Here is a 373,967-nt window from a genome sequence, read left to right as displayed (position 1 = left end):
AAACTTGTTCGTCGTCTTGCTCATGATGCTCCATCCTACTCAGGAGTTGGAGCCTCCGGCAAACATGGGGCGGTTCAGTGTGACCGACACCAGCTCTCCTTGCACAGCATGGTTTCCAGCGCTTAGGGCCGCGCGAACCGGGGCGATCTGCGTTTCAGAGGGCGACAACCGCCGCGACGGTTGCAAGCCCCGCAATTTCAATGAGTTGCTGAGTCGCGCCGAGAACGTCACCCGTCTGACCTCCCAGCCGCGTTTTGGCGAGGCTGGCCACCAGCCAGAGAACAGCGCCAGTCGCGATGACCATCGCGGGCAGGACCAATGGACCCGCCCAGGCGGCGAGACCGAGGAATGGCGGCACGGCCATTAAGGCGGCAGTGATCACCGCTCCCTTTCCGGCGTCGCGCGCACTGTGTCCAAGCCCGTCAGATCGTGCGGCCGGGAGCGCTGCGAGGAGGATCGAGGCACCGGCGCGGCTCGCCATCGCGCTCGCCACGAGAGCCAGGCACATGATCGCGGGATGAGCGGCGAGGGTTGCGAGGGCCTGCCAGCGCAGCCCCAGACCCAGAATGAGTGCAATCGTGCCGTAGCTCCCGATCCGGCTGTCGCGCATGATTTCGAGGCGTCGCTCGGGGGTGGTGCCCCCCCAGAACCCGTCCGCGAAATCCGCCAGCCCGTCTTCGTGCAGCGCGCCGGTGGTAAGCACCTGTGCGGCGAGACAAAACCCCGCGACGAGCGGAAGCGGCAGGTTCAGCGCGAGGCCGAGACAGAAGATCGCGGCGGCGATCAGAGCAACCGCAAGACCGGCCAGCGGAAACGCCCAGGCCGCTGCGCCGATACTCGGCACCGGGTCACGCAGGCGCGGCAGCGGAAGCCGCGTGAGCAGCACGAGCGCGAGATGCGCCTCTGTCACGCGGCGCGCGATCATGCCTCGCTGACCCCGGCCTCGCCAAAGGTCGCCATCCCGTTATGGCATTCGAGGGCCGAACGAAGGATGCCCAGTGCAAGCGCCGCGCCCGAGCCTTCGCCCAGGCGCATGTCGAACTCGAGCACGGCTTTCTTGCCCATCGCGTCAAGCAGGCGACGGTGGCCCGGCTCGGGCGAGACATGCCCGACGAGGCAATGATCGAGCAGGCGCGGATCGGCGGCGTACAGGGTGGCTGCCGCCGCGGTGCAGATGAAACCGTCGAGGATGACCGGGATCCGATGGGCGCGTGCGGCGAGGACCGCACCGCAAATCGCGGCCTGTTCGCGCCCGCCGAGGGCTGCGAGCGTCGCCATCGCGGAGGCGCCGCCATGGCGCTTCAGCCCCGCCTCGATCGCGGCGATCTTGCGCTGGATCCCCTCTGCGTTCGAGCCGGTTCCGGGGCCGACCCAATCTGCGGGCGTCGCGCCGAACAGCGCCGAGGCCAGCGCCGCGGCGATCGTCGAGTTGCCGATTCCCATCTCGCCGAGGATCAGGACATCGGCCTCGGGATCGACGGCCGCGATCCCGCGATTGATCGCATCAAGCGTTTCAGCCTCGCTCATGGCAGGGCCTTGGGTGAAATCTGCGGTCGGGCGATCGAGATCGAGCGCGACGACCGACAGATCCGCCCCGTTCGCGCGACAAAGCTGGTTGATCGAGGCCCCGCCATGCTCGAAATTCATCACCATCTGGGCGGTGACTTCCTGCGGGTAGGGGTTCACGCCCTGCGCGCAGATGCCATGATTTCCTGCAAAGATCACCGCCTGTGCCTTGACGATGTCTGGTCGCGCCGTGCCGCGCCAGCCCGCCATGAAGATCGCAAGCTCCTCAAGCCGTCCCAGCGACCCGGGCGGCTTGGTCAGGCTGTCCTGGCGGGCGCGCGCGGCATCCGCCATCTCGGTGTCGAAGGCGGGCAGGCGCTCGGCAAGCGATGCGATCTCGGAGAGGGAGAGAATTTCCATATGTCATTTCACCTTTAGTGGCAGGCCAGCGACCGCCAGGGTCACCTCGTCGGCTGCTGCTGCGATCCGTTGATTCAAAAGGCCCGCTGCGTCGCGAAACCCCCGCGCGAGCGCGTTTTCCGGCACGATGCCCATCCCGACCTCGTTGCTCACGAACACCACCGGATGCGCGAGAGCGGGCAGCAGCGCGAGCAGGTCCCGCGTCTCGGCTTCGCAGTCGCGATCGGCCAGAATGAGGTTGCTCAGCCAGAGCGTCAGGCAGTCCACCAGGCGCGGCGCGTCGTCCGTCGCTTGCAGTGTTCCGGCCAGATCGAAGGGGGCCTCATGTGTGGTCCAGACCTCTGTGCGACGGGCGCGATGGGTGGAAATGCGGGCCTTCATCTCATCGTCGAACGCCTGGGCAGTGGCGATATAATGCGCGTAATTTCCAAGGCTTAGCGTGACCGCTTCGGCCAAGGCGCTTTTGCCGGATCGCGCGCCGCCAGTGATCAGATGAATGCGTGCCATGGCTGGTTCGCGCTGTTGTCTCTTGTTACCGGCGTGCAGACAAAGCAGAAAAGGCGCGGTTACGAAAGGAGAAAAACCGCCATGCCGGAGAGGGCGCCGACAGAACTGATCTTGCTGCGCCACGCACCGGCAGATCATGGCGGCGCATTGGCCGGACGGCGCGATGTGGGGGCGCTTCTGCCCGATCAGGGCACGCTCAGGGCGCTGCGCGACAGGCTCGGCACGTCGCGAGTCGTCGCAAGCCCGGCGCTCCGCTGCGTCCAGACCGCGCGCGTGCTCTGGCCCGATCTCGCTTTCGCCACCGACGCTCGCCTGTGGGAGCAGGATTTCGGGGACTGGGAGGGGGTCTCCTTTGGCCGATTGCCCGATCTCGGCGCGATGTCCGGTGCGGATCTGGCACGCCACAGGCCACCGGGGGGCGAGAGCTTTGCCGATCTTTGCGCCCGGGTGGCGCCCGCCCTGCAGGAGATCGCGGGGCAGGGGGGACGGGTCGCCGTCATGGCCCATGCGGGCGTGGTGCGCGCGGCCCTGGCCCTGGCCCTCGGGCAGGAGGCTCTGGGGCTGACCTTCCGCGTCGATCCGCTCTCGGTCACGCGGATCACCGCTCTCGCCGGTGAGGCCTGGTCGATCGGCTGCGTCAACGAGGGCGGGATCGGATGACCGGCCGCGTGACGCATCTTTCGGTGCCGGGGCATTTCGGGGAATGGATGCAGGGACGGATTGGCGCGCAAGGCCCCGTGGCCCTGATCACGCTGCCCGTCGCGGATCACGTCCGTCTCTGGCACGTCCCGCAGCGCCGGGGCCTGCACCTTCACGGCGTCGGGCTGGGGCCGGTGGAGGTGCGCCGGTTCCTGCGGTCGCTGGGGCTCGACCTGCGGGGGATCGTGAGGATGCGCGCGCAAACGCCTCTCGGTCTCGGCACGGGTGTATCGACCGCGCGGCTTGTCGGATTGGCGCGGGTTGCCGGCTGGCAGGGACCGCCCGAGGCATTGTCCTCCGCCTGCATCGCGAGTGAGGGGGCCGCCGATCCGCTGGCCTTCCCAGCGCCCGAGCGCATGCTTTGGGCGTCGCGCATCGGGCGGCCATTGGATCATCTGCCGCCGCTGCCACGATACGAGATCCTTGGCGGTCTCTGCGGTGGTCCGAGCTTCACCAATCCGCAGGATACGAATTTCGCCGACATTTCGGATCTTGTCGCGCAGTGGCGCCAAGCGCGCGGGCTTGAGGAATTCGCAGCCCTCGCCACGCAAAGCGCCCTGCGTTGCACCGATCTTCGCGGACCAAAGGCAGACCCGACACCGCGGCTCGTGCGTGATCTTGGCGCGCTCGGCTGGCTGCGTGCCCATACCGGAGCGGCACGCGGTCTGATCTTTGCTCCCGGCACCGTTCCCGATGGCGCCGCAGCGTTGTTGCGCGCGGCGGGCTTGCGCCAATTGCGCCAGTTTCGCGGAGGCGAGCGATGAATTTTGCCGCGATGATGCTGGTCGCCATGGCGTTCGATCTCGCATTTGGCTGGCCGAAAGCCCTGTTCGAGCGGATCGGTCATCCGGTGACTTGGCTTGGCGCATTGATCGGCGTGCTCGAGGCCCGGCTGAACCGGGAGGGAACGAACCGGCGCGTGCGCGGCGTTCTGACGGCGCTGCTCGTGACGGGGATCGCGGCGGGGATCGGGGCGGCTGTGCAAGCGCTCCTGCCCGAGGGCTGGCTGGGTCTGGTGCTCGGCGGTGCACTGGCTTGGCCGCTGGTTGCGCTGCGCTCGATGCATGATCATGTGGCGCGCGTCGCGAAGCCGCTGCTCTCGGGCGATCTGACCGGCGCGCGCCAAGCAGTCGCTATGATCGTCGGGCGTGATCCGGCGCGGCTTGACGAAGCCGGTGTCGCGCGCGCCGCCCTCGAGAGCCTGGCCGAGAACAGCTCGGACGGGATCGTCGCTCCGCTTTTCTGGGGCGCCCTTTTCGGGCTTCCCGGCATCGCGGGTTACAAGGCGATCAACACGCTCGATTCGATGATCGGCCACCGCAATGCGCGCTACGAAGCCTTCGGCTGGGCTTCTGCGCGGATCGACGATTGGGTGAACCTGCTGCCCGCGCGGCTGACGGGGGCGCTTTTCGCGCTGGCCTCCGGTGTCCGGGCGAAGGACGCATTTGGCGTGATGCGCCGCGATGCCAGTGCGCATCGCTCGCCCAATGCGGGCTGGCCGGAATCGGCGCTTGCCGGGGCGCTGGGGATCCGGCTGTCCGGTCCGCGCATCTATGGGGATCGGATCGCGCAGGAACCCTGGCTCAACGGCGCGGCACCCGATCCGGAGCCGCTCGATCTAGCGCGAGGGCTTGCGCTCTACGCCCGGGCCATGGGACTTGGGGCGGTGCTGCTTGGCCTTGTCGCCTGGGCGATCTGGAGGGGATGAATGCGCGATCACGGTGGAAATATCGACCGGGCGAAGGCGCTCTGGGGCGGCGAGGATTGGATAGACCTCTCGACCGGGATCAACCGCCAGCCCTGGCCCGTGCCCGATCTGCCGCCGAACGTCTGGACCGATCTGCCGACGCAGGCCGCGAAATCGGCCCTCGTCGCCGCCGCGCAGGAGGCCTTCGCGACCCGCGCGCCCGTCGTGGCGCTCGCCGGCGCGCAGCAGGCGATTCAGTTGATCCCGCGTCTCGTCCCGCCGGGCCGCGCCCGCATTCTCGCCCCGACCTATAACGAACATGCCGCCGCGCTGCGCAGCGCCGGGTGGCAGGTCGACGAGGTTTCTCGCCTCGCCGATCTAGCCGGGGCCGAACTGGCCATCGTGGTCAACCCCAACAACCCCGACGGCACCCACCATCCCGCACAGGCCTTGCGCGCGCTCGCGCCCGATGTCGGACGGCTGGTGGTCGATGAGAGCTTTGCCGATCCGGTGCCGGAGCTGTCAGTGGCCGGGGCTGCCGGAGAGCGCTTGATCGTGCTCCGCTCCTTCGGGAAATTCTGGGGGCTTGCGGGGCTGCGGCTCGGCTTCGCCTTCGCCGATGCCGCGACCGTCGCGCAGCTCTCCGAAATGGCGGGGCCCTGGCCCGTGGCCGGTCCCGCGCTCGAGATCGGCCGCCGGGCTTTGGCCGATCGCGACTGGCACGCGGCAACCGTCGCCCGCCTGAGTGCCGAGACCGAGCGACTCGACGCGCTCGCCACCCGCGCCGGATGGGAGGTGATCGGCGGCACCCATCTTTTCCGCAGCTACGAGACACCCGACGCGATCGCCGTGCGTGACCGCCTTGCCCGTGCCCGGATCTGGAGCCGGATCTTCCCGTGGTCGCCGACCTGGCTGCGCCTCGGCCTGCCCGGCTCGGAAGGGGAATGGGCGCGTCTCGAGGCCGCCCTCGCCTGATCAGCGCGCGAGCGCCAGCAACCCGTCGACGTCCAGATGCGCCTCCATGTGATCGGCCAGCGCGTCGAGCGTCGCCTCGATGCGCCCCGCATGGCTCTGCCCGCTCGCTTTGACCCCAAGCCCGCCCAGCCAGGCGGCGCGGAACTCGTCGGCCCCGAACAGCCCGTGCAGGTAACTGCCGGTGACCCGGCCACAGCCCGAGATCGCGCCCTCGTCAATCCCGTCGATCCGTGCGAAAGGCCGCGCGCGGTCGGGGCCTTCGGTGCGTCCGATATGGATTTCGTACCCCTCGACCGAAAGCCCGGTGCCCGCGTGCTCAGCTGTCACCCGCGTCAGTCGCTTGTCGGAGGACATCACCGTTTCCACATCCAGCAGCCCCAGCCCCTCGGTCACGCCGGGCGCACCTTCGATCCCTTCCGGATCTGCGACCGAGCGGCCGAGCATCTGGTAGCCGCCGCAAATCCCCAGCACATGCCCGCCGCGCCGGTAATGCGCCACCAGGTCGATGTCCCAGCCCTGTTCGCGCAGGAAGGCCAGATCGCCGCGCGTCGATTTCGTGCCGGGCAGGATCACAAGATGCGCATCGCCCGGGATCGGCTGGCCGGGGCCGACCATCACCAGATCGATCCCGGGTTCGGCCGCGAGAGGGTCGAGATCGTCGAAATTCGCGATCCGCGACAGCGCGAGGCACGCCACCTTGAGCCCGCTGCCTCGCGGGGCGCGCGTGAGGTCGAGCGCATCTTCGGCAGGCAGCAGATGTGCCTGCGCGAACCAGGGCAGCACGCCGAAGCCGCGCCAGCCGGTCCGCGCCTCGATCATCGCGTAGCCATCTTCGAACAGGCTCACATCGCCCCGAAACTTGTTGATCAGGAAACCTTCGATCATCGTCGCATCCTCGGGATCGATCACTGTCTGGGTGCCCACGATCTGCGCGATCACCCCGCCGCGATCGATGTCACCCGCCAGCACGACCGGCACGCCCGCCGCGCGTGCGAAACCCATATTCGCGATGTCACCCGCGCGCAGATTGACCTCGGCCGGAGAGCCCGCGCCCTCGACGATGACCAGATCATGCGCCGCGCGCAGACGACTGAAGCTTTCCAGCACCGCGCCCATCAGCTGCGGCTTGATCGCCGCGTAATCGCGCGCCTTCGTCGTGGTCAGCCGACGGCCCTGCACGATCACCTGCGCACCGACATCGCTTTCGGGTTTGAGCAGGATCGGATTCATGTCGACCATCGGCTCAAGCCCGCAGGCCAGCGCCTGCAAGGCCTGCGCCCGTCCGATCTCGCCACCATCGGTGGTGACGGCGGCATTGTTCGACATGTTCTGCGGCTTGAAAGGCGCGACACTCAGGCCGCGCCGCCGCGCCGCCCGGCACAGCCCCGCCACCAGCATCGACTTGCCGACATTCGACCCGGCGCCCTGAATCATCAGTGCCGTCATCGCGAAGCCCCGACCGTGCATTTGCGAGGCGTTCGGGAGCCTCCGGCGGAGGTATTTCCGGGCAAGATGAAAGGGGAGGAGGGGCGCCGCGCCACGGCCCGATCATCCGGGGGCGGCGCGACGCTTTCACCTTGCGCGGTCATCGGGACCTCTCCCTGTACCGCATGGCCAGATTTGCAGAGCGAGGTTAACAATCCCTTACCTTTCATCTTGCTTCAAATACCTGAAACCGACCGTAGCATCGGGAAGGCCGCGCGGATGGCTCAGAACTCCACCCCGGCTTGCCCCTTGATACCCGAGCGAAACGGGTGCTTGATCAGGGTCATCTCGGTGACCAGATCGGCGGCTTCAATCAAGCCTTCGGCGGCGTTGCGCCCGGTTAGGACGACATGGGTCATCTCGGGTTTTTCCTCGCGCAGAAAATCGAGCACCTCGTCGAGCGGCAGGTAATCGTAGCGCAGCGCGATGTTGATTTCATCGAGCAGGACCATCCGGATCTCGGGGTCGCGGATCAGTTCCTTGGCCTTTTCCCATCCCGCACGGGCCGCTGCGATGTCACGCTCGCGGTCCTGCGTCTCCCAGGTGAAGCCTTCGCCCATTGCGTGAAATTGACACAGGTCGCCGAAATTTTCCGTTAGAAGGCGACGCTCGCCGGTGTCCCAAGCGCCCTTGATGAACTGCACCACGGCGCAGGGCATCTCATGGGCGATACAGCGCAGAATCATCCCGAAACCCGAGGAAGATTTGCCCTTGCCGGGCCCCGTATGGACGATGATCAGCCCTTTTTCGCCCGATTTTCCCGCCATGATCTTGTCGCGCGCGGCTTTTTTCTTGGCCATTTTCGCGCTGTGGCGGGCCAGCGTTTCCGGGCTGTCGGTTTCGATGCTCATGCTGCGCTCCTTCGCTTGACAAAAGGGGGGCGCTCGCCCAATCAGGGGGCGCGCTGGTTCCTGTCATTACGGCAGGCGAAGAGGGAATGCGACAGGTTTGCGATCCGAAACGGATCGGTCCTGAGCGCAGCCGCCCCCGCGACCGTGACCGGAGAGGTCGCCTCAAGCCACTGGCTCTCGGGCCGGGAAGGAGAGGAGACCGCAGGGCCCTGACAAAGGGTCCGGGATCCGCAAGCCGGGAGACCTGCCAGCGTTGATGATTACGGGCGAACGGGGTGTTTCGCGACCGGGTGGACAATGCCGGTCGCTTTGCATGACCCCATGTCCCTCTGGCTCGATCCCCTGCCGCCGACAGCGAAAGGGATGGGCGCGATGCCAACGATCTTGACGGTTTGCACGACCTGCAAGCGCACGGATGCCGATCCGGCTGACGAGACGCGGCCGGGCACGCATCTGCTGCGCGCATTGCGCGATCAGGGCGTGCCCGATGGCGTTGAGATCCACGAGGTCGAATGTCTCTCGGCATGTTCCAATGGCTGCGCGGTTGCGCTCTCCGAACCCGGAAAATGGTCCTATGTCTATGGCCGGATGAGTTCCGAGGATGCCGCCGACATCCTCGCGGGCGCTGCCGCCTATGCCGCGACCGATGACGGGTTGGTGCCTTGGCGCGAACGCCCGGTGATCTTCCGCAAGCAGAGCCTTGCGCGCATTCCCCCCTTTCCCGAACCCGAGCAGGAGTAACTCATGTCCGATCTGACCAAGATCCCCGTCACCGTGATCACCGGCTTTCTCGGCGCGGGCAAAACCACGCTGATCCGTCACCTGATGGCCAATTCGGGCGGGCGCAAACTGGCCGTTCTGGTCAACGAGTTCGGGACCGTGGGCGTCGATGGCGAGATCCTGCGCCAATGCGCGGACGAGAACTGCCCCGACGAGAACATCGTCGAACTTGCCAATGGCTGCATCTGCTGCACCGTCGCCGACGAGTTCATCCCGACGATCGAGGCGCTGATGGCGCGTGCGCAAAAGCCCGATCACATCCTGATCGAGACTTCGGGCCTTGCGCTGCCGAAGCCGCTTCTCAAGGCGTTCGACTGGCCCGCGATCCGCTCGAAGATCACGGTCGACGGCGTGATCGCTCTGGCCGATGCCGAGGCCGTCGCTGCGGGTCGTTTCGCCCCCGACGTGGCCGCTGTGGATGCGCAGCGTCAGGCCGATGACAGCCTCGATCACGAGACGCCGCTTTCGGAAGTGTTCGAGGACCAGATCGCCTGCGCCGATCTCGTGCTTCTGTCCAAGGCCGATCTGGCGGGCGAGGAAGGTCTTGCCGCGGCGCGTGCGGTGATCGAGGCCGAAGCGCCGCGCAAGCTGCCGATCCTGCCGCTGACCGAAGGGGTGATCGACGCGAAGGTGGTTCTCGGGCTCGAGGCCGCCGCCGAGGACGATCTGGCCGCACGCCCGAGCCACCATGACGGGGCCGACGATCACGAGCATGACGATTTCGACACGGTGGTGATCGAGCTGCCCGAGATCGAGGACCCGGCGTCGCTGGTCTCTGCGATCGAGCGTCTTGCGCGCGAGCAGCGGATCTTGCGCGTCAAGGGCCATATCGCGGTGACGGGCAAGCCGATGCGTCTGCTGGTGCAGGCCGTAGGCGAACGTGTGCGCCATCAGTTCGACCGTCCCTGGGGCGCCGATCCGCGTCGCTCGGCGCTGGTGGTGATCGCCGAGCATGACGATGTGGACGAGGCCGCGATCCGCGCCGTTCTTTTGGGCGCCTGCGAAGGTGCCTCCGCCTGATGCACGTCACCTTCCGCGAAAGTCACGGCCTCGAGGAAACCGAGGTGCCGACGGATCTGGGGCAGAGGCCCGCGGATCTGGTGGTGCTGTCGTTTTCCGATAGCGACCTCGGGGCTTTCGCGGCGGGCTGGCGACGCGCTCAGGGCGGGCTGCCCTCGCTGCGGCTGGCCAATCTGGTCAATCTTCGCCACCCGGTCTCGGTCGATACCTATGCCGAGACCACGCTTTGCGGGGCGAAGGGCATTCTGGTGCGGCTGATCGGGGGCGAGGCCTATTGGCCCTATGGGCTGGCAAGCCTCCAGGATCTGGCGCGGCGGCGGGGCATCGCGCTTGCGGTGCTGCCCGCCGATGGGCGCGAGGATGCGCGGCTCGATCAGCTGTCGTCGCTTCCGGTCTCGACCCTGCGGCGGTTGAAGGAACTTTGCGATGCCGGGGGTGCGGTCGCGTCTCAGGCGGCGCTGGCTCAGTTGGCGCTGGCCTCGGGGCTTTATGCGGGGCCGGTTCCGGGCGACAAGCGGCTGCCGGAGGAGGGGTTTTACTGTCCCGATCTCGGGCCGGTCGCGGCACCGGTTCTGGCGGCGGAATGCGATAAGCCGCTCGCCCTTGTCAGCTTTTACCGCTCCTACGTGACCGCCGCTGACACTGCCCCGGTGGATGCGCTGATCGCGGGGCTCCGGGCGCGTGGCTTTGCAGCCTACGGGATCTATGCGTCCTCGCTCAAGGCGCCGGGATTTGCGGATTGGCTGGCCGGGTCGCTTGGCACACGCGCCCCGTCGCTGGTCGTCAATGCGACGGCCTTTTCGGCGCAATCGCCCGATGGCACCACGCCGTTCGACCGCTATGGCTGCCCGGTGTTTCAGGTCGCGCTCTCGACGGCGCGTCGCAAGGAATGGGCGCAGGCCGAGCGCGGTCTGTCGCCTGCCGATCTGGCGATGCATGTCGTGCTGCCCGAGGTGGACGGGCGGCTTCATGCGGGAGTGATCTCGTTCAAGGCCCCCGAGACGCGCGATCCGGATCTTGAATATTCCCGCTTTTCGCACCGCGCCGACCCCGAGAGGATCGAGGCCGCGCTCAACCGGATCTGCGGCTGGCATCGGCTGGCCCGAACCCCGGCCGCAGAGCGCCGGCTGGCGGTTGTGCTTTCGACCTATCCGGGCCGGGCTTGGCAGATGGCGCATGCGGTGGGCCTCGATGCGCTGGCCTCGACCGAGGCGCTGGTCGAGGCGTTGCGAGGCGAGGGCTATGACATCGCCGAGGGCGCGGGACCGCAGGCCCTCGAGACCGCGCGCGTCGCCTGGCCGCTGTCCGATTACCGCGTGGCACTCGCCGCCTTGCCGCAGGCCTTGCAAGACGATCTGACCGCCGTCTGGGGCGCGCCCGAGGACGATACCGCCGTGACGGACGGGGCGTTTCATTTCGCAGCACTTCGGCGTGGCCCCCTGACGCTCGCGCTCCAGCCAGAACGCGGCGATCCCGCGATGCGCGACGACGAATACCATGATCTGGGGCGCACCCCGCGCCATGCCTATGTCGCCTTCTATCTTTGGCTGCGCGGGCAGGGGATCGATGCGCTGGTGCATATGGGCGCGCATGGAACGCTCGAATGGCTTCCCGGCAAGGCCGTGGCGCTCTCGGAGAATTGCTGGCCCGAGGCACTGCTGGGCGCCACCCCGGTCATTTACCCCTTCATCGTGAACGATCCCGGCGAGGCCGCGCAGGCCAAGCGCCGGATCGGGGCGCTCACGCTTGGCCATATGCCGCCGCCGATGCGCGCGGCAAGCGTGCCTGCGGGGATGCTGCATCTCGAGCGGCTTCTGGACGAATATTCGACCGCCGACGGGCTCGATCCGGCGCGGCGCGACCGGCTGATCGCGGATATTCAGGACGAGGCCTGGGCGAGTGGCGTGTCGGAGGATCTGGGCATCCCGCGCGATGCCAGCGCAGCCGAGGCGATCACCCGGATCGACCGCTTCGTCTGCGACATCAAGGAAAGCCAGTTCGGCGACGGGCTGCATGTGCTGGGGCAGGGCGCGTGCGGAGCGCAGGAACGCGCGGGATTGATCGCAGCGCTTGCGGGCCGCCGCGTTGCCCCCGGTCCGTCGGGAAGCCCGGCGCGCGGGCGCTCGGACGTGCTGCCCACAGGGCGCAACCTGTTCTCGGTCGATCCACGTGCAGTGCCGTCCCGCGCGGCTCATGCGCAGGGCGTGAAACTGGCCGAGGAGTTGCTGCGCAAGCACCTTCAGGATCATGGCGACTGGCCGAAGGGGCTGGTGGTCGATCTCTGGGGGTCGGCCACGATGCGCACGGCGGGCGAGGAATTCGCGATGGCGCTGCATCTCGCGGGGCTCAAGCCGGTCTGGGATGAAAACGCCGCGCGGGTGTCCGGGGTCGAGGTGATCCCGCTCGCGCTTTTGAACCGTCCGCGCATCGACGTGACGCTGCGGGTCTCGGGCCTCTTTCGCGACATCTTCCCCGGCCTCGCGCAGCTGTTCGAGACCGGGGCCGAGGCGCTGGCCTTGCGCGAAGAGGACCCCGCCGACAATCCTTACCTGACCCGGATCGCGCGGGTCTTCGCGCCGCGCCCCGGCCGATACGGGCTCGGAATGGGAGAGGCGCTCGACCAGTTCACGCCGGAGGCCCGCGCCGCCGCCGGGGAGGCGTGGCTCGCGGCATCGGCCTACAGCATCTCGCGCAGTGGTGAGGTTCAGGCGAACCGGGGCGCGCTCGAGGCGCGGCTGCGCTCTGCGGACAGTTTCGTTCATGCGCAGGACCTGCCCGAAAGCGACGTGTTGCTCGCATCCGATTACGCCGCGCATGAGGCGGGCTTTGCCGCGGCGCTTGCGCGGCTCGGCACACCGCAAGCCGCACTTTATCATCTGGATGCGACGCAGCCCGATCGCCCGCGTGCCCGCACCCTGATCGAAGAGATCGCCCGCACCGTGCGTGCGCGTGCCACCGATCCGGCCTGGGCGGAGGGGATGATGCGTCACGGCTTCCGGGGCGGGGCGGAGATCGCCGCGACCCTCGATCACCTCGCGGCCTTCGCGCATCTGGCGCAGGTCGTGCCGGCCCATCTTTTCGACCTTTACCACGAGGCCACCCTTGGTCGCCCCGATCTCGTGGCCTTCCTGCAAGAGGCCAACCCGCAGGCGCTCGAGGCGATGCGCGACCTCTACGCGCGGCTGGCCGAGGCGGGGCTGTGGCAGACACGGCGCAACTCCATCGCGGCCGGGTTGGAGGGCGACGCATGAGCTTCTCCGTGAAAGGCTGGTGCCCCGGCGCGCTGCGTCCGATGCAATCAGGCGACGGTCTGGTTGTGCGCGTGCGCCCGGTCGCGGGACGGCTAACCCAGGTGCAAGCGGCAGGGATCGCGCAGGCCGCGCGCGCGCATGGAAACGGGCTGATCGACCTGTCGGGCAGGGCCAATGTGCAACTGCGCGGGGTCACGCCCGAGAGCCATCCCGCGCTTATCGCGGATCTGGCGCAGCTCGGGTTGATCGACCCGGACATCGCGACCGAAGCGCGGCGCAACATCATCGTGACGCCCTTCGCCAATGCCGCGACCTATGCGCTGGCGGAGAGCTTGCAGGCGGCGCTCGCGGCAGGGCCGGAGCTTCCGGGCAAGTTCGGCTTCCTCCTCGATTGCGGATCGGCGCCGGTGATGGCCGATACGCAGGCCGATATTCGCTTTGAGCGCGCGCCGGACGGGCAGCTTTTGCTGCGTTGCGCGGGCTGCGATCTCGGCGCGCCCGTGACCGAAGGCCGTGCGGCAGAAGCCGCGCTGGATCTGGCGGAATGGTTCGTGCGCGCGGGTGGGGTCGTCGATGGTCGTGGCCGCATGTCGCGGCTGATTGGGTCGGGGGTGAGCCCCGAGGGGACATTGCGCCCGCTGATCGCGCCTGCGACGGCCCTTTCAAGGCCCGAGCCGGGGCTGACCGTGCAAGGCGCATTGGTCGGGTTGGCGTTCGGCCAGATGCACGCCGAGACGCTTGCGGCACTGGCCTCTCTCGGCCCGATCCGGGTCACGCCCTGGCGGATGCTGCTCATCGAGGGGCTCTCGACGCTGCCGGGCCTGCCCGACCTGATCACCGAAGCGGGCGACCCGCGCCTCCGCGTCTTCGCCTGCACCGGCGCGCCCGGTTGCCCGCAGGCCGCGCGTCCCACGCGCGAGATCGCACGCGTCCTCGCGCCCCGGGTCGCCGCCGGTCAGACGCTGCATGTCTCGGGCTGCGCCAAGGGCTGTGCCTGGCCCGCGCCTGCCGATCTGACCTTGATCGCCACGCTCGAAGGCTTCGATCTCGTCCGTGACGGGCGTACCTCTGACCACCCGGCGTACACCCGAATTTCGCCCGCCGCCCTTCCCGATCTGCCGGAGTTTTCCTGATGCCCTACATCTACGAGATGGACGGCGCGAAGATCTACGAACAGTCCTTCGCGACGATCCGCAGCGAGGCCGATCTCGCCCGCTTCACCCCCGAGGAAGAGGTCGTCGCGGTGCGGATGATCCATGCGGCGGGGCTGGTGGGTCTGGAGCGTGACATCCGCTTCACCCCCGGAATGGCCATTGCCGCGCGGGACGCGCTGGAGGCGGGCGCGCCCGTCCTGTGCGATGCACGGATGGTCTCCGAAGGGATCACGCGCGCACGACTGCCTGCGGACAACGCGGTGATCTGCACCTTGCACGACCCTTCGGTGCCGGGTCTGGCTCGCGAGATGGGCAACACGCGCTCGGCGGCGGCGCTCGAACTGTGGCGCCCGCATCTCGAGGGCGCGGTGGTGGCGATCGGCAATGCGCCGACCGCGCTCTTTCACCTGCTCAACATGCTCGAAGATCCGGCCTGTCCGCGCCCGGCCGCGATCATCGGCTGTCCGGTGGGTTTCATCGGCGCAGCGGAGTCGAAAGACGCGCTGATGCAGGCGGCCCCGGTGCCCTCGATGATCGTGCAGGGGCGGCTGGGCGGATCGGCAATCACCGTGGCGGCGGTCAACGCGCTCGCCTCGCGCAAGGAGTAAGCGATGGGACGGATCATCTGTGCGGGCCTCGGCCCCGGCGACCCCGATCTGATGTCGCGCCGGGCCGAGCGGGCGGTGCGCGGCGCCAGCCATGTCGCCTATTTCCGCAAGAAGGGCCGCAAGGGCCAGGCGCGCCAGATCGTTGAGGGGATGATCGACGAGGGCGCGATCGAGCTTGCGATGGAATACCCCGTCACGACCGAGATCCCCTTCGACAGCCCCGAATACATCACGCAGCTTGCGCGTTTTTACGACGACTGGGCGGCGCGGCTGACAGAGCTTGCGCGCAGCCATGACATCGTCGTGCTGTGCGAGGGCGACCCCTTCTTCTACGGCTCGTTCATGCATCTCTACACGCGCCTGCGCGGCACGGTCGAGATCGACGTGATCCCCGGTATCACCGGGATGACCGGTTGCTGGACCGCGACCGGCACGCCGATCACCTGGGGCGACGATGTGCTGACCGTGCTGATGGGCACGATGCCCGAAGACGAGATGGTGACGCGCATGGCGGCCTCCGATGCGCTGGTCGTGATGAAGACCGGGCGCAATCTGCCCAAGGTCAAACGCGCGCTTGCTCGTGCGGGGCGGCTCGATGAGGCCTGGCTGGTCGAGCGCGGCACGATGAAGGGCGAGCGGATCGTGCGGCTTTGCGCGACCGACGAGGCCGACTGCCCCTATTTCGCGATCGTGCTGGTTCATGGGCGGGGGCGTCGACCCGAATTGCCCGCGCGTCCGCTCGTCGAGGTCTCGCTGTGAGCGGCTGGGTCGCGGTTGCCGGGCTTGGCCCCGGAGCGGAGGATCTTGTGACGCCGGAGGTCCGCGCCGCGCTGGCCGAGGCGACCGATGTGGTGGGCTACATTCCCTACGTCGCGCGCGTCGCCCCGCGCGCGGGGCTGCGCCTTCATGCGAGCGACAACCGGGTCGAGCTGGACCGCGCGCTTCACGCGCTGGAGATGGCGCGGGAGGGGCGGCGGGTCGTGATCGTCTCCTCCGGCGATCCCGGGGTTTTCGCGATGGCCTCGGCCTTGTTCGAACGGCTCGAGACCGCGCCCGATTTCGCTGGCACCGAGATCCGCATCCTGCCCGGTATCACCGCGATGCTGGCCGCGGCCGCCCGCGCGGGTGCGCCTTTGGGACATGATTTCTGCGCGATCAACCTGAGCGACAATCTCAAGCCGTTCGATCTGGTCGAACACCGCCTGCGCCATGCCGCGCGGGGCGATTTCGCGATGGCCTTCTACAATCCGCGCTCGAAGTCACGCCCGCATCAGTTCGCCCGCGTGCTCGAGGTCTTGCGCGAGGAATGTGAACCCGAACGGCTGATCATCTTCGCCCGCGCGGTCTCGACCCCGGACGAGGCGCTGCGGGTGGTGACGCTGGCCGAGGCCGCGCCCGAGATGGCAGATATGCGCACCGTCGTTCTGGTCGGAAACTCGCAGACCCGCCGCGTCGGGCCTTGGGTCTACACGCCGCGCGGCACTTCCGTTGCCGGAGCCGCCGGATGAGCCGCGAGCCATTCCATAACGCCTTCAAGCGTGTCGCGGCTCTCGCGCGGCGGCAGGGCTGGCCGGTCAACGAGGATCACCGGCAGGTGGAGTGCGCGGGCGGCGATCAGCTTGGCTTCCGCGCCGCGCCCGCCTGCGTTCTTGGCGACGATATGGGTGATGCGATGGTCCTGCATCAACGCGGTATCGCCCGCCACGTCGAACGGTCCGCGCGCGATCACGGCATGCGCATCGGGCAGCGGCAGCGGACCCTCTGGCGGGTCGACCAAGCGCAGCAGGTAGTGATTTGCGGGCTTGGTCGCGAACTCGGCCAGTTGCTGCTTGCCGATGGCGAGAAACACGCGCGCGCCGCTCTCGGGCAGGGCGGCGCAGGCCGCCGTCATGTCGCGCACGCGCGTCCAGCGATCTTCCGGGCTCGCCTGCCACGGCATGCGTTCGTGGGACAGAAGGGGGAGGCCGCTCTGACCGCAGGCCTCGATTGCATTGCGGCTCATCTGCGCGGCGAAGGGGTGGGTCGCGTCGATGACATGGGTGATGCGCTCGCGCAGGAAGTAATCGCGCAGCCCTTTCACGCCGCCGAACCCGCCGATCCGCGTCGGCAGCGGCTGCGGCAACGGATGATCCGTGCGCCCCGCATAGGAAAAGACCGCGTCGATCCCGTGCTCCGCCAGATGGCGGGCGAGGCGGCTGGCTTCGGTGGTGCCGCCGAGCAGCAGGAGGCGCGTCATGGCTGATCCGTGGTTGAGCATCGTGGGTCTGGGCGAAGATGGCCTGAGCGGGCTTTCGGATGCAAGCCGAAGCGCGCTGGCGCAGGCCGAGGTGATCTTCGGCGGGCCGCGCCACCTCGATCTGGTCGCGGCGGGCGAACGTGGCAGGGCTTGGCCCGTACCCTTCGATATCGCCCCGGTTCTGGCCCTGCGCGGGCGTCGGGTCGCGGTTCTCGCCTCGGGCGATCCGTTCTGGTTCGGCGCTGGCGGCTCGCTTGCCGCACATCTCGCGCAGGGGGAATGGCGCGCCTATCCGGTGGCGGGCACCGTGTCTCTGGCCTGTGCGCGGCTTGGATGGAAAATCGAGGAGGTCTCGGCGCTCGCCCTTCACGCGGCGGGGTTCGGGGGGCTGCATCGGGCGCTTCATCGCGGTGCGCGGTTGGTCGTGACGCTGCGCGATGGAGAGGCCCCGGAGGCCTTGGCCGCATGGCTGGTTGCGCAGGGCTTCGGGGCGGTCGGGATGCATGTGCTTGAACGTCTGGGGGGGCCGCATGAACGCGTCCGATTTGCCCGCGCCGATCGGTTCTCTTTCGAGGATATCGCGGCTCCGGTTGCGGTAGCGCTCGACGCGGTCGATCTTCCGCAGGGTAGCGGTCTGCCGAAGACGCCGGGACTGTCCGAGGATCGCTTCGCCCATGACGGGCAGATCACGAAGTCTCCGGTACGGGCGTTGACGCTGGCAGCACTTGCACCACGACCGGGGGAGTTGCTCTGGGATATTGGGGGCGGATCGGGCTCGGTCTCGGTCGAGTGGTGCCTTGCCGGAGGACGCGCGATCACCATCGAACCCCGCGCCGACCGGATCGCCAATATTCGCGCCAATATCGAGACATTCGGTCTGTCGCGGCAGATGAAAACCGTCGAGGGGCGCGCGCCCGACGTGCTGGCCGATCTGGCGTCGCCCGATGCGGTCTTCATCGGCGGCGGCGGCTCGACGGCACTCTACGACTGGCTTTGGTCGCATCTGCCCGAGGGGACACGGATCGTCGCCAATGGCGTGACGCTCGAGACCGAGGCGCTGCTTGCGGGGCTTCAATCCCGCCACGGCGGCAGCCTTCTGCGAATTGAACTGTCGCGCGCCGAGCCGCTCGGCTCAATGCGCGGCTGGTCGGCCGCGCGGCCCGTGGTGCAATGGAGCGTCACGCGATGAGGGTGGGTGGGATCGGTTTTCAGCGCGGCGCGTCTGCGGCGTCGCTGCGTGCAGCGCTGGCATCTGTCGGGCCGGTGGACCGGGTCGCGACGGCAGCGCCGAAGGCCGCGGAACTGGCGGCGGCGATTGGACGCGAGGTCGAGGGCGTCGATGTGACAGGGGTCGCCACACCGACGCGATCGCAGGCGTCGTTTGCGGCGCACGCCACAGGATCCGTGGCCGAGGCGGCGGCCCTGGTGGCCGCAGGGCAAGGTGCGCGACTGATACAGGCACGCAAGATCATCGGCGGCGTGACCATCGCCGTCGCAGAAGGAGACGAGGGATGACGGTTCACTTCATCGGAGCAGGGCCGGGAGCGCCCGATCTGATCACGCTGCGCGGGCGCGACCTGATCGCCTCGTGTCCGGTCTGCCTTTATGCGGGCAGTCTGGTGCCGCAGGCCTTGCTTGCGCATTGCCCGGCGGGGGCGAAGATCGTGAACACGGCGCCGCTGAGCCTCGACGAGATCATCGAAGAGATCGCGGCGGCCCATGCGGCGGGGCAGGGCGTGGCGCGGCTGCACTCGGGCGATTTGTCGGTCTGGTCGGCTATGGGAGAACAGCTGCGCCGCCTGCGCGAACTGGGCATTCCCTATGACGTGACGCCGGGCGTGCCGAGTTTTGCCGCCGCAGCGGCGACGCTCAGCGCGGAACTGACCCTTCCCGGGGTGGTGCAGTCTGTGGTGCTCACGCGGACCTCGGGCCGTGCGACGGCGATGCCGCCCGGCGAAACGCTGGAGAATTTCGCGCGCACGGGGGCGGTGCTGGCGATCCACCTTTCGGTCCACGTGCTCGAGAAGGTCATCGCGGATCTTAGCCCGCATTACGGCGCCGATTGCCCTGTCGCCGTCGTCTGGCGCGCAAGCTGGCCCGATGAGCGTGTGGTTCGCGCAACGCTCGGTACGTTGCGCGCCGCCATCGGCGCCGAGATGGAGCGCACCGCGCTGATCCTTGTCGGACGCTCCATCGGGGCCGAGGATTTCGATGAAAGCCGCCTTTACGCGGGCGATTACGACCGCCGTTACCGCCCCGTCGGCACCGATCCGCGCTTTCCCGAAACCGCGCCGGAGCGGGGAGAATGACACCGGGACTGGTGATCTCCGCCCCGGCCTCGGGGACCGGAAAGACGACGCTGACACTGGGGCTTCTTGCGGCGATGCGCGCGCTGCGACTGGATGTCCAGCCCTTCAAATGCGGGCCCGATTACATCGACCCGACCTTTCACCGCGCGGCGGCGGGACGGGCCTCGTTCAATCTCGATGCCTGGGCGATGACGCCCGCGCAGATCGCAGGCCTTGCGGATCGCGCGGCGGATATCGTCGTGGCCGAGGGCTCGATGGGGCTGTTCGACGGGGTGGCCTCGAAGGGCGAGACCGGCACCGGGGCCAGCGCCGATATCGCGGCGCTGATGGGCTGGCCGGTGGTGTTGGTGATCGACGCCTCGGGGCAGGCGCAGACGGCGGCGGCGGTGGCGCAGGGCCTCGCGCGGTTTCGCAAGGGCGTCACGGTCGCGGGGGTCGTGCTCAACAAGGTCGCTTCGCCCCGTCACGAGGCGCTGGTGCGACAGGGTTTCGAGGGGATCGGGGTGCCGGTGCTGGGCGTGCTGCCACGTTCGGCAGGGATCGAATTGCCCTCGCGCCACTTGGGTCTCGTGCAAGCCGAGGAGACGGGGGATCTTGCGCGGCTCCTGAGCGAGGCCGGTCGCATCGTGGCCGAGCACTGTGACCTCGCCGCGATCCTGGCTTGCGCGAAGGCCTCGCCACCCGACGCCTCGCCATGCCGCCCGGTGCCGCCTCCCGGCAGCCGGATCGCGCTTGCTCGCGACGCCGCGTTTTCCTTCGTCTATCCGCACCTGATGGAGGGCTGGCGCGCGGCGGGCGCCACGATCCTTCCCTTCTCGCCGCTGGCCGATGAGGCCCCCGATCCGAGTGCCGATTGCTGCTGGCTGCCCGGAGGCTATCCCGAGCTTCACGCAGGGCGGCTTGCGGGCAATGGAACCTTCCTCGACGGGATCCGCCGCTTCGCGCAGACCCGTCCGGTTCACGGGGAATGCGGCGGTTACATGACGCTTGGGGCGGGGATCGTCGACGCCGAGGGAAAGCGCCACGAGATGCTGGGGCTTCTGGGGCTCGCGACCAGCTTTGCCAAACGCAAGATGCATCTGGGCTATCGCCGCGCCGAGCTGATCGCGCCGCTGCCGGGCCATCGCGCGGCGTCGGCATTGCGTGGCCACGAGTTTCACTATGCCTCGATCCTGTCGCAGCCCGATGCGCCGCTCGCCCGTGTCTTCGATCCCAATGGCGACGCGGTGCCCGAAACCGGATCGCTGTGCGAGATGCCGGGCGGCGGGCGCGTCACCGGCACTTTCTTTCACCTCATTGCGGAGGCCAGCGCATGAGCGGTTTCGTTTCCTTCGTCTCGGCGGGGCCGGGCGATCCCGAGCTTCTGACCCTCAAAGCGGTCGATCGGCTCCAGCGCGCCGATGTGATCCTGTTCGACGATCTCGCCTCGGGCCCGATCCTCGCACATGCGAGCGCTCGGGCCGAGCTGATCGCGGTCGGCAAACGGGCGGGGCGGCCCTCGCCAAAACAGGATCATGTCAGCCGGCTTCTGGTCGATCACGCGCGCGCCGCGCCCCGCATCGTGCGGCTCAAATCGGGCGATAGCGGGATTTTCGGTCGCCTCGAGGAAGAGCTTCGCGCGCTTGATGCGGCGGGGATCGAATACGAGATCATTCCCGGCGTGCCCTCGGCCTGCGCGGCGGCGGCGGCGGCGGGTCTGCCGCTCACGCGGCGGCTGACGGCGCGCAGGGTGCAGTTCGTGACCGGGGCCGATATCACCGGGGATCTGCCCGAGGCGTTGAACTGGTCCGCGCTGGCCGATCCGGGGGCGACGACGGTCGTCTTCATGGGCAAGCGCACCTTCCCGCGCCTCGCCGCGAGCCTGCGCGATCACGGCCTGCCGGGCGAGACGCCCGCGCTTCTGGCCGAGGCCGTGGGGCACCCGCAGCAGCACCTCATCCGCACCACCGTGTCTGAACTGGCGGAGCGATTGGCACAAAGCCGATCCGACCAGCCCGCGCTGATCCTTTACGGCCCGCTTGCCCCTGATGGAGGCGCGAAAAGCGCGCATGAAGAGTGATCGAAACTTGACGCGGCCCGGCGGGTCGCGTTTACCTGAAACCCTGTTTGGTGCCCGCAGATGCGCAAAGCGCAGGGCTCAATCGGGAACGGGGAAGGGTGGACCAAATTGCGGCACCCGAAGCCCCGGCCGCCCCCGCGACTGTATGCGGTGAGCGCGCTCCGACAAGACCACTGGGGATTGCCCCCGGGAAGGTGGAGTGGCGCTTCGACCCGCGAGCCAGGAAACCGGCCAGCAGCCACATCAACCGCCGTCGGGTGTGACGGCAAGGAGAACGCGATATGCATATCGAACCCGGCATCGTCACCGGTGCCAAGATCGTCCTGAGCTATGCCACGGCGGCCACCGCCGGTCTTTATACCCTCAAGATCGCCGCGCAGGCCGTACGCGAACAGGGCCCCGTTTCACTGATCGCCCGCGCCGCCATCGCCACCGGCGCGGTCTTCACCTTCTTCCAGATATTGCCGCATCATGCGGTTGGCGTTTCCGAGGTGCATTTGATCCTCGGTTCGACGCTGTTTCTACTGCTTGGTGCCGCGCCTGCGGCGATCGGGCTGGCGCTGGGGCTTCTCATTCAGGGCCTGTTCTTCGCGCCCTTCGACCTGCCGCAATACGGGATGAACGTGACGACGCTTCTCGTGCCGCTCTTCGGGCTGCAACTTCTTGCCAAGCGTCTGATCGCGCCGGGCACGGCTTACGTCGACCTGAAATACGGTCAGGCTCTGGCGCTTTCGACGGCCTATCAGGGCGGGATCGTGGCATGGGTCGCGTTCTGGGCGCTCTACGGTCAGGGGTTTGCCGAGGTGGGGCAGGTGCTGACCTTCGGGGCGGCCTATATGTCGGTGATCCTTCTCGAGCCGCTTGTCGATCTGGCGGTGCTGGCGCTTGCGAAGCGTGCGTCCGCCCTGCGCGGCAGCGGCTTCGTCACGCCGCGCCTCTACGCCTGAGCGACGTCCGCTGAACGACGACGAAAGGGGGCCGCCAATGGCCCCCTTTCCCCTGGAGAGACGCATGATCGAACTTGCCCTGATCGGTATCGGCACCGGAAACCCTGATCACGTCACCTTGCAGGCGATCGAGGCGATGAACGCTGCGGACCTCATCATGATCCCGGTCAAAGGCCCCGAGAAAACCGAACTGGCCGAACTGCGCCGGACATTGCTCGCGACGCATCTGAAAAATCCCGAAACGCGCGTGGTCGAGTTCGACCTGCCGGTGCGCGACGTGGTTACGACCAGCTATGGCGCGACCGTCGCGGATTGGCATGGCGCGATTGCCGAGGCCTGGGAGACGGTGATCGTCGACACGCTCGACCCCGGAACCCCCGGCAGGGTCGCCCTGCTGGTCTGGGGCGATCCGATGCTCTACGACAGCAGCCTGCGTATCGCCGGGATATTGGGGCGTCGCATTCCGCTGAGACCGCGCGTCATTCCCGGCATCACCGCGATACAGGCGCTTTGCGCAGCCCATGCCATTCCGCTCAACGAGGTGGGTGCGCCGGTCATGATCACGACGGGGCGGCAGCTGCGCGACCACGGTTGGCCGGGTGATGCGGAAACCATCGTCGTGATGCTCGATGGAGAGTGCTCGTTCCGGTCGCTCGATCCCGAGGGATTCCGGATTTGGTGGGGTGGGTGCGTGGCGATGCCGCAAGAGCGCCTTGTCGCCGGAGTTCTGTCCGATGTCGCTGCGGAGATCGTAAAGGTCCGGGAGACCCTGCGGGCGGAAAACGGCTGGGTGATGGATATCTATCTGCTGCGCCGGATCGGTTGAACCTGCGAGACCTCGCCTGTGCGACTGCGAACGGGGGATCGGCTGGCCCGCAAGTTTTCGGGAGGCGGAAGCGCCTTTCATGACCATTCCAGCCACTTTTTCGGCGCCGCGCGACGCCTGACCCGGCACACCCGCTTGACGGGCGCGCGCGAGAATGTCACCTCTGAGCGCGAAGCGACAGGGGCGCTCGGGCAACCGGGCTGAGACGAACCCTTAGAACCTGAACCGGATAATGCCGGCGGAGGGAGGCGCACGAGACGGTCCGGCGCGTTCCCGCCTTCCCTCTCGCACCCTTCCTGACGCCAAATGCTCAAGGAGAGTGCGATGGAAGATCCCGGCCAATATCTCGCGATGATGCGACAGACCGCGCCGCTCGTTCACAACATCACCAATTACGTCGCGATGAACGTGATGGCGAATGTTCTGCTCGCGGCGGGGGCTTCGCCCGCGATGATCCATGCCCGCGAGGAGGCGGCCGAGTTCGCGGGCATCGCGCAGGCGCTGAGTGTCAATATCGGGACGGTCTCGCCGCCCTGGGCCGAGGCGATGGAGGCGGCGGCAACGGTCGCGGGCGAAAAGGATGTGCCTTGGGTGCTTGACCCGGTCGCGGTCGGCGCGACGGGGTATCGGCGCGCGCTAGGCGCGCGGCTCCTGGCGCTCCGCCCCACGGTGATCCGTGGGAATGCGTCAGAGATCCTCGCGCTCGCGGGGGCGGTCTCGGCAGGCAAAGGGGTGGATGCGGGCGAAAGCGTCGAGACCGCAGAGAACGCCGCGCGCGCGCTCGCCCGGCATGGCGGCGCGGTGGTCGCGGTGACGGGTGCGGTCGATTTCGTGACCGATGGCACGCGTGCGGTGCGGATCGCGAATGGCGATGCGATGATGCCGCGCGTGACGGCCCTGGGGTGTTCGCTGACCGGGGTGGTGGCCGCGTTTGCCGCAGGTCAGTCGCCCTTCGAGGCGACGGTCGCGGCGCTGGCCTATTACGGCCTTGCGGGGGAACGCGCGGGGGCCGCGAGCGAGGGCCCCGGAACCTTCCAGCCGGCTTTCCTGGATGCGCTCCATGCAATTGATCCGGCAGCTCTGAACGCCGGTGCGAGGATCGAACTCGCATGATCCCGCCGCTTTGTTTCGTCACCGATCCGGTCGCGCCGCAGCCGGTGATCGCTCAGGCCCTCGCCGCGGCCCAGGGCGGTGCGGGCTGGGTGCAGCTGCGCGACAAGACCCTGCCGGATACGGAGTTCGCGGCGCTCGCCCGGGCGCTGATCGCAGCGCTTGCGCCTCATGAGGTGCCGCTCATCGTCAATGATCGGGTGGAGATTGCGATCTCCGTCGGTGCGCCGGGGCTCCATATCGGCCAGAGCGACGGCGATCCGGCGGCGATCCGCAGCCGGATCGGGCCGGAGATGATCCTTGGTCTCTCGATCGAGGCCGAGGCGCAAATCTCCGCCGTGCCTGCGGGCGTGGACTATCTCGGCGTCGGACCGGTCCATGCCACGGGATCGAAGCCCGATCACGCCCCGCCGATCGGGCATGAGGGCTTCGCGGCGATCGTCGCGCGTACGGAGCTCCCTTGCCTCGCGATCGGCGGCATCACCAAAGCCGACGCCGCCGCGATCCGCGCGGCTGGCGGTGCCGGGATGGCGGTGATCTCGGCGATCTCGCGTGCTCCCGACATGGCGCTTGCCGCCAGAACCCTGTGCAACGCATGGAGCGACACATGATCCCCAACATTCTTTCCATCGCCGGTTCCGATCCCTCCGGCGGCGCCGGTATCCAGGCCGATATCAAGGCGATCTCGGCCAATGGCGGCTATGCGATGAGCGTGCTCACCGCTCTGACCGCACAGAACACGCGCGGAGTGCGGGCGGTCAGCCTTTGCGACACGGATCTGATTGCGGCGCAGATCGCAGCTCTGCGCGACGACATCCGGATCGACGCGATCAAGATCGGGATGCTGGGAGACGCCGCGATCATCGAGTGCGTGGCCGCGGGGATCGACGGGCTCGACTGCCCGGTGGTGCTCGACCCGGTGATGGTGGCCAAGGGTGGCGACCGTCTTCTGGAGGAGGCAGCCGTGAGCGCGTTGCGAACCCTTCTGCCGCGCGCCGATCTGATCACCCCGAACCTGCCCGAGGCCGCCGACCTGCTGGGCTGCGACGAGGCGGAAACCCTCGAACAGATGCGCGAGCAGGCCCATGCGCTGCTGGCGCTCGGCCCGCGTGCGGTTCTGATGAAGGGGGGACATCTGAAAGGCGAACAGAGCCCCGACATGCTTGTCACCAGGCACGATGAACTCCGCTTCGATGCGCCCCGGATCGCCACGTGCAATACCCATGGCACAGGCTGCACCCTGTCCTCCGCGCTCGCGACGGGGCTTGGCATGGGGTTGCCGCTGCCCGAGGCGACGCGGCGCGCCAAAGCCTATCTGAGCGGAGCACTCGCCGCCGCCGACCGTCTCTCGGTCGGGTCGGGGCATGGGCCGGTGCATCATTTCCACGCATATCACGAGGACGACCAATGAGCTTCACCCGAGACCTCGCACGCGAGACGGCCTCGCTGCGCCGCCAGATCCACGCGATGCCCTTCAATCGGGAGCTGGCCGAGGGGCGGCTCGATCCGGCGATCTTCCAGGGGTACATCATTCAGGACGCGCATTACCTCGAAGGTTTTGCCCGCGCCCTCGCTTTGGCCGCATCCAAGGCCTCCGATGCGCCGAGCGTGGCGCAGCTTGCGGGATCGGCGGCGGGCGCGATCGCGGTCGAGCGAGAATTGCACAACCATTACATGGGGTTATTCGGCGTGTCCGCGGACGATTTCGCCGCCATCGCGCCCTCGGCCGCCTGCGATCACTATGTCTCTTTCCTGCTGCGCTCTGCCACCATCGGGGATTTTCCCGAAGCGGTAGCGGCCCTTTTGCCGTGCTTCTGGATCTATCGCGATATCGGTCACGAGATCGCGCAGCACAGCGGCTCGGAAAACCCCTATGCGGCCTGGATCGCGACCTATTCGGGCGATGCCTTCGACCAGAGCGTAGCCCGAATGCTGGACCTCACCGACCGGCTGGGCGCGGCGGCCGATGACGCGGTCCGCGCCCGGATGCATCGGGCCTTCGCACGCAGTTGCTGGCACGAATGGCGGTTCTGGGACAGCGCCTATCACCGCGAGACCTGGCGCCAGCCCGAACCGTTCGAAGAGCGGGTCTAGAGGAACACCGCTCGTCAGGCGGGGCCGCAAAAGCCTGCAATCCGGCGGTGCGTCGCCCGGGATTTTGCGGGTGCGCGCGCAAGCGTGTGATCTTTGTCCCACACATGAGAAGTTCACAGCTTCGTCACAAAGCTGCCCAACTGAAATCACCATTGCATTTCAGTGAGCAGGAGCGTTAACCGTTGAAAAAAACGTGTAGACGAGCAGCTGAGTTTCTTGGCGACAACTTCAGAGCTCCGGGTGTGTGTGATGCCCGTATCGTCCCTATCGCGATGGGGGCGAGCCGCTTGTTTGTCGCCGGGGCGTGTTGTGTGCAAGGACGAGTAACGAATGGCGACGACGTTTAATTGGATCTACCTCGGATATTCGAGCACGATGCTCGACCCGAACGAGGGAAATTCCGATATGGAGAATGCGAGCCGCTTTGTCGGCGCGACCGCAGGCTCCACCACGAATCCGCTGTTCCAGAATATCGTTTCGGCCACCACGATCGACAACGGCGGCACGGTTGGCGCGCTCGACACCAATAACAACGTCTCGAACGACCAGATCGTCACCGATATCGGCTCGGGTCCGACGACGCTCACCTATGATGGTCTGGCCGTCTACAACGCCACGATCACCTATGTCGATGGCACCACCGCGAATGTGACCGCGGTGATCGTGCAGACCACCGATGGCAGCGTCTTCCTCGCGCCGGAGATCACGGCAAATGCCGACACCACGGCCTATGAGGCCAAGCCGATCCAGTCGATCCGGCTCAACAGCGTCAGCAACGCGACCAATACCAACATGGCCGCCGACCGCTGGGTGACCGGGTTCGATGACGGCTATGTCGACGGCACCGCAGGCGACGACCTGATCGACAACAATTATGTCGAGCCGATCGCGAATGGCTCGGACAAGGTCGACAACAATGATGCCGGTCTTGCCGGAACCAGCGGCAATGACGACTACATCCGCGCGGGCGACGGCAACGACACCGTGTTCGCGGGGCTCGGCAACGACACGGTCACCGCCGGCACCGGCAACGATTACGTCGATGGGGGCTCGGGCAACGACTCGCTTCTGGGCGAGGACGGCAACGACACGCTGATCGGCAATACCGGCAACGACACGCTCAATGGCGGCGCGGGCAACGATCTGCTCGTCGGCGGCGCGGGCTTCGACAGCCTGCTCGGCGGTGCGGGGGACGACACGCTGCTCGGCGGGACCGAGAACGACACGCTCGATGGCGGGCTTGGCAATGACAGTCTCGACGGCGGCTCCGGCAATGACTCGCTCATCGGCAACGGCGGCAACGACACGCTGCATGGCGGGGCCGGGGCGGATACGCTTTCGGGCGGAACGGGGATGGATTACGTCTCCTATAGCGACAGCGGGTCGGGCGTCTCGATCAACCTGAGCAACGGCACTGCCTCGGGCGGGGATGCGGCGGGCGACGTGCTCAGCGGCGTTGACGGGATCATCGGCTCGGAGTTCAACGACACGCTGATCGGTTTCGATGGTTTCTCCTCCGATCCGGTCGACGGGTATACCAACGTCATCTATGGCAACGGCGGCGATGATTACATCGACGGTCTGGGCGCGGATGACAGCCTCTATGGCGGCACCGGCAATGACACGGTGCTCGGCGGGGCGGGCAATGATTATGTCGCGGGCGACGAGGGGAATGACAGCCTCGACGGTGGCGCGGGCAACGACCTCGTCGAGGGCGGCACCGGCAATGACACGCTCACCGGCGGTGGCGGGGCCGATACCCTGATCGGTGGCGACGATCAGGATACGTTCGTCAATCTCACCGATGGCGCGGTCATCGACGGCGGCGAGGGCGGGGCGGATTACGACGTGCTCGACCTCAGCGACTGGGGCTGGAGCAATGTCGTCGTCAATCGCGACACGGCCAACCCCGAGAACGGCACGATCAACTTCCTCGACGGCACCGGCGCTGTCGTGGGCACGATGACCTACACCAATATCGAAAAGGTCATCCCCTGTTTCACCCCGGGAACCCGGGTCGCGACACTGCACGGCGAGATCGCGGTGGAGGATCTGTGTCTGGGCGACCGGGTTCTTACCCGCGACAATGGCTATCAGCCGATCCGCTGGATCGGGCGGCGCAGCCTCACCCGCGCTGAACTGGACGAGCGCCCCGAGTTCTGTCCCGTTCGCATCGCGCCCGGCGCGCTCGGCTCGAACCAGCCCGAGCGCGAGATGCGCGTCTCGCCGCAGCACAGGGTGCTGTTGAGCGGGGTGCGTGCCGAGCTGATCTCGGGCGAGCCCGAGGCGTTGGCAGCGGCACGCCATCTTGAGGGCCTCCCGGGCATCGAGGTCGATCGCGCCGCCGAAGAGGTCACCTATATCCACATCATGTTCGACATGCATGAGATCGTCTTCTCGGACGGGCTCTGGACCGAGAGCTTCCAGCCCGGTCGCGCCACGCTCTCCGAGATGGGCCGCGCGCAGCGCGACGAGATCCTCGCGCTCTTCCCCGAGCTTGCCGATGCCGAAGGCAGTTACCCTGCGGCACGGCCCAGCCTGAAGCGCCATGAGGCGCGTATCATCGCTGCGGCGTGATACGTACGCTGCGGGGCCGGGGTTGCTTCCCTGCTCCGCTCCTCGCTACACCGGGACCCCAGCCCCCGTGACGTGAAGGAGCCCCGCGATGCGCCGACCCAATATCCTCGTCCTGATGGTCGATCAGCTCAACGGGACGCTTTTTCCCGATGGCCCGGCCGAATGGCTGCATGTACCAAATCTGAAGAAACTCGCCGCGAAATCGGTGCGGTTCCAGAACGCCTATACCGGCTCGCCGCTCTGCGCGCCGGGGCGTGCCGCCTTCATGTCGGGTCAGCTCCCCTCGCGCAACGGCGTCTATGACAACGCGGCCGAGTTTCGCTCGGACATTCCGACCTATGCTCATCACCTGCGCCGCGCGGGTTATCAGACCTGCCTGTCGGGAAAGATGCATTTCGTGGGCCCCGACCAGCTCCACGGGTTCGAGGAGCGCCTGACCACCGATATCTATCCCGCCGATTTCGGCTGGACGCCGGACTATCGCAAGCCCGGCGAGCGGATCGACTGGTGGTATCACAACATGGGCTCGGTGACCGGGGCGGGGGTGGCCGAGGTCTCGAACCAGATGGAGTATGACGACAACGTCGCCCATGAGGCGAAGATGAAGCTCTACGATCTGGCGCGCGGCAATGATGCGCGCCCGTGGATGCTGACGGTGAGCTTCACCCATCCGCATGATCCCTACGTCGCGCGCAAGAAATACTGGGATCTCTACGAGGATTGCGCGCATCTGGACCCCGAGATCGACGCGATCCCCTATGACGAGCAAGATGCGCATTCCAAACGTATTTTCGACGCCAATGACTGGCGTGAATACGACATCACCACGGAAGATATCCGCCGCTCGCGCCGCGCCTATTTCGCGAACCTGTCCTATCTCGATGACAAGGTCGGCGCGCTGTTGCAGGTGCTCGAGGACACCCGGCAGGAGGCCACGATCCTGTTCGTATCCGATCACGGCGACATGCTGGGCGAGCGCGGGCTTTGGTTCAAGATGAGCTTCTACGAGGGCTCGTCGCGCGTGCCGATGATGATCGCGGGCCCCGGTCTTGAACCGGGTGTCGTGACCGATCCGGTCTCGACCATCGACGTGACGCCGACGCTGTGCGATCTGGCCGGGATCTCGCTCGACGAGATCGCGCCCTGGATTGACGGGCAAAGCCTTCTGCCGACGGCACAAGGCATTCCGCGCGCCGAGCCCGTGGCGATGGAATATGCCGCCGAGGCCTCCTACGCGCCGCTCGTCTCGCTGCGCAAGGGTCGCTGGAAGCTGAACCTCTGCGCGCTCGATCCCGATCAGCTTTTCGATCTCGAGGCCGACCCCCATGAGCTGACGAACCTCGCGGGCGATCCGGCCCATGCCGAGACACTGGCTGCATTGAAGGCCGAGGCGCGCGGGCGCTGGGATCTGGACCGGTTCGACGCCGATGTGCGCGCCTCTCAGGCACGGCGCTGGGTGGTCTATGAGGCCCTGCGGCAGGGCGGCTATTACCCGTGGGACTACCAGCCGCTCAAGCGCGCCTCCGAGCAATATATGCGCAACCACATGGACCTGAACGACCTCGAAGAGCGCAAACGTTTCCCGCGCACAGAGTGAGGCCGAAACTCATTTGGCGATGGGTGCGCGATCTTCGGTCTGGCGAGATGAAGTTCGCACTGACCGCCCGGTCGCGGGCCATTGCTTTCAAGAGTTTTTGAACGCCTTTCCTCCGGTCCGCCGCGCCCTAGTCTGATGCACAGCCCTCAGGCAAAAGGAGACGACCATGAGCACTCCCATCCTCACCCTCAACGACGGCACGAAGATTCCGCAACTTGGCCTTGGCGTCTGGAAGATGCCCGATGATGAGGCCCCCGGCATCATCCTCAGCGCGCTTAACGCGGGCTATCGTCATATCGACACCGCCGCCGCCTATGGCAACGAGGCGGGCGTCGGGCGGGGTATCGCGGAAAGCGACGTGCCACGCGAAGAGATTTTCGTGACCTCGAAGCTCTGGAACGACCGGCAGGGATATGACGCGGCGCTGCGAGCTTTTGACGAGACGATGAGCAAGCTCGGCTTCGACACTCTCGATCTTTACCTGATCCACTGGCCGATGCCGGCGCAGGATCAGTATGTCGACAGCTGGAAGGCGTTGATCCGGTTGCGGGAGGAGGGCCGTATCCGCGCGATCGGCGTGTCGAACTTCCTGCCCGATCATCTGGAGCGGCTTATCGAGGAGACCGGCGAGGCGCCCGCGATCAACCAGATCGAACTGCATCCCTATTTCCAGCAGGCAAAGCAGCGTGAGGTGCATGAAAAGCTGGGGATCGCCACCGAATGCTGGTCGCCGCTGGGGCAGGGTGAGGCGCTCTCGGATGCGATCCTGACCGAGATCGCCAGCCGCTACGGCAAGTCGGCCGCGCAGGTGATCCTTCGCTGGCAGATCCAGCTCGGCCTCGTGACGATCCCGAAATCCTCCAACCATGACCGGATGCGCGAGAATATCTCAATCTTCGATTTCGAATTGACCGAGGCGGAGATGGCGCAGATCAAGGATCTCGACAGCGCCGAGGGCCGGATCGGGCCGGACCCGGCCACCGCCAAGTTCTGAGAGGAGCCGATGGGCCATGCCACCCCGGCGACACAGGCGCTCAGCCGCGCCAAGCTCGCCTTCGATCTGCACGAATATGCCTATGAGGCCGGTCTGGCGCAGATCGGCCTTCATGCGGCGGAGGCGATCGGGGCCGAGCCCGCGCGGGTTCTCAAGACCCTGATGGTCGAGGTGGATGGCAAGCCCGCCTGCGCGGTGATCCCGTCGGATGCGTCGCTCTCGATGAAGAAGGTGGCGGCGGCCTTCGGGGGTAAATCCGCGAAGATGATGGAGCCCGCGAAGGCCGAGAAACTGACCGGGTTCCACACCGGGGGCATCAGCCCTTTCGGGCAGAAACGCGCAAGCCCGGTGGCGTTTGAACAGAGTGCGCTCGGGGTTGAGCGGATCATCGTCAATGGCGGCAAGCGCGGGTTGATGATCGAGCTTGCGCCCGCCGACGCGCTCAGCGCTGCCAAGGCCGAGGCCAAGCCGCTGATCGCCGATCAGTGACCGCCCACGCCCTTGCGGATGCGCCGGATCATCAGCCAGACCGCGAGGATCACGATCGGGGTCAGCCCCGCCATCATGATCTCTTTCGTCAGCCCGATCTTTTTCGAGACCGGATAGGCGAGATAGCCCGCGACCGAGATCGCGTAATAGCTGATCGCGACGACCGAGAGCCCTTCGACCGTGTGTTGCAGGCGTAGTTGCAGGTCGGACCGGCGGTCCATGCTTTCGAGCAGTTTCTGGTTCTGCGCCGAGCGTTCGACATCGACCCGCGTGCGCAAGAGCTCGCCCGCGCGCGCCGCCCGCGTCACCATCTGCCGTAGCCGCGTCTCGGCCGATTTCACCGTGCGCACCGCCGGATCGTAACGTCGCGCCATGAACTCGCTGAGCTTCTGGCGGCCCTCGAACCGGCTTTCGCGCAAGCTCTCGACCCGCTCGCGCACGATCGCCTCATAGGCGCCTGTGGCGGAGAAGCGGAAGGAATGCTGCACCGCGAGGCTTTCCAGCTCGGCCGAGATTTCCAGCAGCTCGTGCAGGGTCTCTTCGGCGGAATTGGCATCGTCGCCCATCCCCTCGACGATCTCGGTCAGGCGCGGGTCGAGCGCGTTGAGCCGCTTCGACAGATCACGCGCGCGCGCAAGCCCCAGCATCGACATGGCGCGGTAAGTTTCCAGCTCGCACAGCCGCTGCACCGTGCGCCCGATCCGCCCCGGCCCGGTGCCGGGCCGCGCGAAGATCGCAAAGCGCATCTGCCCGTTCGGGTCGATCCGGAAATCGCCCGCGACCACCGCCGCGCCATCGAGAACCCAGGTGCAGACGAGGCTTTCCGCGACGAACCATTCTTCCAGCATCGGCGCGATATCGTCGGGGTTTTCGGGCAGGTCCACGATGCGGATCTGTACCGCGGCGATGCGTCCGCCGGGGCCTTTCTCGATCCAGGCGTCGGGGAAGATCTCTGTCTCGGCCGGGTCGAAGGCGCGCGAGGACACGCCCTTGCCGAAGGCGAGATAGGTGGTGAACTCGGTATGGCTCTCCCATTTCAGCTCGTGCCGCCCGATCTTGCCGGTGTAATGGGTAATCCCGGCTTCGGGCTGGGCCGCGCCGTTGAGCGTGAGCAGCTCGGCCAGATGCGCCTGGTCCTTCGAACGATCCCGGTTCGCCGCGTCGCGGGGTTCCTTGAAAGCGAGATAGACTGCATGGCCCGGCACGCCCAGCTTCGGGTAGGGCCGGGCATGAAGTTCGTTGACGAGCGCATAGCGCTGGGGATGGTCTGGTCTTTGGCTCATCTGCGGCGGTTCCCGATCACGCGGCTGTTACACCTTTGCCTGCTGCGAAAACCCGCCGCGATCAAGGCTTTGGGGACATGCATCGGCATACCTTGCAATTCTGCCACAGCGCGCAGGAGCGGGGAAGCGGGCGGGGGGCGTTGCCCCCGTCGCCGGAGGGCGACAAATTGTGACCGGGCAGGGGGCGCCGCCCCCGCTGCCTGGCGGCAGCCCCCCGAGATATTTAATTCAAGAAGAAGCAAGGGGTTTTCCTCAGGAAGATCGGTCCCATCTTTGAAGGGACAGGAGGTGTGCCGATGACCCGTTTCTCGAGTTTGTTACTGAGCCTTGCGCTGGCCGCACCCGCTTTCGCGCAAAACGTGGGTGAGAAGCCGGCTACGCGCGACTGGCCCTTTACGCTCAAAGCCGTGGCCGAATTGCAGAACCCCTGGGCGATCGCGGCGCTGCCCGATGCTTCGGTGCTGGTCACGGGCAAGGCGGGGAGGATGTGGCATGTCGGCCCTTCGGGTGCGCGGGAGTTGTCGGACCTGCCGAAGGTCCAGTATCGCGGCCAGAACGGCTTGCTCGACGTGGCGGTGCCGCCTGATTTCGATGCGACGCGCGAAGTCTATCTGACCTATGTCTCGCGCGGGAACGCGCTTGTTCTGGCGCGCGGGACGCTCGACGGTGACCGGATCGCGGGCCTGAAGACGCTCTGGCAGCAGACGCCCGGAGGGCGCGGTCAGCCCGGCGGGATCATCGCTTTCGGGCCGGACGGGATGCTCTATCTCAGCGTGGGCGACCGGATGCAGCCCGACACCGCGCAAGATCCCGACAATCCGCGCGGCAAGATCCTGAGGCTCACCCGCGACGGCAAAGCCGCGCCGGGCAATCCGAACTACGACAAAGGCGGCGTTCGCGCCGAAACCTGGACCGAGGGGCATCGCAATCCCTACGGCCTTGCCTTCACCCCCGATGGCAAGCTTTGGGAGCATGAGATGGGCCCGCGCGGCGGCGATGAACTGAACCTGATCGAGCCGGGGAAGAATTACGGATGGAACGAAGTCTCCAACGGGACGCACTATTCGGGTCTGCCGATCCCCGATCACGATACCCGGCCCGAGTTCGAGCCGCCGAAGCTGTGGTGGACGCCGGTGATCGCACCCTCTGGGATGGCGGTCTACGAGGGCGGCGACTTCCCGCAATGGCGAGGCGATATGCTGATCGGTGGATTGGCGGGGAGCGGCGTGGCGCTGATCGCTGGAGATGGCTCGGACCAGCTTGCGCGCTGGGATCTGGAGATGCGCGTGCGCGATATTGCGGTCGGTCCGCAGGGGCAGGTCTGGATCATCGAAGACGCCGATGACGGCGCGCTCTACCGGCTGGTTCCAAACTGAGGGGAGCTTGGAGCGGGTAGCGGGAATCGAACCCGCGCGTTCAGCTTGGGAAGCTGACAGGCTACCATTACATCATACCCGCATGGTGCGAGCGCAGAGGTAAGTCAGGCGCCGCGCCCGGTCAAGAGGGATCGCGCAGCAAAACGCCCGGAAGGCCAGAGGCCGACCGGGCGTTTCTCGCAAACCCTAAGGGAGCGGGCTTACATCTTCGGCAGCATCACGGTCGAGATCACGTGGACCATGCCGTTCGACTGGCGCACATCGGCCGTCTCGACGGTCGCGACATCGCCCTTGGGATCGGTGAGCATCACCATGCCATCCTTCATCGTGGCCGTCAGCTCGCACCCGCCAAGCGTCTCGATCTTGGCCATGCCTTTGCCCTTTTCGATCGTCGCCACGATGTTCTCGGCGGTGATCACGCCCGATGCCACATGGCAGGTCAGGATCTTCGTCAACGTCTCCTTGTTCTCGGGCTTGACCAGCGTCTCGACGGTGCCCGCGGGCAGCTTGTCGAACGCGTCATTGGTCGGCGCGAAGACGGTGAAGGGGCCGGGGCCGGACAGGGTCTCGACGAGGCCCGCAGCTTTCACCGCCGCGACGAGCGTGGTCAGGTTCGGCGCCGCCGAGGCATTGGCCGCGATCGGCTTGCTCTCGTACATCTTGGCGCCGCCGACCATCGGGTTCATGTGATCGTCCGCAAGGGCGGGGCCCGCGACAGCAAGCGTTGCGGCAGCCGAAATCGACGCGACAAATGCGCGGAAGTTCAAAGACATAGTGGTTCTCCCTGTGATGTGACGGAGTGTTTCCGTCTGGTGCAAGGGCTACGCAGGAGAGGCGGGATAGCGATCACTCGGGCGCGATCACGAAGGCGTGAGCGCAGATCCAATGCCAGTGTCAGACCTCTCGGGGGCCTCGTCGCAGAGGGGGCGGGGCTCCCTTTCGGCGCGCACGGAGCGCGGCCATCGCGCGGCCGTGACGGGGCGTCAGACGCGACGCAGGTGCACCGCGAAAAAAGGTGGCGGAAGAAGACGCTCCGGCCGACAGCCGTCATTTGGGGGGATGCTGCGGGCGTCCGAAAATCGGACACTCGGATTTCATCGTCTTTGCTATGAAAGTGTCCAGCATCCACGGCCGCATGATTCGTGTATTCTGAATCAGTGCGGAGGCTTTCCGGAGCGAGAAGGTCCGTTGGCTTGCTCTGATGACCTGTCTTTTCGGGGAGGAGAAGATGGAGCAGACAGTACAGAAGGGAGATTGGGAAGACTTCATGGCCGTAGGGCGGGTTCCACGCCAGATCCGCCTTGAGGTTCTCGAGAGCTGGAAGCGTTCCGCGCGCCATTCCTTTTCCCATCTCAGATTTGCGCCGACCCTGACGGAAGATGAATTGGCGGCGCAGCGAACATCTGCGCGCCGGTTGCGCCGCGGCGCGCACACGGCGCTGCAGCGCGCCGGGCGACTGCTGAACAAAAGCGGCGAGATCCTGTTGCTCTGCGATGATGCGGGGGTGGTGCTCGACGCCGTCGGCGACAGCCGGACACTCGCGCGCGGCAGCGAAAACCATCTGAACCTTGGCGGGCAATGGACCGAGGAGGCCATCGGGACCAACGCGATCGGAACGTCGATCAAGCTGGGGCTTCCGGTCATGATCCGCGAGGCGGAACATTTCTGCGAAGCGATCCAGAGATGGAACTGTGTCGCGACGCCGATCGCCGAGCCGGGGACCGGCCGGCTCCTCGGGGTGGTCGATATCTCCTGGCCGGAAGCTCTTCATCAGACCAGCGCGGCCGCCTTGTCCGCCGCGCTGGCCTTGCAGGTGGAGACGGAACTGACCCGCATGGTTTCGCGTGAACGCGAAACTCTGGCCGAACGCATCCACTTGCGGCGTCTGCGTCGGGGGAATGATCCGTTGCTGATCATGGATCGCAGCGGCGCGGATGTCTTCGCGACCGAGGATTTCGCGCGGTTCTGCGAGGATGATGAAGCGCTCACATGGCTGCGCGGTCAGGTGCCCCAAATCATCGACCAGACCCCGGACACGATCGCCGAAACTCTTTCCGATTGCCTGCATGGCGCGGATCTGGAGGTGATCGAGGATCAGGGCGAGGCAATCGGTGTCATGCTCTGCATGCGGCAACGCCGCGCGAAGGCCCTCGATATGTCGGCGCAGCTGGATCAGGCAAGCAAGCTCGGAGAGGCGAGCGCGCGGCTTTGCGCTCAGGCCCGAAAGCTCGCGCAGACCACGATCCCGATCCTCATCGAAGGCGAGACGGGAACCGGGAAGACCTATCTGGCGGAAGCCATTCATCACGCGAGCACCGAAGCCGAGGGTCCCTTCACCCTCATCGACTGCCCGCAACTGACGGAAGCGGGGCTTCGCGAGGATCTCGCCGAGGCTCGCTACGGATTGGAAGTCGGGGTGCTGTGCCTCAACAGCCCGGGCGCCGCGATCGCGCCCGTTCAGAAGCTCTTGCTGGCGGCGGTCGAGCAGGCCTCCTTGCGTGGAATGCGTATCATCTCCCTGTCGCAGCGTTCGCTCTATGACGAAATGCGCAAAGGGGCTTTCCGAAGCGATCTCTACTATCGGATCGCCGGGGTGCGGCTCCACATTCCGCCTCTGCGTGAGCGCCCCGAAGAGATCGCGCCGCTTCTCCAGCAGCTCGTCCGTTGTCACAGCGCAAGGCAATGCGGTCGCGAAATTCGCTTCACGTCCGGTGCGATGGATGCTCTGAAAGCCTATGCCTGGCCCGGCAATATCCGCGAGATGCGCAACCTTGTCGCAACACTCGACGCCTTGTCTCCGACCGGGCTCATTGATGACCGGACGCTCCCGCCGGAGTTCCGTCAGCGCGACACGCGAAACGGGGCGGAGACGACTTTGCGTGATCTGGAACGGGCCGAAATCATCAGCGCGATCGCTGCCGAGAACGGCAATCTCTCTCAGGTCGCGCGCCGCCTCGGGATCGCGCGCTCGACGCTCTATCTCAAGCTCGACAGTTTCGGGATCGCGCGATCGCAAAAGGCCTGAAGGCCTATGGGGCGGCAATCCCCCTGCGACCCGTGAGTGACGATCACTCACGGGATTTTCCTATCTTTGAAGACATTCCGAGCTGAACGTTTCGACAGCTCTTCCCGGGTGGCCCTCGATATGGCCGTATCGGGCCGACCTTCGCCGCGATTTCGCGTCCGCAGCGTGTCCGTCAGACCCGTCGAAAATCGGACACCGCGACCTGAAATCACGCCGCCATCCTGTGACTCAGCCGCGCCCAGGTCGGGCCGGCTTTGGCTAAGGGAGGAGTTTTTCGTGCCACTGGACAAGAAAAACAGCCGTTCCGTGCAGGTGCTGGGCATCGACGCGGGCGGGACGATGACTGACACGTTTTTTGTCGATGCGGATGGGGAATTCGTCGTCGGCAAGGCGCAATCGACGCCGGATAACGAAGCGCGCGGCCTCATCGAGTCGAGCCGCGAAGGGCTGGAGCACTGGGGCTTGTCGCTGGAGGAGGCGCTGGGCTCGATCCAGACCGGGGTTTATTCCGGCACCGCGATGCTCAATCGCGTGGTGCAGCGCAAGGGGCTCAAGACCGGGCTGATCGTCAATGCGGGGATGGAGGATTTCCACCGCATGGGTCGCGCCTGTCAGGCCTATCTGGGGATGGCCTACGAGGACCGCATCCACCTCAACACCCATTACTATGACGATCCGCTCGTGCCGCGTCACCTGACGCGCGGCGTGATGGAGCGCGTGGACATGTTCGGCGACGTGGTCATTCCGCTGCGCGAGGACACGGCGCGCAGCGCGGCGCAGGAGCTGATCGCGCAGGATGTCGAGGGCATCGTGATCTCGCTTCTGCACAGCTACAAGAACCCCGCGCATGAGCGCCGGGTGCGCGATATCGTGGCCGAGGAGGTCGAGAAATCGGGCAAGCAGATCCCGGTCTTCGCCTCGACCGATTACTACCCGGTGCGCAAGGAGACCCACCGCACCAATACCACCGTGCTCGAGGCCTTCGCCGCCGAGCCCTCGCGCCAGACGCTCAAGAAGATCTCGGCCGCGTTCAAGGACAATGGCTCGAAATTCGATTTCCGGGTGATGGCCACGCATGGCGGCACGATCAGCTGGAAGGCGAAGGAGCTGGCGCGCACCATCGTTTCGGGGCCGATCGGCGGCGTGATCGGCGCGAAATATCTCGGCGAGGTTCTGGGCTACAAGAACATCGCCTGCTCGGATATCGGCGGGACCTCCTTCGACGTGGCGCTGATCACGCAAGGCGAACTGACGATCCAGAACGACCCCGACATGGCGCGGCTGGTGCTGTCGCTGCCGCTCGTGGGGCTTGATTCCGTGGGTGCAGGTGCGGGCAGCTTCATCCGCCTCGATCCCTATACCAAGGCGATCAAGCTTGGTCCCGACAGCGCGGGCTACCGGGTCGGCGTGTGCTGGGCTGATAGCGGCATCGACACGGTGACGATCTCGGATTGCCACGTCATTCTGGGTTACCTGAACCCCGACAACTTCCTCGGCGGTCAGGTCAAGCTCGACCGGCAGCGCGCCTATGACGCCATGAAGGAACAGATCGCCGATCCGCTCGGGTTGACGGTCGAGGAAGCGGCGGCGGGCGTCATCGAGCTTCTGGACAGCGACCTGCGCGATTATCTGCGCTCGATGATCTCGGGCAAGGGCTATTCGCCGTCCTCCTTCACCTGCTTCAGCTATGGCGGGGCCGGTCCGGTCCATACCTATGGCTATACCGAAGGTCTGGGCTTCGAGGACGTGATCGTGCCGGCCTGGGCTGCGGGCTTCTCGGCCTTCGGCTGCGCCGCGGCGGATTTCGAATATCGCTACGACAAGTCGCTCGACGTGAACATCGCCGAAGAGGCGTCGGACGATGCCAAGGAGATCGAGGCGAAGACCCTGAACGACGCCTGGCACGAACTGGCTGAGCGCGTGCTCGAGGAGTTCGAACTCAACGGCTATTCGCGCGATCAGGTCACGCTGCAACCCGGCTACCGGATGCAGTATCGCGGCCAGCTCAACGATCTCGAGATCGAAAGCCCGATCGAGTCGGCAAAGACGGCGGCGGACTGGGACAAGCTCGTCGATGCGTTCAACGACACTTACGGGCGGGTCTATGCCGCCTCGGCGCGTTCGCCCGAGCTGGGCTATTCGATCACCGGCGCGATCATGCGCGGCACCGTGCCGATCCCGAAACCCAACATCCCCAAGGAGGAAGAAGGTAGCCCGACCCCGCCGGACGAGGCCAAGCTCGGCACCCGCAAATTCTATCGCAAGGGCAAATGGGTCGATGCGCAGCTCTACCAGATGGAAAGGCTCGTGCCCGGCAACCGGGTCACCGGTCCCGCGATCATCGAATCCGACGCCACGACCTTCGTCGTGCCGGGAGGGTTCGAGACATGGCTCGACGGTCACCGCCTGTTCCATCTGAAAGAAGTGTGACGGCCAAGGGAGGAAGAACCAATGAATATGCAAACTGACATCAAGGGCATCGTCCGTGGCGGTCAAACGCTCAAGCAGCACCGCGACGAGATCATGGCCAAGACCAAGGGCACCGGGCATTATGCCGGGCTCACGGAACGGGCGCTGCACAAGGAAAGCCCGATCCTCTACAACAAGCTGTTCTCGCGCTTGCGGGCCGGCGTTGTCGATGCGCGCGAAACCGCGAAGAAGATCGCCGCGTCCCCGATCGTGGAGCAGGAGGGCGAGCTGTGCTTCACCCTCTATAACGCGGCCGGGGATTCCATCCTGACCTCGACCGGGATCATCATCCATGTCGGCACCATGGGCGCCGCGATCAAATACATGATCGAGAACGACTGGGAGAGTAATCCGGGGATCAAGGACAAGGATATCTTCTGCAACAATGACAGCCTGATCGGCAATGTCCATCCGTGCGACATCCACACCATCGTGCCGATCTTCCACGAGGGCGAGCTGATCGGCTGGGTCGGCGGCGTGACCCATGTGATCGACACCGGCGCGGTCGGCCCGGGCTCGATGACGACGGGTCAGGTGCAGCGCTTCGGCGACGGCTATTCGGTGACCTGCCGCAAGATCGGCGAGAATGACGAGCTGAAACGCGACTGGCTGCATGAGAGCCAGCGCGCGGTGCGCACCACGCGCTACTGGATGCTAGACGAACGCACCCGCGTCGCCGGCTGCCACATGATCCGCAAGCTGGTCGAGGAGGTGATCGCCGAGGAGGGGATCGAGGCCTATTGGAAATTCGCCTATGAGGCGGTCGAGCATGGCCGGATCGGTCTGCAGAACCGGATCAAGGCGATGACCATCCCGGGCACCTATCGTCAGGTCGGCTTCGTCGACGTGCCCTACAACCATGAAGACGTGCGCGTGCCTTCGGATTTCGCCAAGGTCGACACGATCATGCACACTCCCTCCGAGATGACGATCCGCAAGGACGGGACTTGGCGGCTCGATTTCGAGGGCTCGTCACGCTGGGGCTGGCACACCTACAACGCCCATTCGGTCTCGTTCACCTCGGGTATCTGGGTGATGATGACCCAGACCCTGATCCCGACCGAGATGATCAATGACGGGGCCGCCTACGGGACCGAGTTTCGCCTGCCCAAGGGCACCTGGATGAACCCCGACGACCGGCGCGTGGCCTTCGCCTATAGCTGGCACTTCCTGGTCTCAAGCTGGACGGCGCTCTGGCGCGGGCTCTCGCGCAGCTATTTCGGGCGCGGTTATCTCGAAGAGGTGAACGCGGGCAACGCCAATACCTCGAACTGGCTGCAGGGCGGCGGGTTCAACCAGTATGACGAGATCCATGCGGTGAACTCCTTCGAATGCGCGGCCAACGGGGTCGGCGCCAGCGCCATCGCCGACGGCATCAGCCACGCGGCGGCGATCTGGAACCCCGAAGGCGACATGGGCGATATGGAGATCTGGGAGCTGGCCGAACCGCTGGTCTATCTGGGTCGCCAGATCAAGGCCAGTTCGGGCGGCGCGGGCAAGTATCGCGGCGGCTGCGGCTTTGAATCCCTGCGCATGGTCTGGAACGCGAAGGACTGGACGATGTTCTTCATGGGCAACGGCCATATCAGCTCCGACTGGGGGCTGATGGGCGGCTATCCGGCGGCTTCGGGCTATCGCTTCGCGGCCCATGACACGGGGCTGAAGGAAAAGATCGCCAACGGTGATCCCATTCCCTTCGGCGGCGATACCGATCCCGAACACCCGACCTATGACGCGATGGTGAACCCCGAGGGCATCAAGCGCGACAAGCAGGCGATCACCACCGAGGAGATGTTCAAGGATTACGACCTCTACCTCAACTACATGCGTGGTGGTCCGGGCTTCGGCGATCCGCTTGATCGCGAGGCGCAGTCGGTGGCCGAGGATGTGAATGGCGGCTACCTGCTCGAACGCTTCGCCGAGACGGTCTACGGCGTCGTGCTCGCGAAAGGGGCCGATGGTCTGTTTGCGGCGGATGAGGCGGGCACCGAGGCGTTGCGCGCGCAAATCCGCAAGGACCGTCTGGCCAAGGCCCAGCCGACCCGCGAGTGGATGGCCAGGGAACGCGAGCGCATCCTCGCGAAGGACGCAGGCACCCATGTCCAGCAGATGTTCGCGGCGAGCTTCAAGCTCGGCCCGAAATGGGAGGAAGGGTTCCGCAAGTTCTGGGATCTGCCCGAGGAGTGGCAACTGAAGGAAGAGGATCTGCCGATCCCCTCCTATGGTCGCGAATATTCCATGGACCTCTCCGATCTGCCGGACGTGAAGACCGTCAAGTTCGTCGAGGAATGATCCCGCGGGGCGCCGTATCCGCCTCCCCGCACGGCGCCCCGAGAAACTCAGGAGAAAAGCAATGGCTTACACGAAAGCGAAGATCAAAGATCTGGTCGATGGCAAGATCGACCGCGACACCCTGCAGACGATGCTCTCCACGCCCAAGGATGCGGATCGCTTCGTCAAATATCTCGAGATCCTGCAAGAGCAGGTCCCGTGGGATGACAGGATCATTCTGCCGCTCGGGCCCAAGCTCTATATCGTGCAGCGGGCCTCGGACAAGAAATGGGTGGTCAAATCGCAGGCCGGTCACGAATTCTGCGACTGGCGCGAGAACTGGAAGCTGCACGCGGTGATGCGCGTCCGAGAAACCCCCGAGGAAATGGAAGAGCTCTATCCCAAGCTGATGGCGCCTTCTTCGGACTGGCAGGTGATCCGGGAATATTACTGTCCGAAATCGGGCGATCTGCTCGATGTCGAGGCGCCGACGCCCTGGTATCCGGTGATCCATGATTTCGAGCCCGATATCGACGCCTTCTACACCGACTGGCTGGGCCTCAAGATCCCCGAGCGGGCCGCCTGATCGGGCGCCCCGAGACTGGCGCCGCGCATCTTCAGGATGCGCGGCGCTTTTTGGTGTCCGACGGCTCTCGCACGGGCTGTCCGAAAACCGGACAGGCGCGCTGCCGCTGGTGCCGCTAGGGTCGCATCCGGGGCCGGTGAACCGGCCCGCGAACACAGGCTGGGAGGCGTGTCATGAAGGCGCTTGTTTACAACGGACCGGGGCAGAAAAGCTGGGTCGAAAAGGAAAAACCCGAAATCGAGAAACCGACCGACGTGATCGTGCGGATCACCAAGACGACGATCTGCGGCACGGATCTTCACATTCTCAAGGGCGATGTGCCCGCGGTCACGCCCGGGCGCACCCTGGGCCACGAAGGCGTCGGTATCGTCGAGGCGGTCGGCGATGCCGTGGCGAATTTCAAGCCCGGCGATCCGGTGCTGATCTCCTGCGTGACCTCTTGCGGGAAATGCGCGAATTGCAAGCGTCAGCTCTATGCCCATTGCTCCGATGGCGGCTGGATCCTCGGGCACCTGATCGACGGCACGCAGGCGGAATATGTCCGCATCCCGCATGGCGACAACTCGCTTTATCCGATCCCGGAAGGTGCCGATGAAGAGGCGCTGGTGATGCTTTCCGACATCATGCCGACCGGGCTTGAGATCGGTGTGCAATACGGCCGCGTCAAACCGGGTGATACGATTGCCATCATCGGCGCGGGGCCGGTGGGGATGTCGGTTCTCCTGACCGCGCAGTTCTATTCCCCGGGCCGGATCGTGATGATCGACATGGACCCGGCGCGTCTTGAACTCGCGAAGCAATTCGGCGCGACCGACACGCTTCAGGTGGGGGCGGATGATGTCGTCGCACGGATCATGGAGATGACCGGAGGGCTTGGCGTGGATGTCGCCATCGAGGCGGTGGGCGTGCCCGCGACCTTCGATACCTGTCAGAAGATCGTCTCCGCCGGTGGCTCGATCGCCAATGTCGGCGTGCATGGCAAGCCGGTCGAGCTGCATATCGAAGAGCTCTGGATCAAGAACATCAACATCTCGATGGGGCTGGTCAGCACCAACACGACGCCCATGCTTCTCAAGACGCTGGGTTCGGGCAAGGTCGACCCGGCCAAGCTCGTGACGCACCGCTTCAAGCTCGATGAGATCCTCGAGGCCTATGAGGTGTTCTCGAATGCCGCGCGCGAGAAGGCGATGAAAGTCATTCTCAACGCCTGAGGGCGCAAGCAGGACCGGCAAAGCGATAGGGCCTTGGCCTGCCCGAAACCAGACCAGCCTCCCGCTTTTCGCGGGGGGGGGGGGGCTGGAACGCTGTCGGCGCACGTAGCTACCTCGCCCCGTTCGATCGAGGGCAACGGGCGCGTCCGCCGTCTCTCGGGGGGCGCAAATCCGTGATGCCTCTTCGCCCGCCCCGGTCCCTGTCGCGATCCTCAGGGCGGACAGAAAGGCCCGTCCCCTTCGCCCTCCTTCAGCACGCCCCCGCGATAGAGGCGGCGCAGCGCCGCAACCATGGCCTCGAAGGTTTCATCGAGCGCCCCGCAGGTTTCGTCGGTCGGCACGAGGTAAACGGACTTTCCCCGCGGCTCCCGGCGCAGATGCCCGCCTTCGACAAGATCCGCGACCTTGCGATGGAGCGTGGCGATCGGAAGCCCGAGCGCGGCCGAGAGCGCGCTGAGATCATAAAGCCGCCCCTGAAGCCGCCCCTGCACCACCATCCGCACGATCAACGCATCGACCGGTTTGCCCCACATCTCGGTCTCGAGCATGTAGAACCGGTTGAGGCATTCGATGATCTGCGCCTGCGTCTGCGCGCGCACCGCAAGGCGCAACTCCTCGGGGAGAGGGGTGTCGTAGATCGTCTCGGCTCGGTTCCGGGTCATCTGTCACTTCCTGACGTTTCCGCTCTGGAAAGGTTGTCGCTTGGCCTCCGGGGGAGGGGCGGTCCAATAGTGACGCGACCCGCGCCCGAGGCCAAGTCGCGGACGACACTGGCTCGGGTTTTCGCGCACAGGAAAGGACGAAGATGACAATCCCCCTTCTGGCACTCCTTGGCTTCGCGCTCTGGACTCTTCTCATTCTCTTTGCCTTCGTCGGCCCCTATCGCTGGGTGCGCATTCTCAGCGGTCGCACGCGCGCGAGCCACTGGACGGCCGATCCGAACGCTGGCGCCGGTCTCTACCCGAGGGCGATGCGCGCGCATATGAATTGTATCGAGAACCTTCCCGTCTTCGGCACGATCGTCTACGTGATCGACCGGGTTGGCCTGGAGAGCCCCGCCCTCGATGCGCTGGCGCTGATCGTTCTGGGTGCGCGTATCCTGCAAAGCACCGTCCATATCGTGCTGGAGCAGAGCGATACCGTGATTTTCGTGCGCTTCGCTTTCTACTTCGCGCAGATCCTCGCGATGCTCGCGATGGTGGGGATGCTGCTGGCGGCTCTCTGAGCCTGCCTCCGGCTGCGCATTGCCGCAATTGCCGCCCGGCCCTGAAAATGGTCGTGCAGGTGGGCGCGGGCAGGTGGTAGTGCACCAACGCGCGATAGCGCCCGTGCCGATCCCTGACCTTGCCCGCCCGTCGCTTCAGCCCCGACGCCGCCGCCTGCGCCCGCCGCCATCCTCGCCCGATCCGCCGGTGTTGAAGCTGACATCGGGAAGCGTCGCCACCTTGCGCAGCTCGGGGAAGGGGGCGGTTGCGTGGGGCAGGGCGTTGGCAGCCACGAAATGCTCCTGAAAGCGCGGCTCGATCGCGGTCTCGACCTTGGTGATCTTCTTCACCTGATCCTCGATCTCGCGCCGCGCCTTCACCGAACACAGCGCCATATGCGCGCCCGTGCCCGCCGCGTTGCCCGCAGAGGTGACATGGTCCAGAGGCGCATCGGGGATCATCCCGAGCACCATCGCGTGCTTGGGCGAGATATGCGCCCCGAACGCGCCCGCGAGCACCACCCGGTCCACCGTGTCCACGCCCATCTCGTCCATCAGCAGACGTGCGCCCGCATAAAGCGCGGATTTCGCCAGCTGGATCGCGCGGATATCGCCTTGGGTGACGGTGACGCGCGGGCCCTCGCTGCCGCCATCGAAGATCACGTATTCATGGGTGCGCCCATTGGGTACGCAGCGCGGCGTGCCGACCTGTTCGGCCGAACCGATCAGCCCCGAGGCATCGACGATCCCGGCCATGCGCATCTCGGCCACGGCTTCGATGATGCCCGAGCCGCAGATGCCGGTGATACGCGGCGTGCCGAACTCGGGATCGGTCGACCAGTGCTCGTTGCCGATGATCTTGAAGCGCGGCTCCTTGGTCGCGGGGTCGATCTCGATGCGCTCGATCGCGCCGGGAGCGGCACGCTGGCCGCTCGAGATTTGCGCGCCCTCGAAAGCCGGACCGGTGGGCGAGGAGCAGGCGAGCACGCGGCTCTCGTTGCCCAGAAGGATCTCGGCATTGGTGCCGACATCGACGATCAGCGAGAGATCCTTGCGGCGCTGCGGGGCTTCCGACAGCGCCACCGCGGCCGCATCTGCGCCCACATGGCCCGCGATCAGCGGCAGGATATAGACGCGCGCTCCGGCGCTGGCTTCGATTCCGATCTCGCGGGCGGGGAAGTCGAGGCTGTCCGATGTCGCAAGCGCGAAGGGCGCCTGACCCAATTCGACCGGGTCGATGCCGAGCAGCAGGTGGTGCATCACCGGATTGCAGACCACGACCGCCTCGACGATCTCGGACGTTTCGACCTGCGCCTCGCCTGCAAGCTCGCGTGCCAGATCACCCACCGCGTCGCGCACCGCCTGCGTCATTTCCTGATCGCCGCCGGGGTTCATCATCGCATAGCTCACCCGGCTCATCAGATCCTCACCGAAGCGGATCTGCGGGTTCATCACGCCCGCGCTCGCCAGCACCCGCCCGTCATCGAGCGCGACCAGATGCCCCGCGATGGTGGTCGAGCCGAGGTCGATCGCCAGCCCGTAAAGCGGCGCCTCGCGCAGCCCCGGGAAGACGCCCGTGACGCGCGGTCCGTCGCCCGCGTCATGCAGCGCGACGGTCACCTTCCAGTCGCCCTTGCGCAGCACCGGCTGCAACACGCGCAGCACCTCAAGATCGGCGCGCACGCCCTTGACCTGCCACTGTTTTTCGAGCGCCTGCGCCAGCCGCTGGAAATCGCCCTCGGGCCGGTGCATGTCGGGCTCCTTGACCTCGACATAGACGGGCCGGGTTGCCGGATCCATTTCCATCACGCGCTCGGAGGCGGCCTTGCGCACGACCTGCTTGTGGACCTGGCTTTCAGGCGGCACGTCGATCACCACATCGTCCAGGATTTCGGTCTGGCAGCCCAGACGCCGCCCGGGCTTGAGCCCGCGCACCCGGTCATAGCGCTCCTCGACCGCGTTGAGCGGGCTCACCGCGTCGGGGTCCACATGCAACCCGAGCTTGGGGAAATCGCCGAACGACGGCGTGCACTGGCATTTCGAGCAGACACCGCGCCCGCCGCAGACCGAGTCCAGATCGACGCCCAGCTTGCGCGCCGCAGCCAGCACCTTCGTGCCGCGCGCCACACGGCCGCGCTTGCCCGAGGGGGTAAAGATCACCTGAACGTCGTCACTCATGTCCTGCTCCCGCATTCGCTTGCCCCCGTTCTAGGGCGCGCGCGCGCCGGAGCAAAGCCCGCAACCGACGCGCGCGCATGAGAAATCGTCATGATGATCTTGCACCCGAAGCAGCCCGCCATCGCCCGCGCCTGCATCAATGCCGTTGCCTTGCGCGCGCTCAGGCCCTAAACCCATGCGCCATGAAGATACTTTTCCTTGGCGATGTGATGGGCCGCGCGGGCCGCGCCGCGATCACCGATCGCCTTCCGAAACTGCGCGATGACTGGGGCCTCGATTTCGTCGTGGTCAATGGCGAGAACGCCTCGGGCGGCATGGGGCTGACCGGCGATCATGCGAAGACCCTGTTGCAGGCGGGCGCCGATGTGGTGACCCTTGGCGATCATGCGTTCGACCAGAAGGACATGATGCGTTTCATCGAGGGCGAGCCGCGCATCATCCGCCCGCTGAACTACGCCAAGGAAGCACCGGGCAAGGGGGCGCGGGTGTTCTCCGACCGCCGTGGCCGCAAGGTGCTGGTGGCGCAGGTGCTGGGCAATGTGTTCATGAAACGCGCCTTCGACGATCCCTTCTCCGCCATCGAGGCCGAGCTGAAGCGCTTTCCGCTGGGCGGCGCGGTGCAGGCGGCGCTGGTCGACATGCATTGCGAGGCGACCTCGGAGAAGATGGCGATGGGCCATTGGTGCGACGGGCGCGCCTCGGTGGTCGTGGGCACCCATACCCACGTGCCCACCGGCGATGCGCAGATCCTCGAAGGCGGCACCGCCTTCCTGTCGGATGCGGGCATGTGCGGCGATTACAACTCGGTCATCGGCATGGAGAAGGCCGAACCGATGCGCCGTTTCGTGACCGGCATGGCAAAGGAGCGCTTCAGCCCCGCACGCGGCGATGTCACGATCTGCGGCTTCTATATCGAGACCGACGACCGCTCGGGCCGCGCCAAGCGCTGCGAGGCGGTCCGCATCGGCGGGCGTCTCGCGCAGGCAAGCCCGTTCTGATCCCAGCTCCCATCTCCAGCGCGACAAATCGCCCGAAAACCATGCATTTGCCTCCAAAAGCGTATCCCGCCTGTCACGCCACGCTTGCCCGGGCGCGCTGCACTTGTAGTATCGGCGCGATGCGTCTGCGCGAGCCTCACAAATGATCCAACTGCCCTTCAGTGAAACCGGCATGGCCATTCTGGCGCTGTTGGTCGTGGCCTGGATGTTCGTGATGTTCATCCGCGAGACCTGGCCGCCCGAGGTTACCGCGATCGCGGGCGCGGCCCTGATGCTGGTCTTCGGGCTGACCCCTTACGAGAGCGCCTCGGCGGTGCTGGCGAACCCCGCGCCCTGGACCATCGCCTTCATGTTCCTGATCATGGGGGCGCTGGTGCGCACCGGCGCGCTCGACGCGATGACCCGCTATGCCGAGGCGCGCATTGACGACAGCCCCAAGCTCACGATCCTGCTGATGTTCGTCATCACCATGCTGGCCAGCGCGGTGATGAACAACACGCCCGTCGTCGCGGTGATGATCCCGGTCTTCATCCAGGTCGCGCGCAAGCTCAATATCTCGCCCTCGCGCTTCCTGATGCCGCTGAGCTACGTGACCGTGATGGGCGGCATGATCACCCTGATCGGCACCTCGACGAACATTCTCGTCGACGGTGTGGTACGCGCCCGCGGGATCGAGCCCTTCTCGATCTTCGAGATCGCGCCGCTCGGCTTCGCCATCTGCCTTGTCGGCGGGGCGTTCATGATGCTCTTCGCGCGCCGCCTCATCCCCGAGCGTCAGTCGCTCTCCTTCCTGCTCGGCGATCGCCCGAAGATGAAATATTTCACCGAGGTCGCGATCCCCGAGGAAAGCGGCCTGATCGGTGAGAAGGTTCTCGAAACCGACACGTTCAAACGCGAGGGCGTGCGTGTGATCGACGTGCTGCGCGGCGATGCCTCGCTCCGGCGCGATCTGCCCTCGGTCGAACTCGAGGCGGGCGACCGCGTCGTGCTGCGCTCCGAAATGGAAGAGCTGCTCGGGATGCAGAAGAACCGCGACCTGCGCATGGTCGACAAGCTGTCCTCGGTACGCACCGAGACGGTCGAAGTGCTGATCTCGCCCGGCTGCCGGATGATCGGGCAGCGTCTGGGCGACATGCGCCTGCGCCGCCGCTACGGCGTCTATGTGCTCGCAGCCCATCGCCGGAACCAGAATATCGGCCGCCAGCTCGACGATCTCGTGGTCGTGGTGGGCGACACGCTGCTCCTCGAGGGCGCGCCCGAGGATATCGCGCGCCTTGCCGCGGATATGGATCTCGTCGATGTATCCAAACCGCAGGCCCGCGCCTATCGCCGCTCGCATATGCCCGCCGCCATCGGCGCGCTCGCGGCGGTGGTGATCCTCTCGGCGCTTGGCGTGGCGCCCATCCTCGCGCTCGCCATGGTCGCGGTCGCGGGCATCCTCATCCTGCGCTGCATCGACACCGACGAGGCCTTCACCTTCATCGAGGGCCGCCTGCTTGCGCTGATCTTCGCGATGCTCGTGGTGGGCGTGGGGCTGGAACATTCGGGCGCGGTACAACTCATCGTGAGCGGCGTCGCGCCCTGGCTCCAGACCTTGCCCCCGCAGGCCGCGCTGATCGTGGTCTATTTCCTCGGCCTTTTCATGACGGAATTGCTGTCGAACAACGCGGTTGCGGTGATCTACACGCCGATTGCGATCTCGCTCGCGGCGGCGCTCGGGCTCGATCCGCGGCCCTTCGCGGTGGCGGTGATGTTCTCGGCCTCGGTGGCTTTCGCCACCCCGATCGGCTATCAGACTCACATGATGGTCTACGGGCCCGGCGGCTACAAATTCTCCGATTTCCTGCGCTTCGGCATCCCGATGGATATCGTGACCGGCCTCACCGCCTGCCTGCTGATCCCGCTGATCTGGCCCTTCTGAGGAGAAAGCCGATGCGTTTCATGCTGATCCTGCCGCTTGCACTGGCCGCATGTGCGACCGGAACGCGCGCGCCGTCCTGGCCCGACAAGGTGCATCTCACGGGGACGCGGATGGAGGTCTCGTTCAATGACGGAACGCTCTGCCACGCCGAGATCGAGGGCACTTTTGCCGGCACGCTGAACGACTGTCCCTATCCGATGAGCTATGAGGTGACGGGCTATAAACCGAGCTATCTCGCCACCGCCCCGGGCGGGCTGGGTGATCTGTTCGAGCCCTATGCCAAGGTGCGCCTCACCACGCCCACGGGGATGAGCTGGCGCTTCGAGACGCCCCAGCCGATCCCCACCAAGGATCAGGGCGCGGGCCAGCTCAAACTGCCCGGCTGACCCATCGCGCTTGCAGCGCCCCCCCAAACCGCACTATATCGGGCGCGATTTCGCGATTATCCGACGGAGATACCCATGGCAGGCCATTCCAAATGGGCCAATATCCAGCACCGCAAAGGCAAGCAGGATGCGGCGCGCTCGAAGATGTTTTCCAAGCTCTCGAAGGAGATCACGGTTGCCGCGAAGATGGGTGACCCCGATCCCGAGAAGAACCCGCGTCTGCGCCTTGCCGTGAAGGCGGCCAAGTCGCAGTCGATGCCCAAGGACGTGATCGACCGCGCGATCAAGAAATCGCAGGCGGGCGAGGGCGACGACTATACCGAGATCCGTTACGAAGGCTACGGCCCGAACGGCATCGCGGTGATCGTCGAGGCGATGACCGACAACCTCAACCGCACCGCCTCCAACGTGCGCTCGACCTTCACCAAGAACGGCGGCAACCTCGGCACCACCGGCTCGGTGAGCTTCATGTTCGACCGCGTGGGCGAGATCACCTATCCGGCCTCGGTGGGCGACGCCGAAACCGTTCTGATGGCCGCGATCGAAGCCGGTGCCGAGGACGTGGAAAGCGACGAGGAAGGCCACTGGATCTACTGCCCGATGGAGAGCCTGTCGGAAGTGTCCGAAGCGCTCGAGGCCGAACTCGGCGAAGCCGAAGAAGCCAAGCTGATCTGGAAGCCCCAGAACCGCACCGAGGTCGATCTGGAAACCGCGCAGAAGCTGATGAAACTGATCGACACGCTCGAAGACGATGACGACGTGCAGTCGGTCACCGCCAATTTCGACGTGCCCGAGGACGTCGCGGCGCAGCTGTAAGGTTTTGTGACAGATGGAATGGAGAAAGCGCCCCACGGGGCGCTTTTTGCTTACTTCACAATCCAAATATCTTCGTCACTTTTCGGAAACGTATCAACTGAAAAGCTTATCTCTGATGAAATAAAGCCACGTTGAACCCAAGCAAGTCGAGCCCATAGCTTTCTCTTGTCAAGAATCCGCGCTTGGTGCGAGTAATCTAGGAAGGTTTTCTCTTTGTTTCCGTTTTTCTCTTTTTTCTCTAGGACGGGATAGTCGCAGGCTTTTCCGATGAAAGCTGCTAGATCTTCGTTGGAATCCTTGATGACATTAAGAAATTTCAATAATTCGTCTTCAGTAGATTTTCGGAACGTCTGATGGATTTTGTAAATTTCTTGCACAAAGCCTCGGGTGAAGAATTTGAGATCAAGGTGTTTCACCTTTAAAAGCTCAATTTCTCCACGGACTTTTTTGTTGATTTTTTTAGAACTCAGTAGATCGTCGGTATTAAGCTTTGGGTTGATGGATATTCTAGAGCGCGCAGGAGATTGGCTCCTCGGGCAACTCTCCCATTGGTTGGAGTGCGAGAAAGAAAGGCGGCCCAGCGGAGGGCGATGGTGCTGGGCATAATTACGCAAGTGGTACATTACACGATACTCGAAGCTCTCCTCGTACGCCTTCGAGAATTCTTTTCTTAAATCAACTTCTAAGTCATTGGAGGTTTTTATCAAAGCATCAGCTCGCTGATGAATTTGCTCATCATAGGATCGAGAGGCGGTAAGAAGCCCTACCAGCTTCAAATTTAGCTTCGGACGGATATCTTCAAAAAGTCTATCAAGGTCCTCGCTGCGATCGGTGGAATAATAATATCTAATTGCCGCACTCATCTGATATTCCTCAAGCTCGATGAAGGCGCTCGCAAATAGATCGAAGTTGTTTTCGACTTCCTGAATCAAGTCAATAGCGGTGGCCGCATTTTTTAATTTCAGGTATTTTTTTTTCCGATATTTCAAGCGCCGCTCCTGTGAGCTCATCGCGTATAGAGTATTCTAGAGACATTTTTCCCTCAAAAAAAGACAAGTTCCAAACGGTCCACTTCGAACAGCCTTCTGTCAAGCGAACTGGCTTGTACGAATTTCCCCCCTTCTCCCCGCCCCCCGGTTTACATTCCCGCCCGGAATTGCCAGCTTGGGGGGTGAAACAACGAGCCACCCGCGCTGAACGCGGCCTCGGTAAATTCACCCTCTCCCCCCGAAAGGATCTCACCATGACCCAGGCAAAGCCGGGCGATACCCTGCATCTTCACTATACCGGCAAGCTCGATGACGGCTCCGTTTTCGATAGCTCCCAAGGCCGCGAGCCGCTCGCCTTCACGCTTGGCTCGGGGCAGATCATCCCCGGTCTCGACAAGGGCGTGACCGGCATGGAAGTCGGCGAGAAGCGCACCGTGCGCTGCGAGCCCGACGAGGCTTACGGCCCCCATCACCCCGAGCGCGTGCAGGCTGTCGACCGTGCCGCCGTGCCCGATCACATCCCGACCGAACCGGGCACCCAGCTTCAGGTGCAGACCCAGGACGGTCAGACGATCAATGTCGTGATCGCGGATGCGAACGAGACAGAGCTGTTCCTCGACGCCAACCACCCGCTCGCGGGCAAGGCGCTGACCTTCGACGTGGAACTGGTGAAGATCGACTGATCCGCGGCCTGACTTGGCGGCCATCTAGCGGCGGCGGCGCCTTGGAGGCTCCGCCGCCCTTCGCGTTCCGGGCCGCATGTCGTGCCCCGCTTGCCTGAGGGGTGCGAGGCTTGCCGCGTTCCGCTGCCTTCAGGGGAACCGAACCACGTTCGCACGCCTTCCTTCGGCACAGCGCCTTTGCTCGGGCGTTCGCGTCCGGGCCCCCTCCCAGTCGCGAAAGGAGCCGACATGCGCATTTCTGTCGACGTGCAGATGACCTATCAATTCGCCCAGCCCAATACGGTTGCGCTGGTGCTCGAGGCAGCGCATGCGCCGGGCCAGCAAATTGTGCGCGAAAGCCTCGATCTCGGTGATGCCCGCGTGACGCGGATTGCAGGCGATAGCGGGGTGGGCCAGCGAATCTGGGCGCAGGTCGGCACCGAGATGCAGCTGCATTATCAGGCTCAGATCGACATCGCGCGCCCCGGGCCTGACCTGAGCGGGATGCAGGCCGCGCCGCTCCATGCGCTGCCCACCGAGGCCGCGCCCTATATCCGCCCCTCGCGCTACGTCCAGTCCGACAAATTCGTCTCTTTTGTCGGCAAGCGCTTCTCCGATCTGCAGGGCGGGGCGAAGGTGGCCGCGATCCGCGACTGGATCGAGATGAACCTCTCTTATGTGCCGGGAGCCTCCGACAGCGACACCAATGTCCTCGAAACCTTCGCGGGCCGTCAGGGCGTGTGCCGCGACTACGCCCATCTGTTCTGCGCGATGGTGCGTGCGGCGCAAATCCCGGCGCGCATGGCCTCGGTCTACGGGCCCGACGTGACCCCGCAGGATTTTCACGCGGTGGGAGAGGTCTGGCTCGATGGCGGCTGGCATCTGGTCGATGCGACGGGGATGTGCGGGCCCGAGACGATGGCGCTGATCGCGGTGGGGCGCGATGCCTATGACATCGCCTTCATGGAATCGCAGGCGCCTGCCACGCTGATCAATCAAGGCGTCTCGGTCATCCGCGCCTGAGCGCGGCGGCTCAGCTTTTCAACGGATAGCGATCGGCCTCCTCGAAGACGTCGATCGCCTTCGTGCCCGCCTTGAGCCGCGCCGAATGCACCGCGCCTGCGGGAATGTCATAGCTCTCGCCGGGGCGGTAAAGCCGGGTTTCGCCGTCGATCGTCAGCTCTACCTCGCCCTCGATCACGGTCCCCCATTGCCCCTTATGGGCATGGGGCGGCAGCTCGAAATCGGTCAGGAAGTGCAAGAACACCACCAGCCCCGCATCAGACCGGATCGCGTGGCTGCGGACCTGATCCTCCGGAAAGGGCAGATCGAGGGCGGGGAAGGCCTGGATGAATTCGGGTAGCTCCATGGGCGTCTCTCCTGCTTGCGGGGGCGTTGCGGGGCGACTATGCGCCGCGCGCCCGGTGCACGCAATGCGTCCGCTCAGGCCTCGAGTTCGCGCATATCCCCGGAGATCTGCCCGCGCGCCTCTCCCAGTTTGCGGGCCTGCACCACCAATCCCTCGATCGGCGCGCCCCGGTCGCGGCGCAGCACGGCACGGCGGATGCGCGTCTCGAACCCGGCCTCGGACATAAGCGCGTTCAGATGTGTCTCCGCATGGGCATAGCGGCGGCTTTCGCGCAGCACATAAGCCTCGGCGCCGTCATGCGCCTCGACGGTAAAGGCGAACCGTCCGCCGGGCGCCAGCGCCGCGGCGACCCAACCCACGATCTGTTCGAGCGCACCGAGATAGGCGAAGACATCGGCCGCCGTGATCAGGTCCCATGCCTCGAAAGCGGGCTCCAGCGCCGAAAGGTCGCGCTTTTCCAGCCGGTCATAGATCCCCTTCGCCTCGGCCTCGCGCAGCATCTCGGCCGAGATGTCCCAGCCTTCCAGCCACGCGGCGCCCTCGCGCAGCTCCAACCCCATCAGCCCCGTCCCGCAGCCCAGATCGAGCACCCGCCCGAAGGGCTGCGCCAGTTCTGCCGCCAGCAATTGCGGCGCGCGGTAATCGAGCTTCTCGACCAGAGCTTCCTCGAAGCCCGGCGCATATTGGTCGAACAGGGTCTCGACAAAGGCCGAGGGCATCGCATCGGCCAGTGAACGCTCACGCAGGAGATCGCGCCGCAGGCTCGCGCCCAGCCGGTCCGCCGGATCGGCCGCAATCGCGGCCTCGAACGCCTCCGCCGCGCCCGCCAGCCCCGCCTCGGCCCGGATCTCGCCCAGCCGGAACCAGCCCGCAGCCCAGCCCGGCGCCAGTTCCAGCGCCTGCGCATAAAGCTCGCTCGCAGCCCCCGGATCATCGGGCAACAGCGCTTCGGCATAATCGGCACGACGGTCGGCGATCAGATCGCCGGAAGACATCAGAACGGGGAGCATCGCGATTTCGGAAAAGAAACACGGGACCAACCTGCCCGCGAGCGCGATCTACGCGCTTTTTGCGCCCGGTCAAGGGGTGTCGAGCAACACACCCTTCGCCGCCCGGCGCACCGCCCGCCCAAGGGAGCCAAGCGGGGCCTTCATGCGCCGCTGGCTCTGCCAATGCAGCGGCACGTCGATCGGTGCGGGTCCAAGCGCCTCGAGCGCGCCCGAGGCCAGATGCGCGCGCACCAGCACCTCCGGGTTCAGTCCCCAACCCATGCCCCGCAACGTGGCCTCGACGAAGCCTTCGGTCGAGGCGATGCGATGCGCACGTAGGCTGATCGGACCGCCCGCGATCTGGGCGGCCCAGGCATCCTGCAGCCGGTCCTTGGCATTGAATTGCAGGGCAGGGGCGGCGCGCAGGCTCTCGCGGTTGATCCCTTTGCGGAAATGGCGCGCGATGAAATCGGGGCTCGCCGTCGCGATGTAGCGCAGCCGCCCCAGCGCCACCGTATCGCAGCCCGCGACCGGCCCCGGATCGGAGGTGATCGCCGCGACCACATCGCCGCGCCGAAGCCAGTCGGCGGAATGGTCCTGATCGTCGATCACCAGATCGAAGAGCGCGCCCTCGATCTCCGCCAGCGCCGGGAGCACCCAGGTCGCGAGACTGTCCGCGTTCACCGCGATGCGAAGAACGGGCGGAGCATTGGTCGGGGTTAGCGCCGCCTCCATCAGCGCCACCTCGCGCAGATGCCGGATCAGTCGCGCGCCTTCCTCGGTTACCCGGCAGGGCGCGCCGCGGATCACCAGCACTGCGCCCATCCGCTCTTCCAGCGAGCGGATGCGTTGCGAGATCGCCGGTTGCGAAACCCCGATCCGCGCGGCGGCGGTTTCGAAGGATCCGGTATCGGCGACGGCGGCGAGGGCCTCTAAGGCGGGATAGTCCAGCATAAGTTCAGCTTATACAGAATAAGATTAAATAAGTTGAGCTTATCCGGGCGCTGCGCCACAGAGAAGCCCACCCTTAACCGCCCGAAGGTGAGACATGCTGCCATTCTGGTCCGGACTGAAACTTGGCCTCGGGCTGATCGTCGCGATCGGCGCGCAGAACGCGTTCGTGCTGCGTCAGGGGCTGCGGCGCGAGCATGTCTTCGCGGTCGCGCTGTTCTGTGCGCTCTCCGATGCGGTGCTGATCGCGCTGGGCGTCTCGGGCTTCGCCGCTGCCACGACCGCGTTGCCGTGGCTACCCGAGCTGTTGCGCTGGGGCGGGGTCGCGTTTCTGGGCTGGTATGCGATCCGCTCGCTGATCGCGGCGATCCGGGGCGGCGAGCATCTCGAGGCAAGCTCCGGCAGCGCGCCGTCCTTGCGCGCGGTACTTCTTACGGTCGCGGCCTTCACCTGGGCCAATCCGCATGTCTGGCTCGATACAGTGGTGCTTCTGGGAGCTGTCTCGGCGCAGTTCCCGGGACAGGGGGTCGGTTTCGCGTCAGGCGCGATCCTCGCCTCGTTTGTGTTTTTCTTTTCCTTGGCTTACGGCGCGCGCCTGCTCGCGCCCCTGTTCGCGAAACCTGTCGCCTGGCGCGTGCTCGATGCGCTGATCGCGGTGCTGATGGGGTCGATCGCGTGGAAGCTTGCTGCGGGCGCATTATAACCGATACAAGACGCCGCTTGCACAAACCCGCGACAGCGCGTCCAAGAGGGGCCATGAGCGCGCAAGAAAAACCCAACAAACCTCTGGTCGGCATTCTGTGGATGCTTGCCACCACGGCCTGTTTCGTGGCGGTGAACATCATCGTGCACTGGCTGGGCGATCAGGTGCCCGCCGCGCAATCGGCCTTCGTGCGCTTCCTTTGGGGGATCGTGTTTTTCGCGCCCGCGCTGATGCGCATCCTGCGCCAGAGCTTCCCCCGCGAGGTTTGGGCTCTGTTCGGGCTGCGCGGGTTGCTCCATGCAGTGGCGGTGGGGCTTTGGTTCTTCGCCATGAGCAATATCCCGATCGCCGATGTCACCGCGATCAACTATCTCAACCCGATCGTGGTCACTGTGGGCGGGGCGCTCTTGCTGGGCGAAGGGCTTGCGTGGCGGCGCATCACGGCCGTCATCGTGGCGCTGATCGGGGCGCTGATCATCCTGCGGCCCGGGATGCGCGAGATCGAGCCCGGCCATGTCGCCCAGCTCGGCGCGGCGCTGTTTTTCGGCGGCGCCTATCTCGCGGCGAAGAAGCTTACCGATTACGTGCCCGCGGGCACGGTGGTGGCGATGATGACGCTGGTGGTGACGGTGGCGCTTGCGCCGGTCGCGATCTGGCAATGGCAGCCGATCTCGCTGTCGGAAACCCTCTGGCTCGGTGCGGTGGCGGTCTTTGCGACGGGCGGGCATTACTGCATGACCCGCGCTTTCGCCGCCGCCCCGGTGACGGTGACGCAGCCGGTGATCTTTTTGCAGCTGGTCTGGGCCGCGATCGCGGGTTGGACGATTTTCGACGAGAAACCGGACCCCTACGTCATTCTCGGCGGCGCGATCATCATTGCGTCCGTGAGCTACATGACCTGGCGCGAGGCGCAGCTCAAGCGCCGCGTCACGCCGCCGGCCCCGGCCTCCAAGATCTGAGACGGGCGCTCTTCTGGCAAAGCGAGGATGCCTCCGGCGGGGATATTTGATCCAAGTCGAAGGGGGGCGCGTGCCTTGTCTTCGACTTGGTCAAAATATCCTCCGCGAAGCGTCCCTCAGTTCACGCTCGCGCTGCCCTGCGGGTCGATGAGTCGCGTGATCACGCCTTCGCGGGTCACGACGCGGCCATCGCTGAGCGGAACGGCCGCCTCGTGACGCAGCCGCTCCATCACCTCGCGCACCGGGGCGTCGGCGGGCATCGGCGCACCGGTGGCGGCGCCTATGGGCGTGCCGGGCGGGTCGGCGAGGTCTTCGGCGGTGAGCACGCCGAGCGGGTTCATATGGGCCACGAAATCGGCCACATAGCCGTTTGCGGGCTTGGCGATGATGTCGCGCGCGGTGCCGCATTGGACGATGCGGCCGCCCTCCATCAACGCGATCCGGTTGCCGATCTTGAAGGCCTCGTCGAGGTCGTGGCTGACGAAGATGATCGTGCGCTTGAGCTTGGCCTGCAGCTCCAGCAGCTCGTCTTGCAGCTTCGTGCGGATCAGCGGATCGAGGGCCGAGAAGGGCTCGTCCATCAAGAGGATCGGGGCGTCGGTGGCAAACGCCCGGGCGAGGCCCACGCGCTGCTGCATGCCGCCCGAAAGCTCGGCCACCTGCCGTTCGGCCCAGTCCGACAGGCCCACGAGTTCCAGTTGCGCATCGACCTTTTCGCGGCGTTCGGCCTTGCTCATGCCCGCGAGTTCGAGGCCGAGGCCCACGTTCTCGCGCACCGTGCGCCAGGGCAGCAGGCCGAATTGCTGGAAGACCATCGCGATCTTGGTCAGGCGCATCCGGCGCAGGGTGGCCGGGTCGGCATGGGTGACATCGACGAGGCCCTGCCCGTCATGCACCTCGACCTTGCCGCGGCAGACCGGGTTGAGGCCGTTGACCGCGCGCAGCAGCGTGGATTTGCCCGAGCCCGAGAGACCCATGAGCACGAGGATCTCGCCCTCGGGCACCTCGACCGAGCAGTCATGCACGCCGAGCACCTGGCCCGTGCGCTCCTGGATCTCGGGGCGCGACAGGCCCTGATCCATCAGCGGCAGGGCTTCTTGCGGCTCGTCGCCGAAGACGATGGAGACATTGTCGAAGCGGACGGCGGTTTTCTGGGCGGTCTGGGTCATTTCGAGCCTCCCCGGCGCAGAATGCGGTCGAGGATGATCGCGACGACGACGATGACGAAGCCGGATTCGAACCCGAGCGCGGTGTTGACGGTATTGAGGGCGCGCACGACCGGAACGCCGAGCCCATCGGCGCCCACCAGCGCGGCCACGACCACCATCGAGAGCGAGAGCATGATGGTCTGGTTCAGGCCGGCCATGATCTGCGGGGTGGCATAGGGCAGCTCGACCTTCCACAGCAGCTGGCTTTTGGTGGCCCCGAAGGATTGGGCGGCCTCGGTCAGCGTGTCCGGCGTCGAGGAGACGCCCAGATGGGTCAGGCGGATCGGCGCGGGCAGCACGAAGATCACCGTGGCGATCAGGCCGGGCACCATGCCGATGCCGAAGAAGACGATCGCGGGGATCAGGTAGACGAAGGCCGGCAGCGTCTGCATCAGGTCGAGGACCGGCTGCAGCACCGCATAGAGGCGCGGGCGGTGCGCGGCGGCGATCCCGATCGGCACGCCGAGCCCCATGCACACGACGCAGGCGGCAATGACGAGGGTGAGGCTTTCGGTGGTTTCCTCCCAATAGCCCTGATTGAGGATGAACAGGAAGCCGAGCACCACCAGAAGCGCGATCTTCCAGCTGCGTTGCAGCAGGTAGGCCAGCGCCGCGAAGGCTGCGATCACGATCAGCGCGGGCGGGGATTGCAGCACCCAGAGTGTCGCGTCGATCAGCGCCTGAAGGGCCACGGAGAGCGCGTCAAACAGGGGGGCGGCGTGGTCTTGCAGCCAGTCGATCACGAGTTTGGCCGTCTTGCCCACGGGGATCTTGGTGTCGGTCAACCAGTCCATCACTGTCCTTCTTGTTTTTGTTTCGGCGCGCGCGCCACGATCTCGTCAAAGGAGACCTGGCCGATGGGTTTGCCGGTCTCGGGGTCGATCTTGGTGGTGCGGATGACGAGGCCGAGTTCGGGCGCGTATTCCTTCAGGATATGCGAGGTGAGCTTGCCCATCTGGATGTCTTCGGAGACCTGCGTGACCGAATAGGTGCACGCGCCGATGGAGAGTTTGCCCTCGCCGATGACCTTGTAGCTGGCGTCTCCAGTGGCCTTCACCTCGTCGTCGATCACGAGGGCGACCGAACCGGTCCAGCCCTTGGCGCCGAGCAGTTTCTCGATGCCGGGCGTCTCGGCATAGCGCAGCTCGAAGCTCGCGCCGCCGCCTTCCTGCCGGGTTACGATCAGCGGGTTGGCATAGGTTTCGCGCTGCGGCGGGCGACTCAGGGCCGGGTCGTCTGCGCGGTAGGAGACGAGCGTGCCGTCCTCGTAGCGATAGGCGATCGCCATGTGCGGGGAGCTGCGCGTCATCTGCACACCATGGGCCATCAGATCGGCGCGGGTCGGGCAGGCGGGCTGGGCCGTGTCTTGCGCACGGGCCGCGAGCGGAACGAGAAACGCGCAGGCCAAAGAGGCCCACGCGCAGGTTTTCAGGGGCGTCACGCTCACGAGTCCAGCGCTTTTTCGACCGCTTCACGCGCGTCGCCGCCGTCTTTCGTGGTCACGCCTTCGAGCCAGGCTTCCCAAGTCGCGGGATGGGCCTTGAGCCATTCTTTCGCGGCGTCCATCGGATCCTCGCCATCGTCGAGGATCTTGCCCATGATCTCGTTTTCCATCTGCAGGGTGAAGGTCAGGTTAGACACCAGCTTGCCGGGGTTCGGGCAGTCGGCGACATAGCCCTTGCGCACGTTGGTCATGACCTCGGCGCCGCCGTAGTCCGGGCCGAAGAAATCATCGCCGCCCGACAGGTAGGTGATCTCGAAATTCGAGTTCATCGGGTGGGGTTCCCAGGCGAGGAAGATGATCGGCTCGTCCGACTTGTCGGCGCGCGCGACCTGCGCAAGCATGCCCTGTTCGGAGCTTTCCTTCAGATTGAAGTCCTTCAGGCCGAACGCGTCCTTTTCGATCATGTCGAGGATCAGCGCGTTGCCGTCATTGCCCGGCTCGATGCCGTAGATCTGGCCGTCAAGCTCGTCCTTGTGCTTGGCGATGTCCGCGAAGTCCTTGATGCCGAGCTTGGCGCCGGCGGGGTTGGTGGCGAGCGTGTATTTCGCGCCGGTGAGGTTCACGCCGAGCGTCTCGACGGTGCCGTCCTTGGTGTAGGGCTCGATATTGGCGGCCATCGAGGGCATCCAGTTGCCCAGGAACACATCCACATCGCCTTTCGACAGCGCCTCATAGGTCACCGGAACCGAGAGAACCTTGGTGTCGGTCTCGTAGCCGAGCGCTTCGAGGATCGTGGTCGCGACCGCAGTGGTCGAGGTGATGTCGGTCCAGCCGACATCCGAGAAAGTCACTTTCGAGCAATCGGCAGCCTGCGCCGGTGCGCTGGCCGCGAAGCCGAGCGAGAGCGCGGCCCCCAGTGCGAGGAGGGTGGAACGAAACTGCATATTTTTCTCCCTGTCACAGCGTCATTGAACCGCATCATGCGGTTGTTGATTGACGAGTCAATAAACATGTTCTAGCTCGACATTCAAGCAAGCCACCCGGAGGAGGCCGTTCAGATGCCCAAGCTTGGAGCAGAGCCTATACGCCGCGCTGCCCTGGTGAAAGCCACCATTGAGACAGTGGGGGCAGCCGGGTCGCTCGACGTGACGGTCGCGCAGATCGCGCGGCGCGCGGGCATGTCCTCGGCGTTGGCGCATCATTATTTCGGCTCGAAAGAGCAGATTTTCCTCGCCGCGATGCGCTCGATCCTGTCGATCTACGGCGCGGAGGTGCGGGGCGCTCTGTCCACGGCGCGCAATCCGCGCGACCGGGTTCGCGCAGTTGTGATGGGCTCTTTCGCCGTCGGGTCGTTCCGGCACGAAGCCATCGCGGCCTGGCTGAATTTCTACGTGCTGGCGCAGTCGAGCGCCGAGGCGCGGCGCCTGCTGCATGTCTATCAGCGCCGGATGCGCTCGAACCTGCTCTACGGGCTCCGCCCGCTGGTGGGCGAGCGCGCCGGGCCCGTGGCCGAAGGTTTGGGCGCGCTGATCGACGGGGTCTATATCCGCGCCGCTCTTGTCGAGGGCGAGCCCGACCGGCAGGCGGCCTGCGATCTGGTGCTGGCGCATCTGGAAAAGGAATTGGAGTGCAAGCCATGAGAGCACAACCGAAAGCGAGCCATTTCGTCAATGGCGACTGGCTGGAAGACACGGCGGGCGACGAACTGATCGTCACCTATCCCGGCACGGGCGAGGTGATCGCCAAGCTGCATGCGGCGACACCTGCGGTGATCGACGCGGCGATTGCAGGGGCGGTCGAGGCGCAGAAGGGATGGGCGGCGCTGCGCCCGGTCGAGCGCGCCCGCATCCTGATGCGGGCCGTCGCGATCATCCGCGAACGGGGCGAGGAACTGGCACTGCTCGAAACCCTCGATACCGGCAAGCCCATTCAGGAAACCCGCGCGGCCGACTGGCCCTCGGGGGCGGATGCGCTGGAATATTTCGCGGGGCTTGCGCCGACGCTGACCGGCGAGACGATCCCTCTGGGGGGCGATTTCGCCTATACGCTGCGCGAGCCGCTGGGCGTCTGCGCGGGGATCGGCGCGTGGAACTATCCCAGCCAGATCGCCTGCTGGAAATCGGCGCCGGCGCTGTCGACCGGCAATGCGATGGTGTTCAAACCCTCCGAAATGACGCCGCTGGGTGCGCTGGAGCTTGCCGCGATCTTCATCGAGGCGGGCATGCCTGCGGGCGTGTTCAACGTGGTGCAGGGGTTCGGGCCGGTGGGGGCGGCGCTCTCGACCGATCCGCGGATTGCAAAAGTGTCGCTGACGGGCTCGGTGCCGACGGGGGCGCGGGTCTATCAGGCGGCGGCCGCGGGAATGAAGCATGTGACGATGGAGCTGGGGGGCAAATCCCCGCTGATCGTCTTCGACGACGCCGATCTGGAAAGCGCGATCGGCGCGGCGATGCTGGGGAATTTCTATTCCTCGGGTCAGATCTGTTCGAACGGGACGCGGGTTTTCGTGCAGAAGGGCATCAAGGAGGCCTTCCTCGCGCGGCTGAAAGAGCGCACCGAGGCCATCGTCGCGGGCGATCCGCTGAAGGATGAGACGCAGTTCGGCCCGCTCATTTCGGCGGCGCAGTTCGACAAGGTGATGTCCTATATCGACAGCGCCAAGGATGAGGGCGCGCGGCTGATCTGCGGCGGGTCTGCGGGCAATGAGGGGCCCTTGTTCGTGCAGCCCACGGTGTTCGCGGATGTGACCGACGCGATGACCATCGCGCGCGAGGAGATCTTCGGGCCGGTGATGTCGGTGCTGGAGTTCGAGAGCGAAGAGGAAGTGATCGCGCGGGCCAATGACACGCAGTTCGGCCTCGCGGCGGGCGTGTTCACAGGCGATCTGGCGCGCGGGCACCGCGTTGTCGGTCAGCTTCAGGCGGGCACGACCTGGATCAACGCCTATAACCTCACCCCGGTCGAGATGCCCTTCGGCGCGGTGAAGCAATCGGGCTTCGGGCGCGAGAATTCCCGCGCGGCGGTCGAGCATTATACGCAGCTCAAGTCGGTCTATGTGGGCATGGGCCCGGTCGAGAGCCCTTACTGAATGTGACCTTGGAGAGGCTGGGGGCGCTGCCCCCAGACCCCCGGGATATTTTCGCCAAGAGGAAGAGCATGGCGCAGAGTGCAGAGTTTGTGATCGTGGGTGCGGGCTCGGGCGGCTCGGCGCTGGCCTATCGGCTCGCCGAGGCGGGGCGCGAGGTTCTGGTGATCGAGCATGGCGGCTCGGATGCGGGGCCGTTCATCCAGATGCCGGGCGCGCTGAGCTATCCGATGAACATGGGGATCTACGACTGGGGGTTTCAGTCGGAACCGGAGGAGCATCTGGGCGGCCGCCGTCTGGCGACGCCGCGCGGCAAGGTGCTGGGCGGCTCGTCGAGCATCAACGGCATGGTCTATGTGCGCGGCCATGCGCGCGATTTCGACCATTGGGAAGAGAGCGGCGCGCGGGGCTGGGGCTATGCGGATGTGCTGCCCTATTTCAAGCGGATGGAGCATTGGCATGGCGGGCAGAGCGAGTGGCGCGGGGAGTCCGGGCCGCTGCATGTGACGCGAGGCCCGCGGGCCAATCCGCTTTTCGATGCCTTCGTCGCGGCGGGCAAGGCGGCGGGCTATCCGGTGACCGAGGATTACAACGGCGCGCAGCAGGAAGGCTTCGGGCCGATGGAGGCCACGATCTGGAAGGGGCGGCGCTGGTCGGCGGCCAACGCCTATCTGCGGCCCGCACAAAAGACTGGAAAGCTGCGGATCGTGCGGGCGCTCGCGCGGCGCGTCGTGTTCGAAGGCAAGCGCGCGGTCGGCGTCGAGGTCGAGCGTAAGGGCCGGATCGAGGTGATCGCGGCGGAGCGCGAAGTGGTTCTGGCGGCCAGCTCGATCAATACGCCGAAGCTCCTGATGCTCTCGGGCGTGGGCCCGGCCGGGCATCTGCGCGAAATGGGGGTCGAGGTGCTGGCGGATCGCTCCGGTGTGGGCGCGAACCTTCAAGATCATCTCGAGATCTACATGCAATTCGCCGCGAAAGAACCGGTGACGCTGTTCAAGTACTGGAACCTTGCGGGTAAGGCCTGGGTGGGCGCGCAATGGCTGTTGTCGAAGGGCGGGGTCGGAGCGTCGAACCAGTTCGAAAGCTGCGCCTTCATCCGATCGGAGGCCGGGATCGATTATCCGGACATCCAGTATCACTTCCTGCCGATCGCGGTGCGCTATGACGGCAAGGCGGTGGCCGAGGGGCACGGGTTCCAGGCGCATGTGGGGCCGATGCGGTCGAAGTCGCGCGGGACGGTGCGGCTGCGCTCGGGCGATCCCGCCGACACCCCGGTGATCAAATTCAACTACATGAGCCATCCCGACGACTGGGCCGAGTTCCGCAAATGCGTGCGGCTGACGCGGGAGATCTTTGCGCAAGCCCCGATGGCGGCGCATGTGAAGCACGAGATCCAGCCGGGCGCGGGCGTGGAGAGCGACGCGCAGATCGACGCCTTCATCCGCGAGCATGCCGAGAGCGCCTACCATCCCTGCGGCACGGCGCGTATGGGGGCGGCGGATGATCCGGGCGCGGTGGTCGATCCGGAAGGCCGGGTGATCGGGGTCGAAGGGCTGCGGGTGGCCGACAGTTCGGTCTTTCCGCGTATCACCAATGGCAATCTCAATGCGCCTTCGATCATGGTCGGCGAGAAGATGGCCGATCACCTGCTGGGCAAGGCGCCGCTGGCGCGGGAGAATCTCGAGCCCTGGATGGCGCCGAACTGGCAGGTGGCGCAGCGGTAAGCGCTTCGCGCTTTGGATCGAGCGAAGAGGGCGGCGCGCGACCTGGGGTGGGCGCCGGTGCCTCGCTGGTGGTCTGCGATTTACCGTATCATGTTCGTTTGACGATGACGCGCGCGGCATTGGTGCAGTGGCGCCCTCCCGCGAGGAGGCCCGGCGCTGCCTTGGGTTCGTCGCATCGGGTGGGTTAGAGTTTCGTGACCGTCGGGCGCAGCCCTTTGGCCGCTAACCTTGCCCCACAAAATCTCTTGCCCGTTCCGGCTCTGTGCCCCATATCTGGGGCATGTTAAGAATTTGTTCACTTCTTGTTCTGATGGCGCTGCCCGCAGCGGCCTCGACCGTCACCGGCGTTCCGCGCATTGTCGATGGGGATACGCTGGTGGTCCAGAACACGCGGGTTAGGCTGTTCGGGATCGATGCGCCCGAGGCGAAGCAGCGCTGCGAGACGGCGACCGGCGCGGCCTGGGCTTGCGGCATGGCGGCGACGGCCACATTGCGCGCGCTGGTCGGGCAGGGGGTGCGCTGCTCGGGAAGCGAAGAGGATCGCTACGGGCGCCTCATCGCGGTCTGCCGAGCGGGCGGGCGCGATGTGAATGCGGAGATGGTCGCGCGCGGGGCGGCCTTCGCCTATCGGAAATATTCGCGCGATTACGTGGTTCAGGAGGAGCGTGCGCGGCGCGCGGGCCTCGGGATCTGGCAGGGCGCGGCGGAGCGGCCCGCGCAGGTCCGGGCCGAATCGAACGGGCAGGCGGCGCCGGGAACATGCACGATCAAGGGCAACATTTCGGGCCGGGGGAAGCTCTTTCATCTGCCCGGAATGCGCTCTTATGCGGCCACACGGATCAGCACGCGCAAGGGCGAGCGCTGGTTTTGTACCGAAGCGGAGGCAAAAGCGGCCGGATGGCGGCGTGCGGGGGGCTGATTTGACCCGTATCAATGCGATCTGCTCCGGCGCGGGGTAAGTTACCCTCGACAGCAAAGAAAGGGAGCAAGATGGCCAACACGCCGCACACGCTGCAAGAAGAATTCCCCACGCAACTGGAGCAGATTCACGAGCTGAAAATCGCGAATGCCCATTTTGCAAAACTGCTTGATGAGTATGACGCGCTCAATACCCGCGTTCATCGGGCAGAGACCAATGTCGAACCGATGGAGGCGCTTGCCGAGACCGAGCTGCGCAAGCAGCGGGCTGCGATCAAGGATGAGATCGCGCGGATGTTGAGTGCCGCCCCCGCCTGAGTGACGTGCGAGTGAGGGACACGAGTGGAGCGCCCCGGGGCTGAGGTCCCGGGGCGTTTTCTCATGCGATATCGTAGGGCAGCAGCCCGCGATGGTCTGGATCGACCCGCAAGCGGCGTTCGAGCGGCGGAACGGAGCGCTGATGGCAGTCCTTGCGCTCGCAGATCCGGCAGGAAATACCGATCGGCTGGTAGGCCTTCGGGTTTCCAAGCTCCATGTCATCGGCATAGACGAGCCCTTTCGCGTGGCTCACCTCGCAGCCCAGACAGATTGCATACCGCCGCACGGGCGCGGTGAAGCTGCCGCCCGATTTCGACACGTCCCGAGCGAGGCAGAGATAGCGCACGCCATCGGGGGTCTCGGCCAGTTGGCGGAGGAATTTCGTTGGTGTCTCAAAGGCCTGATGGACATTCCAGAGCGGGCAGGCGCCGCCGAACCGGGCGAATTGCAAGCGCGTCGCGGAGTGGCGCTTGGTGATCGTGCCGGCCTGATCGACGCGCACGAAGAAGAAGGGAATGCCCTTCGCGCCCGGGCGTTGGAGGGTCGAGAGCCGGTGGGCGACCTGCTCGGTCGAGGCGGTGAAGATGTCGCAAAGCCGTTCGAGATCGTGACGGGTATCCTGCGCGGCCTCGAGGAAGGGGCGGTAGGGCAGGAGCGCCGCGCCCGCGAAATAATTGGCGAGCCCGATCTTGGCGATGGCGCGTGCGGTATCGGACTGGAAGCGTGCGAGGTCGAGCGTGGCCTCCAGCAAGTCGTTTTGCGTCAGGAGCGCGACTTGATGGAGAAGCTGGAAGGCCTGTGTCGGGCGGCCCGCATGGGCGTTAATCAAGAGCCGGTTGCCCTCGCGTTCGCGCAGCTGGGAAATGTCGGAAAACTGAACGTCGATGCCCCGTTTCGCGAGGGTGTCGATTGCATGAGGAATCGGGTCCAACCGTTTTCCATCGCGACAGGAATAGTGCTCGGCGGCGCGATCCACCGCGTCTATGTAATTGTCGCAATAGTGAAAGAAGTCGCGCACCTCTTCCCAAGGCGAAACCACCGTTTGCGCGCCTTCGCGGCCCAAGGCTTCGTCAAGCGAGGCAAGGCGCTCATGGGTCTGGCGATAGGCGCGGTGCAATTCAAGGAAAGAGCGCGCGAGGGCCGGCGCGTTCGAGGCGGCAAGGCGGAGATCGGCGAGCGGCGGCGCGCCATCTGAAAAGATCGGATCGGCCAGCGCCTCGCGCATGTCCGAGACCAGGCGTTCCGCATCGCCCGCCGAGAGTTCTGTCACGTCGAGGCCGAACTCTCCCGCCAGTGCCAGAACCACCTGAGCCGAAACGGGCCGGTGATTGTTCTCCATCTGGTTGAGATAGGGCAGGGAGACCCCCAGACGCTCGGCGAAGGCTTTCTGTGTGAGCCCGATTCGCGTGCGGGTCTCGCGCAGCTTCACCCCGGCATAGAGTTTCTGTGTCGCCATGTGTACCGCCTTCCCTTTGCAAAGGCATTGATAGCTTTGCAAAGATTTCCGGTCAATCCGGCGTCACAGCCCGAGCCTGGCCTGACGGGCGCGGACCCCGAGGATGGCCGCCACCGAGGCGGCTGAGGAGGCGAGCATCACGAGGATCAGCGGCAGCGCACCGGACCCGGGATGGAGGAGCGCACCGGACAGGGCCGAAAGCGCAGCACCTCCTCCGATCATCAGGGTGGCGCCCAGCCCCGAGGCGGTTCCTGCGAGTTCCGGGCGCACGGACATCAATCCGGCGGTGGCCGAGGGAAGCGAAAGCCCGTTGCCGAGGCCGGTGACGCCGACCGCGCCGAAGAAGATCAAAGGGTGCGAGGCTCCTGTCAGTTCGGCCAGAAGCGCCGCGACCAATGCCGAGGTCGAGACCGACGTTCCGATCAAAACCATCCGGTCCATCCCCAGATGCGCCGCGAAGCGCCCGGAGAGGAAGTTGCCCAGCCCATAGCCCACCGCGGGCAGCGCGAAATAGAGCCCGACCTGCGCCGAACTCAGGCCGAAGACCCGCGTGCCGACGAAGGGCGCGCCGCCCAGATAGGCGAAGAACAGCCCCGAGGCGAAGGCCGCCGAGAGGCAATAACCCCAGAAGCGTTGCGAGCGCAGCAGGGTCGGATAGGCACGCAGCTGGTCGGCGAAGCCCAGTCCGCTGCCGGTTGCGGTCTCGCCCATATCGGCCCAGACCAGCGCGAGCACCGCCAGCCCGCAGACCAGCAGCATCAGGAAATTCGCCTGCCAGCCGAACCATTGATCGAAAATCCCGCCGATTACCGGGCCGATCATCGGCACCAGCGACATGCCCATCGTGACATAGCCGATCATCGAGGCGGCCTGCGGCCCCGGCACCATGTCCCGCACGGCGGCGCGCGACAGGACGAAGGCAGTCGTCACGCAGGCCTGAAGCAATCGGAAGGCAAGGAATACATGTGCGTTCGGCGCCAGAAGCGTCCCGATGGTCGCGGCCACGAACAGCGCCAGCATCGAGATCAGGACCGGGCGGCGACCGAACCGGTCCGAGACCGGGCCGATCACGAACTGGAAACCTGCCGAAACCGCGAGGTAGGCGGAGACCGACAGTTGCATCAGCGCGTAATCGACGCCGAAATGACGTGCCATGCCGGGCAGGGAGGGCAGGAAGATATTGAGCGACAACGCCGCCATCCCCGAGACGAGCACGAGGGTCGACAGATGCGGAGGAGAGCGGCGGTCGAGATAGGCCATGGAAAATCGCTAGGGCCGCGCGTAGGACCTGTCCATCGCGGAAATTGTGTCTGGCACAAAGAGGGGCCATATTCGCAGTTATGCAATTCGCGATCGTGCTTCTGCCAATAATTTGCAAATTTTCTCGAATCCCCTTTGTAAGATTGTTGCGTCTGGCATAGGGTGCCCGAAAATATTCGGAGGACCCTCATGAGAGACATCCTGAACGAGCTGGAGCACCGTCGCGCCGAAGCCCGCCTTGGTGGCGGCGAGAAACGCATCGAAGCGCAGCATAAGAAGGGCAAGCTGACCGCGCGCGAGCGCATCGAGTTGCTGTTGGACGAGGGCTCTTTCGAAGAGTTCGACATGTTCAAGACCCATCGCTGCACCGATTTCGGGATGGAAGAGAGCAAGCCCTATGGCGACGGCGTCGTCACCGGCTGGGGAACCGTGAACGGCCGTATGGTCTACGTGTTCTCGCAGGACTTCACCGTGTTCGGCGGTTCGCTGTCGGAAACCCATGCCGAGAAGATCTGCAAGATCATGGATATGGCGGTGCAGAACGGCGCGCCGGTGATCGGGATCAACGATTCGGGCGGAGCGCGCATTCAGGAAGGCGTGGCGTCGCTCGCGGGTTATGCCGACGTGTTCCAGCGCAACATCATGGCCTCGGGCGTGGTGCCGCAGATCTCGCTGATCATGGGCCCCTGTGCGGGCGGCGCGGTCTACTCGCCCGCGATGACCGACTTCATCTTCATGGTGAAGGATTCGTCCTACATGTTCGTGACCGGCCCCGACGTGGTGAAGACGGTGACCAACGAGGTCGTCACCGCCGAGGAGCTGGGTGGCGCCTCCACCCATACCAAGAAAAGCTCGGTCGCCGACGGCGCCTATGAAAACGATGTCGAGGCGCTGTTCGAAACCCGTCGCCTGATCGACTTCCTGCCGCTGTCGAACCGTGAAAAGGCGCCGGTGCGTCCGTTCTTCGACGAGGTGGACCGGATCGAGGCGTCGCTCGACACGCTGATCCCGTCGAACCCGAACACGCCCTACGATATGAAGGAACTCATCCTGAAGATCGCCGACGAGGGTGATTTCTTCGAGATCCAGAAGGATTACGCGGGCAATATCATCACCGGCTTCATCCGTCTCGAAGGTCAGACCGTGGGTGTCGTGGCGAACCAGCCGATGGTGCTGGCGGGCTGTCTGGACATCGATTCGAGCCGCAAGGCCGCACGCTTCGTGCGCTTCTGCGACGCGTTCGAAATTCCGATCCTGACGCTCGTGGACGTGCCGGGCTTCCTGCCGGGCACCAGCCAGGAATATAACGGCGTCATCAAGCACGGCGCGAAACTGCTGTTCGCCTATGGCGAGGCCACGGTGCCGAAGGTGACCGTGATCACCCGCAAGGCCTATGGCGGCGCTTACGACGTTATGTCCTCCAAGCACCTGCGGGGCGATTTCAACTACGCCTGGCCCACTGCCGAGATCGCGGTGATGGGCGCGAAAGGTGCGGTCGAGATCCTCTACCGGTCTGAACTGGGCGATGCCGAGAAGATCGCGGCGCGGACGCAGAACTACGAGGACCGTTTCGCGAACCCGTTCGTGGCGGCCGAGAAGGGCTTCATCGACGAGGTGATCCAGCCGCGCTCGACGCGCCGCCGGGTGGCACGTGCCTTCGCCTCGCTGCGTTCGAAGAAGCTCACCAACCCGTGGAAGAAGCACGACAACATCCCGCTCTGAGGAGGCGAATGGAGGCGAGGCGCGCGACTTTGAACGGCATTGCCGGTCTTCTGGCCGGGCTGATTCTGGCGTGCCCCGCCATGGCGCAGGAGCTGCGCGAGGTCTCTCCGGTTCCCGATTACGGGCTGTTGATGCACCCGGACGATCTGGGACCCGGCGACGGGCCCGACGGCACGCAGGGCAAGGCGATCCCGGTGCCTTCGGGGCAGAAGGTCTGGTGGGTCGACGTGATCCACACGGCTGCCGGGACGAATGGTCTGACCTATCGGTTCCGCTTTCTCGCGCCGCAGATCGGAGGGCCGAGCCCGCTCGCGCCCGAGATCGCGCTGGGGGATATCGAGGCGCTGTGCAACGGATGGGTCGCGCCGCGACTGGCCAGCCCCGCGCCCGAGCCCGAACAGGTGATCGTGAGCCTCTCGGACAGGGTGGTCGCGTTCGGAGAAGCCGCTCCCGAGGCGGTGCAATATTTCGACAGTTTCTCGGTCGAGGACGGGAAATGCGTATGGGAGTTCTACTGATGGCGCAAAGCCGGACAGATCACGCAGCGGGCGCAGACGCGTCGGCCGTGGCGTCGCGCGCCATCGGGAGGGCCGGGTCGCTCACGATGAAATCGCGCTTCCGTGATTTCGCTTTGCGGGCTAACCTGTCGTTCGGGAACGGGAATCCTCCCTTCCCGGAACTTGAGGGCGCACAGGTGGCCGGTTTTGGTCCCATGGCGTCCACGGACAGGAGAACGACATGTCGAAAGCTCTCATCGCGCTGGCTCTCGTTGCCTTCGTCGCAGCTTGTGCGCCCAAGCCCGAGCCCGCGGCCCCGGTTACCGCTGAGCCGGTCTACACCGGCAAGTACAAGTAATCCCAGCACGGGGCGAGGACGCCTGTACCTCGCCCCGGCTGACCCGATCCATGCCCGGGCAACGCGCCGTGGGCGGATCAAATCTCATGAAAATTCATTGGCTTATGCGTTGACGCGCGATGCGTGCTGCATCGTCGCTCGCTGCGGTTTGCGCAGGGCCGCAGGGGAGGGTGCATCGTGCTGAAGCATCGCGGGTTCCCGGGGCGTCTGCCCTCGACCGATTTCCAGTTCACCATTCGCCGCGCCAACAAGAAGGGCGCGACGAAGATCATCCGCCGTGAGCGTTACGCCGACCGGGCGAGCGCGGATCGCAAGGCCGATGCGGGCTTCATGGCCGCGCTGTGGACCCATTTCGGCGAAGAGCCTTTCGAGCGCGGCAATCTCGACGCGGGCCGGATCAGCTGGCTGTTCGGCCGAGAGGTCGTCCCGGCCGAAGACCCGTTCGATCCCGAAAGCTACGAGGCGCTGCTGCGCATCGACGTGAAGCGGGCGGAAGCCTCTTTCCCGGAAGTTTTCGCCGATCCGGGCGCATTCGAGTTCGATGAAGACGAGGATGAGGGCTGGGCATGAATCCGCTCGTGGAAAACGCGCATTGGCAGCAAAGCGCCGACCCTCAGGGTTGTGGCGATTTCGCCTTTGCAATCCGCGAGCCGAGCGCCCAAGTTCAAGGGGCGGGCCACATTGTCCCCTTTATTCGTGGACCGCGTAAAATCCCTACCCCTTCCCTTTATCTGCGGCCTGATCTGATGGTCGGGCCGCAGACTTTTTCCTCTGTTCGGTCGGGGAATGAGCGGTGTGCTGCCGATGCGCGCGATGCGACGCTTTCGCGCGTCACTTTTGCGTTGGCTTTTCACGCGATCGCGATAAAAATCGGCGCAACGATAATCGCTCACGGAGGCAGTCTCTCATGCGCAAAACCCCGATCCTTCTTCTCGTTGCCGGTCTCGCTCTCGCGGGCTGCATGCAAACCGATGGCCAGCGCGCCCTCGCCGGTGCGGCCGGCGGCGCGGTCATCGCGGATGCGACCGACAACAACATCGTCGCCGGTGCGGCCCTCGGCGCGCTCGCGGGCACCTATTGCGACGACGCCGGCGTCTGCTCGCCGAGCTACTGAGTTCGACCGCGCGGCTCTGACCGCGTCGATCACGAATGCGACCGTCATCGGGGCTGACTGCCCCGGTGGCGGTTTTTCTTTTGTCTCTCATCAAGAACACGACAAGCGGGGCGGGGGGATGCCCCTCCCGCGCCGGAAGGGAAGGACCTGACATGTTCAAGAAAATCCTGATCGCCAACCGTGGCGAGATCGCCTGCCGCGTCATCAAGTCGGCGCAGAAGATGGGCATCAAGACGGTCGCCGTCTATTCCGATGCCGATGCGCAGGCGCTGCATGTCCAGATGGCCGACGAGGCCGTCCATATCGGTCCGCCCCCCGCGAACCAGTCTTATATCGTGATCGACAAGATCATGGACGCGATCCGTCAGACCGGCGCCGAAGCGGTGCACCCGGGCTACGGCTTCCTGTCGGAAAACATGAAATTCGCCGAAGCGCTCGAGAAAGAGGGCGTTGCCTTCATCGGGCCGCCCTCGGGCGCGATCGAGGCGATGGGCGACAAGATCACCTCGAAGAAGCTCGCGCAGGAAGCGGGCGTCTCGACCGTTCCCGGTTACATGGGGCTGATCGAGGATGCGGACGAGGCGGTGAAGATCTCGGATCAGATCGGCTACCCGGTGATGATCAAGGCCTCCGCCGGTGGTGGCGGCAAGGGGATGCGGATCGCGTGGAACGCCGAGGAAGCGCGCGAGGGCTTCCAGTCCTCGAAGAACGAAGCCGCGAACAGCTTCGGTGACGACCGTATCTTCATCGAGAAATTCGTCACGCAACCGCGCCATATCGAGATCCAGGTGCTGGCTGACAAGCACGGCAACTGCGTCTACCTGAACGAGCGTGAATGCTCGATCCAGCGCCGCAACCAGAAGGTCATCGAAGAGGCGCCCTCGCCCTTCCTCGACCCCGAGACCCGCAAGGCGATGGGCGAGCAGGCCGTGGCGCTGGCCAAGGCTGTGGATTACACCAGCGCGGGCACCGTGGAATTCATCGTCGATGGCGAGAAGAACTTCTACTTCCTCGAGATGAACACCCGTCTTCAGGTGGAACACCCCGTTACCGAGCTGATCACCGGCATCGACCTTGTCGAGCAGATGATCCGCGTGGCCGATGGCGAGAAGCTGCCCTTCGAGCAGAAGGATATCGGCATCCACGGCTGGGCGATCGAGAGCCGTCTCTACGCCGAGGACCCTTACCGCAACTTCCTGCCCTCGATCGGTCGTCTGACCCGCTACCGCCCGCCGGTGGAAGGCCAGTCGTCCACGGGTGGCATCGTGCGCAACGATACCGGCGTCTATGAGGGCGGCGAGATCTCGATGTTCTACGACCCGATGATCGCCAAGCTCTGCACCTGGGCTCCGACCCGCGAAGAGGCGATCGAGGAGATGCGTCTCGCGCTCGATACGTTCGAGGTGGAGGGGATCGGTCACAACCTGCCGTTCTGCGCCGCGGTGATGGATCACGACCGCTTCGTGACCGGCAATATCACCACCGCCTTCATCGCCGAGGAATATCCCGAGGGCTTCGAGGGCGTGACGCTGTCGCAGCACATGCTGCGCCGTGTCGCCGCCGCCACCGCCGCGATGGAGCGTGTGGCCGAGATCCGCCGCACGAAGATTTCCGGAACGCTGGGCAATCACGAGCGCATGGTGGGCAAGAACTGGGTCGTTTCGCTTCAGGGCGAGAGCTTCCCGCTCACCGTCAATGCCGACAAGCAGGGCTCTACCGTCATCTTCGAGGATGGTGACGAGATGCGCGTCGAGAGCGACTGGACCCCGGGCCAACCGCTGGCGAAACTGAGCGTCGATGGCGCGCCGCTGGTGCTCAAGGTCGGCAAGGTGCCGATGGGCTTCCGCATCCGCGTGCGCGGTGCCGATCTCAAGGTCCATGTCCGCACCCCGCGCCAGCACGAGCTTGCGCAGCTGATGCCGGTGAAACTGCCGCCGGATACGTCGAAATTCCTGCTCTGCCCGATGCCGGGTCTGGTGGTGAAGATCAACGTGGCCGAGGGCGACGAGGTGCAGGAAGGTCAGGCGTTGGCCACCGTCGAGGCGATGAAGATGGAAAACATCCTGCGCGCCGAGAAGAAGGGCATCGTGAAGAAGGTCAATGCCGAGGCGGGCGCGAGCCTTGCCGTGGACGACATCATCATGGAGTTCGAATAAGTGGCGATCGCGCCGTGGCATAGGGAGGTCGGGCAACCGGCCGATCCCGCCACGGCGGGGCGCGCCCCTATGGGGCGTGCTCAGAAGCCGCGCATCTCGCGCATCTCCTCGCGCCGGATCGGCATCTTGTCGATCGAGCGCAGGATCTCGCGCGCGTCCCAGGGGGCGGGTTTGCGCAGGTTCACCGTGCCGTCCTTGGCGATGATCACGAGCGAGAAGCCGCGCGGGCGCAGCTTGGTGCGGATGTCGCTGGCCGGATCGGGGCTGGTATCGGTGATGACGACCACGTCGCGTGCGGCCAGCTCGGGCCAGCTCGTCTCGAGATATCGCATCTGTTCCTTGAAGGCGGGATCGAGCGCGCTGTCGGCGAAGACGACGATGGGCCGGGCCTGCCATTTCAGCGCATCGAGATCTGCGTCGGCACCCGAGATGGGCGCGAAGGGGGCGGCCAGCGGGACGGGCGCGTCCTGCGCCATGGCGCCAAAGGGCAGCCATGCGAGAAACGCAGCGATTCCAAGGGTCAAACGTGGGGTCATCGGCTCCTCTTTGATCCTGAATATAGGCACGCCCGGGGCCTCGCACCATGCCGGGCGGCACGAATTATCGCGATTTTCCGCACCTTTCGGGCACGCGGAGCAAGTTGACTGAGACCAGATGACCGCAGATGCGGGGGCACACCCCGCCGCGGCGTGAGTGGAAGAAGGACAAGGCCATGACGGACAAGAAAGAGGAATGGCGTAACCTCGCCGAGAAGGAGCTGCGCGGCAAGCCGCTCGAGGATCTCAACTGGCAGACGCTGGAGGGGATCGAGGTCAAGCCGCTCTATACCGAAGAGGACACGGCCGGGCTCGATCATCTCGGCACGATGCCGGGGCTTGCGCCCTTCACCCGTGGTCCGCGCGCGACGATGTATGCTGGTCGCCCCTGGACGATCCGGCAATATGCGGGCTTTTCGACGGCCGAGGAGTCGAACGCCTTCTATCGCAAGGCGCTCGCTGCCGGTCAGCAGGGCGTGTCGGTGGCCTTCGACCTCGCGACGCACCGCGGCTACGATTCCGATCACCCGCGCGTGGTGGGCGATGTCGGCAAGGCCGGTGTGGCGATCGACAGCGTCGAGGACATGAAGATCCTGTTCGACGGCATTCCGCTCGACAAGGTGTCGGTCTCGATGACGATGAACGGCGCGGTGATCCCGGTTCTGGCGAATTTCATCGTCACCGGCGAAGAGCAGGGCCATGATCGCGCGGTGCTGTCGGGCACGATCCAGAACGACATCCTCAAGGAGTTCATGGTCCGCAACACCTATATCTATCCGCCCGAGCCCTCGATGCGGATCATCGCGGATATCATCGAATACACCTCGAACGAGATGCCGAAGTTCAACTCGATCTCGATCTCGGGCTACCACATGCAGGAAGCGGGCGCGAACCTCGTGCAGGAGCTCGCCTACACGCTGGCTGACGGGCGCGAATATGTGCGCACCGCGATCAAGGCGGGGATGGATGTCGACAAGTTCGCAGGCCGTCTGTCGTTCTTCTTCGCGATCGGGATGAACTTCTTCATGGAAGTCGCGAAGCTGCGCGCGGCGCGGATGCTGTGGCATCGCATCATGTCGGAATTCGAGCCGAAGAAACCCGGCTCGATGATGCTGCGCACGCACTGCCAGACCTCGGGCGTGAGCCTGCAGGAGCAGGACCCCTACAACAACGTCGTGCGCACCGCTTACGAGGCGATGGCGGCGGCGCTGGGGGGCACCCAGTCGCTGCACACCAACGCGCTCGACGAGGCGATTGCGCTGCCCACCGAATTTTCGGCCCGGATTGCGCGCAACACGCAGCTGATCCTGCAGGAAGAGACCGGCATCACCAATGTCGTCGATCCGCTCGCGGGCTCCTATTATGTCGAGACGCTGACCGCGAAGCTCGCCGAGGAGGCGTGGAAGCTGATCGAGGAGGTCGAGGAGATGGGCGGCATGACCAAGGCCGTGGCCTCGGGCATGCCGAAACTGCGTATCGAGGAATCGGCGGCGCGGCGTCAGGCGATGATCGACCGCGGCGAAGAGGTGATCGTGGGGGTGAACAAGTATCGCCTCGCGAAGGAAGACCCGATCGACATTCTCGATATCGACAACGTGAAGGTGCGCGAGGCCCAGATCGCGCGGCTCGAGAAGATGCGCGCGACCCGCGACGAGGCGGCCTGTCAGGCGGCGCTCGAAGAACTGACGCGGCGTGCGTCCGAGGGAGGCAACCTGCTCGAGGCGGCGGTGGAAGCTGCGCGCGCCCGGGCCTCTGTGGGAGAAATCTCGATGGCGATGGAAAAGGTGTTCGGCCGTCACCGGGCCGAGGTGAAGACGCTCGCCGGTGTCTATGGCGCGGCCTATGACGGCGATGAGGGCTTTGCGCAGATCCAGAAGGACGTGGAGACCTTCGCCGAGGAAGAAGGCCGCCGCCCGCGCATGCTTGTGGTGAAGATGGGGCAGGACGGGCACGATCGCGGCGCCAAGGTGATCGCGACCGCCTTTGCCGATATCGGGTTCGACGTCGATGTGGGCCCGCTCTTCCAGACGCCCGAGGAAGCCGCACAGGACGCGATCGACAACGATGTGCACGTGGTTGGCATTTCGTCGCAGGCCGCCGGTCACAAGACGCTGGCACCGAAGCTGATCGAGGCGCTCAAGGAGAAGGGCGCCGAGGATATCATCGTGATCTGCGGCGGCGTGATCCCGCAGCAGGATTACGATTTCCTCAAGAAAGCCGGGGTGAAAGCGATCTTCGGACCGGGGACCAATATCCCGCTCGCCGCACGCGAGATCCTCGATATCGTGCGTCAGGCGCGCAGCTGATGGCGCCGGGGGGCTGTCTGCCCCCCGGCCCCCCCGAGGATATTTTGTCCAATTCGAAGGGCAGGGGAGACCTTGCCCTTTTCGCGTTTCCGACGCAGCCTGCGCGGGTCTTTCCTCCCCGAGGCCAACTGCCATGATCCGTCCCGCCCGTCCCGCCGATCTGCCCGCTCTTCTCGCGATCTGGAACCCGATCATCCGTGACACAACGGTGACGTTCTCGAGCGAGGAGAAAACCCCCGAGAGCCTTGCGAAGATGATCGAAGCTCGGCGTGGCGCGGGGCGGGAGTTTTTCGTGGCCGAGACCGGTTCGGGCGCGGTTGCGGGATTTGCGAGCTACGACCAGTTCCGGGGCGGCAACGGTTACGTTCATGCGATGGAGCACACGGTCATCCTCGGGTCCGAGGCGCGCGGGCGGGGTTTGGGGCGCGCTCTGATGGAGGCGCTCGAGGCGCATGCGCGCGGCGCGGGGGCCCATATCATGATGGGGGGCGTGTCGGGCGAAAATGCCGCCGGGATCGCCTTTCACGCAGCGATTGGCTATGTCGAGGCGGGCCGGGTGCGCGAGGCCGGGCGCAAGTTCGACCGGTGGCTCGATCTTGTGTTGATGCAAAAGATCCTCTGAGGCGTTAAACTCACATTATGGACAAGCCGCTTTCCCTCTGGTCGCGCATTGCGCAGGCGCTCTCCGCCCTGGGGCGGGGCGAGGCGCTGTCGGACGTGTTCGATCATCTGCGCGCGCCGCCCGAACGCTCGGTCGCCTTCACCATCGCGGTCATCGCTTTGGGCGCGAAGATGGCGAAGGCCGACGGGCAGGTGACCCGCGACGAGGTGGCGGCCTTCCGGCGTATCTTCCAGATCCCGCCCGGCGAGGAGGCGAATGCCGCGCGCGTCTTCGACATGGCGCGCACCGATGTCGCGGGGTTCGACGCCTATGCCGCGAAGATCGCGCGGATGTTCGGCCCCGGGGCGCCGGTCCTGAAGGACGTGCTCGAGGGGCTGTTCTTCATCGCGCTGGCCGATGGCGAATATCACGAGGGCGAGGACGCTTTCCTGCATGAGGTCGCGCGGATCTTCGGGCTGGAGGAATGCTGTTTCCGGGCGATGCGTTCGGCCTTCGTGGCCGAGGCCGATCCCGACCCCTGGGCGGTTCTGGAACTGGAGCCCGGCACGCCTCTCGACGAGGTGCGCAAGGCCTGGCGGGCGAAAGTTCGCGAGGCCCATCCCGACCGCGCCATCGCGCGAGGCCTGCCGAAAGAAGCGGTGCAGCTTGCCGAGGCGCGGGTGATCGCGCTCAACAAGGCTTGGGAAGAAATCCGCGCCTCTCAAGCGGGTGCGTGATGCGCGTCGCGACCTGGAATGTCGAATGGTTCAACGCGCTTTTCGACAAGCGGGGGCGGATGCTCGAGGATGAGCAATGGTCGGCGCGCTACCAGATCACGCGGGGCGAGCAACTGGGCGCGATCGGCATCGTGATGAGCGCGCTCGAGGCCGATGTGCTGCTGGTGGTCGAGGCGCCCGACGACAACCACCGCCATCACACGGTGAGCATGCTCGAACATTTTGCCGAGAAATACGGGCTGCGCCAGCGCAAGGCGCTGATCGGGTTTCCCAACGAGACGCAGCAGGAAATCGCGCTGATGTATGACCCCGATGTGGTGAGCGCGCGCCACGAGCCGCGTTCGAGCGAGACCTGGCCGCGCTTTGACGGGGTGATGAAGATCGACCTCGATATCGATGCGCGGCTCGATACGGTGGAGTTCTCCAAGCCGCCTCTGGAGGTCGAACTTATCTCCAAGACAGGCAAGACGATCCGGTTGATCGGCGTGCATATCAAGTCGAAGGCGCCGCACGGGGCCACGAGCCATGAGGCCGCGATCCGCATCGGCATCGAGAACCGCCGCAAGCAGCTTGCGCAGGCGATCTGGTTGCGCGGGCGGATCGACGAGCATCTGGCCGCAGGCGAGAGCCTGATCGTGCTTGGGGATTTCAACGATGGCCCGGGGCTCGATGAATATGAAAAGCTCTTCGGGCGCTCGGCGGTGGAGATCGTCGCCGGAGAGGGCGGACCGGACGAGACGCGTCTGCACGACCCTCACGCCCACCTCAGCCACGTGCACAGGTCCTCTGCCGCGCCAAGCTCGGCGCGGTTCTATCATCCCGAACGGCAACAGTATTTCTCGGCGATGCTCGATTACGTGATGCTCTCGCCTGATCTAGTGTCGCTGGCCAGGCACTGGCGGATCTGGCACCCGTTCGACGATCCGCATATCTACCGTGTGCCGGAGCTGCGCGAGGCGCTGCTGCAAGCCTCGGATCATTTTCCGGTCACCGTCGATCTCGATCTGCCGGTCGCGCAAGGGGCGTGATTTTCTCAGCACGAGCGCGTAGGATTGCCGCCATGACACGTTTGCTTGTTTCGGTTCTCGCCCTCGGGCTGATCGTCTCTCCCGCTGCCGCGCAGGAGGAGGGGGGCGATGTCGATCGCGGGTTCTCGCTGCTCGAAGAGGGCGCGCAGCTGCTGTTTCGCGGGCTGATCGATGATATGAAGCCCGAGCTCGAAGAGATGCAGAAAGGGCTGGGCGAGGCGGCGTCTCAACTCGGCCCGAAGCTGCGCCAGTTCCTCGCGCTGATCGATGACGTGAAGAATTACGAGGCGCCCGAGCGTCTCTCGAATGGCGATATCATCTTGCGGCGCAAGACGGACGCGCCGCCGCCCCCGCCGCTCCTGACGGAGCCGCCCGAGGAAGATGCGCCGCGCAAGAGCCTCCCGCCGGACAATCTGCCTGAGCCGGATTCGGATGGGGCGATCGACCTGTGAGCGCACTCTTTTCGTGGGGATGTCGCTTTTCGTCGATCAAAAATGGCTGAAAAATCCAGCATTTGGCTGCGAGATGCGCATTTCGCGACAGCGTCCGCAGGGCCGCGCGCGGGGGCGGGGACGCTTCCGGCTTGACAGGAATTTTTACCGGACGGTTAATCGGGGTATCGAATCCGGATCCACCGGATCAGGCGCGCTCACAAGACGCGCCAAACCAACAGAGAGGGTACCCCAATGCTTCACAGCCGTATTCTGGCCAGCGTCGCGCTGAGCGCGCTGATGCTGGGCGCGACGCCCGCCGTCACCTTTGCCGAGACCCCGCCCGACACGCTGATCCAGGCCTGGTCGATCGACGACATCATCTCGCTCGATCCCGCCGAGATCTTCGAATTCACCGCCTCCGAGATCGCGGGCAACACCTATGAGACGCTGATCGGATATGATCCCAAGAACGTCGCCGATATCTTCGGCAAGGCGGCCGAAAGCTGGACCGTCTCGGAGGATGGCAAGACGATCTCCTTCAAGATGAAGGAAGGCCGGACCTTCGCCTCGGGCAACCCGATCACCGCCGAGGATGCGGTCTTCTCGCTGGTGCGCGCGGTCAAGCTCAACAAATCGCCCGCCTTCATCATCGGTCAGCTCGGGATGACGCCCGAGAATGTCGAGGCAAACATCGTCCAGACCGGCCCGATGACCTTCGATTTCAAGATGGACAAGGCCTATGCGCCGACGCTGGTGCTCTACTGCCTGACCGCGACCGTGGCCTCGGTCGTCGACAAGAAACTGGCGATGGAGCATGAGGCCGATGGCGATTTCGGCTATGGCTGGCTGAAGACCAACTATGCGGGCTCGGGCCCGTTCACGATCAAGGACTGGCGCCCGAACGAGGCGGTGATCCTCGAGCGCAACGCGAATTATTCGGGCGATGCCCCGGCGATGGCGCGGGTGATCTATCGCCACATCCCCGAGACCTCGACCCAGCGCCTGCTGCTTGAGAAGGGCGATATCGACATCGCACGCAACCTGACCGCCGAGGACATCGCGGCGCTCAAGGACGACCCGAACGTCAAGATCGAGAGCGGCGCGAAAGGCTCGCTCTACTATCTCGGGATGAACCAGAAGAACGAATACCTGTCCAAGCCGCAGGTCCGTCAGGCGATGAAATATCTCGTCGATTACGACACGATCGCCAACACGATCATGGCCGGCAAGGTGAAGGTGCATCAGGGTTTCCTGCCCGAGGGCTTCCTTGGCGCCTATAACGAGAACCCGTTCTCGCTCAATATCGAGAAGGCCAAGGAGCTGCTGGCCGAAGCCGGGGTTCCCGACGGGTTCAAGGTGACGATGGACACCCGCAACACGCCCGAAATCACCGCGATGGCGCAGGCGATGCAGCAGACGATGGCGCAGGCAGGCGTGGAACTGGAACTGATCCCGGGCGATGGCAAGCAGACGCTGACCAAGTATCGCGCGCGCAACCACGACATCTATATCGGCCGCTGGGGGCCGGACTTCCAGGATCCCCACACCAACGCCTCGACCTTCGCCTACAACCCCGACAATTCGGATGACGCGACCTCGAAGCCGCTGGCCTGGCGCAACGCCTGGGATATTCCCGAGCTGACCGCCGAGACCGATGCGGCCATGCTCGAACCCGATGCGGACAAGCGCGCGGCGATGTATGTCGACGAGCAGAAGAAGGTCATGGAGGCCGGTCCCTTCGTGATCTACGCGCAGGAGATCGAGGTCATGGGCGAGCGCAAGAATGTCGAGGGCGTGATCGTCGGGCCGTCCTTCAACGACAACAACTTCGCGCATGTGACCAAGTAACATGACGACACGGACTATCAGGGGGCGCCGCGGCGCCCTCTGGCTTCGCAAGCTCGTCTCGACGCTGGGCACGGTGGCGGTGACATTCCTCGGCCTGCTCGTCGTGACCTTCCTGATCGGACGCGTCGTGCCGGTGGACCCGGTGCTCTCGGTCGTGGGCGATCGCGCGACACAGGCGCAATATGACGCCGCCTATCACGCGCTCGGCCTGGACAAGCCGCTGATCGAGCAGTTCTGGATCTGGCTTCAGAAGGTTTTCCAGGGCGATTTCGGCACCTCGAACCTGACCACGCGTCCGATCTCTCAGGATATCGCGCGGGTCTTCCCGGCCACGCTGGAGCTGGCCACGGTCTCGATCGTGATCGGTACCGCCTTCGGCATTCCGATGGGGGTCTGGGCGGCGGTGCGTCAGGGCAAGCTGATCGACCAGATCGTGCGCGTCGTGGGGCTGGTTGGCTATTCGGCCCCGGTCTTCTGGCTCGGGTTGATGGGGCTGTTGCTGTTCTACTTCAAGCTCGACCTGATCTCCGGCCCCGGGCGGGTCGATATCTCCTATGAATACGATTTCACGCCGAAGACGGGGCTGTTTCTGCTCGATACGGCGATGCAGGGCGCATGGCCCGCCTTCCGCAACGTGTTCTCGCATATCATCCTGCCCGCCTCGCTGCTGGGCTACCTGTCGCTGGCCTATATCAGCCGGATGACGCGGAGCTTCATGCTCAACGAGCTGGCGCAGGAATATATCACCACCGCGCGGGTGAAGGGCGTGCCGGAATGGCGCATCATCTGGGTGCAGGCGCTGCGCAATGCCGCCGTGCCGCTGGTGACGGTGGTGGCGCTGAGTTACGCCAACCTGCTCGAGGGTTCGGTGCTGACCGAGACGGTTTTCGCCTGGCCCGGTCTCGGGCAATACCTGACCAACTCGCTGCAGAACGCCGATATGAACGCGGTGCTGGGCGGCACGCTGGTGATCGGCGCGATCTTCGTCGGGCTGAACATGTTTTCCGATCTTCTCTACACGCTGCTTGACGCCCGCACGAGGAACCAGAAATGAGCATGACCCGCGAGTGGCTCCTCAGCGACCAACCCGTATCGCGCCGGCAGGCACGGCTGGGGCAGGCCTATCGGACTTGGCTCGATTTCCGCACCAACGGGCTGGCGATGTTCGGCTTTCTCATCGTTCTGGTGCTGGTTCTGCTGGCGGTCTTCGCGCCCTGGCTGGCGCCGCATGATCCGCTGGTGGGCGATCTCAACACCACCCGTCTGCTGCCGCCGCTGACGGAGGGCTATTGGCTCGGCACGGATGATCAGGGGCGCGACATCCTCTCGCGGCTGATCTACGGTTCACGGATCACGCTGGCGGTGGTGGCGCTGGTCGCGGTGATCGCGACGCCGGTGGGGCTGCTGGTGGGCACCACGGCGGGCTATTTCGGCGGCTGGGTCGACACGGTGCTGATGCGTTTCACCGATATCGTGCTGGCCTTCCCGAAGCTGATCCTTGCGCTGGCTTTCGTCGCGGCGCTGGGTCCGGGCATCGAAAACGCGATCATCGCGATCTCGATCACCGCCTGGCCGCCCTATGCCCGCCTTGCCCGCGCCGAGACGCTGACGATCCGCAATTCGGATTTCATCGCCGCGACCAAGCTGCAGGGCGCGTCCTCGGCGCGCATCATCTGGAAACATATCGTGCCGCTGTGCATGTCCTCGGTGATCGTGCGGGTGACGCTCGACATGGCGGGGATCATCCTGACGGCGGCCGGTCTGGGTTTTCTGGGCCTCGGCGCGCAGCCGCCCCAGCCCGAATGGGGTGCGATGATCGCGGGCGGGCGCAATTTCCTCGTCGATTACTGGTGGGTCGCCACGATGCCGGGCCTCGCCATCTTCACTGTCTCGCTCGGCTTCAACCTGCTGGGTGACGGCCTGCGCGACGTTCTTGATCCGAAGAGGCAGAAATGAGCCTGCTCGAAGTCGAAAATCTCCGCGTCACCTTTCCGACCCGCAAGGGCCCGGCCGAGGTCGTGCGCGGCGTCAGTTTCACCTTGGGGCGCGAGCGTCTCGGGATCGTCGGCGAGAGCGGTTCGGGCAAGTCCCAGACCGGGCGGGCGATCCTCGGGCTGACCCCGCCGCCCGGCGCGGCAACGGCGGACCGGCTCAGCTTCGACGGGACGGACCTGCGCAGCCTCTCGGCCAAGCAATGGCGCGGCCTGCGCGGCAAGCGCATGTCGATGGTGATGCAGGACCCGAAATTCTCGCTCAACCCGGTGATGCCGGTGGGCAAACAGCTGATGGAGGTGCTGCGCACCCACGGGGCGGGGCGGGCGGCCGCGCGCGAGAAGGCGTTGCAGATGCTCGATGCGGTGCAGATCCGCGACCCCGAGCGGGTGTTCCGCGCCTATCCCCACGAGCTGTCGGGCGGCATGGGCCAGCGCGTGATGATCGCGATGATGCTGGTCTCCGAGCCCGATCTGCTGATCGCGGACGAGCCGACCTCGGCGCTTGACGTCACGATCCAGATCGAGGTGCTGCGCATCCTCGACAAGCTGGTGAGCGAACAGGGCATGGGGCTGATCTTCATCTCGCACGACCTGCGGCTGGTGAGTTCCTTCTGCGACCGGGTGCTGGTGATGTATGCGGGCCGCGTGGTTGAGGAGCTGAAAGCCTCCGAGCTGCACCAGGCGCAACATCCCTACACGCAGGGGCTTCTGAATTGCCTGCCGCAGATCGACGAGGACCGCTACCCGCTGCCCACGCTCGACCGCGATGCGGCATGGGCTGAGTGAGGGGGCGGTTATGCTGAGTGTCGACAATCTCGAAGTGACCTTCGCCTTTGGCACCGACGAGGTGCGCGCGGTGCGCGGGGTGAGTTTCAACGTCCAGCAGGGCGAAAGCTACGGCATCGTCGGGGAATCCGGCTCCGGCAAATCGACCGTGCTGCGCGCGATCTGCGGGCTCGCGCCGGTTTCGGGCGGCAGGGTGACGCTTGACGGGGTGGATATCCCCGCGCCGCGCACGCCCGACTTCTATCGCCGGGTGCAGATGGTGTTTCAGGACCCCTATGCCTCGCTCCATCCGCGTCACACGATCGACTCGGTGCTGTCCGAGCCGCTCGCGATCCAGGGTTTCGACCGGCGCGACGAGCGCATCGCGCAGGCGCTCGAGGATGTGGGGCTGGGGCAGGGGTTCCGCTTTCGCTACCCGCACCAGCTTTCGGGCGGCCAGCGCCAGCGGGTCGCGGTGGCGCGCGCGCTGATCCTCGAGCCACAGATCCTTCTGCTCGACGAGCCGACCTCGGCGCTCGACGCCTCGATCCAGGCGGAGGTGCTGAACCTGCTCGACCGGCTGCGCGCCGAGCGGGGGCTGACCTATGTCATGGTCTCCCATGACCTCGCCGTCATTTCGCATATGTGCGAGCGGCTCGTGGTGATGGAGCACGGGCTGGCGGTGGAGGAACTTACCCGCGCCGATCTGCGCAGCCACCGCGCCGAAACCGATTACACCCGCAAGCTCTTGAAAGCGTCGGCGGGCTACACGAGAGAGGATGAACCCGCATGAGCGCCCCGGTCCCGGTTTTCGACGGCCACAATGATTTTCTGCTGCGCCTGCTGCGCGATCCCGAGGCGCGCGAGACGACCTGGTTGAGCGACACCGGGCAGGGGCAGCTTGACCTGCCCCGGATGCGTGCGGGCGGTTTCGCGGGCGGGTTCTTCGCGGTCTATATCCCCTCTCCGGTCGCCCATGACGATCCCGATTTCGACGCAATCATGCGCAACCCGCCCTTTTCGCTGCCGCTACCCGAGGCGATCCCCTTCGAGGATGCGCTGCCGGTCGCGATGAAGATGGTCGGCCATCTGATGTGGATGGAGCGCGAGGGCAACCTGCAGATCTGCCGCTCGGTCGCCGAGATCCGCGCGGCGATGGCGGAAGGCAAGATCGCCGCGATCCTGCATTTCGAAGGGGCAGAGCCGATCGGGCCTGATCTCGATGCGCTGCATGTCTGGCACGCGATGGGGCTGCGCTCGCTCGGGCCGGTCTGGTCGCGCCCGACGGCATTCGGCCATGGCGTGCCCTTCGCTTATCCCTCCGCGCCCGATACCGGCGACGGGTTGACCGAGGCGGGCAAGCGGCTGGTCGCGGAATGCAACCGGCTGAAGATCATGATCGATCTGAGCCATCTCAACGAGAAGGGCTTCGACGATGTCGCGGCGCTCTCCGATGCACCGCTGGTCGCCACCCATTCCAACGTGCATGCGCTGTGCCCCTCGTCGCGCAACCTCACCGACCGGCAGCTTGCGATGATCCGCGAGAGCGATGGCATGGTCGGGCTGAACTATGCGCTCGGGTTCCTGCGCGAGGACGGCAAGACAGAGCCCTTCGAGGGGTTCGAGCCGATGCTGCGCCATCTCGATTACCTGATCGAGACGCTGGGCGAGGGCCGGGTCGGGCTCGGCTCGGATTTCGACGGGGCTCAGATCCCGCCCGATCTGGGCGATGCGGCGGGGCTGCCGCGCCTGATCGAGGCGATACGTGCGCATGGCTATGGCGAAGCGCTGATCGAGAAGCTCGCGCATGGCAACTGGCTCGCGGCTCTCGAACGGACCTGGGGCGGCTGAGACACCCCTTGCCCCCGTCGCAAGGCGGAGGCTGCGTCGAAAGCGCCCGACCGGCGATTTGCGGTAGCGGTCCGGCGCGCCTTGGATAAGCTGCGAGGCAGAAGCAGCGACGATGAGGGACAGATGCGGATCGTGGTTCTGGGCGGCGGGTTCGGCGGCATGTATACGGCGCGGGCGCTGCGACGCCGGCTCGGTCCGGAAGTCGAGGTCGAGCTGGTCAATGCCGAGAATTACTTCGTATTCCAGCCGCTCCTGCCCGAAGTCGGCGCGGGGTCGATCACGCCCGCCCATGCCGTCTCGCCGCTGCGCTTCATCCTCAAGGACGTCACCGTGCGCAAGGCGGTGGTCGACAGCGTCGATTTCGCCCGCAAGGCGGTGATCGTCTTTCAGGGCATCCAGCGCCGCCCGACCGAGGTGCCCTACGATCACCTGGTGATCGCGCTGGGGCAGGGCACGGATTTCTCGCGCATGCCGGGGCTCGAGGAACATGCGCTGAAGATGAAGACGCTCGAAGATGCGCGGCGGTTGCGCATCCATGTCATCGAGCAGCTCGAACATGCGCAGGTGACCAACCTGCCCGATACCAAGCGCGGCGCGCTGACCTTCACCGTGATCGGGGCGGGGTTCTCGGGGGTCGAGACCGTGGGCGAGATGAAGGAGCTGATCGACCGCTCGCTGCCCTTCTATCCCAAGATCTCCCCCGAGGAGGTGCGGGTGAAACTTGTCGAGTTCGCGCCGCGCATTCTTGGCGAGATGCCGCAGGAACTGGCCGATTACGCGGCTAAGCACCTGCAAAAGCACGGGATCGAGCTGATGCTCGAAACCGGGGTGAAAAGCTGCACGCATCGCCAGCTGGTGACCAACAAGGACGAGGTGATCGACACGCGCACCATCGTCGCGACCATCGGCAATGCGCCGTTGCCGGTCGTGCTGCGTATGGGGCTGCCGCTGCAACACGGGCGGCTCAAGGTCGAGCGCAACCTGCGTGTCGAGGGATGCGAGGATGTCTGGGCGTTGGGCGATTGCGCCTTGATCCCGATGAAGGAGGGCGCGAGCGAGCGTAATGATTTCGCCCCGCCGACCGCGCAATTCGCGGTGCGCGAGGCCGACCGCGTAGCGCGTAATATCGAGGCGGTTCTGGGCGGGCGCGCGCCCGAGCCCTTCGCCTATCGCTCGCGCGGGGCGCTGGCCTCGCTGGGCGCACGGCGCGGCGTGGCCGACCTGATGGGCTTCAAGCTCAAGGGCTTCCCGGCCTGGGTCGTCTGGCGCGCCTATTATCTCGCGTTGTTGCCGGGGCTGGGAACGAAGGTTCGGGTGATGCTGAACTGGACGCTCGACATGCTGGGTTCGCGCAGCCTCGTGCAGCTGCGCAGCTATCGCAAGCCGCCGATGCGTTACGTCTATTTCCGCGCGGGCGACCGGATCTACAACGAGGGCGACCGCTCGGACGGGTTCTACACGGTGATCTCGGGTGCGCTCGAGATGGACCGCACCGATCCCGCGACCGGCGAGACCGTGACCCGTCGGCTTGGCCCCGGCGATCACTTTGGCGAGCGTCTCATCCTTGGCGCGACCCGGCGGCGCACCACGGTGCGCGCGGTCGAGGACAGCAAGGTTCTGGTGATGAACCGGCAGGAATTCCTGATGCTGGCCGAGGGGTTCGAGGCCTTCCGCGACTATTTCCGCCCCTATATGGAAAAGCACGGGGTCGAACTGCCCGGCGCGGGCTCGGACAAGGAGGGCTGACGCGCCCCTCTAGCGCAGCACCCGGCGCAGCCCTGCTTGAACGCGGTGCAGTTCGGGCAGGTAGGTCTCGACCAGCGTCCCGGCAGGCTCGGCACTTGCCGCGAGGCCGGTATTGAGCGCGGCGATGATCCGGCCATGCGTGTCGTAAAGCGGCACGGCGAGCGAGCGCAGGCCGATCTCCACCTCCTGATCGATCACGGCGAAACCGTCCCGGCGGACCTGCGTGATCCGTGCCATGATCTCCTCGGGGTCGGTGAGGCTGAAGCTCGTGCGCGGCGTGAGGTCCGAGGCGGCGATACGGGCGCGGGCCTCATCTTCGGGGAGCGCGGCCAGCAGAACGCGCCCCATCGAGGTGCAATGCGCAGGCAGGCGCGATCCCGGCATCAGCCCGATCGACATTACCCGGCGTTGGGCCGCGCGGGCGAGATAGACGATCTCGGTCCCGTCGAGGATCGAGACAGAGCAGCTTTGCCCGATCCGGTCGGTCAGCTGATCGAGCCAGGGCTGCACCACCTGCGGCAGCGGCAGCGAGGCCAGCGCCCCCATGCCAAGCCGCAGGACCTTCGGCGTCAGTGTGAAGAACTTCCCATCGTAATCGGCATAGCCCTCGGCATGCAGCGTCAGCAGGCAGCGCCGCGCGGTGGCCCGGTCGAAGCCCGTGGCTTGCGCAACCTCGGCGATGGACAGCCGGGGTGTCTCTGCCCCGAAACATTCGATGACGCGCAGGCCCTTGGCGAAGGAAGCGATGAAATCGGTCGGTTTGTTCAACATGCGAACAGGTTTTTGCGCTATATGAACAAATGTCAATATGCGCACGAAATTCGTGGAAGCGTTTTCCAGGCGGGTCTAGATCGAAAGCCGCAGGAGGACCGCATATGGACAAGAGACTTTCCTCGCTGACCGAGGCCGTGGCCGATATCCAGGATGGCGCCACGGTGATGATCGGCGGCTTTGGCGGCTCGGGCGCGCCGATCGAACTGATCCACGCCCTGATCGACCGCTTCATCGAGACCGGATCGCCCAAGGGGCTGACCGTGATCAACAACAACGCAGGCAACGGCCATGTCGGCATCGCCGCGATGATCGAACAGGGCATGGTCAAGAAGATGATCTGCTCTTTCCCGCGCTCGGCCGATCCGACGGTGTTCACCCAGGCCTATCTCGCGGGTGAAATCGAGCTGGAGTTGGTGCCGCAGGGCACGCTGGCCGAGCGGATCCGCGCGGGTGGCGCGGGTATCCCGGCTTTCTTCACGCCGACCTCCGTCGGTACCGATCTGGCCGAGGGAAAGCCAGTGCAGCAGTTCGAGGGGCTCGACTACGTCATGGAGCGTTGGCTCAAAGCCGATCATGCGCTGATCAAGGCCGAGCTGGGCGATGCCCTGGGCAATCTCACCTATCGGATGGCGGCGCGCAATTTCTCGCCGCTGATGGCGAGCGCAGCCGCGAGGACGGTGGTTCAGGTGAGCCATGCTGTCGAGCCAGGCGCCATCGATCCCGAACATATCGTCACCCCGGGCATCTTCGTGGATGCGATCATCGAGGTCGCCAATCCCGCCCAGGAAGAAGAGCTGAACCGCGCCGGAGCCCATCACCCATGACCGAGAAACTGAGCAATGCACAGATCGCCTGGCGCGCCGCGCAGGATATCGCGGACGGCGCCTATGTGAACCTCGGGATCGGCTTTCCCGAGATGGTCGCGCGCTTCCAGCCGCCGGGCCGCGAGGCGATCTTTCACACCGAGAACGGCGTTCTGGGATTTGGCGGCGCCCCCGAGCCCGGCGAAGAGGATTGGGATCTGATCAACGCTGGCAAGAAGGCGATCACGCTCAAGCCCGGCACCGCGTTCTTCCACCATGCAGACAGTTTCGCGATGGTCCGCGGGGGGCATCTCGATGTCGCGATCCTCGGGGCTTACGAGGTGGCCGAGACGGGCGATCTCGCGAACTGGTCGACGGGGCCCAAGGGCGTTCCGGCGGTGGGCGGCGCGATGGATCTGGTGCACGGGGCCAAGCGGGTCGCGGTGATCACCGATCACGTCACCAAGAAGGGGCAGCCGAAACTCGTCGAGCGCTGCTCGCTGCCGCTGACCGGCGTGGGTTGCGTGACGCGGGTCTACAGCTCGCTTGCCGTGATCGACATCGAAGGCGGGCGCTTCGTGCTGCGCGAGAAGCTGCCCGCGATCACGATGGAAAACCTGCAAAATCTCACCGGGGCGAAGCTGCACGTGACAGCCCCGGTGGAAGACCTGATCTGTCCGGAGCTCTGACATGCGTGACGCTTATATCTGCGACTACATTCGAACCCCGATCGGCCGTTTCGGCGGCGCGCTGGCCTCGGTGCGTGCCGATGATCTCGGGGCGATCCCGCTGCGCGCGCTGATGGCGCGCAATTCGGGTGTCGATTGGGAGGCGGTCGATGACGTTATCTTCGGCTGTGCGAACCAGGCGGGGGAAGACAACCGCAACGTGGCGCGCATGTCGGCGCTGCTCGCGGGGCTTCCCGTGGCGGTGCCGGGAACCACGATCAACCGGCTTTGTGGCTCGGGGATGGATGCGATCCTGACGGCGGCGCGCGCGGTCAAGGCGGGCGAGGCCGATCTGGTGATCGCGGGCGGCGTCGAGAGCATGAGCCGCGCGCCCTTCGTGATGCCGAAGGCCGAGGCCGCCTACAGTCGCGCCAATGCGGTCTATGACACGACGATCGGCTGGCGTTTCGTGAACAAGCTGATGAAGGAGATGCATGGCGTCGACTCGATGCCCGAGACGGCGGAGAACGTGGCCGATGATTTCGGCGTCAGCCGCGAAGATCAGGACGCTTTCGCGCTGCGCTCGCAGGACCGTGCTGCGGCGGCAATGAGCGAGGGCCGACTGGCTTCGGAGATCACGCCGGTGACGATCGCGCAGCGCAAGGGCGATCCGGTGGTCGTGGATGCCGACGAGCACCCGCGCGCTGGCACCACGCTCGAGGCGCTGGCGAAGCTGCGGCCCATCGTGCGGCCTGACGGTACGGTCACGGCGGGCAATGCGTCGGGCGTGAATGATGGCGCAGCGGCGCTGATCATAGCCTCGGAGGCGGCGGTGAAGGCGCATGGGCTGACCCCGCTGGTGAAGATCTCGGGCGGGGCGGTGGCTGGCGTGGCGCCGCGGATCATGGGGTTCGGCCCTGCACCTGCGTCTAAAAAGCTGATGGCGCGGTTGGGGCTTACGCAAGACGCCTTCGACGTGATCGAGCTGAACGAGGCCTTCGCAAGCCAGGGACTGGCGACACTGCGCGATCTCGGCATCGCCGATGATGATCCGCGCGTCAATCCGAACGGCGGCGCGATCGCCCTGGGGCATCCCTTGGGCATGTCGGGGGCGCGCATCACCGGCACGGCGGCGCTGGAGCTGGTGCGACGCAAGGGGAGCCGGGCGCTCGCCACGATGTGCATCGGCGTCGGGCAGGGCATCGCCATCGCACTCGAAGCGGTGTGAGCGGGGCCGCCGCCAAAGCGCGGTGACGTCCCCCGGCACAAAACCCTGAGCGGGTGCCTGCCCGCTCAGGTTCTGCCCAGAAAGTCTTTCAGCAGCGCCGCGACAACCTCGGGTTTTTCGACGCAAGGCAGGTGGCCCGCATCCGCGATCTCGTGAAACTCCGCCCCGCACAGGGCCGCCGTGGCGCGCACCAGATCGGGCGGGGTCGAGGCATCTTGTGCCCCTGCCATCGCCATGACGGGTAGCGTGAGTTTGGCTGTGCTCTCGGTCAGGTCGGCCCCGGCAATTGCCGCGCAACAGCCCGCGTAACCTTCATCCGGCCCGCGTTCGAGCATGTTGCGGCACAGCGCGAATGTGGTGGGGGTAGCTTTCTCAAACCCGGGCGCGAACCAGCGCGCGAGGATTGCATCGGAGATGCTTGCGATGCCGTCGCGCCGTACCGCGTCGATCCGCTGCTGCCACATATCGGGCGCGCCGATCCTGGCGCCCGTATCCATCAGCACCAGTGCGCGCAGAAGATCGGGGCGGCGTGCGGCGAGGCTCTGCCCGATCAGCCCGCCGATCGAGAGGCCGACGAAGGTCACGTCGCGCAGCTCCAGCGCGTCGCAGATCGCGGCCGCATCGCCCGAAAGGTCTTCGATCGAATACGGCCCCGGAGGGCAATCCGAGAGCCCATGCCCGCGCTTGTCGAAACGAACCAGCCGCAGCCCCTCGGGGAGTAGGGGGATCAGCCCTTCCCAGAGCCGCAGATCGCTGCCCAGAGAATTGCCGAACATCACGACGCGCCCGTCGCGCGGACCCTCATCGCGAATGTGGAGCGTTACACCGCAATGGCTTACTGACTGCATGAATGCCTCCCTCTTTGCGGCAGTTGTAGCGCGCAAACCGGGAGAAAGGGAACATACCCTGAGGGTATCAGGGCTTACCGGCATGATACCTCAGATGACGACAGCGCGTTTCTCCCGGCGCAGGGGCAATCAGCCCCGTGGGCAGCCGCAGGCAAACGAAAAAGGCCACCTCACGAAGAGGTGGCCAGTTTCCGGGGGACTGAGGGGAATTACTCGGCGGGTTCGGTGACTGCTCCCGTCTCCTCGGCCTCGGCCATGGCGGCCTCGACGATCGGAGTGCCGTAGACGAAGAAGTCCTGCGGAAGCTCGCCGCCGAACCAGACGCCGCCACCGTTGAAGAAGTTGCTCTCGTCCCAGGTCAGGGTCTTCCAGTCCGGGTCGAAGATCAGGTAGCCGGTGTCACCGAAGAGCTCGATGCGGTTGCCGCCGGGCTCGTAGACATACATGAAGTAAGCCTGCGACACGCCGTGCTTTGCCGGACCCGCCTCGATGGTGACATCGTATTCCTGCAAGATGTCGGCGAGATCGAGCATCTGCCCCTGATTGCCGTACCAGAAGGCGACATGGTGCAGGCGGTTGCCCGGACCGGCCTGATCCTTGGTGAAGGCCACTTCATGAACGAGCGGGCTGACCGAGAACCAGGCAGCGAGTTCGTCCTGACCACCGAAGACCACGTTTTCACGCTTCAGGAAGCCTAGATTGTCCTGCAAGAACTTGCCGTTCTTGGTCACGTCCGAGCAGAGCAGGTTGACGTGGTCAAGGCGGCGCACCGGCACGCCGCGCAACGGGCGCTTCTGGGCGCGCGAGAGCAGCTTCGATTTCATCTCCGCCGGGGCTTCGTAATACTCGACCTCCCAGAACAGGTGCTGCTTGTGGCCGTCAGGCGTGGTGAACTCGTAAGCCTTGCCATAGCCCTTGTGGCCCTCGACCCATTTGCCGGGGCTGCCCGACGCCTCGATGGCCGCCACGCGGCGCTCGAGCGCTTGCGGCGAGGACGCGCGCCAGCCCACCATGCCGATCCCGGCCTTGTCCGAACGGGTCAGTTTCAGCGAATGGTGGTAGCGATCCTCGTAGCCGCGCAGATAGCAGGACTTGCCGTCATCCTCGGTCGGGGTCATGCCCAGCACGTCGTGGAAGAACCAGAAGCTCTCCTCGAATTTGGGGGTGAAAAGTTCAACGCAGGCAAGCTGCGCGACGTCGTGGATTTGTTCCTGAAAGCTCATGGTTCCTCCCTAAAGCTGTTCTGCTTGGCTCAATTGGCCGTGGCGTTCTCGTGCCCGTTGGCCTGACCCGTTCCATTCGAGGACGACCCGGCGCGCTTGCCCGCCTCCTCGACATATTTCGGTTCGCCCGCGACCGCGAAATGGCCCGAACGGAGTTCCTGAAGAAGGATGCGCACCGATTCCGGTTTGACGCCGAGCGTATCGACGGCTGCGCGCGTGACTTCACGCATGAGCGCTTCCTTCTGCGCCTCGGTGCGGCCTTCCATCAGGTGAATCTGAATTACCGGCATGATGCTCCTCTTCGCTGGCCCGCGCTCTTTTCCGGATGATCCGGTCCTCCTGAACGCGCCCATGGGTCGAGATTGGGCAAGAGGAGCGATGCAATCAAATACCATTTGATCCCTGTCTCGATACCTATTGCGCATCGTGTCTAAGGTCATGCGCAACGCGTTGCGCCGCGCCGGGGCGCGGGTGAGAACTTTCTCGAGAGGGTCGAAAGTCTTGCGTTAAGTGTTTGATTTCAATGCGTTAAGCCGCGCGCCACTTCGAGGAAATTGGCGAGGATCGGAGAGGGGTCAGCTTCGCGATAGATGCACGAGATGTCGACCCGCGCGCTCTTGTCCATACCCTCGAGCGGGATGCATTTCACGCCTTCCATGATCACGCTCGTGATCGAGGCTGGCACCAGACAAACCCCGAAACCGGCCGCGACGAGCGCCATGGCGGTGAAGCCGTCACCCACGACCTGTGCGACATTGGGCGCAAATCCCGCCTCGTGGCACAGCCCCGTCACCTTCTCGACGAAGCCCTGCGCGCGGCTTGCCGGGAAGAGCAGCATCGGCTCTTGCGACAGCTCGGATAGCCGCATCGAACTGCGTCCGGCAAGGGGGCCGGGATCGGGAACGACGGCGTAGAGCGGTTCGGAGGCCAGTTCCTCGATCGCCAGTCCCGGCACCGGGGTCAGCATCCGGTTGAAGCCGAGATCGATCGAGCGGTTCTGCAAGGCTTCGATCTGTGCCGTCTTGTTGAGCGCATGCATCACCACTTTCACATCCGGATAGCGGCGTTTGAATTCGAGGATGATGCGCGGAATGAAACTGAGGATCGCGGTGCCGAAGATCGCGATGTCGAGCCGTCCCAGACCGCCTTCGGAGGCCCGGTGCACCCGGTCGGCCGCCTGATCGAGCAGCCCCACGATATTGCGCGCCTCATCGAGAAACAGCGCGCCTGCCTGTGTCAGCTCGACCCCGCGCGGGGTGCGGTTGAAGAGCTGCGCGCCAAGTTGTTCCTCCAGCGCCTGGATCTGGCGCGTGATCGGGGGCTGGGAGACATGCAACCGTTCGGCCGCGCGGCCGAAATGCAGCTCCTCGGCCACGGCGATGAAATAGCGAAGCTGGCGCAGGTTCATGGCTCTCCCTTTCCGCTTTCACAGTTACGCGAACGCGCGCGCTCCGGGCAAGCCGGGACGCGCGCGCAAGCGTTGAGACGGGGGAGGACGCTCAAAGCTTGAGGCAGAGGTTCGTCCGCTCGGTGTAGAATTCGAGCGAATGCACCCCGCCTTCGCGCCCGATGCCCGACGACTTCGAACCACCGAATGCGGTGCGCAGGTCGCGCAGGAACCACGAATTCACCCAGACGAGCCCGACCTCCATCTTTCCGCCGACGCGATGCGCGCGACCGAGGTTCTCGGTGAGGATCGTGGCCGAGAGGCCGTAATTCGTGTCATTGGCCATCGCGATCACCTCTTCTTCGGTGTCGAAGGGCTGGATGTGACAGCAGGGGCCGAAGATTTCTTCCTGGACGATCGGGCTGTCTTCAGGAAGTCCGGTCCAGATCGTCGGCTCGACGAAGAACCCGCCGTTGCGGTAATCGCCTTCGGGGAAGTCGGGCACACCACCGCCGGTGACGATGGTGGCGCCCAGATCGGCGGCCTTCTTGTAATAGCTCAGTACCTTCTCGCGATGCTCGGCCGAGATCAGAGGGCCGATGGTCGCGCCATCGGTATCCGGGCCGCCTTGCTTGAGACCTTCCGCGCCCGCTTTCAGGCGCGAGACGAACTCGTCGAACACGGGCCGTTCGACATAGATCCGCTCGGTGCCGAGGCAGACCTGCCCGGTATTGGCAAAGCACGAGCGCATCGTGACCTCGATCGCCTTGTCCATATCGGCGTCGGCGAAGACGATGGCAGGGTTCTTGCCGCCGAGCTCGAAGGAGACGTCGCGTAGACCCACCGCGGCCTGTTTCATGATCGCCTCGCCGGTGCGGGTCTCGCCGGTGAAGGTGATGCCGTTGACCTTCGGGTGCTGGGTCAGCAGCTCGCCCGCGCTTGCAGGGCCGAAGCCGTGGATCACGTTATAGACGCCCTTCGGGATGCCCACCTCGTTCATCACCTCGCCCAGCAAGGTCGCGGTGGCGGGGCTTTCCTCGGACGGTTTCACGACCACGGTGTTGCCGCAGGCCAGCGCCGGGCCGACTTTCCACGTCATCAGGAGGAACGGCGCGTTCCAGGGCGAGATCACCCCGATCACGCCTTTCGGGCGGTGCAGTTCGAGATTGGCCGCGCCCGTTCCGTCATGGGTGTCCATGTGGAAATACTCGCCGCCGGTGTTCTTCAGCATCTCCGCGAAGATGCGGAAATTGGCCGCGCCGCGCGGGATCTCGACCTTCTCGGCGAAACCGCGCGTGTGGCCTGTATCCTGCACTTCGGCCTCCATGAAGTCGGCCTTGCGTGCGTCGATCGCGTCGGCGAGCTTCATCAGCAGGTCGCAGCGCTCGGTCTTGGGCATCTTGCCCCAAGGGCCTTCGAGTGCCGCCGCCGCAGCTTCCACTGCGTCATTCACATCCTCGGTCAGAGCCTCATGCACATCGGCGATCTTCTTGCCGGTCGAGGGGGAAATCTTGTCGAAGGTCTTGCCCGATTTCGCGGCGCGATACTCGCCGTCGATGAAAAGCTTGTGCGTGGTCATGTCGTCCTCCCGTAAGACATCTCTTGCGCGACAAGCTAAGGAGGCCGCGCGATACTCGCCAATGCTTTTGTGGCCCATGCTCGATACCGTTTTTGCATGATGATAATCGGAGGGGCGATGCAAAACCCGTATCAAGCCCCGCCCATCAAAGTATTGGAGCGTATCGCGCCACGGTCTTAGCCTTGATCCGGAGGTAGCCCGCATCGGTTTTGCAAGACCGATGCAGGAGAGGGTTGCGACGGAGGATACATGCTGGACAGCACCAAGATCGAAAGCTTGGGCGATGCGCTTTACGAAGCGCTGCGCTCGGGCCGACCGACCCAGAAGATCAGCGCGCTCGAACCCGAGAGCGATATCGAAGACGCCTATCGTATCCAGCTGCGGATGCTCGAGCGGCGTCTGGCGGCGGGCGACGAGGTGGTCGGCAAGAAGATCGGCCTGACAAGTCGCGCCATTCAGGACGCGCTCGGCGTCTACCAGCCCGATTTCGGGCAGGTGACGAAGCGCATGCTGTTCGAGGACGGCGCGACGATCGACCTGTCGACGCTGATGCAGCCGCGTCTGGAAGGCGAGCTGGCCTTTCGGCTGAAAGAGGACCTGATCGGGCCGGGCGTGACGGTGACGGATGTGATCCGCGCCACAGACTACGTGACGCCCTGTTTCGAGATCGTCGATACCCGTTTCGACGACTGGAAAATCAAGATCCAGGACTCCGTGGCCGACAACGCCTCTTGCGGCGTGTTCGTGCTGGGCGATGCCAAGGCCGATCCGCGCGATCTGGACCTGAGCCTTGCGGGCATGGTGATCGAGAAGAACGGCGAAGTGGTCGCCACCGGGGCAGGGGCCGCGGTGCAGGGCTCGCCGGTGATGGCGGTCGCGTGGCTCGCCAATACGCTGGGCCGTCTGGGTATTCCGCTGAAGGCCGGGGAAATCATCCTGTCGGGCGCGCAGGCACCGCTGCTGGCCGTCACGGATGGCGATCACTTCACCTGTGAAATCGCGGGCATCGGCTCGTGCGAGATGCGTTTTGCCGGGAGGGCGATGGTATGAGCCTCGATCAACCGAAGAGCGTCGATGACGAAGCAATCATCCGCATGGCCGAGCGCGTCGAGACTGCGCAGCGTTACGCGACGCCGATCCGCAAGCTGACCGAGGATTATCCCGATCTGACCATCGCCGACGCCTATCGCGTCCAGACCGCGCTGCGGCGCAATCTGGAGAAGAAGGGCGAGCGGGTGATCGGTTGGAAAGCGGGCCTGACCTCGAAACCGAAAATGGCGCAGATGGGGGTCTCGACCCCCGGCGTGGGCTTCCTGACCGATGCGATGGAGCGTCCGGCGAACTCGAAGATCACGGTGTCGGACATGATCCACCCGCGTGTCGAGGCCGAGATCGCTTTCGTCACCAACAAGGAACTGTCGGGCAAGGTCACCCGCGAAGAGGTACTGGCCGCAACCGATTACGTCCAGCCTGCGCTGGAAGTGATCGATAGCCGCTTCACCGGGTTCAAGTTCGATCTGGAATCGGTACTGGCCGACAATTCCAGCTCGGCACGCTTCGTGCCGGGCGGGCGGATGATCCGCCCCGACGCGCTCGATCTGCGCACGGTGGGGGTCGTGCTGGAGCATAACGGCGAGATCGCCCAGATCGGTGCTGGCGCCGAGGTGCTGGGTCATCCGGCCGAGGCGATCGCGATGCTGGTCGGCGTTTTGCACGACATGGGGGAGGTGCTGCCCGTGGGCAGCTTCGTGATGGCTGGCGCGATCACCGCCGCCGTGGCGGTCAAACCCGGCGATTCCATTACCGCGAGATTTTACGAGATGGGCTCGATCACGGTGACATTCACCGAGTGATTCCGAGCCAAGGAGGATGAAGATGCGCAAGATCAAATGTGCCCTGATCGGGTCGGGAAATATCGGGACCGACCTGATGTTCAAGCTGCTGCGCTCCGAGGTGCTGGAGCCCGTCTGGATGGTCGGGATCGACCCCAATTCCGACGGCCTCAAGCGCGCAAAGGAAAAGGGGCTGAAGGTCACTCATGAGGGTGTCGACGGCCTGCTGCCGCATGTCGAGGAAGACTGCATCCAGATCGCCTTCGACGCGACCTCGGCCTATGTCCATGCGGAAAATTCGCGCAAGCTCAATGAGCTGGGCGTGTTCATGGTCGATCTGACGCCCGCAGCGATCGGCCCGCTCTGCGTGCCGCCGGTGAACCTCGGTGATCTGGCGAAAGCGACGCCGATGAACGTCAACATGATCTCCTGCGCCGGTCAGGCGACGATCCCGATCGTCTCGGCCGTGGGTGCGGTTCAGACGGTCGAATATGCCGAGATCATCGCCTCGCTCTCCTCGAAATCCATCGGGCCGGGCACGCGGGCAAACCTTGATGAATTCACCTTCACCACCTCGAACGCGATCGAGAAAGTGGGGGGCGCGAAGAAGGGCAAGGCGCTGGCCATCATCAACCCTGCCGATCCGCCGATGATCATGCGCAACACGATCTATTGCGAGGTCGAGGGCGAGCCGGACCGGGAGGCGATCACCAGATCGGTCAAGGAAATGATCGCGCAGGTGCGACTCTACGTGCCCGGCTACAAGCTGGTGAATGGCCCCGATTTCGACGGCAACCGCGTCGCGGTTTTCATGGAGGTCGCGGGGCTTGGCGACTACCTGCCGACCTATGCGGGCAATCTCGACATCATGACGGCGGCCGCCGCACGCACTGCCGAGATGTTCGCCGAACGGATCCTCGACGGGGCGATGGAACTCAAGAAACTGGAGCCGGCACAATGACCCATGAAAAAGCGAAATCGGGCATGGAAGGCCTGAAGGTCAAACTGCACGACATGTCTCTGCGCGACGGGATGCATGCCAAGCGCGAGCAGATCCCCGTCGAGATGATGGTCAAGATCGCCAAGGGGTTGGACGAAGCTGGCGTGCCTTACATGCAGGTCACCCATGGCGCGGGGCTCGGTGGCAACTCGATCCAGCATGGCCGCGCGCTCGCCTCGAACGCGGAATATATCTCGGCGGTGGCCGAGGTGGTGAAGCAGGCGACGATTTCGGTGCTGCTGATCCCGGGTCTGGGCACGATGAAGGAGCTCGAAGAGGCCTATGAGTGCGGCGCGCGTTCGGTCCATGTCGCGACCCATTGCACCGAGGCCGACACCTCGCCGCAGCATATCGCCTTCGCGCGCAAGCTCGGGATGGATGCTTCGGGCTTCCTGATGATGTCGCATCTGAACTCGGCCGAAGGGCTGACGGAACAGGCGCTCCTGATGGAGAGCTACGGCGCGAACACCGTCTATGTCACCGACTCGGCGGGCGCGATGCTGACCCATGAGGTCACCCACGCGATCTCGATGATGCGTGATGCGCTGAAACCGGAGACCGAGATCGGCTTCCATGGCCACCATAACCTTGGCCTCGGTATCGCGAATTCGATCGCCGCGATCGGTGCGGGCGCGACCCGGATCGACGCCTCGCTGGCGGGGCTCGGCGCGGGGGCGGGCAATGCGCCCATCGAGGTGCTGGCTGCGGTCTGCGACCGGATGGAGATCGAGACCGGTTCGGACACCTTCGCGCTGATGGATCTGGCCGAGGATGTCGTGGTGCCGTTCATGGATCACGTTGTCCGCGCCGACCGCGAGGCCCTGACGCTTGGCTTTGCCGGGGTCTACTCGACCTTCCTGCTGCCTGCGAAGCGCGCGGCTGAACGCTTTGGCATCCCGGCGCGCGATATTCTTGTCGAGCTGGGCCGCAAGAAGATGATCGGCGGTCAGGAAGACATGATCCAGGACACCGCGATGACAATGGCGCGCGAACGCGGCCTGCTGAAGGAGAGCGCCTGACGAAATCCTTTCCGCGCGCCGGACCCATAGGCGCGCGGAAAGCCGGACCAGGCCACGGGAAGAGGAGCCCGCCGCCCGGAACGACCGGATCAGCGAACACAAGGGAGGGAAACCTATGAAGACGAAACGCGCCGCGCTCGCTTTGAGCGCGCTGATGACGCTTGCCGCAATGCCGGCCCATGCGATCGACGTGGCCCCGGGGGATTACGCGATCATGCCCTCGGGCACGAATATCGGTCTGCTCTATTTCCAGCATCAGAGCTCGGGAACCTTCGAGATCGGCGGCGGCAAGGTGCCGGACTCGAAGATCGAGGCGAATGTGATGGTCCTGCGCGGGCTGCATTATTCGCAAGCCTTCGGGATGCCCGCGCTCTATCAGGCGGTCTTGCCCGTGGTGGGGTTCGAGAGCGCGCGGATCGGCGGGGCCGATATGCCCAAGGCGCAAGGGATCGGCGATCTGACGCTGGGTTTCTCGGTCTGGCCGGTGCAGCCTTCGAACCCCGAGACCGGCACGACACTGGGCCTCACCGCCTTTCTCACCGCGCCCACGGGAAATTATGACGCAGCCAAGGTCAGCGCGGGTTCGGGCACCTGGACGCTGACGCCCCAGATCGGCCTCATCCAGGGGCTTGGCGGCGGCGTCTATCTCGACATGGTCGCGGACGTGGCACTGACCAGGGATCACACCGAGAACGGTGACAAGATCGAGCGCTCCCCCGCGCCGCAGGTGCAGGCCTATCTGCGCAAGCAATTCGGACAGAAGACTTCCGTTTCCTTCGGCGTGTCCTCCCAGCGGGGCGGCAAGGTCAAGGTGAACGGCGTCGATACCGGCCAGCGCACCGAGCGCGACCAGCTGCGCCTCTACGCCAATACCTTCGTTAGCCCGACCCTGCAGGTTCAGGGGATGCTGGCCAAGGATGTGCATGTCGACGGTGGCTTCAAGAATGACTACGTGGCCGAGTTACGCCTTCTGAAGGTGTTCTGAACCTTCCCGGCCGGGTGCGACTTTTGCGTTGCGCCCGGCATTGTCTGATACCTTTTTCGATAGTGAGGAGGGCTCCGTTATGACCTATATGGTATCAACGGGAGGGAATATGGGAATGGACTTCAAGCGACTGAAATACTTTCTCGCAGTGGCCGAGGAATTGCATTTCGGGCGGGCCGCGAACCGGCTCGATATCGCGCAGCCGCCGCTGTCGCGCCAGATTGCGGCGCTGGAGGCCGAGCTGGAGGTTCAGCTGTTCGACCGCTCGCGCAGTCAGATCCGTCTCACGCAGGCGGGCGAGGTTCTGCAAGACCACGCACGCCAGCTGCTCGAACGTCTCGACGCGGCCTATCGCGAAACGAAGATGGTGGGTTCGGGGGCGTCTGGGCGTCTGCGCATCGCCTTTGTGGGCTCTGCGTCGCATGGTGTGCTGCCGACGCTGATCAAATCCTATCGGTCGTTCTATCCGGAGGTCGAATTGCAGCTCTCGGCGATGAACAACGCCGAATTGCAGACCGCGCTGATCAGCCGGGAGATCGATATCGCGGTCGCGCGGCCTGTGCTCGATGACGAGGAGTTTCGGCGTGAGCCGTTGTGCACAGAGCCGTTGATCCTGGCTTTGCCCGACAATTCCGAGCTCGGGACGCAGCTGGAGATCCGTTTTGCAGATCTGGCCGATCAGACCTTCGTGCTCTATCCGCGCAAACCTCGCCCCAGCTATGCCGACAAGGTGCTCGATATCTGCGCGCGCGAAGGCTTCAAGCCGAAGGCGGTCGATCTGGCGCAGGATTTCCAATCTGCGATCAGCCTCGTCTCGGTCGGTGTGGGGATCGCCGTCGTGCCGCAATCAGTCTCGCGCACCCAGCGGCCCGGCGTGATCTTCCGGCCCTACAAAGGGTATAATCCCGGCACCGGACTGACCGTGCATGCGCGGCTCGACAATCGCGCACCGCAGGTGATGCACTTCCTGGAAGTGACCCGCAAATTCGCGCGCAAACAGTAGATTGTGCTGCAAGGCAGACGGGGCGGATCAGGTCGGGCGCGGATCGTCTCGAAATGTCGTGGCCTGAACGGAGCGGCGTGCTCTGAAGCTCTCGTGCCATCTTGCGAGCGCGGGGCGGCCGTTGCGCCAATTCTCTGCGTCGAAGCGGAAATCAAGATAGCACAACGCGACGCCGATGCTGACATGGCCAATGTCGAAAGGCCGCCCGGTCAGCCGCGCGGCGTGGCCCTCCAGCCAGTCGGCGACCCTGTTCATCTTGGTCCGATAGACCTCGAGCATTTGCGCGGATCGTTGCGCCTCGGGACGCATCTTCAGCTCCACCAGCCAGGGCAGGGCGACATCCAGAAGGCCCGTCCCAAGCGCCTCGTCGCGCTCCGCTTCCAGGCGCGCGCCGGGATCGGCGGGAAAGAGCGTCGGGCCCTCGACGCTTTCCAGATCGGCCCATTCGCAGACGACGTGGCTGTCGAACAGCACGCGCCCGTCTTCGAGCTCCAGCGTCGGAATTTTCGATAACGGGTTGATGGCCATCAGCCCCTCATGCGGGATCATCGGATCGGCATGGGTGCGCACGGTCTCGACCTTGTCGGCCAGGCCTTTCTCGTGCAGCGCGACCATCGCTTTGCGGACATAGGGCGAGCGGGGCGACCAGTGCAGGATCGGCATCGGCTCAGGCCTTGCGCGCGCAAGATTGCAGCACGTCCTCGTTGACCGTGATGCCCAGGCCGGGGCCGGTCGGGCAATGAACGTGGAAGTCCTCGAAGCGGATCTCGCCGCCCGTCAGATCGGTCTTGAGGATCTTCGGGCCGAAATGCTCGCAGCCCCATTCCAGACGGGGCAGGGTGGAGAAGACGGCCAGATGCGCCGCCGCGCCGATACCGCTCTCGATGAGGCAGCCGCCATAAAGCTCCATCCCGCAGGCCTGTGCGATACCGGCGGCGCGCTTGATCTCGTTCAGCCCGCCCGATTTCACCAGTTTCAAGGAATAGACCGAGCCCGCCGCTGCGATCCCGTTGGCCACGATATCGGGGCCGGTGAAGGCGGCCTCGTCGACCATGACGGGGATTGGCGCGCGCGCGGCGACCCGCGCGGTCGCGGCGATCAGACCGGGGCGCAGGGGTTGTTCGATGAGCGACACGCCCATCTCGGCCAGTTGCGGCAGGTAGCGGATCGCGGTCGCCTCGGTCCAGCCCTGGTTCACGTCGACCACGATCTCGGTGGCCTTGCCTTCCAGCGCAGAGACGATCCTGCGCAGGCGGATCATATCGTCACCGGGCGCATTGAAGCCCAGTTTGATCTTGAAGCGACGATGTTCGCGCGCTTCGAATTTCCGGTTGGCTTCCTCGATCTCCTGATCGGCATCGCCCGAGGCCAGCGCCCAGATCACCTCGATCCTGTCGCGCACGGCGCCCCCCATCAGAACCGAGACGGGCAGGCCGAGCGAACGCCCGGCCGCGTCGTGAAGCGCTGCATCGACGGCCGCGCGCGCGGCGTTGTTGCGGTTTGCGGCCTTGGCCATCCGTGCCGCGTTCAGTTCGAAATCGAGCGCGTTGGCGTCCGCCAGCGCCGGGTTGAGATAAGTGTCGATATTGGCCTTCATCGCCTCGACGCTTTCCTCGGCCCAGCGAGGGCCGCCCAGCGTCGATGCCTCACCCCAGCCAACGGCGCCGTCTGCCAGCTCGACGCGCACGATCACATAGGACTGAAAATTGATCTCCGTGTTGGACAGTTTGTGGCGCCGGGTGGTCGGACAATCGACGATCATGGTTTCGATCCTGGCGATCTGACGTCCGGCCCGCGGATCCGAGGCCTCGAAATGCGGGGCAAGTTGCGTGACGCCGGGCTTGTTCATCGGATCTGTCCTTCGGGAAGAGGTAATTGTGATCAAAGGGAAAATCCGGCGCCGTCCTGCGGCGCCGGAGCATACTCGTTTGCGCGGATTATTCCGCTGCCATGGCCTGGGCCTGATCGGCCAAGGTGAAGTCGAAACGCAGCACGAGATCGGTCGGAGCGCCTTCGGGCGCTTTCTTGAACTTGCCGATGAGATCTTCCTTCACCGCAAAGACCGAGTCGTTGTCGAGATAGTCGCTGTCGGCGTCGTAGATCTGCGAGATCAGCGGGCGGTAGCCTTCACGGGTGACCATCATGTGGATGTGGCCCGGACGCATGCAGTGATGGCCCATGTAGCGGATCAGCTCTCCCGCGGTCTCGTCGCCGGGGATGGGGTAGGGCACGGGGCGGATTGCGGTGAAGGCGTAATGACCGTTCTCGTCGCTCTCGAAGCGGCCGCGCAGGTTGTATTCGGGCTGATCAGGATCGTGGTTCTCATACAGGCCGTTGGGCGCATCTTCCCAGACATCGATGATCGCGCCGGCAACCGGGTTGCCCTTGTTGTCCCGGATGACGCCTTCGACATAGACCGTTTCCTGACCGTCGAAATGCTTCTGGATCGTCGAGGCGCCTTTCGGCATCACCGGCGCGTTTTCGCGGAAGAACGGGCCGAGCACGGTCGAGACGGTTTCGTTTCCGGAGATCGGGTTCGAGAGCATGTCGACCAGCACTTCCACACCGAGGATGTCGCCCAGCAGGATGAATTCCTGGCGCTTGTCCGAGCACAGCGCTCCGGCGCGGCCGAGGTAATCACACGTGTAGAGGAATTCCTTGTGGGTCAGGTTCACATCCTTGCAGAACCCGTGCAGATGCTTGATCAGGCTTTCCATGATCTCGCGCTGGCGCGGGCCGATCTTGTCGTGCTGGCCGAGCGAGTCGATGACCACATCGGTCACGTTTTCAACGGTTACGTTGCGCATTTCTCTCCTCCTTGGAATGCGGCGGGCGGCCCTCCTCCGGGCGGCGCCATGAATTCGATGGAGGGGAGACTGGCACGGTGAAACGCAGGCTGGCCAGACGGGTGCGCGGTATCCTGTAATACCTGAAAGGTTCATCTTTGCTCCGGGTCATACCCCAGGCGTATGGAAATCTGGCGCGCGGCCTCCAGCGCGATGTTGCGATAGGCGCGCGGCTGGACTTCATGGCGGGAGCGCGGGATGGACATCGCGAGGACCGCGATCGGCCGGGAGATATGGTCCCGGATCGCGGCAGAGACGCAGATCACGTCAGGTTCCTTCGCCATCGGTCCGGCGAGAAATCCGTCGCGGCGCGGTGCTTCGAGCTCTGCGGCGAGGTCGGCGCGTTCCGCCAGCCGCGAACCGGGGCGGGCGTTGCGTTCGAGATACTCGGTCAACTGGGCGTCGGAAAACTGCGCGAGATGCAGCAGGCCTGCGGGGCTGTCATGGAGCGCGATCCACGACCCCAGCGCGTCGCGCGATACGCGCAGGGACTGCGTGCCCTCGAGCGCATCAAGCACCAGCAGCCGGCCGTGGTCATGGAGCGTCAGGTGGAGCGTCTCTCCGTAATCATGCCACAGCCCGGCCAGAACCGGGCGCGCGGCCTGGGTGAGCGCCGAGCTGTCCTCGAGCGCGCGGTTGAGCGTGGCGACCAAAGGCCCGAGCCGATAGCGCCCGCGCTCGACCTTTCGCAACATTCCGATTCGCGCCAGACCGTTCACGAGGTCATGGGTTCCGCTCACGGAATTGCCGATCGCGCGCGAGAGATCCGTGACCGAATGTTCGGGTTGAGCGGCGGTGAACTGCCGAAGCAGCTCTCCGACCTTGCGCAAAGTCTTCATTTTGGCCTCCGGGAACAATTTTCCGATCAACTTTTCCGGTATTGTCGGAAAAAGTACCGGTATTTGTCGATACCTTTCGGTAATCATTTCTCTCCGGCACGTTCGGACCCGTCAGGTCGGCCATGTCTTTCGTTCATCCCGACCTGCTGGAGGAGGAAAGATGAAAGACAATGTGAAGGACGCCCCAAGCGGCGTCACGACCCCCTATACCGGTGCGGAATATCTCGGCAGTCTGCAGGATGCCCGCGAGATCTACCTGCATGGCGAGCGCGTCAAGGACGTGACCAAGCACCCGGCCTTTCGTAACTCGTCGCGCATGGTGGCGCGCTGGTATGACAAGCTGCACGAGAAGAAGGACGAGATCGGGCGACCGACCGATACCGGTTCGGGCGGCTGGACGCACCCGTTCTTCAAGGGGGCGAAGTCCAAGGAGGATCTGATCGCTGGGCGCGATGCCATCGCCGAGACGCAGCGCGTCGCGAGTGGCTGGATGGGCCGGGCGCCGGATTACAAGGCGGCCTTTCTCGGCACGCTGGGCGCGAACTCCGCGTTCTACGGCGAATATGCCGAAAACGCGAAGAGGTGGTATGCCCGCACGCAAGAGCGGATCGACTACTGGAACCACGCGATCGTCAACCCGCCGGTCGACCGCCACCTGCCGCCCGAAGAGGCTGGCGATGTGTTCATGCAGGTCGAGAAGGAAACCGATGCCGGCGTTATCGTGTCGGGCGCGAAGGTCGTGGCCACCGGCTCGGCGCTGACGCATTACAACTTCATCGGCTACTACGGCGTCCCGATCAAGGACAAGAAATTCGCGCTGACCTTCACCGCGCCGATGGACAGCCCCGGCGTGAAGCTGATCAGTCGGGCGTCTTACGAGCTGAACGCGGCCGTCATGGGCACGCCCTTCGACTACCCGCTCTCGTCGCGTCTGGACGAGAACGACGCCATCCTCGTCTTCGACAAGGTGCTGGTGCCGTGGGAGAACCTGTTCATCTATGGCGATATCGAGAAGCTCAACGGCTTCGTGCCGGCATCCGGCTTCGCTCCGCGCTTCACCCTGCATGGCGGCACCCGTCTTGCGGTGAAGCTAGATTTCATCGCTGGGCTGTTCTCGAAAGCGCTCGATGCGACGGGCGCCGGTGGCTTCCGCGGTCCGCAAACCGCGGTGGGTGAGGTGATCGGCTGGCGCAACCTGTTCTGGGGCCTGTCGGATGCGATGGTGATGAACCCGGATCAATGGGTGGGCACCGATGGCTATCTCGCGCCGAAATCGTCCTCGGCCATGGCTTACCGCGTCTTCGCGCCGATGGCCTACAGCCGGATCAAGGAACTGATCGAGCGCCACGTTGCCTCGGGTTTGATCTACCTGCCATCCTCGACGCTCGACTTCCAATCCGAAGAGGTGCGCCCCTATCTCGACCGCTTCGTGCGCGGTTCGAACGGGATGGTCGCGGTGGATCGCGTGAAGCTGCTGAAGCTGCTCTGGGACGCGATGGGCTCCGAATTCGGCGGCCGTCACGAGCTCTACGAGAGCAACTATGCGGGCAATTACGAAGCGATCCGGATGGAGACGATGTTCACCGCGCAAGCGACGGGCGAGCTCGACATGATGCGCGGCCTCGTCGACGATTTCATGAGCGAATACGACCTCAACGGCTGGGTGTCGAAGGATCTCGTGAACCCGTGGGACGTGAACCGCCTCAAGGACGGCTTCCAGGCCTGAGATTGATCGGGTGGCGCGGCCCTTGGGCTGCGCCATCCAACCCCCGGGGAAGGAGGAGCCCCATGAGTTTGGATTTCACAGGCATGCAGACACAGGTGTTGCGCGACGACCAGATCGCGCTCGAGGCCAGCATCCTGACCATCGGAGCCTTCGACGGCGTACATCGTGGACATCAGGCGCTGATCGCGCGGGCGGTCTCGGAGGCGCGCGCGGCGGGTGTCCCGTCGGTCGTCTGGACCTTCGATCCGCCGCCGAAAGTGTTCTTCGGCCGGGCGCGGCAACTGTCGCCGATATCGGAAAAGCTCGCACGGATCGCGCGGCTCGGGCCGGATTACATCGTGCTGGCCTCGTTTTGCAAAAGCTATGCCGCGCGCAGCCCGCAGGCGTTTCTGGAGGATCTGGCGCGGATCAACCCGGCCCGCATTCATGTCGGTGCCGATTTCCGCTTCGGCGCGAAACAGGCGGGGTCGGTGACCACGCTGGCCGAGCGGTTCAACGTGACACTGGCGCCCGCGGTGTTGTGCGAAGAGGGAGAGGTGATCTCATCCACGCGTATCCGGGGCCTGCGTGCCGAGGGTCGCGCGGCGGAGGCGGTCGCCCTTCAGGGTTCCACCGATCCGTCGGCGCTGATGTCGGGCGCGCTTCTGACACAGGACATGAGATTTGGGGAGGAATTCGATGTCCGGAATTGACCCGCGCGATCTGCGCGACGCTTGCGGCAGTTTCGCAACCGGCGTGACGGTGATCTCGACGCGCACTGCGGACGGCGATCACGGGATGACGGCCAATGCCTTCATGTCGGTCTCGCTCGACCCGCCGCTGATCACCATCTCGCTCGATCACAAATCCAGAATGCGCGAGAAGGTCCGCGCCTCGGGCCGCTACGCGGTCAACATCCTGAGCCACGAGATGGAGGGGCTGGCGATGCATTTCGCGGGCCGTCACGATCCGGCCCATGCCGATCCCTTCATCGAGCGCGACGGATTGCCCGTCGTCCCCGGCGCCTCGACGGTCTTCCTGACCGAGGTCGTGCAGGAAGTCGAGGCGGGCGATCATACGCTCTTCATCGGTCGCGTTACCGAAATCGAGCGCGATCTGTCCGCCAAACCGCTTCTGTTCTGTGGCGGCAAATTCGGCGCGCTGGCAAGCTGATGCAGCGTTCAGGCTGCGGGCAGGACCACCGAGAAGGTGCTGCCCCGGCCTTTCTCGCTCTCGATACGCAGCCGTCCGCGATGGCGGGCAACGATATGCTTGACGATGGCGAGCCCGAGCCCGGTGCCGCCCTTCTCGCGAGAGCGATGCGTGTCGACGCGGTAGAACCGTTCGGTCAGGCGCGGCAGATGCTGAGGGTCGATGCCCTCGCCCTTGTCGATGACCGAGACGCGATAGGCGGGACCGCGCAGCACCGGCTCATGCGCGATATGTTCCACCGCGACGCGGACCTCTCCGCCTTGGCCGCCATATTTGATCGCGTTCTCCACCAGGTTCGAGAAGACTTGGGTCAGCTGGTCGGGATCGCCCTTCACGTTCAGTCCGCGCGCGTCGCCGTCGCGGAGAAGGACGACCGAAGCCGCTTCTGCGACCGGCGCAAGCCCTTGCAGCACGCCGCGCAATACCAGGCCCAGATCGACCGTGCCCGTCGGGCGCATCCGCTCCTCGCTCTCGACGCGGCTGAGCGAGAGCAGGTCGCCCACGAGACGGTTCATCCGGGCCGCCTCGCGCTCCATGATCGAGAGGAACCTGTCGCGTGCAGCAGCATCGTCGCGCGCCGAAGAGCGCAGCGTTTCGATGAAGCCCATCAGCGCGGTGAGAGGGGTGCGCAGCTCGTGGCTGACATTGGCGACGAAATCGCGTCGCATCGCCTCGGCCTCCTCGAGCGCGGAGATGTCCTCGAAGCTCGCCAGCACGGAAGATTGGGGCAGGGGGCCTTCGGGCGCGGGCGGCAGGGGGGCAAGATGGACAAGCAGGATCGCTTCTCCACGCCCGCCGGAGTTGAGCCGAAGCCGTACCGGTTCAGGGCGGCCGCCTCGCATTGCTTCGCCGAGTGCGAGGCCGAAGGCGGGCTGGCGCAGGGCGGTGACGTAGGGCCGCCCCGCGATCTGTGACCCGAAGAGGCGCAGCGCAGCGGTGTTGGCCAGTGCGATACGTTCGTCGGCGCTGATCAGCAGGGTTACCTCGGGCAGACCGTCGAATACCGTCTGCAAGAAACCTTCCACCATATCCGGCCCTCCCAAGCGCACGGTCGGAGCATTGGAAAATTCCATGGGGTATGTAAAGGGACCTTCCCGAATTACACGGTTTCTTAAGTCATTAGCGTTTCACATGGGGGGATCGCAGTTTGCAAGGAAATCGGGTTGCCGCCATGCGTGACGCAAGATAAACCTAAGCGTGTATTCGCATGTCTCGTCTTTACTAGTGCTTGATCGAAATAAAAAAGAATCGCCCTCAAAAAGGTAAAAACCGCCATGGCGCGTCCGCTTTTTTCCAGTCAGGCTTTGCGCGCCCTTTTGCTTCACAGCCACACCGTCGCGAATTGCAAGCGCCTGCTGCTGATCGACCCTGCGTTTGAGCTGCCTGCCGCGCTGCGCGATATCGATGGGCTCGATCTCACAAGCACACGTTTCGAGATGCTCGATAGCGATTTGCTCGACAGTGCCCGCCCCGAGATGATCCTGGCCCCGCTGATGACGCCGCGGTTTGATATCCTCGATCTTGCGCGCAAACTCGACGGGCTCGGGTATGGCGGAGCCTTGCGCGCCTACAGCGCCCCGCTGCCGAGCGTGCAGCTTATCCGTGCCGAAATGCGTTCGGACTTCCCGAAGCTCGATTTCGATATCTTCGCGGTGCCCGATGTCGGTGATCGCGAGAATTAGCTGACGACCCGCAACCCCTTGGAAAAGCGCGCGGCGTTCTGCCTGTAATGTTCTGCGGATGCGAGCAGCCGTTGGCGCGCCGCCTCATCCAGTTCGCGCACGATCTTGCCCGGCGCACCCATGACGAGGCTGCCATCGGGAATTTCCTTGCCCTCGGTGATCAGCGCTCCGGCACCGATCAGGCAACCCTTGCCGATCTTTGCACCATTGAGAACCGTCGCCCCCATCCCGATGAGCGAGCCGTCTCCGATTATGCAGCCATGCAGCATCGCCTTGTGCCCGATCGTGCAATCCGCGCCGATCACCAGCGGAAAGCCCATATCGGTGTGGCAGACGACGTTCTCCTGAACGTTCGAGCCGCGCCCGACGCGGATCTCCTCGTTGTCGCCGCGCAGGGTGCAGCCGAACCAGACCGAGGCGGCCTCTTCCAGCACGACCTTGCCGATCAGGTTCGCATCGGGCGCGACCCATGCGCCAGCGCCGATCTGCGGGGCAATTCCGTCGAGCTCATAGATCATCGGTCGTCAAACTCCTTGTTCAGTCCGCGCACGAAGCCGGTCAGCCAGGTCTGGCGATCGCGCCGGGCCCGTTCGGCGGTGAGGATGGTGCGCAGGCGCTCCTCGGCCGCATCGAGGTCGTCATTGACCAACACGTAGTCATATTCGGACCAATGGCTGATCTCGGCCAGCGATTTCTCCATCCGGCCCCGGATCACCGCATCGCTGTCCTGCGCGCGTGACCGCAGCCGCTGTTCGAGCGCCGCGATCGAGGGCGGCAGGATGAAGATCGAGACCACGTCCTTGCCCAGCGAGGAGTTGCGGATCTGCTGGCCGCCCTGCCAGTCCACGTCGAAGAGCGTGTCGCGTCCTTCCGACATCGCCCGCTCCACGGGACCTTTGGGGGTACCATAGAGATTGCCGAAGACCTCGGCATGTTCCAGCATTTCTCCGGCCTCGACCATCGTCTCGAACTCGGCGCGGCTCTTGAAATAATACTCGATCCCGTCGGTCTCGCCCGGACGCGGATCGCGGGTCGTGGCCGAGACCGAGAAACGGAGCGTCGGGTCCCAGCTCATCAGCCGCTTGGCCAGCGTCGATTTCCCCGCGCCCGAGGGCGAGGAAAGGATGATCAGCAGGCCACGGCGGGCGGTCTCGGGCATCGGGTCACTCCACGTTCTGGATCTGCTCGCGCATCTGATCGATCGCGTATTTCAGTGCAAGCCCGATCTGGGTCAGCGCCGCATCGCCCGATTTCGAGCACAGCGTGTTGGCCTCGCGCACGAATTCCTGGGTCAGGAATTCGAACTTGCGGCCGACAGGTCCGGCTTCGGCCAGAAGCGCGCGTGCGGCGCTTACATGGACCCGCAGCCGGTCGATCTCTTCGGTCACGTCGTTCTTGATCGCGATCAGGGCGAGTTCCTGAACGATACGCGGCTCGTCGAGATCGGGGGCGGCCTCGATCACCCGGGTCAGCGCCGCGCGCATCGTTTCGGCGGCCGATGGTTTGCGTGCCGCCGCCGCAGTCGCCGCCTGAGCCACGAGGTCCTCGATCGTGTCGAGCTGCGCCCCGATCACCACCCCGATCTCGGCGCCCTCGCTGGCGCGCATCGCGGCGAAACATCCAAGCCCTTCCTCGATATCGGCGAGGATCGCGTTGCGCAGCGCTTCCGGGTCGGTCACCGGCGGGGCGCCGTGTTCGACGACGCCGCGCAGAGCCAGCAGATCGCCCGCCCGCATCGGTTCGATGGGAAGGCCACGGGCGCGGGCGGCATCCTGCACCGCCTCGGCCACGGTGATCGCGACCTCTAGGGCGGCGGGGTCGATGCGCAGGGCCTCTGCGGCATCGCTATGGGTCAGGCGCAGGTTCAGCGAGACATTCCCGCGCGAGACGCGCTCCGAGACCAGTTTGCGCAGCGCGGCTTCGAGCCCTTCAAGCTCGGGCAGGCGCATGCGCAGATCGAAGCCCTTGCCATTGACCGAACGGATATCCCAGCTCCAGTCATGTCCCGCTGCCGCCCCCTGACCGGAGGCGAAGCCCGTCATCGAAACGGTTCTACACGGCGTAAGCGGGGCTTCTGTGGCTTTAACCATTTAAGACTTTCTTTTCCCATATGGCGAAAAAGTGGCGTATTAAGAGTTCAGTAATCATTTCGCTCCGACGGTCAACCGAAAGGACCGGCGCATCAGAATGGGCCGGAGCATTTCACCCCTCTTGTGCGGGCGGGCTGCCCGCCCATTCGACAGGTGGACCATGGAACGTGACACCGACACGAATATCTCCCGGCTCGGCGCTGGCACCGGCCGGCGCGTCTCCAACGAGCTGCGCGCCTATTGGGAGGCGCTGCGGGCGGGACGCCCGATGCCATCGCGTGCCGAGATCGACCCGCGCGGGATCGACCGGGCGCTGGCATTTGCCTTCATTCTGGAACGTGTGGCTCCCGGGATCGCGCGGTTCCGGCTCGCCGGGATGCATCTCAACGACCTGATGGGAATGGAGGTGCGTGGGATGCCGCTGACGTCCTTCTTCACGCCAGAGGCGCGCAAGGGTGTGGCCGAGCTGACGGAGGCGGTCTTTGCGAGCCCGGCCATTGCCGAGGCGCAGCTGAGCGCGGATCGCGCGCTTGGCCGGCCCCTGCTCTCTGCCCGGCTGCTGATCCTGCCGCTGACTTCGGATTTCGGCGATGTGAGCCGCGCGCTGGGATGTCTGGTGGCCGAGGGCGAAATCGGGCGCAGCCCGCGCCGCTTCGAGCTGATCCGGAGCCAGACCCGCCTTCTGCCGACGACGCGCCCGATGACGCCAGCCCAGCTTGGGCCCGATCCGCTGCGCCGCGAAGCGCTGCGCGGGGCGCCGATGGGGTTTGCCGAGGCGCAGGCGCGCTTCGAGCCGCCGCGCAAGACACCTGCCGAGCATCTCACGGAAATGACGCCTGAAGAACGCCGCGCGATGTTCCGCGTCGTTCGCGAGAGTTGACGCGCGCGAGATATCTTCCCGGAACAAGAAAAAGCCCCGCCGGATCGGCGGGGCTTCATCTGTTTCGTCTCGGCCGCGATTACTCGCGGTTGCCGAGGAATTGCAGCAGGAACATGAACATGTTCAGGAAGTCCAGGTAGAGCTGAAGCGCGCCGATGATGGCGGCTTTGCCCATGAAGTCCCGGCCACCGCCAGCGGCGAGCTGGAGGTAGGTGTTCTTGATGTTCTGCGTGTCATAGGCGGTCAGGCCCGCGAAGATCAGCACGCCAATCACCGAGATCGCGAAAGCCATCGCCGAGGAGGCGAGGAAGATGTTCACGATCGAGGCGACGATCAGGCCGATGAGGCCCATCATCAGGAAGGAGCCCATGGCGCTGAGATTGCGCTTGGTCGTGTAGCCGTAAAGCGACAGGCCCGCGAAGGCGATCGCGGTCACGAGGAAGGTCTGCGCGATCGACACGCCGGTATAGACGGCGAAGATGAAGCTGATCGACAGCCCCATCAGGGCGGCATAGCCGAAGAAGACCAGCTGCGCGGTCGCGGTCGACATCTTGTGGATCATCGCGCCGAAGGCGAAGACCACCGCAAGAGGCGCGAGCATCACGACCCATTTCAGGCCCGAGCCGAAGATCGCGGCCACCAGAGCCGGGTTCGTGCCCACGCCGAACGCCACGGCGCCCGTCACCAGCATAGCCAGCGACATAAGCCCGTAGACCTTGTTCATATGCGTGCGAAGACCCTCGTCAATCGCAGCCTGACGCGTGCCCGCATGGGGGGTCCGCATCGTTTCGAAATCAGCCATCAGCACCTCCAACAATTCGTTCCGGCCGTCCCTCACGCCGGTTTCGGGACCGATATTGGCATAGCACACCCTAAATTCAAGATTTGGGATACATCGAAAACGCATTGTTTCACGCGAGTTCCCCCCTTTTGTTTCATCGGTCCGCGCGCCAGTGATCGGGGGCGTCCCAGACACGGCGGCGGGCCTCCTCGGCGGCTTCGCTTTCATTGAGCGCGATATCGTCGAGCAGCCGTGCATCGAGCCGGCGCAGGGCCAGTCGCGAGCGATGGATTTCGATCAGACGCATAAGCGTCGCGAAAAGGCTCGTCCGGCGGGGCGCGCGCGAGGCACTGCGGGCGTCATGACGGGACAGGAAGGTCATCATCTCATCCTCCATGGGAAATCATCTGTGATCGAGGATGAAGCAGTTTTGACTATGATGAAAACGAATGATTGTGCTATTAATTATCACGAAATGTGATGGATGGGTGACGGATGCCGCAGAATCTCGATGTCGCAGCCCTGCGCGCGGTGCTGACCGTTTCGGATACGGGATCGGTTACCCGCGCGGCAAAGCTGCTAAATCTGACGCAATCGGCGGTCTCGATGCAGATCCGGCGGCTGGAAGAGAGCCTCGACAAGGTTCTCTTCGATCGGGCCAATCGCAAGATGGCGCTGACCCGCGATGGGGCGACGCTGATCGATCATGCGCGCCGGATCTGTGCCGAGAATGACGCGGCGCTGGCGCGGCTGCGCGCAGCGGGGGCGGAGGTCAATGTCCGCTTCGGCCTTCCGCATGATCTCGTGCGCCCGCAAATGCCTGCGCTGTTGCGCGCGCTTTCGTTGCAATGGCCGATGGTGCGGCTCCAGTTGGCCTCGCGCCGCTCGATGACGCTGCGCCGGATGTTCGAGGCGGGCGAGTTCGACATGATCCTGACGACCGAAGACGAGCCCGGCCCTGCAGCGGAGATCCTGGCAGAGGATCAGTTGGTCTGGATCGGGGCGCAAGCCGGGCGCGCTGTCCATGAGCGCCCACTGATGCTGTCGATCGAGGAGGGCTGCGCCTTTCACGGGGCCGCGATGGCAGCTCTCGAAGGCGCGGGGATCGTCTCAAAGCCCGCCTTCGACGGGCAATCCGACGAGATGGCGAGTGCGGCGGTTGCCGCTGATATGGGGGTTGCGGTGCGGCTGTCGCGCGATGTGCCCGCAGGCTGCGTGCCGCTTGGTCCCGAGAGCGGGCTGCCGCCGCTCGGGCGCTCACGGATCTGTCTTTACGATACCGGGCAGCTTACCGGAGAACCCGTCGATGGTCTGCGTGCGCTGCTGCGCGAGGCTTACGCCTAGCCGCCGATCTCGATCACCAGCTTGCCGGTGGAGCGGCGCGCGCGCAGGTCTTCGAGCGCCTCCGCGACCCGTTCCAGCGGGTAGGTGCCGCCGATATGCGGGGTCAGCCCACCTTGGACGAACCAGTCGAAAAGCTGCGCCATCGAACCGGTCAGAAGGCCCGGGTCGAGCTTGAGATAGCCGCCCCAATAGAGCCCGTGGATCGTGATGTTCTTCACCAGCGCATGGTTGAGCGGCAGTTTCGGCTGGCTGCCGCTGGCAAACCCGATCACCAGAAAACGTCCTCCGGGCTTGAGCGCGCGGAAGGCTGCCTCGCCCGCGGTGCCGCCGATCGCATCATAGACGACATCCACCCCGCCAAGCGCCTTGAGCGCGCCCTTGAGATCTTCGGTCTCGCTGTCGACCGTCTCATCGGCCCCGGCCTCTCGTGCGATCTGAAGTTTCTCGGCACCGCGTGCGCAGGCGATCACCCGCGCGCCCATCTTCTTGCCGATCTCGACCGCGGTGAGGCCGACCCCGCCGGCGGCGCCGAGCACCACAAGCGTCTCGCCCGGTTTCAGTCCCGCGCGGGCGTCGAGCGCGACATGGCTCGTTCCATAGGCGATCTGGAAGGCGGCGGCCTGGGTATGGCTCATCGCGTCGGGCATCGGTGTGCAGCGGTTTTCGGGGAAGTTGCCCGCCTCGGCCAGCCCGCCCTGACCCGAGAACACCGCGACACGCGTGCCCGGTGTCAGCGCCGTGCCCGGACCTGCCGCGACCACCTCGCCCGCCAGCTCCATGCCGAGAACGAAAGGGGCCTCGGGTGTGTCCTGATATTTGCCCTCGATCATCAGTAGGTCCGCGAAGTTGAGCCCGCAGGCCCGGATCGCGACCTGAACCTCTCCGGGGCCAGGGGCGGGCAGATCGAGCGTGACGATTTTTGGCTGGGTCTTGGTCTCGGCGATCTGGAAGGCGCGCATCGGGGTCTCCTCGGTCGGCTGGGGGCTGGGCCACGCGGGCCCGTTCGCCCCCGTGATAGCGGCAGCGTGCGGGCAGGGCCAGAGCCGGTTGGCGCACCCCACCGTGAAGGCGAAATCCGCCGCTTTGAGTACCCGCTGAGGGCGAATCAGTCGATCGCCCGTAAGTTGCAGGGCGATAAGGTTGACGTAGCGGAAAATTGCGTCACGCATCGCATTTTGCAAAACACGCAGAGGGAGAGTTCCTTCCGACCTGTCCTTTAGGTCAAGTCGCCTGAAAAATCGGTCATTTCGCCTGTCTTTTTGGACAGGTTTGTTTTTTTGCCGCCTTGGTCAAACTCAGCGCATGGTAGTTTTACAGCGCAATTTCGCTTCGAGGGGTTGAAGATGAAACATCCTGTGGATGTGCATGTGGGTAAGAGAATTCGGCATCGCCGCTGGATGATCGGCATGACGCAACAACAGCTCGCCGATCAGGTGGGCATCAAATTTCAACAGATCCAAAAATACGAAACTGGTATGAACCGCGTTTCGGCGTCCCGCCTTTGGGATATCGCCGATGCGCTTGAGGTTCCGATCTCCTTCTTCTTTGAAGGTCTGTCGGAAGATAGCGGTGTGTCGCAGCCCGAGGTTGCCGGAGACATCCTGTCGGACAAGGAAGCGCTCGCTCTGGTGCGCTCCTACTACTCGATTCCCGAGGCACAGCGCCGTCGGCTCTTCGAGCTGGCCAAGGTGCTCTCGGACGCGGCCTGAAGCCGTTAGGGGGAGCCGTTCGCCCGGGTGGGGACGGATCGGGTGGCTTGACCCGGATAAGGGGGGCGTTTACCGCTCCCCTTGTCCTTTGCAGGCCCGGCGCGGGTCGCACCCCCAACGTCCGGAGCCATCCATGCTGTCCCTGAGCCCTTCCGAACGCGACGAACTTCTGGCGCTGGCCGGGGAGCTTGGCGATCTGGCGCGGTCCGAGACGCTGGCGCAGTTTCGTCCCGAAGGCGGGATCGGCGCGCAGAACAAGCTCGCCTCGGGCTTCGATCCGGTAACCGAGGCCGATCGCGCCGCCGAGGCCGTGATGCGTGCACATCTTGAAGAACGCCGCCCGCAGGACGGGATTTTCGGCGAGGAATACGGCGTAAAGCATGGCACGAGCGGGCTCACCTGGGTTCTCGACCCGATCGACGGCACGCGCGGCTTCATGTCGGGCACGCCGACCTGGGGCGTTCTGATCGCGCTCTGCACGCAGGAAGAGGATGGCCCCGGCGCGCCGCTTCTCGGGGTGATTGACCAGCCTTATATCGGTGAGCGTTTCTCGGGCGGCTTCGGCGCGGCGGAGGTCTCGGGCCCGCTCGGCCATCGCCCGCTTGTCACCCGTTCTCCGCGCGCGCTCGACGAGGCCGTGCTCTTTACCACTTTCCCAGAAGTTGGCACCGAGGCCGAAGGCGCGGCCTTCGCGCGGCTGTCGCGGCAGGTCCGGCTTACGCGGTACGGGATGGATTGCTACGCTTATGCGCTGGTCGCGGCGGGGCAGATCGACCTCGTGGTGGAGGCGGGGCTCCAGCCCTATGACGTCGCGGCCCCGATCGCGGTGATCGAGGCGGCGGGCGGGATCGTCACCGACTGGCAGGGCCGCCCGGCCCATCGCGGCGGTCGGGTGATCGCCGCAGCCAACCCCGAGATCCACGCCGCCGCACTGGAACATCTCGCGACGTGATCCGCGTTCCGTCGCGGATGTGAACAGAAGTCGAACATGGCTCTTTTCCTCAAGGGGCGAAGCGGGTAGATTGCCGCCATGAGCTGGATGGAAGATGACGATCCCTACGAGGGCGCCGTGAGCCTGTCGCAACGCGCGATGATGGGCGCCACGCAGGCGCGCGCGGTAGCCTATCTCGACAAGCTGAACCCCGAGCAACGTCAGGCGGTCGAGACCCTCGACGGTCCGGTGCTGATGCTGGCGGGGGCGGGCACCGGCAAGACCTCGGCGCTGACCGCGCGGATTGCGCATCTGATCCATACGGGCCGGGCGCGCCCGAACGAGATCCTCGCCGTGACCTTCACCAACAAGGCCGCCCGCGAGATGAAAGAGCGCGTGGGGCGACACCTGGGCGGTGCGATCGAGGGGATGCCCTGGCTTGGCACATTCCATTCGGTTTGTGTGAAGCTCCTGCGCCACCATGCCGAGCTCGTGGGGCTGAAATCCAATTTCACCATTCTCGATACGGACGACCAGATCCGGCTGATGAAACAGCTGATCGTCGCCGCCAATATGGACGAGAAACGCTGGCCCGCGCGGCAATTGGCGGGGCTGGTCGACGGCTGGAAGAACAAGGCGCTGACGCCCGAGCGGGTCTCGGGGCGCGAGACCGCCGCCTTCGACAATCGCGGGTCCGAGCTTTACGCGGCCTATCAGGACCGGCTGAAGACGCTCAATGCGGTCGATTTCGGTGATCTGCTGCTGCATATGGTGACGATCTTTCAGACCCATGCGGATGTGCTTGCGCAATATCAGCGCTGGTTCCGCTACATTCTCGTGGACGAGTATCAGGATACCAACGTCGCGCAATATCTCTGGCTGCGGCTGCTGGCGCAGGGACACAAGAATATCTGCTGCGTGGGCGATGACGATCAGTCGATCTATGGCTGGCGCGGGGCCGAGGTGGGCAACATCCTGAAATTCGAGAAGGATTTTCCCGGCGCTGCGGTGATCCGGCTGGAGCAGAATTACCGCTCGACCGAACATATCCTCGCAGCGGCCTCGGGTCTGATCGCCGCGAATGAGGGGCGTTTGGGCAAGGAGCTCTGGACCGAGGCCGAGGGCGGCGAGAAAGTCCGCCTGATCGGCCATTGGGACGGCGAGGAAGAGGCCCGCTGGATCGGCGAGGAGATCGAGGCGATCCAGCGCGGCACCCGTGGCAATCCGCCCGTCAGCCTGAACGATCAGGCCATCCTCGTGCGCGCCTCGCACCAGATGCGCGCCTTCGAGGACCGTTTCCTGACCATCGGTCTTCCCTATCGCGTGATTGGTGGCCCGCGCTTCTACGAACGTTTGGAAATCCGCGACGCGATGGCCTATTTCCGCCTCGTGACCTCGCCCGAGGACGACCTGGCCTTCGAGCGGATCATCAACACTCCGAAACGTGGCCTTGGCGACAAGGCACAGCAGCGCATTCAGGTCGCCGCCCGCGAGAACGGTCTGAGCCTGCTCGACGGCGCGAAGCTGCTGGTGGCCGAAGGGGCGCTGACGGGCAAGGCAGGGGGGCAGCTGCGGTTGTTCGTCGAGAATATCACTCGCTGGCACGATGAAATTGCGCAGGCGTCGCCCGCGACGGCGGTGACGCGAGCCGAGGATGACGATCTGCTGATCGAGCCCGCCGAGGATGGTGTGGCGCCCGCGAATGACCTCAGCCATGTGCGGCTGGCTGAACGGATCCTCGAGGAATCCGGCTATGTCGAGATGTGGCAGAACGACAAGACGCCCGAGGCGCCGGGGCGGCTGGAGAACCTCAAGGAACTGGTGAAAGCGCTCGAGCAGTTCGACAATCTCCAGGGCTTCCTCGAACACGTCGCGCTGATCATGGATAACGATAAATCCGAGACCGAGGAGAAGGTCTCGATCATGACGCTGCACGCCGCAAAAGGGCTGGAGTTTCCGGTCGTCTTCCTGCCGGGATGGGAGGATGGTCTCTTCCCCTCGCAGCGCTCGATGGATGAAAGCGGGCTGAAGGGCCTCGAGGAAGAGCGTCGTCTGGCCTATGTGGGCATCACCCGGGCGGAAGAGCTGTGCACGATCTCCTTTGCGGGCAACCGCCGTGTCTATGGTCAGTGGCAAAGCCAGATGCCGTCGCGTTTCATCGACGAGTTGCCGGTGAAACATGTCGAGGTGCTGACCCCGCCGGGGCTCTACGGTGGCGGCATGAACGGGGGCGGGGTCTCTGCGGGCGGCTTTGGCGGTTCGACCGCGATGGAAGACCGCGTCTCGCGCGCCGATGTCTATAATTCTCCCGGCTGGCGGCGGCTGCAAAACGCGCAATCGCGCGGCATCAGCTCACCACGCGAGGCGCGTCACATGACCATCGATGCGAGCGGCGAGAGCGATTACGAAATCGGTGACCGCGTCTTCCACAAAAAGTTCGGCTATGGCGAGGTGATGGGCTCGGAGGGCGACAAGCTTGTGGTCGAGTTCGACAAGGCGGGCGAAAAGCGTCTGTTGGCGAGCTTCGTGGTGCCTGCCGCCGATGCCGATGACGTGCCGTTCTGAGGCCTTGCGACCTGCGCCTGTTTTCGGATTGGTTCAAATATCCCGGGGTGAGGCGCGAAGCGCCGAGGGGCAGCGCCCCTCATGCGCCGGTCGAGCCCTCGTCACCATTGCCACCATGTTCACCGCCTACGTAAGACACGTGGAGGGGACGGCGATGCTTGCCTGTGCGGGACGCTGATCCCGCGCGGCAAAAAGGCGCCACGGGGCGCCATGTCGCTTACATCTTGTTGAGCTTGCTTTGCAGGTCTGCGAGCTGTTTCTTGATCGCGTCGAGCTCTCCGCGCTCGTCGCCGCCACCCTCGGGCGCGGGGCCTGAGGAACCGGCAGTACCCCAGCCAGCCATCATGTTCTTGAGGAAGGCCTGCTGCTGGGCCTGAAGCGCCTCGAAGCCGGGCATGGTGGCCATCGGGTTGGGCATCTTGTTCATGTTCTCGAGCATCTGCGAATGGCCCTCGCGCAGCATCTCGAAGCTGGCGGCGAGGAATTGCGGCACCACCGATTGCGCGGCCCCGGTATAGGAGCGCACGAGATCGGTCAGCACATCGACCGGCAGAACGTTCTCACCGCGGCTCTCGTGCTCGGCGACGATTTGCAGCAGGTATTGCCGCGTCAGGTCGTCGCCGGATTTGAGATCGACGATCTGCACCTCGCGACCGTCGCGGATGAACTTCGCGATATCTTCGAGCGTCACGTAATCGCTGGTCTCGGTATTGTAGAGACGGCGGCTCGCGTAGCGCTTGATCAGCAAGGGCTTTTCGTCTTCGGCCATGTGGTGCGATCCTCCCCGGATTTTTGCGTTGCAGCGATTGTGAGACGCTGCGCGCGCAAAAGCAACAAAAGAAAAAGGGCGCGCCGGAAAGGCGCGCCCGAGGTTCCGCTGTCCCGGCAGGGAGGAGGAGGCCGGGAGCTACGGGAGGAACTTACTTCGCAGCCGCGGCGGCTTTCTTGGTGGCCGCGGTCATGTCGGCGGTCGCCTTCTTCACGGTCGCGGTCGCTTCGGCCGACATGTCCTTGCCAGCAGCCATCATGAGCTCGACGGTATCCATCTGGACCTTCTTCGCGATCTCGGCGAAGGCAGCCATGTTCTCGGCAGCCATTTCAGCCGAAGCCGACGCGAAGTCGCTCACAGCCTTGGCGTAGTCGGCCGGCTCTTCCTTGGTCTTGGTCAGTTCACCAACCTTGGAGAGCGTGCCCTTGGTCCACTTGGTCGAGATCTCGGCCGTCTTCTCGGCGGCATCGAGAGCCACTTTCGACATCTTCTCGCCCAGTGCGGCTTGCGACTTGAAGGCTTCCTGGAATTTCGCGGTGTCGACGGGGAAGCTCGCCATCATGTCCTGCATGATCTTGGTGTAGTCTTGGGTCTTGGCCATTGTAATGCTCCATTGGGTTGGGGCCCGTAGGTTGGAACGTCGGCAGGGCCCGTTTGCTTACGTAACGTACATACATGCTGCGGCGCAGCATTTCAAGCCCGGAGATGCTGCGACGCAGAAATTTTACAATTGGAGAGCGAAAATCAGATCTGCACGATCTCTTTCACGTAAGTGCCTGGCGCGTCTGCAAGAACCGGATGCTCGGCGTCTCCGGGTGCTCGCGCGGGCACCATCGCGCCCGACTTTTTCGCCAGCCATTCGCTCCAACGTGGCCACCAGCTGCCCTCGTGAAACGTCGCCTCGGCCTTCCACTGCGCGGGATTCGCGATCGGTGCGGTGGAGGTGTAATGACCGTATTTCTTCTTGCTGGGCGGGTTCACGATCCCGGCGATGTGACCCGATTCCGAGAGGATGAAGGTCTTCTCCTTCGATCCCATTTTCGCGATCCCGTTGAAGGAGGCGACCCAGGGTGCGATGTGATCCGTCTCGCAGGCGATCGCCATCAGCGGCACTTTCACCTCCGAGACCTGAACCGTCTCGCCCAGGACCTCGAAGCCGTCGCCCGCGAAACGGTTCTTCTGACAGAGCCCGCGCAGATAATCGATCGCCATCTTGCCGGGAAGGTTGGTGGAGTCACCGTTCCAGAACAGCAGGTCGAAAGCGGGCGGGGCCTCGCCCATCATGTAGCTGCGGATCGCGGGCTGGTAGATCAGGTCGCGCGAACGCAGGAAGGAGAAGGTGCGCGACATGAAGTAGCTCGAAAGCACCCCGTCGGCCTTGCACTGGCGTTCGATCCCGTCGACGAAATCGTCTTGCAGGAAGACGGCGAACTCCCCTTGATCGGAGAAGTCGGTGAGCGTGGTGAAGAAGGTGGCCGAGTTGATCGACTTGTCCTTGCGCTTGTTGAGCAGCGCGAGGGTCAGCGACAGCGTCGTGCCCGCGATACAATAGCCGACCGCGTTGACCTTCTTCTCGCCGGTGATCTGCTTCACCTGCTCGATCGCAGTCAGGTAGCCTTCTTCGACATAGTCATCCAGGCCGACATCCGCATAAGAGAAATCGGGGTTCTTCCAGCTCACCACGAAGAGCGTGAAGCCCTGATCGACGATCCAGCGGATCAGTGAGTTCTGCGGCTTGAGGTCCATGATGTAGAAGCGGTTGATCCAGGGCGGGAAGATGATCAGCGGCGTCTTGTGGACCTTCTCGGTGGTGGGCTTGTACTGGATCAGTTCGAACAGGCGGTTGCGATAGACGACCGAGCCTTCGGCGGTGCCGATGTTCTCGCCCACCGAGAAGGCGTCCTTGTCGGCCAGCGTCACCAGCAGATCGCCGCGGTTCGCCTCGATGTCGCGTACGAGGTTCTCAAGTCCCTTCACCAGGCTCTCGCCCTCGGTCTCGATCGCCTTTTCAAGCGCGTCGGGATTGGTGGCGAGGAAATTGGTCGGCGACATCAGGTCGATGATCTGGCGCGAGAAGTATTCGAGCCGCTGCCGGTCGACGGAGTCGAGATCGTCGATCGCATCCACGGCATCCTGAACGCCCTTCGCGGCGATCTGATATTGCTGCTTGATGAAGTTGAAATAGGGGTGGCTGTCCCAGAGCGGGTTCTTGAAGCGCGGATCGGCGGGACCGGGATTTTCGGGCGGTGCGATCTTGCCCGCGGAAAGCGCCTCCTGTGCCTCCATGTAATGCTTCATCGCCTGTCCCCAGTAGCTCACCTGGGCCTCGAGTATCTTCGAGGGCTTTTCCAGCCACTCCTTCATCAGCGCGGCGCTCGAGGACAGGTAAAGATCGGCTCCGGGCCCTTCGAGCGCGGGGTTCATCGGGCGCTTATGGGCGATTGCATCGACCATGCGCTCTGTGAGCTGTTCGATCCGGGCGAGATTCTCCTGCATTTTCTGCGATGCAGCAATTTTGTTCTCGTCCTCGGTTGTCATAATGATGTTTCCTCCCTATCCTCTCACACAGCATAATCTTGCCGCAGTCCTGGGGTAAAGCGGCGTTTACTGGTCCAGAGGCGGTGTTTGCCGACCTCCCCGAGGAGTCGCAAATGAAATCAATCATGTCCTATGACCTGATGGAAACCGTCAGGAACACGAACGAATGGATGGGGGCCTCTGCCCGCGCCATGGCTTCCTATCCGGTCTGGGGGCTTGCGCCGCATCCGATGTTCAAGATCATGTCGGCCTGGGGCCGCGTGACCGAACGTTCCTTCGCACGGATGGTCATCAAGCCGGACTGGGGCATTCACTCGATCGCCGCCGAGGACGGGCGCGATCACCTCGTCGAGGTCGAGACCGTCGTCGACAAACCCTTCGGCAGCCTCGTTCACTTCAATGTGCAGGGGCGTGCCCCGATGGAGCGCCGCATCCTTCTGGTCGCGCCGATGTCGGGTCACTACGCGACGCTCTTGCGCTCGACCGTGGCCTCGCTGCTGCCCGATGCCGATGTCTGGGTCACCGACTGGCACAATGCGCGCGACATCCCCGTCAGCGAGGGCAAGTTCGACGTCGAGGATTACACGCTCTACCTCGTCGACTTCATGAAGAAGATGGGGCCGGACTGTAACGTTATCGCAGTTTGCCAGCCCGCGCCGCTCGCGCTGGCGGCGACCGCCTATCTGGCCGAGGAAGACCCGACCGCGCAGCCGCGTACGCTGACGCTGATCGGCGGGCCGATCGACCCCGATGCCGCAGCAACCGAAGTGACCGATTTCGGCCGCCGTGTGACGATGGGCCAGCTCGAGCAGATGGTGATCCAGCGCGTGGGCTTCAAATACAAGGGCGCGGGCCGTCTGGTCTATCCGGGGCTGATGCAGCTTGCATCCTTCATCTCGATGAACATGGACAAGCACGCCCAGGCCTTCCAGGAAAAGATCTGGAGCGAGGCGAATGGCGAAGGCTCCGAGCACGACAAGCATTACCGCTTCTATGACGAATATCTCGCGGTGATGGACATGACGGCCGAGTTCTACCTTTCGACGGTCGAGCGTATCTTCAAGGGGCTCGAAATCGCGCAGAACCGTTTCACGGTTGCGGGCAAGCCGGTCGATATCTCGAAGATCACCACGGTCGCGGTTAAGACGGTCGAGGGTGAGAAGGACGACATCTCCGCCCCGGGCCAATGCGTGGCGGCCCTCGATCTGTGCACGGGGGTGCCGGACTCGATGAAGCAGCAGCACCTCGAGCCGGATGCCGGCCATTACGGCATCTTCGCGGGCTCGCACTGGCGCAACAATATCCGTCCTCTGGTGCTGGAGTTCATCGACGAGAACGCGGCCAACCCGGTTCCGGGCAAGGGCAAACCCGCGACCGTCACCCCGATCCGCAACAAGGCGGCGAAGGCGACCGAGGCCACCTGAGCGCGGCGCGTCCTCATCAGTTTCGCGAGCGCCGTCCCCTGGGGCGGCGCTTTGCCATTGCGGCGAAAGGGCCTGGGGCAGGGGCGTGCATGGCGGCATTTTCCCGCCCGGTCTTTTCTGCCGGTCACATTCTGCTAAATGGAAACCGAACCACTGCGCGAGGACCCTCATGGCCGATCGTTTCCGCCTGACCATGGCCCAGCTCAACCCGACCGTCGGGGCGCTTGAGGCCAATGCCGAGAAGGCCTTTGCTGCCTGGCAAGAGGGCAAGCGCGCGGGTGCCGACATGGTCGCGCTGCCCGAGATGTTCCTCACCGGCTACCAGACGCAGGACCTGATCGCGAAGCCCGCTTTCGTGGCCGATGCGACCGCCGCGATGGAGGCTCTGGGCGCGCGCATCACCGATGGGCCGGCGCTGGGGATCGGCGGGCCGTGGTGGGACGACGAGGGTCATTTCAACGCTTATTGGGTCTGGAAGGATGGCAAGCTCGTCGCGCGGATGCTCAAGCACGATCTGCCGCATCACGGCATTTTCGACGAATACCGGATCTACGATTCCGGCCCGATCTCGGGACCTTACGCGATCAACGGGGTGCGCATCGGCACCCCGATCTGCGAGGATGCCTGGCACCCGGATGTGGCCGAGACGCTGGCCGAAACCGGGGCCGAGATCCTGATCGTGCCCAATGGCTCGCCCTATTACCGCGGCAAGCTCGACGTCCGCATGACCCATATGGTGACGCGCGTGGTCGAGACCGGGCTGCCGCTCGTCTACCTCAATGCGGTCGGCGGGCAGGACGATCAGGTCTTCGACGGGGCGAGCTTCGTGCTGAACCGTCACGGGGCGCTGGCCGCGCAATTCGCGCCCTTCGACGAGATCATCGACCATGTCGATTTCATCCGCGAGGACGATGGCTGGGCCTGTGTCGAGGGCCGCGACGATCCGCAGCCTTCGGAATGGGAGCAGGATTACCGCGCCATGGTCGAAGGCTTGGGCGATTACCTGCGCAAGTCGGGATTTTCCAAGGTCGTCCTTGGCCTGTCGGGCGGGATCGATTCCGCGCTGGTCGCGACGATCGCGGCGGATGCCTTGGGGCCGGAGGCTGTGCATTGCGTGATGCTGCCCTCGGAATATACCTCGCAGGGCTCGCTGGACGATGCGGCGGAGCTGGCGAAGCGGCAGGGGCTGCGGCTCGATACGGTGCGCATCGACGGTGCGCGCGATGCGGTCTCGGAGGCGCTTTCGCATCTCATGGCGGGCACGCAGCCCGACGTGACCGAGGAAAACATCCAGTCGCGTCTGCGCGGCGTGATGCTGATGGCGCTGTCGAACAAGTTCGGCGAGATGCTCCTGACCACCGGCAACAAATCCGAGATGGCCGTGGGATACGCCACGATCTATGGCGACATGTCGGGTGGCTACAACCCGATCAAGGATCTCTACAAGACCCGCGTCTTCGAGACCTGCCGCTGGCGCAATGCCAATCACCGGCCGTGGATGAAGGGCCCCGAAGGCGAGGTGATCCCGGTCGAGGTCATCGACAAGCCGCCCTCGGCGGAACTACGTCCCGACCAGAAGGACGAGGACAGCCTGCCGCCCTATCCGGTGCTCGATGCGATCCTCGAAGGGCTGGTGGAGAACGATGCCTCGGTCTCTGACCTGATGGCGCAGGGTTTCGAACGCGAGACGATCAAGAAGGTCGAGCACCTGCTCTATATTTCCGAGTGGAAGCGTTTCCAGTCGGCGCCCGGCACGCGCCTGTCGCGCCGGGCTTTCTGGCTTGATCGCCGCTATCCGATCGTCAATCGCTGGCGCGATCAGGGCCACGAAACAGAGCCCGTGACCGATCCCTTCCGCTCCTGATCGCGTTCAATGCGCGGGCTTGATGAAGGTCCCGTTGCGCAGCTCCGCCATGGCGGTCATCAGCTCTTCACGGGTGTTCATCACGATTGGCCCGTGCCAGGCGACGGGCTCCTGAATGGGCGCGCCCGAGATCAGCAGGAAGCGCACGCCACGCTCGCCCGCCTGAACGACGATCTCGTCACCCGTGCCGAAACGCACCAGCGTGCGGTCGCCTGACAGGTCGCGGATGTTGACCTCTTGGCCCATCACTTCCTTTTCGAGCCGCACGCCCGAAGGGGTGGAGGCGTCGGCAAAGACGGCCTCACCCTCGAAGACATAGGCGAAGCTGCGGCGATAGGTGTCGACCTTGAGGCGCTTCTTCACACCCGGCGGGATCGAGATGTCGAGATATTGCGGATCGGCGGCGATGCCGTCGACCGGGCCGCGCTTGCCCCAGAACTCGCCGGTGACGATGCGTGCCACCGTGCCGTCATCGTCAATCACCTCGGGGATGTCCGAGCCTTGGATGTCCTGATATCGCGGCGCGGTCATCTTCTGATCCGCAGGAAGGTTCGCCCAGAGCTGGAAGCCATGCATCCGGCCCTGCGCATCTCCTTTCGGCATTTCCTGATGCAGGATGCCCGACCCGGCCGTCATCCATTGCACCGAGCCCGCACCGAGCTCGCCACGATTTCCGAGGCTGTCGCCATGCTCGACGGTGCCCGCCAGAACGTAGGTGATCGTCTCGATGCCGCGATGGGGGTGCCACGGGAACCCGGCGAGGTAATCCTCGGGGCGGTCATTGCGGAAATCGTCGAAGAGCAGAAACGGGTCGGCCTCGGTCGGGTCCTGAAACCCGAAGGCGCGATGCAGATGGACGCCTGCGCCTTCCATGAAGGGCTGGGCGCGGCGGGTCTCGAGAACGGGACGGATCGACATTGTGCTTCCTCCGGCTGATGCGGTGTCACGTCAGCAGATAGGGAAGCCACGGCTTCGCGCAATTGCACAGATGCGCACGAAAACACTCAGCGAATGCACAGAGGCGGGGTTGGATTTACTTCGTGGGATCCCAGACGAAGCGGTTCCCGCGCGGACGCGTCACGATGAAACTGGAGAAGCGAAGCCCCTTGCTCAGGCCAATCTGACCGAGATGGTCGCCCTCGTGGTACACCCACTTGTCGCCGATGCCGAAAAGCGGGTGATAGCTGTAGGATGTCTCGACGATTGCCGCCGTGTCGCCGGGCGCGAGCACGGGAATGCGGTCGGCCTCGGCATCGAGTGCGGCCTGCGTGAAAACGTCAGCGATATTGGTCGCATCCGAGGCAACCAGCGTGACCTTGCGGTTTGGATCGGCCCCGTTGCAAGGCGCGTCGGGCGCGAAGGGATCGGCCCAGCACCGGACGATCGTCACCCGCATCCATGTCTGCTCATCATCCGATTTCTTCGCAAGGTAGTCGAAGATCTTCTTCATTCCCATCACATAGGCGGGGCCGAACGGGTCGCGCTCACGCGAAATGATATCGGCTACGGTCGAGGTGGCCCGGGTCACCTTGGCGCGCATGCGGAACGCGTCGTAGATCTCGAAGGCCAGCACCAGCCAACCTGCGAGCAGCAAAAATCCCATGACCCCTTCGATCGGGATCGAGCCGTGTTCTTCCTTGCCGAAGCGTCTGAAGCGAAAGCGGGACAGTGCCATGATTACCTCTCCCTTCAGCTTCCGGACGCCGACGGGAAGATCGAGGTCGCGCGCGGCTCGGTCACGAAGGCTGTGGTGGAGATCAGGGCGAAGTGATCGGGGTCGTCGATCGGGGCGGTGCGGATCAGCGCCTGGGCGAGGGGATTGTCGATCATCATCGGTTTCACCCGCAGACAGACACGCATCAGCATGATCTGGTTCGACAGGCCCCCTTCCAGCGTCGCCGAGGGCGGCGGGGCGGAATCGTCGGAGAAATTCTCGCAGCGCAGCGGATGGGCGTCGATCGACGAGCTCCAGTTGTTGCGATTGACGACGAACGTCTCGACCGAGACGTTGTCAAAGCAATTCTCGCCGCCTAGGAAGCCCGCCTTCTGGCAGACCCGCTCGCGCAGGGTCGCCTCGCTGGGCATCCCCTCCATCCCGAGGCGGATCACCCGGGCGGTCAGGTCGGTTGCCCGGTCAAGCAGAACCTGCTTGGTCAGGGTCACGCCCATCTCGATTGCCGAGGCCATCATGAAGATGAAGAACACCACCCAGATCAGCGCTGCGATCGTGACTGCACCCTCTTCGTCGCGCGCAAACCGGCCGGGCTTGCGGGCGAGGGGGGCGAGACTGGCGAGGCGGGGGAGCATTGGTTTGTCCTGTCCGTGGCGCGTCAGTTGGTCAGGCGCAGCGAGATGATCTGAGCGGCGATCGAGGCGAAGGCGTCGTTCAGGTCATCGCCCTTGATCTCGTGGGCATAGCTCGGTCCCGTGGCGCATTTCTCCAGCGCCGCCTTGCCCTCGGGGGGGGCAGAAACCGCGATGGTGTAGACATCGATCCCGCGGGAACGGGCCACGTTGCAGACTTCCTCGAGATTGGCGTCCTTCTGCTCGAACATCGAGGAGATCGCCATCTCGGCATAGATCGACTTCACGGATTGCCTCGGATCATCGGCCTGACGCGGACGCAGCAGGAACTTGTCGATCACGTATTGCACCGTCCAGCCCTTGCCCCAGATCGTTTCCCAGGAAACCGAATGGAGTGTCCGGAGTTTGCCCGAGATCGACACCATGACCTTGTCGCCCGCGTCGACGCGGTCGCGCCAGGTGCCGTCCCTGAAGCGGTAGATCGGTTTGAGCCCCGCCGCGTCGCGCTGCGCCGAATACCAGTAGAGCTGGCTCTGGTCGTAATCATAGAAGGCGGTTGCGGAGTCGGTCGAGAAGAAGCCCGACGGACCGGTGCGGTATTCCATCTTGGTCGAGAAGGAGCGCGTGTTCATCCCGTCCGTCATCAGGATCATCACCTTCATCGATCTCTCGTCGACCGAGGTGGCGGTGTCGGAATAGGGCATGGGCCGGTTCTGGACCGAGGAACTGATCACACCTCTGCTGGCCAGCGCCTGCGCGACCGGCTCCGAAGAGGGATCGAGCAGCGCAAAGCCCCAGCGCGCGCCGATGTCGATGGCGGTGTCACCGCCGGCGCGCAGCGAGGAAATCTTGTTGAGCAGATCCTGCTGGTTGTCCTCTATCGCCATGATCGGCGAATAGCTGAATTCGTAGCAGTTCTCGGCGCTTTCGCTGAGTGTCTTGAAGATCGAGTAGCCCTGATTCACCATGTCATAGCTCCAGCCATACATGGTGCGCTGCAACGGCGCCGTGGGCGAGATCGCGAGATTGTCGAAGCCGAGCGTCTGCACATCCGCGCAGGTGTTCTTGGTGTGATCCGTGCTCAGGTTGTAGATGCTCGCCAGCGTCGTACCCATCGAGACCTGCTGGTTGTAGGGCACGATCGAGATCGAGAGCAGCCCGGCAGGCGCCCCCGGGGGTTGGACGTCGTCGAACATCGTGTTGACGAAATTCGTTGCGGCGGTCCGCAGCGAGGCGATCTTCGACTCGCCGGAGGTGGAATTCTGATCGCGATCGTTCATCGAGCCGGAAATATCGAGCACCATCGAGATCTCGACATTGCCGATCGATTCTTCGGCGCGCGCACCGACATTCGTCGCAAGTGAATGGACGCCGAGCAGGTCTCCGAAGATCGTCGGCATGTCGTCGCGGGTCACGATGGTGACGCGGCGATATTTCTCCTCGTCACTGGGGCTGTTCTTTTCGTTCGTTTCGATGATCGGATCGACGTCGAGATAATCGAGCCCGGCTTTGTTGAGATAATCGTTCACGACATATTTCGGATCGACCCTCTGGCTGAGGCTGGCCGCGGCGAGGGCGGCGCGGTCGATCGTGCCCTGGATCAGGGTGCGTCGCTCTTCCTGGCGGATGAAGTCGATCGCGAGACCGCCAACGATCATCAGAATCAAGAAGATCTGAAGGCTGAAGATGAAGATCGCCCCATCCTCTTCGCGCGCAAACTTGCCGATCCGGGTGATCCCCGGTCGGGTCTTGGCTTGCGAAACCGTCTTCAAGCGAACAACCGCCATCCCTATCTCCTTTCTCGCGTGACCGCGCATACCTACGCCTCACACGAAAGTGAGAATCCTTCGTCGAGTAATCGTGCCCGAGCCATGAGGCCAAATTATGTCCTAATCCAGCCAAGTTAGGCGGCATTGTTAAGGCAAGCCGCAACGGTCTCGCTGCGATGCGGTGAATCGTTTCCGTGGCGGCAATTGTCGTGCCGCCTTTTGTGCGCGTTTGATTCCGATTCGTCCGCAATCGAGGGGTTTAGCGTTAACGGATTGGGCGGTCTTGCCGCCGGGCTTTCGACTCAGGCAGCAATCGCTAAGGTGGGTGCGCCACCTCTCGACTCTGGCGCGCGGCGGGCCAATATAAAGACCATGAGCCTGCCGCCCGGATTTCTCGATGAACTGCGCAACCGCACCTCGATCGCTCAGGTCGTGGGGCGCAAAGTCATCTGGGACATGCGCAAGTCGAACCAGGCCAAGGGCGACATGTGGGCGCCTTGCCCGTTCCATCAGGAAAAATCAGCCTCGTTCCACGTCGATGACCGCAAGGGTTATTACTATTGCTTCGGCTGTCATGCGAAGGGCGATGCGCTGAGCTTCGTGCGCGAGACCGAGAATGTCGGCTTCATGGAGGCGGTGGAGATCCTCGCCCGCGAGGCCGGGATGCAGATGCCCGCGCGCGATCCCAAGGCGCAGGAGAAATCCGACCGTCGGACCGAGCTTGCCCGGGTGATGGACGAGGCGGTGAAATATTTCCGCCTGCATCTCAACACCCAGGCCGGGGCCGAGGCGCGCGACTATCTCGCCGGGCGCAAGCTCGACAAGGCGGCGATCGACCGGTTCGAGATCGGCTTCGCCCCGCCCGGCTGGCAGGGGCTGCGCGACGCGCTGAAAGCCAAGGGCATCCCGGACGATCTGATCATCGGCGCGGGGCTTGCGAAGGAAAGCCAGAAGGGTCGCGAGCCTTTCGACGTCTTCCGTAACCGCATCATCTTCCCGATCCGCGACGCGCGCGGGCGCTGCATCGCCTTTGGTGGGCGCGCGATGGATCCGAACGATCCGGCGAAATATCTCAACTCGCCCGAGACCGAGCTCTTCGACAAGGGGCGCTCGCTCTACAATCACGGACCGGCGCGCGAGGCCTGCGGCAAGGGCGCGCCGCTTGTGGTTTGCGAAGGCTATATGGATGTGATCGCGATGGTCGAGGCGGGGTTCGGCGGTGCCGTGGCCCCGCTCGGGACCGCGATCACCGAGGATCAGCTGCGCCTGATGTGGCGCATCCATGACGAGCCGATCATCGCGCTCGACGGCGATGCGGCGGGGCTGCGTGCGGCGATGCGGGTGATCGATCTGGCGATGCCGCTTCTGGAGGCCGGGAAGGGTGTGCGCTTTGCGATCATGCCGCCGGGTCTGGACCCCGATGACGTGATCAAGAAGCAGGGCCGCAGTGCGATGGAGAAGATCCTCGCCGAGGCAAAGCCGATGGTCACGCTTCTCTGGCAGCGAGAAACCGAAGGCAAGGTCTTCGACAGCCCGGAACGGCGTGCGACGCTCGACAAGAAGCTGCATGCGACGATCGCGAACATCAAGGATCCCTCGATCCACGGCCATTACCGCGAAGAGATCAAGCGCCTGCGCTGGGAGCTTTTCGGAACGGGGCCGCGTGGGGGCAAGACCCCGCCGCGCGGCAGTTTCACGCCCGGGGCGCGGGGGCGTGGGCGCTTTGGCGCGCCGGCCGCCCCGGCGTTGCCCGAGACCCGCGCCTCTCTGCTGGCGACCGCGCCTGATGATGTGGCCGAGCATCTGCGCGAGGCGATGATCCTTGGGATCTGCGCAACCCATCCCGCGCTGATCGCCGAGTTTGAGGCCGAGCTGGAAGACGTGCCGCTGCACGATCCCACCCATGACCGGCTGCGCCATCTGATGCTGAGCCTTGCGCCCCGGCCCGTGCCCGAGATCGCGAAAATCCTGCAAGATGAAGTGGGTGCCGACCTTGAAAAGCTTCTCGGACTGCCCCATCTGCGATCAGCCCCCCCGGTTCGCAATGCCGACAACACCGATCTGGCGCGGATGTGCCTGGCCGAGGAACTCGCCAAGCTCGACGCCGCGCGTGCCGTGCGCGTGGAGGTTGCCGATGCGATGGAGGATCTGGCGGGGCTGGCCGACGAGGGCGTGACATGGCGACTGGCGCAAGCCGCCTCGCTGCGCCACCGTGCCGAGAGATCGAAGCTGGAGGACAACTCCGACATGGGCGAGGATCGCGCGGCCCTTTCCGCGACGCTTCAGGCCATGATCGATGGGGAAATCTGGCGCAAGAAACAATGAGATGGGTGGCGGCGGGCCATTCGAATCAAGAGAAAGCGAATCACTGTGGACACAATGGCGATCAACTTTGCGTCCATCTGCCTCGCGCCTCTGTGATTCGCCGCCGCGATTCGATACACAGACGAGATATGATTCGCTTTCGTCATAGCTCGAGCCCACCCGAGCCCTGACCGAGGAGCCCACATGGCCGCCAAAGACATCGACGACAACAAGTCCGACACCCCGAGCGACGACGCCACTTCCTTTGACATGAGCCAGGCCGCTGTGAAGCGGATGATCGCCGAGGCGAAGGAACGCGGCTACATCACGTATGACCAGCTCAACAAGGTGATGCCGCCCGAACAGGTGTCCGGCGACCAGATCGAAGATGTGATGTCGATGCTCTCCGAAATGGGCATCAACGTGATCGAGGCCGAAGAGGCCGATGATGACGACTCGAGCGGGCAGGGTGGCGAGGTTGTCGCGACCGGGTCCGGCTCGCGCGAGGTGGCGGTCGCCACGTCGACTTCCGAGACGCTCGATCGTACCGACGACCCGGTGCGGATGTACCTGCGCGAGATGGGCTCGGTGGAGCTGCTGTCGCGCGAGGGCGAGATCGCCATCGCCAAGCGCATCGAGGCTGGCCGCAACACGATGATCGCGGGCCTGTGCGAAAGCCCGCTGACTTTCCAGGCCATCACGATCTGGCGCGACGAACTTCTCAACGAAGAGATCCTCCTGCGCGACGTGATCGATCTCGAGACCACCTTCGGCAATTCGCTCGAGGGCGATGAGGACGAGGAAGACCTGGCCGAGCCCGTCGTCGATGGGGCGGCTTCGTCCGAGACGCAGAAATCCGACGAGCCCGAGCTCGATGCCGATGGCAATCCGATCCAGACCGAGGATGACGACGACGATGAGGGCGCGAACCTCTCGCTCGCCGCGATGGAGGCCGCGCTCAAGCCGCGCGTGCTGGAGACGCTCGAACTGATCGCGCGCGACTATGCGAATCTTGCCGAAATGCAGGATCTGCGGATGTCGGCGACGCTCAACGAGGATGGGTCCTTCTCGGTCGCTGAAGAGGCGGCCTATCAGAAGCTGCGCTCCGAGATCGTCCAGCTGGTGAATTCGCTTCACCTGCACAACAACCGGATCGAGGCGCTGATCGATCAGCTTTACGGCATCAACCGCAAGATCATGTCGATCGACAGCGGCATGGTGAAGCTCGCCGATCAGGCGCGCATCAACCGTCGCGAGTTCATCGAGGAATATCGCGGCTACGAACTCGACCCGACCTGGATGGAGCGCATGGCCGCGAAATCGGGCCGTGGCTGGCAGGCGCTGTTCGAGAAATCGGAAGCGAAGGTCGAGGATCTGCGCGCCGAGATGGCTCAGGTCGGGCAATATGTTGGCGTCGACATCTCCGAATTCCGCCGCATCGTGAACCAGGTGCAGAAGGGCGAAAAAGAAGCGCGCCAGGCGAAGAAGGAAATGGTCGAGGCCAACCTGCGTCTCGTGATCTCGATCGCCAAGAAATACACCAACCGCGGGCTGCAGTTCCTTGATCTCATTCAGGAAGGCAATATCGGCCTGATGAAGGCGGTCGATAAGTTCGAATACCGCCGCGGCTACAAGTTCTCGACCTATGCGACGTGGTGGATCCGTCAGGCGATCACCCGGTCCATCGCGGATCAGGCCCGCACGATCCGTATCCCGGTCCACATGATCGAGACGATCAACAAGCTGGTGCGTACCGGTCGCCAGATGCTCCACGAGATCGGCCGCGAGCCGACACCCGAGGAACTGGCCGACAAGCTGCAGATGCCGCTCGAGAAGGTCCGCAAGGTGATGAAGATCGCCAAGGAGCCGATCTCGCTCGAAACCCCGATCGGCGACGAGGAAGACAGCCAGCTCGGCGATTTCATCGAGGACAAGAACGCGGTTCTGCCGCTCGACTCCGCCATTCAGGAGAACCTCAAGGAAACGACGACGCGGGTTCTGGCCTCGCTCACCCCGCGCGAAGAGCGCGTTTTGCGGATGCGTTTCGGCATCGGCATGAACACCGATCACACGCTCGAAGAGGTGGGTCAGCAATTCTCGGTCACCCGCGAACGGATCCGCCAGATCGAAGCCAAAGCCCTGCGCAAGCTCAAACACCCGAGCCGGTCGCGCAAGTTGCGCTCCTTCCTCGATCAGTAATAGAAAGGCGCCCCCGGAAGGGGGCGTTTTCATGTCGAGAGGAGGCAGGACATGGTGAAATCCCTCAAGCTCGCGTTCGCGATTCTGGCGATCGGTGCGGCCTCGGCCCAAGCCGAAGGACGCGCGCAGTTCTACATTCCCGACAAGCCCGCGAAGCTCGTCTATCTCTTTACCTGCAAGGGGGAGACGGTCGAAGAGGTCAATGAGAACTGGGCGAAGGCCCAAGCGGTTTTCGCGCAAAATCACCAGAAGCTGGCGGCCGAGCTCGAGACGGAAACGCGTGCACAGCGCGAGACCGGAAAAGCGCCAAGCCAGGAGGCGATCGACGCCCATAACAAGCGGTTCGCGGCGCATAAATCGGCCGTTGCGGAAGACCTGGCGCCGCTGGGCTGCCGGATGGACGGGCTTGTCCATATGCCCTGACGGGCAGGTGATCCGGACTTTCGCGGGACACGGCGCACTGCTAAGTTTCGGGAAATCTCTGACGGAGCCCTGAATGACCCGCCTTTTCCTTCTCGCCCCTCTCGCCCTTGCCGCCTGCCAGATGGAGGGCGCGCCCGCCGGTGCGCCGCGCATGGATCAGCAAGGCACCTGCTTTCTCTATGTCGAGGACGAGGGTGCGGGCAAATATACCGTCGTGTCGGGGGTGGGCGATGGGTCGCCCGTGCCCAAGGCGATGATCAAGCGCGGGCTGAGCGGCGCGCAGGCGGATGCGCTCTGGACCAAGGAGCGCAAAATCATGGATATCAATCCCGAATGCCTGCGTATTCTCGCGACGGACCGCACGCAGACGCGCCCCGCCAAATCCTGATGCACCGGCTCTTCGAGATCGCCACCAACGGCCCCGGGCTCTACGAGTTTACCCGCGAGGTCTCGAAATGGGTCGATCTGGCGAATGTGGACGAGGCGCTGCTGACGCTGTTCATCCGCCACACCTCGGCGAGCCTTCTCATTCAGGAAAATGCCGATCCGGAAGTGCGCACCGACCTGACCGAGTTCTTCCACCGTCTCGTGCCGCCGACCACCGACCCGACTATGGGCTACCTGACCCATACCTATGAGGGGCCGGACGATATGCCAGCCCATATCAAGGCCGCGATCCTGCCGGTCAGCTTGCAGATTCCTGTCATTTCAGGGCGTCTCGCACTCGGAACTTGGCAAGGAATTTACCTTTTCGAACATCGCCGCGCTGCGCACCGTCGTGAGGTCGCGGCGCTGCTGCGCTGAGTCCGTCCCGCCACATCCCGCCGCCATATCTGGGGGGCTCTCATTTTTTCTACCCAAACTCTCGGGGCTGGGCTAAGGTCTTGTGGATAACTGGGGCAACAAGACCCCATCATGAGGCGGGACAAGGAACGGGGGAAAGTCATGCGCTGCCCATTTTGCGGAAATGTCGATACCCAGGTGAAAGATAGCCGCCCGGCGGAAGATCACGTCGCGATCCGGCGGCGGCGGTTCTGCCCGGCCTGTGGCGGGCGCTTCACCACTTATGAACGGGTGCAACTGCGCGATCTCGTGGTCATCAAGACCTCGGGCAAGCGCGAGGATTTCGATCGTGACAAGCTCGAGCGCTCGATCCGGATCGCGATGCAGAAACGCCCGGTCGAGCCCGAGCGCATCGACCAGATGATCTCGGGCATCGTGCGGCGTCTGGAAAGCATGGGCGAGACCGACATCTCCTCGAAGGTGATCGGCGAGATCGTGATGGAGACGCTGGCCCGGATCGACACTGTCGGCTATGTACGTTTCGCCAGTGTTTACAAGAATTTCCAGGAAGCGGACGACTTCGACAAATTCGTTTCCGAGCTGCGGCCGCCGGGAGCGGGCGAGGCCGAGTGACCCTGACAGACCGGCGCTACATGTCCCTGGCCCTGACGCTCGCGCGCCGGGGCCTTGGCAATGTCTGGCCCAACCCGGCCGTTGGCTGCGTGATCGTCAATGCGGGGCGGATCGTAGGGCGTGGCTGGACCCAGCCGGGCGGACGGCCCCATGCCGAGGTGCGCGCGCTGGCGCAGGCAGGTGAGGCCGCGCGCGGAGCCACCGCTTATGTCACGCTGGAGCCCTGCGCCCATTACGGCAAGACGCCACCCTGCTCTCTGGCGCTGATCGAGGCGGGGGTTTCGCGGGTCGTTTCGGCAATGGAAGATCCCGATCCGCGCGTCGCTGGCGGCGGCCATGCGATGCTGCGCGAGGCCGGGATTGCCGTCGAGACTGGCGTGATGGAGGCGGAAGCCCGCGACTTGCAAGCCGGTTTCCTGAGCCGGATCACGCGCAATCGTCCATGGCTCGCGCTGAAACTGGCGAGCAGCTTCGACGGGCGCATTGCGCTCGCGAGCGGCGAGAGCCAGTGGATCACCGGGCCGCAGGCGCGCGCGCGGGTGCATGCGATGCGGGCGGAATTCGATGCGGTGATGGTCGGCGGTGGTACGGCGCGGGCCGATGATCCTTTGCTGACCGTTCGGAATTTCACGCCTCTACGCCAGCCGGTGCGCGTGGTGGTCTCGGAGCGCCTCGATCTGCCGCGTGATCGGCTCGCAGGCTCGCTCGAGACCGCGCCGCTCTGGCTGATGCATGGGGTCGGCGCTCCGCCAGAGGCTGTGGGCTATTGGCGCGATCTGGGCGCGGAACTGATCGAATTGCCGCGCCTTGCGGAAGGTGGGCTCGACCCGTTTGCCTTGATGGAGGCTTTGGGCGGTCTGGGGCTGACCCGCATCTTCTGCGAGGGCGGTGGGCAGTTCGCGGCGACGCTTGCCAAGGCGGGGCTGGTCGATGAGTTGATCGGCTTCACCGCCGGGATGCTGATCGGCGCGGACGGGCGCCCCGGGATCGGCGCGATGGGTCTGGAAAAGCTGGGCGACGCGCGACGTTTCGAACTTGTGGATGTGACCCCGATCGGAGGCGATGTGCTTCACCGCTGGCGTCGCCATAGCCACGCGTAAGACGCGAAAACCCCCTGGAGCTTTGACCCGGCACGGTTGAGCGGCCCGCGGTTCGGCGCCGGGCCGTTGGCGAGTCTGTCGAGCGCGACCTCGGGAGGGCAGGGCAACCCGCTGGCCGGATCGAAATAGCGCGGATAGGCGATAAGCGCGGCATGCGCGAGTTGCAAAAGGTCGGGGCGCGTGGTGCGTCTCTGCGGTGCCGGGCCGAGATCGCGCGTCAGCCCCCAACCCGCGTAGAAAGGTGCGCCGAGCGTGGTGACCTTCTTGCCGCGCAACAGCGCCTCGAAACCCAGGCCCGAGGTTATCGTCCAGACCTCGTCGACCGCTGCGATCAGGGAGGCCGTATCCGCGTCGCGCAGGATCAGATCAGCAAAGCGCAGCGCGTCCTCATCCGAAATTGCACCGGGGCGCAGACCGGCCTCCACATCGGGGTGAGGTTTGAAGATGATAATTGCATCGGGGTTATCCTCCCGTACACGCGCCAGAAGCATTGCGTTTGTGCAAGTCTCACCGGCACCCCATCGGATCGAGGCATCGTCTTCGACCTGTCCGGGGACCAGGATGCGGTGGCCTTCCGGCAAGTCCGGCGGCGCGCCGCCGAGATTGTATTTCGTCAGCCGCGCCTCGGTGAGCTGCGCGATCAGCCGTTCGGCCCGCAAGCGCCCGCCGGGGGGCATTTCTTGCGAAATCAGCGCCTCGAGATCGGAGGGACGCCTCGGGTCGTAATAGATCCCCTGACGATCTGTGACGAGCGAAAGCGGCGGGACAAGTTCGGCCCCCAATCCGCGCGAGCGCAGGAAACCGTCTTCGACACGGATCGGATTGTTCTTTTCGACTTCGGGCGTGATCCGAGAAGCCCAATAGAGGAACGGGCGCGCAGGATCCGGTGTTTCGGAGAACCGCAGCGGGCCGTGACGTCCGAAAATACGGCGCAGATGCGGGCGTTTCCACAGTGACATGCCGCCCGCGACATAGCCCAGCCGATCCTCGCGGAACGTGCGGGTCTCGGCCTCAAGCTGATCGACGGCCTCCTCGAAGCTGCACAGCCGACCGCGACAGGGATCGAACCAGGTGGGCGCGAGGATATGGGAGACGGCGAAGATCTGCGCGCGGGTCAGCTTGCGTTCGCGGCGCGGCACGGGGTTTTCGTCCTGCGTCAGCCCCCAGCTGGCATAGAAGGGCTGGCCGAAGACGCGCGGCTTGTGGCCTGCGAGGATCGCCTCGTAGCCCATCAAGGACGAGACGGTATAGACCGCGATCGCGCCTTCGAGCAGCGCCCAAGGGGAAACCGGGGCGTCGAGAATATCGGTATTGGCGTCGCAATCGCCGCGACCGTAATGGCCGGGACGGTGGCCCGCGCGTGTCTCGGGATGGGTCTTGATCACGATCCGCGCGCCGGGATTCTCGATGCGGGCATAGGCGAGCATCTCGCGGAACATGGCCTCATTCGCGCCGCCATGGGTGATCGAGGCATCTCCCCGTATCTGGTCGATCACCAGCACATAGCCGGGTTCGGGCACGGGCAGGGTCGGGTCGAAATCGTTGTATTTCGACAAGTGGGATGCGCGGAGGCGGGCGATCCCGTCGCGGGCGCGCGCAAGTACCGCGTGATCGTCCAGGCGCTCGGTGGCGAGCATCCGCTCGATCATCGAGGGCTGGGCGCTGTCGAAATGCACCCCCAACGGGTCGATCAGCAGGCCTAGCGGCGGATCTCCCGTGCGGCCCGGATGGACCGAGCGCAGAAAGGCATCCTCAAGACGGATCAGCGGAAGACCGTGCCTTGCTGCCACCCTTTCGCCGCGCGCGGCATAGGGTGAACGGCCCCAGACCATCACGCCATCTTCCGGCCCGGGCCAGCCAAGGCGCGGCTCATGGCCTGCCGCGTTCAGGATCGCGCGCAGGCGCCGCTGGCGCAACAAGCCGCCGTTGTAGAAAAAAAGCCGCCGGGGAATGGCCCCGGCGGCTTTCAGATCCTGCGGTGTCGCCATCAGTTCCCGGCGAGATTGTTGAGCGTGTTCGCGGTACCGAGCGGCGCGGTCAGGGCCGAGAGCGTCTTTTGCCACTGAACGAAGGGCGCCTCGGTGACATAGACCGTGTCGCCGTCGCGGATCGCGAAATCGCGGGCGAGGAACATGCCGTTGGGCTCGGTCAGGTCGAGCACATAGATCATGCGTTGATCGCCGACGAGATCGGTCCGGCCAAGCACCTTCATCGCGATCTCCGCAGGCTCGTTGCGGAAGACGAAGACGCCGGTCGGGTCGGCGAGGTTCGATTGAAGGCCGCCCACGGTGGCGATCGCTTCGAGCGCCGAGAGCGTCTGCGTCTCGAAGGGCACGCGCGCCTGCGCGCCGGTGGCGCCGAGCGAGGTGAAGGCGCGCTGATCCTTCTCGACAAGGATCACGTCGTTGTTGCGCAGGGCGATGTCCATCTTCGGATTGTCGTAGAGATCCTTGAGCCAGACCGATTCCGACTGCGTGCCACGCTTGACGATGATCCTCGCGACTTCGGCGGGGATCGACACACCGCCCGCCTTGGCGATCATCGCCGAGAGGGTGCGGGTGGGGCGCTCGATCGGGTAGACGCCCTGGCCGTTGATCGCGCCCATGATCGAGACCGTCGCGCCATCGCCCGCGACGCGGTTGACCAGAACCTGCGGGTCCGGGGTCTGGGCGTCGAGCTTCGAGGTGATGACCCGGCGCAGCCCGTCAGGCGTGTTGCCCGCGGCTTTGATGCGGCCTGCATAGGGCACGAAAATATAGCCCGCGCCATCGACCTGCACCTGCTGTAGCTGGGTGGCGTTCGCGCCCTTGTTGGCCAGAAGCCCGTCATCGACGTTTTCCCAGATCGTCAGCGAGAGCGTGTCGCCCGGACGGATCGTGTCGGAGCCGAGCTGGCCCGCATTGAGGAATTTCGAGGAGAAGCCGAGCGCGGGTTGCACGGCGGTTTCACGGGTTACGAAGTCATTGACCTTGACGACGAAAGCATCGCCCTGACGCATCACGGAGCCGGCAAAGATCTCGCGTTTGTTGGGGCCGGGACGAGGCAGACCACAAGATGCAGTCAACAGAGTCGCGGAAAGGCCCGTTAAGAGGGCCCTGCGGGTCGTAACGATTTTCACTGCTCGAGCTCCTCGTTCGGGATGCTGCCTTGTTGTTTTGCGACCAAGCTACCGAAATGCCGGAAAAAAAACGAGCAAAATTATCGAACTACCCGCAACTGTTGCCGCGGGGCCGCGTTGCCTGCGGTCAGGGCATCGTAGGGATCTTCGGGAGCGAGCATCATGTCGACCACTTGCCGCAGGAGCGCACGCCGCCCGCGCGCTGCGTAGAAACCGCCCGGAACCTGGCTCGTCTCGAGCAGGTAATGACGATAATCGCGATAGGCGCGGCTGTCCGGGCGCGCGGGACTGGCGAAGAACTCCTCGAGCCCCTGGGAAGAAGTGAACTCGGGCTTGTCGAAGATCGCCCGCCCCAGCGCCTTGAGAGGCAATCCCCGCCAGAGCGCCTGCTGGGCGGCGGTGGAATTGACCGTCACCGCCGAGCGCGCCTGCGACAAAAGCCCCGCGAGCTTGCCGCCGCGAACGAAATGCACCCGGTTTGCGAGCCCGTGCCGGTCGGCCGCAAGCCGGATCGTCTCGCGGATCGGCGCGCGGCCATCTTCGAGTGGGTGAGCCTTGAAGACGAGGTGGTGATGGCGCGGAGCGCCGTGCGCGAAGCCCTCCATCACGAGATCGATGAACTCCGTCTGGCTGGCAAAGGGGGAGTGCATCCGGAAGCTTGCATCATGTTCGAGCTGCAACAGCACGAGATGATAGGGAAAACCGCCTCGCCGGATACGCCGGGTCGCAACCTTGCGTTCGAACATGTGCAGCGGCATCAGCAGCAACCGGCGCAGCCAGAGGCGGAACTCCTGAAACACGGTGATGTCGCGATGCGGCCGGAAATGACGATAGGGGCCGGGCCGGGCCATCACGAGGAAATGGTAGAGGGCGCCATAGAAGACGTGGTGGCGCATGTCGCCCCAGCGCGGCGGCGCATCGGGGAACTCGATCTCGGATTGTGCCAGCGCCGCGCGCATCTGCGCCACGCTCGTCTCCATCAGGCGCGAATGGCCGTTCGATCCGCCGCGCTCATAGGTGACCCAATAGGGGCGCAGGTAACCTTCCTCGAAGACGTGGATGCACAGGCCCAGCTCGCGCCCGATTTCGATCGCCTGAGCATGGATCGGGCGGGTGTCGCCATAGAGCACGAGATCGGTGATCTCCTTCTCGGCGATGAGCGCGCGCAGCCGGTGGGGCCAGGCCTCGGGCGCCTCGTCGAAGCGCAGGAAGGAGGGGCGATGGAACCAGAAGGCTTCGTCGCCGCGATTGAAGCCCACGCGCCAGACGCTCGCCCCGGCAGAGCGCAACATCGCGCCGAGCTGATGGAAGAAGGGCCCGTGCGGCCCTTGCAGCATCAGGAAATGGCGTGTCTCGAAACGTCTCATCGCGGTTGCGGTCCTTGCCTTTCGTCCGTGATCGCGCAAGCGGGGCGCGAAGTCACGGAATTTGTGCCATTTTCCCTTTTGGATGCGGCGAATTTGCGGCGCAGGCGCGCGAATGCGGTCAAGGGGCGCAGGGATTGTGCGGGGCTCGTCTCTTGCGAAGGGGCGTCACGCGGGCTAGCTAGGGTCCGAAATCTGTGAGGATATGTGATGTTCACCGGGATCGTGACCGATATAGGAGAGGTGCTGGAGCTGGAGCAGCGCGGCGATCTGCGCGCACGCATCGGCACCGACTATGATGTGGCGGGGATCGATCTGGGCGCTTCGATCGCCTGCGACGGCTGCTGCCTTACCGTGATCGCCACCGGCACCGAGACCCGGACCGGGCCCAGGAACTGGTTCGACGTGGAGATCTCGGCCGAGAGCGTGGCCAAGACGAATATCGGCGGGCGGGGCAACGACAATTCCGGCGGCTGGCAGGTGGGCAAGAAGATCAACCTCGAACGCGCGCTGAAAGTCGGCGACGAGCTGGGCGGACATATCGTCTCGGGTCATGTCGACGGCGTGGCCGAGATCGTGGCGATGGTGGATGAGGGCGACAGCACGCGCTTTACCTTCCGCGCGCCCGAGGCGCTGGCGAAATATATCGCGCCGAAGGGGTCGGTCGCGCTCAACGGGACGTCGCTGACCGTGAACGAGGTCGACGGGGCCTCGTTCGGTGTGAACATCATCCCGCATACCAAGCAGGTCACCAACTGGGGGCAGGCGAAAGTGGGCGACCGGATCAATCTCGAGATCGACACGCTCGCGCGCTATGTCGCGCGCTTGCAGGAGTGGAATGCATGACGACCGAAACAAAGACGCCGACCCCGGTCGATAAATCCGGCACCCACGACGTGCCCGGCGCGGTGGAGGAAAGCTTTCGCGGCGCGATCGCCTCGACCGAGGAGATCATCGAAGAGGCTCGCGCGGGCCGCATGGTGATCCTCGTCGATCACGAAGATCGCGAGAACGAGGGCGACCTCTATATCCCGGCCGAGAAATGCACGCCCGAGGCGGTGAATTTCATGGCGACCTATGGGCGTGGGCTGATCTGTCTGCCGCTGACGGCAGACCGCGTCGACCAACTGGGCCTTGCGCCGATGGTGCGCGCCAACGCGATGCGCCACGAGACCGCCTTCACCGTCTCGATCGAGGCGCGCGAGAACATCACCACCGGGATTTCCGCGCATGACCGGGCGCAGACGGTCAAGGTGGCGATTGACCCTTCGACGGGGCCGCAGGATATCGCCTCGCCCGGTCACATCTTCCCGCTGCGTGCCCGCGAGGGGGGGGTGCTGGTGCGCGCCGGCCATACCGAGGCCGCGGTCGATGTCGCGCGTCTGGCGGGGCTGACCCCGGCTGGCGTGATCTGCGAGATCATGGGGGATGACGGGCATATGCTGCGTCTGCCGGGGCTGATCGAGTTCGGGAAAAAGCACGGGCTGAAGATCGGGACGATATCGGACCTGATCGCCTATCGTCGCCGCCACGACAATCTCGTGCGCGAGACCATGCGCCAGATGGTCACCTCGACCCATGGCGGCGAGTGGGAAATGCGCGTTTTCACCGATCAGGCCGAGGGTGTGGATCACATCGTGCTGGTGAAGGGCGACGTCACCACGCCAGAGCCGGTTCTGGTGCGCACCCATTCGCTCAACGTGCTCGACGACGTGCTGGGGATCGGGCCGGGCTCGCCCGATGAGGTGCGTCACGCGATGGAGATCGTCGCTTCCGAGGGGCGCGGGCTGGTCTGCCTGTTCCGTGACCCGTCGAACCGGCTTCTGCGCGAGGACGAGAAGGGCCCGCGCACGATCAAGCAGATCGGGCTCGGCTCGCAGATCCTCTCCTCGATGGGGCTGCACGACCTCATCCTTCTGACCGACAAGCCCCAGACGAAATATGTGGGCCTCGACGCTTACGGGCTGCGCATCGTCGGCACCCGCCCCATTACGGAGTAAGACATGGCCGGAGCTTCGCATTACATTCTCGACCTGCCGAAATTCGACAGTGCGCCGCGCCTGCTGATCGTGGTTGCGCCCTATTACAAGATGATCGCCGACAATCTCGTCAGCGGGGCGAAGGCCGTCGCCGAGGATGCGGGGGCGAAGGTCGATATCGTCGAGGTGCCGGGCGCGCTCGAAGTGCCCACTGCGATCGCGATGGCGGCGCGCATGGCCGATTATGACGGGTTCGTTGCGCTTGGCTGCGTGATCCGCGGCGAGACCACCCATTACGATACGGTCTGCAATGACAGCTCGCGGGCGCTGACGCTGATGGGGCTCGACGGGATCTGCATCGGCAACGGCATCCTGACGGTCGAGAACCATATGCAAGCCGAAGTGCGTGCGGACCCCAAAGGGCAGAACAAAGGCGGCGGGGCTGCGGCTGCGGCCTTGCATCTCATCTCATTGTCGCGCAAATGGGCGCGCCGGACGAAGGGTATCGGGTTCAAACCTTCCGAATCCTTCCGTATCGCCGGCGAAACTGACGGATCGAAGAACGCATGACCGAAGACGCCCCCAAACCGCGCAAGCTCACCACCGAGGAAAAGCGGCAGATGAAATCTGCCTCGCGGCTCTATGCCGTGCAGGCGCTGTTTCAGATGGAAGCGGCCGGGCAGGGGGCCGACAAGGTGCGCCGGGAGTTCGAGGCGCACCGCTTCGGTGCGGTCGATGAGGACGGCACCGAGATGGCCGAGGGCGATCCCAACCTGTTCCGCCGTCTGATCGACGATGCGGTAACCTGGCAGGCCAAGATCGACCAGGCGACCGACAAGGCGTTGGTGGCGAAATGGCCGATCGACCGGATCGACCCGGTGCTGCGCGCGCTCTTCCGCGCGGCAGGCGCCGAGCTGGTCACACCCGCGACCCCGCCCAAGGTGGTCATCACCGAGTTCGTCGATGTCGCGCGCGCCTTCTTCCCCGAAGGCAAAGAGCCGAAATTCGTCAACGCGGTGCTCGATCACATGGCCCGCGCGCTGCGCCCCGAAGCGTTCTGATCGCAGCAGGGCGGCCGCTTCGCGACATTGTGCCACGGGTCGAATCCCGCCGATTGCGCAGTTGCGGCAAGAAACCCTGTTTGAATCAGGCGAATCTGCGCTAGATTGTGATCAAGCAGGAGGACTATTCATGCCTGAACTGATCCGGCTCTACATCAAGAACGTCGTCATCGGCTTCTTCATCGCGCTCGCCTTTGTCGGGCTGCTTCTCTGGGCCAATGTCGGCAATCTACGCCATCTGATCCTGACCTCGGATATCGGTTATATCGCGATGGCGCTGTTGATCGTGTTCAACACCATCGTTTTCTCCGGCGTGCAATTCGCGATCGCGATCATGCGCATGGCCGAGGATGAGGACGGCTCCGGCGGCGGCAAGCGCGACGGCATCCCGACCGATCTGGCGGCCGAGCGTCTGGCGATCCCGGTTCCGGTCGATCAGCCGACCAGCCGCAAGCAGATCCAGCTCAAACGCTGATCTTTCATCGCCTTTCACGCAAAAGCCCCGCCGGATCCGGCGGGGCTTTTTATTGACGGTAAGGTGACGGAAACCGCAGCAGACGTGTAGACGAGAATTCCCGGAGACCTGAATAAATCAGGTGGGCGCCAGATACCGAGGCCAGGACCCCGGCAGAGCCAGCTCCCTCAGGAATGGTATAGGCCACTGGAAAAGGGTCTTTCACGGAAAGAGCAGTAACCGTCGAGCCCACAAATAAGGGCGCGCTCGCGTTCCGACAAGGGGGGACGGCAAAGGCTCGCCACTGCGACACCTTGGCGCTTGGCGCACGGGGGCATCCCTTTACCGTGGAAGCCGGAATTTGCCGCGAACAGGGAGATTTTCATGAGCGATTTCAAACCTGCCGAACCGCGCGCCGCGCGGCCCGGTCTGGGCGCGGTGCTCGAGCGGCTCTGGCGCGTCGAGGTGCTGCGCTACGAGGTGCTTGCGGGCGCGCTCTTGCTGCCGGTGCTGGTGGCAGGCCATGCGCGGCTGGAGGACTACCTGGTCTATGTGCTGCTGGCGCTTGCGCTCTTTGCAGGGGAAAGTTTCCGGGTAATGGGCGCGGGGCTGTTGCGCCATGTCGCGCCCGAGGGCCTGGCCGAGGCCGCGACCCTGTTGCGCGGGGCCGATCTGGGCGTCGCCATCCTGCGCGCGGCGCTGACCGTTCTGGTGATCTCGGTTCTGGTCTTCTGAGTGGGGTGCCGCGCTATCTGGACTTTTGTTCACACTTCGTTCATGTTTGGCACATGGTCCAGGTTCCACTTTCCGATCTCCAGCCCGGTCAGGTGCTTGCCCGAGGCACCGCGCGCGCACTCAGCGCGCTCGGGCTCGATTGCATCGCCGAGATGCCGCTGCGTCCGCGCCTGCGCGCCGATCTGATGGCGATCGACCGCAAGGGTGAGATCTGGATCGTCGAGTGCAAGTCGAGCCGCGCCGATTTCACCTCGGACCGGAAATGGGATGGTTATCTTGATTGGTGTGACCGCTATTTCTGGGCGGTCGACCAGGATTTCCCGACCGACCTTCTGCCCGATGGCACGGGGCTTTTCATCGCCGATGGCTACGGGGCCGAGATGATCCGCGAAGCGCCGCTGTCGAAACTTGCGCCCGCACGGCGCAAGGCGCTCACGCTCGATTTCGCCCGTGCCGCAGCGCGCAGGCTGCACCGGCTGTGCGACCCGGGGGCGCGGCAGATCGGGCTCTAGCGGATCAGCGCTTCTTGCCCTTCGAGCCCTTCATCATCTCGCGCGCGGCTTCGGCGGCGGCCTGAAGCTCTTCTGCGATCTCTTCGGCTTCTTCGGGATCGAAATCGAGCGGCAGTTCCACGCCGTCCCCTTCGATATAGATGCGCACCATCCCCAACGAGGTCGGGCCGATCTGGAGATTGGCGGCGATATCGCTTTCCTTGTCGATGCTCATCGGAAACTCCTGAGAGGTTGGCTGGAAAATGCACCTAACGCCCGCAGCGCCCGCAGGCAAGACTTGGTGCGAATTTCTCGTCATCGAGCCCTTGCAATCCCGCGCGCCTCGGTCTATTTCCCGCGCCAGTGCCGCCTTAGCTCAGTTGGTTAGAGCGCTGGATTGTGGATCCAGAGGTCCCCCGTTCAAGCCGGGGAGGCGGTACCATCCCCCCAGAAATGATTGAATGTGGCCTGTTCAGGATCGGAAGATCCGATCGAGTTTCCCGACGCTGGCAATCTCTGTTCAGCCAAGCGGACCGATCTGAGTCGCATCCGCAAGCCGAACGGAGCGACCGTCGTCGCGACGTCGCCGGTGCAGAGCTACAAGATCCCGGTTCTTCGTAAGGGCGCGCTTCGACTGGATCTCCCTGAATTTCTTGCGTGCCCGAGGGGAATGCGCCCGTTGGAGGCGTTTGCCTAAATTCTGGCCGATAACCGTCTGAGGGGCGGTAAAATTACAATCGATAGTGCGGCTGGATACAACGCCACGCCTGTTTCGCGCTCCTACGATCCGATTGGTCCAAGTCAAACATAAACCTGGCCAAGGGAGCGTATAATGAAACTGTCTCAGAAACTTGCGGGATCTCTCCTGTTTCGAAGCCTGACCTGCGCAGGCATGTTGTGTGGTGCCGTGATGACGACCGGCTCACTTCTCATCGCCTTCGGTAGCGCTGCACATGCCGAAACGCCGGCAGCCTGTGCCGCCCTGCAGGAGAAGTACCCCGAACTGAAAGGGAAGACGCTGGTCAACGCGATCAACCCGCACACCCCGGGCTACGAGGCGCTCGATCCGAACGATCCGTCGAAATATGTCGGATTCGATATCGATCTGGGGGAAGCGATCGGCGATTGCCTCGGCTTCTCGATGACCTACAAGCCGGTGACCTTCGCCGCACTGCTGACCACGCTGGAAGCCGGGCAGGCCGATATCGTGATCTCGGATATCTACGCCACGAAAGATCGCGCGAAAGCGGCCGATTTCATTACCTATCTGAAGGTCTATGACGGCGTGCTCGTGGCGAAGGACAACCCGAAGAACATCACCGGGATCAATACCTCGCTGTGCGGTACGACGGCTGCGGAAAACACCGGCTATGTCGAGGTGCCGCTGATCCAGGCGCTGGCCGAACAGTGCAAGGCCGAAGGCAAGCCCGCGCCCGAAATCCAGCTTTACGACAACAACGCCAACTGCATTCAGGCGATCCTGTCGGGGCGTGCCGACACCTACATCAATGACGTGAACACCGTCGATGGTGCGGTCAAGGCTTACCCGGACAAGCTGTCGAAAGCGACCGCTGTGACGCTGCCCTATTCGGTAGGTATCGCCGTGCCGCGCGACAATCACGACTTCCGCGCCGCGATCATGGCCGCGCTGACCGAGATCCAGAAATCGGGTCTGCAGGAAACGCTGATGACGAAGTGGAACCTGCCCGCCGATCAGATGGAAGAGCCGAAACTGGTTCTGGCCGACTGAGGCGACACCTCGCGACATACGAATGACGGTGCCGGTCCCCCTGGGTGTCCGGCACCGCCTTCCCTCCCTATCAGAAGCGTCAGACGGCAATCATGGAACTGTTCTTAAAGTATCTCACGCAACCCTATCTGCTGACCGGGATCCTCTATACCGTGATGATCACGGTCGGGGGGCTGTTTGGCGGCGCTCTGATGGGGATGGTTCTGGCGTGGATGCAGCTCAGCCGATATCGGGTGCTTGCGGTCTTCGCACGGATCTACGCGATTATCTTCCGTGGCACTCCGCTGATCCTGCAGATGGTGTTCGCCTATAACGCGCTGCCGCTGATCGGGATCAAGCTGAGTGCGCTCGAGGCCGCCGTTCTGGCGTTGAGCTTCAATGAAGCCCCCTTCATCGCCGAGATCATTCGCGCCAACATCCTTGGCGTCGATCGCGGACAGACCAGCGCGGGACAGGCGCTCGGGATGCGGCCGGGAACGATCATGCGCCGCATCGTCTCGCCACAGGCATTCCGGATGATGGTTCCCGCGCTTGGCAACGAGGCGGTGAGCGCGCTGAAGAATTCGTCCCTCGCATCGGTGATCTCGATGCAGGAACTCACATTGCGCAGCACCCAGCTCGCCTCTTCGACCTTCGATTTCTTTTCGATCTTCTTCGCTTCGGGGCTGATGTATCTCGTGTTGGCCGGGTTGATCGCGGTGCTCCAGATCATCATCGAGATCGCGCTCGATCTCGATCGGCCCAAACCGCAGGACAGGCTGCTTTCGCTGATGCCCTGGAGCCGCCGCGAGATGCCGGCCGCGCAAACCGCACCGGCTGCAGCTGCCGAAGAGGGGCTAGAGGAAGGCATGCCGGCGCGACTGCCGCCGCTTGATCGCGCGGCGCGGGCGCGGACCTTGGCAAAAGCCAAGACCGTGTTGAAGATCGAGGGGCTGGTGAAGTCCTACGACACGCGCAAGGTGCTCGACGGGGTCGATCTCGAAGTGCGCCAGGGTCAGGTCGTGGCGCTGCTCGGGCCGAGCGGATCGGGAAAATCGACGCTGTTGCGCTGCATCAACCGGCTCGAAGGCTGGGACAGCGGAACGATCAAGGTGCTCGGGCGACATATCGGGGTGGATGGCAATGGATTTGCGCTGAGCCCGCGCGAAATCGCCGATGCGCGCGCCGAGGTCGGGATCGGCATGGTGTTTCAGAACTTCAACCTCTTCGGCCATCTGAGCGCGCGTGAGAATATCGCCGGACCCTTGCGCTGGGTGCAGGGCATGTCTGCCGCCGAGGCCGATCGGCGCGCGATGGAACTGCTTGAAAGGGTCGGGCTGACGCATCGCGCCGATGCTCTGCCGCGCCATCTCTCCGGGGGGCAGCAACAGCGTGTCGCGATCGCCCGGGCGCTGGCGCCGAACCCGAAGATGCTGCTGCTTGACGAGCCGACCTCGGCGCTCGACCCGGAGCTGGTGGCGGGCGTGCTGCAGGTGATCCGGCGCCTTGCCGAAGAGGATGGGCTGACCATGCTCATCTCGACCCACCAGATCGGATTTGCGCGTGATGTCGCGGACCGCGCGATCTTCCTCGATCAGGGTCGCATCATCGAGGATGGCCGCGCCGATCGCATGTTGACCCACCCGGAAAACCCCAGAACCGCCCGCTTCTTGCAGATTCTGTCCGACGATACGCCGTTATCGGCCTGACGCGGCCACCCACCGATTGCTTGACCAGGAGAAGATCATCCCATGCGCCACTTCACGTTACCGGTGTCCCCGAAAACCGTTCACTGGGGGTATTTCAGCAAGAGCGTCACTCCGGCTCTGACCCTCAAATCAGGGGACCGCGCCACGATCGAGACGCTCACCCATCACGCCAATGACGACTATGAGCGCATGGTCAAGGATGATCCCGGCGCCGAGGCCGTGTTCCGCTGGACCAAGGAAGAAAAGACGATCTCGCGTCGCGGCGCGGGCTCGATCGAGCCGCCGTTCACCTTCGGCGCGGGCGAGGGTCTGGGGGTTCACCTGATGACCGGTCCGGTCGCCATCGAGGGGGCGGAGCCCGGTGACATCCTGGAAGTGCGCGTGCTCGACATCCGGCCGCGGCCAAGCTGCTCGGCCTGTTATGCCGGACGCTGTTTCGGGTCGAACGCGTCGGCGAACTGGGGCTTTCACTATCACGACCTGATCGAGGAGCCCAAACCGCGCGAGGTGATCACGATCTACGAACTCGACACCAGCGGCGAGCCCATCGCGAAGCCGGTCTACAACTATGTCTGGACGCCCCAGACCGATCCGGACGGGATCACCCATCCCACGATCGACTATCCGGGCGTGCGCGTGGACCACAACCTCGTGCAGCATCGCGAGAACATCATGCCCGGCGTGCGGATCCCCGCCCGGTTGCATTTCGGCACGATGGGGCTTGCGCCGTCCGAGGCGGAATTCGTCAGCACCATCCCGCCGAACTATACCGGCGGGAACATTGACGACTGGCGCATCGGCAAGGGGGTCCGGATGTATTACCCGGTCGCCGTGGAAGGCGCTTTCTTCTCGGTCGGCGATCCCCATGCCGCGCAGGGCGACAGCGAGCTGAGCGGGACCGCGATCGAGACCTCCCTGACGGGTGATTTCGAATTCATCCTTCACAAGAAGGACGATCTGGAAGGCACGATCCTCGAAGGTCTCGACCACCCGCTGATGGAAAACGACAACCAGTGGGCCGTCTATGGCTTCACCTTCCCGAACTATCTCCAGACGCTCGGGCTGGAGGGGCAGTCGACGGTTGCGCAGCATTCGAGCCTCGATCTCGCGATGCGCGATGCGTTCCGCAAGCTGCGCCGCTTCCTGATGACGACCCGCCATTTCAGCGAGGACGAAGCGGTCTCGCTTATGTCAGTTGCCGCAGATTTCGGCGTCACGCAGGTCGTTGATGCAAATTGGGGCGTTCACGGAACGATCCGCAAGGATCTCTTTTCCTGAGCAAGGGGCGAAACTGGTCACGTCATGGGCGGTTCACTAGCATCCGGCACCGGTAGTCCGCACCCCAATGCGCGGAAGGGAAGTGTTGAAAACATGCCGGTGAGCCGTTTCCAGAGCGAGTCCTATTCCAATGATCAGCGCGACTTGGCCTGGCGGGAATTTCTCGATGCGATCGGTCTGCTCGAGGTCTGGAGCCCCGAGATCCTTCCGGCGAGCCTTGGAAATTACCGCTCCGGGCTGGCGCATGGAAAGATGCCGGATCTGATGCTGGCGCGGCTCTCGGCAACGGGGCGTGAATTGTCGCCGATCGCCCGGCGAGGTGTCGCGCCGCTGATCGTGCTGCCTCTCGACGAGGCGATCGAGATCGTGCGTGGTGACGAAGGTATCGTCGTGCGTGGCCGAGAGCTGGGACTGGTGCCCACCGATCCCGGCTGGCACATCCGGTTCGGACGCAACAGCCGCACCGTCTGCCTGACGCTGCCCGAAGCGCTGTTGCTCGGGCGGCGCTCGACCAATACCGGTCTGGCGGCACCGCGGGTATTTCCCAATGAGAGTATCGTGAGCATCTTCGCCGCGGCGATCGAGGCGACCGCAGCCGAGATGGAACGGCTACATGGCGCGGATTGGGCGGCCGTCGCGCAGCAACTGACTGATCTGTTCTTCTGCCTTCCCAGAAAGGCGGGATCTGATGTCGCACAGCGTCTGGCCTTCTCAGGGCTGCTCGGACGTGTCGCGCAGACGATCGAATCCCATCTGGGCGACAATGATCTGAACGCGAAGACGGTCGCCCAGATGGAGGGGATCTCAGAGCGTTACATGCAGCGTCTGTTCAAGCGGAACGGCGAGACTTTCTCCCAGTATCTGCGTGAGCGTCGTCTGCAGCGCGCACGCGCGCTGCTTTCCAGCCCCGGCGAGCCCGATTTCTCGGTCGCCAATGTCGCCTATGATTGCGGTTTCGGCGATGCGGCCAATTTCAACCGCTTGTTCAAGCAGCGCTTTGGCCAGCCTCCGGGCGCCTTTCGCGCGAGCATTACCGAAGCCCGGCGCGAAAGCGCGGGCGGGGTGGAAAATCGCGGCTGGCCGATCTCGGCGCTCGGGCGGTTCCAGCCGCGGGCGACGCTGGCGCGTCCTGCCCGCCGGTTGCTGCCTGCCAAGCCGTCCAACAGCACCGCGCAGCCTGGTCAGACCCATCATCTGAACGTTGGCCCGGACACGGTTCATTGGGGATATTTCAGTCGCTCGCTCGCCCCTGTTCTGTCGGTTCGGCCCGGGGATCATGTGATTGTCGAGACCCTGACCCAGCACGCAACCGACGCGCGTGAATTGATGATCAAGGGCGACCCGGCCGCTGAAGAGGTGTTCTTCTGGGATGGTGAGCGCAAGGGCGTCGATCGGCGTGGGGCAGGGCCGCAGGACGCCTCGGTCTTCGGGCGCGGGGCCGGGGAAGGCTTTGGCGTTCATATCTGTACCGGCCCGATCCATGTCGAAGGCGCGGAGCCCGGCGACGTGGTCGAGGTCCATATCGATGACATGACCCCACGCCCCAGCCGCGCGCCGGGATATGAGGGGCGGGTATTCGGAAGCACCGTCTCGGCCTGGTGGGGATACCATTATTCGGACCTGCTGACGGCCCCGAACCCGCGCGAGACCGTCACGATCTACGAAGTTCATCAGGACGATGACGGGTCGGGTCACGCGGAAATGCTGTATTCCTATCGCTGGAAGCCGCAAACCGACCCGTTCGGCGTGACGCATGCGACTTACGACTATCCCGGCATCCCGGTGAAGTCCGGCTCGGTCGAGTTCGAGCCCCCGCCGGATCCGCCTCTGCGTGTCCCGCTGAGACCGCATTTCGGGGTGATCGCGGTTGCCCCGCGCGAGGCCAATCTGATCGACTCCGTGCCCCCGGCCTATTTCGGCGGCAATATCGACAACTGGCGTCTGGGCAAGGGAACCTCGGTCTACCTTCCTGTTTCGGTGCGCGGCGCGTTGCTGTCGATTGGCGATCCCCATGCGGCGCAGGGTGACGGAGAACTGTCAGGCACCGCGATCGAATGTTCGATGACGGGGAGGGTCACAATCCGGCTGCACAAGCGCGGCACGCCGATCGCGGACATCACCTATCCGCTGATCGAGACGGCGGATGCCTGGGTCCTGACCGGTTTTTCCCATCCGGATTATCTGGCCGAATTCGGTTCCAAGGGGCAGAGTGAGGTCTATGCGAAATCCTCGCTCGACCTCGCGATGCGGGATGCCTTCCGCAAGGCGCGCCGTTTCCTGATGGCGCGTTTCGGTCTGGCCGAGGATCAGGCGATCGCACATATCTCGGCGGCGGTCGATTTCGGTGTAACGCAGGTCGTGGATGGCAATCTCGGCGTTCATGCCATCATTCCGAAATCGCTCGTACCCGGTTGCAAGGAGTAGCGAAGAATGCAGTTCCACATGATTTCGAACGGGCCCAAACCCGTCGCCCCGTTCAGCCACGCAGTCGAGCACGACGGGATCGTCTACATCACCGGCCAGATGCCCGACAGCCCGGAGGCGCCGGGCGTTCTGCCCGAGGGGATCGAGGCGCAGACACGCAATGTGATGGCCAATCTCGAACTAGTCCTGTCCGGTCTCGGGCTTGGCTGGGGAGACGTGATGATGGCACGCGTCTACCTGACCGATTTCAAGCGCGACTATGCTGCCATGAACGACCTTTATGCGAGCTACTTCCCCGCCGACCGCAGGCCGGCACGGACCTGTGTCGGGGTGACGGGACTCGCCTATGATGCTTTGATCGAGATCGATCTCGTCGCGCGCAGGCCCGGGAGCGGCGGAGCGCGCTGAGAGGATCTGTAACGGAATTGTCGGCGCCTCGACGGCGCCTGGAGCCTGAAGGAGGACAAAATGCCAGACGGAAATCAGCCCGCGACGCCGCTTCGCAGCATCGTTGTCGACGAGTACACCAATTCAGTCCTTGATCCGGCGGAGCCGATGCTGGGACCGCTCGCCGATGGCGGCACCATCATCGCCAATACCGCGCCGGGATGCTGGGGGCCGATGATCACGCCCCGGCTGCGCGGCGGTCACGAGGTGACCCGACCGGTCGCAGTCTCCGGTGCGCAGCCCGGCGACGCGCTGATCGTGCATATCCGCGATGTCACCGTGACCTCTCTGGCAACCGCTTCGGGGCATGACAGCTCGCCCGAGGGGTTCTGCCTCGGGGATCCCTACGTTGCGGCGCGCTGCCCGACCTGTGACGAGGTCTGGCCGGAAACCCATGTCGAGGGGATCGGGCAGAAGGCGGTGGTCTGCGACAAATGTGGAAACCCCGTTACTCCGTTCGAAATCGTGCATGGTTACACAGTGACCTTCGATCCGACCGGCGCGGTTGGTCTGACGCTGCCCAAGGAGGCCGCCGAGGCCATCGCGCATGATGCGCCCAGCTACGCATCGCTGCCAGACAAGTCGCGCCAACACTCGATCCTGACCTATGCGCCCTCGGACATGCCCGGGGTGATGATCCGGATGCGCCCCTTCATGGGGCAGCTCGGAACCTGCCCTTCGATCGCGATGCCGGACAGCCATAACGCGGGCGACTTCGGCGCCTTCCTCGAGAATGCTCCGCATGCCTACGGGCTCACGCATGAGCAGGTTATCGAGAACAAGACCGATGGCCATATGGATATCGACGCTGTCCGGGCCGGGGCTGTTCTGGTCTGCCCGGTGAAGGTGGCGGGCGGCGGTCTCTATATGGGCGACATGCATGCGGGGCAGGGCGACGGCGAGATCGCGGGCCACACGATGGATGTCGCCGGTTCTGTCACGCTGCAGGTCGCCGTCCTGAAGGACTGGCCGATCGACGGACCGGTCCTGTTCCCGCTGGTCGAGGACCTGCCGCCGCTTGCCAAGCCCTTCAGTGCCGCCGAGGTCGAGAAGGCGCGCAAACTGGCCAAGACCTTTGGCGTCACGAACATCGAGGCCACCGCCCCGATTTCGGTCATCGGAACGGCCGCGACGATGAACGCGGCGATCGATAACGGGCTCGAACGGGCGGCTGCGCTGTTGCAGATGAGCGTGGCCGAGGTGCGCAACCGCGCGACGGTCAACGGGGCGATCGAGATCGGTCGTGCGCCCGGGGTGATCCAGGTCACTTTCCTCGCGCCGCTGGAAAAGCTCGACGCCGTCGGGTTGGGCGCGATCGCGCGCGAGCAATACGGTCTCTGACCCGGAATGTGGGCAGGCGGTTTCGCCTGCCCACGACGACCTGCGCGCGCGGGGAGCCTCGGAGCGATCTTCGCTATTCGGATGGCTGTCGTGCCAGCTTCGGCCATAGCGCGCATCGCTTTGCTATTGGTGTCTTTGCGAAGGCTGATCGCCTTCTTCGTGGTGGGTTCGAAAGCCGCGCGCATCGCTTTGTCTTTTCCACGGGGCCGTCGAAATATGGATTCCGGGGTGACTGATGCGGCAAAAAGAGATGGGGCGCTGTGCAAAGCTACATTTTGTAACGCCTTGCACAGTCGAAATATCTTTCTGTCCGCAGCAAAGTCCTGTTGATTGCGACGCCACGGACGCCCTGTTCAGGCCGAAGAGACGGTACACCGCATTTCCTGCGGTCAGCCATACAGAAAAAGCGATGCCAATGCGCTCTCAGTGATGAAATGCTGTAGCGCTCTGGACATTTTTCTGCGCGGATCGATCTTGCATCGAACATTCGCGCGGGGAGAGGAATGGCAGGCCTTCAAGATCACGACGTGCCGGAGGGCCTGATCTGCTATTTCTATCCTTCGAGACTTCCGCTATCGAGCGTTTCGCGAGAACGCAAAGATGCGAAGTTTGCTCATGTGAACAAGGGCTTTCAAGAAATCCCGGGCCATGCCGCGAGGGATGTTCCGCGAGATGTGGTGCGCGCCTCGCTCATGCCTTCTGGCGAGCCTGCGGCCTTTATCGGCGAGGGGCGCGAGGTGTTTGTCTTGACCCAGGGCCGCAACGACAGGAACAGCTTTGCGCATGGCGCAGAAGCCAAGCAGGAATGAGACGATGAGTGGTGAGGTTTTGCTGGCCGAGGATGAGGCCGTCGTCGCGCTTGATCTGCAATTCATGCTGGAGGATATGGGCGCGACGGTGCGTGGGCCTTGCGCGACGGTTCAGGCCGGGCTCGAACTCGTGGCCGAGCGACTGCCCGACATCGCGATCCTCGATGTGATGCTGGCCGATGGCGAGGTCTATGAACTCGCGGACAAGCTCCACGATGCGAAAGTGCCGATCCTGTTTCATTCGGGCCATGCCGACGCACACCATCTGACTGCGCGCTATCCCGGAGCCGCGATCTGTCCCAAGCCCGCGATGCCGTCCGAGATCGAAGCGAAGGTCTCGCATTTGCTTGCTCAGTCCGGCTGACCCCGCGCCGAATGCGCTTGTGCGAGCCGATCAAGAAAAGCGCGCGCGGCATGGCTGACATGGTGTTCTCGGTGGCGCAGCACATAGAAGGGGCGCGGCGGCAAGGCGAGGGGCCAGCGATGCAGCGTCCCGATCCGCAGCGAGCGTGCAACCACATGCGCCGAGAGGATCGTCATCCCCGCGCCCGCCTCGACAGCGCTCAGCACCGCCTCGTTCGATGGCAAGACCAGCGGCGCGCGCATCTGCGCGACCGTCAGCCCGTGCGGGGCGAGCGCGGCCTCTGCGCTGGAGCGTGTGCCTGAACCTTCCTCGCGCAGGACCCAATCGGCGGCGCACAGGTCGGCCGGGTCGAGTCGGGCAGGCGTGGGCGAGGCGCTTACCAGCACCAGCTCATCCGCGCCGATCCTGCGCCGTTCCAGTTTCGGATCGTCGATTTCGCCTTCCACCAGTGCCAGGTCGAGCGCGCCCTCACGGATCTTTGCCGCCGCCTCCTGAGTGTTGCCGATTTCCAGCGTCACCGCGATGCCGGGACGTGCCTTGCGGAACGCCGCGATATGGGGCGGCAGCCAATAACCTGCGATGGTCTGGCTCGCGACCATGCGAATATGGCCGCGCTCGAGCCCGCGCGTCTCGGCCAGCATCGCCTCGGCCTCGGCGATCCGCGCCAGCACCGCGCGTGCCTCGGGCAGAAAAGCGCGCCCTTCTTCGGTCAGGACGATCCCGCGTCCGATCCGGTCGAAGAGCTTCACCCCGTGACGCCCCTCGAGCGCCGCGATCGCGGCCGAGGCGGTCGACTGGGTCATGTTCAGCTTATGGGCGGCATGGGTCACATGCTCCATCTCGGCCACGGTGACAAAGACGCGAAGCTGTTCCGGGGTCATCTTGGCCTCATTGATCGAATATAGCGATCATAATCATAAAAACATTTCGTTTGAAGAATGAATGTCAGGGCGCAATTACTCGAGACAAGAAATTGCTGCGATTGCGAAAGGATCCTGCCATGGCGCTTCAGATCTCCGTTCCCCAAGCCCTGCGCCGTCCCCATCAGCGACTTCGCGAAATCGCGCCGGGTCTGGTGCTGAGCATCGGTGTCGCCGCCCTTGCCGAGGTCGCCGCGCGCGCCGAGCAGGTGGCTTTTGGGGCGCAATGGCTCGAGCCGCTGGTGCTGGCGATCCTGATCGGGGCGATGGTGCGGACGTTCTGGAAGCCGCAATGGTTTTTTCTCTCGGGTATTTCCTTCTCGGCCAAGACGGTGCTCGAGATCGCTATCGTGTTGCTTGGGGCCTCGGTGAGCGCGCAGACGCTGCTGTCTGTCGGACCGGCGCTTCTGATCGGCATCGTCGCGGTGGTCGCGCTCGTGGTGCCGGGTGCGTATCTGCTGGGCCGTGCGCTCGGTCTGCCCCCGCGCATGGCATTGCTGATCGCCTGCGGCAACGGGATCTGCGGCAATTCCGCGATCGCCGCGGTCGCCCCCGTGATCGAAGCCGATAGCGACGATGTAAGCGCCTCCATCGCCTTCACCGCGGTGCTGGGCGTGGCGGTCGTGCTGCTTCTGCCGCTTCTGGGACACGCGCTTACGATGGGCTCGGTGCATTACGGTATCCTGTCGGGTCTGACGGTCTATGCCGTGCCGCAGGTTCTGGCCGCCGCTGCGCCGATGGGGCATGGCGCGATCCAGATCGGCACGCTGGTGAAGCTGGTGCGGGTCTTGATGCTCGGACCGATCACGGTGGTGCTGTCGCTTCTCGCCTCGCGCCTGCCCGAAGAGGGGCGCAATCCGAATGCCTCGGGAAAGGTACGCAAGGGGCTGATGCCGCCACTCTTCATCCTGGGCTTTCTCGCGATGATCGCGGCGCGTTCGGCCGGGGTGATCCCGCATCTGGCGCTGGCACCGATGGGGCAGGGCGCTTCGATCCTCACGGTGATCGCGATGGCCGCGCTGGGGCTGGGCGTCGATGCGCGTGCCGTGGCCGCCGCCGGGCCGCGGGTGATTGCGACCGTGACGCTTTCGCTGGTGCTTCTGGTCGGGCTGGGGCTGGGGCTCGTGGCGCTGCTCGCGGGCTGATCGCGCCTTGCCGGCGAAAAGAAACAGCGGGGGGCTGCGAGTGTGCGCTCCCCGCTTCGCAATGCTCGCGTAAAACCATTCTTCGCGGTGTCGCATGATGAGGGGCCGAACCAGATCCTCTGGATCGAGATGCCGACGCTCACCTGCACGCGGGACCGGCCGAGAAAAACGCTCTCCCGAATGTCGACCTCATCCCGATGCGAACCACTTCCGGCGGGTCTTTCTGACCAGCCTCGCCGGCGCGCATCAAAGATCACGCAACCGCAGCGTCGTGTCCGGGGTCACGCTGGATTGGTCTTTTTCTTCTTTTTCTTGGGGCGAGGTTTCTCAGGCTTGCCGCCGCCACGCGCCGGATCGACATGGCTTGCCAATTCGCTCGGATCGAGCCGCGTGAGCGCCTGCATGAAGCCCGAGATCGCATCGAGCACTTCGCACAGAGCCGCTGCGCGCGGATCGGCGCTGCGGGCTTCTAGCGCGGAGAGCTGATCGCGCGCCGGGCCCATCACGCGGCGTTCACGCTCTGCGATCATCAGCCGCGCGAGTTCCCACGGATCGGTGGGGGCGACGAAGTAATCCTTGCGCGATCCGGGGCTGCGCGCGGCCTGAATGAGGCCCGCCTCGCGCAGTTCCTTCAGTGCGGTCGAGACATTGGAACGCGAGAGCGTGAGTTGGTCGACCAGATCGTCGGCCGAGGGGGCCTGCGCCGCACGCCAGATCGCACCGAGACAGCGGCCAGCGGGGCGGGAAAACCCGAAGCGGGGGGCAAGCTCGGCGAAGGCTTCGGGCAGGTCGGTGTCGATCATTCTTGCATCCTTCGCCGTTCTCTCACGCGCCCGGGGCGCGCGCCTTGGCCAGCCCCGCGATCAACGCGGCCTCGCCGTCGCCCAAAGTGACCTGCGCGCCCTGCGCTTGCAAGGCACGGGCGCAAATTTCCGACCAGCCGGGTGCGGTGGGCGAGGAGAGCGCCAGCACGCTCTGGCCCAGCCACCACGGTCGGGCGGCCGCCAGTTCCGCGCCGAGCACCGTGCCGCAGGCGCGTTCCGAGGTTTTTCCGAGACTCAGGGGTGCGAGTTCGCGTGCCAGCCGCTCCGGACGCGAAAGCGTGTCAGCAAGGGCCGCGTCGAAGTCAGCGCCTGCCTCGAGCGGCGCACCCATCGCGGCGAGCAGCGCAGCCGAGGCCGCCCGCATCACGCTTACCACCTCCCCGGCCGAGACATGTGCCCAGAGCGCGCTTGCCCCGCAGATCCAGATCACCCCGTCGAATTGCGGCACTCCTGCGAGCACGCCCGCGATCCGCGCAGCCTCGGCGGGCTGCACTTCGGTCTGGTCATTGGTCTGGATCAACCCCGGCAGGGCGGGCAGGGAAGCGCCGCCGATCTCGGCGCGCGGCCAGGCGGCCTCAGGCAGCGGCGTGCAGGGCAGGGGACGGGGGGGCAGCCCCACCGATGGGGCGGCCAGAGTCGCCGCGACCCCTTCGGTCCGCAGCGGGCGGGGCGAGGGCCCCGAGCGGCGGTCCTTGACCTGTCCGCCCGTTGCCACGTCGAGCGCCCGCCAGCGCCCGTTTTCTTCCGTCAATGCGATCCAATCCGCCATGCGGATCAGATCGCACGGGCAGGCGCGAGGATCAACTCCCCGAGAGGCAGCTGGTCAGTTTCTGTGCCAACGAACGCATCAGCGTTTCGTAAAGCTCGGGGCCGTACTCAAGGGAGCTGCCCGAGGGGTCGAGCGCTTCGCCCAGCTTCACCGGCGTATCCTGCACCAGCTGCGAGACCATCTTCGGATCGTGCTGCGCCTCGGGGAAGATGCACAGCGCGCCGGACTCTGTCGCGGTCTTGCGCAGCTCGGTGAGATGGGCAGCACCCGGGGTGGCCGCATCGCCCAGCGACAGCGCGCCCGCGACCGTCAGCCCGTAGTGATCCGCGAAATAGCCATAGGCGTCATGGAAGACGAGGAAGGGCTTCTCGGCAACAGGTGTCAGCTCGGCGCGGATCTCGGCATCCATCGCCTCGATGCGCGCTTTCGCGGCATCGGCATTGGCGCGATAGGTGGCCGCGTTCTCGGGATCGGCGGAACCGAGTTGCGTGGCGATCGTGTCGAGCCAGGCTTCGGCATTTGCCGGGTCGAGCCAGGCATGCGGGTCGGTGCCGTCATGCATGTGACCCGCTTCGGCTTCGCCCTCATGGACGTCTGCGGCCTCGTCGTGCGCGTCATGTTCGTCATGAGCATGATCGTGCGGGTCGTTTTCCCCGAACTGGCGACGATAGGTGCCGGGGCTCTCGAGCAACTCCACCGTCTCGCCTTTCACCTCGATCCCCTCGATCGCGCGCTCGAGCCAAGGTTCGAGTTCGGGCCCGATCCAGAACACCAGATTGGCGTTTTGCAGATCGCGCGCCTGACTGGGGCGGAGCTGGAAGTCATGCGGGTCCGAGCCCTGCGACAACAGGATACCGGGCTGGCCCAGATCGCCCATCACCTGGGCGACGAGCGACTGTACCGGGGGGATATCGGTCAACACATCGGGCACGGCGGCCTGCGCCAGCCCCGGAACGGCAGTCAGGGCGGCGAAAAACAGCGGAAGGCGCGAAGTCATTTGGGGTCTCCTGAAAACTTGATCTCGGCTGCGGAAGATGTATGTTATAAGATCACACGTCAAGCAGAAATGTGATAAGGTAACATATCCGTGGCCAGCCCGACCCCTCCTGCCAATGCCTTCACCCAGCACGATCACGCCCATTGTGCCGATACGACCCTTCACAAGGCCGAGGCGGTTGCGGCCGAGAAAGGCGTGCGTCTGACCCCGGTGCGCAAGCGCGCGCTCGAGATCCTGCTCGAGGAGCATCGTGCGATGGGGGCCTATGAGGTGCTTGACCGGCTCGCGGCGGACGGGTTCGGCAACCAGCCGCCCGTGGCCTATCGCGCGCTGGAATTTCTTGTTGATAATGGGTTGGCCCATCGCGTGCGCAGGCTCAACGCTTTCGCCGCCTGCATGCGCCCGGGCGAGGAACATGCGCCGGTCTTCCTGATCTGTCGCGAATGCGGCGAGGTGGCCGAGGCCGGGGCCGACGAGGTGCGCCAGGCTCTTCTGGGGGCGGCGGACCGGCTGGGCTTCCATGTCGAGCGTGCGACCGTCGAGGCGTTGGGCCTATGTCCGAAATGCTATCAAGAGGCCGCGCAATGAGCGAGCTGATCACGGCGCAAGGGCTGAGCGTGCGCCATGGCGATACCGAGGTTCTCCACGGCATCGACTTCACCATTTCGCCGGGCGAGATCGTGACCGTCGTCGGGCCGAACGGATCGGGCAAGTCGACGCTGGTGCGTGCGCTGATCGGGCTGGAGCCTGCCGCGCGCGGGGAGGTGACGCGCAAGCCGGGGCTGAAGATCGGTTATGTGCCTCAGAAGCTTCATATCGATGCGAGCCTGCCGATGACGGTGCGCCGCTTTCTGTCGCTGCCCAAACGCGTCTCGGATGCGGGCGCCGAGGCCGCGCTCGAGCGGACCGGCGTGCCGCATCTGGGCGCACGCCAGATCGCGCGGCTTTCGGGCGGGCAGTTCCAGCGCGTGTTGCTGGCGCGTGCGCTGCTGACCGAGCCTGATATCCTGATCCTCGACGAGCCGACGCAGGGGCTCGACCAGCCCGGAACGGCCGGGTTCTACAAACTGATCGAAGAGGTGCGCGCCGAGACCGGGGCGGCCGTTCTGATGGTCAGCCACGATCTGCATGTGGTGATGTCGGCCTCGGACCGGGTGATTTGCCTCAACGGCCATGTCTGCTGTCAGGGCACGCCGAAGGTCGTCGCGGAAGCACCGGAATATCGCGCGCTGTTCGGGATGGGCACGCAAGGGGCCTTCGCGCTTTATCAACACGATCATGACCATGGCGACGAACATACCGATCACGCCACCTGCACCCACGAGCACGCCCATGTTTGACGATTTTCTCACCCGCGCGGCGCTGGCCGGAATCGGGCTGACCTTTGCGACCGGGCCGCTCGGCTCCTTCGTGGTCTGGCGGCGCATGGCCTATTTCGGCGATGCCACGGCCCACGCCGCGATCCTCGGCGTGGCGCTGAGCTTCGCCTTCGGCGCGTCGGTCTATCTCGGCACGTTGGGCGTTGCGCTGGCGATGGCGGTCACCGTGGCACGGCTTTCGGGGCGCGGGCATGCGATGGATACCGTGCTGGGGGTTCTGGCCCATTCGGCGCTGGCCTTCGGCCTTGTCGCCGCCTCCTTCCAGAGCGGTTTGCGCGTGGATCTGACGGCCTGGCTCTTTGGCGATATCCTTGCGGTGTCGAAAGCCGATCTCGCGGTAGTCTGGGCTGGTTCAGCGGTGGTACTGGCGATGCTGGCCTGGCGCTGGCAGGCGCTCTTGACCGCCACGATCAATGACGAACTGGCGATGGCCTCGGGCCTTGATCCCCGGCGCGAGCAGATGGTGCTGACGATCGCGCTGGCGCTGACCGTGGCGGTGGCAATCAAGATCGTGGGGGCGCTGTTGATCGCGGCGCTGTTGATCATCCCGGCCGCCGCCGCGCGCCAACCCGTGCGCAGTCCCGAGGCGATGGCCGCGGGCGCGACGGGGGTGGGGGTCGTCTCGGTGCTGCTCGGGCTCTGGGGTTCGTTGCAATTCGACACGCCCGCCGGACCTTCGATCGTGGCGGCCGCCACCTTCCTCTTCGTGCTGAGCCTGCCGCTGCGTCGTCGCGGCTAAGGTGCGACGCCCCATTGCCTTTCGGCGTGCGAGCGGCTGGAATGCCGGCCGGAGGACCGACATGGATCAAAGCACGCAGGCCAACGCCGAACAGGCATTCGCTCATCTCGCGGCGGGCAATCAGCGGCGCCGGGTGAGTTTCGGCTTTGCCGAGCGCCGCGCCGCCCTGCGCGCGCTGTCCGAGACGATCACGGCCCGAGAGGCCGAGATCATCGAGGCTCTCAGCGCCGATTTCGCCAAGCCCGAGGCCGAGATCCGCCTGACCGAGATCCTGCCCGTGCAATCGGAAATCAGCCACACCCTGCGCCATCTCAAGCGCTGGATGCGGGTGCGTCGGGTCTTCCCGACACGTGCGATGCTTGGCACGAAGGCCCGCATCATTCCCGAACCGAAGGGCACGGCACTCATCATCGCGCCGTGGAACTACCCTGTGGGGCTGTCGCTCGGCCCGCTCGTTTCGGCACTCGCTGCGGGATGCGCGGTGGTGCTCAAGCCCTCCGAGCTGGCGCCCGCGAGCGCCGCCTTGATCGCGGATATCGTCGGGGAGGCACTGCCCGAAGATCTCGTGCGCGTCGTGCAGGGCGGGGTCGAGGTCAGCACGCAGCTCCTCGAGCAACCCTTCGATCATATCTTCTTCACCGGTTCGCCGCGCGTGGGCAAGATCGTGATGGCGGCGGCGGCGAAGCATCTCGCCTCGGTCACGCTGGAGCTGGGTGGCAAGTCGCCCGTCATAGTCGGCCCCGGCGCGGATCTGAAAAAGGCCGCGAAGATGATCGCCTGGGGCAAGTTCGCCAATGCGGGTCAGACCTGCATCGCGCCCGATCACGTCTTTGTCGCGAAACAGATCGAGGCGCCGTTCCTGGCCGAGTTGAAGGCCGCCATCGCGAAGATGTATGGCAAGACCGAAGAGGCGCAGCATGCCTCGCGCGATCTGGCCCGGATCATCAATCCCGATCATTTCGCACGGCTGACGGAGATGATTGCCGAGGCCGAGGCGGAGGGCGCGCGGCCGCTGACGGGCGGGGCATCGAAGCCTGAGAGCCGCTATATCGCGCCCACCGTGATGATGGGCACCGACCCGTCGATGAAGCTCGAACAGGAAGAGATCTTCGGCCCTGTCCTGCCGGTGATCCCCTTCAGCGACCCCGACGAGGTGCTTGCCCGCATCGAGGCCGGGCCGAAACCGCTGGCGCTTTACATCTTCGAGCGCGACCGCTCCCTGATCGAACGGCTGCGCCGCGCCAGCACCTCGGGTGCGGTGGGGATCAATATCGCGCTGGCCCATTACCTGCACCCGAACCTGCCCTTTGGGGGGATCGGCAATTCGGGGCTGGGCGCCGCGCACGGACATTACGGTTTTCTCGCCTTCAGCCATGAGAGAGCCGTTCTCGAGAACCGCTTCGCGCCGCTTGGCATGCTGATGCCGCCCTACCGTGGCGCGCGGATCGCGAAACTCGCGCAGAAATTCCTGCGCTGAGCCCGCTCACGGCGTCGTCACGCCCAATCGCATGGTGCCACAAGCCCGTGTGATCGCTCCGCTTCATTTGTTCCTGCCCTAACTGATCCCCATCAACGATTTCACAACAGGGGATTTCAAAATGGCTGCAATCGATACCGCCGCACCCCCCGGTAAGCTCCGGCGCGATGCCGGGGTGGTCGGGTTGCTCTTTGCCTCGACTACTTCGATGATCGGCTCGGGCTGGTTGTTCGGTGCCTATCACGCCTCGAAGATCGCGGGCCCGCTCTCGGTCTGGTCCTGGGTGATCGGCGCTGTGATCATCATGCTGATCGCTTTGTGTTTTGCCGAGCTGTCCACGATGTTCTCCAAATCCGGCGCGCTCGTCCACATGAGCCACGCGAGCCACGGCGAAACGCTGGGCCGACTCTGGGGCTGGATGCTGTTTCTCAGCTACGCGCCCGTTCCGGCTGTCGAGGCCGAGGGGATCGTGACCTATGCCAACAATTACCTGCCCTATTTCATCAAGGGCGATGGCTCGGGCACTCTGACGCTGATGGGGTTCATCGCCTCGGCGGTGCTATTGAGTGTGCTTGCAGTGTTGAACCTGCTGGCGATCAAGGCGCTTCTGAAGGTCAACAACACGGTGACGTGGTGGAAGATCGCGGTGCCACTGGTGACCGTGGTCGGTCTGATCGCGGCCTCGACCCATTGGGGAGTCTGGCATGCCGCTCCGGGCACTTACAGCTCGCAAGGCATGTTCACCGCCATCCCGGCGGCGGGGATCGTTTTCTCCTTCCTCGGATTCCGCACGGCGATCGACCTTGGTGGCGAGAGCGCCAATCCGGGTCGCAACATCCCGATGGCGGTGATCGGCTCGGTCGTTCTGGCGGCCTTCGTCTATATCCTGCTGCAGGTGGCTTTCATCATGGCGCTGTCGCCCGAGAACCTGAAGAACGGCTGGACGGCGCTGAGCTTCGCGGGATCTGCCGGTCCCTTCGCGGGTCTCGCGGCGACGCTCGGTATGGGGTGGCTGGCGCTTCTGCTCTACGTCGACGCCTATATCTCGCCCGGCGGCACCGGCCTGATCTACGTCACTGGCGGCTCGCGGATCCTCTATGCGGTGGGTGACACCGACAGCGGTCCGCAATCGCTGACCCACACGACGAAATCCGGCGTTCCGTGGCTGGCGGTCGCCGTGATGTGGGCGGTGGGCGTGTTCTTCCTGCTTCCGTTTCCGGCCTGGCAATTGCTGGTGGGCTATATCAGCTCGGTCACGGTCCTGACCTATGGGCTTGGCCCGATCGTGCTGATGGTTCTGCGCCGCTCACAACCCGATGCGCCCCGTGCCTTCAAGCTCGCTGGCGCAGAGATCCTCGCGCCTCTGGCCTTCATCGCCTCGAACCTCGTGATCTACTGGACGGGTTTCTACACCGACTCGATCCTGTTCGGGATGCTGCTGGGAGGGTTCGCGATCTACGCTCTGGTCTTCCACCTCGTGCAGAAGAAACCCGCCTCCGCGTTCGGCTGGAACAATATCGGCTGGCTGGCGCTGTGGTTCGGTGGGCTCTGGGTGATCACCGCGCTCGGCACGAGCAGACATGCGCTGGGCATGCTGGGCTTCTGGGACGGTATGGCCGCGGTCGCGATCTGGTCGCTCGTGGTGATCTGGTTCGCATTGAACGCAGCCCTTCCGGCCGAGGAAACCGGTGCCCTGATGGAGCGCATCCAGCACGGAAACTGAGCCGAAAGGAAAAACGAAACGCGCGGGGCTTGCGGGCCTCGCGCGTTCTATTTCATCGCGGATTTCTTCACTTTCCAGCGTCGGTGGATCCAGAGCCACTGCTCCATATGCTTGAGGATCATCTCCTCGAGCCCGTCATTGAGCTCCTGTGTCATCGTCTCGGCGTCGCTATGGGGTACGGGTTTGTCCGCATAGATCCTGAAGCTCAGCCCGTCGGGCTGGCGGATTGCGTAGATCGGCACCAGATCGGCCTTCATCTTCAGCGCCATTTCGGCGGCGGATAGCGGGGTGAAGGCGGGCAGGCCGAAAAAGCTCAGTTCGGCCCCCTTGTTGAAATGCTGATCGAAACCGAAGGCCACCATCCCGCCATCGCGCAGGAATTTCATCATGTCGCCCAAACCGCGGCGCGAGCGTGCGAAGAGCGGTTGCGCGATGGCCGAGATGGTCGAGACATATTGCTCGTTGAAGATCGGGTTGTTCATCGGGCGGTAGATGGCGCCGACCCGATAGCCATGCCCGACCAGTGCCGCGCGCCAGGCGTCGTAATTGCCGAAATGGCCCGCGGCGAGCACGACGGGGCGGTGTTCGACATGCGCGCGTTCCAGAGCCTCGGCGCCCGGCCCCTCGATCGGCAGATCGCGCACGCGGGCCACGAATTCCTCGCCCGAATAGATCTCGGCCAGCATCCGGCCCAGACTGTCGGGAACCGCACGTTGCAGCTGGCGGACTTCCTCGAAACTCAGATGCGGGCAGGCGATTGCGAGGTTGTCGCGGATCTTTCGGGTGAAGCCGAGAAAGGGCGCCAGACGCGCGACGAGCTTGCCCGCCGCGGGGATGCGCTTCTCGTAGGGCATACGCTGGACGATCCGCATCACCGCCACGAAGAGGGCGTTCGAGACACGGTCGGACAGGGTTGCGCTGCGGTTCTTCATCACTCGGAACGGTCAGGACTGGTTCAGACGTGCGGCACGGCGCTCGCGCGACCAGACATAGAGGCCTGCCCCCACGATCACAAGCGCCCCGGCAATGGTGAAGCCGTCGGGCAGCTGGTCGAACATCAGCCAGCCCCAGAAGGAGGCGAAAAGAAGCCCCGAATAGCCGAAAGGCGCCAGCGTAGAGGCCTCGGCCAGCGAAAAGGCGCGGATCAGCAGGAATTGCGACAGGCTCCCGGCGAGGCCGAGCGCCAAAAAGATCCAGAGATCGCCAAGCGCGATGGGCTGCCAGACGAAGGGCAGGGTGAGTGAGGAGAGCGCGAAGCCCGTCAGCGAGGACCAGAGCTGCGAGGTGGCAGCTCCATCGCCGCGCAGGTGGCGGGTCAGCAGCACCGCGCCCGCGAAGCTGAAGGCTGCGAGAAGCGCCAGAAGCGCTGCCGGATGCAGCCCGCCAAAGCCCGGGCGCAAGATGATCATCGCGCCCACGAAGGCGGCCACGATGCCGAAGATCCGGTGCACTCCCAGCCGCTCGCCCAGAAAGAGGGCCGCCCCGAGGGTCACGATGACCGGGTTGAGGTCGCCAAGCGCGGTGGCGGTGGCCAGCGGCACATGGCGCAGCGAGAAGAAGAAGGCTGCGATCGCTCCCATCTGGAACAGTGCCCGGCCCAGTTGCAGGCCGGGTTGCGGGCTGCGCATCCGCACGGGCAAGCTGCCACGATAGATCGCCGCCAGCACGACCGCATTCACGGCAAAGCGCGCCCAGACGATCAGCAGCGGATGGTAGCCTTCGCCCAGCAGTTTCGCGAAAGCATCCATCAGGGTCAGCATCGAGAAAGCGCTCAGCATGAAAGCCACCCCCAGCCCCGGATGATCGGCGGCGGGATGTGCAGAGGGGGCCACGGCGGGCCCCCTCGCTGTTGCCTTGATGCCGGGCAAAGCCATCAGAGGAGGCTCTTGACCTTCTCGGCCACGGCCTCGGCGGTGATGCCGAACTTCTCGTAGAGCTCGCCTGCGGGGGCCGAGGCGCCGAAGCGGTCCATGCCCACGAAGCCCGCCTTGGCTTCACGGCCACGCTCGCCCAGAAGCCAGCGATCCCAGGGCTGGCGCACGGCGGCCTCGACGGCCACGCGGACCGAGTTCGGCGGCAGAACGCGCTTGCGATAGCCCTCGTCCTGCTGGGCGAACAGCTCCATGCAGGGCATCGAGACGACGCGTGTGCCGATCGCCTGCGATTGCAGGATCTCGCGCGCCTTGAGCGCGATCTCGACCTCCGAACCGGTCGCCATCAGGATCGCCTGACGCTTGCCATCGGCCTCGGCCAGAACGTAGGCGCCGCGCGCGGTGAGGTTCTGCGGCTTGTACTCGGTGCGCAGCGTCGGCAGGTTCTGACGGCTCAGCGCGAGCACCGAGGGCGTGCCTTGCTGCTCCATCGCGATTTCCCAGGCCTCGGCGGTCTCGATCACGTCGGCGGGGCGGAAGGTCAGCGTGTTGGGCGTTGCGCGGCAGATTGCGAGATGCTCGACCGGCTGGTGGGTCGGGCCGTCCTCGCCCAGACCGATCGAGTCATGGGTCATCACATAGACCGCCGGAACCTTCATCAGCGCCGACAGACGCATCGCGCCGCGCGCGTAATCGGTGAAGCAGAAGAAGGTGCCGCCATAGGCGCGCACGCCGCCATGCAGGATCATCCCGTTCATCGCCGCAGCCATACCGTGCTCACGGATGCCGAAATGGATGTAGCGGCCCTTGCGGTTCGCCGGGTTGAAGACTTCCATCCCCGCCGATTTCGTCAGGTTCGAGCCGGTGAGGTCGGCCGAGCCGCCCAGCGTCTCGGGGCAAGCGCCATTGACCACGCCCAGCACCATCTCGGAGGCCTTGCGGGTCGCGACCTTCGGTGCGGCTTCGGCCTGATCCTTCTTGAACTTGCGGATCGCGTTGGTGAGTTTCTTCGAAACGCCACCTTCCATGATGCGGGTGAACTCGGCCTGTTTTCCCGCCGAGAGCTTGGCGAAACGCTCTTCCCATTCGCCGCGCTCGGAGGCGCCGCGCGAGCCGATCGCTTCCCAGGTCGATTTTACATCCGTCGGGATCTCGAACGGGCCGTATTCCCAGCCATAGATCGCCTTGGTGCGCGCGATTTCCTCGTCACCGAGCGGCGAGCCGTGCGCCGAATAGCTGTCCGCCTTGTTGGGCGAGCCGAAACCGATGATCGTCTTGCAGTCCACCAGAACCGGACCCTTGGCGTTCTTCGCCTTGGTCAGCGCTTCGTCGATGGAGACCGGATCATGCCCGTCACAGGCGAAGACCGTCCAGCCCGAAGCCTCGAAGCGCTTGTGCTGATCGGTCTTGTCCGAGATCGACACGCGACCGTCGATGGTGATGTCGTTATTGTCCCACAGCACGATCAGGTTCGAGAGTTCCTGCATGCCGGCAAGGCCGATGGCCTCCTGCGAGATGCCTTCCATCAGACAACCGTCGCCCGCGATCACCCAAGTGCGGTGATCGACGATCTTCTTGCCCCATTGAGCGCGCAGCGCCTCTTCGGCGATCGCCATGCCCACGGCGGTCGAGATGCCTTGGCCGAGCGGGCCGGTGGTGGTCTCCACCGCGTCGAGCAGGAAGTTCTCCGGGTGGCCGGCGGTCTTCGCGCCCATCTGGCGGAAGTTCTTGATCTGATCGAGCGTCACCTGCTCGTCGCCGCACAGGTAGAGCAGCGCGTAAAGCAGCATCGAGCCGTGACCGGCCGAGAGTACGAAGCGGTCGCGATCGGCCCATTTCGGGGCTTTCGCGTCGAATTTCAGGTGGTTCTGGAACAGAACGGTCGCGACATCGGCCATGCCCATCGGCATGCCGGGGTGGCCGGAATTGGCGGCCTGAACCGCATCCATCGCCAGCGCCCGGATCGCGGAAGCCAGTTTCCAGTGCTCGGGATGGGCGGCGCGCAGCTCTTCGATTTCCATGAAACGTCCTTTCGGGGGGCAGCAGTCAGGGTTTGTGACCCTGATAGCAGGGAACGGCTCAAGATCAAGCATGGCCCGCAAGTGCTTGGGGTAAAAGGGTGGGCTTGGCTTTGCGATCAGGGTTAAACTGGCGCAAACCCGCCGCCGGAACGCGATTCGGCGCGTGAAGCGGGACATGTGAGGACGAGGAGGCGCGTATGAGCGATATTGCCGAATACGAACGCCGCATCGCTTTCGCGCTCGAGCGGATCGGGCGTGGGGTCGAGGCGATCAAGCAAAGGGCGGTGACCGCAGAGCCCGAACCGGCCCCCGAGGCGATGCCCGAGCCGGTTTTCGAGCATGTGCCCGAGCCCGTTTCCGAGATTGCGTCCGACACTGCCGCCGACCCGGCCGAGATCGCCGAGCTGAAAGCCTCGCTCGAAGCCGAGAAAGAGGCCAATGCCCAGCTCTCCGAGCGCGTGCGCGCGATCCGCGAGAAGCAGGACACGACGCTGAACGCGATGGAGCGCAAATATGGCGCGGCCGTGCGTGCACAGGAGGCGGCTTTCAAGGAGGTCGCGGCGCTCAAGCAGGCGAATGCGGCGCTGATCGCAGCCAATCGCAAACTGATGGATGAGGGCGTGGCCTTCTCGGATGAGGCTTTGATGGCAGAGTTGCAGGCCCTGCGAGCTGCGCGCGAGAGCGAAAGCTCCGAGCTGGAGCAGATCATCGCGGGGCTCGACCCGATCATCGAGGGTGCTACCGGGGAGGCCGAGGATGCCTGAGCTGAAGATCACCATCGGCGGGCGCGATTTCGACGTGGCCTGTCAGGAGGGAGAGGAGCATTTCCTGCGCTCGGCCGCTGCGATGCTCGATGCCGAGGCGCAGGTGCTTCTGGGCCAGATCGGCCGGATCCCCGAACCGCGTATGCTGCTGATGTCGGGGCTGATGCTGGCCGACAAGGCCGCCGGGATCGAGGATCAGCTGCGCGAGGCGAAGAACCGTCTGGGCGAATTGCAGGCGAAGATCGACGAATTGCAGGCCAATCCGCCGCAAATCGAAGTGCCGGTCGTGCCCGCCGAAGTCACCGATACGCTCGCCGAGATCGCGGCACGCGCCGAGGCGCTGGCGGACCGGGTCGAGGACGAAGCGTGACATATCTGAGCGTCGCGGCGATCCTTCTCGCGGCTTTCACCATGCCTGCGACCGCGAAGGACAGCGCCGCGCCGGAAAGGCTCGCCCCTTTGACCAGCGCCACGAACGAGATCAACCCGGTCATCACCCGCACCTATCTGTGCGAACGCGGCGCGCGCGTGCCCGCCGCTTATATCAACGACAGCACGCCGCAGCGCGTCGTCCTGATGCTGGAAGGGCGGATGGTGGTGATGAGCCATGTCGCCTCTGCTGACGGTGCGAAATATGCCGAGGATGGCGAGGGTGAAGCGGGTTATGTCTGGTGGACGAAAGGTTCGGGCGCGATGCTCGAGTGGATCCCCGAGGATGGCGAGAGCCAGACCCTTCTGAGCGGCTGCCAGGAGGAGTGAGTAGGGGCCTGTCACCGCTCTCACCTGTCCCGGGTTCCCGATGGTTGCTCCAGCGCAAGGCGGGCCCGAGCGCCGGGAGGGCGCTTTTGCTCCGACGACGCGCACATGGCTGTCGCCCGGATGTAACGCGATAAGGTGTCGACCACCGGCAGAGTGTCAGCGCCCACCCAAGGTCGGGCGAGCCCTCGCCCAAAACAAAACCCCGCCGAAGCGCTGCTCCGACGGGGCTGAAATCCGAAACGTTCGAAAGCCTTACTCGGCGGCCTTCATCTCGAAACCCTTCTCGATCTGGTCCGAAGGCGTGATCGGGTATTCGCCCGAGAAGCAGGCATCGCAATATTGCGGGCAGGCATCGTTGCGCCCCTCGGCCTCGCCCACGGCGCGATAGAGACCGCCCAGCGAGATGAACTTGAGGCTGTCGACCGAGATCCACTCGCGCATTTCCTCTTCGGTCATGCGTGCGGCCAGCAGCTTGTCGCGGTTGGGCGTGTCCACACCGTAGAAGCACGGCCAGGCGGTGGGCGGGGAGGCGATGCGGAAATGCACCTCCTTGGCGCCCGCGTCCAGGATCATGTCCTTGATCTTGCGCGAGGTCGTGCCGCGCACGACCGAGTCGTCCACCAGGATCACCCGCTTGCCACGGATCAGCGACTTGTTGACGTTGAGCTTGAGGCGCACGCCCATGTTGCGGATCTGCTCGGTCGGCTCGATGAAGGTGCGGCCCATATACTGGTTGCGCGTGATGCCGAGCGCGAAGGGGATGCCGCTTTCCTGGCTATAGCCAATCGCTGCGGGGGTGCCGCTATCGGGCACGGGGCAGACGAGATCGGCGTCGACAGGGGCTTCGCGGGCCAGTTCCACGCCGATTGCGCGGCGGGTCTCATAGACCGAGCGGCCGCCGATGATGCTGTCGGGGCGCGAGAAATACACATGCTCGAAGATGCAGAACCGGCCGGTGGAGGGGCCGAAGGGGCGCGAGCTTTCGATATGGCCGTCCTGAATGACGACCATCTCGCCGGGATCGATCTCGCGCACGAATTCCGCGCCGATGATGTCGAGCGCGCAGGTCTCCGAGCTCAGCACATAACCGTTGTCGCCGATCCGGCCCATCACCAGCGGGCGCACGCCGAGCGGGTCACGCACGCCGATCAGCTTGGTCCGCGTCATCGCGACGATCGAGAAGGCACCCTCGACGCGGCGCAGCGCATCGGCGATCCGGTCGGCATGCTTGCGCTGGATCGAACGCGCCATCAGGTGGATGATGCATTCGCTGTCCGAGGACGATTGAAAGATCGCGCCCCGTTCGATCAGTTCGCGGCGCAGCGCATCGGCATTGGTCAGGTTGCCGTTATGGGCGACAGCCGCGCCGCCCATCGAGAATTCGCCGAAGAAGGGCTGGATGTCGCGGATCACCGCGCCCTTGGAACCCGCTGTGGAGTAGCGCACATGGCCGATGGCGATATCGCCGGGCAGCGTCTCCATCAGGCTCGACTTGGTGAAGTTGTCGCGCACATAGCCGAAGCGATGGGCCGAGTTGAACCCTTTCTCGGCATCATGGGCGACGATCCCGCCGGCTTCCTGGCCGCGATGCTGAAGCGCATGCAGGCCGAGGGCGACGAAATTCGCGGCATCGGTGACGCCGACGACGCCGAAGACGCCGCACTCTTCCTTGAGTTTGTCGTCATCGAACGGATGGGCGTAATGGGTTTTCTGGGCGGCGGGGCAAGACATGGCGGCGGCTCCGAGATGTGCGGGGGGCGGGCACTCGCGCCCATTTAATGCGAAACGCGAGAGGTGTTAACCCCTCGCGCCCGCAAATCCGTCATCCATTTGTCATCAATTGCCCGCGGCGGGGGGCAATTCGTCGGTGCGCGCGGGCGCATCCGCAGCACCTGCGGGGGCGGGGCAGGCCGAAACGAGCTGCTCATAGCGGCTCACGATCCAGCCCGGCGCGTCGGCGGGCATCGATTCGTCGAGCTGGCCCGACATGCGCGAGAACACCTTGGCCGAGCGCGAGTCGTCCACCACCGCGACCCGGTCATTGTTCATCACGCGGTCATAAACCACGAAGGCCACCGCAACGAGGACGACCCCGCGCAGAACGCCGAACAGGAAACCAAGACCCTGATCGAGCCCCCCGAGCGCCGAGCGCTGCACGGCAGAGGCGAAAAGCGGCGTCAGGATCGAGAACACGACGAGCGCGATGGCGAAGACCACGGCGAAACCGCCGATCATGCCCAGTTCGCAGCTTTGGCCGATGAACTTGTCGAGGCCGGGGATCTGCTGCACGAGCGGGCGCGCTTCGTTGGCGAACATGTAGGCGACCACGGCGGCGGCGATCCAGCCGACGATGGCCAGACCCTCGCGCACGAAGCCCCGCGAATAGGCGAGGATCGCCGAGAGAATGATGACGACCGCCACGATGGCATCGACGATGGTGAACCCGTCCATTTGCGCTCCTGTGTTGTCGGCCCTATCCGGCGCCGAACATCTCACCAGTAAAGGTCACGAGATCGCCCAGCTTGCGCAATGCCATCCCGCTTGAACCCTCGGCTTTCGTTCCCGAAGGCGCGATCGCCTGTGAAAAACCAAGTTTTGCCGCTTCTTTCAACCTGTTTTCGGCCTGACCCACGGGGCGCAATGCCCCCGAGAGGCTGATTTCGCCGAAAATGACCATGTCCGCCGGAAGGGCCGCGTCTTCGCGTGCGCTCAGGAGGGCGGCGGCGGCGGCAAGGTCGGCAGCGGGTTCCACCACCTTCATGCCGCCCGCGACATTGAGAAACACGTCGAGCCCCGCGAAGGGAATGCCGCAACGCGATTCCAGCACCGCGAGGATGGTGGAAATGCGTCCCGAGTCGAGCCCCACCACCGTGCGCCGGGGGGAGGCGAGAGAAGACGGGGCGACCAGCGCCTGAATTTCGGTCAGCACGGGCCGGGTGCCTTCGATCCCTGCGAAAACTGCCGATCCCGGGGCAGGCTGACCGCGCTCGGAGAGAAACAGCGCCGAGGGGTTGGCGACCTCGGCCAGCCCCGATCCCGTCATCTCGAAGACGCCGATCTCGGATGCCGGGCCGAAGCGGTTCTTCACCGCACGCAGGATGCGGAACTGGTGGCCGCGTTCGCCCTCGAAGTAAAGCACGGTGTCGACCATGTGTTCGATCACGCGCGGACCCGCGATCTGGCCTTCCTTGGTGACGTGCCCGACGAGGATCACCGCCGTGCCGCGCCTCTTGGCGAAGCTCACCAATTCGTGAGCGGCCGCGCGCAGCTGGCTGACCGATCCGGGGGCGCTGTCGACGCTGTCCGACCACATGGTCTGGATCGAATCGATGATCACGAGGTCGGGGCGCTCGGCCTCGAGCGTGGTCAGGATATCGCGCAGGCTCGTTTCCGCGCCCAATCCCACCGGCGCATCCGCGAGGCCAAGGCGTTGCGCCCGCATTCGCACCTGGCTCGCCGCTTCCTCGCCCGAGATATAGAGCGCCTTCAGCCCCTTGCGGGCGAAAGCTGCTGTAGCTTGCAAGAGCAGCGTCGATTTCCCGATGCCGGGATCGCCGCCCACAAGGATTGCCGAGGCCGGGACGAGCCCGCCGCCCAGAACCCGGTCGAGCTCGACCATGCCCGATTGCGCGCGTGCAGGTGGCGTTTCCTTCGTGTCGAGCGCGGTGAGCGGGATCACCTTGCCCTTCGCGCCTTTCAGCCCCGAGCCGGGCGTGGCCGAAAGCGGCGCTTCCTCGTGGATCGAGTTCCACGCGCCGCAGGCGTCGCAACGCCCCGACCACTTGGCATGGCTCGCGCCGCATTCGGCGCAGCGAAAGAGTGCGGATGCCTTGGCCATCGGGTCAGCTACGTTCCAGATTGGCGGCGATCAGGCGCGCGCAGTGCTCGGGATGGGTCGCGGGCAGCATATGACCGGCGCCCTCGACGCAGGCGACGCCCACATCCGGCAGCCGCGCGGCGATCGCTTCGGCCACTTTCGGCATTGTCGGCGGCGAGCGGTCGCCGTGAATGATCATCGCCGGCGCGTCGATCTGCTCGATCCCGTCGGGGCGCGCGATCCGGGCGGGATCCTCGAAATTCGCGCGCGAGATATTCTCGACCATCGGCATCGAGGCGATGAAGCGCTCGCGATGGGCCTCGGAATAGCTGTCCCAGGGCTGGCCGGTCCCCCAGTCGCGCATGAAGCCGCGCGCCGCGGGTTCGTAATCTCCCGCTTCCATCAGCTGCTGGAAGTGGTCCTGTTTTGCGCGCAGGTCCTGCCAGTCGGGATCGGTTTCCGGCAGGGCCGCAAAGAGCACGGGCTCGATCAGCGTCAGCGAGCGAACCGCTTCGGGCGCGCCGACCGCGATGCGCAGCGCGACCGAGGCGCCGAAGCTGTGACCGATCAGGTCGACGGGGCGTTCGATGAAGCTCGCCGCGATCCGCGTCACCTGCGTCTGGAACGCGCCCGGCTCGGCGGCGTCCCCCCGCCAGGGCGCGGATTGCCCGTGACCGGGCTGGTCGAAGGCGACGGCGCTGATCTCGCCCGCGAGCGGCCCGAGTGCCCCGGCCCAGAGATTGGAGGAGCCCAGCGTGCAATGGATCGCGATGGCCGGCCGTTCACCGTGACCGAAGCTTTGCCAGAAAACTTCGGCCCCTTGTCTCAGATCACGCGGCATTCAGAGCGTCCCCAGATGGTCGTCGAGAAAGTGCAACCGGTCCTGGCCCCAGAAGCGCTCGTCGGTTTCGGCCACGATATAGAAAGGCGAGCCGAAGGCGCCACGCTCCACCGCCTCCTCGAGGTTGCGCTCATAGGCGATGGCCCCGTCGAAAAGCCCGGTGGTGACCAGATTGCCGTCAAAACCGTTGGCCTCGAGCGCCGCGCGGATCACCTCGTCGGAGGCGATGTCCTTGTCCTCGGCCCAGCAGGCGCGCGCGATCGCGTGAACCAGCCCGCCGATATCGCCGCCGCCTGCCTTTTGCGCTGCGATGATCGCGTAAGAGGCCGGGGCGGGGTTCGGCGGATAGCCGGGCGGGGTGAAGTTCATCTTCATGCCGAGCTTGGCCGACCAGCGCTTGAGCTCCTGCATCCGGTATTCCATCCGGCTTTGGTGACGCTGGGCGGGACGCACGCCCCCGGTGCGGTCGAAAAGCCCCAGAAGGTCGAGCGGTTTATAGATGATTTCGGCGCCATGCCGGGCGGCAATCTCCTCCAGGCGCAGCCCGGCGAGATAGGTCCAGGGGCTGAAGACGCCGAAAAAGTAGTCGATCCGTGCCATTCATAACACTTTCTTGACGGTGCAAATTGCCGCCACGCTACCCCGGTGCTAAGGCAGGCGCAATCAAGCGAATCCCGCCGGTCATCCCCCGGCAAGACACTTTCGAAGGAATGCTGCCCCATGTCCGTCGTCACCGAACCCAAGCTCATCTCCGGCAATGCGAACCGCACGCTTGCCCAGTCCATCGCGCGGCGCATGTCGATGCATCGCGGTATGTCGGTCGGTCTGGTGGATGCCCGGGTGGAGCGGTTCAACGATCAGGAGATCTTCGTCGAGGTCTACGAGAACGTGCGCGGCGAGGACATGTTCATCATCCAGCCGACTTCGAACCCGGCCAATGACAACCTGATGGAGCTACTGATCATCACCGATGCGCTCAAACGCTCCTCGGCCGATCGCATCACCGCCGTGATCCCCTATTTCGGGTACGCCCGTCAGGACCGCCGCACCAAGGCGCGCACGCCGATTTCGGCCAAGCTGGTGGCGAACCTGCTCACTGAGGCGGGCGTGGACCGCATCCTGACGCTCGACCTGCACGCGGCGCAGATCCAGGGCTTCTTCGATATCCCGGTGGACAACCTCTATGCCTCCCCGGTCTTCGCGCTCGACATCCTGCACAACTTCAAGGGTCAGACCGACGATATCATGGTCGTTTCGCCCGACGTGGGCGGCGTGGCACGCGCCCGCGAGCTGGCCAAGCGGATCGAGGCGCCGCTCTCGATCGTCGACAAGCGCCGCGAAAAAGCGGGCGAGGTCGCAGGCATGACCGTGATCGGCGACGTGAAGGGCCAGAAATGCATCATCGTCGATGACATGGTCGACACCGCCGGCACGCTGTGCAAGGCCGCTGACCTGCTGATGGAACACGGCGCGACCGAGGTTCACGCCTATATCTCCCATGGCGTTCTCTCTGGTCCGGCCGTCGAGCGCGTGACCAATTCGGCGCTGAAATCGCTGGTCATCACCGACTCGATCGAGCCGACCGAGGCCGTGAAGGCCTGCCCGAATATCCGCATCGTGCCGACCGCGCCGATGTTCGCCCAGGCGATCCTGAACACCTGGTCGGGCACCTCGGTCTCGTCGCTCTTCGAGACCGAGACGCTGACCCCGATCTACGAGGGTCTGTATTCGCGCGACTGATCGGCGCGATCGGCAATTCAGTGAGAAAAATTGCCCGGGCGGCTCGCCCGGGCCGCGCATGCCGATTTCTCGGCAGGGCGCATTGGCGAAGGCTCGCAGGTTCATGAGACCTTCGCGTTTTTGAATTAAATCATCCGGCTCAAAGCCGAAAACAGCGTTCGTTCCCCGGCGCCCGACCTGAAAGTCGGATGGACATTGCGCCAATTCGCACCATTCTCGGCGCCATGCGCCTCTTTGCCCTGACCGCCCTCGTGATGATCGCTTTCGCCTCTAATTCGGTTCTGAACCGGATGGCGGTGCATGATGCAGGCTGGGGGCCTGCGGAGACAGGCTTCGTGCGGCTGAGCTCCGGTGCGCTGGTGCTGCTGGCGCTGGCGATCCGGGCGAAGGGGACCGCGGGGCTGCGCATGCCACCCGCGATTCTCGGAACCGGGGTCGCGACGCTCTCGCTCTATATCTTCGGCTTTTCCATCGCGAGCGGGCTCATCGATGCGGGCGTTGGCGCGCTGACATTGTTCGGCATGGTGCAAATCACGATGTTCGCAGGCGCTTTGTGGATGCGCGAGCCGATCTCGCTCTGGCGCTGGATCGGGGCGGGGCTGGCATTTGCGGGGCTTGCGGTCCTGCTGCTGCCCGCGTCCGGGGGCGCGGATATCGATCCGCGCGGCTTCGGGCTCATGGCGCTGGGCGGTGTCGGCTGGGGGCTCTATTCACTCAACGGGAGGCGTGTGGGCATCCCGCTGACGGCCACCGCGCTCAATTTTGCTCTGGCAGCTCCCCTTGCGCTGATCTGGATGCTTGGTGTGGGCGATTGGGGGCAGGGGGCAAGCTGGGGCTGGTGGCCCGCGATCCTCTCGGGTGCCGTGACCTCGGGGCTCGGCTATGCGCTGTGGTATCGCGTGCTGCCGCAAATCCCCGCGAGCCTCGCCGCGATCGCTCAACTTTCCGTGCCGCTGCTCGCGGCGCTGGGCGGCGCGGTTTTGCTCGCCGAGATCCCGTCGGCACGGTTCTGGCTCTCGGCGGCCCTTGTGATCGGAGGGATTGCGCTCTCGCTGAGGCGCAAAGCCTGAGCCCTTCACTCGGAAAACGGGCTTGACCTCGGAACCGCCAGCGCTTCTTTAGGGTTTGAAACCCGAACCTTCGAACCAAGAGAGGACATCATGGCTTTTGAACTTCCCGATCTTCCCTATGCCCACGACGCGCTTGCCGATCTGGGTATGTCGAAGGAAACCCTCGAATATCACCACGACCTTCACCACAAGGCCTATGTCGACAACGGCAACAAGCTGATCGCCGGCACCGAGTGGGAAGGCAAGTCGGTCGAAGAGATCGTCAAGGGCACCTACCAGGCCGGTGCGGTCGCGCAGAACGGTATCTTCAACAACGCTTCGCAGCATTGGAACCACGCCCAGTTCTGGGAAATGATGGGTCCGGGCGAGAAGAAGATGCCGGGCGAGCTGGAAAAGGCCCTCGTCGAGAGCTTCGGCTCGGTCGACAAGTTCAAGGAAGAGTTTGCGGCCGCCGGTGCGGGCCAGTTCGGCTCGGGCTGGGCGTGGCTGGTGAAGGACGCCGACGGCGCGCTGAAGGTCACCAAGACCGAGAACGGCGTGAACCCGCTCTGCTTCGGCCAGACCGCGCTGCTGGGCTGCGACGTGTGGGAGCACTCCTACTACATCGACTACCGCAACAAGCGCCCGGCCTACCTGTCGAACTTCCTCGACAAGCTGGTGAACTGGGAAAATGTCGCCTCGCGCATGTGATCGCGGCACGATTGATTTGCGAAGGGCGTCCTGTCGGGGCGCCCTTTTCGTTTTTCGCTCCCGGTTTTGAACCGAATGGCGCGCGCCACGCGCGCCCGTGCAAAAAGCTGCCGGATATCGGAGCGAAAGGATGCCCATCGTCGATTGCCCTGCGTCATCGCGTTTCTTGACAATCCACCGCTCCCGGGCGGACAATTAACATATAGAGCGACTCCGCTCAGACAGTTTTCATGCGCGCGACCGGGGAGGGTCCGGGCGTGGGGCCCGCGAAGACCGCGAGAGCGGAGCGGGCCGCCCGGTGACCTGAGATACCGCCCCGATCGGGACATGAGAAGCAGGCGTGGCAGCCGCCGCGTCTTGGGCTGTTTCTGGCTTTGCCTGCGTGGCAGCTGGCATCGGCAAACGGATGAAAAGGAGGAGATGGTATGAAACAACTGACCAAGGGCACCTGGGTCGTGATCGCCGATGGCGAGAAGGCGCTGTTTCTCGAAAATGTCGCCGATACCGTTCATCCCGAGCTTGTCGTGCGTCGCGTCGAGGCGCAGGAGAATCCCGCCGACCGGGAGCAGGGCACTGACAGGCCCGGGCGCATGGCCGATACCGGGGTGGGGCAGCGCTCGGCGCTGGAAGAAACCGATTGGCATCAACTCGCGAAGATGCGTTTTGCCGATGATCTGGCCGACACGCTCTTACAGATGGTTCAGCAGGGCCGGATCGACCGTCTCGTCCTCGCCGCCGCGCCGCGCATCCTCGGCGAGGTGAGGCAATCGCTGCACAAGAGCGTTGCCGACGTTCTGGTGGCCGAGATCGACAAGACCCTCACCAAACATCCGATCGACGAGATCGAACGGTTGGTGAAGGAAGAGCTCGAGGCGGCCTGAGCGCTGACCAAGGGGCTGTCGGACTTAGATGTTTAGATGTCCGGCAGCCTGTTTGGGCCATGCGTGAGCGTCTCCAAACCGGGATCGCTCGCGCTTTGGCTCGATCGTCTCCGGAGCGGTGTCGGCCAAATCTTCCGCGAAATTATTCGGCACATGCACCGCGCAGCGGCGTGACGGCTTCGGGCGACGCGTATCTGTGAGAGATTGCAGACCCGAGGCGCGACTGGGCGCACAGCTTCGCGCGCGTGCGCCTCTTCCCTTTCCCTGTCCGATCGGTCAATTTCGCGCGGTGAGTGGAAAGGGTGCGGAATGAACGAGGCGGTCAAGGGCTTCTGGGCGATGGTGGCGGCCTGCATCATCTGGGGCCTGTCGGGGCTCTATTACAAGATGCTCGACATGGTCCCGCCGATCGAGGTTCTGGCCCATCGTACCCTGTGGTCTTTTGCCTTTTTCGCGGTGATCCTCGCCTTCAAGGGACGGCTCGCCGAGATCTGGCGTGCGTTATCCGAGCGTCGCGGGCGCGGCACGCTGGTGATCGCCACCGCCGCGCTGATGATTTCGGCCAACTGGTTCACCTTCATCTGGTCGGTGCAATCGGGCCATGCGGTGCAGGCAAGCCTTGGCTATTACATCTTCCCGCTCGTCGCGGTTCTTCTGGGTTTCGTCATCTACCGCGAAGCGCTGAGCGCGCTGCAATGGGCTGCGGTCGGTCTTGCGGCCCTGGCGGTCGTGGTGCTGACGGTTGGACTTGGCGTGGCCCCCTGGGTCTCGCTGATCCTCGCCTTCACCTTCGGCACCTACGGGCTGATCAAGAAGGGGTTGCGCGCGGGGCCGATGGTTTCGGTCTGCGCCGAGGTGCTGCTCTTGTCGCCCGTCGCGATTGTGGTGCTGGCCGGGTTCCATTACGGCTGGTGGGGCGGGGCGGTCGATGCGGGCCATTTCGGCAGCGACTGGAAGACCTCGGCGCTTCTGGTTTTCTCGGGGCCGCTTACCGGCACGCCGCTCCTGCTTTTCGCCTATGCGGCGCAAAGGGTGAAGATGGCGACGGTAGGGCTGGTGCAATATCTCAACCCGACGCTGCAATTCTCGGTCGCGACCCTGGCCTTTGGCGAGCCGGTCACGATCTGGCATGCGATCGCGCTGGGGCTGATCTGGACCGCGCTTGCGGCCTATTCGAGCGTCAATCTGCGCCCGAAGCGTTCGGTGAAGGCGGCCTAGGCGAAGGCGGAAACGAGCGCGGTCTCGAGCGCGTCGACATCGTCGAGCATCACCAGCATGTCGCGCAGCGATGCATCGGCGAACCCCTCTCCCACGATCTGGTCGATCAGCGCGGCGAGCAGGTTCCAGTAGCCATCGGTATTGAGCAGGAAGATCGGCTTTTCATGCAAGCCGATCTGGCGCCAGGTCAGCACCTCGAACAGCTCGTCGAGCGAGCCCGCGCCGCCGGGCAGCACCACCACGGCATCGGCATTCATAAACATCACCTTCTTGCGCTCGTGCATCGTTTCGGTGACGACGAAGGTGGTCAGATCGCGTTTGCCGACCTCACGAGGGAACAGATGCTCGGGGATCACGCCGAAGGTGCGCCCGCCCGCATCCTGGGCGGCGCGTGCGACCTCTCCCATCAGCCCGACGTCGCCCGCGCCGTAGACCAGTTGCCAGCCCCGCGCCGCGAGCATCGCCCCCGTCGCCTTGGCCGCTGTGGCATAGGAAGGTTTCGCGCCCGCGCGCGAGCCGCAATAGACACAGACGGAACGGGGATGGGTCATGGCGTCGGCTCCAGAGGAAAAGGCGGTTCTTGAGCGGTGATAGCGGGGTTGCTAAGCTCGCTCAAGTGACCCGGGAACAAAGCCGTGCGAGAGGGACATATCGCACGGAATCGGGCAGGGATCGAAAGGGATCGAAAAGGGGCGGGGATGACCGAACACGACAAGCAGGGCGCCGAGAGCGCCGGAGCGGGCGGTATGCTCAAAGGCGGGGCCGTGGCGGTCGTGCTGGTGGTGCTGGGGCTGGTGATCTGGGCGCTGTCGCGTCCGGGCGAGACGCCTGCACCGCAACCCGTTGAGAAGACAGCCGAAGCTCCGTCGGCCGAGACACCTGCCGAGGCGAATGAGGCGGCGGTTGCTTCCGCGCCGAGCCCGAGCGCAGAAGACGAGGCGCCCGTGGCCGGTCAGAGCGCCGAGGCCGCGCCAGAGGCTGCCGCTAATGCTGCGCCGGAAGCTGCGGAAAACGAGACGCTCACCGCACCGGCGCCCGATGCGCAGGCCGCCCCGGGCGATTTCGCTCAGGTCCAGTTCGACGCGCTGCGGGCGGCCCCTGACGGATCGGTCACGCTGGCCGGGCGCACCGATCCCGGTGCAAAGGTCGATATCCTCGTCGACGGGCAATCGGTCTCGCAGGTGCAGGCCGATGGCGCGGGCAATTTCGTGGCGCTCTTCGATCTGCCTCCGGTGGCCGATCCGCGCGCGCTGTCGCTCAAGGTGACCGGGGCGGATGGTCAGAGCCGCGAGAGCGCCGAAACGCTGGTGCTGCGTGGTCAGCCCGAACCGGTCGCTGTGGCCGAGGGCGCGGCCGAGGTGTCCGCGACCGAGGCGACCGCGCAACCCGCCGCCCCGCCCGCCGCCGCGATCGTGGCCGATGCGGATGGCGCGCGTGTGCTTGCGCCTGCCAGCACGTCGCTGGTGATCGACACGATCTCCTTCGGTGCAGGGAAGAGCGCGCGCAGCGAAGGGCGCGGCGCGCCCGAGGGTACGGATCTGGCCGCCTATCTCGACGACACGCTGGTCGCCGAGGCGAAACCGGCCTCGGATGGGCGCTGGGCGCTCGATCTGCCGAGGCTCGGGATGGGCAAGCACAAGCTGCGTATCGATGCGCGCGACGGCACGGGCAAGGTGATCGCGCGGGCTGAAACCGAGTTCGACCAGCCAGACCAGATCGTCGTCGCAAGCGCCGCCAGCCCCGCCGGGGCCGAGACGCAGCCGGTCTCGGATCAGGGCGGCACGGTGAAGGTGGTGCAGATCGTCGAGGGCAACACGCTCTGGGCGATCGCGCGCGAGGTCTATGGCGATGGCTTCCTCTATGTGCGGGTCTTCGACGCCAATCGCGACCAGATCCGCAACCCCGACCTGATCTATCCGGGGCAGGTCTTCACCATTCCGTCCCCCGACAGCGCCTCGGGAGCGGCTGCGCAGTAACGCACAAGGCTCTCGCGAGGCTGGACTTCGCCCCGCCAGCCGCTAGGTTGCGCGCAGGTTTCCGACGTGGAGGGGCGCTGCCCCGCTTCCTCCGGAAGCCCCCGAGATATTTTCGTCAAGAAGAAGGGGAGGGGCGCGATGCCTCCGTCACAGATCACGACCGCGGGCAAGATGAATGCCGATGAGCGCGCCCGCGGCTGGCGCACGATCCGCGCGGTGCTGCCCTATCTGTGGTCGCATGAAGCGCCTTGGGTGAAGCGGCGCGTCATCCTCGCGATGGTGATGCTGGTGATCGCCAAGATCATCTCGGTCTCGACGCCCTTCGTTTATCGCGCGGCGGTCAATACGCTTTCGGGCGATGCAGGCGCGAACCCGGCATGGGCGCTGGGCCTGGGCGCGGTGGGGATCACCGTGGCCTATGGCATGGCGCGGCTGATGACGGTGGCCTTCGGCGAGCTGCGCGATGCGATCTTCGTGAAGGTCGCGCAGCGCGCGCTGCGCCATCTCGCGCTGCAGACCTTCACCCATATGCACCAGCTGTCCCTGCGCTATCACATCACGCGCAAGACCGGCGGCCTCAGCCGGATCATCGAGCGTGGGGTGAAAGGCGTCGAGTTCCTGCTGCGCTTCATGCTGTTCTCGGTCGGGCCGCTGATCCTCGAGCTGACGCTGGTGGCGATCATCTTCGCGGTGGTCTTCGACTGGCGCTACGCGGCGGTCGTGATCGTGACCATCGCCGCCTATATCAAGTTCACATTCAAGGTCACCGAATGGCGGGTGTCGATCCGGCGCGAGATGAACAAGGCCGATACGGCGGCCAACCAGAAGGCGATCGACAGTCTTCTGAACTTCGAGACGGTGAAATATTTCGGCGCCGCCAAGCGCGAGGCCGAGCGCTACGACGAGTCGATGAAGGGGTACGAAGCGATGGCGGTGAAAACCGGCCAGTCGCTGGCGGCGCTCAATGCCGGACAGACGCTGATCATCTCGATCGGGCTGGTGGCGGTCATGGTGATGGCGGCGATGGAGGTGCAGGCGGGCACGCTGACGGTCGGCGATTTCGTCATGGTGCAGGCCTACATGATCCAGATCACCATGCCGCTGGGTTTCCTCGGCACGGTCTATCGCGAGATCCGGCAGGCGCTGGTCGATATGGGCGAAATGTTCGATTTGTTGCAGCAACCGGCAGAAATTCAGGATAAATCCGGCGCGGATGTTCTGAAAGTGAAAGGCGGCGAGATCCGTTTCGATCAGGTCGAGTTCCATTACGACCCGGCGCGGCCGATCCTGAAGGGGATTTCCTTCGACGTGCCCGCCGGTCAGACGGTGGCTCTGGTCGGGCCGTCGGGCTCGGGCAAGTCGACGATCGGGCGGCTGTTGTTCCGTTTCTATGACGTGACGGGCGGCGGCATCACGATCGACGGGCAGGATCTGCGCGACATCACGCAGGAGAGTCTGCACCAGTCGATCGGCGTGGTGCCGCAAGATACCGTGCTCTTCAACGATACGATCCGTTACAACATCGCCTATGGGCGCGCCGACGCGAGCGAGGCCGAGATCGTCGCCGCCGCGAAGGCGGCGAAGATCCATGACTTCGTGATGAGCCTGCCTGAGGGCTATGACACGGCCGTGGGCGAGCGGGGGCTGAAGCTCTCGGGCGGCGAGAAGCAGCGGGTGGGGATCGCGCGCACGATCCTGAAGAACCCGCCGATCCTGCTGCTGGACGAGGCGACCTCGGCGCTCGACACGCAGACCGAGCGCGATATCCAGACCAGCCTCAAGGCGATGGGCGAGGGGCGCACGGTGATCACCATCGCGCACCGGCTCTCGACGATTGCCGATGCCGATCAGATCATCGTTCTCGAGAAGGGCGAGATCGTGGAGCGCGGGCGCCACGAGGAGCTGCTGGCGCAACGCGGGCGTTACGCCGCGATGTGGGCGCGCCAGTCGGCCGAAGAGGAAGATGCGGCGGAGCAGGGCGTGGCGTGAACGATCAGGGACGCGCCCGAGCCTTGGGCGGGGGCTTTGTCCCGCTTGTGGTTTGGCGGTTTATCTGGAAAGTACCGAACGGCGTTTGAACCCGCGAGACACCGCCAATGCGGCCTTCCGGGGGAAGAAACGGCGCGGCCCAGGCTGGGCGCCCGGGCTTTGGTGTCTGCCTCACTCCGCCGCGTCGGCATTCGGCACCAGATGCGGCTTCACGCCGCCCTCGGCTTCACCATCGTCCCAGATGATCTCGCGGCCGCGCATCTTGCGCATCGCGCGCTCCAGCGCGAGGTCGCGCGCGGCGCAGCTGTCGGTGCCCTGCATCAACGCAGAAAGCGCCTTCGTGCCGCGATAGGCGCCGGTGTTGAACCAGACCCGGATCGACAACAGCGCGGGCGTCAGCACCAGCGTCAGCACCGTCGCCGTGCCAAGCCCGAAGACCACCGCCGTCGCGAGCTGCTTCCACCACAGCGCGGTCGGGCTGTCGATCGAATAGCCGCCATTCAGGAAATCAAGCGAGAGGCCGAACATCATCGGCGTCAGCCCCGCCATCGTGGTGATCGTGGTCAGCAGGACGGGCCGCAGCCGCGCTTCGGCGGTGCGGATGATCGCTTCGAGCTGCGGCATGTAGCGGGAGAATTCCTGATAGGTGTCGATCAGGATGATGTTGTTGTTCACCACGATCCCGGCGAGCGCCACGATCCCCACGCCGGTCATGATGATCGAGAATTGCTGACCCATCACCAGCATCCCGATCAGCACCCCTGCGGTCGACAGGATCACCGCGAGCAGCACCAGGACCGAGTTGTAAAAGCTGTTGAACTGCGCGAGCAGGATCACGAACATCAGAGCGAGCGCACCCGCGAAGGCCTTCATCAGGAAGTCCTGGCTCTCGGTCTGCTCGACCAGATCGCCGGACCATTCATAGGTGACGCCCTGCGGAAGCACGGCCTCGGTTTCGAGCCACTCGCCAAGCGCCGCGATGCGCTCGTTGCCGTTGATCGGTTCGCCAGCTTCGTTTGTCAGCCCGTCCAGCACATCCGCCTTGATGTCGTAATATCGGGTCTGGTCGATCCGGTCGATCTGGCCGAGCTTCGGCGCAGGCGTGCGCGTGATGAAATTCGCCAGCGGCACGAGCCCTTCGGTGGTGCGCAGCTTCAGCGTGTCGAGGGTGGAGAGGACGCGATCCTTTTCGGGCAGGCGCACGCGGATCTCGATTTCCTCGTCGGATGAAGGCACGCGCATCGTGTCGAGCAGGATGCCGCGCGTGACCAGCTGCACCATGCCGCCCACCGTCGCCACATCCGCACCGAAGCGGCCCGCGCGGGTGACGTCCACGTCGATGACCCAGTCGATGCCGGGCAGGGGGCGGGTGTCCTCGATCGCGGTCACGCCTGTCATGTCGGCCATGTGGGCCTCGACATAGCGTACGGCCTCGTCGAGTCTGGCGAAATCGTTGCCCTTCAGGCGCAGCTGGATCGGCTTGCCCGAGGACGGCCCGCGATCCTGCGCGAGATATTCGGATTTGATGCCGGGGATCGTGGCGATCTTCGCCATGATCTTCTCCATCACCACGTCGCCATCCAGTTCGGGATCATCCTTGCGCTCGGCCCAGGGGATCATCTCGACCTGGATCTGGCCGATCGTGTCGCGCGGTGCGCTGGCCCCGCCATTGTTCTGGTTCAGCCCGCCTTCGCCCGCGAAGGAGAAGACCGCACCCACGCCGGGCTCGCCAAGGGCCATCCTTTCGGCCTCGCGCAGCAGCGCGTCCTTTTCCGAAAGGGAAAGGTTTCCGCGAGCGCGGATATAGACGATGGCCTGTTCGACCTCGCTATCGGTGAAGAACTGGGTGCCGTTATTGTTGCGCCCGTAATATCCGAAGGTGAAGATCACCGCGCCCACGATCACCGCCACCGTGATCAGCGGCATGACCGGATTGCCTGCAATCAGCGAAATGAAATGGCCGAAGGGACGGCGGCGATAGCCAGCTTCGATGGGTTTCGGCGCGCGCTGCGGCTTGGCGGCGGTGAAGGTGATGGAGCTCGCCATCGTCGCGAGCACGAACAGCGCCACGCCCGGCAGTGAGCGCGCGAGATCGCCCGAGGCGCTATGCGTGCCCGAGAAGAAATCGGGGTTGAGCGTCAGGATCGCGCCAAGGAAGACGAGCGCCGCCGAGGCGACCGCCAGTGCGAGGCGCAGCGCATAGGGCCAGCCCTTGATGACGCGCGCGCCCATATCGAGGCGGCGGCTCATCCGGCCCGCGACGCCGCCCACGACGGGCAGATAGACCAGCGCCACGACCAGCGAAGCCGAAAGCACGAAGATGATCGTGACCGGCAGCATCCCCATGAACTCGCCCGGAACTCCGGGCCAGAACAGCATCGGCAGGAAGGCGCAGAGCGTGGTCGCTGTGGACGACACGACCGGCCAGAACATGCGCTTGGCGGCTTCCGTGTAGGCGGCCATCGGGCCGGAGCCCTCCGAGATCCGCTTGTCGGCATATTCCACCACGACAATCGCGCCATCGACCAGCATGCCCACCGCGAGGATCAGCCCGAACATCACGATATTCGAGATCGGCACGCCCATCATGCCGAGAAGCAGGAAGGTCAGAAGGAACGAGGTCGGGATCGCGAAGCCGACCAGCAGCGCCGAACGCGTGCCGAGCGTCGCCAGCACCACGATCATCACCAGTGCGATCGCGGTCAGCACCGAGCCTTCGAGCTGGCTGACCATCGCGCCCACCGTCTTCGACTGGTCGAGCGAGATCCCCACGTCGACGGCGCGTTGCAGGGGTTCGGGCCAGCGGCTCTCGGCCTCGGCCACGGTCTTGCGCAGCAGGTCCACCGTGTCGATGATGTTGTAGCCCTTGCGCTTGACGATCTGCAGCGCAACGGTCGGCTCTCCGTTGAAGCGCGCGGTGCCGGTGCGGTCCTCGAAGGTCAGGCGGATATCGGCCAGATCGCCCAAGGTCACGACGCTCTCGCCGTTCTTCTTCACGGGAAGGGCGTAGACATCCTGCGCGGACTCGAAGGTCGCGGGGATCTTCACGGAAAACGCGCCGCCCTCCGTTTCGACCTCGCCCGCCGCGATCAGCTGGTTGTTGGCCTGCACCACGTTGATCAGCTCGGGCGCCGTGACGTTATAGGCCTCGAGCTTTAGCGGATCGATCACCACTTCGAGCATCTCGTCGCGCTGGCCCGCGATCTGCGCTTCCAGCACCGGCTCCAGCCCCTCGACCTCGTCCTGAAGCTCGCGGGCGAGTTGTTGCAAGGTGCGTTCGGGCGCGTTGCCCGAGAGCGTCACGACAACGATCGGAAATTCCGAGAAGTTGATCTCGTTGATTGAGTATTTCTCGAACCCGTCGGGGAATTTCCCCTCGGCGGTGTTCATCGCGTCGCGCACATCGGCGATGATCTTCGTCTTGTCCCAGCCGAAATCGAACTCGAGCATCACGCCCGCATAATTCTCCTTCGCGATGCCGGTCATCTTGTCGAGACCGTCGAGACCGGCCAGTTCGGTCTCCATCGGCTTGACAAGAAGCTTCTCGGAATCGACGGCCGAGATGCCGGGGAAGGGAACCGAGATGAAGAGCATCGGGATCTCGATATCGGGCTCACCCTCCTTGGGCAGGCCGATATAGGCGGTCAGACCCGCGGCGATGGAGATCACCACGAAGGCGATCACCATCCGCGCGCGGGCCGCGGCCCAATCGACGATACCGGTCATTGCGCGGCCTCCGGCGCGGGCGTGCCGGGGGCGGGGGTGTCGGTCGCGACATCGCCGGGTGCATGATCGACCAGCGTGACGGCGACGGGCGAGCCCTCGGTGACGTAATCCTGACCGACCACGATCACGGTGGCCTCTTCGGGAAGACCAGCGAGCCAGACCCCTGCGGGCGTGTCGCGCAGGAAGGTGACGGGGGCGAAATGGGCCTTTCCATCCACCGCCAGACGCACGCCCAGCTTGCCGTCATCGTTGAGCGTCATCGCCGAAGCCGGCAGGAAATGCGCCTTGGTGCCATCGGCGGCGATGATCATTTCGACGGTCTGGCCCTCGCGGATCGCGCCATCGGTATTCGCGACCTCGGCTTCGACGCGGAAGGTGCGGGTGGCGGCATCGGCCGATTGCGACACGAAGGTCACGCGGCCAAGCACCTCACGGCCCGTGGCAAGGCGCGCACCGACGCGTGCGCCCTCGTGGACGCGGTCGATCTCGGTCTCGGGCACGAAACCCACGAGCTTGATCGGATCGAGCTGGATCACGGTCGCGCAAAGACCGCCCGCAGAGAGAAGCGCGCCCAGCTCGGCCGTGTCTTCTTCGATCCGGCCCGCGAAAGGCGCGGTGATGTCGAGCCGCGCGAGTTCCGTTTGCGCGGCCTCGACGGCGGCGGTCGCGGCCTCCAGCGCCGATTGCGCCGAGGCGGCGGCCGTGTCCGAGCGATACCCGCCCGCCTGCAGCTTCTGCGCCGCCGTGGCGTTCAGCCTTGCCTCGTCGAGCCGCGCCTGCGCCTCGGCCAGAGCTGCGGGCCGGGTGCCGGGATCGAGCTTGCAGAGCAGCTGTCCCTGTTCAACCTGAGCGCCCTTGTCGAGCGGTTCGGAAATCACCTTCCCCGTCGTCTCGGCACGCACTTCGACGCGGCGCGCAGCCTCCGTCTGGCCACGCGTCAGAACGCCCTGATCGACGGGCTGCGCTTTCGACGCGATAGCCTGAACCGGGACCGAAGGCTCCGCCTCGACCTGCGCGGCTTGGTCTTCCTGAGCGGGACTCGCCGCATCGCCCAGGAAGCCCATGACCCGATCACGCTCGAAGACCAGAAGGTAGAGCGCCACTAGGACAAGGATCGCGTTGAGGATCGGGATCGGGCGCATCGGGTGGGCTCCTGTGCCTTGGCTTCGGTTTCCCCGACTACGCACGGGTGAACCATCGAGTTCACATTAATGAGAGCGGGGCATGATCTCAAGCGCGAAGCCTCGCGCGTTCGCGTCCCGCGCGGGCCTTGGCAGCGCCGGGGGAGGCGTGTAAGAGGGGCCGACAGCAGCGAGGAGAGGCACGCGTGAGCGAGACCGACAGTTTCATCGAGGAAGTCACCGAGGCCGTCCGGCAGGACAAGCTCTTTGCCGCCTTCAAGAAATGGGGATGGATCGGTGGCGTGGTGATCCTCGCGATCGTCGGCGGCACGGGCTGGAACGCCTGGCAGAAGGAAAAGGCCCAGACCGAGGCGCGCGCCTTCGGCGACAAGCTGATGGCCGCGGTGGCGGACAAGGATCCGGGCACGGCGCTGGCGAAGATCGACGCCGAGGGCGGTAGCCGTCAGGCGGTGCGCGACCTGATGCAGGGCGATGCGGCGCTCGAGGCGGGCAATCCCGAAGAGGCGGTGAAATTCTATGACGCGGTCGGCGCGCAGGCCGATGTGCCGCGCTCGCTGAGCGAACTGGCGCAGCTCAAGGCGGTGATCGCGGCGGGCCACACGATGGAACCCGCGAAACGCGATGCGGTTCTGGTCAAGCTGGCTACGCCCGGGGCACCTTATCGTCTGCTCGCGATGGAGCAGCAGGCGGCGGTGAAGCTTGCGGCGGGTGACAGCGACGGTGCGATCGAGATCGCCAAGCAGATTCTCGCGGATGCCGGGCTCACGCCGGGCTTGCAACAGCGCGCGACAGAGTTGATTGTGGCGCTGGGCGGCGAAGTGCCGACCGAGCCGGGGCAGGCCGCTCCGGCACCGCAAGAGTAAAGGGTTGAACCAAAGAGGTCTTTGCCGCGCGCTTGGGTGATGCGAGGGCGGGCAGCGGATCCGAAGGGCAGGGGGAACGGGCGTGAATCTGAGCAAACAGGCGATCTGCGTTCTGGGGCTGGCTGCGGTCATTTCGGGCTGCTCCAGGAAGGAAGTGATCCTGCCGGGCGAACGCATGTCGCCGCGCGACGCGATGCTGGCCGCCGAGGGCCTGCCGGTCGAGGCTGGCACGGATCAACAGCAGTCCCTGCCGATCAAACTGCCGGGCGTGGTGAACAATGCCGAATGGCCCCAACGCGGCGGTTCGGCGACCCACAGCCTGTTCAACGCGGCGATCGGTTCGGGCACCAATCTGGTCTGGTCGGCCGATATCGGGGCGGGCAATGCACGCCGCTACCGCATCACTGCTGATCCGATCGTGGCGGCGGGCAAGGTCTTCACCCTCGACAGCCAGGCCCGCGTGACGGCGACCGCAACCAATGGCGGGCGTGTGTGGCAGACCGACATCACGCCTCCGGGCGACCGCGAGGGCGATGCCTCGGGGGGCGGCGTCGCCTATGCCGCGGGCACGGTCTTCGTGACCTCCGATTTCGCAGAGCTCGTCGCGATCGACGCGGCCACCGGCGCGATCAAGTGGCGGCAATATTTCGACGCCGGGATCGGCGGCGCCCCGACCGTGCGTGACGGCGTGGTCTATGTGGTGGCGCGCGACAGCTCGGCCTGGGCGATCCGCGCCTCGGACGGCAAGGTGGTCTGGCAGATGCCGGGCACGCCGTCGAGCTCGGGCATGACGGGTGTCTCTGCCCCGGTCGTGACCGACCGCATGGTGGTCTTCCCCTTCCCCTCGGGCTTCCTTGCCGGGGCGCTGCGCAAATCGGGCATGTCGACCTGGCAGGCCAAGGTCGCTGGCGCTCGTCCGGGCGTGGCCTATGCTTCGGTCGTGGATCTGACCGGCGATCCGGTCGTGGTGGGCGATACGCTTTATGCCGGCTCCTCGGCGGGCAAGCTCGCCGCTTTCGATGTGGCCTCTGGCCAACGGCTCTGGACCGCGACCGAAGGGGCGAACAGCCCCGTGCAGGTTGTGGGCGGCTCGATCTTCCTGACCTCGGACAATGGCAAGCTGGTGCGCCTCGATGCGGCGTCCGGCGCGCAGATCTGGTCCAAGGACCTGCCTTATTACGAGAAGGAAAAGGTCAAGAAGCAGCGCACGATCACTGCCAATTACGGCCCGGTGCTCGCAGGCGGCAAGCTTTACGTGGCCTCTTCCGACGGGATGCTGAGGGTCTTCAGCCCGGTCGACGGCTCGCTCATCGGCGAGGCGAAGATCCCGGGCGGGGCCTCGACCGACCCGGTCGTGGCAGGCCGCACCCTTTACGTTGTGGGCGGCGACGGGAAACTGCACGCTTTTCAGTGAGGCTTTTAGGGTGTAAGGGGGCCGCTCGTATACGCCCAAGGAGGGCATCATGAGCTTTACCCTGGCCATCGTGGGCCGCCCGAATGTCGGCAAATCGACGCTGTTCAACCGGCTTGTCGGCAAGCGCCTTGCGCTTGTGGACAACATGCCCGGGGTCACGCGCGACCTGCGCGAGGGCGATGCGCGTCTGGGCGATCTGCGCTTTATCGTGATCGATTCCGCCGGTCTCGAACTGGCCGAGGATGACAGCCTCCAGGGCCGGATGCGCCGCCTGACCGAGCGCGCGGTGGAAGAGGCCGATATCTGCCTGTTCCTGATTGACGCGCGCGTGGGCGTGACGCCTGCCGACGAGATTTTCGCCGACATCCTGCGCAAGAAGAACGCCCATGTGATTCTCGCGGCCAACAAGGCCGAAGGGGCTGCGGGCGATGCCGGCGCGATGGAGGCGTGGAGCCTTGGTCTGGGTGAGCCGCTGCGGATCTCGGCCGAGCACGGTGAGGGGCTCGACGACCTGTATACCGCGCTGGTGCCGCTGGCCGACGAATTCGCCGAGCGCCACGCCGCGAATGCGCCCGAGACCGATGTGGTCATCGACGAGGAGATCGAGGAAGGCGACATTCCCGCCTACCAGCCGCCCTCGGCCGCAAAACCGCTGCAACTCGCGGTGATCGGCCGCCCGAACGCGGGCAAATCGACGCTGATCAACAAGATCCTCGGGGAGGATCGCCTGTTGACCGGACCCGAGGCCGGGATCACCCGCGATGCGATCTCGGTCACGACCGAGTTCATGGGCACGCCGATGCGGATCTGGGACACGGCGGGGATGCGCAAGAAGGCGCGCGTGACCGACAAGGTCGAGAAGCTCTCGGTGGCCGACGGCTTGCGCGCCGTGCGCTTCGCAGAGGTCGTGGTCGTGCTGCTCGACGTGAATATTCCCTTCGAAACCCAGGATCTGCGGATCGCGGATTTCGCCGAGACCGAAGGCCGCGCCGTGGTGGTCGCTGCGAACAAATGGGACCTCGAAGAGGACAAGCCCGAAAAGCTGAAAGAACTGCGCGAGGCGTTCGAGCGCCTTCTGCCGCAGCTCAAAGGCGCGCCGCTTGTGACCGTCTCGGCCAAGACCGGCAAGGGGCTCGACCGTCTGCACAATGCGATCCTGAACGCGCATGAGGTCTGGAACCGCCGCGTGCCGACCGCGAAGCTCAACAACTGGCTGCGCGCGATGACCGAGGCGCATCCGCCGCCCGCCCCGGGCGGTCGCCGCATCAAGCTGCGCTACATCACGCAGGCGAAGACCCGCCCGCCGGGGTTCGTGGTCAAGACGACCTATGCCGACAAGATCCCCGAGAGCTACGAGCGCTACCTGATCAACGGGCTGCGCGAGAGCTTCGACATGCCCGGCACGCCGATCCGCCTCTACATGCGCGATCAGGGCAAGGATAACCCCTACAAGGATCGCAAGAAGTCGATCCCGTCGCGGCTGAAGAAGCATGTCGATGCGAAGAAGCGCGCGGCCCACAAGGATGCCGCCAGGAAAGTGCGTGACGCGAAGAAGAAATCAGGCGGGCCCTCTTCGGGCGATAAATAATGTTCACGTTCTTGTTGCCAATTCGCTACGTCTTTGGCGTATAGCTTCCCCTACGACAGTTTCCCTTCGATATATGTCATAAAACATCTTAGGATCCACTTGTGTGGGTTCTAAAGGGTATGTTGATCGCCGTGACCTTGCCTCCCCTCCTGTGCGATCGCTGAAAAAACGGAATGAGGTTTGCTATGACCATGAAATTGCTGCTTTCTGCCGCGATCTCGTGCCTCGCGGTTGCACATGGTGCTGCGGCTGCAGATTGGGAAAGTTCGATTGAGGGCGGGGTCTTCTCGACTTCGCGCAGCAGCACGGACACCGATATCGACGGTTCGCCTTTCTACGGTGCTTACGTTGGCGGCTATGCCGCGACCGAAATTGGCGGTGGGTATCGTTTTGCCATTGATGGCCGTGTCGAGAAAAACGGCGATTCGGGTAACAACGACGTGTATTACACCGGCCCGACGACGACGGGCGCGTTCGGTGTCCATGTCGGCCGCGAGTTCTCGTTCGCCTACCTCGGCGCTTATGCTGGCGCAGGTCTGTTCACCGGTTACGACGACGCTTCCGATGCGGGCCGCACCGCGGTTGGCACGACTCTCGGTTTCGAAGTCGAAAAAGCTATCTGGCGGGGCAAGGCCTACGGTCAGATCGGTTATGTCTCGGCCAATGGCGCCTCCGATGACAACGAGTTCGAAGGCTACGACATCACGCTCGGTTACGCGGCTCAGGTTACCGATCGCTTCGGCATGAACCTCTTCCTCGAGCAAGCCTATTCGGGCAGCTGCTTCGAAGACTGCGGCGGCGACTGGGGTCGTTACCGTGCTGGGACGCTCGAGGTGAACTACTCGGTCAATGACAAGCTGGACGTCGTCGGTGCCGTGAGCCGTCGCCTCATCACCGCCAACTCCGAGGACAAAGCCGACGAGACGAATGTCTATCTCGGCGTTCGCATGGCGTTCGGTGCCAAGCCGACGAGCAACCTTCGCACCCCGATGGGTGGCTTCCAGGCAGCTGGCTGGATGGCTCCGCTCGATTGATCGGTGCCTGAAGCGATTGTGGAAAAGGGCCCTCTTGGGCCCTTTTCTTTTGTCTGGCCGATCAAGCTCAGATGAAGCCGAGCCGGTCCAGCGCGGCTTGGGCGCGGGCACGCTCATCTCCGTTGTCGGAGACCAGCCCAGCATTGATCTCGACGATCAGCTTCGAGAGGGTCTTTTCGCGTCGCATCTCGATAATGCGTCCCGGCACCTCTTCGGCGCCGAGTTCGAGAATGCGGTGCAGGGCGTGATCGCGCCTGTTTTCGACGGATGTTACGGTCATGTGCAGCCCCCCGGCGACTCACTCATTTGTGAGCAGCCTAGCCGTTTCCCGGGGGGATGTCTTGCGTCGCTGCGCCGCAGCGTCAGACGAGCTTGCCGTCCACCAGCCGCGTCTTGCCGCCCAGATAGGGATGCAGTGCCGCGGGAAGCGTGACCGAGCCGTCCTCTTCTTGCCCGTTCTCCAGCACCGCGATCAGGCAGCGCCCCACCGCGAGGCCCGAGCCGTTGAGCGTCGCGATGAACTCGGGCTTGCCGCCATCGGCGGGCTTGTAGCGCCCGTTCATCCGGCGCGCCTGGAAGGTGCCGCAGGTCGAGACCGAGGAAATCTCGCGATAGGTGTTCTGACCCGGCAGCCAGACTTCGAGATCATAGGTCTTCTGCGCACCGAAGCCCATATCGCCGGTGCACAGCACGATGCGGCGATAGGGCAGACCGAGCGCCTCCAGCACGGCCTCGGCGCAGCCGGTCATGCGCTCATGCTCGTCGATGGCGGTCTCCGGGGTGCAGAGCGTCACCATCTCGACCTTCTCGAACTGGTGCTGGCGCAGCATGCCCGAGGTGTCCTTGCCCGCAGATCCCGCTTCCGAGCGGAAGCAGTTCGTATGGGCGCACATGCGCTGGGGCAGGGTGCTTTCCTCCATCACCTCGCCGCTGGCGTAGTTGGTCAGCGTGACCTCGGCGGTCGGGATCAGCCACCAGCCATTGGTGGTCTGATAGCTGTCCTCGGCGAATTTCGGCAGCTGCCCGGTGCCGAGCATCGCCTCGTCGCGCACCAGAACGGGGGTGATGTTCTCGGACAGGTCATGCTTGTCGACATGCAGATCGAGCATGAATTGCGCAAGCGCCCGGTGAACGCGGGCCACGCCGCCCTTGAGCACGACAAAGCGCGAGCCCGAAAGCTTCGCGGCCGTTTCAAAATCCATGGCAGTGCCCACGGCGGGCAGTTCGTAATGCTCTTTCGGCGTGAAGGAGAAGTTGCGCGGGTTGCCCCAGCGCTTAATCTCGACATTTTGTTCTTCGTTCTCGCCTTCGGGCACATCGGCCAGCGGCAGGTTCGGAACGGTCATCAGTAGGTCGCGCAGCTTGGCGTCGAGCTCGCTCGCCTCGCTTTGCATCTGCGCCACCTCGGCCTTCTTCTCGGCTACCAGCGCGCGCAGGCGTTCGAACTCGGCTTCGTCGCCCTTGGCTTTTGCCGCGCCGACCTGCTTCGAAGCGCTGTTTTGTTCGGCTTTCGCGGTCTCGGCGGCGTGAATGGCCGTCCGGCGCGCCTCGTCGAGCGCGAGGATCTCGGGCGAAAGCGGCGAGAGCCCCCGGCGCGCCAGTTGGGCGTCGAATTCAGCGGGGTTTTCGCGGATTGCGCGGATATCGTGCATCTCACCTCTCCAAGACTGTTGCGGAAACGGCTTTAGCGCATGAAAGTGGGGCCGAAAACCCCCGGCGATGCGACCATGACACAGGTCAAGGCGACGAGGCTTGCGCAATGGTTGAATTTCGCTGTAAGGGCTCATATTCAATAATCGGAATATAACCGGGCGCGATGCTGCCGTGTCCGGAGGGAAGGGTATCCGAGATGACGTTGAAATTCCTGCCGCTGGCATTCGCCGCGCTGCTCCTGCCGGGGGTCGCGCTGGCTCAGGATGGCGCGATCAAGGTCGAACCGCAGATCGTGACGGACTGGAAATCGGTCTATGGTCAGGTCGAGGCGAAGAACACGATCGCCGCGCGGGCGCGGATCTCGGGGACGATCACCGAACTCGACGTCACCGAAGGCGATACGGTCACGGCCGGTCAGATGATCGGCAAGATCGTCGATCAGACCATCGAGTATCAGATTGGCGCGGTCGACGCGCAGATCGCAGCACTCGAGGCGCAACTCGCCAACGCCCAGACCGAACTCAAGCGCGGCGAAGAGCTCAAGGCGCGTGGGGTCTCGACCACGCAGAACGTCGACCAGCTTCAGACGCAGGTGAATGTCTACGAGGGCCAGATCGCGGCGCAGAAGGCGCAGCGCAAGGTCTATGAGCAGCAGCAGCAATTCGGCACCGTCATCGCGCCGATCGACGGCAAGGTGGTCTCGGTTCCGGTGACCAAGGACGCGGTGGTGATGGGCGGCGAGACGATCGCGACGATCGGCGGCGGCGGCTTTTTCCTGCGCCTCTCCGTTCCCGAGCGCCATGCCGACACGCTCAAGACGGGCGACACGATCATGATCACCGGCCCCGAAGGCCAGCAGATCGAGGGCAAGCTCGCCAAGATCTACCCGCAGATCGAGGGCGGCCGCGTGCAGGCCGATGTCGAGGTTCCCGATCTGGATTCGCGCTTTGTCGCCGCGCGCCTTCTGGTGAAGCTGCCGATGGGTGACCGTCAGGCGATCGTGATCCCGGCAAGCTATATCGCCACCCGCACCGGCCTTGATTTCGTGCGCGTGAAAGTGGGCGAGGAGAATGTCGAACGCACTGTCGTCCCCGGCGTGCGCGTGAACATGGATGGCCAGGAGATGGTCGAGATCCTCACGGGCCTCAACCCCGGCGATACGGTGGTGCCTCATGAGCAATAAGACCGAGACCGGGCCCGCAACGCCCGAAGAGGACGAGATCCACGGCAAGCTCGGGATCGCGGGCGGATTGACCAAGTCGTTCATCCGCTCTGCGCTGACGCCGCTGATGATCCTGGCCGCTGTCGCGGTGGGCCTTGTGGCGTTGATCTCTCTGCCGCGTGAGGAAGAGCCGCAGATCTCGGTGCCGATGGTGGATATTCATATCCAGGCGCCGGGACTGAAGGCGCAGGATGCGATGAAGCTCGTGACCGAGCCGATGGAAACCATCGTGCAGGGGATCAACGAGGTCGAGCATGTCTATTCGCGCACCCAGGATGATTATTCGCTGGTGATGGCGCGGTTCCAGGTCGGCACTTCTTCGGATGCCGCGATCCTGCGTGTTCACGAGAAGGTGCGCGCCAATATCGACCGTATTCCCAAGGACATCCCCGATCCGGTGATCGTCGGGCGCGGGATCGACGACGTGGCGATCGTGTCGCTGACCCTCACCGGCAGGGACGGGGCCGATATCGACAGCAACGAGCTGACCCGGATCGCGCGCGAACTCCAGACCGAGGTCACGAAGATCGAGAATGTCGGCCTGACCTATGTGGTGGGCGATGCCACGAGCGAGATCCGGATCGAGCCCGATCCCGACAAGCTCGCGCTTTACGGCGTGACCCTGCAACAGCTCTCGAACAAGGTCACACAGGCCAACCGCGCCTTCAACACCGGCACCATCCGGCATGAAGGCAAGCAGATCTCGCTTTCGGCGGGCGAGACACTGGTCGCGCCGGCGGAGATCGCGGGGCTGCTGCTGACCACGCGCGACAACCGCCCCGTCTACGTGGCCGATGTCGCCAAGGTCTCCTATGTGCCCGACGCCTCCGATCACATCGTCTCGAATGTGCAGCGCGCCGAAGACGGCACGCTCGAGCGCACCCCGGCGGTGACGCTCGCCATCGCCAAGCGCGCAGGTTCGAACGCGGTGGTCGTTGCCGAACAGATCATGCACCGGGTGCACGAGCTGCACGGCACGCTGATCCCCGAAGACGTCGAGGTAAAGGTCACCCGCGACTATGGCGAGACCGCGAACGAGAAGGCCAACGAGCTGCTGTTCCACCTCGGCCTCGCGACCGTGTCGATCATCGGTCTCGTGCTGGTGGCCATCGGTTGGCGCGAATCCATCGTGGTCGCGGTCGTGATCCCGGTGACGATCCTGCTGACGCTCTTTGCGGCCTATGTGATGGGTTACACGCTCAACCGGGTGTCGCTCTTCGCGCTGATCTTCGCGATCGGTATCCTCGTCGACGATGCGATCGTGGTGATCGAGAACATCGCGCGACATTGGGCGATGAAGACGCCCGGTTCGCGCATCACCAAGGCGATCGAGGCGGTGGCCGAGGTGGGCAACCCCACCATCGTCGCGACCCTGACCGTGGTCGCGGCGCTTCTGCCGATGCTCTTCGTGTCGGGGCTGATGGGCCCCTACATGTCGCCCATTCCCGCTGTCGCCTCGGCGGCGATGATCTTTTCCTTCTTCGTGGCTGTCATCATCACGCCCTGGCTGATGGTGAAAGTCGCGGGCAAGGCGGAGCTGCATGGCCATGGGGCGGATGACGACGCCTATGGCGGACACAATCACGGTGGCAAGCTTGGCGCGCTCTACTCGAAATTTGCGCGTCCGATCCTGAAGACCAAGGGCCGCGCGGGGCTGTTCCTGCTGATCGTGTCAGTGCTCTCCTTCGGCTCGCTGGGGCTGCTCTACACAAAACATGTCACGGTGAAGCTGCTGCCCTTCGACAACAAGTCGGAACTCTCGGTGGTGATCGACATGCCCGCCGGCACCTCGGTTGAAGAGACCGACTCGGTGGCGCAGCAGGTCGCGAGCATCGTGACGGAAATGCCCGAGGTGATCTCGGCGCAGACCCATGCGGGGACGGCCGCGCCGTTCAACTTCAACGGGCTCGTCCGGCACTACTACCTGCGCGCGCAGCCCAATCAGGGCGACGTTGAGATCCAGCTTCTGCTGAAAGGTGATCGCGACCGGACCAGCCACCAGATCGCGCTGGAAATCCGCGACAAGATCAAGGCGATCACGCTGCCCGAGGGCGCGAGCCTGAAGACGGTCGAGCCTCCGCCCGGCCCCCCGGTGATCGCGACGCTTCTGGCAGAGGTCTATGGCCCCACGCCGGAAGTGCGCCGTGCCGCGGCGCGACAGATCCAGAAGGCCTTTGATGAGGTGCCTTTCATCGTCGACGTGGATAACAGCTTCGGCATCCAGCCCGACAAGCTGCGCGTGACGGTGAATTCGGACGATCTCGAGTTCTACTCGGTGTCCGAGGGCGATGTCTGGGATACGCTGGCGATGCTCAACGGCTCGACCACGGTCGGCTATTCGCATCGCGGTCAGGAACGTCAGCCGATCCCGATCGTGATGGAGCGCTCTAAGTCCAACAAGGTGATGAACGAGAGCACCCTTTCGACCCCGATCCCGGCCAACGTTCTGCCCGGCGCACGCGGCGTGGTGGAACTGGGCGACGTGGTGGATGTGAAGACGGAGAAAGCCTCCTATCCGATCTTCCGCCATAACGGGCGCGAGGCGGAAATGGTCACGGCCGAGCTTGCAGGGAATTTCGAGGCACCGCTCTACGGGATGCTGGCGGTCGATGACATCATCAACAACATGCAATGGCCCGAGGGCGAGAAACCCGTGGTGTCTCTGCATGGTCAGCCGCAGGACGAAAGCCATGTGACGCTCCTGTGGGACGGCGAATGGGAAGTGACCTGGGTCACCTTCCGCGACATGGGAGCGGCCTTCGCGGTAGCGCTCCTGGGGATCTACATCCTCGTCGTCGCCCAGTTCGGATCGTTCCGCCTGCCGCTGGTGATCCTCACGCCGGTGCCGCTGACCTTCCTCGGGATCATGGTCGGTCACTGGATCTTCCACGCGCCCTTCTCGGCCACCTCGATGATCGGTTTCATCGCTCTGGCGGGGATCATCGTGCGCAACTCGATCCTGCTGGTGGATTTCATCCGGCACGGGGCGCATGAGGGCAAGGACAAGATCGAGGTGCTGATCGAGGCGGGCGCCATCCGCTTCAAGCCGATCCTGCTGACCGCGATCGCGGCGATGATCGGCGCGGTGGTGATCCTGGCCGACCCGATCTTCCAGGGGCTTGCGATCTCGCTGCTGTTCGGCCTGCTCAGCTCGACCCTGCTGACGGTGCTGGTGATCCCGGCGATCTACCGGATCTTCAAGACCTGAACGGTGTGAAAAACTGACCTGATGACCGCCCGCGCGACGACCCCGTGCGGGCGGTTTCTCTTTACCCTCCGACGAGTGGCCTAGATTGCGCACGCCTGTGCAAATGCGAAAAGCAATCGCCGACATTCCAAACAAATTCATTGCATTTGGCGTGAGACGCGATTTCCTGGCGTCATGGTGAAGCTCGTTCTCTTGCACAAGGCGGACTCGATCTACGAGGACGAGCCGGATGTCGTCTATGACTTCCCGCGAACCTATCTGCGTGCGATGCAGGAGGCTGTCGGAGACTGGATCGTCTATTACGAGCCTGTCAAAGCCGGGCCACGGGGCTATTTCGCCGTCGCAAAGATTGACAGCGTCATTCCCAAACCGGGCGCCGAGGGGAGGTTCCTCGCGCTCATCACTCCGGGCACTTATCTTCCCTTCGACAGCGAGGTGCCGCGCATGAGAGGCGGGCGCCCGCTTGAACGGGCTTTATGTGAAAGCGATGGCAGCGCGAAGAGGGGGGGTGCCGTGCAGTTGGCGGTTCGGCGCCTCCCGGAGGACGAGTTTGCGCGGATTGTCGATCTCGGTCTGCCACAGGATCTCGAGCGGCTGGAGGCGATGCGCTACGAGGCGGAAAATTCCGGACTGGCCGAAGAGCCGATGACCTTTGAACGTCCGGTGCTGGAAAGGCTCACGCGGAGGCCCTATCGGGACGTCGCCTTTCGACGGAAGGTTCGCGAAGCGTATGATTACCGCTGTGCCATTTCCGGTTTGCGCCTGCGCAATGGCGGTGGGCGGCCCGAGGTGCAAGCCGCGCATATCAGGCCGGTCGATCAAAAAGGCAGTGACTCGGTTCGAAACGGACTCGCATTGTCGGGCACACTGCACTGGATGTTCGACCGCGGTCTCATTTCCATCGCGGCAGATTGCGAGACCATTCTCGTGTCGCGCAACAAGGTGCCTGCCGATGTCGTTGACAGGCTCATTCGTCCAGATGGAAAGCTATTGCACCCGACAGACCCTCGGAACCGCCCGCATCCGGAAAACCTGCGTTGGCACCGGGAGAACCGGTTCGGGCAGGTGATGGAGGGCGAGCCGACCCTGTGGGACCGGCTTTGAGGGGACTTATTCCGGCTGGAAGCCGTGGATCAGCTGGCGCAGACCGATCAGCCCGCCCACCACGATGGAGGCAAGCGTGACGGGGGCCGAGAAGGCCAGCACCGACATCGCGCTCACCCCTTGTCCGATCGAGCAGCCGAGCGCGATCGTCCCACCGATGCCCATCAGGGCCGCACCACCCACCTGGCGGCCAAGCTCACGCGGGTCTTCGCAGGCTTCCCATTTGAACAGCCCACGAATGAGCGAGCCGAGAAACGCCCCGCCCAGAACACCGGCCACAAGCCCGACCGAGAAAGTGATCCCACCCGCGGTCGAGGTCATGAAATAGAGGATCGTGCGGCCCAGAGGCGCGGTGAAGGAGGGGGCTTCGACCCCGACCTCTCCCATGCTTTCGGCATAGATCAGCGAAGTGCCGACGAAGCTCCAGACAATCGCGAGACCGGCCGCGACGCCCCAGGCGACGCGGCGTTTGTCGGCGCGCAGCGGTTTGTAGCTCAGCCCCCAGGCGAGGAAACCCGCCGCGATGGGCAGGGCGAAGACCAGAGGCGGCAGCCCGGTGCGCGCCGAAAGCCAATGCGCGATGCCTTGCGGCGTATCGGCCAGTTGCTGATCGAAGATCAGGGTGCGCAGGTGGGCAAGCGGACCCGAGAGGGTGACGAAGGCGAAGATCCCCATGACTACGACCACCACGAGCGCGCGCAGATCGCCGCCGCCGAAGCGCACCAGCGCCCCAAAGCCGCAATTGCCGGCCAAAGCCATGCCGTAGCCGAAGATCAGGCCGCCTGCGATCGAGGCGAGCGGCGACCATTTGATCGTGTGATAGAAGCTCTTGGTGATCTCGGCATAGCCCAGGGCCTCGGCGACGAAGGAACCGGTGATCGCCACGGCGAGAACCACGCCCCAAAGCCGCAGACGGCGCTGGTCCTGGCCATAGGCTGCGCTTTCCAACGCGCCGAGCGTGCAGAAATCGCCCAATCGCGCGGCGAGGCCCAGAATGGCTCCGCCGATCAGGCCGACCAGAGCCGCCCAGGCACCCATCGGAATTTGTTCCATCGCCGACCTCCATTCCGGGTGGCGCGGCCACCCGGTCGCCTCGCCTCAGCGTCGTTCGCTGTTGCAGAACATGTCATAGATCACTTCGACGAGGCGGCGCGCACGCGGGTCCGAGAGGGTGTAGTAGATCGCCTTGCCATCGCGCCGGGCACTGACCAGCCCTTCGAGGCGAAGCCGGGCGAGCTGCTGACTCACCGCCGCCTGACGCGATTCGAGGAGATTTTCCAGCTCGGTGACCGATTTCTCGCCCGAACTGAGATGACACAGGATCATGAGCCGCCCTTCATGGGCGAGCGCCTTCATCAGATTGGAGGCATCCTGCGCACGGCCCAGCAATTCCTCGGCATCCATACGGGCGCATTTCCCACTGCTCGCCGAAGCGGAGGGAGTGTTTGTTTGCCCATCTGGTGCCATTTGCCGCACCTTTTCATCCTTCCCTGTCGCCGCGAACCGTGCCGCAGCCGAACTGATCGAATGACTCAGGCTTTAGCACGGCGATTCGGCGGAACAAAGTCTCGAGCCTAAAAAATCGTCATGCGACCTTCGTCTAACCGTTAGGGTCGGGCATTTCGGCGCCTGCGTCACGCAGCGCCTGTCCCAAAAGCCCCCAGAAGAAGTCCTCGCTCGCATAACCCTCGATCCGGTTGATCTCGACCCCGTCGCGCAACAGGATGAAGGTAGGCGTGAAAAGCGGTTTACCCTTTGTGATCGTGATGTCTTCGGGGAAGGGCTTGTGCAGGTCGACCCGTTCGAGCGGGGCAATCTGACCCTCGGGCGTCTTGGGGTAGATCGGGCCAAGATCGTGTTCCCACATCCGGCAGTAGACGCATCCGACCTGTTCGACCATCAGCAGCCTGAATTCGCTCTCGACCTGGGCGCCGGGCTGAACTTCGGTGCGCGTCGCCGAGGGGGGCGGAGTCGTCTCCCCTTCGGCACTTGCGTCGCGGACCATCCCGCTCAAGCCGATCGCCATCGCCGCGGCGGCGAAAATCGTATGCGATACAATGCGAGACATTGACGCACCTCCCTTTACATATAAAGATCGTAATGTGTTTGACCGGGGCGTTCAAGAATACGGTTGGGAGGCCGGGCCCTGTCGCTGTGGGAGGTTCCATGCCGATCGATATTACCTATGGCGGTGCATTTTTCGCCGGCCTGTTGTCCTTTCTGACGCCCTGCATTCTGCCGATGGTGCCTTTCTATCTGTCCTACATGGCCGGTCTTTCAATGTCCGAGCTGCGCGGCGACGGCAAGATCGCGCCGGGGGCTCAGGCCCGCATGGTGGCGTCCTCGGTGGCATTCGCGCTCGGTGTGACGACGATCTTCGTGCTGATGGGGATGGGGGCGACCGCGCTCGGCGCGGCCTTCCGTGAGTGGATGGGGCCGCTGAGCTGGGTCGCCGCAGCGATCCTGCTCGTCTTCGGTCTGCATTTCCTCGGTATCATCCGCATTCCGTTCCTCTATCGCGAGGCGCGCATGGAATCGAAGGCGGACCCGACGACCTTCCTTGGTGCCTATGTCATGGGGCTCGCTTTCGGCTTTGGCTGGACGCCCTGTGTCGGGCCTGCGCTCGCCGCGATCCTGATGGTCGCCTCGGGCATGGGCGATATCTCGAAAGGGGGGCTTCTGCTCTTTTCTTACGGGATCGGGATGACGCTGCCCTTCATCATCGCGGCCTTCTTCACGCGCCCCTTCCTCGCCTTCATGGCCAAGCATCGCGCGAAACTCGGCTATGTCGAAAAGGCGATGGGGGTTATGCTGATCGTCTTCGCGGTGCTCATCGTCACCGGTGGTCTGCGCTATATCGGCGAGTTTCTGATCAATGTGATGCCCAGCGGGAGTCTGGGCTGAAGCAAGGGAGTAAGATCATGCGTCATTTTCTGACCGCGGCCTTCGCCGCTGCGATGCTGGCCCTTCCGGTCCATGCCGCCGAGATCGGCGACGACGGGCTGCACAAGGAGCCCTGGTTCCAGGAAACCTTCAAGGATATGTCCGACGATCTCTCCAGCGCCAATGACGCGGGCAAGCGCTTCCTCGTGATCTGGGAGCAGCGTGGCTGCATCTACTGCAAGAAGATGCACGAAGAGGTCTTCTCCGATCCCGAGATCGCGAAATACATCGTCGACAACTATTTCGTTGTGCAGATGAACCTCTTCGGCGATGTCGAGGTGACCGATTTCGACGGTGAGACGCTGCCCGAAAAGGACATGGCGATGAAATGGGGGGTGATGTTCACACCCACCATGATGTTCTTCCCCGAGGAGGTCAGCGAAGACCCCGCCAACAAGCAGGCTGTGGCGCAGATGCCGGGCGCTTTCGGCAAGGGCACGACGATGGCGCTGCTCGAATGGGTCAAGAATCACGGCTACGAGAGTGGACAGAACTTCCAGAAATACGTGGCCGAGAAAGTCATGGCGAAGTGACCGCCGACTTGCTCACTCTGACGAGACTGTGATCGGGCCTTCGCTGGCGCAGAATTTGCGCTGCGCTCGCGAATGCGCCTGATTTTTCGTGGAAAATTCGGGGTATACCTTTGTATGCGTCGATATTTCCGTGCGAACATATTGGAAAATATGCGGTTTTTTGAATTTATGCATTGCGCCACTGTGACGCACTCGCTTAAAAGTGAGTCAGGGAGAGAATTTGGGAGGACTTCAATGAACCGCCACGTCGTGTGGGCCGCACTGGCCGCAACTTTCGCCGCGAGCGCCGCATTCGCCGCCGAGACCGCTCCGATGGACGTCAAGTTCACCGATGCGGGCGAGGTGACCGATTCCCTGACCGGCCAGCCGGGCGATCCGGCCAAGGGGGCCGAAGTCGCTGCGACCAAGTCGCTGGGCAACTGCGTCGCCTGCCACGTCGTGTCCGCGCTTGACGCCGCGTTCCAGGGCAATATCGGTCCCGAGCTGAACGGCGCGGCCGACCGTTGGAGCGAAGCACAGCTGCGCGGTATCGTTGTCGATGCCAAGCATACGTTCGAAGGCTCGGTGATGCCGTCCATGTACAAGACCGGACCGTTCATCCGTCCCGGCGATGGCTACACCGGCAAGGCGGCGACCGGCGATCTGGCGCCGATCCTGAACGCGCAGCAAGTAGAAGATGTGGTCGCTTTCTTGATGACGCTCAAGGAAGAGTGACCCTGTACGAGAAACCCGAGAGGAGAGACTAAATATGACCATGACCAGACGTGATGCGCTGGCGCTGGCGATGGGCGGCGTTGCCGCGACCATGCTGCCGCTGCCCGCGCTGGCCGACGCTTCGGCCGATGCGATCGCGAAGTTCACCGGCGGTGCGGCTGCGGGCGAGGGTGGCCTCACCCTGACTGCTCCGGAAATCGCTGAAAACGGCAACACGGTTCCGATTTCGGTCGACGCGCCCGGCGCCACCGAGATCGCCGTCTACGCCACCGGCAACCCGACCCCCGAGGTCGCGACCTTCAAGTTCGGCCCGCTCGCCGGCTCGCAGATGGCCTCGATCCGCATCCGTCTGTCGAAGACGCAGGACGTGGTCGCGATCGCCAAGATGGCTGACGGCAGCTTCGTCCAGGCGAAATCGACCGTGAAGGTCACCATCGGCGGCTGCGGCGGCTGATCAACGGAATCTGAGGAGTTACCATCATGGACGGCGTTAAACCCCGCGTGAAAGTGCCGAAGAAAGCTTCGGCCGGTGAGAGCATCACCATCAAGACCCTGATCTCGCACCCGATGGAATCGGGTCAGCGCAAGGACAAGGACGGCAAGGTGATCCCGCGTCAGATCATCAACCGCTTCACCTGCGACTTCAACGGCGAGAACGTGATCGACGTCACGCTCGAGCCCGCGGTCTCGACCAACCCCTACATCGAATTCGATGCGAAAGTCCCGGCGGCCGGTGAATTCAAGTTCACCTGGTACGACGATGACGGGTCGGTCTACGAAGACACGAAGTCGATCGAAGTCGGCTGATCGGGCTGCGGCCCTCGCGATTGCGGGGGCCAAAGGTACGCGAGGGAGCGTGCTGAAAGACCAAGGACAGACCTCTGCGCCCGTTTGGGGAGATCGACGGGCGCGGGGCGCACACCCAGGGAGGACACAAAATATGACGTTGCGCTTCAGCCGCACCATCCTTGCCGCCACCGCAGCATTCGCGCTCAGCTCTGCTGCGCTGCACGCCGAAATGGCCGAGGACGAACTCAACATCAACGGCGACACCCCGATCGTGACCAAGGCGCCTGCCGCGGCTCACCTCGAAGGCCACCTCGACGAGGTGTATTCGGGCTGGCTGTTCCGCACGGACGATACCCGTGCGATGGAACAGGACGATTTCGACAACCCGATCATGATCTACGCCGAAAAGGGCATGGATAACTGGAGCGTTGCCGACGGGTCCGAAGGCAAGTCCTGCGCCGATTGCCATGGCGATATCAGCGAGGGCATGAAGGGCGTGCGCGCCACGATGCCGAAGCTCAACGCCAAGGGCGAGCTGTGGTCGATGGAAGACTACATCAACGATTGCCGCACCAACCGCATGGGCGCCGAAGCCTGGGGTTGGGACAGCGGTGCGATGCACAACATGACCGTCGCTCTCTCGGTCCAGTCGCGCGGTATGCCGGTCAACGTCAAGATCGACGGCGATGCGGCTCCGTTCTGGGAGAAGGGCAAGGAGATCTATTACACGCGCTACGGCCAGCTCGAGCTGTCCTGCGCCTCCTGCCACGAAGAGAACTACGGCAACTACATCCGTGCTGACCACCTCAGCCAGGGCCAGATCCAGGGCTTCCCGGTCTACCGTCTGAAGAATGCCGGTGTGGTTTCGATCCACAACCGCTTCAAAGGCTGCATCCGTGACACCCGCGCCGAGACCTACAGCCCCGGCTCGCCGGAGTTCCACGCGCTCGAGCTCTACGTCGCTTCGCGCGGCATGGGCCTTGACATCGAAGGCGGCGGCGTCCGTCCCTGATCTTGATGCGCGGGGCAGGGTTTACCCTGTCCCGCCTTCTTTTATCCAAACATATTCAAAATTCACTATCTGTTTGAATTCGTTTGTCAATTTTTGAACTGAAAACGGCTCTGTCCGTCCTGCGGGCGGGGAAAAGAAGGAGAGAAACGGCATGATTTCCCGGCGGGAATTTCTTCAGGCGAGCTTGGCCGCCTCGACTATCCTCGGCGCTTCGGGCCTGTCGCGCTGGTCGCGTGCGATGGCGCAGCAGTCGCTCACCCAGGATCAGCTTCTCGCGTTCGAGCCGCTGGGCAACGTGACGCTGATCCATATCACCGACATCCACGCTCAGGCGATGCCGATCTATTTCCGCGAGCCCGAGATCAACCTCGGCGTGGGCGAAGCCAAGGGCCGTCCGCCGCACCTGACCGGCAAGGCGTTCCTCGATGAGTTCAACATCAAGCCGAACAGCCCCGACGCCTATGCGCTGACCTATGACAACTATGTCGATCTGGCCAAGAGCTACGGCAAGATGGGCGGCATGGACCGCGTCGCCACGATCGTGAAGGCGATCAAGGCCGAGCGTCCGAATGCGATCCTGCTCGACGGTGGCGACACCTGGCATGGTTCGATGACCGCGCTGAAAACCAACGGCCAGGACATGGTCGACATCATGAACAAGCTCGGCGTCGACGCGATGACCTCGCACTGGGAATGGACCTATGGCGAAGAGCGCGTGAAGGAGATCGTCGACACGCTTCCCTTCCCCTTCCTCGGCGCGAATATCTTCGACGCGGAATGGGACGAGCCGGCCTTCGAGGCCTACAAGATCTTCGAGCAGAACGGCACCCGCATCGCCGTCATCGGTCAGGCCTTCCCCTACCTGCCGATCGCGAACCCGAAATGGATGTTCCCCGACTATTCCTTCGGCATTCGCGAAGAGCGCATGCAGGAAGTCGTCGACGAAGTGCGCGGCATGGGCGTCGACCTCGTGGTCTGCCTGTCGCATAACGGCTTCGACGTCGACCACAAGATGGCAAGCCGCGTGAAGGGCATCGACGTGATCCTGACCGGTCATACCCATGACGCCGTGCCGGAGCCGGTGCTGGTGGGCGAGACGATCATGATCGCCTCGGGCTCGAACGGTAAATTCGTCTCCCGCGTCGATCTCGACGTGCGCGACGGCAAGATGATGGGCTTCCGCCACAAGCTGATCCCGGTCTTCTCGGATGTGATCGAGGCCGACAAGGAAATGTCGGATCTCATCGCTTCGAGCCGCGAGCCCTACAAGGCCGAGCTGGAAGAAGTACTGGCCGAGACCAATTCGCTGCTCTATCGCCGCGGCAACTTCAACGGCACCTGGGACGACCTGATCTGCGAGGCGATGCTCGAAGAGCGCGACGCCGAAATCGCGATGAGCCCGGGCGTGCGCTGGGGCACCACGCTGCTTCCGGGTGACAAGATCACGATGGAAGACCTGCTGACCTGCACCTCGATGACCTACGGCGAAAACTATCGCATGGAGATGACCGGCGAGACGATCAAGACCATCCTCGAGGATGTCGCCGACAACATCTTCAACACCGACCCCTACTATCAGCAGGGTGGCGACATGGTTCGCGTCGGTGGCATGGGCTACCATATCGATGTGAACGCGCCGATCGGCCAGCGCATTTCGAACATGACGCTGCTCAAGGATGGCTCGGATATCGACATGGGCCGCAATTATGTCGTGACGGGTTGGGCCTCGGTCAATGAAGGGACCGAAGGGCCGCAGATCTGGGACGTGGTCGCTGATCACCTCCGCAAGATCAAAACCGTTGACCTGAAACCGAATGACTCGGTGGTCGTGACCGGCGCTTGAGCCGCTTACGCCCGTCGATGATTGCCCCTTTTCCGGGGTTTGAGACTGGAGGAGTAGATATGGACGACAAGGAACGCCAGGGTAACCCGGCCGCCAGTGCCGCCCTCAGCCGCCGCGGTTTTCTGCGCGCCGGGGCTGCGGTCGGTGCGATGGCCGCGGGTGCCGGTGCAGCGCGCGCAGAACAGCAACCCGATCCCCTGATCACCGAGGTTCAGCCTTGGGCTTCGGGCTGGGGTGACGGGGTCGATGCGACCCCCTACGGTCTGCCGATTCAATTCGAAGACGACGTGATCCGTCGCAATGTGGGCTGGCTCACTGCCGATGTGATCTCTTCGATCAACTTCACGCCGATCCACGCCCTCGACGGCACGATCACCCCGACCGGTTGCGCCTTCGAGCGTCACCACTCGGGCGCGATCGAGCTCAAGAAGGAAGACTACCGCCTGATGATCAACGGTCTTGTCGACAAGCCGCTGGTCTTCACCTACGAGGATCTCGAGCGCTTCCCGCGTGTGAACGCGACCTATTTCCTGGAATGCGCGGCGAACTCGGGGATGGAATGGGCCGGTGCGCAGCTCAACGGCGCTCAGTTCACCCAAGGCATGATCCACAACATGCAGTATTCGGGCATTCCGCTGCGCGTGCTGCTCGAAGAGGCCGGGATCACCAATCTGGGCGACAACCTCAAGGACAAGTGGGTCTATGTCGAAGGCGCCGACGCGTCCTCGAACGGCCGCTCGATCCCGCTGGAAAAAGCGCTCGACGACTGCCTCGTGGCGATCAAGGCAAACGGCGAAGCCCTGCGCAAGGAGCATGGCTACCCGGTGCGCCTCGTGGTTCCGGGCTGGGAAGGCAACATGTGGGTGAAGTGGCTGCGCCGCATCGAAGTCACCGACGAGGCCGTCCAGTCGCGCGAAGAAACCTCGAAATACACCGACACGCTCGCCAACGGCACCTCGCGCAAGTGGACCTGGGTCATGGACGCCAAATCGGTCGTCACCTCGCCCAGCCCGCAAATGCCGATCAAGCACGGCCCCGGCCCGCTGGTCATCACCGGCATCGCCTGGTCGGGCCGTGGTCACATCACCAAGGTCGACGTGTCGATCGACGGTGGCGCGAACTGGCAAGAGGCGCGTCTGGCAGAGCCGGGCGTCGACAAGGCGCTGTCGCGCTTCTACCTCGAAATCGAGTGGGATGGTAAGGAGATGCTCCTGCAATCCCGCGCGACCGACTCGACCGGCTATGTCCAGCCGACCAAGGATGCGCTGCGTGCGATCCGTGGCGAGAATTCGGTCTATCACAACAACGGTATCCAGACCTGGTGGGTCAAGGAAAACGGGGAGTCCGAGAATGTCGAAGTGTCGTCGTAATCTGCTGCTGGCCACGCTTCTGGCCGCTCCGCTCGTGGCGACGCCCGCTCTGGCCGAGAAATTCGGTCTGGGCCGCGAGGCTCTGCCCGAAGAAATCAAGGCCTGGACCCTCGAGGTGTTCCCGGACGGCAAGAACCTGCCCGAAGGCTCGGGCTCCGTCGAGGACGGCGAAGGCATCTTCGCCGACAACTGCGCGGTCTGCCACGGTGACTTCGCCGAAGGCGTGGACAACTGGCCGAAACTCGCAGGCGGCGAAGGCACGCTGGCCGACAAGGACCCGCTGAAGACCGTGGGCTCCTATTGGCCGTATCTCTCGACCGTGTGGGACTACGCGCACCGCTCGATGCCGTTCGGCAATGCGCAGACGCTCACCGTCGACGAGACCTATGCGATCGTGGCCTACATTCTCTACTCGAACGACCTCGTCGACAGCGATTTCGTTCTGACCAAAGAGAACTTCCTCGACGTGGAAATGCCGAACGCCGATGGCTTCATCGTGGATGACCGCGACGAGGTCGAGCTGCCGGAATTTACCAAGGCTGCCTGCATGTCGGACTGCAAGACCGACGTGAAGATCACCCGCAAGGCAACCGTCCTCGACGTGACGCCCGACGCGGGTGGCGAAGACACCGCAGCGGCTGATGCGCCTGCGGATACCGTCGTCGCCTCTGTCGAGACCGAGACCCCGGCAGCCGAAGCTGCGGCTCAAGACGCGCCTGCCGCGGCGGAAGCCCCGGCGGCGGCAGCTCCGGCGGCCACCGAGGAGACGCTCTCCGCCGATCCGGAACTGGTTGCGGCTGGTGAGAAGGTCTTCAAGAAGTGCAAAGCCTGCCACCAGGTCGGCGAAGGCGCTTCGAACAAGGTCGGCCCGGTGCTCAACGGCCTGATCGGCCGCACCGCGGGTACCGTGGACGGGTTCAAATACTCGAAATCCATGAAGGAGCACGGCGAAAACGGGCTCGTCTGGAACGAGGAAACCGTCGAAGCCTATCTCGCCGATCCGAAGGGCTACATCCCGAAGAACAAGATGTCCTTCGCGGGTCTCAAGAAGTCCGAAGATGTGAAAGCGGTTCTGGCCTATATCGAAAGCCAGGGTGGCTGATACCTCCCCGGCGGGGGCTTTCGGGTCCCCGCCACGACAGACCGGCAAGGGCCTTCCGCTTGCCAGTTTTGACGCCCGCGCTCCCCGCGGGCGTCTCTCTTTTTGGTGACCACTTAGCGGGGCTGTCTGCCCCCGTCGGGCTTGCGGCTCGCCTTCCCCCGAGGATACTTAAGGCAATTGGAAGGGGAGGGGTGATGGATATCGACACGCGCGCGCGAAAGCTTTTCGAAGCCGGGGTTGCAGCCGCCGATCCGGCGGCGGGTGTTGTCGGCGCGATGGGCTGGGCTGCGGCAGAGGGGCCGGAACCGGGAGGGCGATGGCAGGTCGTCGCGCTCGGCAAGGCGGCGCTTGCGATGAGTGCGGCGGCACTGAAGGCTTTGCCCGAGGGCACGCAGGCGCTGGTGGTGACCAATCCCGAGAATGCCGAGACGGCGGTGCCGCGCGATGGGATGATGCTGATCGCGGGCGATCACCCGGTGCCGGGGGCGGGCAGCGCGGCGGCAGGGCGCGCTATCCTCGAGTGCCTGCGGGCGCTCTCGCCGCAGGACCGGGTGCTGGCCTTGATTTCGGGCGGTGGCTCGGCGCTGGCGGTGGCTCCGGCGCCCGGGCTGACCTTGGCCGACAAGGCAGAGGTCAGCCGGCTCTTGCTGGGATGTGGCGCCGATATCACCCAGATGAACCTGATCCGTCAGCAACTCTCCGAACTCAAGGGGGGCGGCTGGCTCCTCGCCTCGAAAGCGCCGGTGACTGGCTTGATCCTGTCGGATGTGCCGGGCGACGATCTGCGGGTGATCGCATCGGGGCCGACCGTCGCACCGATCGGCACCCGCTCGCGGGCGGCGCAGCTGTGCCGTGAGCTGGGGATCTGGGACGCGTTGCCCGAGGCGGTGCGCGCGCATCTGGCGCAGGGGGCAGAGGCCTCCTCGGTGCCGCAGGGACGCAACCGCTTGATCGGCGCGAACGGGATCTCGGTCGCGGCGATGGTGGCGCAAGGTGCGCAGGAAGGACCATTCGCGCTGGAAGGCGATGTCGCGGCCCTTGCGCCGCGGATCGTGGCCCTGATCAGCGAGATGGCGCCCGGCCAGACACTCGTCTTCGGTGGCGAAACCACGGTCACGCTGCGCGGGGATGGGCTGGGCGGTCGCAATCAGGAACTCGCCCTGCGCGTGGCGTGCGCGGCCGAGGCCGCAGGCGTCACGGGGGACTGGCGGTTCCTGTCCGGCGGTACCGACGGGCGTGACGGACCAACGGATGCCGCGGGCGGTCTTGTGGGGCCCGAAAGCTGTGCCACCGCGCGGGATGAGGGCTGTGATCCGCAGGTCGCTCTTGCGCGCAATGACAGCTATCACGCCTTGAAGGCGGCGGGGGCTTTGCTTGTCACCGGGGCGACCGGGACCAATGTCGCCGACCTCGCGGTGTTGGTGAGAAACTGAGTTCAGCTGCGCTTGGCGACCGGCGGGTTCGAGGCGGGACGCAGGCGCAGATAGGCTTCGCGGAGCAGGGCAATCGCGATGATGGCGAGGGCGAGCGTGTCGAAGGAAACCATCTTGCCATCCTTGTGACGAAGCCTGTCGAGGCTGTTTCGCGAAGGTATCCCCCCGCACGCCAACAAATTGCTAACACAATGCGGCACAAAAAAGGCAGGTTCACGGCGATTGCGGGTCGCGCGTCGCGCCAGAGCTTGCGATCAGCGCTCGAGGATCAGCGTGCCGCGGGCGAACTCGACCTTGGCGAACCGAGTGAGATAGGTCATGCCCAGAAGCGAGGTGTCCATCGAGCCGCGATTGACGACCGCGCGCAGATTGGAATCGTGGATCGGACCGAGATCGAAGCTTTGCAGGCGCACCGGGGCGGTGGCGACCAGCCCGTTCGCGGTGCGTGCCTGTCCGACATAGGCGAGCTGCTCGGTGTCGATCCCGGCACGCTCTGCATCGCGCTGGGTCAGCACGATCTGGCTTGCGCCTGTGTCGACGACGAAACGCACGGGTTTGCCATTCACCTCGGCGGTCAGATAGTAATGCCCGTCCTGCGCCTGGGGCACCTCGATCCGGCCATCGCTCATCACCGCCTGCTCCGGGACCGTCACCTGTTTCTGGATGTCGGACCAGAGCCCCACCGCCGCGAGCGTGCCGAGAAAAATCAGTCCCCAGATCGCCGCCTGTTGCAGGGTGCGCCCGGGCCGGTGCCGGATCTCGAGCATGAAATAGCCGCCCACCGCGACCAGCAGCAGGCCGAGATAGACCAGCCGCCCCCAATTCTCGCTGATGACCTGTTCCACCATTCGCTCTCGTTACGCAGGGTCTCTTTGTCGAAGATGTAGGGCGCGCAGAGGCGCTTTCACAGGGGACGGTTTGCCTCAGGCCAGCCCCATCAGCCCCGCGCCACGCAGCCCGTCGAGGATGAACTGGATCGCGAGTGCCGCCAGCAGCATCCCCAGAAGGCGCGTCACAACCATCGTTCCGGTGCGCCCCAGCGCGCGCTCGATCGGGGTGGCGAGCAGGAACATCACGAAGACGCAGGCCAGAACGACCAGCATCACGCCGATGATGATCGTCACATGCAGCCAGTCGGCCTCCGCCTTGCCAGCAAGCAGGATCATCGTCGCCATCGCGCCTGGGCCCGCCAGAAGGGGGGTGGCCAGCGGGAAGACGGACGGGTCGTGTTCGGGCTCGACCTCGTGTTCCTCGCCCTGTTGCTGTCGCCGCTTGGTACGACGCTCGAACAGCATGTCGAGCGCGGTCAGGAACAAAAGCACGCCACCCGCGATGCGGAAGGCGGGCATGGAAATGCCGATTCCGGCAAGGATCTTGTCGCCGAAGATGCCAAACAGCGTCAGCAGGACAGCCGCAATCACGAGCGAACGCAAGGCAATGCGCAGTCGTGCGCGCGGGCTTTCACCCAAGGTCAGCGCGATGAAGACCGGCGCGAGCCCGATAGGGTCGATGATGACGAACAGCGTCACGAAGGCGGTGATGTATTCGGCGCCGTTCATCGGGTCTCCGTGGCGTTAGGCGGGGCGGTTTTGCAACCCTAGCTGGAAGCCCTCGCGCCCGCCAGACCTTCCCCGGCGTCCTCGGCGGTATCCTCTGCGGGGGGCGAGGGCAGGGCGGCGCGGATCTTCGCGGCGAGGCTCGCGGCACCTGCGGAAAGGCGCGGGTCCTCGACCGCTTCGGCCAGTGTCAGCAGGTGTTCGAGCGCCGCGAGCTCTTCCTTGGTGAGCACCAGCGGCGGCAGCCCCATCGCCCGGCGCAGGATATAGCCGACCCCGCGTTCACCCTCGACCGGCACGCCGTAAGCCGAGATTTCGGCCATGTCGCGCCAGATCGTTCGCTCGGACACGCCGAGACGCGCGGCGAGGTCGCGCGCGCGGTGCATCTTGCCGTCGCGCAGGATGGCGATGATCTGTTGCAACCGCTCGTCGCGGGTCATCGGAGCGCCTCTCGCTGGGGTGGAGACGAGCATAGCGCCGCCGGGGGCAACTGACAATGAACTGTCAGTAATCTGCGCCCGAGCGCCGCAGAGCGGCGGAATCGGTCTAGGATTGGCCCGCGCATGGACCTAAAACATGACGCTGACAAAGACGCGGGCGGCGGGCCCGTGCCCAGAGGGGAAAAGACAATGCTCAACAATATCGGCCTTCCCGGCCTTCTTCTGATCGCCGTCGTGGTGCTCGTGCTGTTCGGCCGCGGCAAGATTTCGTCGCTGATGGGCGAAGTCGGCAAGGGGATCACCGCCTTCAAGAAGGGCGTGAACGACGGCACCAAGGAAATCGAGGATGCGACCGCCGAGGACGCGCGCGACGTGACCCCCGAGACCGAGAAAGAAAAAGACAAGGCCTGAGCCGGAGCGCGCGCAGGCGGGCGGAGACGCCCCGGGCGCGCCAGAGATCTGGCCGGAGGCCTGAGCACCCATGTTTGACATCGGTTGGAGCGAACTTCTGGTGATTGGCGTCGTGGCGCTGATCGTGGTGGGTCCGAAGGACCTGCCCAAGATGTTCCATCAGCTTGGCCGCTTTACCGCGAAGGCAAAGTCGATGGCGCGCGAGTTCTCGCGGGCGATGGAGGATGCGGCGAAGGATACCGGGCTCGACGAGGCCGCTGGATCCGTGCGCGATCTGAAATCGCTGGCGTCAAAGAAATCGCTTGGCCTCGATGCGCTGGAAAAGGCGGCTGACAGTTTCGAGAAATGGGAGCCCAAGCTCTCCGACAGTTCGAAGACTACAGCGCTCAAGCCTGATCCGGAGGCCGCGCCGCCCAAGCCCGAGGCCAGCCCGGCCAAGCCCACAGCGAAGAAACCGGCTGCCAAGAAGGCCGCGCCCAAGGCGACCAAACCGGCAACGAAATCGAGCAGCAAACCAGCCGCGAAGCCCGCCACGAAAGCGGCGACGAAACCGGCCGCGAAGAAGGTGGCGGCGAAGAAACCCGCCGCCAAGAAGGATGACGCATGAGCGATCATGACGAGATCGACGACAGTGCCGCCCCGCTGATCGAGCATCTGGCGGAACTGCGCACCCGCATCCTCTATTCGCTCGGCGCTTTCGTCGCGGCGATGGTGGTCTGCTACACGGTCTGGAACCCGATCTTCAACTTCCTGACCCGGCCCGTCTGCCATGCGCTTGCTACGCGCGGCGAGCAGTGTGGCCTCTACCTGATCAAATTGCAGGAAGGCTTCTTCGTCGCGATCAACATCTCTTTCTTGGGTGGCTTCGCGCTCGCCTTCCCGGTCATCGCCTATCAGATGTGGCGTTTCGTGGCGCCGGGGCTTTATCGCAACGAGAAGAACGCGTTCCTGCCCTTCCTGATCGCCTCGCCGATCATGTTCTTCCTTGGCGCGGCCTTCGCCTATTACGTGATCCTGCCGCTCGCCTTCAATTTCTTCCTTGGCTTCCAGCAGGGCGAGATCGGGGCGACCACCGGCGCGAACGAGATGGCCGCGATCGGTTTTCAGGGCTCGGTGCAGGAATACCTGAACCTGACGATCAAGTTCGTCATGGCCTTCGGGATCTGCTTCCAGCTGCCCGTGCTTCTGTCGCTGATGGGCAAGGCGGGGCTCGTGTCCTCCGCAGGGCTTTCGAGCATGCGCAAATATGCCGTCGTCGCGATCCTGATCGTGGCAGCGATCGCCACGCCCCCGGACGTGATCTCTCAGGTGATCTTGTTCACAGTTGTCTATGGCCTCTACGAGGTTTCGATCCAGCTTGTGAAACGGATCGAAAAGGCTCGCGAAGCGCGGATGCGCGCCGAGGGCACCTGGATCGACCCCGATGAGTGGGATGATGACGAGGACGAAGACGAGAAGGGCGACAAGGCATGACTGACGAGGCGCTGATCCGCATCGCCCATGCGCTCGAGCGTCTCTCGCCCGCGCCGCAGCCCGCGCCCGATTTCGCCACGGCCGACGCCTTCATCTGGCACACCTTGCCGGATCGGCTGGAGCCGGTCGCGCAGGTCGCCCGGGTCGATCTGAACCTGCTGCACGGCATCGACCGTTCGCGCGACACGCTGCTGGCCAACACGCTGCAATTTGCGCGCGGCGCGGCGGCGAACAATGCGCTCCTGTGGGGTGCACGCGGGATGGGGAAATCCTCGCTCGTGAAGGCCGCCCATGCGGCCGCAGTGGCGGATGGTCTGCCGATCAAGCTGGTGGAACTGGCGCGCGAGGACCTGCCCTCGGTCGGTCGTCTGCTCGCGCATCTGCGCGCGGCCCCCGATATGCGCTTCATCCTGTTCTGCGATGACCTCTCTTTCAGCCATGACGACCAGCATTACAAATCACTCAAGGCGGTGCTGGATGGCGGGATCGAGGGACGACCCGCGAACGTGATCCTCTATGCCACGTCGAACCGGCGCCACCTGATGCCGCGCGACATGATCGAGAACGAACGTTCGACCGCGATCAACCCCTCCGAGGCGGTGGAAGAGAAAGTCTCGCTGTCGGATCGTTTCGGGCTGTGGCTGGGCTTCCACCCCTGTTCGCAGGACGAATATCTCGCGATGATCCGGGGCTATTGCGACAGCTATGACGTGGCTATTTCCGACGAGGAGTTGCGCGCCGAGGCCATCGAATGGCAAGCCACGCGCGGGGCGCGTTCGGGCCGCGTCGCATGGCAGTATTTCACCGATCTGGCCGGGCGTCGCGGGATATCGCTGTAAGCCGGGCCTGCGCGCAGGGCAGGGGGCTTACACCCCCAGCTTGTCGCGCAGCGCATACCACCACGACCCCGCGACCGAATAGGGCACCCGGAAGGTGTGCCCGCCGGGGAAGGGAATCCAGGGCAGTTTTTCGAAGGTATCGAACCGGGTCAGATCGCCGTTGATCGCCTCGGAGAGGATCCGCCCGAAGGTGTGCGAGCCGGTCACGCCATGCCCGGAATAGCCATGCGCGAAATAGGTGTTCTGCCCGATCCGCCCCATCTGCGGCACCCGGCTGAACGAGAGCGCAAAATTGCCCGACCAAGCATAATCGATTTTCACGCCCTTGAGTTGCGGGAAGACCTTTTCGAGGTTCTTCCAGAGCTTCGCCTTGATGTCCTTCGGGTCGGCCCCGCCATAGACGGTTCCGCCGCCAAACAGCAGGCGGTTGTCGGCCGACATGCGGTAATAGTCGAGGATATAGCGCACGTCCTCGATGCAGACGTCGGAAGGCATCAGCGCGCGGGCGCGATCTTCGCCCAGCGGTTCGGTCGCCATCACCTGCGTCGAGACCGGCATCACTCGGCGCTCCAGCGTGGGCACCACATGGCCGAGATAGGCATTGCCGCACAGTACCAGCGTTTTGGCGGCGATCTGGCCCTTCGCGGTCTTGATGACGGGGCGCGTGGCCTCGGTATCGACGGACATGACGGGCGACATCTCGTAGATCGTGCCCCCGAGGCTTTCCAGTGCCGCCGCCTCGCCAAGCGCGAGGTTCAGCGGGTGCAGGTGGCCGCCCTTATGGTCAATCATGCCCCCGGAATAGAGGTCCGAGGCGGCGTGTTCGCGCATCTCATCGCGGCTCAGCATCTCCTGGCTGTCGATGCCGTAGCTGCGCCAGAGTTTCCAGCGCGCCTCCAACTCCTGCATATGTTTGCCGGTCAGGCCCGCGAAGACATTGCCGTGTTTCAGGTCGCACTGGATGCCGTATGTGGCGATGCGCTTGCGGATGATGTCGCCGCCTTCCATCACGAGGCCAGCCACGAACCGGGCGGTGTCTTTGCCATAGCGGCGCTCGATCGTGTCGAGGCTCGCGTTCAGGCCGTTGACGATCTGCCCGCCATTGCGCCCCGAGGCGCCCCAGCCGATGCGTGCGCCTTCGACCACAGTGACCTTGTAGCCCTTTTCCGCCAGATGCAGCGCGGTCGACAGGCCTGAGAACCCGGCGCCCACGACGCAGATGTCGGCCTCGACCTCGCCCACGAGTTCCGGACGCAGCGGGGCCGGGTTGGCCGATGCCGCGTAATAGCTGCCGGTATGGCTGCCGTCGCCCGCATAGGGGTGGGTCTGATAGGTCATGTCACGCTCTCGTCTGGGATGGGCCGTTTCGCCTTCGGTGCCATGCGCCGCGCCCGAGCGCAAGCGGGGCTCAGCCTGCCCGCGTCAGCATCCCGAACAAATCGCGCGGATCGTCGGGGTCTGCCAGAAGATCGAGCATCTGCGCATATTCGCTGCCCTGCACGCGGTCATGGATGTAGCGCAGCGCGCTGAAATCCTCGATCGCGAAGCCCACGGAATCGAACAGCGTGATCTGTTTGGCGTCGCGCCGGCCCTCGGCCTCGCCGCGCATGACCTTCCATAGTTCGGTCACCGGATGATCCTCGTCGAGCGCCTGGATCTCGCCCTCGATGCGGGTCTGCGGCGGGTATTCGACGAAGATTTCCGAGCGGGTGAGGATGTCGCGATGCAGCTCGGTCTTGCCGGGGCAGTCGCCACCGATCGCATTGATATGCACGCCCGAGCCCACCATGTTATCGGTCAGGATCGTCGCATATTGCTTGTCGGCGGTGCAGGTGGTGATGACCTGCGCGCCCTCGACGGCCTCTTCTGCCGAGCGGCATTTGGTGACGCTGAACCCTTGTTCGGCCAGGTTCTTTGCCGCCTTCTCGGTCGCCGCCGGGTCGATATCGTAAAGCCGCAACGTGTCGATGCCGCAGATCGCGCGGAAGGCCAGCGCCTGGAACTCGCACTGCGCACCATTTCCGATCATCCCCATGACGCGCGCGCCTTTCGGGGCGAGGTATTTTCCGACCAGCGCCGAGGTGGCGGCGGTGCGCAGTGCGGTCAACAGCGTCATCTCGGTCATCAAGAGCGGATAGCCCGTCGCGACCGACGAGAGTACGCCGAAGGCCGTCACGGTCTGGTGCCCGGTACGGCCGTTCCTGGGGTGGCCGTTGACATATTTGAACCCGTAATTCTCGGCATCCGCCGTCGGCATCAGCTCGATCACGCCCTCGGCCGAATGGGATGCCACGCGCGGGGTCTTGTCGAAATCGGGCCAGCGACGAAAATCCTCCTCGATATAGGCGGCAAGGTCGCGCATCACCTGCTCGGCGCCGATCGCGTTGACCAGCCGCATCATGTTGGCAACCGAAACGAAGGGCACGAGCGCCAGTTTCGAGGGGGCGAGCGGGGTCATATCCATCAGTAGCTCCGTGTCATGCGGTCGAGAACGCGCCGACCGAAGAGGCTGGCGGCAAGGTCGCACAGCAATTTCGCCGTGCGGCCGCGTTCATCGAGGAAAGGGTTGAGCTCGACGATGTCGAGCGAGGTCACGAGGTCGCTGTCGCCCAGCTCCTCCATGATCAGATGCGCCTCGCGGAAGGTGGCGCCGCCCGGAACGGTGGTGCCCACGGCGGGCGCGATCTCGGGGTCGAGGAAATCCACATCGAAGCTGAGATGTAAAAGCCCATTGGCGGCGCGCACCCGGTCGAGGTAAGCGCGCAGCGGGGCCAGCACGCCGGTCTCGTCGATCGAACGCATGTCATGAACCTCCATGCCGATCTGCTTGATCCGGTCGCGTTCGGCCGGATCGACCGAGCGGATGCCCATCATGCAGAAATTCTTGGGGTCCACGGTGGCCTGAAGCGGCGGGAAAGCCTCGAAATCGGGCTGGCCGGTGACATAGGCGACGGGCGTACCGTGAAGGTTGCCGCTGGTCGTGGTGGCGAGCGTGTGCAGGTCGGGGTGCGCATCGAGCCAGAGCACGAACAGCGGACGCTCCAGCGCCTTCGCGTGCCGCGCGAGCCCGCTCAGCGTGCCCGCCGCCAGCGCGTGATCGCCGCCGATGAAGATCGGGCGGTCGTGGTTTTGCGCGGCGTCGAAGGCGGCTTGCGAAAGCACCTCGATCCAGGCGCGGGTCTCGGCCAGATCGTGGATCGCGGGGTTCTCATGCGGCATCGGTTCCTGCGGGCCGATCGCGAGATCGCCGAGGTCGTTCACTTCCCAACCCAGCTCGGTCAGGATCGTGCCGAGGCCTGCCGTGCGCAGGCTCGCCGGTCCCATGATGCAGCCGGGCTGCGACGCGCCGGTCTGGACGGGCGCGCCCAGAATCGAACAGGTGCGGTTCATCGTGATCTCCCTTGTTGGTCTTAAGATGTCGAAATGGCGCGCGGGTTTCTCTTGTCAATTTGCGCAAATCGGAACTAATTTTGATCAAATTGATAAAGTGATTGCGCGAATCGGAGGTTTCATGCAGCTCGACGACACGGACCGGGCGATCATCGCCGCGCTGCGCTCGGATGCGCGGCTCTCTGTGACCGATCTGGCGCTGAGGGTGGGGGTGTCTCGCACCACAGCGCGCACGCGGCTGGAGGCACTGGTCGCCTCTGGCCAGATCCGCCGCTTCACCATCGAGACCGAGACGGATGTCGAGGGGCAGGTGCGCGCAATCACGATGGTCGAGTTGCAGGGCAAGATGTCGCGCGCGGTGATCCGCGCGCTGCACCGCATCCCCGAGGTGGCGACTGTCTATGCGACGAATGGAAACTGGGATCTGGTGGCCGAGATCCGCGCCGAAACGCTGGGAGAGTTCGACCGGGCGTTGCGGGATATCCGGGAAATTCCGGGCGTTCTCAACAGTGAAAGCTGCCTGCTTCTCGCACCGGTCGCGGAGTAGGCGGCAGAGCGATGCGCGGGCTGACGATTGGGCCAGCCCGCGCACCGTATCAGTTCAGGTAGGGCATCGGGTCGACCGAATCGATCCCCTTGCGAACTTCGAAATGCAGATAGCCCGGATCGCCGGGAGCGATCTTCGCGATGGTCTGCCCGCGCTTCACGCTGGCGCCTTTCGACACGGTGATGCCGGTCACGTTGTAATAGACCGTCACCAGCCCGTCGGCATGTTTGATCGCGAGGAAGGAGACATCGTCGGTGTCCTGGCTGATCAGCAGGACCGAACCACCTTCGGCCGCCTTGACCCCGGTACCGGGCGCGGCGGAGATGTCGATCCCGTCGTTCTTGCCCTTCTTGTAGGGGCGGATGATCGCGCCCGAGACCGGCATCATCAGCTGTGCGTTGTCCGAGGCCTTTGTGCGTTCGGCGCCCAGATCGGGGGCAGCGGTCGTCTTCACCGGCTCGGAGGCCTTGGGCGGGGACTGGCTGGGCAGCGGTTCGGTCGCCGAGGGCGGAACCGGCGTGGGCGAGCCAGTCCCCGGCGCGGTGGTCGAGGTCGCGGTCTCGACCCGCGCGGGCTGGCGGTTCGCCGCGACCGGGATCATCAGCACCTGACCTTCGCGCACGCTCAGATCATTGGGCAGACCGTTCCATTCCGCCAACGCCTTGACCGGAACGCTGTAATAGCGCGCGATCGAATAGGCGGTCTCGCCACGCGCGACCTTGTGGCGGGTCGGCTCGGGCGCGGTGACCGGCGCGGCTGCCTTCGGCGCGGCGGCCGTCGCGGGCTGGTTGGCCTGCGCCTTGTCGATCGCATTCGAGGCGAGCGAGGTGATGTCGATGGTCTCGGAGGTGAGCGCACCGGGATTGCCCGCAGTGGCGCCACTCGTGACCTTGTTCGGCAATGCCAGAACCTCGCCCGCGCCGAGCGTCGCGTTGGGCGCTATGGCGTTGTAGCGCGCGAGCGATGCCGGATCGGCACCGATGCGTTGCGCGATGCTTGTCACTGTGTCGCCGCGCCGGGCCACGACGACCTGGTAATTGGGATAGGTGATGATGCCCCGCGCATCGGGGCGCGGGCGATCCTGCACGGCCTGCTGGGCGGCGGCGGACGTGTCGAGCCCGCCGTTATTGCCATAGCCGCGCAGATCCATGTCGAACCCGTTGGGGTTACACGCGGCCAACGCCGTCAGCGCAACGCCTCCGACCACGATCAGCCGCATCCGGGAAAAATTCGATGCCATCCGCTCAGTCCTCACTGTCTTCGGGCCTCTGGAGGACCCTTCGCTACCTGCCACTCAATCGCTCGCCATACCCTCGACGAGAGGGACGAACCGCACCGGGCGCAACTCTTCGTAATCGAAACCTGTCTCGAGCCGGCGCACCCGGATCAGGCTCTGCACCGTGTCCGACTGGCCCACGGGTAAAATCATGATACCCCCGATCTTGAGCTGGGCCAAGAGCGGCCCCGGCGGGTCTTCGGCCGCCGCGGTCACGATGATTCTATCGAAAGGCGCCTGGTCGGGCATCCCACGTGATCCGTCGCCCGCAACCGCCACGATATTGGGCAGACCGAGGGCCGAGAACACCGCCTCGGCCTCGCGCACCAGTCGGCGGTGGCGGTCGACCGTGTAGATCCGGCGGGCAAGCAGGCTCAGAATCGCCGCCTGATAGCCCGAGCCGGTGCCGATCTCGAGCACGGTGTCGCGCGGTCCCGCCTGCAAGGCCTGGGTCATCAGCCCCACCACAGAGGGCTGGCTGATCGTCTGGCCACAGGCGATGGGAAGCGGCATGTCCTCATAGGCGCGATCGGCAAAGAGCCCGCGCACGAAGCGCCCGCGATCGATCTGTTCCATTGCCGAGAGGGTGCGCGCATCGGTGACCCCCTTTGAGCGCAGCGCAAAGAGGAAACGCATCTTGCGCTCGGCCTGATCCTCCTGCGACGGCTCCTCGCTCATCCCAGACGGGCCTCCAGATCGGCCAGAACGTCATGGGCGGTCAGATCCGCCCGCATCGGCGTGACCGAGATGTAGCCATCGAGGTTCACCGCCGCGTCGGTTCCCGGCTGGGTGGGGGTATGCTGCGGTCCGCCCTTGATCCACAGGAACCGCCGCCCCGAAGGCGCGTGATGCGCCTCGGTCGAGAAATAGCAATCCTTGCGGAAGCCCTGGGCTGCCACCTTGTGCCCCTTCACATCCGCCGCGAGGACGGGCGGGAAATTCACATTGTAGAAGACGCGGTAATCGCCGTCGTCCCAGATCCCGTTTTCCAGAAGACGTCGCACCAGAGCGGCGCCATGCACGCGCGCAGCCTCGAACATGTCGGGGGCGTTGAACACTTCCGGCCCGAGGAATTGCGACATCGCGATGGCCGGAACACCTTGCAGCGCGGCCTCCATCGCGCCACCCAACGTGCCGGAATAGAGCGCATTATCGGCCGAGTTGTTGCCCCGGTTGACCCCCGAGAGCACCAGATCGGGGCGCTGGCCCTCGAGCACGTCGTAAAGCCCCGCCATCACGCAGTCAGCGGGGCTGCCCTCGGCCGCGAAACGCCGCTCGGAGAGCTTCGAGATCATCATCGGGTGGGTATAGGAGATGCAATGACCGACGCCCGATTGCTCGAAGGCGGGCGCCACGGTCCAGACCTCGCCATCGGGTCCCGCGATCTCTTCCGCGATCTCGCTCAGAACCGAAAGGCCCGGCGCGTCGATCCCGTCGTCATTGGTGATGAGAATACGCATTCCGCCCCCGCTGTCCTGCCGTTCTACCCGATGCTTAACGCGAGGGCGCGCAAGGGTAAAGCGGACCCGCGCCGCCGCGCGCGAGTGTCGCCAAAGCGCCGCAGGGGCGGGATCAGGAGGGACGGATCAGAGTGCCGCGAGGATGCGGCGCGCCTCGTCGTGACGATCGGCCAGCACCGAGCGATCCTCGCCCGGGAAGAACCGCCCGCGCAGTGCGGTCGCCATCGGTTTGGGCTCGGCGATGACGACGCGTGGCCCGACCTTGGCGGTCTCCGCCTGCCAGCTGCGCACCATCGCCATTTGCGCGGCTTTCGTTGCGCCGTAGACGCTGAAGAATTTCTGCCCCGCGCGGTTATCGTCGAAAAAGAGCGCAGTGCCCTTTCGTGCGATCAGCAGCGGCTCGATCAGCCCGATCAGCTGCGCCGTGGCGGTCATGTTCACCGCGGTCGATTTCGCAAGCTCCTTGGCGTCGATATGGCCCGCCGGGCACAAGGGCGCAGCATGGATTGCGGTATGCACCCAGAGATCGACGCCGCCCCAACGCGCGCCCACGGATTGCGCCAGATGCGCCATCTGCTCGGGCTCGGCTACATCGAGCGGGCCCAGCGAGGCGCTGCCGCCCGCCGACTGGATCCGGTCGTCGAGTTCTTCGAGCGCGCCCGAAGTCTTGGCGACGGCCATGATATGCCAGCCATCGGCGGCCAGTGCCTCGGCGATCGCCGCACCGAGGCCCCGCGAGGCGCCGGTGACAAGGGCGAGTTTCTTGCCCTGAGAAGGGTCTTGGATCTGATCGGTGCTCATGGCGCGGGTTTTGCCACCGCCCGTGGTCCCGCGCAAGCGCTCCGTTGCACGCTGCGACACCAGCCCGCAGGATTCGCCGCTACGCGCTAGCGTTCCGCCTTGAGCCGCGCCAGGGCCTTTGCGCACATGCCTCCGGCAAGCCACTGGCAACCGGCGCAAATTTCCTCCAGCGCCCCTTCGGGCAGGGCGGCGATCCGCTCCAGCGCCTCGCCCCAGCGCAACACATCCCCCGGCGCGATCCCGAGCGCGTGCCCATGCGCAGCGTCAAGCTGTGCGATCCTGTCCTGGGCCACACACAGCGCGCCGCGCCGTGAAGGGCAGGGCGCGCAGATGTCATCGGCGGCCCCGACCACTTCGATCTCGACCTCCACCCCGTCCGCGCGCCGCAGTGTCCCCTCCACGATCGCGCTCATATTCGCGGTGAAGTCTTCGGAATACCCTTTTCCCTCGAAACCCAGCGAGCAGAGAAAATGATGGGGGCGGTATTTCAGGCGCTCGCGCATGGTTCTTCTTCTTGATCCAAATATCTCGGGGAGAGCGCGCCCCGGCGCGCGAGGGGCAGCGCCCCTTTCCGCGACCTCTTCATAAGCGAACGGGCCGGAGGTTTACCTCCGGCCCGCGCATGTCGGTCAGCGCAGATCAGCGCGCGTCCACGCCCACGTAGTCGCGGAAGGTCGCGCCGGTATAGAGCTGACGCGGGCGACCGATCTTGTTGGTCGGGTCTTCGATCATCTCTTTCCACTGCGAGATCCAGCCCACGGTGCGCGAGAGCGCGAAGATCGGGGTGAACATCGAGGTCGGGAAACCCATCGCCTCGAGGATGATGCCCGAGTAGAAGTCCACGTTCGGATAGAGCTTCTTCGAGACGAAATACTCGTCCTCCAGAGCGATCTTCTCGAGTTCCTTGGCGACCTGAAGCGTCGGGTTGTTATGGATGCCGAGCAGGTCGAGCACCTCGTCGGCCGATTCCTTCATCACCTTCGCGCGCGGATCGAAGTTCTTGTAGACGCGGTGACCGAAGCCCATCAGGCGGAAGGGATCGTCCTTGTCCTTGGCGCGCTTGATGTATTCCGGGATCTTGTCGACGGTGCCGATCTCGCGAAGCATCTCGAGGCAGGCCTGGTTGGCGCCGCCATGGGCCGGACCCCAGAGGCAGGCGATGCCGGCTGCGATACAGGCGAACGGGTTCGCCCCCGAGGAGCCTGCCAGACGCACGGTCGAGGTCGAGGCGTTCTGTTCGTGATCGGCGTGAAGCGTGAAGATACGGTCCATCGCCTTCGCGAGCGCGGGCTCGACCTTGTAGGGTTCCGCCGGTACCGAGAAGCACATGTTAAGGAAGTTCTCGGCGTAGCTCAGATCGTTGCGCGGATAAACGAAGGGCTGACCGATCGAATACTTGTAGGCCATCGCGGCGATCGTCGGCAGTTTCGCGATGAGGCGCATCGAGGCGACTTCGCGCTGCCAGGGATCGTTGATGTCGAGGCTGTCGTGATAGAAAGCCGACATCGCGCCCACGACACCCACCATCGTCGCCATCGGGTGGCTGTCACGACGGAAACCGCGGAAGAAGTTGTGGATCTGCTCGTGGATCATCGTGTGGCGGGTGATCCGGTATTCGAAATCTTCCATCTGCGCGCGGGTCGGCAGTTCCCCGTAGAGCAGCAGGTAGCAGACTTCGAGATAGTGCGACTTCTCGGCCAGCTGGTCGATCGGATAGCCGCGATAGAGAAGCTCGCCCTTGTCGCCGTCGATATAGGTGATCTTCGATTCGCACGACGCGGTCGAGGTGAAGCCCGGGTCATAGGTGAAGACATCGGCCTGACCATAGAGCTTGCGGATGTCGATCACGTCAGGACCGGCGCTGGGCGAGAGCACGGGAAGCTCATAGGTCGTGCCGTCAAGCGAAAGCGTGGCGGTCTTCTGGTTTTCTGCCATGTAAAATCCCTTTCAATCGTCCGGCTGGGCCGCGCCGGGATGTCGCGTCCGGGTCAGGCCCGGAGAGGGCGGCCAGGCCTCAGGCCGCCTGATCGTCGAGTCGAGCCAGAGTCTCCTCCCGGCCCAGAACGAGCATCATATCGAATACGCTGGGAGTGGCAGCACGCCCGGCCAGAGCCGCTCGCATCGGACCCGCGACCTTTCCAAGCCCCAATCCATGCGCTTCCGCGACCTGCCCGACGGCAGCCTCCAGTTCTTCCCGCGACCAATTAGCGCGTTGCAGCGCAAAGGTCAATTCACTCAGTATACCACGGGATACATCATCCAGCGCCTTCGCCGCCTTCTCCTCGACCTCGATAGGGCGATGGGTCAGGGAGAAGTGCGATTTTTCAAGGAGTTGCGGCAAGATTTTTACCGATCCCTTGATGAATGGAAGGGTGCGCAGAAGCGCATCTTTCTGTGCGGCATCGAGTGCGGGCTTTTCTGCGGCTGCGAGATAACCCTCGATTTCGCTCAGTAATTGGGCATCTTCGGTGATCGCGATATGCTGGCCGCAGATGTTTTCGAGTTTCTTGAAGTCGAGCCGTGCGGGCGATTTGCCGATCCCCGAGAGATCGAACCATTCCTTGGCCTGCTCGTCGGTGAAGAATTCATCATCCCCGTGGCTCCAGCCGAGCCGTGCGAGGTAGTTGCGCATGCCGCTCGCCGGATAGCCCATCGCCTGATACTGCTCAAGACCGACCGCGCCATGGCGTTTCGACAGTTTCTTGCCGTCGGGACCGTGGATCAGCGGAATATGCGCAAACGTGGGAACGTCCCAGCCCATCGCATCATAGACCTGGATCTGACGGGCGGCATTGACCAGGTGGTCATCTCCCCGGATCACATGGGTCACGCCCATATCATGGTCATCGACGACAACGGCCAGCATATAGGTGGGTGTGCCATCCGAACGTAAACAGATCATGTCATCGAGCTGATCGTTGCGGATCGTCACATCCCCCTGAACGGCATCCGCGATCACAGTCTCGCCCTCGCGCGGGGCCTTGAGGCGGATCACATAAGGAGCGTCGGGATAGCTCGACGGGTCGGCATCGCGCCAGGGCGAGGGAAACATCTTGCCCTTGTTCTCGGGCTGCTCGCGGAAGGCCGCGATCTCCTCCTGGGTGGAGAAACACTTATAGGCGCGACCCGTCTCAAGCATCTGATGGGCCACCTCGGCATGGCGCGCGGCCCCTTCGAACTGGCTCACGACGTCGCCGTCGAAATCGAGCCCGAGCCAGTCGAGCCCCTGCAAGATCGCCGCCGTGGCCTCCGGGGTCGAGCGCTCGCGGTCGGTATCCTCGATGCGCAGCAGGAACTTGCCCCCGCGCCCGCGCGCGTAAAGCCAGTTGAACAGCGCCGTGCGCGCGCCGCCGATATGCAGGTAGCCAGTGGGCGAGGGGGCGAAACGGGTGACGATCTGATCGGACATCGGGGGCCTTTCTTCGCAGGGCGCTCGGGGCCTGCATTAACCTTTCGGAAACCATGACGCGCATAGGCTGTCTCGCGTGGATGCATAAGCAGGGACGGGCCCGAGGACAAGCATGGCGTGGGATGCGCAGGCGCCTGATTGGGCGGAACAGCCGCCGACAGCCCCGCGTCGGCCAGCTTGGCTGCGTGCGTGCCTCGGCGGGATCGAGGATCCGCTCGGCGCGCTGTCGCGAGCGCGGCTGCAGCTGTTCCTCTGGATGCCGGTGGCATTGAGTGCGGGTGTCGGCCTCTATTTCTCCCGCCTGACAGAGCCGGGTTTCGCGGACTATTCTCTTGCCGTCTTGTTCGGGCTCCTATCCGCGGCACTCGCCCTGCGCGCGCCGGTGCCGATGCGCTTCCCGGCGGCGCTGGTGATGCTTGCAGCCCTCGGTTTTCTACTGGCCGGGCTGCGCGCCCAGAGCGTCGCGGCGCCGGTGCTTTCGTTTCGCTATTACGGGCCGGTGACGGGCCGGGTCGTTATGATCGACCGCGCGGCCTCCGACCGGATCCGCGTGACCCTCGATACCGTGCGCCTCGACCGCGTCAGCCCTGCGCGCACGCCGGCAAGGGTCCGTGTGACACTCCACGGCGCTGTGCCTGCGACGCTCGAGCCCGGCGCACAGGTGATGATGAGTGCGCATCTCTCCCCGCCGCCGCCGCCTGCCGCGCCCGATGCCTATGATTTCCGCCGCTCCGCCTGGTTCGACCAACTGGGCGCGGTGGGCTACACGCGCAGCCCCCTCTTGCGCGCAGCCCCTCCCGATCCGGGCGACTGGGCGCTTGCCGCCCATCGGACCAGAATGGGCCTCTCACAAGCGATCCAGGAGCGCATTTCAGGTCAGCCCGGCGCGATCGCCGCGGCGCTGATGACGGGAGATCGCTCTGGGCTGAGCGAAGCCACGCGCGAGGCGATGCGCCGCTCGAACCTCGCCCACCTGATCGCGATTTCGGGGCTGCATATGGGAATGCTGAGCGGCTTTGTCTTCGCGCTGGTCCGTTACGGGCTCGCGCTGGCCGGCCGCCCCGCGCTGATCTGGCCCACGAAGAAACTCGCGGCGCTCGCGGCCCTGATTGCTGCGAGCGCCTATCTCTGGCTTGCCGGTCCCGCCGTGTCGACCCAGCGCGCCTGGATCATGGTGAGCGTGATGCTCGGCGCGGTGTTGGTCGATCGCCGCGCCCTGAGCCTGCGTACCGTCGCGCTCGCCGCAAGCCTTCTGTTGATCTGGAAACCCGAAAGCCTTACCGAGCCCGGCTTCCAGATGTCCTTCGCCGCGACGACCGCGCTGATCGTGGCGCTTGGCCCCTGGACCCGCGCGGCGCGCCGCCTGCCGCGACCACTGCGCCCCGTCCTGATGCTGGTCGCGACCTCCCTGATCGCCGGTGCCGCGACCGCGCCGATCGTGGCGGCGCAGTTCCACCGGCTCTCGGAATATGGCGTGCTTGCCAATCTGCTCGCCGTGCCCGCGATGGGGCTTCTGGTGATGCCGATGGGGGTGCTCGCCGCGATCCTCGCGCCGCTTGGGCTTGCGGGGCCTGCGCTCTGGGCGATGGGGCTCGGTACGGGCTGGATCCTGCGCGTGGCCACTTGGGTCAGCGGGTTCGAGGGCTCGGTGATCTCCATCGTGCAACCCGGTCCTGCGGTGGTCCCGCTCCTCGCCCTCGGCGTGATCGGCATGATCCTGACCCGCGGCGCGGGGCGCAGCCTCAGTGGGCTCGCGATCCTTGCAGCGACCCTGCTCTGGAGCCGTGCCCCCGCGGACCGTCCTGCACTCCTGATCGCGCCCGAGGCGCAGCAAATCGGGTTGATGACGGGTCATGGCCGCGTGCTCGCCAAGCCCGGGGCGGGGTTCATTTCCGGTCGCTGGCTCGAAGCCGACGGGGACGCCGCTTCCCTCGAAGAGGCCGCCGCGCGCCCCGCCTTCACGGGCCCCGATGCCGCGCGGCTCACACAGTTCCGCGCCGCGCCGCTGATCCTCCTCACCGGAAAATCCGCGCCCGCAAGTCTGGCCGACCTTTGCACGCCAGGCGCCCTCGTCGTGATCGCCGCGCGCCTGCCCGAGCCCCCAAAGGACTGCGAGCTGTGGGACATCAACCGCCTGCGAGAGACCGGCGCCGTCGCGATCGACAGTCTGGGCCGGATCACCAGCACCGCCCAGACCAAGGGCCGCCGCCTCTGGACGGCCCCCTGAATTTCGACTTGGAAAAATATCCCCGCCGGAGGAAGGCACACCGCCTTCGCGGCCCCCGGCAACAGAAAAGGGCGCCCCGCAGGACGCCCTCATCTTGACGGGTCGAGCCCTCAATAGCTGCGGATCAGCCCCACGAGGCGTCCCTGGACCCGGACCTGATCGTCGCGCAAGAGCCGTGTCTCGTAAGCCGGGTTTGCCGCCTCCAGCGCGATCATCCCGTTGCGGCGATAGAACCGCTTCAGCGTCGCCTCATGCCCTTCGACCAGCGCCACGACGATATCGCCGTTTTGCGCCGACCCTTGCTCGCGGATCACCACGATATCGCCATCGTTGATCCCCGCCTCGATCATCGAGTCGCCCTTGACTTCAAGTGCATAATGCTCGCCGCGTCCGCCCAGCATGGAGCCGGGAACGGCGACATGGTGCGACACTTCAGAGATCGCCTCGATCGGGACGCCGGCGGCGATCCGGCCCATCACGGGCAGTTCCATCGCGTGGACCGCTTCCACCGGAATCGCATTGCGCGGCGGGTCGACCTTGTCGCCCTTGATCACCTGCGGCGCGAAGCCGCCTTCGCTGCTCACAGGCGCGCCGAGCTTCTTTTCCAGGGCCTCGGGCAGCTTCACGATTTCGATCGCGCGGGCGCGATGGGCGAGGCGACGAATGAAGCCGCGCTCTTCCAGTGCCGTGATCAGCCGGTGAATGCCCGATTTCGAGCGCAGATCCAGCGCGTCTTTCATCTCGTCAAAAGAAGGCGGAACACCGTCCTTCATCATTCGTTTCTGAATGAATTCGAGCAATTCCAGTTGCTTGCGTGTCAGCATGCACGGTCCTCCGCTGCCGGATCAGGGCCTATGTTCAAGGATTGTTCTACCCTTGTTCACGGCGCCTGTCAACGCTCGGCGTGCTTTGCTCAGTCCAGCGGCAGAATTTCGACGGTGTCCCCAGCTTTGCGGGGTCCGTCGCCCAAGGGGCGGATCAGCAGGCAATCGGCTTGCGACAGAATGCTGAGCATCGCCGAGTCCTGGTTGTCGAAGGGCGTGACGCGGGGCAGGGGGTGACCCGGCTCAAGCGTGGCGCGCATGTAATGCGTGCGCGGGCCGGTCGGTCCGCTATCCGTCGCCAGTTCGGCTTTCTGCACCCGGCTCTCGGGTGGCAGGCCGGCAAGCTTGCGCAGCATCGGGCGCAGGAACAGTTCGGCGCAGACCGTGGCCGAGACGGGGTTCCCGGGAAGACCGAGCATTGCCGCGTCTCCCATGCGACCCGCCATCAGCGGCTTACCCGGGCGCATCGCGATCTTCCAGAAGCTGCGCTCGAGGCCCAGCTCTTCGGCGACCTCTCCCACCAAATCATGCGCGCCGACCGAGGCGCCACCCGAGGTCACCACGAGATCCGCGCCTTTCGCCAGTTCGAACACGGTGCGCAGACTGTCACGGTCATCGCGTGCGATCGGCAGCATCCGCGCATCGGCGCCCAAGCGCTCGGCCAACGCCGCGATGATGAAGCTGTTGGAGCAGATGATCTGGTCCGGGCCAGGTTCCTCACCCGGCATGACCAGTTCGTCGCCCGTCGCGATGATCGCCACGACGGGACGGCGGCGTACGGTGACTTCCGAGACATTCATCGCCGCCAGCAGCCCCAGATCGCGCGCCGTCAGCGGGCGCTCGGGGCAAAAGCTCTCGCCTTGCGCGAAATCCTGACCTTGGGGACGGATATTGTCATGGGTTTCAAGCTGTTGCGGCAGGGTAATCATGTCGCCCTCGCGGGTGACGTTTTCCTGCAAGACCACCACGCCACTCGGCCCGGGCACAGGTGCGCCGGTGAAGATGCGCACGGCTTGACCGGGCGTGGGCGTACCCGCATAGGCGCGACCGGCCGCGGCCTCGCCCTCGACCCTGAGCACCGCGCCGGGCAGGTGATCGGCCACGTCGATCCAGTAGCCATCCATCGCCGAGGCCGAGAACGGGGGCTGGGTCAGCCGCGCCGTTGTGGGCTCGGCCATGACCCGGCCGACGGCTGCGCGCAGCGGCACAACCTCGGTACCGAGCGGTTCGACCAGTGCCAGAACCTTCTCCAGCGCCTCTTCGACGGGTAGCAAGCTCATGACGCGCTCCCTTCGGCCTCATATCTCCCGGACTTGCCGCCGTCTTTCAGCACGACGCGGATGCCCTCGATCTGCATGGATTTCTCGACTGCTTTGAGCATGTCATAGACCGTCAGCGCCGCTGCCGATACGGCGGTCAGCGCCTCCATCTCGACGCCCGTCTGGCCCGAGGTCTTCACCGTCGCGCGGATATTCACGCCCGGCAGGCTCTCGTCGGGCTCCAGATCGAGCGTGACCTTTGTGATGGGCAGCGGGTGACACAGCGGGATCAGATCGGCGGTCTTCTTCGCCGCCATTATCCCCGCGATCCGCGCGATGCCCAGCACGTCGCCTTTCTTCGCGGTGCCCTGCAGCACATAGGCCAGCGTCTCGGGCTTCATCACCACGCGCCCTTCGGCCACGGCAATACGATCGGTCACCTCCTTGTCGGAGACATCGACCATATGGGCCTGACCCGCATCATCGAAATGTGACAGGCTCATGCGACCTCCAGCAGCTTTGCGGTGGCGCCCGCGACGTCATCCTGCCGCATCAGGCTCTCGCCGATCAGGAAGCGGCGCGCGCCGACCTCGGCCATCGCGGCCATGTCCTCTTGCGTGAAGATGCCGCTTTCGCAAACGAGGTCGCGGCCTTCGGCAAGGATCGTCGGCGCAAGCTGGCGGGTCACATCAAGAGTGACCTCGAAGGTCTTGAGATTGCGGTTATTCACGCCGACGAGGGGCGACTTTAGATGCTTGAGTGCGCGCTCGGTCTCCTCGGCGTCATGTACCTCGACCAGCACATCCATGCCCCAGCCAAACGCCGCGTCTTCCAGCTCGGCCGCCAGAGCATCCTCGACCGAGGCCATGATGATCAGGATGCAGTCGGCGCCCCAGGCGCGGGCTTCCGCGACTTGATAGGTGTCGTAGAGGAAATCCTTGCGCAAAGCGGGCAGCGAGCAGGCCGCGCGCGCCGCCGTCAGGAACTCGGGCGCACCCTGGAACGAGGGCGTGTCGGTCAGCACCGACAGGCAGGCCGCGCCGCCTTGCTCATAGGCTTTCGCCAGCGCGGGCGGATCGAAATCGGGGCGGATCAACCCTTTCGAGGGCGAGGCCTTCTTGATCTCGGCGATCAGCCCGTAACCGGCTTCGGCCTTGGCGGTAAGGGCATCGGCGAACCCCCGCGTGGGGGCCTGCGCCTTGGCCTCAGCCTCGACCTCCGCAAGCGGGCGCGCGGCCTTGGCCGCTTTGATCTCTTCGAGCTTGTAGGCCTTGATCTTGTCGAGGATCGTGCTCATCCGGCGACCTCCTGGGTGATCTTCGCGAGCGTCTCCAGCGCGGTTTTTGCCTTTCCGCTGTCGATGCTTTCGGCGGCCATCTCGGCCCCGGCTTTCAAGTCCGAGACCTTGTCGGCCACCACCAGCGCGGCCGCCGCGTTCAGCAGCACCGCATCGCGGTAAGCCGAAGCCTCGCCCGCCATCAGCGCGCGCAGGGCGGCCGCGTTCTCGGCCGGGGTGCCGCCGACCAGATCCTTGAACGGATGCACGGGCAGGCCCGCATCCTCTGGGTGGATCTGCAGCGACTCGATCCGGCCGTTCTCCAGCGCCGCCACCTCGGTCGTGCCGCAGATGGTGATCTCGTCGGTCCCGTCCGAGCCATGCACGAGCCACGCCTTCTCGGAGCCCAGCATCTGCAGCGTCTCGGCCATCGGGAAGATCAGGTCGGGCGCAAACGCCCCGGTCAGCTGGCGCTTGACGCCCGCGGGGTTGGTCAACGGGCCGAGGATGTTGAAGATCGTCTTGCAGCCCAATTCCAGCCGCACCGGCATGACGTGGCGCATCGCCGGGTGGTGGATCTGCGCCATCATGAAGCCGATATTGGCCTCGGCCAGCCCGCGTTCGGTCGCCTCGGGGCCTGCCATCACGTCGATGCCAAGCTCGGATTGCACATCCGCCGTGCCCGAGCGCGACGAGGCTGCGCGGTTGCCGTGTTTCGCGACCGGCACGCCCGCGCCCGCCACGACGAAAGCCGTCGCGGTAGAGATGTTGAGCGTGTGCATCCCGTCGCCACCGGTGCCCACGATGTCGATCGCCCCCTCAGGGGCTTTGACCGGCACGCATTTCGCGCGCATCGCGGCGGCGGCGGCGGCATATTCCGACACGGATTCCCCGCGCGCCCGCAGTGCCATCAGCAGACCGCCGATTTGCGCGGGCGAGGCTTCGCCGTTGAACAGGATCTCGAAGGCCATCTCGGCCTGCGCGCGGCTCAGAGGGCCTTCGGAGGCCGCGAAAATCAGCGGCTTCATCGCTTCGCTCATCTGGCTCATGCGGGCACCTTCAGGCTCACGCCTGCCTCTGTCAGGAAATTCTTCAGCATCGCGTGCCCGTGCTCGGAGGCGATGGATTCAGGGTGGAACTGAACGCCCTCGATCGGCAGCTCGCGGTGGCGCAGCCCCATGATCGTGCCGTCTTCCAGCTCTGCGGTTACCTCGAGGCAATCGGGCAGGCTCTCGCGTTCCACCACCAGCGAGTGATAGCGCGTGGCTTTCAGCGGCGAGGGCAGGCCCGCGAAGACGCCTTTGCCCTCGTGGTGGATCTCGCCCATCTTGCCATGCACGATCTCGGAGGCGCGCACGACCTTGCCACCGAAGGCCTGACCGATGGTCTGATGGCCCAGACACACACCGAAGAGCGGCAGCTTCGCCTCGGCCGCGGCCAGCACCAGCGGCAGGCAAATTCCCGCCTGATCGGGGTCGCAAGGTCCGGGCGACAGCACGATCGCCTCGGCGCCCATGCCCATGGCTTCCTGCACGTTGAGCGCATCGTTACGCCAGACCTTCACATCGGCGCCCAGCTCGCCAAAATAGTGCACCAAGTTGTAGGTAAAGCTGTCATAATTGTCGATGAGCAGCAGCATGGCCGGGCCTTTCACTTGTTGGCCCCGGGAAACCCCACGTATCAAGGGGGGTGAACCGGGGATCGGGTCGGGCTATAGATGCTATCAGCGAAGCGCCCGGGTCAAGGGCAGTCACCCCGTAAAAAGCCGCTATTCAAAAGCGGTGCGCAGTGTGGAGACAGGCAGATGATGCGTTCTGTGATCAAAGGGATCGTGACGGGTGGGCTGGTCGCGGTGATCGGTTTGGGCCTGTTGTCACTGATCTTCCCCGTGCCGCAAGAGCCCGGGCAGGACGTGAAGATCGCGGCTTCCTCTGCACCTGAGACCTCCGGCGCGGAGATTCCGCCCAAGGAAAATGAGCAGGCGCCTGCTCCGAGCGACCGCACACCTGCGATGCCGAGCCCGGCTGGCGCGCCGCTGACCGCGCCCACCGCCTCGCCGCGTGCGCCCCTCAGCCAACCCAGTCTTGCGCCTCCGCCGCAGATCGGCGGGACCGAACCTGCCGCGCGCCCCGAGGCCGCGCCCGAGATGCCCGAGGCCCCGCCCGCGCCGGAAGACGCGAAAGTGGCGCTGGCAGAGCCGGTCGCCCCCGAACAGCCCGTCCCGGTGCCGCCACCCGGCGAGGTCGAGGCCCCCGCGCTCGCACCTGCTTCCGCACCTGACGTCACCGGGGAAATCGTCGCGGCTTCCCCCGCGCCGAGCGGCGCGCAGGGAATCCCGCCCGAGCCTCTGGCCGATGCCGATATCGGCGCGGAGGTCGCGAGCGGGGCGGTGGATGGCGACGTGCCCCTGGCCACTGTCAGCGGGGCTGGCCAGAACGGGCGCGGACGGATGCCCCAGCCTGTCCCCCAGATGCCGCCCTCCGCTGCGGGTGATGGCACGCAACTGGCCGGGGCGCCCGCGCCGATGCCTGCGCTGCCCGACGCGCCGGCTTTGATGCCCGACATGGCACCGTCCGACGAAGCACCGCCGGAGATGGCGAGCGAACCGCCTTCCGCACCGGACGCCCCGCGCACCAAGCCGCGCATCCTGACGCTCGACGACACGCCCAGCCTTCCCGGCAAGCAGATCGCGGGCTTCAAGAGCGCGCCCGGCGTCGTGGTTGACCGGCTGCCGCAGGTCGGCGGTTCGGCGCCCGACGGGACGCAAATTTCCGAGGCCGAGACGGATCAGCCCGATCCCGCGAGCCTCACCCCGCTTGAGCGCTACGCCGCGCCCTTCACCGAAGAGCCCGGCAAGCCGCTCTACTCGATCGTGCTGATCGATCCGGGCGTGGGGGCAGGGGGACTCGATGCGCAGACGATCGCTGCGACCGGCCTTCCGATGACCATCGCGATCGACCCGACCCGTGAGAACGCGGCCAGCGATGCCGAGATCTTCCGCAAGGCGGGCTACGAGGTGGCGATGCTTGCGGGCCCGTTGCCGCAGGGCGCGGGCCCCGAGGATCTCGAGGTCGCGCTCGAGGCCTGGAAACAAGCGCTGCCCGAAGCCGTCGCGCTGGTCGAGCGCCCGCAACCCGAGTTTCAGAACAACCGGATGCTGGCGCGTCAGATGGTCTCCGCGCTTGATCGTGACGGGCTGGGGCTCGTGACGCTGAAAATCGGTTTCGACAGTGCCAACCAGATCGCCCAATCGGCGGGGCTGCCGAATGCACAGGCGTGGCGGGTGGTCGATGGCGGTCGCGAGAAGGCGCCGGTGATTGCGCGGATGCTCTCGCGCGCGGGGTTCGAGGCGGATCGCGACGGGCAGGTCGTAGTGGTGCTCTCGGCCTGGCCGGAATCGCTGCAAGGGATCGACGACTGGTATGCGGGCGAACAGGGCAAGTTCGCGCTGGCCCCGGTTTCGGCGGTGGCGCTGAAAAGCGTTGCGGGGCAGGCCAGCACGGGCGAGTGAGCGCGTCGCAGCGAGACGCACAGGCCCTCGCAGGGTCGATGACCCCAAGAAAACGGCCCGAAGCGCGGCGCTCCGGGCCATTTTTCGTTCCGGCCTGCCCTGTCGGCCTCAGCCGTTGCCGCGCGACTTCACGAAGAGGCCAGCATCCTCGGCCGCCTTACGCAGCGCCTTGGACTTGTTGACCGTCTCCATCCATTCGGCCTCGGGGTCACTGTCATAGACCACGCCGCCCCCCGCCTGAATGTAGAGCGTCTGATCCTTCACCACCGCCGTGCGCAGCGCGATGCACATGTCCATCTCGCCATTGGCCGCGAAATAGCCCACGCCGCCGCCATAGATGCCGCGTTTCTCCGGCTCCAGCTCGTCGATGATCTCCATCGCGCGGACCTTCGGTGCGCCCGACACGGTGCCCGCAGGCAGGCCCGCCAGCAGCGCCGAGAGCGCGTCCTGATCGTCGGACAGCTGGCCCACCACGTTCGAGACGATATGCATGACGTGGCTGTAGCGCTCGATGATGAACTTCTCGGTCGGGTGGACCGAACCGATCTTGGACACGCGCCCGACATCGTTGCGGCCCAGATCGAGCAGCATCAGATGCTCGGCCAACTCTTTCTTGTCGGCCATGAGATCTTCTTCCAGCGCCTTGTCCTCGGCGGGCGTCGCCCCGCGCGGACGGGTGCCCGCGATCGGACGGATCGTCACCTCGCCCTCGCGCACGCGCACGAGGATCTCGGGGCTCGCGCCGACGATCTGGAAGCCCCCGAAGTTCAGGAAGAACATGAAGGGGGAGGGGTTGGTGCGGCGCAGGCTGCGGTAAAGTGCGAAGGGGGGCAGCGGGAATGCCGCCGACCAGCGCTGCGCCGGGACGACCTGGAAGATGTCGCCCGCGCGGATATATTCCTTGGCCTTCTCCACGGCGGCCTTGTAGCCCTCCTTGGTGAAGTTCGAACGCATCTCGCCGACCTGAAGGCTCTCACCCAGATCGCGGCTTTCGACCGGCGTGCGGTCGAGATCGCGCAGCGCGTCGGACACCCGCTCGGCGGCCTGCGCATAGGCCGCGCGTGCCGACAGGCCCGAGGACTGGAAGGCGGGCGCGCAGAGGATCACGTCGCCCTTCACCCCGTCGAGCACCGCCACCACCGAAGGGCGCAGCAGAACCGCATCCGGCACGCCGATCGGGTCGGGATTCACGTTCGGCAGCTTCTCGACCAACCGGATCGTGTCATAGCCGAGATAGCCGAAAAGGCCAGCCGCCGCAGCGGGCAGCCCTTCGGGCATCTCGATGCGGCTTTCCGCGATCAGCGCCCGGAGGCTTTCGAACGGGTGGCCGGGCAGATCTTCCCAGGTCTCGTCAAACCGCGCAGAGCGGTTGATCCGCGCGCACTCGCCCCGGCATTCCCAGATCACATCGGGCTTCATCCCGATGATCGAGTAGCGCCCGCGCACTTCGCCGCCGGTGACCGATTCCAGCATGAAGGAATTCGGCTGTGCCTCGGCGAGCTTGAGCATCAGCGAGACGGGCGTGTCGAGATCGGCCGCCAGCCGGGCATAGACGAGCTGGTTTTCACCCTTGGCCCAGCGGGCCTCGAACTCCTCGAAGGAGGGGGAGAGAGCGACCACCTTGGGCCTCCTTACTGCATCTGCGACTGCACAGCGGTCACGGCCTGACTGTCGAGGCTGAGCCCCGCTTCGGCCTCCACGGCGGTCGCGTAGAAATTGAGCAGGTCACTGGCGAGCGAGCGCGAGAGCTGGCTGCCGATCTGACCGGAGATCAGCGTGGTATCGGCATCGGTCATATCCGCGGGGATCACCTTGTCGGTGACGATCACATAGACCTTGCCATTGGCGGTGACCTGCGCGGGCTTGCCCGGATCGGTCTCGAAGACCTTCGAGATCACCGCGGGCGGAAGCTTGTTGCTGAACCCGCCACGACCGATGCTTGCAACCGTGGTGGTCAGAAGCCCCGTCGCGCCGAGCGACTTGCCCCCCTCGACCGCTGCGACGATCTCCTTGGCGCGGGTTTCCTCGGCGGTGACCAGCTGATCGGCATGCCAAGCCTTCGCCACATCGTCCTTCACGCTGTCGAAGGGTTTGGGGGTGGGCGGCACGATCTTGTCGAGACGCATCGCGAAGACGCCGCCATCCGGGAGCGTCTGGAGATCGGGGTAATCCTCGGTCGTAGCGGCCTCGGCAGCCTTGCGGAACTCTTCGTAACCCGCGATCCCGTCAGTGTCGCCGGCGGTATAGGCAATGGTGCCGAGCTCCATGTCGGTTTCCTTGCCCATCTCCTCGAGCGTCGCGCCCCCGGCCAGACGGTCCTGAAGATCTTCGCTCATCTTGCCGATCTCGCGGCGTGCCTTGTCGGCCTCGGCCTCTCCGGCGAGCTCCTCGCGCGCATCCTCGAAAGAGGTCTCCTGCGCCGCGATCACCGCGTTCATCTTGTAAAGCGCCGGTCCCAGATCGGTCTCGATCGGGCCTGCAATCCCGGGTTCGTTCAGCGCGAAGACCGCGTCTCCGGCCTTGCCCAGCTCAGCCTTGGTCACATCGCCCAGATCCGCATCTTCCAGCGTCAGGCCGCGCTCCTTGGCGAGATCGGCAAAGCTCGTGCCCGCGTCGTATTTCTCCTTCGCGGCCTGCGCCTCTTCCATGCTCGGATAGACCAGTCGCTCGACCAGGCGTTTCTCGGGCTGCTTGAACTCGTCGATCCGGCGCTCGTATTCGGCTTTCAGCGTCGCATCGTCGATCGCCACCTTGCTCTGGAGCATCTCCGGGGTCAGCCAGGCATAGGTGATCTCGCGGGTCTCGGGCGCGGTGAACTGCGCGATATGGTCGTCGTAATAGCTTTGCAGCTCGTCATCGGTCGGCTGGGCCACCGGCGTGGTCAGATCGCTCTCGGTGATCTCGGCCCAGGTGAAGCCGCGCTTCTCGCTGACGAATTTCGTATAGGCGTCGGTGACGGCCTGCGGCGCCTCGACACCCCCCGCGACCGCGCCCTGCACGATCGAGCGCGCGAGGTCGTCACGCAGCTGCGCTTCGAACTCGTTTTCCGTGAAACCCTGCTGACGCAGCGCGAACTTGTAGGTCTCGCGGTCGAAATTGCCCGAAGCGTTGTGGAAGGCCTGAATGTCGAAGATCTGCTTTTGCAGTTCGGCATCGCCCACCGAGACCCCCAGCCGGCGCGCGGCCTCGCCCAAGGCGGCCTGACCGATCAGCGTGCCCAGCACCTGCTGGTCGAGACCCGACGCGCGCATCTGCGCCATCGTCACCGGCTGGCCGGTCTGCTGGCTGCGGCTCTGCATCTCCTGACGCAGCGCCCGGGCATAATCATTGACCGAGATCTGCGTCTCGCCCACCGAGCCCACCGACTTGATCGAGCCGGAGAAGCTCTGCAACCCGAAGCCTCCGAGACCGAGGATCAGCATGGCCAGCAAGATCCAGACGACGACACTCTTGCCGTGGCTACGCAGCTTCATCGGGGGTCCTCCTCGGGCGTTTCTCTTTCGAGGCTGTTTAGGGCTTTGACCAAAGGCCTGCAAGGTCAGGTGCGCGCAAGCCCTGCAAGCCGTGCGCGCAGCGCCGCGATCCCGTCCGCATCGACATTGGCAAAAGCGATCCGCATCTGTCGCGCGGCTGCTTCGGCGCCTTTGGGCATGAACATCGTTCCGGGTAGCATCAGCACGCCCGCATCGCGCACGAGGGCTTGCGCGAATTCGGGCGCCGGGCGCGGATCAGGATGGGTGACATAGGCGAAATAGGCGCCGCAGCCCAGTAACTCCCAACCCTCGAGATCGGCGAAGGCAGCCTCCATCGCGGCGCGGCGCGCAAGGATCTCGGCGCGCTCGCCCGCGACCCACTGGCGGAGATTGCGCATCCCCCAGAGCGCCGCGATCTGGCCCAACTGCGAGGGGCAGATCGCCACCGTGTCGAGGAATTTCTCGATCTCCGCCAGCCGGTCCGTGCCCGCCACGATCGCGCCCACGCGGTGCCCCGTCAGCCGGTAAGCCTTCGAGAAGGAATAGAGATGGATGAAATACTCCGCCCAGTCTGGATCGGCGAAGAGATCATGCGGCGCACCGGAGCGGCTGTCGAAATCGCGATAGGTCTCGTCCACGATCAGCGCGATGCGACGGCTTCGGGCCAGCTCGGCAAAGGCGCGGATCAGCTCGGCGGGGTATTCCGCCCCGCCCGGGTTGTTGGGCGAGACCAGAACGATCGCGCGGGTGCGCGGCGTGATCTTGGCCGCCGCCTCGTCGGGGTCGGGCAGGAGCGCAGCGCCGGGGACGAGCGGCACCGTTTTGACCCCCGCCATGTCGAGCCACATCTTGTGATTGAAATACCATGGTGTCGGAAGGATCACCTCGTCGCCGGCGCCCGCCAGAGTGGCCATCGCCGCACAAAACGCCTGGTTGCAGCCCTGGGTGATCGCGACCTCGGACGCTGCGATCTCGCCGCCATAGGCCGCCGACCATTGCGCGGCGAGCTCGGCGCGCAGCGCTGGCATGCCCAGAACGGGGCCGTAAAGATGCGCCTGTGGATCGCTCAGCGCAGCCTCCGCAATCGCCTGACGCAGCGCCTCGGGCGGCGGATCGACCGGAGCCGCCTGAGAGACATTGATCAGCGGGCGCTCGGGCGTGAACGTGACGCCGTCCAGCCAGCGCCGCGCCTCCATCACCGGGGGCGGGAAGGTGGCGGCGAGTGCGGGATTGAGCGGATGGGGCATGGACGTCCTCTTGGCTGACCGCGCGAGATCACCAGAGCGCCGCGTCCTTGGCAAGGGGCGGGAGCCTCCGGCGGAGATATTTGGATCAAGAAGAAGCGCGCAGCTTCGTTCTTCTTCTTGATGAAAATATCTCGGGGGTGAGGGCGCAAGCCCGAGGGGGCGGCGCCCCCTAGCGCGGGGACCGCCAGGCCAAGCCGTGCCGGACATGCCATTCACGCAAGGTCAGCGCGATCACGACCAGATCGAGCAGCGTGAGCAGCAGCATCGAAGGGGCATGATGCAGGCTCCACAGATACATCTGATAGGCCACGAAGGCCGACATCAGCACGATCGCCATCGGATAGGCCCAGATCAGCCCGCGCATCAGCAAGATCACCACGATCAGTTTGAGCGCGCCATGGCTGGTGAAATAGAAGCCGTAGAAACTCTGGGTCTCGATCGAGAAGTGATGGGCCGCGTTCAGCAGCGCATTGGCGATCTGGTCCTTGGGGTCTTCACTCAGCTCGTGTCGCGTGAACCAGACCGCCGCATCGAGCACCGCGTTTTTCGGCAGGCCCAGCAGCGCGAGACCCGAAAGCGTTTCGGCGAGTTCGAAGAAGCCCTTCAGGATCAGGGTCGCCTCGAACAACCAGTGAAGGAATTGCCCGAGCCGTGTGCCGGGCGCTCCCAGTCGCACGGGTTTATTCCGTTCCCCGATAGGGCTGGACATATTGCAGCGCCATGTCCCAGGGGAAGAAGATCCAGGTGTCCTGGCTGACCTCGGTGATATAGGTGTCGACCAGCGGCGCGCCTTTGGGCTTGGCGTAGACGGTGGCGAATTGCGCCTTGGGGAAAAGCTCGCGCACCAGTTTCAGCGTGTTGCCGGTATCGACGAGATCGTCGACGATCAGCACGCCCTCGCCGCCATTTTCCATGATGTCGGGCTGGGTCGGCTTGATGACCTTCGCCTCGCGCTGTTCCTGGTGGCTGTAGCTTTTCACCGAGATCGTGTCGACCTTGCGGATGTCGAGCTCGCGCGCGACGATCGCGGCCGGGACGAGACCGCCGCGGGTGATGCCCACCACCGCGCGCCAGTTGCCCTCGTCGGGCCCTTTTCCGTCGAGCCGCCAGGCGAGCGCGCGCGCATCGCGGTGAAGCTGATCCCAGCTGACATGGAAGCCTTTTTCGTGGGGCAGACGGTCGGACATGGTATTTTCCTCAGGTCAGGGCGAGTTTGAGACCGAGCAGGGCGAGCAACCCGCCGAAGACGCGCTCGATCACGGATTTCAGGTTGAGATAGGCCGCGCGCGTCTTTTCGAGCGAGAAGATCCGCGCCACCAGCACGTTCCAGCCGGTATCGTTGAACATCACGATCCCGAGGATCGCCGCATAGGCCCAGCCGGGCGCCGAGGGCGGGATGAAAGTCAGGAAGATGGTGCCGAAGAACACGGCCGGTTTGGGATTGGCGAGCTGGGTCGAGATACCGAGCCAGACCAGCCGCGGCGCCGAGCGGGTCCGGGGCAGGTCGGGCATATGCTGATCCATCGGATCGCCCGCATGGCGCCACATCTTGTAGGCCAGCCACAGCAGATAGGCCGCGCCCGCGATCTTCAGGGCGGTCAGCAATGCCGGGGCGACCTTGAAGACCAGCGCGAGCCCGAACAGCGCCGCCGCCGCCCAGATCACCGCGCCCAGACCGATCCCCACCGCCAGCCAGACGCCGCGGCCGAAGCCCTCGCGCAGGCTGGTGCGTGCTGCCAGCAACACCGCCGGCCCCGGCGACATCGCGGCCGCCAGGTGCACGAAATAGATTGCCGTGAGGGCCGCGAGGCTCATTGCGCGCCTCAGTCCTTGCGGCCGGTGACCACGTCGATATCGGGCGCGTCCACCGCCTTCATGCCGACGACATGGTAGCCCGCATCGACGTGCAGCGTCTCGCCCGTGGTGCCCGAACCCAGATCCGAGAGCAGATAGAGCGCGGCCTTGCCGACCTCTTCCTGGGTCACGTTACGCCGCAGCGGCGAGTTCAGCTCGTTCCATTTCATGATGTAGCGGAAATCGCCGATTCCGCTCGCCGCCAGCGTCTTGATCGGGCCTGCCGAGATCGCGTTGCAGCGGATGCCGTCCTTGCCCAGATCCTCGGCGATATATTTCACCGACGCTTCCAGCGCCGCTTTCGCCACGCCCATCACGTTGTAATGCGGCATTACCTGCTCGGCGCCGTAGTAGGTCAGCGTCAGCAGCGAGCCGCCCTCGGTCATCATTGCCGCGGCGCGCGCGCAGACGGCCGTGAAGGAATAGACCGAGATGTCCATCGTCATGGTGAAGTTGTTACGCGAGGTGTCGACATAACGCCCGCGCAGCTCGTTCTTGTCCGAGAAGCCGATCGCATGAACGACGAAATCGAGCTTGCCCCACTTCGCCTTCAGCGTGTCGAACAGAGCATCGACCGAGGCCTCGTCGGCCACGTCGCAATCGACCAGGATATCGGAGCCGAGTTGCTCGGCCAGTGGCGCCACGCGCTTCTTGAGTGCGTCGCCTTGATACGAGAAGGCCAGCTCGGCGCCCGCATCCGCGAGGGCTTTTGCGATGCCCCAGGCGATGGATTTGTCATTGGCGAGGCCCATGATCAGCCCGCGCTTGCCCGCCATAAGGTTGTTCGACATGTCAGGTTTTCCCCCGCTTCGCTCTGGTAAGTTCGAATGCTTTAGGCGAAAGGTGAAGACGCATCAAGGCCGCTGACCCTTCGTCAAGCATCGTGGCACCGACGAGAAGGGCAGGGCGCGCAGGAAGCTGGAGGTGAGTGATGAGCGACCGGGGCGGGATTTTTGCAGGCGATGACCCTTATGCGATTGCGCAGCGCTGGCTGAACGAGGCGGAGGCGAGCGAGATCAACGATCCGAACGCGATCGCCATCGCAACGGTCGACGCCGATGGTTTGCCCAATGTGCGCATGGTGCTGCTCAAGGAAATCGAAGGGCGCGAAATGCTTTCGGGCGGCGCTTTCGTCTTCTATACGAATTACGGTTCGGCCAAGGGGCGCGAGATCGAGCAGGCGGGCAAGGCGGCTTTCGTAATGCACTGGAAGTCGCTGCGCCGTCAGATTCGTGTGCGCGGGCTGGTCGAGCGCGAGGAGGGGCCGCAGGCCGACGACTATTACGCGTCGCGCTCGCTCAAATCGCGGCTCGGGGCCTGGGCCTCGCGACAAAGTGAGCCTCTCTCCTCGCGTACGGCGTTGATGGCGGAGGTCGCAAAGGTCACCGCAAGCCAGGGTCCGAACCCCAAACGCCCCCCCTTCTGGGGAGGGTTCAGAATCAAGCCTTTGGAGATCGAATTTTGGGCCGATGGCGCTTTCCGGCTGCACGATCGGTTTCGCTGGCGGCGGCAAACCCTTGCCGATGAATGGGAAATTTCGCGTCTAAACCCGTGAATTTCACGCTTCGTGAATTGCAGAGGGTCTTGATTTACGAGGATTTCTCTTGAACAGTTCGCCCGGATCCGCATTCTCGCCGGGGATGTGGCAGGACGCGAACAGGAAAGCCCGAAAATGCAAACGGGATGGAAGATGCTGGGGGAGACGGTGACCGATCCGGAAGAGATCACAGGCACCGTGAAATGGTTCGACCCGGTGAAAGGGTTCGGATTCATCGTGGATGATCGGGGTGGCCCCGACATTCTTCTCCATGCGAATGTGCTTCGAAACTTTGGCCAGGGCTCGATTGCGGATCACGCCCAGATCCGGGTGCGCGTCCAGGTGACGCCGCGCGGCGCGCAGGCGGTCGAGGTGCTCGAGATCGCGCCCCCCGAAGGTGAGGCTCTCGCCCCGATCGAGGATCTGGGCGACAACACGCATGACGAGATCGCCGCTCTGCCTCTGGAACCGGCACGGGTGAAATGGTTCGAGAAGACCAAGGGCTTCGGTTTCGCCAATGTCTTCGAGCGCGACGAGGATGTCTTCATTCACATGGAGGTGCTGCGCCGGTCGGGATTTGCCGATCTCAGCCCCGGCGAGGCGGTTTGCCTGCGCGTGATCGAGGGCAAGAGGGGCCGTATGGCCGCACAGGTTCTTGCATGGGACGCCGGTCTGAAATCCGGGCGCTGATCGCCTTTGCCTCTCTGCTCCTGGCGGCCCCTGACTTCGCGCAGGGCGGTGAGGCGGTACAATGCCGCGAAGATCTCGCGATTCTGCGCCAGGGGAACACGCGGGTCGAGTTCACGGTCGAGATCGCGGATGATGCGGGTGAGCGCGCGCAGGGTCTGATGGGCCGGACCTCGATGGCGAGCGGGGCGGGGATGCTCTTCATCTATCCGGCCCCGCGCGAGGTCGCGTTCTGGATGCATGACACGCCGTTGCCGCTCGACATGCTTTTCATCGACGCGGCCGGTCGGGTGGTCACTGTCGCAGCCAATGCGCGCCCCAATGACGACACCCCGATTCCCTCCGGTGGTCCGGTGCGCTTCGTACTCGAGATCAATGCAGGGTTGTCCGCGAGACTCGGTCTTGGCCCGGGAGCGGAGCTAGCACATCCCGCGATCGAGCCCGGTCTCGCGGCTTTCCCGTGCAAATGACCCTTTCCTTGCGTCGGACCTCTTTGTAAGGAGGGGGCGTCGGGGCGTAGCGCAGCTTGGTAGCGCGTCTGTTTTGGGTACAGAAGGTCGTGAGTTCGAATCTCGCCGCCCCGACCATCCCCACGAAATCGTGACGGAAGGTGCCACTACATCTTGTAGGCGCGCTGAATTGTGGCCCCAAGGCCACTGCGGAGGGGTTTGCCCAAATTTTCGGCAGAGAGCGCGGGAAGAATCCACAAGATATTGTGGTTTGTGGATCATTTTCTCCAATTACGCGCTATGGTTGCGGTAAGTCCTAATGAAATCTGGCGTTTTTTCGTGCTGCGTCGCGGCGCCCGGCCGTTAACGAAATGTGGATGAATCGAGCAGCCTGCCCCGAGAGGGGATGGTCAACTGAAAAATGCGGGTTTCCGTCATTAAAGTTTCGTTGACGGTCTGCGTGAGCTACGGCAGGTTGTGGGATGTCGGCAGCAAAGCCACCAGATGTAGTGGTGACGGCAGGCCAAGGGACAGTTTCCGATGATGCACGCTCCGCAAGAAGGGCGCGCCCGCCTCGTGGTATAGACCGCGAGACGCCGAACTGCCTTTGCCCGTCCGCAAGCCGTGATTGATTATATTTTGAACGGGGACAGGGCACATGAAGATCGAACGCAAGTTCACCACCGAAGAGACCGGCGCCTATGGCGCGCTCGCCTTCACGACGACGACCTCGGAGATTCGCAATCCCGACGGCAAGGTGGTGTTCCGCAACGACTCGGTCGAAGTGCCCGAAGGCTGGAGCCAGGTTGCCTCCGACGTGCTCGCCCAGAAGTACTTCCGCAAGGCGGGCGTTCCGGCCGCGCTGAAGACGGTGAAGGAAAAGGGCGTACCGGAATTCCTGTGGCGCTCGGTCCCCGACGAGGACGCGCTCGCCCAGCTCCCCGAAGAGGCGCGTTTCACCGGTGAGAGCTCGGCCAAGCAGGTCTTCGATCGTCTCGCTGGCGCCTGGTGCTACTGGGGCTGGAAGGGGGGATATTTCTCCACCGAGGCCGATGCGCAGGCTTATTACGACGAGATGCGCTTCATGCTGGCCGAACAGATGGCCGCGCCGAACTCGCCGCAATGGTTCAACACCGGCCTGCACTGGGCCTACGGCATCGACGGCCCCGGCCAGGGCCACTTCTATGTCGATTACAAGACCGGCAAGCTGACCCGGTCGAGCTCGGCCTACGAGCACCCGCAGCCCCATGCCTGCTTCATCCAGTCGGTTTCGGACGATCTGGTCCAGGAGGGCGGGATCATGGATCTCTGGGTCCGCGAGGCGCGCCTGTTCAAATACGGCTCGGGCACCGGCACCAACTTCTCGAGCCTGCGCGCCGAGGGAGAAGCGCTTTCGGGTGGCGGCAAATCCTCGGGCCTGATGGGCTTCCTCAAGATCGGCGACCGCGCGGCGGGCGCGATCAAGTCGGGCGGCACCACGCGCCGCGCGGCGAAGATGGTGATCTGCGACATGGATCACCCCGATATCGAGCAGTTCGTGAACTGGAAGGTGATCGAAGAGCAGAAAGTGGCCTCGCTGGTCGCGGGCTCGAAGCTGCATGAGCGCGAGCTCAACAAGATCTTCGAGGCGATCCGCGCCTTTGACGGCTCCGACGAGGGTTCGGTCGATCCGGTGAAGAACCCCGCTCTGAAAGAGGCGATCAAATCCGCCAAGCGCGTGATGATCCCCGAGACCTATATCAATCGCGTGCTGCAATACGCCCGTCAGGGCTACAGCTCGATCGAGTTCCCGACCTATGACACCGATTGGGACTCGGAAGCCTATGTCTCGGTTTCGGGTCAGAACTCGAACAACTCGGTGCGCGTCACCAACGCCTTCCTGAAGGCGGTCAAGGACGATGCCGATTGGGAGCTGATCCGCCGCACCGACGGCAAGGTCGCCAAGACGGTGAAGGCGCGCGATCTGTGGGAGCAGGTCGGCCACGCCGCCTGGGCTTGCGCCGATCCGGGCATCCAGTTCCACGACACCGTCAACGAATGGCACACCTGCCCCGAGGACGGGCAGATCCGCGGCTCGAACCCGTGCTCGGAATACATGTTCCTCGACGATACGGCGTGTAACCTCGCCTCGATGAACCTGCTGACCTTCTACAAGAACGGCAAGTTCGACGCCGAAAGCTATATCCACGCGACCCGCCTGTGGACCGTGACGCTGGAAATCTCGGTGCTGATGGCGCAGTTCCCGTCGAAGGAAATCGCGCAGCGTTCCTATGACTTCCGCACGCTGGGCCTTGGCTACGCCAATATCGGCGGCCTGCTGATGAATATGGGTCTGGGCTACGACTCCAAGGAAGGCCGTGCGCTTTGCGGTGCGCTGACCGCGGTGATGACCGGTGTGTCCTACGCCACCTCGGCCGAGATGGCGGGTGAGCTGGGGACCTTCCCGGGTTACGAGAAGAACGCCAAGCATATGCTGCGCGTCATCCGCAACCACCGCAACGCGGCTTACGGCAAGACTGCGGGCTATGAGGCTCTGGAGATCAAGCCGGTCGCGCTCGATCACAAGAACTGCCCCGATCAGGAGTTGATCTCGCTCGCCACCCAGGCCTGGGACGAGGCACTGAGTCTCGGCGAGCAGCACGGCTACCGCAACGCGCAGGTCTCGGTGATCGCGCCGACCGGTACGATCGGCCTCGTGATGGATTGCGACACCACCGGCATCGAGCCCGACTTCGCGCTGGTGAAATTCAAGAAGCTCGCGGGCGGTGGCTACTTCAAGATCATCAACCGCTCGGTTCCGGGCGCGCTGGAAACGCTGGGCTACAGCTCCTCGCAGATCGAAGAGATCATCGCCTATGCCGTGGGTCACGCCTCGCTTGGCAACTGCCCCGACATCAACACCACGGCGCTGATCGGCCACGGCTTCGGCCCGCGCGAGATCGAGAAGGTCGAGGCCGCGCTGCCGACCGCCTTCGACATCCGCTTCGTGTTCAACCAGTGGACGCTGGGCGAGGAGTTCTGCACCAAGACGCTGGGCATCCCGGCCGAGAAGCTGAACGACCCGACCTTCGACATGCTGCGTCACCTCGGCTTCACCAAGAAGCAGATCGAAGCCGCGAATGACCATGTCTGCGGGACGATGACGCTGGAAGGCGCGCCGCACCTGAAGGACGAGCACCTGAGCGTGTTCGACTGCGCCAATCCCTGCGGCAAAAAGGGCAAGCGCTACCTGTCGGTCGACAGCCACATCTATATGATGGCGGCCGCACAGTCCTTCATCTCGGGCGCGATCTCGAAGACGATCAACATGGCCAACCACGCCTCGATCGAGGATGTGAAGGCGGCTTACGAGCTCAGCTGGTCGCTCGGCATCAAGGCCAACGCGCTTTACCGCGACGGCTCGAAACTGTCGCAGCCGCTGGCGGCCGCGCTGGTCGAGGATGACGAGGAAGCCGAAGAGGTTCTGGCCACCGGCACGCCGCAGGAAAAGGCCGCCGTGCTCGCCGAGAAGATCATCGAGAAGGTGATCGTCAAGGAATACGAGCGCAGCCACCGCGAAAAGCTCCCGACGCGCCGCAAAGGCTATACCCAGAAGGCGGTCGTGGGCGGCCACAAGGTCTACCTGCGCACCGGCGAATATGACGACGGTTCGCTTGGTGAGATCTTCATCGACATGCACAAGGAAGGCGCGGGCTTCCGCGCGATGATGAACAACTTCGCGATCGCCGTCTCGGTCGGCCTGCAATATGGCGTGCCGCTGGAAGAGTTCGTGGACGCCTTCACCTTCACCAAGTTCGAACCCGCGGGCATGGTGCAGGGCAACGACTCGATCAAGAACGCGACCTCGATCCTCGACTACGTGTTCCGCGAACTGGCCGTGTCCTATCTCGACCGCACCGATCTGGCCCATGTGAAGCCGCAAGGCGCGTCCTTCGACGATCTGGGCGGCGGCGAAAACGAGGGCAAGCTGGTGGACGGCAATGTCGAGCCGGTCTCGGACAAGGCCTCGAAATCGCTCGAAGTGCTGCGCCAGATCTCGTCGACCGGCTACCTGCGCAAGCGCCTGCCGCAAGAGCTTCTGGTGCTGCAAGGCGGCAGCGGGGTCGAAACCCTGACCGCGCGCAGCGTGCAGGCCAGCGTGACCACCACGACCGCCGTCGCCACGGGCTCGGTGCAGATGGATGCGCGCGCCAAGGCGAAGATGCAGGGCTACGAGGGCGAGGCGTGCGGCGATTGCGGCAACTACACGCTCGTGCGCAACGGCACCTGCATGAAGTGCAATACCTGTGGGGCGACCAGCGGTTGTTCCTGAGGGACAGGGGCTCCGGCACCGGCCGGGGCCCCGACGACTGACCGGGCGTAGGGTCCGGGGGACAGAAGAGAAGCGCCAGCGGCGCGGGACAGGAGCGGAAATTGGAACTGATCGTCGGCAATAAACGAGTGATGCCCAAGGCGCTGCGCCGGATCCCCGGCGGGGTGGAGGCCGAACTCGTGGGCGAGGGGCTGACCTCGGTGCTCGATGCGACCTTTGCAGGCGCTTCGATCGAGTGCCTGGGCGGCGATCTCGACCACCATGCGCTCGACGTGACCGATATCCGCATGGGCGGCGGCTCGACCACCGTCACGCTGATGACCGCGCGGGAAATGGCGCTGCATTGAGATCCGGGGCGGGTGCGCTCGCCCCAGACGCTGAGAAGGCCCAGGCAAAACGACGATAAGCTCGGGCGGTCAACGAATGAGCCTGATCGGCGAAACTGGCCCTCTCCGGTCCCCAGCGGAGAGGGCCGCATTATGTTTGCCAGAGAGCCGAAACGAAAACGGGCGGCCCTGCGGCCGCCCGGTTGTTCTGCAAGTCCGGATGCCTCAGATCCCGTCGCCGACGAAGGCTTTCTCGACCACGTATTCACGGGGCTCCGAATTGGCGCCCTCGCGCAGGCCAAAGCCTTCGAGTACCGCCATCACGTCCTTGTTGAAGGCGAGCGAGCCGCAGACCATCGCGCGGTCGGTTTCGGGGTTCATCGGGGCGATGCCGAGATCCTTGAAGACCTTCCCGTTCTCGAGGTTGTCGGTGATCCGGCCCATGTGGTGGAATTCCTCGCGGGTCGTGGTCGGGTAATATTTCAGCTTGCCCTCGACCATCTCGCCGATCAGCGGGTCGTTGATCAGGTTCTCGACCAGCTGGCGACCGTATTCCAGTTCCTCGATCGTCCGGCAGGTATGCATCATGATGACCTCGTCGAACTTGTCGTAGGTCTCGGGGTCGCGCATCAGCGAGGCGAAGGGCGCGATGCCGGTGCCGGTGGCGAGGAACCACACCCGCTTGCCGGGCAGAAGCGCGTCATGGACGAGCGTGCCGACGGGCTTGGGGCGCAGGATGATCTGATCGCCCACATTGATGTGCTGGAGCTTCGAGGTCAGCGGGCCATCGGGCACCTTGATCGAGTAAAATTCCAGCTCCTCGTCCCAATTGGGCGAGGCGATCGAATAGGCGCGCAGCAGCGGTTTGCCATTGTCGCCCATCAGGCCGATCATCACGAACTCGCCCGAGCGGAAACGCAAGCTCTGCGGCCGCGTCACGCGGAAGGAAAACAGCCGGTCCGTCCAATGCGTTACTTCGGTCACTTCCTGGGCGTCGGGCAGGGTCTTTACCTTGGGGATCTCGGTCACGGCGCTCTCGTTCATTGTCACATCTCTCTGGCCGGGCGCGCAGGCTCGGCTGGCAAATATGCAGATCGGATACAGGTTGCGGGGCGCAACCCTCCTTGATCTGGCTCAAATGCCGGTCTTGCCGCGTGTCTTTAGTGAAATTCAGGTGAATTGGGAAGGCTCAGCCCGCAAGCCGCGCGCGGTAGTCATGCGCGGCCCAGTCGGCACGAAAGAGCCATTGCGGGCTGGGTTGGCGTTCGGCCATCTCGGGCGGGATCTCGACTTCGTCGAAACCCACGCGCCGCGCCATCGGGTATTGATCGGCGATCAGCGGGCCGGCCGCGCGCAGGCGCCCTTGAAACCCGAGCGCCCGGATCCGGCGCGCGAGCGTGAAGCCGCGCCCGTCCGAGAAGGCAGGGAAGAGCACTCGGATCATCTGCGCGCCCTCGATCAGCGCGGGCAGGTGGCCTGCATCGGTTTCGGGCGCGATATCGAGGCTTTGCCCGGTGAAGTCATCCTCGTGGAAGCCGTCGTCGCGAACGATCACGCTCATGCCACTTTCTCCTTGTTATCCGTCTCTTGAGCATCATTCCTCACACGAACGGCCTTGCCGCCGATGAAGTGGATGCCGCATTCGGTTTTCGCAGCGCCGCGCCAGCGGCCCGCGCGCTCATCCTCGCCCGGTTTGACCGGCGAGGTGCAGGGCGCGCAGCCGATCGACGGGTAGCCCCGCGCCACCAGCGGATGCCGCGGCAGGCGGTTCTCGATCATGTAATCCTGCACGTCCTGCTTGTCCCAATGGGCCAGCGGGTTGATCTTCATCCGGGCCTCCGTCTCGACCTCGAAGAAATCGAGTGCCGCGCGCTGGCCGCCCTGAAACCGTTTGCGCCCCGTGATCCAGGCGTCATAGCCCGAAAGCGCGGTTTCCAGCGGCACGGTCTTGCGCAGGCTGCAGCAGGCATCGGTGCTGAACTGATGCAGGGTGCCGTCGGGATCGTCGCGCGCAATCGCGGTTTCGGCGGCGCGGATCACCTGCACATTGGTCAGCCCAAGCTTGCTCGCGACCTCCTCCTGATAGGCGAGGGTTTCGGCAAACAGCATCTGGGTGTCGATAAACAGGACCGGTGTCCCCGGCGCGATCACCGAGACCATGTGCAACAGCACCACCGATTCCGCCCCGAAAGACGAGACCAGCGCGACCTCGCCCACGTCCGGGTCGCGCAGCGCACGCTCCATCACCGCCGTTGCCGCATGATGACGGTAACGACCGTTGAGCGCGGTGACGCGGTCCTCGATGCCAAGTCGATCATTGAGCGGCATGACGCTGGGCCTCTTGGTAGAGCGCATCCTTGAACGGTTCGGGGCCGAGGCGGCGCAGCGCGTCCAGAAAGCTTTCCGATTGCGACTGGCGCAGGTCGAGATAGGCGCGCAACAGCCGTTCGAGCGCCGGGATCACCTCCGTATAGGCGAAACCCGGGCCTGCGCGTTCGCCAAGCGCCATCGTCTCGGTCGCATCGCCGCCAAGCGTGATCTGGTAATTCTCCACACCCGCGCGGTCGAGGCCGAGAATGCCGATATGGCCCAGATGGTGATGGCCGCAGGCGTTGATGCAGCCCGAGATCTTGATCTTGAGCGTGCCGATTTCGCTCTCCAGCCCAAGATCGCGGAAATGGGTCGCGATCTGTTGCGCCAGCGGGATCGAGCGGGCCGTGGCCAGCGCGCAGTAATCCATGCCGGGGCAGGCGATGATATCCGAGGTCAGCCCGATATTCGCCGTCGCCAGCCCTCCCTTGCGTAGCGCTTCGAACAGCGCAGGCAGGTCGGCCTTCGCGACATGCGGCAGGATCACGTTCTGCTCATGGCTGATGCGCAGCTCGGACTGACCATAGCGTTCGGCGAGATCCGCGAGGAGGCGCATCTGGTCCGAGGTGGCATCGCCGGGAGGGGCGCCGTGATCCTTCAGGCTGACCGTGACCACCGCGTAATCGGGGTTGTGATGCGGCGAGACCGAGCGCGCGGCCCAGTCGCGCAGAAGCGCGTCGACATTGAGCGCGGTCTCGAAGCTGGCGCTTTCGCGCGAGGGCAAGGCAGGCGGTGCGAATTGCGCTTTCAGATCGGCAAGGATCGCCTGATCGGCGCCCTTGAAGGCCGCGCGACGGGCCGGGAATTCCGCCTCGACCAGATCGGAAAAGGCCTCGATCCCAAGCTCATGCACGGTGATCTTGATGCGGGCCTTATACTTGTTGTCGCGCCGTCCGGCGAGGTTCCACGCAGCGACGATCGATTCCAGATAGGGCAGCAGGTCGCTGGCGGGCAGGAAGTCGCGTAGCTCTTTCCCGATCATCGGGGTGCGGCCGAGACCGCCGCCCACGAAGACCTGAAACCCGATCTCGCCGTCACGCTCGACCAGTTGCAGCCCCACGTCATGCGCACGGATCGCGGCGCGGTCTGCACGCGCGCCGTTGATCGCGATCTTGAACTTGCGCGGCAGGAACTGGAACTCGGGATGGTCGGTGGACCATTGGCGGATCAGTTCGGCATAGGGACGCGGGTCGGCGATCTCGTCGGCGGCCGCGCCTGCGAAAGCATCCGTCGTCGTGTTGCGGATCGCATTGCCCGAGGTCTGGATGGCGTGCATGCCCACATCGGCCAGCGCGTCGATCATGTCCGGCACATCGACCAGTTTCGGCCAGTTGAACTGGATGTTCTGACGGGTGGTGAAATGGCCGTAACCGCGATCCCAGGCGTCGGCGATCTTCGCGAGCTGGCGCATCTGGCGCGCCGAGATCGTGCCGTAGGGGATCGCCACCCGCAGCATATAGGCATGCAGCTGCAGATAGAGCCCGTTCATCAGGCGCAGCGGTTTGAATTCGTCCTCGGTCAGGCTGCCGTCGAGGCGGCGCGCGACCTGAGAACGGAACTGGGCGGCGCGCGCGCGGATCGCGGCGCTGTCGAAGTCGCTGGGTTGGAACATGGATCAGATCCCGGGAAGCTCGATGGAGGGGCCGGTGGCGCGGAAGGCCTCGCGGAAATGCGCGGGCTCGGGGCCATTGGGGCCAAGCGTGGCAGGCGCGAGATAGGCGCCCACGACCTTCTCGGTCTGGGCGTTCGCGATATCGAGCCACATCTCGGCAATCAACGGGTCATCGAGGAAGGCGGCGTCCTTCAGTCGCAGCACCCATTGGCCCGCGTCGTTCATATAGACGACATGGCCTTCGCGCAGATCATTGGCGCTGATCACGCCGGGGGTGAATTTCTTGCTCATAGCGCGGCCTCCTTGAGGGCGATGCGGGCGTCGCGTGGAGCGAGGCCGAGAAGGATGACGGCGGGGCCGGTGGCCTCGGCGGCGATTTGAGGCAGGGTGGCAAGCGTCGCGGCGCGGATCACCTGATCGGCGCGCGAGGCGTTCTCGACCACGCAGGCGGGGGTTGCAGGCGCGGCGCCATGCATCATCAGGCGGCCCTGCACAAAGCGCGCGGCGCGCTTTCCCATGTAGATCGCGGCCACGGCGCCGGGACGCGCGAGGGCGGCCCAATCCTGTTCGGCCAGACCTTGCGCGTCATGGCCGGTGATCAGGCGCAGCTCGCGATTGCGGCCGCGCTCGGTCAGGCTTTGGCCCAGCGAGGCGGCGGCGGCGGAGGCGGCGGTGATGCCGGGAAGGACGCGCCAGGCGATGCCCGCCGCGTCGAGCGCGTCGAGTTCCTCGCCCAGCCGTCCGAACACGCCGGGGTCGCCCGATTTCAAGCGCAGCACGCGATAGCCGCGTTGCGCGAAAAAGATGATCATCTCCGAGATGTTTTCTTGTTTCATCGAGGGGCCGAAGCCGGTCTTGCCAGTTTCGATCAGTCGCGCCTGCGGGCCCGCGAGCGCGAGCACCTCGGGGCTGACCAGCGTATCGTGCAGGATAACGTCGGCACGGCTCATTTCGCGCAGGACAGCCACGGTCAGAAGGTCCGGGTCGCCCGGACCGGCCCCGGCAAGGATGACCTCGCCCTGTTTTCTCTGTTCCACCATGATGCGCTCCGTTTCCGCATTTACTGGCGTAAATATAGAAAAATATCCCATGATTGCGCCATATGGGCTTGCAAATAAGGACATTTGTTCCTTATGGCTAAGGCCGGGACGACAGAATCCCAAAACATGCGAGGACGGAAGAATGGTGGCGCGGATCGACGAACTGGATCGGAAAATCCTCAGCGAGCTTCAGGCGGATGCGAGCCAGTCGCTCGACGAGATCGCGAAGAAAGTGGGATCGTCCAAGACCCCGGTCTGGAACCGGATTCGCAAGCTGCGCGATGCGGGGGTGATCGGAAAACAGACCGTGTTGCTCGACCCCGAGGCGCTGGGCTTCGATGCCTGTTTCTTCGTCCTGATCCGCACCTCGGAACATGAGGCGGCGTGGCAGGAGAAATTCCTCGCCACGCTGCGCGCGCGCCCGGAAGTGATGGAGGCGCACCGGCTTGCGGGGGATATCGACTACATCCTCAAGGTCCGCGTCGAGAATGCGCGTGCCTATGATCGTTTCTACCAGGCACTGATCGCCGAGGTGAAAATCCACAACGTCACCGCGCTCCTCTCGATGGAGGAGTTGAAATTCACCACCGAATTGCCGCTCTAGGCGTTCGAAGGTTCAGGCCTTGGAATAGCTGACTTCAAGCCGCTCCAACCCGTGGAAATGGTAGAGATCGGCATAATAGGGGCGGCGCGGGAGGGACAGATCGCGCAGGCGCGCAAACAGCATCGGGATTGCGATGCGCAGTTCGAGCCGCGCAAGCGGTGCGCCGATGCAGAAATGCGCCCCCGCGCCGAAGCTGAAATTGGTGCGTACCGGGCGGGAGGCGTCGAGGACGCTCGGATCGTCCCAGGCGGAGGGATCGCGGTTTGCCCCTGCGAGCAGCAGGCCGACCCGCTCTCCCTTTCTCAGAACCTGTCCCTGAAACTCCATGTCCTCGTAAAGCCAGCGGGTGAAAAGATGGAGCGGCGGATCGAAGCGCAAGAGTTCTTCGATCGTGCCCTCGATCCGCTCACGCTCCAGCCAGTGCGGCGCGACGCTCTGTTCGATCAGGGTTTTCACCCCGTTTCCGATCATGTGCACGGTCGCTTCATGGCCTGCGTTCAGGAGCAAGATCACCGTGGAGATCAGCTCATCGCGGCTCAGATGCGTGCCCTCTTCTTCGACCGCGATCAGGTCCGAGATCAGGTCATCGCCGGGCGATTTGCGCCGCGCTTCGATCAGCGCGCCAAGATAGGCGGCAAACTCCGCCGACGCCTTCGCGGCCTCTTCCTCGAGGCTGACATCGCGGCGCGCCTGATACATCTGCACCATCGCGTTCGACCAGGCGAGAAGCTGCGGGCCATCCGTTTCCGGCACGCCGAGAAGCCGTGAGATCACGATCACCGGCAGGGGTTTGACGAAATGCTCCAGCAGATCGCAGCCACCTTCGGGCATCGCGTCGATCAGCCGGTTTGAGAGCGCCACGATCTGCTCTTCCATCGCCGCGATCCTGCCCGACGTGAAGGCCTTGGCGACCAGCTTGCGCAGCCGCGTGTGGCGCGGGGCCTCCAGTTCGAGCATCGAATGGCGCTCGATGGCGTAGAAAGGTTCGAGATGGCTCGGAATGTCGACCGCCTGATCGGACGGCGCCTCGCGTCCCATGCGGCGATCGCGCAGGGCCATGCCCACGATCGCGGCGCGCGCGGTGACCCGGCACCCGTATTCAGGCCAGACGACGAAAGGCCCGCCCTGGCGGACGCGGTCATAGAACGGGTAGGGATTCTGGACGAAATCGTGATCGAGCGGGGATTGGGAGAGGATCTGCATGCACGCTCCGGTCTTGGCAGGTGCAGTTGGCCCGATGGCGGCGCGTGATGCAAGGCTTGGCTTGCATCGGATCGCGCGAAGCCTCACGAAAGGGCAGGAGGGTCGCGATGCTGGGGCGCGTTGCCATTTTGATCATCTGGATCGGTCTGACGCTGACCGCTTCGATCGGGGTCTGGCGCGTCTCGGCGCGCGACGGACTGGCGCGGATCGCGACGCAGGGCGCGTCCGACCTGCGGCTGGCCTCCGACCGCTTGGTGGCGGCGCTCTTGCAATTCCGCGAGGTCGCGGTTCTGGCAGCGGATCATCCCGAGGTGGTGGCGCTGGCCGAGAGCTTTGCGCGGGAGGGGCGCGCGGCGGGCGACTGGCGCGATGCGGCGGTAAGCCTGACGCTGCAACGGCTTGCCGATCATGCGGGTGCACGCGACATCTGGCTGATCGCGCCCGATGGCGCGGTTCTCGCCGGTCCGGTGGACGCCTCCGAACGGATCGTGATGAGCCGGGCATTGGCGCGTGCGGCGCAGGGCGCGACCGGATCGGATCATTTCGTCGACCCGGCGACGGGCGCGCGGCTTTTCACCTTTGCCGCGCCGGTCTTCGGGGCATCGGGGGCGGTGGATGGCATCGTCCTGCTACGGCTTTCGGCCGAGGATGTCGAAGCCGAAGGGCGCGGCAACCCGGTCCCGGTCTGGTTCACCGATGCGGAGGGGGTGAGCTTTCTCGCCAACCGTACCGATCTGGTGCTGCTGACCGAGCGTGGCGCGGCGCCCGATGCGGCGCTGTATCCGGCCGGGTCGATCGCCGGGGTGATCCAGCTTCACCGGCGCGATCTCGGGGGGCGCGAACTGGTCTCGGGGGCGGGTTCGCTCGCTGGTCCCGCGCTGGAGGTTTCGCGCGATCTGCCGGTGATCGGGATGGAAGGCCATGCGCTTGCCGCGGCCGATCCGGTGTTGCGCTCGGCGCGGCTTGCGGCGCTGTCCACGGCCGCGGGGCTCCTCGCGGTCGGTGCGGTGATCTTCGCGCTCTGGGAGCGCCGTCGCGCGCTGGCCGAGGCCAATGCCGCGCTGGAGGCTCGCGTCGCGGAGCGAACGGCGGAGCTCTCGAGTGCCAACGAGGAGTTGCGGCGCACGCAGGCCGAACTCGTTCAGGCGGGCAAGCTTTCGGCGCTCGGGCAGATGTCGGCGGGGATCAGTCACGAATTGAACCAGCCGCTGATGGCGATCTCTTCTTATGCCGAGAATGCCGAGCTGCTGCTGAGCCGGGGCCGATCCGAGGAGGCGGGCGAGACGCTGGGCAAGATCGGCGCGATGGCGCATCGGATGGGGCGCATCATTCGCAACCTGCGCGCCTTTGCGCGGCAGGAAAGCGAACCGGCGAGCCGCGTGGGGCTCGCGGCGGTGGTCGAAAGCGCGCTGGAGATGCTCGATCAGCGACTAATCAAATCGGGTGTCAGCGTCGACTGGCAACGCCCCGATTTCCCTGCGATCGTGATGGGGGGCGAGGTGCGCCTGAGCCAGGTCGTGATCAACCTGCTCTCCAATGCGATCGAGGCGATGGAAGACCAGCCCATGCGGCGCATCACGATCCGCCTGTCGCGTGAGGGCGGCATGATCCGCCTCACCCTGCGCGACACCGGCCCGGGCATCGTCGATCCCGAACGCATCTTCGATCCGTTCTATTCGACCAAGGAGGCAGGCTCGGCCGAGGGGCTTGGCCTCGGCCTGTCGATCTCCTATGGGCTGGTGCAGGGCTTTGGCGGCAATCTGCGCGGCGAGAATGCGCCCGAGGGCGGGGCGATCTTCACGGTCGATCTGCGCGAAGCCGTCGAGCGCGAGGCGATGCGACACGAGGTCAGGGCATGATGCGGCGGGTTCTCTTTGTCGATGACGATCGGGCGGTGCGCGAGGCGTTGGGCCAGACCCTCGAGCTTGCGGGACTGCGCCCCACGCTGGCAGGCAGCTATATCGAGGCCAAGGACCATATCTCGACCGAGTTCGAGGGCGTGGTGGTCACCGATATCCGGATGCCGGGCAAGGACGGGTTCGCGCTCCTCGATCTCGTGCAGAAGGCCGATCCCGAGCTGCCTGTGGTATTGCTGACCGGCGAGGCCGACGTGCCCATGGCGGTGCGCGCAATGGCGGGGGGGGCCTTTGATTTTCTTGAAAAACCATGTTCGGGCAAAGATTTGCTGGCCGTGGTCGAGAAGGCGCTTGAAACCCGTGCACGCGTGATGGAGGCGCGGTTTTCGCGCGCGGCCGGCAAGCGCGGCGATGCGGCGTCGCGAATTCTCGTAGGCGACTCGCCGGTGGCCGAGGGATTGCGCGAGGCGGCCCGTCGTGCGGCGCGTTCGGGGGCGGAGGTGCTGATCACCGGAGCGCCCGGGGCGGGCAATTCGAAGCTTGCTGAGGTGATCCACCTGCTCTCGACCAGCGCGCGGCGACCCTTCGTCAAGCTCGCCGCGGCGGGGTTGGACGTCGCGGGGCTCGAGGCGGGTTTTGCGCAGGCCGAGGGGGGAACCCTATATCTCGACGAGGTGGCCGACCTTCCGCAGCCCGCGCAATTCGCGCTGATCGAACTGCTGGAGACCCGCCCCGCCACGCGCCTCATCGCGGGGACCTATCGCGATCTTCCGGGCGAGGCGCGCGCGGGGCGGTTCCATCCCGATCTCTATTGGCGGCTGGAGGCGCTCAAGGTGCGCATTCCCTCGCTCTCGGAGCGACCCGAGGACATCCCGGCGCTCTTTCGGCACTACGTCGCGACCGCCTGCGAGCAGGCGAACCTGCGGGTGCCTGACATTCCACCGGAACTGACCGCGCAGCTGATGGCGCGCGACTGGCCCGGCAATGCCCGCGCGCTGATGTCCGAAGCCATGCGTTTCGCGATGGGGCTGGATGCGGAGACCGAACCGGCGGCCGAGCTGGGCCTCGCCGAGAGGATGGCCGCGGTCGAGAAGTCGCTGCTGGCCGAGGCGCTGGCGCGCGCGAAGGGCAATGCGACCGAGGCGGCGGCCGCGCTGCGCCTGCCGCGCAAGACCTTCTATGACAAGCTCACGCGGCATGGTTTGCGCCCCGAGGATTACCGCGGCTAGGCGCCGCGCCATGCGAGGTGACTCGTGGCGAAATCTCGCATCGGGCGGTGGTTGGATGTGCGGAATTCCGCACATGCACGCAGCGGGGAGTTGTTAGCCTCGGTCTGCAGGTCATTGAAACGAGTAATAAAATGACCTGCGTCACAATGCTTTCACGAAATTGTTGATCCCATGCGCCGGCGGCTTTTTGCTGGCGCCAATGCCGGGGAGGACCGGCACGGACTGATTTTCGGGAGGAAAACATGAAGAAATTCACCGCCGCCATTTCGGCGCTCGCCCTCGTGGCTTCGGCCGGTATCGCCATGGCCAATCCGGAAGGCTGCGACGATGGCGAAATGGTCATCAAGTTCAGCCACGTCACCAATACCGACAAGCACCCCAAAGGGATCGCCGCATCGCTGTTCGCCAAGCGCGTGAACGCCGAGATGGACGGCAAGGCTTGTGTCGAGGTCTACCCGAACTCGACGCTCTACAACGATGACCAGGTTCTCGAGGCGATGCTTCAGGGCGACGTTCAGATGGCGGCGCCGTCGCTGTCGAAATTCGAGACCTTCACCAAGACTTACCGCATCTTCGACCTGCCCTTCATGTTCAAGAACATGGATGCCGTGGACGAGTTCCAGAATTCGGAAATCGGTCAGGGCATGAAGAACGCGATGGTGCGTCGCGGTCTGCAGGGGCTCGAGTTCTGGCATTCGGGCCTGAAGCAGTTCTCGGCCAACAAGCCTCTGCTGGTGCCGGGCGATGCTGCGGGTCTGAAATTCCGCGTCCAGCCCTCCGACGTGCTGATCGCCCAGATGAAGGCGCTTGACGCCTCGCCGCAGCCGATGGCCTTCTCGGAAGTCTATGGTGCGCTTCAGACGGGCGTCGTCGACGGGCAGGAGAACACCTGGTCGAACATCTACGGCCAGAAGTTCTACGAAGTTCAGGACGGCACCACCGAGACCAACCACGGCCTGCTCGACTACATGGTCGTGACCTCGGTCGACTGGTGGGAAAGCCTCGACCCGGCGATCCGCGATCAGATCGCGACTATCCTGCATGAGGTCACCGTCGAGCGTAACGCTGCGATCAACGAGGTCGAAGCGAACTCGAAGCAGTCGATCATCGACGCCGGCGGCGTGATCCGCGAACTGACCCCCGAGCAGCGTCAGCAATGGGTCGATGTGATGAAGCCGGTCTGGGATCAGTTCAAGGACGACGTGGGCCAGGAAAACATCGACGCGGCCCAGGCGATCAACGCCAAGCACTGATCGGAACCCCGAACGGGCAGGCCTCGCAGGGTCTTGCCCGTTCCCCGGCGCGCGCGGCCCCCCCACATCGCGCGCGCCCATTACTCCGCCAAGCAAGGAGAGCCTCATGTCGCAGCGTTACGAGCCGCGCTCCGCCCTCGCGCGCGCCATCCACCATGCCGAAGAGACCCTGATCGCGCTGATCCTCGGCGTGATGACCCTGGTCACATTCGTCAATGTGGTGCTGCGCTATGTCTTCAACTCCTCGCTGATCTGGGGGCTGGAGGTGACGCTGATCCTCTTTGCCTGGCTGGTTCTTCTGGGCATGTCCTACGCGGTGAAGGTCACCGCGCATCTGGGCGTGGACGCGGTGATCAACATGATGCGCCCGGGGCCGCGCCGGGTCATGGGCCTGCTGGCGGCGGCTTTGTGCATCCTGTACGCGGCTTTGCTGATGAAAGGCGCATGGGATTACTGGGCGCCCTTCGCGGGGCTCGAGCAGACGGGCGGGCGCTGGTTCCCGACCGGCTTCATCCAGACCCGCGACCGTGCCTTCTACGAGACCGACCAGGTGCCGATGGCGCATGGGCTCGCGGTCTGGCTGGGCAACCTCGTCAATCAAGGCGAGGCCTATGACAAGCTGCCCCGTTTCATCCCCTATTTCATCCTGCCCTTCGGGGTCGGCCTGCTGCTGATCCGCTTCATGCAGGCGGGGATCGGCATCGCGCTCGGCAAGCGCTCGGCGCTGATCGTGAGCCACGAGGCCGAGGACCAGGTGGCCGATGTGGCCCATATGAACAAGGACGACTGAGGCATGGATATCCTTTTCCTCTTTCTGATGGTGGTCGGCTTCATGCTGGTCGGCGTGCCGATCGCGGTCTCGCTGGGCCTCGCCTCGACGCTGTTTCTGCTGATCTTCTCGGATGCCTCGCTCGCCTCGATCGCGCAGTCGCTTTATGATGCGATGGACAATCACGCGACGCTGCTGGCGATCCCGTTCTTCATCCTCGCCTCGTCCTTCATGTCGACGGGCGGCGTGGCCAAGCGCATCATCCGCTTCGCTATCGCCGTGGTGGGGCATTTCCCGGGCGGTCTGGCGATCGCGGGCGTCTTTGCCTGCATGCTCTTCGCGGCGCTGTCGGGCTCGAGCCCCGCGACGGTGGTCGCCATCGGCTCGATCGTGATCGCGGCGATGCGGCAGGTCGGCTATTCGAAGGATTTCGCCGCTGGCGTGATCTGTAACGCCGGGACGCTCGGCATCCTGATCCCGCCCTCGATCGTGATGGTGGTCTACGCCTCGGCGACCGATGTCTCGGTCGGCCGGATGTTCCTCGCGGGCGTCATCCCCGGCATTCTCGCCGGCCTGATGCTGATGGCGACGATCCTCTTCATCGCGATCCGCCGCAACCTGCCCAAAGGCGACTGGCTGGGCTGGGGCGAGGTCTGGGCAAGCTTCCGCGATGCGTTCTGGGGGCTGATGCTGATCGTGATCATCATGGTCGGCCTCTACGGCATCCCCGGCATCACCGGCGGTATCTTCACCCCGACCGAGGCCGCGGCCGTCGCCGCCGTCTATGCCTGGATCGTGGCGAATTTCATCTATCGCGACATGGGGCCGCTCGATCAGGGCGAGACGAAGCTCTCGCTGCTGCAACGGCCGCAGGCGATCCTTGAGGTGTTCTGGCACAAGGCCACCCGCGACACGCTGTTCGAGGCGGGCAAGCTGACGATCACGCTGATGTTCATCATCGCCAACGCACTGATCCTCAAGCACGTGCTCACCGACGAGCAAATCCCGCAGAAGATCACAGAGGCGATGATCGGCGCGGGGCTCGGCAAGATCATGTTCCTCGTGATCGTCAACGTGATCCTGCTGATCGGCGGGCAGTTCATGGAGCCCTCGGGGTTGATCCTGATCGTCGCGCCGCTGGTGTTTCCGATCGCGATGGAGCTGGGGATCGACCCGATCCATCTGGGTATCATCATGGTGGTAAACATGGAGATCGGGATGATCACGCCGCCGGTGGGTCTGAACCTCTTCGTGACCTCCGGGGTGGCGGGGATGCCGATCATGCGGGTCGTGAAGGCGGCCGCGCCGTTCCTTGCGGTGCTCTTCGTCTTCCTGATCCTGATAACCTATGTGCCGTTCCTCTCGACCTGGCTGCCGACGATGGCGATGGGGCCGGAGACGATCGTGAAATAAAGCGCCGGGGCAGGGCCGAAAGGTCAGCTGTCCCGCATCCCGACCTGCGCGCCCATGGCCTGGCCATGCGGCGCGCTTTTTCTTGCGCCTGGGTGCTCAGAGCAGTCCGAGTTTCAGGGCGATCGCGACCGCTTCGGCGATCGTTCTCGCACCGAGCTTGCGCCGCAGGTTGGCGCTGTGCAGATCGACGGTCGGGATCGCGAGATCGAGGTCATGGGCCAGTTGGTCGCGCCTGCGGCCGCAGATCAGCCCGTGAAGCACATCGCGTTCGCGCGGGGTGAGCGCGATGTGCTCGCGCGGGGCGTCGATCATCTGTCGCAAGCCCGTCTCTTCCTCGGTCGTCACGATCACCAACACCCGGCGCCCACCAGCGGTGCGCGGCAGCAGGTTCAGGCGAAGGCGCGGAATCATCCGACCGTCCGTCGCGCGGATCTGGGGCAGATCGAACAGGCCCGCCTCGCGTTTGGGGGCCTTGGCTGCCTTGGCGATCGCGTGGCGGAACGCCGAATGCATTGGCCCTCGGAACACCAGTTCGCGCCTGAAACTGAGCACGAGCAGCGGATGCAGCATGACCAGCATCTCGGCCATGCCGTTCATCCGCAACAGGCGTCCCTCGTGATCGAGCTCGAAGATCGGTGCATCATCGAGCAGGGTGTGATCGGCGGCGGTGACGTCGTGAATGCTGGATCGGTGCAATTCGCGCCGGATCGTGTGCAAACGTCCGAGATCGGCCACATGCGCATTGATCGTCGCGGTCTCCTGATCGGTGAAATCCTCTGCGTTCTTGCCCTTGTGGAAGGCTGTGGCCACCAGACCGTCGCGCGTGTCCTGGATCAGGCCGAGACACCAGTACCGATCCAGACGGTTCTTCAAGATGAACTCGTTATACATCTCGCTTCGTTCGAGATCTTGCGGGCTCACGGCGCTCGACAATCTGAACGCTCCCGTGCCGATCTTGTCGGGCGTGCCCTGCGCCAGCCAGGGGTCGTGGCCCTCGAACTGGTTGTAATCGAGATTGGCCTGCGCCTGTGTCCCGGCGGTGATCTCTCGGTAATCGCCCGGATGGAGCCAGATGAACAGCGCCGAGGGAACGTCGATCTCGCGCGCCAGCATGCTGGGAAGCAGGTTGAAGAGGGTGTCGTCGAGCGCCGCGTCGTAAATGTCGTGATGCGATAGGAGCTTATTCATCGGACGAGTTCATGGAGCGCACATGCGGGAATGAGACGGGCGCCTGCGTCCCGCGAATTTGGGGCGTCGCGATATCCGGATCATGAAGCCACTAATCCGATCGGTGGAAGGGTCTTGCGGTCACGCCACGAGACAGAGTGAAAACGAACGGAAGAAACTTGTATAACCGACATTGAAGATGCCTGATTTTCTTCAGAATTCAAGCTTGAGGGACAATGCGCAATCAATCGAGCTGGTCGTGTAGAGGGCAATATTCGATCGCGTGCTCCGCGCCGTGCAGCTGATCTTCGGCGCTTGCCCCAAGAATTTCACCTGCCCCAGCTCCGCGCTCAGCCCAAGGCTCACCGTCCGATCCCGCCGCCGTTCACCCACGACCGGGAAGTCGGCGTCGTAACGGCGTTCGCCAAGCCCCAGCGTGATCCCGCCGCGCACACCTTTCAGGAAAGGGCGATCGAATCCGACATGCAACTGCGCGCCGCTGTAGCGGTGATAACCGGTGCGGGGCAGGGCGCGTTCGAGACTCAGCCCGTAGCTCAGCCGCCCGCGTTTGCCCAGCCGCGTGCGGTGCTCCAGCTCGACACCGTAGCGCGGGCCGTTGAGGTAAGGTGTCGTCGTGTAGCTGCGATAGGCGCCGTCGATCTGGAGCAACACGCGCTCGCCCGGCCCCGTACGCCAGGCCTTGGAAAAGCTCAGGCTTCGGGTGAATGCGTCGGAGCGTGCGTCCTTCGAGGCACCGCCGCCATAGCGCCGTTCGCTCAGCTCCGCCTCCAGCGCCCAAGGCGCGCTGCCGCCGAGATGTTCATAGCGCAATGCGAGCGAGGGCTCGCCATAGCGCAGATCCGGTTGATCGAACCACGCACCGGCATAGGCGGCACGAAACCGGACCCGATGACCGGGCCGGGGATGGATCACCCAGTCCAGCGCCAGATCGAAGCCCAGCCCCACGCCCGAACTTTCCTGCCCGCCATCGTTGATCAGGAAGGTGCCGAAATCGGTCACGAGGAAACGCTCGGAGGCGACATGATCGATATTGTTGCTTGGCAGCATCGAGGCCGAGGCCGAGAGGCGCAACGGATGGTCGCGGTCGAGCGCCTGCCAGGCGGCCAGCAGGGCCTGCGTGCGCTCGGGGTCTTCAGCGAGTGCATAACGCAGGAATGCCTCGCTGCGCCGGACCGATCCGAAGGCGTCGAGGCTGCGGCGCAATCCCTCCCGCGCCGGGGCGTAATCGGGATGGTGGGCCGCGATCTCACCGAAGATCGCGACCGCCTTGGCTGGTTTGCCGAGCGAAAGTTGCGTGTCGGCGATGCTGACCCAATCGGTGACGGAGCGACGGGTCTCGGCCTGCGCCGGCACACCGGCTCCAAGCCCGGCGCAGATCGAGAGCGCGAGCCAGAGCCGCTTGAACGGAAGGAAGTTTCGCATCACGCGCTGCCGGGATCGGTTGGCCGGATGGGAAGGACCGGGGGCTTGGCTCCCGGTCCCAAGATGACGGAAATGGGCCTGCCTCAGTTCTCGGTGGCGTAGAAGCCGCCCGAAACGTTGGTCACATCCCCGCTCTCGTCCATCGTCCCGGTGAGATCGCCGACGGTGGTCAGCGTGCCGGCGTCGTCGTAGAAACTGCCCGACATGGTAAGGTCGAAATCGGCGCCGGTGCCGCTGCCATCGGACATGTGCCCCGAGGCATTCGCATCAAGGCCCGATCCGGTGACCGTGCCCGCCACGTCGAGCGAGCCGGTCACGCCTGTATCCTTCACGAGCGGATCGCCGGAATAGATGCCGAAATTGTCGGCCGTCCCGGTGAGCGTGCCTCCGTCGAAGTCGACATTCATCGTCAGCTCCCCAAGCGCGACGGTGGTGTCGTCTTCGGGATTGATGCCGCCGACACCCATATAGCCCGACATCGTGGCCTGACCCTGCGGTGTGACCGTGGTCAGGTCTTCATTGGCGATACGGTCCTGATAGTCCGCGTAGGTGGCATCCACATTCTGGGCCTGGGCCGATGTCAGAGAGCTGGAAGAGCCGCTGCTGGTGTTGCAGGCGGCCAATGCGAGGCAGGCGGCAGACGCCGCGAGCACGAGTTTGTAAGTCATGAAAAATCCCTGCTTCCTTGAGTCGTCTCGGCCCGACCCCCTCGGACCGATCACGGGTATTTCACGTCACCGTGCAGGCGCGGCGCAATCTATGAGAAACTATAGGTTCGGCTCTTCTCGGCCGTTCGGGGATCTGTTTCGGATGCGAAAAATGAAATGAAAACAAATCGATGGAGAGGGCTTCTCAAGGCCTCCACCAAACCCGCGCATCCCTGTGGGGTACTGCGCGCCTTTCCGGGATCCCTGCCTTTGCGCGCTCCGCGAACGCGACGCGGGACCGCCGGAACTGACAGCCCCGCCGCCCCCTTCTTCTTGATGAAAATATCTCCGCCGGAGGCAGCGCGCGGGTGACGTAAAATCCACGCTCGGCAGGGCTGCGCACGCTTCTCGTTTGACCCTTCCGGGCAAGGCGGCCTAGATAGGGCCAGAGAAGGGGCGCGGAGTTATTTGCCATGAAGGTCATCATCTGCGGGGCAGGTCAGGTCGGCTGGCAGATCGCACGGCATCTCGCGGGCGAGCGTAACGACGTGACGGTGGTCGATTCGAATCCCGACCTCGTGCGCCGCGCCGCCGATACGCTCGACGTGCAGGGCGTGGTGGGTTTTGCCTCCCATCCCGATATCCTCGAACAGGCAGGCGCGCGCGATTGCGACCTGATGATCGCCGCGACCCATTCCGACGAGGTCAACATGGTGACCTGTCAGGTCGCGATGTCGGTCTTCGGGATCACGCGCAAGATCGCCCGGATCCGGGCGCAGAGCTATCTTCAGGCGCAATATTCCGACCTCTATCGCCGCGATCACCTGCCGATCGACGTGGTGATCAGCCCCGAGCGCGAAGTGGCCGAGGCCGCACTCCAGCGTCTCGCGGCCCCCTCGACCTTCGATACCGAGAGCTTCCTCGACGAAAAATTGCAGCTTCTGGGGATGGAGCTCGATGCTGATTGCCCGGTACTCGACACGCCGCTGCGCCAGCTCACCGACCTGTTCTCGACCCTGCGCGCGCTCGTGGTGGGTATCCGCCGCGAGGGCCGGCTGTTCGCGCCCGAGCCGGGCGATCAGCTCTTTGCCGGCGATCAGATCTACGTCTTCGCCCATATCGATGACGTGACCCGCACGCTCGACATCTTCGGCAAGGCGACCCGCAAGCAGGAGCGCGTGGTGATCATCGGCGGCGGCAATGTGGGGCTTGGCGTCGCGCGCGCGCTCGAGGCGCGCACCGACCGGGTACGCGCGAAGATCATCGAGCGCAACCGTGCCCAGGCCGAACGCGCGGCCGATGCGCTCGACCGCACGATCGTGCTCAATGGCGACGGGATGAGCGCGGAACTGCTCGAGGAAGCCAATATCGAAAGCGCCGATGCGGTGCTGGCCGTCACCGATGACGACAAGACCAATATCCTCGTCTCGGTGCGCGCCAAGCAGGCGGGCTGCAAGATGGCGATCTGTCTGATCAACGACCCGACGCTTGCGCCCTTGCTCTCGGCGCTTGATATCGACGCCTATATCAACCCGCGTGCGACCACCGTGTCCTCGATCCTGCGCCACATCCGCCACGGCCGGGTGCGTGCGATCTACTCGATCGGGGATGCCGAGGCCGAGGTGATCGAGGCGCAGGTCATGGGCACTTCTCCGATGTCGGGCAAGGCGGTGCGCGAGGTGGATTTCCCCGAAGGCGTGCTGCTGGGCGCGATCCGCAAGGGCGACAAGATCGTCAAGCCGCTTGGCAATACCCGCATCGAAGAGGGCGATATCGTCGTGCTCTTCGCGCTGACCCCCGATGTTCCAGAGGTGGAGCGCCTGTTGCAGGTCTCCATCGACTTCTTCTGAGAGCGGGCGGGCGATGGAGCGCGCGATCCGGGCCTTGCCGCTGCCGATCCTTCTGATGGGGGCCTCGGCGCTGGCGATGTATCTGCCTGCGACCCATGCGCTGATTACCCATCACCACCACACCGCGCGCTCGTTCTTTTATTCGGGCACGCTGTTTTTGTTCCTCACCGCGCTGGTGGCGCTGGCCAATGCCGCCAACCCGCGCCCGCGCCGGGCGGGGCGGGCGAGCCTGCTGACGATGCTGGGCGCCTTCACCATCCTGCCCGCGATGCTGGCCGTGCCCTTCGACGTGGCAGTGCCAGATACGAGCTTTTTCAACAGCTGGTGGGAGATGGTCTCGTCCTTCACCACCACGGGCGGGACACTCTACGAGCCCGAGCGGCTGATCGGATCGGTGCATCTGTGGCGCGGGCTGGTCGCGTGGATGGGGGGCTTCTTTATCCTCGTGATGGCGATCGCGGTGCTCGCGCCGATGCGTCTTGGGGGCTTCGAGGTCTTCTTCTCGGGCGGGCCCTCGGGCGCCCCGAGCGCCGCGGCCCCCGCCGCCGACGGGGGCGCCGAGACGTCCGAGCGCATCGCGCATTACGCCGTGACCATCGCGCCGATCTATGCCGGGCTGACGATCCTGCTCTGGGTGGTCTTGCTGATGGCGGGCGACGAGCCGCTGGTGGCGCTGATCCATGCGATGTCGACGCTGTCGACCTCGGGCATCTCGCCGGTGGGCGGGATGCAGGGCACCGGCTCCGGGCTCGCGGGTGAGGCGCTGATCTTCGTCTTCCTTCTGCCCGCGCTCTCGCGCAGGCTTTGGCCCGGCGGGGGGGAACTGCGCGCCTCCGAGCGGCTTGGCAATGATCCCGAATTGCGCCTCGCTGCGGCGCTGGTGCTGATCGTGCCGGCCTTCCTGTTCGTGCGCCACTGGATCGCGGCGCTCGAAGTGCGCATGCCCGCCGATTTCGGGGCGATCTTCAACTCGATCTGGGGCTCGCTTTTCACCTCGCTGTCCTTCCTGACCACCACAGGTTTCGAATCGAGCGCCTGGCACGATGCGCGCGACTGGTCGGGGCTGAGCACGCCGGGGCTGATCCTCGCGGGGCTCGCGATCATCGGCGGGGGGGTCGCCACCACGGCGGGCGGTGTGCGCCTGTTGCGGGTCTATGCGCTCTTGCGCCATGGCGAGCGCGAACTCGACAAGCTGATCTACCCCAATTCGATCGCGGGTGGCGGTTCGATGGCGCGCAGACTGCGCCGGGAGGGCGCCTATATCAGCTGGATTTTCTTCATGCTTTTCGCGATTTCGATCGCGGCGGTGATGATGGCGGTCTCGCTCTTCGGGTTGTCCTTCGAGCCCGCGACGATCCTCACGATCGCGGCGCTCTCGAATACCGGGCCGCTTGCCGGGATCGCGGCGGATGTGCCCCTGAGCTGGGCCCATCTGAGCGACCCGATCAAGGCGATCTTCGCACTGGCGATGGTGCTCGGGCGGCTCGAGACTCTCGCCATCATCGCGCTGTTCAATCCCGAATTCTGGCGCTCGTAAGGTTCCGGATCGAGGGCAAATAAGTTTCCAGATCGTGCGCAAAAAGCCGCCTTGTGCCTAACAATATGTTTTTGGGGCTGGAATCTCCCGCGCGGCGCTGCATACTTGTCAGCAAGAGGGCTGGCCGTGTGGGGCCGCCCGGGACGCGCGACAAGAATAAGGGCAAAAATAAAATGGCTGGCGACAAACAGAACCTGCAAGACGCATTCCTCAACCATGTGCGCAAGACAAAGGTTCCCGTCACGATCTTCCTCATCAACGGGGTGAAGCTGCAAGGCGTTATCACCTGGTTTGACAACTTCTGCGTGTTGTTGCGTCGTGACGGGCAATCGCAGCTGGTCTACAAGCATGCGATCTCCACGATCATGCCGGGCCAGCCGATCTCGCTCTACGAAGGCGACGATTGAGCGACATCGCGGCCTGAGCGAACCGCATCTTGAGCGAGACGAATTCCACCGAGACGCCCGAAACGCGGGCCTACGTCATCCATCCCGACATTCCGTCGCGAGAGGGCCAGCGGCACTTGCCCGAATTCGCGCTGGCCGAGGCGGTTTCGCTGGCGGCCGCGCTGCCGCATCTGGAGGTCGTGGGTTCCGAGATCGCGAAGCTCAGAAAACCCGAGCCGGGGCATCTTTTCGGCTCGGGAAAACTTGCCGAGATCAAGGAGCGGCTCGAGGCGAGCGAAGTCGATCTGGTGCTGATCGACGGGCCGGTGACGCCCGTGCAGCAGCGCAACCTGGAAAAGGAATGGGGGGTGAAGCTCCTCGACCGGACCGGGCTTATCCTCGAGATCTTCGCCGATCGCGCGCGCACCCGTGAAGGTGTGTTGCAGGTGGAACTGGCGGCGCTGAGCTATCAGCGCACCCGGCTGGTGCGCGCCTGGACCCACCTCGAGCGTCAGCGCGGCGGTCTTGGTTTCGTCGGCGGTCCCGGCGAGACCCAGATCGAGGCCGACCGCCGTGCCATCGACGAACAGATCGTGCGCCTGCGCCGCCAGCTCGCCAAGGTCGTGAAGACCCGCGAGCTGCACCGCGCCGCTCGCCGCAAGGTGCCGTTCCCGATCGTCGCGCTGGTAGGCTATACCAACGCCGGAAAGTCCACCCTTTTCAACCGCGTAACCGGCGCGGACGTGCTGGCCAAGGACATGCTCTTCGCCACGCTCGACCCGACGATGCGCGGCCTCACGTTGCCCTCGGGTCGCAAGGTGATCCTGTCCGATACGGTGGGCTTCATCTCGGATTTGCCGACCCAGCTCGTCGCGGCCTTCCGCGCGACGCTCGAAGAGGTCCTGGAAGCCGATCTGATCTTGCATGTGCGCGACATCTCGCATCCCGAGACCGAGGAACAGGCGCAGGACGTGAACGACATCCTCGCCAAGCTGGGCGTCGCCAAGGACGTGCCGCTGATCGAGGTCTGGAACAAGATCGACGCAGTCCCGCCCGAGCCGCGCGCGGCACTTCTGGTGCAGGAAAGCCGCGAACCCGATCTTCAGGCGATCTCGGCGCTCACCGGCGAGGGGATATCGGGACTGCTGGGCGCGATCGACGACAAGCTCGCCGAGGAGCGCTTCATCGAAGAGATCGCACTGCCCTTCGCCGAAGGCCGCAAGCGCGCCTGGCTGCACGAGCAGAACGTCGTGCGCACGGAGCGCCAGACCGATGACGGCTGGTCCTTCGAGGTGGAATGGTCGGGCAGCCAACGCAGCCGTTTCCGCGCGCTTTGAGGGGGCAGGGGCGCTGCCCCTCTTGGCTGCGCCAATTCACCCCGAGATATTTTCGTCAAGAAGAAGGGGCGGGCCTTCTTCTTGATTTAAATATCTCCGCCGGAGGCATCCGGCCGTGCCACGAGCGCTCGGGTCGGGGCGCGCACGGTGCGTCTCAACGGGTGGCGCGGGCGTGAAAGATGAAACCGAGAAAATTCAGCAGAACCTGGGCCGCGAGGATCGGGGTCGTGCCGCTCGGGTCGTAATCGGGGGCGACCTCGACCAGATCGATGCCCACGACCTCGTGGCGCTTCGCGATCCCCTGCAGGATTTCGAGCACTTCGTAGTAGAGGAACCCGCCATGGCTGGGCGTCCCGGTGCCCGGTGCGATCGAGGGGTCGAACCCGTCGATGTCGATCGTGACATAGATCCGTGCGCCCTCGGGGATGCGCCCCAGCACGCCTTCGGTGCCGAGCTTGCGCACCTGACGAACGCTGAGGAAATCGTCGCCCATGGCGCGGGCCGCGTCATAGCCGTCCTTCGCGGTCGAGGAGACGTTGCGGATGCCGAGCGCGGTGATGCCCGAGACGTAATCCTTTTCAGCCGCGCGGCGCATCGGGTTGCCATGGCCTTGCGTGACGCCGTGGCGCTCATCGACGAAGTCGAGATGGGCGTCGATCTGGACGATATGGATGGGACCCTTCTCGGCGCAATTCTCGGCGAAGGCGCGGATGCAGGGGATGTTGACCGAGTGATCGCCTCCGATCACCACCGGCAACGCGCCGGCGGCAAGCATCGCGCGCACGCCGGTCTCGATATTGGCATGGCTGCGCCCGGTATCGGTGTGAACGATATCGGCATCCCCGATATCGACGATCGTTACCTCGGGGCCGAGATAGGTCGCGTCGTCCTCGTGGTCGTAGGCGCCCGCATGGCCGAAGGAGAAAAGCGTCGAGGCCTCGCGTACCGACCGCGGGCCGAAGCGCGCACCGGCGCGGAATTGGGTGCCGCTGTCAAAGGGGGCGCCCATCACGGCGATATCGGCCTCGATCTTGTCCCAGTCGGCCACGTAGTCGCGCTTGCCGAAGGTCGAGATCCCCACGAAGGGGAGGTTGAGCCGCCCGGTCTCGTAGCCATGCCCCGCCATTCTCGCCACCTTTCATGTCCGATGTCGTCTGGAGCGACAGCTTTTCGCCCTGCGGGAAATATTGCAAGCGCCCGTTTTGCGGGGATAAGACTGGTGCGACGCTCAGAGAGGAAACCGCCCATGTCCTTCGCCCCGCCCAAGATGACGCCCAAGGGCCTGTTTCGCCGCACGCCACCGGCGATGTTCCCACCGGTGCTGGGGCTGATGGGGCTGGGGATCGCGTGGCGGCGCGGCGTGCGCGAATTTGCGCTGCCGCCGGATCTGGCCGAGCTGTTTCTTGGCGCGGTCACGCTGCTCGCTCTGTTCACGCTTCTGGCCTATGTCGCGAAGGTCGCCCGCCGTCCGGGGGTGGTGACCGAGGATCTGCGCATCCTGCCGGGGCGGGCGGGCCTCGCGGCGGGGGTGTTGGTGATCTATCTCGTGGCGGCCGCGCTGGCGCCTTACGGGGCGGTGGCGGTGGCCCTGTTCTGGCTGGCTGTCGCGGTGCATCTGGGCTTCAGCGCGATGGTGATCTACGTGCTGGCCACGGGCCCCGCCGAGCAGCGCCGGGTCAATCCGACCTGGCAACTGACCTTCTCGGGCTGGATCGTCGGTGCGGTCGCGGCGCAGGCGCTGGGGCTGGTGCAACCCGCGCTCGCGATGTTCTGGGTGGCCTTCGGCGCGGCGGTGGGGATCTGGCTTGCCTCGATCAACCAGTTCGCCCGCGAGAAAGTGCCCGCGCCGCTGCGCCCGCTGCTTGCGATCCATCTCGCGCCGGCGGCCCTTCTGGGCACGGTCGCGACCGGGTTCGACGCGGTCGGGATCGCGCAGGTGATGGCCGGTCTCGCGGGGCTTTACGCGCTCGTTCTTCTCGTGTCGATCCGCTGGTTGCTTGAGGGTGGTTTCAGTCCGCTCTGGGGCGCGTTCACCTTCCCGGTGACGGCGCTTGCGGGGTGCTGGCTCGCACAGGGCGGGCCCTGGGTGATGCCGGGGGCGGTCATGCTGATCGCGGCGACCCTGATCGTCATTCCGATCGCGATCCGGGTGTTCAAGCTCTGGGCCAAGGGGCAGCTCGCGATGAAGACCAACGCGGCCATCGCCTGAGGGCTGCCAGCGGGGCCGGGTCGGAGCGTCTGCACAACGGGTTGCGCGCCTTGGGGGTTGCCTTCGTGCCATTTGCGTGAAACAGGGAACTGCCAAACGCATCTGGACACCGGAGACCCCCCATGCAGATTCGCGAGGCACTCACCTTCGACGACGTACTTCTTGTTCCCGCGGCTTCTTCGGTGCTGCCCGCGACGGCCGATGTCTCGACCTATGTGACCAAGCAGATCAAGCTCAACATCCCGCTTTTGTCCTCGGCAATGGACACTGTGACCGAGGCGCGCATGGCGATCGCCATGGCGCAGGCGGGCGGTATGGGCGTGATTCACAAGAACCTTTCGGTGACCGAGCAATCCGACGAGGTGCGCCGGGTGAAGCGGTTCGAGAGCGGGATCGTCTATAACCCGATCACGCTGCGTCCCGACCAGACGCTGGCCGACGCCAAGGCGCTGAGCGAGCGCTTCGGCTTCTCGGGCTTCCCGGTTGTCGACGAGAACCGCCGCGTGGTGGGGATCGTGACCAACCGCGACATGCGGTTTGCGCAAAAGGACGACACGCCCGTTTCGGTGATGATGACCAAGGACCGGCTCGCGATCCTGCAAGAGCCCGCGGACCGCGCCGAGGCAATCGCGATGATGCGCGAGCGCCGGATCGAGAAGCTTCTGGTCACCGATGCGAGCGGCAAGCTGACCGGGCTTCTGACCCTGCGCGACAGCGAGCAATCGGTGCTCAACCCGACCGCCTGCAAGGACGAGCTGGGTCGTCTGCGCGTGGCGGCCGCGACCTCGGTGGGCGATGCGGGCTTCGAGCGTTCCGAGGCGTTGATCGATGCGGGCGTCGATATCGTCGTCGTGGACACCGCCCATGGCCACAGCCAGGGCGTGATCGAGGCTGTCGAGCGGATCAAGAAACTGTCCGCCAAGACGCAGGTGATCGCCGGCAACGTGGCCACGGCCGAAGCCACGAAGGCGCTGATCGACGCGGGTGCGGATGCGGTGAAGGTCGGCATCGGGCCGGGCTCGATCTGCACCACCCGGATCGTTGCGGGCGTGGGCGTGCCCCAGCTTACCGCGATCATGGATGCGGCTGCCGCTGCGGGTGACATCCCGATCATCGCCGATGGCGGGATCAAATTCTCGGGCGATTTCGCCAAGGCCATCGCGGCGGGCGCGAGCTGCGCCATGGTCGGCTCGGCCATCGCCGGAACCGACGAAAGCCCCGGCGAGGTCATCCTCTACCAGGGCCGCTCCTACAAGAGCTATCGCGGCATGGGCTCGCTGGGCGCGATGGCGCGCGGCTCGGCCGACCGTTATTTCCAGAAGGACGCGGCGAATGACAAGCTCGTGCCCGAGGGGATCGAGGGTCAGGTTCCCTACAAGGGGCCGGCGGGTGCGGTGATCCACCAGCTCGTGGGCGGTCTGCGCGCGGCGATGGGCTATACCGGCAACGGCTCGATCGCCGATATGCGCGGCGGCTGCAACTTCGTGAAGATCACCGGTTCGGGGCTCAAGGAAAGCCACGTCCACGACGTGCAGATCACGCGGGAATCGCCGAACTACCGCATCGGCTGACACGGTCGCGCGATCCGATCAAGGAACATGGGCGCGCCTTCTTCGCGGGAGGCGCGCCGTTTTTCTTTCGACCAAGGGATGAACGTGGCAGCGGCACCTGATCGGGCCTTGGCAGGCGTCAAAAATCGAGAACGGCCAACCGCTTGCCGCGATCAGTGCCAAGGATGCCCCCGGAATGGTGCGAGGGGGGCGGCGGTGCGGTGATCTCGCGCCGTTTGCCGCTACGTCACTCGCCATAGTTTCGCCTAACTTGTTCGTTAACTCTGAGCGCTACGAACTGAACAGCCTCGTGTCGAGGAATGAGGAAACAATGATGCAGCGCGTTGTCGTCCGCAATTCGCAAGTCCAGATCCCGACGATGTCGAAGCTCTTCGCGGGGCTGGCTCTCGCGGCGGCGGGGTTCTTTGCTGCACAGGGCATCGTTCCCATGATACCCGCCGGGACCGATGGGGCGGAAGAGCTTCCGCTGATCATGGCTTCCTTCGGGCTGATGTTCGGCTGGCGCGTCGTGGGCGTTCGTCCGGGGCGGCGCTGGGTCGATGCGTGCAATGACGGCCTGCGCGGCGCGATCTACCTGCTGGCGGCGACATTCGCCTTTCTCGGCACGATCCAGATGTTCAAGCTCGCGGTCCGGATGCGCTACGATGACGTTCTCTCGGCGATTACCGACGTGGCCGGACAAGGCATCGGGATCGGACTGGCTTCGTTGAGCCTGCAACCCATTCTGACTCTCGGGATCGGCGCGATGCTCGCCGGTGTGCTCTCCGAATACGGCCATCGCCGCTTCGGGCGCTGATCTCCATCGCTTGACATCCCCGGCCGCTTCCGCAGGCTGTGCCGCGCCGCGCAAATCGCGCGGCGTTTGCTTTGGACTGTGATGATACGCCATTTCTTCTACGGAACGCTCTGCCACCCGCCACTTCTGGAAGCCGTGATCGGTCGTGTTCCCGCGCTGCGCCCCGCGCGCCTGCCGGGCTTTGCGGTCCATGAGGCCTGCCGCGACGGGCAGGGGCTGGGCTTTCCGATCCTCCGGCCCGAAGAGGGGGCCGCGGCGCAGGGGCTTCTGGTGGATCTGACCGCGTCCGAGGCGGACCGGATTGCGTGGTATGAGGCGGGCTATGACGCCGTCGAACGCGAGGTGTCGACTGCGCAGGGGCCGCGCCTGGCCAAGCTCTGGTTGCCGCAGGCGGGGCGCTGGGAGATTGGCGCGCCCTGGACGCTCTCGGACTGGGCGCCGAAATGGGCTGCGCTCAAGACGGAAGGCGCGCGGCGCTTCATCGCAGAGGCCGAGGCGATCGGACCCGAGCGCGCCAATGCTCGTTACCACGCCATCCTCGTGCGCGCGGCCTCGACCCTGCGTGCGCGCGCCGAGCCGATGCCGCAGGCGTTACGCCGTTCCGTGACCGGGGCGGACCTGAAGATCGAGGCGCAATCGGTTGGCTACGCGAAGTTTTTTGCCGTTGAGGATTACGATCTGAGCCACCGCCTCTTCGCAGGCGGGATGAGCGAGAAGCTCGACCGTGCCGCGTTCATTTCCGGCGATGCGACCGTCGTTCTGCCTTATGATCCGAAACGCGACCGGGTGTTGCTGGTCGAGCAGTTTCGCACCGGGCCGCTCGCGCGCGGCGAGCCCAACCCATGGATGATCGAGGCGATCGCGGGGCGCGTCGATCCCGGCGAGACGCCCGAACAGGCGGCTTTGCGCGAAGCCGGTGAGGAGGCGGGGATCACCATCGAGCGCCTGATCGAGGCGCCGCGCTATTATCCGTCGCCGGGCGCAAAATCGGAGTTCATCTATTCCTATATCGGCATTGCCGACCTGCCCGATGGCGCCGGCGCGCCCGGTGGGGTGGCGGACGAGGGCGAGGATATCCGCCCGCATCTTCTGTCCTTCGAGGCGCTTCTCGGGCTTGTGAATACGGGTGAGGCGGGCAATGCGCCGCTGATTCTTCTCACGCTCTGGCTCGACCGGATGCGCGATCGCCTTCGCGCCGAGGCTTGAGGTGCGCCGCCCGGCGGCCTAAGTCTGGATCCAACGGCCCCGATACGGGGCGCGCGAAGGGAGAGTGGAGATGCGCATCAGTGAGGATCTGGCGGCGGCGATCGGGAATACACCGCTTATCAAGCTCAGGAAGGCCTCCGAGGCGACGGGGTGCACGATCCTCGGCAAGGCCGAATTCCTCAATCCGGGCCAGTCGGTAAAGGACCGCGCGGCGCTCTACATCATCCGCGACGCGATCCGGCGCGGAGAACTGGCCCCCGGCGGCACGATCGTCGAAGGCACGGCCGGGAATACCGGGATCGGGCTGGCGCTCGTGGGCTCTTCGATGGGGTTCCGCTCGGTGATCGTGATCCCCGAGACGCAGAGCCAGGAAAAGAAGGACATGCTGCGGCTGGCAGGTGCCGAGCTGGTGCAGGTTCCGGCCGCGCCTTATCGCAACCCCAACAATTACGTGCGCTATTCCGAGCGGCTGGCGAAGGAGATCGCCAAGACCGACCCGAACGGCGCGATCTGGGCGAACCAGTTCGACAATACCGCGAACCGTCAGGCTCATATCGAGACCACAGGGCCAGAAATCTGGGACCAGACCGGCGGCAAGGTGGACGGGTTCATCTGCTCGGTCGGCTCGGGCGGCACCTTCGCGGGGGCGGGCCTTGCGCTTCAGCCCAAGGGCGTGAAGATCGCGCTGGCCGATCCCGATGGCGCGGCGCTGCACAGCTTCTACACCACCGGCGAACTTGTCTCGCAGGGCTCCTCGATCACCGAAGGGATCGGGCAGGGGCGCATCACGGCGAATCTGGAAGGCTTCACCCCGGACATGAGCTTCAACATTCCCGACACCGAGGCTTTGCCGATCGTGTTCGATCTGCTCTCCGAAGAAGGTCTGTGCCTGGGCGGCTCGTCGGGCATCAACGTCGCGGGTGCGATCCGGATGGCGCAAGAAATGGGGCCGGGGCACACGATCGTGACGGTGCTGTGCGATTATGGCACGCGCTACCAGTCCAAGCTCTACAACCCCGATTTCCTCAAGGGCAAGGCGCTGCCGGTGCCGGAATGGCTCGACCGTGCGCCGCGTGACGTCCCGGAGGTCTTCGCGGAATGATCCTGCGCGTGACCCGCCTTCTGTTGCTGGTGCTTGCGCTGGCCCTGCCGGTGCTGGCGCAGGCGCAGACCAGCGCACCGCTTGATTATGCCGCGTGGGACAAGCTCGCCTCGCGCGCCGAAACGATGGTGCAGGACGACAGCGCGGCAGAGGCGGCCTTTGACGATATCCGCAATACGCTGACCGACTGGCGCGCGAAGTTCCAGCAGGCCGAGAGCACGAATGCGACGCAGATTTCGACGGTGAAGGCGCAGATCGACGCGCTCGGTCCTGCCCCCAAGGAGGGCGAGACCGAGGATCAGGCGATCGCCGAGCGGCGCAAGGCGCTCAATGACCAGCTTGCGCAGTTGCAGGCGCCCGGGATCCGCGCCACCGAGGCCGCGAGCCGCGCCGACAGCATCATCGCCAATATCGACAGGCTGCTCCGGGCGCGCCAGACCGACAAACTGATGCGGCTCACGCCCTCTCCGCTCAACCCCATCAATTGGCCCGCGGGGATCAAGGTGCTCTCGGGGCTGGGAGGCGCGCTGGCCTCCGAGATGAGGGCGCAGCTCGAAAAACCCGACCCCTATGCGACCGCGCGAGACCGGGCGCCGGTGATCGTGGGATTGTTGCTGGTCGCGCTGGTTCTGGTTGCGCGCGGACGGCGCTGGATCATGAAACTGGCCGATCTGATCGAGAAGCGGCTCGCGTGGCGCACGCAGCGAGTGACCGACTTCCTCGTCTCCATCGGTCAGATCACGCTGCCGATCGTCGGTGTGACGCTCCTTGTGACGGCGCTGATCCAGACCGCGCTATTCGGCACGCGCTGGACCGAGTTCCTGATGGCGGTGGGGGCGGTCGTTTCGGCCTTCTTCGCGGCGATCTGGCTGGCGGGGAGGGTCTTCCCTCGCAATGACCGCCAGTCCGCGCCCTTCACGCTGCAACCCGAACGGCGCCGCGAAGGACGGCTGCTCACGGTATCGCTCGCGGTTCTCGCCGCCATGCAGGGCCCGTTCGGCGATTGGGTGGTCAAGCGCGGCGAGGCGGCGCTCGATACCGGTGCCACGACCTCCGAGGCAGTCGACTCGGTCGGCAAGCTGCTCGATGCGGGGTTCGGCGTGCTTGCCTTCCCGCTTCAGGTGCTGGCCGCTATCCTTCTGTTCCGCTTCGGCCAGTTGCTGCGGCGCCACCTGCGTAACGAGACCAGCGCGAGCGAGGAAAGCGCCTTCCGCGATCGTCTCGTGGGGCTTCTGGGCAATACGTTGATCGTGGTTTCCGTGATCGCGCCGGTTCTTGGCGGGATCGGGTATGTGAACGCGGCAAACGCGCTGATCTGGCCGACGATCATGACACTGGGGCTGATCGCTCTGGTGTTGGTGCTGCATCTCTTCCTGACCGATCTCTATGTCTTCATCACCCGGCGCAACGACGAAGGGCGCGAGTCGCTGACCCCGACGCTGATCGGCTTCCTGCTGGGCCTCGCAGCGCTTCCCTTCGCGGCGCTGATCTGGGGGGCGCGCTCCTCCGATCTGCTGGAGCTGTGGACGCGGTTCCGCAACGGGATGTCGCTCGGCGGTGTGACGATCTCTCCCGGTGTCTTCCTGACCTTCGCGATCATCTTCGTGATCGGCCTGATGGTCACGCGGCTGCTGCAAGGCGCGCTCAAGGCGTCGCTTCTGCCCAAGACGAAAATCGACAAGGGCGGCCAGAACGCGATCATTTCCGGCGTCGGCTATATGGGGATCTTCCTTGCCGCGGTGATCTCCATTTCCGCTGCCGGGATCGATCTGAGCTCGCTCGCCATCGTCGCGGGCGCGCTCTCGGTCGGGGTAGGTTTTGGCCTGCAGACCATCGTGCAGAACTTCGTCTCGGGCATCATCCTGCTCATCGAGCGTCCGATCTCGGAGGGTGACTGGATCGAGGTCGGCGGTCAGATGGGCGTCGTAAAGGCGATCTCGGTGCGCTCGACACGGATCGAGACCTTCGATCGCACCGAGGTCATCGTGCCCAATGCCGACCTGATCGCGGGGCAGGTGACGAACTGGACGCGCGGCAATCTCACGGGGCGGCTGATCCTGCCGGTGGGCGTGGCCTATGGAACTGACACCCGCAAGGTCGAGGAGATCCTGCTTGAGATCGCGAAGAACCAGTCTCTGGTGATGATGAACCCCGAGCCGACGGTGATCTTCAACGGCTTCGGCGCGGACAGTCTCGATTTCGAGGTACGGGTCATCCTGTCGGATGTGAATTTCATCATGCGGGTGAAATCCGAGATGAACCACGAGATCAATCAACGCTTCACCGAGGCCGGGATCGAGATCCCCTTCGCGCAACGCGACGTCTGGCTGCGCAATCCCGAGGTTTTGCAGGGCGCTACGGCGAAACCCGAACCCGAGCCCGAACCGGAAACGGCACCGGACATGGCGGACAAGACGCCCCATCCCGTGACGCGCGAGGATCTGGGAACGCCCCAGCCCGGCGAAGGGATGGAAGGCGTCCAACAACAGGATGGAGGGTCCGATGGAGGAGATCGTTGAGATGCCCGAGGCGCAAAGTTTCCGGGTTCACCCCTATGCGCGTGACCTCGAGACTCGCGTGACGGGGCTGACCGAGGAAGGCGGCATCTATTGCGCGGATTCGATCTTCTATCCCACCGGCGGCGGCCAGCCCGGCGATAGCGGGCGGCTGCGCTGGGAGGGCGGTGAAATCGAGATCGCCACGGCCGTGAAGGCCGAGCCGGGCGCGCCGGGGGCGGTGATCCTCGTGCCCGCCGAACCGCAGCCCCTGCCGCCCGTCGGGACGCTGGTGCATCAGGAGATCGACTGGGAGCGACGTCACCGTCACATGCGCGTCCACACCGCGCTACACCTTCTCTCGGTCGCGATCCCGCTGCCGGTGACGGGCGGGCAGATCGGCGCGGAAAAGGGACGGCTCGATTTCGATATGCCCGAGAAGCCCGAGGATCTCGAGGCGATCGAGCGCCAGCTCAACGATTGGGTGGCGCGCGACCTCAAGGTGACCGAACAATGGATCACCGACGAGGAGCTGGAGGCTCAGCCCGAACTGGTGAAGACGATGTCGGTCGCCCCGCCGACGGGTCAGGGCTGGGTGCGGCTGATCGCGATCGGCGAGGGGGCGGATCGTATCGACCTTCAGCCCTGCGGCGGCACCCATGTCGCCTCGACCCGCGAGATCGGGCCTCTCAAGATCGGCAAGATCGAGAAGAAGGGCAAGCTCAACCGGCGGGTCCATCTGCATCTGGCCTGAGGGCCGGGGACCGGGCAGGGGGCGCTGCCCCCTCTGGCTGCGCCATTCACCCCCGAGATATTTTCATCAAGAAGAAGGGGGAGAGGTGTTTGCGCGCCCCCGGAGTGGTGGCGGCGCGCAGGTGTTTGGATGTGACGCCTGGGTGGGGCGCGGGTCTCAGCCGAGCTCGACCAGCGCGTGGCGTTTCTTGCCGGCGGAGAGCTTCACCGGTTTCGCCAGGTCGGCGGCGGCGAACATGCGGCCCGCATCGGTGCAGGTCTCGTCATCGACCTTGAGCCCGCCTTCCGCGATCAGGCGCTTGCCGTCCTTGCCCGATTTCGCGAGCCCTGAGCGCACGACGAGTTGCGCAAGCGAGATGCCCTCGCCGAGTTCGCCCGCATCGAGGGTCAGGGTGGGCAGGTCATCGCCCACGCCACCTTTCTCGAAGACCTCGCGCGCGGTGGCCTCGGCCGCCTCGGCCGCTGCGCGGCCGTGGCACAGCGCCGTGACCTCGTTGGCGAGGATGATCTTGGCGTCGTTGATCTCCGAGCCCTCGAGCGCGCCGAGGCGGTCGCATTCCTCGATGGGCAGCTCGGTATAGAGCTTGAGGAAGCGGCCGACATCGGCATCGGTCGTGTTGCGCCAGAACTGCCAGAACTCGTAGGAGCTGAGCATATCCTCGTTGAGCCAGATCGCTCCGCTCGCCGATTTACCCATCTTCTTGCCGTCCGAGGTGGTCAGGAGCGGCGAGGTCAGGCCGAAGATTTCCTGATCGAGAACGCGGCGCGTGAGATCAATCCCGTTGACGATATTGCCCCACTGATCCGAGCCACCCATCTGCAGGAGGCAGCCATAACGGCGGTTCAGCTCCAGGAAGTCATAGGCCTGCAGGATCATGTAGTTGAATTCGAGGAAGCTGAGGCTCTGCTCGCGGTCGAGACGCGATTTCACGCTCTCGAACGACAGCATCCGGTTGACCGAGAAATGCCGCCCGATATCGCGCAGGAAATCGAGGTAGTTCAGCCCGTCGAGCCACTCGGCGTTATTGAGCATCAGCGCCGGCGTCTCGGCCTCGTAATCGAGGTATTTCGCGAAGACCTGCTTGATGCCCGCGATATTGTCGTCGATCTGATCGGGCGTCAGCAGCGGGCGCTCATCGGCGCGGAAGGAGGGGTCACCCACCTTCGTCGTGCCGCCGCCCATCAGCGTGATCGGCTGGTGGCCGGTCTTTTGCAGCCAGCGCAGCATCATGATCTGGATCAGCGAGCCCACGTGCAGCGATTTCGCCGTCGCATCGAAGCCGATATAGCCCGGCACGGTGCCTTTGACCAAAGCCTCGTCCAGCCCCTGATAATCGGTGCAGTCGGCCAGAAAGCCCCGCTCGATCATCACGCGCATGAAGTCTGATTTCGGATGGTAGGTCATCGTGCTTGTTCCTTTTCGCTGCACGTGCATATATCGGGACAGGCGGCGAGAGGGAAGCCATGTTGAAATCCGGGCCGGTCTGGGCAGCAGGTGCCATGTCGGGCACGTCTCTGGACGGTGTGGATGCGGCGCTCGTGCTGACCGATGGGGCGCGGATCCTCGATTTCGGCCGCTCCGATTACCGCCCCTATACCGAGAGCGAACGCGCAGCCCTTCACGCAGCGCTTGGCCGCTGGCCGGGCGAGGCCGGGGTCGATGAGGCGGCCGAGGTGGTCGAGACCGCCCATGCCGAGCTTCTCAGCGGGCTGGGCGAGGCGCGTCTGATCGGCTTTCACGGACAGACGCTCGCGCATGATCCCGAGGGGCGCCAAGGCCCGCGCCGCACCCATCAGGCGGGCGACGGCACGGTGCTGGCCGAGGTTCTGGGCAAACCGGTGGTGTGGGACTTCCGCTCGATGGATGTCGAGATGGGCGGGCAGGGCGCGCCGCTTGCGCCGTTTTTCCATTTCGCCTGCGCAAAGCATGCGGGGCTCGAGGCGCCGGTGGTGTTTCTCAATCTCGGCGGCGTCGGCAATGTGAGCTGGATCGATCCCCGCCAGCCGAGCGCGGAAGTGCCGGGCGCGGTGCTGGCCTTCGATACAGGCCCCGCGAATGCGCCGATCAACGACCTGATCCGGTTGCGGCTGAAGGGAGAATTCGACGCCGGGGGCGAGCTTGCGCTTCAGGGGCAGGTGGACGAGGGCGTGCTCGAGACCTTCCTCGGCCATCCGTTCTTCCTGCGTATGCCACCCAAATCGCTCGACCGAAACGATTTCCACGACATTCTGACGCTGGTGAGCGCGCTCGATGACGCCGATGCGGCCGCGACGCTGACGGCCTGTGCCGCCGCCGCCGTGGCGCGCGGGGGGGAGCATTACCCCGCGCCCCCCGCCGCGATTTACGTGACCGGTGGCGGGCGGCTCAATCAGGCGCTGATGGTGGCGCTTCAATCGCGGATCAACTGCCCGGTCCAGCCGGTCGAGGATATCGGGCTCGACGGGGACATGCTCGAAGCGCAGGCTTTCGCCTATCTCGCGGTGCGCGTGGCGCGCGGGATGCCGACCTCCGGGCCTTCGACGACCGGGGTCGCGGCGCTGATCGGCGGAGGCAAGATCTCGCAGCCCGACTGAGCGGACCGACTGGGTGGCCTGACTGGCTCGCCTTTGCCGGGAGGCGGCGGATTTGACCGCGATCATGGTTTCTTTCCCCAGATGTGCCTAATCTGGCGCGAAATCTCTCGGAGCCGCGTCATGTCCCATTCCGATCAAGACCCTTGCCCGACCCCCGCCGCCCGCAAGCAGGCGCCGTTCTCGCCCCGCGCGGCGGCGGTGTTCCTCGTGGGGCTCAGCTTCCTTGTCATGGTCGTTTCGGGGCTGGCCGTGACCGTCGCCCCCGCAGGCCGTCTTGCCCGCGAACTCGACTGGTCTCTGCTTGGTCTCGGGCGCACGCAATGGGAGCTTTTGCACCTGTCAATGGGGCTTCTCTTCATTGGGGCCGGGGGCTGGCATATCTGGCTGCATTGGCCGGTGATCCGCAACCTGCTCTGGTCGGCGGCTGCGCGCACGCTCTGCCACCGCCGCGAACTGGCGCTGGCCGTTGGGCTGGTGGGGGGCGTGATCGTGCTTGCCATACTCTGGTGGCCACCGGTCAGCTGGCTGGACAGTCTGGCGGCATGGTTCCGCACCGGGGGCAGATGACAGTCGACAGGCATAGGGAAGATTGACCGGCGCAGGTCGGCGGGCTAATCCGGTCAGGCCGAGAAACGTGCGACCGGTTGGTTACCCCGGTCACCGCGATCCCCGCGGGAGCTAGTCGATTTTCGAACCCACGGCTTACGATCAACCCGGGCGCAGCCCGTTTCAGACCGAGAGCCGATACCCATGACTGACTCGCAGCGCGCAAAGCGCATGATCCTTCTCGCCCAGCTCCTCATCTCCTGCATGATGGCCTTCATGATGACCTTTCTTTTCTCGGTCATGCCGCTGGGCTTTCCCGAGGGCTGGATGGCGATCTGGATGCACCATTACCTGACCGCCTGGCCGGTTGCCTTTATCCTGTCGCTTGGCGTCGGCCCGCTGGCGTTCAAGATGTCCTCGATCATCATGCAGCGTCTGGCCCGCGACATTTGAACGGCAGCGGAACACGGTCGGCTGCAGGGTTGGCGCCTCAGTGCGGGATGTCGAAGCCGGGCGCGGCCAGCTCGAACCCCTCGAAGCGAAATCCCGGCGAGACGGTGCAGCTGACCAGCGTCCAGTCGCCCAAGGAACGCGCCGATTGCCAATGATGCGCCGGCACGATCGCCTGCGGGCGCTGGCCGGCCAGCACATCGGGGCCAAGGACCAGATCCTGCTTGGGCCCGGCGTCGGCGCTGGCGACGCTCAGCGTCAGCGGCGCGCCCGCGTGGAAATGCCAGATTTCCGCTGCATCGACCCGGTGCCAATGGCTTTTCTCGTCCGCCTTGAGCAGGAAATAGATACAGGTGCCCGCGGGACGCTCCCCCGGTGTGGCCTCGGCCGCCCATGTCTGGCGGTAATGCCCGCCCTCGGGATGCGGCTCAAGCCCGAGAGCTTCGATGATCGCCTCAGCCTCCATGCGCGAGCGTCTTTGCCAGTGCCGGAAAATCCGGTGCGATCACGTCCCAATCGGCCTCCGGCCCGAGATCGCGACGCTGGTCGGGCCCGTATTCGGTGACGCGCGGGATGAACGCGGTTTTCAGCCCCAAGGTGCGCGCCGCCGCCAGGTCGCTGTTATGGGCCGCCACCATCATCACTGCCTCGGGGGGCAGGCGCAGCGCGGCGCAACTTGCCAGGTAGACCTCGGGTTTGGGCTTGTAATCGCGCGCCAGATCCGCGCCGAGGATGCAATCCCAGGGCAGCCCCGCGTGACGCGCAAGCCGGGTCATCAGCGCGATCGACCCGTTCGAGCAGGGCGCGATGATCGCCTGGCTTTTCAACGCACTCAGTCCCGCCACGGTGTCGGGCCAGGGATCGAGCCGCTCCCAGGCGTGGGAAAGGTCGTCGGGAGCCGCGACCCCGAAGCGCGCGGCCACCCGGTGGAGGTTTTCGCGGTGCAGGTCATCGAGCGCGACATAGCCCCGCCCGCCCTCGCGAATGCGCGCCATGGCCGGGTCGTATTCTCCCCGCCAAGCATCGGCGAAAGCCAGCGCGTCCACCTCTGGCAACACGCCCGCCACCTCTCGCGCGATGGCGGTGCGCCAGTCGACACAGGTGCCGAACACATCGAAGATAAGAGCCTCAATCATGGCCCGAGACTGACCCGGATCGCGCGCGGGTGCAATCGCTGCGCCTGCCATCGTCGTCATCCCTGACGGAGGGCGGGGCCGGACCGAGGGGGCGGTCGGGCACTGCCCGGGCCGCTTCGCGGCTGTTCCGGGCGGGGCGCAAAAGAAAACCCCGCCGGGGCGGGGTGCCTCCGGCGGGGATATTTCGACCAAGTCGAAGCAAAGCGACGTCGGGCGAGATTACTTCAGGATCGAGCGCCCGGCATATTCCGCCGTCTCGCCGAGGCTTTCCTCGATGCGGATCAGCTGGTTGTATTTCGCCAGACGATCCGAGCGCGCGAGCGAGCCGGTCTTGATCTGCCCGCAATTGGTCGCGACGGCCAGATCGGCGATGGTCGCATCCTCGGTCTCGCCCGAGCGGTGGCTCATCACGTTGGTGTAGCGCGCGCGATGCGCCATATCCACGGCTTGCAGCGTCTCGGTCAGGGTGCCGATCTGGTTGACCTTCACCAGCATCGAGTTCGCCACGCCCTGCTTGATGCCGTCGGCCAGACGCGCCGGGTTGGTGACGAAGAGGTCGTCGCCCACCAGCTGAACCTTGTCGCCGAGACGCTCGGTCAGCAGCTTCCAGCCTTCCCAGTCATCCTCGGCCATGCCGTCCTCGATCGAGATGATCGGATAGGCGCCCAGCAGTTTTTCGAGATAGTCGACATTCTCTTTCGAGGTCAGGCTCAGGCCTTCGCCCTTCATCTCGTATTTGCCGCCCTTGTAATATTCGGTCGAGGCGCAATCGAGCGCGAGGTAGATGTCTTCGCCCGGCTTGTAGCCCGCTTTCTCGATCGACTTCAGGATCAGGTCGAGAGCGGCCGTGGTCGAAGCCAGCTCGGGCGCGAAGCCGCCCTCATCGCCGAGCCCCGTCGACAGGCCCGCCGCCGAGAGTTCTTTCTTGAGCGTGTGGAAGACTTCCGAACCCATGCGCACCGCGTCGCGGATATTGCCCGCCGAGACCGGCATGATCATGAATTCCTGGATGTCGATCGGGTTGTCGGCGTGTTCGCCGCCATTGATGATGTTCATCATCGGGACAGGCAGCACGCGGGCCGAGGTGCCGCCGACATAGCGGTAAAGCGGCAGGGCCGAGAAATCGGCCGCGGCCTTGGCGCAGGCCAGCGACACGCCGAGAATGGCGTTCGCACCCAGACGGCCCTTGTTTTCGGTCCCGTCGAGTTCGATCATCGCGCGGTCGATCTCGACCTGCTCGGTCGCGTCCTCGCCCACGAGGGCTTCGGCAATCTCGCCATTGACCGCCATCACGGCTTCCAGAACGCCCTTGCCCATGTAGCGCGCCTTGTCGCCGTCGCGGCGCTCCACGGCTTCATGCGCGCCGGTCGAGGCGCCAGAGGGCACCGCGGCGCGGCCCATCGTGCCGTCTTCGAGGATCACGTCGACCTCGACGGTCGGGTTGCCGCGGCTGTCCAGGATCTCACGGGCGTGAATGTCGATGATGGTGCTCATGGGCGCTCTCCTCGGGCTCCAGTGAATGCTTGGCGACTCTATAGACCCGTGCCGCAGGCGCGAAAAGGGCGCGGGCGGTGAAAAATGCGCGAAAGGGGGCTGTTAGCGACGCAACCTGGCTTGCCGCCACAGCGTATAGAGCCCCGACGCGACGATCACCGCGCCGCCGATCAGCGTCCAGCGGTCCGGCGGCTCGGAAAAGACCGCCCAGCTGATCGCCATCGCGAAGATCAGGCGCGTGTAGCGAAACGGCGTGATCACCGAGACCTCGCCGATCCGCATTGCCGCGATCAGCGCGTAATAGCCCAGAGGCCCCACGATCAGCGCGCCCGCGATCATCCCCCATTCGGCCAGGCTCGGCATCAGCACCGGCTCGGGCGTGACCAGGCCGATCGCGACACCCGCAGGCACCAGAACGCCGAACCCGTAGGTCGCAAGCTGCATCGAGGTGATCGCGCGCGGCACGCGGCGCGTCGCCAGATCGCGCACCGCAAGCCCCACCACCGCGACCACGGCCAGAAGCGAGAGGACGGAGAAGCCCTCCGTGCCGGGCCGGATCACGATCAACACGCCGGCAAAGCCGATCAGGATCGCCGACCAGCGCCGCCAGCCGACGGTCTCGCCCAGAAACAGTGCCGCGCCGAGCGTCACGGCAAGCGGTGTGGCCTGCAAGATCGCCGAGGCCTGGGCGAGAGGGGTGAAGATCACCGCCGAGACGAAACAGATCGTGCCGAGGATCTCGCCCGCATTGCGCAACAGCACCGGTCCCGCGAGCAGGTCGCGCGAAATCAGCCGATCGCCGCGCCAGAGCGCGATTGCGCCGAAGATCAGCGCGCCACCCGCGCCCAGAAGCGCCAGTACCTCGCCCACCGGCAGCCGCGCGCCGATCGCCTTGATGAACATGTCCTCCAGCGCAAAGCCCGCCATGGCAGCGACCATCAGCAAGGAGCCGTGAAAGTTCTCGCGCAGATTGTCCATGATCGCCCTCTGACCGGATGGTCAAACCCGTCTAGCCGTGTGGGCGGGACAGGGCAAGCGCGCTCACTCCGATAGCGGACGATGGCGGATCCCGCCGATATCGGCCCAGATCGGCAGGTGATCCGAGGCAATGCGCGCCACCGGCGTGTCGAGCACGCCCTTGCGCACCACCCGCAACCCGGGACTCGTGACGATGCGGTCGAGGCGGCCAACGGGCGCGCGCGAGGGGTAGGTGGCGCCCGGCTCATGGATATGAAACCCGGTCAGCGCCTCGAAACCGTGCTTGGCGCGCCATTCGTTGAAATCGCCGATCGCGAGGGCGGGATGGGGGTTCGCGTCCTGCATCGCGCGGGCGATGCGCGACCATTGTGCGCGCCGGTCCATCCGGCGCAGCCCCAGATGCGCGGCAACCAGCAGGAAGGGCGCGCCGCTGTCGGGCACGATATTGACCGCCAGCGCCCCGCGCGGCTCGAGTCCCGGCAGGGTGATCGGCTCCACATCGAGCACCTTCGAGCCGCGTCGCACCAGAACGACCTGCCCGTGCCAGCCCAGACTGTCCGGCCCGGTGCGCGGCATGTCATGGCGGACGAAATCGGTCTCGGCCTCGATCAGCTTCTGCGGCAGCGCGGCGGGCCGTGCGCCCATCCGCTTGTCGACCTCCTGCAAGGCGATCACGTCGGCCTGCAGCGCGTTGATCACCGCGACGACGCGTTCGGGATCATGCCGCCGGTCAGTGCCCACGCATTTATGAAGATTGTAGGAGGCGATCCGAACCGTCATTTTTTCAATGCCTTAACTCGCGAAGCTCATGTGCCGCAGAAGGTGCGCTGGACCCGTTGCTCGGGGCGCGGCGCAGCCTCGTATTCGCCATAACGCGTATCTTCCGCGAAAGGTTCGGAGAGGGCTTCGAGAAGCCGGTGCAGGGGCGCGTAATCGCCCTCCATCGCCGCCGCGATCATCTCCTCGACCTTGTGATTGCGCGGAATGCGCAGCGGGTTTTCGGTGGCCATCACGCCTGCCGGGGCAGCCTCACGCGCGATACGGGCCTCCCAGGTTTCGCGCCACAGATCGAAGGCCATGGGCTCGGTGAACTCGGCGCGCGCCGTCTGAGGGTCGCGCCGCAGGGCACTGAAGACACGTGTGAAATCGGCCTTCTCGGTCGCCATGCGGCCCAGCAGGTCCTCGATCAGCGGCAGATCCTCTTCGCTGGCCTCCGCGATCCCGATCTTGCGTCCCATCCAGCGCAGCCACGCGCGCTGATAGACCCCGATGAAACTGTCGACCGCGGCGCTTGCCTCCTCCACGGCGACCTCGCGCTCTCCCATCAAGGGCAGCAGACAGGTGGCGAATTGCGCGAGGTTCCAGACCGCGATCTGCGGCTGGCGCGCATAGGCATATCGCCCGAACTGGTCGATCGAGGAAAAGACCCGCCCCGGATGGTAATGATCCATGAAGGCGCAAGGACCATAGTCGATGGTCTCGCCCGAGAGCGCCATATTGTCGGTATTCATCACCCCGTGAATGAAGCCCAGAGCCATCCAGTGCGCGACCAGCTCGGCCTGACGCGCCGCAACCGCCTGCAGCACCTCCAGCGGCGTCTCGCATTCCGGATAATGGCGCTCGATCAGGGTGTTGAGAAGCGTTTCCAATCCTTCCAGGTCGTCGCGCGCGGCGAAATACTGGAAGGTGCCGACGCGGATATGGCTCGCGGCCACCCGCACGAGGATCGCGCCCGGCCGCCCGCTGGCCTCGCGCACCACCGTCTCGCCGGTGCGCAACGCCGCCAGCGCCCGCGTCGTGGGCACGCCGAGTGCCGCCATCGCCTCGCTGAGCACATATTCGCGCAAGACCGGCCCGATCCAGGCGCGCCCGTCCGAACGTCCGCGCGAGAACTCCGTCCGCCCCGCACCTTTCAATTGGAGATCGAACCGCGCGCCATCAGGGGCCACGACCTCGCCCAGCATCACCGCGCGACCGTCGCCCAGCCGCGGCACGAAGCCTCCGAACTGATGCCCCGCATAGGCCTGCGCGATCGGCTCCGCCCCCTCGGGCAGCGCATTCCCGGCCAGCATCGCGATACCGTCGGGACTTTCCAGCCAATCCCCATCCAGCCCCAGCCGCGCCGCCAGATCCCGGTTGAGCACGACCAGTTCCGGGGCCTTTACCGGCACGGGGTTCTGACGCTCGAAAAACCGCTCGGGCAGGCGGGCATAGCTGTTGTCGAAGGAAATGGTCATTGGAGCTCCTTCGTCCTTATTTATGCCGCTTCGTGCGCAATCCAATCCCCTTCTTCTTGATCCAAATATCTCGGGGGGCTGGCCGCAGGCCGGCGGGGGCAGCGCCCCCTGCTTCGTCAGTTTTTGTCGCCCGCCGGCGATGGAGGCCTAGCCTCCTGTTTCGTCAGTATTTGTCGCCCTCCGGCGACGGGGGCAGCGCCCCCTCCGACACCTCAAAGCCGCGCGAGCCGTTCGGTCAGGAGCGCATAGAACCCGGCCGCATCCACATCGCCCATGAACATCGCATTGGGCGCACGGTCCGTCACCCGCCACCAATCGGCGACCGTCATGCCCATCGTCAGCTCGGATGTGGTCTCGATCTCGACATTGATATGACGCCCCGTGAAGAGATCGGGCTTGAGCAGATAGGCGATCACGCAGGGGTCATGCAGCGGCGCACCTTCCGAGCCGTATTTCGCCATGTCGAAACGCTCGAAGAAATCGGTCCAGCTCGCGACCGCATGGCCGACCGGCGTGCCGAGATTGCGGAAGGCTTCGACGCGGGCACGGGTGGTCAGCGCCTTATGCGTCACGTCGAGTGGCATCACCACGAGCGGCACGCCGGATCGGAACACGATCTCGGCGGCCTGCGGGTCGACATGGATGTTGAACTCGGCCGCGGGTGTGGTGTTGCCGACCTCGAAATAGGCCCCGCCCATCAGCACGATCTCCGAGATTCGCGCCGCGATATCGGGGGCGCGCTGCAAGGCGGTGGCGATATTGGTCAGCGGACCCAGCGGGCAGAGCGTGATCGATCCCGCAGGCTCGGAACGCAGCGTCTCGATCAGGAAATCGACCGCGTGACGTTCTTGCAGCGCCATCTCGGGCTCGGGCAGGGCGATCCCGTCGAGCCCGGTCTTTCCATGCACATATTCCGCGGTGACCAGCTTGCGCTCGAGCGGACGGTCGCAGCCCGCAAAGATCGGCACCTCGGTCCGGCCCGCCAGTTCGCAGACCACGCGCGCATTCCTCGATGTCAGCGCCAGCGGCACGTTGCCTGCGACGCAGGTGATGCCCAGCACATCGAGCTCGGGGCTCGCCAGCGCGAGCAGGATCGCCACCGCGTCATCCTGGCCGGGATCGGTGTCGATGATGATCTTGCGTGCCATGGGGATCTCCTCGCTGCGGGCTCGCGCAGACTGGCGCGGGCGGCAGGCGAAGTCCAGCCGCGCAGCGTCGCCGCGAAGCTTTCCCCAACCCGGCGCTATTTCGCCACATTCGCTGTCTAGTTCGACGGTCGACCAGAGTGACAAGGGCGGAGAGTTTCATGATCAGGCAGCACCATATCTTCATCGCGGCCCCGGCATCTGGCGGGCTTGGTGCGCAAATGGCGCGCAGTCTTGCGCATGGCCAGAAGGCGCTCGCGGCTGCGGGATATGGTGCGGCGGTGCTTGGTCCGCATCCGCTGGGGCAGATCCATCTCGATTCGCGCCTGATCGGGGACAGCGCCTCGGGGCTCTTCCATTTCTTCGCGCGCACCCGCGAACGTGCGGCGCGTTTCGCCCAGATCGTGAATGCGCCGATCGGCCGGGTGGTTCTGCATCTTCCCTGCTATGACGCCTATTACCCGATGCTCTGGCGCGACCTGGCCGAGAAACGTGCGCTCAAGCCTTTCAACGGTGCGGTGCCGCGTCTTCTGGCGCGCGCGCGCGGCTGGGTCGAGGTGGTGAGCGATCTCAAGGCCGCGCTCAATCCGCGTGAGATCATCGTGCTGCCCGCACCCGTCCTTTTCGAGGAAGCGCTCGCGGCGCTGGTGCCGGGGGCCTCGGTCGCGCCCGAGCCGATCCAGCCCGTGCGCCAGTCCGACAGCGTGATCGCGATGATGCAGCGGCTGCATCATTCCGGCATCCATATCGGTCCCAAGCAGATGCAGCGACTCGCGAAGTTCCACGACCGGCAGCCGCAGGGCGCGCCGATCGCGGAGTTCGATACGCTGGCCGGGGCGCGGTTGCGCCGCCGCTTCCAGCGCGATCTGGTAGAGCTTGCCGCGATCGAGGGCGTTCGGATCGGGGCCGATCCCGCCCTCGCCGTAGCCGCGCAGTAAGCCCGCTCAGCCGTCGAAATCGACCTCGTCGATCAGTTTCAGCGCCTCGGGGCGCAATTCGGCCAGCGTGTCGAGCGTGAGCGTGTCTGGCGTGAACTCGCCCCAGCTCTGCACCAGTTCCGAGCGCGCGACGCCCGGCTTGATCGGGAATTCGTGGTTGGTCTGGGCGTAGATCTGCTGGGCCTCGTCCGAGACGAGGAATTCCATCAGCTTCAGCGCGTCCTCGCGGTTCGGCGCCGCCTTGGTCATCGCGACGCCCGAGACGTTCATATGCGTCCCGCCATCCTCGAAGACGGGAAAGACGATGCGGACGGAATTGGCCCATTCGGTCTGTTCGGGATCGGCGAGCATCTGCCCCATGTAATAGGTGTTGCCCAGCGAGATATCGCATTCGCCCGCCCAGATCGACTTCACCTGCGAGCGGTCATTGCCCTCGGGCTTCTTGGCGAGGTTCGCCTTGAGCCCTTCGAGCCAGGTCTTCGTGGCCTCCGCCCCGTGATGCGCGAGATGGGCCGAGGTCAGGGCCACGTTGTAATCCGAGGTGAAGGAGCGGGTGCAAATTCGTCCTTTCCATTTCTCGCTTGAAAGATCCTCATAGGTGGTCACTTCGCCATCCGCGACGCGATCTTTCGATGCATAGACGATCCGCGCCCGCGAGGTCAGGCCGAACCACTGGTTGCCCGCATCGCGGAACGGGGCCGGGATCGCATCGGTGAGGGTCGCGCTGTCGACCGCTTGCGTGACGCCGGCATTCACCACCTCTTCGAGGCGCGCGATATCGACGGTCATCACCAGATCGGCGGGAGAGCGATCGCCCTCGGCTTTCAGGCGCTCGACCATGCCTTTCTCGACATAGGCGGTGTTCACGTTGATCCCGGTCTTCGCGGTAAAGGCATCAAGCACCGGCTGGATCAGCTCGGGCTGACGGTGAGAGTAGATGTTCACATCAGCCAGCGCGGGCGCTGCGATCGCGGTGGTGATCAGGGCGATGGCAAGGGTCCGATTCATTTGCGTCTCCATTCGCTTTTTCCGAGGCGAGAGGTAGAGGCGGATCACGAGCGCGTCAATAGTTGAGTGAAGTAGTCGGAAATAAATTTCAAAGCGACGCGCGCCGGCTCGATCCGTGTTGAACGACAGCGACTGGGGCGCGTGTGGATTGAGGGCTGTGCCTGGGTCTTCGTGGTCGCGGGGGCTGGGCACGGCGGTGACGCCCAAAAAACGCGCATCTGCGCAGATGAGTGGCGAAACTGACCTGCATTTGACGGATTGCGGGTTTCGCCCGCCGAAGGGCGGCGTAATCTGGCCCGGTACGGAGCAGTCGCGGGAGCCGAGCGGATGGCAATTCATGCCAGCATCTATCACCTGACCCATTACAAATATGACCGGCCGGTGACGCTGGGCCCGCAGATCATCCGGCTACGCCCTGCGCCGCATTCGCGCACAAGGGTGATCTCGCATTCGCTCAAGGTCAGCCCCGGCGGGCATTTCGTGAACCACCAGCAAGACCCTTACGGCAACTGGCTGGCGCGCTTCGTCTTTCCCGAGCCGGTGACCGAACTGAAGATCGAGGTCGATCTGACGGCGGATATGACCGTCTACAACCCGTTCGATTTCTTCACCGAGGAATATGCCGAGGAATGGCCCTTCGATTACCCCGAGGAGCTGCGCGAGGATCTCTCGATCTACCGCACGCCCGAGCCTGAAGGTCCGCTGCTCGCCCAGTTCATCGGCGAGCTGGATTACACGATCAAGGGCACAGTGGATTTCCTCGTCTCGCTCAATGCGAAGATCTCCAAAGTCGTCGATTACACGATCCGCATGGATCCCGGCGTGCAGACGCCCGAGGAGACGTTGGGCAAGAAGTCGGGTTCGTGCCGGGACAGCTCGTGGCTGCTGGTGCAGGTGCTGCGCCATCTGGGGTTTGCTGCGCGCTTCGTCTCGGGCTACCTGATCCAGCTGAAACCCGATCTCGAGGCGTTGGATGGGCCGTCGGGCACCGATCACGACTTCACCGACCTGCATGCCTGGTGCGAGGTCTTCATTCCGGGCGCGGGCTGGATCGGGCTTGATCCGACCTCGGGGCTGCTGACCGGCGAGAGCCATATCCCGCTCGCCGCCACGCCCCATTTCCGCAATGCCGCGCCGATTTCGGGGGGCTTTTCCTCGGTCGGCAGCCCGGAGGTGAATTTCGCCTTCGACATGATGGTGGACCGCGTGGCCGAGCATCCGCGCATCACCAAGCCGTTCTCCGACGAGGCGTGGCAGCGGCTCAACGCGCTGGGGCGCAAGGTCGATGAAAGCCTCAAGGCGGGCGATGTGCGCCTGACGATGGGAGGCGAGCCGACCTTTGTCTCGATCGACGATTTCGAAAGCGACGAGTGGAACACCGCCGCCGTCGGCCCGCAGAAACGCGCGCTCGCCGATGAGCTGATCCGCCGTCTGCGCGACCGTTTCGCGCCGGGGGGCTTCCTGCATTACGGGCAGGGCAAGTGGTATCCGGGTGAGAGTCTGCCGCGCTGGACCTTCTCGCTTTACTGGCGGCGCGACGGCAAACCGATCTGGCGCGACGAGGCGCTGATCGCCAAGGAGGGCGCGAAGACCGGGGCAGGGCCGGAAGAGGCTGGCAAGCTCGCCGAAGGGATCGCACATCATCTTGGGCTCGGTTCGGGCTATGCGCAGCCCGTTTTCGAGGATCCGGCCGAATGGATGATGAAAGAGGGCAACCTGCCGCCCAACGTGACCCCCGAGGACAGCAAGCTGAAGAATCCCGAGGATCGCGCGCGCTTCGCCCGTGTCTTCTCGCGCGGGCTCGATCGGCCAACAGGCTACGTTCTGCCGATCCAGCGCTGGCAGTCCAAGGCGCAGCCCGGCCATCGCTGGCGCTCGGAGAAATGGAAGACCCGGCGCGGCAAGCTGTTCCTGATCCCCGGCGACAGCCCCGCGGGCTTCCGCCTGCCGCTGGGCGCGCTGCCTTATGTGCCGCCCGCGCAATATCCCTATCACTACGTGACCGACACCTCGCTGCCGGTGAAGGAGTTGCCCGACTTCCACGAACTGATCAAAGCGCTCGAAGACGAGGGGTTGATCGAAAAGCCGACGAAGGAACACACGCAGCCCGTCTCCGAGGCGCAATCGGCTGAGCCGGGCCAAGAGATCGTCGAGCAGGAGCTCGATACGGTGGGGGGCGTCGTGCGCACCGCGCTCTCGATCGAGCCGCGCGACGGACGGCTGTGCATCTTCATGCCGCCGACCGAGGCGCTGGAGGATTACCTCGAACTGATCGCGGCGGCGGAGGAAAGCGCCAAGGCGCTCGGCCTGCCGATCCATATCGAGGGTTACGCGCCGCCGCATGATCCGCGCCTCAACGTGATCCGGGTGGCCCCCGATCCCGGCGTGATCGAAGTGAACATCCACCCGGCCCATAGCTGGGAGGATTGCGTGGCCACGACCGAGGCGATCTATGAAGAGGCCCGCCAGTCGCGGCTGGGCGCCGACAAGTTCATGATCGACGGGCGCCATACCGGCACTGGCGGCGGCAACCATGTCGTGGTGGGCGGCGAGACGCTGCTCGACAGCCCCTTCCTGCGTCGCCCTGATCTGCTGAAATCGCTGATCCTGATCTGGCAGCGCCACCCCTCGCTGAGCTACCTCTTCTCGGGCCTCTTCATCGGCCCGACAAGCCAAGCGCCGCGCATCGACGAGGCACGGCACGACACGCTCTATGAGTTGGAAATCGCGCTGAGCCAGATCCACCCGCCCGAGGCGGGCAACGTTCCGCCGCCGTGGTTGGTCGATCGCCTGCTGCGCAACATGCTGACGGACGTGACCGGCAACACCCACCGCGCCGAGATCTGCATCGACAAGATGTATTCGCCCGACGGACCGACCGGCCGGCTTGGCCTCGTCGAGTTCCGTGGCTTCGAGATGCCGCCCGATCCGCGCATGTCGCTGGCCCAGCAACTGCTGCTGCGCGCCATCATCGCGCGTTGCTGGAACAGCCCCGTCGAGGGCCGCCCCGTCCGCTGGGGCACGGTGCTGCATGACCGTTTCATGCTGCCGCATTACCTTTGGGAGGATTTCACCGATCTTCTGGCCGATCTGCGCCGCCACGGATTCGACCTCGATCCGCAATGGTTCGAGGCGCAATCCGAGTTCCGTTTCCCCTTCTGCGGCCAGATCGAGGCCGAGGGGGTGCATCTCGAGATCCGTCAGGCGCTCGAGCCGTGGCACGTTCTGGGCGAGACCGGCGCGATCGGGGGCACCGTGCGATATACCGACAGCTCGGTCGAACGGCTGCAGGTGAAGATGACGACGCTGCATCAGGACCGTTACAAGGTGATGTGCAACCGCCGCCCCGTGCCGCTGGCGCGGACGCAGGAAAGCGGGGTCTCGGTCGCGGGCGTGCGCTTCAAGGCGTGGCAACCCGCCGAAGCGCTGCACCCCACGCTGCCGGTCAACGCACCGCTGACCTTCGACATCTATGACGACTGGACGGGCAGGGCGATCGCGGGCTGCGTCTATCACGTGGCCCATCCGGGCGGGCGCAATTACGACACCTTCCCGGTCAATGGAAACGAGGCCGAGGCACGGCGTCTGGCGCGGTTCGAGGGGCATGGCTACACCCCCGGCGCCTATCGCCCCGAACCCGAGCGCACCCACCCCGAGTTTCCGCTCACGCTTGACCTGCGCCGTCCCATAGGGCTGAGTTGAACCGAGCCTGATCGCCGGAGATCCGATGCAAAGCCCCGCGACCCCCAACGCTGCGAGCCCTCTCGAACAGCACCCGCTTCTGGCGGGCTACACGCCCTCGCCGGGTGTGGCCGACGAGCTGTTCGACGGCAACGGGGTGATGCGCCCGGTCTGGCGGCCCTTCGTCGAGAAATTCCTTGCCCTCGATCCGGCCGAGATCCCGCAACGTTTCGAGCGCGGCGACCAGTACCTGCGCGACGCGGGCGTCTATTACCGCCAATATACCAATGACGTTCTGGCAGAGCGCGAATGGCCGCTCAGCCATATCCCGGTCGTGCTGCACGAAAGCGAATGGGCGGGGATCTGCGACGGGTTGAGTCAGCGCGCGGACCTGCTCGAGGCGGTTATGGCCGATCTCTACGGGCCGGGGCGGCTCGTCTCGGAGGGGCACCTGCCGCCCGAGCTGATCGCGGGCAACCGCCACTGGCTGCGCCCGATGGTGGGGGTGGCGCCCCGCGGCGGGCATTACCTGCACCTTCTCGCCTTCGAGATCGGGCGCTCGCCCGACGGGTCGTGGTTCGTGCTGGGCGATCGCACGCAAGCGCCCTCGGGGGCGGGGTTCGCGCTGGAAAACCGGATGGCGACGGGGCGGATCTTTCCCGAGAGCTTTCCGCGCGATCACATCCACAAGCTCGCGGTGTTCTTCAACGAGTTCCGTGGTGCGCTGGAGTCCCTGGCCGGGCGCGGCGAGGAAGGTCCGCGCCGAGTGGCGATTCTGACGCCCGGACCTGCGAATGACAGCTACTACGAGCACACCTATATCGCGCGCTATCTGGGCCTTTCGCTGCTGGAGGGCGAGGATCTGCTGGTGCAGAACGGCGAGGCGATGGTGCGCACGATCGAGGGGCCGCAGCCTCTGGGCGCGCTCTGGCGGCGGATGGATGCGGGCTTCGTTGATCCGCTGGAGCTCGACCCGGCAAGCCAGATCGGCACGCCGGGGCTGATGGAGGCTGTGCGGCTGGGCAATCTCGCGATGGTCAACGCGCTGGGCGCGGGCGTGCTGGAGACGCGCGCGCTGATGGCCTTCCTGCCGCAGATCTCGCAGGTGCTGACCGGCGCGCCGCTCGTGATGCCCAACATCGCGACATGGTGGTGCGGCGGCGCGGCCGAGCGTGCCCATGTGCGTGCCAATGCCGAGCAGATGATGATCGGCCCCGCGATGGCGGTGAACCTGCCCTTCGATATCGACGCGGCCACTGCGCTGGGCGGACAGTTCCGCTCGGGCGCGCAGGCCTCGATCGCGGATTGGCTCGAGGCGGAGGGCAGCAAGCTGGTGGGGCAGGAGGCGGTGACGCTTTCGACCACGCCCGCCTGGCGCGCGGATGGCAAGGGCGGCGGCTCGGTGCGGCCCTGTCCGATGACGGTGCGGGTCTTCGCGGCACGTACCGCTCAGGGCTGGCGCTTCATGAAGGGCGGGTATGCGCGCATCGGTCAGGAGGGCGACGCGACCGCGCTTGCGATGCAGCGCGGCGGGGCGGTCGCCGATGTCTGGATCGTGTCCGACAAGCCGGTGCCGCCCGCAAGCCTCGCGCCGCGCCCGGATGGCGGTTTCCAACGCACCGTGCCCGGCACCTTGCCCGCGCGCGCGGCCGACAACCTCTATTGGCTTGGCCGCTATGTCGAGCGCTGCGAAGACGCGATCCGGCTGATCCGCGCCTATCACCTGCGCCTTGCCGCGACCGGCAGCCCCGAGGATGCCCGTCTCGAACGGCTGGCCGCCTTTCTCGAGGCGAACGGCGTCGATATCGACCAGCCCGTTCCCGATGCGCTGCTCGCACGGCTCGACGCAGCGCAGTCCTGCGCCTCGAAGGTGCGCGACCGGTTCTCGACGGATGGCTGGCTCGCGCTGAAGGATCTGGCCAGGACCGCTCATCAGATGACCGCGACGGCGCGTCCGGGCGACGACACGGCGCGCGCGATGGGGGTTCTGTTGCGCAAGATCACCGGCTTTTCGGGTCTGGTGCACGAGAACATGTATCGTTTCGAGGGGTGGCGGTTCCTGTCGGTCGGCCGCGCGCTGGAACGTGCCGATGCGCTGGCCGCGCTCTTGATCCAGTTCGCGGACGAGGCGGCGCCCGAGGGCTCTCTCGATATCGCGGTCGAGGTGGCCGACAGCGTGATCACCCATCAGCGCCGCTACCGGGTGCAGACCAATCGCGACACGGTGCTTGATCTGCTTGTGCTCGACGCCGACAACCCGCGCGCGGTCCTGTTCCTGCTCAACAGTCTCAAGCATCTGCTCGCGGCGCTGCCGCGCGCCGAGATTGCGGGGCGTCCGGGCGAGATCCTGCGCGCGCTTCTGCCGCTGCGCACGAAGCTCGCGGTGATCGATCCCGAGGCGGTCACGCCCGAGCTGTTGCGCGAGATCCGGTCCGATCTCTATGCACTCTCCGATCTCATCTCGCAGCATTATCTGAGGTAATCCGATGCGTTACGAGGTGAAGCTGAAGCTGACTTATAGCTACGACGCGCCCACCGATCATGCGCGCAACCTGCTGCGCGTGCTGCCCTCGGACATCCTTGGCGTGCAGCGGGTGAGTTCGCGCCTGCTGAGTTTCGATCCGCCCCCGAGCGAGCGCCGCGACCAGGTGGATTTCTTCGGCAATGCGACGACCTCGGTGGTCTGGCACGAGCCGCTGGCCGAGATCGGTGTCGAGCTGGTGGCGCAGGTCGATCGTGCCGCCGCGGAACCGGGGCTGGACCTGTCCTCGCCACTCAGCGAATTGCCGGCCGAGATCGCGCAGGTGCGCAGCCTCGGGCCCGACGCGCCGCATCACTACCTCGCCGCGTCGCGCCGGGCGGGGCCGACGCGCGAAATGACCGCCTTCGCGCAAGCCCTGTTGCAGCCGGGCATGACCGCACGCGCCGCGATCGAGGCGGTGGGGCGCGCATTGCATCGCGAGATGAAGTTCGACGCCGAGGCGACCGATGTGGATACCCCTGCGGCCGAGGCCTTCGCGAACCGCCACGGTGTCTGTCAGGATTTCAGCCATATCATGATCTCCTGCCTGCGCGGGGTGGGGATCCCGGCGGCCTATGTCTCGGGCTTTCTGCGCACCTACCCGCCGCCGGGCCAGCCGCGGCTCGAAGGGGCGGATGCGATGCATGCCTGGGTGCGTGCCTGGGCGGGGGCCGAGACCGGCTGGGTCGAGTTCGACCCGACGAATGACCAGTTCGCGGGCGACGATTACATCACCGTCGGCTATGGCCGCGATTATGACGATGTGCCGCCCCTGCGCGGCGCGATGCGCGGGGCCGGGGGGCAGGAGAGCGCGCAGGCGGTGGATGTGATTCCGCTGGAGTGAGGCGCTACGCCGCGTCCGTCCAGTGGACGAATTCCCCCTGCGAAGGCGCAAGTGTTGCGAGCGGCCCGACGAACGCGGATCGCTCTCGCGAGACAGAGACTCGTGTCAACGGCCCGAAAAACGGCCCCGCCCGTTTCGTCGAATCGGCGCGCCGCCCGACGCTGCGCGCGGCGTCTCGGTCGAAGGCGCCAGCTTTTCAAGGGCTCTCCCGGCTTCGTGACCCGCGACGTCGCGGCATTCATTGACCATCCGATCAATTGCGTTTTTACTCCCTCACCAGTTTGTGTCCGAACCCTGTCCCGCCAAGGGCGCGATTGCGCGCCCAGAGGGCCGGGCGGCACAATCGGAGACCCAACCAACAGGAAGGAAAAACCATGACCATTCGCTCGATGCTTCTGGCGGGGGCTGCTGCGGTTCTGATGACTGCGGGCGGCGCCGGTGCCAAGACGCTCGTCTATTGCTCGGAAGCCTCCCCCGAGGGGTTCGATCCGGCGCCCTACACGTCCGGCACGACCTTCGACGCGTCCTCGCATCCGGTTTATGACCAGCTCGTGGAATTCAAGCCGGGCACGACCGAGATCGAGCCGGGCCTCGCCGAGAGCTGGGATGTCTCCGAGGACGGTCTGACCTACACGTTCCACCTGCGTCAGGGCGTGAAGTTCCATTCGGTCGACGGTTTCTCGCCGACGCGCGCTTTCAATGCCGATGACGTGATCTTCTCGTTCGACCGTCAGGGCAACAAGGACAATCCCTATTACGAATACGCGCCGGGCGTGTCCTATGAATACTATGCCGGCATGGATATGCCGACGATCATCAAGTCGATCGAAAAGGTCGACGACTACACGGTGAAATTCACCCTCTCCGAGCCGAACGCTCCGTTCCTCGCGGATATGGCGATGGATTTCGCCTCGATCATCTCGAAGGAATATGCCGACAAGCTCGCGGCCGAAGATCGCAAGGCCGATATCAATAACGTGCCCGTCGGCACCGGCCCGTTCGAATTCGTCGCCTATCAGAAAGACGCGGTGATCCGTTACAAGGCAAACCCGGATTACTTCAAGGGCAAGGCCCCGATCGACGACCTGATCTTCGCGATCACTCCCGATCCGGCGGTTCGCATGCAGAAACTGCAAGCGGGCGAATGCCAGATCATGCCCTATCCGGCCCCGGCCGATCTCGAGGCGCTGAAATCGGACCCGAACATCACCGTGGGCGAGCAGCCCGGCCTCAACGTCGCCTATTTCGCCTACAACACCACCCAGAAGCCCTTCGACGATCCCAAGGTTCGCAAGGCGCTCAACATGTCGATCAACAAGCAGGCGATCATCGACGCGGTGTTCCAGGGTGCGGGCCAGGTTGCCAAGAACCCGATCCCGCCGACCATGTGGTCCTATAACGACGCGATCCAGGACGATCCCTATGATCCGGAAGCGGCCAAGAAGATGCTCGACGAAGCGGGCGTCAAGGATCTCGAGATGAACATCTGGGCGATGCCCGTGCAGCGGCCCTACATGCCCAACGCACGCCGCACCGCCGAGCTGATGCAGGCCGACCTCGCGAAGGTGGGCGTGAAGGCGAATATCGTCTCCTATGAGTGGGGCGAGTATCTCTCGAAGTCGAAAGATCCCAACCGTGACGGCGCGGTGATTCTGGGCTGGACCGGCGACAACGGCGACCCGGACAACTTCCTTGCCGTTCTGCTGGGCTGCTCGGCGGCCGAAAGCGGTGCGAACCGCGCCTTCTGGTGCGACAAGGATTTCGACGATCTGATCACCAAGGCCCGCCAGACCAGCGACATGGCCGAGCGCACCAAGCTCTACGAGCAGGCGCAGGTCGTGTTCAAGGAACAGGCTCCCTGGGACACCATCGCCCATTCGACGGTCTTCATGCCGATGTCGAACAAGGTGACCGGTTACGTGATGAGCCCGCTGGGCGGGCATGACTTCTACGGGGTGGACATCTCCGAGTAATCGGATACTCCCAAACGCAATTGGGGCGTCCGGGCAACCGGGCGCCCTGGCTTTTAAGGCGGGCTGACATGATCAGATTTATCCTGGGCAAGATCCTCTGGCTCATTCCGACGCTGGTCGGGATTACCATCGTCGCGTTCGGCTTCGTCCGGGTGCTTCCCGGCGACCCGGTGCTGCTGATGGCGGGCGAACGCGGGCTGACCCCCGAGCGCCATGCCGAACTGACCCATCAGCTGGGCTTCGACCGGCCGATCTGGGAGCAATATTTCGATTTCCTCTGGAAGGTTCTGCATGGGAACCTCGGGGATTCTCTGGTGACCCACAAGCCGGTGCTCAACGAGTTCCTCGCGCTGTTCCCGGCCACGGTGGAGCTTGGGCTCTGCGCAATGGTCCTGGCGGTGGCGATCGGCGTGCCGGTGGGCGTGATGGCCGCGATCAAGCGCGGCTCCTGGTTCGACCAGGCGACGATGACGACGGCGCTGGTGGGCTATTCGATGCCGATCTTCTGGTGGGGCCTTTTGCTGATCATCCTGTTCTCGGGCATCCTGAAATGGACGCCGGTCTCGGGCCGGATCTCGCTGATGTATTACTTCCCCAACGGTTCCGGCTTCATGATCTGGGATGCGCTGATGTCGGGGCAGAAGGGTGCGCTGACCTCGGCGCTGAGTCACCTCATCCTGCCCTCGGTCGTGCTGGCCACCATTCCGCTCGCGGTGATCGCGCGCCAGACGCGCTCGGCCATGCTCGAGGTTCTGGGCGAGGATTACGTCCGCACCGCCCGCGCCAAGGGGATGCCGCCGCGCCGGGTGATCGGGATCCATGCGCTGCGCAACGCCATGATCCCCGTGATCACCACGATCGGCCTTCAGGTCGGCATGCTGATGGCGGGCGCGATCCTGACCGAGACGATCTTCAGCTGGCCGGGGATCGGCAAGTGGATGGTCGATTCGATCTCGCGCCGCGATTACCCTTCCGTGCAGGGCGGCCTGCTGATGATCGCTGCGATCGTGATGGTCGTGAACCTGATCGTGGATCTGCTCTACGGTCTCATCAACCCGCGTATCCGGCATAGGTGAGTGACATGTCCGAAGTGACCGAAACCAACATTCCCGCCGGGACGCGCCGCGAGCAACTCGCCGAGTTCTGGTTCTATTTCAAGGAAAACCGCGGCGCTGTCGTGGGCCTGACGGTGTTCATCTTGGTGGTCCTGGCGGCGACATTCGCGCCGCTGCTGTCGTCGTTCTCGCCCGATGTGCAGTATCGCGACGTCCTGCTCGCGCCGCCGATGACCGACAGCGCGCATGGCCATTTCTGGCTGGGCACCGACGCGGTCGGGCGCGATATGCTCTCGCGGCTTCTTTTCGGCGCGCGTTACTCGCTCTTCGTGGGCGTGGTGGTCGTGCTGCTCGCGCTCTCGGTGGGCGTGGTCCTCGGCCTGCTCGCGGGCTGGTTCGGCGGCTGGGTCGATACCGTCATCATGCGGGTGATGGATGTGATCCTCGCCTTCCCGTCGCTGCTGCTGGCGCTTGTCTTCGTGGCGATCCTCGGGCCGGGGCTCATCAACGCGATGATCGCCATCGCGATCGTCTATCAGCCCCATTTCGCGCGCCTGACGCGCGGCGCGGTGCTGTCCGAGCGCAACAAGGATTACGTGATGGCCGCGCGCGTCGCGGGCGCGGGCAATATGCGCCTGATGTTCCGCACCGTACTGCCGAACTGCCTGGCCCCGCTGATCGTGCAGGGCACGCTGTCCTTCTCGAACGCGATCCTCGACGTGGCGGCGCTTGGCTTCCTCGGCCTTGGTGCCCAGCCCCCGACCCCGGAATGGGGCACGATGCTGTCGGAAGCGCGCGAGTTCATCCTGCGCGCCTGGTGGGTCGTGACCTTCCCCGGCCTCGCGATCCTGATCACCGTGCTCGCGATCAACCTGATGGGCGATGGTCTGCGTGACGCGCTCGATCCGAAACTCAAGCGGAGCTGATGCCATGAGCTTGCTGAAAATCCGCAATCTGACCGTCGAATTCGACACTGCCCAGGGCCCGTTCCGCGCGGTGGATTCGATCGACGTGGAGGTGTCCGAACGCGAGGTTCTCGCCATCGTGGGCGAGAGCGGCTCGGGCAAATCGGTCTCGATGCTCGCGGTGATGGGGCTCTTGCCGCCCACCGCAAAGATCACCGCCGACGAGATCACCTATGCCGGGCGCGACATGAAGGCGATGTCCGACCGCGAACGCCGCAAGATCATCGGCAAGGAAATCTCGATGATCTTCCAGGAGCCGATCTCCTCGCTCAACCCCTCCTTCACCTGCGGCTACCAGATCGAGGAAGTCCTGCATCGCCATCTGGGGCTGAAGGGGCGCGCCGCGAAGGCGCGGGCGCTGGAGCTGTTCGAGGCGGTGGGCATTCCCGACCCGGAGCGGCGGCTCAAAAGCTACCCGCACCAGCTCTCGGGCGGGCAATGCCAGCGCGTGATGATCGCGATGGCGATCGCCTGCAAGCCGCGCCTGTTGATCGCGGACGAACCGACGACCGCGCTCGACGTGACAATCCAGAAACAGATCCTCGACCTGCTGATGGGGTTGCAGGAGGAATACGGGATGGGGCTGATCATGATCACCCATGACATGGGCGTGGTGGCCGAGACCGCCGACCGCGTTTCGGTGCAGTTCAAGGGCCGCAAGATGGAAGAGGCGGATGTTCTTTCGCTCTTCGAGGCCCCGCAACACCCCTATACGCGCGCGCTTCTCGCGGCGTTGCCGGAAAACGCGACCGGGGACCGCCTGCTGACCGTCGCCGACGGATGGGAGGGCGTGCAATGAGCGTGATCCTCGAAGGGCGCGACATCACGCGCGACTACATCGTCTCGGCGGGCTTCATGCGCGGCGCGAAGACCGTGCGCGCCTTGCATGGCATCTCGTTCTCGCTCGAGCAGGGCAAGACGCTGGCGATCGTGGGCGAATCCGGTTGCGGCAAGTCCACGCTGGCGCGCATTCTGACGCTGATCGACCCGGCCAATTCGGGCGATCTGATCATCGAGGGCGAGAAGATCGACATCGCCACGCGCAAGGTCACCTCCGATCTGCGCGCCAAGGTGCAGATCGTGTTCCAGAACCCTTACAGCTCGCTCAACCCGCGCCAGAAGGTGGGTGATGTTCTGACAGAGCCGCTGATCATCAACACCGACGTGCCCGCCGCCGAACGGCGCCGGCGCGCCGAGGAGATGCTGGTCAAGGTCGGGCTCGAGCGCCAGCACTTCAACCGCTACCCGCATATGTTCTCGGGCGGTCAGCGCCAGCGGATCGCGATCGCGCGGGCATTGATGCTGAACCCGCAGATCCTTGTGCTCGACGAGCCCGTCTCGGCGCTTGACCTGTCGGTGCAGGCGCAGGTGCTCAACCTGCTCAAGGATCTTCAGGACGAGTTCGATCTCACCTATGTCTTCATCTCGCACGACCTCTCGGTGGTGCGCTATTTCGCCGATGAGGTGATGGTGATGAATGCGGGCGAGGTGGTGGAATACGCCTCGCGCGACGAGATCTTCGCCAATCCGCAGCACGAGTATACCAAGACGCTGCTGGCCGCGACGCCGGTGGCCGATGTCGACAAGATCCGCGAGCGCGTGGCCCGTCGCAAGGCTCTGTTCCAAAAAGCGTGAGGGCAGGGGCCTCGGCCCCTTGTTCGAAAACTGGCGCGGGGCGCTTTCAGCCCCGCGCTTTACCTCTCTCCCGGCGCTATCTGCCCGACCATTCCGGCGCGCGTTTTTCCAAAAACGCCTTCGCGCCCTCGGCGGCATCTGCGCTCTCCATGATCGCCTTGAGGGTGCGTGCGTTCTCCGCCCAGAGCGGATCGACTGCGCGGCGCTCGATTTCGCGCGACAGGCGCAGGGTTTCGCGCACGGCCAGCGGGGCGTTCTTCGCGATCTCCTCGGCAAGTTCCAGTGCTGCCTCGGTGGCCTGACCGGCCTCTGCGCGGCGTGCGATCAGCCCCAGCTCCCAAGCCTCGGCGGTGTCGAACAGCCGCCCCGTCAGCAGGATCTCGCGGGCGCGCGCGGGTGGGATCAGCGAGGCGAGCCGCAACGCGCCGCCAGCCCCCGCCACCAGCCCGCGCAACACTTCGGGCACACCGAAGCGGCAGCCCTCTTCGGCCACGATCATGTCGCAGCCCAAGGCCAGCTCGAACCCACCCGCGAGCGCAGCCCCATGGCAGGCGGCGATCATTGGCTTGGTCCGGTGCGTTTCCGTCAGGCCGCCGAAGCCGCCTTCGGAGAACAGCAGTTCCTCGACCTTACCCTCGGAAAAGGCCGCGAGGTCCATCCCGGCGCAGAAGACCGCGCCTTCGCCGCGCAGGATGCCGATCTGCAGCGCGTCGTCGCCCTCCAGCCGGGCGATTGCCTCGGCCAGCGCGTGGCCCGCTTCGGCATTGATCGCATTGCGCCGTTCGGGGCGGTTGAGGGTGATGATCGCGACCTTGCCGCGGGTCTCGAACAGGACGGGGCTCATTGGGTGGTCTCCTCGGGCAGGCGGGCGCGCAGCGCGTTGCGGATGATCTTGCCGGTGGTGGTCACGGGCATGTCGTCGATCACGTAGATCGCGCGGGGGTATTCGTATTTCGCGAGCCGCGCGCGGACGTGCTGGGCGAGGTCTTCGCGCAAGGCCTCGCTCTCGGAGTGACCCGGACAGAGCGTGACGAAGGCGGCAACGATCTCGCCGCGCAACGGATCGGGTTGGCCCACGACGCCCGCCATCTGCACCGCCGGGTGCGAGATCAGGCAGTCCTCGATCTCCGCCGGGCCGACACGATAGCCTCCCGTCGAGATGATGTCGTCGTCGCGCCCCTTGAAGCGCAGCCTGCCGCCCGAGCCGCTTACCCCCCGGTCGCCGGTCAGCAGCCAGCGCCCTTCGGGGCCGGTGACGAATTTGGTCTCGGTCGCCTCGGGCAGGTTCCAATAGCCCAGAAACATCACCGGGTCGGGCGCGCGCACTGCGATTGCGCCTTCCGAACCTTTGGGCAGGCGCTCGCCGGTGAGGCTGTCCACGATGGCGACCTCGTGGCCCGGCACCGGCCAGCCCATTGCGCCGGGTTCGGGTGCGTCGAGGCTGGAGGCGGAGGAAACCACCATGTTGCATTCGGTCTGGCCGTAGAACTCGTTGATCGTGACGCCAAGCGCCTTGCGGCCCCAATCGAGAAGCTGCGTTCCCAGAGGTTCGCCCCCCGATGCGACCGAACGCATCTGCAAATCCCAGTGCAGGCTCTCGGGATCGGCCTTCATCATCTTCAGCGCGGTCGGCGGCAGGAAGGCGTTGCGCACCTTCAGTCGCCGGATCAGATCGGCGGCCGCCTGTGCCGAGAACTTGCGAAAGCGGCAGGCCACGACCGGCACGCCATGATGGAGCGAAGGCAGCAGCACGTCGAGCAGCCCCCCGATCCAGGCCCAGTCGGCGGGCGTCCAGATCCGGTCACCCTCCTGCGGCAGGAAATCATGGCTCATCTCGACGCCGGGCAGGTGGCCCAGAAGCACCCGATGCGCATGGAGCGCGCCTTTCGGATTGCCCGTCGTGCCCGAGGTGTAGATCAGCACGCCGGGGGTCTCGGCGCTTGTGTCGACGGGGGTGAACTCGGGTGAGGCACCGGCAAGCGCTGCGTCGAATTCCTCGGCCCCGTCCGCGCCGCCATCGGTGACGAAGATGGTCTGCAAACCGGGCAGATCGGCGCGCAGGCCCGCAATCATCTCATAGCTGGCCGGATCCGTCACCAGCACCCGCGCGCCGCTGTCGCGCAGCCGGTGCAAGAGCGCCTCGGGGCCGAACAGCGTGAACAGCGGCAGCGAGACGCAGCCCGCCTTGAACGCCGCGATATGGGCGATGGCGGTCTCGCGCCGTTGCGGCAGCAGGATCGCGACCCGGTCGCCCGCGTCTTTCCCATTCCCGCCGACGCCGATCGACGCCAACACGTTCGCGAACCGGTTGGACGCCGCGCGCAGCTCGGCGAATGTGGTCTCTCGCACGGCGCCGTAGCCGTCCTCTTCCACCTCGATCAGCGCGATGCGGTCTGGGTCGGCTGCGGCCCATTTGTCGCAGACATCCACACCGATATTGTACCGCTCGGGGATCTCCCAGCGAAACGCCGCGCGGGTGGCGGCGTAATCCTTGCCGCGTGATAGCACCGGCTCTCCTCCCTCTTGCGAACGACCCTCGGGCCGTTCCTCCTCCGCGCGTAGCAAAACGCGAAGATCGGGGAATGTCCATCGCTACTCACGCGCTCGTGAGTGAAGGTTCCGCGCTCAACCGGCCCGCCATCAGCGCGCTGAGGCCGACCATGATCGTTGCGGTGATCATCATCGCGGCCAACCCGCCCAGCTGGTAGCTCAGACCCGACAGCAGCGTGCCCAGCAATCGCCCGCCCGCATTGGCCATATAGTAGAAGCCCACATCCATCGTGACCCGCTCGGAGCGGGTGAAGGCGAGGATGAGATAGGAATGTAGCGAAGAGTTCACCGCGAAGATCGCGCCGAAGATCAAAAGCCCCGCGACGAGCGTAAGCGTCAGCCAGAGCGACGGCGCCTCGGAGATCAGCGTGGCGATGGAGAGGGTCGCGGGCACGATCAGCAGCGCCACGGCCCAGTGGCGGGCGGCGTGGATCAGGTCTCCCTCAGTGCGGGCTTGCGCCTTGAGGATACGCGGGGCGGCGGCCTGCACCGCGCCGTAAAGGATGATCCAGAGCGCCATGAACGTGCCGATCAGGAAAAAGGCGGCGCGGTCGCCCTCGGGGCTGCCATCCGAGAAGACCGCGTAGAAATAGATCGGAATGCCCACGACGAACCACACGTCGCGCGCGCCGAACAGGAAGACCCGCGCCGCCGAGAGCCAGTTGATATTGGCCGACTTCGAGAAGACCTCCGAGAATTTCGCACCCTTGCGCCCGCGCGGCAGGCCGGGCGGCATGGCGACGACGATGGCGGCGAGGATCAGCGCCAGCACGGTCGCCATCGCGATCACCGCCCAATCGAAGCCGAGGCCCGCGAGAAGGGCCGCGCCCAGCAGGAAGCCCACGCCCTTCACCGCGTTCTTCGAACCCGTCAGCACCGCGACCCACCGGAACAGCCCGCCATTGCCGGTGGGCGCGAGCAGCTTCACCGCAGATTTCGAGGACATCTTCGCAAGGTCCTTCGCGACCCCGCTCAGCCCCTGCACGACCATCACGTAAGCCACCGAGGCGCCGATCGCCCAGTTCGGGTCCAGCTGCCCCAGCGCCAGCAGCGCCACGACCTGCAGCCCGAGCCCCGCATAAAGCGTCGAGACCAGCCCGAACCGCGCCGCGATCCAGCCCGCCGAGATGTTCGTCACCATCCCGGCCACTTCGTAGAGGATGAACAGGTAGGCGAGCTGCACCGGGGAAAACCCCAGCGTATGGAAATGCAGCAGCACCAACATCCGCAGCGCGCCATCGGTGAGCATGAAGGCCCAATAGGCCGCCGTTACCGCGATATAGGCGGAGAACCCCTCGGGCCGGTGCGGGGTGTTCGGGGCAGGGGCCTCGCTCACAGGCTCGCCCCCACCATCAGCGCCACGTCCACCAGCCGGTGCGCATAGCCCATCTCGTTGTCATACCAGGCGTAGATCTTCACCTGCGTGCCGTTGACGACCATGGTCGAGGGTGCATCGACAATCGATGAGCGGATATCGTTGGTGTAATCGGCCGAGACGAGCGGGCGGGTCTCGTAGCCGAGGATGCCTTTGAGCGGGCCTTCCGAAGCCGCCTTGAACAGCGTGTTGACCTCTTCGGCCGTCGTTTCCCGCTCCACCTCGAAGACGCAATCGGTAAGCGAGGCGTTCAGCAGCGGCACCCGCACCGCATGGCCGTTCAGGCGTCCCTTCAGCTCGGGGTAGATCAGCGTGATCGCGGTGGCCGAGCCGGTGGTGGTCGGGATCAGCGAGGTCAGGGCCGAGCGCGCCCGGCGCAGATCCTTCGCGGGGCGGTCCACGATGGTCTGGGTGTTGGTCACGTCATGGATCGTGGTGATCGAGCCGTGTTTGATCCCGAGGTTCTCGTGGATCACCTTCACCACCGGGGCGAGGCAGTTCGTGGTGCAGCTCGCCGCGGTGACGATCTGGTGCGTCGCCGGGTCGTAGCTGTCGTTGTTCACGCCAAAGACGATATTCGCGGTTGGCCCGTCTTTCACCGGGGCGGAGACCACGACTTTCTTCACACCCGCGGCGAAATAGGGCGCGAGCTTGGCTTCGGATTTGAAAACCCCGGTGCAGTCGATCAAGACATCGACGCCGTCGAGCGGTAGATCTTCGATCTTCCTCGTGCCGATGAAGGGCAGGCGGGTGCCGTCGATGGTGACGCTGTCCGCGTCATGCGCGAACTCCGCGTCCCAGCGGCCATGCACAGAGTCGAACTCCAGCAGATGCGCCTGCATCTCCGGATCGCCCACCGCGTCATTGATCCAGGCAATCTTCGCGCCGCTTTCCAGCAGGGGCTTCAGCGCGAGTTTCCCCATCCGGCCGAGGCCATTGAGTGCATAGGTGGTCATGGTCAGTCCTCAGTTGCGGCCGATGTCATCGACGGCGGATTGCAGGGAGATACGGTCGAGCGAGGTCAGCGGCAGCGCCGTGAAAGCCTCGATCCGGCGGCGCAGCGCGCCATAGGTCTGCTGGAAGGCCAGCGCACGCTCGGCCTCGGTGCCTTGCGCCTTCACCGGGTCGGGCATCCCCCAATGGCCGCTGATCGGCTGACCCGGCCAGGGCGGGCAGGTCTCGTTCGCGGCGAGATCACAGACGGTGAAGACGAAATCGAGATGCGGCGCGTCCGCGCCCTGAAATTCGGAAATGTTCTTCGCGCGCAGCGGCGTGATGTCGTGCTCCTTGTCGCGCAGAACCTGCAGCGCGAAGGGGTTGAGCTCGGAATAGGGTATGGTTCCGGCCGAATAGGCGGTGAAGCGATCGCCGGCGAGATCGCGCAGGATCGTCTCGGCGAGGATCGAGCGCGCGGAATTGCCGGTGCAGATGAAGAGCACGCTATATTTGCGGTCAGTCATGGCGATGTCTCCTTCGGACAGGGGAGCGGGGGGGCAGATATCGGGCCGCCCGCGACAGCAATCGTTGAGCAGCACGTCGAAGGTCGCGCGCACTTCCTCCATCGCGATTGCGTAAAGAAGCGAGGTCCCCGCGCGGGTCTGCGTGATCAACCCGGCCTGCGAGAGCGCCGAGAGATAGGCCGAAAGCGTCGAGGGTTTGAGCCCGAGCGCCGCCCCGATCTCGCCTGCGGGCAACCGGTCCGGGTAGCGGCGCATCAGCAGCCGGAAGAGTTCGAGACGCTGCGGGTGGCCGAGCGTGGTGAGCCTATGGGGAATCGTGTCATTCATATTTCGAGGTTTTACGAAATAAATGCGAATCGCCAAGTGAAACTTTGATGACGAACAGGCAAAAGTTAGTCGTGAGAAATCCCGGAAATGGTCAGAGATTGATCAAATATGTGAAACGGTCATGCCATGTTACGATTCTGGACAAAATTGTGATTTGGCGTTTTGCAACGACTCTTGCGTATCGAAATGCGCGAAATTCCCAACAAAATAACGGTTGGATTCCATATTGTTGCAAATGAACCGGCAGCACGCACAACCAAAAGTGGCAGAGAATGCCAATCTTTCGCCTCATTTCGGACACAGGTGATGATGAACCGTTAATGTACAAAAGTTCTAGTTGACAGGTGCTACCCCAATGTCCACCGACATCTCTGATCTGAAAAAAATCTCGGGCTTCATCGGCGCTTGTCTCGTCGATTCCGAGACCGGTCTGATGCTTGCGAGCGAAAATGGCACCGGAAAGTTCGATCTTGAGGCGGCCGGCGCGGTGAATACCGAAGTCGTGCGCGCGGAGAAAGCGGCGCTCGAAGCGCTCGGTCTTGATGACACCGTGGAAGACATCCTGATCACCCTGGGCGAGCAGATTCACCTGATCCGCCCGCTTGGCGCCAATCCTGGCGTCTTCGTCTACGTCGCCCTCAACAAGAAGGCGTCCAACCTCGGCATGGCCCGTCTGGTGGTCAAGAAGGTCGAGGGCCAGCTCCGGATCTGAGCGGCGCAAACCGGCGGGGTCCGGCGCGATCCGGGCCCGCCAGTCTCGAAGTCCCGACCGGTATGCGGGCGTACCGAGTCGATCCCCAACCGTCGTCTGCCCAGCGGTAAGGAGGTTTGCCTTGTACGAAGCGAATTCGATCTTCAACTGGCATCGCCAAGGTTATCAGGAGCTCAACAGCTACTGGGAGACCCTCGATCAGCTCGAAACCGCAGTGCGTGACTTCTCCGATGCCGGTATCGGCTTCGTCGAGGAACAGCTCGAGCACGTCCTCGAAAAGATCGAGGCGTTTGAACCCACCGTCAGCGTAATCGGCCAGGTGAAGGCCGGAAAAAGCACGCTTCTCAACGCCTTGATCGGGCAGAGCGATTTTCTGCCCTCCGATGTGAACCCCTGGACCTCGGTCGTCACCGCGCTCCACACGAATTCGCGCCATCGTCCCCACGCGACCCGCGCGCTGTTTCGTTTCTTCGATCGCGAGGAATGGGATCGTCTTGTCGCGACCGGCGGTCGTCTGGGCGAGATGGCCAACCGCGCGGGCTTCGAGAGCGAAGCTGAAGAGGTGCGCGCCCAGGTTACCGCGATGCGTGCGGCGACCGAGGCCCGTCTGGGCGCCGAGTTCGAGCAACTTCTGGGGGCAAGCCGCGCCTATCCCACGCTCGATAAGAGCATCATCGACCGTTACATCTGCTATGGCGATCCCGACGAGGTTGCAGAAGGCGCTGAGGAAGGCCTCTATGCCGACCTGACGAAATCGGCCGATCTCTATATCGACCTGCCACATCTGCCGCGAGGCCTGTGTCTGCGCGACACCCCTGGCGTCAACGACACGTTCATGATGCGCGAGCAGATCACGCTCAACGCGATCGGTGACAGCCGCGCCTGTATCGTCGTGCTCTCGGCCCATCAGGCGCTGACCACGATGGATCTGGCGCTCCTGCGCATCATCTGCGCGATCGATGCGCGCGAGGTCCTGATCTTCGTCAACCGCATCGACGAGCTCGAAGATCCGGTCGGGGCGCAGGCCGCAATCCGCGCTTCGATTCGCAAGACGTTGGGACGGATGGGGCTGGGCGAGGAGATCGAAATCCTCTTCGGGTCCGGCTACTGGGCGCAATGCGGACTTGGCGACGTGAGCGGCATGGCCCCGGCCAGCCGCAAGGCGCTGGCCATGCTCCATGACGGCGAGGATACCCAGGATCTCAAGGAGTTGCGTCAACGCGCAATGGCCGCTTCGGGGCTGCAACCGCTGCTGAAAGCGGTGGTGAAGCGCATCATCGAGGGGCCGGGGCAGGCTGTTCTCAACGACGTTCATGCCGAACTGAACACGATCATCTCGATGGCCGAGACGGTCGAGACCGTTGCGCGCGCCTCCGGGAACCTTCCGCTCCTGAGCGAGAGCGAGCTTCGTCTGCGGATCGCCGAGCTCGAGGAGCAGGTGGTCCGGGCGTTCGATGCGCGCGCGGCTGAACAGCGCGACGAGCTGCGCGCCCGTCTCGAACGCGCGCAGAACGGGTTCGTCGCGTCCGCGCTCGAGGCGCTGCAATCGCATATCGACACGTTCGGAGAGATCGGTGCCTGGACGCATGACCCGACCGCGCTGCGCATGGCGATGAAGGCCGCCTTCACTTCCGCCACCGCGAAGCTGCGCCGACATGGCGAGGTGGCTTTCGACGAGATCGCAGAAGGGGTCGACGCGCTTTTGGCGGGCGAACTCGGAGTCGCGCGCGAACCCGGTACCGTGTCCTTCCCCGAACAACCTACGCATCGTCCCCCCACCGTGCTCGCCCGGATGATCTCGCTCGACATGCAGGGCGCGTGGTGGCGCAAGTATTGGCGCTTCAATCGCAAGAAGGCCGCCGAGACCCGTTATCGCGAGGTGATCATCGCCGAGACGACGCCGCTCATCGACGACCTGATCACCGGCTGTTTCGACCCCGCCATCGCGCGCAGCCGCGAGATCATCGAGGGTTTCGCGCTCGATCAGGCAAAGTTCTGTGAGGCTGTGCGCGCGCGCTGTCTGCGCGGCTCCGAGGAAGCGCAAGAGGAAAGGCTTTCGGCATGACCACGCTGCGAAGACATCAACGCCCCACGCTCACGCTGACCGAGCGTCCCGCCGCCACCCAGCGTGGCACCAACAAGCTCGACATGTCCGCGCGCAAGCTGCGGGTCCTCGTCGCGGGCGAGTTCAGTGCCGGGAAGACGCGTCTGATCAATGGGTTGCTGGGCGAGCGCGTGCTCCCCTCGAACGTGGTCGCGACCGCGTTGCCGCCGGTCTGGCTCGTGGGCGGGGCCGAACGCGTGCTGCGTCGGGTTGATCATGACGGCGAGGTTCATCCGCTCCAGGCGCTCGAGGCGGTGGATCTCGAAACGACCCGGTATTGCGTGTTCAGCCATCCGGCCTCGATCCTCGACACGATCGAGATCATCGACACGCCCGGCTCGTCCGATCCCAACATGCCCGCCGAGACCTGGCGGCAGATGATTGACTATGCCGATCTGATCATCTGGTGCACCAACGCCACCCAAGCCTGGCGGCAGAGCGAGAAGTCGATCTGGGACGAGATGCCCGAAGAGTTGCGTGCCCATGCGCTTCTGGTGATCACCCATGGTGATCGGCTGACTGACGAGCGGTCCGCCCAGAGGGTCCTGCGCCGCGTGGAGCGCGAGGCGGGGAGCTATTTCGCCGCGATCATGCTCGCCTCCTTGGTGAAGCCCGCCGATATCACGCAGGTGATGAACCGTATCGCGCAGATCCTGCCCGAGATCACCGAGCCGCCCGGGGCACCGAACCCGATCATCGAGAACTTCCTGCGCGAGCGCAGCGTCATCGCCTTCCCCAAGCCGCGTCCCGAAATCCGGCCGCGCCGTGTCCTGCATGCGCAGCTGATCAAGCGCGGAGGCACGACCGAGGCGCCGGATCACGAGCCGGAACCGGCGGCGCAGTCCGACGAGCCCTTCATGCTCTCCGATCCGGTCGAAACGCCCGAGTTCGATGACCTTCCGGAGCCGGAATACCTCTCCGAACCGGAATACCTCTCCGAGCCCGAAGCCGACCCTGGTTTCGATCCCTTCATGCGCGCGGCCCCCCCCAGCGCGCGCGAAGACGCACCCGGCTTTGAGGACGACACCGAGCTTCTCGCGTCGCTCTCCGCGCTCGACATTCCTGCCGCCGAGCCCGCGTCGCCGCGCGCGCTCTGGGCTGCGCTGAGTGCCGAGGCTGATCTGGGTTCGGCCCCTGCGATCCTCGATTGCGTCGAGCATCTCCTCGATGCGCTCGAACCCCGAGGCGGAACGGCCCTGATGCAAACCGCTGTCTCCTCCGCTTTGGAAAGGAGAGTGCCTTGAAAATCGCGCCGAAACTCCGTGCGGAACTCGAATTCATCGAAGAAATGCTCGACCGGGCCGAAGACTCGGTCGATCGCACCAGCCGTGGCAATTTCCGGGATTTGCGCGATCGTCTCGACGACTGGGCGGCGCGCGCGGCGGTGATCGGGCAGGTGAAGGCGGGCAAATCCACCTTCCTCAACGCTTTCCTTCACCAGCACGACTTTCTGCCCTCGGATGTGAACCCCTGGACGTCTGTCGTCACCAACATACGCATCAACCTGGCCGACGACCCCATCACAGGCGCGAAGTTCGAGTTCTTCTCGGAAAAAGACTGGGACGAGATCATCAACGGGGGCACCCGCATCCGCGAGCTGACCGAGCAGCTTCTGCCGGGTTTCGACACCAATGTGTTGCGTCGGCAATCCGAGCAGATGCGCGCGCGCGCCCAGCGGCGTCTGGGCAAGTATTACCATACGCTCCTTGGCAGCAGCCACGAATACGACTTCCTCTCCCCCGATCTGCTCAAGCGCTATGTCTGCGCGGGCCCCGGTTCGGATGACGGGCTCGAGCGCGAGGCGCTTGGCCGCTATGCCGCGTTGACGAAAAGCGCCGATGTCTACATGCGCCTGCCCGAGTTCCAGGTGCCCACGATCATCACTGACACCCCCGGCGTAAACGATCCCTTCCTCGTGCGCGACGAGTTCACCTGCCGCTCGCTCGACCGCTCGGACGTCTTCGTCATGGTGCTCTCGGCGCATCAGCCGCTGACCGAAGTCGATATCGCTCTGATCCGAATTCTCGCGCGGCAGGACAACAAGGATGTGCTGATCTTCCTCAACCGCATCGACGAGCTCGACGATTACGCGACCGAGGTGCCGCGCGTGATGGCTGACGTCACGCGCCGCCTGCGTCAGGCGATCCCCGAGATCGATTTCCGCATCGTCGCGGGCAGCGCCTATCTCGCCGATTTGACCCAGCGCAGCGACAGCCAGGCCGCTGAGGCCCGTGCCGAGCTCGACAGCGCCGAGCTCGCGCAATATCTGCGCTCGCGTTTCGGCCATGTGCCCGAAGATCCGATCGACCGGCTGCTGCTGGCTTCGGGGCTCGAAGAGGTCAAGCATGTGCTCTCGGAGGTGATCGACGGGGGCGTGGGCCGCCAGCAGCTCGCCCGGATCCGCGGCGATCTGCGCGCCGAGATCTCGGGGATGCAATTCGTCACCCGCCGCGAACGCGACTCGCTCCAGATGCAGATCGAGAGCATCCGCTCGGACGTGGCCGAAGCCGCGGTCGAGGAAATGACCGCCGAGATCCAGGCGACCAGCGCCCTTCGCTCGACGCTGGAGACGCTCGTCGAGAATGCCGAAGGCAAGATCGAGGCGGTGCTCAACAGGTCCTGGACGAGCCTCGAGACGCGGCTCAACGGATGTATCGAGGCCTTCGTCGAGAACCAGAAGACAGCTTTTGCCGACTTCCTGCGCACCGCGAAGATCCGTTCGGGCACCGTGCCGCGCAGCTTCGAGACCGATACCACGATGCTTCAGGCCGCGCTCGAACGCGAGGTGACCAAGTGCTACGAGAAGTCCCGCGCCGGGATCGACGTGGTCCTCGACAATTGCATCCATGCCTGCCGCAGCACGATCCAGGATCATTTCGACGATCCGAGCTCGGAGATCACCCTCTGCGACATGCCCCATGAAAGCTTCGCCTCGACGCTGACGCTCGCCAAGCGCGCGCTGCGCATCGATTTCGTGATGGAGCGCGGCTGGGCCTTCTGGCGCACGCCCGAGGTCAATATCGAGAAGACGATCGAAGCGCTGCGCCTGCTCGCCGCCGAGGAACTGCGCCCGGCGGTCGACAAGATCCTGAAGGCCTATAGCGAGACCCAGGTCGAGCGCGCCACGGCCGGGATCTCGCGGGTGCGGGTGATGGTCCGGATGATGGAGATGACGGTGCGCGACCGCACGCTTCAGCTCAAGCAGGAGAAAGCCGAGCTGGAGCGGATCGCACGCGATCCCGTCCAGCAGACCCGCATGGCGAACCGCATCCAGAGCAAGATGGAAGTGCTCGAGCGGCGGTTGCTTAATCTCTCCGCGCTCGAAAGCGCGCTGAGCGGGATCAACCCGGCCAAGCCGAAAACGCGCGCCGCTTAAGGAAGAGGGGGGCAAACGAGATGATGCACAAGGCGATAGGTGAGCACACCGCTGTTCTGCTCGAGCGCAAGCCGGTGCGGGTGGTGATCTGCGGCGAGGTGAACTCGGGAAAGTCTACCGTTCTCAACGCGCTTCTGCGCGAGCGTCTAATTGAGGACAATCTGGGGCGCGACCAGCGTCCCGTGGTCTACGCGAACTGGCGCGCGACGCCCGGTCGCGAGCTGCGTGATGCCGACGGACGGATCGTGTCGGAGGGGGATGCGGAGGTGTGCGAGCTGCATCTGTGGTCCCCTCAGCCGCATCTGCGCGGGATCGAGCTGATCGAGGTGCCGCTGACGCAGGCGGAAGATCTCAGCGACGAACAGATCGCGCTCATCGGCTCGGCCGATCTGATGATCTGGGTGACCATCGCATCGCAGGCCTGGCGGCTGACCGAGAAATCCCTCATCGAAGCGCTGGGTTCGGCCCGTCCCGAGAACTGCATTCTTGCGATCTCGCGCGCCGACAAGCTGCGTTCGGATAACGACCGCGCGCGCTTGCTGATGCGGGTCGAGCGCGAGAGCGCGAACTGGTTCGATCGCTGTCTCTTTGTCAGCGGCGCGCGCGAGCGTCTGGGACAGGCCCTGGCCTCCGAAGAGGGCTTCGTGCAGACAGGCGGCGCGGCGTTGCTCGAGGCGGTGCGGGAGTTCCGGCATGTCTCCACGCCGAAGGGCGAAGGCGTCGCGGATTGCGCTGTGCTCGATGCCAGAGCTGCGGCCCGCACGGCCCCGGTTCCGCCGGGCAGCGGCGGCAAGGTTCTGCGCTTTCCGGGAGGCGAGCGCGCCCGCGAACCGCTGCCCGTCACTGCCGAGCCGGTGATCACCTGCGAGTCCGTCCCCGAGCCCGAATTCGAGCCCGAAGCCGCATGTGAGCCTGCACTTGAGCCCGAGGCCGCATTTGAGCCCGAGGCCCCGGCCCAGATCCGACTGCCCGACGATATCGCCCGTGCGCTGCGCCTTTCGCGAGAGTGCCGCGAGGCGCTGGCCCATGAGGGGCTCGACGAGGGCGTGCTCGCGGCAGGTCGGATCGTGCCGCAGATGCGCGAAATCGACCCGCTCCACGGCGCACCGGAGGAAATCCTGCGCGCGGGACATGCCAGCGCCGATCTGGTCAACGCGCTGCGCACGATCTACGGCGAGCGCTTCGGCGAGCAGGATCTTTCGGGGCTGAATTTCACGATGAAACAGGGCCGGCTTCTGGCTCGCATCCTGCCGCAGGGCGATCTGGTTTTCGCGCTGTGCGATCCCGCGCGGGTCAGCGAGGGGGCGGCGATGCAGGTCATGGGGCGTCTGTGCGAGGGCGCGGCCTGAGCCGAGATCGGCCGCGGTGATGCGCGGTCCCTGACCCGGCACTTGGGGGTGTTGCAACGATCTGGGGGAAAGAGATGTCGGCACGATCATCCGATCCGGGCGAAGATGACTGGGGCCCGTGGATCCGACACGATGGAAAGGGCTGCCCGGTGCGCGTCGGCACCATCGTCGAGGTCGTCTGCGAGGACCGTTTCGGCTTTACCATGCGCCAGATCGCCTGTGTCGCGGGCGGAAGCTATTCAAGCTGGGACTGGTCCCATTATCCCGAACTCAAGAAGATCATCCGCTACCGTGAGAAAAGGCCCAAGGGGCTGAGCATCCTCGAAGGCTGTATGAGCGAGATTGAACCGACTGTGCATAATGATCTCGTCAAAATCGGCTGAGGTTTCTTGCGGATCGGCGCTTGCCGCCGCCCCGTTGCATTTGCCGTCGCTTTTCGCCGTGCACGCGGTTGTTAACGCAAGGTAGCCTCAGAAGAGGTTTGCGCCATTTTCGGAGATGGCTAATCATTGCCCCGCGGCCCGCGCCACGCCCTTTGGTCTGAGCGGGTGGAAGGATTCATAACCAATCGCAGGGAGACAGAAATGTCCGATTTCAAGCGCCGTCTCACCGCCCTGTTGCTCGGGGCTGCCACGACCGGCCTCATGGCCAGCGCGCCGGTGCAGGCCGAGACCGTGAAGCTCACCATTCTCGGCGTCGGCGATATCTATAATTTCGACGGGGACGGCGAGAGCGGCGGTTTCGCGCGGCTCAATGCGGTGGCCAAGGCCGAGCGCGCCAACAACCCCAACACGCTTTACGTCTTCGATGGCGACATGCTTTCGCCCTCGCTGCTGTCAGGGATCGACGAGGGTCAGAACACGATCGACCTGACGAACCTCGTGCCCTTCGACATCGCCGTTCCCGGCAACCACGAGTTCGACTTCGGCCCGGAAAACTTCGAGCAGAAGATGGCAGTGTCCAATTATCCCTGGGCCGCGATCAACATCACCCAAGCCGACGGCTCGCCCATTCAGGGCCTTGGCGGCGTGATGATGAAAGAGATCGCCGGCCTCAAGGTCGCGCTGATCCCGGTCGCGCAGGACACCACTCCCGAGGTCGCGAATTCCGGCGATCTGAAGTTCCAGCCCACCGTCGACACCGCGATCGCCGCAGCCAAGAAAGCGCGCGAGGATGGGGCGGATCTGGTGATCGGCGTGGTGCAGACCGACATGTCGAACGACCGCGAACTGATCGCGAGCCATGATTTCGACGTCATCATGTCGGGCGACGACCACCTCAACGCGATGTTCTACGATGGCATCACCGCTTACGTGGAGACCTCGATCGACGCGCGCTATCTGCAACCGCTCGACCTGGCCGTCGAGATCTCCGAGAAGGACGGCAAGCGCAAGATCAGCTGGGAGCCGAATTTCCGCTGGATCGACACCGCGACCGTCACGCCCGACCCGGAATCGATGGAGCTGGTGAACGGCTTCAAGAAGCAGCTCGACGACAATCTCGGCCAGGTCATCGGCACCTCCGAGACCGCGCTCGATTCGCGTCGCAACGTGGTGCGCTCGGAAGAGAGCACGATGGGCGACCTGATCGCCGATGCACTTCTTGCGGCGACCAAGGCCGATGTGACGCTGATCAATGGCGGCGGCATTCGCGGCGATACCACCTATGACGCGGGCCACCAGTTGACCCGCAAGGACGTGCTGACCGAGCTGCCCTTCGGCAACAAGACCGTCGTGACCGAAATCCCCGGCTCGCAGCTTCTGTCCGCGCTGGAGAACGGTTTCAGCCAGGTTGAAAAGGGTGCAGGCCGCTTCCCGCAGATCGCCGGCATGGATGTGGTCTATGACGCCTCGGCCCCGGCTGGCTCGCGCGTGGTTTCCGTGACCGTGGGGGGCGCGCCGCTCGACATCAACAAGGTCTACAAGGTCGCGACGAACGATTACATGCTCGGCGGCGGCGACGGTTATACCGCGCTCGGCGGCGGCAAGGTCATCGTGAACGCGGGTAACGGCAACCTGATGGCCAATGACGTGATCACCTATATCGAGACCCAGAAGACCGTCGCGCCCAAGATCGACGGCCGGATCAAGAAACAGGGCGAGTGATCGCGTCCTGATCGGATCAGGGGCGGCGGGGAAACCTGCCGCCTTTTTTGCTGCGGTGCGGACGGACTTTAGCGATGAGGGGCCCGCCCGAGCCATGGGAGGGCGGTCGCTACGCGTGTGGTCATCGCTTTATCTCAAAAGCCCGAAGGTCGCTTGAACGCGCACTGACATCACCAATGCGCCCTCCCGGGTGGAGGTCGGGCGCGGCCCGGGGCTGGTCGCTCCGTGCCAAGGAAGCCCTCAGCGAATTTCCCGCGCCACCCGGCGATCGGGCGCGGCCCTACGGGTCACTCCAGCGGTGGTGCGCTGTTCTCCACCACCGTCTCCATCGCGACATAGCTCGAGGAGGAATGCACATGGGGCAGGGTCGAGAGTTCCTCGGCCATGATGCGCCGGTAATCGGCCATGTCGCGGGCGCGGATCTTCACAAGGTAATCGAAGCCGCCCGCGATCATGTAGCATTCCTCCACCTCGGGGATCGCGCGCACCGCCGCGTTGAATGCCTTGAGCGCGCTCTCTCGTGTGTCGCTCAAGCGCAATTCGATATAGGTGACATGGCTGAGACCCAGCTTCATCGGAGAGATCATCGCGCGGTAGCCTTTGATCAGCCCGCTTTCCTCCATCTGCTTGATCCGGGCGGCGACTGGGGTCTTCGACAGGCCCACGCGACGCGCGAGCTCGGCCACTGGCAGGCGCGCATCGGCGATCAGTTCCTTCAGGATTCGCCTGTCGATCGCATCCAGCTCTTCAATCATCGTCTTTATTGTCCCAGAAAATAGTTCTGTTCGACTAGATAGTAGATCAAGATCGGACAAAACGCCTAATCGAAATCCCGTATCCTCGGACAAACAACCTGTCCGGGAGGTTCAGAGATGCGCGTTTCCTTCGATCCGTTCACCACCGAGGCCAAATTCGCCGATGAAGCAGAGCTTCTGGCCCGCCTTCAGGCAACGGCCGACCTCGTCCCTGCGATCCGCGCGCATATCTCCAGGCGTGCCGCGAACCTCGTGCGCCGCATCCGCTCCGAGGCGAAGCCCACGCTGATGGAGCATTTCCTCGCTGAATATGGCCTCTCGACGCAGGAGGGCGTGGCGCTGATGTGTCTGGCCGAGGCGATGCTGCGCGTGCCCGATGCCGAGACGATCGACGCTCTGATCGAGGACAAGATCGCGCCCTCCGACTGGGGCAAGCACATGGGCACGGCGTCCTCCTCGATGGTCAATGCCTCGACCTGGGCGCTGATGCTCACGGGCCGTGTGCTCGAGGACGAAAAGCCCGGTATGGCGGGGGTGCTGCGCGGCGCGATCCGCCGGTTGGGCGAGCCGGTGATCCGCGCCGCTGTCAGCCGCGCGATGAAGGAAATGGGCCGCCAGTTCGTGCTGGGGGAGACGATCGAGGGTGCCCTGTCCCGCGCGAAGAAGCTCGAAGATCGCGGCTATACCTACAGCTACGACATGCTGGGTGAGGCCGCACGCACCGCCGCGGACGCCAAACGCTACGCCAAGGACTACGCCAACGCCATCGCGGCGATCGCGAAGGTCTGCAAGACCCGTCCCGTTGCGGAAAACCCCGGCATCTCGGTGAAGCTCTCGGCGCTGCATCCGCGCTACGAGGTCGCCAAGGAAGAGCGCGCCATGGCCGAGATCGTGCCGGTGCTGCGTGATCTGGCGAAGGCCGCGAAGGCCGGGAACATGGGCCTCAATATCGACGCCGAGGAACAGGACCGTCTGGTGATCTCGCTCAAGATCATCCGCGAGGTGCTGTCGGACCCCGAGCTGGCCGGCTGGGACGGGTTCGGCGTCGTCGTGCAGGCCTATGGCAAGCGCGCGAGCCTCGTGATCGACTGGCTGGGCGCACTGGCGGAAACGCTCGACCGCAAGATCATGGTGCGTCTTGTGAAGGGCGCCTATTGGGACACCGAGATGAAGCTCGCGCAGGTCGAGGGCCTGCCCGATTTCCCGCTGTTCACGACGAAAGCGGCGACGGATGTCAGCTATCTTGCCAATGCGCGCAAGCTCTTCAGCTACACCGACCGCATCTATCCGCAATTCGCCACCCATAACGCCCATTCGGTCGCGGCGATCCTCGAGATGGCCGAGGGCCGCCCCTTCGAATTCCAGCGCCTGCATGGCATGGGCGAGCGTCTGCACGAGATCGTCCACCGCGAAGAGGGCACCCGCTGCCGCATCTACGCCCCCGTCGGCGCGCATCGCGACCTGCTCGCCTATCTGGTGCGTCGCCTGCTCGAGAACGGGGCGAATTCTTCCTTCGTGCATCAGATCGTCGATGAGGACGTGGCACCCGAGACGATCGCGGAAGACCCGGTCGTGCAGTTGGCGAATGCGGAACGCTCGGCGATGCTGCACCATCCGTCGCGCATCTTCGGTGAGGGGCGCATCAACTCGGCCGGGTTCGACCTGACCGATGAAGAGACGCTCGCCCGGATCGAGGCTGCGCGCGACGTGGCGATCCCGGATGCGGGGCCGCTGGTCGCGGGCGAGGCGTCGGGCCAGACGGTCGCGGTGCTTAACCCGGCGACGGGCGAGGAAGTGGCGAAGGTTACCGAGGCCGACGCGGCCTGCGTGGCCTCTGCCATCGAGGCCGCACGCGCCTGGCAGGCGCCGGTCTTGGATCGCGCGGCGATCCTGCGCCGCGTGGCCGATCTTTATGAGGAAAACTTCGGGCCCTTCTTCGCCGTGCTCGCCAAGGAAGCGGGCAAGAGCCAGCGCGATGCCGTGGGCGAACTGCGTGAAGCCGTTGATTTCCTGCGCTATTACGCGGCACAAGCCGAGGAGCAGGACCCGACCCCGCGCGGCATCTTCGCCGCGATCAGCCCGTGGAACTTCCCGCTGGCGATCTTCACCGGGCAGATCTCGGCGGCGCTGGCAGCCGGCAATGGCGTGATCGCGAAACCGGCCGAGCAGACGCCGCTCGTGGCCGCCATCGCCGTGCGCTTGATGCATGACGCGGGCGTGCCGCGCGACGTGCTGCAACTGCTTCCCGGTCAGGGCGAGACGGTCGGCGCCGCGCTGACCTCCAACCCGAAGATTGCGGGCGTGGCTTTCACCGGCTCGACCGAAACCGCGAAGATGATCCGCCGCGCGATGGCCGAAAACCTCGACCCGCACGCGCCGCTGATCGCGGAAACCGGCGGTCTGAACGCAATGATCGTGGATTCGACCGCGCTGCCCGAACAGGCGACGCGCGACATCATCGCCTCGGCCTTCCAGTCGGCGGGTCAGCGCTGTTCGGCGCTGCGTTGCCTCTATGTGCAGGAGGACGTGGCCGAGGGGCTGATCGCGATGATCAAGGGCGCGATGGACGAACTGACGCTGGGCGATCCGTGGCATCTGTCCACCGATGTGGGCCCGGTGATCGACGCCGAAGCGCAGGGCGATATCGCCGCCTATATCGCGCAGGCCGAGGCCGAGGGCCGTGTGCTGCACAAGCTCGACGCCCCCACGCAGGGACATTTCATCGCGCCGACCATGGTGAAAGTCTCGGGTATCGCCGATCTGGAGCGCGAAGTGTTCGGCCCGGTCCTGCATGTCGCGACCTATCGCGCCGAGGAGATCGAGCAGGTCTTCGAGGCGATCAACGCGACCGGCTACGGTCTGACCGCAGGGTTGCACAGCCGGATCGACAACCGGGTGCAGGAGGCGACCGACGCGCTCCATGTCGGCAACCTCTATGTCAACCGCAACCAGATCGGCGCAGTCGTGGGCTCGCAGCCTTTCGGCGGTGAGGGGCTATCGGGCACGGGGCCGAAAGCGGGAGGGCCGCTGTATCTCACGCGCTTTGCGCTGGCGCCGGACGCACCCGCTAAGGATGGCGAATGGGGCCACAAGGCCGATCTCGACAGCCTGCGCAAACGCCTCGCGAAGGCGGCGGCGAAGGCCGAGTCTGCGGGGCCGCTCGATACGCTGGAACTGCCGGGTCCGACGGGCGAGGCCAACACGCTGCGCCGCTTTGCACGCGGGCCCATCCTGTGCCTCGGGCCGGGGGAAGCTGCGCAGGTCGCGCAGATCAAGGCCGTCGAGAATCTGGGCGGGATCGCGGTCGGGGCCGATGGCAAAATCGCGCCGGAAGTGCTTGCGACACTTCAAGATATCGCGGGGGTGATCTGGTGGGGTGGCGACCCGCGCGCCTATGTGCAGGCGCTCGCGAAGCGCGACGGCCCGATCCTGTCGCTCACCACGGGTGCGGTGCAGAAAACCGATGTCGTGCACGAGAGGCATCTGTGCGTCGATACCACGGCGGCGGGCGGCAACGCGGCGCTGCTCGCGGGTTAACCGACATCCTCGGAGGCCACCGACATCGCCTTGATGATCGCGTGGCACATCCTTCCCTCGGTCAGGCCAAGGGCTGAGACCGAGCGGGTGGTGAGCCGTGCGAGCAGGTGTTCCCCCCCAAGCGCGAGGCGCAGGTAAACGCTCGGGCCGTCGGCGGGGCGGATCTGCTTGATCACCACGGGCAGGATGTTGAGCGCCGAAAGCCCTGCGGGGCGAGGGACCGAAAGCGTCACGTCGCCCGCATGGATGCGCAGGCGCAGCGCCTGACCCGGTTGGCCCGAGGGGTAGGGCAACAGCACCTCGCCGCCCGCCGTCTCGATCCGGGCGAGCCCGTCCTCTTCCTGCGCCACCACACGGCCCGAGATCACCGCGCCCGCTTCGCGCATTCCCAGAGCGGGCGCGAGGCTCGGGTCCGACAGGATCTCGCGCGCGGGTCCGATGCCGCGCAGGTGTCCCGCTTCGATCAGCGCGACGGTGGTGGCGAGGCGGGCGACCTCGGCCGGGGCGTGGCTGACATAAAGAATGGGGAGTTGAACTTCGTCGCGTAAGCGTTCGAAATACGGAAGGATTTCGGCTTTGCGCGCCGCGTCGAGCGCGGCCAGCGGTTCGTCCATCAACAGCATGCGCGGATTGGACAGGATCGCCCGCCCGAGCGCGACACGGCTCGTTTCGCCGCCTGAAAGCGAGGCGGGGCGACGCTCGAGCAACGCGCCGAGGCCGAGCATCTCGACGATGCGGTCGATCTCTGATCCGTCCTTGCGCGAGCTGGCGAAGCGCCGCCCGTAAAGCAGGTTCGATTTCACGCTCAGATGCGGGAAAAGGCGCGCGTCCTGAAAGACATAGCCGACGCGGCGCGCGTGCGGCGGCAGGAAGATCCCGGCCTCGGTATCCAGAAGCACCTCGCCATTGACCGCGATCCGGCCACGCTCGGGGCGCAGGAGGCCCGCAACCGCGTTCACCACCGTCGTCTTGCCCGCGCCCGAGGGGCCGAACAGGGCCGTGACCCCGTCCGGCGCGCGCAGGCCGATATCCAGCGTGAAGCCCGTATGGCGATGGTGAAGCGCGATCTCGAGCATCAGCCGTTTCCTCCCGCGATCCGGGCCGCGATGCGCCGCGCGAGCCATTCCGAGGCAAGAAGGGCCCCGAGCGCCAGCGTCACCGAGACTGCGGCGAGCCGCGCAGCGCTCGCCTCGCCGCCCGGCACCTGCAACTGCGAATAGATCGCGAGCGGCAGGGTCTGGGTCTGGCCGGGGATATTCGAGACGAAGGTGATCGTCGCGCCGAACTCGCCCATCGCCTTGGCGAAGGCGGTGATCGCACCGGCGAGGATGCCGGGCACGATCAGGGGCAGGGTGATCGTCGCGAAAACCCAAAGGCGCGAGGCGCCGAGCGTGGCGGCGGCCTCTTCGAGTTTCGGGTCCACCGCCTCGATCGCGAGCCGGATCGCGCGCACCATCAGCGGAAAGGCCATCACGGCGGCGGCCAGCGCCGCGCCGCGCCAGGTGAAGGCCAGCGTGATCCCGAGCTTTGCCAACACTCCCCCGATCACCCCGTTCGGTGCGAAGCCGATCAACAGCAGGTAGCCGGTGACGACGGGCGGCAGGATCAGCGGCAGATGCACGACCCCGTTGACAAGCCCGCGCCCCGGAAACCGCCAGCGCGCCAGCGCATAGGCCATGAACACCCCCGGCGGCAGCGAGAGCGCCGTCGCCCAGCCCGCCACCTTCAGCGAGAGCGCGACCGCCTGCCAGTCGGAGGGGGAGAGCCAGCTCATTTCAATACGTCGAACCCTTGCGCGGTAAAGATGTCCTGGGCCTCGGGCGTGCTCAGCGCGGCATAGAAACTGCGCGCCTCGGCACTATCGGAGAGCCGCGCCGCGGGATAGCGGATCGGCGGGTGGCTGTCATCGGGAAATTGGGCGACGACATGCACGCGGGGCTCGGCCACCGCGTCGCTTGCATAGGTGATCCCGTAAGGGGCCGCGCCAATCGCGACCATCGCGAGCGTGGCGCGCACATTGTCGCCCTGCGCGACATCGGGCTCGATCGCCGCCCAGAGCCCGTAATGCTCGAGCGCCGCCTTGCCGTATTGCCCCGCAGGCACGGCCGTCACCAGCGCCATCGCAAGCTTGCCGCCCCCCAGCAACCCCTTGAGGTCGAGATCGGGACCGATCTCGACCGGCTGGGCCTCAGGGTCATGCGCGATCAGCACGAGGCGATTGGCCAGAAGATCTTCTCGCTCGGCGACGCGCCCGGTCTTGGCCACCTCATCCATCCAGCCGGGATTGGCCGAGATGAAGATATCCGCTGGCGCTCCGGCGGTGATCTGGCGGGCCAATGCCCCCGAGCCCGCATAGGAGATATGGGCCGTGTCGCCGGTTTCGCTTTGCCAGTTCTGCGCGATCTGATCGAGCGCGGTTTTCATCGAGGCGGCCGCGAAGATCGTCACTTCGCCTGCGTGGGCGGGCAGGGCGAGACTGGCGCATGCCAGTGCGGCGGCCAAGAGACGGGGGAAGGACATGGGGGCTCCTTTCAATATGTTCGGTGAAACATATCGCAGGGTGCGCGCCATGACGCAAGCATGGATTTGCAGGGCAGGCTCGGTGGCGGAGTGGCGCGTGCCAGTCTCTCGCCATGCGCAAAGGAAAACCGGCGCATCGCTGCGCCGGTTCGTCTGTCTTGCGAGGGCCTGGCATTCAGCCGCCCGAATTATCTCCCGCAGCCGGCGCGGCGGCCTGGCTCTCTTGCGGGAAGCCGGTGCCCAGAAGCACCCCGTCGATGGTCTGGCCATAGAACCCGTCGTGGCTGTGGTGCCATTTCTTGAGCCCGTCCTCGACGGTGATATCGCCCACCTGACGCGGATCTTTCGGACGCGGGTGGCTGTCGACGAAAGCGGCCACGTCCCAGGCTTCCTGCGTGCTCAGCTTGCCGGGTTGCGACAGCGGCATGTTGTGCTTGATGAAGGCGGCGGCGGCATCGACCTTGTGCATCCCAGCGCCCCAGTTGTAGCTGCGCGGCCCCCAGAGCGGCGGGAACACGACCTTGCCGTTGATATCCTTCTGGCCCTGACCGTCCGCGCCATGGCAGACCGCGCAATTGGCCGCAAAGACCGCCTCGCCGCGCTCGCGCGAGGGTTCTTTTTCCGGCTTGTCGATCTTGCCGAAGCCGGCGCCTTCGGGTTTTTCGCCCGTGGGCAGGCCCTTCGACATCCAGAAGAAATAGGCCTGAAGGTCGCGATAGACATCGGAGCCATAGGGTGGCGGGCCACCCGAAGGCGAGGCTTGGGCGTTCATCGAATAGGTGAAGCACCCCTTGATCCGGTCCTCCATGGTATTCACCATTTTGTTCTTGGACCGGTATTTGGGATAGACCGGGTAGGCCGCCCACATCGGCGCGGAATAGGCTTGGCGGCCCGCGTCGAGGTGGCAGTTCGAACAGCTCAGATCGTTGCCCACGAAGTCATGCGCATTGGTCCCGGTATCGAGGAAGATCGCCATGCCGCGACGCACGGACTGGCCGAACTCGTCATCGGGGATCGCGCTCTCATCTGGCGGCGTGAAGAGTTTCGCCTTCTCGCCCTCACCATCTGCGGCCGCCGTCGATCGCGCGGCTTTCTGCCCGGTCAACCAGCTCGGCGCGAGCCCGTAATCCACAACGAGCGAGCCAAGCACCACCAGCGCAAGCCCCCCGCCCACGGCGAGGATCACCCGCACCGTGGTCTGCCCGCGCGAGGGCTTGTCGGCGCCGGGTTGGGGAAGGTCGGAGGGATGTTTGCGCGTCATTGGACGTCTCCTTCGCTCACCGGGATGGATGCGTCGATCGCGGCCAGCTCGGTTTTCGGGGTGGCGGGCACCGGCGCGAGCGAGGCGAGATAATCGGCCACCGCGCGGCGATCCGCATCATTGAGGGCTTTGCCGATCCCGGCCATCAGGCCGAGCGGCGAGTTATGGCGCGACCCGCCCGCCCACATGGCAAGCTGACGCGCCGTATAGGCGGGGTGTTGGGCGGCGAGTGCGGGGAAATCGGGCGCTACGCCAAAACCCGAAGGGCCGTGACAGGTGAAACAGGCGGGCACGCCGATCGACCAATCGCCCTCGCGCGCGATCTGCTCGCCCCGTGCCAGGTCGCCTTTCAACGAGGGCCGCGCTGTCGAGGGCGCGCGCATCACCGCGTAATGGGCGGCCAGCGCCTGGATCTGCTCTTCGCTGAGTGCTTTTGCGACATAGGCCATCGAGTCGTTGAACCGGGTGCCTTGCTGGAAATCATGCAACTGCTTGGCGATATAGGCGGCGGGCAGGCCCGCCAGTCGCGGCGTGGTCTCCATGCCCTGACCCTTGTCGCCGTGACAGCTCGCGCAGGCCCAGATATCGCCCGCGCCCGTCTTCACCAGCGTCTCGACATCGGCCGATTGCGTGGCCGCCATGGCGGGGGCCGGGGCAGGGCGCGCGGGTTGCGCGGGCAGGCCCTCGATCGCGCTGGCCAGCTCTGCACCTCCGGCCCAAGGGTCTTTACCCGCGTCCGCCTTGCGCAGCTCGGCTACCTTTGTGGGCGCGATCCCGTCCTTGGCGCTGTCGAAGCTGGTCGCGACATAGCTCGCGATCGCGGCGAGCTGCTTGTCATCGAGCGCCGAGGCGAAATTCGGCATATGCCCGTCATAGGTCACGCCATTCACCGCGATCGGCCCGTCGATGCCGCGCAGCGCGATCCGTGCGACCGCCTCGGCGCCGCCTGCCTGAACTAGATCGGATTTCGCAAGCGGCGGCACGGCGCCGGTGGAGCCGGCGCCTAAATCGCCATGGCAGGTCGCGCAATTGGCGGTGAAGAGCGCATGACCCTGCGCTGCGGCGGGCTCGGCGGTCACCGGCGCGGTGGCCGTCACGTCCTGCGCGTTCTGCGCCGCGCGTTCCTTGTCGGCCACCTGCGTCGAATGGCTTGTCTCGACCAGCATGATCACGCCCCAGATCGCCAGCGCGATCGCGATCCAGTAGACCGGCAGCGGGATGCGCCGGGATTCCTCGAAGGGCTCGAAGGTCTCGTCGGGGAGCCGGGGATCTTGCTTCATCTTGTCACTCATCATCCTCTCCCTCGGCTCAGTTCGACGCCTTGGCGGCATCGGTTTGCTTTTGCTGCTGGGCGGCGATCAGCGCGTAGCCATCGTCGCGCAGGCCATCCGTCGGCGGGGCGTATTGGCGCTTCATGCCTTGCAGATACGCGACCAGATCGAGCGCATCCTGCTTGGCCACGATCACGCCAGTCTCAGGCGCGTAAGGGGTGGGCAGGCGCACCACGACATCGCCCGGACCGGGTTCGTCCTTGTGCTCGAACAGGAACGGATAGGCGGGCATGATCGACCAGCTCGAGATCGCGCGCGGCTGATAGAGATGGGTGAGTTGCCAACCCTGCGAGGGCAGGCGGTCGCCAATGTCCATCAGGTCCGGCCCGGTGCGCATCGTCCCGAGTTGATGCGGGGCGTCATAGGCGTAATCGCCCGCCACCGAGGCGCGGCCCCACCCCCGTTCGGCATCGGGTGCCTGCGCGATCGAGCGCGGTTGCTGCGAGTGGCAGTAAAGACAGCCCATCGAGACATAGACGTCACGCCCGCGCGCCTCGGCCTCGGTATAGGGTTTGAGCCCCGGCGAGGGCCCCTGAGCGCCGATCTGCATGCCCGGCGCGATGACGAGAAACAGGGTCGCCATCGCGAGGATCGCGAGCGCCGTGATTGCGAGAGGAAGATAGCGGTTCATTCTGCTGCCACCATGTTGTCGGTTTCGGTCTCACGGGTCTTCTTGGCGAAGCCGAGCGCGATGAGGTTGATCGCCAGCAGCACATGGCCCAGCGTCATCAGCCCACCGCCCAGCGAGCGCCCCTCAAGGTAAGGTTTGAGCAAGATCACGCTGTCGGCGAAGGGCTTGGTCGCGTCGAGCTGTGCAAGGCCTTGCAACACGCCGCCGATGGTGAGCGACAGGAAATAGACGGCAAACCCGATCAAGTTGAGCCAGAAATGCCATGCGATCAGGCGCGGAAAGGGGAAGTATTTGCCCGTCGCGCGCGGCACGATCTGATAGATCGCGCCCATCAGCACGAGGCTCACGAACGCATAGGCGCCAAGATGGGCGTGGCCGACCGTGTAATGGGTGAAATGGGTGATCGTGTTGACCGAGCGCAGCGCCTCGATCGAGCCCTGGAACGAGGCGGCGGTGTAGCTCAGGGCACCGAACCAGATGAAACGCAGCGGCATCGATTCCTTGAGCGCCCAGAGATTGCGCGCCACCGTCACATGTTGGTTGATCGCCACCGCGATCACGGGGACGAACATCATCACCGAATGCACCACCGAGAGCGTCACCAGCCAGGTCGGCACCGGGCCGCCGATCAGGTGGTGGATGCCGACCTGCGAATAGAACAGCGCCAGCGCCCAGAACCCCACCAGCGAGACAGCGTAGGAATAGATCGGTTTCCCGATGATCTTCGGGATGAAGTAATAGGCCGTCCCCACGCCCAGCGGCGTCAGCCACAGGCCCAGCACGTTATGGGCATACCACCAGTTCATCGTGGCCTGCTCGACTCCGTGATGGACGCCGGGAATGTTGGCGACGATGAACAGGACCGGGAACCACAAGATGGCGGCAAGGAAATACCAGCCCGAGACGTAGATGTGATGCACTTCGCGATGCTTTGCGGTCGCGATCAGCGGTGCCACGAAACAGGCCGCGCCGAGTGCCAGAACGATGTCGATCTGCCACGGGATTTCGAGCCATTCGAGCCCGTCGGTCCAGCCATTCGCAATCGCCATGACGCCTGCAGCCACGCCGATATTCCACAGCACGAACCCAAGCTTCACCAGCCCCACCAGGCGCAGCCGGCTGTGGAAAATGCGCGGGATGATCCAGAACACCGCCGCAAGTCCGGCCTGAGAAGCCCAGCCATAGGCGACCGAGTTCAGATGCACCGTGCGCATCCGCCCGAAGGTCATCTGCGCGCTTCCCGACATCAGGTCGGGCAGGTGCAATTCCAGCGAGGCCGCGAGCCCGTGGAGAGAGCCGAAGATAAGCCAGAACACCGCCGCCGCGATCAGCCACATCACCGGGCCGGCCGAGACCCGGTCGATCCCGCTGCGCTCTGTGTCGAAATGGTGGGGCTTGTTCGGCTCGTCGATCTCCGCGCCCTCGCCGGGGGTGAAGATCGTGCGCGCGTCGTCGGCGTCGGGGGTGTGAACCTGCTTGTTCGCGATCGCCCAGATCAGGATCGTCAGCGCCAGAAGCGAGATGATGAAGCTCAGGGCGAGCAACAGGCCAAGCGTCTCGGTGATTTGCATGGGCTGGCTCCGTTTTCAGACGAAACCCGGGCATGGTCGGCGACGAACGATCGAACGCGTCACTGTCCCTTGTCTCCCTTGCCCGGTTCCACGGTTTGTTTTCACGAGCAACGCGCGGCGGGGTGATCCGTTCCGACATATTCAGATCTTTGCAGATTTTGAGGGGGATCCCTCCCTGCGCAGCCGGTCGATCACGCCGCTGCGGCATCACTGCGCGGCTCTAAGCCTTAAGGGTGGCGCACTCACACCCTTGCGACCACTCCGGCTCACGCGAATATGACCAAGGGTGAGCGGCGCCGCGATGCGCCCCAGCCTGTCGACCCGGCAAGCGCCAGGCGGTCCCTGTCTTTGCTGGCGCGCAGCCCCGCGCGCCGCTTGTCAAAAGACATGACAAAGGTTTCACTCGCACCACGGGCGCGTGAACAGGCGCTCACATTTGCCGTGATAGCTCTTGAAACGAACCCGGGATTCGGCCGGGGCTATGGCATCGCGCGCGGATCGGAGGCCTGAGGGTGCGGATGTTTCAGGAGCCGCGGGGGCGTGATTCTGGCTCGCGGCGAGCGATCATACGCGAGGCGGAGCCGTGAAAGCCAGCGCGGCGCTTGCTCCCGCATGATCACCATCGCAGGAGCGCGGCGGCAGAGCTATTGTAACCACCGGCCCGAACGCCCATCGAAGAGGGGTGCGGTGAGTTGTATTTGACGAGAAGGTCCGGGTGCCGCGTGGCTCCGGTGGGGTGACGAGATGACGAAGACGCAACAGACCCGCCAGGTCACCACCAGCGACGCGGCGCAGACCCCGCCCGCGCTCTCGTCCGGCACCGCCGAGAGCTTCGGCGCGCGGCTCCATCGCTGGGCCGATCACCCGTCCGTCAAGCTCGGCCTGCCGCTTTTGGTGCTCGCGATCGCGGTTCTGGTGCTGCACAGGCTCGCCGGTGATGTGATCCCCGCCAGGGTCGCCGCGGATATCGGCGCGGCGAGCCCGCGGGCGCTCCTTCTCGCGCTTTCGGCCACCACGGCAAGCTATCTCGCGATTGCCTTTTACGACGTGATTTCGCTGGGAGCGGTGGCGCCGGTGATCGTGCGCCCGCGCACCGCCTACCTGATCGGCGCCGCGGGCTATGCGATCTCGAACCTGCTCGGGGTCTCTTACCTGACAGGCGGCGCGGTGCGGCTACGCACCTATGTCGCCGCCGGTGTGCCCTTCCACCGTGCGGCGCTGGCACTGGGCACCTCGTGGAGCGGGTTCTGGACGGGGCTGGCCGCGCTTCTGGGCCTGTTGATGCTTTTTCACCCGAAGGGGCTTTCGGGCGTGCTGCCGATCGCGCCGGCGCTCGAAAGCCTGACGGGGATCGCGATGCTCCTCGCGCTGGGCGCGCTGATGGTCATGCTCGGGCGCACGTCCCGCCACCTGAGCTGGCGCGGGATCGAGGCCGATCTGCCACGCGCCAGCACCGCCAGCCTTCTGATGCTCGCGGGCATGGCCGATCTGCTCTTCGCCTCGCTCACGCTCTGGGTGCTGCTGCCGCCCGATCTGGGCGGAAATTTCGCCTATTTCTTCGTGATCTTCATGGCGGCGATCGGGCTTGGCATCGCGAGCCATTCGCCGGGTGGGCTGGGCGTCTTCGAGGCAACCGTGATCGCGGGGCTTGGCGCGGGCGCGCGCTCGGATCTGCTCGCGGCGCTGGTGCTCTATCGCGTGGTCTACACGCTCTACCCGTTTCTGATGGCGACGCTCGGGCTGGCGGCGGGCTGGCTCTGGGCGCAGCGTCACCGCCTCGACGGCGCGGCCGATCTCGCGCTTGCCGTTATGGGGCCGCTGATCCCTCCACTCGCCTCGGGTGTGTCGCTTGTCGCGGGCGTGGTGCTGCTGCTGTCGGGCTCCGTCCCGGCCGAGGGTACGCGGCTGGATCTGTTGCGCGACGTGCTGCCGCTGCCGCTGGTGGAGTTCTCGCACCTGACCGCCTCGGTCACCGGCGTCTTGCTGATCGTGCTCGCGCGCGGTCTCTTCCAACGTCTTACCCGCGCCTGGATCATGGCGCTCATCCTGCTGTCGATCGGGATCGTGACCTCTCTGGTGAGGGGGCTCGAATGGGAGCAGGCGGCGACGATGGTGATCGCAGGGGCGCTGCTGATCGTGTTCCGGCAGGCCTTCTATCGGGTGCAGGACGCGTCGGTCTTCCGGCTCGACCTGCGCTGGTTCGTCTCGGTCACCGCGCTGGTCGTGGCGATCACCTGGATCGGTTTCTTCGCCTATAAACATGTCGAATACCGCGATGCGCTCTGGTGGCAATTCGCCTGGAAGGGCGAGGCCTCGCGTTTCCTGCGCGGCACGGTCGGGGCGTCGGTGGCGCTGGCGATCATCGCGCTCGGTTCGATCCTGAGCAGCCGCAAGCGCCTGCGCCCGCGTCAGGACATCCCGCAGGCGGTGCGCGACATCCTCGCGCGCTCCGACGATGCCGAGGCGCAGCTGAGCTTGATGGGCGACAAGGAGGTGCTGCTCGATCCCGAGGGCCGCGCCTTCATCGCCTATGCCGATACCGGCCGCGCTTTGATCGCGCGCGCCGATCCCGTGGGCGAGGAGGAGGCCGCGACCGACCTGATCTGGGCCCTGCGCGAGAAAGCCGACCGGATGGGGCGGCTATGTGCCTTCTACGGCGTCTCGCCGCGCTACCTGCCGGTCTTTCTCGATATGGGCCTGTCGATCGTGAAGATCGGCGAGACCGCACGGATCGACCTGTCGACCTTCACCCTCGACGGGCCGAAGAAGAAGAATTTCCGCTATGCCCTCTCGAAGGGGCGGCGCGACGGCTACCGCTTCGAGATTCTGCCCGCTGCCGAGGTGCCCGCCCATCTGCCCGAGCTGCGCGCGATCTCCGATGCCTGGCTCGCGCAGAAACAGGGCGAGGAGAAAAGCTTCGCGCTCGGCGCCTTCACCGAAGATTACATCGTCAATTTCGACATCGCCGTGCTGCGTGACCCCGACGGCGCGATCATCGCCTTCGCTAACCTGATGAACGGCGCGGGGGTCGAGATTTGCATCGACCTGATGCGCTATGACGGGCGCTGTCCGGGCTGGGGGATGAACCAGCTCTTCACCGAGATGATCCTGTGGGCGCAGGCGCAGGGTTTTCGCTGGTTCCGCCTCGGCAATGCGCCGTTTTCGGGGATCGAGCGTCACCGCCTCGCCTCGATCTGGCACCGGCTGGGCGGGTTCCTCTATGAGCATGGCGAACGGATCTACAGCTTCGAGGGGCTGCGCAGCTTCAAGGAAAAATGGGATCCGGTCTGGTCGCCCCATTACCTCGCCTCGCCGGGCGGGCTCGGCGTGCCGCGCGTGCTCTACGAGGTGAACGTTCTGATCTCGGGCGGCGTGCGCGGGCTGGTGCGCCGCGACAGCAAGGAGCGCAGCGGATGATCCCCAATTTCAAGGACCATGCCGCCAATGAGCGCACCTTCCTTGCTTGGTTGCGCACCGCCATCGCCATCGTCGGCGTCGGGCTGACGGCGGCGAAGCTGACGGGCGCGCATATGCCTGTCTGGTCGAATGTGGCGATGATCGGAGCGGGGGGCGTGGTCGTGCTGCTGGCCTTCATCCGCATGCAGCTCCTGCGCCGGCGCATCGACGCCGAGGACGCGCTCGACGTTTCGGGGATCAACTGGCCCGATCTGGTGCTCGCCGCACTGGTGATCGCGCTCATCGTGCTCACGGGGATATTCATCCTGCACGTCACCTGATCCCCTTGCATCTGCGCGCCGGGCCTGACTTGATGCGGGCCAAATGCAGGAGGGAGAGGCGATGAAACTGTTTCGTCACGGGCTCATTGGAGCCGAAAAGCCGGGAATGCTCGACGATCAGGGGGTGATGCGCGACCTGTCGGGGCAGGTGAGCGATATCGGAGGGGCGGTACTGTCCGATGACGGTCTGTCCGCGATCGGCTCGCTCGACCCGACGAGCCTGCCGGTCGTGCCCGAGGGCACCCGTCTGGGCGCGCCGGTCGCGGGCATCGGAAAGATGATCTGCATCGGGCTCAACTATGCCGATCACGCCGCCGAATCCGGCGCGCAGGTGCCGCCCGAGCCGCTGATCTTCATGAAGGCCACCTCCGCCATTCAGGGGCCCAACGATCCGATCGTGATCCCGCGCGGTTCGGAAAAGACCGACTGGGAGATCGAGCTGGGCATCGTCATCGGCACGCCCGCGAAATATGTCTCGGAAAAGGACGCGCTTGATTACGTGGCGGGCTATGTCCTGGCCAACGATGTCTCCGAGCGCAGCTTCCAGACCGAACGCACCGGCCAGTGGACGAAGGGCAAGAGCTGCGACAGCTTTGGTCCGCTCGGGCCGTATCTCGTGACGCGCGATGCGGTGGTCGATCCGCAGAACCTCGCGATGAAACTCAGCGTCAACGGCGAGGTGATGCAGAACGGATCGACGTCGACGATGGTCTTCGGCGTGGCGAAGCTCGTGAGCTACCTGTCGCAATTCATGACGCTGCATCCGGGCGACGTGATCTCGACCGGCACGCCGCCGGGCGTCGCGATGGGGATGCAGACCCCGCGCTACCTGCGTCCGGGCGATGTTGTCGAGCTGGAGATCGAGGGTCTCGGCCGCCAGCGCGCCGAGCTCGTGGCCGATAGCTGAGACCGGCCGAACGCGTTGGGGCAGGGCGCGTCGGTCACGGCGCGCCCGCTCTCTTTACAGCCGGATCGGATTGTCCTTGGCGATGCGGTCGAACTCCATCAGCACCTGCACCAGCTTCGGCATGTCCTTGAGCGGGATCATGTTCGGCCCGTCCGAGGGCGCGCTATCGGGCGCCTCGTGGGTCTCGATGAAAACGCCCGCGATTCCCAGAGACACCGCCGCGCGCGCCATCACCGGCGCGAATTCGCGTTGCCCGCCCGAGGAGCCGCCCTGACCGCCGGGCTGTTGCACCGAATGGGTCGCATCCATGATCACCGGGTAGCCGGTCTTCATCATCTCGGGCAGCCCGCGCATGTCCGCGACGAGCGTGTTGTAGCCAAAGGAGGTGCCGCGCTCGGTCAGCAGGATTTTCTCGTTGCCGGTCGAGGCGACCTTCTCGGCCACGTTGGGCATGTCCCAGGGGGCCAGGAACTGCCCCTTTTTGATGTTCACCACACAGCCGGTTTCGCCCGCGGCCAGCAGCAGATCGGTCTGGCGGCACAGGAAGGCGGGGATCTGGATCACGTCCACTACCGCGCCCGCGATCTTCGCTTGTTCGGCATCGTGAATGTCGGTCAGCACCGGGCAGCCCAGTTCCGCGCGCACGTCTTCGAGGATCTTCAGGCCGGCGTCGATCCCGAGCCCGCGCTTGCCCTTGAGGCTGGTGCGGTTGGCCTTGTCATAGCTGGCCTTGAAGATGAACTGCGCGCCCGCCTGATCGCAGGTCTTCGCCATCTCGCGCGCGATCATCAGCGCATGGTCGCGGCTCTCCAGCTGGCAGGGGCCCGCGATCACCGTCAGGGGGCGGTCGTTCGAGACGGTCAGCCCGCCGATTTTCACGTCTTTCATGTCATCCTCCGCAGCGATGGGCCGCGTCGCCGGGATCAGCTCGAAACCTGTTCACGCAGGATCGAGGCGGTCAGCGACAGCATCAGATAGATGCCCGAGAAGATCAGGAAAGCCAACAGCGTGTTCTCGAAGGCGCGCGGATAGGTGGGCTCGTCGGGGGCGACGGGGCGCACGCCCATCTCGAGGTAGCGCACCTGCTTGTTGGCCTCGATCCGCGCGGTTTCCATCTGCTGGGCCGCCGCCGAGAGCAGCATCTGGCGGGTCTGCAATTCGCCCTGCGCGATCTGGAGCTGGCCGGTGACGGCGGCGAGCGACTCGGTGTTGCCCTTGTCGGTCGTCAGCTGGCTGCGCAGCTCCGCAATCGCGTCCTCGAGCCGTTTGATGTCGCCCTGAACGCCCGTGACGCGCGCCTGGTTGGGTCGCTCGTTGTCGAGAAGCTGGCCCAGTTCGAGCCGCTTCTGCTGAAGCTGCGTCTCGAACCCCGAGATCTGGCCCATCACCAGCGAATTCTCCGAGACCGGGTCAAGAATCCCGACCTTCTCCTGCAATTGCTGGACCTTGGCCTGCGCGGCGAAGACCTTGTTCTCGGCGTCCTGATAGCTCTCGAGCGCGCCCTTCATCTGGTCGCCCCGCAGTCGCGCGGTCAACTGGTCCACCTGCTCTTCGGCATAGGAGATCAGCGCCTGCGAGAACTCTTGCGATTCCTTGGGATCGGGCGCGATCACCTCCATCTTCACGAGCCCCTCCGAGGGGTCGTAGCCGATCTTCACCATCTTCTGATAGAGCTTGTAGGCCTGTTCGTCGGTGGCATTCTCCGGCAGGCGCTGAAGCGGGTCGATCGTCTGGTTCTCGAAGGCCGTCTTGAAGCCCTGATCGCGGTCGAGCCGGAGCATCGCGTCGCGCGATTGCAGGTAGGATTGCACCGTCACCGAATCCTGGTTCGTCGCAAGCTGCGTGCCCGAAAACAGCGATCCCAGCCCTGAATTGCCCATCCCGTCGGCTTTCTGGATCACGAAGGCGGATTTCGTGGCATACATCGGCGTGGCCATCGCGAAATAGTAATAGGCGGCGATGATCGTCGGCAGGAAGACGAAGAAGGACAGCCGCGCGGCCAGAAGCGCCAGCTTGCGACGGCGGCGGCGCGCGATGTCGCGCTGGATCTTGAGGATCTCGGCGGCGCGGCGGTCCCCGCTCATCACCTCGGTCGCGGGCACCTGACCGGGCCGGACCGTCTGGGGCAGCTGCACGCGCGTATCGGCGCCTGGCCCGTCGGTGCGCGCCAGCGCGCGCGAGGTCGCCTCATCGGGGCCCGGGTTCTTCACCAGCGCCACGATGTTCGAGCGGTCGAACGGGTCCACGCCCTTGCGGCGCAGCAGGAGAACCGCCTCGAAATCCGAGCTGGCCTCGATCCCGTGTTTCTGCGCCATGCGCCGTGCGAGCCGCAGCTGGCGTCCGGTCAGCCCCTCGGCGCGGATCGCGGCGATCTCTTCCTCGGGCGTCTTCTGGCCCGCCGCCAGCACCTCGGAGCCGCCTGCGGTCGGAAATTTCTGGTCGCCGAACCCGTCATCCTGCGGGTCGAAAAGCGTCGCGGGATCGGTCTGCGCATCTTCCACCGCCGGGGGCTTGCGCGGCGGGGCGGCGGCAGCGGGCGCGGCCGGTTGTGCGGTGCCATTCGAAAGGACGGGCCCGTCGCGGCGGATGCGGTATTTCGAAACCTTAGGACTGGTAGTCATACATCCGCTTCGCTTCTTCCAGAGTGTCGAATTGGTAGAGCTGCCCGTCGCGCAGCACTGCCGCCGAGCGGCAGAATTTCTCGATCGTCGAGGGCTGGTGCGAGACCACGACCACGGTGGAATCGCGCAGCCGGTCGCGCAGGATCGAGCCTGCCTTGCGGTTGAACTCGACATCCGTGGTCGAGGGCATGCCCTCGTCGATCAGGTAGATGTCAAACTCCAGCGCCAGCAGCAAGGAGAAGGTGAACCGCGAGCGCATCCCCGAGCTGTAGGTGCCCACGGGCTGGTCGAAATATTCCTCGATCCCGGTCAGCCAGCGGCAGAAGGCCTCCACGTAATCGGGATCGAGCCCGTAGAGCCGCGCGATGAAGCGCGCGTTTTCCCGCGCCGAGTGCTTCGACACGACCCCGCCCATGAAGCCCAGCGGGAACGAGACCCGGCAGCTGCGCCGCACCTCTCCCTCGTCGGGTTTTTCCAGCCCCGCCATCATGTTGACGATCGTCGTCTTGCCGGTCCCGTTGGGCGCGAGAATGCCGAGGCTGTTGCCCAGTTCCACGCGGAAACTGGCGCGATCAAGGATCACCTTGCGCTGCTTGCCCGTCCAGAAGGACTTGGAGACATTTTCGAATTCGATCATCGTGATCCGGTTTGCCGCCCCTGCCACTAGAAGACCATGCGCGGGTCTTGTTAATAAAGTCACCTATGCGTGGATTCAGGCGTCATTATGTCGAATTCCGAGAGGGTTATGCAATGAAGAACGCGTTGTTGCACAGATTGGGAAGATGACGGGCGAGGTGCAGGCGGAAATCGCCGCGTGCCGGCTTTGCGCAGAGCGGTTTCGCGCCACCGCGACGGCCCATGCGCCGCGCCCGGTGGTCTGGTTCGGCGCGGGCGCGCGGATTCTGGTCGTGGGGCAGGCGCCGGGGATGCGGGTGCATGAAACCGGACTGCCCTTCAACGACCGTTCGGGCGATCGGCTCCGCGACTGGATGGGGGTCGACCGCGAGACCTTCTATAATCGCGCGCGCATCGCCATCGCACCGATGGCGTTTTGCTTTCCCGGCTATGACGCGAAGGGCGCGGACCTGCCGCCGCCGCCGCTCTGCGCCGCGACCTGGCGCGAGCGCGTCATGGCCGAGATCGGTCCCGTCGATCTGACGCTCCTGGTGGGCGGGGCGGCGCAGCGCTGGCATCTCGGGCCGGGGCGCGTCACCGAGACCGTCGCGGGCTGGCGAGACCACGCGCCGCGGCTCTTCCCCTTGCCTCATCCGTCCTGGCGCAATACGGGATGGCTGAAGACAAACCCCTGGTTCGAGACCGACCTGCTGCCGGTCCTGCGCGCCCGGGTGAAGGAGCTGACATGACCCCTTACGACCGCGCCCATGCCGCGATGGAAGCCGAGCCCGAGAACGAGGCCAAGCGTCTCGCCGTCTATGATCGCCTCGCCGATGCCGAGCTGTTCCTGCTTCTCGAGGAAGAGCCTGAGGACGAGAATATCCGCCCGCAGGTGTTTTCGACCGAGGAGGGCGAATTCGTTCTGGTCTTCGACACCGAAGAGCGTCTGGGCGAATTTTCCGACGAACCGCAGCCCTATGCGGCGCTGCCGGGGCGGGTGATCGCGCAGCATCTGGTGGGCGAGAATATCGGGCTGGGGATCAATCTCGGCGTGGCGGACTCAGCGATGCTGTTGCCGCCCGAGGCGCTCGACTGGCTGACCGAGACGCTTTCCCATTCGCCCTCTGAGGCGCAGGGCCGTCCGGTCGCGTTCACCGCGCCGGGGCTGTCGCCTGCGATGCTGGGGCTTTTGCTGCCTGCCTTCGAGGCGAAGCTCGATCAGCTCGCCGGTATCGCGCAGGCCGCGGTGCTCGGCGGCGTGACCTATGAGGACGGCCATCGCGGCCATGTGCTCGCGGTGATCGGCGCGCATGAGCATTTCATGCCCGGCATCGCCAAGGCGATGGGCGAGGCGCTGACCTTCTCGGGGCTCGATGCGGGCGAGCTCGATGTGACCTTCCTCGACCCCGAAGACCCGGCGGCGCAGCTGCTGCTGGAAAAGGGGCTGGTGCTGCATGTGCCCGAGCCGGTCGAGGAGGAGGTGCAGGAGATCATTCCCGGCGCCGCCCCCGGCATGGACCCGACCAAACCGCCGAAGCTTCGCTGAGATAAGTTTCGCTTATGCGGACGGAGCTCGGATAAGTTTTGCTTATCCGAGCGGCCCCGTCGCGATCGTTTCCGTGGCGCGTCTCTCGACGACCCGCTCAGAGCTCGCTTGCATAGACCTTGTCGATCATCGCCTGCGTGCCGCGCGCGTCTTCGAGCGTCCAGGGATAGTCGGCGCCTTCGGTGACGTGGCGCACGAAGCTCTCCACCTGCAGGACATACTGGTTTACGCCGGGAAAGCGCTGCACCAGATCGGGCTCGCCTTTGCGGTAGAGCGTGACCTCGGCCTGATCGAAGACATTGGCGTTGAACGGGCAGGTGAGCCGGATCAGCCCCTCCGAGCCCTGAAACACCACTTCCTGACGCGGATGCAGCCGGGTCGACGTCATCGCAGCATAGCTGAACCGTCCCTGCGCGCCGTTCATCTCGCCGGTGACTTGCGCGAAGACATCGACGCCGTTCTCGCGCTCGATCACCGCGCGCAGCGTGCCCGGCTCGGCGCGCGCCGCGTAACGCACGCAAGAATAGGCATAGACGCCGATGTCCGGGATCGAGCCGCCGCCCGTCTCGGGCTTGTTGCGGATATTGCCGGGATCGGGATTGTTGAAGCTGAACGCGACATCGGCATGGCGCAGCTCGCCGATCCGGCCTTCGTCGATCCAGCGTCGCGTGAGCTGCCATTGGTGATGATGCACGATCATGTAGGCCTCGGTGGCGAAGCGGCCCGCGGCATCGCGCGCAGCGATCAGCCCGTCGATTTCGGCGGCCTTCATCGCGATCGGTTTTTCCGTCAGCACATGCTTGCCCGCCGCGAGCGCCTTCTTCGTCCAGTCGACATGGAGCGTGTTGGGCAGAGGGATATAGACCACGTCGATCATCGGATCTGCGAGCAGCGCCTCGTAGCTGTCATGGATCTGAAGATCGGGCGCAAAAGCCTTGAAGGGTTTGGCTTTTTCTGCGCTCGAGGTCGCCAGGGCCGCCAGCCGCGCGCCCTCGGCCGCATGGATCGCACGGCCCATGTGCTCGCGCGCAAATTTTGCGGCCCCCAGGATCCCCCAATTCAAAACGCTCATGTGCACCCTCCCTTTCCGGTGCGCGATGGTAGCGCAAACAGCGGCGGGTGCAACGCCTCGACCGGGTGAGGCAATTCGCCTCGCCGAGTTGCGCCTGCAGATCACGCTTCCTATGTTGGGAAAGGAGAGGCGGCCATGGCTGCCTTTCGGTCAATGGAGACTGGATGTCAGAGCTTGTGTGATATGGCTCTCTGAACCTCAGAGAGCCGCGTGAACCCTAAGCCGCCGGGCGCAGATGCGCTTGGGCGTTTTTTTACGTCTGTCACACGAGACTTCTATGAATATATCACGAAATGAACAACGTGCGTTGCACGTTCTGGCTCTGGGTGGCCGTATCCTGCATGAACGGGAAAACGGCTCCAAGATCACCTCGGTCACATGCGTCACGCGCGAGGGGATGATCCTGTCCGGTTTCGACCTGAGCGTCTTCAGCAAGTTGCGGCGCAAGCGGTTGATCGAATCCCGGTCCGGTGCACCCTATCGCATCTCCAGACGCGGACGTCTCTCCGTCCGACCGCAGCTCGACAATCAGGGGGCGTAACATGCTGATCCGAAACGAAACCGAGAGCGATATCCCTGTGATCCGCAGGATCGTCATCGAGGCGATGAGGCTGTTGCCGCAAGCGTCGGGAACGGAGGCCGATATCGTCGACAGGCTGCGGGCCGACGATGCGTTGACCCTTTCGCTCGTGGCGGAGGATCAAGGCGAGGTGGTGGGTCATCTCGCGGCCTCCATGGCGCGGATCGGGGAGAGCGGGGGCTGGGGGCTGATCGGTCCGCTGGCCGTCCTCCCGTCGCGGCATCGCGAAGGGATCGGCAGCGCGCTGATGGCCGAGGCGATCGCGCGGCTGCGCACCTTCTGCAAGGGGGCGGCGCTTGTGGGAGATCCCGGATATTATCGCCGGTTCGGCTTCAGGGCCTTTCCCGGGTTGCGGGTGGGAGAGGTGCCGCCTCAGTTCGTTCTGGCGTTGCCGTTCGAGGCGGTGGAACCCGCAGGCGAGCTGATCCACCACGCCGCGTTCGGACTGAGCCAGGACGGGTGAGCGAAAACGGGTGAGCGAAGACCGGGGCGCGCGGCGATCCGCGTGCCCCGGAGTTTCCCGAAGGGAGTGACCGACGCGCCTCGATGGAGCGTCAAAGAAAAACGCCGCCCCCCTTCGGGAGCGGCGCATACTCGTTACTCACAAACGGTTACGCAGGGATCTGCATGCCCTTTTCGCGGGCGAGCTCTGTCATGCGTTTTTGCAGTTTCTCGAAGGCGCGCACCTCGATCTGGCGGATGCGCTCTCGGCTGACCTCATATTGGCCCGACAGCTCTTCGAGCGTGACCGGATCATCGCGCAGGCGGCGCTGCATCAGGATGTCCTTCTCGCGATCGTTGAGCACGTCCATCGCCTGCATCAGCATCTCGCGACGGGCCTGCAGCTCTTCGCTTTCGGCATAGGCCTCGGCCTGGTCGGCATCCTCGTCCTCAAGCCAGTCCTGCCATTGCGCGGTGCCCTCGTCGCCCGCGCCGACCTGGGCGTTGAGCGAGGCGTCCGAACCCGACAGGCGCCGGTTCATCGAGATCACCTCTTCCTCGGTGACGTTGAGATCCTTCGCGATCTGGGCCACGTTCTCGGGCCGCATGTCGCCGTCCTCATAGGCGCCGATCTTCGATTTCGCCTTGCGCAGGTTGAAGAACAGCTTCTTTTGCGCCGAGGTCGTGCCGAGTTTCACAAGGCTCCACGAGCGCAGGATATATTCCTGGATCGCGGCGCGGATCCACCACATCGCATAGGTCGCGAGGCGGAAGCCTTTCTCCGGATCGAAGCGCTTCACGGCCTGCATCAGGCCGACATTCGCCTCCGAGATCACCTCGGCCTGCGGCAGGCCGTAGCCGCGATAGCCCATCGCGATTTTCGCGGCGAGGCGCAGGTGGCTGGTCACGAGCTGGTGGGCGGCGTCGGTATCCTGATCTTCTGCCCAACGCTTGGCCAGCATGTATTCCTGCTCGGGCTCCAGAAGCGGAAACTTCCGGATCTCTTGCAGGTAACGATTGAGCCCCTGTTCAGGGCTCGGGGCCGGAAGGTTGGTATAGCTCGTCATTTTCTCCCATGTCTCCCTATGGCGGCTGCTCGATATGGGTGTCAGTCCGTTGTTCTTCAAGGTAACGCATAAAGCGCGTTCCCGGTTCACCTCAACGGCCTGCGCCCAGGTGTCGCATCATGAGCTTAACGTGCGGTATGCGGATTTCCGTCGCGAAAAATGAATGACGCTCGCGTGATTTTTGCACGGCGCGGGGGCTAGAGGACGGGCGCGAGGATCGACATCAGGTTGTTGGTGATCTTCCAGCGCAACGGCCAGGCCTTGATCTGTTCGGGCGAGAGGCGGCGTGCACCGGCGATCCACTGCGCCTGACGCGCGGCCAGGCGCTCGCCCAGATCGGCATCCTCGACGAGCAGGCAATTCTCGTAATTGAGCTCGAAGCTGCGCCGGTCGAGATTGGCCGAGCCGATGATCGCGACGCGCCGATCGGCCAGAAGAGTCTTGGCGTGAAGAAGCCCCGGGGCATGTTCGTGGATCTCGACGCCTGCCTCGATCAGGGCGGGAAAGAAGCTGCGCGCGGCGTGGGCGACAAAGCGCGAGTCGTTGCGCCGGGGCACGATCACCCGCACGCTGACCCCGCGCCGGACCGCGGCGCGCAGGGCGGAGGCGATCTCTTCGCCCGGCACGAAATAGGGGGTGGAGAGGGTAAGGCTTTCCTGCGCGGCCCCGATCACCGAGAGAAACACGTCGGGCACGCCGCGTATGTCGAGCATCGGCCCCGTGGCGAAGGCGACGGCGGTGCTGTTGCCGGGGCGCGGGGCGGCGGCCTCCGAGGGCACGAGGGCCGCGATATCCTCGCGGGTATGGGTGATCCAATCGGTCGCGAAGATATGCTGATGCTGGCCGGCCAGCGGCCCTTCGAGGCGCAAGAGCACATCCACCCAGGGCGCAAAGCGCGCCTTGATGCGGAATTCCGGGTCGGCCACGTTGCGCGAGCCGGTATAGGCCACGCGCCCGTCGATCACCGCGAGCTTGCGGTGATTGCGCAGGTCGATGCGCATCGTGGCGAGCTTGAAAAGCGGCCAGTGGAAGGAAAAGGCGATGCCCGTCTTGACGCCGGCCTGTTTCATCGCGCGCCAATGCGGGGATTTGATGAAGCCGCGCGCGCCGAGCCCGTCGACCAGAATGCGCACGCTCACGCCCCGTTCGGCCGCGCGCGTCATCGCCTCTGCCAGCGCGATCCCGGTGCCATCGACGAGCCAGATATAGGTGGTCAGGTGGACGGTCTCGCGCGCGGTCTCGATATCGGAGAGGAGGGTCGCGATCTGGTCCTCGGGCTCGGACAGGAAGCGGATTGCGTCGCCGGAGCTGGGCGCGAAGCCATTGACGGCGGCGGCGCGCGCGAATGCGGGGCGATAGCCGGGAGTGACGGAGGTAAGCGCGGGTGCGCTCGAGGACTTGGGCGGGGGGAGGGCGGCGACGGTGGCGCGCTGGCGCTTGGCGATGCGCTGGTTGAGGCGGGTCTCGCCGATCAGCAGGTAGAGGAGCACGCCGACAAAGGGCACCGAGAGGATCAGGATCGTCCAGCTGGCGCGCACGGCGGGCGGCTTGTCAGGGCGTGTGAGTACCCGCAGGACAGCCAGGATCTGGCTGCCGAAATGGACCAGCAGCGTGACGAATTCCCACCACCAGACCGTCACGGCGCCCCGCGCAGCTGTGACAGCAGCGCTTCCATGTCGTCGGGGAGGGGGGCGGTGAAGGACAGCTCCTCGCCCGTCACCGGATGGATGAAGCCGAGCGTCGCCGCATGGAGCGCCTGACGCGGGAAATCGCGCACCGCTTGCGCGACCTGCGCCCCCACCGCTTTTTCCGAGATCTTGCGCTTGCCGCCATAGGTCGGATCGCCGATCAGCCCGTGGCCCGCATAGGCCATGTGCACGCGGATCTGGTGCGTGCGCCCGGTCTCGAGCCAGCAATCGATGAGCGCGGCGGTGCCCTTGAACTCTTCGACCACGCGGGCGCGGGTCACGGCATGGCGCCCGCCATGGGCGACGACGGCCTGTTTCTGCCGGTCGGTCTTGTGGCGTGCGAGCTGGGTGACGATCTTCAGCACCCCCCCGGTCTCGAAGCTCACCCCATTGAGCCCGCGCAGGCGCGGGTCGGCCTGATCGGGCACGCCATGGCAGATCGCGAGGTAGTGGCGATGCACCGAGTGTTCCTCGAACTGCGCGGCAAGCCCGTGATGGGCGCGGTCGGATTTCGCCACGACCAGAAGACCCGAGGTCTCCTTGTCGATCCGGTGCACGATGCCTGGGCGCGCCTCGCCGCCGATGCCGGAGAGATTGCCGCCGAAATGGTGCAACAGCGCATTGACCAGCGTGCCCTCGGGCGAGCCCGGCGCGGGATGGGTGACCATGCCCGCGGGCTTGTTCACGACGATCAGGTCGTCATCCTCCCAGAGCACTTCGAGGGGGATGTCCTGCGCCACGGTCTCGACCGGTTTCGGCGGCTCCAGCGCGATCTGGTAGATCTCGCCCTCGGCCACTTTCGCTTTCTGGTCGGTCACCGGTGCGCCATCATGCATCACCGAGCCTTCCGCGATCAGCTTGGCCAGACGCGAGCGCGAGAGGGACGCTTCCTCTGGCACAGCCGCCGCCAAGGCCTTATCAAGGCGGGGACCCATGCCGGGTCCGATCTCGACGCTGAGGATATCCTTGTCCATGTCCGACCTGCCTGAAGACGAGTTGCCTGCCACGCTGCCACCCGATTTGCGCTTTCTCAAGCTTCTGGTGACGGTTCTGGCCGGCGTGATGATTGCGGGGCTTGTAGCGATTGTGGCGCTGCTTGTCATCCGCCTGAAAACGCCGAGCCCGCTTCCCGAGCTTCCCGCGGCGATCACATTGCCCGACGGCGCGCGGGCCGAGGCTGTGACATTCGCGCGCAGTTATGTCGTCGTGGTGACAGATCAGGGCGCGGTTCTGGTCTTTGACAAGGCGGGCAAGCAACTGGCCGATGTGCCGATCGGAGCCGCGAATGGAAATTGAGATCGAGATCGAGGATCCGCGCTGGGAAGCGGTGGGGCTTGCAGCGCTGGCCGAGCGCGCGGCGCGGCTGGTGTTGGAGGATCGCGGGATCGACCCGGCGCTGTGCCGGATCTCGGTTCTGGCCTGCGACGATGCGCGCATTGCCGAGCTCAATGCCGAGTATCGTGAAAAACCCAAACCCACCAATGTCCTGAGCTGGCCCGCCGAGGAGCGCGGGGCGCAGGAAGAGGGTGCCGATCCGGAGCCGCCCGCGCCCGATGTCTTCGGCGAGATCGAACTAGGCGACCTCGCGATCGCCTTCGAGACCTGCGCGCGCGAGGCCGAGCAACAGGGCAAGGCGCTGGCCGATCATGTGCTGCATCTGCTGATCCATGCCACGCTGCACCTGTTGGGATATGACCATATTCGCGACAAAGATGCCGAAGCGATGGAACAAATCGAAATCCGCCTGCTTGAAAGCGTAGGAATTCGTAACCCATATATGTAAGGATGGGCGTCCAGACGTCGCTTTTGGAAAGGAACAATGGGACAGGTTGCTGACGGAGTGTCCTCCGCCAATGCCGAGAGTTCGGACAACGCCGAACCCGGACAGTCTTCGGAACCCGCTTCGCGCGGGTTGCTCAGCCGCTTCTTCGGAGGGCGCAGCGCGCCGGATGAGGAAGAATGCATCGAATTGCCCCCCGCACCGGCTCCGGTGCCACTCGGGCTTGGGAACCTGCGCCGGATGCGCGTGGGGGATGTGGCCATCCCAAAGGTCGAGATCGAGGCCGTGCCCGTCACGATCTCGCGCGACGAGCTGGTGGAGAAATTCCGCGAGCACGGATATTCGCGCCTGCCGGTCTTCAAGGAAACGCTCGACACGCCGCTGGGCCTTGTTCACCTGAAGGATCTCGCGCTCGAATACGGGTTCGGCTCGGGCAACGGGCGGTTCTCGCTGCGCAAGCTGATCCGTCCGCTCCTTTACGTGCCGCCCTCGATGCCGATCGGGGTCCTGTTGCAGAAGATGCAGGTCCAGCGCATCCACATGGCGCTGGTGATCGACGAATATGGTGGCGTCGACGGTTTGCTCACGCTTGAAGACCTGATCGAGCAGGTGATCGGCGAGATCGAGGACGAGCATGACGAGGCCGATGACGCCTATTGGCGCGAGGAAAAGCCCGGTCAGTGGATCGTGCAAGCCCGCGCCCCGTTGCGCGAGTTCGAGGGCGAGATCGGGATGCGGCTGGCCGATGAGGAAGCCGAGGACGAGATCGACTCGATGGGCGGGCTTGTCTTCATGCAGCTCGGACGGGTGCCCGCGCGCGGCGAGGTCGTGGTGGCGGAGAATGGCGTCGAATACGAGGTCGTCGATGCCGATCCGCGCCGGATCAAACGTCTGCGCGTGCGTCTGCCGGGTGTGGCGCCGGCCGAATGAGCGGGCTATGACGCCCCCATGATCGAGGTGATCCGAGAGGGATTTCGCGCTCCGTTGCGCCCGCGCTGGCAGGTCTTGCTGCTGGCGGCGGGGCTTGGCGCGCTTTTTGCCGCCGGTCAGGCCCCGCTGGGGCTGTGGTGGCTCGCGTTGCCCGGGCTTGCCGGGTCGATCTGGATCGCGACCTCGGAACGCTGGCGCGCCTCGATGATCTGGATCGGGTTTGCCGCAGGCTTCGGTTATGCGCTGGCCGCGATGTTCTGGATCGTCGAGCCCTTCATGGTCGAGGCCGATATCTACGGCTGGATGGCGCCCTTTGCTCTGGTGCTGATGGCGGCGGGGATGGGGGTGTTCTGGGCGGTGGGCTTCGGGCTTGGCGCCTATGCGGGGCAGGGGCCGCGCAGCCGCGCGCTTGGGATCGCCCTTGGCATGGCGGCCTCGGATGCGCTGCGTTCTTACGTCTTTACCGGATTTCCCTGGGTTCTGGTCGGGCATATCTGGATCGGCACGCCCGTCGCGCAGGCCGCGGCTTTCATCGGTCCGCTGGGGCTGAGCCTGATCACGATGCTGATCGCGGCCGCGCCCGCTTTGACGCGGGGGATGCGGATGGGGCCGGCGCTCGGGGTGGTGGGCTCGGCGCTTGTTGGGCTCGTGGCGCTCTGGCTGGGTGGGGTTGCGCGGCTCAACGCGCCGGTCGAACCGCGCGCCGAACCGATCACGCTGCGCCTCGTGCAGCCCAACGCGCCGCAGGATCTCAAATGGCTGCCGCAATACCGGATGGAGTTCTTCCAGAGGCTTCTCGATCTGACCAAGGCGCCGACGGCGCCCGGCGCACCCAAGCCCGACCTGATCGTCTGGCCCGAGACCGCCGTGCCGTTCCTGCTCGAGCGTCCGCAAGGCGGGCTTGAGATGTCGGCCGAGGCTGCGGGCGGCGTGCCGCTCGCGATGGGGATCCAGCGCGCGCAGGGCAGCCGTTATTTCAACTCGCTCGCGCTGATCGGGCCTCAGGCGCAGGTCGAGGCGCTGTACGACAAGTCGCATCTGGTGCCGTTTGGCGAATACATGCCCTTTGGCGATGCGCTGGCGCAGTTCGGGATCACCGCCTTTGCCGCGCAGGTGGGCAATGGCTATTCGGCGGGGCCGGGGGAGAAGCTCCTCAATCTCGGCAAGCTCGGCCATGTCGCGCCGCTCATCTGCTACGAGGCGATCTTCCCGCAGGACCTGCGCGGCTTCACGCAGCGCCCCGACTGGATCTTGCAGGTCACCAATGACGCCTGGTTCGGCACGCTGTCCGGGCCCTATCAGCATCTCGCGCAGGCCCGGTTGCGCGCGATCGAGCAGGGGCTGCCGCTGGCGCGCGACGCCAATACCGGGGTGAGCGCGATGATCGACGCGAAGGGACGGATCGTGGCGAGCCTCGGGATGGGCGTGACGGGCAAGCTGGATGTCGCGCTGCCGCCGAGCCTGCCGCCGACGCTCTATTCCACGCTTGGCGATGCCCCCATTGTCGGACTTATTGCCGCGCTTTTGGGCCTTCTTTCAATCTTTGCGCGTATTGCCGTTGACCGCCGCCCTGCGCGGGCCTAGCTATTGCGCGAACCTCCCCAACGGCTTCCTGACGGGGAGGGGATATCAACAATGGAGCACTCCCCATGGCACGCGCGAATTACGTTTTCACCTCCGAATCCGTTTCGGAGGGGCATCCCGACAAGGTCTGTGACCGGATCTCGGATGCCGTCCTCGATGCTTTTCTGGCCGAAGAGCCCAATGCGCGTGTCGCATGCGAGACTTTCGCCACCACCAATCAGGTCGTCGTCGGCGGCGAGGTGGGACTGTCGGACAAGACCAAGCTCGCCGAATATCTCGAAGGCATCGACAAGATCGTGCGCGATTGCGTCAAGGATATCGGCTATGAGCAGGACGAGTTCCACTGGGCGACGCTGAAGGTCGCGAATTTCCTGCACCCGCAATCGGCTCATATCAGCCAGGGCGTGGACAAGGACGGGGCCGGCGATCAGGGGATCATGTTCGGTTATGCGACCGACGAGACGCCCGAGCTGATGCCCGCGCCGATCCACTATGCCCATGCGATCCTGCGCCGTCTGGCCGAGGCGCGCAAATCGGGCGCCGAGCCCGAACTGCGCCCGGACGCGAAATCGCAGCTCTCGGTGCGCTACGAGAACGGACGCCCGGTGGGTGTGACGCAGATCGTCCTGTCCACGCAGCACGCTCATGAGCGCCAGACCTCGGACGATATCCGTGCCATCGTCGAGCCCTATATCCGCGAGACCCTTCCCGAGGGCTGGATCACGCCGGAAACCGAATGGTGGGTGAACCCGACCGGGACCTTTGTCATCGGCGGGCCCGATGGCGATGCGGGCCTGACGGGGCGCAAGATCATCGTGGACACTTACGGCGGCGCGGCTCCGCATGGTGGCGGCGCATTCTCGGGCAAGGACCCGACCAAGGTGGACCGCTCGGCCGCTTATGCCGCGCGCTATCTGGCGAAGAACGTGGTCGCTGCGGGTCTGGCGAAGAAATGCGTGATCCAGGTGTCCTACGCGATCGGCGTGGCGAAACCGCTCTCGATCTATGCCGACACGTTCGGCACCGGCGAAGTGCCCGACGAGATCATCGAGAAGGCCGTGGGCGAGGTGATGGACCTCACGCCCAAGGGCATCCGCGACACGCTCGATCTGTGCAAGCCGATCTATGCGCGCACCGCGGCCTATGGTCATTTTGGCCGCGCGCCAGAGGCGGACGGTGGGTTCTCCTGGGAGAAGACCGACCTGACCGAAGCGCTGAAGAAGGCCGTCTCGTGAGCACCGATACCTCCGGTCTGACCCAGCTGGGGCAGGCGACCGATCTGCCGCAGTCGCCCGAAGAGGCGGTGCTGGAGCGCGTGCCGCAGCCGCGCGCGGGCGAGCGCTACCTCGTGCGCTTCACCGCGCCCGAGTTCACTTCGCTCTGCCCGCTGACCGGCCAGCCCGATTTCGCGCATATCATGATCGACTATGTGCCGCGCGACTGGCTGGTGGAGAGCAAATCGTTGAAACTGTTCCTCGGGTCGTTCCGCAATCACGGGGCGTTTCACGAGGATTGCTCGGTGATGATCGGGCAGCGTCTGCGCGATCTGCTCGATCCGGAATGGCTGCGCATCGGCGCCTATTGGTATCCGCGCGGCGGCATCCCGATCGATGTGTTCTGGCAGACCGGCCCGCAGCCCGAAGATCTGTGGATCCCCGATCAGGGCGTGCCGCCCTATCGCGGACGGGGCTGAGAGGCGGAAAGGTCGAGGGGGCGCTGCCCCCGCTCGCGCTGCGAGCCCCCCGAGATATTTCGATCAAGAAGAAGGGGTTCCGAGGCAAGAGGGCTTGAGGCGGCGGGACTTCCGCGCCACTCTCCGCCGCAAACCGGAGGAGAGACCCATGCCCGACGCCCTGCGCTACGCCGCGATCATGCTTGCCGCCGGGATCGGCATCCCGCTTCTGGCGGCTCTCAATGCGCAGCTCGGCGCGCGGATCGGCTCGCCCGCGGTGGCGGCGGTGGTGCTGTTTTGCGTGGCGCTCGGGGGCGCAGTCGCGGCGATGATGGTCACGACCGGGCCGTCTGCCATCGCACGTTTGCCGGGACAGCCGTGGTATCTGTTCCTCGCCGGGCTTCTGGTGGCTTTCTATGTCATCTCGATCACCTTCGTCGCGCCGAAATTCGGGGTCGGCAATGCGGTGTTCTTCGTGTTGCTGGGGCAGATGATCTCGGCTGCCATGATCGACCAGTTCGGGCTCTTCGGTGCGATGATCCGCCCGATCACCCTGATGCGCGGGGCGGGCATCGGTTGCATGTGCCTCGGGCTCTTCCTCATCCAGAAGGCTTGAGTTTTCCGACGTGCGCAGCTAGAGGCGCGGCCCATGGACGATTTTGACGATACCGCCCCGAACGGCTCCCCCTGGCGCAACTTCTATGGACGTCGCCACGGCAAGACGCTGAACAAGGCGCAGAAGGATTATCTGCGCGAGGATCTGCCGCGGCTGTCGCCCGGGGCGGTCGGCTGGGATGTGAACCCCGACCGGGTGCCGCTGGATATGGCGGCGCGGTTCAAGGGCAAACCGGTCTGGCTCGAGGTCGGCTTCGGCGGGGGCGAGCATCTGGCGCATATGGCCAAGACCTATCCGGGCGTCGAGATCATTGGCTGCGAGCCTTTCATCAACGGGGTCGCGATGCTGCTGGGCAAGCTGCGCCGTGAGAAGATTACGAATGTCGCGGTGCATCCGGGAGATGCGCGCGACCTGATGGACGTGCTGCCCGAAGGCTCGATCTCGAAGGCGTTTCTCCTTTATCCCGATCCCTGGCCGAAATCGAAGCACCACCGCCGGCGCTTCGTCACGCAAGAACATCTCGAACCGCTGCATCGCGCGCTCAAGCCCGGCGCGGAGTTTCGCGTGGCGACCGACATTCCCGATTACGTGCGCCAGACCGTCGAGGAGGTGCCCAAAGCAGGCTTCGAGCCGCTCTTCGAGGTGCCCGCCGCGTTCGATTTCGACGATCCGCAGAATGTCTCGGGCGATTGGGACACCCCCTGGGCCGACTGGCTCTCGACCCGCTACGAGCAAAAGGCGCTGCGCGAGGGCCGCAAGCCGCATTACCTGACCTATCGGCGGATCTGAGCCCTTCCGCCGCCCGCGAGATCGCGCTAACAGGGGCGCGACGAAATTTGGGAGGCGACATGTCCGGCCACGGCACCCCGATCAAGATGACCTCGCGCAAATGCGGGCCCCTCAAGGGCACGGCAGAGGTTCCCGGCGACAAGTCGATCAGCCACCGCGCGCTGATCCTCGGCGCGCTCTCGGTGGGCGAGACGAAGATCACCGGTCTGCTCGAGGGCGAGGACGTGTTGGATACGGCCAAGGCCATGCGCGCCTTCGGGGCTGAGGTCACGCAGCACGGGCCGGGTGAATGGTCGGTTCATGGTGTGGGAGTGGGTGGCTTCGCCGAGCCGGAAAACATCATCGATTGCGGTAATTCGGGCACCGGCGTGCGGCTGATCATGGGGGCGATGGCGACCTCGCCGATCACCGCGACCTTCACCGGGGACGGGTCCTTGCGCAAACGCCCGATGGGCCGGGTGACCGATCCCATCGCGCTCTTTGGGGCACAGGCCTATGGGCGCCACGGTGGGCGGCTGCCGATGACCATCGTTGGGGCGAAGACGCCCGTGCCGGTACGCTATACGACGCCGATGGCCTCGGCGCAGGTGAAATCGGCGGTGCTGCTGGCGGGGCTGAACGCGCCGGGCCAGACGGTCGTGATCGAGACAACCGCGACCCGCGATCATACCGAGCGGATGTTGCGCGGGTTCGGGGCCGAGATCACCACCGAGATCACCGATGAGGGCCATGTCATCACCCTGCAGGGCCAACCGGAACTGGTTGCGCAAGAGGTCGCCGTGCCGCGCGATCCCAGCTCGGCCGCTTTCCCGGTCTGTGCGGCGCTGATCGTGCCCGGCTCGGAAATCGTGGTGCCGGGTGTCAGCCAGAACCCGACCCGCAACGGGCTCTTCATCACGCTCAAGGAAATGGGCGCCGACATCACCTTCGAGAACGAGCGCGAAGAGGGCGGTGAGCCGGTCGCGGATCTGCGCGTGCGGTACTCGAAGCTGCACGGGATCGACGTGCCGGCCGAGCGCGCCTCGGCCCAGATCGACGAATATCCAGTTCTCTCGGTCGTCGCGGCCTTCGCAGACGGCGTCACCCGGATGCCGGGCGTGCATGAGCTGCGCGTCAAGGAAAGCGACCGGATCGACGCGATGGCGCGCGGGCTGGAGGCAAATGGCGTAAAGATCGAGGAAGACGAGGACACGCTGATCGTGCATGGCTGCGGCCCCGAGGGCGTGCCCGGCGGCGGCACGGCGGCGACCCATCTCGACCACCGCATCGCGATGAGCTTCATGGTGCTCGGCATGGCCGCGCAACAGCCCGTCTCGGTCGATGACGGTTCGCCCATTGCCACCTCTTTCCCGGTCTTCGAGGATCTGATGGCCGGTCTCGGCGCCGAGATCGTTCGGGGGAGTTGAGAGGGAGGAAGCCTTCGGCGGGGATATTTGAAACTGTTGGGGTAGGGGCATAGACCTGCCTTTCCAACTGCCTGAAAATATCCCCCGCGGAGCGTCCGGCGCCTGCCACGAGAGGAAAGGACCAGTCATGCGTTTCACGGTCGCCATCGACGGTCCCGCAGCTGCGGGCAAGGGGACGATCAGCCGGGCTGTGGCGGAACGGTTCGGCTTTGCCCATCTCGACACCGGCGCGCTTTATCGTGCGGTAGGGGTGAAGGCGCAGGCCGGGGGGCTTGATCCGGTCGAGGCGGCGAAAGGGCTTTGCCCGGAGGATCTGGCGCGCGACGATCTGCGCACGTTGGAGGCAGGGCAGGCGGCCTCGATCGTCGCGGTGATCCCGGACGTGCGCGCCGCATTGGTCGATTTCCAGCGCGAGTTTGCCCGGCGCGAGGGGGGCGCGGTGCTCGACGGTCGCGATATCGGCACGGTGATCTGCCCGGGGGCGGAGGTGAAGCTGTTCGTCACCGCCTCGCCCGAAGTGCGCGCGCATCGCCGCTGGCTGGAGGTTGGCGGCGAGGAGGCGCAGGTTCTGGCGCAGGTACGCGAGCGTGACGACCGCGATATGAACCGCGCCGATGCACCGTTGAGACCGGCCGAGGATGCGCTTGTGCTCGACACCTCCGATCTGAGCATCGAGGAGGCGGTTGCGCGCGCTTGCGAGGCGGTCTCCCAAAAGCTCGGCTGACTGGTCAGGGCACTCGCGGCTTCCTATATTCGGACGATGATCCGTCTTGTCCTGATTTTTCTGCTTCTGGCTGAGCCTTTGCGCGCCGAGACCCGGCCCCACGGGCTGCTCTGGTCGGCAAGCGAGCTGCCGCGCACCATGCCCTTGCAGATCAAGACCGCGCCGGGGCGCGACTTTTACCTTGTTCTGCGCGACGTTGCGACCGGGACGGATGTGATCGGCGCCTATGCGCGCGGGGGCGAGTTCTTCCGTCTGCTGGTGCCGCCGGGACAGTTCGAGCTGCAATTCGCGATCGGTGAGCCCAAGGACTGGCAGGGGCCGGGCGAGCTGTTCGGGGAGACTACGCAGCGGCTGCGGCTCGATCCGCCGCTTGCTTTCGGGGTGACGGGCTATGCGCGCAAGGGCGGACATCTTCTGGACCTGCGCAATCTTGACCAGATCGCGGAGCGCTCGCTGGGAATCTGTCAGCGCCTCGCGCTCGATCCCGAAAGCGTGAGCGTGGAGCCCGATGCGCCGATGCCCGGTGTAAGTCCGCGTGATCCCTATGAGATTCCCGAGGCGAAGGTCCCGAAATATCGCAAGGTGAGCCGGATCTGCGATTGAGTAATTGCGGTATTTGGGATATATGTTCACAAGGGAGTGAACAAAATCGCCGGTTCTGCGTTATAGGTGCAGGACGCATTCGAGGATGATTTCCATGACCTTCCGTATTCTCGCAACAATTTTGACTGTCGCGATGTTCGCCCTGCCGCTGCGCGCCGAGACGCCCGCGCCGGGAGATCTGCATTTCGATCTTGTCGAAGGTGAGCGGGTGAGCCTCGCGGATTACCGGGGCAAGGTGGTGCTGGTGGTCAACACCGCGTCGAAATGCGGCTTTGCCCCGCAATTCACCGAGCTTCAGACGCTGGCCGAACGCTACGGGCCGCAGGGGCTGGTGGTCCTCACCGTGCCCTCGAACGATTTCAAGCAGGAACTGTCGAGCGCCGAGGAGGCGAAACGCTACTGCGCGCTGACCTTCGGCGCGGAGCTGCCGATGGCGCAGCTCACCTCGGTCAAGGGGCAGGGGGCGCATCCCTTCTACAGCTGGCTGCGCGAGGCGAAGGGGTTCGAGCCGAGCTGGAACTTCAACAAGGTGTTGCTCGGGCGTGACGGGAAGGTGATCGCGACCTACCCGGCGACCGCCAAGCCGTTGTCGGACTGGATGATTGGCGATCTCGAAAAGGCGCTGGCGGGCCCGGTCGAGGGCTGAGCCCGCGCGCGCGGCCCCTGAAGGCCGGTGCGAAAGCCCCTCGCTCGGGGCAATAAACGCTTGCTGTATTGGAAAATCGCGCCTATATCGGCGCGGTCCGAGAGGGTCGGGTCTGCCCGGCGCTCGCATTTTTGCATTTCGGGCTTTTCAACGAAAGACCGGCGGAGCCAACCGCATGGCCAGAAAACCAACGCTGTAAAGGAAACTGTAAACGCATGTCGCAAACTGCAAGCATGGAAGAATTCGAAGCTCTTCTCAATGAGAGCCTCGAGATCGACACCCCCCAGGAGGGTTCGGTTGTCAAAGGCAAGGTCATCGCCATCGAGGCGGGCCAGGCCATCATCGATGTCGGCTACAAGATGGAAGGCCGCGTCGAACTCAAAGAATTCGCCAACCCGGGCGAGGCCCCCTCGATCGCAGTGGGCGACGAGGTGGAAGTCTATCTCGACCGCGTTGAAAACGCCCGTGGCGAGGCCGTGATCTCGCGCGAGAAGGCTCGTCGCGAAGAGGCCTGGGATCGCCTCGAAGCCGCTTACGCCAAGGAAGAGCGCGTCGAAGGCGCCATCTTCGGCCGCGTCAAGGGTGGCTTCACCGTCGATCTCGGCGGCGCTGTCGCGTTCCTTCCGGGCTCGCAGGTCGATGTGCGCCCCGTGCGCGACGCTGGCCCGCTCATGGGTCTCAAGCAGCCCTTCCAGATCCTCAAGATGGACCGTCGTCGTGGCAACATCGTTGTCTCGCGCCGCGCGATCCTCGAAGAGAGCCGCGCCGAACAGCGCGCCGAAGTCATCGCCAACCTCTCCGAAGGTCAGGTTGTCGAGGGCGTCGTCAAGAACATCACCGAATACGGTGCGTTCGTTGACCTCGGCGGTGTCGACGGTCTGCTGCACGTCACCGACATGGCGTGGCGCCGCGTGAACCACCCGTCCGAGATCCTCTCGATCGGCGAGACCGTGAAGGTCCAGGTCGTGAAGATCAACAAGGACACCCACCGCATCTCGCTGGGCATGAAGCAGCTCCAGTCGGATCCGTGGGATTCGGTGGAATCGAAGTTCCCGCTGGGTTCGGTCCACACCGGCCGCGTGACCAACATCACCGACTACGGCGCGTTCGTCGAGCTGGAGCCGGGTGTCGAAGGTCTCGTCCACGTCTCGGAAATGTCCTGGACCAAGAAGAACGTGCACCCCGGCAAGATCGTCTCGACCTCGCAGGAAGTGGACGTCATGGTCCTCGAGATCGATCCGGCCAAGCGCCGCGTGTCGCTGGGTCTCAAGCAGACCATGCGCAACCCGTGGGAAGTCTTCGCGGAAACCCACCCGGTCGGCACCGTCATCGAAGGCGAAGTCAAGAACATCACCGAATTCGGTCTGTTCATCGGCCTCGACAACGACATCGACGGCATGGTGCACCTGTCGGATCTCAGCTGGGATCAGCGCGGTGAGGATGCCATCCAGTCGTACCGCAAGGGCGATATGGTCAAGGCGGCCGTCACCGAGGTCGATACCGACAAGGAGCGTATCTCGCTCTCGATCAAGGCGCTCGACGCCGACACCTTCTCGGATGCCGTTGACGGCGTGAAGCGTGGCTCGGTCATCACCGTGACCGTCACCGCGATCGAGGATGGCGGGATCGAAGTGGAATACAACGGCATGAAGTCGTTCATCCGCCGCTCGGATCTGGCCCGTGATCGTGCCGACCAGCGCCCCGAGCGCTTCCAGGTCGGTGACCACGTCGATGTCCGCGTGACCAATGTCGACAGCAAGACCCGCAAGCTCGGCGTGTCGATCAAGGCGCGCGAGATCGCCGAAGAGAAGGAAGCCGTGGAACAGTACGGCTCGTCCGACTCGGGTGCCTCGCTCGGCGACATCCTGGGCGCTGCGCTCAAGGGCGACAACTAAGAGATCGGGCCGCAAGGCTCATGCGAAGGCCCCGCCAGACCGGCGGGGCCTTTTGCTTTGCCCGATTCGCATCGCGCGCGCCCGGATCGGTGCCGCGCCGCATTTTCTGCAAATGCGAAGGCGCAAAATTTAGCCGAGAGGACGCTAGGGGCACGTTTTCACGTGGAATTTCCGGGTCTTTCCTGTTCCGCCATCGCGGGAATGCTCCTATAGTCATAGAAAGATACGCGTGAAAATCCGGGAAGAACCCGGAAAATGGCCCGTGGGGGGAAGACAGATGATCCGCTCTGAGTTGATCGCCAAGATTTCCGAGGAAAACCCGCATCTGTTTCAGCGGGACGTCGAGAAGATCGTGAATACGATCTTCGACGAGATCACCGAGGCGCTCGCCAGCGGTGACCGCGTCGAGCTGCGTGGCTTCGGAGCCTTCTCGGTGAAGAAGCGCGACGCGCGCACGGGCCGCAACCCGCGCACCGGCGATGCGGTCGAGGTTGAGGAAAAACATGTCCCCTTCTTCAAGACCGGCAAGCTGTTGCGTGACCGGCTGAACGGGAATGAGGAATAAGAGCAAATGATACGCGCCCTGCGGCTGCTGTTTCTTGGGCTTCTGGCCCTGATCCTGATCGGGTTGGCGCTGGCCAATCGCGATATCGTCACCTTGCGTGTCCTGCCGGCCGAGGCGGGGCAGTTTCTCGGGATGAGCTGGGCGGTGCAGGTGCCGCTCTTCCTCGTGATCCTTGGCGGCGTGATCCTCGGGCTGCTGATCGGCTTCGTCTGGGAATGGCTGCGCGAGGCCAAGCTGCGCCGCACGGCGGTGCGCGCGACCCGCAAGGCCTCGATGCTCGAGGCCGAGGTCAAGACCCTGCGCCACGAGACCAAGGGCCCGGAGGACGATGTCCTCGCCCTGATCGAGCACCCCGCGCGCTGAGATGACCACCGTCGCCATCGACAGGGGCGTGCCGGGGCCGGTGCGCGTGAAGATCTGCGGGCTGCGCACCGCCACGGATGTCGCCGCCGCGGTCGAGGCCGGGGCGCGTTATCTCGGCTTCGTCTTCTTCCCGAAATCGCCGCGCCATCTCGAGATCGCCGCCGCGCGCGATCTCGCGATCGAGGTTCCTCCCGGCGTCGCCAAGGTGGCGCTCACGGTCAATGCGAGCGATGCGGAACTCGCTGCGATCTGTGACTCGGTGCCGCTCGACATGCTGCAGCTCCATGGCTCCGAGAGCCCCGAGCGCGTGGTCGAGATCCGTCGCCGCTTCGGGCTGCCGGTGATGAAGGCGGTGGGGGTCGCCGAGGCCGCCGATCTGCCGAAGATCGCAGAGTACGAGGCCGTTGCCGATCAGATCCTGCTCGATGCGAAAGCGCCCAAGGGCGCGGTGCTTCCGGGCGGCAACGGGCTTGCCTTCGACTGGCGGCTGATCGCGGGCCGGAGCTGGGAGAAACCCTGGATGCTCGCGGGCGGGCTCACGCCTGCAAATGTGGGCGAGGCGATCCGCCTAACAGGGGCCCGGCAGGTCGATGTCTCTTCGGGCGTCGAAAGCGCGCCGGGCGTGAAGGATCCCGACCGGATCCGCGCTTTCCTCGCGGCCACGAAGGGCTGAGAGCGGGGCGCAGGGGCGCTGCCCCTCGGGCCTTCGGCCCTCACCCGGAGATATTTTTGTCAAGAAGAAGGTCGCAAAGAAGAGGCGGCGCGGGCCGCCCCTTCCAACTGTCTGAAATATCCCGGGGGAATCGCCGCGGGCGAGGCGGGCGGCGCCCCCTTCGCATCGGGCGTCAGTGCTCGGTGTCTGGCAGGCCTTCGCGCGACAGAAGCACCGCGAGCGGACGCAGTCTCGGGCTCTGGGCACAGATGATCATCAGCGCCACCATGATCGGCACCGCGAGAAACATCCCCGGCAGCCCCCAGACCGCGCCCCAGAAGGCCAGCGAGATGATGATGCCGAAGCTCGAGAGCCGCAGCGCATGGCCCATCAGCATCGGGTCGATGACATTGCCGATGATGAATTGCAGCAACCCGATCGCCACCAGCACCGAGCCCGCCGAATAGGGGTTCTGGGTGAGCACATAGACCGCGAGCGCGGCGATGATCGTGGCGATGATCGAGCCGATCGAGGGGATGAAGTTGAGCGCGAAGGTGATGATCGCGACGGGGACGGCGAGGTCGAACCCGCCATAGGTGAAGACGCCGTAGACGGCGACGGCGGTCACGGCGCTCACGATGGCTTTCACAAGCAGGTAATGGTTCACCCGGCGCATGATCGAGCCCACCATGCGCGAGATCTTCTCGGCGCGGTCGGGATCGCCCATCAGGCTGAGCAGTTTCGCGTCGAACCAGATTCGCTCGGCGAAGAGAAAGCCCACGAAGAGGATGATCAGGATCGCCGCCGAGAGCAGGTTCGATGCCTGTCCCGCCAGCGTCGTGAGATAGCCCGCGACCTGGATCTTCTGCATCGAGGCGAGCACGGATTGTTCGACCTCGGGGCCCATCCAGCCGAAGAGCTGCGCGATCGCCTTCTGCGCGGGGCCGGCATAGTTGAGGATCATCGTGACCACGGTGTTGACCTGGCTGATCAGCACCGCGGTCAGCGTCAGCAGCCCCCCTGCGATCAGCGCCAGCGCCACCAGCGAGGCCACGCGCGGCGGGATCCGAAGCGGACCGATGCGCAACCGCCCGACCGCGTTGATCGCCTCGGAGGTCAGCGAGAAGAGGATGATCGCGATGGCGAGCGAAATCAGGATGAATTTCGCCTGAACCATCAGGAATAGCACAAGCGCGAAGGCGATGATTCCCAGCAGCACATTGGTCAGCTGGCGCGGCGCGTGGCGGCGCGTGTCGATCAGGGCGGGCATGCCCTCATCGGGTTGGTCCTTCATTTGCATCTCGTCCCGAGCCATTCCCCAGCGCCGGGCTTGCTTGCCGGCGTTTTCAGGACCCATGCTAGGGGGGCGCTGCCGGGGGCGCAAGCGGTGGCGGGGCGCGAAACAGGGGGTTATGTGCTTCGTGACCATTTATCGGGATCGGCTCTTGCATCCTGCCCGGATTTACGGCTAAACCCGCCGGCGGAGAGGTGGCCGAGTGGTCGAAGGCGCACGCCTGGAAAGTGTGTAGGCGGGGAACCGTCTCGAGGGTTCGAATCCCTTCCTCTCCGCCACTTAACAACCGATAAGTTAATTCTTATCAATGGGTTAAGGTTTCTAGAGGCACTGTCGCAGGTAACACAAGAGGTTACACAGCGATGATTGTCCTGTTTGAAACGGGGTCTATCCGGCTCATGTGCAAACACGTCCAACTCAAAGACAACACCTACTACTATCGGCGGCGTGTGCCCAAAGACGTGCGAAAGCTGCACAAGGACCCAGACTCTGGGAAGCCCAAGGCGCAGCTATTCTTCAGCTTGAAGACCTCTGACAAGGTCGAAGCATGTCGCCAGGCTGAATCGCATACACGGCGACTAGATGCGCTATGGAGGGCCTACAGAGAGCGAAATGGGGCGGTAGCTAACCCGCTCGTTGCGTTGGCCACTCTCGAAGCAAATGGCCTCGGGCCTGGTTACGCAAAGCGTCATCCGGACGACCCGACCATTGACCACTTCTTGGATTACTATCTGCCGAGTCATGAGGCTTACGAACCTCGCCCGAAACTGACACCGCAAGAACAACTAACGCTGGATATTCTCTACGGAGAAAAGGTTCCACGCACGCTTTCCGAGGCGAAAGAAGAGCATTTCGCGTTAGGCAAGGGTCCTAAGAACAAGGTTGGGCAGCAGCAATTCGACCGAGCTTGGTCACTGCTCATGGACATCACCGGAGATATCACCCTCGACTGCCTCAACAGGTCGCACGCCAATGAGTTCGTTCGGCGTCTGGTTGCGAGCGGAGTTGGTCCGGAAACGGTGAAACGTTACTTGTCGCAAGTCCGACCGGTCATCAAGACTGGAATCCAAGAGTTTGAAATCTCGATGAATAATCCCTTTGAAGGTGTCGTGATTCCAAACCGAGATGAGTCCCCTAGGAAGCCCCGGCAGCCCTACAGCATGGCTGAACTGGACGCGATCCAGGCGAAGTGCAGGGAGACGGATGATCAGCGGCGCTGGGCGATAGCCATGCTCTCAGACACTGGCGCTCGTCTTGCAGAGATCGCTGGCCTCGCAAAGCAGGACGTCTTCCTCGATGCCTCGATACCGCACATCTACATTCGCCCGAATGCGTATCGTGGGCTGAAGACAAAGAGCTCCGAGCGAAGGGTGCCCCTGGTTGGAGCGGCTCTTTGGGCTGCCCAGCGCGCAATGCAGACAGAGGGTCAGGCGCTTTTTCCGGTGTTTCAACCGAAGCAGGCTGATAAGCAATTCAACGCCAATTCTGCGTCATCTGCTCTGAACGCTTGGCTCAAGGGAAATGGTCTCGCGAGAGAAGGGCAAGGCTTGCATAGCTTCCGTCACACCATGAGAGACCGGCTCCGGAATGTAACGACGCCACAAGATCTGGCCAATCGGATCGGGGGCTGGGAGAACGAAGGCGTGGGCGAGAGCTATGGTCAAGGCTACAGCCTGGAGGTCATGCAGCGGTATCTGCTGAAGATCGTCAGGCCACCGGAACGAGGCTCGGATGATACCGCCATTGGTCGCGTTGCCTAGCGCCAGTCGCCTTAGCTGGCTGAGTTGGATTCGTTTAAAGCACCGAAACACAAGCGAGCCCGTGACGGCGGGTTAGGCCACTTGCGCGACAGTCAGCAAGGTTTCTGAGCAAGTTTGTGCGCCAAACGACCTTACTAGGAGGCTAGCAGCCTCCAACTAGACACGCCGCAATCTGCTAGCTGATGCCAGTCTGGAGCGTTTCTTCCCTTGGGGAGAGGCGTTTTTCGGCGTGTCTGAAATCCACCCATTCAGAAAGGAGAAATGCGAATGGCGACCAAAGGCTTGTCGCAACTGAAAACCTATACCGCCGAAACCTTACTTGCGGAGAACTTCCGACCGAGAGAACCCGTTATTGAGCCTTGGCTCCGCACAGAAGAGACTGCAGTCATTTGGGCACCCTCGGGCGTCGGTAAGACGCTCCTATGCCTCAGCTTGGCGCTGGCCGTCTCTGGGGGTGGGTCTGTAGCCGACTGGAAAGCACCCAAGGCTCGCAAGGTCCTCTACATCGACGGAGAGATGAACCAACAGGATATCCGAGATCGGATCGAACTGCTTATGAACAATGGGGCCGTAGACGTTCCCGAGCCGACAATCGCCCTTAGGAACCTCCAGATCATCGCGAGACAAGCCCAAGAAGTTGGAACTGAATTCTACGACATCACCGAGGAAGAGACACAGAAGGACCTTTTGAGGCGCGCTAAGGCCAAAAACGTTGAGCTAATCATCCTCGACAACTTCACCACCTTGTCGGACGCCCTTCAGGATGAAAACGCATCCTCTGAATTCAAGCGGGTGCAGGACTTCTTCCTCCAAATGAAGCGAGCCGGAATTGCAACGATCTTGGTTCACCATGCCAACAAGAATGGGAGGGATATGCGAGGGTCAACGGCCTTGGCGACCACCTTTGAGGTCATCTTGGGGCTTCAACGTCCAAAGGTGGCAGCACCTGGGGAGGCCTGTTTCCAAACAGTATTCACCAAGTTCCGTGGCATGGGCGACCGTCGCTTGGAAACACGCAGATGGACGCTTGGGGCGCATGGCTGGGAGGTCTCCGACAGTGAGCCTGATGAGCCGAGGGACGACCCGGTCTACGCAGCCTTGAAGAGCCTTGAGTTCGTCAACCAGACGGAAATCGCTGAAAGGCTCGGAATGAACAAGGCGACCGTCTCAAGGCGTCTAAGCAAACTGCGAGCTCAGGGCGTCCTAAGGGATCGTGAAGTCGACGATGACTTCGAGAAAGCCAAGAGGCTTCGTGAGGAGCGGCTTTATGCAGACGTCGATGAAGAGTTTTAGGTGGTCCGAGGCGCCTTCGCCGCAAACACATCTGAGGGGCCTTCGGGCCCTTCAGGGAAGCGCTGGTATTCGGAAGAGACTTCGTCTTCCTCATAGGGATGTTGGCGTGCAACTTGTTTGTTGCAGTGTTGATTTCTTTAGGCGCAATGAACCGCGCCGGGTTTGCCGGAGGCTGATTTGGGTTAGTTACGCGGCCATGTCTTCAGTTTCCAGAGCGGCGTAGAAGTTTGCCTCTGCTTCCGCCGGCGGGATGTTCCCGATCG

Annotated in this window: 348 protein-coding genes, 4 tRNA genes and 4 riboswitches; of the genes, 215 read left to right on the top strand and 137 right to left on the bottom strand. The window is 64.9% G+C overall.

Annotated elements, in window-relative coordinates; all coding sequences use genetic code 11:
• Positions 1–154: 154 nt before the first annotated feature.
• Genes cobS through cobU form a run of 3 tightly spaced genes read right to left on the bottom strand, consistent with a single transcriptional unit; the run spans position 155 to position 2,433 of the window.
• Complete coding sequence (gene cobS / locus BMI90_RS10165; protein WP_078528993.1) at positions 155–925, bottom strand: adenosylcobinamide-GDP ribazoletransferase; 771 nt, start codon at positions 923–925, stop codon at positions 155–157.
• Positions 922–1,926 carry a nicotinate-nucleotide--dimethylbenzimidazole phosphoribosyltransferase gene (gene cobT / locus BMI90_RS10160; RefSeq protein ID WP_078528991.1) on the bottom strand — a complete coding sequence of 335 codons (1,005 nt, stop codon included), beginning with the start codon at positions 1,924–1,926 and terminating at the stop codon, positions 922–924. Before cobT ends, cobS begins: the two co-directional genes overlap by 4 nt.
• 3 nt (positions 1,927–1,929) lie before the next feature.
• Positions 1,930–2,433: a bifunctional adenosylcobinamide kinase/adenosylcobinamide-phosphate guanylyltransferase gene (gene cobU, locus BMI90_RS10155; protein ID WP_078528986.1), complete on the bottom strand. Its 504-nt coding sequence runs from the start codon at positions 2,431–2,433 to the stop codon at positions 1,930–1,932.
• 81 nt (positions 2,434–2,514) lie between these two features.
• Here cobU and BMI90_RS10150 point away from each other — a divergent pair, with 81 nt between their 5' ends.
• Genes BMI90_RS10150 through cobD form a run of 4 tightly spaced genes read left to right on the top strand, consistent with a single transcriptional unit; the run spans position 2,515 to position 5,794 of the window.
• A complete protein-coding gene (locus BMI90_RS10150) occupies positions 2,515–3,093 on the top strand; it encodes a histidine phosphatase family protein (RefSeq protein WP_078528984.1) in 579 nt (192 codons plus the stop codon).
• The gene (locus BMI90_RS10145; protein WP_078528982.1) at positions 3,090–3,896 is read left to right on the top strand and encodes a hypothetical protein; all 807 of its coding nucleotides are present in this window, start codon (positions 3,090–3,092) and stop codon (positions 3,894–3,896) included. Before BMI90_RS10150 ends, BMI90_RS10145 begins: the two co-directional genes overlap by 4 nt.
• Positions 3,893–4,840: an adenosylcobinamide-phosphate synthase CbiB gene (gene cbiB / locus BMI90_RS10140; RefSeq protein ID WP_078528980.1), complete on the top strand. Its 948-nt coding sequence runs from the start codon at positions 3,893–3,895 to the stop codon at positions 4,838–4,840. Before BMI90_RS10145 ends, cbiB begins: the two co-directional genes overlap by 4 nt.
• The gene (gene cobD / locus BMI90_RS10135; protein ID WP_078528978.1) at positions 4,841–5,794 is read left to right on the top strand and encodes a threonine-phosphate decarboxylase CobD; all 954 of its coding nucleotides are present in this window, start codon (positions 4,841–4,843) and stop codon (positions 5,792–5,794) included.
• On the opposite strand, the gene BMI90_RS10130 is transcribed toward cobD, so the two are convergent.
• Positions 5,795–7,240, bottom strand: a complete 1,446-nt coding sequence (locus BMI90_RS10130) for a cobyric acid synthase (RefSeq protein ID WP_078529041.1) — start codon at positions 7,238–7,240, stop codon at positions 5,795–5,797.
• 263 nt (positions 7,241–7,503) lie between these two features.
• On the bottom strand, positions 7,504–8,130 hold the full coding sequence (gene cobO, locus BMI90_RS10125) for a cob(I)yrinic acid a,c-diamide adenosyltransferase (protein WP_078528976.1): 627 nt from the start codon (positions 8,128–8,130) through the stop codon (positions 7,504–7,506).
• Positions 8,131–8,167: 37 nt separating this feature from the next.
• Positions 8,168–8,397: riboswitch (cobalamin riboswitch) on the top strand.
• A gap of 105 nt (positions 8,398–8,502) precedes the next feature.
• On the opposite strand from cobO, the gene BMI90_RS10120 reads away from it, so the two are divergent.
• Genes BMI90_RS10120 through cobJ form a run of 7 tightly spaced genes read left to right on the top strand, consistent with a single transcriptional unit; the run spans position 8,503 to position 16,451 of the window.
• The gene (locus BMI90_RS10120; protein WP_078529039.1) at positions 8,503–8,871 is read left to right on the top strand and encodes a DUF1636 domain-containing protein; all 369 of its coding nucleotides are present in this window, start codon (positions 8,503–8,505) and stop codon (positions 8,869–8,871) included.
• 3 nt (positions 8,872–8,874) lie between these two features.
• The gene (gene cobW / locus BMI90_RS10115; RefSeq protein WP_078528974.1) at positions 8,875–9,930 is read left to right on the top strand and encodes a cobalamin biosynthesis protein CobW; all 1,056 of its coding nucleotides are present in this window, start codon (positions 8,875–8,877) and stop codon (positions 9,928–9,930) included.
• Positions 9,930–13,181 carry a cobaltochelatase subunit CobN gene (gene cobN / locus BMI90_RS10110; RefSeq protein WP_078528972.1) on the top strand — a complete coding sequence of 1,084 codons (3,252 nt, stop codon included), beginning with the start codon at positions 9,930–9,932 and terminating at the stop codon, positions 13,179–13,181. Before cobW ends, cobN begins: the two co-directional genes overlap by 1 nt.
• A complete protein-coding gene (gene cobG / locus BMI90_RS10105) occupies positions 13,178–14,314 on the top strand; it encodes a precorrin-3B synthase (RefSeq protein WP_078528971.1) in 1,137 nt (378 codons plus the stop codon). The genes cobN and cobG overlap by 4 nt, the downstream gene beginning before the upstream one ends.
• Positions 14,314–14,943, top strand: a complete 630-nt coding sequence (locus BMI90_RS10100) for a precorrin-8X methylmutase (protein ID WP_078528969.1) — start codon at positions 14,314–14,316, stop codon at positions 14,941–14,943. The genes cobG and BMI90_RS10100 overlap by 1 nt, the downstream gene beginning before the upstream one ends.
• A gap of 3 nt (positions 14,944–14,946) precedes the next feature.
• On the top strand, positions 14,947–15,702 hold the full coding sequence (locus BMI90_RS10095; RefSeq protein ID WP_078528967.1) for a precorrin-2 C(20)-methyltransferase: 756 nt from the start codon (positions 14,947–14,949) through the stop codon (positions 15,700–15,702).
• On the top strand, positions 15,699–16,451 hold the full coding sequence (gene cobJ / locus BMI90_RS10090; RefSeq protein WP_078528965.1) for a precorrin-3B C(17)-methyltransferase: 753 nt from the start codon (positions 15,699–15,701) through the stop codon (positions 16,449–16,451). Before BMI90_RS10095 ends, cobJ begins: the two co-directional genes overlap by 4 nt.
• On the opposite strand, the gene BMI90_RS10085 is transcribed toward cobJ, so the two are convergent.
• Positions 16,409–17,179 carry a cobalt-precorrin-6A reductase gene (locus BMI90_RS10085; RefSeq protein ID WP_078528963.1) on the bottom strand — a complete coding sequence of 257 codons (771 nt, stop codon included), beginning with the start codon at positions 17,177–17,179 and terminating at the stop codon, positions 16,409–16,411. The two genes, cobJ and BMI90_RS10085, sit on opposite strands and share 43 nt — an antisense overlap.
• Between BMI90_RS10085 and cbiE the strand changes: the two genes are divergently transcribed.
• The 15 genes from cbiE (at position 17,178) to ybaK (ending at position 32,181) form a co-directional block, all read left to right on the top strand.
• The gene (cbiE, locus tag BMI90_RS10080; protein WP_078528961.1) at positions 17,178–18,368 is read left to right on the top strand and encodes a precorrin-6y C5,15-methyltransferase (decarboxylating) subunit CbiE; all 1,191 of its coding nucleotides are present in this window, start codon (positions 17,178–17,180) and stop codon (positions 18,366–18,368) included. The two genes, BMI90_RS10085 and cbiE, sit on opposite strands and share 2 nt — an antisense overlap.
• The gene (locus BMI90_RS10075; protein ID WP_078528959.1) at positions 18,365–18,694 is read left to right on the top strand and encodes a cobalamin biosynthesis protein; all 330 of its coding nucleotides are present in this window, start codon (positions 18,365–18,367) and stop codon (positions 18,692–18,694) included. Before cbiE ends, BMI90_RS10075 begins: the two co-directional genes overlap by 4 nt.
• Complete coding sequence (gene cobM / locus BMI90_RS10070; RefSeq protein ID WP_078528957.1) at positions 18,691–19,488, top strand: precorrin-4 C(11)-methyltransferase; 798 nt, start codon at positions 18,691–18,693, stop codon at positions 19,486–19,488. Before BMI90_RS10075 ends, cobM begins: the two co-directional genes overlap by 4 nt.
• Entirely contained in the window at positions 19,485–20,804 is a 1,320-nt protein-coding gene (locus BMI90_RS10065; protein ID WP_078528955.1) for a cobyrinate a,c-diamide synthase, read from the top strand. Before cobM ends, BMI90_RS10065 begins: the two co-directional genes overlap by 4 nt.
• A complete protein-coding gene (gene cobA / locus BMI90_RS10060) occupies positions 20,801–21,547 on the top strand; it encodes a uroporphyrinogen-III C-methyltransferase (protein WP_078528953.1) in 747 nt (248 codons plus the stop codon). The genes BMI90_RS10065 and cobA (BMI90_RS10060) overlap by 4 nt, the downstream gene beginning before the upstream one ends.
• 31 nt (positions 21,548–21,578) lie before the next feature.
• Positions 21,579–21,798, top strand: a riboswitch (cobalamin riboswitch).
• A gap of 30 nt (positions 21,799–21,828) precedes the next feature.
• Entirely contained in the window at positions 21,829–22,494 is a 666-nt protein-coding gene (locus BMI90_RS10055; protein WP_078528951.1) for an energy-coupling factor ABC transporter permease, read from the top strand.
• Positions 22,495–22,558: 64 nt separating this feature from the next.
• Entirely contained in the window at positions 22,559–23,320 is a 762-nt protein-coding gene (cobF, locus tag BMI90_RS10050) for a precorrin-6A synthase (deacetylating) (protein WP_078528949.1), read from the top strand.
• A 169-nt stretch (positions 23,321–23,489) separates the two neighbouring features.
• A riboswitch (TPP riboswitch) is annotated at positions 23,490–23,584 on the top strand.
• Between the two features lie 60 nt (positions 23,585–23,644).
• A complete protein-coding gene (thiM, locus tag BMI90_RS10045) occupies positions 23,645–24,433 on the top strand; it encodes a hydroxyethylthiazole kinase (protein ID WP_078528947.1) in 789 nt (262 codons plus the stop codon).
• Complete coding sequence (thiE, locus tag BMI90_RS10040; protein ID WP_078528945.1) at positions 24,430–25,041, top strand: thiamine phosphate synthase; 612 nt, start codon at positions 24,430–24,432, stop codon at positions 25,039–25,041. The genes thiM and thiE overlap by 4 nt, the downstream gene beginning before the upstream one ends.
• Positions 25,038–25,841, top strand: a complete 804-nt coding sequence (gene thiD / locus BMI90_RS10035) for a bifunctional hydroxymethylpyrimidine kinase/phosphomethylpyrimidine kinase (RefSeq protein ID WP_078528943.1) — start codon at positions 25,038–25,040, stop codon at positions 25,839–25,841. Before thiE ends, thiD begins: the two co-directional genes overlap by 4 nt.
• Positions 25,838–26,524, top strand: a complete 687-nt coding sequence (tenA, locus tag BMI90_RS10030; protein WP_078528940.1) for a thiaminase II — start codon at positions 25,838–25,840, stop codon at positions 26,522–26,524. The genes thiD and tenA overlap by 4 nt, the downstream gene beginning before the upstream one ends.
• A 330-nt stretch (positions 26,525–26,854) precedes the next feature.
• Entirely contained in the window at positions 26,855–29,101 is a 2,247-nt protein-coding gene (locus BMI90_RS10025) for a Hint domain-containing protein (protein WP_078528938.1), read from the top strand.
• 88 nt (positions 29,102–29,189) lie between these two features.
• Complete coding sequence (gene betC / locus BMI90_RS10020; RefSeq protein WP_078528936.1) at positions 29,190–30,698, top strand: choline-sulfatase; 1,509 nt, start codon at positions 29,190–29,192, stop codon at positions 30,696–30,698.
• 166 nt (positions 30,699–30,864) lie between these two features.
• Complete coding sequence (locus tag BMI90_RS10015) at positions 30,865–31,692, top strand: aldo/keto reductase (protein WP_078528934.1); 828 nt, start codon at positions 30,865–30,867, stop codon at positions 31,690–31,692.
• 9 nt (positions 31,693–31,701) lie between these two features.
• Positions 31,702–32,181, top strand: coding sequence for a Cys-tRNA(Pro) deacylase (gene ybaK / locus BMI90_RS10010; protein WP_078528933.1), 480 nt, complete (start codon positions 31,702–31,704; stop codon positions 32,179–32,181).
• On the opposite strand, the gene BMI90_RS10005 is transcribed toward ybaK, so the two are convergent.
• Positions 32,175–33,464 (bottom strand): DUF3422 domain-containing protein, encoded by a 1,290-nt coding sequence (locus tag BMI90_RS10005; protein WP_078528931.1) that lies wholly within the window; start codon positions 33,462–33,464, stop codon positions 32,175–32,177. The two genes, ybaK and BMI90_RS10005, sit on opposite strands and share 7 nt — an antisense overlap.
• A 296-nt stretch (positions 33,465–33,760) precedes the next feature.
• Here BMI90_RS10005 and BMI90_RS10000 point away from each other — a divergent pair, with 296 nt between their 5' ends.
• The gene (locus tag BMI90_RS10000; protein ID WP_078528929.1) at positions 33,761–34,840 is read left to right on the top strand and encodes a PQQ-dependent sugar dehydrogenase; all 1,080 of its coding nucleotides are present in this window, start codon (positions 33,761–33,763) and stop codon (positions 34,838–34,840) included.
• 8 nt (positions 34,841–34,848) lie between these two features.
• Here BMI90_RS10000 and BMI90_RS09995 read toward each other — a convergent pair.
• A tRNA-Gly gene (locus BMI90_RS09995) sits at positions 34,849–34,922 on the bottom strand.
• A 118-nt stretch (positions 34,923–35,040) separates the two neighbouring features.
• Positions 35,041–35,613 carry a fasciclin domain-containing protein gene (locus tag BMI90_RS09990; protein WP_078528927.1) on the bottom strand — a complete coding sequence of 191 codons (573 nt, stop codon included), beginning with the start codon at positions 35,611–35,613 and terminating at the stop codon, positions 35,041–35,043.
• A 455-nt stretch (positions 35,614–36,068) separates the two neighbouring features.
• On the opposite strand from BMI90_RS09990, the gene BMI90_RS09985 reads away from it, so the two are divergent.
• The 5 genes from BMI90_RS09985 (at position 36,069) to BMI90_RS09965 (ending at position 44,402) form a co-directional block, all read left to right on the top strand.
• Entirely contained in the window at positions 36,069–37,865 is a 1,797-nt protein-coding gene (locus BMI90_RS09985; protein WP_078529037.1) for a sigma 54-interacting transcriptional regulator, read from the top strand.
• 276 nt (positions 37,866–38,141) lie between these two features.
• Entirely contained in the window at positions 38,142–40,295 is a 2,154-nt protein-coding gene (locus BMI90_RS09980; protein ID WP_245794946.1) for a hydantoinase/oxoprolinase family protein, read from the top strand.
• 21 nt (positions 40,296–40,316) lie between these two features.
• Positions 40,317–42,626, top strand: coding sequence for a hydantoinase B/oxoprolinase family protein (locus tag BMI90_RS09975; protein WP_078528925.1), 2,310 nt, complete (start codon positions 40,317–40,319; stop codon positions 42,624–42,626).
• A 61-nt stretch (positions 42,627–42,687) separates the two neighbouring features.
• The gene (locus BMI90_RS09970; RefSeq protein WP_078528923.1) at positions 42,688–43,191 is read left to right on the top strand and encodes an acetone carboxylase subunit gamma; all 504 of its coding nucleotides are present in this window, start codon (positions 42,688–42,690) and stop codon (positions 43,189–43,191) included.
• 173 nt (positions 43,192–43,364) lie between these two features.
• Positions 43,365–44,402 (top strand): zinc-dependent alcohol dehydrogenase family protein, encoded by a 1,038-nt coding sequence (locus BMI90_RS09965; RefSeq protein WP_078528921.1) that lies wholly within the window; start codon positions 43,365–43,367, stop codon positions 44,400–44,402.
• 212 nt (positions 44,403–44,614) lie between these two features.
• Here the strand turns inward: BMI90_RS09965 and BMI90_RS09960 are convergent, their stop codons facing one another.
• Positions 44,615–45,064, bottom strand: coding sequence for a hypothetical protein (locus tag BMI90_RS09960; protein ID WP_078528919.1), 450 nt, complete (start codon positions 45,062–45,064; stop codon positions 44,615–44,617).
• Between the two features lie 143 nt (positions 45,065–45,207).
• Between BMI90_RS09960 and BMI90_RS09955 the strand changes: the two genes are divergently transcribed.
• Positions 45,208–45,627, top strand: a complete 420-nt coding sequence (locus BMI90_RS09955) for an MAPEG family protein (RefSeq protein ID WP_078528917.1) — start codon at positions 45,208–45,210, stop codon at positions 45,625–45,627.
• A 135-nt stretch (positions 45,628–45,762) separates the two neighbouring features.
• Here BMI90_RS09955 and BMI90_RS09950 read toward each other — a convergent pair whose 3' ends face one another.
• Positions 45,763–47,784 (bottom strand): ASKHA domain-containing protein, encoded by a 2,022-nt coding sequence (locus BMI90_RS09950; protein ID WP_078528915.1) that lies wholly within the window; start codon positions 47,782–47,784, stop codon positions 45,763–45,765.
• A gap of 182 nt (positions 47,785–47,966) precedes the next feature.
• Here BMI90_RS09950 and BMI90_RS09945 point away from each other — a divergent pair, with 182 nt between their 5' ends.
• The 4 genes from BMI90_RS09945 (at position 47,967) to BMI90_RS09930 (ending at position 51,905) form a co-directional block, all read left to right on the top strand.
• Positions 47,967–48,782 carry a TIGR00282 family metallophosphoesterase gene (locus BMI90_RS09945; RefSeq protein WP_078528913.1) on the top strand — a complete coding sequence of 272 codons (816 nt, stop codon included), beginning with the start codon at positions 47,967–47,969 and terminating at the stop codon, positions 48,780–48,782.
• 142 nt (positions 48,783–48,924) lie between these two features.
• Positions 48,925–50,703: an SLC13 family permease gene (locus tag BMI90_RS09940; protein ID WP_078528911.1), complete on the top strand. Its 1,779-nt coding sequence runs from the start codon at positions 48,925–48,927 to the stop codon at positions 50,701–50,703.
• A gap of 11 nt (positions 50,704–50,714) precedes the next feature.
• Entirely contained in the window at positions 50,715–51,089 is a 375-nt protein-coding gene (locus tag BMI90_RS09935; protein WP_078528909.1) for a hypothetical protein, read from the top strand.
• 75 nt (positions 51,090–51,164) lie between these two features.
• Complete coding sequence (locus BMI90_RS09930; protein ID WP_078528907.1) at positions 51,165–51,905, top strand: YebC/PmpR family DNA-binding transcriptional regulator; 741 nt, start codon at positions 51,165–51,167, stop codon at positions 51,903–51,905.
• A 50-nt stretch (positions 51,906–51,955) separates the two neighbouring features.
• Here BMI90_RS09930 and BMI90_RS09925 read toward each other — a convergent pair whose 3' ends face one another.
• Complete coding sequence (locus BMI90_RS09925; protein ID WP_146671254.1) at positions 51,956–52,894, bottom strand: hypothetical protein; 939 nt, start codon at positions 52,892–52,894, stop codon at positions 51,956–51,958.
• Positions 52,895–53,148: 254 nt separating this feature from the next.
• On the opposite strand from BMI90_RS09925, the gene BMI90_RS09920 reads away from it, so the two are divergent.
• Positions 53,149–53,577, top strand: coding sequence for a peptidylprolyl isomerase (locus tag BMI90_RS09920; protein ID WP_078528903.1), 429 nt, complete (start codon positions 53,149–53,151; stop codon positions 53,575–53,577).
• Between the two features lie 228 nt (positions 53,578–53,805).
• The gene (locus tag BMI90_RS09915) at positions 53,806–54,579 is read left to right on the top strand and encodes a transglutaminase family protein (RefSeq protein ID WP_078528901.1); all 774 of its coding nucleotides are present in this window, start codon (positions 53,806–53,808) and stop codon (positions 54,577–54,579) included.
• A 10-nt stretch (positions 54,580–54,589) separates the two neighbouring features.
• Here BMI90_RS09915 and BMI90_RS09910 read toward each other — a convergent pair whose 3' ends face one another.
• The 3 genes from BMI90_RS09910 to BMI90_RS09900 all read right to left on the bottom strand — a co-directional run bounded on the left by BMI90_RS09910 (position 54,590) and on the right by BMI90_RS09900 (position 56,868).
• Positions 54,590–54,925 (bottom strand): cupin domain-containing protein, encoded by a 336-nt coding sequence (locus tag BMI90_RS09910; RefSeq protein ID WP_078528898.1) that lies wholly within the window; start codon positions 54,923–54,925, stop codon positions 54,590–54,592.
• Positions 54,926–54,999: 74 nt separating this feature from the next.
• Entirely contained in the window at positions 55,000–55,935 is a 936-nt protein-coding gene (locus BMI90_RS09905; RefSeq protein WP_078528896.1) for a methyltransferase domain-containing protein, read from the bottom strand.
• A 69-nt stretch (positions 55,936–56,004) separates the two neighbouring features.
• Positions 56,005–56,868, bottom strand: a complete 864-nt coding sequence (locus BMI90_RS09900; protein ID WP_078528887.1) for a LysR family transcriptional regulator ArgP — start codon at positions 56,866–56,868, stop codon at positions 56,005–56,007.
• A gap of 94 nt (positions 56,869–56,962) precedes the next feature.
• Between BMI90_RS09900 and BMI90_RS09895 the strand changes: the two genes are divergently transcribed.
• Complete coding sequence (locus tag BMI90_RS09895) at positions 56,963–57,568, top strand: LysE/ArgO family amino acid transporter (RefSeq protein WP_078528885.1); 606 nt, start codon at positions 56,963–56,965, stop codon at positions 57,566–57,568.
• Between the two features lie 53 nt (positions 57,569–57,621).
• Complete coding sequence (locus tag BMI90_RS09890) at positions 57,622–58,527, top strand: DMT family transporter (RefSeq protein ID WP_245794945.1); 906 nt, start codon at positions 57,622–57,624, stop codon at positions 58,525–58,527.
• A 116-nt stretch (positions 58,528–58,643) separates the two neighbouring features.
• Here the strand turns inward: BMI90_RS09890 and choV are convergent, their stop codons facing one another.
• Genes choV through BMI90_RS09870 form a run of 4 tightly spaced genes read right to left on the bottom strand, consistent with a single transcriptional unit; the run spans position 58,644 to position 62,123 of the window.
• Positions 58,644–59,696 carry a choline ABC transporter ATP-binding protein gene (choV, locus tag BMI90_RS09885; RefSeq protein WP_078528883.1) on the bottom strand — a complete coding sequence of 351 codons (1,053 nt, stop codon included), beginning with the start codon at positions 59,694–59,696 and terminating at the stop codon, positions 58,644–58,646.
• On the bottom strand, positions 59,693–60,529 hold the full coding sequence (gene choW / locus BMI90_RS09880; RefSeq protein WP_078528881.1) for a choline ABC transporter permease subunit: 837 nt from the start codon (positions 60,527–60,529) through the stop codon (positions 59,693–59,695). Before choW ends, choV begins: the two co-directional genes overlap by 4 nt.
• Positions 60,529–61,182 carry a hypothetical protein gene (locus tag BMI90_RS09875; protein WP_078528880.1) on the bottom strand — a complete coding sequence of 218 codons (654 nt, stop codon included), beginning with the start codon at positions 61,180–61,182 and terminating at the stop codon, positions 60,529–60,531. Before BMI90_RS09875 ends, choW begins: the two co-directional genes overlap by 1 nt.
• The gene (locus BMI90_RS09870; RefSeq protein WP_078528879.1) at positions 61,179–62,123 is read right to left on the bottom strand and encodes a choline ABC transporter substrate-binding protein; all 945 of its coding nucleotides are present in this window, start codon (positions 62,121–62,123) and stop codon (positions 61,179–61,181) included. The genes BMI90_RS09875 and BMI90_RS09870 overlap by 4 nt, the downstream gene beginning before the upstream one ends.
• A gap of 114 nt (positions 62,124–62,237) precedes the next feature.
• Here BMI90_RS09870 and betI point away from each other — a divergent pair, with 114 nt between their 5' ends.
• From betI to BMI90_RS09845, 5 genes are all read left to right on the top strand, one after another.
• Positions 62,238–62,819 carry a transcriptional regulator BetI gene (gene betI, locus BMI90_RS09865; RefSeq protein WP_078528878.1) on the top strand — a complete coding sequence of 194 codons (582 nt, stop codon included), beginning with the start codon at positions 62,238–62,240 and terminating at the stop codon, positions 62,817–62,819.
• Positions 62,816–64,267 carry a betaine-aldehyde dehydrogenase gene (gene betB / locus BMI90_RS09860; protein ID WP_078528877.1) on the top strand — a complete coding sequence of 484 codons (1,452 nt, stop codon included), beginning with the start codon at positions 62,816–62,818 and terminating at the stop codon, positions 64,265–64,267. The genes betI and betB overlap by 4 nt, the downstream gene beginning before the upstream one ends.
• A 68-nt stretch (positions 64,268–64,335) precedes the next feature.
• Positions 64,336–65,988, top strand: a complete 1,653-nt coding sequence (gene betA / locus BMI90_RS09855; protein ID WP_078528875.1) for a choline dehydrogenase — start codon at positions 64,336–64,338, stop codon at positions 65,986–65,988.
• A 310-nt stretch (positions 65,989–66,298) separates the two neighbouring features.
• Positions 66,299–66,907 carry a thermonuclease family protein gene (locus BMI90_RS09850; RefSeq protein ID WP_246831529.1) on the top strand — a complete coding sequence of 203 codons (609 nt, stop codon included), beginning with the start codon at positions 66,299–66,301 and terminating at the stop codon, positions 66,905–66,907.
• Positions 66,908–66,978: 71 nt separating this feature from the next.
• Complete coding sequence (locus tag BMI90_RS09845; RefSeq protein WP_078528866.1) at positions 66,979–67,224, top strand: YdcH family protein; 246 nt, start codon at positions 66,979–66,981, stop codon at positions 67,222–67,224.
• Between the two features lie 61 nt (positions 67,225–67,285).
• Here the strand turns inward: BMI90_RS09845 and BMI90_RS09840 are convergent, their stop codons facing one another.
• Both BMI90_RS09840 and BMI90_RS09835 read right to left on the bottom strand, forming a co-directional pair.
• Positions 67,286–68,680 (bottom strand): helix-turn-helix transcriptional regulator, encoded by a 1,395-nt coding sequence (locus BMI90_RS09840; protein WP_078528864.1) that lies wholly within the window; start codon positions 68,678–68,680, stop codon positions 67,286–67,288.
• Positions 68,681–68,743: 63 nt separating this feature from the next.
• Positions 68,744–69,940, bottom strand: a complete 1,197-nt coding sequence (locus tag BMI90_RS09835) for a multidrug effflux MFS transporter (protein WP_078528862.1) — start codon at positions 69,938–69,940, stop codon at positions 68,744–68,746.
• Between the two features lie 189 nt (positions 69,941–70,129).
• On the opposite strand from BMI90_RS09835, the gene BMI90_RS09830 reads away from it, so the two are divergent.
• The 5 genes from BMI90_RS09830 (at position 70,130) to BMI90_RS09810 (ending at position 75,787) form a co-directional block, all read left to right on the top strand.
• Positions 70,130–71,662 carry an acyl-CoA carboxylase subunit beta gene (locus tag BMI90_RS09830; RefSeq protein ID WP_078528861.1) on the top strand — a complete coding sequence of 511 codons (1,533 nt, stop codon included), beginning with the start codon at positions 70,130–70,132 and terminating at the stop codon, positions 71,660–71,662.
• A gap of 8 nt (positions 71,663–71,670) precedes the next feature.
• Entirely contained in the window at positions 71,671–72,180 is a 510-nt protein-coding gene (locus BMI90_RS09825) for a DUF6497 family protein (protein ID WP_246831528.1), read from the top strand.
• A 514-nt stretch (positions 72,181–72,694) separates the two neighbouring features.
• Entirely contained in the window at positions 72,695–73,087 is a 393-nt protein-coding gene (locus tag BMI90_RS09820) for a hypothetical protein (RefSeq protein WP_078528860.1), read from the top strand.
• A gap of 337 nt (positions 73,088–73,424) precedes the next feature.
• Positions 73,425–73,631, top strand: a complete 207-nt coding sequence (locus tag BMI90_RS09815; RefSeq protein ID WP_038072482.1) for a hypothetical protein — start codon at positions 73,425–73,427, stop codon at positions 73,629–73,631.
• Between the two features lie 152 nt (positions 73,632–73,783).
• Positions 73,784–75,787, top strand: coding sequence for an acetyl/propionyl/methylcrotonyl-CoA carboxylase subunit alpha (locus BMI90_RS09810; RefSeq protein ID WP_078528858.1), 2,004 nt, complete (start codon positions 73,784–73,786; stop codon positions 75,785–75,787).
• Between the two features lie 80 nt (positions 75,788–75,867).
• Here BMI90_RS09810 and BMI90_RS09805 read toward each other — a convergent pair whose 3' ends face one another.
• Positions 75,868–76,323: a DUF4174 domain-containing protein gene (locus BMI90_RS09805; RefSeq protein WP_078528856.1), complete on the bottom strand. Its 456-nt coding sequence runs from the start codon at positions 76,321–76,323 to the stop codon at positions 75,868–75,870.
• A gap of 176 nt (positions 76,324–76,499) precedes the next feature.
• Here BMI90_RS09805 and scpA point away from each other — a divergent pair, with 176 nt between their 5' ends.
• The 12 genes from scpA to BMI90_RS09745 all read left to right on the top strand — a co-directional run bounded on the left by scpA (position 76,500) and on the right by BMI90_RS09745 (position 89,633).
• On the top strand, positions 76,500–78,629 hold the full coding sequence (scpA, locus tag BMI90_RS09800) for a methylmalonyl-CoA mutase (protein WP_078528854.1): 2,130 nt from the start codon (positions 76,500–76,502) through the stop codon (positions 78,627–78,629).
• Positions 78,630–78,762: 133 nt separating this feature from the next.
• Complete coding sequence (locus BMI90_RS09795; protein WP_078528853.1) at positions 78,763–79,251, top strand: GNAT family N-acetyltransferase; 489 nt, start codon at positions 78,763–78,765, stop codon at positions 79,249–79,251.
• Positions 79,252–79,268: 17 nt separating this feature from the next.
• Entirely contained in the window at positions 79,269–79,967 is a 699-nt protein-coding gene (locus tag BMI90_RS09790) for a molecular chaperone DjiA (protein ID WP_078528852.1), read from the top strand.
• A complete protein-coding gene (locus BMI90_RS09785; RefSeq protein WP_078528851.1) occupies positions 79,967–80,995 on the top strand; it encodes an endonuclease/exonuclease/phosphatase family protein in 1,029 nt (342 codons plus the stop codon). Before BMI90_RS09790 ends, BMI90_RS09785 begins: the two co-directional genes overlap by 1 nt.
• A 32-nt stretch (positions 80,996–81,027) precedes the next feature.
• Positions 81,028–81,447 carry an AAA+ family ATPase gene (locus BMI90_RS09780; RefSeq protein WP_245794942.1) on the top strand — a complete coding sequence of 140 codons (420 nt, stop codon included), beginning with the start codon at positions 81,028–81,030 and terminating at the stop codon, positions 81,445–81,447.
• 234 nt (positions 81,448–81,681) lie between these two features.
• Positions 81,682–83,277, top strand: a complete 1,596-nt coding sequence (locus BMI90_RS09775; RefSeq protein WP_078528850.1) for an ABC transporter substrate-binding protein — start codon at positions 81,682–81,684, stop codon at positions 83,275–83,277.
• Between the two features lies 1 nt (position 83,278).
• On the top strand, positions 83,279–84,331 hold the full coding sequence (locus tag BMI90_RS09770; protein WP_078528849.1) for an ABC transporter permease: 1,053 nt from the start codon (positions 83,279–83,281) through the stop codon (positions 84,329–84,331).
• A gap of 2 nt (positions 84,332–84,333) precedes the next feature.
• Positions 84,334–85,233 carry a nickel transporter permease gene (gene nikC, locus BMI90_RS09765; protein WP_078529028.1) on the top strand — a complete coding sequence of 300 codons (900 nt, stop codon included), beginning with the start codon at positions 84,334–84,336 and terminating at the stop codon, positions 85,231–85,233.
• Positions 85,230–86,057, top strand: a complete 828-nt coding sequence (locus tag BMI90_RS09760; protein WP_078528848.1) for an ABC transporter ATP-binding protein — start codon at positions 85,230–85,232, stop codon at positions 86,055–86,057. Before nikC ends, BMI90_RS09760 begins: the two co-directional genes overlap by 4 nt.
• Before the next feature lie 10 nt (positions 86,058–86,067).
• Complete coding sequence (locus BMI90_RS09755; RefSeq protein WP_078528847.1) at positions 86,068–86,829, top strand: ABC transporter ATP-binding protein; 762 nt, start codon at positions 86,068–86,070, stop codon at positions 86,827–86,829.
• Entirely contained in the window at positions 86,826–87,887 is a 1,062-nt protein-coding gene (locus tag BMI90_RS09750) for a dipeptidase (protein ID WP_078528846.1), read from the top strand. Before BMI90_RS09755 ends, BMI90_RS09750 begins: the two co-directional genes overlap by 4 nt.
• Before the next feature lie 123 nt (positions 87,888–88,010).
• The gene (locus tag BMI90_RS09745) at positions 88,011–89,633 is read left to right on the top strand and encodes an FAD-dependent oxidoreductase (RefSeq protein WP_078528845.1); all 1,623 of its coding nucleotides are present in this window, start codon (positions 88,011–88,013) and stop codon (positions 89,631–89,633) included.
• 9 nt (positions 89,634–89,642) lie between these two features.
• Here the strand turns inward: BMI90_RS09745 and BMI90_RS09740 are convergent, their stop codons facing one another.
• Positions 89,643–90,404, bottom strand: a complete 762-nt coding sequence (locus tag BMI90_RS09740; RefSeq protein ID WP_078528844.1) for an IclR family transcriptional regulator C-terminal domain-containing protein — start codon at positions 90,402–90,404, stop codon at positions 89,643–89,645.
• 104 nt (positions 90,405–90,508) lie between these two features.
• Here BMI90_RS09740 and BMI90_RS09735 point away from each other — a divergent pair, with 104 nt between their 5' ends.
• Genes BMI90_RS09735 through pcaF form a run of 3 tightly spaced genes read left to right on the top strand, consistent with a single transcriptional unit; the run spans position 90,509 to position 93,106 of the window.
• On the top strand, positions 90,509–91,231 hold the full coding sequence (locus BMI90_RS09735; RefSeq protein ID WP_078528843.1) for a 3-oxoacid CoA-transferase subunit A: 723 nt from the start codon (positions 90,509–90,511) through the stop codon (positions 91,229–91,231).
• Positions 91,228–91,899: a 3-oxoacid CoA-transferase subunit B gene (locus tag BMI90_RS09730; RefSeq protein ID WP_078528842.1), complete on the top strand. Its 672-nt coding sequence runs from the start codon at positions 91,228–91,230 to the stop codon at positions 91,897–91,899. The genes BMI90_RS09735 and BMI90_RS09730 overlap by 4 nt, the downstream gene beginning before the upstream one ends.
• A gap of 1 nt (position 91,900) precedes the next feature.
• A complete protein-coding gene (gene pcaF / locus BMI90_RS09725; RefSeq protein ID WP_078528840.1) occupies positions 91,901–93,106 on the top strand; it encodes a 3-oxoadipyl-CoA thiolase in 1,206 nt (401 codons plus the stop codon).
• Positions 93,107–93,171: 65 nt separating this feature from the next.
• Here the strand turns inward: pcaF and pcaD are convergent, their stop codons facing one another.
• The 5 genes from pcaD to BMI90_RS09700 all read right to left on the bottom strand — a co-directional run bounded on the left by pcaD (position 93,172) and on the right by BMI90_RS09700 (position 98,143).
• Positions 93,172–93,954, bottom strand: a complete 783-nt coding sequence (gene pcaD, locus BMI90_RS09720; protein WP_078528838.1) for a 3-oxoadipate enol-lactonase — start codon at positions 93,952–93,954, stop codon at positions 93,172–93,174.
• A gap of 209 nt (positions 93,955–94,163) precedes the next feature.
• Positions 94,164–95,177, bottom strand: coding sequence for a catechol 2,3-dioxygenase (locus BMI90_RS09715; protein WP_078528836.1), 1,014 nt, complete (start codon positions 95,175–95,177; stop codon positions 94,164–94,166).
• A gap of 29 nt (positions 95,178–95,206) precedes the next feature.
• Positions 95,207–95,467 (bottom strand): 2-hydroxymuconate tautomerase, encoded by a 261-nt coding sequence (locus BMI90_RS09710; RefSeq protein ID WP_078528834.1) that lies wholly within the window; start codon positions 95,465–95,467, stop codon positions 95,207–95,209.
• A gap of 230 nt (positions 95,468–95,697) precedes the next feature.
• The gene (locus BMI90_RS09705) at positions 95,698–96,585 is read right to left on the bottom strand and encodes a LysR family transcriptional regulator (protein ID WP_078528832.1); all 888 of its coding nucleotides are present in this window, start codon (positions 96,583–96,585) and stop codon (positions 95,698–95,700) included.
• Between the two features lie 91 nt (positions 96,586–96,676).
• A complete protein-coding gene (locus BMI90_RS09700) occupies positions 96,677–98,143 on the bottom strand; it encodes a 2-hydroxymuconic semialdehyde dehydrogenase (RefSeq protein WP_078528830.1) in 1,467 nt (488 codons plus the stop codon).
• A gap of 249 nt (positions 98,144–98,392) precedes the next feature.
• Between BMI90_RS09700 and BMI90_RS09695 the strand changes: the two genes are divergently transcribed.
• From BMI90_RS09695 to BMI90_RS09670, 6 genes are all read left to right on the top strand, one after another.
• Complete coding sequence (locus BMI90_RS09695; protein WP_281491812.1) at positions 98,393–99,193, top strand: fumarylacetoacetate hydrolase family protein; 801 nt, start codon at positions 98,393–98,395, stop codon at positions 99,191–99,193.
• Positions 99,190–99,996 (top strand): 2-oxo-3-hexenedioate decarboxylase, encoded by an 807-nt coding sequence (dmpH, locus tag BMI90_RS09690; RefSeq protein WP_078528828.1) that lies wholly within the window; start codon positions 99,190–99,192, stop codon positions 99,994–99,996. Before BMI90_RS09695 ends, dmpH begins: the two co-directional genes overlap by 4 nt.
• A gap of 22 nt (positions 99,997–100,018) precedes the next feature.
• Positions 100,019–100,936, top strand: a complete 918-nt coding sequence (locus BMI90_RS09685; protein WP_078529024.1) for an acetaldehyde dehydrogenase (acetylating) — start codon at positions 100,019–100,021, stop codon at positions 100,934–100,936.
• On the top strand, positions 100,933–101,994 hold the full coding sequence (gene dmpG, locus BMI90_RS09680; RefSeq protein WP_078528826.1) for a 4-hydroxy-2-oxovalerate aldolase: 1,062 nt from the start codon (positions 100,933–100,935) through the stop codon (positions 101,992–101,994). Before BMI90_RS09685 ends, dmpG begins: the two co-directional genes overlap by 4 nt.
• 115 nt (positions 101,995–102,109) lie before the next feature.
• Positions 102,110–102,979 carry a transporter gene (locus BMI90_RS09675; RefSeq protein ID WP_078528824.1) on the top strand — a complete coding sequence of 290 codons (870 nt, stop codon included), beginning with the start codon at positions 102,110–102,112 and terminating at the stop codon, positions 102,977–102,979.
• 115 nt (positions 102,980–103,094) lie between these two features.
• A complete protein-coding gene (locus BMI90_RS09670) occupies positions 103,095–103,982 on the top strand; it encodes a LysR family transcriptional regulator (RefSeq protein ID WP_078528822.1) in 888 nt (295 codons plus the stop codon).
• A gap of 27 nt (positions 103,983–104,009) precedes the next feature.
• On the opposite strand, the gene BMI90_RS09665 is transcribed toward BMI90_RS09670, so the two are convergent.
• The 4 genes from BMI90_RS09665 to BMI90_RS09650 form a co-directional block, all read right to left on the bottom strand.
• Complete coding sequence (locus BMI90_RS09665) at positions 104,010–104,645, bottom strand: glutathione S-transferase N-terminal domain-containing protein (protein ID WP_078528820.1); 636 nt, start codon at positions 104,643–104,645, stop codon at positions 104,010–104,012.
• Positions 104,646–104,649: 4 nt separating this feature from the next.
• Positions 104,650–105,831 (bottom strand): muconate/chloromuconate family cycloisomerase, encoded by a 1,182-nt coding sequence (locus BMI90_RS09660; RefSeq protein ID WP_078528818.1) that lies wholly within the window; start codon positions 105,829–105,831, stop codon positions 104,650–104,652.
• Positions 105,832–105,919: 88 nt separating this feature from the next.
• Positions 105,920–106,789, bottom strand: a complete 870-nt coding sequence (locus tag BMI90_RS09655; RefSeq protein WP_078528816.1) for a dioxygenase — start codon at positions 106,787–106,789, stop codon at positions 105,920–105,922.
• 131 nt (positions 106,790–106,920) lie between these two features.
• Positions 106,921–107,667, bottom strand: a complete 747-nt coding sequence (locus BMI90_RS09650) for an IclR family transcriptional regulator C-terminal domain-containing protein (protein WP_146642550.1) — start codon at positions 107,665–107,667, stop codon at positions 106,921–106,923.
• A 160-nt stretch (positions 107,668–107,827) separates the two neighbouring features.
• Between BMI90_RS09650 and BMI90_RS09645 the strand changes: the two genes are divergently transcribed.
• From BMI90_RS09645 to BMI90_RS09635, 3 genes are all read left to right on the top strand, one after another.
• On the top strand, positions 107,828–109,393 hold the full coding sequence (locus tag BMI90_RS09645) for a 4-hydroxyphenylacetate 3-hydroxylase N-terminal domain-containing protein (protein ID WP_078528812.1): 1,566 nt from the start codon (positions 107,828–107,830) through the stop codon (positions 109,391–109,393).
• 62 nt (positions 109,394–109,455) lie between these two features.
• Entirely contained in the window at positions 109,456–110,085 is a 630-nt protein-coding gene (locus BMI90_RS09640) for an FAD synthetase family protein (protein ID WP_078528810.1), read from the top strand.
• A complete protein-coding gene (locus BMI90_RS09635; RefSeq protein WP_078528809.1) occupies positions 110,072–110,545 on the top strand; it encodes a flavin reductase family protein in 474 nt (157 codons plus the stop codon). Before BMI90_RS09640 ends, BMI90_RS09635 begins: the two co-directional genes overlap by 14 nt.
• 8 nt (positions 110,546–110,553) lie before the next feature.
• Here BMI90_RS09635 and BMI90_RS09630 read toward each other — a convergent pair whose 3' ends face one another.
• Positions 110,554–111,612 carry an ATP-binding protein gene (locus tag BMI90_RS09630; protein WP_078529022.1) on the bottom strand — a complete coding sequence of 353 codons (1,059 nt, stop codon included), beginning with the start codon at positions 111,610–111,612 and terminating at the stop codon, positions 110,554–110,556.
• A 246-nt stretch (positions 111,613–111,858) separates the two neighbouring features.
• Between BMI90_RS09630 and BMI90_RS09625 the strand changes: the two genes are divergently transcribed.
• Positions 111,859–112,266: a hypothetical protein gene (locus BMI90_RS09625; protein ID WP_078528808.1), complete on the top strand. Its 408-nt coding sequence runs from the start codon at positions 111,859–111,861 to the stop codon at positions 112,264–112,266.
• Here the strand turns inward: BMI90_RS09625 and BMI90_RS09620 are convergent.
• From BMI90_RS09620 to BMI90_RS09610, 3 genes are read right to left on the bottom strand one after another with little or no spacing between them, the layout of a single operon-like run.
• A complete protein-coding gene (locus tag BMI90_RS09620) occupies positions 112,263–112,784 on the bottom strand; it encodes a gamma carbonic anhydrase family protein (protein ID WP_078528806.1) in 522 nt (173 codons plus the stop codon). The genes BMI90_RS09625 and BMI90_RS09620 overlap by 4 nt on opposite strands.
• Positions 112,781–113,425, bottom strand: a complete 645-nt coding sequence (gene gmk, locus BMI90_RS09615) for a guanylate kinase (RefSeq protein ID WP_078528804.1) — start codon at positions 113,423–113,425, stop codon at positions 112,781–112,783. Before gmk ends, BMI90_RS09620 begins: the two co-directional genes overlap by 4 nt.
• 4 nt (positions 113,426–113,429) lie before the next feature.
• The gene (locus BMI90_RS09610) at positions 113,430–114,356 is read right to left on the bottom strand and encodes a YicC/YloC family endoribonuclease (protein ID WP_246831527.1); all 927 of its coding nucleotides are present in this window, start codon (positions 114,354–114,356) and stop codon (positions 113,430–113,432) included.
• 160 nt (positions 114,357–114,516) lie between these two features.
• Between BMI90_RS09610 and BMI90_RS09605 the strand changes: the two genes are divergently transcribed.
• Complete coding sequence (locus BMI90_RS09605; RefSeq protein ID WP_078528800.1) at positions 114,517–115,236, top strand: PAS domain-containing protein; 720 nt, start codon at positions 114,517–114,519, stop codon at positions 115,234–115,236.
• A gap of 79 nt (positions 115,237–115,315) precedes the next feature.
• Here the strand turns inward: BMI90_RS09605 and BMI90_RS09600 are convergent, their stop codons facing one another.
• Together BMI90_RS09600 and BMI90_RS09595 are read right to left on the bottom strand one after the other, a co-directional pair.
• A complete protein-coding gene (locus tag BMI90_RS09600; protein WP_078529020.1) occupies positions 115,316–116,038 on the bottom strand; it encodes a Bax inhibitor-1/YccA family protein in 723 nt (240 codons plus the stop codon).
• Between the two features lie 133 nt (positions 116,039–116,171).
• The gene (locus BMI90_RS09595; protein ID WP_078529018.1) at positions 116,172–116,399 is read right to left on the bottom strand and encodes a DUF1127 domain-containing protein; all 228 of its coding nucleotides are present in this window, start codon (positions 116,397–116,399) and stop codon (positions 116,172–116,174) included.
• A gap of 113 nt (positions 116,400–116,512) precedes the next feature.
• Between BMI90_RS09595 and BMI90_RS09590 the strand changes: the two genes are divergently transcribed.
• Positions 116,513–117,361 (top strand): LysR family transcriptional regulator, encoded by an 849-nt coding sequence (locus BMI90_RS09590; RefSeq protein WP_078528798.1) that lies wholly within the window; start codon positions 116,513–116,515, stop codon positions 117,359–117,361.
• On the opposite strand, the gene BMI90_RS09585 is transcribed toward BMI90_RS09590, so the two are convergent.
• The gene (locus tag BMI90_RS09585; RefSeq protein ID WP_078529016.1) at positions 117,358–118,320 is read right to left on the bottom strand and encodes an NADPH:quinone oxidoreductase family protein; all 963 of its coding nucleotides are present in this window, start codon (positions 118,318–118,320) and stop codon (positions 117,358–117,360) included. The two genes, BMI90_RS09590 and BMI90_RS09585, sit on opposite strands and share 4 nt — an antisense overlap.
• Positions 118,321–118,704: 384 nt before the next feature.
• Here BMI90_RS09585 and BMI90_RS09580 point away from each other — a divergent pair, with 384 nt between their 5' ends.
• The 3 genes from BMI90_RS09580 to BMI90_RS09570 all read left to right on the top strand — a co-directional run bounded on the left by BMI90_RS09580 (position 118,705) and on the right by BMI90_RS09570 (position 122,566).
• A complete protein-coding gene (locus BMI90_RS09580) occupies positions 118,705–119,070 on the top strand; it encodes a helix-turn-helix transcriptional regulator (RefSeq protein WP_078528796.1) in 366 nt (121 codons plus the stop codon).
• Positions 119,071–119,203: 133 nt separating this feature from the next.
• Positions 119,204–120,022, top strand: a complete 819-nt coding sequence (gene hisN, locus BMI90_RS09575; RefSeq protein WP_078528794.1) for a histidinol-phosphatase — start codon at positions 119,204–119,206, stop codon at positions 120,020–120,022.
• A 78-nt stretch (positions 120,023–120,100) separates the two neighbouring features.
• Positions 120,101–122,566, top strand: coding sequence for a UvrD-helicase domain-containing protein (locus BMI90_RS09570; protein WP_078528792.1), 2,466 nt, complete (start codon positions 120,101–120,103; stop codon positions 122,564–122,566).
• A gap of 217 nt (positions 122,567–122,783) precedes the next feature.
• Here the strand turns inward: BMI90_RS09570 and phaR are convergent, their stop codons facing one another.
• The 3 genes from phaR to phaC all read right to left on the bottom strand — a co-directional run bounded on the left by phaR (position 122,784) and on the right by phaC (position 125,873).
• The gene (gene phaR, locus BMI90_RS09565; protein WP_078528790.1) at positions 122,784–123,335 is read right to left on the bottom strand and encodes a polyhydroxyalkanoate synthesis repressor PhaR; all 552 of its coding nucleotides are present in this window, start codon (positions 123,333–123,335) and stop codon (positions 122,784–122,786) included.
• A 151-nt stretch (positions 123,336–123,486) separates the two neighbouring features.
• Entirely contained in the window at positions 123,487–123,936 is a 450-nt protein-coding gene (locus tag BMI90_RS09560) for a phasin, PhaP (RefSeq protein ID WP_078528788.1), read from the bottom strand.
• A gap of 143 nt (positions 123,937–124,079) precedes the next feature.
• The gene (gene phaC / locus BMI90_RS09555) at positions 124,080–125,873 is read right to left on the bottom strand and encodes a class I poly(R)-hydroxyalkanoic acid synthase (protein WP_078528786.1); all 1,794 of its coding nucleotides are present in this window, start codon (positions 125,871–125,873) and stop codon (positions 124,080–124,082) included.
• Positions 125,874–125,986: 113 nt separating this feature from the next.
• Here phaC and phaZ point away from each other — a divergent pair, with 113 nt between their 5' ends.
• Together phaZ and BMI90_RS09545 are read left to right on the top strand one after the other, a co-directional pair.
• Entirely contained in the window at positions 125,987–127,297 is a 1,311-nt protein-coding gene (phaZ, locus tag BMI90_RS09550; protein WP_078528784.1) for a polyhydroxyalkanoate depolymerase, read from the top strand.
• 169 nt (positions 127,298–127,466) lie between these two features.
• Entirely contained in the window at positions 127,467–129,161 is a 1,695-nt protein-coding gene (locus tag BMI90_RS09545; RefSeq protein ID WP_078528782.1) for an NAD+ synthase, read from the top strand.
• A gap of 6 nt (positions 129,162–129,167) precedes the next feature.
• On the opposite strand, the gene BMI90_RS09540 is transcribed toward BMI90_RS09545, so the two are convergent.
• The 4 genes from BMI90_RS09540 to BMI90_RS09525 form a co-directional block, all read right to left on the bottom strand.
• Positions 129,168–130,079, bottom strand: a complete 912-nt coding sequence (locus tag BMI90_RS09540) for a pirin family protein (protein WP_078528780.1) — start codon at positions 130,077–130,079, stop codon at positions 129,168–129,170.
• 115 nt (positions 130,080–130,194) lie between these two features.
• The gene (locus BMI90_RS09535) at positions 130,195–130,836 is read right to left on the bottom strand and encodes a hypothetical protein (protein ID WP_078528778.1); all 642 of its coding nucleotides are present in this window, start codon (positions 130,834–130,836) and stop codon (positions 130,195–130,197) included.
• Positions 130,837–130,850: 14 nt separating this feature from the next.
• Complete coding sequence (locus BMI90_RS09530; protein ID WP_078528776.1) at positions 130,851–131,468, bottom strand: hypothetical protein; 618 nt, start codon at positions 131,466–131,468, stop codon at positions 130,851–130,853.
• Between the two features lie 23 nt (positions 131,469–131,491).
• Positions 131,492–133,252 (bottom strand): pilus assembly protein TadG-related protein, encoded by a 1,761-nt coding sequence (locus BMI90_RS09525; protein WP_078528774.1) that lies wholly within the window; start codon positions 133,250–133,252, stop codon positions 131,492–131,494.
• A gap of 354 nt (positions 133,253–133,606) precedes the next feature.
• Between BMI90_RS09525 and dnaG the strand changes: the two genes are divergently transcribed.
• From dnaG to ribD, 7 genes are all read left to right on the top strand, one after another.
• Entirely contained in the window at positions 133,607–135,559 is a 1,953-nt protein-coding gene (gene dnaG / locus BMI90_RS09520; RefSeq protein WP_078528772.1) for a DNA primase, read from the top strand.
• A 183-nt stretch (positions 135,560–135,742) separates the two neighbouring features.
• A complete protein-coding gene (rpoD, locus tag BMI90_RS09515) occupies positions 135,743–137,737 on the top strand; it encodes an RNA polymerase sigma factor RpoD (RefSeq protein ID WP_078528771.1) in 1,995 nt (664 codons plus the stop codon).
• A gap of 51 nt (positions 137,738–137,788) precedes the next feature.
• A complete protein-coding gene (locus BMI90_RS09510) occupies positions 137,789–138,160 on the top strand; it encodes a hypothetical protein (RefSeq protein ID WP_078528770.1) in 372 nt (123 codons plus the stop codon).
• Between the two features lie 73 nt (positions 138,161–138,233).
• Positions 138,234–138,548, top strand: a complete 315-nt coding sequence (locus tag BMI90_RS09505) for a hypothetical protein (protein ID WP_078528768.1) — start codon at positions 138,234–138,236, stop codon at positions 138,546–138,548.
• Entirely contained in the window at positions 138,548–138,964 is a 417-nt protein-coding gene (locus BMI90_RS09500; RefSeq protein WP_078528766.1) for a secondary thiamine-phosphate synthase enzyme YjbQ, read from the top strand. Before BMI90_RS09505 ends, BMI90_RS09500 begins: the two co-directional genes overlap by 1 nt.
• A 141-nt stretch (positions 138,965–139,105) precedes the next feature.
• Positions 139,106–139,576, top strand: coding sequence for a transcriptional regulator NrdR (gene nrdR, locus BMI90_RS09495; protein WP_078528764.1), 471 nt, complete (start codon positions 139,106–139,108; stop codon positions 139,574–139,576).
• On the top strand, positions 139,573–140,676 hold the full coding sequence (gene ribD / locus BMI90_RS09490) for a bifunctional diaminohydroxyphosphoribosylaminopyrimidine deaminase/5-amino-6-(5-phosphoribosylamino)uracil reductase RibD (RefSeq protein WP_210401935.1): 1,104 nt from the start codon (positions 139,573–139,575) through the stop codon (positions 140,674–140,676). Before nrdR ends, ribD begins: the two co-directional genes overlap by 4 nt.
• Here the strand turns inward: ribD and BMI90_RS09485 are convergent.
• The 3 genes from BMI90_RS09485 to BMI90_RS09475 all read right to left on the bottom strand — a co-directional run bounded on the left by BMI90_RS09485 (position 140,646) and on the right by BMI90_RS09475 (position 145,161).
• A complete protein-coding gene (locus BMI90_RS09485; RefSeq protein WP_078528758.1) occupies positions 140,646–142,664 on the bottom strand; it encodes a capsular polysaccharide biosynthesis protein in 2,019 nt (672 codons plus the stop codon). The genes ribD and BMI90_RS09485 overlap by 31 nt on opposite strands.
• A complete protein-coding gene (locus BMI90_RS09480) occupies positions 142,664–143,794 on the bottom strand; it encodes a polysaccharide biosynthesis/export family protein (protein ID WP_078528755.1) in 1,131 nt (376 codons plus the stop codon). The genes BMI90_RS09485 and BMI90_RS09480 overlap by 1 nt, the downstream gene beginning before the upstream one ends.
• An 80-nt stretch (positions 143,795–143,874) precedes the next feature.
• The gene (locus BMI90_RS09475) at positions 143,875–145,161 is read right to left on the bottom strand and encodes a capsular biosynthesis protein (protein WP_078528752.1); all 1,287 of its coding nucleotides are present in this window, start codon (positions 145,159–145,161) and stop codon (positions 143,875–143,877) included.
• 207 nt (positions 145,162–145,368) lie between these two features.
• On the opposite strand from BMI90_RS09475, the gene BMI90_RS09470 reads away from it, so the two are divergent.
• The 7 genes from BMI90_RS09470 to BMI90_RS09440 all read left to right on the top strand — a co-directional run bounded on the left by BMI90_RS09470 (position 145,369) and on the right by BMI90_RS09440 (position 149,899).
• Entirely contained in the window at positions 145,369–146,004 is a 636-nt protein-coding gene (locus BMI90_RS09470) for a riboflavin synthase (protein WP_078528749.1), read from the top strand.
• On the top strand, positions 146,001–147,158 hold the full coding sequence (ribB, locus tag BMI90_RS09465) for a 3,4-dihydroxy-2-butanone-4-phosphate synthase (RefSeq protein WP_078528746.1): 1,158 nt from the start codon (positions 146,001–146,003) through the stop codon (positions 147,156–147,158). Before BMI90_RS09470 ends, ribB begins: the two co-directional genes overlap by 4 nt.
• 3 nt (positions 147,159–147,161) lie before the next feature.
• Positions 147,162–147,707, top strand: coding sequence for a 6,7-dimethyl-8-ribityllumazine synthase (locus BMI90_RS09460; protein WP_078528743.1), 546 nt, complete (start codon positions 147,162–147,164; stop codon positions 147,705–147,707).
• Positions 147,704–148,198 carry a transcription antitermination factor NusB gene (gene nusB, locus BMI90_RS09455; RefSeq protein WP_078528740.1) on the top strand — a complete coding sequence of 165 codons (495 nt, stop codon included), beginning with the start codon at positions 147,704–147,706 and terminating at the stop codon, positions 148,196–148,198. Before BMI90_RS09460 ends, nusB begins: the two co-directional genes overlap by 4 nt.
• Positions 148,199–148,328: 130 nt before the next feature.
• Positions 148,329–148,673: a hypothetical protein gene (locus BMI90_RS09450; protein WP_078528737.1), complete on the top strand. Its 345-nt coding sequence runs from the start codon at positions 148,329–148,331 to the stop codon at positions 148,671–148,673.
• 363 nt (positions 148,674–149,036) lie between these two features.
• On the top strand, positions 149,037–149,387 hold the full coding sequence (locus tag BMI90_RS09445) for a hypothetical protein (protein ID WP_078528734.1): 351 nt from the start codon (positions 149,037–149,039) through the stop codon (positions 149,385–149,387).
• Between the two features lie 53 nt (positions 149,388–149,440).
• A complete protein-coding gene (locus BMI90_RS09440; protein ID WP_078528731.1) occupies positions 149,441–149,899 on the top strand; it encodes an MmcB family DNA repair protein in 459 nt (152 codons plus the stop codon).
• Between the two features lie 4 nt (positions 149,900–149,903).
• Here BMI90_RS09440 and BMI90_RS09435 read toward each other — a convergent pair whose 3' ends face one another.
• A complete protein-coding gene (locus BMI90_RS09435; protein ID WP_078528728.1) occupies positions 149,904–150,113 on the bottom strand; it encodes a DUF6324 family protein in 210 nt (69 codons plus the stop codon).
• A gap of 130 nt (positions 150,114–150,243) precedes the next feature.
• On the opposite strand from BMI90_RS09435, the gene BMI90_RS09430 reads away from it, so the two are divergent.
• The 9 genes from BMI90_RS09430 to BMI90_RS09390 all read left to right on the top strand — a co-directional run bounded on the left by BMI90_RS09430 (position 150,244) and on the right by BMI90_RS09390 (position 159,979).
• Positions 150,244–150,320, top strand: a tRNA-His gene (locus BMI90_RS09430).
• A 390-nt stretch (positions 150,321–150,710) separates the two neighbouring features.
• A complete protein-coding gene (locus tag BMI90_RS09425) occupies positions 150,711–151,628 on the top strand; it encodes an ABC transporter substrate-binding protein (protein WP_078528725.1) in 918 nt (305 codons plus the stop codon).
• A gap of 92 nt (positions 151,629–151,720) precedes the next feature.
• Positions 151,721–153,316, top strand: coding sequence for an amino acid ABC transporter permease/ATP-binding protein (locus tag BMI90_RS19130; RefSeq protein ID WP_078528722.1), 1,596 nt, complete (start codon positions 151,721–151,723; stop codon positions 153,314–153,316).
• Positions 153,317–153,358: 42 nt separating this feature from the next.
• Positions 153,359–154,594 carry an acetamidase/formamidase family protein gene (locus tag BMI90_RS09415; RefSeq protein ID WP_078528719.1) on the top strand — a complete coding sequence of 412 codons (1,236 nt, stop codon included), beginning with the start codon at positions 153,359–153,361 and terminating at the stop codon, positions 154,592–154,594.
• 93 nt (positions 154,595–154,687) lie between these two features.
• Positions 154,688–157,018, top strand: a complete 2,331-nt coding sequence (locus BMI90_RS09410; RefSeq protein ID WP_078528716.1) for an acetamidase/formamidase family protein — start codon at positions 154,688–154,690, stop codon at positions 157,016–157,018.
• 6 nt (positions 157,019–157,024) lie between these two features.
• Positions 157,025–157,426, top strand: coding sequence for a RidA family protein (locus tag BMI90_RS09405; protein ID WP_078528713.1), 402 nt, complete (start codon positions 157,025–157,027; stop codon positions 157,424–157,426).
• Between the two features lie 60 nt (positions 157,427–157,486).
• On the top strand, positions 157,487–158,806 hold the full coding sequence (locus BMI90_RS09400; RefSeq protein WP_078528710.1) for an acetamidase/formamidase family protein: 1,320 nt from the start codon (positions 157,487–157,489) through the stop codon (positions 158,804–158,806).
• Between the two features lie 503 nt (positions 158,807–159,309).
• Positions 159,310–159,615, top strand: a complete 306-nt coding sequence (locus BMI90_RS09395; protein ID WP_078528707.1) for a hypothetical protein — start codon at positions 159,310–159,312, stop codon at positions 159,613–159,615.
• Positions 159,616–159,619: 4 nt separating this feature from the next.
• Complete coding sequence (locus BMI90_RS09390; protein WP_078528704.1) at positions 159,620–159,979, top strand: response regulator; 360 nt, start codon at positions 159,620–159,622, stop codon at positions 159,977–159,979.
• On the opposite strand, the gene BMI90_RS09385 is transcribed toward BMI90_RS09390, so the two are convergent.
• Positions 159,967–160,860, bottom strand: coding sequence for a LysR family transcriptional regulator (locus BMI90_RS09385; protein WP_078528701.1), 894 nt, complete (start codon positions 160,858–160,860; stop codon positions 159,967–159,969). The genes BMI90_RS09390 and BMI90_RS09385 overlap by 13 nt on opposite strands.
• A gap of 119 nt (positions 160,861–160,979) precedes the next feature.
• On the opposite strand from BMI90_RS09385, the gene BMI90_RS09380 reads away from it, so the two are divergent.
• A complete protein-coding gene (locus BMI90_RS09380; protein WP_078528698.1) occupies positions 160,980–162,044 on the top strand; it encodes a putative sulfate exporter family transporter in 1,065 nt (354 codons plus the stop codon).
• Positions 162,045–162,325: 281 nt separating this feature from the next.
• On the opposite strand, the gene BMI90_RS09375 is transcribed toward BMI90_RS09380, so the two are convergent.
• From BMI90_RS09375 to BMI90_RS09365, 3 genes are read right to left on the bottom strand one after another with little or no spacing between them, the layout of a single operon-like run.
• Positions 162,326–162,847, bottom strand: coding sequence for a MarR family transcriptional regulator (locus BMI90_RS09375; RefSeq protein ID WP_078528696.1), 522 nt, complete (start codon positions 162,845–162,847; stop codon positions 162,326–162,328).
• 22 nt (positions 162,848–162,869) lie between these two features.
• Positions 162,870–163,637, bottom strand: coding sequence for a 2-dehydro-3-deoxygalactonokinase (locus tag BMI90_RS09370; RefSeq protein ID WP_078528693.1), 768 nt, complete (start codon positions 163,635–163,637; stop codon positions 162,870–162,872).
• Positions 163,638–163,668: 31 nt separating this feature from the next.
• Entirely contained in the window at positions 163,669–164,634 is a 966-nt protein-coding gene (locus tag BMI90_RS09365) for a zinc ABC transporter substrate-binding protein (protein WP_078528691.1), read from the bottom strand.
• A gap of 90 nt (positions 164,635–164,724) precedes the next feature.
• Between BMI90_RS09365 and BMI90_RS09360 the strand changes: the two genes are divergently transcribed.
• From BMI90_RS09360 to BMI90_RS09340, 5 genes are all read left to right on the top strand, one after another.
• The gene (locus BMI90_RS09360) at positions 164,725–165,222 is read left to right on the top strand and encodes a Fur family transcriptional regulator (RefSeq protein WP_093469891.1); all 498 of its coding nucleotides are present in this window, start codon (positions 164,725–164,727) and stop codon (positions 165,220–165,222) included.
• Complete coding sequence (locus tag BMI90_RS09355; protein WP_078528686.1) at positions 165,219–165,974, top strand: metal ABC transporter ATP-binding protein; 756 nt, start codon at positions 165,219–165,221, stop codon at positions 165,972–165,974. Before BMI90_RS09360 ends, BMI90_RS09355 begins: the two co-directional genes overlap by 4 nt.
• Positions 165,967–166,752, top strand: coding sequence for a metal ABC transporter permease (locus BMI90_RS09350; protein ID WP_078528685.1), 786 nt, complete (start codon positions 165,967–165,969; stop codon positions 166,750–166,752). The genes BMI90_RS09355 and BMI90_RS09350 overlap by 8 nt, the downstream gene beginning before the upstream one ends.
• A 61-nt stretch (positions 166,753–166,813) precedes the next feature.
• Entirely contained in the window at positions 166,814–168,229 is a 1,416-nt protein-coding gene (locus BMI90_RS09345; RefSeq protein WP_078528683.1) for an aldehyde dehydrogenase family protein, read from the top strand.
• Between the two features lie 121 nt (positions 168,230–168,350).
• On the top strand, positions 168,351–169,952 hold the full coding sequence (locus BMI90_RS09340; protein WP_078528681.1) for an APC family permease: 1,602 nt from the start codon (positions 168,351–168,353) through the stop codon (positions 169,950–169,952).
• Positions 169,953–169,999: 47 nt separating this feature from the next.
• Here BMI90_RS09340 and BMI90_RS09335 read toward each other — a convergent pair whose 3' ends face one another.
• The 3 genes from BMI90_RS09335 to tkt are packed head-to-tail and all read right to left on the bottom strand — an operon-like array spanning position 170,000 to position 173,844.
• Complete coding sequence (locus BMI90_RS09335) at positions 170,000–170,884, bottom strand: lysophospholipid acyltransferase family protein (RefSeq protein WP_078528678.1); 885 nt, start codon at positions 170,882–170,884, stop codon at positions 170,000–170,002.
• Positions 170,885–170,896: 12 nt separating this feature from the next.
• Entirely contained in the window at positions 170,897–171,784 is an 888-nt protein-coding gene (locus BMI90_RS09330; protein WP_168172750.1) for a DMT family transporter, read from the bottom strand.
• Between the two features lie 41 nt (positions 171,785–171,825).
• Positions 171,826–173,844 carry a transketolase gene (gene tkt / locus BMI90_RS09325; RefSeq protein WP_078528672.1) on the bottom strand — a complete coding sequence of 673 codons (2,019 nt, stop codon included), beginning with the start codon at positions 173,842–173,844 and terminating at the stop codon, positions 171,826–171,828.
• 197 nt (positions 173,845–174,041) lie between these two features.
• Here tkt and BMI90_RS09320 point away from each other — a divergent pair, with 197 nt between their 5' ends.
• From BMI90_RS09320 to BMI90_RS09310, 3 genes are read left to right on the top strand one after another with little or no spacing between them, the layout of a single operon-like run.
• On the top strand, positions 174,042–174,608 hold the full coding sequence (locus BMI90_RS09320; protein ID WP_078528669.1) for a hypothetical protein: 567 nt from the start codon (positions 174,042–174,044) through the stop codon (positions 174,606–174,608).
• Positions 174,601–174,978 (top strand): cell division protein ZapA, encoded by a 378-nt coding sequence (locus BMI90_RS09315; protein ID WP_078528665.1) that lies wholly within the window; start codon positions 174,601–174,603, stop codon positions 174,976–174,978. Before BMI90_RS09320 ends, BMI90_RS09315 begins: the two co-directional genes overlap by 8 nt.
• Entirely contained in the window at positions 174,975–175,367 is a 393-nt protein-coding gene (locus BMI90_RS09310) for an MliC family protein (protein WP_078528662.1), read from the top strand. The genes BMI90_RS09315 and BMI90_RS09310 overlap by 4 nt, the downstream gene beginning before the upstream one ends.
• A 252-nt stretch (positions 175,368–175,619) precedes the next feature.
• Here the strand turns inward: BMI90_RS09310 and purF are convergent, their stop codons facing one another.
• The 5 genes from purF to BMI90_RS09285 form a co-directional block, all read right to left on the bottom strand.
• Entirely contained in the window at positions 175,620–177,098 is a 1,479-nt protein-coding gene (gene purF / locus BMI90_RS09305) for an amidophosphoribosyltransferase (protein WP_078528650.1), read from the bottom strand.
• A 105-nt stretch (positions 177,099–177,203) separates the two neighbouring features.
• On the bottom strand, positions 177,204–177,818 hold the full coding sequence (locus tag BMI90_RS09300; protein ID WP_078528647.1) for a CvpA family protein: 615 nt from the start codon (positions 177,816–177,818) through the stop codon (positions 177,204–177,206).
• A gap of 22 nt (positions 177,819–177,840) precedes the next feature.
• On the bottom strand, positions 177,841–179,205 hold the full coding sequence (radA, locus tag BMI90_RS09295) for a DNA repair protein RadA (RefSeq protein ID WP_078528644.1): 1,365 nt from the start codon (positions 179,203–179,205) through the stop codon (positions 177,841–177,843).
• Positions 179,206–179,209: 4 nt separating this feature from the next.
• Complete coding sequence (locus tag BMI90_RS09290) at positions 179,210–180,025, bottom strand: alpha/beta hydrolase (protein WP_078528641.1); 816 nt, start codon at positions 180,023–180,025, stop codon at positions 179,210–179,212.
• On the bottom strand, positions 180,026–180,625 hold the full coding sequence (locus tag BMI90_RS09285; RefSeq protein ID WP_078528637.1) for a 2-hydroxychromene-2-carboxylate isomerase: 600 nt from the start codon (positions 180,623–180,625) through the stop codon (positions 180,026–180,028).
• Between the two features lie 120 nt (positions 180,626–180,745).
• Between BMI90_RS09285 and BMI90_RS09280 the strand changes: the two genes are divergently transcribed.
• The 5 genes from BMI90_RS09280 to rarD all read left to right on the top strand — a co-directional run bounded on the left by BMI90_RS09280 (position 180,746) and on the right by rarD (position 185,624).
• Positions 180,746–181,765: a ribose-phosphate pyrophosphokinase gene (locus tag BMI90_RS09280; protein WP_078528634.1), complete on the top strand. Its 1,020-nt coding sequence runs from the start codon at positions 180,746–180,748 to the stop codon at positions 181,763–181,765.
• Between the two features lie 188 nt (positions 181,766–181,953).
• Positions 181,954–182,835 carry a DMT family transporter gene (locus BMI90_RS09275; RefSeq protein WP_246831526.1) on the top strand — a complete coding sequence of 294 codons (882 nt, stop codon included), beginning with the start codon at positions 181,954–181,956 and terminating at the stop codon, positions 182,833–182,835.
• 90 nt (positions 182,836–182,925) lie between these two features.
• Positions 182,926–183,525, top strand: a complete 600-nt coding sequence (locus tag BMI90_RS09270; protein WP_078528631.1) for a superoxide dismutase — start codon at positions 182,926–182,928, stop codon at positions 183,523–183,525.
• 425 nt (positions 183,526–183,950) lie between these two features.
• Positions 183,951–184,406, top strand: a complete 456-nt coding sequence (locus tag BMI90_RS09265; protein WP_078528628.1) for a host attachment family protein — start codon at positions 183,951–183,953, stop codon at positions 184,404–184,406.
• Positions 184,407–184,715: 309 nt separating this feature from the next.
• Positions 184,716–185,624 (top strand): EamA family transporter RarD, encoded by a 909-nt coding sequence (rarD, locus tag BMI90_RS09260; RefSeq protein ID WP_078528625.1) that lies wholly within the window; start codon positions 184,716–184,718, stop codon positions 185,622–185,624.
• On the opposite strand, the gene BMI90_RS09255 is transcribed toward rarD, so the two are convergent.
• Positions 185,621–186,175, bottom strand: a complete 555-nt coding sequence (locus tag BMI90_RS09255; protein ID WP_078528622.1) for a TIGR00730 family Rossman fold protein — start codon at positions 186,173–186,175, stop codon at positions 185,621–185,623. The genes rarD and BMI90_RS09255 overlap by 4 nt on opposite strands.
• Before the next feature lie 147 nt (positions 186,176–186,322).
• Here BMI90_RS09255 and BMI90_RS09250 point away from each other — a divergent pair, with 147 nt between their 5' ends.
• Positions 186,323–187,600, top strand: coding sequence for a LysM peptidoglycan-binding domain-containing protein (locus BMI90_RS09250; protein WP_078528619.1), 1,278 nt, complete (start codon positions 186,323–186,325; stop codon positions 187,598–187,600).
• Between the two features lie 138 nt (positions 187,601–187,738).
• Positions 187,739–189,589, top strand: a complete 1,851-nt coding sequence (locus BMI90_RS09245; protein ID WP_078528616.1) for an ABC transporter ATP-binding protein/permease — start codon at positions 187,739–187,741, stop codon at positions 189,587–189,589.
• A gap of 171 nt (positions 189,590–189,760) precedes the next feature.
• On the opposite strand, the gene BMI90_RS09240 is transcribed toward BMI90_RS09245, so the two are convergent.
• The gene (locus BMI90_RS09240) at positions 189,761–193,315 is read right to left on the bottom strand and encodes an efflux RND transporter permease subunit (RefSeq protein WP_078528613.1); all 3,555 of its coding nucleotides are present in this window, start codon (positions 193,313–193,315) and stop codon (positions 189,761–189,763) included.
• The gene (locus BMI90_RS09235; protein ID WP_078528610.1) at positions 193,312–194,457 is read right to left on the bottom strand and encodes an efflux RND transporter periplasmic adaptor subunit; all 1,146 of its coding nucleotides are present in this window, start codon (positions 194,455–194,457) and stop codon (positions 193,312–193,314) included. The genes BMI90_RS09240 and BMI90_RS09235 overlap by 4 nt, the downstream gene beginning before the upstream one ends.
• Positions 194,458–194,642: 185 nt before the next feature.
• On the opposite strand from BMI90_RS09235, the gene BMI90_RS09230 reads away from it, so the two are divergent.
• The 4 genes from BMI90_RS09230 (at position 194,643) to BMI90_RS09215 (ending at position 199,356) form a co-directional block, all read left to right on the top strand.
• Positions 194,643–195,320, top strand: coding sequence for a hypothetical protein (locus BMI90_RS09230; RefSeq protein WP_078528607.1), 678 nt, complete (start codon positions 194,643–194,645; stop codon positions 195,318–195,320).
• An 82-nt stretch (positions 195,321–195,402) separates the two neighbouring features.
• On the top strand, positions 195,403–196,734 hold the full coding sequence (locus BMI90_RS09225; protein WP_245794939.1) for a PQQ-binding-like beta-propeller repeat protein: 1,332 nt from the start codon (positions 195,403–195,405) through the stop codon (positions 196,732–196,734).
• 49 nt (positions 196,735–196,783) lie between these two features.
• Positions 196,784–198,322, top strand: a complete 1,539-nt coding sequence (gene der, locus BMI90_RS09220; RefSeq protein ID WP_078528604.1) for a ribosome biogenesis GTPase Der — start codon at positions 196,784–196,786, stop codon at positions 198,320–198,322.
• A 185-nt stretch (positions 198,323–198,507) separates the two neighbouring features.
• Complete coding sequence (locus BMI90_RS09215) at positions 198,508–199,356, top strand: hypothetical protein (RefSeq protein WP_078528601.1); 849 nt, start codon at positions 198,508–198,510, stop codon at positions 199,354–199,356.
• Positions 199,357–199,423: 67 nt separating this feature from the next.
• On the opposite strand, the gene BMI90_RS09210 is transcribed toward BMI90_RS09215, so the two are convergent.
• Together BMI90_RS09210 and serS are read right to left on the bottom strand one after the other, a co-directional pair.
• On the bottom strand, positions 199,424–199,636 hold the full coding sequence (locus BMI90_RS09210; RefSeq protein ID WP_078528598.1) for a hypothetical protein: 213 nt from the start codon (positions 199,634–199,636) through the stop codon (positions 199,424–199,426).
• 82 nt (positions 199,637–199,718) lie between these two features.
• Positions 199,719–201,008 carry a serine--tRNA ligase gene (gene serS / locus BMI90_RS09205; protein ID WP_078528596.1) on the bottom strand — a complete coding sequence of 430 codons (1,290 nt, stop codon included), beginning with the start codon at positions 201,006–201,008 and terminating at the stop codon, positions 199,719–199,721.
• A gap of 197 nt (positions 201,009–201,205) precedes the next feature.
• Between serS and BMI90_RS09200 the strand changes: the two genes are divergently transcribed.
• From BMI90_RS09200 to BMI90_RS09190, 3 genes are all read left to right on the top strand, one after another.
• Complete coding sequence (locus BMI90_RS09200) at positions 201,206–202,192, top strand: efflux RND transporter periplasmic adaptor subunit (protein WP_078528593.1); 987 nt, start codon at positions 201,206–201,208, stop codon at positions 202,190–202,192.
• Positions 202,182–205,439, top strand: a complete 3,258-nt coding sequence (locus BMI90_RS09195; protein WP_078528590.1) for an efflux RND transporter permease subunit — start codon at positions 202,182–202,184, stop codon at positions 205,437–205,439. The genes BMI90_RS09200 and BMI90_RS09195 overlap by 11 nt, the downstream gene beginning before the upstream one ends.
• A gap of 174 nt (positions 205,440–205,613) precedes the next feature.
• The gene (locus BMI90_RS09190) at positions 205,614–206,543 is read left to right on the top strand and encodes an HNH endonuclease (RefSeq protein WP_078528587.1); all 930 of its coding nucleotides are present in this window, start codon (positions 205,614–205,616) and stop codon (positions 206,541–206,543) included.
• Between the two features lie 6 nt (positions 206,544–206,549).
• Here BMI90_RS09190 and BMI90_RS09185 read toward each other — a convergent pair whose 3' ends face one another.
• The 3 genes from BMI90_RS09185 to BMI90_RS09175 all read right to left on the bottom strand — a co-directional run bounded on the left by BMI90_RS09185 (position 206,550) and on the right by BMI90_RS09175 (position 208,611).
• Positions 206,550–207,596, bottom strand: a complete 1,047-nt coding sequence (locus BMI90_RS09185; RefSeq protein ID WP_078528584.1) for a YeeE/YedE family protein — start codon at positions 207,594–207,596, stop codon at positions 206,550–206,552.
• A 45-nt stretch (positions 207,597–207,641) separates the two neighbouring features.
• Positions 207,642–207,947 (bottom strand): metalloregulator ArsR/SmtB family transcription factor, encoded by a 306-nt coding sequence (locus BMI90_RS09180; protein WP_038072691.1) that lies wholly within the window; start codon positions 207,945–207,947, stop codon positions 207,642–207,644.
• 196 nt (positions 207,948–208,143) lie between these two features.
• Positions 208,144–208,611 carry a hypothetical protein gene (locus BMI90_RS09175; protein WP_210401934.1) on the bottom strand — a complete coding sequence of 156 codons (468 nt, stop codon included), beginning with the start codon at positions 208,609–208,611 and terminating at the stop codon, positions 208,144–208,146.
• A gap of 98 nt (positions 208,612–208,709) precedes the next feature.
• Here BMI90_RS09175 and BMI90_RS09170 point away from each other — a divergent pair, with 98 nt between their 5' ends.
• From BMI90_RS09170 to BMI90_RS09125, 10 genes are all read left to right on the top strand, one after another.
• On the top strand, positions 208,710–209,447 hold the full coding sequence (locus tag BMI90_RS09170; RefSeq protein ID WP_078528578.1) for a cytochrome c biogenesis protein CcdA: 738 nt from the start codon (positions 208,710–208,712) through the stop codon (positions 209,445–209,447).
• A 17-nt stretch (positions 209,448–209,464) separates the two neighbouring features.
• Complete coding sequence (locus BMI90_RS09165) at positions 209,465–210,019, top strand: thioredoxin family protein (protein WP_078528575.1); 555 nt, start codon at positions 209,465–209,467, stop codon at positions 210,017–210,019.
• 234 nt (positions 210,020–210,253) lie between these two features.
• Positions 210,254–210,733 (top strand): sulfur oxidation c-type cytochrome SoxX, encoded by a 480-nt coding sequence (soxX, locus tag BMI90_RS09160; RefSeq protein ID WP_078528573.1) that lies wholly within the window; start codon positions 210,254–210,256, stop codon positions 210,731–210,733.
• A 34-nt stretch (positions 210,734–210,767) separates the two neighbouring features.
• Positions 210,768–211,187 (top strand): thiosulfate oxidation carrier protein SoxY, encoded by a 420-nt coding sequence (soxY, locus tag BMI90_RS09155; RefSeq protein WP_078528571.1) that lies wholly within the window; start codon positions 210,768–210,770, stop codon positions 211,185–211,187.
• A gap of 23 nt (positions 211,188–211,210) precedes the next feature.
• Complete coding sequence (gene soxZ / locus BMI90_RS09150; protein ID WP_093469887.1) at positions 211,211–211,540, top strand: thiosulfate oxidation carrier complex protein SoxZ; 330 nt, start codon at positions 211,211–211,213, stop codon at positions 211,538–211,540.
• Between the two features lie 133 nt (positions 211,541–211,673).
• Positions 211,674–212,534 carry a sulfur oxidation c-type cytochrome SoxA gene (gene soxA / locus BMI90_RS09145; RefSeq protein WP_078528568.1) on the top strand — a complete coding sequence of 287 codons (861 nt, stop codon included), beginning with the start codon at positions 211,674–211,676 and terminating at the stop codon, positions 212,532–212,534.
• A 151-nt stretch (positions 212,535–212,685) separates the two neighbouring features.
• A complete protein-coding gene (soxB, locus tag BMI90_RS09140; protein ID WP_078528565.1) occupies positions 212,686–214,377 on the top strand; it encodes a thiosulfohydrolase SoxB in 1,692 nt (563 codons plus the stop codon).
• A 59-nt stretch (positions 214,378–214,436) separates the two neighbouring features.
• Entirely contained in the window at positions 214,437–215,747 is a 1,311-nt protein-coding gene (gene soxC, locus BMI90_RS09135) for a sulfite dehydrogenase (RefSeq protein ID WP_078528562.1), read from the top strand.
• The gene (locus BMI90_RS09130) at positions 215,728–216,849 is read left to right on the top strand and encodes a c-type cytochrome (RefSeq protein ID WP_078528559.1); all 1,122 of its coding nucleotides are present in this window, start codon (positions 215,728–215,730) and stop codon (positions 216,847–216,849) included. The genes soxC and BMI90_RS09130 overlap by 20 nt, the downstream gene beginning before the upstream one ends.
• Positions 216,850–217,043: 194 nt before the next feature.
• Positions 217,044–218,282: a DUF4147 domain-containing protein gene (locus BMI90_RS09125; protein WP_078528556.1), complete on the top strand. Its 1,239-nt coding sequence runs from the start codon at positions 217,044–217,046 to the stop codon at positions 218,280–218,282.
• Between the two features lie 254 nt (positions 218,283–218,536).
• Here the strand turns inward: BMI90_RS09125 and BMI90_RS09120 are convergent, their stop codons facing one another.
• From BMI90_RS09120 to BMI90_RS09110, 3 genes are all read right to left on the bottom strand, one after another.
• Complete coding sequence (locus BMI90_RS09120; RefSeq protein ID WP_078528553.1) at positions 218,537–219,130, bottom strand: TIGR02281 family clan AA aspartic protease; 594 nt, start codon at positions 219,128–219,130, stop codon at positions 218,537–218,539.
• A gap of 75 nt (positions 219,131–219,205) precedes the next feature.
• Positions 219,206–219,841, bottom strand: coding sequence for a MarC family protein (locus tag BMI90_RS09115; RefSeq protein ID WP_078528550.1), 636 nt, complete (start codon positions 219,839–219,841; stop codon positions 219,206–219,208).
• Between the two features lie 38 nt (positions 219,842–219,879).
• Positions 219,880–220,278 (bottom strand): HTH domain-containing protein, encoded by a 399-nt coding sequence (locus BMI90_RS09110; RefSeq protein WP_078528547.1) that lies wholly within the window; start codon positions 220,276–220,278, stop codon positions 219,880–219,882.
• Positions 220,279–220,467: 189 nt separating this feature from the next.
• Between BMI90_RS09110 and BMI90_RS09105 the strand changes: the two genes are divergently transcribed.
• From BMI90_RS09105 to BMI90_RS09090, 4 genes are all read left to right on the top strand, one after another.
• On the top strand, positions 220,468–220,689 hold the full coding sequence (locus tag BMI90_RS09105; RefSeq protein WP_078528544.1) for a twin-arginine translocase TatA/TatE family subunit: 222 nt from the start codon (positions 220,468–220,470) through the stop codon (positions 220,687–220,689).
• 70 nt (positions 220,690–220,759) lie between these two features.
• Positions 220,760–221,296 carry a Sec-independent protein translocase protein TatB gene (tatB, locus tag BMI90_RS09100; RefSeq protein WP_078528541.1) on the top strand — a complete coding sequence of 179 codons (537 nt, stop codon included), beginning with the start codon at positions 220,760–220,762 and terminating at the stop codon, positions 221,294–221,296.
• On the top strand, positions 221,293–222,162 hold the full coding sequence (gene tatC / locus BMI90_RS09095; protein ID WP_078528538.1) for a twin-arginine translocase subunit TatC: 870 nt from the start codon (positions 221,293–221,295) through the stop codon (positions 222,160–222,162). The genes tatB and tatC overlap by 4 nt, the downstream gene beginning before the upstream one ends.
• On the top strand, positions 222,159–223,001 hold the full coding sequence (locus tag BMI90_RS09090; protein WP_078528534.1) for an ATP-binding protein: 843 nt from the start codon (positions 222,159–222,161) through the stop codon (positions 222,999–223,001). The genes tatC and BMI90_RS09090 overlap by 4 nt, the downstream gene beginning before the upstream one ends.
• 27 nt (positions 223,002–223,028) lie before the next feature.
• On the opposite strand, the gene BMI90_RS09085 is transcribed toward BMI90_RS09090, so the two are convergent.
• From BMI90_RS09085 to rocF, 3 genes are all read right to left on the bottom strand, one after another.
• Positions 223,029–224,339, bottom strand: a complete 1,311-nt coding sequence (locus BMI90_RS09085) for an FAD-binding oxidoreductase (RefSeq protein ID WP_078528531.1) — start codon at positions 224,337–224,339, stop codon at positions 223,029–223,031.
• Between the two features lie 70 nt (positions 224,340–224,409).
• A complete protein-coding gene (locus tag BMI90_RS09080) occupies positions 224,410–225,465 on the bottom strand; it encodes an ornithine cyclodeaminase (RefSeq protein ID WP_281491811.1) in 1,056 nt (351 codons plus the stop codon).
• Positions 225,465–226,391 carry an arginase gene (rocF, locus tag BMI90_RS09075; protein ID WP_078528528.1) on the bottom strand — a complete coding sequence of 309 codons (927 nt, stop codon included), beginning with the start codon at positions 226,389–226,391 and terminating at the stop codon, positions 225,465–225,467. The genes BMI90_RS09080 and rocF overlap by 1 nt, the downstream gene beginning before the upstream one ends.
• 121 nt (positions 226,392–226,512) lie before the next feature.
• Between rocF and BMI90_RS09070 the strand changes: the two genes are divergently transcribed.
• Entirely contained in the window at positions 226,513–226,938 is a 426-nt protein-coding gene (locus BMI90_RS09070; protein ID WP_078528526.1) for an Lrp/AsnC family transcriptional regulator, read from the top strand.
• A gap of 49 nt (positions 226,939–226,987) precedes the next feature.
• Here BMI90_RS09070 and BMI90_RS09065 read toward each other — a convergent pair whose 3' ends face one another.
• The 7 genes from BMI90_RS09065 to gltX all read right to left on the bottom strand — a co-directional run bounded on the left by BMI90_RS09065 (position 226,988) and on the right by gltX (position 233,884).
• Positions 226,988–228,178 (bottom strand): LysM peptidoglycan-binding domain-containing protein, encoded by a 1,191-nt coding sequence (locus BMI90_RS09065; protein ID WP_078528523.1) that lies wholly within the window; start codon positions 228,176–228,178, stop codon positions 226,988–226,990.
• Between the two features lie 54 nt (positions 228,179–228,232).
• On the bottom strand, positions 228,233–228,892 hold the full coding sequence (locus BMI90_RS09060; protein WP_078528520.1) for a protein-L-isoaspartate(D-aspartate) O-methyltransferase: 660 nt from the start codon (positions 228,890–228,892) through the stop codon (positions 228,233–228,235).
• The gene (surE, locus tag BMI90_RS09055; RefSeq protein WP_078528517.1) at positions 228,889–229,674 is read right to left on the bottom strand and encodes a 5'/3'-nucleotidase SurE; all 786 of its coding nucleotides are present in this window, start codon (positions 229,672–229,674) and stop codon (positions 228,889–228,891) included. The genes BMI90_RS09060 and surE overlap by 4 nt, the downstream gene beginning before the upstream one ends.
• Positions 229,675–229,800: 126 nt before the next feature.
• Positions 229,801–230,475, bottom strand: coding sequence for an SDR family oxidoreductase (locus tag BMI90_RS09050; protein ID WP_078529008.1), 675 nt, complete (start codon positions 230,473–230,475; stop codon positions 229,801–229,803).
• Between the two features lie 86 nt (positions 230,476–230,561).
• Positions 230,562–230,978, bottom strand: coding sequence for a DUF1284 domain-containing protein (locus BMI90_RS09045; RefSeq protein ID WP_078528514.1), 417 nt, complete (start codon positions 230,976–230,978; stop codon positions 230,562–230,564).
• 136 nt (positions 230,979–231,114) lie between these two features.
• Entirely contained in the window at positions 231,115–232,410 is a 1,296-nt protein-coding gene (gene gltA, locus BMI90_RS09040; protein ID WP_078528511.1) for a citrate synthase, read from the bottom strand.
• Positions 232,411–232,489: 79 nt separating this feature from the next.
• Positions 232,490–233,884, bottom strand: a complete 1,395-nt coding sequence (gene gltX, locus BMI90_RS09035) for a glutamate--tRNA ligase (RefSeq protein ID WP_078528508.1) — start codon at positions 233,882–233,884, stop codon at positions 232,490–232,492.
• Between the two features lie 112 nt (positions 233,885–233,996).
• On the opposite strand from gltX, the gene BMI90_RS09030 reads away from it, so the two are divergent.
• On the top strand, positions 233,997–236,111 hold the full coding sequence (locus BMI90_RS09030; protein WP_078528505.1) for a ComEC/Rec2 family competence protein: 2,115 nt from the start codon (positions 233,997–233,999) through the stop codon (positions 236,109–236,111).
• Between the two features lie 110 nt (positions 236,112–236,221).
• Here the strand turns inward: BMI90_RS09030 and lexA are convergent, their stop codons facing one another.
• The 6 genes from lexA to BMI90_RS09000 all read right to left on the bottom strand — a co-directional run bounded on the left by lexA (position 236,222) and on the right by BMI90_RS09000 (position 241,109).
• A complete protein-coding gene (lexA, locus tag BMI90_RS09025; protein WP_078528502.1) occupies positions 236,222–236,935 on the bottom strand; it encodes a transcriptional repressor LexA in 714 nt (237 codons plus the stop codon).
• 89 nt (positions 236,936–237,024) lie between these two features.
• A complete protein-coding gene (gene glp / locus BMI90_RS09020; protein WP_078529006.1) occupies positions 237,025–238,209 on the bottom strand; it encodes a gephyrin-like molybdotransferase Glp in 1,185 nt (394 codons plus the stop codon).
• Positions 238,210–238,211: 2 nt separating this feature from the next.
• The gene (moaC, locus tag BMI90_RS09015) at positions 238,212–238,697 is read right to left on the bottom strand and encodes a cyclic pyranopterin monophosphate synthase MoaC (RefSeq protein WP_078528498.1); all 486 of its coding nucleotides are present in this window, start codon (positions 238,695–238,697) and stop codon (positions 238,212–238,214) included.
• Positions 238,694–239,491, bottom strand: coding sequence for an indole-3-glycerol phosphate synthase TrpC (gene trpC / locus BMI90_RS09010; RefSeq protein ID WP_078528494.1), 798 nt, complete (start codon positions 239,489–239,491; stop codon positions 238,694–238,696). The genes moaC and trpC overlap by 4 nt, the downstream gene beginning before the upstream one ends.
• Positions 239,488–240,510, bottom strand: a complete 1,023-nt coding sequence (trpD, locus tag BMI90_RS09005; RefSeq protein WP_078529004.1) for an anthranilate phosphoribosyltransferase — start codon at positions 240,508–240,510, stop codon at positions 239,488–239,490. The genes trpC and trpD overlap by 4 nt, the downstream gene beginning before the upstream one ends.
• Before the next feature lie 5 nt (positions 240,511–240,515).
• Entirely contained in the window at positions 240,516–241,109 is a 594-nt protein-coding gene (locus BMI90_RS09000; protein WP_078528491.1) for an aminodeoxychorismate/anthranilate synthase component II, read from the bottom strand.
• A gap of 165 nt (positions 241,110–241,274) precedes the next feature.
• On the opposite strand from BMI90_RS09000, the gene BMI90_RS08995 reads away from it, so the two are divergent.
• Positions 241,275–242,981, top strand: coding sequence for a divergent polysaccharide deacetylase family protein (locus BMI90_RS08995; protein ID WP_078528489.1), 1,707 nt, complete (start codon positions 241,275–241,277; stop codon positions 242,979–242,981).
• A 108-nt stretch (positions 242,982–243,089) separates the two neighbouring features.
• Here the strand turns inward: BMI90_RS08995 and trpE are convergent, their stop codons facing one another.
• The 7 genes from trpE to fabI all read right to left on the bottom strand — a co-directional run bounded on the left by trpE (position 243,090) and on the right by fabI (position 250,346).
• Entirely contained in the window at positions 243,090–244,601 is a 1,512-nt protein-coding gene (gene trpE, locus BMI90_RS08990) for an anthranilate synthase component I (protein ID WP_078528486.1), read from the bottom strand.
• Between the two features lie 11 nt (positions 244,602–244,612).
• Entirely contained in the window at positions 244,613–246,454 is a 1,842-nt protein-coding gene (locus BMI90_RS08985; protein WP_078528483.1) for a SurA N-terminal domain-containing protein, read from the bottom strand.
• Positions 246,455–246,519: 65 nt separating this feature from the next.
• Positions 246,520–247,701: an aminotransferase gene (locus tag BMI90_RS08980; protein ID WP_078528480.1), complete on the bottom strand. Its 1,182-nt coding sequence runs from the start codon at positions 247,699–247,701 to the stop codon at positions 246,520–246,522.
• Between the two features lie 169 nt (positions 247,702–247,870).
• Entirely contained in the window at positions 247,871–248,377 is a 507-nt protein-coding gene (locus BMI90_RS08975; RefSeq protein WP_158521671.1) for a DUF2127 domain-containing protein, read from the bottom strand.
• Between the two features lie 4 nt (positions 248,378–248,381).
• On the bottom strand, positions 248,382–248,888 hold the full coding sequence (gene gpt / locus BMI90_RS08970) for a xanthine phosphoribosyltransferase (protein WP_078528474.1): 507 nt from the start codon (positions 248,886–248,888) through the stop codon (positions 248,382–248,384).
• Positions 248,889–248,898: 10 nt separating this feature from the next.
• Positions 248,899–249,516, bottom strand: a complete 618-nt coding sequence (locus BMI90_RS08965) for a LysE family translocator (protein WP_078528471.1) — start codon at positions 249,514–249,516, stop codon at positions 248,899–248,901.
• Positions 249,517–249,524: 8 nt separating this feature from the next.
• The gene (gene fabI, locus BMI90_RS08960) at positions 249,525–250,346 is read right to left on the bottom strand and encodes an enoyl-ACP reductase FabI (RefSeq protein ID WP_078528468.1); all 822 of its coding nucleotides are present in this window, start codon (positions 250,344–250,346) and stop codon (positions 249,525–249,527) included.
• 140 nt (positions 250,347–250,486) lie between these two features.
• Here fabI and pdxH point away from each other — a divergent pair, with 140 nt between their 5' ends.
• The 6 genes from pdxH to BMI90_RS08930 all read left to right on the top strand — a co-directional run bounded on the left by pdxH (position 250,487) and on the right by BMI90_RS08930 (position 256,887).
• Complete coding sequence (gene pdxH, locus BMI90_RS08955) at positions 250,487–251,110, top strand: pyridoxamine 5'-phosphate oxidase (protein ID WP_078528465.1); 624 nt, start codon at positions 250,487–250,489, stop codon at positions 251,108–251,110.
• 117 nt (positions 251,111–251,227) lie between these two features.
• Positions 251,228–251,782: a cold shock domain-containing protein gene (locus BMI90_RS08950; protein ID WP_246831525.1), complete on the top strand. Its 555-nt coding sequence runs from the start codon at positions 251,228–251,230 to the stop codon at positions 251,780–251,782.
• Positions 251,752–252,249, top strand: a complete 498-nt coding sequence (locus tag BMI90_RS08945; RefSeq protein ID WP_078528462.1) for a DUF192 domain-containing protein — start codon at positions 251,752–251,754, stop codon at positions 252,247–252,249. Before BMI90_RS08950 ends, BMI90_RS08945 begins: the two co-directional genes overlap by 31 nt.
• A 40-nt stretch (positions 252,250–252,289) precedes the next feature.
• Positions 252,290–252,366: transfer RNA gene (locus tag BMI90_RS08940), tRNA-Pro, on the top strand.
• Positions 252,367–252,886: 520 nt separating this feature from the next.
• Complete coding sequence (locus BMI90_RS08935) at positions 252,887–256,540, top strand: vitamin B12-dependent ribonucleotide reductase (RefSeq protein ID WP_078528459.1); 3,654 nt, start codon at positions 252,887–252,889, stop codon at positions 256,538–256,540.
• 101 nt (positions 256,541–256,641) lie between these two features.
• Positions 256,642–256,887, top strand: a complete 246-nt coding sequence (locus BMI90_RS08930) for a hypothetical protein (protein ID WP_038072778.1) — start codon at positions 256,642–256,644, stop codon at positions 256,885–256,887.
• A 204-nt stretch (positions 256,888–257,091) separates the two neighbouring features.
• Here the strand turns inward: BMI90_RS08930 and BMI90_RS08925 are convergent, their stop codons facing one another.
• From BMI90_RS08925 to cobA (BMI90_RS08900), 6 genes are all read right to left on the bottom strand, one after another.
• Positions 257,092–257,910, bottom strand: a complete 819-nt coding sequence (locus tag BMI90_RS08925; protein WP_078528457.1) for a ferredoxin--NADP reductase — start codon at positions 257,908–257,910, stop codon at positions 257,092–257,094.
• Between the two features lie 145 nt (positions 257,911–258,055).
• Entirely contained in the window at positions 258,056–258,427 is a 372-nt protein-coding gene (locus BMI90_RS08920) for a DUF934 domain-containing protein (RefSeq protein WP_078528455.1), read from the bottom strand.
• Entirely contained in the window at positions 258,424–259,194 is a 771-nt protein-coding gene (locus BMI90_RS08915) for a phosphoadenylyl-sulfate reductase (RefSeq protein ID WP_078528452.1), read from the bottom strand. Before BMI90_RS08915 ends, BMI90_RS08920 begins: the two co-directional genes overlap by 4 nt.
• Positions 259,181–260,848 (bottom strand): nitrite/sulfite reductase, encoded by a 1,668-nt coding sequence (locus tag BMI90_RS08910; protein WP_078528449.1) that lies wholly within the window; start codon positions 260,846–260,848, stop codon positions 259,181–259,183. The genes BMI90_RS08915 and BMI90_RS08910 overlap by 14 nt, the downstream gene beginning before the upstream one ends.
• 3 nt (positions 260,849–260,851) lie before the next feature.
• Positions 260,852–261,139 carry a DUF2849 domain-containing protein gene (locus BMI90_RS08905; protein ID WP_078528446.1) on the bottom strand — a complete coding sequence of 96 codons (288 nt, stop codon included), beginning with the start codon at positions 261,137–261,139 and terminating at the stop codon, positions 260,852–260,854.
• Positions 261,136–261,888 carry a uroporphyrinogen-III C-methyltransferase gene (gene cobA, locus BMI90_RS08900; protein WP_078528443.1) on the bottom strand — a complete coding sequence of 251 codons (753 nt, stop codon included), beginning with the start codon at positions 261,886–261,888 and terminating at the stop codon, positions 261,136–261,138. Before cobA (BMI90_RS08900) ends, BMI90_RS08905 begins: the two co-directional genes overlap by 4 nt.
• A 142-nt stretch (positions 261,889–262,030) precedes the next feature.
• Here cobA (BMI90_RS08900) and BMI90_RS08895 point away from each other — a divergent pair, with 142 nt between their 5' ends.
• Positions 262,031–262,492 (top strand): Lrp/AsnC family transcriptional regulator, encoded by a 462-nt coding sequence (locus BMI90_RS08895; protein ID WP_078528441.1) that lies wholly within the window; start codon positions 262,031–262,033, stop codon positions 262,490–262,492.
• A 12-nt stretch (positions 262,493–262,504) separates the two neighbouring features.
• Here BMI90_RS08895 and BMI90_RS08890 read toward each other — a convergent pair whose 3' ends face one another.
• Positions 262,505–263,695 carry a cytochrome P450 gene (locus BMI90_RS08890; RefSeq protein ID WP_078528439.1) on the bottom strand — a complete coding sequence of 397 codons (1,191 nt, stop codon included), beginning with the start codon at positions 263,693–263,695 and terminating at the stop codon, positions 262,505–262,507.
• 107 nt (positions 263,696–263,802) lie between these two features.
• Between BMI90_RS08890 and BMI90_RS08885 the strand changes: the two genes are divergently transcribed.
• The 5 genes from BMI90_RS08885 (at position 263,803) to BMI90_RS08865 (ending at position 270,215) form a co-directional block, all read left to right on the top strand.
• Complete coding sequence (locus BMI90_RS08885; protein WP_246831524.1) at positions 263,803–265,554, top strand: ATP-binding protein; 1,752 nt, start codon at positions 263,803–263,805, stop codon at positions 265,552–265,554.
• A complete protein-coding gene (locus BMI90_RS08880; protein WP_078528433.1) occupies positions 265,551–266,780 on the top strand; it encodes a sigma-54 dependent transcriptional regulator in 1,230 nt (409 codons plus the stop codon). The genes BMI90_RS08885 and BMI90_RS08880 overlap by 4 nt, the downstream gene beginning before the upstream one ends.
• Before the next feature lie 242 nt (positions 266,781–267,022).
• Positions 267,023–268,033: a DctP family TRAP transporter solute-binding subunit gene (locus tag BMI90_RS08875; RefSeq protein ID WP_078528430.1), complete on the top strand. Its 1,011-nt coding sequence runs from the start codon at positions 267,023–267,025 to the stop codon at positions 268,031–268,033.
• Between the two features lie 106 nt (positions 268,034–268,139).
• Positions 268,140–268,823 (top strand): TRAP transporter small permease, encoded by a 684-nt coding sequence (locus BMI90_RS08870; protein WP_078528427.1) that lies wholly within the window; start codon positions 268,140–268,142, stop codon positions 268,821–268,823.
• Between the two features lie 3 nt (positions 268,824–268,826).
• Complete coding sequence (locus BMI90_RS08865) at positions 268,827–270,215, top strand: TRAP transporter large permease subunit (RefSeq protein WP_078528424.1); 1,389 nt, start codon at positions 268,827–268,829, stop codon at positions 270,213–270,215.
• Positions 270,216–270,311: 96 nt separating this feature from the next.
• Here BMI90_RS08865 and BMI90_RS08860 read toward each other — a convergent pair whose 3' ends face one another.
• The 3 genes from BMI90_RS08860 to BMI90_RS08850 form a co-directional block, all read right to left on the bottom strand.
• Entirely contained in the window at positions 270,312–271,403 is a 1,092-nt protein-coding gene (locus BMI90_RS08860) for a LuxR C-terminal-related transcriptional regulator (protein WP_078528421.1), read from the bottom strand.
• 192 nt (positions 271,404–271,595) lie between these two features.
• On the bottom strand, positions 271,596–272,825 hold the full coding sequence (locus BMI90_RS08855) for a surface lipoprotein assembly modifier (RefSeq protein WP_078528418.1): 1,230 nt from the start codon (positions 272,823–272,825) through the stop codon (positions 271,596–271,598).
• Between the two features lie 83 nt (positions 272,826–272,908).
• A complete protein-coding gene (locus BMI90_RS08850) occupies positions 272,909–273,493 on the bottom strand; it encodes a hypothetical protein (RefSeq protein ID WP_078528415.1) in 585 nt (194 codons plus the stop codon).
• A gap of 452 nt (positions 273,494–273,945) precedes the next feature.
• On the opposite strand from BMI90_RS08850, the gene trkA reads away from it, so the two are divergent.
• The 4 genes from trkA (at position 273,946) to hflX (ending at position 278,582) form a co-directional block, all read left to right on the top strand.
• Positions 273,946–275,322 (top strand): Trk system potassium transporter TrkA, encoded by a 1,377-nt coding sequence (trkA, locus tag BMI90_RS08845; protein WP_078528412.1) that lies wholly within the window; start codon positions 273,946–273,948, stop codon positions 275,320–275,322.
• Between the two features lie 13 nt (positions 275,323–275,335).
• Entirely contained in the window at positions 275,336–276,859 is a 1,524-nt protein-coding gene (locus BMI90_RS08840; protein ID WP_078528409.1) for a potassium transporter TrkG, read from the top strand.
• Positions 276,860–277,032: 173 nt separating this feature from the next.
• Complete coding sequence (gene hfq, locus BMI90_RS08835) at positions 277,033–277,266, top strand: RNA chaperone Hfq (RefSeq protein WP_038060695.1); 234 nt, start codon at positions 277,033–277,035, stop codon at positions 277,264–277,266.
• A gap of 29 nt (positions 277,267–277,295) precedes the next feature.
• Positions 277,296–278,582, top strand: coding sequence for a GTPase HflX (hflX, locus tag BMI90_RS08830; protein ID WP_078528407.1), 1,287 nt, complete (start codon positions 277,296–277,298; stop codon positions 278,580–278,582).
• Positions 278,583–278,736: 154 nt separating this feature from the next.
• Here hflX and speB read toward each other — a convergent pair whose 3' ends face one another.
• A complete protein-coding gene (speB, locus tag BMI90_RS08825) occupies positions 278,737–279,708 on the bottom strand; it encodes an agmatinase (RefSeq protein WP_078528404.1) in 972 nt (323 codons plus the stop codon).
• Positions 279,709–279,828: 120 nt separating this feature from the next.
• On the opposite strand from speB, the gene BMI90_RS08820 reads away from it, so the two are divergent.
• The 7 genes from BMI90_RS08820 (at position 279,829) to BMI90_RS08790 (ending at position 288,715) form a co-directional block, all read left to right on the top strand.
• Entirely contained in the window at positions 279,829–280,791 is a 963-nt protein-coding gene (locus BMI90_RS08820) for a tellurium resistance protein (RefSeq protein ID WP_146671251.1), read from the top strand.
• A gap of 122 nt (positions 280,792–280,913) precedes the next feature.
• Positions 280,914–282,362, top strand: coding sequence for an IMP dehydrogenase (gene guaB, locus BMI90_RS08815; protein ID WP_078528398.1), 1,449 nt, complete (start codon positions 280,914–280,916; stop codon positions 282,360–282,362).
• Between the two features lie 313 nt (positions 282,363–282,675).
• On the top strand, positions 282,676–283,158 hold the full coding sequence (locus BMI90_RS08810; protein WP_168172749.1) for a TrgA family protein: 483 nt from the start codon (positions 282,676–282,678) through the stop codon (positions 283,156–283,158).
• 81 nt (positions 283,159–283,239) lie between these two features.
• Positions 283,240–284,364, top strand: coding sequence for an NUDIX domain-containing protein (locus BMI90_RS08805; protein WP_078528392.1), 1,125 nt, complete (start codon positions 283,240–283,242; stop codon positions 284,362–284,364).
• Positions 284,365–284,434: 70 nt separating this feature from the next.
• Positions 284,435–285,466 carry a cysteine synthase A gene (locus BMI90_RS08800; RefSeq protein WP_078528389.1) on the top strand — a complete coding sequence of 344 codons (1,032 nt, stop codon included), beginning with the start codon at positions 284,435–284,437 and terminating at the stop codon, positions 285,464–285,466.
• Positions 285,463–287,985 (top strand): DUF3772 domain-containing protein, encoded by a 2,523-nt coding sequence (locus tag BMI90_RS08795; RefSeq protein ID WP_078528386.1) that lies wholly within the window; start codon positions 285,463–285,465, stop codon positions 287,983–287,985. The genes BMI90_RS08800 and BMI90_RS08795 overlap by 4 nt, the downstream gene beginning before the upstream one ends.
• A gap of 1 nt (position 287,986) precedes the next feature.
• Positions 287,987–288,715 (top strand): alanyl-tRNA editing protein, encoded by a 729-nt coding sequence (locus BMI90_RS08790; protein ID WP_078529000.1) that lies wholly within the window; start codon positions 287,987–287,989, stop codon positions 288,713–288,715.
• Positions 288,716–288,871: 156 nt separating this feature from the next.
• On the opposite strand, the gene tyrS is transcribed toward BMI90_RS08790, so the two are convergent.
• On the bottom strand, positions 288,872–290,119 hold the full coding sequence (gene tyrS / locus BMI90_RS08785) for a tyrosine--tRNA ligase (protein WP_078528383.1): 1,248 nt from the start codon (positions 290,117–290,119) through the stop codon (positions 288,872–288,874).
• A gap of 59 nt (positions 290,120–290,178) precedes the next feature.
• Here tyrS and BMI90_RS08780 point away from each other — a divergent pair, with 59 nt between their 5' ends.
• The 3 genes from BMI90_RS08780 (at position 290,179) to BMI90_RS08770 (ending at position 292,287) form a co-directional block, all read left to right on the top strand.
• A complete protein-coding gene (locus BMI90_RS08780; RefSeq protein ID WP_078528380.1) occupies positions 290,179–291,288 on the top strand; it encodes an anhydro-N-acetylmuramic acid kinase in 1,110 nt (369 codons plus the stop codon).
• Between the two features lie 120 nt (positions 291,289–291,408).
• Entirely contained in the window at positions 291,409–291,855 is a 447-nt protein-coding gene (locus BMI90_RS08775; protein WP_078528377.1) for a DUF4405 domain-containing protein, read from the top strand.
• A 183-nt stretch (positions 291,856–292,038) separates the two neighbouring features.
• Complete coding sequence (locus BMI90_RS08770) at positions 292,039–292,287, top strand: DUF2798 domain-containing protein (RefSeq protein WP_078528374.1); 249 nt, start codon at positions 292,039–292,041, stop codon at positions 292,285–292,287.
• A 37-nt stretch (positions 292,288–292,324) separates the two neighbouring features.
• Here the strand turns inward: BMI90_RS08770 and BMI90_RS08765 are convergent, their stop codons facing one another.
• From BMI90_RS08765 to BMI90_RS08735, 7 genes are all read right to left on the bottom strand, one after another.
• The gene (locus BMI90_RS08765) at positions 292,325–292,750 is read right to left on the bottom strand and encodes a cupin domain-containing protein (protein WP_078528371.1); all 426 of its coding nucleotides are present in this window, start codon (positions 292,748–292,750) and stop codon (positions 292,325–292,327) included.
• On the bottom strand, positions 292,740–293,471 hold the full coding sequence (locus BMI90_RS08760) for a haloacid dehalogenase type II (RefSeq protein WP_078528367.1): 732 nt from the start codon (positions 293,469–293,471) through the stop codon (positions 292,740–292,742). Before BMI90_RS08760 ends, BMI90_RS08765 begins: the two co-directional genes overlap by 11 nt.
• Before the next feature lie 168 nt (positions 293,472–293,639).
• On the bottom strand, positions 293,640–294,914 hold the full coding sequence (eno, locus tag BMI90_RS08755) for a phosphopyruvate hydratase (RefSeq protein ID WP_078528364.1): 1,275 nt from the start codon (positions 294,912–294,914) through the stop codon (positions 293,640–293,642).
• A 102-nt stretch (positions 294,915–295,016) separates the two neighbouring features.
• Entirely contained in the window at positions 295,017–295,892 is an 876-nt protein-coding gene (locus BMI90_RS08750) for a DMT family transporter (RefSeq protein ID WP_078528361.1), read from the bottom strand.
• A gap of 63 nt (positions 295,893–295,955) precedes the next feature.
• Complete coding sequence (locus BMI90_RS08745) at positions 295,956–296,672, bottom strand: endonuclease/exonuclease/phosphatase family protein (RefSeq protein ID WP_078528358.1); 717 nt, start codon at positions 296,670–296,672, stop codon at positions 295,956–295,958.
• 26 nt (positions 296,673–296,698) lie between these two features.
• Entirely contained in the window at positions 296,699–298,129 is a 1,431-nt protein-coding gene (locus BMI90_RS08740) for a protein adenylyltransferase SelO (protein WP_078528355.1), read from the bottom strand.
• 212 nt (positions 298,130–298,341) lie between these two features.
• Positions 298,342–299,277, bottom strand: a complete 936-nt coding sequence (locus tag BMI90_RS08735) for a nucleoside hydrolase (RefSeq protein WP_078528352.1) — start codon at positions 299,275–299,277, stop codon at positions 298,342–298,344.
• Between the two features lie 158 nt (positions 299,278–299,435).
• Here BMI90_RS08735 and BMI90_RS08730 point away from each other — a divergent pair, with 158 nt between their 5' ends.
• Complete coding sequence (locus BMI90_RS08730; RefSeq protein ID WP_078528349.1) at positions 299,436–300,212, top strand: hypothetical protein; 777 nt, start codon at positions 299,436–299,438, stop codon at positions 300,210–300,212.
• A 6-nt stretch (positions 300,213–300,218) separates the two neighbouring features.
• Here the strand turns inward: BMI90_RS08730 and BMI90_RS08725 are convergent, their stop codons facing one another.
• Positions 300,219–301,220 (bottom strand): Fe(3+) ABC transporter substrate-binding protein, encoded by a 1,002-nt coding sequence (locus BMI90_RS08725; RefSeq protein WP_078528346.1) that lies wholly within the window; start codon positions 301,218–301,220, stop codon positions 300,219–300,221.
• Positions 301,221–301,547: 327 nt separating this feature from the next.
• Between BMI90_RS08725 and BMI90_RS08720 the strand changes: the two genes are divergently transcribed.
• The 8 genes from BMI90_RS08720 (at position 301,548) to BMI90_RS08685 (ending at position 313,894) form a co-directional block, all read left to right on the top strand.
• Positions 301,548–304,922, top strand: coding sequence for a transglutaminase family protein (locus BMI90_RS08720; RefSeq protein WP_078528343.1), 3,375 nt, complete (start codon positions 301,548–301,550; stop codon positions 304,920–304,922).
• 25 nt (positions 304,923–304,947) lie between these two features.
• Positions 304,948–307,383, top strand: coding sequence for a circularly permuted type 2 ATP-grasp protein (locus BMI90_RS08715; protein WP_078528340.1), 2,436 nt, complete (start codon positions 304,948–304,950; stop codon positions 307,381–307,383).
• Between the two features lie 4 nt (positions 307,384–307,387).
• Entirely contained in the window at positions 307,388–308,266 is an 879-nt protein-coding gene (locus tag BMI90_RS08710; RefSeq protein WP_078528337.1) for a transglutaminase family protein, read from the top strand.
• 374 nt (positions 308,267–308,640) lie between these two features.
• Positions 308,641–310,239, top strand: a complete 1,599-nt coding sequence (locus BMI90_RS08705; RefSeq protein ID WP_078528333.1) for an ABC transporter substrate-binding protein — start codon at positions 308,641–308,643, stop codon at positions 310,237–310,239.
• Positions 310,240–310,307: 68 nt separating this feature from the next.
• Complete coding sequence (locus BMI90_RS08700) at positions 310,308–311,315, top strand: ABC transporter permease subunit (protein WP_078528330.1); 1,008 nt, start codon at positions 310,308–310,310, stop codon at positions 311,313–311,315.
• Between the two features lie 5 nt (positions 311,316–311,320).
• Positions 311,321–312,220 (top strand): ABC transporter permease subunit, encoded by a 900-nt coding sequence (locus tag BMI90_RS08695; RefSeq protein ID WP_078528327.1) that lies wholly within the window; start codon positions 311,321–311,323, stop codon positions 312,218–312,220.
• A 4-nt stretch (positions 312,221–312,224) separates the two neighbouring features.
• Complete coding sequence (locus tag BMI90_RS08690) at positions 312,225–313,058, top strand: ABC transporter ATP-binding protein (protein WP_078528324.1); 834 nt, start codon at positions 312,225–312,227, stop codon at positions 313,056–313,058.
• On the top strand, positions 313,055–313,894 hold the full coding sequence (locus BMI90_RS08685) for a dipeptide ABC transporter ATP-binding protein (protein ID WP_078528322.1): 840 nt from the start codon (positions 313,055–313,057) through the stop codon (positions 313,892–313,894). Before BMI90_RS08690 ends, BMI90_RS08685 begins: the two co-directional genes overlap by 4 nt.
• Before the next feature lie 76 nt (positions 313,895–313,970).
• Here the strand turns inward: BMI90_RS08685 and BMI90_RS08680 are convergent, their stop codons facing one another.
• From BMI90_RS08680 to BMI90_RS08660, 5 genes are all read right to left on the bottom strand, one after another.
• The gene (locus tag BMI90_RS08680; RefSeq protein ID WP_078528319.1) at positions 313,971–314,738 is read right to left on the bottom strand and encodes a crotonase/enoyl-CoA hydratase family protein; all 768 of its coding nucleotides are present in this window, start codon (positions 314,736–314,738) and stop codon (positions 313,971–313,973) included.
• Positions 314,735–316,402: an AMP-binding protein gene (locus BMI90_RS08675; protein ID WP_078528317.1), complete on the bottom strand. Its 1,668-nt coding sequence runs from the start codon at positions 316,400–316,402 to the stop codon at positions 314,735–314,737. The genes BMI90_RS08680 and BMI90_RS08675 overlap by 4 nt, the downstream gene beginning before the upstream one ends.
• Before the next feature lie 88 nt (positions 316,403–316,490).
• On the bottom strand, positions 316,491–317,780 hold the full coding sequence (arsJ, locus tag BMI90_RS08670) for an organoarsenical effux MFS transporter ArsJ (protein WP_078528315.1): 1,290 nt from the start codon (positions 317,778–317,780) through the stop codon (positions 316,491–316,493).
• Complete coding sequence (locus BMI90_RS08665; RefSeq protein ID WP_078528311.1) at positions 317,777–318,775, bottom strand: ArsJ-associated glyceraldehyde-3-phosphate dehydrogenase; 999 nt, start codon at positions 318,773–318,775, stop codon at positions 317,777–317,779. The genes arsJ and BMI90_RS08665 overlap by 4 nt, the downstream gene beginning before the upstream one ends.
• 9 nt (positions 318,776–318,784) lie before the next feature.
• Complete coding sequence (locus tag BMI90_RS08660) at positions 318,785–319,606, bottom strand: helix-turn-helix domain-containing protein (RefSeq protein WP_078528308.1); 822 nt, start codon at positions 319,604–319,606, stop codon at positions 318,785–318,787.
• A gap of 355 nt (positions 319,607–319,961) precedes the next feature.
• Here BMI90_RS08660 and BMI90_RS08655 point away from each other — a divergent pair, with 355 nt between their 5' ends.
• From BMI90_RS08655 to BMI90_RS08625, 7 genes are all read left to right on the top strand, one after another.
• Entirely contained in the window at positions 319,962–320,318 is a 357-nt protein-coding gene (locus BMI90_RS08655; RefSeq protein WP_078528305.1) for a hypothetical protein, read from the top strand.
• A 121-nt stretch (positions 320,319–320,439) separates the two neighbouring features.
• A complete protein-coding gene (locus BMI90_RS08650) occupies positions 320,440–322,383 on the top strand; it encodes a dynamin family protein (RefSeq protein ID WP_168172748.1) in 1,944 nt (647 codons plus the stop codon).
• Positions 322,380–323,666 (top strand): dynamin family protein, encoded by a 1,287-nt coding sequence (locus BMI90_RS08645; protein ID WP_078528299.1) that lies wholly within the window; start codon positions 322,380–322,382, stop codon positions 323,664–323,666. Before BMI90_RS08650 ends, BMI90_RS08645 begins: the two co-directional genes overlap by 4 nt.
• Complete coding sequence (locus tag BMI90_RS08640; protein ID WP_078528296.1) at positions 323,663–325,798, top strand: dynamin family protein; 2,136 nt, start codon at positions 323,663–323,665, stop codon at positions 325,796–325,798. Before BMI90_RS08645 ends, BMI90_RS08640 begins: the two co-directional genes overlap by 4 nt.
• A 20-nt stretch (positions 325,799–325,818) precedes the next feature.
• Complete coding sequence (locus BMI90_RS18740; RefSeq protein WP_078528292.1) at positions 325,819–327,147, top strand: GTPase; 1,329 nt, start codon at positions 325,819–325,821, stop codon at positions 327,145–327,147.
• Positions 327,148–327,221: 74 nt separating this feature from the next.
• Positions 327,222–327,530, top strand: coding sequence for a hypothetical protein (locus BMI90_RS08630; protein WP_078528289.1), 309 nt, complete (start codon positions 327,222–327,224; stop codon positions 327,528–327,530).
• A gap of 201 nt (positions 327,531–327,731) precedes the next feature.
• Entirely contained in the window at positions 327,732–329,252 is a 1,521-nt protein-coding gene (locus BMI90_RS08625) for a bifunctional UDP-sugar hydrolase/5'-nucleotidase (RefSeq protein WP_078528286.1), read from the top strand.
• A gap of 287 nt (positions 329,253–329,539) precedes the next feature.
• Here BMI90_RS08625 and BMI90_RS08620 read toward each other — a convergent pair whose 3' ends face one another.
• On the bottom strand, positions 329,540–330,007 hold the full coding sequence (locus tag BMI90_RS08620) for an Lrp/AsnC family transcriptional regulator (protein WP_078528284.1): 468 nt from the start codon (positions 330,005–330,007) through the stop codon (positions 329,540–329,542).
• Positions 330,008–330,124: 117 nt separating this feature from the next.
• On the opposite strand from BMI90_RS08620, the gene putA reads away from it, so the two are divergent.
• Entirely contained in the window at positions 330,125–333,544 is a 3,420-nt protein-coding gene (gene putA / locus BMI90_RS08615; protein ID WP_078528282.1) for a bifunctional proline dehydrogenase/L-glutamate gamma-semialdehyde dehydrogenase PutA, read from the top strand.
• Here putA and modC read toward each other — a convergent pair.
• The 7 genes from modC to BMI90_RS08580 all read right to left on the bottom strand — a co-directional run bounded on the left by modC (position 333,541) and on the right by BMI90_RS08580 (position 340,858).
• Positions 333,541–334,620 (bottom strand): molybdenum ABC transporter ATP-binding protein, encoded by a 1,080-nt coding sequence (modC, locus tag BMI90_RS08610; RefSeq protein ID WP_146671249.1) that lies wholly within the window; start codon positions 334,618–334,620, stop codon positions 333,541–333,543. The genes putA and modC overlap by 4 nt on opposite strands.
• Positions 334,620–335,318: a molybdate ABC transporter permease subunit gene (modB, locus tag BMI90_RS08605; protein WP_078528280.1), complete on the bottom strand. Its 699-nt coding sequence runs from the start codon at positions 335,316–335,318 to the stop codon at positions 334,620–334,622. The genes modC and modB overlap by 1 nt, the downstream gene beginning before the upstream one ends.
• On the bottom strand, positions 335,315–336,064 hold the full coding sequence (modA, locus tag BMI90_RS08600; protein ID WP_078528278.1) for a molybdate ABC transporter substrate-binding protein: 750 nt from the start codon (positions 336,062–336,064) through the stop codon (positions 335,315–335,317). The genes modB and modA overlap by 4 nt, the downstream gene beginning before the upstream one ends.
• Positions 336,065–336,239: 175 nt before the next feature.
• Positions 336,240–337,325 carry a c-type cytochrome gene (locus tag BMI90_RS08595; RefSeq protein ID WP_078528276.1) on the bottom strand — a complete coding sequence of 362 codons (1,086 nt, stop codon included), beginning with the start codon at positions 337,323–337,325 and terminating at the stop codon, positions 336,240–336,242.
• Positions 337,322–338,617 (bottom strand): c-type cytochrome, encoded by a 1,296-nt coding sequence (locus BMI90_RS08590; protein WP_168172747.1) that lies wholly within the window; start codon positions 338,615–338,617, stop codon positions 337,322–337,324. Before BMI90_RS08590 ends, BMI90_RS08595 begins: the two co-directional genes overlap by 4 nt.
• A 16-nt stretch (positions 338,618–338,633) precedes the next feature.
• Positions 338,634–339,287, bottom strand: a complete 654-nt coding sequence (locus BMI90_RS08585) for a cbb3-type cytochrome c oxidase subunit II (protein ID WP_078528272.1) — start codon at positions 339,285–339,287, stop codon at positions 338,634–338,636.
• Positions 339,284–340,858: a cbb3-type cytochrome c oxidase subunit I gene (locus BMI90_RS08580; protein ID WP_246831523.1), complete on the bottom strand. Its 1,575-nt coding sequence runs from the start codon at positions 340,856–340,858 to the stop codon at positions 339,284–339,286. Before BMI90_RS08580 ends, BMI90_RS08585 begins: the two co-directional genes overlap by 4 nt.
• 744 nt (positions 340,859–341,602) lie before the next feature.
• On the opposite strand from BMI90_RS08580, the gene mprF reads away from it, so the two are divergent.
• The 3 genes from mprF to BMI90_RS08565 all read left to right on the top strand — a co-directional run bounded on the left by mprF (position 341,603) and on the right by BMI90_RS08565 (position 345,502).
• Positions 341,603–344,275 (top strand): bifunctional lysylphosphatidylglycerol flippase/synthetase MprF, encoded by a 2,673-nt coding sequence (gene mprF, locus BMI90_RS08575; RefSeq protein ID WP_078528270.1) that lies wholly within the window; start codon positions 341,603–341,605, stop codon positions 344,273–344,275.
• Complete coding sequence (locus BMI90_RS08570; RefSeq protein ID WP_078528268.1) at positions 344,272–344,595, top strand: DUF202 domain-containing protein; 324 nt, start codon at positions 344,272–344,274, stop codon at positions 344,593–344,595. Before mprF ends, BMI90_RS08570 begins: the two co-directional genes overlap by 4 nt.
• A 61-nt stretch (positions 344,596–344,656) precedes the next feature.
• On the top strand, positions 344,657–345,502 hold the full coding sequence (locus tag BMI90_RS08565; RefSeq protein WP_078528266.1) for a fumarylacetoacetate hydrolase family protein: 846 nt from the start codon (positions 344,657–344,659) through the stop codon (positions 345,500–345,502).
• Positions 345,503–345,556: 54 nt separating this feature from the next.
• Here BMI90_RS08565 and kdsA read toward each other — a convergent pair whose 3' ends face one another.
• From kdsA to BMI90_RS08550, 3 genes are read right to left on the bottom strand one after another with little or no spacing between them, the layout of a single operon-like run.
• Entirely contained in the window at positions 345,557–346,390 is an 834-nt protein-coding gene (kdsA, locus tag BMI90_RS08560; protein ID WP_078528264.1) for a 3-deoxy-8-phosphooctulonate synthase, read from the bottom strand.
• 35 nt (positions 346,391–346,425) lie between these two features.
• The gene (locus tag BMI90_RS08555; RefSeq protein ID WP_078528262.1) at positions 346,426–348,123 is read right to left on the bottom strand and encodes a capsule biosynthesis protein; all 1,698 of its coding nucleotides are present in this window, start codon (positions 348,121–348,123) and stop codon (positions 346,426–346,428) included.
• Positions 348,107–348,760 (bottom strand): ATP-binding cassette domain-containing protein, encoded by a 654-nt coding sequence (locus tag BMI90_RS08550; protein ID WP_078528260.1) that lies wholly within the window; start codon positions 348,758–348,760, stop codon positions 348,107–348,109. Before BMI90_RS08550 ends, BMI90_RS08555 begins: the two co-directional genes overlap by 17 nt.
• Positions 348,761–348,905: 145 nt before the next feature.
• Here BMI90_RS08550 and BMI90_RS08545 point away from each other — a divergent pair, with 145 nt between their 5' ends.
• Positions 348,906–349,487, top strand: coding sequence for a uracil-DNA glycosylase family protein (locus tag BMI90_RS08545; RefSeq protein WP_078528258.1), 582 nt, complete (start codon positions 348,906–348,908; stop codon positions 349,485–349,487).
• On the top strand, positions 349,484–350,284 hold the full coding sequence (locus BMI90_RS08540) for an SseB family protein (protein ID WP_078528256.1): 801 nt from the start codon (positions 349,484–349,486) through the stop codon (positions 350,282–350,284). Before BMI90_RS08545 ends, BMI90_RS08540 begins: the two co-directional genes overlap by 4 nt.
• A 97-nt stretch (positions 350,285–350,381) precedes the next feature.
• On the opposite strand, the gene BMI90_RS08535 is transcribed toward BMI90_RS08540, so the two are convergent.
• Positions 350,382–351,356: a Gfo/Idh/MocA family oxidoreductase gene (locus BMI90_RS08535; protein WP_078528254.1), complete on the bottom strand. Its 975-nt coding sequence runs from the start codon at positions 351,354–351,356 to the stop codon at positions 350,382–350,384.
• A 277-nt stretch (positions 351,357–351,633) separates the two neighbouring features.
• Between BMI90_RS08535 and BMI90_RS08530 the strand changes: the two genes are divergently transcribed.
• Both BMI90_RS08530 and BMI90_RS08525 read left to right on the top strand, forming a co-directional pair.
• Positions 351,634–351,897, top strand: a complete 264-nt coding sequence (locus tag BMI90_RS08530) for a YjhX family toxin (protein ID WP_078528251.1) — start codon at positions 351,634–351,636, stop codon at positions 351,895–351,897.
• A 1-nt stretch (position 351,898) separates the two neighbouring features.
• Entirely contained in the window at positions 351,899–352,399 is a 501-nt protein-coding gene (locus tag BMI90_RS08525; RefSeq protein ID WP_078528248.1) for an N-acetyltransferase, read from the top strand.
• Between the two features lie 148 nt (positions 352,400–352,547).
• Here the strand turns inward: BMI90_RS08525 and rpoH are convergent, their stop codons facing one another.
• The 3 genes from rpoH to BMI90_RS08510 form a co-directional block, all read right to left on the bottom strand.
• A complete protein-coding gene (rpoH, locus tag BMI90_RS08520; RefSeq protein ID WP_078528246.1) occupies positions 352,548–353,444 on the bottom strand; it encodes an RNA polymerase sigma factor RpoH in 897 nt (298 codons plus the stop codon).
• Between the two features lie 197 nt (positions 353,445–353,641).
• The gene (gene cls / locus BMI90_RS08515; RefSeq protein ID WP_078528243.1) at positions 353,642–355,084 is read right to left on the bottom strand and encodes a cardiolipin synthase; all 1,443 of its coding nucleotides are present in this window, start codon (positions 355,082–355,084) and stop codon (positions 353,642–353,644) included.
• Positions 355,081–356,106, bottom strand: a complete 1,026-nt coding sequence (locus tag BMI90_RS08510; protein ID WP_078528240.1) for an RluA family pseudouridine synthase — start codon at positions 356,104–356,106, stop codon at positions 355,081–355,083. Before BMI90_RS08510 ends, cls begins: the two co-directional genes overlap by 4 nt.
• On the opposite strand from BMI90_RS08510, the gene BMI90_RS08505 reads away from it, so the two are divergent.
• From BMI90_RS08505 to BMI90_RS08430, 16 genes are all read left to right on the top strand, one after another.
• Positions 356,105–356,428, top strand: coding sequence for a DUF6476 family protein (locus BMI90_RS08505; RefSeq protein WP_078528237.1), 324 nt, complete (start codon positions 356,105–356,107; stop codon positions 356,426–356,428). The two genes, BMI90_RS08510 and BMI90_RS08505, sit on opposite strands and share 2 nt — an antisense overlap.
• Entirely contained in the window at positions 356,418–356,915 is a 498-nt protein-coding gene (ybeY, locus tag BMI90_RS08500) for an rRNA maturation RNase YbeY (RefSeq protein WP_078528234.1), read from the top strand. Before BMI90_RS08505 ends, ybeY begins: the two co-directional genes overlap by 11 nt.
• Before the next feature lie 36 nt (positions 356,916–356,951).
• Positions 356,952–357,842: a hemolysin family protein gene (locus tag BMI90_RS08495; protein ID WP_078528231.1), complete on the top strand. Its 891-nt coding sequence runs from the start codon at positions 356,952–356,954 to the stop codon at positions 357,840–357,842.
• 18 nt (positions 357,843–357,860) lie between these two features.
• Entirely contained in the window at positions 357,861–359,426 is a 1,566-nt protein-coding gene (lnt, locus tag BMI90_RS08490) for an apolipoprotein N-acyltransferase (RefSeq protein WP_078528228.1), read from the top strand.
• 9 nt (positions 359,427–359,435) lie between these two features.
• Positions 359,436–359,485, top strand: a riboswitch (SAM-SAH riboswitch).
• Between the two features lie 6 nt (positions 359,486–359,491).
• A complete protein-coding gene (gene metK, locus BMI90_RS08485; protein WP_078528224.1) occupies positions 359,492–360,661 on the top strand; it encodes a methionine adenosyltransferase in 1,170 nt (389 codons plus the stop codon).
• On the top strand, positions 360,658–361,119 hold the full coding sequence (gene queF / locus BMI90_RS08480; RefSeq protein WP_078528221.1) for a preQ(1) synthase: 462 nt from the start codon (positions 360,658–360,660) through the stop codon (positions 361,117–361,119). The genes metK and queF overlap by 4 nt, the downstream gene beginning before the upstream one ends.
• Before the next feature lie 148 nt (positions 361,120–361,267).
• The gene (locus BMI90_RS08475; protein ID WP_078528218.1) at positions 361,268–361,714 is read left to right on the top strand and encodes a DMT family transporter; all 447 of its coding nucleotides are present in this window, start codon (positions 361,268–361,270) and stop codon (positions 361,712–361,714) included.
• A gap of 33 nt (positions 361,715–361,747) precedes the next feature.
• Entirely contained in the window at positions 361,748–362,503 is a 756-nt protein-coding gene (locus BMI90_RS08470; RefSeq protein ID WP_078528213.1) for a tRNA (guanine(46)-N(7))-methyltransferase TrmB, read from the top strand.
• A 59-nt stretch (positions 362,504–362,562) separates the two neighbouring features.
• Positions 362,563–363,909, top strand: coding sequence for a 3-phosphoshikimate 1-carboxyvinyltransferase (aroA, locus tag BMI90_RS08465; RefSeq protein ID WP_078528210.1), 1,347 nt, complete (start codon positions 362,563–362,565; stop codon positions 363,907–363,909).
• 127 nt (positions 363,910–364,036) lie between these two features.
• Positions 364,037–364,633, top strand: coding sequence for a d(CMP) kinase (locus tag BMI90_RS08460; RefSeq protein WP_078528207.1), 597 nt, complete (start codon positions 364,037–364,039; stop codon positions 364,631–364,633).
• A 36-nt stretch (positions 364,634–364,669) separates the two neighbouring features.
• Entirely contained in the window at positions 364,670–365,236 is a 567-nt protein-coding gene (locus BMI90_RS08455) for a hypothetical protein (RefSeq protein WP_078528204.1), read from the top strand.
• Between the two features lie 94 nt (positions 365,237–365,330).
• On the top strand, positions 365,331–365,882 hold the full coding sequence (locus BMI90_RS08450) for a glutathione peroxidase (RefSeq protein WP_078528201.1): 552 nt from the start codon (positions 365,331–365,333) through the stop codon (positions 365,880–365,882).
• A 215-nt stretch (positions 365,883–366,097) separates the two neighbouring features.
• Positions 366,098–367,777, top strand: a complete 1,680-nt coding sequence (gene rpsA, locus BMI90_RS08445) for a 30S ribosomal protein S1 (RefSeq protein ID WP_078528198.1) — start codon at positions 366,098–366,100, stop codon at positions 367,775–367,777.
• Between the two features lie 277 nt (positions 367,778–368,054).
• Positions 368,055–368,342 carry an integration host factor subunit beta gene (ihfB, locus tag BMI90_RS08440; RefSeq protein WP_038072940.1) on the top strand — a complete coding sequence of 96 codons (288 nt, stop codon included), beginning with the start codon at positions 368,055–368,057 and terminating at the stop codon, positions 368,340–368,342.
• A gap of 6 nt (positions 368,343–368,348) precedes the next feature.
• Positions 368,349–368,705 (top strand): LapA family protein, encoded by a 357-nt coding sequence (locus tag BMI90_RS08435; protein WP_245794935.1) that lies wholly within the window; start codon positions 368,349–368,351, stop codon positions 368,703–368,705.
• A gap of 1 nt (position 368,706) precedes the next feature.
• Positions 368,707–369,378, top strand: a complete 672-nt coding sequence (locus BMI90_RS08430) for a phosphoribosylanthranilate isomerase (RefSeq protein ID WP_078528194.1) — start codon at positions 368,707–368,709, stop codon at positions 369,376–369,378.
• 172 nt (positions 369,379–369,550) lie between these two features.
• On the opposite strand, the gene BMI90_RS08425 is transcribed toward BMI90_RS08430, so the two are convergent.
• The gene (locus BMI90_RS08425; RefSeq protein ID WP_210401933.1) at positions 369,551–370,651 is read right to left on the bottom strand and encodes an AI-2E family transporter; all 1,101 of its coding nucleotides are present in this window, start codon (positions 370,649–370,651) and stop codon (positions 369,551–369,553) included.
• 188 nt (positions 370,652–370,839) lie between these two features.
• Between BMI90_RS08425 and BMI90_RS08420 the strand changes: the two genes are divergently transcribed.
• The 3 genes from BMI90_RS08420 (at position 370,840) to BMI90_RS08410 (ending at position 373,704) form a co-directional block, all read left to right on the top strand.
• A tRNA-Ser gene (locus tag BMI90_RS08420) sits at positions 370,840–370,929 on the top strand.
• Between the two features lie 84 nt (positions 370,930–371,013).
• On the top strand, positions 371,014–372,411 hold the full coding sequence (locus tag BMI90_RS08415; protein ID WP_078528188.1) for a DUF6538 domain-containing protein: 1,398 nt from the start codon (positions 371,014–371,016) through the stop codon (positions 372,409–372,411).
• Positions 372,412–372,678: 267 nt separating this feature from the next.
• Entirely contained in the window at positions 372,679–373,704 is a 1,026-nt protein-coding gene (locus BMI90_RS08410) for an AAA family ATPase (protein ID WP_168172746.1), read from the top strand.
• Positions 373,705–373,967 lie beyond the last annotated feature (263 nt).

Source organism: Thioclava sp. L04-15 (assembly GCF_002020275.1).
Classification (GTDB): domain Bacteria; phylum Pseudomonadota; class Alphaproteobacteria; order Rhodobacterales; family Rhodobacteraceae; genus Thioclava; species Thioclava marina.
Note: the sequence above shows the minus strand (reverse complement) of the source record. Positions and strands in the feature narration are given on the sequence as shown.

Excerpts from the sequence above, each read along its gene's own strand:
- cobS (WP_078528993.1), bottom strand. The coding sequence starts at position 925 with ATGATCGCGCGCCGCGTGACAGAGGCGCATCTCGCGCTCGTGCTGCTC.
- cobT (WP_078528991.1), bottom strand. The coding sequence starts at position 1,926 with ATGGAAATTCTCTCCCTCTCCGAGATCGCATCGCTTGCCGAGCGCCTG.
- cobU (WP_078528986.1), bottom strand. The coding sequence starts at position 2,433 with ATGGCACGCATTCATCTGATCACTGGCGGCGCGCGATCCGGCAAAAGC.
- BMI90_RS10150 (WP_078528984.1), top strand. The coding sequence starts at position 2,515 with ATGCCGGAGAGGGCGCCGACAGAACTGATCTTGCTGCGCCACGCACCG.
- BMI90_RS10145 (WP_078528982.1), top strand. The coding sequence starts at position 3,090 with ATGACCGGCCGCGTGACGCATCTTTCGGTGCCGGGGCATTTCGGGGAA.
- cbiB (WP_078528980.1), top strand. The coding sequence starts at position 3,893 with ATGAATTTTGCCGCGATGATGCTGGTCGCCATGGCGTTCGATCTCGCA.
- cobD (WP_078528978.1), top strand. The coding sequence starts at position 4,841 with ATGCGCGATCACGGTGGAAATATCGACCGGGCGAAGGCGCTCTGGGGC.
- BMI90_RS10130 (WP_078529041.1), bottom strand. The coding sequence starts at position 7,240 with ATGACGGCACTGATGATTCAGGGCGCCGGGTCGAATGTCGGCAAGTCG.
- cobO (WP_078528976.1), bottom strand. The coding sequence starts at position 8,130 with ATGAGCATCGAAACCGACAGCCCGGAAACGCTGGCCCGCCACAGCGCG.
- BMI90_RS10120 (WP_078529039.1), top strand. The coding sequence starts at position 8,503 with ATGCCAACGATCTTGACGGTTTGCACGACCTGCAAGCGCACGGATGCC.
- cobW (WP_078528974.1), top strand. The coding sequence starts at position 8,875 with ATGTCCGATCTGACCAAGATCCCCGTCACCGTGATCACCGGCTTTCTC.
- cobN (WP_078528972.1), top strand. The coding sequence starts at position 9,930 with ATGCACGTCACCTTCCGCGAAAGTCACGGCCTCGAGGAAACCGAGGTG.
- cobG (WP_078528971.1), top strand. The coding sequence starts at position 13,178 with ATGAGCTTCTCCGTGAAAGGCTGGTGCCCCGGCGCGCTGCGTCCGATG.
- BMI90_RS10100 (WP_078528969.1), top strand. The coding sequence starts at position 14,314 with ATGCCCTACATCTACGAGATGGACGGCGCGAAGATCTACGAACAGTCC.
- BMI90_RS10095 (WP_078528967.1), top strand. The coding sequence starts at position 14,947 with ATGGGACGGATCATCTGTGCGGGCCTCGGCCCCGGCGACCCCGATCTG.
- cbiE (WP_078528961.1), top strand. The coding sequence starts at position 17,178 with ATGGCTGATCCGTGGTTGAGCATCGTGGGTCTGGGCGAAGATGGCCTG.
- BMI90_RS10085 (WP_078528963.1), bottom strand. The coding sequence starts at position 17,179 with ATGACGCGCCTCCTGCTGCTCGGCGGCACCACCGAAGCCAGCCGCCTC.
- BMI90_RS10075 (WP_078528959.1), top strand. The coding sequence starts at position 18,365 with ATGAGGGTGGGTGGGATCGGTTTTCAGCGCGGCGCGTCTGCGGCGTCG.
- cobM (WP_078528957.1), top strand. The coding sequence starts at position 18,691 with ATGACGGTTCACTTCATCGGAGCAGGGCCGGGAGCGCCCGATCTGATC.
- BMI90_RS10065 (WP_078528955.1), top strand. The coding sequence starts at position 19,485 with ATGACACCGGGACTGGTGATCTCCGCCCCGGCCTCGGGGACCGGAAAG.
- cobA (WP_078528953.1), top strand. The coding sequence starts at position 20,801 with ATGAGCGGTTTCGTTTCCTTCGTCTCGGCGGGGCCGGGCGATCCCGAG.
- BMI90_RS10055 (WP_078528951.1), top strand. The coding sequence starts at position 21,829 with ATGCATATCGAACCCGGCATCGTCACCGGTGCCAAGATCGTCCTGAGC.
- cobF (WP_078528949.1), top strand. The coding sequence starts at position 22,559 with ATGATCGAACTTGCCCTGATCGGTATCGGCACCGGAAACCCTGATCAC.
- thiM (WP_078528947.1), top strand. The coding sequence starts at position 23,645 with ATGGAAGATCCCGGCCAATATCTCGCGATGATGCGACAGACCGCGCCG.
- thiE (WP_078528945.1), top strand. The coding sequence starts at position 24,430 with ATGATCCCGCCGCTTTGTTTCGTCACCGATCCGGTCGCGCCGCAGCCG.
- thiD (WP_078528943.1), top strand. The coding sequence starts at position 25,038 with ATGATCCCCAACATTCTTTCCATCGCCGGTTCCGATCCCTCCGGCGGC.
- tenA (WP_078528940.1), top strand. The coding sequence starts at position 25,838 with ATGAGCTTCACCCGAGACCTCGCACGCGAGACGGCCTCGCTGCGCCGC.
- BMI90_RS10025 (WP_078528938.1), top strand. The coding sequence starts at position 26,855 with ATGGCGACGACGTTTAATTGGATCTACCTCGGATATTCGAGCACGATG.
- betC (WP_078528936.1), top strand. The coding sequence starts at position 29,190 with ATGCGCCGACCCAATATCCTCGTCCTGATGGTCGATCAGCTCAACGGG.
- BMI90_RS10015 (WP_078528934.1), top strand. The coding sequence starts at position 30,865 with ATGAGCACTCCCATCCTCACCCTCAACGACGGCACGAAGATTCCGCAA.
- ybaK (WP_078528933.1), top strand. The coding sequence starts at position 31,702 with ATGGGCCATGCCACCCCGGCGACACAGGCGCTCAGCCGCGCCAAGCTC.
- BMI90_RS10005 (WP_078528931.1), bottom strand. The coding sequence starts at position 33,464 with ATGAGCCAAAGACCAGACCATCCCCAGCGCTATGCGCTCGTCAACGAA.
- BMI90_RS10000 (WP_078528929.1), top strand. The coding sequence starts at position 33,761 with ATGACCCGTTTCTCGAGTTTGTTACTGAGCCTTGCGCTGGCCGCACCC.
- BMI90_RS09990 (WP_078528927.1), bottom strand. The coding sequence starts at position 35,613 with ATGTCTTTGAACTTCCGCGCATTTGTCGCGTCGATTTCGGCTGCCGCA.
- BMI90_RS09985 (WP_078529037.1), top strand. The coding sequence starts at position 36,069 with ATGGAGCAGACAGTACAGAAGGGAGATTGGGAAGACTTCATGGCCGTA.
- BMI90_RS09975 (WP_078528925.1), top strand. The coding sequence starts at position 40,317 with ATGAATATGCAAACTGACATCAAGGGCATCGTCCGTGGCGGTCAAACG.
- BMI90_RS09970 (WP_078528923.1), top strand. The coding sequence starts at position 42,688 with ATGGCTTACACGAAAGCGAAGATCAAAGATCTGGTCGATGGCAAGATC.
- BMI90_RS09965 (WP_078528921.1), top strand. The coding sequence starts at position 43,365 with ATGAAGGCGCTTGTTTACAACGGACCGGGGCAGAAAAGCTGGGTCGAA.
- BMI90_RS09960 (WP_078528919.1), bottom strand. The coding sequence starts at position 45,064 with ATGACCCGGAACCGAGCCGAGACGATCTACGACACCCCTCTCCCCGAG.
- BMI90_RS09955 (WP_078528917.1), top strand. The coding sequence starts at position 45,208 with ATGACAATCCCCCTTCTGGCACTCCTTGGCTTCGCGCTCTGGACTCTT.
- BMI90_RS09950 (WP_078528915.1), bottom strand. The coding sequence starts at position 47,784 with ATGAGTGACGACGTTCAGGTGATCTTTACCCCCTCGGGCAAGCGCGGC.
- BMI90_RS09945 (WP_078528913.1), top strand. The coding sequence starts at position 47,967 with ATGAAGATACTTTTCCTTGGCGATGTGATGGGCCGCGCGGGCCGCGCC.
- BMI90_RS09940 (WP_078528911.1), top strand. The coding sequence starts at position 48,925 with ATGATCCAACTGCCCTTCAGTGAAACCGGCATGGCCATTCTGGCGCTG.
- BMI90_RS09935 (WP_078528909.1), top strand. The coding sequence starts at position 50,715 with ATGCGTTTCATGCTGATCCTGCCGCTTGCACTGGCCGCATGTGCGACC.
- BMI90_RS09930 (WP_078528907.1), top strand. The coding sequence starts at position 51,165 with ATGGCAGGCCATTCCAAATGGGCCAATATCCAGCACCGCAAAGGCAAG.
- BMI90_RS09920 (WP_078528903.1), top strand. The coding sequence starts at position 53,149 with ATGACCCAGGCAAAGCCGGGCGATACCCTGCATCTTCACTATACCGGC.
- BMI90_RS09915 (WP_078528901.1), top strand. The coding sequence starts at position 53,806 with ATGCGCATTTCTGTCGACGTGCAGATGACCTATCAATTCGCCCAGCCC.
- BMI90_RS09910 (WP_078528898.1), bottom strand. The coding sequence starts at position 54,925 with ATGGAGCTACCCGAATTCATCCAGGCCTTCCCCGCCCTCGATCTGCCC.
- BMI90_RS09905 (WP_078528896.1), bottom strand. The coding sequence starts at position 55,935 with ATGCTCCCCGTTCTGATGTCTTCCGGCGATCTGATCGCCGACCGTCGT.
- BMI90_RS09900 (WP_078528887.1), bottom strand. The coding sequence starts at position 56,868 with ATGCTGGACTATCCCGCCTTAGAGGCCCTCGCCGCCGTCGCCGATACC.
- BMI90_RS09895 (WP_078528885.1), top strand. The coding sequence starts at position 56,963 with ATGCTGCCATTCTGGTCCGGACTGAAACTTGGCCTCGGGCTGATCGTC.
- BMI90_RS09890 (WP_245794945.1), top strand. The coding sequence starts at position 57,622 with ATGAGCGCGCAAGAAAAACCCAACAAACCTCTGGTCGGCATTCTGTGG.
- choV (WP_078528883.1), bottom strand. The coding sequence starts at position 59,696 with ATGACCCAGACCGCCCAGAAAACCGCCGTCCGCTTCGACAATGTCTCC.
- choW (WP_078528881.1), bottom strand. The coding sequence starts at position 60,529 with ATGGACTGGTTGACCGACACCAAGATCCCCGTGGGCAAGACGGCCAAA.
- BMI90_RS09870 (WP_078528879.1), bottom strand. The coding sequence starts at position 62,123 with ATGCAGTTTCGTTCCACCCTCCTCGCACTGGGGGCCGCGCTCTCGCTC.
- betI (WP_078528878.1), top strand. The coding sequence starts at position 62,238 with ATGCCCAAGCTTGGAGCAGAGCCTATACGCCGCGCTGCCCTGGTGAAA.
- betB (WP_078528877.1), top strand. The coding sequence starts at position 62,816 with ATGAGAGCACAACCGAAAGCGAGCCATTTCGTCAATGGCGACTGGCTG.
- betA (WP_078528875.1), top strand. The coding sequence starts at position 64,336 with ATGGCGCAGAGTGCAGAGTTTGTGATCGTGGGTGCGGGCTCGGGCGGC.
- BMI90_RS09850 (WP_246831529.1), top strand. The coding sequence starts at position 66,299 with ATGGCGCTGCCCGCAGCGGCCTCGACCGTCACCGGCGTTCCGCGCATT.
- BMI90_RS09845 (WP_078528866.1), top strand. The coding sequence starts at position 66,979 with ATGGCCAACACGCCGCACACGCTGCAAGAAGAATTCCCCACGCAACTG.
- BMI90_RS09840 (WP_078528864.1), bottom strand. The coding sequence starts at position 68,680 with ATGGCGACACAGAAACTCTATGCCGGGGTGAAGCTGCGCGAGACCCGC.
- BMI90_RS09835 (WP_078528862.1), bottom strand. The coding sequence starts at position 69,940 with ATGGCCTATCTCGACCGCCGCTCTCCTCCGCATCTGTCGACCCTCGTG.
- BMI90_RS09830 (WP_078528861.1), top strand. The coding sequence starts at position 70,130 with ATGAGAGACATCCTGAACGAGCTGGAGCACCGTCGCGCCGAAGCCCGC.
- BMI90_RS09825 (WP_246831528.1), top strand. The coding sequence starts at position 71,671 with ATGGAGGCGAGGCGCGCGACTTTGAACGGCATTGCCGGTCTTCTGGCC.
- BMI90_RS09815 (WP_038072482.1), top strand. The coding sequence starts at position 73,425 with ATGCGCAAAACCCCGATCCTTCTTCTCGTTGCCGGTCTCGCTCTCGCG.
- BMI90_RS09810 (WP_078528858.1), top strand. The coding sequence starts at position 73,784 with ATGTTCAAGAAAATCCTGATCGCCAACCGTGGCGAGATCGCCTGCCGC.
- BMI90_RS09805 (WP_078528856.1), bottom strand. The coding sequence starts at position 76,323 with ATGACCCCACGTTTGACCCTTGGAATCGCTGCGTTTCTCGCATGGCTG.
- scpA (WP_078528854.1), top strand. The coding sequence starts at position 76,500 with ATGACGGACAAGAAAGAGGAATGGCGTAACCTCGCCGAGAAGGAGCTG.
- BMI90_RS09795 (WP_078528853.1), top strand. The coding sequence starts at position 78,763 with ATGATCCGTCCCGCCCGTCCCGCCGATCTGCCCGCTCTTCTCGCGATC.
- BMI90_RS09790 (WP_078528852.1), top strand. The coding sequence starts at position 79,269 with ATGGACAAGCCGCTTTCCCTCTGGTCGCGCATTGCGCAGGCGCTCTCC.
- BMI90_RS09785 (WP_078528851.1), top strand. The coding sequence starts at position 79,967 with ATGCGCGTCGCGACCTGGAATGTCGAATGGTTCAACGCGCTTTTCGAC.
- BMI90_RS09780 (WP_245794942.1), top strand. The coding sequence starts at position 81,028 with ATGACACGTTTGCTTGTTTCGGTTCTCGCCCTCGGGCTGATCGTCTCT.
- BMI90_RS09775 (WP_078528850.1), top strand. The coding sequence starts at position 81,682 with ATGCTTCACAGCCGTATTCTGGCCAGCGTCGCGCTGAGCGCGCTGATG.
- BMI90_RS09770 (WP_078528849.1), top strand. The coding sequence starts at position 83,279 with ATGACGACACGGACTATCAGGGGGCGCCGCGGCGCCCTCTGGCTTCGC.
- nikC (WP_078529028.1), top strand. The coding sequence starts at position 84,334 with ATGACCCGCGAGTGGCTCCTCAGCGACCAACCCGTATCGCGCCGGCAG.
- BMI90_RS09760 (WP_078528848.1), top strand. The coding sequence starts at position 85,230 with ATGAGCCTGCTCGAAGTCGAAAATCTCCGCGTCACCTTTCCGACCCGC.
- BMI90_RS09755 (WP_078528847.1), top strand. The coding sequence starts at position 86,068 with ATGCTGAGTGTCGACAATCTCGAAGTGACCTTCGCCTTTGGCACCGAC.
- BMI90_RS09750 (WP_078528846.1), top strand. The coding sequence starts at position 86,826 with ATGAGCGCCCCGGTCCCGGTTTTCGACGGCCACAATGATTTTCTGCTG.
- BMI90_RS09745 (WP_078528845.1), top strand. The coding sequence starts at position 88,011 with ATGCGGATCGTGGTTCTGGGCGGCGGGTTCGGCGGCATGTATACGGCG.
- BMI90_RS09740 (WP_078528844.1), bottom strand. The coding sequence starts at position 90,404 with ATGTTGAACAAACCGACCGATTTCATCGCTTCCTTCGCCAAGGGCCTG.
- BMI90_RS09735 (WP_078528843.1), top strand. The coding sequence starts at position 90,509 with ATGGACAAGAGACTTTCCTCGCTGACCGAGGCCGTGGCCGATATCCAG.
- BMI90_RS09730 (WP_078528842.1), top strand. The coding sequence starts at position 91,228 with ATGACCGAGAAACTGAGCAATGCACAGATCGCCTGGCGCGCCGCGCAG.
- pcaF (WP_078528840.1), top strand. The coding sequence starts at position 91,901 with ATGCGTGACGCTTATATCTGCGACTACATTCGAACCCCGATCGGCCGT.
- pcaD (WP_078528838.1), bottom strand. The coding sequence starts at position 93,954 with ATGCAGTCAGTAAGCCATTGCGGTGTAACGCTCCACATTCGCGATGAG.
- BMI90_RS09715 (WP_078528836.1), bottom strand. The coding sequence starts at position 95,177 with ATGAGCTTTCAGGAACAAATCCACGACGTCGCGCAGCTTGCCTGCGTT.
- BMI90_RS09710 (WP_078528834.1), bottom strand. The coding sequence starts at position 95,467 with ATGCCGGTAATTCAGATTCACCTGATGGAAGGCCGCACCGAGGCGCAG.
- BMI90_RS09705 (WP_078528832.1), bottom strand. The coding sequence starts at position 96,585 with ATGAACCTGCGCCAGCTTCGCTATTTCATCGCCGTGGCCGAGGAGCTG.
- BMI90_RS09700 (WP_078528830.1), bottom strand. The coding sequence starts at position 98,143 with ATGACCACGCACAAGCTTTTCATCGACGGCGAGTATCGCGCCGCGAAA.
- BMI90_RS09695 (WP_281491812.1), top strand. The coding sequence starts at position 98,393 with ATGCTGGACAGCACCAAGATCGAAAGCTTGGGCGATGCGCTTTACGAA.
- dmpH (WP_078528828.1), top strand. The coding sequence starts at position 99,190 with ATGAGCCTCGATCAACCGAAGAGCGTCGATGACGAAGCAATCATCCGC.
- BMI90_RS09685 (WP_078529024.1), top strand. The coding sequence starts at position 100,019 with ATGCGCAAGATCAAATGTGCCCTGATCGGGTCGGGAAATATCGGGACC.
- dmpG (WP_078528826.1), top strand. The coding sequence starts at position 100,933 with ATGACCCATGAAAAAGCGAAATCGGGCATGGAAGGCCTGAAGGTCAAA.
- BMI90_RS09675 (WP_078528824.1), top strand. The coding sequence starts at position 102,110 with ATGAAGACGAAACGCGCCGCGCTCGCTTTGAGCGCGCTGATGACGCTT.
- BMI90_RS09670 (WP_078528822.1), top strand. The coding sequence starts at position 103,095 with ATGGACTTCAAGCGACTGAAATACTTTCTCGCAGTGGCCGAGGAATTG.
- BMI90_RS09665 (WP_078528820.1), bottom strand. The coding sequence starts at position 104,645 with ATGCCGATCCTGCACTGGTCGCCCCGCTCGCCCTATGTCCGCAAAGCG.
- BMI90_RS09660 (WP_078528818.1), bottom strand. The coding sequence starts at position 105,831 with ATGAACAAGCCCGGCGTCACGCAACTTGCCCCGCATTTCGAGGCCTCG.
- BMI90_RS09655 (WP_078528816.1), bottom strand. The coding sequence starts at position 106,789 with ATGCGCAACGTAACCGTTGAAAACGTGACCGATGTGGTCATCGACTCG.
- BMI90_RS09650 (WP_146642550.1), bottom strand. The coding sequence starts at position 107,667 with ATGAAGACTTTGCGCAAGGTCGGAGAGCTGCTTCGGCAGTTCACCGCC.
- BMI90_RS09645 (WP_078528812.1), top strand. The coding sequence starts at position 107,828 with ATGAAAGACAATGTGAAGGACGCCCCAAGCGGCGTCACGACCCCCTAT.
- BMI90_RS09640 (WP_078528810.1), top strand. The coding sequence starts at position 109,456 with ATGAGTTTGGATTTCACAGGCATGCAGACACAGGTGTTGCGCGACGAC.
- BMI90_RS09635 (WP_078528809.1), top strand. The coding sequence starts at position 110,072 with ATGTCCGGAATTGACCCGCGCGATCTGCGCGACGCTTGCGGCAGTTTC.
- BMI90_RS09630 (WP_078529022.1), bottom strand. The coding sequence starts at position 111,612 with ATGGTGGAAGGTTTCTTGCAGACGGTATTCGACGGTCTGCCCGAGGTA.
- BMI90_RS09625 (WP_078528808.1), top strand. The coding sequence starts at position 111,859 with ATGGCGCGTCCGCTTTTTTCCAGTCAGGCTTTGCGCGCCCTTTTGCTT.
- BMI90_RS09620 (WP_078528806.1), bottom strand. The coding sequence starts at position 112,784 with ATGATCTATGAGCTCGACGGAATTGCCCCGCAGATCGGCGCTGGCGCA.
- gmk (WP_078528804.1), bottom strand. The coding sequence starts at position 113,425 with ATGCCCGAGACCGCCCGCCGTGGCCTGCTGATCATCCTTTCCTCGCCC.
- BMI90_RS09610 (WP_246831527.1), bottom strand. The coding sequence starts at position 114,356 with ATGGTTAAAGCCACAGAAGCCCCGCTTACGCCGTGTAGAACCGTTTCG.
- BMI90_RS09605 (WP_078528800.1), top strand. The coding sequence starts at position 114,517 with ATGGAACGTGACACCGACACGAATATCTCCCGGCTCGGCGCTGGCACC.
- BMI90_RS09600 (WP_078529020.1), bottom strand. The coding sequence starts at position 116,038 with ATGGCTGATTTCGAAACGATGCGGACCCCCCATGCGGGCACGCGTCAG.
- BMI90_RS09595 (WP_078529018.1), bottom strand. The coding sequence starts at position 116,399 with ATGACCTTCCTGTCCCGTCATGACGCCCGCAGTGCCTCGCGCGCGCCC.
- BMI90_RS09590 (WP_078528798.1), top strand. The coding sequence starts at position 116,513 with ATGCCGCAGAATCTCGATGTCGCAGCCCTGCGCGCGGTGCTGACCGTT.
- BMI90_RS09585 (WP_078529016.1), bottom strand. The coding sequence starts at position 118,320 with ATGCGCGCCTTCCAGATCGCCGAGACCAAGACCCAGCCAAAAATCGTC.
- BMI90_RS09580 (WP_078528796.1), top strand. The coding sequence starts at position 118,705 with ATGAAACATCCTGTGGATGTGCATGTGGGTAAGAGAATTCGGCATCGC.
- hisN (WP_078528794.1), top strand. The coding sequence starts at position 119,204 with ATGCTGTCCCTGAGCCCTTCCGAACGCGACGAACTTCTGGCGCTGGCC.
- BMI90_RS09570 (WP_078528792.1), top strand. The coding sequence starts at position 120,101 with ATGAGCTGGATGGAAGATGACGATCCCTACGAGGGCGCCGTGAGCCTG.
- phaR (WP_078528790.1), bottom strand. The coding sequence starts at position 123,335 with ATGGCCGAAGACGAAAAGCCCTTGCTGATCAAGCGCTACGCGAGCCGC.
- BMI90_RS09560 (WP_078528788.1), bottom strand. The coding sequence starts at position 123,936 with ATGGCCAAGACCCAAGACTACACCAAGATCATGCAGGACATGATGGCG.
- phaC (WP_078528786.1), bottom strand. The coding sequence starts at position 125,873 with ATGACAACCGAGGACGAGAACAAAATTGCTGCATCGCAGAAAATGCAG.
- phaZ (WP_078528784.1), top strand. The coding sequence starts at position 125,987 with ATGAAATCAATCATGTCCTATGACCTGATGGAAACCGTCAGGAACACG.
- BMI90_RS09545 (WP_078528782.1), top strand. The coding sequence starts at position 127,467 with ATGGCCGATCGTTTCCGCCTGACCATGGCCCAGCTCAACCCGACCGTC.
- BMI90_RS09540 (WP_078528780.1), bottom strand. The coding sequence starts at position 130,079 with ATGTCGATCCGTCCCGTTCTCGAGACCCGCCGCGCCCAGCCCTTCATG.
- BMI90_RS09535 (WP_078528778.1), bottom strand. The coding sequence starts at position 130,836 with ATGGCACTGTCCCGCTTTCGCTTCAGACGCTTCGGCAAGGAAGAACAC.
- BMI90_RS09530 (WP_078528776.1), bottom strand. The coding sequence starts at position 131,468 with ATGCTCCCCCGCCTCGCCAGTCTCGCCCCCCTCGCCCGCAAGCCCGGC.
- BMI90_RS09525 (WP_078528774.1), bottom strand. The coding sequence starts at position 133,252 with ATGGCGGTTGTTCGCTTGAAGACGGTTTCGCAAGCCAAGACCCGACCG.
- dnaG (WP_078528772.1), top strand. The coding sequence starts at position 133,607 with ATGAGCCTGCCGCCCGGATTTCTCGATGAACTGCGCAACCGCACCTCG.
- rpoD (WP_078528771.1), top strand. The coding sequence starts at position 135,743 with ATGGCCGCCAAAGACATCGACGACAACAAGTCCGACACCCCGAGCGAC.
- BMI90_RS09510 (WP_078528770.1), top strand. The coding sequence starts at position 137,789 with ATGGTGAAATCCCTCAAGCTCGCGTTCGCGATTCTGGCGATCGGTGCG.
- BMI90_RS09505 (WP_078528768.1), top strand. The coding sequence starts at position 138,234 with ATGACCCGCCTTTTCCTTCTCGCCCCTCTCGCCCTTGCCGCCTGCCAG.
- BMI90_RS09500 (WP_078528766.1), top strand. The coding sequence starts at position 138,548 with ATGCACCGGCTCTTCGAGATCGCCACCAACGGCCCCGGGCTCTACGAG.
- nrdR (WP_078528764.1), top strand. The coding sequence starts at position 139,106 with ATGCGCTGCCCATTTTGCGGAAATGTCGATACCCAGGTGAAAGATAGC.
- BMI90_RS09485 (WP_078528758.1), bottom strand. The coding sequence starts at position 142,664 with ATGGCGACACCGCAGGATCTGAAAGCCGCCGGGGCCATTCCCCGGCGG.
- BMI90_RS09475 (WP_078528752.1), bottom strand. The coding sequence starts at position 145,161 with ATGAGACGTTTCGAGACACGCCATTTCCTGATGCTGCAAGGGCCGCAC.
- BMI90_RS09470 (WP_078528749.1), top strand. The coding sequence starts at position 145,369 with ATGTTCACCGGGATCGTGACCGATATAGGAGAGGTGCTGGAGCTGGAG.
- ribB (WP_078528746.1), top strand. The coding sequence starts at position 146,001 with ATGACGACCGAAACAAAGACGCCGACCCCGGTCGATAAATCCGGCACC.
- BMI90_RS09460 (WP_078528743.1), top strand. The coding sequence starts at position 147,162 with ATGGCCGGAGCTTCGCATTACATTCTCGACCTGCCGAAATTCGACAGT.
- nusB (WP_078528740.1), top strand. The coding sequence starts at position 147,704 with ATGACCGAAGACGCCCCCAAACCGCGCAAGCTCACCACCGAGGAAAAG.
- BMI90_RS09450 (WP_078528737.1), top strand. The coding sequence starts at position 148,329 with ATGCCTGAACTGATCCGGCTCTACATCAAGAACGTCGTCATCGGCTTC.
- BMI90_RS09445 (WP_078528734.1), top strand. The coding sequence starts at position 149,037 with ATGAGCGATTTCAAACCTGCCGAACCGCGCGCCGCGCGGCCCGGTCTG.
- BMI90_RS09440 (WP_078528731.1), top strand. The coding sequence starts at position 149,441 with ATGGTCCAGGTTCCACTTTCCGATCTCCAGCCCGGTCAGGTGCTTGCC.
- BMI90_RS09435 (WP_078528728.1), bottom strand. The coding sequence starts at position 150,113 with ATGAGCATCGACAAGGAAAGCGATATCGCCGCCAATCTCCAGATCGGC.
- BMI90_RS09425 (WP_078528725.1), top strand. The coding sequence starts at position 150,711 with ATGAAACTGTCTCAGAAACTTGCGGGATCTCTCCTGTTTCGAAGCCTG.
- BMI90_RS19130 (WP_078528722.1), top strand. The coding sequence starts at position 151,721 with ATGGAACTGTTCTTAAAGTATCTCACGCAACCCTATCTGCTGACCGGG.
- BMI90_RS09415 (WP_078528719.1), top strand. The coding sequence starts at position 153,359 with ATGCGCCACTTCACGTTACCGGTGTCCCCGAAAACCGTTCACTGGGGG.
- BMI90_RS09410 (WP_078528716.1), top strand. The coding sequence starts at position 154,688 with ATGCCGGTGAGCCGTTTCCAGAGCGAGTCCTATTCCAATGATCAGCGC.
- BMI90_RS09405 (WP_078528713.1), top strand. The coding sequence starts at position 157,025 with ATGCAGTTCCACATGATTTCGAACGGGCCCAAACCCGTCGCCCCGTTC.
- BMI90_RS09400 (WP_078528710.1), top strand. The coding sequence starts at position 157,487 with ATGCCAGACGGAAATCAGCCCGCGACGCCGCTTCGCAGCATCGTTGTC.
- BMI90_RS09395 (WP_078528707.1), top strand. The coding sequence starts at position 159,310 with ATGGCAGGCCTTCAAGATCACGACGTGCCGGAGGGCCTGATCTGCTAT.
- BMI90_RS09390 (WP_078528704.1), top strand. The coding sequence starts at position 159,620 with ATGAGTGGTGAGGTTTTGCTGGCCGAGGATGAGGCCGTCGTCGCGCTT.
- BMI90_RS09385 (WP_078528701.1), bottom strand. The coding sequence starts at position 160,860 with ATGACCCCGGAACAGCTTCGCGTCTTTGTCACCGTGGCCGAGATGGAG.
- BMI90_RS09380 (WP_078528698.1), top strand. The coding sequence starts at position 160,980 with ATGGCGCTTCAGATCTCCGTTCCCCAAGCCCTGCGCCGTCCCCATCAG.
- BMI90_RS09375 (WP_078528696.1), bottom strand. The coding sequence starts at position 162,847 with ATGATCGACACCGACCTGCCCGAAGCCTTCGCCGAGCTTGCCCCCCGC.
- BMI90_RS09370 (WP_078528693.1), bottom strand. The coding sequence starts at position 163,637 with ATGGCGGATTGGATCGCATTGACGGAAGAAAACGGGCGCTGGCGGGCG.
- BMI90_RS09365 (WP_078528691.1), bottom strand. The coding sequence starts at position 164,634 with ATGACTTCGCGCCTTCCGCTGTTTTTCGCCGCCCTGACTGCCGTTCCG.
- BMI90_RS09355 (WP_078528686.1), top strand. The coding sequence starts at position 165,219 with ATGAGCGAGCTGATCACGGCGCAAGGGCTGAGCGTGCGCCATGGCGAT.
- BMI90_RS09350 (WP_078528685.1), top strand. The coding sequence starts at position 165,967 with ATGTTTGACGATTTTCTCACCCGCGCGGCGCTGGCCGGAATCGGGCTG.
- BMI90_RS09345 (WP_078528683.1), top strand. The coding sequence starts at position 166,814 with ATGGATCAAAGCACGCAGGCCAACGCCGAACAGGCATTCGCTCATCTC.
- BMI90_RS09340 (WP_078528681.1), top strand. The coding sequence starts at position 168,351 with ATGGCTGCAATCGATACCGCCGCACCCCCCGGTAAGCTCCGGCGCGAT.
- BMI90_RS09335 (WP_078528678.1), bottom strand. The coding sequence starts at position 170,884 with ATGAAGAACCGCAGCGCAACCCTGTCCGACCGTGTCTCGAACGCCCTC.
- tkt (WP_078528672.1), bottom strand. The coding sequence starts at position 173,844 with ATGGAAATCGAAGAGCTGCGCGCCGCCCATCCCGAGCACTGGAAACTG.
- BMI90_RS09320 (WP_078528669.1), top strand. The coding sequence starts at position 174,042 with ATGAGCGATATTGCCGAATACGAACGCCGCATCGCTTTCGCGCTCGAG.
- BMI90_RS09315 (WP_078528665.1), top strand. The coding sequence starts at position 174,601 with ATGCCTGAGCTGAAGATCACCATCGGCGGGCGCGATTTCGACGTGGCC.
- purF (WP_078528650.1), bottom strand. The coding sequence starts at position 177,098 with ATGTCTTGCCCCGCCGCCCAGAAAACCCATTACGCCCATCCGTTCGAT.
- BMI90_RS09300 (WP_078528647.1), bottom strand. The coding sequence starts at position 177,818 with ATGGACGGGTTCACCATCGTCGATGCCATCGTGGCGGTCGTCATCATT.
- radA (WP_078528644.1), bottom strand. The coding sequence starts at position 179,205 with ATGGCCAAGGCATCCGCACTCTTTCGCTGCGCCGAATGCGGCGCGAGC.
- BMI90_RS09290 (WP_078528641.1), bottom strand. The coding sequence starts at position 180,025 with ATGCCGCGTGATCTGAGACAAGGGGCCGAAGTTTTCTGGCAAAGCTTC.
- BMI90_RS09285 (WP_078528637.1), bottom strand. The coding sequence starts at position 180,625 with ATGGCACGGATCGACTACTTTTTCGGCGTCTTCAGCCCCTGGACCTAT.
- BMI90_RS09280 (WP_078528634.1), top strand. The coding sequence starts at position 180,746 with ATGTCCGTCGTCACCGAACCCAAGCTCATCTCCGGCAATGCGAACCGC.
- BMI90_RS09275 (WP_246831526.1), top strand. The coding sequence starts at position 181,954 with ATGGACATTGCGCCAATTCGCACCATTCTCGGCGCCATGCGCCTCTTT.
- BMI90_RS09270 (WP_078528631.1), top strand. The coding sequence starts at position 182,926 with ATGGCTTTTGAACTTCCCGATCTTCCCTATGCCCACGACGCGCTTGCC.
- BMI90_RS09265 (WP_078528628.1), top strand. The coding sequence starts at position 183,951 with ATGAAACAACTGACCAAGGGCACCTGGGTCGTGATCGCCGATGGCGAG.
- rarD (WP_078528625.1), top strand. The coding sequence starts at position 184,716 with ATGAACGAGGCGGTCAAGGGCTTCTGGGCGATGGTGGCGGCCTGCATC.
- BMI90_RS09255 (WP_078528622.1), bottom strand. The coding sequence starts at position 186,175 with ATGACCCATCCCCGTTCCGTCTGTGTCTATTGCGGCTCGCGCGCGGGC.
- BMI90_RS09250 (WP_078528619.1), top strand. The coding sequence starts at position 186,323 with ATGACCGAACACGACAAGCAGGGCGCCGAGAGCGCCGGAGCGGGCGGT.
- BMI90_RS09245 (WP_078528616.1), top strand. The coding sequence starts at position 187,739 with ATGCCTCCGTCACAGATCACGACCGCGGGCAAGATGAATGCCGATGAG.
- BMI90_RS09240 (WP_078528613.1), bottom strand. The coding sequence starts at position 193,315 with ATGACCGGTATCGTCGATTGGGCCGCGGCCCGCGCGCGGATGGTGATC.
- BMI90_RS09235 (WP_078528610.1), bottom strand. The coding sequence starts at position 194,457 with ATGCGCCCGATCCCGATCCTCAACGCGATCCTTGTCCTAGTGGCGCTC.
- der (WP_078528604.1), top strand. The coding sequence starts at position 196,784 with ATGAGCTTTACCCTGGCCATCGTGGGCCGCCCGAATGTCGGCAAATCG.
- BMI90_RS09215 (WP_078528601.1), top strand. The coding sequence starts at position 198,508 with ATGACCATGAAATTGCTGCTTTCTGCCGCGATCTCGTGCCTCGCGGTT.
- BMI90_RS09210 (WP_078528598.1), bottom strand. The coding sequence starts at position 199,636 with ATGACCGTAACATCCGTCGAAAACAGGCGCGATCACGCCCTGCACCGC.
- serS (WP_078528596.1), bottom strand. The coding sequence starts at position 201,008 with ATGCACGATATCCGCGCAATCCGCGAAAACCCCGCTGAATTCGACGCC.
- BMI90_RS09200 (WP_078528593.1), top strand. The coding sequence starts at position 201,206 with ATGACGTTGAAATTCCTGCCGCTGGCATTCGCCGCGCTGCTCCTGCCG.
- BMI90_RS09195 (WP_078528590.1), top strand. The coding sequence starts at position 202,182 with ATGAGCAATAAGACCGAGACCGGGCCCGCAACGCCCGAAGAGGACGAG.
- BMI90_RS09190 (WP_078528587.1), top strand. The coding sequence starts at position 205,614 with ATGGTGAAGCTCGTTCTCTTGCACAAGGCGGACTCGATCTACGAGGAC.
- BMI90_RS09185 (WP_078528584.1), bottom strand. The coding sequence starts at position 207,596 with ATGGAACAAATTCCGATGGGTGCCTGGGCGGCTCTGGTCGGCCTGATC.
- BMI90_RS09180 (WP_038072691.1), bottom strand. The coding sequence starts at position 207,947 with ATGGATGCCGAGGAATTGCTGGGCCGTGCGCAGGATGCCTCCAATCTG.
- BMI90_RS09175 (WP_210401934.1), bottom strand. The coding sequence starts at position 208,611 with ATGTCTCGCATTGTATCGCATACGATTTTCGCCGCCGCGGCGATGGCG.
- BMI90_RS09170 (WP_078528578.1), top strand. The coding sequence starts at position 208,710 with ATGCCGATCGATATTACCTATGGCGGTGCATTTTTCGCCGGCCTGTTG.
- BMI90_RS09165 (WP_078528575.1), top strand. The coding sequence starts at position 209,465 with ATGCGTCATTTTCTGACCGCGGCCTTCGCCGCTGCGATGCTGGCCCTT.
- soxX (WP_078528573.1), top strand. The coding sequence starts at position 210,254 with ATGAACCGCCACGTCGTGTGGGCCGCACTGGCCGCAACTTTCGCCGCG.
- soxY (WP_078528571.1), top strand. The coding sequence starts at position 210,768 with ATGACCATGACCAGACGTGATGCGCTGGCGCTGGCGATGGGCGGCGTT.
- soxA (WP_078528568.1), top strand. The coding sequence starts at position 211,674 with ATGACGTTGCGCTTCAGCCGCACCATCCTTGCCGCCACCGCAGCATTC.
- soxB (WP_078528565.1), top strand. The coding sequence starts at position 212,686 with ATGATTTCCCGGCGGGAATTTCTTCAGGCGAGCTTGGCCGCCTCGACT.
- soxC (WP_078528562.1), top strand. The coding sequence starts at position 214,437 with ATGGACGACAAGGAACGCCAGGGTAACCCGGCCGCCAGTGCCGCCCTC.
- BMI90_RS09130 (WP_078528559.1), top strand. The coding sequence starts at position 215,728 with ATGTCGAAGTGTCGTCGTAATCTGCTGCTGGCCACGCTTCTGGCCGCT.
- BMI90_RS09125 (WP_078528556.1), top strand. The coding sequence starts at position 217,044 with ATGGATATCGACACGCGCGCGCGAAAGCTTTTCGAAGCCGGGGTTGCA.
- BMI90_RS09120 (WP_078528553.1), bottom strand. The coding sequence starts at position 219,130 with ATGGTGGAACAGGTCATCAGCGAGAATTGGGGGCGGCTGGTCTATCTC.
- BMI90_RS09115 (WP_078528550.1), bottom strand. The coding sequence starts at position 219,841 with ATGAACGGCGCCGAATACATCACCGCCTTCGTGACGCTGTTCGTCATC.
- BMI90_RS09110 (WP_078528547.1), bottom strand. The coding sequence starts at position 220,278 with ATGACCCGCGACGAGCGGTTGCAACAGATCATCGCCATCCTGCGCGAC.
- BMI90_RS09105 (WP_078528544.1), top strand. The coding sequence starts at position 220,468 with ATGCTCAACAATATCGGCCTTCCCGGCCTTCTTCTGATCGCCGTCGTG.
- tatB (WP_078528541.1), top strand. The coding sequence starts at position 220,760 with ATGTTTGACATCGGTTGGAGCGAACTTCTGGTGATTGGCGTCGTGGCG.
- tatC (WP_078528538.1), top strand. The coding sequence starts at position 221,293 with ATGAGCGATCATGACGAGATCGACGACAGTGCCGCCCCGCTGATCGAG.
- BMI90_RS09090 (WP_078528534.1), top strand. The coding sequence starts at position 222,159 with ATGACTGACGAGGCGCTGATCCGCATCGCCCATGCGCTCGAGCGTCTC.
- BMI90_RS09085 (WP_078528531.1), bottom strand. The coding sequence starts at position 224,339 with ATGACCTATCAGACCCACCCCTATGCGGGCGACGGCAGCCATACCGGC.
- BMI90_RS09080 (WP_281491811.1), bottom strand. The coding sequence starts at position 225,465 with ATGGATATGACCCCGCTCGCCCCCTCGAAACTGGCGCTCGTGCCCTTC.
- rocF (WP_078528528.1), bottom strand. The coding sequence starts at position 226,391 with ATGAACCGCACCTGTTCGATTCTGGGCGCGCCCGTCCAGACCGGCGCG.
- BMI90_RS09070 (WP_078528526.1), top strand. The coding sequence starts at position 226,513 with ATGCAGCTCGACGACACGGACCGGGCGATCATCGCCGCGCTGCGCTCG.
- BMI90_RS09065 (WP_078528523.1), bottom strand. The coding sequence starts at position 228,178 with ATGGCATCGAATTTTTCCCGGATGCGGCTGATCGTGGTCGGAGGCGTT.
- BMI90_RS09060 (WP_078528520.1), bottom strand. The coding sequence starts at position 228,892 with ATGAGCGAGGAGCCGTCGCAGGAGGATCAGGCCGAGCGCAAGATGCGT.
- surE (WP_078528517.1), bottom strand. The coding sequence starts at position 229,674 with ATGCGTATTCTCATCACCAATGACGACGGGATCGACGCGCCGGGCCTT.
- BMI90_RS09050 (WP_078529008.1), bottom strand. The coding sequence starts at position 230,475 with ATGAGCACCGATCAGATCCAAGACCCTTCTCAGGGCAAGAAACTCGCC.
- BMI90_RS09045 (WP_078528514.1), bottom strand. The coding sequence starts at position 230,978 with ATGCGCGAGCGCCTGAAATACCGCCCCCATCATTTTCTCTGCTCGCTG.
- gltA (WP_078528511.1), bottom strand. The coding sequence starts at position 232,410 with ATGGCAGAAAACCAGAAGACCGCCACGCTTTCGCTTGACGGCACGACC.
- gltX (WP_078528508.1), bottom strand. The coding sequence starts at position 233,884 with ATGTCCGATCAGATCGTCACCCGTTTCGCCCCCTCGCCCACTGGCTAC.
- BMI90_RS09030 (WP_078528505.1), top strand. The coding sequence starts at position 233,997 with ATGGCGTGGGATGCGCAGGCGCCTGATTGGGCGGAACAGCCGCCGACA.
- lexA (WP_078528502.1), bottom strand. The coding sequence starts at position 236,935 with ATGCTGACACGCAAGCAACTGGAATTGCTCGAATTCATTCAGAAACGA.
- moaC (WP_078528498.1), bottom strand. The coding sequence starts at position 238,697 with ATGAGCCTGTCACATTTCGATGATGCGGGTCAGGCCCATATGGTCGAT.
- trpC (WP_078528494.1), bottom strand. The coding sequence starts at position 239,491 with ATGAGCACGATCCTCGACAAGATCAAGGCCTACAAGCTCGAAGAGATC.
- trpD (WP_078529004.1), bottom strand. The coding sequence starts at position 240,510 with ATGAGCGAAGCGATGAAGCCGCTGATTTTCGCGGCCTCCGAAGGCCCT.
- BMI90_RS09000 (WP_078528491.1), bottom strand. The coding sequence starts at position 241,109 with ATGCTGCTGCTCATCGACAATTATGACAGCTTTACCTACAACTTGGTG.
- BMI90_RS08995 (WP_078528489.1), top strand. The coding sequence starts at position 241,275 with ATGATGCGTTCTGTGATCAAAGGGATCGTGACGGGTGGGCTGGTCGCG.
- BMI90_RS08985 (WP_078528483.1), bottom strand. The coding sequence starts at position 246,454 with ATGAAGCTGCGTAGCCACGGCAAGAGTGTCGTCGTCTGGATCTTGCTG.
- BMI90_RS08980 (WP_078528480.1), bottom strand. The coding sequence starts at position 247,701 with ATGCCCCATCCGCTCAATCCCGCACTCGCCGCCACCTTCCCGCCCCCG.
- gpt (WP_078528474.1), bottom strand. The coding sequence starts at position 248,888 with ATGTCCGACCGTCTGCCCCACGAAAAAGGCTTCCATGTCAGCTGGGAT.
- BMI90_RS08965 (WP_078528471.1), bottom strand. The coding sequence starts at position 249,516 with ATGAGCCTCGCGGCCCTCACGGCAATCTATTTCGTGCACCTGGCGGCC.
- fabI (WP_078528468.1), bottom strand. The coding sequence starts at position 250,346 with ATGTCGAACAACCTTATGGCGGGCAAGCGCGGGCTGATCATGGGCCTC.
- pdxH (WP_078528465.1), top strand. The coding sequence starts at position 250,487 with ATGAGCGACCGGGGCGGGATTTTTGCAGGCGATGACCCTTATGCGATT.
- BMI90_RS08950 (WP_246831525.1), top strand. The coding sequence starts at position 251,228 with ATGCAAACGGGATGGAAGATGCTGGGGGAGACGGTGACCGATCCGGAA.
- BMI90_RS08945 (WP_078528462.1), top strand. The coding sequence starts at position 251,752 with ATGGGACGCCGGTCTGAAATCCGGGCGCTGATCGCCTTTGCCTCTCTG.
- BMI90_RS08935 (WP_078528459.1), top strand. The coding sequence starts at position 252,887 with ATGAAGATCGAACGCAAGTTCACCACCGAAGAGACCGGCGCCTATGGC.
- BMI90_RS08925 (WP_078528457.1), bottom strand. The coding sequence starts at position 257,910 with ATGAACGAGAGCGCCGTGACCGAGATCCCCAAGGTAAAGACCCTGCCC.
- BMI90_RS08920 (WP_078528455.1), bottom strand. The coding sequence starts at position 258,427 with ATGAGCGTGATCGTTCGCGACGACGGCTTCCACGAGGATGACTTCACC.
- BMI90_RS08915 (WP_078528452.1), bottom strand. The coding sequence starts at position 259,194 with ATGCCGCTCAATGATCGACTTGGCATCGAGGACCGCGTCACCGCGCTC.
- BMI90_RS08910 (WP_078528449.1), bottom strand. The coding sequence starts at position 260,848 with ATGTTCCAACCCAGCGACTTCGACAGCGCCGCGATCCGCGCGCGCGCC.
- BMI90_RS08905 (WP_078528446.1), bottom strand. The coding sequence starts at position 261,139 with ATGAGCAAGAAATTCACCCCCGGCGTGATCAGCGCCAATGATCTGCGC.
- cobA (WP_078528443.1), bottom strand. The coding sequence starts at position 261,888 with ATGGTGGAACAGAGAAAACAGGGCGAGGTCATCCTTGCCGGGGCCGGT.
- BMI90_RS08895 (WP_078528441.1), top strand. The coding sequence starts at position 262,031 with ATGGTGGCGCGGATCGACGAACTGGATCGGAAAATCCTCAGCGAGCTT.
- BMI90_RS08890 (WP_078528439.1), bottom strand. The coding sequence starts at position 263,695 with ATGCAGATCCTCTCCCAATCCCCGCTCGATCACGATTTCGTCCAGAAT.
- BMI90_RS08885 (WP_246831524.1), top strand. The coding sequence starts at position 263,803 with ATGCTGGGGCGCGTTGCCATTTTGATCATCTGGATCGGTCTGACGCTG.
- BMI90_RS08880 (WP_078528433.1), top strand. The coding sequence starts at position 265,551 with ATGATGCGGCGGGTTCTCTTTGTCGATGACGATCGGGCGGTGCGCGAG.
- BMI90_RS08875 (WP_078528430.1), top strand. The coding sequence starts at position 267,023 with ATGAAGAAATTCACCGCCGCCATTTCGGCGCTCGCCCTCGTGGCTTCG.
- BMI90_RS08870 (WP_078528427.1), top strand. The coding sequence starts at position 268,140 with ATGTCGCAGCGTTACGAGCCGCGCTCCGCCCTCGCGCGCGCCATCCAC.
- BMI90_RS08865 (WP_078528424.1), top strand. The coding sequence starts at position 268,827 with ATGGATATCCTTTTCCTCTTTCTGATGGTGGTCGGCTTCATGCTGGTC.
- BMI90_RS08860 (WP_078528421.1), bottom strand. The coding sequence starts at position 271,403 with ATGAATAAGCTCCTATCGCATCACGACATTTACGACGCGGCGCTCGAC.
- BMI90_RS08855 (WP_078528418.1), bottom strand. The coding sequence starts at position 272,825 with ATGCGAAACTTCCTTCCGTTCAAGCGGCTCTGGCTCGCGCTCTCGATC.
- BMI90_RS08850 (WP_078528415.1), bottom strand. The coding sequence starts at position 273,493 with ATGACTTACAAACTCGTGCTCGCGGCGTCTGCCGCCTGCCTCGCATTG.
- trkA (WP_078528412.1), top strand. The coding sequence starts at position 273,946 with ATGAAGGTCATCATCTGCGGGGCAGGTCAGGTCGGCTGGCAGATCGCA.
- BMI90_RS08840 (WP_078528409.1), top strand. The coding sequence starts at position 275,336 with ATGGAGCGCGCGATCCGGGCCTTGCCGCTGCCGATCCTTCTGATGGGG.
- hfq (WP_038060695.1), top strand. The coding sequence starts at position 277,033 with ATGGCTGGCGACAAACAGAACCTGCAAGACGCATTCCTCAACCATGTG.
- speB (WP_078528404.1), bottom strand. The coding sequence starts at position 279,708 with ATGGCGGGGCATGGCTACGAGACCGGGCGGCTCAACCTCCCCTTCGTG.
- BMI90_RS08820 (WP_146671251.1), top strand. The coding sequence starts at position 279,829 with ATGTCCTTCGCCCCGCCCAAGATGACGCCCAAGGGCCTGTTTCGCCGC.
- guaB (WP_078528398.1), top strand. The coding sequence starts at position 280,914 with ATGCAGATTCGCGAGGCACTCACCTTCGACGACGTACTTCTTGTTCCC.
- BMI90_RS08810 (WP_168172749.1), top strand. The coding sequence starts at position 282,676 with ATGCAGCGCGTTGTCGTCCGCAATTCGCAAGTCCAGATCCCGACGATG.
- BMI90_RS08805 (WP_078528392.1), top strand. The coding sequence starts at position 283,240 with ATGATACGCCATTTCTTCTACGGAACGCTCTGCCACCCGCCACTTCTG.
- BMI90_RS08800 (WP_078528389.1), top strand. The coding sequence starts at position 284,435 with ATGCGCATCAGTGAGGATCTGGCGGCGGCGATCGGGAATACACCGCTT.
- BMI90_RS08795 (WP_078528386.1), top strand. The coding sequence starts at position 285,463 with ATGATCCTGCGCGTGACCCGCCTTCTGTTGCTGGTGCTTGCGCTGGCC.
- BMI90_RS08790 (WP_078529000.1), top strand. The coding sequence starts at position 287,987 with ATGCCCGAGGCGCAAAGTTTCCGGGTTCACCCCTATGCGCGTGACCTC.
- tyrS (WP_078528383.1), bottom strand. The coding sequence starts at position 290,119 with ATGACCTACCATCCGAAATCAGACTTCATGCGCGTGATGATCGAGCGG.
- BMI90_RS08780 (WP_078528380.1), top strand. The coding sequence starts at position 290,179 with ATGTTGAAATCCGGGCCGGTCTGGGCAGCAGGTGCCATGTCGGGCACG.
- BMI90_RS08775 (WP_078528377.1), top strand. The coding sequence starts at position 291,409 with ATGTCCCATTCCGATCAAGACCCTTGCCCGACCCCCGCCGCCCGCAAG.
- BMI90_RS08770 (WP_078528374.1), top strand. The coding sequence starts at position 292,039 with ATGACTGACTCGCAGCGCGCAAAGCGCATGATCCTTCTCGCCCAGCTC.
- BMI90_RS08765 (WP_078528371.1), bottom strand. The coding sequence starts at position 292,750 with ATGGAGGCTGAGGCGATCATCGAAGCTCTCGGGCTTGAGCCGCATCCC.
- BMI90_RS08760 (WP_078528367.1), bottom strand. The coding sequence starts at position 293,471 with ATGGCAGGCGCAGCGATTGCACCCGCGCGCGATCCGGGTCAGTCTCGG.
- eno (WP_078528364.1), bottom strand. The coding sequence starts at position 294,914 with ATGAGCACCATCATCGACATTCACGCCCGTGAGATCCTGGACAGCCGC.
- BMI90_RS08750 (WP_078528361.1), bottom strand. The coding sequence starts at position 295,892 with ATGGACAATCTGCGCGAGAACTTTCACGGCTCCTTGCTGATGGTCGCT.
- BMI90_RS08745 (WP_078528358.1), bottom strand. The coding sequence starts at position 296,672 with ATGACGGTTCGGATCGCCTCCTACAATCTTCATAAATGCGTGGGCACT.
- BMI90_RS08740 (WP_078528355.1), bottom strand. The coding sequence starts at position 298,129 with ATGACCATTTCCTTCGACAACAGCTATGCCCGCCTGCCCGAGCGGTTT.
- BMI90_RS08735 (WP_078528352.1), bottom strand. The coding sequence starts at position 299,277 with ATGGCACGCAAGATCATCATCGACACCGATCCCGGCCAGGATGACGCG.
- BMI90_RS08730 (WP_078528349.1), top strand. The coding sequence starts at position 299,436 with ATGATCAGGCAGCACCATATCTTCATCGCGGCCCCGGCATCTGGCGGG.
- BMI90_RS08725 (WP_078528346.1), bottom strand. The coding sequence starts at position 301,220 with ATGAATCGGACCCTTGCCATCGCCCTGATCACCACCGCGATCGCAGCG.
- BMI90_RS08720 (WP_078528343.1), top strand. The coding sequence starts at position 301,548 with ATGGCAATTCATGCCAGCATCTATCACCTGACCCATTACAAATATGAC.
- BMI90_RS08715 (WP_078528340.1), top strand. The coding sequence starts at position 304,948 with ATGCAAAGCCCCGCGACCCCCAACGCTGCGAGCCCTCTCGAACAGCAC.
- BMI90_RS08710 (WP_078528337.1), top strand. The coding sequence starts at position 307,388 with ATGCGTTACGAGGTGAAGCTGAAGCTGACTTATAGCTACGACGCGCCC.
- BMI90_RS08705 (WP_078528333.1), top strand. The coding sequence starts at position 308,641 with ATGACCATTCGCTCGATGCTTCTGGCGGGGGCTGCTGCGGTTCTGATG.
- BMI90_RS08700 (WP_078528330.1), top strand. The coding sequence starts at position 310,308 with ATGATCAGATTTATCCTGGGCAAGATCCTCTGGCTCATTCCGACGCTG.
- BMI90_RS08695 (WP_078528327.1), top strand. The coding sequence starts at position 311,321 with ATGTCCGAAGTGACCGAAACCAACATTCCCGCCGGGACGCGCCGCGAG.
- BMI90_RS08690 (WP_078528324.1), top strand. The coding sequence starts at position 312,225 with ATGAGCTTGCTGAAAATCCGCAATCTGACCGTCGAATTCGACACTGCC.
- BMI90_RS08685 (WP_078528322.1), top strand. The coding sequence starts at position 313,055 with ATGAGCGTGATCCTCGAAGGGCGCGACATCACGCGCGACTACATCGTC.
- BMI90_RS08680 (WP_078528319.1), bottom strand. The coding sequence starts at position 314,738 with ATGAGCCCCGTCCTGTTCGAGACCCGCGGCAAGGTCGCGATCATCACC.
- BMI90_RS08665 (WP_078528311.1), bottom strand. The coding sequence starts at position 318,775 with ATGACCACCTATGCACTCAATGGCCTCGGCCGGATGGGGAAACTCGCG.
- BMI90_RS08660 (WP_078528308.1), bottom strand. The coding sequence starts at position 319,606 with ATGAATGACACGATTCCCCATAGGCTCACCACGCTCGGCCACCCGCAG.
- BMI90_RS08655 (WP_078528305.1), top strand. The coding sequence starts at position 319,962 with ATGTCCACCGACATCTCTGATCTGAAAAAAATCTCGGGCTTCATCGGC.
- BMI90_RS08645 (WP_078528299.1), top strand. The coding sequence starts at position 322,380 with ATGACCACGCTGCGAAGACATCAACGCCCCACGCTCACGCTGACCGAG.
- BMI90_RS18740 (WP_078528292.1), top strand. The coding sequence starts at position 325,819 with ATGATGCACAAGGCGATAGGTGAGCACACCGCTGTTCTGCTCGAGCGC.
- BMI90_RS08630 (WP_078528289.1), top strand. The coding sequence starts at position 327,222 with ATGTCGGCACGATCATCCGATCCGGGCGAAGATGACTGGGGCCCGTGG.
- BMI90_RS08625 (WP_078528286.1), top strand. The coding sequence starts at position 327,732 with ATGTCCGATTTCAAGCGCCGTCTCACCGCCCTGTTGCTCGGGGCTGCC.
- BMI90_RS08620 (WP_078528284.1), bottom strand. The coding sequence starts at position 330,007 with ATGATTGAAGAGCTGGATGCGATCGACAGGCGAATCCTGAAGGAACTG.
- putA (WP_078528282.1), top strand. The coding sequence starts at position 330,125 with ATGCGCGTTTCCTTCGATCCGTTCACCACCGAGGCCAAATTCGCCGAT.
- modC (WP_146671249.1), bottom strand. The coding sequence starts at position 334,620 with ATGCTCGAGATCGCGCTTCACCATCGCCATACGGGCTTCACGCTGGAT.
- modB (WP_078528280.1), bottom strand. The coding sequence starts at position 335,318 with ATGAGCTGGCTCTCCCCCTCCGACTGGCAGGCGGTCGCGCTCTCGCTG.
- modA (WP_078528278.1), bottom strand. The coding sequence starts at position 336,064 with ATGTCCTTCCCCCGTCTCTTGGCCGCCGCACTGGCATGCGCCAGTCTC.
- BMI90_RS08595 (WP_078528276.1), bottom strand. The coding sequence starts at position 337,325 with ATGACGCGCAAACATCCCTCCGACCTTCCCCAACCCGGCGCCGACAAG.
- BMI90_RS08590 (WP_168172747.1), bottom strand. The coding sequence starts at position 338,617 with ATGAGTGACAAGATGAAGCAAGATCCCCGGCTCCCCGACGAGACCTTC.
- BMI90_RS08585 (WP_078528272.1), bottom strand. The coding sequence starts at position 339,287 with ATGAACCGCTATCTTCCTCTCGCAATCACGGCGCTCGCGATCCTCGCG.
- BMI90_RS08580 (WP_246831523.1), bottom strand. The coding sequence starts at position 340,858 with ATGCAAATCACCGAGACGCTTGGCCTGTTGCTCGCCCTGAGCTTCATC.
- mprF (WP_078528270.1), top strand. The coding sequence starts at position 341,603 with ATGACGAAGACGCAACAGACCCGCCAGGTCACCACCAGCGACGCGGCG.
- BMI90_RS08570 (WP_078528268.1), top strand. The coding sequence starts at position 344,272 with ATGATCCCCAATTTCAAGGACCATGCCGCCAATGAGCGCACCTTCCTT.
- BMI90_RS08565 (WP_078528266.1), top strand. The coding sequence starts at position 344,657 with ATGAAACTGTTTCGTCACGGGCTCATTGGAGCCGAAAAGCCGGGAATG.
- kdsA (WP_078528264.1), bottom strand. The coding sequence starts at position 346,390 with ATGAAAGACGTGAAAATCGGCGGGCTGACCGTCTCGAACGACCGCCCC.
- BMI90_RS08555 (WP_078528262.1), bottom strand. The coding sequence starts at position 348,123 with ATGACTACCAGTCCTAAGGTTTCGAAATACCGCATCCGCCGCGACGGG.
- BMI90_RS08550 (WP_078528260.1), bottom strand. The coding sequence starts at position 348,760 with ATGATCGAATTCGAAAATGTCTCCAAGTCCTTCTGGACGGGCAAGCAG.
- BMI90_RS08545 (WP_078528258.1), top strand. The coding sequence starts at position 348,906 with ATGACGGGCGAGGTGCAGGCGGAAATCGCCGCGTGCCGGCTTTGCGCA.
- BMI90_RS08540 (WP_078528256.1), top strand. The coding sequence starts at position 349,484 with ATGACCCCTTACGACCGCGCCCATGCCGCGATGGAAGCCGAGCCCGAG.
- BMI90_RS08535 (WP_078528254.1), bottom strand. The coding sequence starts at position 351,356 with ATGAGCGTTTTGAATTGGGGGATCCTGGGGGCCGCAAAATTTGCGCGC.
- BMI90_RS08530 (WP_078528251.1), top strand. The coding sequence starts at position 351,634 with ATGAATATATCACGAAATGAACAACGTGCGTTGCACGTTCTGGCTCTG.
- BMI90_RS08525 (WP_078528248.1), top strand. The coding sequence starts at position 351,899 with ATGCTGATCCGAAACGAAACCGAGAGCGATATCCCTGTGATCCGCAGG.
- rpoH (WP_078528246.1), bottom strand. The coding sequence starts at position 353,444 with ATGACGAGCTATACCAACCTTCCGGCCCCGAGCCCTGAACAGGGGCTC.
- BMI90_RS08505 (WP_078528237.1), top strand. The coding sequence starts at position 356,105 with ATGTCCGACCTGCCTGAAGACGAGTTGCCTGCCACGCTGCCACCCGAT.
- BMI90_RS08510 (WP_078528240.1), bottom strand. The coding sequence starts at position 356,106 with ATGGACAAGGATATCCTCAGCGTCGAGATCGGACCCGGCATGGGTCCC.
- ybeY (WP_078528234.1), top strand. The coding sequence starts at position 356,418 with ATGGAAATTGAGATCGAGATCGAGGATCCGCGCTGGGAAGCGGTGGGG.
- BMI90_RS08495 (WP_078528231.1), top strand. The coding sequence starts at position 356,952 with ATGGGACAGGTTGCTGACGGAGTGTCCTCCGCCAATGCCGAGAGTTCG.
- lnt (WP_078528228.1), top strand. The coding sequence starts at position 357,861 with ATGATCGAGGTGATCCGAGAGGGATTTCGCGCTCCGTTGCGCCCGCGC.
- metK (WP_078528224.1), top strand. The coding sequence starts at position 359,492 with ATGGCACGCGCGAATTACGTTTTCACCTCCGAATCCGTTTCGGAGGGG.
- BMI90_RS08475 (WP_078528218.1), top strand. The coding sequence starts at position 361,268 with ATGCCCGACGCCCTGCGCTACGCCGCGATCATGCTTGCCGCCGGGATC.
- BMI90_RS08470 (WP_078528213.1), top strand. The coding sequence starts at position 361,748 with ATGGACGATTTTGACGATACCGCCCCGAACGGCTCCCCCTGGCGCAAC.
- aroA (WP_078528210.1), top strand. The coding sequence starts at position 362,563 with ATGTCCGGCCACGGCACCCCGATCAAGATGACCTCGCGCAAATGCGGG.
- BMI90_RS08460 (WP_078528207.1), top strand. The coding sequence starts at position 364,037 with ATGCGTTTCACGGTCGCCATCGACGGTCCCGCAGCTGCGGGCAAGGGG.
- BMI90_RS08455 (WP_078528204.1), top strand. The coding sequence starts at position 364,670 with ATGATCCGTCTTGTCCTGATTTTTCTGCTTCTGGCTGAGCCTTTGCGC.
- BMI90_RS08450 (WP_078528201.1), top strand. The coding sequence starts at position 365,331 with ATGACCTTCCGTATTCTCGCAACAATTTTGACTGTCGCGATGTTCGCC.
- rpsA (WP_078528198.1), top strand. The coding sequence starts at position 366,098 with ATGTCGCAAACTGCAAGCATGGAAGAATTCGAAGCTCTTCTCAATGAG.
- ihfB (WP_038072940.1), top strand. The coding sequence starts at position 368,055 with ATGATCCGCTCTGAGTTGATCGCCAAGATTTCCGAGGAAAACCCGCAT.
- BMI90_RS08435 (WP_245794935.1), top strand. The coding sequence starts at position 368,349 with ATGATACGCGCCCTGCGGCTGCTGTTTCTTGGGCTTCTGGCCCTGATC.
- BMI90_RS08430 (WP_078528194.1), top strand. The coding sequence starts at position 368,707 with ATGACCACCGTCGCCATCGACAGGGGCGTGCCGGGGCCGGTGCGCGTG.
- BMI90_RS08425 (WP_210401933.1), bottom strand. The coding sequence starts at position 370,651 with ATGAAGGACCAACCCGATGAGGGCATGCCCGCCCTGATCGACACGCGC.
- BMI90_RS08415 (WP_078528188.1), top strand. The coding sequence starts at position 371,014 with ATGATTGTCCTGTTTGAAACGGGGTCTATCCGGCTCATGTGCAAACAC.
- BMI90_RS08410 (WP_168172746.1), top strand. The coding sequence starts at position 372,679 with ATGGCGACCAAAGGCTTGTCGCAACTGAAAACCTATACCGCCGAAACC.